The following is a 452,313-nucleotide window of genomic DNA, read 5'->3' on the forward strand; positions in this document are numbered from 1 at the left end:
CCCATCGACAGCAGGAAGGTCGCCGACACCGTCAGCGTGACCACGAACTCCGCCGCATTGACCGTGCCGATCGTGGTGCGCGCCTGGCCACCCCGGGCGAGCAGGGTGGACGTGGCGATCGGCCCCCAGCCGCCGCCACCGCTGGCGTCGAGCAGGCCCGCGAAGAAGCCCAGCACCGGTACCCGGCGGATCTCGCCCTTGGGCATCCAGCGTCCGGCCGCGCGGGCGAGGATGATGATCGCCAGCACCAGCAGGTACAGGTAGATCAGTGGCCGGATGATCTCGCCCGGGATCTGCGTGAGCACGTACGCGCCCACGGCACCGCCCACCGCGCCAGGCAGGGCCAGGCGCAGGAACAGGCGCTTATCGACATTCCCGGCTGCGAGGTGCGACACACCCGAGGCGCCAGTGGTGAACACTTCAGCGGTGTGGATGCTGGCGCTGACCTGCGCCGGGGGCAGGCCCATGCTCAGCATCACCGACGAAGACACCAGGCCGAACGCCATGCCCAGCGCGCCGTCGACCAGCTGTGCGCCCAGGCCGATGAGGATGAACCACCAGAATTCGCTGCTCAGTTCCATGCCCCGAGCCTAGCGCGCGAAGGAGTGCGGACCAAGGTCCGCACCCACCGGGTGCTCAACGGTCAACGGGTGCCGTACAGCACCACGGTCTTGCCACGGGCATGCAGCAGGCCGTCGGTCTGCAGCTTCTTCAGCACGCGGCCGGCCATTTCCCGCGAGCAGCCGACCAGGCGTGCCAGCTCCTGGCGGTAGACGCGCAGCTGGCTGCCCTGCGGATGGCTCATCGCCTCCGGTTCCTGCGCCAGGTCGTGCAGGGTGCGCACGATCCGGTCGGTAACGTCCAGGAATGCCAGGCGGCTGGCCTTGCGGCTGGTGTCGAGCAGGCGCTTGGAGATCTGCTGGCCCAGCGCGTACAGCAGGCGCGGGGCGTCGGCCGACAGCGGGCCGAGGAACAGCTGATGCAGGCGCTCGTAGCTGATTTCAGCCAGCTCGCAGGCGGTACGGGTCCGCAGGATCACCTCGCGGCGGTCCGATTCGACGAACAGGCCCATCTCGCCGACGAACTCGCCGGCACCGAAGTAGCCCAGCACAAGCTCGCGATCGTCATCTTCCTCGGCCATGATCGAAACCGAGCCGCTGATGACGTAATACAGGGTTCCCGCCGGGTCACCGGGTCGGAAGACGTCGGTACGGGTGGGATATCGCCGCCTGTGGCTGTGCGCCAGGAAACGATCGATTGTGGCGATATCCAGGGCCAGTGGACTGCTAGCTAGGCGCACGGTTGACACGATAGGGGCGCTCCCTCTGCGCATGAACGGATTCACGGGGTCGATAGCGGAGCTTAACCAGCGCAATTGTTAAGGGCAAACAGTGTGCCAGAACTCTTGCGTCTTCACGTTCCCCCCGGGGGCAGTTTGCCCCATAATTCCCCCTTTCCCTTCTTACACAGGAATCGACCGCCGTGGTCAAGCCGTTGCCTCGCCTGAGGCTGCAGGGTTTCAACAACCTCACCAAGGCGCTGAGCTTCAACATCTATGACGTGTGTTACGCGCGCACCGAAGAGGAGCGTCAGCGTTACATTGAATACATCGATGAAGAGTACAACGCCGACAGGCTGACTCAAATCTTGACCGATGTCGCCGAGATCATCGGCGCCAACATCCTGAACGTGGCCCGCCAGGACTACGACCCGCAGGGTGCCTCGGTGACCATCCTGATCTCCGAAGAGCCGGTGATCGACAAGAAGCAGGCCGGCAAGGAACTGATTCCCGACGCCGTGGTCGCGCACATGGACAAGAGCCACATCACTGTCCATACCTACCCGGAAACCCATCCGCAGGAAGGCATCGCGACGTTCCGCGCGGACATCGACGTGGCCACCTGTGGCGTCATTTCGCCGCTGAAGGCCCTGAACTACCTGATCGAGAGCCTGGAATCGGACATCGTGATCATGGACTACCGTGTCCGTGGCTTCACCCGCGATGTGAAGGGCAAGAAGCATTACATCGATCACAAGATCAACTCGATCCAGAACTTCCTGGCCAAGAACATCAAGTCGCGTTACGAGATGTTCGACGTCAACGTCTACCAGGAAAACATCTTCCACACGAAGATGCACCTGAAGGACTTCGACCTGGACCAGTACCTGTTCGAGGAAAAGGCCAAGAACCTGTCGTTCAAGGAACGCATGAAGATCGAAGCGCTGCTCAAGCGCGAGATCGAAGAGCTGTTCCACGGCCGGAACCTGTCCGAGTAAGCCCCATGTGCGATGCCCGCAGGCATCGCCGCCCAGGCGGGACGACCCGCCCCGTGGAACCAGTGCCTCGCACGCGTTACAGTTCCACGGTGATGTACCGACCCACGGCCCGGTGTGAAAACACCGGGCCGTTTCGTTTTTCCCAAAAAGGTAAGGAGCCCCCACCCATGCCCTGGATCTATCTGCTGCTGGCCGGCCTGTTCGAGATCGGTTTCGCCCTCGGAATGAAGTACTCCGAAGGCTTCAGCAAACCCCTGCCCACCGTTGCCACGGTGGTGTCCGCCCTGATCAGCCTGTACCTGATGAGCCAGGCGATGAAGAGCATCCCCGTCGGCACCGCCTACGCGATCTGGACCGGCATCGGCGCCATGGGCGTGGCGGTGCTGGGCATCTACCTGTTCAACGACAGTGCGTCGCCGGCCCGCCTGGCCTGCGTGGGCCTGATCGTAGCCGGCGTGATCGGCCTGAAGCTGGTCTCGCCCAACTGATTGATGGCCCGACCAACGGTCGGGCCCCACCGTCGCCCCCGCACCTCCTGGTAGGCCCGCACCGTTGGTGCGGGCGACCCTTCAAATGCGGTAGGCGATGGTCTTCATCACCCTGGAAGCCAGCGCCATCGCGCCCGGGATCGGGAACGGCAGGCGGCGTGCGCCGGCCTGTTCGGCGTGCTCCGCATGGCGGGCCTCGTCTTCCTTCATCACCTGGATGACCGCGCGGCTGCGCAGATCGCCGGCCGGCAGGTCGACCAGGTGCTCGTCCAGATGGGCTTCCACCTGGCGCTCGGTTTCAACCACGAAGCCCAGGTTCCAGCCGTCGCCGCGCAGACCCGCCAGGGTGCCGATGGTGTAGCTGCCGGCGTACCACAGCGGATTGAACAGGCTCGGGCGGCTGTCCAGTTCATCCAGCCGGGTCGCGCACCAGGCCAGGTGATCGGTCTCTTCCTGGGCCGCTTCCAGCAGGTGTTCACGGGTGGCCGGGTCGCGGGCCACGGCCGCCTGGCCGAAGTACAGGCCCTGTGCGCAGACCTCGCCGACATGGTTGATCCGCATCAGCCCCGCGGCGTGGCGGCGCTCGGCGCGGTCCATGCCCGGCTCGCCGGTGCCTGCGGCCGGGTAGGGGCGGGCCGCCGGAGGGTTGCCGAACACCGTGTCCAGGGCGCGCTGCGCCTCGGTCAGCAGGTGGTCCAGCGGGGTGGTCTGGCGGAGCACGGTCATGGCGGCACGCGGTGGGGCGGGAGACCCGCCGATTCTCGCCCGCCCCCGCTCTCCTGCCAACCCGGGGCAGGGGCCAGCTTGCACCGAGGGCGTGACCTGCGTACAATCCCGCCTCTTGCGCTTCACCTTTCACAACGCGTGGCAGAGTTCCGGCGAGTCCTTCGCCGCAATGAGCCCGACCTAACCTAGAGTTCTTCATGAGCACTTTCACTGCCAAGAACGAGACCGTCCAGCGCGACTGGTACCTCGTCGACGCCGAGGGCAAGACCCTGGGCCGTCTCGCCACCGAGCTGGCCCGCCGTCTGCGCGGCAAGCACAAGCCGGTCTACACCCCCCACGTTGATACCGGCGACTACCTGGTCGTCATCAATGCAGAAAAGATTGCCGTCACCGGCAAGAAGCTGCAGGACAAGATGTATCACCGTTTCACCGGCTACATCGGCAACCTGAAGACCGAGTCCCTGGCCCAGGCGCTGGAGCGCCACCCGGAGCGCGTGATCGAGATCGCCGTGAAGGGCATGCTGCCGAAGGGCCCGCTGGGTCGCCAGATGTACCGCAAGCTCAAGGTCTACGCCGGCACTGAGCATCCGCACGCCGCACAGCAGCCGCAGGTTCTGGATATCTAATCATGGCTATCACTCAAAACTACGGCACTGGCCGCCGCAAGTCCTCCACCGCTCGCGTGTTCCTGCGCAAGGGTTCGGGCAACATCACCGTCAATGGTCGTCCGCTGGACGAGTTCTTCGGTCGTGAGACCGCGCGCATGATCGTGCGCCAGCCGCTCGAGCTGACCAAGAACACCGAAAGCTTCGACATCCTGGTCACCGCCGCTGGCGGCGGCACCACCGGCCAGGCCGGTGCGATCCGCCTGGGCATCGCCCGTGCGCTGGTCGAGTACGACGAAACCCTGAAGTCCGAGCTGCGCAAGGCCGGCTTCATGACCCGTGACGCCCGTGAAGTCGAGCGTAAGAAGGTCGGTCTGCACAAGGCCCGCCGCGCCACCCAGTTCTCCAAGCGCTGATTTACCGCGCCTGGTTGGGCTCCTGCGGGAGCCCGCTGGTTGGAAAAGCAAAAGCCCGGCTTTGGCCGGGCTTTTGTTGTTTTGGAGTCAGGCATTTCGTGGTTGCCGGCCAGCGGCCGGCACTACCCGGGGTTTCGCATCTCGGAAGGGGTGGGGTCAGAGCCTTTTCCTTTGGAAAAGGATCCGACCCCGGGCCTCTCTCTGGAGAAGAGCCCCCTTGATGTTCAAGGGGGCGCGCCGACAGGCGCGGGGATAAGGTGGGATGCGCGACCAAATTAAAAGCAAAAGGCCAGATCTTTCGATCTGGCCTTTTGCTTTTAATTTGGCTGCCCCGGATGGATTCGAACCACCGAATGCCTGAGTCAGAGTCAGGTGCCTTACCGCTTGGCGACGGGGCAAAACGTGCAACTATTTTCTCACTTTTCACACTGAAAAACAACTTGATTTTCAGTGTGGTGGCTATGGGTGGACTCGAACCACCGACCCCAGCATTATGAGTGCTGTGCTCTAACCGGCTGAGCTACATAGCCTTGGTGAGCCCGCTATTCTGCGGATGTGTATCGACCCTGTCAACACTTTTGTGTCGTGCTTGTGGGCCGACAGAGGGCATGGGATAGTCCCGACCAGTAGATTTTCTTAGGAGTCCGCATCGTGATCGATCCGGACGGCTATCGACCGAACGTCGGCATCGTGCTGATGCGGCAGGACGGCCAGGTGTTCTGGGCACGACGCGTGCGCCGGGATGGCTGGCAGTTCCCGCAGGGTGGCATGAACACCGACGAGACGCCTGTCGAGGCCATGTATCGTGAACTGCAGGAAGAGACCGGCCTGCTGCCTGAGCATGTGGAAGTGCTCGGGGCCACGCCCGGCTGGCTGCGCTACAAGCTGCCGGCGCGGGCCATCCGCCGCAACGAGCGGCAGGTCTGCATCGGCCAGAAACAGGTCTGGTTCCTGCTGCGCCTGACCGGCGACGAATCCCACGTGACGCTGGACCACACCGACTCGCCCGAGTTCGACCACTGGCGCTGGGTCGACTTCTGGTACCCGGTAGAGCACGTGGTGATGTTCAAACGCGGCGTCTATGCGCGTGCCCTGCGACACCTGGCGCCACTGGCGCGCGGCGTGGCCGGGCAGGGCGTCACCGCCATGCCCAAGAGCGCCGCCGAGGCCTGGATGCCGGGCCACACCGCCGGGCACGACCGCCCGCGCAAGCGCCCGCGGACCCGAGGGTACTGGCCGAAGAAGGTCACGGGCGACGGCCCGGCCAGCTGACCGGCTGAACAGTATCGAGAATGGTTCAGGTCTCTGATTGACAACCATTCTCGTTTCCATTGGAATAGCCACCAGGCCGCTTGTGGCCTGTCAGCCCGGTTCACGCCTGTGTACGTCTGCATCTGCAACGGAGTCACCGACCACCAGATCCGCGAAGCCGCCAGCCATGGCGTCAGCACGGTGGCCGAACTGACCATGCGTACCGGTTGTGGTGCCACCTGCGGTTCGTGCCTGGACATGGCCGGCGACCTGCTGGCCAAGGCACGTGCGACCCACGATCTGCCGCTGCCGGTATTGGGCCTGGCGCAGGTCGCCTGATCGCCTTTTCGCGGCGCGTTGACGCCGCGCTTTCGCATCCTTCACCTTCGGCCGCGCAGGCCAATGCACACGATTCGCGTTCCTTCACGAGCGCACGCGAGGCGTTAAAGTGCCTGCGTTTTCAGCGTGCAGGAGCACCCCCATGAAGGGCGACACCAAGGTCATCGAATTCCTCAACAAGGTCCTCTACAACGAGCTGACCGCGATCAACCAGTACTTCCTGCACGCCAAGATGCTGAAGAACTGGGGCATCAAGGAACTGGCCGAACACGAGTACAAGGAATCGATCGACGAGATGAAGCATGCCGACATGCTCGCCGACCGCATCCTGTTCCTTGAAGGCCTGCCGAATTTCCAGGCGTTGGGCAAGCTGCGCATCGGCGAGAACCCGACCGAGATCCTGCAGTGCGACCTGTCGCTGGAACGCGATGGCGTGGTCACCCTGCGCGAGGCCGTGGCCTATTCCGATTCGGTTGGCGACTACGTCAGCCGCCAACTGTTCGTGAAGATCCTCGATTCGGAAGAGGAGCACATCGACTGGCTGGAAACCCAGCTGGACCTGATCGAGCGTATCGGCGAGCCGAAGTACCTGCTGAGCAAGCTGGAAGAGTGAGTCAGCCGCCCTGGCCGGCGCGGTGCTGTGCCAGGTAGCCCGTCAGTGCAACGCGCGCCCGGGCGAATTCCGCAACCAGCAGCGCCACCGCCACTGCGGGGCGCTGCAGGCTGCCACTACGGGCTTCGTGCTCGATCCGCTGCGCGATCGCCGACAGCGACAATGCGCCGACGTTTGCACTCGATGACTTCAGGCTGTGCGCTGTGGCCTGCAAGCGCAGCTCATCGCCGTTCTGCGCGGCCAGCTGCAACTGCTGCACCATCACCGGCGCATCTTCAAGAAAGACCATGACGATCTGGGTGGCAGCGTCGCCGATCACGGTGTGCAGTTCATCCAGCACGTCGCGGTCGATCACCGGTTTCGGCGCGGCTTGGCTTGTCGTCTCCTGTAGAGCCGAGCCATGCTCGGCTGATGGAGTGGGAGTGCCACTGGCCGTCAGCCGAGCATGGCTCGGCTCTACAGACGGCTCCACAGAAAATTGTCCAGGTGATGCAGCTTTGCCGCCACCCCAACGCAGCAGCAGCGCATGCAGCGTGGCGCGCGCGATCGGCTTGGACAGGTAATCGTCCATGCCCGCCTGCAGGCAGCGCTCGCGGTCACCGGCCATGGCGTTGGCGGTCATGGCGATGATCGGCAGGCGGGCGCGCCCGGTCTCCACTTCTTCGGCGCGCCAGCGGCGCGTGGCGGCGTAGCCGTCCAGCACCGGCATCTGGCAATCCATCAACACGATGTCCACGCCGCCTTCGCGGAGGGCGGCCAGCGCCTGCTCGCCATCGGCGGCGTTGCGTACTTCGCACTGGAACACGCGCAGCAGTTGTTCGGCGACCATCCGGTTGACCGTATTGTCCTCCACCAGCAGCACACGCAGATGCAACGGCGGCAGCGTGGCAGCCGGGTGCTCGTTGTCCGCGCTGGCCAGCAGCGCAGCGGGGCGGGCGGGGGCGACCGGTGCAGCCAGCAGTGCATGCAGGGCCGCATCGTCGAAGTGCGGGGGCAGCTGGCGCTGGCGCTGGCGTTGTGGAAGTGCGCCCTCCTGCAGCCACAGCACCTGCAGCGCATCGTCGTCACCACGTTCACTCAGCGCCAGCTGCAGCGTGGCCTCACCGTTGCGGCGTGCGCGGGCATCGACCAGCAGCCATGCCGGTGCCGGTTGTCCGGGCCGCGCGGGAGCGCGCAGGCGCTCGACCACGGCATCCAGCTGTGCCAGCACCTGCACCTGCAGCCCATGGTGGGCGGCGATGCGCTCGATACGTGCCTGCAGCGTTGCATCGGCAGTGAACAGCAGCAGCGGTGCCGGTGCGCGCGCCATCGCCGGCAGGTCGCCAGCGACCTTCAGCAGCGGGATCTCGAACCAGAAGGTTGCGCCCTGGCCCGGCGTGGAGTGCACGCCGATGTGCCCGTGCATCAGGTCGATGATGCGCTTGCAGATGGCCAGGCCCAGGCCGGTGCCGCCATAGATGCGGGTGGTGGATGCGTCGGCCTGGCTGAAGGACTGGAACAGGCGTGCCTGCAGCGCGTCGTCGATGCCGATGCCGGTATCGATGATCTCGAAGCGCAGCTGGTGCTGCGCGGCACTTTCACCCAGACGCAGCACGCGCAGCTGCACCTGGCCGCGGGCGGTGAACTTGATGGCGTTGGCCAGCAGGTTGCTCAGCACCTGGCGCAGGCGCACCGGGTCGCCGCGCACCGGCAGGCGCACCGATGGATCCAGTTGCAGGCCCAGGGCCAGGCCCTTGGCGTCGGCGGCCCGCTGCATCAGCTGTACCACGCCATCGAGCAGGTCGCGCAGGTTGAAGCTGGTGATCTCCAGTTCCAGCGCCTGCGCTTCCAGCCGGGAGTAGTCGAGGATGTCGTCGACGATGCGCAGCAGCTGTTGCGAACTGGCCGAGGCGGTGGCCAGCATCTGCCGCTGGTCTTCGCCCAGCGGCCCGCGTGCGATCAGCTCCAGCATCGGCAGGATGCCGTTGAGCGGGGTGCGGATCTCGTGGCTCATCGTGGCCAGGAACTCGCCCTTGGCCAGCACGGCCGCCTCGGCGGCCTGCTTGGCCTGCAGCAGCTGTTGCTCCAGCTGGCCCTGGCGTTCGGTGGTATGGCGAAGCTGGTCGCGTTCGGCGGCCAGCGCACTGTGCGTGCGCTGCAGCTGGGCCAGCGCATGGTTGCGCGCGCGCAGGCGCAGGCCCAACAGCAGCAGCGCGATGGCGGCCGCAGCAAGGGCAACCAGCAGCACGCCCCACAGCGGCACGTCAGAGCACCGCGTTGTGGAAGTCGAAGTTCAGGTCGCTGCCGGCCGACTGCACCATGTTGCCCTGGATGTAGTCGACGCCGCCTACCCACATCGCCGCTGCAGCCTGCGGATCCTCGATCTGCTGGCCGATGATCTGCAGTCCGGCGGCATGGGCCTGTTCGATCGTCTTGCGCAGCGCCTCGCGCGTGGCCGGATTGGAATGGCTGCTGGAGAAGCGCGCAGCCATGCGCACGAACGACAGCGGCAGCTGGGTCAGCAGTGCATCGGCCTCGCCGCTGGGTTCGAACTGGCTCAGGCAGAAGCGCACCCCTGCGCTGGCCATGCGCTGGCAGAACTGCTGCAGCGGCACGGTGTGGATCAGTGCGTCGGGCAGGCGCACGTCGATCACCAGCGCACTGCCAGGCAGGTCACGCTGCTGCAGTGATTCCAGCAGCCAGTCGGCGAAGGCATCGCGCTGCAGGGTGCGCAGCGACTGCGAGACGAACAGGCTCAGCGGCTGCGTTGCGTGCCGGTACAGATCCAGCAGGCCCAGTGCGTGGTCCATCACCTGCTGGTCGAGGTCGGCGATGCGCCCGGCGGCTTCCGCGGCGGGGATCACCTGGCCGGCCGCCAGCACCGTGCCATCGGCCTGGCGCAGGCGCAGCAGCAACTGGTATTGCGCGGTGTTGCCGCCTGCCACGGCGACGATCGGCTGGTAGGCCAGTTCCAGCTGGCCCTCCAGCAGCGCCAGGTGTTCCTGTTCGGTGACCGCCTGGCGATGCACATGGCCCGCCACGCCGGCGCTGAGCAGGCGCGCCTGCAGGGTGGTGCGCTCAACCGCTTCCAGCGCACTGCTGGCATCCTCGAAGCCCGGCGACAGCGGCGCATAGCCGACCACGCCGCGCAGATGCACGGATTCGTCGTCGCGGATCACGAAGGCGCGGGCCGACAGCTGCTCGCGCAGGCTCGCGGCGATGCCTTCGAGGGCGTCCTCGTCGGCGTTGCGGGCCAGCAGCAGGAAGCTGTTGTCGTTCAGCCGCGCCAGCAGGTGCGGATGGCCGGCTTCGGCCAGGCGCTGCCCGGCCTGCACCATCAGCCGTTCAAACGCGGCATAGCCATAGCGTTCGCGCAGGCCCAGCGCACTGGCCACTTCGATGAAGAACACGCCGCCCCGGTCGCGGTGGGCGAGTGCGGTGTTGAGCTGCTGCAGCACATGGTGGCGCGTCGGCAGGCCGGTTTCCGGATTGCTGGTGGCCGGTGCGCCGGTGGCGCCCGGCAGGGTCGCGGCCTGGGCACGCGCGCGGCGGATGCGGTTGGCCACCGCTGCGATCAGGTGGCGCGGCCGGATCGGCTTGCTCAGGTAGTCGTCGGCGCCGCTGTCGAGCACTTCGAACTGGCGCTCTGGATCCGGATCGCCGCTGAGGAACACGATCGGCAGCAGCTGCAGGCCGGGCTGCTGGCGGATCAGCGCGGTCAGGCGCATGCCGTCCAGCCCGGGCAGGTGCAGATCCATCAGGATCAGGTCGGGGCGGTGCTCCTTGATCGCCTGCAGCGCGGCATCGGCATCGCTGTGCACGATCGCCTGCATGCCGGCGCCGTGCAGCACGCTCTGCGCGAACAGCGCCTGGGCGCGATCGTCTTCAACGATCAGCACGCGGTAGGGCGAGTCCGAGGGCGGCGGGGCCAGATCGTTGTTGCCGGCTTCGGCCAGCGCGATCGGGCCGGGCAGCGGCGGCGGTGCGCTGTTGACCGGCGCCGGGGTATCGGTCGCGATGGGCGGCGGGGTCGCAACCGCCGGTGCGGCCACAGCGGGGCCTGCCGCCTCGGGCGCCCAGCGCTGCCAATGATCGGCCGGAGGGGTTTCAGCGCGTCCCGGGCGGGCGCCCGCGGGGGATTCGTTTGCGGCCATCGGTGCTCCTGGTGTTCGCGTCCATTATGCGACAAGCCCGGTGCTCAACCGGTACTGCTGTGCCCCGGCGGTGCTGCCGATGCACCGCGCGCCAGCCAGCGCACGCCCTTCCACAGCGCGCGCCAGACCAGCCACACCAGCAGCGCGCCGGCCAGGCTGCAGGCCAGCACCACCACCAGCGCGATCCACGGGTGTGCCAGGGCCAGCGCCAGGCCACCGACTACCACGGTGTCCTCGGCGGCGGAGGCGACCCAGTTGCTGGCCGGTTCCGGCGAGGTATTGAGCAGCGCGCGGGTACCGGCCTTCAGGCCGTGGCTGGCGAGGGCGACGCCGGCACCGGCGGCGAGTGCGCCGGCGCCGAGCTGACCGTCCGGCGACAGGGTAGCCGCTGCGAGGAACGCGCCGGCCGGCACGCGTGCGAGCGTCTGCACCAGGTCCCAGACCGAGTCCACGCCGGGAATCTTGTCGGCGAAGAACTCGGCGATGGCCAGCGCCGCCGACGTGCCCAGCACCCACCAGGATTCGGTGGCCTGCAGAGCGGGCGGCAGGTCGACCCAGCCGAGCAGGCCGGCAAGGCCGACGCCGAACACGGTGAGGTAGACGCGGATGCCGGCCAGCCAGGCCAGCAGGATGCCGATCACGAACAGGTGGGCTTCGGTCATGGCGATGCTCCGGCGACGGAACTGTGCAGGGGACCACACTATCGACGATGGCATGCCTGAACGCCACAGACCGTGGCCGGCCACGGCGCAGGAAACCCACCCGTCCTGTCATACACTAGCCCGTCGTTTGCCACAGGGGCCGTACCGGTGTCGCCCTCGCGATACCCCGGAAACCACCCATGACCAACCGTCCTCCCATGCGCGTGCAGGTACGCCTGCCCGGCGCGCCGCAACCGCCGGCCGACCGTCGCCGCCTGCTGGTGATCGGCGGCATCTGGCTGCTCAGCCTGGTGCTGGCGGTGCTGGGTGGCTGCTGGATGGCCACGCCACGCGATGCCCAGGGCCAGCGCCTGCAGGCTGCCGAGAAGCGCGCCGAGACGCTGCAGGCGCAGCTGACCGAGCTGCGCCAGAAGCAGGCCACGCTGGAAGCCTCCGACCGCATCAGCCGCGCCGCCAATACCGAGGTGCAGTCCTCGCTGGCCGAGCGCGATGAGGAAATCGCCGGCCTGCGTGCCGACGTTGCCTTCTATGAGCGCCTGGTGGGTTCGACCAGCCAGCGCAAGGGCCTGAACACCCACTCGATCGAGTTCAGCCCGGAAGCGGCCGGCACCTGGCAGTACACCGCCGTGCTGACCCAGAACCTCAACCGCGGCGCCATCAGCCAGGGGCAGATGCGCTTCACCGTGGAAGGCGTGAAGAACGGCAAGCTGGCCACGATCAGCTGGGATGATCTGCACCAGCGCAGCAAGGTGCCGGGACAGGATTACTCGTTCCGGTACTTCCAGCAGCTCACCGGCAGCGTGATGCTGCCGGCTGACTTCACCCCGCAACGCGTGCGGGTGACATTGGGGAGTGGTACGGGGGGTACCACCCAGGTATTCGACTGGAAACAGGCCGGTGCGCCGGCCAGCAAAGGGGAGTAGGCAGATGTTCGGAAGCAGCAAATCCAACCGTGAAGGCCAGCTGGTGGTGGATGCCCTGATCGGCAACCAGGTGGTGATCCGCGGTGATGTGGAATTCAGTGGTGGCCTGTACGTGGAAGGTCGCATCCACGGCAAGGTGATCGCCACCGAAGGCGCCAGCGGCGCGACCCTGACGGTCGCCGAGCATGGCGTGATCGAGGGTGAGATCCGGGCCCAGGTGGTGGTCATCAGTGGCCGTCTGGACGGCGATGTACACGCCACCGAGAAGGTCGAGCTGACCCCCAGCGCACGGGTCAATGGCAACGTCCATTACCAGGTGGTGGAGATGAATGCGGGCGCCCAGCTGAACGGCCGCCTGATCCATGCCAGCGCCCCGATGGCGGCCCTGCCGGCGCCGGAAGGCGATGAGGCCAATGGCGGCAAGGGCGACACCGCCGCACGCCGCAAGCTGGCCGAGGCGATGGCTTGAAAGCCATCCCCGGCACCCCCATGCTGGCACCATGAGCACGCTAGTCTCCCTGCCCGGCGCCACCCCGGTTGCCGCGCCCGATTACCAATCGCTGGAGCGCCCGCTGAACTTCACCGAGTCGGCGGCCGCCAAGGTCAAATCCCTGATCCAGGAAGAGGGCAACCCCGACCTGGCCCTGCGTGTGTACATCGAGGGCGGCGGCTGTTCGGGCTTCCAGTACGGGTTCGAGTTCGACGAGAACCGTGCCGAGGATGACCTGGCGGTACAGACCAGCGGGGTGACCCTGCTGGTCGACCCGCTGAGCCTGCAGTACCTGATGGGCGCCGAGGTGGACTACACCGAGAGCCTGACCGGTGCCCAGTTCGTGATCCGCAACCCGAACGCAAAGACCACCTGCGGCTGCGGCAGCAGCTTCAGCATGTAAGAGGCCTGTGGCCGGAATGTGCCAACCAGGGTTGGCACCTGCCAGAGCGGGTAGATCCACGCCATGCGTGGATGATCCTTCCTGCATCCACAACGGCAGATTGCGCACAGCGCCGACCTTGCCACCCGCATCGATTGGCGGCACGCTTGCAGGATGCCCAATACTCCTTCGCCGCTTTCCGGTTTCGCCTTCGTGGGTGAACCGCTGGAGCGCGCCGATGCCCTGCGCGAAGATGCCGATGCACTGGCGCGCCTGTGGCCGGGCGCGCGCATCCTCGTGCTCGATCAGGACGGCAGCGCCTTCACCGGCGATGACGATCAGCCACTGGCGCTGACCGGCGCCGACATCGGCGGCGGCCCGGGTGCCGCGATCTTCCTCGGCCTGCGCGGAGAGCAGGCGTGGTTCTCGGTTGAAGCCACCAACGTCACCATCAGCGCACCACGCCGGCTTGATCTGCGCCAGGCCGCGCTGCTGTGGTCGATGGCCGATGCGACCGCCTTCAGCTATGCCCGCGGCATGTCGTACTGGCACTCGCGCACCCGCTTCTGCGGCGTGTGCGGCGGCGCCGTGGCGTTTGCCCGTGGTGGCTTCGTCGGCCGCTGCGGGCAGTGTTCCACCGAACACTACCCGCGTGTCGACCCGGCGGTGATCGTCGCCGTGGAAAACCAGGGCCGGCTGCTGCTGGGCCGGCAGTCGAACTGGGCCCCGCGTCGCTACTCGGTGCTGGCCGGCTTCGTCGAACCCGGCGAGACCTTCGAGCAGACCGTGGTGCGCGAAGTCCATGAAGAGAGCAAGGTGCGGGTGACGGCCTGCCAGTACCTCGGTTCGCAGCCCTGGCCGTTCCCGGGTGCGCTGATGGTTGGCTTCCGCGCACAGGCGCAGGATGACCTGCCGACCGTGGACGGTGAGCTGGAAGACGCGCGCTGGTTCAGTGCCGACGAGGTCGGCGCGGCACTGGCGCGCGACGTGGAGGACGATGGCCAGGGTATCCGCCTGTCGCCGCCGATCTCGATTTCGCGCGGCCTGATCGAGCATTGGTACCGGCAGCAGAAGGGCTGAGCCGGGCCGGCTGGGGCGATTGCATTGCCGCCACCTGAACACGGCCCGGGTTACAGTGCGGGTCATCGCGGAGGGCGCCGCTGCGACAGGTAAGGTAGCGGCGCCGAGCGTTCTGTTTCGTAGGGAGACCTGCCATGTTCACCACTCTGGCCGCCGTGCTGGTGGCACTGGCCCTGGGCCATGTTGCTCCGGCCGCTGCTGCCTCGCTGCGCCGTTTCGACGGTTTCCGGCGTTGGCTGGGCTGGCTGGATGCGCGTGGTGGCAAGGCCTGGCAGGGACCGGCCGGCGTTGCCTTGGCACTGCTGCCGCCGCTGTTGCTGATGGTGCTGCTGGCGTGGCTGTTGCGCGGGGTGCTGTTCGGCCTGCCGTCGCTGCTGCTGGGCGTGGCGGTGCTGGCCTGGTGCTGGGGCCCGCGTGACCTGGACCGCGATATCGAGGCCATTATCGATGCCGATGATGCGGCGACGCGGCAGGCTGCAGTGCGCAACCTGCAGTCGGCCGGCGGCAGCCTGCGCGAGGACATTCCGTCACTGGTCGAGGCGACGGTGCTCAACGCACTGCGGCGCTGGTTCGCGGTGCTGTTCTGGTTCCTGTTGCTGGGCCCGGCTGGCGCGCTCGGGTACCGGCTGCTGGCGCTGATGGCGGAGAGCCCGATGCGCGCACGCGTGCCGGTGGAGCCGCTGGCGCTGGCGCAGCGCCTGCTGGGCTGGATCGAGTGGCCGGTGGCGCAGCTGATGGCCTTCTCGATGGCGCTGGTGGGCAATTTCGATACGGCGTGGAAGGCCTGGCGCCAGGCCCATGGCGAACGCCTGGCCGGCAACATCGGGTTCCTTGGCGCGGTGGCGCGGGCCAGCGTCAACGCCGAGCTGCGTGAGGATGCGCACGATTACACCGAGGCAGGGTTGCTGCCGGTGTGGCAGCGGTTGCCGGACCTGCGTGATGCGATGAGCCTGGTGTGGCGGATGCTGCTGCTGTGGCTGGCGGTCCTCGCCCTGCTGGTGATTGCAGGCTGGGTGACGTAGTTGTTTTGCAGGGCTTGCAGCCCTGCACCTGCAGAGGCCAAAGCCAATGCCAGAGCCAAAGCGGCTCTGGATTGCTGAGGGTTGGGCGGGGCGGTGTGGGGCTGCAGGACACGCCGTAAACCCGTCCCTGGGGGCTCGATGGCGCCATCCATGGCGCCAACGGTCCTGCTGCCCCACACCGCCCCACCCCCGACAGTTTCCCGGTGACGGTGGGTCAACCGCGACTGCCGGTGGGTGTCGACCTTGGTCGACACGGTCGATCCACGCCATGCGTGGATACAGAGCGAAGCGATCCGCTTCCGCTTTTGATCTTCTCTTTCTTTTCCGTGGTGGACGCACACGGAAACTGTCCGTGGTCGGGCGGGATGGGTTTGCGGGGGTGTCCGCGGCATGGATGCCGCGGCCAAGCCTCCACGGACGGATTCACGGCGTCCCCCGCAAACCCATCCCGCCCGGCCAACCCCAGGGCTTCTGCCTTCAAACGCCGCCCACCACGAGGGGCTGCGGCCGTTGGCTGGAAACCTAGATCGGTGCCAGTGCAGTGAACGGCGCCCACGGCAGGTTGCGCAGCAGCGCATACCCGGGCAGCACCCAGAGCCAGAACGTTGGATTGGCCAGTACCCGCATGAGCGGGTCGAGCACGCGCGGCCGGATGCCGGCGACGTTCAGCAGCATCAGCAGCAGGAACGGCAGGCTGATGACCAGCAGCGGGTTCATCGCCATCGCGCCGGGCAGGTCGAAATGGACCAGTGAATACAGGCAGCGGGTGCTGCCACAGCCCGGGCAGTACAGGCCTGTCAGCGCGTACAGCGGGCAGCTCGGCAAAGGATTGCCGGCGACATACGGATTGACGTTGCGCAGCACCACCGCGGCACCGGCGGCCAGGCCGGTGGCGGCCAGCAGCGGTGCCCAGCGGGCGAATCGGGAGCGGGCGGGAAGTGCGGACATTGCAGCAACGGATCCGGCGCGGGCGCCGGATCCGTCCACGCGGATCAGTAGCCGCTGTTGTTCATTGCACCCATGCCGCCGACAGCGACGATCAGGATGCCGTACAGCACGCCGACCACGACGGCGGCGATGGCCGACCAGATCGCCCACTTCTTGGCCTTGGCGGCGGAGTCCTGGGCACCGGCGATGTCGCCAGCGGCCAGCTTGCCGTTGACCTGCGCGGCGTAGACGATCGACACGATGCCGGCCGGCAGGCAGCAGAACAGGGTGCTCAGGATGGCCCAGACCAGATTGTTCGGGACCTGCGGAGTGGCGGTGTTCATGGGTTCAAGCTCCTTGATGGGTGGTGGTGGTGAATCATTGGTCGGAAAGAGCGCCCAGTACGGCCAAGCCGCCGAACAGCCCGAACCACAACAGCAACAGGACCGGCAGGGCCACGGCCGAAGCCACCGCCCACCAGCCCGCCTTGCGCGACGCACTGTAGGCCCCCGGCAGGTCGCCGGCGGCGCGGCGGCCATCGACCTGGGAGGCATAGACGATCGACACCACGCCCAACGGCAGGCAGCAGAACAGCGTCGTCAGGATCGCCCAGACCAGATGGTTGGGGATGTAGACCGGACGGCTGAGCGGTGGCGGTTGATTCAAAGCAAGACTCCATTCCTTGGTGGCCGGCCATGATGAAACGGCCGAACCTCCCCCCTGTGGGTGCGTAATCTACCTCAACCCGCGCTGCATGTATGCGGTTACAGTCAGATACTGGCCGGTATGGCCCTTGATCTGACGCATCTGACGGACCTCTGCGATGCATCGGAGGGCGAGGATGGGGGCTTGTCGCTGGGACGGTCTACCCGTGTCCGTGCGGTCGATCAGGCGTGATCACCACGCAGGGCCCGCACCTGGGCCTCCAGCACCGGGGCGCTGGTGGTGCGGCCATCCACGGCCGGTGCCGCCACCACCTCGACCGTGGCGCGGAAACGACGCGGCACCCGCATGCGGCCAAGGCGGCTGTCGCGGCGGCTCCACATGCTCGACCACATGCCGCGCAGCGCCATCGGCACCACCGGCACCGGCCGCCGCTCGAGGATCTTCTCGACGCCGGACTTGAACGGCGCCATCTGCCCGTCGCGGGTCAGCGCGCCCTCGGGGAAGATGCAGACCAGTTCGCCTTCGGCCAGCGCCGCGTCGATCTCATCGAACGCACGCTGCATCAGCGCCGGGTCTTCGCGCGCCCCGGCAATCGGGATCGCCTTGGCGGTACGGAAGATCCAGCGCATCACCGGGATGTTGAAGATCCTGTAGTACATGACGAAGCGCACCGGGCGCGGGATGGTCGCCGACAGGATCAGCGCGTCCATGTAGCTGACGTGGTTGCAGACCAGCAGTGCGGCGCCTTCGTCCGGCACGTTGGCCTCGATGCCGTGCGGGCGCAGCCGGTACAGGGTGCGCACCATCAGCCAGCTGAGGAAGCGCATCAGGAATTCGGGGACGATGGTGAAGATGTAGATCGCCACCAGCGCGTTGGCGATGGCCAGCGCCAGGAACTGCTGCGGAATGGTCCAGTGCAGCAGCTTGTGGGCGGCCAGCGACAGGAGCGCCGCAGCGACGATGAAGCCCGAGTTCTGGATGTTCAGTGCGGCGAACACGCGCGACATCTGCGCCTTCGGCGTGCGGCTCTGGATCAGTGCGAACAGCGGCACCACGAAGATGCCGGTGAACAGGCCGATGCCGATCAGGTCGATGACGATGCGGATGCTGCCGGGCTGCTGCAGGAACGGCCCGATGGTCAGCCCGTGCACTGTCGCTTCGCCGCTGCGGGCGAAGTACAGGTCGAGCAGGAACGCGGTCATGCCGAACGCGCCCAGCGGTACCAGGCCGATTTCCACCGTACGTGCTGACAGCTTCTCGCACAGCAGCGAGCCGACGCCGGTGCCCACCGAGAACAGGGCCAGCGCGAAGATGTACAGGGTCGGCTGGCCGCCCAGGTTGGTCACCGCATAGGCCGGCAACTGCGAGGTCAGCACGGTGCCGACGAACCAGAACCAGGACACGCCCAGGATCGAGTTGCGTACGGCTTTCTGCTGGCGCGCCATGCGCAGCACCGCCAGCGATTCCGGCAACGGGTTCCAGTTGATCTTCAGATTCGGGTCGCCGGCATCGACCTTGGGAATCAGGCGGGCGGCAATGTTGCCGCAGATCGCCAGGGCGATGATCGCGCACGCGGCCACCACCGTGCCGTGGCTGCCAGCCACGGTGAACACCAGGCCGCCGACGATCATGCCGGAGAGGATCGACATCGAGGTGCCCATCTCGACCAGGCCGTTGCCGCCGGTCAGCTCTTCGGGCCTGAGCACCGACGGCAGCACCGAATACTTCACCGGGCCGAACAGGGTGGACTGCATGCCGGTGCAGAACAGCGCGACCAGCAGCACCGGCAGGCTCTGGGTGAGGAAGCCGGTGGCCGCCAGCGACATGATCACGATCTCCATGGTGGTGGTGATCACGATCAGTCGCGATTTTTCCAGTTTGTCGGCGATCTGCCCGGCCAGCGCCGAGAACAGGAAATATGGCAGGATGAAGATGGCCGGTGCCAGGGTGGCGTACAACCCCAGTTCTTCCTCCGGCACAGCCATGAACAGCAACATGCTGATGATCGCCTGCCGGTACACGTTGTCGTTGAACGCGCCGAGCGCCTGGACCACGAAGAACGGCAGGAAACGGCGCTGGCGCAGCAGGGCGAACTGGTTGTGACCGGACATGGAACCTCCTTGACCGGCGCAGCCTAGCATTCCTTCCCCTCTGCTGTGGGTGCGGACCGTTGGTCCGCACACCTGCCAGCACTCTCAGACGATATCGTCGACCACGCCGCCATCCACGCGCAGCGCCGCACCCGAGGTTGCCGAGGCCTGCGGCGAGGCCAGGTACACCACCATGTTGGCCACTTCCTCGACCGTGGCGGTGCGCTGGATCACCGAGGACGGCCGGTGCGCCATCACGAACTCACGGCCGATCTGCTCCAGCGGCTTGCCGCTGCGCTGGCGTTCATCCTCGAACATCGCCGCAAAACCATCGGAGAGGGTCGGGCCGGGCAGCACCGCGTTGACGGTGACGCCACTGCCGGCCACGCGCTTGGCCAGGCCGCGCGACAACGACAGCTGCGCGGTCTTGCTGACCCCGTAATGGATCATGTCGGCGGGAATGTTGCGCGCTGATTCGGAGGAAATGAACAGCACGCGGCCCCAGCCGGCATCGACCATTGCCGGTAGCAGCGCACGCGACAGGCGCACGCCGGACATCACGTTGGTCTGCCAGTAGCGCTCCCAGGTCGCGTCATCGGTCTCGAAGAAGTCCTGTGGGCCGAAGATGCCGGCGTTGTTGACCAGGATGTCGACCTTGGGCAGGCCGGCCAACAGTGTTTCGACACCGGCTGCATCAGAGAGATCGGCGGCGACGCCGAGCACGTCGGCTCCCGGCACGGTGGCGAGCAGGTGCCGGCGGGCGCGCTCGACGCTGTCGGTGCTGCGGCCATTGAGAATGACTCGCGCACCAGCGCTGGCCAGTCCTTGGGCGATGGCCCGGCCGATGCCGGCGGTGGAGGCGGTGACCAGCGCGGTGCGGCCACTGAGCTCGATTTTCATGGCGATAGTCCGGAGCGGGGGGAATTGCCCAGTATCCGCGCGGCCGCGTGATCGAACCGCAGCGCCACGCGCAACGCGCCGTTGCACACGGCGCAATTGACCCATGCCACGCGTGGGTGGGATCTCCGATCAGCGATGAGGAGTCAGGTCAGGCTGGTCACCGCTTCATTGGCCGCTGCCCGCACCTTCGGCAGCATCCGCAGTACCAGCGCCATCTGCGTGCGGATCAGCTGCAGTTTCGGCGGCATCGCCTCGTCGATCTGCTCCAGCTCGGCGGCCACCGCGCGGTCGGCGTCGTTGTCATCGTCGGCGACCGGTTGCCGTGCGGTCAGCGCCGAGGCCAGTTGCTGCAGTGCCTTGCGCACGCGCTCGCCGGCCGCCAATGCCAGCGGGTCGCCCGCATAGCTGTCCACCTGGTCGCGATGCGCGCCCAGCGCCGACAGGTGTCCCAGCAGTGTGTTGGACAGCGCCAGGAAGCGGAAGCCGGCATCCAGATTGCGGCGCACATGGCCGGGCTCACGCAGCATGTTCGACAGTGCGGTGGACAGCGCGGCATCGGCATTGTGCATGTCGCGCCGCGCGATGCGGTAGGCCAGGTCGTCGCGCATGCCGCTGCGGTACTGGTCCAGCACCGAATCCAGGTAGCGAGCCGCAGTGTCCAGCACGCGTGCCAGGACGAGATGCAGCTGCCGGCCCTGCCAGTCGGGCAGGACCAGGAACGCGGCCGCCGCTGCGATCGCGCAACCCAGCACCGTATCGACCATGCGCGGCACGATCAGCACGAAGCCGTCGCCGATCAGGTTGAAGCAGGTCAGTGCCATCACCGTGATCGCCGCCGACGCCACCAGGTAGCGGTCGGTGCGGGTGAAGAAGAACAGAAGTGCAGAGAGCAAGGCGATCAGCAGCTGCACGTGCAGCTGCGGGAACAGCTGCAGCAGCGCCCAGGTCAGCACCAGTCCGGCCAGGGTGCCGACGATGCGCTGGGCCAGGCGTTGGCGGGTGGCGCCGAAGTTGGGCCGGCACACGAACACGATGGTCAGCAGTACCCACGAACCGTTCTGCGCATTGAACAGGCGGATCGCTGCAAAGCCGACAATCAGCGCCAGCGCCATGCGCAGCCCATGCCGGAACAGCACCGAGCCGGGCGTAAGCTGCTGGCGGATGCGCACGCCCATCTCGCGCAGGGTGTGTGGGTTGCTGTCGCGCAGGCGGGTATCGACGTTGTCCAGGCTGGCTTCGGAGCGCTCGGCATCCAGCAGGCGCCGTTCGATGCTGCGCAGGTTGTGCACCAGCAGGTCCAGCGAGCCCAGCAGGCGCTGCCATTGCGGCCGCTGCTGGTCGCGCAGGTAGGCCAGCGCATCGGCCAGGTCGCGCCCGGCCTGCTGGTTGCCTTCGCCGTACACGAACGGACGGCGCAGCCGGATTGCCTCGCCCAGGCGGGCACAGGCCTGTCCCTGCAGGTCAAGCAGGCGCTGGCAGCGGTACAGCACGTCGCTGTGGAAGAACGCGTCCACCAGCGCGCCGTACGGGTAATGCGAGGAACTGGCGCGCTCGTGGAAATCCTGCGCCATGTAGTACAGGCGCAGGTAAAGGCCGGAGTTCACGCCGGGTCGGCCGGAGCGGCCGAAGCGGGCCAGGATCGCGGTCTTGGCCTCGTTCAGCGCGCCGACCACGCGGCGGTTCTGTTCGGCCAGGTCGAGCTGGCGACGTTGCAGGTCGGCTTCGCGCACCGGCTCGAACAGCGCGGCCTTCAGCTGCAGGTAGCGGCCCAGCTCAACGTACAGTCGCGCCACCCGCTCGCGGACCGGCCGGTTGGCGAACAGCGCGGTCCACAGGATCGACAGCAGGCCGTACCAGACCGCACCGGCCAGCAGGTGGCTGACCGCTTCCAGCGCACTGTGCAGGTCGCTGGCACCGTGCTGTTCCAGGCCGATCATGGTGTAGATCGCCAGCGTCACCGTGGCCTGGGCAATGGACGCATAGCGCTCGCCGAGCGCGCCGAGCAGGGTCAGGCCGAAGGTGGACAGCGCCAGCGCGCCGATGAAGATCCACGGCCACGGGAACAGCCAGATGACCGATGCTGCGGCGATGCAGAAGCACAACAGCGACAGCGCCACCGCCTTGGTCCGGCCCCACCAGTTGTCATCGGTTTCGGCGATGGCACTGGCGATGATGCCGAGGAACACGCCGGGCAAGGCGGTCAGCGCATCCAGCTGCCAGCACACCGCCAGCGCCGCGGTCAGGGCGATGAACACCCGCAGGCCGTAACTGGCCTTCTCGTGGGCCCACAGGCGGCTGAGGCGGGATTGTCGGGCGGACATGCAGGCTCGGCGGAAGGGTCTCCGACCATTATTGCGGGTGTGGGGTGAAGGGGACAGCCCGCGCAGGAATCCGGTAGTGCCGGCCGCTGGCCGGCAGATTTGCGGTACGGAGAAAGCCGGCCAGCGGCCGGCTCTACCCATAGATCCACGCCGCGCGTGGATGGGCCCTTCTACGCCCGCTGCGCGCGCTTGAGCAGCTTGGCTTCGCGCCTGCGTGCGCGGCGTGCGCGCCAACGCTCGGCCAGGCACGAGAAGATCACGTACAGCGCCGGCGTGCTGAGAAGGGTCAGGCTCTGCGAGAACAGCAGGCCGCCGATCATCGCGATGCCCAGCGGGCGGCGCAGCTCGGACCCTTCACCCAGGCCGATCGCCAGCGGCACGGCGGCCAGGATCGCGACCATCGTGGTCATCATGATCGGGCGGAAGCGCACGATGCTGGCCTCGCGTGCGGCGTCGCGCGGCGCCAGCCCATGCTCGCGCTGCGCCACCAGGGCGAAGTCGATCATCATGATCGCGTTCTTCTTGACGATGCCGATCAGCAGAACCAGCGCGATCATCGAGATCACCGACAGTTCGGTGTTGGTGCCGAACAACGCCAGCAGCGCACCGACGCCCGCCGCCGGCAGCGTGGACAGGATGGTGACCGGGTGGATCAGGCTCTCGTAGAGCATGCCCAGCACCAGGTAGACGGTCAGGATCGCGGCAAACACCAGGATCAGCATGTCGCTGGGATCTGAATTGAAGCCGAAGCCCGCATCGTCGGCCAGGCGGATGTCGCCAGGCATGCGCATGCCGGCGACGGTGGCATCGATGATCGCCTTGGCCTCACCCATGCTCACGTTCGGAGCCAGGTTGTAGCTGAGGTCCATCGTCGTGTACTGGTTCTCGTGGGTGATCTGCGAGGGGGCCAGGCCGGGCATCTGCGTGGCCACCGCGGTGATCGGCACCATGTCGCCGTTGCGCGCACGCACGTACACCTCATCCAGCGCCGCCGGGGTGGCGGTCTGCGAGGGCAGGGCGTTGACCACCACGCTGTACTGGTTGATGTCCGAATAGATGGTGGAGATCTGGCGCTGGCCGAACGCACCGTACAGCGCGCCGTCGATGGCGCCGACAGTGATGCCCAGGCGCGCGGCCTTGGCGCGGTCGATCTGGATGTTCTGGCGCAGTCCGGCATTGTCCACGTCGGTGCCGACGTCACGCAGCTTCGGGTTCTTCTTCAGTTCCGCCTGCAGCTTGGGCAGCCATTCCTGCAAAGCAGCCAGGTCGTTGCCCTGCAGGGAAATGCGGTACTGCGCGCCCTGGCTGGAACCGCCGCCATCGTTGCTGGGCAGGTCCTGGATCGCGCGCAGGCGCAACTGCAGGTCGGGGTAGCGATCGGCCTTGGCACTGAGTCGCGCCAACGCATGTGCGGTGGTTTCGCGGCGACCGTCGCTGCGTGACTTCAGCTCGATGTTGAACTGTGCACTGGAGCCCTGACGGCCGCTGCCGAGGCGCACACCCACGGTTTTCACTGCCGGGTCGGCCATCAGCATGTCGGTGATGCGACGCTGGCGGGCGACCATGTCCTCGAAGGAGACGGTGGCGCTGGAATTGGCGCGGCCCCAGATCAGGCCGGTGTCCTGCGGCGGGAACGCGCCCTTCTTCACCGCCCCGAACAGGAAGATGGTGACGCCGATCAGGATCAGCGGCGTCAGCGACAGCAGCAGCGCGTGGCGCAGCGAGAAGTCCAGGAACACGGTGTAGATGCGCAGCATGCGCTCGTGGCCGGCATCCAGCCAGCGTCCGAAGCGCGACGGCGGCGCGCTGTGGTCATGGGCGCTGAGGAAGCGGCTGCACAGCGCCGGGGTCAACGTCAGCGAAACGATCATCGAGACCACGATGGCCGCCACCAGGGTGACGGTGAACTCGCGGAAGAACGCGCCCATCATGCCGCTGGCGAACAGCAGCGGGATGAACACCGCGACCAGCGAGGCGGTGATCGAGACGATGGTGAAGCCGATCTCGCGCGCACCGGTCAGCGCCGCCTGCATGCGCGGCATGCCCTCATCGAGGTGGCGCATGATGTTCTCGATCACCACGATCGCATCGTCCACGACGAAGCCGATCGCGATCACCAGCGCCAGCAGGCTCAGGTTGTTCAGGGTGAAGCCCATCACGTACATCACCAACGCGGCACCGGCCAGCGACAGCGGTACGGTCACTGCGGCGATCAGCGTCGGTGCCAGCCGGCGCAGGAACAGCGCCATGGTCAGCACCACCATCGCCAGGCTGATCAGCAACGTGATCTGCACTTCATGCAGCGACGAGCGGATGGTCGGCGTACGGTCGAAGTACGGCGTCATCGTGGTGCCGGGCTGCAGGTAGTCGCGCAGGGTCGGGATCTGCGCCTTGACCCGGTCCACGGTCTCCACGATGTTGGCGCCGGCACGGGTGAACACGTACATCACCACCGCCGGCTTGTGGTCGAACCACGCGGCCTGGTAGGCATCCTGCTGGCCGTCGTAGACGTTGGCGATGTCCTTCAGGCGGATCACCCGGCCATCGCCCTGGGTCTTGACCACCAGATCGGCGAAGTCGGCCGCACGCGCCACCGAATCGTTGGCGATGATCGCGGTGGTGGTGTTGCCGTCGCTGAGGAAGCCGGTGGGCGAGGTCACGTTGGCCGCGCGCACCGCATTGCGCAGGTCATCGGCGGTCAGGCCCAGCGCGTTCATCAGGCGCAGGTTGACGTCCACGCGCACCGCTGGCGTCGACGCGCCGGCGATGTCGACCGAGGCAACGCCGCTGATCTGGCGGATGCGCTGCGCCAGCAGTGAATCGGCGACGTTGTACAGTTCGTCGGCCGACTGCGTCTGCGAGGTCAGCGCGATGGCGATCACCGGGTCATCGTTCGGGTTCGCCTTCTGGTACATCGGCGACCCCATGCCCGAGGGCAGGTCGGCCTGGGCCGAGTTGATCGCCGTCTGCACGTCCAGCGCGGCCGAATCGATGTTGTGGCCGCTCTGGAAGATCATGAACACCAGCGAGCTGCCTTCCGAGCTCGACGAGCGCATGCGGTCGATGCCCGGCAGCTGGCCGAGATGGCGTTCCAGCGGCGCGGTAACCGTGGAGGCCATGGTCGCCGCATCGGCGCCGGACTGGCTGGCATGCACGAAGATCACCGGGATCTCGATGTTCGGCAGTGCCGATACGCCCAGGCGCAGGTAGCAGATCAGGCCGACCATGAACAGGCCGATGGCCAGCAGCGCGGTGCCGATCGGGCGGCGGATGAAGGGGCCGGACAGGTTCATCGCGCGGCCCCCCGCAGCAGCGGGGCGTGGATCATGCCTGCGGCTCCTGCAGCGACCCGTCGCGCAACGCACGCTGCTCGCGGCGGCGGGCAAGCCACTCGGAGAAGCGCTCCATGTACAGGTAGATCACCGGCGTGGTGTACAGCGTGACCAGCTGCGACAGCAGCAGGCCGCCGACGATGGCGATGCCCAGCGGGCGGCGCAGCTCCGAGCCGATCCCGGTGCCCAGGGCCAGCGGCAGCGCGCCCAGCATGGCCGCGGCGGTGGTCATCATGATCGGGCGGAAGCGCAGCAGGCAGGCACGGCGGATTGCTTCGTGCGCGTTGGCACCGGCGCGGCGGGCCTCGATCGCGAAGTCCACCATCATGATGCCGTTCTTCTTGACGATGCCGATCAGCAGCACGATGCCGACGATGCCATCCACCGACAGGCTCAGGCCGCACAGCATCAGCGCCAGCAGCGCGCCGACGCCGGCCGGCGGGAGCGTGGAGATGATCGTGATCGGGTGGATGTAGCTCTCGTACAGCACGCCCAGCACGATGTAGATCACCACCAGCGAGGCCAGCAGCAGCCACACCACGTCCGTCTGGCTGCCAGTGAACTCGGCGGCCTTGCCGATGAACTCGGCATGCAGGTGGGTGGGCATGTCCAGGCTGTCCTTGGTCTCCTGGATTGCACGCACCGCTTCGGACAGCGAATAGCCCGGCGCCACGTTGAACGAGACCGTCACCGCCGGCAGCTGCTGCTGGTGGCTGACCACCAGTGGCGCGCTGCTCACCTTGCCTTCGGCCAGCGCCGACAGCGGGATGATGTTGCCGGCGCCGACGGTGATGCCGGTGTTCTGCGCGCCGATGCCGGTGGCGGTCGACGAGTTCGACGAGGTGACCTGGCCGAAGCTGGTGGCATTGGTGCCGGTCAGCGCGCCGGCGCCATTGGAGGCCACCGCCAGCTGCTCCATCAACGCGGTGCTGGTGCGGAACTCCGGCGCCACTTCCAGCACCACGCGATACTGGTTGAGCTCGGTGAAGATGGTGGAGATCTGGCGCTGGCCGAACGCATCGTAGAGCGTGTCGTCGATGGTCTGCATCGGCACGCCCAGCACGCTGGCCTTGTCGCGGTCGATGTTCAGCTCCAGGGCGCGGCCCTGGTTGGACAGGTTGTTGTCCACGTCAGCCAGTTCCGGGCGCTTGCGCAGCGCTTCGGTCAGGCGCGTGGCCTGGGTCGCCACCGTTGCCGAATCGACGTCCGACAGCGAGTACTGGTACTCGGTGGCGGCCACGCGGGTATCCAGGGTCACGTCCTGCACCGGCTTCAGGTACAGCGCCACGCCCGGGATTCCGGCCACCGCCTTCTGCAGGCGCGGCAGGATCTGCTCCAGGCCATCGCGCTGGCTGCGCTCCTTCAGCACGATCGACAGCTGGCCCTGGTTGAGCGTGGGGTTCATGCTGCCGGCACCGATGAACGCCGACACGCCGGTCACATCCGGGTCGTGGCGCAGTGCTTCGGCGACCTGCTTGGTGCGCTGTTCCATCTGCGGGAAGGCGATGTTCTGGTCGGCCTGCACCACGCCGGTGATCAGGCCGGTGTCCTGTTCGGGCAGCAGGCCCTTGGGAATCAGCACATACAGCAGCACGGTCAGCACCAGTGCACCACCGGCCACGGCCAGGGTCAGGCGCTGGTGGCCCAGCACCCAGTCCAGGCTGTGCTCGTACAGGCCGACGGTGCGTGTCCACAGGTTCTGCTTGCCGGCCGCTGCCGCGCGCTCATGCGCGTCTTCGCCCTCGGGCAGGGCGTCGGGCTTGAGCAGGTAGGCACACATCATCGGGGTGAGCGTCAGCGAGATCAGCATCGACAGCACCACCGCGATGCTCAGCACCCACGCGAACTCGTGGAACAGGCGTCCGGTGACGCCGGGCATCAGCAGCAGCGGCAGGAACACCGCCACCAGCGAGACGGTCAGCGACAGCACGGTGAAGCCGATCTGGCGCGCGCCGATCTCGGCCGCTTCCTTGCCACTCTTGCCCTGCTCGATGTAGCGCACGATGTTCTCGATCATCACGATCGCATCGTCGACCACGAAGCCGGTGGCCACCACCAGCGCCATCAGCGAGAGGTTGTCCAGCGACATGCCGGCGAACGCCATCACCGCGAAGGTGCCGGCCAGCGACAACGGCACTGCCACCGACGGGATGATCGTGGCCCACAACCGGCGCAGGAACACGAAGATCACCGCCACCACCAGGCCGATGGTGAGGATCAGGGTGAACTGCACTTCATGCACCGAGGCGCGGATGGTCTCGGTACGGTCGTTGAAGATCTCCAGGTGCACGTCGGCCGGCAGCACGCCCTGCAGCTGCGGCAGGATCGCGCGGATGCGCTCGACGGTCTGCACGATGTTGGCACCAGGCTGGCGCCGGACTTCCAGCAGCACCGCCGGCTTTCCATCGGCCCAGGCGGCCAGCTGGTCGTTCTCCACGCCATCGATCACCTCGGCCACGTCCGACAGCCGCACCGGGCGGCCGTTCTTGTAGCTGATGATCGTGTCGCGGTACTCGGCGGCGCTGGCCAGCTGGTCGTTGGTGCCGATGCTGTAGGACTGCGTCTTGCCGTTCAACGAGCCCTTGGGCGCATTGACGTTGGCCTGGGTCAGTGCGCTGCGCAGCTGCTCCAGGGTCAGGCCCATGTTCGACAGCTGCGCCGGATTGACCTGGATGCGCACGGCAGGGCGCACGTTGCCGGCGATCGACACCAGTCCCACGCCCTGCACCTGCGACAGGCGCTGGGCCAGGATCGAGTCGGCGTAATTGTTGACGTCGCGCAGCGGGCGCGTGTCGGAGGTCAGCTTCAGGGTGACGATGGCCGCGTCGGCCGGATTCACCCGGTTGTAGACCGGCTGGTAGGGAAGCGACGAGGGCAGGGTGGCCTGGCGGATCGCCGCCTGCACGTCCTGCGCGGCGATGTCGATGTCGCGGTCCATCGAGAACTGCAGGATGATCGTCGACAACCCGGCCGACGAGTCGGAGGTCATCAGCTCCAACCCGGAAATCTGCCCGAACTGGCGCTCCAGCGGGGTAGTGACCAGCGAAGCCATGGTGGTGGCGTTGGCACCGGGGTACTGGGTGGTGACCACCAGGCTGGGCGCATCGATTTCCGGCAGCGCCGACACCGGCAGCTTGCGGTAACCGAGGATGCCCAGCAGCAACAGGCCCGCCATCAACAGCGAGGTGGCGATCGGGCGGCGGATGAAGATCGTCGAAAAGCCCACGGACTGATCCTTGCTGGCACTTCAATGTCGGCGCCGGCGGGTATGCCGGCGCGAGGGAGATCAGTGGCCTGCGCTCAGCGCGGGCCACCACCGCGACGGCCACCGCCGCCTGCGTTCTTCTGCTCGGCCGCCTTCAGTTCGGCCTCGGTCGGTGCGGCCGGGGTCTCGCCCGGCTTCAGCGCGGTGACCTTGCTGCCCGGCTTCAGGCGGAACTGGCCTTCACTGACCACCCGCTCGCCGCCCTTCAGGCCTTCGGCGATCTGCACCTGGCTGTCGCCCACTTCCACGCCGCTGCGCACCGTCTGCATCTTTACCGTGTTGTCGCCCTGCACGATGTAGACGTACTCGCCATCCGGGCCACGCAGCACCGCCTGGGTGGGGATGACCACACCACCGGCGATCGTGCGCAGCTGCATGCGCACGTTGACGAACTGGCCCGGCCACAGGCCGTTGTCGGTGTTGTCGAAAATCGCACGCGCCTTGAACGTGCCGCTGTCGGCACTGATCAGGTTGTCGACCACGTCGAGCTTGCCGTCGCCGGACAACACATGCGAATCGGCACGGTCCAGCGCGGCCACCGGCACCGTGCCGGCGGCCTGCGCCTGGCGCACGTCGCCGAGCTGGCGCTCGGGCAGGTTGAACAGCACGTGGATCGGATGGATCTGGGTCAGCGTGACCAGCGCGGTGCCGGCGTTGACCACGTTGCCCGCGTCGACCGCGCGGATGCCGGCGATGCCGGAGATCGGTGCGGTGACCTTGGTGTACTGCAGCTGCACCTGCGCCGAACGCATGCTGGCCTCGTTGGCGGCCACGGCGCTTTCGTACTGTGCCACTTGGTTACGCTGTGTATCCAGATCGGTCTTGGCGACGTACTGGCGATACTCAGGCGCGTTCGAGCGCTGGAAGTTGGAGCGCGCAGTGGCCAACAGGGCTTCGTTCTGGCGCTTGGCTGCGGCGGCCTGGTCATAGCTGGCCTGGGCCGTGCGCGGATCGATCACCGCCAGCACGTCACCCTGCTTCACTTCCTGGCCTTCGCGGAAATTCAGGCTCATCAGCTGGCCGCCGACCTGCGGGCTGACGGTAACGGTGTTCATCGCAGTCACCGTGCCCAGCGCGCTGGCATACACCGGCACGTCCTGGCGCGTGGCCTCCACCACGGTCACCGGTACTGGACCGGCATTCGGATCCTCGCCGCCCTGGCGCGCCCCCGCAGCTGCACCACCGGCCTTGTCCTTGCCCCCGCCCATGACGCGCAGGCCGACCACGGCCAGCACCAGCACTGCCACGACCAGCAGCACGATCTTCCAAACACGTGACATTACGAGGACTCCGAGAGGGCTGGACCAGGCGGGACGCCGGGGCAATGCGCAAAGCATACCTGTGCCACATCACGTTTCCTGCATGACGGATGGGACGGGCGCTAAGACCGGATCGAGCGCCGGAGGTTCCCGTGGCGGCGGTGTTGCCCTACATTCAGCTGGAACCCTTCTGCTGTGGAGATTGCGATGCGCCGTTCGCTGCTGCTGTCCGCCCTGCTGCTGGCCCTGCCGGCCCTTGCCCACGCCCAGGACGGGCAGCGCCCGGAAGTGACCGCCGCCGCGCAGCGGCTGCAGGCCAAGGTGGTCGAATGGCGCCGCGATTTCCACCAGCATCCGGAGTTGTCCAACCGCGAGGCGCGCACCTCGGCCGAGGTCGCCAAGCGCCTGCGTGCGATGGGCCTGAAGCCGAAGACCGGCATCGCCCACCACGGCGTGGTTGCGATCATCGAGGGCGGCAAGCCGGGGCCGAAGATCGCCCTGCGCGCCGACATGGACGCGCTGCCGGTGACCGAGCAGACCGGCCTGCCGTTCGCCTCCAAGGCCACTGACCAGTACCGCGGGCAGACCGTGGGCGTGATGCATGCCTGTGGCCATGACGCGCACACCGCGACCCTGCTCGGCGTGGCCGAAGCACTGGTGTCGATGAAGAAGGACCTGCCGGGCCAGGTGATGCTGATCTTCCAGCCGGCCGAGGAGGGCGCACCGCCGCCGGAAGAGGGTGGTGCGGCACTCATGCTGAAGGAAGGCCTGTTCGCCGATTTCAAGCCGGAAGCGGTGTTCGGCCTGCATGTGTTCTCCAGCGTGCAGGTGGGTCAGATCGCGGTGCGCGGTGGCCCGTTGATGGCGGCCTCGGACCGGTTCGGGATCAAGGTGATCGGCCGCCAGACGCATGGTTCGGCGCCGTGGAACGGGGTTGATCCGATCGTCGCCACCGCCGACCTGGTGGGCACCGCGCAGACCATCGTCAGCCGCCGCGCCAACCTGTCCAAGCAGCCGGCAGTGCTGACCTTCGGCGCGATCAACGGCGGCATCCGCTACAACATCATTCCCGATGAAGTGGAGATGGTCGGCACCATCCGCACCTTCGACGAAGGCATGCGCCAGCAGATCTTCGCCGACCTGCGCAACGTGGCCGAGCACACCGCCGCCGCGCATGGTGCCAAGGCGGTGACCGAGATCTACGAAGCCGATGGCAACCCGGCCACGGTGAACAACCCGGCACTGACCGCGAAGATGCTGCCGAGCCTGCAGGCGGTGGTGGGCAAGGACAACGTATACGAGCCACCGCTGCAGATGGGTGCGGAAGATTTCTCGCTGTACGCGAAGGAAGTGCCGGGCATGTTCTTCTTCGTCGGCTCCACCAGCGCGGGCATCGACCCGGCAACGGCGCCGGCCAACCATTCGCCGAAGTTCCTGCTGGATGAGAAGGCGCTGGATGTCGGGTTCCGCGCGCTGCTGCAGGTGAGCCTGGATTACCTGCACGGTGCCGGCACCCCGGCGGAGTGAGGGTTTCCGCAGGGCTTGCAGCCCTGCACCCGCTTGGATCAACGGCAACGTCAACGTCAACAGCGGGCATTCCGTGGGATGGCGGGGTGGGTCCGGTTGAGGGGGACGCCGTAAACCCGTCCCTGGGGGCTTGGCCGCGGCATCCATGCCGCGGACACCCCCTCAACCGGACCCACCCCGCCTTCGACAGTTTCCCGCGGCTGTTGGTGCCCGCTGCTGTTGGTGGGTGCCGACCGTTGGTCGGCACGGCGGACGTCATGAACGTCTTAAGGATCGGATTCTGATTTTGATTTTCCTGATCTTTCCCGTGGTGGATCGGCGACAGAAATGTGTCGGAGGGCCGGGCGGGTGGGATGGGCGGGGTATCCGCGCCATGGATGGCGCGGCTAAGCCCCCAGGGATGGGTTCACGGCGTCCCCGCCCATCCCGCCCGCCTGGCCCACACCCCGGAACCCAGGCTTTCGACGACCCACCAACCCCACCACGGAGGGGCTCCGCCGTTGGCCAGCCCGGCCGAAGGCCCGCCGTCCGCGCGATACAATGGCGCCCATGAACACCCCACAGGATTCCAGCCTCGGTCGCGAGGTCAGTTACCCGTCGCAGTACGATCCCGGCCTGCTGTTTCCCATCCCCCGCAGCGGCGCCCGCGCCGAGATCGGCCTCGATGACGCCGCGCTGCCGTTCGTCGGCCACGACCGCTGGCATGCCTTCGAGCTGAGCTGGCTCGACGCGCGTGGCAAGCCGCAGGTCGCCGTCGCCACCGTGCAGGTGCCGTGCACCTCACCGCGGTTGATCGAATCGAAGTCGTTCAAGCTGTACCTGAACTCCCTCAACAGCACCCGTATCGACAGCGCCGAGGCACTTCGTGGGCGCCTGGTGGCTGACCTGTCGGCCTGCGCCGGTGCGCCGGTGGAGGTCGAGTTCGGCCTGCCGGGCCTGCGCGAGACGCCACTCGGTGAATCCATCGACGGCCTGGATGTGGAGATCGACTGCTACGGCCCGCCGCAGGCAGACTTCCTCGCCGCTGATACCGGCGAGGTGGTGGAGGAAACCCTGGTCTCGGCGCTGCTGAAGTCCAACTGCCCGGTTACCGGCCAGCCGGACTGGGCCACGGTCAGCCTGCGCTACCGCGGGCCGAAGATCGACCGCGCCGGCCTGCTGCGTTACCTGGTCAGCTACCGCGAGCACGCCGAGTTCCACGAGCAGTGTGTTGAACGGATCTTCAGCGAGGTGTCTGCGCGCTGCCAGCCGCAGTGGCTGGAAGTGGAGGCCCGCTACACCCGTCGTGGCGGCCTGGATATCAACCCCTGGCGTGCCAGCCCGGGCATCGCCGCCCCGGCTGCGACCTACCGCGAACTGCGGCAGTAACCGCCACAGGCGGTTGCCCGTTGCGCCGGGCCATGCCCGGCGAGCGCCGGCCAGCGGCCGGCACTACCATGATTCGCAGGTGGTTACGGGTAGAGCCGGCCGCTGGCCGGCAATCGGCCAAGGCCGGATCCCCCTGGCACAGCCGGCCAGCGGCCGGCACTACCGGGCGTCCATTCCCCCGATTGTTCAGCCGCCCCGGGGGGCGGCTTCACATCTGCACCATCCCCATTTAACAACCTCCATGGCACCGTGCGAATCACGTAGTCATGCAGACGGGAGTTGTGGATGAGTACCGAGAAGAAGGCCGATTTCTCCGGCGTCAGTGGCAGCGTCGACAGTACCGCCGAGCAGGTGCCGAAGGCGGACTTCTCCGGCGTCAGCGCTTCGGTGGACAGCACCGCAGACGTTGTCAGCGGCGGCACCTATACCGTGCAGAAGGGTGACTCGCTGTCGAAGATCGCCAAGCAGCATCTGGGCGACGCCAATGCCTGGAAAAAGATCTTCGAAGCCAACCGCGATGTGCTTGATGACCCGGACAAGATCTTCCCGGGCCAGACCCTGAAACTGCCGCCGAAGTAAGCCGGCCATCGAACGCCGTCCGACAATCCCTGGGAGGAACCCCGAATGATCAAGACCACCCCGCTACAGACCGCCCTGATCGCCGCCCTGCTGGGCAGCGTTGCCTTGGTCGGTTGCAAGAAGAAGGAAGAGTCGACCGACAGCAACGCCGCTCCGGCAGCGACCGCCCCGGCCGAACCCGCAGCTCCCGCGCCGATGACCGGCGCACCGCCGCCGATGGCCGAAGCCGCTGCGGTCAACGTCTCGTCGGTCACCGTCGGCAAGACCGCCGCCGCCGACAAGTCGGTTGCGACGACGGCTTTGTTCGCACCGAAGGATGACATCATCGTCTCGGTCAAGACCGACGGCGCTGCAAACAACGTCACCGTTGGCGCCAAGCTGACCTATCAGGACGGCCAGGTAGCCGGCGAACAGAACGCCACCCTGAACACCAGTGGTGCGGAAACCACCAACGTCACGTTCAAGAATGCAAAGGGCTGGCCGGCCGGCAAGTACCGCGCCGAGGTCACCGTCGATGGCAAGGCGGCCGGAACGCCGCAGGAGTTCGAGGTCAAGTAAGTCCTGCCGACTCTCTCCCGGCAGGGCTCACGATGGACGCAGCCGCGAGGCTGCGTCCTTTTTTGTTGGGCGATGGCTGGCTTCATCCACGCATGGCGTGGATCTGCTGATGCTGTGGGGGGCTTCATCCTGGCGCGGATGGATCACAGCGTTGCCGCCGTGCAGTACCGCCGCGTATGGCACAGCTTTGCCCCGCGCGGCTGAAAACGCGACAATGCAGGGGTTTCCCCGCCGCGCGCCCACCCTGACGGCGACGGGGGAAAGCGTGGGGCCCGGCCCCGCGCGCGACACGGTTGCACGTGGCCCGGCGCTGGCGCCGGCCTTCCCCTGAGCACTGCTACAGAGTCCAAGTCCCCCATGTCCAAGATCCTCTACACGCTGACCGACGAAGCACCGTTCCTGGCCACCCAGTCGCTGCTGCCGATCGTCGGCGCCTACACCGCCACCGCAGGCATCGTGGTGGAAACCCGTGACATCTCGCTGTCCGGCCGCATCCTGTCGCTGTTCCCTGAACTGCTCAGCGACGCGCAGAAGGTCAGCGACGACCTGGCCGAGCTGGGCCAGCTGGCGACCACCCCGGACGCCAACATCATCAAGCTGCCGAACATCTCCGCCTCGGTGCCGCAGCTGAAGGCGGCCATCAAGGAACTGCAGGACCAGGGCTATCCGCTGCCGGATTACCCGGAAACCCCGGCCGACGACCAGCAGCGCGACTACAAGGCGCGCTACGACAATGTCAAGGGCAGTGCGGTGAACCCGGTGCTGCGCGAAGGCAACTCCGACCGCCGTGCACCGCTGTCGGTGAAGAACTACGCGCGCAAGCATCCGCACCGCATGGGCGCCTGGGCGTCGGATTCGAAGTCGCACGTCGCGCACATGGCCGCCGGTGACTTCTACGGCAGCGAGAAGTCGGCCACCCTGGCCAACGCCGGTTCGCTGAAGATCACCTTCCACGGCAAGGACGGCAGCGCCGTCGTGCTGAAGGAAGAGACCGCAGTGAAGGCGGGCGAGATCGTCGATGCCGCCGTCATGAGCCGCAAGGCACTGGCCGCGTTCATCGGCGAGCAGATTGCCGATGCCAAGGCCCAGGGCGTGCTGTTCTCGCTGCACCTGAAGGCGACCATGATGAAGGTCTCCGACCCGATCATGTTCGGCGTGGCGGTGAACGAGTTCTACAAGGACGTACTGACCAAGCACGCCGACGTGCTGAAGCAGGCCGGTTTCGATGCCAACAACGGCATTGGTGACCTGGCTGCGCGCCTGCCGTCGCTGCCTGAAGCCACCCGCGCCGCGATCGAGGCCGACCTGGCCGCCGAGTACGCGCAGCGCCCGGGCGTGGCCATGGTCAATTCGGACAAGGGCATCACCAACCTGCACGTGCCGAGCGACGTGATCGTCGACGCCTCGATGCCGGCGATGATCCGCGACTCGGGCAAGATGTGGAATGCCGAAGGCAAGCTGCAGGACACCAAGGCGGTCATTCCGGACCGCTGCTACGCCGGCGTGTACCAGGCCGTCATCGACGACTGCAAGGCGCACGGTGCCTTCGACCCGGCCACCATGGGTTCGGTGCCGAACGTCGGCCTGATGGCGCAGAAGGCCGAGGAGTACGGCTCGCACGACAAGACCTTCCAGATCGCCGCCGATGGCGTGGTCAAGGTCACCGATGATGCCGGCGCCGTGGTGTTCGAGCACGCCGTGGAAGCCGGTGACATCTGGCGCATGTGCCAGACCAAGGACGCGCCGATCCAGGACTGGGTCAAGCTGGCCGTCGAGCGCGCCCGCCTGAGCAGCACCCCGGCCGTGTTCTGGCTGGACGCCGCCCGCGCCCACGACGCGCAGGTCATCGCCAAGGTCGAGCAGTACCTGAAGGACCACGACACCACCGGCCTGGACATCCGCATCCTGCCGCCGGTGGAAGCCACCGCGTTCTCGCTGGACCGCATCCGCAAGGGCGAGGACACCATCTCGGTGACCGGCAACGTGCTGCGTGACTACCTGACCGACCTGTTCCCGATCATGGAACTGGGCACCAGCGCCAAGATGCTGTCGATCGTGCCGCTGATGGCCGGTGGCGGCCTGTTCGAGACCGGTGCCGGTGGTTCGGCCCCGAAGCACGTGCAGCAGTTCGTTGAAGAGGACTACCTGCGTTGGGATTCGCTGGGTGAGTTCCTGGCCCTGGCCGCGTCGCTGGAACACCTGGGCAACCGCTACGACAACGCCGCTGCCCGTGTGCTGGCCAAGGCGCTGGACGAAGCCAACGGCCAGTTCCTGGACAACGACAAGTCGCCATCGCGCAAGCTGGGTGGCATCGACAACCGTGGCAGCCACTTCTACATCGCGCTGTACTGGGCCCAGGCCCTGGCCGCGCAGGACGAGGACGCCGCCCTGAAGGCGCGCTTCGCCCCGCTGGCCAAGACGCTGACCGACAACGAGCAGAAGATCGTCGAAGAGCTGATCGCAGTGCAGGGCAAGGCCGTGGACATCGGCGGCTACTACCGCCCGGACGTGGCCAAGGCCAGCAAGGCGATGCGCCCGAGCGCGACCTTCAACGCCGCGCTGGAACAGCTGCGCGGCTGATCCACTGCCGTTCGGCCGTGACACCGGAACCCGCGCTTCGGCGCGGGTTTCTTTTTATGGCGCTGGGGTCAGATCCCTTTTGCAAGCAAAAGGGATCTGGCCCCATTCGACCCGTGTCCAGAACCGTGACATCCGTCGGTCGTCGGTCGTCGGAATGCCGTCAACGGGGCATGAAACTTGCCCGCGATGGCGGTCGCAGAATGGATCGGCGCCGTTTCGCAGTCGCCTTGAATCTGAGCAATCGATCACGACGGCCGCCGCTGGCGATGCCCTAGCCTTGGCGACGCGAGGCCACCGGGGAGGTGGCCGCACGGGGAACACGGATGGCACGCGTGCTGGTAGTGGGAACCGATATCCAGGGCGAGCAGGCCCTGCTGCAACGGCTGCGCCTGGCCTCGGCGCTGCCGGATGGCCAGGTCCGCCGCAGCCAGGATCTGGACGATTGTGATCTGCTGGTCATCCGCGATACCCCGGCGCTGCGCAACGCCGCCCAGCGCATGCGGCAGCAACGTCCGCGCCTGCAGTGCTGGATCGAGGACATCGGCGGCCAGCTGCGTGATGGCGACGGGCATCAGGACGTGCTTGATGACGGTGCCATCGGTCGCGCGTTGCGTCGCATGCAGTTGGCACCGGAGCCCCTGGCCATGCAGACACCTGCGCCGATCCGCCTGGCAGATGGCGCGCACGCCATCACCCGCCTGCTGCGCGAGCGGCTGCCGCTGCGACAGGGCCAGGCACTGCTGGGTGATGCGGGCGAGCCTCTGCTGCTGATGGATCTGGAGCACGATCAGGCCGTGCTGTTGCAGGAGCCGGCTGCGGCGCTGGTGGAGCGGCTGGCCGATGCCTTTGAGCGCCTGCAGCTGGACGCGCTGACACCGGCGCGCCTGCAGGCCCTGGCCGGCGAGCGGCCACGCCAGCCGCTGCGGCCACTGCTGTGGCAATGGGCGCAACGCAGCCGCCATTGGCAGGCGCTGGACGAGCGCCTGCGCGGCGCCTCGGTGAAGCTGCTGCGCTGGCCGGACTTCCGCGTACTGGGCCATGACCACGATGGCTTCCGCCTGTGCTCGCTGCTGCTCAAGCGTGCGTGTACGGTTGAGGAATGCACGATGCTGCTCGAACTGCCGGCGGCGGCCGTTCGCGATTTCATCCATGCCGCCTATCTGTGTGGCTACGCGCAGCTGCAGGCCGCCCCGGCGACGCTGATGATGGCGGCAGGTGGCACCCGCACCGACAACGGACTGCTCGCCCGCCTGTGGCGGCACCTGCGCGGGAGCGAGCGCAATGCGTGAGCACAAGGTGGTCGTGCTGGGCGGCATGGGCAGCGGCAAGTCGACGCTGGTACGCAGCATCGCGGCTGGCGCGGTGGTCGACACGGATGTGGCCAACAGTGATCGCCTCGGCGCCGACAAGGCCTCCACCACCGTGGCGCTGGACTATGCAGACATCGACCTGCCCAACGGCGAACGCCTGCGTCTCTACGGCACACCCGGCCAGCAGCGTTTCGATTTCCTGTGGCCGATCCTGCTGCAGGGCGCGCGTGGCGCGGTGCTGCTGCTGGATGCGCGCCGCGCCGGCCTGGCCAGCGAGCTGGAAGGCTATCTGCAGGTGCTGCAGCCGTTCGCATCATCCTTGGCACTGGTCGTGGCGGTCACCCACCTGGACCAGGCACCGCAGGCCGCACTGGATGACTGGGCCATCCGTGCCTGCCTTGACGACCAGCCGCTGCCGCTGCTGGCCGTGGATGCCCGTGACCGAGGACAGGGACTGCTGCTGATGGATGTACTGATGAGCGAAATGGAAGCGCACGCACTGGTGGCTGCACATGGCTGACGGGCAGCTGGCGGTACTGCCCGACGCCGGTCAGCGTGAGCGCCTGCAGCCCCTGCTGCAGGACCTGCAGCAGCGGGTCGAAGGCGTGCGCACGGTCGTGCTGGCCAGCGTCGATGGCTTTGCCCTGGTCAGCGCCGGCGCCGAAGGGCGCGGCGAACGGCTGGCGGCGATGACCAGCGCGATGCTGGCGCTGGCTGCGGCGGTCGGGCGCGAACTGGTGCTGGGCGATCTGCAGACACTGATGCTGGAAGCGGCGGGCGGAAAGGTGCTGATGCTGGCGATCCAGGCCGAAGGGCGCGCACCGTTGCTGCTGATGGCGGCCTGCGACCAGCGCAGCGTGATCGGCCAGGTGCTGTGGCAGAGCAGGGAATGTGGCCAGGCGATCCTGGCCGAACTCGGCGGATCGTGAGCCCGGCCGCAGGGGAACAAGGGGCTCGGACCAACATCGACAAGGGGTGCGACGTGGCTGGATTGAATGATTCGTTGAACGCACTGATGGGCATCGACGGCGCGCAGGCAGTGGCGCTGGTCGATTACGAAAGCGGCATGCTGCTGGGCGAAGCCGGTGCTGGCATGGACATGGAAGTGGCCGCCGCCGGCAATACCGAAGTGATCCGCGCGAAGATGAAGACCGCCGCATCGCTGAACCTCAACGACAGCATCGAGGACATCCTGATCTCGCTGGGCAAGGCGTACCACATCATGCGCCCGGTGGCGAAGAAGAAGGGCCTGTTCTTCTACATCGTGCTGGACCGTACCAAGTCCAACCTGGCATTGGCCCGGCGCAAGGTGCAGGACGTGGAGGCCGAACTGGCGATCTGAGCGGCCGCCTCCGTAGCGCCGGACCATGCTCGGCTGCTTCCAGCCGAAGCAGCCGAGCACGTTCGGCGCTGCCTTCAGGCTGCTGGAAGCAGCAGTGCAGAGACGAACGAGAGAGCCTTGCTGTCGCGTGCGGCGAAGTACCTGGGCGCATGATCTGGCAGCCACACTTCGTTGAAGTGGCGGCGGAAGTCCTCGTAGAACTCGTTGGGATACAGCTTGGCCTGCACCGTGCGGCCGTCCGGGTAGGCGTGGTCATACGTGGGCAGCGCATCGGTGTCGACGCCGCGATGATCCCTCAGCCATTTGCAGAACAGTCGGCCTTCGGAGATGTCCGGCACCAGCGCCTGCGGGAGCGTATAGCCCGCCTGCTCCAGCGGTGCGATCAGGTTCAACGTCAGCTCGTTGAGCATCGAGAAATGGGTGTACGGCACCTTGGCACGGTTCTGCATGTAGCGGTCGATGTGCACGGGCAGCAACGCATTGGCGCGACCCTGCTGCCATTCCACCACCCACTGCGAGACCTTCACTGCGAACCTGCGCGACAGCCACTGGCCGAGGTGGATGGCGAGGTACGGGTGGATCCAGGTGCCCTGCATGGCCGGGTTCCCACCGGATACCACGTGGATCAGCTCATTCTCGGACAGCTTCGTCTGCGCCATGAGCTCCTGCAGGAACTCCTCCGTCGATTTCAGTGCCCGGTAGTCGGACCAGCGCTTGCCGACGGACTGGCACAGGGCGGTCGCGCTGATGTAGCCGTCGCGGGCGCGCTGCGGGATGACGTTGCCTTCCTCCACGCGCGGAATAAAGGTCATTTGCTGCATGCGTCACCTCGTGCCGTTGTTGGGCCTGAAAGGGTAGGCAGCAGGGAGGCATCAGGTCTGTAGGAATCGTTGCGTTTGTCGCGGCATGCAGTGGCCCTACACAAGCCACCCCACGCCAGCGTATGGTGAGGCAGGTCCTCCCGGGTGAGCCCTGCATGTCCGAGCCTGACACCGTTGCCGACTTGGCGTCGCGCATCGCCGGCGCCATTCACGCCGGCTTCGAGCAGTATCACGCCCGCTTTGCGGCGATCACCGCCCGTGCGCGGCAGCGTTTCGAGCAGCGCGACTGGGTGGGCGCGCGCCGGGATGCAGTCGAGCGCATCGCGTTGTACGACCTGTGCATCGCCGACCAGATGGATGCGCTGCGGCGCCTCGCCGGCGAAGCGATCGGGGAACGCGCGCTGTGGCTGCAGGTGCATGCGCGCTATAGCGCACTGCTGCGGGGGCTGATCGACGCCGAGCTGTACAAGACCTTCTACAACACGCTGTCGCGGCGCTTGTTCTCCACCCGTGGCGTGGACCCGGCGCTGGAGTTCATCGCCTTCGATGTCGAGCCGTCCGATGCGATCACCCACCCGGTCGCACGGCATACCTATGCGGTCTCGCCGACGCGGCCGGTGGAGGCTCTCCAGCGCGTGCTGGCCGATTACCGCTTCGACATTCCGTATGCGCACCAGCTGCGCTGCGCGGCGGCCATCGCTGTGCGCCTGCAGGATGATCTGGCCCACTGGGGTGATACGCCGGTGCGCAGCATCGAGCTGCTCGACACCGTGTTCTACCGGGAGCGCCGCGCCTACCTGGTGGGTCGCGTGTTCGGCGAACACCGCTTCTCACCGTGCGTGATCGCCCTGGTCAACGATGGGCAGGGCCTGCGTGCAGATGCGGTGCTGACCCGGCGTCGCGATGTCGCCCATCTGTTCGGCGTGTCGCGCAGCTATTTCCAGGCCGACCTTGCCACGGTGGGCGATGCGGTGGTGTTCCTGCGCAGCCTGTTGCCGGGCAAGCCCATTGATGAGATCTATACGGTGCTGGGCCGCGCCAAGCAGGGCAAGACCGAGCGCTACCGTACCTTCTTCCGCCACTTCAACGAACATCCGCAGGAGCGGCTGGTGCATGCCGAAGGCACGCCGGGCATGGTCATGGCGGTGTTCACCCTGCCCAGCTATCCGCTGGTGTTCAAGCTGATCCGCGACCGCTTCGCGTGGCCGAAGTCGATGTCGCGGCAGCAGGTGGAAGAGAAGTATGCGCTGGTGTTCAACCTCGACCGTGTCGGTCGCCTGCTTGATGCGCAGCCGTACCGCCATCTGCGTTTCCCGCGCGACCGCTTCGCACCGGCCTTGCTGCAGGAGCTGCTTGCGCAGTGCGCGCAGAGCGTGCGCGTCGATGGCGATCAGGTGGAAGTCGCACTGTGCTACGTGCAGCGTCGCTTCCGTCCATTGAACCTGTACCTGCGCGAGCAGGGCGGCGATGCGGTGCGTGCGGCGGTACTCGACTACGCGCAGGCGATCACCGACATGGCGCGCAACAACATCTTCCCCGGCGACATGCTGCCGAAGAACTTCGGCGTATCGCGGCATGGCCGGGCAGTCTTCTACGACTATGACGAGCTGTGCCTGGTCAGCGACTGCGTCTTCCGCGCCTGGCCGCAGCCGCGCACGCCGGAGGAAGCCATGGCCGACGAACCTTGGTTCCACGTCGGGCCACGCGACGTGTTTCCAGAGCGCTTCGGCCCGTTCATGGGCCTGCCGGCGGGCGAGCTGGCGGCGGTGCGCGAACATTACCGGCACCTGTTTGATCCCGCGTGGTGGCAGGGCCTGCAGGCGCGCTTCGCCAGCGGTGATTATCCGGATACCCCGCCCTATGCGGCGGTCCATCGCCTGGCCTGAACGGCGTGGCGTGGACTGCCTGCCGGTCCCGCTCGGACTGCGGTACGCTCGGGGTTCACCTCATCACCATGGATCCGGCAATGATGCGTTCCCCCCTGTTCCTTGCGCTGGCCCTGGCGTTCGCCGCCGGTGCTCCCCTGCTGCCGGCCGATGCCGTGGCCCAGAACGCGCGCGCCGTGCGCGCCACTGCCGAGATGAGCATGGTGCTGTCGGGCAGTATCGACGTGGCGGCCGATGGTTCGGTCAGCACGCTGGTCCTGGACCAGCGTGCCATGCTCGCACCCGGCATCGTGTCGTTCGTGGAAGGCGCCATCCGCGGTTGGCAGTTCGAACCGACGCTGCGTGATGGCACGCCGGTGGCCGTCCACGCGCCGCTGCGCGTACGCCTGCGTGGCAAGGAGCAGGAAGACGGCAACTACCAGATCAGCATGACCAGCGTCGACTTCAGTGAATATGATCCGAAGGCTACCGATTCGATCACCCAGAAGCGCATGCCGCCGCCGCGCTACCCCGAAGAGGCCTTCCGCAATGGCGGGCAGGGTGACGTACTGCTGCTGGTCAAGGTCGCACGCGACGGCACCGTGGCCGATGTCATTGCCGAGCAGGTGAACATGACCGTGGTCGCACCGGAACGGACCATGGCCAGGATGCGCGACATCTTCGCCAAGGCCAGTATCAGTGCGGCCCGCAAGTGGACCTTCTCGCCGCCGACCACCGGCGAGGACAGCACGCGGGATTCATGGACCGTGCGCGTGCCGGTCACTTTCGCCCTGAACAACAGCGACAACGGCCAGCCGGAACGCTACGGCCGCTGGCGTGCCTTCATCCCCGGCCCGCGCCAGGCCGCACCCTGGCGCACGCCGGATGGCGCCGGACAGGCGGGAAGTGATCTGCTGCCGGCCGGCGGCGTGTACATGGTCGATGGCACCCAGCGCGGCCTGCGCCTGCTGACGCCGCTGGCGCAGCGCTGAGCCCGGTGCGATGGAGCGGTCGGCCAGGCCGGCCGCTTTTCAGTCCGCGTACGGGTAGACCACCACGCGGTTGCGGCCCTGTTCCTTGGCCATGTACAGGGCCTTGTCGGCCAGCCGCAGCGCCTGCTCGGCATCGACATGGAAGCTGGGGAAGTGGGCCACGCCCAGCGACACGGTGATGGTGCCGACCGGCTCGAACGGATGATCGGCGATGTGCTGGCGCAGCCGCTCGCCGGCCTGGCGCGCCGAGTCGGTACTGATGCCCGGCAGCAGCAGCAGGAATTCCTCGCCACCGGCACGGCAGAGGATGTCGCTGTCGCGCGAGTAGCGGCGCATCTGGTCGGCGATATGGACGATGGCGGCGTCACCGACGTCATGGCCGTGGCTGTCGTTGATCGATTTGAAGCGATCGATGTCCAGCGCCAGGATCGCGAACGGAATGCCCTGCACCTGCAGCGCATCCAGCGCCTGCTGCAGGCCGCGGCGATTGAGCAGGCCGGTCAGCGGATCGGTACGGTTGGCGCGGTTGAGTGTGCCAATGCGGTCCTGCAGGGCGTTGAAGCTGTGCAGGACCGCCTGCTTGAGCTGGGCAACCTCGAAGTACCATGCGCGGATGCCGCTGACGTGGTTGATCGCGCTGCCGGTGTCCTCGCCACCCTGCACGTTGCGCGCCAGCTGCCACAGCGGCATCGAGATGCGCCGGGCGAACCACCAGGTGATCAGCAGTGACAGCAGGCCGAGCGGGATCGCGTTCCAGATCACCGCGGTCATCAACCGTGACAACGGCTGCAATGTGGCCTCGGTCGGCCGCTGGGCGATGATGCCCCAACCAGTGGCCGGTACCGGCGCGTAACCGGCCAGCATCGACACGCCCAGGTTGTTACGGACCTGCTGCGCGCCGCGCTCACCGCGCACCACCGCCTTCACCGCCGGGTTGCCGACCACGTAGTCGCCGACCCGCTTGCCGTCGGCGTGGTACAGCAGGCGGCCATGGCGGTCGACCACGTACAGGTAGGAGCCGTCGCGGTAGTAGTGCTTGCCCAGCAGCGTATGCAGCGCGCTGCGCTGGCGCAGGTACAGGGTGCCGCTGACGTAGCCGCGATAGTGGCCCTGGCGGTCGAAGATCGGGTGCGACAGCGAGACCAGCAGCTTGCCTGTGGTCGACTGGTACGGGTCGCTGATCATCGGCTGGCGTGCGGCCAATGCGGCATTGTTGCCGACGCTGTGCAGGATCTCGCCCTGCAGCTGCAGGGTCTGCGGCGAGGTGGCGATCACCAGGCCGTCGGCGTCCACCACCAGCGAGGAATTGAAGCTGTTGGTCTGCAGCTGCAGGCGGCTGGCCTCGTCCTGCGCCTGTGCCGGATCGAGGTCACTCTGGCCGAGCCGGGTGGCGGCGTAGGCCAGCTCCTGCTGTGCGGCCAGCAGGAAGTTCTGGGTGGTCTCGGCCAGCTTGGTGGCATAGACGCGGTTGGCTTCCAGGGTATTGCCGACCAGCTGGTCGCGCTGCACGCGGTAGCTGGCCAGCAGGGTATTGGCCAGGGCGATGATGGCGCTGAGCAGGGCCAGGGCGAGGATCAGCTTGCCCAGGTTGAGGCGGGGAGACAGCGTTCGCATGCGTCGACGGATCCGGCAGGAGGCTGGACCCGACCGGTTCTCCGGAAGGGGCGACAGCGGAATCGGTGGCCACGCCCGCAGGGCCGGGCAGGGTATCGGGCGGATTATCGCCAAAAGTCGGCGGCGGCAAAGTGAAGTGGGTCGCCCTGCAGGCAAAAAAAAACCTGCCGCAGCGAGCTCGGTGCCAGGACGCGTGGGCGCAGGGTCAGTCTGGCTGGTCAAGGAAATCTACAACTATTCGCATGGTACCTGCCCCCGGGAACTGAAAGCATGGTGCGTTTGGAGGATGCACGTTCATGCGATTTCTGCTGCAGAGCTTGAGGGTTCTTCCTTGCGCAACCCATCGAGGCCACTTTGTCGAATCCCATCTTTCGCGGGTTCGCATGCACCTGAATGCCGGTGACCATGCTTCGGCCGAGGCCGTGATGGCGGGGGTGCCGGCTGAGACCCATGAGCACCTTGTCTGGCGCTTGTCGGTGGAACGTCGGGTTGGTCGATGGATCAAGACGTGGACGCAGGCGTTGCCACAGTCCTCTCACCCTCTACTGGTTTCTGCATATGCGGAAATCAACAAGGCATGGTCAGTCCGCGGTGAGAGCTACGCAGCGGATATCCCGATGTTGCGGCGACGCAGATACCCCGGGATCATGATGCAGGCATATCGGAAGCTCTCGGACATCGTGGCCCAGGAGCCTGGCAATGCAATGGCGTTGGCTGGCCTGATTCACTGTGACGTCGTGGTCGGCACCGGTGACGGAAACAGGGATGACTGGCTCAATGCGGCGATGGCGGCCGAGCCGTTCCATTGCCCTTCGATCGTGCAGTATGCGAGAGGGACATGGCAGCGCTGGGGAGGCGAGCCGGATGATCACTTTCGATTTGCCGATTGGGTGGTTGAGAACGCGCCCGCTGGCAGCTGCTCGCACATCGTGGCTGCACAAGCGCTGCTGGATGATGCCCTGACCGTGGCGGACGGCTTCAGCTCAATGCGAGGAATCTCCCGCCATCTCGGAAACGAGACAACCGCTGCGTGGCTACGCCGCGCAATACTGAAATGGGCCGGTGCCACGCCGGAAACCCTGGAGTGTCGTCTGCGGGACATTGCATCCCTTCATGGCGACAGCTATCACGGGATCTGCATGGAGACATTTGCATTTGCGGCGTATCTCGCGGGTGCCAAAGATGAGGCCCGCCAGCTGCTGATCGCATTGAGGGGGCGATTGCAGGCTGATGTATGGGAGATGCTGTTGCCGTCCATTCCCGGCTGGCTGGCTGCCGTTGGCCTCAGGCATCGGGCGGCGCACCTGGCGCATGATCGCATCTGTCGTGATCTGGAGTTGGACCCGCGGCAGATCTGCCGATAGCTCCATGGTGCCCACGGACGGGGACGCTGGTTCCAATGAAGAGGCCCCGCATCGCGGGGCCTCTTCTGGTTCCATCTATGCCGTGGATCAGCGCTTCATCGAACCGAAGAACTCGTCGTTGGACTTGGTGTTCTTCATCTTGTCCAGCAGGAACTCCATCGCGGCCATTTCATCCATCGGATGCAGCAGCTTGCGCAGGATCCAGATCTTCTGCAGCAGTTCCGGCTCGATCAGCAGGTCCTCGCGGCGGGTGCCGGAGCGGTTGATGTCGATGGCCGGGAACACGCGCTTTTCAGCGATACGGCGGCTCAGGTGCACTTCGCTGTTGCCGGTGCCCTTGAACTCTTCGTAGATCACCTCGTCCATCTTCGAGCCGGTGTCGACCAGCGCGGTGGCGATGATGGTCAGGCTGCCGCCTTCCTCCACGTTGCGCGCGGCACCGAAGAAGCGCTTCGGGCGGTGCAGGGCGTTGGCGTCCACACCACCGGTCAGCACCTTGCCCGAGCTCGGCACCACGTTGTTGTAGGCGCGGGCCAGACGGGTGATCGAGTCGAGCAGGATCACCACGTCCTTCTTGTGCTCGACCAGGCGCTTGGCGCGCTCGATGACCATTTCGGCCACCTGCACGTGGCGCGCGGCCGGCTCGTCGAAGGTCGAGCTGATGACCTCGCCGCGCACGGTGCGCTGCATTTCGGTCACTTCTTCCGGGCGTTCGTCGATCAGCAGCACGATCAGGTGCACGTCCGGATGGTTGGTGGTGATGGCAGTGGCGACCTGCTGCATCATCATCGTCTTGCCGGCCTTCGGCTGGGACACGATGAGCGAGCGCTGGCCCTTGCCCTGCGGCGCCATCAGATCGAGGATGCGGCCGGTAATGTCTTCCGACGAACCGTTGCCACGCTCCAGGGTGAAGCGGCGGCGCGGGAACAGCGCGGTCAGGTTCTCGAACAGCACCTTGTTCTTCGACGCTTCGATCGGCTCACCGTTGATGGTGTCGACGATGTTCAGCGCGAAGTAGCGCTCGCCGTCCTTCGGGAAGCGGATGCGGCCGGAGATGTGGTCGCCGGTGCGCAGGTTGAAGCGGCGGATCTGGCTGGGCGAGATGTAGGTGTCGTCCGGGCCGGCCAGGTAGCTGGCTTCGGCCGCGCGCAGGAAGCCGAAGCCGTCCGGCAGGATTTCCAGCACGCCATCGGCGGCAACGCCGTCGCCGTGGCGGGTCAGCACCTTGAGCAGGGCGAAGATCACGTCCTGCTTGCGGGCACGGGCCACGCCTTCGGAGATCTGCAGCTGCTCGGCGATCTCCAGCAGCTTCTGTGCCGGCATGCGCTTGAGGTCGCTCAGCGAGTAGACCGGGAAGCCCTCGGGCACGTTGGCGTGCGGGCGCGGCACGAAGGGCTGCTGCTCGCCGCCGTCCTGCGGCATGCCGTCATCGCGGCCACCGCGGTTGCGGTCGCGGTCGCGACGGTTGCGGAAACGGTCGCGGCGATTGCCCTGGCCCTGCTGGCCGTTCTGGTTGTAGGGGTTGTTGTTCTGACCCTGGCCCTGGTGCTGCCCACCGCCCTGGTGGTTCTGCTGGCGCTGTCCGGATTCGCGGCCTTCGCCACCCTCACCGCCGCCGGAGGCGGGGGCTTCAGTGGCAGGCGCGCTCGGCGCGGGGGCGGCTGCAGCCGGTGCCGGCGCTTCGGGCGCGGCTGCCAGCGGCAGGGTCGGTTGCGCCGGAGCGGCGCTGGTTTCGGCGGCTGCCGGGGCGGCGGCCTTGCTCACGCGGGGCTTGCGCACGCGCTTTTCGGCGGGCGCATCGGCGCTGCCGGTTTCGGAAGTGTTATCGGACAAGAGCGTTATTCCTCGCTTGAAGGTGCGAGCGCCCGGCTGGGGCGGCGAACGTTGGGAATGGGTCTGGAAGAAACTGCGTCCAGAGGGTGCGGCACGCGAGCGCGGCCGGATATGCCGACACTATCATCGGCCTGCGGCGGCATGCAAGGGTCGCCGGGAACAGCATTCATGATGGACGCGGGGCGCCCGCCGGCAGCCGCGGGCGGCGGCTGCCGGGAACAGCAGGATCAGGCCAGGGCCTTGTCCAGCAGGCCGGCCAGCTGGGCCTTGCCCACCGCACCGATCTGCTCGCCGACCTTCTCGCCGTCCTTGAACACGACCAGGTACGGAATCGAACGCACGTGGTACTTGGCGGCCAGTGCGCGGTTGTGGTCGACGTTGACCTTGGCGATCTTGGCGCGGCCCTGGTAGGCATCGGCCAGTTCGTCCAGCGCCGGGGCGATCATCTTGCAGGGGCCACACCACTCGGCCCAGAAATCGACCAGCACCGGTTCCTTGGAATTCAGCACTGCGCTATCGAAGTCGGCGTCGCCGACATGTACAACCTTGTCGCTCATCTTGGTTTCTCGTCTTGGATTGCACCCGGCCATGCCGGAGGTGGGTGAACTGGGCCATGCCCGGTGGCGCGACCCTCGTCGTTGCCTCGCGGCGCACTGCCGCGGTGCGTTCGGCGGGATGCCTGGACGCTCACGGCCGGCAGTGTACCCCTATCGCAGGGCAGGGACAGGCGCCGGTTGGAACCCAGCGTATCGTGATCGCTTCGATGGCCGGTATGTGTCGGATTTCACTGTCTTCCTGTACATGGGGCTGGCAGTGGGCGACACCAGCGAACCCGGGCAGGCCGTTCAAGTCCGGTGTGGCTGGGTGAAGGTGGCGTCTCTGGACGCCATGAGACGCCGCATTCCGGTTTGCCTGCCCGAGTGCGGTAAACTGGGGCATTGTGCGGCGCGCGGACCGGTGGTCCCAGCCTGCCAACCCGCCGCAGGGGCCGCAGTTTGCGACGGTGCCCCTAGACGATGAAGTGCCAGCCGCCCCACGGGCCGGCGGCCATACCAAGACGGACTCATGAGCGACAAACCGCTGACCGATTTGACCTTCTCCTCCTTCGAGCTGCATCCGGCCCTGCAGGCCGGCCTTGAAGGAGCCGGATTCACCCGCTGCACCCCGATCCAGGCGCTGACCCTGCCGGTCGCGCTGCCCGGCGGTGATGTTGCCGGCCAGGCCCAGACCGGCACCGGCAAGACCCTGGCCTTCCTGGTCGCTGTCGTGAACCGCCTGCTGACCCGCCCGGCGCTGGCCGACCGCAAGCCGGAGGATCCGCGTGCGCTGATCCTTGCCCCGACCCGCGAACTGGCCATCCAGATCCACAAGGATGCGGTGAAGTTCGGTTCCGACCTGGGCCTGCGTTTCGCGCTGGTCTACGGTGGCGTGGATTACGACAAGCAGCGTGAGCTGCTGCAGCAGGGCGTGGACGTGATCATCGCCACCCCGGGCCGCCTGATCGACTACGTCAAGCAGCACAAGGTGGTTTCGCTGCATGCCTGCGAGATCTGCGTGCTGGACGAAGCCGATCGCATGTTCGATCTGGGCTTCATCAAGGACATCCGCTTCCTGCTGCGCCGCATGCCGGAACGCACCATCCGCCAGACCCTGCTGTTCAGTGCCACCCTCAGCCATCGCGTGCTGGAGCTGGCCTACGAGCACATGAACGAGCCGCAGAAGCTGGTGGTCGAAGCCGAGACCATCACCGCTGCGCGCGTGCGCCAGCGCATCTATTTCCCGGCCGACGACGAGAAGATCCCGCTGCTGCTGGGCCTGCTGTCGCGCAGTGAAGGCGCGCGCACCATGGTGTTCGTCAATACCAAGGTGTTCGTCGAGCGCGTCGCCCGCTCGCTGGAAAAGGCCGGCTACCGCGTCGGCGTGCTGTCCGGCGACGTGCCGCAGAAGAAGCGTGAGAGCCTGCTCAACCGCTTCCAGAAGGGCCAGCTGGAAATCCTGGTGGCCACCGACGTGGCCGCGCGTGGCCTGCACATCGACGGCATCAAGTACGTCTACAACTACGACCTGCCGTTCGACGCCGAAGACTACGTGCACCGCATCGGTCGTACCGCGCGCCTGGGCGAAGAGGGTGATGCGATCAGCTTCGCCTGCGAACGCTACGCGATGGGCCTGCCGGACATCGAGGCCTACATCGAGCAGAAGATCCCGTCCGAGCCGGTCACCAAGGAACTGTTGACGCCGCTGCCGCGCCCGGAACGCCCGGCCCCGGCTGCTGGCGAGGAAGGTGAGGAGAACGAGAGCGTCGGCCAGATCTTCCGTGAAGCGCGCGAAGCCCGCGCCGCTGAAGAAGAGCGCCGTGGTGGTGGTCGCAGTGGGGGCCGCTCCGGCGGTGGCCGTGGCGAGCGTCGCGACGGTGAGCGCAGCGGCGAGCGCCGTTCGCGTGGCCCGCGCAAGCCGCGCGTGGAAGGCGAGCAGGTTGCAGCTGCCCCGGCCGAAGGTGCTGAAGCCGCTGTCGCCCAGGCTCCGCGTCCGCCGCGCCCGCCCCGCGCCGAGGGCGCGCCGGAAGGTGCCGTGGATGGCGAGCGCAAGCCGCGCAAGCGCCGTCGTCGTCGCCACGGCCGTCCGGTCGAGGGTGGCGAGGGCGTGCAGGCCAACGCCGGCAACGGCGCCAGCCCGGTGACCCCGGTGCAGGTGGTGGCCAAGCCGGTGCGCACGGCGGCCGACAGCGGCGATTCGTTCCTGACCCGCATCGGCCGCAAGATCCGCCGGATGCTGTCGGGCAGCTGATCGGCGCTGCCGATCAGCGGGAAGCCCCCGACCGTTGGTCGGGTGGCTTTGAACGGTAGTGCCGGGCGCTGGCCGGCAACCCACATGGCTGCCGGCCAGCGGCCGGCACTACCTATCGCGCGACCGTCTCCACGAGGTCGCGCCGCTCCTGCATAATCGGGGCATGAGTGTCCTGCGCTTCGACAATGTCAGCAAACAGTACGCCGGTGGCCACGAGGCGCTGATCGATGTCAGCTTCGAGGTCGCGCCGGGCGAGATGCTGTTCGTCACCGGCCATTCCGGTGCGGGCAAGAGCACTTTGCTCAAGTTGATCCACCTCGACGAGCGGCCCAGCCGCGGCGCGGTGGTGTTCGACGAGCGCAACCTGCTGAAGGTGCGCGGCGGCGACGTGCCCCGCCACCGACGCGCGGTGGGCGCGGTCTACCAGGACCACCGGCTGCTGATGGACCGCTCGATCGCCGAGAACGTGGCGCTGCCGCTGATCCTGCGCGGCACCCGCCGTGGCGACATCAGCAAGCGCGTGCGCTCGGTGCTGGAGCGGATGGGCCTGGGCCATCGCGAGAAGGCGCTGCCCTCGCAGCTGTCGGCCGGCGAGCAGCAGCGCGTGGGCATCGCCCGCGCCATCGTCGGCGAGCCCAAGCTGCTGGTGGCCGATGAGCCGACCGGCAACCTCGACCCGACCCTGGCGGCGGAGATCATGGCCCTGTTCGCCGAGCTGCCCTCGCGCGGCACCAGCGTGCTGGTGGTCAGCCACGACCTGCCGCTGCTGCGCCGCATGCGCAAGCGCGTGCTGATCCTCGACCATGGCCGGCTGGTGGATGACATCTCGCCGCAGGACCTGGCGGAGTAACCGATGGCGAAGAACGAAAACAGCGAAGTCGCCGCCCCCTCGCGCGTGGGCGTCTGGTTCCAGCACCACGTGCACAGCGTGGTGTTCAGCCTGGGCCGCACCTGCCGCAAGCCATGGGCGACCCTGCTGACGGTGATGGTCATGGCGCTGGCGCTGGCGCTGCCGCTGGGCCTGTCGATCGCGCTGGACAACCTCAAGCAGTTCGCCGGCAGCGTGCAGCAGTCGCGCGACATCAACGTGTTCCTGAAGGGCAACGTCGATGCACCCGGCGCGCTGCGCCTGGCCGGCCAGCTGCGCGACCGCGACGACGTGGCCGAAGTGAACGTGCGCACGCCCGAGCAGGGCCTGCAGGAACTGCGCGATGCCGGCCTGGGTGAGGCGATCGACGCACTCAACGACAATCCGCTGCCTTCGCTGCTGGTGATCACTCCCGGCCAGGGCAAGGACGACGCACGCCTGGCGCGCGCGCTGGAAAGCCTGCCCGAGGCCGATCTGGTGCAGCACGACGCGCTGTGGCGCCAGCGCCTGGATGCCTGGCTTGCCTTCGGTGCGCGGCTGGTGCAGGTGCTGTCGGTCCTGCTCGGCGCAGGTGCCGCGCTGGTGGTCGGCAACACGGTGCGCCTGGACATCCAGGCCCGCCGCGAAGAGATCGGCGTGCTGCAGCTGCTCGGCGCCAGCGATGGCTTCATCCGCCGCCCGTTCCTGTACCTGGGCGCGTGGTACGGCCTGGGCGCCGGCGCGGTGGCGCTGGCCCTGATCGGCGCTGCGGGTGCCGCCCTGCGCATGCCGCTGGCCGAACTCTCGCGCAGCTACGGCAGCCCGTTCGTACTGCACGGCCTGGACCTGCTGCACGGCGGCCTGGTCCTGCTCGGCACGCTGCTGCTGGGTTGGCTGGGCGCCTGGCTGGTCACCGGCCACTTCCTCCGCCAGACCCGCCCGACCGACACCTGAGACCGGCATGCAACCGCAAGCGCTGAAACACCTTGAAGGGCCCGCGACGCGGGTGATGGTGGTCGATGGCTCGAAGCTGGTGCGCAAGCTGATCGCCGACGTCCTGCAGCGTGACCTGCCGGGCGTGGAGGTGATCGGCTGCGACAGCATCGAGGACGCACAGCAGGCGCTGGCACAGGGGCCGGTGGACCTGGTGACGACCTCGCTGACCCTGCGCGATGGCGACGGCCTGGCGCTGGCGCGGATGGTGCGCGAAGCGGCCGGCCAGGCCTATGTGCCGGTGATCGTGGTCTCCGGCGATGCCCAGCAGCACCTGGAGCAGCGCCGCTTCACCGAGTACGTCACCGACTATTTCGACAAATCGCTCGGCCATGAAGCACTGGCGACCTTCATCCGCGGCTACGTGCAGCCCCAGACCATCCCCGGTGCCACCATCCTCTATATCGAGGACAGCCGCGTGGTGGCCGAGGCCACCAAGCGCATGCTGGAACGCCAGCAGTTGAACGTGCTGCACGTGGTCAGCGCCGAAGAAGCGTTCACCCTGCTCACCGCCGAGTCGCTGGGCCGCAGTCGCCACCGCATCGACCTGGTGCTGACCGACGTCACCCTGAAGGGCGAACTGAGCGGTCGCGACGTGGTGCAGCGCGTGCGCGTGGATTTCGGCTACGGCAAGCGCCGCCTGCCGGTGCTGGTGATGACCGGCGATGGCAACCCGCACAACCAGACCGGGCTGCTGCAGTCCGGTGCCAACGACCTGGTGCTCAAGCCGATCGAAGAACGGCTGCTGGTCACCAAGGTGCTGTTCCAGCTGAGGCTGGCCCGATTGAACGATGGACCTCTGTTGCGATGATGGATGAAGTAGCCGACACCCCGACGATCCAGCTGGAACCGAGCTGGAAGCAGCATGTCGGCGATTACCTGTTGCAGCCGCAGATGCGCGAGCTGTCCAGCTTCCTGCGCCAGCGCAAGGCCAGTGGCGCGGCGGTGTTCCCGCCCGGCCCGCAGATCTTCGCCGCGTTCGACGCCACGCCGTTCGAGCAGGTGAAGGTGGTGATCCTCGGGCAGGACCCGTACCACGGTCGCGGCCAGGCACATGGCCTGAGTTTCTCGGTGCCGCCGGGCGTGCCGGTGCCGCCGTCGCTGCTGAACATCTACAAGGAGATCGAGAGCGATCTCGGTATCCCGCGTCCGGACCACGGCTGCCTGATTCCGTGGGCGCAGCGTGGCGTGCTGCTGCTCAATGCGGTACTGACGGTGGAAGAGGGCAAGGCCGGTGCGCACCAGGGTCGTGGCTGGGAAGGCTTCACCGACCACGTGGTGGATGTGCTCAACCGCGAGCGCGAAGGGCTGGTGTTCATGCTCTGGGGCGCCTATGCGCAGCAGAAGGGCAAGGTGATCGACACCCGCCGCCATCGCGTGCTGAAGTCGCCGCATCCGTCGCCGCTTTCGGCCCATCGGGGCTTCCTCGGCTGTCGTCATTTCTCGATGGCCAACGAGTACCTGCAGCGCCGCGGCCAGGCCCCGATCGACTGGTCGCTGCCGCCGCGCTCGGCACTCTGAGGGCCGGCGGGCCGCTGGGCCTGAACACCGGGCAACGTTCCCGGGCCTGAATGGGCCTTCAGAACGGCCCGTTCAGCTCCGCTTGACCGGAATCGGCCGCTTTACGGCAGGTAATTGCTTGAATTCCAAGGGATTGTGAATCCCGAAAAGCATGCTCGCCACTGTCATCAAATCGCGCTACGGTAGGGCTCTGTTTGGGACCAGTGTTGCATCAATGGGATGCTGGAACTTTTTCCTCCTTTAGCAGTCCAAATCCCGGACTGCTAAGATGGGTGCCTATGAGCCAGAACACCTCTACTGCCCTTGTGGCAAACAATCTCCCGATTCCCAGTGCGCTCGGTTCGCTGGACGCCTACATCGGTGCCGTGCACCAGATCCCGGTGCTGTCGGTCGATGACGAACAGGACCTGGCCCGTCGCTTCCGCGACGGCAACGATCTGGACGCTGCCCGCGAGCTGGTGCATTCGCACCTGCGCTTCGTGGTGCACGTGGCCCGCGGCTACAACGGCTACGGCCTTGCCCTGGGCGACCTGATCCAGGAAGGCAACATCGGCCTGATGAAGGCGGTCAAGCGCTTCGACCCGGACATGGGCGTGCGCCTGGTTTCCTTCGCGGTGCACTGGATCCGTGCCGAGATGCACGAGTTCATCCTGAAGAACTGGCGCATCGTGAAGGTCGCCACCACCAAGGCGCAGCGCAAGCTGTTCTTCAACCTGCGCAAGTCGAAGACGCGCCTGGGCTGGATGAACGCGGCGGAAGTGAGCGCGGTGGCCAAGGACCTGAACGTGTCCGAGCGCGAGGTCATGGAAATGGAGTCGCGCCTGTCGGGTCGCGATATCGGGTTCGATGCGCCGGCCGACGAGGACAACGAACACGCACCGCCGTCGCCGGCTGCGTTCCTGGTCGCCGATGACGAAGACCCGTCGATGGCCTACGAGCGCGAGGACAGCGAAGACAACCAGATGCAGCTGCTGCGCGAAGGCCTGGCGGAACTGGATGCCCGCTCGCGCGACATCATCCGCCGCCGCTGGCTGGACGCGGACAGCAAGGTGACGCTGCAGGAACTGGCCGACGAGTACGGCGTGTCGGCCGAGCGCATCCGCCAAGTTGAAGCGAACGCGCTGAAGAAGATGAAGGCGCTGTTCACCGCGTAAGCGGGGTGGCGTTGGATTGAAGAAAGGCCCGGCGGAGATGCCGGGCCTTTTTGTTTCTGGAGCGCATCCACGCATGGCGTGGATCAATCCTGGCGCCAGGGCGGCAGCTGCGCCGACCGGAGCATGCGCTGGACGCTGATTTTCACGCCGTACCACTCGGTGGCACGGTATGATCATGTCACGTGTCTTCCGCACTCGAAGCTTCAACCGCAGTACACGACGTTCTTCACTGACCGATAGAGCCTTGTGCCGCGCGGCGGTGGAAATGCGTCAAGGACTGATTGATGCAGATATAGGGGGCGGCCTTCTCAAAAAGCGGGTTGCGCTGCCGGGCCGCGGAAAGCGCGGTAGCGCCCGCGTTATTGTCGCAACTAGGGTGGGGCACTACTGGTTCTTTCTCTTCTGCTACGAGAAGAACGCGCGCGCGACCATCAGTAGTGGGGAACGGGACGCCCTTCAGCTGTATGCGTCTGAGTTCTTGAGAATGAGCCCTGAACAGTTGGACAGGGCAGTTATCTGCGGAGAACTGCAGGAGATTTGCCATGACAAAGACGGTTGAACATGGACGTGCAAAGAGTGCGATCCTCGATGCGGTGCATGAAGGCGCGGCGGGCCTTTACGCCAGCGGCTTCATCGACAAGCGGCGCATGAGCATGTACGAGGCGCTTTGTCTGAGGCCTGTGCCCGAATACAGCAGCGCCCAGATCCGTGCACTTCGCACGTCGTTGGAACTTAGCCAGCCGGTGTTCGCAGGTGTGCTCAACACCAGCGTTTCGACGGTCCGTAGCTGGGAACAGGGCGGGAAGAAGCCGAGCGGGCCGTCGCTGAAGCTTTTGAACCTGATTGATCGGAAGGGTCTCGAAGCAGTCCTGTAAAGCAAAGGCCCGGCAATGCCGGGCCTTTGCTTTACTGTGGTATTCAATCCGCGCCATGCATGGAAGCGGGGGTGTGCCTCACCCCTCGCGTGCGATCGCGCGCCAACCAATGTCGTTGCGGTGGAACGCGTTGGCCCAGCTCACCTTGGCCACGCCGGCATAGGCATTGGCCTGCGCGTCGCGCACGCTGTCGCCCAGTGCGGCCACGCACAGCACGCGACCGCCCGCACTGACCACGTGGCCCTGCGCATCCAATGCCGTACCGGCATGGAACACCTTGGCACTGGCCGGCACGTCGTCCAGGCCGGAAATCACGTCACCGGTGATCGGCGCTTCCGGGTACGGCCTGGCCGCCAGCACCACGCCCAGCGACGGGCGCGCGTCCCACTGCGCTTCGACCTCATCCAGGCGGCCATCGATGGCCGCTTCCACCAGCTCGACCAGGTCCGACTGCAGGCGCAGCATCACTGGCTGGGTTTCCGGGTCGCCAAAGCGCACGTTGAATTCGATCACCTTCGGTGCGCCGCTGGCATCGATCATCAGGCCGGCGTAGAGGAAACCGGTGAACGGGATGCCGTCGGCGATCATGCCCTGCACGGTGGGGTTCACCACCTCGCGCATCACCCGTGCATGCACCTCCGGCGTCACCACCGGGGCCGGCGAATAGGCGCCCATGCCGCCGGTATTCGGGCCGGTGTCGCCGTCGCCGACGCGCTTGTGGTCCTGCGAGGTGGCCATCGGCAGCGCATGCACGCCGTCCACCATCGAAATGAAGCTGGCTTCCTCACCGTCGAGGAATTCCTCGATGACCACGCGCGCACCGGCATCGCCAAACGCGTTGCCGGACAGCATGTCACGCACCGCGTCCTCGGCCTCGGTCAGGCTCATCGCCACGATCACGCCCTTGCCGGCGGCCAGGCCATCGGCCTTGACCACGATCGGTGCGCCCTTCTCGCGCACATACGCCAGCGCGGCGTCCACGTCGCTGTGCACGGCGTAGTACGCGGTGGGGATGTTGTGGCGCGCCAGGAAGTCCTTGGCGTAGGCCTTGCTGCCTTCCAGCTGCGCGGCGGCGGCGGTTGGCCCGAAGATGCGCAGGCCGGCGGCGCGGAAGCGGTCGACCACGCCGGCCACCAGCGGTACTTCCGGGCCGACCACGGTCAGCGCTACGCCTTCGGCCTGGGCCAGCGCCAGCAGGCCGTCGATATCGGTGACCTTGACTGCCACGTTGCGGCACGTGTCTTCGCTGGCGGTACCGGCGTTGCCGGGCGCCACGATCACTTCGGTGACACGGGAGGACTGGGCCAGCTTCCATGCCAGGGCGTGTTCGCGGCCGCCAGAGCCGATGACGAGGATCTTCATGGGACAGGGTTCTCGGGTACGGAAGAGAAAAGCCGGGCAGGGCCCGGCTTGGTGATGCGGATCAGTGGCGGAAGTGGCGCACGCCGGTGAACACCATGGCCAGGCCATGTTCGTCGGCGGCGGCGATCACTTCGGCATCGCGCATCGAACCGCCCGGCTGGATGACCGCCTTGATGCCGGCGGCTGCAGCGGCATCGATGCCATCGCGGAACGGGAAGAAGGCGTCGGAGGCCATCACCGAGCCCTCGACCACCAGGTTCGCATCGGCGGCCTTGATGCCGGCGATGCGGGCCGAGTACACGCGGCTCATCTGGCCGGCACCGACACCGATGGTGCGGTTGTCCTTGGCATAGACGATCGCGTTGGACTTCACGAACTTGGCCACGTTCCAGGCGAACAGCAGATCGGTGAACTGCTTGTCGGTCGGCGCCAGCCTGCTGACCACCTTCAGTTCGTCGCGGGTCATGCCGCGGTTGTCCGAGGACTGCAGCAGCAGGCCCGAGCCGACGCGCTTGCTGTCGAAGTTGTTCAGCCCGTCGCCGTGCGGGATGCGCAGTACGCGCACGTTGGCCTTCTTCTGCGCGTACTCCAGCGCGGCCGGCTCGTAGTCCGGGGCGATCAGCACTTCGACGAACTGGCGGTCGAGGATCACCTTGGCGGTGGCGGCATCCAGCGGCTTGTTGAAGGCGATGATGCCGCCGAAGGCGCTGGTCGGGTCGGTGGCGTAGGCCAGCTCGTAGGCATCGCCGTTGCCGGCGCCGACGGCCACGCCGCACGGGTTGGCGTGCTTGACGATGACGCAGGCCGGCGCATCGAACTGGCGCACGCATTCCCACGCCGCATCGGCGTCGGCCAGGTTGTTGTAGCTCAGCTCCTTGCCCTGCAGCTGCTGGAAGGTGGCCAGCGTGCCCGGCACCGGGTACAGGTCGCGGTAGAACGCGCCGCTCTGGTGCGGGTTCTCGCCATAGCGCAGGTCCATCACCTTCACGAAGGTGGAGTTCATCTGCGCCGGGTACTCGGCACGGGCCGGCACGGCGGCGTCAGTGGCGGTGACCGCCGACAGGTAGTTGCTGATCGCCGCATCGTACTGGGCGACGCGGTTGAACGCGGCCACCGAGAATGCGAAGCGGGTGGCCGCCGTCAGCTGGCCGTTGTTGGCCTCCAGCGAGGCCAGCAGCTCGGCGTACTGCGACGGATCGGTGGCCACCGCCACGCGGGCGAAGTTCTTGGCCGCCGAGCGCAGCATGGCCGGGCCGCCGATGTCGATGTTCTCGACCGCGTCGGCCAGGGTGCAGTCGGCCTGGGCGGTGACCGATTCGAACGGGTACAGGTTCAGCACCAGCAGGTCGATGGCACCGATACCGTGCTCGGCCATCACTGCGTCATCCAGGCCGGAGCGGCCCAGCAGGCCGCCGTGCACCATCGGGTGCAGGGTCTTGACCCGGCCGTCCATCATTTCCGGGAAGCCGGTGACCTCGGCCACGTCCTTCACGGCCAGGCCCGCATCGCGGATCGCCTTGGCGGTGCCGCCGGTGGACAACAGCTCCACGCCGCGTGCCGCCAGCGCAGTGGCCAGCTCGACCAGGCCGGTCTTGTCGGAAACGGAGAGGAGGGCCCGGCGGACGGGCAACAGATCAGCAGTCATGGGACAGAATCGGCAGCGGAGCGGGGCCGATATTGTAGGCGGTGGGGGCCGGTGGCGGGCGCCGGCGGGGAAAATCGACCCGCACCCACGGCCTGTGGCCGCCTTCAGCACAGCCTGGCCGGGGGCGGTCCGCAAGCAATTCGATGGGGCGCGCTGCTCCAATCGGGTAGGCTGTGCCGGAACTGCCAAGGATCAGCGGGTTCGGATCGTGTCGATCTATGCATTGAAAGGACGTTTTCAGGACCTGTTGCGTCCGGCCGTACGCGGTCTGTACCGCATGGGGATCACCGCCAATGCGGTGACCGTGACCGCGGCCGTGGTCTCGCTGCTGGTCGCTGCCGCCGTCTGGTGCTGCGCGCCGGCCCGGCCCCTGCTGTACCTGCTGCTGCCGCTGTGGATGCTGCTGCGCATGGCGCTCAACGCCGTGGACGGCATGTTGGCCCGCGAGTTCGGCCAGCAGTCGCGGCTGGGCGCCTATCTGAACGAGCTGTGCGATGTGATCGCCGACGCGGCGCTGTACCTGAGCCTGCTCAGCGTGCCGGGCGTGCGCCCGGAAGTGCTGTGGCTGGTGGCCTGGACGGCGGCGCTGAGCGAGTACGCCGGGGTGCTGGGGCTGATGGTCGGTGCCAGCCGCCGCTATGACGGCCCGATGGGCAAGAGTGACCGCGCCTTCGTCGTCGGCGTGCTGGGTCTGCTGCTGGCGTTTGAGTGGGTTGGCGCGATGACGGTCACTGGCGTGGCTGCGGCCATGGCGGTGCTGTGCATGCTGACCATGATCAACCGCGTCCGTCGCGGACTGCGGGAAACGGCGGTTTCGTCGAATTAATCAAGCAGATACAAAAAGACAATCAGGAGATTGCATGCGTCAGGCGCAGGAACGGGAATTCCACAGCTTCGACCAGGTACCGCTGTTCTACCGGTACTGGGCGGGCACCACCGCAACCCCGGCCACCCGGGCCATCGTGCTGCTGCACCGCGGCCACGAGCACTCCGGGCGCGTCACCCACCTGGTCGATGAGCTGGACCTGCCCGACACCGCCTTCTTCGCCTGGGATGCGCGCGGCAATGGCCGTTCGCCGGGTGCGCGTGGCGATGCACCGGGCTTCCCGGCGCTGGTGCGCGACCTGGACAGCTTCATCGCCCACATCGGCGCCGAGCACGGCATTGCGGTGGAAGACATCGTGGTGATCGCGCAGAGCGTAGGGGCGGTGGTCGCCGCGACCTGGGTGCACGATTACGCGCCACGCCTGCGTGCGCTGGTGATGGCTTCACCGGCGTTCAAGGTGAAGCTGTACGTGCCGTTCGCGCGGCCGGGCCTGGCCTTGATGCAGAAGCTGCGCGGCAACTTCTTCGTCAACAGCTACGTCAAGCCGCAGTGGCTGACCCATGACCCGGCGCGGGTGGAAAGCTACCGTACCGATCCGCTGATCACCCGGCCGATCTCGGTGCGCGTGCTGCTGGGCCTGTACGAAGCGGCCGACCGCATCGTGGCCGATGCGCAGGCGATCAGCGTGCCGGTGCAGCTGCTGGTGTCCGGCTCGGATTTCGTGGTGCACCGTGGCCCGCAGGATCGCTTCTATGAGCGCCTGTCCAGCCCGATCAAGGAGCGGGTGCACCTGCCGGGCTTCTTCCACGACACGCTGGGCGAGCGCGATCGGGCACCGGCACTGGCGCGCATCCGCAGCTTCATCCAGGCGCGTTTCGCCGAACCGTTGCGCGAGCTGTCACGGCGCGACGCGCACCGCCATGGGCCGACCTTCGAAGAGTCGGAGATCCTGGCCTGGCCACCGGAACGCAACAGCCTGGCCGACCTGCGCTGGCGCGTTGTACGTGGCGGCCTGCGCTTCGGCGGCACGCTGTCCGAAGGCATCGCGCTGGGCCTGCAGACCGGTTTCGATTCCGGTAGCACGCTGGACTACATCTACCGGAATGAGGCGCGCGGCAAGGGCCCATTGGGGCGGATGGTCGACCGCAACTACCTGGATGCGATCGGCTGGCGTGGCATCCGCGTGCGTGGCCAGCACCTGCAGGAACTGCTGCGCGACGCCGCACAGCGCCTGCGCGGGCAGGGCACGCCGGTGCGGGTGCTGGACGTGGCCGCCGGCCATGGCCGCTATGTGCTGGAAGCACTGGGCCAGGGCGAGCAGCGCGCCGACCGCATCGTGCTGCGCGACTTCAGCGATCTGAACGTGACCCAGGGCCAGGCGTTGATCCAGCGCCTGGGCGCGGCCGACATCGCGCGCTTCGAGCAGGGTGATGCGTTCGACCCGGCACAGCTGGCCAAGGTCGATCCAGCGCCGACGCTGGCGGTAGTCTCGGGCCTGTACGAACTGTTCCCCGACAACGACGCCGTGCTGCGCTCGCTGCAGGGCATTGCCGCAGCGGTGCCAGTGGGTGGCTACCTGGCCTATACCGGCCAGCCCTGGCACCCGCAGCTGGAATTCATTGCCCGTGCCTTGACCAGCCACCGCGGTGGCGCGGCGTGGGTGATGCGCCGCCGTACCCAGCAGGAGATGGACGAACTGGTGCGCCTGGCCGGGTTCGAGAAGGTGGCGCAGCGTATCGACGACTTCGGCATCTTCACCGTATCGCTGGCGCGCCGGACCGCGTGATGGCGACGCTCGCCGCATCCCCACTGGCCGCAGAGGGGCGCCCCTGGCGGCGCGCCCTGTTGTGGCTGGCCCTGCTGGGTCCGTTCTTCTTCGCCAGTTATGGCTTCGCCAACTGGATGGCCGGCCGCCACGCTACCCTGCCGGTGATGGCGTTCGGCTGGGAGACCCGCATCCCGTTCGTGCCATGGACCATCGTGCCGTACTGGTCGATCGACCTGTTCTACGCGGTCTCGTTCTTCCTGTGCCGGCAACGGCTGGAGCTGGACCGGCACGCATTGCGGCTGTTCAGCGCACAGCTGATCGCCGTGAGCTGCTTCCTGCTGTGGCCGCTGCGCTTCAGCTTCGAGCGTCCGCAGATCGGCGGTGTGTTCGGCTGGCTGTTCGATGTGCTGCTGGGCTTCGACAAGCCGTTCAACCAGGCACCGTCGCTGCACATCGTGTTGCTGATCGTGCTGTGGGTGAAGTTCGCACAGTACCTGCACGGCGTGTGGCGCTGGGTGCTGCATGTGTGGGCGCTGCTGATCGGCGTATCGGTGCTGACCACGTTCCAGCATCACTTCATCGATATCCCGACCGGCCTGCTGGCCGGCTGGTTGTGCGTCTGGCTGTGGCCGGAGCAGGGCACGCCACCGCTGCGTGCATGGCGCACGGCACGTGATGCCAAGCGCTGGCGCCTGGCGGGGGTGTACCTGCTGGGGGCCGCTGTGCTGCTGGTGCCGGTGGTGCTTCTGCGTGGCGCCGCGTTGTGGCTGCTGTGGCCGGTGGTGTCGCTGCTGCTGGTGGCGCTGGCCTATGCCGGGCTGGGTACCGCGGTGTTCCAGAAGCGCGCCGATGGTCGCCTGACCATGGCGGCACGCTGGCTGCTGGCGCCGTACCTGGGCGCAGCCTGGGTCAATTCGCGGCTGTGGACGCGGCGTGCGCCGCATCCGGTGCCGGTGATGGATGACGTGTGGCTGGGACGCATTCCCTGTGCTGCGTTGCCAACACCGCTGGTCGGCGTGGTCGATACCTGTGCTGAACTGTCCTGCCGCGCGCCGGGCGCGGCGTATGCCAGCGTGCCGATGCTGGACCTGGTGGTGCCCACGCCGGAACAGCTGCGCGAGGCGGCCGATGCCATCGAGCGTCTGCGCGTGCAGGGGCCGCTGCTGGCGTGCTGCGCGCTGGGCTATTCGCGCAGTGCCGCCAGCGTCGCCACCTGGCTGCTGCGCAGTGGTCGTGCCGCCGATGCGAACGCGGCAGTGGCGATCGTGCGGGCTGCACGCCCCGGCATCGTGCTGCACGCGGCGCATCTGCATGCCATCACTGCTGCGGCAGGAGCGCGCGCATGAGCACGGTTCCCGATCTGGTGACCATGCAGCTGCTGCTGCGCCAGGGGCGTTGGCCGGCGCTGCTGTCGCTGGGGATGTTGCTGGTGGCACTGCTGCTGCTCGGCACCGAGCCGGGGCTGGCGATGATCGCTGCCGGCCTGTTGCTGCTCAGTGTTGCCGCGGGCATCGCACAGGCCTACCACGCGTGGCGGGTGGGGCTGGATGCCAGCCTGCTGCAGCTGCTGCGCGATGAAGGCCTGGAGGGCGAAGCCGCCGCGCGCCGCATCGATCAGCTGCTGCACGACAGTGGCCTGCGCCGCGCGTCGCCCGATGCGCCACTGCGTGGCTGGGATGCGCGCTGGTCCGGCATGCGCCGCCTGCTGCTGCGCCAGTACCTGCTGACCGCAGTGCAGTTCGCACTGCTGGTGCTGGCCGTGGTGTGGCCGCAGACGTGAATGGGAGTGACCGATGTTTGCCGAACTGATTGCCCGCGCCTGCAGTGGTGCGATCCATGTGGTGACCGGCGCACGCGCGCTTTGGATCGGTTGCGCGCCGTCCAGCGAGCGCCGCGTGTACTACGGCAACCACGCCAGCCATGGTGACTTCGTGCTGATCTGGTCATCGATGCCGCCGGCACTGCGGCGCCAGGTGCGCCCGGTGGCCGCGGCCGAGTACTGGCAGCGTGATGGCCTGCGTCGCTACCTGATCGATGCGGTGTTCAACGGTGTTCTGGTCGAGCGCGAGGCCGGCCATCGCCAGCAGGACCCGTTGCAGGTACTGCGCGATGCGGTGGACGAAGACTGCTCGCTGATCCTGTTCCCGGAAGGCACGCGCAATATCGGCGATGAACCGCTGTTGCCGTTCAAGAGCGGCATCTACCACCTGGCGCGGCAACGGCCGGAGCTGGAGTTCGTGCCGGTATGGATCGACAACCTGAAGCGGGTGATGCCGAAGGGGCGGTTCCTGCCGTTGCCGCTGCTGTGCACGGCCACCTTCGGCACGCCGCTGCGGCTGCAGGCCGACGAGGACAAGGCCGCATTCCTGGCCCGCAGCCGGCAGGCGCTGCTGGACCTGGCGCCGAATGGAGGTCGTGCATGAGTTTCGTGCTGGATGTATCTGGCGATCTGGCAACGCAGAGTGTCGGCCAGCAGACCGGCCTGCTGTTTGCCGGCGTCGGCGCGGTGCTGGTGCTGGCCACGCTGGTGGCCGAGACCCTGCGCTGGCGCCAGCGCGGTCAGCCCAGCGCGGTGATCGCCAACCTGGTGTCGCGTATCCGTGCATGGTGGGTGATGGCGATCGTGGTCGGGCTGGCGCTGTTCTTCGGCCGCGCCGGGGTGATCGTGCTGTTCGCGATCATTTCGTTGTTCGCGCTGCGCGAGTTCATCACCCTGGCGCCGACCCGTTCAGGCGACTACTACGCGCTGCTGGCTGCGTTCTACATCGTGCTGCCGTGGCAGTACTACCTGGTGTGGATCGACTGGTACGGCATGTACACGCTGCTGATCCCGGTCTATGCGTTCCTGTTCCTGCCGATCCTGTCGACCATCGGTGGCGATACCACGCACTACCTGGAGCGCACCGCGAAGGTGCAGTGGGGGTTGATGATCTGCGTGTTCTGCATCTCGCACGTGCCGCTGCTGCTGAACCTGCACGTGCCCGGTCACGACCCCTCGCGCAATGTGCTGCTGTTCGCCTTCCTGGTGATCGTGGTGCAGTCCTCGGACGTGTTGCAGTACATCTGGGGCAAGCTGCTGGGCCGGCACCTGATCGCGCCGAAGCTGTCGCCGTCGAAGACGGTGGAGGGCTTCGTGGGTGGCGTGCTGAGCGCCAGCGCGCTTGGGGCGGCGCTGTGGTGGATCACCCCGTTCACGCCGCTGCAGGCGTTCGGCCTGTCGCTGCTGATCAACCTGATGGGATTCTGGGGCGGCCTGGTGATGTCGGCGATCAAGCGCGACCGTGGGATCAAGGACTGGGGCCACATGATCGAGGGCCATGGCGGCATGCTCGACCGGCTCGATTCGGTGTGCTTCGCCGCGCCGGTGTTCTTCCATGTGGTGCGGTACTACTGGAAGGCGGGCGGCGGCGGGTGATCCCGCCGGGGCTGCATCCACGCATGGCGTGGATCTACCGGTAGTGCCGGCCGCTGGCCGGCAACTGCGACATCCTGCCATCGTTCATGGGGTTGCCGGCGAGCGGCCGGCACTACCCGCGCGCGCTCAGGCGCTGATGCCGTATTCCTTCAGTTTCTTGCGCAGGGTGGCGCGGTGGATGCCCAGCATCGCGGCGGCGCGGCTCTGGTTGCCTTCGCAGTGGTTGAGCACTTCCACGAACAGCGGGATTTCCATCTCGCGCAGCACGATCTCGTAGACATCGTCCGCGTCGCAGCCATCAAGATCACGCAGATAGCGGCGCACGGACTGGGCGACGTGTTCACGCAGCGGTGGCCGGGGAGCGCCACGACTGTTGTCAGGACGAGAGAGGACAGCGTTCAAGGGGGTTCCCGATTCGGTTGGCCCGTGCGCGCGGAGCGCGCGGCCGGACGAGGTGGTGGCGGCCAGTCTAGCGCGAGCGTGCCCGACCTGCCACGGCTGGTCGCCTCTACCCTGGTCAGAGGAAGTCGAAGGTGAATGCGACGGTGGACGCGGCGGGTTCCTGCACGCGGAACGCGATGCGCGCACTCTGGCCCGGTTCCAGCACGGTCGTGGCCGGGCTTTCGCCAAGGTATTGCGCGGGCGTGAACACGCCGCTGCCGATCACCCGGCCATCGGCATCGGACAGTGACAGGCGCAGGTCCGGCCAGGCCTGTGCCCAGCGCGCATCGTTGCGGATGCTGGCCTGCACCTGCAGCACACCGGCCTGGCCGGGCAGGGGGCGGATCTCGCGGCTGGTCATGGTGAACGCGGTCGGCTCGTGCCAGGCCGGCAGGCTGCAGCGCAGCACGCCGCACAGTGCGCCCAGCCAGGTGCGGTTGCCGGCGTCGGCGGCCAGGCGCGCACGATCGGCCAGCACGCTCTGCAGTACCAGCAGCAGTGCCAGCCCGGCGACCAGCACCCAGTGCCAGCGCGGCGTCGGCAGCGCGCGCGGCCGCGAAGTGCCCAGGAAGCTCGGCGCATCGCCGGCCACCGCCTGCGCGGCCGGGACGGCAAGGATGGGTTCGATCACGGTCGCTTCGTCGAGGATGACGGTGTCATCGAGCTGTCGCGTCTCCGCCATCGGCGGCAGCGCCGCGTCGACCGGGTCCCCGGACTTCGCGGCAGGGATGTCATGCGCCGACGGGTCGGGCGTGCGCGCGTCGGTCGCAGGTGCGGCCTCGCCTTCCGACGCGGGGCGCAGGAAGGTGGCCAAAGGGCGGCGCGGCGGGTTCGGCTCGGACATGCTCAGGGCGCGGGCTCGGATCCAGCGGTCATTCAATCACGATCAGGCGCGGCGCGTGCCGGTGATGCGCATCCAGTCGCCATCCTGGGTGGCCTGCAGATCGTCGAACCACGCGGCATAACGCTGCAGCAGTTCGCCTTCCTGGCCCTGCAGGATGCCCGACAGGGCGATGCGACCGCCGGCGGCGACGCGTGCGGCCAGCAGCTCGGCCAGCGCATCCAGCGCCGAGGCAAGGATGTTGGCGACCACGATCGGGTAGGTGGCGACCGGTTCGTCCTGCGGCAGGTACACCTGCATGCGGGCCTGCTCGCCATTGCGCTCGGCATTGTCGGCGGTGGCGACCAGCGCCTGCGGGTCGTTGTCCACGCCGATCGCTTCGGCGGCGCCCAGCTTCAGCGCGGCCAGCGCGAGGATGCCCGAGCCGCAGCCGAAGTCAAGCACGCGCTGGCCCTGCAGCTGGCCGTCCACGGCCAGCTGGTCCAGCCAGCGCAGGCACAGGGCGGTGGTCGGATGGGTGCCCGAGCCGAAGGCCAGGCCCGGGTCCAGCCGCACCACGGCGGCATCGGCGGCCTGTGCAGCGTCCGGCAGTTCATGGTTCCACGGCACGATCCAGGTGCGGCTGCCGAAATCCATCGGCTGGAACTGGTCCAGCCATGCGCGCTCCCAGTCTTCGTCTTCGACCGCGCGGAAGCTGCCATTGCTCCAGTCCAGTTCCGGGTCGAAGGATTCCAGGGCGGCCAGCAGCAGCAGCGCATTGCTGTCGGCGGGGAACAGCGCGCTCAGCACCAGGGTGTCCCACAGCGGCGTTTCCCCCACGCCGGGTTCGAGGATGGCCTGTTCGTTGCTGGTGTCGGCTTCGGCATCAAGCAGGGTCACGGCCAGTGCGCCGACGTCCTCCAGCGCATTTTCATAGCGGGGCTGGGTGGCTTCGGTGCAGCGCAGGGTCAGTTCCAGGAACGGCATGGCGGTGGGGACGGTCGCGGGAAAGGGGGCAATGCTAGACCATCGGGGCGTCTCCGTATTGCCTGAGATGCCGCTTTGAGATGAATGGGGGCAGTTCAGACAGGCCTGCCGGGCCTTGCTAAACTCGGCGCTTTCCTGTGTGCCGTGAACGCTCACCACCGCCGATGGCCTTCGCTCCGACCCTGAAAACCTGGTTGCTCGTGCTGCCGGCGGTGGCCGTGCTGGGCGTGGCCGGGTATCGGGCCAGCGGCCATGCTGCGGGCGTGGCGTCGACGTCGGCGTCGCCGGACCTGCCGCTGGCCATGGCCAGCCGTGACGGCGGAGCGCCGCTGCCGGTGGTGCCGGAAGCGCTGGCGCGGCGGCTGGCGGCTTTCGAGCGCGGCAACACGCTGCCGTCGGGCCTGCCGCTGGACCTGCGCGCCGACATCGAAGACGCCAGCGACCTGTATGCCTACGCCCAGCGCCTGCGCGCACAGGCCGACAACGGCAATCACGAGGCGCGCTGGATGCTCAGCCGCGTCTATGACTATTGCGCGCAGTACGCACTCGATCCGGGTGGCTACCGCCTGGACAACAACGTACTGAGCGGGTTGGGCCTGACTGCGGCGCCGGCGATGATCGAGGCACGCGAGCGCGTGGCACAGCGGTGTGGCGGTTTCGTGCCGGGCGACAAGCTGGGCGCGGCGCTGGTGCTGGCCGAACGCCGCAAGGCGGCCGCGCAGGGCAACCTGGCCGCGGAAGCGTCGCTGTTCGCCGAGGGCGAGCCCTTGCATGACAGTGCCGAGTACCGCCGCGACCTGGTCGAGCGCGTGCGCACCTCGCGCGACCCCGAGGCCTACATGGCCATCGCGCCAGGCATGGGCGTGCGTGCGGCCGGTGACCGCGCGCTTGACGGGCTGGTGGCGGGCGAGCAGCTCAGTGAACTTGCATGGCGGCTTGCGGCCTGTGAACTCGGCCTGGCCTGTGGAGCGGACAGCGTGCTGGTCAACAATTTTTGTGCGAACGGAGGGATCTGTTCGCAGGATGGAGCGCAGGATTTCCGGGATTTCGTGTATGACGCTGCGGTATCGCGGCAAGGTGCTGGGAAAATGAAGGAATGGATCAAGCGATTGGTTGGAAAGAGGGACGGTCGATGAATTACCGTCGATTCCTGCATGGGGCCAAGTTCTGGTTCTGGGTGGCGCTGTTCGTGGCCTACTCGGCTGGGGCGGTTGGCCTGCTGATGATCGATACCTACGAGGACCGCTACCGGCATCTGTCGAAGGTGGAGCTGACCACGGTGAAGGCGCAGGAAGACGTGCGCCGCGCCGGCGCCAGCCAGGTCGCTGCGGTCTACCGCGCGCAGAGTGGCATGCCATTCGCTTCACTGCCGGCCGGCAGCACCTTCCAGGTGGTGTGGCCCGATGGTTCGACCGAAACCATGGTGATCGTCGATCCGACCTCGCCCAATGGCGTGCGGCCGCTGGCCCATTCGCAGATTCCGGCCGACGTGGCCGACAAGCGCTGACGTGCTCGCTGTGGAGCCGAGCCCATGCTCGGCTGTGCTTGGCGGCAAGCCGAGCATGGGCCCGGCTCTACAGGAACAGAAAAGGGCGGGGAGATCCCCGCCCTTTTCATGTCCAGCACCTGGCGCCGATCAGGTCAATGCAATCGGCTTGTTCTTGCGCTCGGCCAGGCGCTTTTCCAGGTAGTGGATGTTCTGGCCACCGGCCTGGAAGCCCTTGTCACGCATGATCCGCTGCTGCAGGGCGATGTTGGTCTTGATGCCATCGACCACCATTTCGCTCAGTGCCACCCGCATGCGGGCAATGGCGGTTTCGCGGTCCGGGCCGTGCACGATCAGCTTGCCGATCATCGAGTCGTAGTTCGACGGCACGCGGTAGCCACTGTAGATGTGGGTGTCCACGCGCACGCCGGGGCCACCCGGCGGATGGAAGCCGGTGATGGTGCCCGGGCTCGGCACGAAGGTTTCAGCATCTTCAGCGTTGATGCGGCACTCGATGGCATGGCCGGTCAGCACCACGTCGCTCTGCTTGATCGACAGCTTCTGGCCGGCGGCGATCTTCAGCTGCTCGGCCACCAGGTCGATGCCGGTGACCATTTCGGTGACCGGATGCTCCACCTGGATGCGGGTGTTCATTTCGATGAAGTAGAAGCGGCCGTCCTCGTACAGGAACTCGAACGTGCCCGCGCCGCGGTAGCCGATGCGGATGCAGGCTTCCACGCAGACCTTGCCGATCTGCTCGCGCTGCTCGGCGGTGATGCCCGGCGCCGGTGCCTCTTCCACCACCTTCTGGTGGCGGCGCTGCATCGAGCAGTCGCGCTCACCGAGGTGGATGGCATTGCCCTGTCCATCGGCCAGCACCTGGATTTCCACGTGGCGCGGATTCTCCAGGAACTTCTCCATGTAGACCTCGCCATTGCCGAACGCGGCCTTGGCCTCGCTCTTGGTGGTTTCGATCGAGGTCTTCAGCGACGCTTCGGCGTGCACCACGCGCATGCCGCGACCACCGCCACCGCCGGCCGCCTTGATGATGACCGGATAACCGATCTCGCGGGCGATCTTGGTGTTGGCGACGATGTCCTCGCCGAGCGGGCCGCCCGAGCCGGGCACGCACGGTACGCCCGCGGCCTTCATCGCGCGGATGGCTTCGACCTTGTCACCCATCATGCGGATGGTGTCGGCCTTGGGGCCGATGAAGATGAAGCCGGATTCTTCCACGCGTTCGGCGAAGTCGGCGTTCTCCGACAGGAAGCCGTAGCCCGGGTGGATGGCCTGGGCGTCGGTGACTTCCGCCGCCGCGATCAGGGCCGGGATGTTGAGGTAGCTCTGCGGCGACGGCGCCGGACCGATGCAGACCGACTCGTCGGCCATGGCCACGTGCTTGAGGTTGCGGTCGACCGTGGAGTGCACGGCCACCGTGCGGATGCCGAGGGTATGGCACGCGCGCAGGATGCGCAGCGCGATCTCCCCTCGGTTGGCGATGACGACTTTGTCGAGCATGGCGCGCCCCTCAGCCGATCACGAACAGCGGCTGGTCGAATTCCACCGGCTGGCCGTTCTCGCCGAGGATGGCAACGATGGTGCCGGAGGTGTCGGCTTCGATCGGGTTGAACATCTTCATCGCTTCGATGATGGCCAGGGTTTCGCCTTCCTTGACCTGCTGGCCCACGGTGACGAAGGCCGGCTTGTCCGGGGCGGACGAGGCGTAGAAGGTGCCGACCATCGGCGAGCGCAGCACGTGGCCTTCCGGCAGTGCCGGGCCCGGCTTGGCGCTGCCGCCGGTGGAGGCTTCGGTCGGCGACTGCATCGGCATCGCCTGCGGCGCCGGGGCGGCCGGAGCGGCATACACCGGCGCGGCGACCGGGGCGGCATAGCCGGCCACCGGGGCGCGCGACAGGCGCACCGACTCTTCGCCTTCCTTGATTTCGATTTCAGCCAGGTTCGACTCTTCCAGCAGGTCGATCAGCTTCTTGATTTTGCGGAGATCCATGGTGGCCTCTTTGCTCGTGATGTCAGTGTGGTGGAGAGTGCGGTTGCACTCGGTTCAAAGCAGTTCGTAGAACTCGCGCAGCTGCCGCGTACGGTCGCGCGTCTGGGTGATCAGGCATTGCATCTTCGCGGGGTTGCGCGAGGTGCCGTCTGCATTGAAGGCATACACCGCCTCGCAATCTGCATCGCGCAAGGTGATCCAGATGCGCTGGGCCTTCACCAGCTGCTGTTCGGCCGCCGCGCAGCGGCTGCAGCTGCCATCGGTTGCCTGCGCCTTCAGTTCGCCACGCGCCTGCGCGTAGACGGCGTTCAATGCGCTGTCGGCATCATCCAGGCGATCGGAATCGCACATGTCGCGCTCGTAGCCGCCGCTTGCCTGTGCGCAGTCGATGCCCGCGGCCGCGCGCTCGGCAGCGACACTGGCGCCGCACAGACCGGCCCACAGCAGGATGCCGGCAAGCACGCGCGGCGGCATCTTCACGCGCTGGCCGCCTGCACGCGCAGCAGCGCCGCGTCCATCGCGTAGCGGTAGCTGTCGGCACCGAAACCGCATACCACGCCCACTGCCTTGTCACTGAAGTAGCTGTGCTGGCGGAACGGCTCACGGGTATGCGGGTTGGACAGGTGGATCTCGATGAACGGCACCGCCACCGCCGCCAGCGCATCGCGCAGGGCGACCGAGGTGTGGGTGAAGGCGGCGGGGTTGATCAGGATGAAAGCGGTTCCGTCGCTGCGCGCAGCCTGCACGCGGTCCACCAGCACATGCTCGGCGTTGGACTGCAGCCGTTCCACGGTGTGTCCGGCGGCCGATGCCTGGGCAGCCAGGGCCTGGTCGATGTCGGCCAGCGTGGTGTGGCCGTAGACCTCCGGCTCGCGGGTGCCGAGCAGGTTGAGGTTGGGGCCGTGCAGGACCAGCAGCTTCGCCATGGGATCCGGAAGACGGGAAAGGGCGGCAGTCTGGCGGAACCGGCGGATGCTGTCCAGTTCGGCGAAGTTTGCAGCGTTTCAATCGTATGTTTGAAATCTGCCGGAGCGCTTGCGGCCGTATGGCGGGCGCTGGATCAAGGCGCGCTGAACGTGGTGCTGGACGGGGATGCGTGCACGTAGGCCGACGATGCCGGCATCCACGCCATGCGGGGAGGACGGGGTTCGGTGGGCAGCACACTGCGCCCCAACATGGAGCTCTCCGACACCCGGCCGCTCAGATCTCCAGCGGCACCGTCGGCACCACGTTCGGGAACACCTCTTCCAGCGGTTCCGGCTGCCCGGGCTTCGGCGCCGGCCAGTTGTAGGCATTGACCGGCTGCGCGCGGTTCACCCACAACGCGTAATGCAGATGGTCAGCGCGGCCATCGCCGGTATTGGGGTGGATCAGGATGGTCAGGCCCAGGCTGTTGAGCTGCAGCCAGGGCACCAGCACCGGCAGCAGGTCGTTGGTGAAGCCGAAATAGAACGACGGGGTGACGTGCGGCCCGCGTGGCTCAAGGTTCCAGTTGCCCAGCTCCACAGGGAAGCGCTCGGCGGCCCAGCGCCGCAGCAGCGCGGCCTTCTCGAAGCTGTCCTCGTCGAAGTAGATGTGGGCGTGGTAGCTCTTGATGGCGGTGTAGGCACGTGGCCGGGTGGGCAGCGTGGCCTCGCCGGGGCGCACGCTGGCCGGCCGCGGGGTAGGCTCGCTGGCCGTGGCCTGGCCCCAAGGGCTGCGGCCCTCGGGCGCCGGCGGAACGATGGCGCGGAAGCCGGGTCGCCCGGGTTCGGTGGTGTTCACGGCGTTGTCGCTGCGCGCGGCTGCGGTGGCAGCCGACGCGCTGGCCAGGCCGCCAGCGGCCAGCCCGGCCGACGCGATCAGGCGACGGCGCGCGGGTGAAAGCAGGTCGGCCCAATGGGCGTCATCGTCGCCGGCATCGATCAGGGTCTGCGGGTCCGGGTGCATCTGGGGCTCCGTGGGGCACTGTGTGGCAGGCAAGCACGCTCGGGCAGCGTGCACGGTGGTGTCCAATAAGCAGCCGGCATCACCTCATGCACGCTGGCCCACGCCGTGATTGAGTGCCGCCGCAGCGTGGGCTAGGGTGCAGGTCCGCCGCCCGGGAACCCGCCATGACCCCGCTTGATGCCGACACCCAGCGCAAGCGCGCGCGTTTCCGCCAGCTGCATGCGCGCGGTTGTTTCGTGCTGCCCAATCCGTGGGACGTGGGCAGCGCCCGCTACCTGCAGCGGCAGGGCTTCCAGGCACTGGCCACGACCAGTGCCGGCTGCGCCTGGAGTGAAGGGCGGCCGGATGGGGCGGTTTCGCTGCAGGCCACACTGGAACATCTGCGGCTGATGGCGGCCGCGACACCGCTGCCGTTGAACGCCGATTTCGGTGATGGCTTCGGCGCCACGCCACAGGCAGTGGGCGAGGCGGTGGCGGCGGCCATCGACACCGGTATTGCGGCGCTGTCGATCGAGGACGCCAGCGGCGTGGCCGATGCGCCGCTGCGGCCGATCGGGCAGGCGGTCGAGCGACTGTGTGCGGCACGTGCGGCCATCGACCGCGCGGGGGGCGATGTGCTGCTGGTCGCGCGGGCCGAGAATTTCTTCGTTGGCGTGCCGGATCTGCAGGACACCCTGCAGCGCCTGCGCGCCTATGCCGAGGCCGGCGCCGATGTGCTGTATGCACCGGGCATCAGCACGCCCGAACAGATCAGCGCGGTGGTTGCCGCTGCGGGGGCGAAGCCGGTGAACCTGCTGGTCGGTGGACCGACACCGCTGAGCCTGCAGGACATCGCCGCACTCGGCGTGCGACGGGTCAGCCTGGGCGGTGCGCTGGCGCGAGCCGCGTGGGGTGGGCTGATGCAGGCCATCGAGCCGATCATGCAGGACGGCCGCTTCGATGGCCTGCAGCAGGCGGCTTCGGGCACGGCGTTGAACGCGCTGTTCCGCTGACACACGCCCAGGCCTGCAATGGATCGAGCCCGGGCGTGGATGGACGCGCGCCTGCGACTACAGCGCTTCCATCCCGCCCCTGGGCAGCGTCACGCCCGGCTCCAGCGCCGGCAGCAGTTGCCGCAGCAGTGCCGGGTTGTCCAGCATCGCCGCGCCGTCCAGATAGCGCCATTGCGTTGTACCGACGCGTCGCACAGCAACCATGAATGACGTGCTGCGCATCGGCGCTTCGCGCACGCGCAGCAGTGACTGGCGCGGTACGAAGCAGACTTCCTCGTCACCGGCCGCATAGGTGCGGCCCGGCACGCCTGCCTCGTCGCTGATGATGCTGACGCCGGCCTTGCGCAGCGCCTTCACGGTGTCGCGGGTCGCCCGCGCATAGGCCTCGTCGCCACCGGCCAGCTGCTTCAGGCTGGGATGGGTACGCGCGATGATCAGCTCGGTATCGCCACGGGCGAAGGCGCCCATCATCGCCTGCACCTCCTTGCGCAATGCGGCCGAGTCTTCCGGACTGAGTTCACCGGCCAGCGCGGGCGTAACGTCCATTGCCATCGGCAGGGCCAGCAGAAGGGCAAGCAGATACCGGTGCATCGTCGGGCAGCTCAGTGGGAACCGCCGCACTATACGGTGATGCGGAAACAGCGTCCCACGCATGGCGCTGGTATCCCGGGCGCCACTACTTACTATTGGTAGTTAGTGAACTCCGGACATGCCCCATGCACACCCTCATCGTTACCGCCCACCCTGAACCCGGCGCGTTGACCCATGCCATCGCCAGGCGCATCGGCGAAGCCATCACCGCGTCGGATGCCGCCAACAGCGTGACCCACGCCGATCTGATGGCTGAAGGCTTCGATCCGCGCTTCAACATGCAGGACCAGGCGCTGTTCCGTGGCACCGGCGCAACTCCGGCTGACGTCGCCGCCGAGCAGGCGCGGCTGCAGGCTGCCGACACGCTGGTACTGGTCTATCCCCTGTACTGGTGGTCCTTCCCCGCGCTGCTGAAGGGCTGGATCGATCGTGTGTTCACCCAGGGCTGGGCCTACCAGGACGGCGCCGATGGCAAGGTGCAGAAAAAGCTGCAGCGGTTGGGCGTGCATCTGGTCGGCATCGGCGGGGCTGGCGCGGACATGATCGAACGGCGCGGCTACGGTGCGGCGATGAAGACCCAGATCGACATGGGCATCTTCGACTACTGCGGCGCGCGCGTGCTGTCGTCCGACCTGCTGCTGGACGCCGATTCCGGTGCAGCCGAAGCGCATCTGCAGACCGCGCTGGCGATCGGCCGTAAAATCGGTGCTCCGATGCGCTGACCGCCGTGCTCCACCGATGCCTGCCAAAGCCGCTCCCACGCGCCGCCGATTGACCCGCGAGCAACGCGCCCGCCAGTTGCTGGACGTGGCCTGGGCGCTGATCGGTGAAGAAGGCACCGACGCATTGACGCTGGGGCGGCTGGCCGAGGCGGCCGGTGTGACCAAACCGGTGGCCTATGATCACTTCGTGACCCGCAACGGACTGCTGGCCGCGCTCTACGATGACTATGACGGGCGGCAGACGGTGGTCTTCCACGAGCGTATCGGTCGTGCCAGGGCGCAGCTGGCCGATCGTGCGGCGGCCATCGCCTCCGGCTACATCGACTGCGTCCTCAGCCAGGGCAGTGAAGTGCAGGGCATCCTCGCTGCGCTGGTGGGCGCGCCGGAACTCCATGAAGTGCGTCGGCGCTACCAGCAGGACTTCATCGACAACTGCGACACCTGGCTGGGCCCGTTTGCGGCCGATGGCACGGTCCCCCTGGCTGGACGCTGGGCGATTCTCGGTGCGGCCGAAGCCCTGTCCGAAGCCGTGGCGGCAGGCGCGCTGGACAAGGTCGGCGCCGAGGCCGAGCTGCAGCGCTTGATCATGGCGACGGTCAAGCGACGCTGATCCGCTCAGGCGTCGGCGGTGGTGTCGTCCAGTGCCGCAAACCCGGCGGCCAGCCGCTCGCGCACAAGGGCATCGCGTGCGTCGCGGCTTTCAGCGCCCAGCACCACGGTGATCAGGCGTACCGGCAGGTTCCGCCCGGGCACAGCCCGGCAGGCAGTGGCGGCCAGGCAGAAGCCTGCGGCCTGGGTGTAGCCGGTCTTCAATCCATCCACGCCGTCTTCGCCAAGCAGTGCGTTCTGGTTGCTGCGGCTGAAGCGGCCATGCGCGAACGTGCGCTGCGCGGTGATTGCCAGGATCTGCGGATGGTCATTCAGCAGGCAGGCGGCGAGTACCGCCATGTCGCGCGCGCTGGAGGCATGGTGCGGGGTGGTGATGCCGGACACGCTGGCGAACCGCGTGCTGCGCAGGCCAAGCTGGCGCGCGTGCCAGTTCATGCGGCCCAGGAACGCAGGCTGTGATCCGTCCAGATGGCGTGCGATGGCCAGCGCCGCATCATTGCCGGAGACGATCATCAACCCTTCCAGCAGGCGCGCCAGCGTGACCGTTTCGCCGGGCACCAGGCCCATGCGTGTTTCATCATCGGCTACGGCATGCACATCCTCGGCGGCGATGGTGACCGCCTGGTCCCACGTGCCACCGTTCTCTTCGACGCATCCGTAAGCGGCGTAGGCGGTCATCAGCTTGGTCAGCGAGGCCGGTTGCCGCGCGATGTCCGCGTTGTGCTGGTGGACCACCGCGAAGGTTGCCGCGTCCAGGGTGATGGACGAGACCGGCAGGTGGGCAGGCGCAGGAGCAGGCATGGTGGCGGTGATGACAGCGACAGCCAGCAAGGATAGTCCGAAGCGGCTGCATGAAGCCGTACTGCCAAAGCCCTGCGGCGCCCACGGCAACGCCCGGTTGCGCCCGGGCTGCAGTGGAGGCAGCCTGCGCACATGCAGTCGCATATCCGCATCGACGGTCGTGTCTTCGCCTACGTCTTCCCCTGTGCGTGGGAGGACTACGCGAAGATCGGCTTTTCACGCGATCCGCTCGGGCGCATCAGCGCATTGCACCGGCGCTGGTTCGAGTTCTTCGACCTTGATGCCGGTACGCTGGTGGAAGCGGAGAGCGAGCGCGATGCGCGTGATCTGGAGCTGCAGCTGCGTTCGCCGTTCAAGGCGCACCGCGCGCCGGCGCCGATGACGGTTCAGGACAAGGCCGGAGGTCGCACCGAATGGGTGCGTGGTGCCAACCAGGCGTTGTCGCTCGCGGTTGATGCGTTGGGCGCACAGGGCTATCGCTGTTTCCAGCTCAAGGCTTGGCTGCAGGCCGCCCAGCGCCTGCGCATGGACCGGCTGCACGACTGGGCGGCGGTGCAGCTTCCGGAAGAGGATGGCCTGCGCATGCCCGGTGGCCCCGGCGAGCGCGTGCTGCGTGACACCCTCGACGGTTGCCGGGTGCTGGATATCGACCCAATGCCATGGCTGCCTGAACACGTCCAGCGTTGGTATGCAGGTTGAGCCGTGTTCAACGGCCACGCGGTTTCTGAACCGGCGCGGCCGGTTGCGGCGCACCCGTGGGGGAGCCGGTGGACGGGCAGGCCAGCTGCCGGGCCAGTTCGGCGTTGGCCACGTGGCCCTGCAGGAACAACAGGCTGCCGTAGATGTTCATGAGCGTCCCTCCACTTGAGTGGATTGCACGATACGGGCAGCATGGACGCGGAAAAAGCGACATTTCCGCAAGCATGCCTTGAGAGGAATTCAAGCCTGATGTCCCGTCCGCCCCTTCACGCCCTGCAGGGCTTCGTGGCCGCCGCGCGGCTGGGCAACCTGTCACGCGCAGCGGCGTCGATGAGCCTGACCGTCAGTGCGCTCAGCCATCAGATGCGCCAGCTGGAAGAGCGGCTGGGGCAGCCACTGCTGGTCCGCCAGCCACGCGGCGTCACCCTCACCCTGGAAGGGCAGCGCCTGCTCGACCAGGTCGGCCCGCATCTGGATGCGATCAACGAGGCCTTCCAGCCCTATGCCGCACGCGCCGAGCACGTGCTGACGATCAGCGCGGTACCGTCGATGGCGTCGGCGTGGCTGGTGCCGCGCTTGGGGCACTTCGTTGCCGAGCATCCACAGATCGAGATCAACCTGCAGTCGAGTGAACGCCTGATTGACTTCGAGCGACAGCGCCAGTTCGACGCCGCGCTGCGGCTGGGCAGCGGGCAGTGGCCGGGCCTGGTGGTGGAGCCGCTGTTCGACGAGTGGCTGCTGCCGATGGCCAGCCCGGCGCTGATCGAACGCATGGGAGGGATCGACCGCGTGCCGCTGAACCAGTGGCCGCTGCTGGGGGATCCCGATGGCGCGTGGGGCGCCTGGTTCGCGCTGAGTGGGCAGAACCCGCCGCCGCGCTTCGTGGCGGTGCTGGATGATTCGGAGGCGCATCACCGTGCGGCGCTGGACGGGGTGGGCGTAGCGCTGGGACGGGTGACGCGGGCGCGCCTGCTGCTGGATTCGGGCCAACTGGTGGCGCTGTCCAGCCTGCGACTGAAAACCGCCTGGCCGCATTGGCTGGTCTACCCGCAGCGCTCGGCCCGCCATCGCGGCTTCCTGGCCTTCCGCGACTGGCTGCACGCTCAGGCGGCCGAGCACGTCCGGCACATGGCAGACGCGCATTTATAGCGTCGAGCCATGCTCGACTGCGTGTGTCCGGCAGTCACCGTACCAACGTAACCGCCTGCCCGGCACGGGCGAAGGCTTCGCCCAGCAACGAGCCTGCCTTGATCGCCTCCACTTCCTCGAACAGCGCCTGCAATGCATCGGCCGGGCGCGAGGCCGGCGCCGCGACCGCCTGCTGGATCACGGTGAAACGGTCGGCCAGCACGCGGTGGCCGGGATGCGCCTGCGCCCAGGCGGCCAGCGGCTGGCGCACGCCGGCGGCGGCATCCAGGCGCTGCAGATCGAACAGGGTGATGGCAGCGGCCGACGTCTCGGCCCGCTCGATCATGGCGTGGCGCAGTTCGCGGCTGAGGAACAGGTCGTAGGCGGCGCCACGACCGACCGCGATGCGCAGGCCATCGCGGTCCAGGTCGGCCACCTGCTGCGCAGGGCTGTCCTCGCGCACCAGGTAGGTGCCTTCGATCTCCACATAGGGGGCGCTGAAGGCGATGCGGTCGGCGCGCGCCGGATCGATGGCCAGGAAGGCCAGGTCCCAGGCATCCTTGCTGGCTGCAGCGACCACCGCGGCCGCGGCGTCGTGGCAGGTGAAGCGTGCCTGCACGCCCATGCGCTGCGCCAATGCCGTGGCCAGTTCCAGTGACGGCCCGCGCGGTGAGCGCGCGTCCCCCTGCGCCAGTACTGGATTGCCCAGGTTGATGGCCACGCGCAGGAAGCCCAGCGGTGCCAGCGCACCACGATGATCGGCCAGGGACATGCAGGACTCCGCGGGGAAAGGGCGGTCCAGCATGCCAGTACGGACCTGCAAGGCAGTGTCAGCATCCGGTTATCCTGCGGACATGAACCCCATCCTGCACGTCGAGATACCGGTCACTGACCTGGGCCGGGCCATCACGTTCTACCAGCACTGGCTGCAGGTGGCGGTGGACGAACCGATCCTGCTGCACGACTGCAGGATGGCCTACCTGCCGTTTGCCGATGAGGCCACCGGTGCCAGCATGGCGCTGGTGCGGGGGGCCGACTATCTGCCCTCCGTCCACGGTGCGCGCATCTACATCGGGGTTGATGACCTGGATGCCAGCCTCGAGCGTGCGCTGCAGGCCGGGGCCGAGCTGCGCTTCGGCCCGGCCGATGCCGGTGACTGGCGCGTGGCCGAGATCGCCGACAGCGAAGGCAATCGCATTGCGCTGCAGGCGCGCGTGATTCTGTAGGGCCGAGCCCATGCTCGGCTGCTGTTGACCCAGCCGCCAACGCTCATCCGAGCATCGGCCCGGCTCTACAGCGTGGCCGCGCGCGAGCGCTGCAGCCAGTCGTTGATCGCCGGGTCCAGCCGTGGGTCGTCCGGCAGCTGCATGCCGAAGCGCTGCTGCAACACCTCGCGCACGTCGCCCACATCGCGCAGCGGACGCTTGTCCGGTGCCTGGCCGGGACGGTACTCGGTGTAGTTGCCACTGCCGATGGTGCGTCGCCAGTCCGGCCCGGTCAGGGATGCGCGCAGCTGGCCGGGGAAACTGGAATCGGGATGGGTGCACACGTACCAGTTGCCCACGACGTTGTCGATCGGTGCCGGCGCGTGCAGGTCGAAGCGATACATCGCCCGCCAGCCATCGCCGGACTCGGCGGACAGCACGAAATCCCCCTCGCCGGGCAGGCGCTGCAACAGGAAGCGCTCGTGGGGCGTGGCCTGCGGCTGCGGATCATGCAGCCGCAGCGGTACGGTCGGGGTCAGGCTGCCGAAACCGGCATCCACCAGCCAGTCATCGCCGTCCACCTGCACACGCAGCAGCAGGTGGGTGCGTGCGGTCAGTTCGCCGTCCTGGGCGGCCAGCAGCACGCGCGCGCTCAACGGCTGTGCATCGAAGCCCAGCGCCTGCAGCAGTGCCAGCAGGCCGCCGTTGAGTTCGAAGCAGTAGCCGCCACGACGGTCGTCGAGCAGCTTGCGCTGCACGCTGTCCAGGTCGATCGGTACTGCATCGCGCAGCAGGCAGCTGAGGGTTTCGAACGGCAGCAGTGCGTTGTGGCGCTGCTGCAGCAGGGTCAGGCCCGCCAGCGTCAGCGGTGGCGGTGCATCCAGCTGCAGGCGTTGCAGGTAGCGGGGGACATCGAGCGTCGTCATGCGCGCGCCGGGCGGGGGAGGGAGATCTACTGTGCTCTCCCAACCGGGGTTGAGGTCAAGCATTGCGCGGGTGTCATCCCCCCGTCGCCTGTGCCGGGTACAAAGGCCGCGTCCGCCAGCAATCGGTGGGAGTGAACCAGGAGCGCCCTAAAGTTGCGCCATTTCCCGCCGATACAGGTGCGTCCTTCCGCCTGGAGCCTGTCATGTCGGCCGTCGTCCCCCACCTCCGGTCCCTGCGCATGCGGCTTGCCGCACTGCGCTCGGCGTCCCCCGGCCTGCTGCTGTGGCTGCAGCCGCATCGGCTCAGTGTGGCCAGCAAGCTCAAGGCGACCCTGTGGGTCTGTGGGCTGGGCCTGATCGCGATCGCCGCCGTCTACGCCTGGACCGGCCATGCCAGCACGCAGGCGGCGCGCAGCCAGGCCAGCTACCAGCACGGCAGCGATCTGGCCGCGAGCGTGGCCACGCGGGTGGCCGAGGCGCGTCGTCTGCAGACCCAGTATGCACGTAGTTTCGACGATGCCGACCGCGCGCAGCTGCTGGCGACGCAGAAGGCGCTCCAGGCCGATCTTCAGGCGCTGCGCGCGATGCCGATGGATCCCGGCCGGCGCGAGGCGCTGCGGGCACTGACCGAAGCCGCCGGCGCGTTCTCGCAGGGTGTGGCCGCCCTGTTCGAACGCGTCGATGAGATGGGTCGTGGCGATGCCGGCCTCGCCGCGCAATTGCAGCAGGCCGCCGACGCCCTGCAGGCGCAGGTGGATGCGTTGCAGCGGCCTTCGTTGGCGTTGTCCCTGCAGAAGATGCGCCGCCAGGAGGCACTGCTGCTGCTCGATGGCGACTCCACCCATGCCGACCGTGCGAGCGAAGAAAAGCTGCCGTTCGATCTCGCACTGGTGGGCCTGCCGACCGATGCGCAGGATGCCCTTCGCAACGGCATGGAGGCCTATCAGGCCGCATTGCTGGGCTATACCGCCGCCCGCGTGGGCCTGGATGTAGAGGCGCAATCGCTGCTGGATACCGCCGCCGGCGTGGCGCCGGCGCTGGCCGCCTTCCAGCAGGCCCAGGTGGCGGCGCTGGCCAAGGCACAGGCGCGCCAGCAGGCTGGCGCACGCACCATGAGCGTGCTGTTCGCGGTGACCCTGCTGCTGGTCGCCGGTGTGTTGATCACCAGCCTGGTGCTGGTGCTGCGTGCGGTGCGCCAGCCGATCCAGGACACCCTGCGTTTCGCCAGCGACATCGCCGACGACCGACTCGACACCACCCTGCGCGTCTACAACGCCAACGATGAAATCGGCCAGCTGGCGCAGCGCCTGGTCGACATGCAGCAGCGCCTGCGCGCGCGCATCGAGACCGAGCGTGCCGTGGCGCGCGGCAACACCCGTGTGCGGCAGGCATTGGACAGTGCGCAGACCGGGCTGATGGTGATCGATGCCGAGGGCCGGGTGGCCTACGTCAATCCGGCACTGCTGCAGCAACTCGAGCGCGAGGCCGAAGATCTGGTGGGCAGCGATGCCGTGGGCCTGCATCCGGCGCTGGCCAGCCTGGCCGGCGCGCGCCAGCGCGAGGAGCGCGAGATCGGCCATGCCGGCGTGCGCTACCAGCTGATTGCCAACCCCATCATCGACGAAGGGCAGTTCCTCGGCGTAGCGGTGGAATGGCGCAGTCGTGCGCTGGAGACGCTGCTGGAAACCGAGGTCGCTGCCCTGGTCGATGCTGCAGCACGCGGCGACCTGCATGGCCGTATCGTGCTGGAGGGCAAGCAGGGCTTCGTGCGCAGCTTGTCGACCAGCATCAATCGCCTGCTGGCCACCTTTGAAACCAACCTTGGTGACCTGCAGGCACTGCTGGCTGCGCTGGCCCGCGGCGACCTCAGCGTGCGCATGGAGGGGGACCTGCAGGGCGTGTTCGCGCGCATGCGCGACGATGCCAATGCCACCGTCGCGCAGCTGGGCCGCATCGTCACCCGCATCCAGCAGGCCACCTCCAGCCTGGATACCGGCGTTGGCGAGATCGTCGCCGGCCATCACGATCTGTCGCAGCGCACCGAGCAGCAGGCCGCCAACCTGGAAGAGACCGCGGCGTCGATGCAGGAGCTGACCGATACCGTCGGCCGCAACGCCGATGCCGCAGGCCGCGCCGATGCACTGGTGCAGGGCGCGGCGGCGGTGGCCCAGCGGGGTGGCGAGGCGGTCGGCCAGGTGGTCGCGACCATGCATGGCATCAGCGAAGCCTCGCGACGGATCGGCGACATCACCCAGTTGATCGACGGCATCGCCTTCCAGACCAACATCCTTGCCCTCAATGCGGCGGTGGAAGCTGCGCGTGCCGGCGAGCAGGGCCGCAGCTTCGCCGTGGTGGCCGCCGAAGTGCGCCTGCTGGCGCAGCGCAGTGCCGAGGCGGCCAAGCAGATCAAGGGGCTGATCGAGGATTCGGTGGCGCGTGTCGGCCAGGGCAACCAGCAGGCCGCGCAGGCCGGCACCACGATGGGCGAGATCGTCGGCAGCGTGCAGCAGCTGGCCGAGCTGCTGGCAGGTATCCGCAGTGCGTCGCAGGACCAGCATGCGGGCATCGCTCAGGTGAACCAGACCATCGTGCAGATGGAAGCCAGCACCCAGCGCAACGCCAGTCTGGTGGAAGAGGCCGGTGCCTCCACGGCGCAGATGCAGGCGCAGGTGCGTGCCTTGGCAGAAGCCGTGGGCGCGTTCCGCTTGCAGTCGATGCCGCAGGCGCGCGCGGCGGCCTAGTCAGGCGAGCGTGGGCTCGGCGCTACATCGGCTGCACGAACACTGTAGAGCCGAGCCCATGCTCGGCTCACACCAGCGTTCGGCGGCAGGAATCAATACACGTCGCGGCGGTAGCGCCCGTTTTCCAGCAGCGTTTCCACCGCTTCATCACCCAGCGCGGTTCGCAGCACCTGGTCCACGCCTTCGGCCATGCCCTGCAACGACCCACAGACATGGATCACCGCACCACGGTGCATCCAGTCGCGCAGCGCATCGACGGCCGCACGCAGGCGATCCTGCACGTAACCACCCTCGCCATCGCGCGAGAACGCCAGGTCCACCCGCGTGAGATGGCCATTGGCCTGCCAGGCTTCGATCTCGTCGGCGAACAGGAAGTCGTGTGCGCGCTGGCGTTCACCGAACAGCAGCCAGTGCCCGCGCTCGCCTGCGTGGGCAGCTTCGCGCAACAGGCTGCGCAGCCCGGCGATGCCGGTGCCGTTGCCGATCAGCACCATCGGCGCGCCGCTGACGCGATGGAAACCGGGGTTGCGATGCACGCGGGCGACGATGCCGGCACCGATCGGTGCATGCAACGACAGCCAGCCCGAGCCCAACCCGGCGCGACCGGAGGCGTCATGCACCAGCCGCACCACCAGCTCCACCACGCCATCATCCGTGCAGGAGGCGATCGAATACTCGCGGCTGGGCAGCAGCGGCAGCCCGGCCAGCCACAGGCAGGCATCCTGCACCGCCAGCGCGGCATCGGCCTCGGGCAGCTCGCGTTCACTGGCCAGCGCCAGCAGCGTGCGCGGATGGCCATCGACCAGCAGGGGCTGCAGCGGATCCAGACCGTGTCCCTTCAGCACGGCACCGGCATGCCGCGCGTTGTGGCGGGGTGCGATGTGCAGGATGTCACCCGCCTGCCACTGCACGTCGGCCGGTGCGGCAAGACGGATACGCCAGATGGCTCCGCCGACGCTGCCCGGGTTGAGGTGGTCGCGGCCGAGCAGGCGCCACTCATGCATCTGCGTAGCCGCAGGCAGCACGCTGTCATCGGTGACGATGCCGGTGAGCGTACCCAGCTGCTGCTGCCATTGGCGCAATGCCGGCACCGAAGCGGCATCGACATCGATGCGCTCGAACAGCGGGCGCGCGCCGTTGCCGATCAGCCAGCCATCGAACTGGCGGCCGAAGCCGCAGTAATGCGGGTACTGGCGGTCGCCCAGCGCGAGCAGGCCGAACTGCAGGCGCGACAGGTCCAAGCGTTGTGCGAGCAGCAGCCGCGCCGCGCGGCGCGTGGCATCCGGTGGCTCGCCGTCGCCGAACGTGCTCAGCACGAGCAGCGCCTGGGAGGTGGCCTGCAGCGTCGCGGCATCGACGCGGGCCAGCGATAGCACCTGCACCGCATGACCGGACGCCTGCAGCTGCGCGGCCGCACGCCACGCCAGTTGTTCGCCCAGTCCGCTCTGGCTGGCATGCACCACCAGCCACGGCGGACCACGGCCATCGGTGGTCGTGGCCGGCAGCGCGCGGCGCAGCCCTCGCGCTGCACGCTGGCTGCGGCGGCGGTCCAGGTACAGCATCCAGCCGGTGATGAAGAACAGGCTCATGCCCAGGCTGCTGAGCATCACCACCACGCGCCCGGGCACACCGAAGTAGCTGCCCGAATGCAGCGCGAACACGCTGGTGGCCAGCTGTCCGCCCGCGCCCTGGCGTGCGTACGGGCGGGCATCGAGAACCGCGCCGCTGGCCGGATCGAGCTGCAGCAGGTCATGCGCACGGTCGTGGTGGCCGCCGCGCTGCGACGGATCACCGGCCATCACCCGCACGTTCAGCGCCTGCCCCGGCTTCTCCGGCAGGCGCAGGTCGATGAAGCCGGTGCGCACGCCGGGTAGCGCGTACAGCGTGGCCTCGATGCGATGGACGTCCAGTGCCGCGTCGGCGGCAACCGTGTGCTTTGCCGCCGGCGCCACACCGAGCAGCGTGTTGGCCGCGTTGCGGTACCAGTCGAACGACCACCACAGGCCGGTCAGCGCACTCATCAGGTAGATCAGCAGCACCCAGGTGCCGACCACCGAGTGCAGGCTCCACAGGAAGCCTCGGCCGCTGCGCGTCCACTCCACCGCCAGCCAGCTGCGCCAGTGCCACCAGCGTCGTGGCCAGCGCAGGTAGAGACCGGACAGGGTGAAGAACAGCAGCGCGATTGCACAGCTGCCGGTGATCCACTTGCCGCGCTCACCGGCAGCGAGGTGGCGATGCAGGTCCTCGACGACGTCGAAGAATGCCTGCCCGCGCAGGGCGCTGAAGCGCTCGCCGCTGTACGGATCGAAGTACACCCAGTGTTCCTTGCCGCCGGCAAAGCGCGCGACCGACGGCCGCTGTCCGGTGGCATCCACGCGCAGGCGTTGCAGGGGACGCTCGCTGCCAGCCTGCAGCAACGGCACCAGTTCGCTGAGTGCAAGGGGATGCTGGCCGTCCGCATGGTGCTCGGCGATCTCAGCGAAGCCAGGATTGGCCGCGCGCAGCAGCTCGTCCTCGAAGGACAGCATGGCGCCGCTGAGGCCCATCAGGGCCAGGACGGCACCGGCGGTAATGCCCAGCAGCCAATGCAGTTGGAACAGGACGTTCTTGAACATCGAAGGAGAGGGGCCCGGGAGGCTGCCGCCCGCATCCTGCGCAACAGCAAATGAGAATTAGTCGCGGAATTCTCCGTGGCGCCCTGCCTGCGGTCAAGCAGGGGTTGCCGGCCGGGCTGCGCCCGGCACCCGCGGTAGTGCCGGCCTGGCCGGCAACCTCAGAAGCAACAGCCGAAGCAACAGCGGGTTTCCTGTGAGGAAGCGGGGCGGGTCCGGTTGCGGGGGACGGCGCAAGTACGTCCCTGTAGCCTTGGCCGCGGCATCCATGCCGCGGACACCCCCTCAACCGGACCCACCCCGCCTTCGACAGTTTCCTGCGATCTGTCGGAACGACGTTCTGCTTTGGTGGGTGCCGACCGTTGGTCGGCACGGGGTCTGATTCCGTTCTGAATATCGATATCTGACAGATGTGTCGACCAAGGTCGACACCTACCAACAGCCGCCGGAATCTGTCGAAGGTGGGGCGGTGTGGCTGTGCAGGACCGTTGGCGCCATGGATGGCGCCATCGAGCCCCCACGGACGGGTTTACGGCGTGTCCTGCACGGCCACAGCGCCCCGCCATCCCACGGAAAGCCCGCTTTGGCTGTTGCCGTTGCATTGAGCAGGGTGCAGGGCTGCAAGCCCTGCAAAAACACCCTCACTTCACCCAGCCGTCGATCTCGCCGTGGGCGAACGGCCCCAGCTTTGCCTTCACCCGCCGTCCCTGTGCATCGAACAGCACGCTGTAGGGCAGCAGGCCCTGCGTATTGCCCAGCTGCACGCTGGCATCGCGTGGCCCCGGCGTCTCGACCACGATCGGGTAGTCCACCGGCACCCGCAGCAGGAAAGCGCGCACGTCGTCCGGAGCATCCAGCGCAATGCCCAGCACCTGCACACCGTTGTCGCCCTGGGCTTCGGCGAAGCGGGCCAGTTCGGGCATCTCTTCCACGCAGGGCGCACACCAGCTGGCCCAGACATTGATCAGCAGCGGCCGGCCGGCGAAGCGGGCGCGCAGGTCCAGCGGCTGTTCCGCCAGGTCCGGCAGGATCAGCGCCGGCAAGGGATCACCCACCTGCAGGGCAGGCTTCACGGCCGTCGCTGTGGAAGCCGTCGTTGGCGCGGCCGGTGCAGACGGGCCGGGTGAGAATCGATGCCCGGCCCACAGGCCGAGGCCGGCGGCCAGCACCGCTGTCCACAGCAGCGCTGGCCGTTGCCACTTCATCGTGCGGTGCGCAGCAGCGCTTCCTCGACCACCGCCTGGGTCAACAGGGTCGGCAGCACGGTCGGCGGCGCCCCCGGGCCGTACACCACGTACAGCGGCACGCCCACGGCCTTGTGCTCTTCAAGGAACGTGGTGATCTGCGGGTCGACGTTGGTGTAGTCACCGCGCATGTACACCGCGTTGGTGCGCTTGAGCAGTTCCTTGAACTCCGGCCGCGACAGCACGGCACGTTCATTGGCCTTGCAGCTCACGCACCAGTCGGCAGTCATGTTGACGAACACCACGCGGTTGTCCGCACGCAGGCGGTCCAGCAACTGCGGCGAATACTCGACCACGTTCTCGCTGGCGGCCTGTGCGGCCCGCGCCGGTGGTGCCAGCTGGGTCACGCCCCATGCAGGAACCAGCGCGCCGATCGCCAGCAGCACGCCGAGCAGGGTCACCGCACGCGAGCCGGTCCAGCGATTGCGCTCGAACAGCCACAGGCCGAAGGCGAACAGCAGCAGGCCACCCAGCACCAGTGCCATGCCGTCCACGCCGCGCTGTTTGCCCAGCACCCACAGCAGCCACAGCGCGGTGGCATACATCGGGAAGGCCAGCACGTGCTTGAGCGTTTCCATCCACGGGCCGGGCTTGGGCAGGCGGCGTGCCAGCGCCGGCACGAAGCCGATCAGCAGGAACGGCAGCGCCAGGCCCAGGCCGAGGAACAGGAATACGGTCATCGCCTTCAGCGGCGGGGCAATGAACGCGTAGGCGATCGCCCCGCCCATGAACGGGCCGACGCAGGCGCTGCCGACCAGGCAGGCCAACGCACCGGTGAAGAAATCGCCGGCCGGCCCGCTGCGGCTGGCCAGCGACTGGCCGAGGTTGCCGATGCCACCGCCGAGGGTAAACACGCCGGACAGGCTCAGGCCCACCGCGAACATGATGTAGGCCAGCGCCGCCACCACGCCCGGGTGCTGCAGCTGGAAGCCGATGCCGACGGCGTTGCCGATCGCGCGCAGGCCCACCATCAGCGCGCCGATCACCGCGAACGCGACCAGCACGCCCAGCGTGTACCAGAGGGCATGGCTGCGTGCCCGCTCAGGGCTTTCGCCACTCTGCGCCAGGCTCAGCACCTTCAGCGACAGGATCGGCAGCACGCAGGGCATCAGGTTCAGCACCAGGCCACCGGCCAGCGCCAGCAGCAGCACCCACACGAACGAACGGTCCGGGTTCGGGGTTGTCGCCGGTGGGCGCGTGCGCAGTGCGTTGCCATCGCGCGCGTCGGCGGCGAACTCATTGCGCGCACCCTCACTGCCGCTGGCGGCGGGAGTGGCAATGCCGTCGTTGGGGACGGTCGGCAGCAGGCGCAACGGTGCGCCGTTGGCGGATTCACGTGGCACGCCGGCGGCGGGCAGCGGGCTGATCACCTCGTTGCGCGCTGGCGCCTGGTCAATGCTGGCGGACAGCTTGCCAGCGGGAATCGACAGCTTCACCCGGCGGGTCATCGGCGGGTAGCAGATGCCATCGGTCTGGCAGCCCTGGAAGGTCACCACCAAGGTGCTGTCGACGGCATCAGTGACAGTGCGGCGCAGCGGCAGCGGCACTTCCACCTGGTTGAAGTAGACCGAGACATCGCCGAAGTGCTCGTCGCGATGCGATTGCGCGGCCGGCCAGCGCGGCTTGCCGGCCAGCACGCCGGCGCTGCCTTCCAGCTTCAGCGAGGTGCGGTCGCGATACAGGTAATAGCCGGGCGCTGGGCTGAAGCGCAGCAGCAGGGTGTTGCCGTCACTGGCGATGGCATCGAAGCCGAACGCCTGTTCCGACGGCAGCGGCAGGGCCTGGCTGTTGTTGGCCGCGCCCGGCAGGCGCAGGCCACCGCTGTTGCCGGCACCGGCCAGCGGGTTGTTGAACGGGTTGGCCGCACCGGCACGCGCGGCAGGCACCGCCGCCGCCGCACCGGCGCCCGGCAGGGTGACCTGCACCACGCGCTTCTGCGGCGGGTAGCAGACACCGGCATCGGCGCAGCCCTGGTAACGCACTTCCAGGCTGATGGTGCCGGCAGCCTCGGACGGCGTGCCGGGCAGGGTGGCCTGCAGGCGCTCGCGATAGGTCTCGACTTCGCCGAAGAAATCGTCGTGGTGCTTGTCGCCCTTGGGCATCTGCAGCGCGCCGGCATTGAAGGCCGGGTCGGCCTTGACGCTGGTGCGGTGGCGATAAAGGTAATAGCCCGGTGCGATCTTGAACTGCAGTTGCACCTGGCCCCGTTCGGGGGCACTGGCGGTCAGCGCGAACGCCTGGTCCACCGGCAGCAGGTCCTTCTCATCCAGCGCGAAGGCCGGCAGCGAGAGCCACAACAGGGCGCACAAGGCGGCGCCGCGCGCAAACAGAGTCTTCAATCAGTGTCCTCCCGGGTCTGTGCCCGGATCCAGTCCAGATACGCCGGCAGGCCGGCCCGGGTTTCGACCGCGATGCACTCCGGGAGTTCATACGGATGCAGTGCGACGATCCGGGCAATTGCGTCATCGACGCGGCTCGCGGTGGTTTTCACCAGCAGCTGCAGTTCGGCGTCGGTGGTCACCTCCCCCTGCCAGCGGTAGGTCGACTGCGCGCCATCGAGGCGGGTCACGCATGCCGCCAGGCGCTCGCCGACCAGCGCGTGCGCGATGCGCTCGGCACTGGCCCGGTCCGGGCAGGTGGTCAACAGCAGCAGGACGGGATCGACGGTCGACATGACCGCCGAGTATAGGGCCGCCGCCGGGTCAGGGCCGGGCGGCGGCAGTGGACCGCTGCGTTGCGCGGTCAGTTGGCCAGCTGGCAGGTGGCCGGCTTGGCCGAGGTGAACAGGGCCGGGGTTGCCCACTCGGGGTGGTCGATGAACGGGTTGCGGTTGCCCTGGAAGCTGTAGATCACGTCATTGCGCGCACGCTCGGCATCATCCGGCGGATCGGACAGGTGCCAGTCGATCAGCGTGGACAGCAGGCCCATGTAGGCCGGCGAACTGCTGGTCTTGACGATTTTGCTGCGGTCGTCGGTCAGCTCCAGGTCCGGCTCGGACTGGCCGGTGGCCGCATCCTTGCCGCCCTCGTAACGGATCGCCATGTACATCACCGCACGCGCCATGTCGCCCTTGCGCTTGCCCCACACCTCGAAGGTGCCGGTGTTGCCGTCCGGCGTGCGCACCCAGTTGGAGTTGCCCGGATAGCCGCCGCTGCCGCCGCCCTGGCCGTTGTTGGCCTCGGTGGCGCGCTCGCCGCAGTTGGCGTCGCACTTGCCGAACGGCTTGTTGCCACGGTCGGCGTTCCACTGCGCGTCGGTCAGGTACAGCATGTGGGTGTCGGTATACGGCGCGTACGGCAGGCCCTTGTCACCGGTGGTGGTGGCAAAGCCCAGCGAGTTCGGCCAGGTGTGCTCGCGGTTGTACTTCAGGCCACTGCCACTGCCGGCGCGATCGGTCACCTTGGCGTAGCTGTGGTTGCGATATGCATCGAGGATCCTGCCGGAATTGTTCGGATCCTCGTCGGCGATTTCCAGAATGGTCCAGGTACTGGTGCCCGAGCCGCTGTAAGGGTAGGCGGTGTGGCCCTTGATGGTGGCATGCAGCGAGCAGCGCAGCTGGCTGGGGCTGCTGGTGTTGACCTTGGAGTAATAGCCGGCCGGCACGCCCGGGTTGCCCGGGTCCGGATTGCCGCCGGTGCTGGCCACGGTGAAGGCGATGCGGCTGTCGGCGGCCGGGTGCGCGCCCTGCAGGTCGGTGATGCGCGCGGCGCGGATGTCGAAGCGGCAGGCCTCACCGGCCACCAGCGCAGTGTTGGTGGACAGCTTCACGCTGCGGCCGCTGGCCGGGAAGGTCAACGGCACGCTGCCGGAGGTGCCGCAGCTCAGGGCGAAGGCGCCACTGGCCAGGTTCACCGTCTCGCTGAACACCACTTCCAGGTCGGCGGCGGCCGGGAAGGTGCTGCTGCCCTGCGCCGGGGTGGTGGTGGAGACCGACGGCGGTGTGTTCGGGCCCGGGGTTCCGCCGCCACTGAAGGTCTGGCCGTTGTTGCAGCTGCCGAAGGTCTGCCTGGCCGACTCGGCCCAGGTGAAGTGGGTGTACTGGCTGCCGCTGCCGGTCAGCTGCAGCGAGGTGCCCGCGGCCGTGCTGTTGGTCTCGGCCACCGGGATGTTCTGGCTGGTCATGCCGGCGGCAGGGCCACCGGAGGCGGTGATGGCGCCCTCGTAGCTGAGGAACTGGACCACCTTGCCGCTGGCATCGACCAGGGCGATGCCGTCGTTGGGGCCGTTCTGGATGCCGTTGGTCGGGTAGTTGACCACGGCGATGGTCGCGCTGCCGCAGCCGGCGGCGGTGCCGGCCGGGACCGGGTTGTTGGCGTAGACCGCGGCCGCCGAAGGATTGCTGCCGTTGTAGAGGTAGAGGCGGTAGCCGGACAGGTCCTCGCCGGCGGTGGCGACCACTTCGATGGCTTCGCCGACGTCACCGGCGGCGGTGCTGTCGTCGTAGTGCAGTTCGTTGATGAAAACCTCGGCCTGGGCCGGCGCGGCGGCCAGTGCCAGCAGGCAGGCGGCGGCAAGCGGGGACAGCAATCGCATCGACTACTCCTTGTGATTGGGAATGCCTGACCGAGCCTAAGGCCGATCCAGTGACACTTTGTCGTAAATGAACGTCAGATATCTGACAGTGCGACGCTTGTCACCGAAATTGTCCAAGCCCGACGCCTTGGCCGAGGCGCGCGGGCGGAAAAATTTTTTCATTCCGCCCTTGAAAGGGGGCGGCGGGGCTCCATCTCTGCCCTGCTCCCGACGTTGTCGGGTTTCTTCACGTGCGGTTCTGGCACTCGCCTGGGGTGAGTGCTAACATCGCCGGACTTTTTTAGACCAATCAATCACTTAAGAGGTCTCCTATGAGCATCAAGCCGCTGCACGACCGCGTTGTGGTCAAGCCGATCGAAGCCGACGAAATCTCCGCCGGTGGCATCGTCATCCCCGACTCGGCCAAGGAAAAGTCCACCAAGGGTGAGGTCGTGGCCGTCGGCCCCGGCAAGCCGCTGGACAACGGCAACGTGCGCGCGCCGTCGCTGAAGGTCGGCGACAAGGTCATCTACGGCCAGTACGCCGGCAGCTCGTACAAGAGCGAAGGCGTCGAATACAAGGTCCTGCGCGAAGACGACGTGCTCGCCGTCATCGGCTGAGCCCCGGCGCGACCTGTTTCAACCTGATCCCAAACTCCCAGCCGCCGGGCATCGTCCGGCGCTACCAATGAGGTAAATGCAATGGCTGCCAAGGATATTCGTTTCGGTGAAGACGCCCGTTCGCGCATGGTGCGCGGCGTCAACGTTCTCGCCAATGCCGTCAAGGCCACCCTGGGCCCGAAGGGCCGCAACGTCGTGCTGGAAAAGAGCTTCGGCGCGCCGACCATCACCAAGGACGGCGTCTCCGTCGCCAAGGAGATCGAACTGGCTGACAAGTTCGAGAACATGGGCGCGCAGATGGTGAAGGAAGTTGCTTCGCGCACCAACGACGATGCCGGCGACGGCACCACCACCGCCACCGTGCTGGCCCAGGCCCTGATCCGCGAAGGCGCCAAGGCCGTTGCCGCCGGCATGAACCCGATGGACCTCAAGCGCGGTATCGACAAGGCCGTCTCGGCCGCCGTCGCCGAGCTGAAGAACATCTCCAAGCCGACCGCCGACGACAAGGCGATCGCCCAGGTCGGTACCATCTCGGCCAACTCGGACGAGTCGATCGGCCAGATCATCGCTGACGCGATGAAGGAAGTCGGCAAGGAAGGCGTCATCACCGTTGAAGAAGGCTCGGGCCTGGACAACGAGCTGGACGTGGTCAAGGGCATGCAGTTCGACCGCGGCTACCTGTCGCCGTACTTCATCAACAACCAGCAGTCGCAGACCGCTGACCTGGATGACCCGTTCATCCTGCTGCACGACAAGAAGATCTCCAACGTCCGTGACCTGCTGCCGGTGCTGGAAGGCGTCGCCAAGGCCGGCAAGCCGCTGCTGATCGTGGCCGAGGAAGTTGAAGGCGAAGCGCTGGCCACCCTGGTAGTCAACACCATCCGTGGCATCGTCAAGGTCGTGGCCGTCAAGGCCCCGGGCTTCGGCGACCGTCGCAAGGCGATGCTGGAAGACATGGCCGTGCTGACCGGCGGCACCGTGATCTCCGAAGAAGTCGGCCTGTCGCTGGAGAAGGCCACCATCAAGGACCTGGGCCGCGCCAAGAAGGTGCAGGTCTCCAAGGAGAACACCACCATCATCGACGGCGTCGGCGACAAGGCCAACGTTGATGCACGCGTGGCGCAGATCAAGACCCAGATCCAGGACACCTCCTCGGATTACGACCGCGAGAAGCTGCAGGAACGCGTGGCCAAGCTGGCCGGCGGTGTTGCCGTGATCAAGGTCGGCGCCTCGACCGAAATCGAAATGAAGGAAAAGAAGGATCGCGTCGACGACGCCCTGCACGCGACCCGTGCGGCCGTTGAAGAAGGCGTGGTTCCGGGCGGCGGCGTTGCCCTAGTCCGCGCGATCACCGCGCTGGCCGGCCTGAAGGGCGCCAACGAAGACCAGAACCACGGCATCCAGATCGCCCTGCGCGCGATGGAAGCCCCGCTGCGCGAGATCGTGGCCAACGCCGGTGACGAGCCGTCGGTCATCATCAACAAGGTCAAGGAAGGCACCGGCAGCTTCGGTTACAACGCCGCCACCGGCGAGTTCGGCGACATGCTGCAGTTCGGCATCCTGGACCCGACCAAGGTGACCCGTTCGGCGCTGCAGAACGCCGCCTCGATCGCTGGCCTGATGATCACCACCGAAGCCATGGTTGCCGAAGCTCCGAAGAAGGACGAGCCGGCCATGGGTGGCGCCGGTGGCATGGGCGGCATGGGTGGCATGGGCGGCATGGACTTCTAAGTCCACGTCCCCCGGGCGGTCGTTGCCGACCCTGGTCGGCACGCCCTCCCGATGCAAGGAAGAACCCCGCCGCAAGGCGGGGTTTTTCGTTGCCCGGTTGCCGCCGCAGCAGCGCATCGCTACGCTCGGTGGCCATGCCTACCTCCTTCATCGTCGTCGACGACTTCCTTTCTCCTGCCGATGCGCAGGGGCTGCGCCAGGCGGCGCTGGGCCTGACCTATCCGGTGCAGGAGGGTGCATTCCCCGGCCGCAATTCGCAGCAGCGGCTGGAACTGGATGGGCTGTCCGGCGCGGTCTCGCGGCTGGTCAACGAACCGCTGCGGCCGGTCAACCCACTGCAGTCGCATGGCAAGTTCCGCCTTACCCTGGCCGGTGACACCGGCCGCGCCAAGGTGCACGCCGATCACTCGCACTGGTCGGGCATCCTCTACCTGAGTGCACCGGAGCACTGCGAGGGCGGCACCGAGTTCTTCCGCCACCGCCGTACCGGCACCGAGCGCATGGCCCTGGATGCAGCGGAGCTGGCCGCATTGGGCTATGCCAACGGCGGCGACATGCATCGTGACATCATCGAGCGCGACAGCAACGACGACAGCCAGTGGGAAATGACCATGCGCATCCCGATGCGTTTCAACCGGCTGGTGCTGCTGCGGCCCTGGTTCTGGCATACCGCCGGGCCAGCGTTCGGCGACCGCCCGGAGAATGGCCGGCTGGTGTACCTGATGTTCTTCGAGCAGGCGCGCTGAGCGGAGCAGGCATCCACGCGTGAGGTGGATCCACACGCCATGCATGGTTGCTCCCATCCCTCCGCACTCCCCGCCCAGGGATCATCGCGCCTTCATTCGACGAAGGCCTTCGCCGCGCCGTATTCCCACTGCCATGGCACGCCGGTATCACCCAGCACGAACGCCACCAGTGCCGGGAAGGTGGCCTCGGCCCGTACATCGTTGCCCAGGATCACCACGCAGCGTTTGTGCCGCTCGATGCACACCAGGGTGTTGCCGACCGCATCGTCGTGGCCGCCCTTGTAGAAGCCTGCACCCTGGGGGCCACGGAAGGTCACCACGCCCAGGCCCGCGGCCAGATCCCGGTGCTGCTGCGCAACGGGCAGCTCCGGCTGCAGCGTTGGGAACTGGCTGGCGGTGGTGATCGGCAGCTGCGGCCGCACCAGTTCCCTGCGCATTGCCGCAGACAGCCCATCGCCGCGCACATAACCGGCGGCGAAGTGGGCCATGTCGGTGATGGTGGTATCCATCGATCCTGCCGCCCGCACACGGCTGCGTTGATCGTGCGGCTCTGTATTGCCTTCGACGGTCCAGCCATCGGCCAGGTTGCCGGCGAAATCCGCGCGCCACGACATGCTGGTGCGCGCCATGCCGAAGCGATCGAACACGCGCTGCTGCATCAACGCACCCACATCCTCGCCCAGTCGCCCACGTTCGATCACGAACTGCAGCAGGATCAGGCCCTCGCCGGAATAGCCGTAGCGGCTGCCGGGCTCGAAGTGGAACTTCAACCGGCCATCCGGTTCGAGAAAGCCGAAGTTGGCAAAGCCGCTGGCGTGATTCAGCAGCTTTCGGGGCGTGAGCCGGCGCCAGCGTGCATCACTCGCCAGCACGCTGTAGTCGGCGTACTTTTTCGGTTCGGGCGGGTAGTCTGGCAGCGGCACGTCCAGAGCTGTGGCGATGCTGGCATCCAGATCGATCACCCCGTCCTGCGCCAGCTGTGCGACCAGGTGGCCGAAGGCCATCTTGGTGAGCGATGCGGCATACATCACGGTGTCGGTGCGCAGCGGCTCGCCTGCGGCGTTGCGTTCACCGTAGGCGGCCACATGCACCACCTTGCCGTCATCGATCACCGCCAGCGCCATCCCGCGCGCATGGGCCGCCTGCATCAGCCGCCGTGCTTCGGCATCGATGCGAGTGGGCGAGGGCACGGGTGGCGGCGCGGCCAGTACCGCCAGCGGGAGTAGCGTCAGCAACATCAGGGTGGCACGGCACATGCGTGGAACTCCTGGTGGGGCGCACGGTGATGCTACGCCGGGCTGCCGCTGGCGTCATCGCCAGATGTCAGCCGGCCTGCGGCCGGCGCAGGCAGATCCGCGCCGCGCCGGCACCGATGTCCACCTGGCCGCCGCGCATTGCATCGGCACCGAGGATCAGCGCCGGCCGGCCCTCCAGGCCGATCGCCTTGAACACCGGCAGTTCGCTGATGCGGACCTCCATCGACGGGTGCTGCCAGCCGCCGCCGGTCATGCCGGGCAGGGTGTACAGCCAGGTTGCCTGCTTGCCGCCGCCCAGGCCTTCGGTGCCCTTTTCACGCACCCGCACCCGCGCGTCGCTGCCGTCGGTGCGCAGCCCCAGTGCGCGGGCGGCTTCGGCGTTGAGGACGGTCTGTGCGGCACCGGTGTCGACCACGGCGATGGCGTCCACCGCAGGCGCGCCCAGTGCAAGCGTGATGAAGCCGAACTGGCGCAGGCCGCCAGTGCGGCCGGGCAGCGCATTGGGCTGGCAACCCGGTCCTTCCAGGTTCAATCCGCCGGGTGTCCACAGCGCCAGTTGATTGCGGCCGAAGTCCCAACGGGTGTCCCAGCGCCCGGTCAGATCGTTGCCGATCAAGCCGTCGATGGCTGGATCATCATCCTTCGGCAACGATGACAGATCGACGTTCATGGCTTCGGCCTGCAGCTGCCAGCTGCCCAGCTGCCAGGACGTGCTGCGCATGCGCTGCAACCGCGCCGAAGCTGCACTCGCCCCTTGCGCCTGTGATACCTCTGCATCCGCATCCTCCAGGCCATAGCGCCGCACGACGCGGGCATCGACCAGCGTTGCCCCGGCGGCACTGTCGACCACGAAGCGCAGCGGTTCGGCGCGCCCGTCCAGCGAGACGGCCACCGCCGGATGACCGCCCTGCATCCACATCGGCAGGATGTGCGCGGCGGCGTTGGAGGCGAGCGCAGGCAAGGGAGCGGCGAACAGGGGCAACAGGAAGAGGCGCAAGGGAAGACTCCGCAGTGATCGTGGGTGACCATTGGCGCACGGCGGCGTATCGCCGGAATATCGGCGTTGATACCGTCCTGATACACAGGTGCTGGATACTGTCCGAATGAGTACTCCCATCCGTGTCATCGTCGTCGACGACGATGCCAGCATCCGCGACGCCATCGCCGACCACCTGCTGCTGCACGGCTACCAGGTACGCCTGGCGGCGGATGCGGCGGCACTGGACGTGCTGCTGCAGGCCGAACGACCGGACCTGATCATCCTCGACTGGATGATGCCCGGTGAGGATGGGCTGTCGGTCTGCCGCAGGCTGCAGGCGAGGGCGATCCCGATCCTGATGCTGTCGGCGATGGGGGCTGCACCGGACCGCGTGATCGGCCTGGAGATGGGCGCGGACGACTACCTGGCCAAACCCTTTGATCCGCGTGAACTGCTGGCGCGGGTACGCGCACTGCTGCGCCGTCAGGACAAGCTGCGCACGCAGGTGGCCAGCGAACTGCGGTTTGATGGCTGGCGATTGCTGCCCGACCAGCGTCGCCTGTTCGCACCGGACGGTGCCGAGCTGGTGCTGAGTCGTGGCGAGTTTTCCCTGTTGCTGGCGCTGGCCGAACGTCCCGGGCGGGTGCTGGGGCGTGAGCAGCTGCTGCAGTTGAGTCGCGGAGAAGCCAGTGACAGCGTGGACCGTGCCATTGACCTCGCGATCAGCCGCCTGCGCCGCAAGCTCGGGCAGGCCGCGTCCGGGGCAGAAGCCCTCGTGCAGACACTGCGCGGGGAAGGGTATCGCTTCGACGCTGAGGTACAGGTGCTGTGAGCAGCCGGTGGTCGACCACTCGCTGGATCGCGATGCTGGCGCTGGCCAGCCTGCTGCTGGCAACCCTGGCCAGCGTTGCAGTGGTGGGTTGGATGCCCCGGCCCGCGCCGCCACCGATGCGGCTGGACCATGCGATGCAGGTACTGCGTGGGGAACAGGCGCCGGCGTCACTGGGATTGCGCAGGGCGACGCAGGACGCGCCCCCCCAAGGTAGCGCCAGCGACTGGCTCGCGCAGCTGGCGGCCGCGCAGATGGGCATGCCGGCCGAGGATGTACGCCTGGCATGGACGGGGCAGGGCAGGGCGCCCGATGTGCAGGTCATCGAGGGTGGCGCGGTACTGGACGCCTCCGGTCGTGCTGGCGTGCTGAAATCACAGGCCGCGCTGCTGACCGCGATGCAGTGGCCGCCGTTTGAACTGGGGATGCGCCAGGCCGACGGCCGCTGGCGGGTGGTCGGCAGCGACCATAGTGACCTGGCGGCCTGGCGCCGCCAGGTGATGCTCGCCCTGTTGGGCGGTGCGATCCTGCTGGCGCCGTTGGCGGCGTGGGCGTCGATCCGGTTGGGGCGCCCGCTGCGGCGCCTGGCCGAAGCGAGCGCACGCGTCGACCTGCAGGCCGAGTCGCCATTGCCCGACGATGGCCCACGCGAAGTGCAGATGCTGGCCGCCGCGATCAGCACCGGTCGCGAACGCCTGCGGGTCCAGGCACAGGACATGACCCATATGCTGGCGGCAGTGGCGCATGACCTGCGCACGCCCCTGACCGGCCTGCGCCTGCGCGCCGAGTTCGCTCCCGCACCACAGGCCGCCCGGATGGTGGCGGACATCGAACGCATGGACGCGATGATCGAGCAGGTGCTGGACTATGCACGCGGCGAGCTGCAGCCCTTGCAGATGCGCTCGCTGGATCTGGCTGCCCTGCTGCAGGAATGCCTGCAAGGGGCGCTGCTGCGCGGGGTCGACATTTCGCTTCAGTGCCCGGATACGCTGCCGTGGCATGGCGATGCGCTGCTGCTCCGGCGCGCGGTCGACAATCTCATCGACAACGCCGAGCGTTACGCGGGCGCCGTGGAGCTGCATGTCGCCGTGTGGGGACATGGGGTGCAGCTGGATGTGATGGATCGCGGGCCGGGCATCGCCGAAGCTGATCGTGTCCGCCTGCTGCAACCGTTCCAGCGCAGCGAAAGCTCGCGCAGTCGCGCTACCGGTGGGACCGGGCTGGGACTGGCCATGGCCGCCAACGTGGCCAGGCGTCACGCAGGCGAACTGCAGCTGCTGCACCGCGAGGGTGGCGGGCTGATCGCGCGCCTGCTGCTGGGAAAGCTCCCCTGATATCGGCTGTGATTTACAGGTAGCGGCTATCCGGTGATATGATTAGGCGCCTAACCATATCGCGTTCGTGAGATGATCGAAGCCAAGCATCAGGCCCTTCTGGAGGAATCGCAGCGACGCGGCCACGCCAACATCGCGCAACTGCGCCTGTGCTTCCAGCTGCTCTCGTTGTCCTCGTCGATCGATCGCGACTGCGCCGCGCGGCTGGCACCGCATGGGCTCAGCGAGGGCCGCTTCGTCGTGCTGTTCCTGCTGCACGGGGCCGGTGGCACGCTGCCGCCGCACCTGCTGGCCGAGCGTGCCGGCGTGACCCGTGCCACCATCAGCGGCCTGCTCGATGGCCTGCAGCGTGAAGGCCTGCTGCAGCGTCGCAGCGATGACGGGGATGGCCGCCGTCTGCAGATCGTATTGACCGCACCGGGAAAGCGCTTGGCCGAGTCGTTGTTCGAGCAGCACACGCAATGGATCAGCGGCCTGTTCGACGGCCTGGATGCGGGTGAACAGCAGCAGCTGTCGCAGCTGCTGCACAAGGTCTGGCAGCACACGGACGGCGGGCGGGAATCGGCAGCATGAGCACGCCCGTTCCTGCGCAAAGGCTGCATGCACTCAACAGTGGCAGCGCTGCTGCCACCCATCTGGCCGAATGCCTGGCCGTGGATTTCACCGCGCTGCTGCAGGTGGTGGCGCCTGCCCTTGAGCCGGAATCGCTGCAATGCATGCGCGATGCCTCAGGCAAGGGCATCACCCAGCGCATGGCGCTGGCGGCGCGGTTGCTGCACGAAGCCGGACAGGGGGAGCCTGCGCGCTGGCAGGCGCATGCGTCAGACACGGTGCGTGGCTGGGCCTGCTACCTGATCGGCGGCGACGCCGACGCGACGCTGCCGGCCAAGCTGCAGGCGATGCGGCCACTGGCTGACGACCCGCACTTCGGCGTGCGCGAATGGGCGTGGCTGGCGCTGCGTGCCGACATTGTTGCCGCACCACTGCAGGCGCTGGAGTACCTGCAACCATGGACGCAGGAAGGATCGCCGTACCTGCGCCGCTTCGCCTGCGAAGCGCTGCGCCCGCGCGGCGTGTGGGCCACACATGTCGCGCTGTTCAAGCGGCAGCCGGAACTTGCAGAGGCGATGCTGGAAGCACTCGCCGACGACCCGGAGCGCTATGTGCAGGACTCGGTCGGCAACTGGCTCAATGATGCCGGCAAGACACAGCCGCAGTGGCTGCGTGCGCTGTGCGCGCGCTGGCAACAGCAGCACCCTGGTGATGCCAATGCCTACATCCGCAAACGCGCCATGCGCTCGCTCCGGTAGTGCCGGCCGCTGGCCGGCAACCCCCAAACCTTCAAGGAAGAAGCAGCATGTCGCACACCTTCATCGAGCTCTATACCGCCACCCCCGCCTGGACCACGCTCCAGCCCGAGCAGCGGAATGCCTTCTTCGCCCGTATCGGTGCAGGCATGCAGCAGTTCGATCCGGTCCGCATCACACTGCTGGCGATGGGCCGCATTGCCAGGGGCGTACAGCACGGCAGCGATGAGCAGTTCTATGCGGTCTGGCGCTGTGCAAGCCGCGCGGACGCCGATGCGCTGGTGGCCGGCATTGCCGCCACCGGTTGGCATCAGTACTTCGCCACCGTCAACGCCGTCGGCGCAGACGATGGGATGGGGCAGCACCTTGCCGACCTGGCCGCCTTGTAGCAGCGTCTCCGTACGCGCATGGCACATGCGCCTGTCACCCGGACGCGGTAAACAGGACATTGCCCATGTCCATCCGCAGGGAAGTTGATCATGCAGAGCACGCTCCAGGTCACGCTGTTCGGCCCGCTTGGCGACAGCCCGGCATTGCAGTTGCCGGGGCGGGAAGGGCCGTCGGTGGCCATCCCGGAGGCGGCCCTGCGGCGGTTGGTCTCCGACCTCTACACCGCCCGTTCCCTGCTCAATCCCGAGCAGCTGGACGAGGCCAGGCAGGAGCTGGACCGCGTGCTGGAGCGCTGGGCCGACATCCACGAAGGCCTGTTGCTGGACGTGGAAGTGCATGGCAAATGAGCGGCTTTGCGTGGCTGCTGCCGCGTGGGCAGCGCCGGCGCGCGCCTCGCTGAACCGCACCCGCGGTTGCGGATGAAACATTTTGCACTGCGCAAAAGCTGTGCTATCAATACACCCCATGAACGCAGCCGCCACCCGCTTTTACTGGTATTACTTTCCGAAGCCACTGGCGGAGGAAGGACTGCGCTCATCCTGAAGAAAGCTTCAGACGCATTCCCGAAAGCCGCCAGCGAACCTGGCGGCTTTTTTCATGCCGCCACGCTGGGGACCCCAACGTTCCGGAGATCTCCTGCAATGCCCCCGCACACCGACGACCTGCGCATCCGCACCATCGAACCGCTGACACCGCCTGCCCAGCTGCTGGCGATGCTGCCCTGTGACGATGAAGCCTCCGACACCGTCAGCGCCTCGCGCGCGGCCCTGCACCAGATCCTGCACGGCCGTGACGACCGCCTGGCAGTGGTGGTGGGCCCGTGCTCGATCCACGACCCGAAGGCCGCCATCGAATACGCCCAGCGCCTGAAGCCGCTGCGCGACGCGCTGGCCGGCGAACTGGAAATCGTCATGCGTGTGTACTTCGAGAAGCCGCGCACCACGGTGGGCTGGAAGGGCCTGATCAACGACCCGGACCTGGACGGCAGCTTCAGGATCGACAAGGGCCTGCGCATCGCACGCGGCCTGCTGCGCGACATCAACAAGCTCGGCCTGCCGGCCGGTGTCGAATTCCTCGATGTGATCTCGCCGCAGTACATCGCCGACCTGGTGGCGTGGGGCGCGATCGGCGCGCGTACCACCGAAAGCCAGGTGCATCGTGAGCTGGCCTCGGGGCTGTCGTGCCCGGTCGGCTTCAAGAACGGCACCGATGGCAACGTCAAGATCGCCGCTGACGCGGTGGGTGCGGCGTCCAACCCGCATCACTTCCTGTCGGTCACCAAGCAGGGCGGCACCGCCATCGTGTCGACCACCGGCAATCCGGATTGCCATGTGATCCTGCGTGGCGGCAAGCAGCCGAACTACGACGCCGGCAGCGTCGCCGACGCCTGCCAGGTGCTGGCCAAGGCCAAGCTGCCGACGCGCCTGATGATCGACGCCAGCCACGCCAACAGCCTGAAAAACCCCGAGAACCAGCCGAAGGTGATCGAAGACATTGTTGTTCAGCTGGAAGACGGCGAACAGCGCATCGTTGGCGTGATGATCGAGAGCCATCTGGTCGGTGGCCGCCAGGAACTGGTGGAAGGCCAGCCGCTGGTTTACGGGCAGAGCATCACCGATGGCTGCATCGACTGGGACACCACCGTGACGGTGCTGGAGCGTCTGGCTGCGGCCGTGCGCGCCCGTCGCGACGTGAAGGTGTCCGAAGCAGCCTGATCGAAGCCGCCTGAGTGCGGCACGTGTGTGGATGGCGGCCAGCGCCTGCGGGGGTGCGGCCGCGATCAGGGCCGGTCGGAGTTGGAGGCCGGCCCATCTGCACCGGCGATGCGCCTGGCGCTGCGCATGAGCGACAGCGCCAGGTACATCGCCGGGGTGGTGATACCGCTTCCTGTAGCGTCGAGCCATGCCCGACCTGCGCGCGAAGCGCGTTGGTTTCCTGCAAAGAGCAGTCGAGCATGGCTCGACTTTACGAAGAGGCTCAATGCACTTCGTCGTGGTACACGAACTTCGGCATTTCCCAGCGGTAGTGGATCGCCAGCAGGCGCAACGCGAAGCCGCCGCCGAGGCAGCACAGGATCGCGGTGGCATCGGCCACGCCCCAGTGCAGCAGCAACAGATAGGCCGCGCCGGTCAGCAGCGCGATGATCGCGTACAGCTCCTTCTGGAAGATGAGTGGCACCTCGTTGCAGAGGATGTCGCGCAGCACCCCGCCGAACGCGCCGGTCAGCATGCCGGCGATCAGCACGATCGGCATTGCATGGCCGGCTTCGCGCGCGATCGAGCAGCCGATCAGGGTGAAGGCGATCAGGCCCAGCCCGTCGAGCACCAGGAAGGTGCGGCGGAAGTGGTGCATCCAGCGCGCCACCCAGGTGGCGATCAGCGCCGCGCACACGGTGAAGCCCAGGTACTCGGGGTGCTTCACCCAGCCCAGCGGGTAGTGGCCGAGCAGGATGTCGCGCAGTGAACCACCCCCGAGGGCGGTGACGCAGGCGATCATGACCACGCCGAACAGGTCCATGCGGCGGCGGCCGGCGGACAGTGCGCCGGTCATGGCTTCGGCGGAAATGGCGATCAGGTAGATGATGGACAGCAGCATGGGACAGGCTCCGGGCGCGGTGGGGCCGGCCATGCGCGACCACCGCCACTGCCTGCGCAATGACGGGATGACGATGACCGGTGCCGCTCCCGCTGTCCTTTTGCCTGAGAGTTCAGCGGCATGGGCCGCGTGCCCCTTCGGCGGATCGCCCCGGGCATGCCCGGTGACCTCTCTCCAGCTCGGCGAGTCGAATGCATGGTTGGTGGGATTCCAGCCCACCGGCCTGAGCGATCATGGGAGCCTGCGCCTTCGGCGGGCGCCAGCGCGGCGCCTCTCTCCTGCATTCGGGTGCCAGTATATCCGCTGCAGTGCAGCACGGCATAATCCAGGCATGGCCTCGTCCGTCCGCCCGTGGTTCCTGTACCTGCTCGAATGCCGCGATGGCAGCTATTACGCCGGCATCAGCACCGATGTGGAGGCGCGTTTCGCCGCCCACCAGGCCGGCAAGGGCGCGCGCTACACCCGGGCCCGGCCGCCGCTGCGCGTGCTGGCCGTGCGCGAATACCCGGACCGGGCCGCCGCCTCGCGGGCCGAGTGGCAACTCAAGCAGCAGCCCCGCGAACGCAAGCTGGCCTGGCTGCAGGCAACGGATCCTGCGCTTCTGTAGAGCCGAGCCCACGCTCGGCTGTTGTTCCGTCTGCCCGATGCGGGAGCCGAGCACGGGCTCGGCTCTACAGTAGATCCACGCCCTGCGTGGATGGGCTACCCGGTCCATGCGATGATCGCCCCGCGCCCAGAGCTGGAGACCCGGATGTCCACGATCGCCCTGCTATTCGCTCTCTCCGCAGCAACGAGCCCTGCCGCCGACCCCGCCACGATCGCGGCCATCGAAGCCACCTGCCACGACCACGTCGATGGCCAGCTGGAGGCCGATCCGCAGCGCGTCGCCCGTTCGCTGCACCCGGACCTGGCCAAGCGCGCGGTCCTCGGCGATACACCCGACGAGCGCCTGGGCCTGCGCCGGATGTCGAAGGAAGAGCTGGTCTCGTTGACGAAACAGGGCGCGCTGAAGACCCCGAAGGATCAATGGGATCGCCGCTGCACGGTGCTGGACGTGACCGGCAACGCGGCCTCGGTGCGGCTGGAAACCCCGTGGTTCGTCGACTACTTCCACATGGGGCGTTTCGACCAGCGCTGGGTCATCGTCAACGCACTGTGGTACCCGAAACCGAAGGCGCACTGAGCGATGCGTGCCGCCGGCAACGCATGGATCTCCGTCGTCGTGCTGGTCGCCGGCATCGCGCTGCTGCCTGGCCTGCTGTATCTGCTCGGGCTGGCATTGGTGGACGGTCGGCCGAAGCCGGCCGACCGCGCGCCCAGTGGTGTGGCTGCGTGCAGCGGTGAGCCACGGGCGGGATACCAGCCGATGAACCCCTGGCGCTTCACCGCCCAGTTCTTCGACAAGGACGGGATGAAGAACAAGGTGCCTGAAGTGGAGCGGGAGGCCTTCTGGATTGCCCGGCGCCACCTGTGGCGGCAACCTCGGCGCGGCATGCTGCGCTGGCATCTCAGCAGCACCGCGTTGGCGATCTGGATCACCCGGCATTGGAGTACCGCGCAGATTGCGGACACCGCGAGGAAGGAGGACTTCTGCCGGAAGTAGATCCACGCCATGCGTGGATGGCGCTCCATGTTTGTTGACGGGGTCAGAGCCCTTTCCCGCGGAAAGGGATCCGACCCCTGTTGCGTGCGGCCTTACCGCCTCGGCCGCCGGTCGTCCTGATCATCACCGAAGATGATGCGCGCGCTGCGTTGGTAGCTCCAGTACGCGACCGCCCAGTTCAGCAGCACCACGATGCGGTTGCGGAAGCCGATCAGGAAGAACACGTGCGCGGCCAGCCAGAACCACCAGGCCAGCACGCCGGAGAGCTGCAGCCGGCCCAGGTGCACGATCGCGGCCATGCGGCCAATGGTGGCGAGGTTGCCGTAGTCGGCGTACTTGAACGGCCCCGGTGCCGCCTTGCCATGCAGGCGCGCGCGGACCACCTCGGCCACGTACTTGCCCATCTGCTTGGCCGCGGGCGCCACGCCGGGAACCGGCTTGCCGTCGGCCTGGCTCAGTGCGGCCAGGTCGCCGGCCACGAACAGCTCCGGGTGATCGGGCAGGGTCAGGTCCGGCTGCACCTGCACGCGGCCGGCGCGGTCCAGCGGCACGTCCAGCGTGCGCGCCAGTGGTGAAGCGGCCACGCCGGCGGCCCAGACCACGGTGCGGGCCGGCACGAACTGCTCACCGAGCTTGAAGCCCTGGCTGTCGATGTCGCTCACCGGGGTACCGGTCAGCACTTCCACGCCCAGCTTTTCCAGCTGGCGGCGCGCCTTCAGCGAAAGCACTTCCGGGAACGAGGACAGCACGCGCGGCCCAGCCTCGACCAAGCGCACCTTGGCGCTGGCCGGATCGATGTGGCGGAATTCGTTGCGCAGCGTGTGGCGCGCGATCTCGGCCAGCGTGCCGGCCAGTTCGACGCCGGTGGGACCACCACCGACGATGGCGAAACTCAGCCACGCCGCCTTCCTGGTCGGGTCCGGTTCGGCCTCGGCACGCTCGAACGCCAGCAGCAGCTTGCGGCGCAGCGCAATGGCATCGTCCAGCGTTTTCAGGCCGGGGGCATCTTCGGCCCACTGGTCGTTGCCGAAGTAGGCGTGGGTAGCGCCGGTGGCCAGCAGCAGGCTGTCGTAGTCCAGCGTGCTGCCATCGGCCATGCCGATCTGCCGTGCCTGCTTGTCGATGGCCACCACTTCGCCGAGGCGGACTTCCACGTTGCGCTGGTGGCCGAGGATGTGGCGCAGCGGTGCGGCGATATCCGGCGCGGACAGGCCGGCGGTGGCCACCTGGTACAGCAGCGGCTGGAACAGGTGATGGTTGCGGCGGTCGACCAGGGTGATGCGTATGCGCTCGCGGGCCAGGGCACGGGTGGCCCAGAGACCGGCAAAACCGCCGCCGACAACGACCAGGTGGGGAACGCGCTCGCGACTCATCGACTCACTCCAGTGGGGGCATTGGGGGAAGCGCCTGGCATCTTCGCACGGCGGCCACCTGTCACGTCAGCGCCTGGGTGGATCGGCGATACTCGGGTTCAGGCAACCGCCCGCGAGGAATCCATGAGCGAACCGGAAAAGCGCATCGCCCTGTTGATCGATGCCGACAATGCGCCGGCCTCGAAGATCGACGAGGTCCTGGCCGAAGTCGCCCGCTATGGCGTGGCCAACGTGCGCCGTGCCTACGGCAACTGGAAGAGCCCGCGGTTGAAGGGCTGGGAAGCGGTGCTGCACGAATACGCGATCCGCCCGATCCAGCAGTTCGCCTACAGCAAGGGCAAGAATGCGTCGGACATGGCGATGGTGATCGATGCCATGGACCTGCTGTACGCGCGCAACCTTGATGGCTTCGCCATCGTGTCGAGCGATGCCGATTTCACCCCGATGGTGATGCGCCTGCTGACCGACGGCGTGAAGGTGTATGGCTTCGGCGAAAAGAAGACGCCGGAACCGTTCGTCAACGCGTGCTCGAAGTTCACCTACCTGGAAGCGCTGGGCCAGACCCACGCCAGCGTGCCGGATGCCGAGCAGGCATCGAGCGAACAGGCATCGAACGAGCCCGTCGCCAATGATGATGCACGCCCGCGCAAGAGCGGGGCGGAGATGCGCAGCGACACCCGGCTGGTGAAGATGCTGCGCCGCGCGGTGTCCTCGGCCGAGGGCGAGGATGGCTGGTCGCACCTGGGGCCGGTCGGCAGCCAGATCGGCAACCAGGCCTCGTTCGATCCGCGCAACTATGGCTACGGCAAACTCAGCGATCTGCTGGCGGCGATCGGCCTGTTCGAGCTGAAGAAGGACGGCAAGTCGTCCTACGTGCGCGCGCTGCCAAAAAAGAACCGGTAGTGCCGGCCGCCGGCCGGCAGCGCGCAGGCGCCCGATCCCGCATCCTGCACGCACATCTCCACTCCAATCAGGCGTATCGTTGCCGCTCGCATTGCCAGCAAGGAAAACCCGCATGTTGAAGATCTGGGGCCGCCGCAATTCCAGCAACGTCCGCAAGGTGCTGTGGTGTGCCGAGGAGATCGGCCTGCCGTACGAATCCATCGAAGTCGGCGGCAGCCATGGTGGCACGCAGACGCCGGAGTACCAGGCGATGAATCCCAACGGCCTGGTGCCGGTGATCGAGGACCACGGCCTGCCGCTGTGGGAATCGAACACCATCGTGCGTTACCTGAGCGCGCGCTATGCGCTGGGCACGCTGTACGCCGAGGACCCGATGGAGCGCGCGCAGGCCGAAAAGTGGATGGACTGGAGCACCTCGCGGATGGCGCCGCTGTACAGCGACCTGGTCTGGGGCATCATGCGCACCGCGCCGGCCGACCGTGACGAAGCGCGCATCAGCGCGGCCATCGTCCGTGCCGGTGACTACCTGGCGATGGCCGATGCCACCCTGGCCACGCAGCCATGGCTGTCGGGCGGGACGTTCGCGATGGGCGACATTCCGCTCGGCTCGCTGGTGTACGCCTGGTATGAACTGCCGATCCAGCGCCCGGACCTGCCGCACCTGGCCGAGTGGTATGCGCGCCTGCGTGAGCGACCGGCCTACCAGCGCGGCGTGATGTCGCCGCTGACGTAAGCGAAGGCGTCCGGGGTCAGAGCCCTTTTCTGCGAAAAGGGATCCGACCCCAGGGCATCGGGGTCGGATCCCACCCGACGGGTGGGCTCTGACCCCTCAATAAAGATCCGTTGGATCCACATCCAGCGACCAGCGCACCTTGCGTGCTTCCGGCAGCGCGTACAGCTGCGGAACCAGTTGCGAAAGCACGCCATGCAGCGGCGGCCGCTGCACCGCAGACAGCAGCAGCTGCGTGCGCTGGTAACCGGCCCGCCGCGGCATCGGCGCCGGCATCGGCCCGTAGGCCTCGACCACGTTCTGTTCGCCCAGCAGGTGCCGGGCTGCCAGCAGGAATGCATTGGCATGCTCCACCTGCTGCGCTTCGGCGCGCATCAGCGCCAGATGCGCGAAGGGCGGGAATCCGGCCGCCTGGCGCTGGTTCAACTCGGCTTGCGCGAACGGATGGTAGCCACCGCTCACCAGGGTTTCCAGCAGCGGGTGCCCGGGGTGATGGGTCTGCAGCCAGACCTCGCCCGGGTCGCGCGCACGTCCCGCGCGACCGGCCACCTGGATCAGCTGCTGCGCCAGTTTTTCGCTGGCGCGGAAGTCGGCCGAGAACAGGCCCTCATCGATACCCACCACCACCACCAGGGTCAGCTTGGGCAGGTCGTGGCCCTTGGCCAGGATCTGCGTGCCGACCAGGATGCCGGGCTGGTCGCCCAGTTTCGCCAGCTGCTGTTCCAGCGCGTCGCGCCGTGAGGTGGTGCCGCGGTCGATGCGCACCACCGGGAAGTCGGCGAAGGCCGCAGTGAGATGTTCTTCCAGGCGTTCGGTACCGATGCCCTGCGGTTGCAGCGCCAGGCTGCCGCAGGCCGGACATGCCAGCGGCGCCGGTTGCCGCGCGCCGCAGTGGTGGCACTGCAGGCGACGACCGCCACCATGCACGGTCATCGGCGCATCGCAGCGCTGGCATGGCGCGGTCCAGCCGCAGTCGTGGCACAGCAGCACCGGTGCGTAGCCGCGGCGGTTCTTGAACACCAGCACCTGCTGGCCACGCTGCAGATGCTCCCCGATGCCGGCCAGCACATCGGCCGAGAGGCCGTCATGCAGCGGGCGCTTGCGTACATCGAGGATGCGCACGCGCGGTGGCCGCGCATCGCCGGCGCGCTGTTTCAGGCGCAGGTGGGTGTAACGCCCGGCGTAGGCGTTGTGCAGGGTTTCCAGCGAGGGCGTGGCACTGCCCAGCAACACCGGAACGCCCAGCGACTTGGCCCGGACCAGGGCGAAATCGCGCGCGTGGTAACGGATGCCGTCCTGCTGCTTGTAGCTGCCGTCGTGTTCCTCGTCGACGATCAGCAGGCCGGCCTGGGGCAGCGGCGTGAACACCGCTGAGCGGGTGCCGACGATGACGCGCGCTTCGCCGCGTGAGGCCGCTGCCCAGACGCGCGCGCGCTCGTTGTCGTTCAACCCCGAGTGCAGCGCATGCACGGCGATGCCGAGGCGGCCACGGAAGCGTGCCAGGGTCTGCGGGGTCAGGCCGATTTCCGGCACCAGCACCAGCGCCTGCCTGCCCTGCGCCAGGCAATGGATGATCGCCTGCAGGTAGACCTCGGTCTTGCCGCTGCCGGTCACGCCATCCAGCAGGAACGGCTGGAAGCCGTCGGCGGCAGTGATCGCGGCCACCGCCTCGGCCTGGTCCGGGTTGAGCGTGGGACCGGGCAGTGGCTGCGCGTGTTGGGGGGCCACGCTCAACGCAACCCGCTCGGCCAGCCCGCGCTTGGCCAGGCTGCGCGCGGCGGTGCGCCAGTCCTGCATGCGTTCGCCCAGCACGTCCTCATCCACGATGGCTTCGGCCAGCAGCTCGGCCAGTTGCCGTGGACGGCTGCCGGCGCGCAGCTTTTCACGCTGGGCGTGGCCTTCGGTGGTCAGCTGCCAACCCCAGTGGTGTGTGTCGGGCAGGACCTCGCCATGGCGCAGCGGGCCGGGCAGGGCGGTGCTCAGCACCTCGCCCAGTGGCGCATGGGTGTAGCGCGCCAGCCATTGCAGGCTCTGCCACAGTTCCCCCTGCAGCAGCGGCTGCGGGTCGCACCAGGCCAAGGCCTGGCGCAGTCCCTGGCCGTCGTCGGTCTGGCCGTGCCCCACCACCACACCGACCAGCTCCCGGTTGCCGAACGGCACCTTCAGGCGGCAGCCGACCGCGACCGCCGGTGCATCGCCCTCCGGCGACAGGTAGTCGAACAGGCGGGGCAGGGGGACAGGCAGTGCGACCTGCAGGGTCGGAATCGGTGAAAGCATCGGGCCAGTGTAACGGGCCATGCGCGCGCGAACGGCAGCAGCGGGAGCGGCGGGGCGGCGCCCGTTGAATCATAAATGTCACCTAAATATCGGTGTCCATTGGAGATTCAGTCTTATCCACATGTTCTGTGGATAACGTTGTGCGTTAACGGCCATCGGAAACGTAGAAGGCCGATGGCGACGGCCTCACGCTTGGGTTGGTCAAAAAATCGCCACACGACAAAAGACAATAAAATCAATATCTTAAGTGTGAAACAATGCTGAAACAGAGTGAATTCAGCCCGAAGCCACAGTTTTCGCCGGAGGGGGCGTGGTGCTGTGCACAACCTGCAGCACGAAGTGCCTGTGGGCGCAAGTCCTACGGGCGTCGATGGCCTGCCGCTATCATGCCGGCAGACCTTTGGAGTGACCGATGACGGCTGTGCCCGCCCCTGTTTCCTCGACCGCGGCCGGCGCGCTGTCGGCGTTCCTGCGTGGCGTCGAGCGCCGTGCCCTGGTGGTCGCTGAACTGCAGTGCGGCGATGCCGCGCGTGCCGAGCAGACCCTGGTGGCGGTGATGCGCGCCTTTGCCGCAGTGGCCAGCGACCTGCCGATGGCGCAGTGGCCGACCCGCTTCTGGACCCTTCTGGGCCAGCGCCAGGCGCTGCGCGAGCCGGTGGGCGGGCAGTGGCTGCCGCCGTTGGCCGTGCTGGGCGCGATGCCGCCGCTGCCGCGCCTTGCGCTGCTGCTGCGGGTGGGGGGCAGCCTGGACGAGGGCATCGCCATGCGCGTGCTCGACCAGGACGAGGCCGGCTACCAGCACCTGCTGGCCGACGCCTGCCCGCGTGATGCCCACGGCCAGCCGGATGCCTCGGCCTGGCGCCAGTTGGCCGAACAGGTGCAGGCGCGTATCCGTGAGTTGCCGGCCGCGCGCCTGCAGCAGCTGCAACAACCCGCCGCCGCGACCGCCCACAATGAAGCCCCGACCCCGAGCTGGCGCGCACCGCAGCGCGATGAGCGGGCGGCCGCCAATGGCAAGCGCCGTCGCACGAACGCCAAGCCACGTTGGCGCGGTCCGCTGATCCTGCTGGCGACCGTGGCGGTACTGTTGGCCGCAGCGCTGGGCTGGCGCCACTGGCAGGGGCATTCCTTCGGCAGTGATGCACCGCTGCCGGAGGGGGTGGTGGGCGAAGCCGGTCCGGTTACGGTGGAAGCCCTGCCACCCAGCAAGGTCAACGCCACGCCGGATGCGACCACGGCCCAGGCCACGGACGACGCAGCGATGCTGGCCGATCGTGACTACCCGCTGGTTGCCGATGCCGACCTGTACGCGTGGACTGCCGCGGGCGGCCCGCTGCCGGTGGATGAATCGCAATCCAGGCCGAGCCGGCCGGAGCCGGCCAGTGCCACGCTGGAAACCGCTGCTGCCGATGAATAAGTCCGTGTTCGCCAGCCTGCTGCTGGCCCTGCCGTTGTCGCTGTCTGCCGCGCCGCAATCGTTGAACGTGCCGTTGCCGCCACCGACGTCGCCGGCCACGCCGGTGGCTTCGCCAGCACCGTCGACGGCAGCACCCTCTGGCTTCGCCCAGCTCGATGCGCAGCAGCAGCGCCAGCGCCGCGCCGACTACGCCGCCTGGCGCGCGCTGCCGGAAGGAGAGCGCGAGCGCATCCGCCAGGCGGCTGCGCGATTCAATGCGCTGCCTGCGGACCAGCAGCAGCGCCTGCGCCAACAGTTCCGCGACCAGGACCAGGCGTTCCGCGACGGGTGGCGGCTGGGCCCGCAACTGGGCCTGGAATTCCCCAAGCTGCATGGCTTGTTCGGCTTCGTGCCGCCGGAACAGCGCGAGACCGCGCTGGCCGTACTGCGCCAGCTCAGCCCGGCGCAGCTGGCCCAGCTGACTCTGGTCGCGCAGCGCACGCCACCGCAGGAACGCGACGCAGTGCGCAGCGCTTTCCTCGCCGTGCCCGCCGCCGAGCGCGACAGCTGGCTCAAGCGCCAGGCCGGCCAGTAAAAAAGGGGACGGAGGGGATTAAGTCGCATCCGGCACTAGTGGGCCTGAAACGACTTAATCCCCTCCGTCCCCTTTTTGTGTGGGGCGGCTGAAACCCAGCATTCACGCCATGTCATGGGAATGCTGGCGCCGCCCGCGTAAGATGGGCGCCCGCAACCCGGTGCCTGTGCCCTTCGCGCGCAACCGCAGTTCGCGTCAAGCACCTTATGTCTACTGCAACCTCCACGCCGCGCTTCAGCAAGGAAGTCGGCGCCACCGGTCTGCTCGCCCTGCCGCTTGTGCTGGGCCATGTGTCCACCGGTCTGATCTCCTTCGTCGACAACGTGATTGCCGGCCACCACGCCACGGCCACACTGGCCGCCGTCACCATCGGTACGGCGCTGCTGTGGCTGCCGATGCTGATTCCGATCGGCACCCTGATCTCGCTCACCGCCTCGGTGTCGCAGCTGCATGGCGCCGGCCGCGAGCGCGAGATCGGCCCGCTGTTCCGCCAGGCACTGTGGCTGGCCTTGGGGCTGGGCCTGATCATGTTCACCTTCCTCACCGTGGTGCCGCCGCTGCTGCCGTCGTTCGGCATCGCGCCGGACATCGTGCCGGGGGCGACCGCGTTCCTGCATGCGGTGCGCTGGGGCGGACCTGCGCTGACCCTGTACTTCTGCATGCGCTATCTCAGTGAAGGCATGCACTGGACGCTGCCGACGATGCTGCTCGGCTTCGGTGGCCTGCTGGTGCTGGCACCGATGGGCTATGTGCTGGCCAACGGCAAGCTCGGCTTCCCGGAAATGGGCGCCGAAGGCCTGGGCATCGCCTCGGCGGTGATGATGTGGCTGCAGGCGATCGCCTTCGCCACCTACCTGTGGTTCACCAGGCGCTTCGCCCATCTGCAGCTGTTCTCGCATTTCGAAGGGCCGCGCTGGAAGGCGATCTGGGACTTGCTGCGCACCGGCCTGCCGATCGGCATCACCGTGCTGATGGAGGGCGGCCTGTTCATCGTCACCGCGCTGCTGATCGGCCGCCTTGGTGCCAACGAAGCCGCTGCGCACCAGATCGCGATCAATGTCGCGCAGCTGTGCTTCATGATCCCGATGGGCGTGGCCGAGGCCACCACCGTGCGCGTCGGCCATGCGGTCGGCCGTGGTGACGGCTTCGGCGTGCGGCGTGCGGCCTGGGCCGGTTACGCGATCATCATGGGCACGCAGACGTTGTCGGCGGCGGTGCTGCTGTTCGGCCACGATGCCATCGTCGGTGTGTACACCAACGACCTGGCGGTGGCCGGCCTGGCCTCGACCCTGCTGCTGTACGCGGCCACCTTCCAGTTCCCGGACGGCATCCAGGTGCTGTCGGCCGGCGCGCTGCGCGGCCTGAAGGACACCCGCGTGCCGATGTTCATCGCCATGTTCGCGTACTGGGGCCTGGGCATGCCGCTCGGCGCCGGGCTCGGCCTGGGGCTGGGCATGGGCCCGCAGGGCATGTGGATCGGCCTGATCGTCGGCTTGACCGCCGCTGCCATCCTGATGGGCTGGCGCCTGCGCCGCAGCAGCCAGCGCATCGGGCAATCCGCGCTGTCCTGATCTTCCCGCCCGCCACGTTCACCCGTGACGGGCGATCCCCTGACTTGTGTCCGATGCTGCATCACGCGGCACCGGCTATGCTGGTACCACGGCAAGAAGCCATCCGGAGCGTTCCATGAATCAACCCGTGCCCCCGCTGCCCCCGGCGCGTCGCAATCCCGTCGCCAGCTTCTTCATCGGGCTGTGGGACGTCATGAACTTCACCCGCCGGTTGATCCTCAACCTGGTGTTCTTCGGCCTGCTGTTCCTGCTGCTGGTGATGTTCGTCATCGCCGCCGGCATGGGCGCCGGTGCCAGCAAGTCGCTGCAGGACCGCACGACGCTCGTGATCGCGCCGGAAGGCCGCCTGGTCGAGCAGTTCAGCGCCGACCCGGTCAGCCGCGCGCTGGCCAAGGCGGTGGGTGACAACGGCGCCGAGGAGATCCAGCTGCGCGATCTGCTGCGGGTGATCGAGTCGGCCAAGGAAGACAAGAAGATCGAGCGCGTGGTGCTGGAGCTGGACAAGCTGCAGCCGTCCGGTTTCGCCTCGCTGCGTGAGGTGGCCGCCGCGCTGCAGGACCTGCGCGCCTCCGGCAAGCAGCTGGTGGCCTACAGCGAGAGCATGGGCCAGTCGCAGTACCTGCTGGCCGCGCAGGCCGACGAGGTCTACCTGGACCCGATGGGTTCGGTCGTGCTCGAAGGCCTCGGCCGCTACCGCCAGTACTTCCGCACCGGCCTGCAGGACAAGCTGGGCGTGGACGTGCACCTGTTCAAGGTGGGCGAGTACAAGTCCGCGGCCGAGCCGTACGTGCTCGACGCGGCGTCGCCGGCCTCCAAGGAAGCCGACCTGTTCTGGATGAACGACGTGTGGCAGCGCTACCTGGGCGACATCGCCAAGGCCCGCCGCCTGGATCCGGCACAGCTGGCCGCCGGCATCGACACCCTGCCGGAAGGCATCGCTGCCGCCGGTGGTGACCTGGCCAAGTTCGCCCTGCAGCAGAAGCTGGTGACCGCGCTGAAGACCCGCGAGGAATTCGAGGATCTGATGATCGAGCGCGGCGTGGCCGACGAGGATGCCGACGGTGGTTTCCGCAACGTTGACTTCGGCCGCTACCTGGCCCTGCTCGACGCGCGCCGCAACCCGGTGGACTCGCGTCCGCAGGTGGCCGTGGTGGTGGCCGCCGGCGAAATCAGTGGCGGTGACCTGCCGGCCGGCCGCATCGGTGGCGAGTCGACCTCGGCGCTGCTGCGTGCCGCGCGCGACGACGACAACGTGAAGTCGGTGGTGCTGCGGGTGGATTCGCCGGGCGGTGAAGTGTTCGCCTCCGAGCAGATCCGTCGTGAAGTGGTAGCCCTGCAGGCCGCTGGCAAGCCGGTCGTGGTGTCGATGGGTGATCTGGCCGCTTCCGGTGGCTACTGGATCAGCATGAACGCCGATCGCATCTATGCCGATCCGTCGACCATCACCGGTTCGATCGGCATCTTCGGCATGGTGCCGAACTTCAGCCGCGCGCTGGACAAGATCGGCGTGCACACCGACGGTGTCGGCACCACCCGCTTCGCCGGCGCCTTCGATGTCACCCGCCCGATGGACCCGGCCGTGGGCCAGGTCATCCAGACGGTGATCAACAAGGGCTACGCGGACTTCACCGGCCGTGTCGCCGATGCCCGCAAGAAGCCGGTCGAGGCCGTGGACGAGGTCGCCCGTGGCCGCGTGTGGAGCGGTGCACAGGCCAAGGAACGCGGCCTGGTCGACGCCTTCGGTGGCCTGAAGGACGCGGTGGCCGATGCGGCCAGCCGCGCCAAGCTGGGCAAGGCCGATGCCTATCGCGTGCGCTACATCGAGAAGGCGGCCACGCCGTTCGCGCAGTTCGTCAGCGGTTTCGCCGGCAGCCGCGCCGGTGCCTGGATGCTGTCCGATTCGGGGATGGCGCGGATGATGCTGGCACGCACGATGCCGGAAGTGGACACTCAGTTGCGCTTCGTCGAGAACGCGGCCCGCGAGAAGGGCAATGGCGCTCCGGTGAAGGCGCTGGCGTACTGCTTCTGCGGATTCTGATCGGCAACGGTACCGAATGAAAACGCCCGGCTCTGGCCGGGCGTTTTCGTTCATGGGGTCGGATCCCTTTGCCCCGCAAAGGGCTCTGACCCCACAGGTCACTGCGTCGCGTCGGCCTCGGCCTTGCGTTCGCGTGCGGCGGCCTCTTCCACCGCTTTCTGCGCGCCCTTGGCGCGGTCCAGCGGTTCCTGCATCGCACGCGACATCGCTTTGGGCACCGGTGGCTTCTCCGGGTTCGGCGTCGGCGGCCGCTGGCAGGCCACCAACAGCACGCCGGCCAGCAGGGACGAGAACAGGGTCAGGATGCGCATGGCGGCTCTCCGCAGTGGGCGTACGTGCAGTGTCGCATCCTCGGCAGAGGGCCGCCGTGAGCGCGTATCCTTGCGGCATCGAAACACAGCGGGCGCGGCCCCGGAGGACTCATGACCCAGCAACGGTGGCGCCTGGACGGCCAGACGGCCCTGATCACGGGTGCCAGCGCCGGTATTGGCCTGGCCATTGCGCACGAACTGGCTGGCCTCGGCGCCGACCTGATGATCGTCGGCCGCGACATCGACATGCTGGAAACGGCGCGCGACGAACTGCTGGATGTCTATCCGCAGCACCAGGTGCACGCGCTGGCGGCCGATGTCTCCGATGACGAGGACCGTCGGCAGATCCTGGACTGGGTGGAAGATCACAGCGATGGCCTGCACATCCTGGTCAACAATGCCGGTGGCAACGTCACCAAGGCGGCCACGGAATATTCCGAGGACGAATGGCGCAAGATCTTCGAGACCAACCTGTTCTCGGCCTTCGAGCTGTCGCGCTACGCGCATCCGCTGCTGGCCCGGCACGCGTCGTCTTCGATCGTCAATGTCGGCAGCGTGTCCGGGCTGACCCATGTGCGCAGTGGCGTGGTCTATGGCATGACCAAGGCGGCAATGCACCAGATGACCCGCAACCTGGCCGTCGAGTGGGCGGAGGATGGCATCCGGGTCAACGCGGTGGCGCCCTGGTACATCCGCACGCGGCGCACGTCCGGTCCGTTGTCGGACCCGGACTACTACGAGGAAGTGATCAACCGCACGCCGATGCGCCGCATCGGCGAGCCGGAGGAAGTGGCCGCAGCCGTTGGCTTCCTGTGCCTGCCGGCGGCCAGCTATGTCACCGGCGAATGCATCGCGGTGGATGGCGGCTTCCTGCGCTACGGGTTCTGATCTTCCAAAGGGTAGTGCCGGCCGCTGGCCGGCAACTGGAATCACTTGAAGATCCTGCGATTGCCGGCCAGCGGCCGGCACTACCGGGTGGCTGTCACCCCGGTACCGGGCAGTTGCTGGCCTCCAGCACGCCCTGCAGCCGTTCGCGTTCCCCACGGGCGTTGTCGCGGTTTTCCGGCGAGGCGAACCGCTCACGGCCACGTGCGTCGCGGAAGCGTTGCTGCCAGCTGCTGCAGCGCTGCGCGTCCGGCAGTTCCTCGCAGCGGTCGCGCACCACTTCGCAGCCGGCGGCATTGACCGGCGTGGCGCCGCCCAGTCCCTGCACGGTCATCAGTTCGCAGCGCCCGGGGGCGGCTTCGTATTCGTGCAGGTAGCCACCGCCCTGGCTGTCGGTGCACTGGAAGATCGGTGGCAGCGGCGGCTTCGGCGGCGCATTGCTGTCCGGCGCGGCATCGGCCTGGCGTGGCAGCGATGCACTGTCGAGTATCAGATCGCCGCCTTCGCGTTCGACCATGCCAGCTTCCATGATCGTGCGTCCTTCCCCGGGGCGACGAGGCGCGGGTGCGGGAACGGACGGCGCAGTGGCCGCGGCCGGTCCGGGCGCGGCCGGCACGGGTGCCGCTGAGGCCGGCGCCGGCGGAGCACTGGCCGGCACCCTCACCACCTGCTGCTTGCTGCCGGCAGGGCAGGGCGTGCGTTGCAGGGTGGGCACATCGCTGCTGCTGGAGGTACAACGGTAGATCACCCCGTCGTCGGCCAACGCGTTGCCGGCGAACAGGCCCAGGGCCAGCCAGATCAGGTTCTTCATGCGCACAGCGTACATGCCCAGGCAGGCATCGCGCTCAGCGTTCGCAGTCCCGCGACAGGCGCGCGTCGATGCCACGCTGTTCATTGCTGATGGCGGTGCGCTCACTCTGCAGCGCGCTGTTGTAACGGCGGTCCAGTTCCCAGCGGCGGTCACGCAGGCGCGCACAGACGTCCTGCGGCGGCAGCGCATGGCAGCTGTCACGGACCAGCACGCTGCCGGCCGGCACCTGCACGCCGACGCCCACCGCAGGCGGCCGGTAGCCTGTGCCTTCACCGATCGGCGCACCGACCGGCGTGCCGAAGCCCGGGCGTGGACCGGGATGGACCGCGCCGTGGTGCCCGTGCGGGAGCCACACGCTGGTCCACAACGGGACCCAGCGCGGATTGCCCTCGTTGCTGTCGCTGGTGTAGCGGCGACCGTCGTCGCTCACGCACTCGTACAACGGTTGTGGCGGCTGGATGTAGACGTGGCGGACTTCGCGATCGCGCATCACCGGAACCTCGCTGGGCGCCGCGGGAGGGGCGTCACTGCGCACCACCCGGGGTGCCGGATCGCGCGGGCGCTGCAGGTCACGCACCTCCTGCCGGCCGCTGCTGCAGGGCCTGTCCTGCAGGGCCACGGCGCCATTGCTGGCGACGCAGCGGTAGACGCGCACGTCCTCGGCGGCCGGTGCGGTCCATGGCAGCAGCAGGCACAGGCCCAGGGCGGTGCGCAGCAGGTTCATGGCGGCAGGGTGCGTGATTGTGCGTGGCAGTGCAATCGTCCGCTCAGGAGCGCAGCACGTTGCCGCTGAGCGCGTCGCGGATCGGGGTGGGCTGGGCCAGGCCGCCGGTTTCGCCATCGAGGATGCCATCGAGCAGGCGCAGCAGGCGTGGATCCAGCTCGGCACGGCTGCGTGCCGGTGGTTCACCGGCCAGGTTGGCGCTGGTGGAGACGAGGGGCCCCCCCCAGGCGCGGCACAGTGCGGCGACCAGCGGGTGCGCGCTGATGCGCACGGCGATGCCGCTGTGCTCGCCGGTAATCCAGGGCTGGGCGCGCGGACCGGCCGGCAGGATCCAGGTGTTGGCACCCGGCCAGCTGGCCAGCACCGCGCGCTGGCGGGCATCGGGCAACGCCTGCAGGCGCACCCAGCCCTCCAGCTGCGACAATTCGGCGGCGACCAGGATCATGCCCTTCTCGATCGGGCGCTGCTTCAGCCGCAGCACCATGTGCACCGCCGCCTCATGCGAGGGATCACAGCCCAGGCCCCAGACCGCTTCGGTCGGATAGGCGATCACGCCGCCGGCGCGGAGCGTGGCGACAGCAGAGTCCAGGGTGAGTTCTTTCATGGCGGCGACCGGCCCGACGTGGGCCCCCATTATCCCCCTGCGGCGTGCAGAAGGGGTGGTCGGCGCGGACGGTAGGTGCGGACCGTTGGTCCGCACACCCCTTATCCACGCATGGCGTGAATCTACTTCGCGGCTTTCTTGACGGCCTTCTTCGCCGGTGCCTTCTTTGCAGCGGCCTTCTTTACCACGGCCTTCTTCGCCGCCTTCTTGGCAGGCGCCTTCTTGGCTGCGGCCTTCTTCGGCGCCGCTTCCTTCTTCACCGCCGCCTTCTTGGCCGGTGCCTTCTTCGCGGCAGCCTTCTTGGCGCCGAAGCCCTTGCGCACGGGCTTGCCGGTTTCTTCCATCAGCTGCTGCACTTCGGCCAGGGTCAGCGATGCCGGCTCGCGATCCTTGGGGATCTTGCCGTTCATCCTGCCGTCGCTGATGTACGGGCCGAAGCGGCCGTTCAGCACCTGGATGTCGCTGCCCTCGAACTCCTTGATGATCCGGTTGCGCGCGATCTCTTCCTTCTCTTCGATCAGGAACACGGCGCGGGCCAGGTCGATGGTGTACGGGTCGTCTTCCTTCTTCAGCGAGGCATAGGTGCTGCCGCGCTTGGCGAACGGGCCGAAGCGGCCGATGCCGACGCTGACCGGCTCGCCGTTGTCCTCGCCCAGCGCGCGTGGCATCAGGAACAGTTCCAGCGCGTCTTCCAAGGATATGGTGTGCATCGACTGGCCGGGGCGCAGCGAGGCGAATTTCGGCTTCTCCTCGGCGTCCTCGGCGGTGCTGCCGATGGCGGCGTAAGGCCCGAAGCGGCCGAGGCGCACGCTGACCGGCTTGCCGGTCTTCGGGTCGGTGCCGAGCTCGCGCGCGCCACTGGCCTCGGCGCGGTCCACCGATTCCTTCTTGTCTTCCACCAGCTCCTTGAACGGCTCCCAGAAGCGGGCCATCAGCGGGATCCACTCTTCTTCGCCACGCGAGACGGCGTCGAGCTCGTCTTCGAGCTTGGCGGTGAAGTCGTAGTCCACGTACTGGGTGAAGTGGCTGGACAGGAACTTGGACACCGCGCGGCCGACGTCGGACGGGCGGAAGCTGCGGCCTTCCATTTCCACGTACTTGCGGAACAGCAGGGTCTGGATGATCGAGGCGTAGGTCGACGGACGGCCGATGCCGTACTCTTCCAGCGCCTTCACCAGCGCCGCTTCGGTGTAGCGCGGCGGCGGCTGGGTGAAATGCTGCTCGGCCTGGATGCGTTCCAGCGGCACGCGGTCGCCCGGCTTCATCGCCGGCAGCTTGCGGCCTTCGTCCTCGTCTTCGGCGCTCTTGTTGTCCTTGCCTTCCTCGTACACGGCCAGGAAGCCGGGCACCACCACGGTGGTACCGCTGGCACGGAACACGTGCTCGCTGCCAGCGGACAGGTCGACGCTGACGGTATTGAGCGTGGCCGGGATCATCTGGCAGGCGACGGCGCGCTTCCAGATCAGTTCGTACAGGCGGCGCTCGTCGTCGGTCAGGAAGCGCGCCACCTGGGCCGGGGTGCGCAGGGCCGAGGTCGGGCGCACCGCCTCGTGCGCTTCCTGGGCGTTCTTGGACTTGGTCTGGTAGGTGTTCGGCTGGTCGGGCAGCGAGGCGATGCCGTAATCACGGGCGATCACGTCGCGGATTTCGGCCAGCGCGTCCTGCGACAGGTTCACCGAGTCGGTACGCATGTACGAGATGAGGCCGACGGTGCCTTCGTCACCGATCGCCACGCCTTCATACAGCTTCTGCGCCACCTGCATGGTCTTGCGGGTGGTGAAACCGAGCTTGCGCGAGGCTTCCTGCTGCAGGGTGGAGGTGGTGAACGGCGGCGCCGGGCGGCGCTTGCGCTCCTTGCTGGCCACGTCGGTGACATGCAGCGAGCCCTGCGCGGCCTGCTGGATGCGCAGGCGGGCGGCTTCGGCGGTGTCGCCGTCGGTGATGGTGAACTGCTCGAATTTCTGCCCGTCCAGCTTGATCAGCTTGGCGTTGAAGTGCTGCGACGGGTGTGCGCACTCGGCGGCGATCGACCAGTACTCGCGGGCGATGAAGGCTTCGATCTCTTCCTCGCGCTCGACGATCATGCGCAGCGCCGGGCTCTGCACGCGGCCGGCGGACAGGCCGCGCTGGACCTTGCGCCACAGCACCGGCGACAGGTTGAAGCCGACCAGGTAGTCCAGCGCGCGGCGCGCCTGCTGGGCATCGACCAGGTCGCTGGCGATCGCGCGTGGCTGGCTGATCGCTTCCTTGATGGCGCGCGGGGTGATCTCGGTGAACACCACGCGCTGCATCGGCTTGTCCTTGACCAGCCCGCGTTCCTTCAGGATCTCGGCGATATGCCAGCTGATCGCTTCACCTTCGCGATCCGGGTCGGTCGCCAGCAGGATGTCGTCGGCGCCCTTGGCGGCCTTGGCGATCGCGTCGACATGTTTTTCGTTCTTGTCGATCACGTCGTAGTGCATGGCGAACCCGTTGTCCGGGTCGACCGCGCCTTCCTTCGGAATCAGGTCACGCACATGCCCATACGAGGCCAGGACGGTGTAGTCCTTGCCGAGGTATTTGTTGATCGTCTTGGCCTTGGCCGGCGATTCGACGATGAGCAGGTGCTTGGGCATGGCAGCAGTGTCTGTGGGGCGAGCCGCAGGGGAGGGGCCGCTAGGGTGGAGCAAACGGCCGCATTAGTGAAGCGGCCACGGACAAATCAATACGCTGAACGCCCGGTAGTGTGCCGGGCGTTCAGGTTTCACCTTATTAGAGGAATCACGCCCGGCCAGCCCCTGTCAAGCAGCCAGACGTGAGGATGGCCGTTCATGAGGCCATCTTGGCGATGAAGCCGACCGCGGCCACCAGCAGCACCAGGCCCGCCAGCACCAGCAGGCCGGTGAGCACCAGGAACACGATGGTGACCGTGCCCAGCTCATGGCGCTGCAGGTGCGGCTGGTCGGTGTAGGCCCAGCGGTCGACCACCAGGGTGTCGCAGATCATGTCGTGCAGGCCCTGCTTGCGCTCGGTGAAGGCGGCCATCAGGAAGCCGATGCCGAGGGTGAAGCTGCTCAGCAGCATGGCCCAGTAGCGGCCGAAGGCGCGGCCCTTGGTCAGGCGATCGCCGTTGCTGCGCACGACCTTGATGCCGACCGCCATCTTGCCCAGCGTGGCGCCACCCTGCGAGGAATGGAACCAGGTGTAGTAGGCAACGCCGATGGCCATGTTGATCAGCGCGCTGGCCACCTGCGCGACGATTTCGATGGAGGTCTCGCCGCTGCCCACCGCGCCCATGCTGGCGCCAAGCACCACGCCGATGATGGCGCCGATGATGCCGCCCGGAATGGCCAGCACGAAGTAGTCGATCATGTACGCCGCTACGCGCTTCCAGAAGCCTGCGTAGACCACCTCGCCGCCGATCACCGGCTGCGGGCCACCGGCACCGGAAGCGGCCGGGGCGCTGTAGGGCGAGCTGCTGAGCGCGCCCGTGCCAGGCAGCGGTGCAGTGCCGTTGTCGATGGCGGCGTAGTCGCCGCGCAGGTCGAAGCCGCCGCTGGCGGTGGCCGTGCTGGCATCGGCCAGTGTCTGCAGGCCGAGCTCATCGACCACCTGGCGCAGTGCAGCCCACTGGGCCATGCCTTCGCGCCAGACCAGGGTGTCCAGGTTCAGTTCGCCCCGCTGGAAGCGCTGGCGGATTTCCTGGACCGGCAGCGGGCCCTGGCGTTGCTGTCCTTCGGCGTAGTACCACTCGGTCATTGCATGTTCCCTGTTGGATCGTCCTTGGAGGTGCTGCCGTGCACGTGGCTCAGCCGCGGCACGACGGCGGCAGGTACTTGTCGTCGCTTTCACCGCTGCATTCCCAGCGGCCGCTGTCGCGATCATATTCCAGCCACAGCAGGTCGCCATCGAGGCTCTTGCCGGGCACGGCCAGCGTTGCTTCGATGCCGCAGTGGCCGTTGTTGAAGCGGCCGATGTTCACCGCCGACAGGCCGGCCTGGGTGAAATCACCCGGCGCCGGGAAACCGGCATCGTTGGCACCGGGGCAGCGGCCTTCGTCGTCGGCGAAGTGCTGCACCTGCTGTTTCAGCGGCTGCAGGGCATTGACCGCGGTGGCAACCTTGGCACGCACGGTGTAGTCGTTGTAGGCAGGCAGGGCGATCGCCGCGAGGATGGCCATGACCGGCACCAGCACCAGCAGCAGGCCGCCGCCGATGATCGCGGTCAGGGCGCAGCCGGAGAGCTTCTTTTTCGGCGGCGGCAGCACCCCGGCCGGGGTCTGCGTGGCATAGGGCGTGGACGGTGGCAGGACCGGTGGTTGCGGCGGCGGCGGCGCAACCGGTTCCGGTTCGGGCTCCGGCTCGGGTTCCACGGCCGGCGCGGCGACGTCCAGCGCCGGCACGATCAGGCCCAGCTCATCGACCACGCTGCGCAACGGCTGCCATTGCGGCAGGCCGTCGCGCCAGACCAGGGTGTCCAGGGAGATCTGGTTGTTGCGGAACAACTCGACCAACTGTTCCGCCGGCAGCGGGCCTTGCTGCCGGTTGCCTTCTGCGTGGAACCACTCGCTCACGGGGACGCTCCTGAATGCGCTATGCCCCCAAGTGTACGGTCAGTGCAGGGGTTCTGGCTCGTCCATGAACATCTGCGTCTCCATCCAGGCGTAGGCCGCTTCGGAGCCGGGCTGGTTGAACAGCACCATCAGCACGACCCACTTCAGGTCGTCCAGGTCCAGTTCGTCCTGGTCCAGGGCCATCGCCCGGTCCAGCACCAGCTCGCGCTGGTCGGCGTCGAGGATGCCGTGCTGTTCCAGGTACAGCAGGAAGCCGCGGCATTCCACGTCCAGCTTGTCCAGCTCTGGGCCGTGGTAGATGCGCACGGGGCCATCGACCCGCGCCTGGGCCACGCTCGGCCGCTGCGCGGCCAGGGCATCGAGCCAGTCGAACGCCTTGTTGATCTCGGTGGGGCTGAAACCGGCCTGGATCAGGCCGTTCTGGAGCGAATCGCGGTCACGGATCAGGTCCGCATCTTCGCTGAAATAGTGTTCAAACAGGTACAGCAGTACATCCAGGATGCTCTCTTTCATTGCCCCTCGGCCTGCGTCGCGCGACGCTGTGGAGGTGAAGAAACTAGGGAGTTCGACAGTAGCGGCCGTGTACGCACACCACGATTCCCGCCAGTTCCATGGCCAGCAGCATGGAGGACACCTGTGACGCCGTCAATCCACAACGCGTGATCAGTGAATCCATACCGCTTGGGTTGTGGTCCAGCGCCCGCCACAAGCACTGGTAGTCAGGGTCGTCGGCCCAGCGCGCCGGCAGGAGCGCCGGCGGTGCCTGTTCAGTGGGGGTGGCCAACCGCGATTGCAAGCCCGGCAGCTGCTGGCGAAGGGCGGGGGCGAGCAGTTCCAGGACCTCCTCGGGGCGCTCGACCAGCGCCGCGCCCTCGCGGATCAGGCGATGGCAGCCGGTCGCACGCGGGTTGAGCACCGACCCGGGCAGGGCACAGACCTCGCGGCCTGCCTCGGCGGCCAGGCGCGCGGTGATCAGCGCGCCCGAGCGCTGCGCGGCCTCGACCACCACGGTGGCCAGCGCCAGTCCGGCCACCAGCCGGTTGCGCGCAGGGAAGTGGCTGGGACGGGCAGCCGTGCCCGGCAGGTACTCGCTGAGCACCACGCCTTCGGCGGCGATCCGCGCCTGCAGCCGCGCGTGGCTGTCCGGATAGGCCCGGTCAGGGCCGGTGCCGATCACTGCCATGGTGCAGCCGCCGGCCTCCAGCGCAGCCTGGTGCGCGGCCGCATCGATGCCTGCGGCCAGGCCGCTGGTCACCGCCAGGCCGGCCTCGACGAAGCAGCCGGCAAAACGCGCGGCCAGTGCACGCCCGCCCGGGGTGGGCGAGCGGCTGCCGACCAGCGCCACCGAAGGGCGCCAGGCCAGGCAGGGATCACCGGCCACGAATAGCGCCAGCGGCGGGTTGGGTACCTCCAGCAGTGATGGCGGAAAGGCCGGATCGGTACACGGCAGCAGGTGATGGTTGTCCTGTTCCAGCCAGCGCCGGGCCGATGTCCAGGCCCGGGTATCGGGGCGTTCCAGGGCGGCGCACTGCTCCGGCGTGCAACCGTGCGCACGCCAGGTCGCAGTGCCTTGCGCGATGGCGGTTTCCGCATCGCCCGCGGCCTGCAGCAGGGCCCGTCGGGACGCCAGTGCGCCTCCCGCCATCAACAGGCGCAGCAGCGCCTCGTATGCATGTGTGGTCATCCCCCACTATCGGCCGCACACAACAAAGGCGCCCTAGGGCGCCTTCGCATGTGGCTGTCAGGTTTTGCCGGAGGTGCCTGCCGGCCCGCGGCCGGCACTCCAGTGGTGGCCGGGGCAGTCCGGCAACCGTTACTTCGCGTCCGGGTGCAGCGCGTTGTAACCCACCTGCACCGGCTTCACGCCCTGCATCACCAGCGCGTAGCTGACGTTGTCGAAGGTGCGGAACACCATCGCATGCGCGGCATATTCATCCGGCAGCGAGACCCGGCCTGCGCCGGTGCTGAGCGAGTCGTCCATGCGCGAGGAGGTCGGGTACTTCATGCGGTGCGCTACATGGCGGCCCGGGCGCCACAGCGAGAACACGGTGCCGTTGTCCACGCCCTGGGCACGGCCGGCCGAAATCGCGATCACGTCGCGTGGGCCACCGGCGGTGAACATGTCGGTGACCGCCAGCACGCGCACGTCCACGCCCTCGACACCCGCAGCGGGTACGTGGGGCACGAACTGCAGGTCGTACGGCCGGGCTTCGACCGGCACCAGGCGGTCGCCGGCGCGCACTTCGCGGCCGCCGACGTTCTTGTCCAGCACCAGCGTGGAGGCCTCGACCTTGCCGCCGGCGATCTGGGTGATGGTGCCGGTGGCGACCTGGGCCAGTTCGTAGCCGAGCACGCCACGACGTGCGTTGGGTGCGTTGTAGGCCTTCCACAGGTTGCCGCTGCCCGGGGTGACGTCGCCATTGGCGGTCAGGTCCTCGGTCGGCTTGGGCTGGGCGTAACGCACGGTCGGGCGTACCACGGCCCAGCGCTGGCCCACCTGGGCATCCGCCAGGCGCACGTAGACGGTGTCGCCACCGGACACGCGCAGGCGGCTGTCCTCCAGGCCGACGACGTAGGGCAGCTGCTTGACGCTGTCGACAACGCTCAGCTGCTTCAGGAACGGCTCGACCTGGGCCAGCGGAATGGCGTCGATCGGGGCCTCCTGGCGCGGACCGGCCTGGGACACGGTCACCCGGTCCAGGTAGGCCAGGCTCAGCACGTCACCTGGATAGATCAGGTGCGGGTTGGCGATCTGCGGATTGGCTTGCCAGATCTCCGGCCACAGCCAAGGCTTCTGCAGGAAACGTGCGGCGATATCCCACAACGTATCCCCTTTTCGGACCACATAGGTGTCCGGGTGCCCGCCATTCACTTCCACGGCGGTAGCATAGGCAGCCACGGTCAGCATCGCCGCGGCGACGACCGTACGAAAACGAAGCAACATAGGTGTGAAGCCCTGATTCCCCAACAGGTCCACGCACTATAGTCCAGAAACCGGGGCGCAAGGCAAGCGTTGGAGCTAGAATCTGCGACGTATGCCGGCGTGCCGGCCCCCTACCCGGAAACAGCCATGGCCCTTCTCCCCATTCTCGAGTTCCCCGATCCGCGCCTGCGTACCAAGGCTGCGTTGATCGACGCCGCCGAAGTCACCACGCCGGCCTTCCAGGAACTGATCGACAACATGTTCCTGACCATGTACGACGCCCCGGGCATCGGCCTGGCCGCCACCCAGGTGGACGTGCACAAGCGCTTCATGGTCATCGATGTCAGCGAAGAGAAGAATGAACCGCATGTGTTCATCAACCCGGAAATCGTCGCCAAGGACGGGGGCCGGGTGTACCAGGAGGGCTGCCTGTCGGTCCCGGGCATCTTCGCCGACGTGACCCGCGCTGACACCATCACCGTGAAGTACCTGGACCGCAACGGCCAGGAGCAGCAGCTGGAGGCCGGTGAAGTGCTGGCCACCTGCATCCAGCACGAGATGGACCACCTGGACGGCAAGCTGTTCATCGACTATCTGTCGCCGCTCAAGCGCGAGATGGTCCGCAAGAAGCTGGCCAAGCAGCGCAAGCACGTGGCGTGATCGCCAATCCGGGCCGCCCTCCGGGTGGCCCGTGCCTGCGCGACGCGCGCGGGCTGTACGGCGCCGGCCGACGGCGCCGTTTTCTTTCCTGCACGAATCCATCCTGCAAGTGGGGTAGCCATGAGGATTGTCTTTGCCGGTACGCCGGAATTCGCGGTGTCGTCGCTGCGCGCCGCGGCGCGCCACCACGAGGTCGTGGCCGTCTATACCCAGCCTGATCGCCCGGCCGGGCGCGGCCGTGGCCTGGCACCGTCGCCGGTCAAGCTCGAAGCCGTGGCCCGTGGCATTCCGGTCTACCAGCCCGAATCGCTGAAGGATGAAGCTGCCCAGCGGCAGCTGCGCGACCTGCAGCCGGACCTGATGGTGGTGGTCGCCTACGGCCTGATCCTGCCCAGGGCGGTACTGGCGATCCCGACCCACGGCTGCTGGAACGTGCATGCCTCGCTGCTGCCGCGCTGGCGCGGTGCCGCGCCGATCCAGCGCGCGATCCAGGCCGGTGACGCAAAGACCGGCGTGTGCCTGATGCAGATGGAAGCCGGCCTGGATACCGGCCCGGTGCTGCTGCACCAGGAGCTGCCGATCGCGGCCACCGATACCGGCGGCCAGCTGCATGACAAGCTGGCCGAACTGGGCGCACAGGTGCTGTCCGACGGCCTGGGCCTGCTGCGTGCCGGCATCAAGCCGATCGCGCGGCCGCAGCCCGAGCAGGGCGTGACCTACGCGCACAAGCTGGACAAGGCCGAAGCCCGCCTGGACTGGGCGCAGGACGCCGATGCACTGGCCCGCACCGTGCGCGCCTTCAATCCGTGGCCGATCGCCGAGGCCACGCTGGCCGGCGAGCGCGTGCGCATCCACGGCGCGGTCGCTCTTGACCTGGCCCACGGCCAGGCGCCGGGGGCGGTGCTGGCGGCCAGCCGCGATGGTATCGACATCGCCTGCGGCCAGGGCGCGCTGCGGCTGCGCACGCTGCAGCGCGAAGGCGGCAAGGCGATCACCGCCGCCGACTACCTCAATGCCCGCCGCGACCTGCACGTGGGGGCATAAGCGGTGTCGAAGCAGAATGATTTCTCCGTCGCCAAGGCGGCGCCGGGCGCGGCCACCCGCATGCTGGCCGCACGCGTACTGGCGCAGGTGTTCACCCGTGGCCGCTCGCTGAAGGCGGAACTGGCCTGGGCACTGCCCAAGCTGGCCGACAGTCGTGATCGGGCCTTGCTGGAAGCGCTGTGCTTTGCAGTCCTGCGCCGCCGCAGTACCTACGACGCTGCCTTGCAGTCGTGGATGCAGAAGCCGCTGTCGGCGCGTGATGCCGACCTGCGCACGTTGCTGATGGTGGGCTTCGCGCAGCTGGACGTGCTGGAACTGCCGGCGCATGCGGCCCTGTCGGCCACGGTCGACGCCGCCCGCGCGCTGGGCCGTGAGCGCCAGGCCGGGCTGGTCAACGCGATCCTGCGCCGCGCGCAGCGCGAGGGGTTCCCGGAGCAGCCTGCGCGTGACGCCTTTCCGGCGTGGCTGGCCGATGCCGTCGAGCGCGACTGGCCGTCCCAGGCCCAGGCGATCTTTGCTGCCAGCCTGCAGCCGGCGCCGCTGTGGCTGCGTGCCAACCGCCAGCAGGGGGGGCGTGACAAGGCGCTGGCCACGCTGGCCGAGGCCGGCATTGCTGCCGAAGCCAGCCCGCTCAGCGCCGACGCGCTGCGCCTGGTGGCGCCCATCGCGGTGAACCAGTTGCCGGGGTTCGCCGACGGTGCGCTGTCGGTGCAGGACCTGTCGGCGCAATGTGCGGCGGACGCGCTGGCACCGGCGTCCGGCGCCCGCGTTCTGGACGCCTGCGCGGCACCGGGTGGCAAGTCGGCGCACCTGCTGGAGCGTGACCCGAGCCTGCGCCTGCTGGCGCTGGATATCGATGCGCGTCGCCTGGCGCGTGCCCGCGATACCTACACCCGCACCGGTGTAGGTGAGGGCGCGCAGACCCGGGTGGCCGATGCCAGCGACCCCGGTGCGTGGTGGGATGGCACCCCGTTCGACGCCATCCTGCTGGATGCGCCGTGTTCGGCCACCGGCGTGATCCGCCGCCAGCCGGACGTGATGTTCCACCGCCGCGCCGAGGATATCGATGCGCTGGTCGGCGTGCAGGCCCGCCTGCTGGAGGCCTGCTGGTCGATGCTGCGTCCGGGCGGCGTGCTGCTGTACGCCACCTGTTCGATCCTGCGCGCCGAGAACATCGATCAGGTGCGGGCCTTCCTGAAGTGGCATCCGGACGCGGTGGCACAGCCGCTGGATGACAGATTCGGCCTGGACTGCGAGGGGATCGCGCGCCAGCGACTGCCGGGTGACAGCGATGCTGACGGATTCTTTTACGCGCGTCTGCTAAAAACGGCCTGACCCCCCGCTGACGTTGCGAGTCCCATGCTGAAATCCCGCGCGTCGCGCGAGACGTGGTTGTTCGTGGTGATGGCCCTGCTGGTGCTGGGGGCCGGGCTGGGCCTTCGTGATCCGTGGCCGTCGGACGAGCCGCGCTTCGCGCTGGTGGCCAAGCAGATGTTCGACAGCGGCCACTGGCTGTTCCCGCACCGCGGGACCGAGCTGTACTCGGACAAGCCGCCGATGCTGATGTGGTGGCAGGCCACGCTGTACAGCCTGGTCGGGCAGTGGCGCGTGGCCTTCCTGCTGCCGTCGCTGCTGGCGGCACTGGGCACGCTGTGGTGCGTGGTCGACCTGGGCCGGCGGCTGTGGACGCGGCGGGTGGGGCTGTATGCCGGCTGGGCGCTGCTGTTCGCGCTGCAGTTCACCTTCCAGGCGAAGAAGGCGCAGATCGATCCCCTGCTGCTGCTGTTCATCACCCTGGCCAACTACGGCCTGCTGCGCCACCTGCTGCTGGGGCCGGCCTGGCGCTGGTGGTGGCTGGGCTGGTTCTTCGCCGGCATCGGCGTGATCACCAAGGGCGTGGGCATGCTGGCGCTGCTGATGATCGTGCCCGCGGCAATCGCCACGGCGCTGCGGTGGCCACGGGTGGGCCTGCACGCGCGCGAGGCGCGCTTCTGGCTGGCGCCGCTGGCCTTCCTGCTGGCGGTGTCGTTGTGGCTGGCGCCGATGCTGCTGGCCGGCTTTGCCACCGGCTCGGACGAATATCGCGCCTACATGGACGATATCCTGTTCCAGCAGACGGCGCGGCGCTACACCCATTCCTGGGATCACCATCAGCCCGCCTGGTACTTCCTGGCGACGATGCCGCTGATGTGGATCCCGGCATTCCTGGCCCTGCCCTGGGCGATTCCGGCATGGCGCCGCCGGCTGCAACGCCGCGACGCGCGCTATCTGCTGCCGCTGGCCTGGTGGCTGATGGTGGTGCTGTTCTTCTCGATTCCCGCCGGCAAGCGCGACGTCTACATCCTGCCGGCGCTGCCGATGTTCTGCCTGGTGCTGGCACCGCTGTTGCCGGGGTTGCTGAAGCGACGCGATGTGCAGGCCGTGGTGGGGCTGTTCACCGGCCTGCTGTCATTGGGCCTGGCCGTGGCTGGCGCGATGGCGGTGCTGGGTGACCCGGCCTTCGAGCTGCGCCTGACCCATAGCCGCGGGCTCGCCCCCGGGGCCGTCGACGCGCTGGCGTGGACGATCCTGGCGATGGGCCTGTGGGGCGGATTGAGCCTGCTGGCCTGTGGCCGTCGCCGGCAGCTTGCGCTGGTGTCGACCCTGGCGGTGGTCTGGGTGCTGTACAGCCTGGTCGGCTACCCGCTGCTGAACGATTCCAGTTCGGCCCGTGGCCTGATGCGCGCGGTCGGTACCCGCCTGGGCCCCGATGCCGAGCTGGGGCTGGTGGCCTGGAAGGAACAGCACCTGCTGCTGGCCGACCGTCCCGCAGCGACCTTCGGTTTCGAGACTGACTGGGACGAGCAGCTGGTGGCGGCCACGCGCTGGCAGCGGCTGGCGCCCGGACGCCGTTGGCTGCTGGTCCACGAGTACGCGATGCTGTCGTGCGTCGACCGCAACCGCTCCGAACTGGCCGGCGTGGCCAACCGGCGGCGCTGGTGGCTGGTGCCGGCAGCGGCGGTGACGGTGCCGTGCGTGGTCACTGCCGAGGAGCGGGAACGTGAACGGCGTTTGCAGGAACATGACTAGCCAGCACGATTTCCGCTTGTCCAGTCTGCCCAAGCGGGTCCAAAGGCAGTAAAACAGCAGGCTGGGACGGGCCGCGTTGGCCCGTCCCATTCTTCCAGCAGATTGCAGCGATACTTCCCGACGTGCCAGCTTCACCGGACAACCTGAACCTCATGGCCGGCGACCCGCTGGGCGTTCCCGTCGGTGGGCGTCACGGGGTTGCACACGGGCTGGCCCAGCTGGGGCTGTTCTGCCTGCCGGCACTGGTGCTGACCGTGCCGATCAACCTGTTGCCGTATGGTCTTCTGCTGCTGCTCAGCACCCTGCTGGCGCCGGAGCTGCTGTGGCGCGCGCGGGGCATGGCCGGCCAGCCGGTGAAAGTGCTGGTCTGGCTGATGCTGGCGGTGCTGGCGCTCGGCGTACTGTCGGTGGTGCTGTTCGAACAGGGCCTGCGTGACGTCGACAACCGTTCGCGATTCGTGGTGATCCCATGGATCGCGCTGTGGATCTGCGCGCTGCGTCCCAGCCTGCGGTGGCTCTGGTACGGCTCGTTGACCGGCCTGCTCGCCACCTTCGTGATGTCGCTGTGGCAGGTGCTGGGCGGCGCCCCGCGCGCGGAGCTGTTCACCAACGCCATCGTGCTGGCCGACATCGTGATGGTGTTGATGGTGCTGCTGGTGTTCTGCCGCCCGTCGCGGCGCTGGTCGCTGGTGATCCTCGGCATGGCCGCCGGCTGCGGCACCATCGTGCTGACCGGCAGCCGCGGTGTGTTCGCCGCCTTGCTGGCGCTGCTGGTGGTGCTGGCGCTGAGCCTGCGCTGGCGTACCGGTGCGGCGCGCCTGTCGGTGCTGGCCGGGATGCTGGCGATCGGTGCGACGCTGCTGCTGTCGGTGCCGGAGCTGCGCCACCAGGTCCGCCTGAGCGAGCTGCACAGCGACGTGCAGCGGATGGAGCTGGGCGACAGTGATTCTTCCGCCGGTGCCCGCGTCGAGCGCCTGCAGGTAGCCTGGCAGACCTTCCTCGATCATCCGCTGGTGGGTGTTGGCATCGGTCATTTCGACAGCGCGATGCAGCGCGTGCCGGTCTGCCGGGAGAACCCGGAAGAGTTGCGCTGCCACCTGGGGCATGCCCACAACGACGTGGCCGAATGGGCGGCGACCCAGGGTGTACCGGGCCTGCTGCTGTTGCTGGCGGTGTATGGCATCCCGCTGTGGTTGTTCGTGCGCCTGCATCGCCGCAGCGGACGGGCGACCTTCCGCGGGCCGGCCGCTGCCGGCGTCATGCTGGTGATCACCTACGCGTTGTGCGGGCTGACCCAGTCGATGTTCGCGCACCAGATGACGGCCAGTTTCTACGTGACCCTGGTCGGGCTGCTGACCGGCCTGTCGATCGTCGAAGGCGCGCGCCACCGGGCGATCACCGGCTCGTGATGCGTCGGCGCGCCGGGCGGGCCCCGGCGATCAGGGGTTCGGCGGGTCGGCCACGGGCTGGCCGTTGCCCAGCATCCACAGCATGATGGTCTTCTGCCGCACGTAGTTGGCGCGCACGTAGGCGTAGACCAGGCCGTGCCAGCCGTCGCGGAAGCCGCCACGGAACACGAAGCCGCGCCAGAACCGCCAGGCCGGCGCCAGTACCAGCTTGCCCAGCGTGGCCCGCTTGCCGCGTGCGAACTCGTGCTCGGCCATCATCCGCGCGTACTTCTCGGTCTTGGCCAGCTGCTGCTGCAGGGAGCGGTACGGGTAATGGACCAGGTCGCCGCGCAGGGTGCCGACGCTGCCGTCGACGCTGGCCGCCTCGTGGATCTCGCGCTTGCCGCGCCAGCCGCCGCGGCGGCGGTCGAACAGGCGCATCACCCGGTCCGGGTAGGCGTTGCCATGGCGCAGGAACCTGCCGAAGTACTCCGACAGGCGCGCGAAGCGATAGCCGGCATGGCCGGCGAAGCCACCGTCGCGGGCCCGTTCGATGGCTGCGCGCAGTTCCGGGCTGATCCGCTCATCGGCGTCCAGGCACAGCACCCAGTCGTGGCTTGCCTGCTCGACGCAGTAGGCCTTCTGGCTACGGAAGCCATCGAACGCGCGCTGCAGCACGCGGGCGCCTGCGGCCTCGGCGATGGCCAGGGTGGCATCGGTGGAGTACGAGTCCACGACGATGATTTCGTCGCAGAAGGCCAGCGAGGCCAGGCAGTCGCCGATGCGGCCGGCCTCGTTGAACGCGATAATGCAGGCCGAGATGCGAGGCCGTTCGATGGGAGCGGTCGTGGAGGACATGATGGCCGGGTACCTGTTGTTTGCGACGGAGCGCTATGCGCTGCCTATTCTCGCCCCGTTGGCGCAGGCCTTGCACGCCTCCGGGCAGGAGGTGGCGGCCTGGTTCGAGGACGGCGCGGCCGCCAGCAGCCTGCCGGGTGTGCCCAACATCGGACTGAAACAGGCCCTGGCGATGCGGCCGCGTGCCGTGTTCAGCGCCGCCAACTGGGTGCCGACCTTCCTGTCCGGCGCCAAGGTACAGCTGTTCCATGGCTTCAACGTGGAGAAGCGCGACAGTGCGCGCGGCCACTTCCGGGTGCGCGGCATGTTCGACCTGTACTGCACGCAGGGGCCGGCCACCACCGCGCCGTTCCGTGAGATCGCCGCCCTGCAGGGCCACTTCGCCGTAGCCGAGACCGGCTGGCCGAAGCTCGACCCGCTGTTCCGCGACGACGGTGGCGAGAGCGCCGCGCTGCGCGCAGCGGCGGGCGGGCGCCCGGTGATCCTGTTCGGTTCGACCTTCACCGAGCGCCTGAGCGCAGCGCCCCACCTGCATGCGCAGATCGCCGCCGATATCGCTGGCGGTGAGCGCTACTGGCTGCTGACCCTGCACCCGAAGTGCCCACCGGAACTGTTCGAGCGCTACCGCGCGCTGGCCGGTGCCCATGCCCGCTTCATCGAGCCGGAGCAGGTGATGGCTGCGCAGCGCGCCGCCGATGTGCTGGTGTCGGACACCTCGTCGATCGTTTCGGAGTTCATCGTCCAGCACAAGCCGGTGGTGACCTTCCGCAACCGCGTGCCCAAGCCGCACATGATCGACTTCGACGACCCGGCGCAGCTGCCGGCGATGCTGCAGCGCGCGCTGCATCCCGACGCCGCGCTGCAGGCGGAGATCGTGCGCTACGCCGACGCCATCCATCCGTACCGCGATGGCCTGTCCAGCGAGCGGGTGATCGCCGCCACCGAGGATTTCCTGTCCGGTGAAATGGGCGTGCTGCGGCGCAAGCCCTTCGGCAGCTGGGTGCGCGACCTGCAGATCCGCAAGGACCTGGGATATTGGGGGCCGTCGCAGCGCTGATGCCTCGCCGACCCCGCTCGCGGTAGTGCCGGCCGCTGGCCGGCAACCTCGGGAATGTCTGCGGTTGCCGGCCAGCGGCCGGCACTACCGGTGTTGCTTACCAGCGCAGCTTGCGCCGCGCCAGCGCCGCGGCCAGCTGCTCCATCACGTGTTGCGCCTGTGCCTGCGGCAGGTAGCGCAGGGTCAACGCCACATCACCGTGCGCACCGGCCGTATCCAGCTGCAGGCTGCTGGTGCCGAGCAGCTTGTCCAGCGGTGAACGCTGCAGGCGCAGGCCCTGCACCTTGTCCAGGTCGGCCCAGCGCCACCAGCGCTTCCACCAGCCGCCGCGCACGGCCACGTAATGGGCATCCAGATACCAGCCCATGCGCGCCATCTGCCGATGTGCCACCAGCAGCGCCACCGGCAGCCAGGCCAGCACGATCAGGCCCCATGATCCCCAGCGCCAGTACGCGGCCGCTGCCAGCACCGGCACCAGCAGCAGCGCGCCCAGGCACAGCCGCCACCAGCCACGCTGCGGAATGGACTGCCATTGCGCTGGCGGCCACCGCAGTTGAGGCAACAGGTGCTGCACCAGCTGCTCGCAGCGCATTGCCGGTGCCAGCGGTGCCAGCTCGCGCAGGGCGCGGTCTTCGTCGCGCGAGGGCCCGCCGGCAGCGCTGTCGATGCGCAGCTGGCGCAGGCCGAACCAGCGATGCAGGGTGGTTTCGCGCAGCGTCCAGGCCTGGATGCGGCGACGCGCGACACTGCTGCGTGTGCGGCTGAGCAGGCCGGCCGAGACGGTCAGGCGGCGATCCTGCTCGCTGAGGGTGAAGCCGTGATAGCGCAGCAGGGTCAGCACCACCGACAGCGCACGCAGCGCCAGCCAGCCCAGCAGCAAGGCTGCGGCCAGCAGCAGGAAGGCGCCGGCCACGCCGGGATGCAGGTGGCTTGCGTAGCCGAAGGCTTCCCGGCCGCCACGCTGGATGGCCGCGTCCATCACCGGCCGCGGCACGGTCTGGAACAGCACGCCGAAGGCGGCGATCGCCAATGCCCAGCCGCGGTTGGACAGCAGGCCCATGCGCACCACGTCCCAGCTCGACAGGCGCAGCAGCACCTGTTCGGTGTCGGCGTCGGTGATCGAGGGGGCGGCCACGACGTCGGCGGCCTGCGGTGCCTGCCCACGCTGGCGCACCAGTCGTTCCAGCGCCAGCGCCTGGTCCAGCTTCAGCACGCGCATTTCGGCTTCCGGACGCACGCCACCGGCCGATTCCAGGCGCAGCTCGGCCACGCCGAACAGGCGGTGCAGCGGGTTCTGCCGCACTTCCACGTTGTGGATGCGGGCGAACGGGATCTCGCGGCGGTTGCGCGCCAGCAGTCCGCTGCGCACGGTGATCGCGTCGCTGCCGATGCGGTAGCGGTAGCTGAGGTACTGCAGCACCGAGACCAGCACCAGCGCGGCAATCGCCGACAGCGGAATCAGCTGCGCCCACATCGGGTCGCGGTCACCGCGCTGGCCGAACACCAGCAGCGCCACCAGCGGCAGGAAGTAGTGGCGCAGCTGCATCAGCAGCACGAACAGCCACGACCACGGGTGCAGGCGATGGTCCTCGCCACCGGCAGGCAGCGATGCGGGCAGGGGCGGCGGCAGGCTCACAGGGCGTCGGCGTCCTGGTCGAGCTGATGGGACAGGGTGTCACGCAGGCGCTCGGCGTCGGCCTCGTCCAGGCCGCTCACGGTCACTGCGCTCATGCGGGTCCCGGCGGTGTGCACGATCAGCGTGGCCAGGCCGGCACGGCGTTCCAGCGGGCCGCGGCGCAGATCCAGGTGCTGCACGCGCGAAATGGGGATGCGCGTTTCCAGCTGCCACATCAGGTCGCGGCGCAGGCCCAGCCCTTGGGTATCCAGCCGCCAGCGGGTGCGGGTCAAGCGCCGGTGGCCAAGCCACGCGCCGAAGACGATGCCGATCAGCAGCCCAAGGGCGGCCGTCCACAGGCCGCCGGGCAGCTGGAAGAACCACGCGGCCGCGGCCAGCGGCAGGCCCGGCACGAACAGTCCGCCGAAGGCGCCTTCCAGTGCGGCCAGGCGGGCGGCGCGCTGCGGCAGCGACTGCCAGGCATCGGCAGGCGGGGAGGTCAGGGGAACGTCGATCACGCAGGCTCCGTCAGGTGGCAGGGCGGGCGGTGGCGGCAGGGCCGCACCGCGCAGACGGTAGCAGGTCGACCGCGCTACTGGGCAGCCTGGATCAGCGCGTCCACATCCAGCATGTGGCCGGCACGATCGGCCTTGGTGCGCAGGTAGTGTTCGTTCTCGGCAGTGATCTCGCCGGTGACCGGAATGCAGTCCAGCACCTCGATGCCGGCGTTGCGCAGACGCTGTGCCTTGGTCGGGTTGTTGCTGAGCAGGGCCACGCGCGAAATGCCCAGGCCATGCAGCATCGCCACCGCACTGCCGTAGCGGCGCTCGTCGGCACCGAAGCCCAGCTGTGCATCGGCATCGATGGTGTCCAGGCCGTCGTGCTGGTAGCCGTAGGCGCGCATCTTGGCGGCGATGCCGGTGCCGCGGCCTTCCTGGTCCAGGTACAGCAGCACGCCGCCGCCCAGTTCCTTCAGCTTGCGCAGGCCGCGCCGCAGCTGGTCGCCGCAGTCGCACTTGAGTGAGCCGAACAGGTCGCCGGTCAGGCACGAGGAGTGCACGCGTACCGGCACCACCGCCGACAGGTCCGGTTCGCCGACGATGATCGCGACCTGGTCGCGCTGGGCCACGCCGCCGCGGAACACCGCGAAGGTGGTCATGCCGACGTCGCGCAGCGGTACCGGCGAACGGGCGACCAGTTCGTAATCGTGGGCGGCGTGTGCCGCGCCTTCGGCCAGATCGCAAAGCGCCACTTCAGCAGCACCCTCGAAGGTGCGGTCAGCTGCGTCCAGGCGCACGGCCACCATGGCCGGCAGCAGCAGGCCCAGGCGGGCCAGCTCCACCGCGCCGGCATCGAAGGCGTCGCCGGCCGTCCAGTCGTCCGGCATCGGGCCGGGCTCGCGGAGGTAGCCCAGCGAGGGCAGGGCATCGAAGGCAACCCCCGCCAGCGGCAGGCGTGCGCCTGCCGGTGCCTCCACGCCGAGCACGCGGGCGCGGGTGGCGGTCAGGAACAGGTAATGGCGCTCGCGTGCGGCAGCGGCGAAGGCAGCGAAGCTGCTGGCAGTGGCGCTGTCCAGTGCAATCACCGCCAGCCGCTGGCCCTGCCCATCGTGGAGCAGTACCGGGCGACCGGCACGCAGTTCGGCCACCGCGCGTTCGCAGCGGATCGCGGCGGGGTCGCCGAACAGGGAAGAGGCAGCAGGCATGGCGGGACCGGGGGAGGCGGACATCGCAGTCTCTATGGGGGCGCCGGCGTCGTATTCAACGTGGTGCGGCCGCCGGTCGCAGGGGCCGGATGGGCCTGGGCGTGGGGGCCGTCAGTGCGGATGCTCTTCGGTCGCATACGGATCTTCCTCGCCGCTGCCCGGTGGCCGCAGCGTATAGCGCTTGTAGGTCCACTGGTACTGCGTCGGGTCGCGGCGGGCGATGCGCTCGATGCCGGCATTGAGCGCGGTGGCGGCCACCTGCGGGTCCGGATCGGCCACGGCCGGGTCGGTCGGCTCGATGTGCAGGGCGAATTCCATGTCCGGCCCGATGCGCTCGCACCAGCCATACAGCACGGTGGCGCCGGTGCGCTCGGCCAGCCGGTTGACCAGGGTCATGGTCAGCGCCTGCACGCCGAAGAACGGCACGAACACGCCATCGCCGGCCTTGGGCTGCTGGTCGGGCAGGATGCCGGTGGCGCCGCCGTCCTTGAGCACCTTGAACAGCTGGCGCACGGCCGGGCCCTCGGCGCGTACCTGCTGCACGTTCTGGCCGCCGCGCACCAGCTGCAGGAAGGCGTCGCTGGCCTCGTCTTCCGGCGGCTTGTAGACGATGGCGATCTGCCCGCGCGAGGCCAGCCACTGGTTCAGCAGCTCCCAGTTGCCGAAGTGCGGTGCGGCCACGATCACGCCCTTGCCGCTGGCCAGGGCCGCGTCGTACAGGGCTTCGCCGTGGCGCTGCTTCAGGTGCAGCCGCAGGTTGTCGGCCGGCTGCCGGCTCCACAAACGCAGGGTCTCGATGGCCTGCAGCGCAGTGGAGCGCAGCAGTTCGCGGTGCAGGCGGTCGCGTGCAGGACCGTCCAGCTCCGGGTAGGCCAGTTCGAGGTTGCGCCGGGTAACGCGGCTCTCACGGGCATTGACACGAACCCACGTCCACGCCAGGGCGTGTGCGAACCCCCGCAGCAGCGGCCAGGGCAGGCGGGCGAACAGGGTGGTGGCGCGGTAGACCAGCCGGGCTTTGCGTTGCGGATTCATCGGCGTCAGTTTAGCCAAGGGCGCTGCTATCGTGGCCGGCCCCGTTCATTGGAAGCCCACGATGCTCGTCCTGATCCAGCGTGTCAGCCAGGCCGCCGTCCATGTCGACGAGGAGGTGGTGGGGCAGATCGGCCCCGGCTTGCTGGCCCTGGTCGGCATGGAACCGGGGGATAGCGAGGCCCAGCTGCGGCGGATGGCCGAACGCCTGCTGGGTTACCGGGTGTTCGCCGACGAGGCCGGGAAGATGAACCGGTCGCTGCGCGACACCGGTGGCGGCCTGCTGCTGGTCAGCCAGTTCACCCTGGCGGCCGATACCCGTTCGGGCATGCGGCCGAGTTTCACCAGCGCCGCACCGCCGGACGAGGCTGAACGCGGGTTCAATCGATTTGTCGACATCTGCCGTGAAAATCATGCGCCAGGGGTGGAAACGGGCCGGTTTGGTGCCCATATGGTCGTCAGCCTGGTCAACGACGGTCCCGTGACCTTCCTTCTCAGGCCCTAGGCCGCCGGGACCACCGCCCGGCAGGCAGGGCCCCGGGCTGGTATAATGCTACGTTCCCTATTTCTCCCTAGCCGGTGGCGCGAGCACTACATGGCCAACGAACGTCCTGCCCAATCCGAAATCAAGCAACTGATCAGCAAGGGCCTGGAACAGGGCTACCTGACCTACGCCGAAGTCAATGACCATCTGCCGGACGACATGGTCGACCCGGAACAGATCGAAGACATCATCGGCATGATCAACGGCATGGGCATCGATGTCCATGAAGTTGCGCCGGATGTGGAAACCCTGCTTCTCAACGACGGCAACACCGGTAACCGCGAAGTCGATGACACCGCGGCCGAAGAAGCTGCCGCCGCGCTGAGCGCGCTCGACACCGAAGGTGGCCGTACCACCGACCCGGTGCGCATGTACATGCGCGAAATGGGCACGGTCGAGCTGCTGACCCGCGAAGGCGAAATCGCCATCGCCAAGCGCATCGAGGAAGGCCTTTCGCAGGTCCAGGCCGCCCTGGGCCAGTTCCCGGTTTCGGTCGAATCGCTGCTGACCGACTACGAGGCCCACAAGGAAGGCAAGAAGCGCCTGGCCGAAGTGATCGTCGGCTTCAACGACCTGGCCGACGAAGAGCCGGCGCCGCCGGCGGTCGCTGCCGATGACAGCAGCGATGCCGACGCAGAAGGCGACGAGGACGAGGACGATGACGTCGAGGGTGGCGAGGAAGAAGCCGCACCGACCGGTCCGGATCCGGAGGAAGTCGCTGCGCGCATGCAGGCGCTGAGCGATGCTTTCAATGCCTTCAAGAAGGCGGCGACCAAGGGCGACAAGAAGAACCTGCCGCGCCTGCGCGAAGAGATGTCGGCGGTGTTCGTCACCCTGAAGCTGCCGCTGCCGCTGACCGACGTGCTGACCAAGCAGCTGCGCGACACCATGGCGTCGATCAAGGCCCATGAGCGACGCGTGCTGAACCTGGCCACCGTCACCGCGCGCATGCCGCGCAAGGACTTCATCCGCTCCTGGGAAGGCAACCAGACCAACCTGGAGTGGGTGGAAGACGCACTGAAGCGCAAGCAGAAGTGGTCGTCGGCCCTGCGCGAAGTGAAGGACCAGATCATCGCCGAACAGCAGGCGACGATCGACATCGAGAAGCTGACCCAGCTGGACCTGGAAGAGCTGAAGGAAATCAGCCGTGCCATGGCCTACGGTGAAGCCAAGGCGCGCAAGGCCAAGAAGGAAATGGTCGAGGCCAACCTGCGCCTGGTGATCTCGATCGCCAAGAAGTACACCAACCGTGGCCTGCAGTTCCTCGACCTGATCCAGGAAGGCAACATCGGCCTGATGAAGGCCGTGGACAAGTTCGAGTACCGCCGCGGTTACAAGTTCTCGACCTACGCCACCTGGTGGATCCGCCAGGCGATCACCCGCTCGATTGCCGACCAGGCGCGCACCATCCGTATCCCGGTGCACATGATCGAGACGATCAACAAGTTGAACCGCATTTCCCGCCAGATGCTCCAGCAGTACGGCCGCGAGGCTACGCCGGAGGAGCTGGCCAAGGAAATGGACATGCCGGAAGACAAGATCCGCAAGGTGATGAAGATCGCCAAGGAGCCGATCTCGATGGAAACCCCGATCGGCGACGACGAGGATTCCCATCTGGGCGACTTCATCGAGGACACCAACGTGGAGTCCCCGATCGAGAACACCACCAACATCAACCTGTCTGAAACCGTGCGCGACGTGCTGGCCGGCCTCACCCCGAGGGAAGCCAAGGTGCTGCGCATGCGCTTCGGCATCGACATGAACACCGACCACACGCTGGAAGAAGTCGGCAAGCAGTTCGACGTGACCCGCGAGCGCATCCGCCAGATCGAAGCGAAGGCGCTGCGCAAGCTGCGTCACCCGAGCCGCTCGGAGCAGCTGCGCAGCTTCCTGGATATCGATTGATTTCCAGCGGCTGGTGAAGCGTTGAGAGAAACCCCGCCTGGTGCGGGGTTTTTCTTTTTGGGGTGCCTGGACATGCCCGACGGGGCTTGCCGATGACGCATCTGCCGTTTGAATTTTTCCTGCGACGGTCGCACGCTGATCGCGCAGATGCTCAACACATCCCGTAGGCGGGCCGGTCATCACCGGCGCCGATGCAAGCGCACGGCAGGTCACGTGCAACTCGTACGGCCTGCGGCATTGATTCGTCATGCATCTGGAGTCACGCCATGAATGATGTGGAGCACGATGTTCCCGAGCCCGTGCAAACCGATTTCCCGCCGCTGCTGGACTGGGATGAGGTGATGCGGGATGAGTGCGAGGATCGATTGGGATTTGCACGCCGTACGACGTATGCGCTGCTGACGCTGTCGGAGGCCGGATTGCTTGCCGGCTTCAGCGGCGACAAGCAACAGGGACTGGAGCAGATCAGAAGGATGGTTGCGTTGTTCCAGGCATGCCTGAGGCGGCAGGTATGGCTCGCAGAAGCGGCGGAGAGGCGGCTGGGGTGTATTTCGGAGGCGCTTGCCGCTGCCGGGTAGCCGATCGGGCGCGGCCTCCACTACACTGTGACGCTGCGCCGGGCCTATAGCTCAACGGTTAGAGCAGGGGACTCATAATCCCTTGGTTCCAGGTTCGAATCCTGGTGGGCCCACCAATTCATCCAATGGTTGCATCATTTCAAAGGCACCGCTATGCAGTGCCTTTCGCGTTCAATGCCTATGCGGCGCCTATATTTCAGTCGAGGCAGGCCCCTGGGGATGACCATTCATTGGGTGCCCACTGCTGCAGATCCGGGTCGGCTCGATGCGGGATCCGGTAGTCGCGCTTCTACTACTTCTCGCAGTTGCAGAATGAACGTTGCTGTTCATGCAAGCGGGAGGTGCTGTTCCCGCTTGCCTGATCTGTTCTACGCTTCCAATGCTACTTCGGGCGAATAGGAGTAATTGGTTTGATCGTTACCCTTCCGTTGCCGCTACCGCCGCAGTTACCGTGGCAGCCTCCACCCAGATTGGCTCCGCCCGTGCCACCACTACCTCCTCCACTGCCGCCGCCAGCGCCGCCACCACTGGAGGGCGGACGCGTAATGGGCTCTTGGTTGGTTCCATTCCAGTCATAGCTGTCCGTCAACTCATAGGTGGCGCAGTGCGTCGTGTTGCAGACGATGACCTTGGAGCCTGCCTGTATTGAGTATTCGAACCCCCCCTTCCTTTGCTGGTTTACGACATCTCTGTATCTATTAAGGAACGCCTTCGTGGCGTTGTCTGGAATTCGAGCCTGCAACTGACACGTAGTACAGTTAACTGGGCCAAAGACGGTGAGGGCAGGATCAAAGGGCCAAATCGCATAAGCCATGGGAAGGGCTGCGATTGCGACGGCCAGGGAAGTTGCAATCAACCATTTCTTCGAAATCATTGCTTTCATCGTGCGCCATGTTGGGTGGGTAGGAAATTTCTGTTGGATTACAAGCAGCAGGATCTGTATATAGCCTCAGACATCTCGTTGGATCGCTCTATCTGGTTGGGATGTAACAGTTTGGAGAGCCTCGCAATGGACGCCGCCGAATGGCTGTTGGGTTGCGCGCGCTGATATGCGAGCCAGTATGCAAGGCTCTTTTCAGGGGATTTATCGGTAATGATCCCTCGGTCATGGATGTCAGCAAGGGCTTCAATCGAGTCGACGCTTCCCAGTGATACCGACTCATTTAGGTAATCAATCGCATCCCTTCGATAATTGGTTATTCGCTCCGGATCCTTGAGCGCCTCAGTCAAGTCGCCAATGATGGCTTTCGGGTCTTTGGCGAAAATCAGTCTCGCTTCGACCGATCCTTGGGCGGCAGCAAGGGAGAGCCAATTCTCATCTCCGAGTTCCGTTCGCCCTATCAGTCCTTGGCAGTGGTCAATCTCCTGTTCGATTTTCCTTGAGTACTGCTCCCCCAGGCCAACTGATGCGTAGGCCTTGTACTCATCGGCATCACCTGAGTTAAGCGCCCGCTTGCAACTGGCAATGCGGTTGTGGATCTCATAGCTCGACTGGGCATTGCCCGACCGTGCAGCCGCGATGCGTATGTCAATGTATTCCGAGGCATCGCCTTCGTAGTGAGGCGCATCGATCTTGAGCAGAAATGCCTTGCCACCCAAAGCCAACCTTGATTCGGTGGATTGGGGCGGCGAACGCGAGGATTGGCGAATGCTTAATTCAGATGCGGCATCCGTTGGCGAAGCGCCTCTTTCACTGCGAGGAACCCCATCTCCTTTGTTTCCTGTGACGTCGGATGGTCTGCAGGCCAACCAGGAAATGGTTGCGATTGCGCCGATGACGACCATTCCATATACGAGACTCCTACTCATCTTCACCTGATTCCTTTCCCTTGTCGTGGCGGAGGTTTGCAATGGACTGGACCTCCGGCCGTGGTGATAACGGATTTCAGGGCTGATCCCCTGCCTACCCCTGCCTACCCCTGCCTCCCGATTCCCGGAATTTCATATTGCGGGTTGACATTCAATGTCAACCAGAAACTCGTTGCAGCTGGCTGCACTTGCTTCTTGCGTGTTCTCAGTCACGCATCACTGGACTTAAAGCGACAAATGCCCTGCTTGGGGTGGCAAGCGCATGAGTGGCAAAATGGCCATTCCGTGCCGCGGTAGCACTTGGCTTCTTTAGCTCGTTCGCCGGGCGGCGGCCGCCGCAGTTGCGATCTCATCGCGAAGGTTGCGCCCTCCCTCCTGATGCGGCCGCGACGCGGTCGTGTTTATCGTTGGCCTTGGTGTATCTGTAGTGGAGCTCCAGCCCAGCGCCCGCGAGCTTCGTACATCCGGTCAGCCCGCACCATGCGATGCTGAATCTGCGGCCTATTGGCCGATCGGTAAGGTGGCTAGTTCGTTGTCTCTGAGCATCCCTTCATTGCGCCCAATGGCGACCGCTCGGCGACCTTCTGTCAGCGGAAAGAGGTGGACGATAATGAGCGAAGATGGTCGCGCGGCTTGGAAGAATCAGCGGCTTGGTTTGCAGCGGGAAGGTCTGTGGAGACGCGTGGAAGCCCTCTGGAAGCCTCAAAATTCCTTGGTTCCTGATTCGAATTCTGATGGGACCAGAAAGAAGGTGGCACTTGGGTTTCGGTCTCAGTGCCTTTCTTGAGTCGTCGGCAGCCCACGATCTGGTGGTGCATCTCCTGGATACCCCGCATGACATTCGTCGTGATCGCGTCCGCCAGCGCAATCGCGAGAAAGGCGCAACGTTCCCCATGGAGGTACCCGCTGCCTTCTGTGAGCTGGCGAGCGAGCATTGGGAACCGATGGACCCAACCGAATGCGAGATCTACGACGTCAGATAATCACCTGGAATCCAAGGCCCCCTTCTGACTGACAGGGATACCAAGGCCCCAACACCGCTGCACGCTCCTGATACATGAGGTAGCGCGTCACCCGCCCCGCAGCCGCGATGCCGATTCATGGGAGGAGACGGCGGCAGCCGCGATGCGGCTGCCGCGCATGTGCTCGTCCTGCTGCTTGCAACTACTTCGGCATCAACACCGTGTCGATCACGTGGATCACGCCATTGGACTGGCCGACATCGGCAACGCTGATCCCCGCCTTGCCGCCCTTGGCATCGATGACCCACAGCTTGCCGTCATGCAGTGCGACGGTGAGGGATTCACCTTCAACGGTCTTCAGCGTGGCCTTGCCGCCGTGCTTCCTGGCATCGGCCATCAGCTGCGCTGAACTGTAATTGCCTGGCACCACGTGGTAGGTCAGGATCTTGGTCAGTTGTGCCTTGTTTTCAGGTTTCACCAGCGTATCGACCGTACCTGCGGGCAGCTTGCTGAAGGCTGCATTGGTGGGCGCGAAGACGGTGAAGGGGCCGGCGCCATTGAGGGTATCGACCAGGCCCGCTGCCTTGACCGCAGCGACCAGGGTCGTGTGGTCCTTGGAGTTGATGGCGTTCTGGACGATGGTCCTGGTGGGATACATCTCCGCTCCGCCGACCATCACGGTACTGGCGGCGAAGCTCATTGAAGTGGCTGAGACGAGTACGGCGAAGCTGACTGTGGCGGCTATCCGCTGAAGGGCTTTCACGGCGCGTTCCTCTATAGGATGCCCGCAAGGCGCGGGCATCCTACATACGCGCTGGCGCGGCCCTTGGATGCAGGCAGATGCATCAGTGCGCGTTGTCGCTTGAAACGTCGCAGCGTTGTAAAAGCCGAGTGAACGACTGCCCCTGCCGGCGGCTACGCAGTACGAACTGCGCGCCGCTCAGCGGCGCGGATGGCGGATGTCGGAAGCGCAGCCAGAAAGGCGCGCGTTGCTGATGGCCTGGCGGACACCACAGCCACGGCATGACAGCACGGTTCCACCGGCAACGTGTTCCATCTCATGCTCGTCCCACACGCTCGTCGATCCGCAGGCGGTGCAGGTGGCGACGATCTGCAGTGCGCGGGCCAGGTCGCCCTGCTCCCCAGCCTTGTAGGTGAGATCGGTGATCTGAAAAATGCCGGTATGACTCATGGGAATGCCGGGGGGTGCTTGTTGACGAACGATAGGGCCCACCGGGTATCGGTCGTGTCGGTGCTGCGTTGATGGATGGTTGAAGTGCAGGCTATTCGTCGCTGCGTCGATTGAGCTCTTCAAGCCGTGCGCGGCTGACTGACTGGTGATTGCCGCAGGTTGGGCAACTGAGGGCAGCCGCACCGTCGAGATCGACAAGGCCATGGTTGGGAATGGCCCTGAACTGCCAGGAACACTTGATGCAGGAGCAATCGATTCGGGTGACCTGCAGCAGGGTGCCGTCTGCCCGCGTCACTCCCTCGACGCTGATTACGTAGAACTGTCCGATGTCACGCATGAAGATGAACGAAATCCCTGAATCCGTAGGGCGCCATCATGCTGTTTTGTGGGCCATCTGGGACAAAGGTGGCTTGGTCGAATTCTGAAGAGTTAAGAATTCGAGTGACGGTGCGGACTCGCAGCGGGACAGGTAATCCAACGCCGCGCGAGTGAGAGTTGGATACGACGACGTGAGCGCCTTCCGCAAGGTGTTCCAGAGCATTGTCGGCATGTCCCCGTCCGCATGCCGGGATCATTTCCGTATCCGGCGGCGTGCACAGGGGGAAGGCCGACGTCGGGGGGCGTGGTTGACGGGATGGTGTCGACCCATCGCCAGCATGCCGGTGTCACCGCGCGGGGTCGTCGACCACAGGCATGCTTGGCGTGCGGATGCTGATTCCGATCCCGACAGGAGATCGCATGATGCGCAGTGCTTGTACGTTCTTCGTTCTGGCTGCATCGCAATGCGTTCCGGCATTCGCGTCCGACGCTGGCGAATCACCCAGGTCAAGACGCCGGCGCCGATCATCGATGGCCTGCGGTACACGCGCGCCTTCAACGTGGCCGGACCCTCACGGCCGAGGGTTACGGTGCCATCGAGTTCCTGGATGCACAGGGCAAGGTGATCCACACGCTGGCGCCAGAGGCCGAACTTCGCCGCCAGCGCGTGCACACCTCGAATCGAGGCTTACCCGCGCCGACCGCGCCCGTCGATGCTGTAGCGCCCGGCCCCGGTGCAGGCCAGCAGCAGGAACCCACCGGCCAGCCCCAGGTTCTTCAGGAACATGATCTGCTGGGTCTGGTCGGCGAAGTTGTGGTGGAAGATGAAAGCGGTGACCAGGCTGAAGCCCACCAGCACGATCGACACCAGCCGGGTCTGGAAGCCGAGCAGGATGCACAGGCCACTGCCGATCTCGAAGGCGACCGTTGGCCACAGCAGGATGCCGGGCACGCCCATGGCTTCCATATAGGCCTGGGTGCCGCTGAGATCGCCGAGCTTGCCCAGCCCGGAGACCAGGAACAGCGCCATCAGCAGGATGCGCGCAAGCAGGTAGGCAAGCGAATGCGATGAGGTGCTCACAGGGATGTCCTCGGGGATGGCCGACGAAGGCGATCGGAGCCCACCCGCAGTGAAGCCCGTGTCTACGCGGGGGCAAGCCGCCTTGACAGGCGCCGCGCGGCAGTAGACCTTTCCAGCATGACGATCGATATTGAATCGCTCAGCCTGCGGGAGCTGGGCGCCTTGGTGGTTGCCGCTGAACAGCGGAAGCAGCTGATTTCCAACCGCCGTCCTGCCAGCGCGGTGCGGCGTATGCTGAAAGCCGCCGCGGCGGAAGCGGGATATACCCTCGAAGAACTCTTTGGCGATGAAGCCATCGAAGCGGGCGCACCCAGCCGTAAACCGGCACGGCGCAGAACCGGCAAAGTGGCCGCCAAATACCGAGACCCGGAATACAAGCGGCTGACCTGGTCCGGCCGCGGGCGCATGCCGCGTTGGCTCGCTTCCAGGATCCAGAAGGGCCACAAGGTCACCGACTTCCTGATTCCCGGGTTGGCGCGACCGACGGCGCGCAAGGGCAGCCCGATCGGCCAGCGCACGGTCTTCAAGAAGGATTGAACCTGCCACGCTGCTACCCTGCCGGGGTCTTTGAACGAAGGAGCACGGGATGGCACACGATGCAGGCAGGACGATCACGCCCACGATGCTGTATACCGCCGCGGCCGCGGCCGTGCTGGTCAGCCTGCTGGCCTGGGCGGTGGAATGGAGCGGGATGGCCTATGTCTGCCCATATTGCCGCGTGCAGCGCACGGTCATCGGCGTGCTGGGCCTGCTGACGCTGTTCGCGCGCCCGGGCGGCATCGTGGTGCCCTGGCTGTCGTACAGCGCGGGCGCCTTCGCGTTCGTGGTGGCGGCGATGCAGCACTTCAACGGTTGGAAGCGCATTTCCGCCGGCGACTTCAGTTTCAACGAACAGTGGTACATCGATCCGTGGCTGCTGTCGGGCTGCGCGATGCTGGTCCTGGTGGCGCAGCTGATGCTGGTGCAGGCCGCCTGCCGGCGCAGGTTGCACTGACAGTGTCGTCGCTGAGGGAGAAGTGCCGGGTATGGCAAGCGCTCTCAATCCTTCAAAGCGGTAGTGACATCGCGTGTGGCGCGCGATGCTCATGAAGTATGCCGTCGCACAGGATCCTCTACATACTGAATCCATCGGGCAACATGGCACGAAAGTTCAGCGTCATGCGTGATCGTGAAGGCGGCATCCGTTGCGACAAAATGGAACCCGGCGCGATGGATTGCGAACCCTTCGTCATCATCGACGAGCTCCCGGTCGAGCAACCGGCGATCAACTATCTTCAGTTCAAGCGCATAGTCGCTCAATCGGTGATCAGCCTGTCTGAGCCCGGCTACCCGACCAATGTGTACGACGACATCCAGAATCCGCAGAGAAGGGATGCGGTCAGCCAGCATCTGGGGCAGCGTTTCGAGACTTACATCTACCTGGCTTCCGGCGCGTACTCGCTTGGCATCGATGTCTGGGCGCCGCAGAAGATCCGCTATGCTGACGGGTCTACCGCTTCCTACAACTACAGCATGATCAACCGTCGCTGGGAGCCCAACGCCCTCCTTTACAAGGACAGGTTCGGTAACTCCATTCCGCTTAGCGTTACACAGTTGAGCGAGGGGCGAGGCGGCGTTACGCATCGCTTCGAATTCCCGAATGGGAATGCCACCGATATGGGAAGCTTCGTCAATGCGCTCAACAACATCGGTGTCCCGGTGACGGGGGCGGGCAATCAGTCTGTCACCTGCACCAGCACGATCAGGCTGACCGAGGTCAAGGTGACCTGCAACCGGAACTGATGAGGAATAGATCGATGCGAGTTTCACCAGGCCTGGGTTCCACGGTCATATTCGGTACTTCCTTTGTGGGAGCACTGCTATGCGGGTTCGTGTTTCCATCCATGTCGGCAGGTTCCCCGGAGCTGACCCCTTGGATGTTCAACGGCCTGCTGGCGTGCGGTGCGGTTGCGCTTTTTAGTGCTCCCTTTGGCTGGCGGGGTTACCTGAACTGGAGATCGCGTCGATTGAAGTAACGCATGGGGCCTGCGTGACTGCTGGCCCCTTGTTACCTGGGAGGAGGCGCAGCGCTAGGCGTCCTGGAAAACCGCCAGCTGCGCAGCAAACGCACGCTGGTAGGCGGGCCGTTGCGTGGCCCGGGCCACATAGGTGGCGACCTGTGGGTACTCGTCGAGCAGGCCGCTGCTCTTCAGGCGCAGCAGCACCGAGACCATCATCAGGTCGCCCACGCTGAATTCGCCGTCCAGCCACGTTGTCCTGGTCAACCACGTCGATAGTTGGGCCAGCCGCGTCCGGACCCGCTCATCGAGCATTGGCAGCCGTTGCGCGTACCAGGCTTGCTCGCGCTCAAGCACCCAGGCCATGGAACGCTCGACGATGGGGGGCTCCACCGTGTTCAGCGCAGCGAACACCCACATGATCGCGCGCATGCGGGCGTCCGGATCGCGCGGCAGCAGGCCGGGGTGCTGTTCGGCCAGGTGCAGGGCGATGGCGCCGGATTCGAACAGGGTCCGGTCGCCCTCCTGCCACGTGGGAATCTGCCCGAACGGATTCCGTGCCAGGTGCGCGGGCTGCTTCAGCTCGGCGAAGCTGAGCAGTTGTACGTCATAGGCCACGGCCAGTTCCTCCAGCGCCCAGCGCACGCGCATGTCACGGGCCAGGCCCTGGCCGCGGTCGGGGGAGGTGGCGAAGGCGGTGAGGATCGGTGGCATTGGAGCGCTCCTGCAGGCCGATGGGCCTGCCTTTCCTGTTCCGACGAGCGACGGGGCGGGAAATCGACAGCCCTCGATGCGGGCCTTCACCCGGCCCGATGCTGCTCCCGATACTGATCGGGCGTGCACTGCGCGTGCCGCTTGAACATTTCGGCAAACGCGCTGACGCCTGAATAGCCCAGCTCCCCGGCGATGCGGCTGATCGGCTTGCGTGTGCACAGCGCCTCGGTGGCGCGCACGAACTTCACACGCCCACGCCGGCCGCCGAGTGACATGCCCAGTTCACTGCGCGCCATGCGCTCCAGCGTGCGCACGCTCATGTGAGGCCGCTGCGCGATCTCGGCCACGGATTCGGCCGTGCATTTGCCGCCTGCATCGTGATGATGCTGCGCCGGAAGATTCCGCTGACGGTGCTGGAGTCACTGTTCCTGCAGGCCACGGCGGCGTCGCTGATCCTGCTGCCGCTGCAGCTGCCGGAGTGAACAACCTGACCGCGGTGGGCTGTTTCGGTTTCGCTGTGCGTCGATCCTTGCCCCCCTCAGCTGGATGACCGGTCTTTCGCGCTTGGGCGCGGCGCGCGTTTCGGGATTCTTCAGCCTGGTGCCGATCGTGACCACCGCACTGGCGGTGCTGCTGCTGGGTGAGTCACTCAGCGGATGGGGTGCTGGGTGGCAGCCTGCTGGCGGTGTCGGGTGTGGTACTTGCTGAATATGCCGCCAGGCACGGGTGCGGAAGGCCGATGCGGCCCGATATTCCAGCAAGGTCTGCACGAAACGTGCACCTCACGTCGACGTTGTGCGATGCCGTTGCGCTTCAGTCTGGCAACCCCATTCCCCGCCCGCGCAGGAGCCCATCGATGAATACGCCTGGAAAGCCGAGACCCACCTGGAAGCAATGGCACGTGCTGCTGGTGATCCTGGCAATCGCGCTGCTGGTCACTCTGATCATCGTCACCGCACCGTGGTAACGCGTGCAACGCGCTCAGATTCCGTGAAAGCCGACGATGCTTGAAATGACGAAGTCAGCAGGTGTTTCGCATGGTGATGCGTGCATCAATTCGTGCTCACCTGGTTGGCACACGCGATTGCACACAGTGGGGTCGAAGGCAATGCAGATGCACTGCCATTCTCCACTGACTTTCGAGCACACAGGAGCGACGCCATGAGCACCCAGTCCACCATCGAACATCGCCTCAACGACCTGATCGAAATCGCCCGCGATGGCAAGTCGTTCTATGAAGAAGCGGCCACCAAGGTCAAGGATGCCGAGCTGTCGGCACTGTTCACCCGCATCGCTGGCGTCAAGGGCCGCATCGTGGCGGCGTTGAGCGGCTCAGTGGCCGCCAGCGGTGGCAAGCCGGCCGAACATGGCACCGTGGTCGGTTCGATGCAGCAGTTCTACGGCAAGGTTCGAGCCGCTTTCGGTGACACCAACTATGGCTACGTGGCTGAACTTGAAGAATCCGAGGACCGCCTGCTGGGCGCGTTCAAGGATGTGCTGCAGGACAACGAGCTGCCGCCGGCCGTGCGCCAGGAAGTGACCCAGCTGCTTCCGGAAGTGCAGGAGTGCCACAACGTCATGCGTGCGCGAAAGCACGCAATGAAGGCCGCCTGACCGCAGCGGTCGGCCCAATCAGCGGGACTGTCAGCCGGGGCGGTTTACCGCCCCGGCTGTTGCATTTGCGGCCCGCGCCGATGGCCTTTGATCAGGCCGCGTCGTCGTTCAGCATGTAGCCCAGCCCACGCTTGGACTCGATGCTGACACTGGCCGAGCGCAGGGCGCGGCGCAGGCGTGATACGTGCGGATCCAACACGGTGGTACCGCCGTCGGCGCCGGCCAGGTGCACGGCAGCACTCAGCACTTCATGGCGGACGATCCGGCCCTGGCGGGCGCAAAGCGCTTCCAGCAGCAGCAGCTGGCTGCGCGGCAGGCTCAGGGGCGCACCGCCTACCAATGCCATGCGGTTGGAAAAATCGAACGTGAAATTGCCGATTCTCAGAATGTGGCCGGCATCAGCGTCGAGGCGCCGGGTAATCGCGCGCAGCCGCGCGGCCAGTTCGTCGAACTCGAACGGCGTGGGCAGGTAGTCATCGGCACCGGCATCCAGGCAAGCGATGCAGTCGGCAGCGTGGTTGTGGCGCCCCAACAGCAGAATGGGCAGCCAGGTACGCAAGCCGCGCACGATCTGCACCAGCTTCAGTGAATCGCCTTCGGGCAGCCAGCGGTCGAGAATGAGGGCGCGGTACTCCACGGCGTGTACCGCGGCCTTGGCCAGTGACCAGGTTGCCACGAGGTCCACCAGCATGTTGCGGCTCTGCAATACGTTGCGAAGCGCCTGTGCAAGTTCGGCGTCGTCCATGGCCACGAGGATGCGCATGCTGCGTCTTTTCCTGATTGCTGGATCCGGCGGGCGTGCAGGCGCACTGCGTAGCGTCCGTCATGGTGGTGAGGTCGCAGCGGGGCCGAGCAATGGTCACGGCTGCAGCACGTGCTGCAGCTGGCTGATCATCCCCCCCCCGGGATGCCTGTCCTGGCATTGGCAGATGCAGGACGCGCAGCGCGGGCAGCGGACGGCTGCCTGCCAAGCGATCTCTACGTCGTATGGAGACCTGCCACGTGGCGGTGCATCACGCTGTGGCAGATGTCGAGGTGGTGGGCGCGCACCACCACCTCAGGCAAGCCGGAGAGGCTTAGCCGTTGCAGCAGTTGCTGTCGGAGCTGCTGCAGCTGTTGCCCAGGTTTTCCTGCTGGTTTTCGATCATCAGGCGCTGCAGATTCAGGACGCGATTCATATCAACTCTCCTTAGTCGTACATGGGATCGGGAGGCATGCGTGCCTCCCACGCGTTACGCAATGAAATGATTCACTGCGCGATTGCACCACGCAATCTCAAAGCCCTGTTGCAGTTGCTGAAGAACCCCGGTCTATACGTGGCGGATGGAAAATGGCATTGCCGATTGGAATGAGTCAAGTCAATTGTGGAATGAGAATCGCCTGCGCAATGTAGCGGCAAGGTACGGTGGCAATCATCGATCTGCAGGGACATTCCGGGCGGCTGCATTGCAGCGATAGCCGGCGGATTTCACGCCGTGCTTACGAATGAAGCAGGCAGGGAATCCGCATTCCGCATTTTGCGATGCCTGCAGGCTGGAGCGCCCGCAATGCATCCATCGCGCATGTGCGAGGCGTTCGCGGATGTGTGCACCGGGCAAATGAGCCGTGGAACCGACCAGGGAGAGACGATGTCAGCGCGTCAACGATCACTGCGTGAAGCACGCCACATGGACAAGGCCGCCTATGTGGGGGGCGACGAGCGGTTCTACGAATTGAGCTACAACCAGTACCGGCCCAGCGAAGATTTCCGCAGTATCGTTGAAGCGGAGATCGAGGCGGCCGGCATGGCGTGGACGATCCATCGCATCGGAGTCTGGTCGCACCTGGCGACGCATGGCGACCCGGTCGCCGGCAACCTGCCGCCGCAAGGCTGGAAGATCCACGTTTCAGCCACGCAGGAGAACTGCCAGCGGTTGCTGCGCACCGTCACCCGGATGGCCCTGGCCGAGCGCGTGAAGTTCAAGTTCGCCAATGACATGAACACGATGCGCATGATGAGCTCCAAGCGTTGGCCACGCGGTGGCTCGGGCAAGTTCATCACGCTCTATCCGCTGGACCTTGCGGTCTTCACGCGCTTCATCGAGCAGCTGCATGGGGCGCTGAAGGACGAAGATGGCTCGTACATCCTGTCCGATCGACGCTACAAGGACTGCCGCTGCCTGTATTACCGCTATGGCGGCATGCGCCAGGTGTACCGGCTTGATTTCATCGGCCAGAAGGTGCCGATGCTGGTCGCGCCCGACGGCAGCCATGTTCCCGACCTGCGCAATCCCTATTTCGAGGTGCCTGCCTGGGAAACCGACCCGTTCCCCAGCGAGGATGATCCCGGCGAGATGACGTTGAAGGAGGGCCGCTATCAGGTGCAGGCCGCGCTTGGGTTCTCCAACACGGGCGGGGTCTACCTGGCATTGGATCAGGTCACCGGGGAGGAAGTGGTCATCAAGGAGGCGCGGCCGCATGTGGAAATGCACGGGGAAGGGCTCGACGCCACCAGCCGGCTGGCACGCGAACGACGCAATCTGGAACTGCTGGGCCCGGTGGGCGCCTCGCCGCGCTGCCTGGATGCATTCACCGATTGGGAAAACAGCTATCTGGTGGAAGAGCGCCTGGATGCATTCGATCTTCGCGAGCTGATGCTCAAGCACTCGCCGCTGATGAAGGCCCGTCCCAGTGCACGCGATGGTAGTGACTACTACGGGATGTGCGTGACCATCTTCACCGGTCTGCTTCGCGCGGTCGACCGCGCACACAAGGTGGGAGTGGTGATCGGTGACATCTCGCCGTCCAACATCATGGTCGACCGCAGCAACATGCGTGTGCGCCTGATCGATCTGGAGGCCGCGTTCCTGGACGGCAGCGATGAGTGGGATGACATCCACACGCCCGGATTCCGCCGGATCATGAAGGGTCGCAAGCGCGCCAGCTGTTTCAGGGATGACCGCTATGCGACCGCGGTGGTGATGTTCTACTGCCTGTTCCCGCTGATGGCCATGGCCTACATCCGCACCGACCTGTTCGAGAAGGTGCTGCCGGTGATGATGGAGGACATCGGCTGGCAGTACACGCCAGTGGCCGAGGTCATCCAGGCGCTGGTGGACGACCGTATCGGCCTGGAAGAGGCCGCACAGCTGCTGCAGCAGCCGGCGACCCTGCAGGCGCCGTTCTCGTCGCCGCAGCGCCCGTTACCGGCGCCGCGCCAGTGTATCCGGCGGCTGCTCGCGTTCATGGATGCACACAGCCGGCTGCAGCCGGAGCGGACGCTGTTCCCACTTGACCCGTTCTCGCACTCCACCAACACGATGAGCCTTGGTCTGGGGGCGACCGGTGTGATCCACGCCTTCCATGGGGTGGGTCATCAGCCGTCGCCGGCGGTGATGGAGCGCTATGCGCAGGAGCTGCAGGCCCTGGATCGCACATCGCTACCGCCGGGGTTCCTCACCGGCCTTGCCGGCATCGCCTGGTCGGCGCTGCTGCGTGGCGAGGTGGAACTGGCCCGCAGCCTGCTCGACAGCGCTGACGGCAGTGACCTGTTGCATGCGCATCACTCGCTCTATCACGGCATGGCGGGTATCGGAATGGCGCACCTGGCCATGCATCACGCGACCGGCCTGCCCGGGCATCTCGACAGGGCGCTGTCGCTGGCGCGGCGGCTTGCAGACACCGTCCACCACGGAGAGCGGGGTGCCTACTGGCAGGACGAAGGTGGCGTCCGCATCGGCATGGGTTACGGCCAGGCCGGCGTGGCGCTGTTCCTGCTGAGGCTGTCGCAGCTCAGTGGTGATCCGGCATGGCGCGTGCTTGGCGAGCAGGCACTGCGACACGATCTCTCCTACGGCTTCGAGCTGGAGACCGGAGTGACCACCTTCCCCAGCTCACCGGAAGAGGTCAACACCTATGAACCCTATCTGGAGCAGGGGACTGCGGGCATCGCCAAGGTCGCGATCCGTTACGGCCTGTGGCAGGACGTGAATCGGCTGGTGGATGACTTCCATCGCAAGTATTCCGGCTTCTGCGGCCTGTTGTATGGCCTGTCGGGCATGCTGGATGTGTTTGTCGACGCCCATCTCTACTCCGGTGACCCTAGGTACCTGCAGATGGCGGAGCGACCGTACCAGGGCATCGTCGATCTGTATCTGTTCGAGGAGGAGGAGGGAATGGCGGCGGTGCCGGGCGAGAATCTGTTCCGCATTTCCTTCGACCACGGTACCGGCATCGCCGGAGTGATCCGCGCCCTGCATCGGTACGACACGCTGGCGCCGGACGAGTTCTTCCTGGATGCACTCGATGTGCATGGCGCGGTGGTACGGGAAGTGGACGGAGCCGGGGTGGGGCAGGCGGCGGTTGCATGAATGCGCGCCCGCACCCGGCCGGACAGCCACTTCAGCGCGAGCAGACCGCGCAGCGGCACAGTGTGCGCGCCATCCTCGCCAGCTTCGCGATCCTGCTCGGCCCCCTCCGCGGGCGCTACCTTGCGGTGGCCGCCACCACCGCGATGTTCGGCGGACTGGGCGGGCTGCTGCATCCGCTGCTGATCCGCGCGATCTTCGACGAGGCCGCCAGCCGGCAGGATTTCAATCGCTTCCTGCTGCTTACCGGTGCATATCTGCTGCTGTGCCTGGTGACCAACCTGGGCAACTACAGCTGCGCGCTGTGGCAGCAGCGCGTGGATAACCGCATCGTGGAGCGGATCGGGACCTCGTTGCTGACCGCCTACTATGGCCGCAGTTATGACGAGGTGGTGCAGAAGGGGGCTGGCTACTATGTGGCGCGGATCCGCTCGGACGTGAAGGATGGCGTGGTGCCGATGCTGTCGGTCGCACGCACCACCCTGACCCAGGCGGTGACATTCGTCGCCTTGATCGCAGCCCTGCTGATCATCTCCTGGCGTGCGTTCCTGGTGCTGATGGCCATCATTCCCATCGCCACCACGGTCAGCGTGCTGGTCGGCCGACGCATCCGCGAGCTGACCGTGGTGGAGCGTGACCGCGAGGCCGAACTGGTTTCTTTGCTGACCCGGGCCGTGTCTGCCTTCAAGATGGTCTGTACGTTCGGCCTGGGCCCCAGGACGGTGCAGGCCCATGACCGCAGCCTGCGCGAGGTGCTGGATTCGACCTACCAGCGCTTCAGGGTGGTGAGGACCCTGCAGGGTGCGAGCGACCTGACGATGGTGATCTCGGATGTCTGCTCGATCTTCGTCGGCGCACTGTTCGTGTTCCGCCAACAGATGACACTGGGTTCGTTCATCGCCTTCATGAACGCCTTCTGGCGCTCAGCCACGACGCTCATCGGCATCTTCAAGAACATTGCCGAGATGCACAGCCACGGTGTGGTGGTGGTGCGGGTGGCGGAGTTCATGACCGCGCCGGCAGCCGCGGCGTCGGCCACGCACATCGAGGGTGGTCTGCTGGCGACGTCGATCGGCTACGGGTACGGCGCCACTCCCGTGTTTTCGGATTTCACCCTGGCCCTTTCACCCGGTGAACGTGCACTGGTGATTGGCGACAATGGCAGCGGCAAGACGACCCTGGCCAACGTCCTGGCCGGGTACTTCCAGCCCGTCGCCGGCCAGCTGCTGCGACCGGCGCGTATCCGCGCCATCACGCTTCCTCTGCAGTTCCCTCCGCTGAAGGTGCGCGACCTCGGCGCCGATCCGGTGCTGCTGGCGCGACTGGGGATGGACGGCGACGGGATCGCCGACAGCCTGCCGGAAACCCTGTCGGCAGGGCAGCAGCAGAAGATCGCCCTGGCGATGGTGCTGGGCGAGGATGCCGACCTCTACATTCTTGATGAGCCGGTCGCCAACCTCGATACGGCCAGCCGCGAGATTGCGATGGACGCGATCTTCGCACGCAGCCATGGCCGCATGCTGGTGATGATCATGCACGGCGCCGAGGCCTACCGCGCCCGATTCGATCACGTACACGAACTTGGCAGGTCCATGTGGCAACCGGCACGGGTCACGCCCGTGCACGTCCGGGGAGAGGCATGACATGAAGTCGATACAGGGTGCAGAAAAGGGTGCGGGCATGCGCAGACTGGTCTACTGCGCGCAGGTGGCGCTGCACAATACACTGCGGAGCAAGGCCATCACCGCCCTGATGGTGCTGGCCATCGCGGTGGGAATTGGAGCCAGCATGACCACCTTGACCGTGGTCTACCTGCTGTCCGGCGATCCCTTGCCCGGGCGCAGCGGTGACCTCTACTACCCCCAGCTGGATGCCAATCCGAACTCGAAGGGCCGCGAGCCGTACGACGTGCTGGACTATCGCTCGGCCTTCGACCTGTGGTCGTCCGGGCGCGCGGACCAGCAGACACTGGTGGTTGCCAATCCGGTCAAGCTGCGGCCCGATCAGGGCAGCGCGCCACCGGTCATCCGCTCATCGATCTCCACCACCACCGACTTCGCGACGATGTTCGCGGTGCCGCTGGCACATGGGCGCTGGTGGTCGCGCGAGGAGGATGACGCGCGCGCACGTGTGGTGGTGATCTCGTCGGAGCTCAACGAGCAGATGTTCGGTGGGGGCGACAGTGTGGGGCAGACACTGCGGGTCAAGGACACCGCGATGCGCATCGTGGGCGTGCTCGCGCCCTGGCGACCCTCGCCGCTGTTCTACAAGGTGCGGGGCGGCCGCTTCAGCGGCGGCAACACGTCGGGCTTCTTCGCCTCGGCCGATGATCTGTTCATGCCGCTGACCTCCAGCCTGGAGATCAATGACGGCGACTTCGTGCCGTTCACCTGCTGGTCCACGCCGGAGCAGCGCGGCCGGCTGCAGACCGCGCCGTGTGTCTGGGTACACCTGTGGGTCAAGCTGGACAGCGCCGCCAAGGTGGCCGCCTATCAGCGGTTCCTGCAGAACTATGCCGCTGAGCAGAAGGCCCTGGGCCGGATCAGCCACGCCGACAACACGCGGCTGCGCTCATTGATGCAGTGGCTCGACTTCAACCAGGTGGTACCCAGCGACGTGAAGCTGCAGGCCATCCTGGCCTTCGCCTTCCTCGGGATCTGCATTGCCAATGTGGTCGGTCTGCTGCTGGCGAAGTTCCTGCGCTACAGCGGCGAGATCGGCTTGCGTCGCGCACTGGGCGCAAGCCGCGCGGCGATCTTCCTGCAGTGCGTGGTCGAGGCCGCGCTGGTGGGGGCACTGGGTGGCACGCTGGGCCTGTTGCTGACCTGGCTCGGCCTGAGCGCGGTGCGCAGCCAGCCGGTGGCCTATGCGGACCTGGCGCGGCTTGATACCACCATGCTGCTGTTCACCCTGGCGCTGTCGGTGCTGGCCAGCCTGCTGGCGAGCCTGATTCCCGCGATCCGTGCCAGTGCGGTCCAGCCCATCGCCCAACTGAAGCTTCTGTAGAGGAACCACCATGCAGATCGGCATCGTACTTTCGGCCCTGCGCCGGCACCGCCTGGCGACCTTCCTCATCGCGATGGAGATCGCATTGGCCTGCGCCGTGCTGTGCAACGCGATCTTCCTGATGATCGAGCGGAACGCTGCAATGCAGCTGGTCAGTGGCCTGGACGAGTCACGGCTGGGGGTGATCCAGCTCGACGGCATCGATGCCGAGCGCGCCAACGATGTCAACGCGCGGGTCGTTGGTGCATTGCGGGGGCTGAGCGGCGTGACGGCGGCCGGGCTGGTCAGTGCCATGCCGTTCGGCAGCCCGGGCATACGCGCCGGCGTCAACCTGGACGAGGACCAGCAGGTGCCCGGCGGTGTTCTGGATTTCTACCTGGCCGATGCCGTGGCCCTGGACGCGCTGCAGTTGCACCTGGTGGGGGGGCGCATGCCCGGTGCGGACGAGTTCGCACCGACCGATGAACTGGTGCCGGCCAATCCCCCGGCGCTGGTCACCCAGGAGCTGGCCCAACGTTACTGGCCCGGTGAAAACGCCGTGGGCAAGAGCCTGTGGGCGATGGATACCCGGCTGCGGGTGATCGGCGTGGTCGAGCACATGGCCGTATCCCGCCCCGGCCGCGGTGAAGCCAAGGGCTCGGACTGGTCGGTGATCGTGCCCGCATCGCAGGGGCCGCGCCTGACCGGCCGCTATCTGGTGCGCGCCGAGGCCGGCGACATGAACCGCGTAATGCGCGATGCGCAGCAGGCAATCCGCCGTGTCGCGCCGGACGTGGTGTTCGATGTCGAGGGCAGCCGGCGGATCTCCGAACTGCGCGAGCGGCATTTCGAAGGTGACCGGGTCATGATGGGGCTGCTGGGCGGTGTCATCATCGCACTGCTGGCTGCCACTGCCCTGGGCATAGTCGGACTGGCCAGTTACTGGGTGGAGCAACGTCGCAAGCAGATCGGCATCCGCCGCGCGCTGGGGGCCACGCGCACCGATGTGATGCGCTATTTCCAGATCGAGAACCTGCTGATTGTCTCCATCGGCATCGCGGCCGGGGCTCTGCTGGCCTACGCGATGAACCTGACCCTGATGCGCTTCTACGAACTGCCGCGCCTGCCACTGCTGTACCTGCCGGTGAGTGCGGTGATCCTGCTGCTGCTGGGCCAGGCGGCGGTACTGCTGCCGGCGCTGCGTGCCGCGGCCATCGCGCCGGTGTCGGCCATCCGTTCGTTGTGAGTCCCGCAGCGGCCTTGGCCGGTCGCTGCTTCCATCTGCAAGCGAGAATTCCCATGCTCAGGATGCAAGGCGTCAGCAAAGTGTTCCAGGTGGGTGAAGTCATGACCCATGCATTGCGCTCCATCGACCTGTCGGTGCATGAGGGCGATTTCCTCTCGATTACCGGCCCTTCCGGCTCCGGCAAGTCCACACTGCTGAACATCCTCGGTCTGCTCGAGGGCTTTTCCGGCGGCCACTACGCGATCGGTGGCGTGGATGTTGGCGGCATGCGCGACGCGGCGCTCAGCGCGCTGCGCAACGAGAAGATCGGCTTCGTGTTCCAGGCGTTCAACCTGATTCCGGATCTGACCATCCAGGCCAATGTGGAGGTGCCCCTGCGCTACCGTGGCATGGCGGCAGCCGAATGCAGGCAGCGTGTGGTCTCGGCACTGGCCCAGGTCGGACTGGGCAGCCGCATGTCGCACTATCCCGGCGAACTGTCGGGCGGGCAGCAGCAGCGCGTGGCGATCGCCCGCGCCATCGCGGGCACGCCGGCCCTGCTGCTGGCTGACGAGCCGACCGGAAACCTGGACTCGCAGATGTCGCAGGGGGTCATGGAGATTCTGCGTGAGCTCAACCAGGGCGGCATGACCATCATCATGGTGACGCATGACAAGGAGCTGGCGGCGTGCGCGGGTCGCAGCGTCCACATCGTGGATGGGCAGATCGTCGAGGTCACAGCGCAGGCCATGCAGGCTCTGTGCGCCTGAGCTGAAAGGGAATCACCTGCAAGCAGAAGGGGCGGCCGATCGGCCGCCCCTTCTGTTTTCATCGCACTGCAGGCACAGATCAGAAACGCACGGACCAGCGTGCATTCGCACCATGGTCACGGCTCTCTCTGCCGAACTGGCCGCTGTAGCCCAGCTCCAGCTGCTGGCGCGAGGTGAGCCACGCCGACAGGCCCAGTTCGGCCACCACCGCGTTGTCGGCGATCGGCGCGCCGTTGACCGCGATCGTGGAGCTGCCATTGGCAAACGCAAGGTTGGCGACCTGGCTGCGATCCCCCGAGGCACGACGATAGCCGACGCCCCCGCGCAGGTGCAGCCAGCTGTCCTGCTGGAACGAAGCCTTCAGCCCCTTGTCGAAGCGCACGCCGGCGGTGGCGATCGTGGTTCCGGTGTCGTCCACCTTGCCCTGCAGCGCCGCTGCTCCACCGCGTTCGCTGATGCGCTTGAGGTCCACTTCCACGCGCGCCACCTGCAGGTACGGCTCCAGCCCGGCTTCGGGGCCACCGAAGCGATAACCAGCTTCGATGAAGGCCTGGCGGGTGCGGGCGTCGTGACGCGCGCTCAGGCTGTCACTGAAACCTGCGAAGGCGACTTCACGCGTGCTCTTCACCTCGTGCTTGCTCCACGCCACACCACCGCGCAGGCCGAAGCCGCCCCAGGTGTGGCTGGCATAGGCACCGAAGTGCGTGTTGTCGATCTTCGACTTGGCGCGGCGGTCCTGCTGCTTGACGTCGGTACGGCCGGTACCGGCCAGCACGCCGACCTGCCAGCCGGAGAACTCGCGGTCGATGCCGACCAGCAGGCCGTTGCTGTTGGCCTCGGTGCGGGCGGTGTTGACGTCACCGTCCAGCCTGCTGTTGCCACCGATGGCCTGCACCCATGCGCCCGTCGCATCACCCACGTCGCTGCCGGGTGCGGCGGCGCCGGCCCGGCGTGACAACGCGGCATCGCGCACGTAGCGGCTGCCCTCGACCAGGGCGATGGCCGTGGCCGGATGCAGCTCGCCGCTGAGGCCATCGAGCACGCCACCGACCTGCTGCGGGAACAGCTGGGTCAGCGGCTTGGGCAGGCCCTGGGCGATCGGCAGCAGGTCGGCGGCGGCCGCCACCGCACGCTGGTTGGGCGTGTTGGCAGCCGTGGCCAGCGAAGCGCCACGGGCAACGTCGATGCGCGTGCCATTGGCACCGTAGGCCAGGCTGAACTGCAGGAAGGGCGAGAACGCACTGAAGTCGGTCTTGGCGAACTGGCCGCTGATGCCACCGTCGGCACGCAGGACGTTGAACTGTTCGCCGAGGTAATACACGCCCGGTTCCGGCAGGGCGACCAGGGTGCCGCCGAGGGTGGCGGTGCCGGTCACGTGCAGCTGGTCACTGCGACTACCCGGTGCCAGCTCCGCCGCATACACGCCGGTGGCGCCCTGCACGTAGTTGCCGTTGATGGTCAGCGTGCCGATCGAGTTGCCCGGCGCGATGATGCCGTCCACGCGGGTGTTGCCGAGCGTGCCGACGCCCTTCAGCAGGCCATCGGCGCCGACGGTGGTGGTGCCACCGGTCTGCGTGCCGTTGAAGGACACCACGCCGCCGTTGACTACCAGGTTGCTGTTATCCAGCACGCCGCTGGTGCTGACCGTGCTGACGCCACCGGTGGTGGTCAGGGCGGTGGAGACCAGCCTGCCGTTGAGCAGCAGCCGGCCACCCTGGACCTCGACCGCCGAGGTGAGCGTGTTGGCGCCGTTCAACTCCAGCATGCCGTCCTGCACCACGGCGCCGTTGAAGCTGTTGTTGCCGCTCAGGCGCAGCCAACCGATACCGGATTTGGTCAGCTTGCCGGGGCCGCCGATGTCGTTGGTCCAGTTGTCCCACGCATCGCCTTCCCAGACCTTCAGGCCGCCGGCCCTCTGGTTCATCACCACGTTGGTGTCCACGCGCAGCGAGCCATAGCCCTCGATGGCCTTGCGCAGGTCGACCATGCCCCAGCCGTAGATTGCATCGATGCCTGGCGCGCCGAGATCGCGTGCGGTGGTCAACAGCACGTCGCGGACCTGGGCGTTGTCCAGGTACGGGAAGCGCTCCATCAGCAGGCCGAGGGCGCCGGTGATATGGGGGGCGGCCATCGACGTGCCGGTCTTGGTGCCGTAGACGTAGTTGGTGTTCTCGCTGTCGATGATCAGCCGCACGTAGGCGGAGGTGTTCTCGATGCGGCCCTGGATATCGCCGGAGACGATGGTGCTGACGATATCGGTACCGGGGGCCGAGATGCACCAGTTGGCGGCAACCCCGCAGATGCTGGAACTGCCATCGATCACGTAGTCGGTTTCACCTGCGGCGGCGTCGGGCCGGCGGACATTGGCGACCGCCAGCCAGTACGGTTCCAGTTCGGGCTTCCAGCGCGGCATCGAGGCGGTGATGCCGGCAACCGCACCGCTGCCGTTGCCAGCCGACCACACCTGGATGAGAGTGGAGCCTGGGGCATTGCCGTTGTTGGCGTAGATGCTGCCGTACACGCCGTAGTCGGCACCAATGCTGGCGTACTGCTGGTCCAGCGCGGCGGCGGTCATGTTGCGCGTGGAAATGCCCCAGCTGTGATTGATGGCGCGTACACCCTGCGCCTGGATCTGCGCATACATGTCCAGCGTGGCGGCATCATCCGGATCGGTGCGGTACACCGCGCGCGGACGATAGAACCTGTCCGGGTCCAGGCGCCACTCGTAGTAGGTGTCACCGAACACGCGGGCGGCAGTGAGATCCGCACCAAAGGCCACGCCATGCATGCCGGTGCCATTGCGGTTGGCGCCGATGGTGCCAAGCACATGCGTGCCGTGATCGGCGTAGCTGAAGCCATAGGGCTGGCCGGCGGCGATCAGGCGTGCCGCCAGTGAGGCCGGAACGCCGGCGCCCAGTCCGTAGTAGTTGTAGCCGGGCTGTTCGCCGCGGGTCTGCCCGCAGGCGCCGGCCCCTGCGACCACGCCCGGCGTCGCACAGTCGGCACCGATGGTGATGCTGGAGGTATTGCGTCCTGCAAACTCCGGATGCGCCAGTGCGGAGCCCGAGTCGAACAGCGCCAGGCGTACGCCCTTGCCGGTCAGGCCGCGCGCATAGGCGTAGTCCGCGCCCATCGCGCCCAGGCCCCAATCGGCGTTGAATTCGTCGCTGCGCCAGCTGGCCGGATCGCCGGGATTGCCAAGAACGGCGGTGCTGCTGGCGGCAGCTGCCGTGGCCGTGGTTGCAGGTGCGGTGCTGGCAGCGGGCTGCGCCCACGCGGCCTGCAGCTGGCGCTGCTGCTGCCAGGCCTCGAGTGATTCGCTGGCCATGGCTGGCAGTGCGGTGGCCAGCAGCAGCGAGCTGGCGACGGCAAGCGCCAGCGGGCGATGCGACAGGGAGCGGGACGAACGGCCGTACAGCGGGTGATTCATCGGACAACTTCCTTGGTTGACGGACAACAAGGCCGTTAACGCCAAGGCATGGCGATATCCCCCAGTAATGTGAAGGGAATTTTATGAACGTGTTAATGTTTTGTGATCGGTGCATGGTGCGGCTCCAGCGGGCAGGGCACCGTGACCCTTCCTTCCGAGGCTTCGGAACCGCCCATGCGTACCGCATTCCGTAAACCACCGTTGGCGATATTGGGCGGTGCCGATCCTGGCAGCGACGCGTTCGAGCGCGCAGCTGGTGGCCAGGTGCCCAGCGTCATCCCGGAAGGCAGCATGCCGCCGGCCGACTGGCCGGCCACGGTGGTGGTGCCCTGTGGCATGGGGGATGCGCGCAACCTGATCATGGCCCTTGCCGGTGATGCCTGCATCGTCAGCGGTGGGCGCGCCTGCACGATCTCGGAGGTTTGGCTGCACAAGCGGCCGCTGCTGCCGCTTGCAGGGGCAGGTGGCGGGTCCGACGCGCTGCCGGACACCCCGCCGGACGAGCGCGGCAATTCGCCGATCCTGCCGTGGCGCAACAGTGATGAGCTGGCCGGGCAACTGCGTGTCCTGGGAATGCTGCAACACTGAGTCCAGCCGCATCCGCCTTCACCCAACGTCCCGGGTGCAGCGCTAAGGTGGCCCGGCCTGGGCTCACCAGGCTTATCAAGGAGTGATGTCGATGCGTACTTTCAGGAAAGTGATCGCCGGTGCTGTGTTCGCGTTGGCCTGCAGTGGGTCGGTGGCCGTGGCCGGACCGGTCCAGCCCTGCGATTTTCCCTGCTGGAAGGCCTACCAGGCGTGTGTAGCCGGTGGGGGTGATGCCATGGAATGCCAGTACGAATACGATCGATGCGTCATGGAGCGCTGCGGCGCGGTGTAAGCCCAGCCATGATCGGCTGATGACGGGCCCCGTCCATGACGGGGCTCTTCTGTTTGTGCGCAGGGTCGGGCACTCTCGGCGCATTCTTCCTGGTGGAGTGGAACATGGCCGTCATGCGTGTCGTCGCCAACATCGCCACGTCTGATCCCGCCCGCGCCGCTGCATTCTATGGCGAGCTGCTCGGCATGCCGGTGGTGATGGACCATGGCTGGATCGTCACCCATGGCGGGCAGGGCAGTGCGCTGGCGCAGGTCAGCTTCGCCAGCGAAGGGGGTTCCGGCGCACCGGTGCCGGACCTGTCTATCGAAGTGGACAACCTGCAGGAGGTGCTGGAACGCATGCACGCGGCTGGCATCGCGCTGGACTATGGGCCGGCCGACGAGCCCTGGGGCGTGCGGCGCTTCTTCGTCCGTGACCCGTTCGGCCGGCTGTTGAACATCCTCGCCCACGCCTGAGCGACGGTGGGCGCTTCAGCGACGGGTGCCGCCACGCTTCGGCGCCGGCGACACGCCGACCATGCGCAGGCAATCGGCCACCACCGCCGCAATGAAGGTGTCGGCGTCCTGCGTGGGCGCAGCGATCAGGTCATCGGTGGCGCCATGTACGCCGGCATAGATCAGCGAGGCCGTGATCTGCGGTGCCGGCAGCTGCCACAGGCCTGCACGGGTGCCCGCCTCGAGGATGTCGAGCAGCTGCTGCTGGATGGCGTTGCGCTCGGCATTGCCGCGCTGGTGGTGGTGATGGTTGGCGTAGACGACGTCGTGCAGTGCGTGCGTGCGCACATAGGTCTCGATGTTGGCGCGGATCCAGGCGCACAGTCGCGCCACGCCATCGTGGGCAGGCTGCTGCTGAACGGCATGGTCGACCTCGGCCATGAACTGCAGCGTGTAGCGCTGCGCCAGCGCCTGCAGGATCTCGGTGCGCGAGGCGAAGTAGGTATAGAACGTGCCCTTGGCCACGTCGGCGGCGGCCACGATGTCACTGATGGTGGTCGCTTCCACGCCCTGTGACAGGAACAGCGCCAGCGCGGCGTCCATCAGCTCTTCCTGGCGGGTTTCAGCGGGTTTGGTGCGGGGCCTGGCGACGGCGGGAATCTGCATGGGGCGGGGTCCGGGTGCGACGGTCGCCATTCTAGCTTCCTCCGGCAATGACTGACCGCCGGTCATTGACTGACGGTCAGTCAGCAAACTACGATGCGCGCACGCTCCCTCCCGGCATCCGCACATGCAACGCTTCCGACGGCCGGCCCTGGTGCTGGCGGCCTACCTGGGCACCTTCCTCGCCTCGCTGGACATCAGCATCGTCAACGTCGCGCTGCCGACGCTGCAGCAGGCACTGCACACCGACATGGCCGGGCTGCAGTGGGTGATCAACGCCTATGCCATCGCCCTGTCCGCAGTGATGCTGTCGGCGGGGCCGCTGGGTGACCGCTATGGCCACCGCCGCATGTGGCTGCTCAGCGTGGCGACCTTCACCGTGGGCTCGCTGCTGTGTGCCTGCGCAGGCAGTCTTTCCGCACTGGTGGCGGGGCGGGCGGTGCAGGGGGTGGCCGGCGCCCTGCTGATCCCGAGTGCGATGCCGATCCTCAGCCATGCATTCCCTGATCCGCGCCAGCGTGCACGCGCGATCGGGGGCTGGTCGGCGTTCAGCGCGCTGGCGCTGGTGCTGGGGCCGCTGCTGGGAGGCGAACTGGTGCAGCGCGCAGGTTGGCCCAGCATCTTCCTGATCAACCTGCCGCTGGGCCTGCTTGCACTCGCGCTGGGGGCCTGGGGCATTCCTGAGCGACGGCATCCGCAGCACGCCGCGCTGGACCCGGCCGGGCAGCTGCTCAGCATCGTCGCGCTGGGTGCACTCAGTTACGGCCTGATCGCGATCGGCGAGCACGGCCTGCTGGCACCTTCGACCCTGCTGGCGCTCGGCATCGCAGCATCCGGCCTGGCGCTGTTTGCGTGGGTCGAGCGCCGCGTGGCGCGGCCGCTGCTGCCGCTGGACCTGTTGGCGAAGCCGGGTTTCGGCATGCTCAACCTGGCCTCGTTCGTGCTTGGATTCACCGCTTATGCGAGCCTGTTCTTCCTGTCGCTGTTCTTCCAGCAGGCGCAGGGACATGGGGCTGCGCAGGCCGGTGCGCAGCTGGTACCGCAGTTCGTGCTGATGGCGGTGGTGTCGCTGCTGTTCGGCCGTCTGGCGGCGTGGTTCGGGCTGCATGCCGCGCTGGTGACGGGCTATGCAATGACAGGCATGGCGCTGTGTGCGATTGCCACGTTCGAGCCGACTACAGCGCACGGCCAGGCCAGCGCACTGCTGATGCTGCTCGGCACTGGCATGGGACTGGCGGTGCCTGCGACCGGCATGGCAGTGATGTCATGCGTACCGGCCGAGCGTGCCGGCATTGCGTCGGCCACGATGAACGCGCTGCGCCAGGCGGGCATGAGCCTTGGCATCGCGCTGCTGGGCAGCCTGATGGGCCTGCGCGCGGTACGCCAGTTCACTGCGACCGCGCAGGCGGCAGGGCAGCCCGCAGTGGCCGCACAGGCGCGCACGCTGATCCTGCAGCCGTCGTCACTGCTGCCGGGGACGCAGATACTGGCCTGGTACCGCGGCGCGATGGCCAGCGGTTTCGGCTGGGCGATGGCTGTCGCCGGCGTGCTGGCCCTGTTGGCGGCGCTCGCCCTGTACCGCCAGTGCAGGCGCGCCTGAGCACGCTGCGGTCAGCCCTGCTGGCGTTGCGGCCCTTCCTTCGTCGGCGCGGGTTCGGCCGCGTGCTGCCGCTGTTGCCGTGCATTGGCGTGGCGCGCGTGCCCGCCTTCGCGGCCGATCGCTGCCATGTGCTGGCGATTGCGGCTGATCGCCTCGCCGCCCTTGCGGCCCGCCACGCGTGCCTCGGCCGGGCTGAACTCATGTGCATTGCCGGACGCATGCGCGGCGCGTCCACCCTTTGCGGCAATCGCGCGCTGCTTGTCCCGGTCCATCGAAGCGAAGCCGCGATGGGAGGTGCCGTGATGCTGGTCAGCCATGTGAAGGCTCCCGGTGCATGGAAGGGGAGCTCATCCTTGCGTGTGCCCGGCTAAGGCAGTGTCCGCACCGGCGGTGCTGCCCTCACGCCACGCCGCACCGGCTTTCACGGCGCAACTACGCCGCTGCGCGATGAGCGCCGCTTGGCTAGGATAGACCGGCATGGCGGATGACCGCCCAGACAGGAAAGGACGCCATGGACAGATTCGGATGGCTTGTACTGCTGGCCTGCGCTGCACCGGCCCATGCGGACACTGCGCTGCTGAGCGGCAGTTTCGTTCACTTCGGTTACTCGTCCACCGATGAGCAGCTGCCAGCGGCGCAGCTGCCGCTGTTCCTCGACGAACTGCGGGACCTGGGCAACGACACGCTCATCATCGGCCAGACCCGCGCCACCCGTGCCGGCGTGGGCTGCGCCAGCAGCGCGCAGGATTTCGAATGGATCGCCGGCTTCCCGGCCAAGCTGGGCACGGTGCTGGACGCGGCCGCAGCGCGTGGGATGAAGGTCGTGGTCGGCACCACCTACAGTTCGGGCCAGTGTGCGGCATTCTGGCAGGGCTCTAACGCTGCAGCGGTGGCGCAGGACGCAGCGCAGTCGATGGCGCAGCTGGCCCAGCAGTACGCGATGCATCCGGCATTCGCCGGCTGGTACATCACCGATGAGCCCGCGCAGGTACCGGCCGAGCGTGCGTCGTTCTATCGTTCAATCGTTTCCACACTGAAAGCGGCGACGCCATCCAGGCCGGTGATGGTGGCGCCCTATCTGGCATCCTCCAGCGTCGACCCGGCCAGCGTGGCCAGTGCTGCGCTACGGTTTCGCTCTGCCACGGGGGTCGACGTGCAGATCTGGCAGGACGGCATCGGCGCGGCGTCGCACGCGAAACTGTTCCAGTGGGATCGACCGGGCTATTCCACCGAGCAGTACTACCAGGCGTTGTCGGCGCAGCTGGGCGCCAGCGCTGTGTGGGCCGACATCGAGCTGTTCAACCATGGCAGCCCGCTGTTCCTTGATACCGGTAACGGCCTGTCCGGTGCATACCGGTCGGCGTCGGTGCAGCGCATCAACCAGCAGTTGTGGAGCGCGCGTTCGGCTGGCAAGCGCGTTGCCTGGCTCAACCAGTACCACATGTCCGAAGTGGTCGGCCCCGGCCAGGGCTACGGCGAGGCGCCGCGGATGATGAACACCTATCGCGGGTTGTACGGGTTGGGTGCCTCGTACATCGTCGATCCGGTGCAGACCACCTATCACTACAGCGTGGCGCCGGCGACCAGCTATCCCGACGGCAGCGGCCATGAGCTGTTCGACCGCCGTGTAGGCGACCCGCGCAATCCGATGGACGCGGGTTGGGTAGGCGTGCACGGCAACGTCAGCATCACCATCGACCTGGGCCAGCGCCGACGGGTGGACTGGATCGGCCTGCACACGATGACCCGCCCGGCCTGGGGCATCGTCACGCCGATGTCGGTGGAGGTGATGTGCGCCGAGCCCGGAACTGCCGCCGTAACGATCGGCACGCTGTCGGCACCCTTCACCCAGTCCGGCGTGATGGGCTCGACCGAAGAGGAGTACGTGCTCGGCAATGCAGCCCCCCTGGCTGCGCAATGCCGCACGCTGGAGCTGCGCGTGGCCAACGGCCGCTGGACCTTCCTCAGCGAGATCGAGATGGCTGCAGAGCAGTAACGCCTCAGCGCCGGCGGGCGTCCTGCAGGCGCTGTGCGAAGGGCCGTTGTTCGAGCGCCACCAGTGCTTTGCGCAGCACCTGCTCCAACGACTGCCCCAGATCGGCATCGAGGCTGCGTGCCGCCACTGCGGTGGCCTGCCATTGCGCATGCAGCACGGGCATCGCGCGCTGCGCGCGCGGGCTCAACTGCAGGATGCGTTCGCGCCCGTCGTCACCATTGGCAGTGTGCAGCCAACCATCGCGCACCATCGCCGCCACGGTCTGGCTGAGCGCCGAATGGCTGAGCCCGCAGGCCAGCGCGAGGTCCTTGATCCGGCAGGGGCCCTGCGCCATCAGCGTGCGCAGCACCGGCGTGTAGCGCGGCCGGTAGTCCAGTTGCAGGTGCCGGTAGGCCTGCTCGACGGCCGGGTCCAGCTGGTCCAGCAGTGCGCGCAGCAGGGTACCCAGCGTGGCGTGTTGGAGATCCATGAGTGGGATGATATATAAGCGCTTATATATCCTCAATGCGGGGTGGATGATGGCGGTCTCCTGGATGCTCGGCGCGCTGCTGGCGACGGCCTGCCCGGCGCAGGATGCGGTGCTGCAGGCGGCCGCCAGCGCCGTGCAGGCGCAGTACCTGGACGAGGCGGAGGCCGCCCGCATCGCCGATGCCCTGCGCAGCTGGTCGGCGCAGCAGCGGTATGCGGGCAGCTGTTCGGATCCTGCTGCGTTCAGCGCACGCCTGAACCAGGACCTGGACATGTTCGATGGCCACTTCCACGTTGAGCGCGTGGACGCAGCTGCCGGCCAGGACGACTGGTTGATGGCCTGGCGTGCCGATGCCCGCAGCAATGGTGCCGGTGTGCGCGAGGTGCGGGTGCTGGAAGGCAACATTGGCTACCTGCGGTTGAGTACTTTTTACCCGCTGGATCTGGCGCGGCCGAAGTTCGCTGCGGCCTTCACGCTGCTGGCCGACACCGATGGCCTGGTGCTGGATCTGCGCCAGAACGGGGGAGGCGACGATGCAAGTGCCGACCTGCTGGTGCGCACGCTGCTGGACGCGAAGATCGGCGCGGTGCAGCAGCTGGACCAGCGTGGCCGGCGCACGCCGGTACCGCTGCCGCCTGCCAGCCTGCCTGTGTACCTGAAGCCGCTGGTGGTGCTGATCGACCGGCGTACCGGTTCGGCGGCCGAGTTCGTCGCCTATTCGCTGCAGGCCCTGGGCCGCGCGCGCATTGTCGGCACGCGCAGTGGCGGTGCCGCGCATATGTTTGGTGATCCTGTGCTGCTGCCCGATGGCTATCAGATCAGCATTCCCGACCGGCAACCGATCAATCTGCGCACCGGCGGCAACTGGGAAGGCACCGGCGTGAGGCCTGATGTGGCCGGCGGCGACGATCCGCTGTTCATCGCGCGGCAACTGCTGGCGCCTGAGAAGTCGTCAAGATGAACGCACGATTGCATGGCTGTCCTATCGCAGATGCGCGAATGCATGCCTAGAATCGAAGCATCCCGGTAGTTCCCGGGCGCTTCGAGTGAATGGACTCAATGAAGATTCTGTTGACCGGCAGTTCCGGGCGCATCGGGCGCGCGATCTTCGGTGCGTTGGCGGCCGCCCACGAAGTGGTGGGGCTGGACCGCAGCCCGTTCGCCACCACGCGCATCATTGCCGATGTCACCGATCGCCAGGCGGTCACGCGTGCGGTGCAGGGCGTGGACGCGGTCATCCATACCGCGGCCCTGCATGCTCCGCATGTCGGCCTGGTGCCGGACGCGGTATTCCAGCAGATCAACGTGGAGGCAACCGCGCACCTGCTGCAGGCCGCACGCGAAGCCGGCGCACGGCGTTTCGTGCTGACCAGCACCACCGCGCTGTACGGCCATGCCGTGGTAGCCGGTGGCTGCCGTTGGATCGACGAAGACACCGAGCCACTGCCGCGCACGATCTACCATCGCACCAAGCTGCAGGCCGAGACCCTGGCTGAAGCTGCCGCCACGCCGGGCTTCAGCGTTCGCGTGCTGCGCATGGGCCGGTGCTTCCCGGAACCGCCCGAGCGCATGGCGATGTTCCGCCTGCATCGCGGCATCGACGCCCGCGATGTGGCCAGCGCACACGCTGCACTGCTGCTCGACGAAGGCGCCCGATTCGCCCGCTATCTCGCCTGCGCACCGACGCCGTTCCGGCGCGAGGACTGCCTGGAACTGGCCACCCACCCGCGCAGCGTGCTGGCCCGTCGCGCGCCGCAGCTGCTGGCCGAGTTCGAACGCCGTGGCTGGCCGCTGCCATTGAGCATCGACCGTGTCTACGACAGTGCCCGCCTGCGCAGTGAGCTGGGCTGGCAACCGTGCTTCGGGCCGGACGACGTGCTGCAGCAGTATGCCGTCGGCAGCATCGAGGTACTGCCGCGCGCGCAGTGGATCAAGGACCGCGTGGCCGAGTGAGGCCATCGCGACGGACGGGTGGCTGACCCGACCCTGAGCAGATTCAGGAATGTGCAGGCCGGTCGCCTCAACCTCGTTGGCGGGCGGCCGCTAACCCGGTGCGCTTCCAGCGCCGGGCCCGCCCGGCGGCCGGTGGCCTGCGCGACGGATCGCGCGCCTGCGCGGTGCCTTCGTGGTGCCGGTCGTCCTGAACTGCCTTGCGGACCCTCCCATGCCTTCTTCCCGTTCCGCCGCTGCCCGCCGCCCGGGCAGCATCGCCCACAAGCTGATGCTGGGCACCGCTGCGATCGCGCTGCTGTGCTTCGGCCTGACCGCGTTCCTGATCTACCGACAGGCCAGCGCCAGCCTTATCAGCGCCTCGCGCCAGACCATGACCAGCGAGGCGACCGCTGAGGCGCGCCAGGTGGCGGCCGATCTGGGCACCGCCTTTGCCAGCAACGATGCCATGGTTGAAAGCGTGCTGGCCCAGCGCGCCCGTGGTGACGTGCCCGACCGCGCCAGCCTGGCGGCGGTGCTGGGCGAGCAGCTGCGCGCCCATCCCGAATGGCTGGGCAAGAGCACCATGTGGGAGGCCGATGCCTTCGACGGCAAGGATGCCGAGTTCGTCAACACCGAGGCGCACGATGCCACCGGCCGCTACATGAGCTACTGGGCCTGGCAGGAGGGCAAGCCGCAGCAGTCGGTGATGACCGATTACACCGAGACCGCCAGCGGTTCCGGTGACTGGTACATGGTGCCCAGCCGCGACAAACTGCCGAAAGTGAGCGAACCGTATGCCTATGACATCGCCGGGCAGCAGGTGCTGATGAGTACGCTGAGCACGCCGATCATCGAGAACGACAGGTTCCTCGGTGTCTTCACCGTCGACTTCTCGCTGGCAGCGTTGCAGAAGCACCTGGCCACGCTGAAGCCGATGGGGGCCGGCCGCGTCGAACTGCTGTCGCCGAAGGGCGTGGTGCTGGCCTCGGCCAATGCCGCCGAAATCGGCAAGCCTCGCAACGACGCACTGACCCGCAGCATGCTGGCCGAGATCGCCGCCGACCGCCCCTTCGAGGCCTTCAGCCCCGATGCGGCCGGCAACGTGCGCGTGTATGTGCCGCTGCGCGTGGGCGATGCCCCGCAGCGCTTCGCGCTGGGCGTGGTGATGCCGCATGCGGTGATCGTGGCCGAAGCGCGCCAGCTGCTGTGGCTGACCCTGCTGGTCGGCGTGATCGCCGCGCTGACCCTCAGCGCCGGTGTCTACATACTGCTGCGCCGCCTGGCGATCCGCCCGCTGGCCGAAGCGGTGCGCGTGGCCGGTGACGTCGCCGCCGGCAAGCTGGACAGCACCCTGCCGGCGCGCAGCAACGACGAAGTGGGGCGCCTGCTGGACGCGATGCAGGGCATGCGCGGCCAGCTGCAGGCGGTGATGGCTGCGCAGGCCGAAATGGCGCGCCGCCACGATGCCGGTGAACTCAGCTACCGCATGGATGCCGCGGCGTTCCCGGGCGAGTACGGCCGCATGGTGGCCGACAGCAACCAGCTGGTGGCCTCCAGCAACGCGGTCACCCAGCGCCTGGTTGAAGTGATGCAGCGCTATGCCGTCGGCGACCTCAGCGTGGACATGGAAGCACTGCCGGGCGAGAAGGCGGTGTTCACCGCTGCGATGGCGACCACCAAGCGCAACCTGGCCGCGATCAACGAGCAGATCCAGCAGCTTGCCGCTGCGGCCGCCGCCGGTGACTTCGCCGTGCGCGGTGATGCACTGCGCTTCGACCACGATTTCCGCCGCATGGTGGAGACCCTCAACACCATGATGGAAGTCAGCGACCACAACCTGGCCGCACTGTCGACGCTGCTGCGCGCGATCGCCGGCGGTGACCTCAGTACCCGCATGCAGGGTGACTTCCATGGGGTATTTGCGGTGATGCGCGACGATGCCAACAGCACCGTGCAGCACCTGACCCAGATCGTCGGCCAGATCCAGCAGTCGGCAGCCAGCATCCGCCTGGCCGCCGGTGAGATCGCTGCCGGCAACAGCGACCTGTCGCGCCGTACCGAACAGCAGGCTGCCAACTTGGAAGAAACCGCCGCGTCGATGGAAGAACTGACCTCCACCGTGCGCCAGAACGCCGACCACGCGCTGCAGGCCAACGCGCTGGCCGGTTCCGCGGCGGGCGTGGCCAGCGAAGGCGGCCAGGTGGTCAGCCAGGTGGTGCACACCATGGAGCAGATCGAGGCGTCTTCGCAGCGCATCGCCGAGATCATCTCGGTGATCGATGGCATTGCGTTCCAGACCAACATCCTGGCGTTGAACGCGGCAGTGGAAGCGGCGCGCGCCGGTGAGCAGGGCCGTGGCTTCGCCGTGGTTGCCAGTGAAGTGCGCGCGTTGGCGCAGCGTTCGGCGGGTGCTGCGAAGGAGATCAAGGAGCTGATCGACGCCTCGGTGGCCCAGGTCGGTGCCGGTGCGCAGCTGGTGCACGGCGCGGGGCGCACCATGCAGGACATCGTCGGTCAGGTCGGTCGGGTGAACGAGATCATGGCCGAGATCTCGGCCGCGTCGCGCGAACAATCGGCCGGCATCGAGCAGGTCAACCAGACTGTGGTGCAGATGGACGAAACCACCCAGCAGAACGCCGCGCTGGTGGAGGAAGCCAGTGCCGCCGCGCGCGCGATGGAGGAGCAGGCCGAGCAGCTGGCGGTGGCGGTGTCGCGCTTCCGCCTGCAGGCCGAGCCGGCGGCCGTGGCACGCCGCGCGGCCTGATCGCGCAAATGAAGACGCCCGGCGGGGGCCGGGCGTCGGTTGCGTCCTTGCCGCGCATCCCTGCGCCGGTCTGATGGCTTAGAACATTCCTTCAAACGGGTTCCAGCTGGCGCGACCTTCCACCTTCTCCAGGTAATAGCTGTAGTTGGTGCTGGAGGCGACCAGCAGATTCATCGCGATGAACAGCATGCGCCCGACGACGTCGGGAAGGAACATGCTGACGATGGCCAGCGCGATGTTGATGCCGATGACCACCAGCGCCTTGCGCCACATGCCCAGGATCAACAGGTAGATCGCACCGAAGAACAACGCGAAGAAGTTCAGGTTGATCTTCAGGCGGTCACCGAACGACAGCGCCTTCCAGGCCTGCTTGAAACCGGGATTCTTGGGCGCGCCATGCTGGCGGAAGAAGTTGAAGCGGAACTGCCACTTCGGGCTGAACTGGGACAGGTCATTGGTATTCATTTGGGGGAAACATCCCTGTGAGAAAACGTTTTCATGATAAGGCAAGTCCTATTCAGGATCCAAGGGCTGCCGTCAAAAATGTGACGCGTGCCGTGTTCCACGTGCTGCGGCCGGGTGCCGCACCGTCACCCGCCCGCCTTGTTTTTAGGATAGGGTGCGCAGTTCCGCTGCCGCCCCGGTTGGACCCGTGCGGCGGCGGGATGTCCATGGAGGTTGCATGACCACACCTGCTACACCGGAAAACGCACCGGGACCGGTGCTCCTGCCGACACCTGAAGTGGTGCAGGCACAACAACTGCTCGCACGCCAGCAACTGGCGGTGGCGATGGACCGTGCGCGCACGGCCGCCACGCGGGACGCGGCACCGGCCGCGCTGGAAAGCGAGTAACCCGCAATACCGTCGATCGCGCTGGCATGTCGCCAGCGCGATCACGGCGCGTGCCGCCGGTCAGAAGCGCGCGGTCATGCTGAGGAAGTAGCTGCGCCCGGCGACGAAGTAGTCGGTGGAGCCTTCCGCATACAGCTTCTTGTCGGCCAGGTTGCTGACGCCACCGCGCAGGGTCAGCACCTCGTTGACGTTCCATGCGACGGTCAGGTCATACAGGGTGTAGGCCTTGAGGAAGGTCGTGGCGGTGCCGGTCTGCTTGCCGGTGTACTGCGCCGACAGGCTGCCGGAGAACACCGTATTCGGCGACCAGTCCAGCGACGAGTAGCCGGAGAATTCCGGCGTATCGATCAGGTTGCGGCCGGTGGTCAGGTTCCTGGCTTCCTTCATCCAGGTCGCCGAGGTGCGCCAGCGCCACTGCTCGCCGAAGCGGACGTTGAAGTTGCCTTCCATGCCGCTGGTGCGCGCGCGCTGCACGTTGCTCATGCGCGTCCACCAGATGCCGTTGAAGCGGCCCAGCGGTGCGTATTCGATCTTGTTCCGGAAGTCGGTGTGGAAGTAGGTCACGCCAACATCGATCAGGTCATTGTCGAAGCTGATGCCGATCTCGCGGTTGGTGCTGGTTTCCGGATCCAGGTCCGGGTTGCCGGCCATGTAGCACCCGCCGCGGGTATAACCCAGCGGGATCAGCGAGGTGCAGCCACGGCCGCCGGACTGGGTGGCAGCGGTGGCCGAATTCTCGGTCAGGCTGGGCGCACGGAACCCCTTGGAGACGCCACCGCGGATGGTCCACTGTTCGGCCGGATGCCAGACCAGGTACGCACGCGGGCTGACGTGGCCGCCGAACTTCTCATGGTGGTCCAGGCGCGCGCCCACGGTCAGGGCCAGGGTGCGGTGCAGCTTCAGTTCGTCTTCGACAAACAGCGCCCAGGTATCCACTTCCAGGCTGGAGCCGCTGACGGCGTTGCCGGCGTAGTCGATCGGCGCGCGGCCGATGGTATCGGTGTTGGTCAGTTCCTGGCGCTTCCACTGCCCACCCACGGCAAACTGGTGTTCAACGCCCAGAGTGAACGGCGTGGTCAGGCTGCCTTCGATGATCGTGTCGGTGGCCTCTGAGCGGCCGGTGGCGCCGATGTCGTTCTTGTATTCGGTCCAGTACGCGCTGAGCCTGGAGGTGCCGAAGCTCCACGTGCCATCGTGGTTGAGCGCCAGCGAGCTGCGCTTGAGCTCACTGGCTCCCCAGGCGCCTTCGTCCTGCTTTTCCAGCGACGCATCGATGAAGGCCTGCTGCACGCCATGGCCGGCTTCCAGCGACAGTTCCTGTGCGTCGCTCAGCTTCCACTGCAGCAGCGCATCGACAGTGCGGTCCTTCTCGCCGGCGTAGGCATTGCCGTAGACACCGTGGTTGGACTGGTCCGAATCACGGCGCATGCTGTTGGCACCGATGCGCAGGCCGAAGCGTTCGCCCAGCGGGCCGGAGAAGGTCGCGCCGATCTGCTGGGTATCGCCGCGCTTGCCATCACCGGGACGGGTGTAGCTGTGGGTGGCGCTGCCGTTCCATTCGTCGCCGATGCGCCGGGTGATGATGTTGATCACCCCGCCCATGGCGTCGGAGCCGTATAGCGAGGACATCGGCCCACGCACCACTTCGATGCGTTCGATCTGGTCGGGCGAGATCCAGTTCAGGTCCTGGCGGCCGAGGTCGGGGCGGTAGTTGGTCGCGGCCGAGCTGCCCATGCGCTTGCCGTCCACCAGCACCAGCGTGTAGTTGGACGGCATGCCGCGCAGCTTGATCTTGGACTGCTCGCCGACGGCGCTGAGGCCGCCGGTCACGCCCGGCACGCGGCTGAGCAGGGTGGCCAGGTCGGGAACCGGCTGGCGCTCGATGTCCTCGCGGCTGATCACGCTGATGCTGGCCGGGGCATCCTTGATCCATTGCTGGCTGCCCGAGGCGGTGACCACCAGGGTATCCAGATCCTTGGTGGAGGCATCGGCGCCGGCCTCTGCAGCGGCCAGGCCTGGCAGGGCCAGCAGGCAGGCGGAGGCCAGGGCAGGGGCCAGGCGGGTGCGCGGCAGGCGCGCGGAACGGGAACGGGACGATGGGGACATGGCGGCTTCCATGGGAGGTGGGGTGACCCGGTGGAAGCAGCAGGCGCAGGCAGACAGCAGGCAGCCACCCTTCCGTGGGTCGTCGGTGCGCGCGGTGTGGACCGGCGCAGCTGGGTGGGTCGCGGCCGTGCGGGTAGACGGTGACCTGCCTGGTTAATGAAATGATAACCGTTCGCGTTTGATACGATCCAGTACCCGGGGCGATGCAATGACATCTGGCCATCCCCCGACGTGATCGCCTGCTATTTGCTGAATGGGGATAAATCCCGGCGTAGGCCTTCGCACCCGGCTTACATTCAGCGCCCTAGACTGGGCCGCATTTTCGATTCCGCCCCGTTGGAGATCGTGTGGGTTCCGGTAGTGACAGACATCGACTGTGCGGCCTGAAGCCGACACAGTCTGGACAAGTGCGGGCGCCGGGAAAGCGCGCCGGGAACCTTGGTGCATGCAGCCCGGCCGGGATAGCCGGCCGTGCCGACGGCGCGGAGTAGGCGACGATGGGGGTGCAGACCATCCATGCGGAAGCAGAAACGCCCCGGCTCGACGCCGGCTGGGCGCTGCTGCCCGCTGAATCGCCGTTGCAGATGCCCGAACAGACCCTGCGCGAAGGTGCACTGAAGGTCCGGCGGCATCGCACGTCGCCGCGCCTGATCGGCCTGCGCCGGCTGTACATCTTCGGTGGCACGCTCGGCATGACCGCCGTGGCCACGCGGATGATGTGGCGGGTGCTGTCGGCCAATGGCATCAGCGTGCTCGAAGCCTGCCTGCTGGTGCTGTTCGTTGGCCTGTTTGCCTGGATCGCGCTGTCTTTCGCCAGCGCCCTGGCCGGCTTCCTGACCGCCGTGTTCGACCGTGGCTATCGCCTCGGCATCGACCCGGACAAGCCGCTGCCGACCGTGCACAGCCGCACCGCGCTGCTGATGCCGACCTACAACGAAGACCCGCGCCGCCTGCTGGCGGGCCTGCAGGCGATCTACGAGTCGGTGGCGGCCACCGGCCAGCTCGGCCGATTCGATTTCTTCGTGCTCAGCGATACCCGTCGCGAGGACATCGCCGCTGCCGAGGAGCGGGTGTTCGGCGAGCTGCGCGAGCGGGTGCCGGACGGGCAGATCCGCCTGTTCTACCGCCGCCGTGGTGACAACAGCGGGCGCAAGGCCGGCAACATCGCCGACTGGGTCCGTCGCTTCGGCGGTGCCTACCCGCAGATGCTGATCCTCGACGCCGACAGCCTGATGACCGGCGACAGCATCGTGCGCCTGGTGGCCGGCATGGAGCACAACGCCGACGTCGGCCTGATCCAGACCCTGCCGTCGGTGATCGGCGGCCGCACCCTGTTCGCACGCATGCAGCAGTTCGGTGGCCGCGTGTACGGGCCGGTGATCGCCCGTGGCGTGGCCTGGTGGCATGGTGCCGAGAGCAACTACTGGGGCCACAACGCCATCATCCGTACCCGCGCCTTCGCCGACCACGCCGGCCTGCCGGCGCTGCCGGGGCGCAAGCCGTTCGGCGGCCACGTGCTCAGCCATGACTTCGTCGAAGCAGCGTTGATGCGTCGTGGCGGCTGGGCCGCGCACATGGTGCCCTACCTCGGTGGCAGCTATGAAGAGGGCCCGCCGACGCTGACCGATCTGCTGGTTCGCGACCGCCGCTGGTGCCAGGGCAACCTGCAGCACGGCAAGGTCGTGGGCAGCCGCGGCCTGCACTGGATCAGCCGCACGCACATGCTGATCGGCATCGGCCACTATTTCACCGCACCGATGTGGGCAATGCTGATGCTGATCGGCATCGCCATCCCGCTGTTCCAGGAGGGCATCGACTTCAATGCCCTGCTGCACCTGTCGCCCAGCGTGTACTGGCGCGCACAGGACGAAGAGCAGGTGGTGCGCCTGTTCGCCGCCACCATGGCGGTACTGCTGCTGCCCAAGGTGCTCGGTTACCTGGCGATGCTGCTGGACCCGGTCGACCGCCGCGGCTGCGGCGGTGCGATCCGTGCCTTCGTGTCGATGCTGGTGGAAACCGTGCTGGCCGCGCTGATGGCGCCGGTGGTGATGTACGTGCAGTCGCGGGGCGTGGCCGAAGTGTTGTCCGGCCGCGATTCCGGCTGGGATGCGCAGCAGCGTGACGACGGCGGCATCTCGTGGCTGGCACTGATCCGCGGCTACGGTGGCCTGGGTGTGTTCGGCGCCTTCATGGGCGTGCTGGCCTGGGCCGTGTCGCCGTCGCTGGCGGCGTGGATGGCGCCGGTGGTGATCGGCATGGTGTTGGCCATTCCGGTGGTGGCGCTGACCTCCTCGCGTGGTCCGGGCGCCTTCCTGCATCGCCTGGGCCTGCTGGACATTCCCGAAGAGAACATCCCGCCACCGGTACTGGTCCGCGCCGCGCAGCTGCGGCGCGAAGCGGCCGAGCAACCGCCGCTGTACTGATTGCCCCACGCCAGCGGCATAATGCGGCTCGAACTTGAAGGAGCCGCATCATGCTGCAAACGGTGGAACAGGAAACCGGCGCCTCGCCGCGGTGGTCGGTGATCTGGCTGCACGGCCTCGGCGCCGATGGCCATGATTTCGCGCCGATCGTGCCGGAGCTGGTGCGGCCGCACTGGCCGGCGCTGCGCTTCGTGTTCCCGCACGCACCGGTGCGGCCGATCACGATCAACAACGGCGTGCCCATGCGCGGCTGGTACGACATCGTCGGCATGGACTTCCGGTCGCGTGCCGACATGGCCGGCGTGCAGGAATCGGTGGTGCAGCTGGACGCGCTGATCGCGCGCGAGATCGAGCGTGGCGTCGCGGCGGAGAAGATCTTCCTGGCCGGCTTCTCGCAGGGCGGGGCGATCATCCTGACCGCCGCGCTGGCGCGCACCGCGCCACTGGCCGGCCTGATCGCCCTGTCCACCTATCTGCCCGAGGCCGACAGTGCCCGTCGTGCTGAAGGTGCCGTGCAGGTGCCGGTGTTCATGGCCCATGGCAGTGGCGACCCGGTGATCCCGCAGGCCGTCGCCGCCCACAGCGCACAGGCGCTGCGTACGCTGGGCCTGGACGTGGCGTGGCACAGCTACCCGATGGCCCACCAGGTCTGTGCCGAGGAAATCCAGGCACTGGGTGACTGGCTGCAGGAACGGCTGGGCGCGGCCTGAGCCATGCCCCTGGCCAGCCCATCGCCGTGGATGCCGGAACTGTGCCGCCTGCCGCGGCTGGCGGCGATGCTGGGCCTGGCCGAGCTGGTGGTGGTGGTGCTGGCCCTGGCCCCGGATGGCAGCCGCCACTGGACCGTTGGCGAGCTGCTGTCGGCCAGCGGCTTCGCGCTGTGGCTGGCGCTGGCCGTGACCGCCAGCCTGTGCCTGCTGCGGCAGGCGCTGTCCAGGCTGCCGCAGGTGATGGGGGCGGTCGCTGCCATCGCACTGGCGGCCCTGATCGCGGTGGTCTGCGCCGGCATCGTGCACGCGCTGTACGCGGTGCTGGGTGACAGCTTCGCCAACGGCATCAGCTTCTGGCGCTTCACCCTCGGCAGCGCCGCCACCACCGCGCTGATCACCGCGCTGGCGCTGCGCTACTTCTATGTCAGCGACCGCTGGGCCGCGCAGGTGCAGGCCAATGCACGCGCCCAGGCCGATGCGCTGCAGGCGCGCATCCGCCCGCATTTCCTGTTCAACAGCATGAACCTCATCGCCAGCCTGCTGCATCGGGACCCGGCGGTGGCCGAGCGTGCCGTGCTCGACCTGTCCGATCTGTTCCGTGCTGCGCTCGGTGCAGGCGAGGGCGATTCCACCCTGCGCGACGAATGCGAACTGGCCGAGCGCTACCTGTCGATCGAATCGCTGCGCCTGGGCGAACGCCTGCAGGTGCGCTGGCAACGTGACGAGCCGCTGCCGTGGGACCTGCCATTGCCAAGGCTGGTACTGCAGCCGCTGGTGGAAAACGCCGTGCTGCATGGCATTTCGCGCCTGCCCGAGGGCGGCACCATCGAGCTGCAGCTGCTGCGCGAGGGCAACGATCTGCAGATCCGCGTGCGCAATCCCGCGCCTGATCCGCAGGCGCCCGGGCTGGCCCTGGCGCGGGGGGCCGGCCATGCCCAGCACAGCATCGGCCATCGGCTGGCCTGGCGCTTTGGCAGTGCCGCGCGGATGACGGCTGGCTGGAGCGAGGGCTACTATGCCTGCCAGGTGACAGTGCCGATCCAGTGAGGGGACGATCGTGAGGGTAGTCATCGCCGATGACGAACCACTGGCGCGTGAGCGCCTGCGCAGCCTGTTGGCCGCACAGGACGGCGTGGACGTGGTGGCCGAGGCCGGCAACGGCGAGCAGGCCCTGCACGCGTGCGCGGAGCTGCAGCCGGACCTGGTCCTGCTGGACATCGCAATGCCTGGGCTGGACGGCCTGGAAGCAGCCCGCCACCTGGCCAGCTTCGAACCGCGGCCGGCGGTGGTGTTCTGCACTGCCTACGATGCGCATGCGCTGTCGGCCTTCGAAGCGGCAGCCATCGATTACCTGATGAAGCCGGTGCGCGCCGAACGCCTGGCAGCGGCGATTGCACGGGCACGCACGTTCCTGGCCGGTCGCGATGGCCAGCCGCAGGCGCACAGCGGGCAGCAGGCACGCAGCGTACTGTGCGCACGCCTGCGCGGCAGCCTGCGGCTGATTCCGCTGGACGACATCCACTACCTGCAGGCCGAAGAGAAGTACGTGGTGGTGCACCACGCGCGCGGCGAGGACCTGATCGAGGAATCGCTGAAGTCGCTGGAGGAAGAGTTCGCCAGCCGTTTCATCCGTATCCATCGCAACTGCCTGGTGGCGCGGCACGAGCTGGTGGAGCTGCGCCGCGGCTCCGGCGGGCAGGTGCAGGCGGTGCTGCGGCATGGCAGGCAGCCGCTGGAAGTCAGCCGCCGCTGTGTGGCGACGCTGAAGCAGGAACTGCGGCATCTGTGAGTGGTCCCGCGCGGCCTGCGGCCGCGACTGCTTACAGATCAACATCAACATCAAGATCAACAGCAGGTTGGCCGGCTCGTTGTTCTTACGTGCTGGGTCGGGCCGGGGTGGGGTGGCGGGACACGCCGTAGACCCATCCCTGGGGGCTCGATGGCGCCATCCATGGCGCCAACGGTCCCGCCACCCCACCCCGGCCCAACCCTCTCTTTTTCCCGCGTCGGACGGCAAAGGCATTGTTGTTATCGGGTGGGGGAAGAGGGGTCAGATCCCTTTTCCTGCGGAAAAGGGATCTGACCCCGGAAGCCGTCGGCTGTTGCCTTTGCTTCTGCACTCTTTTTTTGATCTTCCGTGGCTGGCGCACACGGAAACTGTCAGGGGCCGGGGCGGTGGGGTCATGCGGGGTGTCCGCGGCATGGGCCCGAGGCATGCCTCGGGCGGGTTGGGCAGGACGCCCAACCCCGGTCTTGCCGTGTGCGCAGGACAGCGCACACGAGCAAGCCGCGGCCAAGCCCCCAGGGATGGGTTCACGGCGTCCCCGCATGACCCCACCGCCCCGGCCAAGCACGGCTTCTGCTTTGATGGCACCAGCCACGAGGGGCTCCGCCGTTGGCCGTATCCGCGCCGAAGGCGCGATAATGACCGGATGGAAACCGTCCGCATCGCCACCCGCAAGAGCCCGCTCGCCCTCTGGCAAAGCGAACACGTCGCCAACCGCCTGCGCCAGGCCCATCCCGGGCTGCATGTGGAACTGGTGCCGATGAGCACCCGCGGTGACGAGGTGCTCGACCGCTCGCTGGCCGCCATCGGTGGCAAGGGCCTGTTCCTGAAGGAGCTGGAGCTGGCCATGCTGCGCGGTGAGGCCGACTGCGCCGTGCACTCGCTGAAGGATGTGCCGATGGAACTGGACGAACCCTTCGCGCTGCCGGCGATGCTGACCCGCCACGATCCAGCCGATGGTTTCGTCTCCAACCTGTACGCCTCGCTGGACGCGCTGCCGATCGGTGCGCGGGTCGGCACCTCATCGCTGCGCCGCCAGGCCCAGCTGCGCGCGCTGCGCCCGGATCTGGAATTGCTGGACCTGCGCGGCAACGTCAACACCCGCCTGGCCAAGCTCGACAATGGTGGCTACGACGCCATCGTGCTGGCCGTGGCCGGCCTGGAGCGCCTGGGCCTGGGCGGGCGCATCGTCGCGCGCCTGCAGCCGCCGCAGTGGCTGCCGGCACCGGCGCAGGGCGCGGTGGCGGTGGAGTGCGACGGTGGCAATACGCGCCTGATGGCGCTGTTCGCCACGCTTGATGACGCCGCTACGCGCGCCTGCGTGGAAGCCGAGCGGGCGATGAACCGCGCGCTGCATGGCAGCTGCCACGTGCCGGTGGCGGCCATCGCGCAGTGGCAGGGCGACGACCTGCACCTGCAGGGCCTGGTCGGCAGTGCCAGCGATGGTCGTGCGGTGCGCGCCGAGGCGATGGGACCGGCCCGGGATCCGGAGGCGTTGGGCCAGCGCGTGGCGAAGATGCTGCTGGAAGCCGGTGCCGGCGAACTGCTGAACGTCTGAGCTACCGCCGGCACTACCGGAAGAAGAACGGGCGCCCTGGCGCCCGTTCTGCTTATTTGAACTTGTAGACCACGTTCATCGTGGTCAGCGTATCGGTCTTGCGCTTGTCCTCGGCCACGTCACTGTTGTAGCGCGCCTGCCAGCCGGCCTTCAGTGCCAGGTGCTCGTTCATGCTCACCGAGACACCGAAGTCGTTCTGGCCGAAGGTGTTGTACGAACCGGATTCGACCAGCAGCGTGTTGACCAGGTCGGTGTTGTCAGTCAGCGAATACTTCATGTCGAACAGGCCACGGCCGATCAGGCCGGTGCGGGTGCGGTCGTCCTCGGTGCTGTGGGTGCGGCGCACACCGGGGCCGATCTGCGCGTCGAACGAGAAGCGCTCGGTGTTCCACAGGCGGGTGCCGTAACCCAGACCGAACGAGCTCTGGCGGTCGTAGGTGGCGAAGTCGTCGCGTTCCGTACGCACCGTCGCGGTCAGCTGGCGGTGTTCGCCCAGCTGCAGCGCGCTGCCGGCACTGCCGGTGTAGCGGTTGGCGGTGGTGTTGTTGCGGCGGGTGGTGGTGCCGTCGTCGTTGGTTTCGGTCACCTTGGAGCTGGAGCGCAGGCCGAACAGGTCCATGCTGTGCACCCAGTCACCGTCGGTGTAGCGCAGGCGCAGGCGGCCGTTGAAGCTCTCGGTGCTGCTGTTGCCGCGTGCCGAGGCAAACCCGAGCTCGCCACCACTGCCACTCCACGGCGAGGACATCGCCGCCAGTTCGGAGGCATCCTGTGCGTATGCGAGCGGCGCACACAGCAGCAGGGGGACCAGCAGGGACACGCGCAGGGACATCGAGGCTTCTCCGGAACGGTTGACAGCCGGTGATGATACTGGAAGCGTGATGGCGGTCCGAATCGATCCAATGCGCGCTTCAGCGAACGTTGGCGCGGTCGCCTATTCAGGGCAGATCGACGCGCACCTCAGGGTCGTTGAAGCGCGAATAGCGCAGGCGCAGCTGGAAGCTGCGGCCATTGCTGCTGCCGCTGCGTACGATCTGGCGTGGCAGGCCCTGAGCATCCACCCAGTACTCCAGGCGTTCCCCGGGCTGGGCGCCGCGCAGCCGGTAGTGCCGGGTCTGCACCCCGTCCAGCGACTGGCTGCCGAGATCTTCGGCCTTCAGTTCGGCGGGCAGGGCATCGGCGGGCAGCGGGTTGCGCCATTGCTCGAGCAGGCCGGGCGGGGTCGGCACCTGGCGGATCGCGCCGTCGGCCTGCAGGAACATGGTGTCGCCGATGATGGTCTGCGGCCCCGCCGGCGTCTCCACCCGGAAACGATCGGGCGCGACGAAGTCCATGCCGCTGCGCACCGGCTGTGGTGCGCCCAGCACCTCCAGTTCGGCGTGGAAGCTGCGCAGGGCCGCGAAACGCTGGCTGGCGCCCAGCACCGCCTGCGTCGGATCGGCGACGGGTACCGGGGGCTCGGCGCCGGCCGGCGCCGGCGCGCGATCGCAGGCGGCCAGCAGCAGGCAGGCCAGCAGGGACAGGGCAGGCAACCGGCGCATCGGGCATTCCATGGGGGTGGGGGCGACCACGATAGCCCAAACGTCCCACACAAGACCCGCGACTCGGACATAATCGGGGGTATGGACCGATACGAACGCATCACCGCCCTGCATCGTCTGCTCAAGTCCGCGCGCTATCCGGTGACGGTGGCGACCCTGCAGGACAAGCTCGGTTGTTCCCGCGCCACCGTCTACCGCGACCTGGCCTTCCTGCGCGATGCGCTGATGGCACCGATCGAGGGCGACGGCGAGGCGGGCTTCCGCTACCAGGCTGACGAGAGCGACCGTTTCGAGCTGCCCGGCCTGTGGCTCAGCTCGGAGGAGCTGCATGCCCTGCTGGCCTCGCAGCACCTGCTGGCGCGGACCGGCGGTGGTGTGCTGTCGTCGGTGCTGGCACCGCTGCAGCAACGCATCGAGAGCCTGCTGGCGGCCCAGGCCGGCGTGTCCAGCTGGCCGGTCGACCGCGTGCGGGTGATTCCGCACCGTGGCCGCAAGTTTGACGAAGGCAGCTTCCGCAGCGTCGCATCGGCCGTGCTGGAGCGCCGCCAGCTGGCGTTCGAGTACCGTGCCCGTTCCACCGACGAGCCGACCAAGCGCACCGTCTCGCCGCAGCGCCTGACCCACTATCGCGACAACTGGTACCTGGATGCCTGGGACCATGACCGCGACGCCCTGCGCAGTTTCGCGGTCGACCGCATCCACAAGGCGCGGGTGGTCGACAGCACCGCGCGCGACGTCGCCGACAGCGAGCTGGACGAGCAGCTCGGCGCCAGCTACGGCATCTTCTCTGGCGCGCCGAAGGGCTGGGCGACCATCCTGTTCAGCGCCAAGGCCGCGCGCTGGGTGGCCGACGAGCACTGGCATTCCAAGCAGCAGGGCCGCTTCCTGGCCGACGGCCGCTATGAGCTGAAGGTGCCGTACAGCGTCTCGCGCGAGCTGCTGATGGATGTGCTGCATTACGGCTCGGATGCCGAGATCGTCGAGCCCATGATGCTGCGCGAGCAGGCCAAGGCGTTGCTTGAGCTGGCCCTGAGCAACTACGAAAACTCCTGACACTCCCCCGAGAATTCAATCCCCCATGAAAAAGACCCTGTTGCTGCCCCTGCTCGCCGCTGCGCTGGCCCTGACCGCCTGCGGCAAGTCCGGCGAGCCCTCGCAGAAGCTGGTGGTGGCCGCCACGGCCGTGCCGCATGCCGAGATCCTCGAGGTGGTCAAGCCGATCCTCAAGCAGGAAGGCGTGGACCTGGACGTGCGGGTGTTCAATGACTACGTGCAGCCCAACGACCAGCTGGTGCAGAAGCAGGTGGATGCGAACTACTTCCAGACCGAGCCCTACCTGGATGCCTACAACCGCGACCGCAAGACCGACCTGGTGAAGGTGATCGGCGTGCACATCGAGCCGTTCGGTGCGTACTCGCGCAAGGTCAAGTCGCTGGCCGAGCTGCGCGAAGGCGCCGACGTGGTGATCCCGAACGACCCGAGCAACAACAGCCGCGCGCTGATCCTGCTGCACAAGGCCGGCGTGATCGAGCTGAAGGACCCGACCAACGCACTGGCGACCCAGCGCGACATCATCGCCAATCCGAAGAACCTGAAGTTCCGCGAGCTCGACTCGGCGATGCTGCCGCGCGTGCTGGACCAGGTCGACCTGGCCCTGATCAATACCAACTACGCGCTGGACGCAGGCCTCAACCCGACCCAGGATGCGCTGGCGATCGAGAGCAAGGACTCGCCGTACGTGAATTTCCTGGTCGCGCGCCCGGACAACAAGGACGACGCCCGCGTGCAGAAGCTGGCCAAGGCCCTGACCAGCCCGCAGGTGAAGGCGTTCATCGAGACCAAGTACAAGGGCGCGGTGCTGCCGGCGTTCTGACGCCAGCGCCCATTCGCCTGTAGAGCCGAGCCTATGCTCGGCTCTGCTTTTTGCGGTATCCCGCCAGCAGCAGCCGAGCATGGCTCGGCTCTACAGTGTCACTCCACGTGCCGCAGCAGGGCAGGGCATTGCCGTTTCAATCGACGTGGAAGGCGAGGGTGGCGGCCACCGCCTGCTGCCATCCCGCATACAGTTTCTCGCGCCGGGCCACCTCCATCCGTGGCTCGAAGCGCCGGCCCAGGCCCCATTGCGCGGCGATCTGTTCGCGGCTGTTCCAGAACCCCACTGCCAGGCCGGCCAGGTAGGCCGCACCCAGCGCGGTGGTCTCGGTCAGTCGCGGCCGCAGCAGCGGCACACCGAGAATGTCGGCCTGGAAACCGGCCAGGAAGTCGTTGCCGATCGCACCGCCATCAGCGCGCAGCTCGGTCAGCGCGATACCCGCATCGGACTGCATCGCATCGAGTACATCGCGGGTCTGGTAGGCCATCGCTTCCAGCGCGGCGCGCACGAAGTGCGCCTTGCGGGTGCCACGGGTCAGGCCGAACATCGCACCGCGCACATCACTGCGCCAATAGGGCGCGCCGAGGCCGACGAACGCCGGCACCAGGTAGGCGCCGCCACTGTCGGGCACCTGCGCAGCCAGCGCCTGGCTGTCGCTGGCGCGTTCGATCATGCGTAGTCCATCGCGCAGCCACTGCACCACCGAGCCGGCGATGAAGATCGAACCCTCCAGCGCGTACTCCACGCGCCCGTCCAGGCCCCAGGCAATGGTGGTCAGCAGGCCGTTGCGCGACCGCACCGCCTGCGCGCCGGTGTGCATCAACATGAAGCAACCGGTGCCATAGGTGTTCTTGACCATGCCCGGCTGGAAACAAGCCTGGCCGAACAGCGCCGCCTGCTGGTCACCGGCGATGCCGGCGATGGGGATCGGGTGGTCGAAGAAGAACTGCGGCCGGGTGTGTGCGTACACCGCGCTGGAGTCGCGCACCTGCGGCAGCATCGCGCGCGGAATGTCGAGCAGGGCCAGCAGGTCGTCATCCCAGTCCAGCGTGTGGATGTTGAACAGCAGCGTGCGTGCCGCATTGCTGTAGTCAGTCACATGTGCCTGGCCACCGCTGAGGTTCCACACCAGCCAGCTGTCGATGGTGCCGAACAGCAGCTCACCACGTTCGGCGCGCTGCTGCGCACCATCCACGTGGTCGAGGATCCAGCGCACCTTGGTCGCGGAGAAATAGGCGTCGATCAGCAGCCCGGTCCGCTCGCGGATCAGTGCTTCATGCCCCTCCGATTTCAGCCGCTCGCAGATGGCGTGGCTCTGCCGCGATTGCCAGACGATGGCGTTGTGGATCGGCTGGCCGGTGGCACGGTCCCAGACCACGGTGGTTTCGCGCTGGTTGGTGATGCCCAGCGCGGCGATATGGCGTGGGTCGATCTGCCCGCGGCTGAGCAGTTCGGTCAATGTGGCATAGACGCTGGTAAGGATCTCGCGGGGGTCATGCTCGACCCAGCCGGGCTGCGGGAAGATCTGCGCGAACTCGCGCTGCGCGCTGCCGACGATGTCGCCGGCGCGGTCGAACAGGATCGCGCGCGAACTGGTGGTGCCCTGGTCGATGGCCAGCACGTAGCGGGGCGTCATGCAGCGTCTCCAATGGCGATGGGGAAATCCTAATGCATCGATCGCGTCGCGCGCGGCTGCCCTGGTAGCTGCCAACCTGGGTTGGCACACGTGGCATCACGGGGGTCAGAGCCCTTTCCGTGGGAAAGGGATCCGACCCTCCATCCACGCCTGCAGCCGTGCCACCTGCGCAGCATCCAGCCGCAACCCCAGCTTGCTCCGGCGCCACAGGATATCGTCGGTGTCACACGCCCACTCGCGTTCGCGCAGGAAGTCCACTTCGCGTGCATGCAGGCCACCGCCGAAGTCCTCGCCCAGATCGTGCAGGCCCTGTACACCCTGCAGCAGTTCCGCGCTGCGACTGCCATAGGCCCCGGCCCAGCGTCGCGCGATACCTGCGGGCAACCACGGTGCCAGCGCCAGCAGGCGCGAGCACGCCTGTGCGGCGTCGCCCCAGTCGCTGCCCGGCAGCGGGTCTCCGCGCGCCGTCCAGGCCGGTCCCATCTGTGGCAGGGCAGGGCGCAGCAGGTCCAGTGCCTCCTCGGCCAGCACCCGGTAGGTGGTCAGCTTGCCGCCCAGTACATGCAGCGCCGGTGCCGGGTCCACCTGCACCTGCAGGCGGTAGTCGCGGCTCAGCTGCGCTGCGCGCGGATCCGGGTCGGCCAGCAATGGACGGACACCGGCGAACGCCCAGACCACCTCGTTCGGGGCGATGGGGTCACGCAGGTAGCGATTGGCCGCTTCGCACAGGTAGATCACCTCGGAAGGCAGCACGCTGCAGCGCGCCGGGTCACCGCGATAGTCGGTATCGGTGGTGCCCACCAGCAGGTGGTCGTGGGCGAAAGGCAGCAGGAACACCACCCGTCCGTCGGGCTGCTGCAGCAGGCAGGCGCTGTCATCGGGCCAGGGCCTGCGCAGCACGATGTGGCTGCCCTGCACCAGGCGCAGCGCAGGGGCGCCGCTGCGCGTCTGCATCCGTTCCAGCAGGCCCCCGGCCCACGGGCCCGCCGCATTGACCACGGCGCGGGCATTCACGGGGTGCCGCTGGCCATCGGCGGATTCCAGAACGGCCCGCCACCGGCCCTGCACGGGGTGCAGGTCGATGCAGCGGCTGCGCACCTGCACCTGTGCGCCCCGCTGCGCGGCATCCAGGGCGTTGAGCAGTACCAGCCGCGCGTCATCGACCTGCGCATCGGCGTAGCTGAAGGCCTGCCGCAGCGCCGGGGAGAGCCACTGGCCGAGCGGATCGTGTTGCAGTTCCAGTGCGCGTGACGCGGGGAAGGCGGGGCTGCGCCGGCCCAGATGGTCGTACAGCCACAGCCCCGCGCGCAGCATCCAGCGCGGGCGCAGGTGCGGTTCCCACGGCAGGACGAAGCGCAGCGGATGGACCAGATGGGGCGCCTGCCGGCGCACCACCTCGCGTTCGCCCAGCGCCTTGCGCACCAGCCCGAACTCGCCCTGCTCCAGGTAGCGCAGGCCGCCGTGGATCAGCTTGCTGCTGGCGCTGGAGGTGTGCGCGGCCAGGTCATGCTGTTCGCACAGCAGCACGCGCAGGCCGCGGCCGCTGGCGTCACGGGCGATGCCGGCGCCATTGATGCCGCCACCGATCACCAGCAGGTCGACGTCGTCCATCGTGTCTCCGCGTCCTGTGTCTGTAGAGCCGAGCCGCGCCACCCTTGACCGTGGGCGCCATTGAACGTAACGCATCGCAATGCGCGCGGAGCCCGCCGCTCGACTCGGGATAGGGGGCTTGGCTCGACTCTACAAAAAAGCAGCCGAGCATGGGCTCGGCTCTACACGCGGAACGCGGGTGACGGAAACGACGACGGGCCCCGAAGGGCCCGTCGCGTTGCATCAGTGAAGCAGGTGCTGCCTGGATCAGAAGCGGGCGCCGATGCCGAAGCCGACGGTCCACGGATCCATCTTGGCTTCGCCGATCTTCTCGCCGCCGACCTTGATGTCCGGGCGGGCGCGCATGTAGCGGGCGTCAGCGCGGGCGAACCAGGTGGAGTTGATGTTCATGTCGACGCCGACGGTGCCGATCACGCCCTTGGCATCCTTGAAGCGGATGTCGGTGTCAGCACCGTTGCCCAGCTTCTCGTTGCTGAAGCTCGACTGGTAGTAGCCCACGCCCACGAACGGGCGGAACACGTTGTCGGCCTGGCCGAAGTGGTACTGGCCGCTCAGCGCGACCGGCTGCTGCTCGACCGAACCCAGGCGGGCGTTGTTCGGGCCCTTGAACTTGTTGTCGAACTTGTCGGCAGCGCCCCACAGCTCAACGGCCCAGTTGTCGTTGATGTAGTAGCTGAAGCTGACGGTCGGCGCCGGGCCACCGTCGGTCTTCTTCACGCCGGTGATCGGGTCGTTCTTCGGCTCCAGCAGCGAGATGCCGCCAACAACGGCAAAATGCTTGCCCGAAGCGGTATCGGTGGTGCTGCTGTCCTGGGCGAAAGCGGCCGGCGCGAAGGCGGCGGAGGTCAGCAGGGCGAGACTCAGGATACGGATGGAGCGCATGGGGGTATCTCCTAATGTTTCTTGTTTTGGGCCCCCGGTTGCGGGGCGAGCACACCGTAGTCGCCCCAACATGAATCGAATCCGACGCACGTTAAAAAATAGTTTTCCTTGTTCAGCGACGGGTGCGGAATGCCTTTATTCATGGCGTTTTCTGCTCTCGCCGACATTCATGCAGTTGGAGAAGATGTGAGCGCAGCAACGTTGTGCATTGGCCTGCCAGCGCAGGTGAACGTGGGATGCCGGGTGCTGCTGCTGGGCTCGATGCCAGGCGTGGCATCCCTGCAGGAGCAGCGCTACTACGCGCATCCTCGCAACCGCTTCTGGCCGCTGATGGCCGATATCTGCGGTTTCGACGCGGATCTGCCCTATGCGCAACGGCTGCAGGCGTTGAAGGCCGCAGGCATCGGCCTGTGGGATGTGATCGGGCGCTGCGAGCGGCGCGGCAGCCTGGATGCGGACATCGTGCGTGGCACGGAAGTGGCCAATGCACTGCCGGAACTGATCGCCACGTTGCCTGAGCTGACGCTGATCGGCTGCAATGGCGGCGCGTCATTGCAGGCATTCCAGCGCTGGGTGTTGCCGCGGCTGGAGGCCCCGCCGAAGGTGGTCGCGCTGCCGTCGACCAGCCCTGCCAATGCGGCGTGGTCGTTGCCGCGCCTGCGCCAGGCCTGGCAGCCGGTGGCCGACGCGCGGGCGACATGAAGCGGACATCGCCTGGACAATACGCTACCGACTGGTCGCGCACCCGACCCATGGGCAACAGCCTGTCCCGGCTGCGTGCGTACTGAAAACACCTGTAACGGTTGGCGCTGGACCCCGCTGGCCGCACAATAGACGTTTCCCTACACCAGATTGCCGGAGTTATCCCCATGGCCGAAATCAAGGAAGCACTTGTCCCCGATATCGGTGACTACAGCGATATCCCGGTAATCGAGGTGCTTGTCGCCGTCGGCGACACGGTCAAGAAGGACCAGGGCCTGGTGACGCTGGAAAGCGACAAGGCGACCATGGAAGTGCCGTCCTCGGTGGCGGGCGTGGTCAAGGAGCTCAAGGTCAAAGTGGGCGACAGCCTGTCCGAAGGCAAGGTCGTGGCCCTGATCGAAGTGGCCGAAGGCGAAGCCGAAGCCGCCAAGCCGGCCGCACCGGCACCGGCACCGGCCAAGGCCGCTGCCCCGGCTGCCGCCACCCAGAGCGCGCCGGCCGCAGCTGCGCCGGCCGCTCCGGCTGCCAGCGGTGGTGCGGTTGAAGCCCTGGTGCCGGACATCGGCGACTACGCCGGCATTCCGGTCATCGAAGTGCTGGTCGCCGTGGGCGATACGGTCAAGAAGGACCAGGGCCTGGTCACGCTGGAAAGCGACAAGGCCACCATGGAAGTGCCGTCGTCTGTGGCCGGCGTGGTCAAGGAGATCAAGGTCAAGGTGGGCGACAATCTGTCGCAAGGCGACGTGGTTGCAATCATCGAAGCCGAGGGCGCTGCCGCGCCGGCGCCGACCAAGGCCGCTGCTGCTGCCGCTCCGGCTGCCGCAGAGACCGCCACCAAGGTCGAGCCGGTCGCTGTGCCGGCGCAGCCGGACAAGCTGGCGGCCCGCGAGATCGCCTCGGCCGGTACCCCGTCCAGCCCGCCGGTGCAGTTCAATGCCGATGGCGTGCTGCCGGCCAAGGTGCCGTACGCCACCCCGGCGGTGCGCGTGTTCGCCCGCGAGCTGGGCGTGGACCTGCTGCAGATCAACGGCACCGAGAAGGGTGGCCGCATCACCAAGGGTGACGTACAGAAGTTCGTCAAGGCCGCGCTCAGCGGTGGCGTGCCGGCAGCTGCCGGTGGCGCCGTCGCTGCTGGTGGTGGCCTGAACCTGCTGCCGTGGCCGAAGGTCGACTTCAGCAAGTTCGGCGAGACCGAAGTCCAGCCGCTGTCGCGCATCAAGAAGATCTCCGGTGCGAACCTGGCCCGCAACTGGGCCATGATCCCGCACGTCACCCAGTTCGAGCAGGCCGACATCACCGACCTGGAAGGCCTGCGCGTGGCGTTGAACAAGGAGAACGAGAAGGCCGGCATCAAGCTGACCATGCTCGCCTTCCTGATCAAGGCCAGCGCCGCAGCGCTGAAGAAGTTCCCGGAATTCAACGCCTCGCTCGATGCCAGCGGTGAAAACCTGACCCTGAAGAAGTACTTCCACATCGGTTTCGCCGCCGACACGCCGAACGGCCTGGTCGTGCCGGTCATCCGCGACGTGGACAAGAAGGGTGTGGTGCAGATCGCGCAGGAAACCGGCGAACTGGCCAAGAAGGCACGCGACGGCAAGCTGGGCCCGGCGGACATGAGCGGCGGCTGCTTCTCGATCAGCTCGTTGGGCGGCATCGGCGGCACCGCGTTCACCCCGATCGTCAACGCACCGGAAGTGGCCATCCTCGGCGTCTCCAAGTCGTCCATCCAGCCGGTCTGGAACGGCAAGGAATTCGCACCGAAGCTGATGCTGCCGCTGTCGCTGAGCTACGACCACCGCGTCATCGACGGCGCACTGGCCGCACGCTTCACCACGTACCTGTCGCAGGTACTGGCCGACATGCGCCGCGTGCTGCTGTAAGGCACCGCTTCGCCCCCACCGTGCGGCCGCAGCCCCTGGCGCGGCCGCGTGAACAGATGCAGTGACAGCCCGCCGGCGCCGCCGGGCGGGCACGAGGAAAACCCACCATGGCCACGATTGAAGTCAAGGTTCCCGACATCGGCGATTACAGCGATGTGCCGGTGATCGAAGTGTTGGTCGCCGTCGGCGACACGGTGAAGAAGGATCAGGGTCTGGTGACCCTGGAGTCGGACAAGGCCACCCTGGAAGTGCCGTCCTCGGCCGCCGGCGTGGTCAAGGAAATCAAGGTCAAGCTGGGCGACACCCTGTCCGAAGGCGCCGTGGTCGTGGTGCTGGACACTGAAGGCGCCGCCGAAGCCCCGGCCAAGGCCGCCGCGCCGGCTCCGGCCGCCCCGGCCAGCAAGCCGCCGGTGACCCCGTCGCACCGCGCCCCGGCCGAACCGGCTGCGCCGAAGCCGGCGCTGTCCAGCGGCAAGCCGGCCGACATCGAATGCGAGATGGTCGTGCTGGGCTCCGGCCCGGGCGGCTACACCGCAGCCTTCCGCGCCGCCGACGTCGGCCTGGATACGGTGCTGGTCGAACGTTACGCCAGCCTCGGCGGCGTCTGCCTCAATGTCGGCTGCATCCCGTCCAAGGCGCTGCTGCATGCTGCTGCGGTCATCGACGAAGTGGCCCACGCCGGTGATTTCGGCGTCGAGTTCGGCAAGCCGACCATCACCCTGGACAAGCTGCGCGCGTACAAGGAAAAGGTCGTCAACCAGCTGACCAAGGGCCTGGCCGGGATGGCCAAGCAGCGCAAGGTCCGCAACGTGCAGGGCGTCGGCAAGTTTGTTTCGGCCAACGAGCTGGAGATCACCGCCGCTGATGGCAGCACCCAGCTGCTGCGCTTCCAGAAATGCATCATCGCCGCCGGTTCGCAGGCGGTGAAGCTGCCGAACTTCCCGTGGGACGACAAGCGCGTGATGGATTCCACCGATGCGCTGGAGCTGGCCGAAGTGCCGGGCTCGCTGCTGGTCGTCGGCGGCGGCATCATCGGCCTGGAAATGGCCACCGTGTACAGCGCGCTGGGCAGCAAGGTCACCGTGGTCGAGTTTATGGACCAGCTGATGCCCGGCGCCGACAAGGACCTGGTCAAGCCGCTGGCCGACCGCCTGAAGAAGCAGGGCATCGACGTGCACCTGAAGACCAAGGCCTCGGGCGTCACCGCCGATGCCAAGGGCATCACCGTGACCTTCGAAGCCGCCGAGGAAGGCCAGGCGCCTGCGCTGGCGCAGGGCACCTTCGACCGCGTGCTGGTGGCCGTGGGCCGCTCGCCGAACGGCAAGAAGATCGATGCCGAGAAGGCCGGCGTGCAGGTCACCGACCGCGGCTTCATCCCGGTCGATCGGCAGATGCGTACCAACGTGCCGCACATCTTTGCCATCGGCGACATCGTCGGCAACCCGATGCTGGCCCACAAGGCCACGCACGAGGGCAAGCTGGCCGCTGAAGTGGCAGCCGGCCACAAGAAGGAGTGGGTCGCCCGCGTGATTCCGTCGGTGGCCTACACCAACCCGGAAATCGCCTGGGTCGGCGTGACCGAGACCGAAGCCAAGGCCAAGGGCCTGAAGGTCGGCGTGGCCAAGTTCCCGTGGGCCGCCAGTGGCCGCGCGATCGGCATCGGTCGCACCGAGGGCTTCACCAAGCTGATCTTCGACGAAGAGACCCACCGCATCATCGGTGGCGCGATCGTCGGCGTGCATGCCGGCGATCTGCTGGCCGAGATCGGCCTGGCGATCGAGATGGGGGCGGAAGCGGAAGACATCGGCCACACCATCCATGCGCATCCGACGCTGAGCGAGTCGGTGGCGATGGCCTCGGAAATCTACGACGGCACGATCACCGATCTGTACATGCCGAAGAAGAAGTAAGGCGTCCGCGCCGTTCCGAACGAAAAGCCCTGGCATCTGCCGGGGCTTTTTTTCTTCGATCAGTGCTGCAGCAAAGGGTGGGGCCGCTGCGCGGGTGGCAGGCATTTCGACAAATGTCCCCGTCGCCCGCCTGCGGCGGTCGCCTCCTCCTTTACTTTGTCGAAATGCCCGCCACCCGCGCAGCGGCTCGGCTTGCGGATAGTCGAGAGCCACAGCCTGGCCCGCCTGGATGCCTGACACGCGGGGGAAGAGGGGCTTGTGTGCGAAGTAAAGGAGGAGGTGACGGCCGTAGGCCGGCGCCGGGGGACATTCGCACGCAAGCCCCTCTTCCCCCAGCGCTCGACCAGCCTGCTTTTCTGCTCGACGATGCAAAGAAAAAACGCGGCCCCGATGTTCCGGAGGCCGCGCCAGGAGAGAAGATGCCGTGGAAGGGGCAGGGGATCAGAACACGAAGCTGATACCGGCCACCGGGCCCTTGAATTCCTGCTTCAGGCCGACCGTGCCGTCGCTGCCCTTCTTGTCCACGTCCAGCTTGAACCAGTCGTAGCCGGCGAACACACCGAAGTTCTTGGTGAAGCGGTAATCGACGATCGCATTGGCGCGGCTCAGGTCGCCCTTGTAGTCATCGAAACTGCCCCAGCGCGTGTTCAGGTACTGGCCCTGCAGCGTGATCATCCAGCGCTCGGACGGGGTGAAGGTCATGCGCGCACCCACCACCGGTGCCACGCCATCGGCCTTCTCGTTGAGGAACTGGCCTTCATACACCGTGCCCAGGTCCGCGTAGCCCTTGGTGCTGACCTTGGCGTACTCGCCACCGATCTGCAGGCCCAGGTCGAAGGTGTCGGTATCGACGACCGAGTAGTCATAGACCAGGCTGGCCACCTGGTACTTCAGCTCGCCCTTCACGAAGCTGCCGGCCGGCACGCTCTCACCGCCGAAGGAAATGCCCTGGTCAAGCGTCTCGCGACGGTCCTTGTCGTACTTGAAGTAGTTGAACAGCAGGCGCTGACGGTTGCTGATGCGGAACATGCCGTCGATGCGCGGCTCCCATTCCTTGCCACCCAGCTTGAAGTCCTGGTCCAGGGAGATGTCCTGGCCGGCCACGGTGGTGCTGCCACGCAGCGTGTTGTCCGAATCGATGTTCATCGCACCCAGACGGATGGCGAAGCGGTCGTCGCCTTCGGCGGCGTGGGCGGCATTGGCGAACGAGGCGCCGGCAGCGAGCAGGGAAAGGGCGAGCAGGGTGGGTACGGGGCGCATCGAAGAGTCCTTGCAGTGGTTCATCAGAATGAAGACCACTGTGCCGGACGCCGCCGTCCACCATCCGTGAACGTATGGTCCACGGAGTGTGCACGGTTCAGCCCTGTCGCGACGACGCAAAAAGATGGCCCCGGAGACGGGCTTCGGGGCCATCGTGGGACCTGCGGGGCGGAGCGTCGACGAGGTTGCTGCAGGCAGGTCGAAAGATCGGACCGGCGCATCCAGCGAAAGTTCCGCGCCTGCGACCAAAGTTCAATACTGCAGTGCAGCATCACGCGGACGTCATTGTCCCCCGGGTGGCACGCAAAAATGTAACCGTTACCGCAACTTGCGGCTTCCAGGGATGAACAGGCAGCGGTTGTCTCGCAAATTGTCCCATTGCTATAATTTGGCGGCTCGATGAGGCCCCCCTGCTGTAGCCGCCTCAGCCCTCCACTTGCAACCACGCGGGACGTCCTGTGCTGAACTCCGTTGATGCGGGTCGGCGACTGATGCTGCGCGCCGCGGTCTACCCGCTGGCCGCGGTGGCTGTCCTGGCCCTGGCCTTCCTGCTGGTAGGTCCGAAGTATGCCCTCGGCGCGCTGGCGTCCGGTGTGGCCATTTCGGCCGGCGGCTGGGTTGCGGCACGGATGGCTCTGGGCGGTGGTGCGGTGGCCGCAGGATCGGCGATGGCTCGCCTGATCATTGCGATCGTGGCCAAGTGGGTCGTGGTTTTCGGCGTCCTGCTGGTGGGGTTCCTGGTCTTCAAGCTGCCTGCATTGGCGCTGTTGGCCGGTATCGCCGTCGGCTTGATGTTCCAGGTCCTGGCCATGGCCAGGCGTTGACAGAATTCAATTAACTGAAGGTTCCGGACACATGGCGGGCGAGGCTCTAACCCCTACCAGCTACATCCAGCATCACCTGCACAACCTGACCGCACCGGTCGGCAAGGGTGAGGGTATGTTCTGGCATATCCACGTCGATACCTTCCTCACCGCCGTCCTGATGGGCCTGGTGATCGTTGTCGCGTTCTGGCTGGGGACCCGCAAGGCCACCGCCGGCGTGCCGGGCAAGTGGCAGGCCTTCGTCGAGATCTGCCTGGAGTTCGTCGACCGCCAGGCCAAGGACACCTACCACGGCAAGAGCAAGCTGGTCACGCCGATCGCCATCACGATCTTCTTCTGGATCCTGTTGATGAATCTGCTGAAGATGATCCCGGCCGATTTCATCGCCAAGCCGCTGGAATGGGTGGGCGTGCACTACTGGAAGCCGGTGCCGACCGCTGACGTCAATGCCACCCTCGGCATGGCCATCAGCGTGTTCTTCCTGATGCTGTTCTTCGCGCTCAAGTCCAAGGGCCTGGTCGGCTTCGTCAAGGAATTCCTGACGGCGCCGTTCGGCAAGTGGATGATGCCGTTCAACCTGATCCTCAACATCGTCGAGTGGCTGAGCAAGCCGATCTCGCTGGCGATGCGACTGTTCGGCAACATGTTCGGCGGCGAAATCGTGTTCCTGCTGATCTGGGTGCTGGGTGGTGCCGGTTTCTTCGGTGCCATCGCGGGTGGTGTGTTCGGCCTCGGCTGGATGCTGTTCCACCTGCTGGTGATCCCGCTGCAGGCCTTCATCTTCATGATGCTGTCGATCGTGTACCTGAGCCTGTCGGAAGACGCTCACTGAGTTTCAAGCTTCAACGCGTTTCAACCTTCATCCGTTTCATCACCCTTAGCAACTTAAGTTCCTGGAGATAACCATGTACTTCGCCGTCCTGACCAACTTCGCGCAGATTCAGAGCTCCACCGCCCTTGCCGTCGGCATCATGATCGGCCTGGCCGCGCTGGGCGCCGGTCTGGGTCTGGCCATCATGGCTGGTAAGTTCCTGGAGTCGGCCGCGCGCCAGCCGGAACTGATCCCGGTCCTGCAGGTCCGCATGTTCATCACCGCCGGCCTGATCGACGCCGCGTTCATCATCTCGGTCGCCGTTGGCCTGCTGCTGGCCTTCGCCAACCCGCTGTCGGCTGCCTTTGCTGGCGCCGTCACCAAGGCTCTGGCCGGCTGATACAGCGGTTTGAGACGACCGGGTGCTGATGCACCCGGTTTCGGATGAAGGCCGGATGTGCCGCTTCGGCGGCACGTCCACCCCGAAACCAGCGATCGAGCTAACCATGAATATCAATTTCACCCTTCTTGCGCAGGCGCTGGCCTTCGCTGGTCTGATCTGGATCATCGCGACCAAGATCTGGCCGCCGCTGATGAACGCGATCGAAGAGCGCCAGCAGAAGATTGCTGAAGGCCTCGCTGCTGCCGACCGCAGCCAGAAAGATCTGGCCCAGGCGCAGGAGAAGGTCAACGAAGCGCTGAAGGAAGCCCGCACCAAGGCCAACGAGATCATCGATCAGGCCCACGCGCGTGCCAACCAGATCGTTGATGCAGCCCGTAACGAAGCGATCACCGAAGCCACCCGTCAGAAGGAACTGGCCCAGGCTGAAATCGACGCCGCCGCCAACCGTGCCCGTGAAGATCTGCGCAAGCAGGTGTCCGCGCTGGCCGTGACCGGTGCCGAAAAGCTGCTCAAGCGCGAAATCGACGCCAACGCCCACAAGGCGCTGCTCGACGAGCTGGCCTCGGAGATCTAAGGATGAGCCAGGCCCTCACGCTTGCCCGCCCGTACGCCCGCGCCGCGTTCGCGACCGCGCGCGACGAAGGTGCGTTCGCGCCGTGGTCGGACGCCCTGGCGTTCTCCGCCCACGTCGCCGCCGACCCGCGCGTGGCGGCCCTGCTCGCCAACCCGGAGCTGGGTCGTGACGACGCCGTCGCCCTGCTGGCGCCGGTCTCGCACGGCGAGACCTACTCGCGCTTCCTGGCCATCCTGGCCGAATCGCATCGTCTGCCGCTGCTGCCGGAAATCTCCGGCATGTTCGACGCCCTGCGCGCCGAAGCCGAGCACGTGGTCAAGGCCACGGTGACCTCGGCTTCCGAGCTGTCGGCCGGCGAGCTGGACGCGATCAAGGCTGCGCTGCGCAAGCGCTTCAACCGCGAGGTCGACGTGACCACCGCGGTCGATGCTTCGCTGATCGGCGGCGCCGTGATCGACGCCGGCGACGTGGTCATCGATGGTTCGCTGAAGGGCAAGCTGGCCCGTCTGCAGACCGCGCTCGCTAACTGAATTCATTTAACGTCCGGCCCCGCTGCCGGCACTAGGACTTGACGATGGCAACCACGCTCAACCCCTCCGAAATCAGCGAACTGATCAAGAACCGCATCGAGAAGGTCAAGCTGGCCGCGGAATCGCGCAACGAAGGCACCGTGACCAGCGTGTCCGACGGCATCGTGCGCATCTTCGGTCTGGCCGACGTGATGCAGGGCGAAATGATCGAACTGCCGAACAACACCTTCGCCCTGGCCCTGAACCTGGAGCGCGACTCGGTCGGCGCCGTGGTCCTGGGTGACTACGAGCACCTGCGCGAAGGCGACGTCGCCAAGACCACCGGCCGCATCCTGGAAGTGCCGGTCGGCCCGGAACTGCTGGGCCGCGTCGTGAACGCGCTGGGCGAGCCGATCGACGGCAAGGGCCCGCTGGGCACCGACCTGACCGCTCCGGTGGAGCGTGTTGCGCCGGGCGTGATCTGGCGCAAGTCGGTCGACCAGCCGGTGCAGACCGGTTACAAGTCGGTCGACTCGATGATCCCGATCGGCCGTGGCCAGCGCGAGCTGATCATCGGTGACCGCCAGACCGGCAAGACCGCCATGGCGATCGATGCGGTGATCAACCAGAAGGGCACCGGCATCAAGTGCGTGTACGTTGCGATCGGCCAGAAGGCGTCGACCATCGCCAACATCGTGCGCAAGCTGGAAGAGAACGGCGCGCTGGCCCACACCATCGTGGTGGCCGCGACCGCTTCCGAATCGGCTGCCATGCAGTACATCAGCGCCTACTCGGGCTGCACCATGGGTGAGTACTTCATGGACCGCGGCGAAGACGCGCTGATCGTGTACGACGATCTGTCCAAGCAGGCCGTTGCCTACCGCCAGATCTCGCTGCTGCTGAAGCGTCCGCCGGGCCGTGAAGCCTACCCGGGTGACGTGTTCTACCTGCACTCCCGTCTGCTCGAGCGCGCTGCCCGCGTGTCCGAGGAATACGTCGAGAAGTTCACCGAAGGCAAGGTCACCGGCAAGACCGGTTCGCTGACCGCGCTGCCGATCATCGAGACCCAGGCCGGCGACGTGTCCGCCTTCGTTCCGACCAACGTGATCTCGATCACCGACGGCCAGATCTTCCTGGAAACCGACCTGTTCAACGCCGGCATCCGCCCGGCCGTGAACGCCGGTATCTCGGTGTCGCGCGTCGGTGGCTCGGCCCAGACCAAGATCATCAAGAAGCTGTCGGGCGGCATCCGTATCTCGCTGGCCCAGTACCGCGAGCTGGCTGCGTTCGCGCAGTTCGCCTCGGACCTGGACGAAGCGACCCGCAAGCAGCTGGAGCGTGGCCAGCGCGTCACCGAGCTGATGAAGCAGAAGCAGTACGCGCCGATGTCGATTGCCAACCAGGCGCTGTCGATCTACGCCGTCAACGAGGGTTACCTCGACGACGTGCCGGTCAACAAGCTGCTGGCGTTCGAAGAAGGCCTGCACGCCCACTTCGCCAACACCCAGGGCGAGCTGATCAGCAAGGTCAACGCCACCGGCGGTTGGGACAACGACATCGAAGGTGCCTTCAAGAAGGGCATCGCCGAGTTCAAGACCACCGGCAGCTGGTAATCGCGGTCCTGTAGAGCGGAGCCGCTGGCTCCGCTGGACCAGATGACAAACGGTTGAACAACGCGGGGCATCAGCCCCGCGCCACGGGAAACAAGAGATGGCAAGCGGACGCGAAATCAAAACCAAGATCAAGAGCGTGCAGAACACCCGCAAGGTGACGCGCGCCCTGGAAATGGTCTCGGCCTCCAAGATCCGCAAGGCGCAGGATCGGATGAAGACCTCGCGTCCGTACGCGCAGGCGATGAAGCAGGTGATCGGTCATCTGGCCCAGGCCAGCACCGACTACCAGCATCCGTTCCTGGTCGAGCGCGAGCAGGTCAAGCGGGTCGGTTTCATCGTGATCTCCTCCGATCGCGGCCTGGCCGGCGGCCTGAACAACAACCTGTTCCGCAAGATGCTGGGCGAAGCCAAGGCATGGCAGGACAAGGGTGCCGAAGTGGACCTGGTGACCATCGGCCAGAAGGCTTCGACCTTCTTCCGCCGCGTGAAGGTCAACATGGTCGGCAGCGTGACCCACATCGGCGACGTACCGAAGCTGGAATCGCTGATCGGTGTGATCAAGGTCATGCTCGACGCCTTCACCGAAGGCAGGATCGACCGCGTGTACCTGGTCTACAACCGCTTCGTGAACACCATGGTGCAGAAGGCCAGCTTCGATCAGCTGCTGCCGCTGCCGCCGGCTGAGAAGCAGGTCGCTCACCACGACTGGGATTACCTGTACGAACCCGATGCCGCGACCGTGCTCGAGCACGTGATGACGCGTTACATCGAGTCGCTGGTGTACCAGGCACTGCTGGAAAACGTCGCCTCCGAGCATGCGGCACGCATGGTTGCGATGAAGGCGGCGAGCGACAACGCCAACAAGCTGATCGGCACCCTGCAGCTCGTCTACAACAAGGCGCGCCAGGCAGCGATCACCCAGGAAATCTCCGAAATCGTCGGCGGCGCGGCAGCAGTCTGACCGCGTTCGTTCAAAGCACACATTAGAGGATGCAGCAATGAGTCAGGGCAAGATCGTTCAGATCATCGGCGCGGTCGTCGACGTCGAATTCCCGCGTGAATCGGTGCCGAAGGTGTACGACGCACTGAAGGTGGAAAACACCGAGATCACCCTCGAAGTCCAGCAGCAGCTGGGCGACGGCGTGGTGCGTACCATCGCGCTCGGTTCCACCGACGGCCTGAAGCGCAACCTGGTTGCCGTCAACACCGGCCGTGGCATCTCGGTGCCGGTCGGCGCCGGCACCCTGGGCCGCATCATGGACGTGCTTGGCCGTCCGATCGACGAAGCCGGCCCGGTCGCTGCCAGCGACAACTGGGAAATCCACCGCGCTGCGCCGTCGTATGAAGACCAGTCCCCGGCCACCGAGCTGCTGGAAACCGGCATCAAGGTCATCGACCTGATGTGCCCGTTCGCCAAGGGCGGCAAGGTCGGCCTGTTCGGCGGCGCCGGCGTCGGCAAGACCGTCAACATGATGGAACTGATCAACAACATCGCCAAGGCGCACAGCGGTCTGTCCGTGTTCGCCGGCGTGGGTGAGCGTACCCGTGAGGGCAACGACTTCTACCACGAAATGAAGGACTCCAACGTCCTGGACAAGGTGGCGATGGTGTACGGCCAGATGAACGAGCCGCCGGGCAACCGTCTGCGCGTCGCCTTGACCGGCCTGACCATGGCCGAGTACTTCCGCGACGAGAAGGACGAAAACGGCAAGGGTAAGGACGTCCTGCTGTTCGTCGACAACATCTACCGTTACACCCTGGCCGGTACCGAAGTGTCGGCACTGCTGGGCCGCATGCCGTCCGCCGTGGGTTACCAGCCGACCCTGGCCGAGGAAATGGGCGTCCTGCAGGAGCGCATCACCTCGACCAAGAACGGTTCGATCACCTCGATCCAGGCCGTCTACGTTCCCGCGGACGACCTGACCGACCCGTCGCCGGCGACCACCTTCGCCCACCTGGACTCGACCGTGACCCTGTCGCGTTCGATCGCCTCGCTGGGTATCTACCCGGCCGTCGATCCGCTGGACTCCACCAGCCGCCAGATGGATCCGCTGGTCATCGGCCACGAGCACTACGACACCGCCCAGCGCGTCCAGCAGACCCTGCAGAAGTACAAGGAACTGAAGGACATCATCGCCATCCTGGGCATGGACGAACTGTCCGAAGAAGACAAGCAGGCCGTGTCGCGCGCCCGCAAGATCGAGCGCTTCTTCAGCCAGCCGTTCCACGTGGCCGAAGTGTTCACCGGTTCGCCGGGCAAGTACGTGCCGCTGAAGGACACCATCCGTGGCTTCAAGGCCATCGTCGATGGCGAGTACGACCACCTGCCGGAGCAGGCGTTCTACATGGTCGGCGGCATCGAAGAAGCGGTCGAGAAGGCCAAGAAGATGGCCGAGAAGGCCTGATCCGGGACGGGCGGGAGCGATCCTGCCTGACCTGACGCCGGCGCCGGGCAACCGCCCGCGCCGGTGGACCCCCACGGCGGCATTGCGCCGCCGCGAACAGCGAAGAGATTTGCATGAGCACGATCCGTTGCGACATCGTCAGCGCCGAGCAGGAAATCTTCCGTGGCGAAGCGACCCTGGTCGTGGCCACCGGTGAGCTGGGCGAACTGGGCATCGCGCCCAAGCACGCGCCGCTGATCACCCGCCTGAAGCCGGGCAAGGTGGTGGTGACCACGCCGAACGGCGAGCAGCTGGATTTCGCCATTTCCGGCGGCATCCTGGAAGTGCAGCCGCAGGTGGTGACCGTGCTGGCCGACACCGCGATCCGCGCGCAGGACATCGACGAAGCCTCGGTCCGCAAGGCCAAGGAAGAAGCCGAGCGCATCCTGGCCAACCGCGGCGAAGCGATGGAAGTGGCTGAAGCCCAGCAGAAGCTGGCCGAAGCCGTCGTCCAGCTGCAGGCGCTGGAGCGCCTGCGCAAGAATCTCAAGCACTGAGGTTCGCGCGTCATCAAGCACAAGCGCCGGCTAGCTGCCGGCGTTTTTGTTTGTTCGCCACAGGAGCAGGGAATGCAGCACTACTCGACAGCGATTGAAGGCGGCAGCTGGCAGCGGCCGTGGCGCACACCGGCAGGCGTGTTCCTGATTGCGTGGATCGTTCTGTGCCTGCCATGGCTCAGTGGCATCAAGACCATTCCCTTTGATGCCGTGCAGCAGTTCTTCCCGGCGGTCAGTTTCAGTGCCGAGCAGTTGCGTCACCTGCAGGCCCCCTGGTGGAATCCGTATCTCTACGGTGGCTACCCGCAGGTGGCCGATCCGCAGATGATGACGCTGCAGCCGACGATGCTGCTGCCGATGCTGCTGGCGCCGGGCTCCCTGCACCTGTTCACGGTGGTGGTGCTGCTGCATGTGCTGGCAGGCGGCCTGGGTGCACTGCGGTTGAGCCGCGTGCAGGGCATGCCGCCGCCGGCGCAGCTGCTGTTCGCACTCACGCTGATGTTTGGTGGCGTGGCCGCGTCGCGCCTGCAGCACACGCCGATGATCATCAGCTACTGCCTGCTGCCCTGGCTGTGGCTGGGCCTGGAGCAGGTCCGCCGGCGGGGACGGATGCGCGACATCCTGCTGGCCGGTGTGGCCGGCGGGATGTGTGCGCTTCAACTGACCCAGGTCACCTATTTCATCATCCTCGCGTGCGTGATCTACGCCGTGGCTGCTGTCGTGCTGGCACAGGGGCAGCGCATGCGCCTGCTGTGGCAGCTGGGCGTGGTGGCCATTCTCGCCGGTGGTGTCAGTGCGCCGCAGTGGCTGTCCACGCTGGCCTGGCTGGACCAGACCAATCGCAATGGCCTGACGCTGGAAGCCGCGCTGCCGGGTGCCATCCACTGGCAGACACTGGTGACACTGCTGTCGGGCAACGTGTTCTCGCAGGGGCGCGGCGACAGCTGGGCCTTCGGTGATATCAGCGCCGATTACCTCTATGTGGGGGCAGTGCCGCTGGCGCTGTGGCTGCTCTGGGGCGGTGAGGTGCTGCGGCGCAAGCCGGCGGCGACGCGCGTCGCGCTGTGTGCGCTGACGCTGGCGATCATGGTCGCGGTGGGTGGCGCCACGCCGCTGTTCCCCTGGTTGTTTGGCTGGCTTCCGGGGCTGGACCTGTTCCGGCGCCCGTCCGATGCGCTGTTCCTTACCGTGCCTGCGGCGGCGTGGCTCGGTGCCAGTGCCCTGCAGGTTGCCCTGCAGCGGCAGCCATTGCGATTGCATCGGGTGTCCGTGGCAATCGTCGCAGTGCTGGGTGCGTGCGCTGCGTGGCTGGCGATCGATCATGGTCATCCGCTCGCTTTCGCCTGGCTTGCGGTCAGCGCCGCGCTGGGCGTAGCCGCGGTGTGGGTGCTGCGCCGCCACCAGTCACCTGCGCGCTGGGTGCTGGCGCTGGTGCTGTTGGACCTGCTGCTGTTCAACGTCGGCACCAGGTTCAACGCGGGCAGCGGCACAAAGTCGGTGCTCACCGCCGATCGTGCGGGTCCTGCGCAGCGCGCCTATGCGCTGCTGGCGGCAGAGCGGCATATCGGCATACCCGAGCGCGCGGTGGTCTTCGGCATCGGCGGACTCACCAACGGCGCGGCGGTGCATGCCATTGCGCTGGCAAACGGCTACAACCCGCTGCTGGCAAGCGACTATCTGCAGATGACCGGGATGCCGGGCGAGCCGGTGGATACCTTCCAGCAGAAGGTCCCCACTGCCTGGATGCCAGACACCGCTGCTCCCCTGTACGACCTGTTGGGCGTGCGTTGGCTGCTGGCCCAGGAGCCGTTCCCGGGCTCCAGCGCGCAGGGCGACCAGGTGGAACTTGCGCGGCGTGACAGCGTGCTGCCACGGGTGCTGAATCCGCGGCAGGTGCGCCGCCATGAGGAGCGTCTACCGCCTGCGCCGCTGTTCAACCAGACCGATTTCAACCGGCAGCTATGGCTGCCGGCAGCCGCCAGCAGCCACTGTGCCGAACAGGATGCCGGCGAGGCCACGGTACAGGTGCTGCGCTACCAGCCGGGACGCATCGAGCTGACGGTGGTGGCCGACCATGCAGCATGGGTGGTGATCAACGAAACCACCGGTCGTGGCTGGCAGGCGCAGCTCGAGGATGGCCAGGTACTGCCGCTGCTGCGCGGCAATGGCCTCTTCCATGCGTTGTGCGTGCCGGCCGGGCAGCACCAGGTGCGGTTGCGCTACAGCGCGCTGCAGCTGTGGCGTGAGGGACTGGGAGCGCGCCTGCGCCTGCGCCGTGACGGTGATCGCTGACCGCTGACCGCGATCAGCGGTACACCACGTAGCGCATCAACAGGAACGACACGCACGCCAGCCCGCCTTCCACCAGTGGCTTGGCCAGCCAGGTGTACTGCAGGCCCAGCGCGTGGTCGACCAGGCTCACCAGCAACGTGCTTGCCGCAGTCAGCAGCAGCCACAGCCCGAAGAAGCGTGCAAAGCGCTTCCAGCCCAGCTTGTGGGTGCCGGCCTCGGCAAAGGTGTAGCGGCCGTTGAGCCAGAAGCCCAGCAGCATGCCGGCCAGGCGCCCGGCGACGTTGGCCGGTGCGACCGGCATGCCAAGCGCGGTGGCGACCACGAACACCAGCCAATCGACCAGCAGCTGCACGAGCCCGATCACGAGGTAGGCGCTTCCCTGGCGGACAAGGCTCATCGGCATGGTGAAGGAGGAGGGATGCCCATGTTAACGGCGTACGCTCTAGAATCGTCGGCAACGAACCACGGACTGCCGTTCCCATGACCCAAGCCCTGCACGTCATCATCCTCGCCGCCGGCGCCGGCAAGCGCATGAGGTCGGTGCTGCCGAAGGTGCTGCAGCCGATCGCCGGCCAACCGATGCTGGCGCACGTGATCGATGCGGCCCGCGAACTGCAACCGGCGGCCATCCATGTGGTCTACGGCCATGGCGGTGAGGCGGTGCGGCAACAGTTCGCCGACCAGCCCGACCTGCAGTGGGCTGAACAGGCGCAGCAGCTGGGTACGGGCCACGCGGTGGCGCAGGCGATGCCGCAGGTGCCGGATGCCGTGCAGGTGCTGGTGCTGTACGGCGATGTACCGCTGATCCGCGCGCAGACCCTGCGCGATCTGCTGGCGCAGCCGGGGCGGTTGGCGGTGCTGGTCGCCGAGGTTGATGACCCGACCGGTTACGGCCGCGTGCTGCGCGATGCCGAAGGCAAGGTGGGAGCGATCGTCGAGCAGAAGGACGCGACCGACGACCAGCTGCGCGTGCGCACGATCAACACCGGCATCATCGCCGCGGAGTCGACCGCGCTGCGCCGCTGGCTGTCGCAGCTGTCCAACCGCAATGCGCAGGGCGAGTACTACCTGACCGACGTGTTCGCATTTGCCGCGCATGAGTACACCCCGGCCGAAATGGCGCTGGTGGCCGACGCGCAGGAAGCCGAGGGGGCAAACGATCCCTGGCAGCTGTCGCAGCTGGAGCGTGCCTGGCAGCATCGCGCCGTGCGTGCGCTGTGCGCACAGGGTGCACGCGTGCGCGACCCGGCACGACTCGACATCCGTGGCACCGTCACCGTGGGCAGTGACGTGCTGATCGATGTCGATGTCGTTCTCGAAGGCAACATCGTGCTCGGCGACGGCGTTACCATCGGTCCGTTCAACCGCCTGAAGGACGTTACTCTCGGCCCCGGTACCGAAGTACGCGCGCACTGTGATCTGGAGGGTGTGGTCACCGAAGGCGCGGCGCTGGTCGGTCCGTTCGCGCGCCTCCGCCCAGGTACCGTGCTGGCCGATGGCGTGCACGTCGGCAACTTCGTCGAAACCAAGAAGGTCACCCTCGGCGTCGGCAGCAAGGCCAACCACCTCACCTATCTGGGTGATGCGGTGATCGGCAGCAAGGTGAACATCGGTGCCGGCACCATCACCTGCAACTACGACGGCGTGAACAAGTCGACCACCACCATCGGCGACAACGCGTTCATCGGTTCCAACAGTTCGCTGGTGGCGCCGCTGACGATCGGCGAGGGCGCGACCATCGCTGCCGGTTCGGTCATCACCCGCACCGCCCCGGACGGCAAGCTGACACTGGCCCGCGCACGACAGGAAACCATCGATGGCTGGAAGCGCCCGGTCAAGAAGTCCTGAGCCACGTATTCCGCATGCCGACGAGCTCGGCGTGCTGCCGGCAATTGAACAGCGTGCCGGCGAACTGCTGAAGGATCACGAAGCCCATCCGGTATTTGCCGGCCACGGCCTGGATCTGCCGACGCTGCAGGACGGCCTTCAGCGGGGCCAGCTGTGGGTTGTGGATGGCCCCGGCGGCGACATTGCCGGCTACCTGCTGGGCGGCGAGCTGTGTGGCGAGTTCCATGTCCTGCAGATGGATGTGGACCCCGCGCACGCGCGTCGTGGCCATGGCCGTGCATTGCTGCGGCACGCCTTGGCGCAGGCCAGGGCCACCGGCTTTGCTGCAGCGGTGCTGACCACCTTGAGCGATGTGCCATGGAATGCAGCCTTCTATGCCAGCGAAGGGTTCGACGTAGTGCCTGAGGCTGAGTGGAACGACGGCCTGCGCGCCGTCATGGCCGAAGAGGCTGCGCTCGGGTTTCCGATGCACCTGCGGGTGGCGATGCGGCGGGCCTGGTAGGTGCCGGCCCTGGTCGGCACATCCGCGCATGGCGTGGATCTACCCGATCGGCCCGCTCAACCCACCGGCAACAGGATCGACACGCACAACCCGCCATCGCCGCGGTTCTGCAGCGACACGCGGCCACCGTGCGCTTCCACGATCTCGCGCGTCAGTGCCAACCCCAGGCCGGTGCCGTTGCGCTTGGTCGAATAGAACGGCATCAAGGCGTTCTGCAGCACCTGCTCGTTCATGCCCTTGCCGCGATCCAGTACGTCCAGGCGCAGCCATTGCGGCAGCCGCGTGAGTTGCACCTGTACGTCATCGTTGGGCGGATCGGCCTCGGCGCAGGCTTCATGCGCGTTCTTCAGAAGATTCAGCAATGCCTGCCCGAACTGCGCGATGTCGATGCGGCTGCTCAGGTCCTCGTCCGGCTCGCGTTCCATGGTGAACGGGATCTGCTGGCGCAGGCTGGACAGGAACGGCGCCCAGTGCACGGTCTGCAGTTGCGGCTGCGGCAGCTTTGCGAAGCGTGCATAGCCACGGATGAAGCCTTCCAGGTGGCGTGCGCGGTCCTCGATGGTGGTGAAGATCTCCGGCAACCGGTCGAAGCGTTCGCGCTGCACCAGCACGCCACCGGAGTGGGCCAGCGAGGCGATCGGCGCCAGTGAGTTGTTGAGCTCGTGGCTGATCACCCGGATCACCTTCTTCCACGTCTGCACTTCCTGGCGGCGCAGTTCGGCGGTGAGCAGGCGTACCAGCAGCAGGTCGTGCGGACGGCCGTTGAGCTGGAAGGCGCGGCGCGACAGGTGGTAGACCTGCTCGTCATCCTCGTCGCCGTCCTCGCCCTCGGCATGCACCGCGAACAGGCTGTCGCCGCCACGGGCAATGGCATCGCGCAGCTCTACCGGCACCTGTTCCAGCACCTCTTCCAGACGCTGGCCTTCCAGCTTCCAGCCGCCATGCAGCAGCTTGCGCGCAGCCAGGTTGGAGAACACCACGCGGGCGATGCCATCGCCGCCGGAGGCAATCAGCAGCATGGCCACCGGCGTGTTCTGCACCATGGTGTCCAGCAGCAGTTCGCGCTGCACCAGGCCCTGCCGCTGTTCGCGCAGCACATCGCCCAGCTCGCGGTGCGCCTGCACCAGGTCGCCCAGTTCGTCGTTGCCCGGCCAGTACACGCCGAAGTTGTACTCGCCGTCGCGGTAGCTGCTGGTGGTGCCGGACAGTGCACGCATCAGCGAGCGCACCGGTGCGGTGGCACGGCGCAGGGTCCACCACATCAACGCCAGCAGGATCACGGCCGACGCCGTGGTCACCACCCAGCCATGGTTCATCCAGTACGCCAGCAGCCACGGCAGCGCAGCGGCCAGCGCCAGCACCGGCAGCAGGCGCAGGAACAGGCGGAAGGTGAACGAGCGCCGTTTCATTCGCGTGGGATGCCGTGGCGGTCCATGCGCCGGTACAGGGCCTGGCGGCTCAGGCCGAGTTCGGCAGCCGCCTGGGCGATGACGCCGTGGTTGCGTGCCAGCACGTCCTCGATGCGCTCACGGTCGGGATCGTTGCCAGCGCTCGGTGCAGGTCGTGGCGCCGGTGAGGTGCGCGGCAGGTTCAGGTCGGCCACCTCGATGCGGTTGCCGGTCGCCAGCAGTTCGGCACGCTGGATCACGTTGCGCAGTTCGCGCACGTTGCCCGGCCACGGGTGCCGTTGCAGGGCGGCACTGGCGGCACTGGACAGCGGCTTGCCGGCCGTCAGGAAACGCTCGGCCAGTGGAACGATGTCGCCCGCGCGCTCGGCCAACGGCGGTAGTACCAGTTCCACTGTATTGAGGCGGTAATAGAGATCTTCGCGGAACGTGCCGTCGCGGATCATCGCCGGCAGGTCGGCATTGGTCGCGCTGACCACGCGGACTTTGACCTGGCGTTCGCGATTGGAACCCAGGCGCTCGAAGCGGCCGGTTTCCAGCACACGCAACAGCTTCATCTGCCCGCCCAGCGACAGGTTGCCGATCTCATCCAGGAACAGCGTGCCTCCGTCGGCGGCTTCGAACTTGCCCTCGCGTGCCTTGTTGGCGCCGGTGTAGGCGCCGGCCTCGGCGCCGAACAGTTCGGCCTCGATCAGCTCCGACGGCAACGCGCCGCAGTTGACCGTGATGAACGGGCCCTTGGCCACCAGTGAATTGGCCTGGATGATCTGCGCGATCTTCTCCTTGCCGGCACCATTGGGACCGGTGATCAGCACCGGCAGCTCGGAGCGCGCGACCTGGCAGGCCAGGGCGATGACGCGCTCGCTGGCCGGATCGGCGAAGACCGCACCGCACAGGTCGTACTTTTCTTCCAGCGCATTGCGCTGGCGCAGCTCGCGGCTGCGGCGGCGGTCCAGTTCGCGCCGCGCCTCGGACAGCTCCAGCAGGTTGTTGACCGTGGTCAGCAGCTTGCGGTCGTCCCAGGGCTTGGCCAGGTAGTCGGCGGCGCCGGCCTTGACCAGGTCCACCGCGCTGCTCAGGTGGGTCCAGGCCGTCAGCAGGATCACCGGCAGGTCCGGGTGGCGTGCGCGGATCTGTGCGAACAGCGCTTCGCCCTCCTCGCCGGAGGTGGTGTCCTCGCTGAAGTTCATGTCCTGGATCACCAGGTCGACCGGCTGCGACTCGAGCAGGGCCAGCCCCTCGGCCGGGCTCTGCGCCTGCAGGGTGTCGATGTCGTGCAGGGAGAACAGCACGTCCAGTGCAGTGCCCACACTGGCGTTGTCGTCGATGATCAGGATCGAAGGCATCAAGCGGTTCTGCAGAAAGGGATGGGCGGCGCCGATGGAGCCGTGTTCGTGTCCATACGCCGGGAGAGCCCGGCGCCACCCATCAAGCATAGCCAAACCCGTAGCCGTCGGGGCGGCGGGCTCAGCGTCGGGGCGGCGGCGGTGGCGGTGCTGGCGGAGGCGGAGCGACCAGCGCCCTGCGCCAGGCAGCGGCGTCCACCGCGACCGTCAGTTCCTGCCTGTCGCGCTGCAGCAGGAGATAGGCCCTGGCGGCGCTTGAACGCCGCAGGGCCTCGGCAAGATGCTCGATCCTGCGTACGGTGGTGTCATCCACCCGCAGGATGCGATCGCCGCTGCGCACGCCGAAGCGGGCTTCCGGGCCGGCGGCTTCCACGCGCACCTGGCCTTCGCTCGAACGCAATGCCAGGCGCGCATCGTCCTGGCGCCACTCCAGTGTCTGCGAGCTGCCACCGCCGGCCAGTGCCGGCAGTGGCAGGAGCATCATCATCAGCATCCAGCGGATACGCATCTCATGCGCCCCGCGTGGCAACCGCAGGCGGTACCGCTGCCGCGCGCCGGGCCGGCCCGAACACCGCGATCTGGCCAAGCACCCACAGCAGCAGTGCGCCCAGCGGCAGGTAGTGCAGCGGCATGCGCGGCAGCTCGTACATGTTCATCAGTGCCAGGTTGATCGCATAGGCGGCCAGCATGCCCAGCACGATGCCCAGCGTGGCCAGCAGGAAGTTCTCGGTCTGGAAGTAGCGCAGGATCTGCCCACGCGTCGCGCCGAGCGCGCGACGGATACCAATCTGCTTGCTGCGCTGCTGCACCCAGAAGCTGGCCAGGCCGATGATGCCCAGTGCGGTGACCACCAGCAGCGAGATGCACACCGTGATCAGCAGCCCGACCATGGCCCTGTCGTTCTTGAAGTAGTCATTGCGCTGCGCCTCATAGGTCAGCTTCTCGCGCACCAGCCGGTTGGGGTCGTTGCGTTCAAGCGCGGCGATCGCGCCCTTGAGTACTTCCTCGCGCCGTTCCGGAGCGGTGCGCAGGACGTACGGGCCCTGGGTGAAATCGGTCCGCACAGGCAGCACCATCGACAGCGTGGTGTTGTTGTTGTAATCGGTGGGCGTGGCCAATGACGCGACAATACCCACCACGTGCAGTGGCTGCTTGCCCATGTAGAACGTCTTGCCCAGTGCGTTCTCGCCGGGGTACAGCCTGTCGGCGAGCGTGCGGCTGATGATCACCGAGGAGGCGGTATTGGTGGAGGCGTTCTTCTGTGCATCCTCGACGTTGCTGTATTCACTGGGCTGGAAGTCGCGGCCGGCGGTCAGCTGCAGTCCAAGCGTGGACAGTCCACCTTCGCCGAACATGTACATGGTGACGAAGGCGGTCGGACGTTCCTGTTCCTGCTTCAGCGAAACGCTGGTATTGGAGGAGTTCGGGCGGAACGGCAGCTGGTTGACCTTCGCGGCGGCGGTGACCCCGGGAACGGCGCGCAGGGCGGACAGGTCCTCCTGGGTGCGGGCCTGGCCATTGGTCTGCTTGCCGATGCCGCTGACCCGGACGAACACCAGCTCGTTCTCGGCCAGGCCGCTGGTCTGGCTGATCCGTTCAACGCGCTGGGTGACCAGGAACAGGGCATTGCAGACGATGGCGCAGGTCAGGGCGACTTCCAGCACGATCAGGGCGGCGGCTGTCTTGTGCCGGCGCAGGGTGCTGAGGATGGGGCGGATATCCATGGGAGGTCCTCGTACTCGTGCTTACTGCGACTTGAGCTGGATGGCCGGGGTAACCTGCATCGCGCGCCAGGCGGGCAGGAAACCAGCGGCGAGGCTGGCGAACAGGGTCAGGCCAATGGCCAGCAGCAGCATGCTGCCGTCCAGGTGGGCCAGGCTCGCGTAGTCCACGGGTTGCTGGCGCACCGCATACAGGCCGAGCAGGGCCAGGCCGATGCCGAGCACGCCGCCGGCAACGCCGATCGCACCGGCTTCAACCAGGCATTGCAGGAAGATCTGCCCACGGCTGGCACCGAGGGCGCGGCGCACGCCGATCTCGCCGCTGCGGCGCAGGAACTTCGCCAGCAGCAGGCCCACCGTGTTGACCAGGCAGACGCCGAGAAAGCCCAATGCCAGCCACATCTGCAGGCGCACGTCGCTGGGCACGGCATTCTTGAACGTCAACCACTCCATCACCGGGCGCAGGCGCACGTTGGTAGGGCGCTCGAAACGGCCCGCTGCGCGCTGCTGGTCCGAGTAGTTGGCCAGGTAGCTGCGGTAGTCCTCGACCTTGGCCGGATCCAGCTCCACCCAGTACTGGATCCAGCTGCAGGGCGCGTTGATCGAGTTGCTGCTGCCATCCGGATTCTCGCCGAAGCAGTTCATGTTGCCGTTGCTGCCGAACTCCAGGTCCATCGCAGTGGAAAACGGCACCAGCAGGTCTTCATCCTTGCCGTAGTTGCCGGTGGTCAGATCGAAGAAGTGGGGTTCGGGATTCCACTTCTTCATCACGCCGATCACCCGCAGTGAATGGCCACTCAGGCGGATCTCGCGACCGGTGCTGTCGGCACCCTGGAACAGCTTGTCGTTGATCGCTTTCGACAGCACCACCACCCGGCTGCGATTGTCATCATCGCTGCTGTTCCAGGCACGCCCGTACTGCATCGGCACGTCGAACATCGGGAAGAAATCGGCCGACGTCCAGCGCGTATCCACCGAGAACGGCTTGAGCGTGCTGAGCTCCGGTTCCACCGTGCCGCCGCCCGCGCTCATCATCGCCTGGCGGATGCCGCGCTTCTCGCGCAGCAGGGTCTCGGCGTCGCGCCGTGTCATCTGTTCCTCAGGCTCCTCACCCGGGGTATAGCCGCCGCGCGGGCGCGGATCGATCTGCACGTAGAACAGCTGGTCGCTCTTGCCGGGAATCGGGTCGCCGGACAGCACGTGGAACACCGTCAGCGTGGTCATCGAGGCACCGATGCCGAGCGCGATGGCGACCACCATCAGTGCGGTCAGGATCTTGTTGCGGCGGAAGCTGCGTACCGCCAATCGGGTGTAGTAGGCGAACATGGGAGTGCCCTCACTCGTTGACGGCAACGATGTGGCGCGGCGGGGTAGCCAGCACCGGTTCGCGCACCAGGTCGGTCACCTGGCCATCGACGATGTGCACGTTGCGCTGCGCGCGCGCGGCCAGTTCCGGGTCGTGGGTGACCATCACGATGGTGGTGCCGGCGGCATTGATCTCCTCCAGCAGTTCCATCACGCCGCGGGCCATCTGCGTATCCAGGTTGCCGGTCGGTTCGTCGGCCAGCAGCAGGCGCGGGCTGCCAGCCAGCGCACGCGCGATCGCCGCACGCTGCTGCTGGCCGCCGGACAGTTCGTTCGGGTAGTGCTTCATGCGTGAGCCCAGGCCGACCTGGGTGAGCGCCTTCTCGATGCGTTCGCGGCGCTCGTTGGCACTCATCTTCCGGTAGCGCAGCGGCACGTCGACGTTGTCGAACAGGTTCAGGTCGGGAATCAGGTTGAAGCCCTGGAAGATGAAGCCGATCTTCTGGTTGCGCAGGCGGCTGCGGGCGTCATCGCCCAGCGTGCTCACGTCCTGGCCGTCAAGCAGGTAGGTGCCGCTGGTGAAGGTTTCCAGCAGGCCGGCGATGTTGAGGAAGGTGGTCTTGCCGGAGCCGGACGGGCCGGTGACCGCGACGAACTCGCCTTCCTTGACCTGCAGTTCCAGCGAGCGCAACGCGTGGGTTTCCACCTGTTCGGTGCGGAAGACCTTGGCGACCGAACGCATTTCGAGCATGTACATGGGGTGTCCTCTCTCCAGGATTCAGGTATCAGGTATCAGTTGACGGAGACGCGTTCGGCGTCCTTGAACAGGTCGCTGCCGGAGACCACGATGCGGTCGCCCGGCTGCACACCCGACTTGATTTCCACTTCGCCCAGGCTGCTGACGCCCAGTTCCACCGGACGCCGCACCGCGGTGCGGCCATCCATCACGTAGGCCACGCCATTGCCCTGTTCGACGAACGGGCCGCGCTCGACCTTCAGCACGTCCTTGCGGGTATCGAGCAGCACGCGCACCGACATCCGCTGGCTCTGGCGCAGGCCTTCCGGCTGCGCGCTGGCGAAGCGCACGCGGGCGTTGACCTCGCCGTTGACCACTTCCGGCGACACCGCGCTGATCTCGCCCGGGAACGGCTTGCCATTGCCGCCGGTCAGCTGCGCCGGCATGCCGATCGCCAGGTCGCGGGCGAAGCTCTCCGGCACCTTGATCTCGACCTCGAACTTGGACAGGTCGACCACGCCCAGCACCGGCGCGTTGGCAGCCAGGTTGGTGGACTGGACCGCCTGCACCTGGCCGACCTGGCCGTCAAACGGTGCGCGCAGGGTCAGTGCGTCGACCTGGCGCTGCACTTCGGCCACCACGGCCTTCTGGCGGTCGGCCAGCAGGCGCTTGTTGCGGGCATCCAGGTCGGCGCCCTGGCTCTGCAGGCGCGCATCGGTGGTGGCGTTGGCCAGGGTGATGTCGGCCTTCTTCAGCGAGTCCTTGGCCTTGGCCAGGTCGATCTGTGGCACCGCACCGCCGTCGTAGCCGCGCTGGAAGCGCTGCAGGTCGCGGTCGGCGGCCTGGCGCTCGATGGTGGCCTGGTCGGTTTCCTTGCGCGACTTGGCGCGGGCCAGGGTGGCGTCCAGCGCGGCACGGCTGGCCTCGGCTTCCAGGCCGGCCAGGGTGGCCTGTTCCTGGGCCAGCTTGCTGCGCAGTTCCGGGCTGTCGATGACCGCCAGTTCCTGGCCCTTCTTCACCACGTCACCGGCGACCACTTTCAGGTCCACGGTGCCGGCCGAGATGGCGTACAGGATCGGGCTATTGGCGGCGATCACCCGGCCGTCGGCGGCGATGTCGCGGACCAGGTCGCCGCGCTTCACTTCGGCGATGCGCACCCGGCTGCTGTCGAAGGAGCGGCTGGCATTGGACCAGGCATGCACGGCCCAGCCGATGCCGGCCAGCAGCACGATGGCGCCCAGCGCCGGCCAGCGGTAGCGCTGCCAGTTGACGCGGGTGGCGCCGGCGGGGGCGGAGGAAACGATCTGGTCCTGTGCGGAAGTGTCGCGGATCATCGGGTGCGTGCCTGACGGTGGTAGCCAGTACCAAGCACGTAGCGTGCCAACTTTATTTCCTTTCAGTTCAACAGGTTGGGCGGGCCGCTGGAGTGTCCGGGTGTCCGCGGACACCTTTCCGGACACTTTCATTAAGCGGACAGGAGGGGGAAGCCGGACACGCGGGCTAGAATGCGCCGATCGTCTTCAAGGAAACGCGTGACATGTGTGGAATCGTGGGTGCAATCGCCGATCGCGACGTGGTGCCGGTGCTGATCGAAGGCCTGAAGCGGCTTGAGTACCGTGGTTACGACTCCTCGGGCATCGCGGTGATCGATCACGCCGAGCGCCCCGAAGTACGTCGTGTCCGCCGCACCGGTCGCGTGTCGGAAATGGCCACGGCGGCCGAGGCCGAAGGGTTCAATGCGGTGCTGGGTATCGGCCACACCCGCTGGGCCACCCACGGCGGCGTCACCGAGGCCAACGCGCATCCGCACATCAGCCACGGCGTGGCGCTGGTGCACAACGGCATCATCGAGAACCACGAAGAGCAGCGCGAGAAGCTGCGCGCGCTGGGCTACACCTTCGAGTCGCAGACCGACACCGAAGTCATCGCGCACCTGATCCATCATCACCTGAAGGGCGGCGATGACCTGCTGGTGGCGCTGCAGCACACGGTGAAGGAGCTGACCGGCGCCTACGCGCTGGCCGTGGTCAGCCGCGCCGAGCCGGAGCGCTTCGTCTGCGCGCGCATGGGCTGCCCGCTGCTGGTGGGCCTGGGCGAGGGCGAGAACTTCGTCGCCTCCGACGTCTCGGCGGTGATCTCGGCCACCCGCAAGGTGATCTTCCTGGAAGAGGGCGACACCGCCGAGATCCGTCGCGATGGCGTGCGCATCTTCGATGAGCATGACCGGCCGGTCGAGCGCGATGTGCACCTGTCCGACGTGTCGCTGGCATCGCTGGAGCTTGGCCCGTACCGCCACTTCATGCAGAAGGAAATCCACGAGCAGCCGCGTGCGCTGGGCGACACCATCGAGGCGGCGATCGACGCCGGTGGTTTCCCGGCCGAGCTGTTCGGCAAGAACGCCGAAGCGGTGCTGTCGGGCATCGAGGGCGTGCAGATCATTGCCTGCGGCACCAGCTACTACGCCGGCCTGACCGCGCGCTACTGGATCGAAGCCATCGCCGGCCTGCCGTGCAGCGTGGAGATTGCCAGCGAGTACCGCTACCGGGCCGCGTATGCCAACCCGAAGCACCTGATCGTCACCATCTCCCAGTCCGGCGAAACGCTGGATACGATGGAGGCGCTGAAGTACGCCAAGGCGCTTGGCCACAAGCACACGCTGTCGATCTGCAACGTGCCGGAAAGCGCGATTCCGCGCGCCAGCGAGCTGGTCTGCTACACCCGCGCGGGCGCGGAGATCGGCGTAGCTTCGACCAAGGCCTTCACCACCCAGCTGGCCGCGCTGTTCCAGTTGACCGTGGTGCTGGGCAAGCTGCATGGCCGCATCGACGCGGCGCAGGAAGCGGATTACCTGGAACAGCTGCGCTTCCTGCCGGGCAGCGTGCAGCACGCGCTGAACCTGGAACCGCAGATCGCGGCGTGGGCCGAACGCTTCGCGCGCAAGTCCAATGCGCTGTTCCTGGGCCGTGGCCTGCATTACCCGATCGCGCTGGAAGGCTCGCTCAAGCTCAAGGAGATTTCCTACATCCACGCCGAGGCCTACCCGGCGGGCGAGCTGAAGCACGGCCCGCTGGCGCTGGTGGACGAGGACATGCCGGTGGTGGTGATCGCCCCCAATGACAGCCTGCTGGAGAAGGTGAAGTCGAACATGCAGGAAGTGCGCGCCCGTGGTGGCGAGCTGTTCGTGTTCGCCGACCAGGACAGCAACTTCAATGAGTCCGAAGGCGTGCACGTGATCCGCACGCCGCGCCATGCCGGCGTGCTCAGCCCGATCGTGCACACCATTCCGGTGCAGCTGCTGGCCTACCACACCGCGCTGGCACGCGGCACCGACGTGGACAAGCCGCGCAACCTGGCCAAGAGCGTGACGGTGGAGTAACACTCCCGGATCCGTTGAATGCTGCATGCGAAAAGGGGCCCGCGTGGCCCCTTTCGTTTGCGTGGTTGGCCATGCCAAGTGGGACAGCCACGGGGTGTTCTGTCCGCCGTCGGCAGCAGGCAATCATTCTTTAATGCATGGCATCGGCTGTATTCAGCGGCGGTTTCAGCCGCGGTGCCATTCTCTGGATCGTCGGTTGGTTCCCACGACGAACTGTCCTATCGATGCCGGTAGTGACCGATGGTCGCAGTCGTAGAATCGATTTGACCGAGGTCCGGGTTGAGCGGTTGAGCCCACCTCGTTCGCGTTGCAGCACATCGCCTGCCGATCCATTCCACGCGGCGGGCGGGTGCGCCAGACGTGCGCTGAAAGGTCTGTTCCCGGGGAGGGGGCGTATCGGAAGAGCACACTTTTTTGACTTCAGTGACCTGCACCAGGAAACAAGAATGAACGTCCGCGAACTCCTGCAATCCAAGAAAGAAGCTGTCATCACCATCGACGCCGAGGACACCATCGGTGCCGCCGCCCACAAGATGAGCGCGAACAGGATCGCTGCGCTGGTGGTGATGAAGGACGATGCCCCGGTCGGCATCATTTCCGAGAAGGACATCGTGCGTACCCTGGCCGACGACGGCCCGCAGGCCGGCCGCCGGGTGATCTCCAGCCTGCCGTCCACCGGCCTGGAAGGCATTGCGCCGGACGCGACGCTGAAGCAGGCCATGTCGTTGATGACGTACTCGCGGCGCCGTCATCTGATGGTGACCGACGGCAACCAGCTGGTCGGCATCCTCAGCCTGGGCGATATCGTGAAGAACCTGCTGGGCGAGCTGGAACTGGAAAAGGCCGTGCTTCAGGACATCTACATGGCCGCCCACTGAGGGCTGCAGCGCTGGAAGCAGGGAAGCCGGGCATTGCCCGGCTTCTTCGTTCACGGCTTCGGTGATATCAGAACGTGACCTTCACCGAGTCGGCGCTGTAGTTCGCAGGACCGTGATAGACCACTTCGATGTTGTTGCCGTCCGGGTCGAGCACGAAGGCGCCGTAGTAGCCCGGGCGGTAGGGGCGTTCGCCCGGCGCGCCGTTATCGGTGCCGCCGGCGGCGATCGCGGCGGTATGGAAGGCATCGACGGTGGCGCTGTCGCGGGCCTGGAAGGCCAGATGGTGCCGGCCGGTCAGCTGGCCGGCGGCGGCCTCGCTGCTGGCGCTGGAAATGAACAGCTCATCGGCCCAGAAGTAATCATCGCCTTCGCCGGCGATCGGGATGCCGATGGTGTCGAACACCGCCTGGTAGAAGCGGCGGCTGGCCGCCAGGTCACGCACCACCAGCTGGATGTGGTCGATCAGGCGGCCGCGGTGCAGTTCCATCGTTTCCATACGAACCTCGCAAAAAAGGGGACGGAGGGGATTAAGTCGCTTCCGGCCAATAGTGCCAGAAATGACTTAATCCCCTCCGTCCCCTTTTTGTCAGTTGGCGATGATTTCGACCCAGTAGCCGTCCGGGTCCTTGATGAAGGCCAGATTCTTCATGCGGCCGTCGGTCAGGCGTTTCTGGAAGGTCACGCCGAGGTCCTCGAAGCGCTGGCAGGCGGCCTCGATGTCCGGCACCGACACGCAGATGTGGCCGAAGCCGCGCGGGTCGCTGTTGCCGTCGTGGTAGACCGCGCCCTGCTGGGTCTCGGTGCCGTGGTTGTGGGTCAGTTCCAGCACGCCCGGCAGGCCGGCCATCCACAGGCGGCGCTGGCTGTCGTCTTCCGGCACCACTGCGCCGGCCGGCACGTAGGCCAGGAAGTACAGGCTGAACTGGGCGTCCGGGAAGTCGCGCTTGTCGATCAGCTGGTAACCCAGTACGCGGGTGTAGAAGTCCAGCGAGGCGGTGATGTCCTTCACCCGCAGCATGGTGTGGTTGAACACGAAGCCGCTGGTTTCGGCCGGTGCCTGGGCGGCGACGCCGGGGACATCGCGCAGGGCGGGAATGGTCATGGGGGAGGTCCTTCAGACGGGGCCGTTGCCGGCCGGATGGCGCCATTCTACCGGCCCGCACCTGACGGCACCGCGACGTACAATGGCCGGATCGCACCGTTCCGTCCTGATAACGATTGCCCGCCATGTCGCAGCGTGAATGGGTGGCCGCCGCCATCCGCAAGATCGAAGCCGATTTCAACCGTTCCGCCGATACCCATCTGATCCCGCTGGCGCTGCCCGGGTTCGAGGGCATCGACCTGTACCTGAAGGACGAGTCGAGCCATCCCACCGGCAGCCTCAAGCACCGGCTGGCGCGCTCGCTGTTCCTGTACGCGCTGGCCAACGGTTGGTTGCGCGAGGGCCGGCCGGTGATCGAGGCCTCCAGTGGCTCGACCGCCGTGTCCGAAGCCTATTTCGCGCGCCTGCTGGGCCTGCCGTTCATTGCGGTGATCCCGGCCACCACCTCGCCGGAAAAGATCGCGGCGATCGAGTTCCACGGGGGCCGCTGCCACCTGGTCGAGCGCGCCTGCGACCTCAACTGTGATTCGGAAAAGCTGGCCCGCGAAACCGGCGGCCACTTCATGGACCAGTTCACCTATGCCGAGCGGGCGACCGACTGGCGTGCCAACAACAACATCGCCGAATCCATCTTCAAGCAGATGGCCGAAGAGCCCAGCCCGGTTCCGGAATGGATCGTGTGCAGCCCGGGTACCGGCGGCACCGCCGCCACGCTGGGCCGTTATGTCAGCTACCGCCGGCATGACACCCGCATCCTCTGCGCGGACCCGGAAGTGTCGGTGTTCTTCGACGGCTACAAGGCTGCCGTGGCCGGTGAACAGGACTGGCGTGGACTGACCTGCAGCGGTGGCTCGCGCGTGGAAGGCATCGGCCGGCCACGGGTGGAGCCGAGTTTCATCCCGACCAGTGTCGATGCGATGGTGAAGGTGCCCGATGCGCTGAGCCTGGCCGCGATGCGCCATGTCAGCCGCCAGCTCGGCCGCCGTGTCGGTGGCTCCACCGGCACCAACTTCATCGGCGTGCTGCAGGCCGCGCAATGGATGCGTGAGGCGGGCCACCAGGGCAGCATCGTCAGCATCCTGTGCGACAGTGGCGAGCGCTATGCGCAGAGCTATTACGACCCGACGTGGTATGGGCGGCAGGGGATCGATGTCGACGGCGCCGATGCGCAGCTGGCGGCGGCGGTGGCCGGGCAGGGGTTGCCCGAACTGCCGTGGTGCAGCCTGGAAGCGTTGTAACGCGGCAACGCACGCCCGGCTGTGCATCGGCTGGGTAGCGTCTACTGTTGGTCGACCGCTCCACGTTCAGGTCGCCAGAATCCCGCGCTGCGCGCGAAAGTCGACCCACAGTCGACTCCACCCGGTCGCCGGGGCGTCTCAATACCCCGCTGCGGTGAACGCATCCAGCACCGCATCGCGCAGCGCATCAGGCAACGCCTCGATGTCCATCGCGCGGTCATCCAGGTGCAGGCTGGGGTCCAGGATGCTGGCGCGTCCCTGGGCCAATGCCTGCAGCCACAGCAGCACGCAGATCACGAACTCGCGCTCGTGGCCCAGCTGCAGCTGGCTGGCGCCGCGCTCGATCACCTCGAACGGGTACCACTCCTGGGCATCGTTGAACGTGCCGCCCTGCTGCAATACCGCCTGCAGCTGCTCCAAATGGCGGGGGGTGTCGTCGCCGGCATCGCACAGCGCGGCGATCCAGGCCAGTTCTGCCGGGCTGGCGGACAGCGCCAGCGAGCGCGCCGGTGAGATGGATGCCACTGCAGCCAGACCTTCCATGTAGGGCCTCGTTCGGTAAGTACCGCTGCGGACTCCCCCGCAGCCAGAGCTTCGGTGCGCGGCCGTCAGGCCGACGTGAACGCCGGCGCATGCCCCCTTGTCAGCCGCGCCTGTCAGCGCCATATCTGGGAAGCTGCCCGCCCGCCGGGCCCGTTCCCTGGAGATCTGCCGTGACCGTTGCCAACCCCCTGCTCGACTTTTCCGGACTGCCGCGCTTTGACGCGATCCGCCCCGAGCACGTCGCGCCGGCGCTGGATGTGCTGCTGGCCGAGGCCGAAGCTGCCGTCAGCGCAGCCGAGCGGGTGCAGCCGGTGCGTTGGGACACCTTCGTCACCCCGCTGGATGACGCCACCGAGCGCCTGTGGCGTGCCTGGGGCCTGGTCGGCCACCTGCAGGGGGTGGTCAACACCCCGGAACTGCGTGAGGCCTACAACGGCAACCTGCCGCGGGTGACCCGTTTCGCCAGCGCGCTGGGCCAGAACCTGGCGCTGTATCGCCAGTACCAGGCACTGGCCGCCAGCCCGGAGGCGGCGCATTTCAATGAAGCCCAGCGCAAGGTGCTGGACAACACGCTGCGTGACTTCCGCCTGGGCGGTGCCGAGTTGGCACCTGAGGCGCAGCAGCGCTTTGCGGCGATCAAGGAGGAACTGTCGGCGCTGTCGGCGAAGTTCTCGCAGAACGTGCTCGACGCCACCGATGCATGGTCGCTGTACATCGAGGACGAAGCGCGACTGCTGGGCCTGCCGGAAGACGTGAAGGCTGCCGCGCGCGCTGCGGCAGAGAAGGACGGCAGGACCGGCTGGAAACTGACCCTGCAGATGCCGTGCTACCTGCCGGTGCAGACCTGGGCTGAAGACCGCGACCTGCGCGAGATCCTGTACCGTGCCAGCGCGCAGCGTGCATCGGAGTTCGGCGATGACGCGCTGGACAACAGTGGCAACATCGACCGTATCCTTGCCCTGCGCGCCGAACTGGCCGCGTTGCTCGGCTTCGATTCGTACGGCCATTACTCGGTGGCGACCAAGATGGCGCAGGATCCGGCCGAAGTGCTGGGTTTCCTGCGTGACCTTGCCGCGCGAGCCAAGCCGTTCGCGGCCAAGGACCGCGCCGAACTGGAGCAGTTCGCACGCGAGCAGCTGGGCATCGATGACCTGCAGGCCTGGGACCTGGCGTTCGCCGCCGACCGCCTGAAGCAGGCGCGTTACAGCTATTCCGAGCAGGAAGTGAAGCAGTATTTCACCGAACCGAAGGTACTGGGCGGCCTGTTCTCGGTGATCGAGCAGCTGTATGGCCTGCATGTGCAGGAAGACAGCGCACCGGTGTGGCACGAAGACGTGCGCTTCTTCCGCCTGGTCGATGCGCAGGGCGCGCTGGTCGGCCAGTTCTACCTGGACCTGTACGCACGCGAGGGCAAGCGCGGCGGTGCGTGGATGGACGATTGCCGCAACCGTCGCGTGCGTGGCGACGGCAGCGTGCAGACGCCACTGGTCTACCTGGTGTGCAACTTTGGCCGGGGCGCCAACGGCAGGCCGGCGACCTTCAGCCACAATGAAGTGACCACGCTGTTCCATGAGATGGGCCACGGGCTGCACCAGCTGCTGACCCGCATCGGCGAACTGGGCGTGGCCGGCATCAACGGCGTGGAATGGGACGCGGTGGAGCTGCCCAGCCAGTTCATGGAGAACTTCTGCTGGGAATGGGACCACCTGCAGGGCATGACCGCGCACGTGGACAGTGGCGAGCCGCTGCCGCGCGCGCTGTACGAGCGCATGCTGGCGGCGCGCAATTTCCATAGCGGCATGGCCACGGTGCGCCAGCTGGAGTTCGGCCTGTTCGACATGCTGCTGCACAGCCAGTTCGAACCGGCGCAGGACAGCGTGCTGGCACTGCTGGACCGAGTGCGCGCGGAAGTGGCCGTGAACCACCCGCCGGTCTGGAACCGCTTCCCGCACCAGTTCAGCCACATCTTCGCCGGTGGTTACGCCGCGGGTTACTACAGCTACAAGTGGGCCGAAGTGCTCAGCGCCGATGCCTACGCCGCGTTCGAGGAAGCGCCGCAGGCACTGGCTGAAACCGGTGCACGCTTCCGCGATGAGATCCTGTCGCGTGGTGGCAGCCGCCCGGCGGCGGAGAACTTCAAGGCCTTCCGCGGCCGCGCGCCGCAGATCGACGCGCTGCTGCGGCACTCGGGCATGGCGTAAGCGAAAAAAAGGGGACGGAGGGGATTAAGTCGTTTGTGCACAAACGACTTAATCCCCTCCGTCCCCTTTTTCTATTCGGCGTAGATCATCTTCCGGGTCATGCCGCCGTCGACGATGAAGTCCTGGCCGGTGCTGAAGCCGGACAGCGACGACAGCAGGTACACCGCCAGCGCGCCGATGTCCTCGGGGCGGCCGACCCGGCCGACCGGGTGCTGTGCCTGGTCGATGGCGGAGTACTCCGGTGCGTGTCGCCGCGAGGGGGCCTGCCAGGCCGTGGTGCCGATCCAGCCCGGACTGATGCTGTTGACCCGCACCGTTGGGCCGGCACTGATCGCCAGCGCATGGGTGAACGCCACCAGCCCGCCTTTGGCCGCAGCATAGGCCTCGCTGTGCGTTTCGGATTGCCAGGCGCGGGTCGAGGCGATGTTGATGATTGCGCCGGCGGCGCTGGCCGTCAGCGCCGGTAGTGCGTGCTTGCTGCACAGGAAGGCGCCGTGCAGCGAGGACAGGCGGCGCTGCCACTCGTCCCAGTCCATGTCCTGCAGCTGCGTGCCATGCGGTCCGGCGATGCCCGCGTTGTTGACCAGCCCGTCGATACGGCTGAAACGCCGCAGGGCCACGGCGATGAAGTCGCGCACGCTGGCTTCGTCGGTGATGTCCAGGCGCTGGAATGCGGCCTCGCCACTACGCTGCCACTCCGCCAGGCACGCCTCGCCGGCCTCCACGTCCAGGTCGCCGATCAGCACGCGTCCGCCGGCACCGAGCACGGCCTGTGCGATGCCACGGCCGATGCCGTTGGCGCCGCCGGTGACCAGCACCACCTTGCCCGACAGCGGCGCGGCCGGCCATGCGGCAATCGGCGGCACCGTGCTCACGTCAGGTCTTCGCCACGCAGGCGGCGATGCCAGCCGTCCACGCCGATGCGGTCCAGGGTCTGGATGTTGCGCTCGACGATCACGTCCGGGTCCGGATAGACATCCACTGCGCGCGCCACGCTGTCTTCGCGCAGCAGGTGCAGGGTGGGGAAGGGCGCGCGATTGGTGTAGTTGCTGGCGTCGTCCGCTGCCACGCCGTCGAACTGGTAGTCCGGGTGGAAGCTGGCCACCTGCAGGATGCCCTGCAGGTCCAGTGCCTCGATCGCGGCGTCGGCGTTGTCGAGGAAATCGTTGTAGTCGAGGAAGTCGGTCAGCACCTGCGGATGCACGATCAGCGTGGTATCGATCTGCTCGGCCGGCGTATCGCGCAACAGCACCAGTTCCTCGGCCAGCTGCTCAACCAGCGCTTCCGGCGTGGTCGCATCACTGAGCACGATGCGGACCTGGTCCTTCACATACACCGCCTTGGCGAACGGGCACAGATTCAGGCCGATGACGATGCGCTCCAGCCACAGGCGGGTGGCAGCGATCGGGTCATCGGTGGGCAGGGGGGAATCGGTCATGGCGGGCGCGTCGGCTGGCGGGGCCGCCATTGTAGGCGCGTCGTTGGCAACGCGCCGTCGTGCCTGCCGCTGGCAGCGCCGGGGCATGCCCGGCGGATGCCTCAGTCGCGGAAGTTGTTGAACTGCAGCGGCAGCTCGAACTTGCCGGCCTTGAGCACGGCGATGGCGTCCTGCAGGTCGTCGCGCTTCTTGCCCTGCACGCGCAGCTTGTCGCCGTTGATCTGGCTTTCCACCTTCAGCTTGGCATCCTTCAGCGCCGCCGCGATCTTCTTGGCGATCTTCTGCTCGATGCCCTGCTTGACGGTGATCTTCTGCCGGGCTTGGGCCAGGTTGGTCTCGATGTCGCCGAACTCCAGGCTGAGCACGTCGATGCCGCGTGCGGCCAGGCGAGCACGCAGGATGTCGTTCATCTGCTTGAGCTGGAACTCGGTCGGCGCGGTCTGGTTGATGACATCGCCGTCGCGCTCGAACTTTGCGTCCACGCCCTTGAAGTCGAAGCGGGTGGCCAGTTCGCGGTTGGCCTGGTCGATGGCGTTGGTCAGCTCGTGGGTGTCGACTTCGGACACGACGTCGAAGGAAGGCATGGGCGGTGCTCCGCAGGTTTCAGTGGCGATCATTCTATCGCGAGGGCCCGCATGCCCGTCCCCTGTAGAGCCGAGCCCACGCTCGGCGGCTTTGTGAAGAGCAGCCGAGCGTGGGCTCGGCTCTACAGAAAGCGACGACCGGGCGATAATGGGCCATGAACGTGCAACGCTCCCCTTCGCGTGCGGTGGCCTGGATGGTCGCTGCGGTCGCCTGTTTCTCGCTGATGGACGCTGGCATGAAGCAGCTGTCGGCCAGCTATCCGACCCTGGAGGTGACCTTCCTGCGCGGCGCGGCCTCGTTGCCGTTCGTGCTGGTCTGGGTGTTGGCCAGCGCCGGCCCGCGCTCGCTGGTGCCGCGTCGCTGGGGCCTGCACCTGCTGCGTGGCGCGCTGGGCATGGCGATGATCGGCTGCTTCGTGTTCGCCCTGCGCGACCTGCCGCTGTCCACCGCCTACACCATCTATTTCGTCGCCCCGCTGCTGATCGCCGCCTTGTCGGTACCGCTGCTGGGCGAGCGGGTCGGGCCACGGCGCTGGGTCGCCATCGGCATCGGCCTGGTCGGCGTGCTGGTGGTGCTGCGGCCGGGCGTGGACGGTTTCATCTCGGTGCCCGGCCTGATGGTGCTGGCTGCGGCCACCGCCTATGCCGTGGCGGCGATCACGGTCAGCCTGCTGACCCGCACCGATACCTCGCAGTCGATGGTGGTCTGGTTCCTGGTGATCATGGCCATCGGTGCCGGCCTGCTGTCCCTTCCCGGCTGGGTGCCGCTGCAGCTGGCGCATGCGCCGCTGATCGCCGGCATGGGCCTGGCCGGGGCGCTGGGCCAGATCGCCCTGACCAAGGCGTTCCAGCTGGGCGAGGCCTCGATGATCGCGCCGCTGGAGTACAGCGGGCTGGTCTGGGTGATCGGCTGGGACCTGGCCTTCTGGGGCCAGCTGCCTGATGGCTATACCTGGGTGGGCGCCGCGATCATCGTGGCTTCGGGACTGTACCTGCTGCATCGTGAGCGGGTGAACCGGCAGGAGCCGCCGAAGCCGCTGGATCATCCCTGAGCCGGTTGGGCCTGGGAATGGGGTCAGAGCCCCTGCGGGGATCCGACCCCGGGGTCGGATCCCCGCAGGGGCTCTGACCCCAGCCAACACGTCGGCGCGGGCGGCTTAGAACCAAAAGGAATAACATTCTGGCCCATGGCGCGGGCGCGCGACCGCCTGCGCTGGTAGGCTGCACGCCCCCTTCCGTCACCCAGCCGGTGAGCCACGCCCGTGATCGAGTTCCAGCGCCTGCACAAATCCTATGCCGTTGCCGGCCGCGAAGTCAGCGCGCTGCAACCGCTGGACCTGACCATCGAGGCCGGTGAGGTATTCGGCATCATCGGCCATTCCGGCGCCGGCAAGTCGACCCTGATCCGCATGATCAACCGCCTGGAAGAACCCAGCGGTGGCCGGCTGCTGATCGGTGGCGAGGATGTCACCGCACTGGACGCGGACGGCCTGCGCACGCTGCGCCGGCGCATCGGCATGATCTTCCAGCACTTCAACCTGCTGTCGTCGCGCACGGTGGCTGGCAATGTCGCCTTCCCGCTGGAGCTGGCCGGCACGCCGCAGGCGGAGATCGACGCGCGCGTGGCCGAGCTGCTGCAGACCGTGGGCCTGGAAGCGCATGCGCAGAAGTATCCGGCGCAGCTGTCCGGCGGCCAGAAGCAGCGTGTCGGCATCGCCCGTGCGCTGGCGACCCGCCCGCAGATCCTGCTGTGCGACGAGGCCACCAGCGCGCTGGATCCGCAGACCACCGCCTCGGTGCTGTCGCTGTTGTCGAAGATCAACCGCGAGCTGGGCCTGACCATCGTGCTGATCACCCACGAGATGGACGTGATCCGCCGTGTCTGCGACCGCGTGGCCGTGCTCGATGCTGGCCAGATGGTCGAGACCGGTCCGGTTACCCGGGTGTTCCTGCATCCGCAGCACCCGACCACGCGGCGGTTCGTCAGCGAATCGGAGCACGTGGACGAAGGGGCGTTGCACCGCGATTTCGACGTGGTGGGCGGGCGCATCGTGCGCCTGACCTTCCTCGGCGGCGACACCTACGAACCCCTGCTGGGCAGCGTCGCGCGCCAGACCGGGGTCGACTACAACATCCTGTCCGGCCGTATCGACCGGATCAAGGACACCCCCTATGGCCAGCTGGTGGTCGCCCTGGTGGGCGGTGACCAGTCCGCCGCGCAGGCTGCCTTCGTGGCTGCCGGCGTGCATGTCGAGGAGCTGCGTCGATGATCATCGCCACTGCCGGCGGTTTCTTCCGTCACCTGGATGCGGGCAAGTGGGCCGACATCGGCCAGGCCACCCTCGACACCCTGCTGATGCTGCTCGGTTCGCTGCCGCTGACTCTGGCCATCGGCCTGCCGCTGGGTGTGCTGCTGTACCTGTTCGGGGCGCCGCAGATGAAGCGCCGGCCGTTTGCCTATGGCGTGCTGGCTCTGGTGGTGAACCTGCTGCGCTCGGTGCCTTTCATCATCCTGATGATCGTGCTGATCCCGGTCACGCTGTTCCTGATGGGTACCTCGCTGGGCGTGCGCGGCGCGATCGTGCCGCTGGTGATCGGCGCGGCGCCGTTCTACGCGCGCCTTGTCGAGACCGCGCTGCGCGAAGTGGATCGTGGCGTGATCGAGGCGACCCAGGCGATGGGCGCCACCACCTGGCAGCTGGTCACCCGGGTGCTGCTGCCGGAAGCACGCCCGGGGCTGATCGCCGGGGCGACCGTCACCACCGTGGCCCTGATCGGCTTCACCGCGATGGGCGGTGCGATCGGTTCCGGTGGCCTCGGCGACCTGGCGTTCCGCGATGGTTACCAGCGTTCGCACACCGACGTGGCGCTGGTCACCGTGGTCCTGTTGCTGGTCCTGGTGCAGCTGCTGCAGATGCTCGGCGACCGCCTGGTCGCGCATTACAGCCGCAAGTAACAGAATGCCGGGCGGCAGCCGGCCAGCGGCCGGCTCTACCCGATTGCCGGGAAAAAAACGGTAGTGCCGGCCGCTGGCCGGCAATTCCACGTGCGGTCAACGCGCGTTCGGTACTTCGTAGCCCAGCTTCCCGACCTGTTCCGGATGCTGAGGCACGCGCTTGAGCTTGTCGGTGTTCACGCCGTACTCGTCGCGCAGGCGCTCGGCCAGCTCCTTGTACAGGGCTTTGTCCATGTCCGGCTTGCGCGCGAAGATCCAGGCCATTTCGCGGCCCGGATAACCGATCAGTGCCCATGAATAGTCCGGGGCCACTTCCAGTACCCGCGAATGGGTCGGCACCACGCGATAGAACCAGGTTCGCCAGCCATGGTTGCCGCTGTCCGGATCGACGCTGGCACGTGCGCGAATTTCCTGCAGTGGTTCGCCGAAGCCATCACGGTAGCGGTAGGTGATGGCGACCTTGTGCTCGTCGCGCAGCTCGTACTCGTTGACGCTGGCGACATGCCCGCGTTCGATGAAGTTCGGCACGCGGCCGATCACATACCAGGTGCCCATGAAGCGCTTCAGGTCGATCGGCGCCCCCGGGTCGGCCGCGTCGGTGGCGCTGGCGCGGGGCGACGGCGGCTCACTGGCGGCCATGGCAGGACCTGCCAGGGACAGAGCCAGCAGCACGGCGCAGAACGGGCGGATCGAAGTCATGCGGGAGCGGGCTCCAGTGGGCTTGCACGCGCATGGTCGACTGTGTGCACGCGATCCGTCAATGGTGTCGCATCCTGTGAGAAGGGGCTTGCCCAAGCTGTGTTGCATTGTCTACCGGAGAAGCCCCCATGAACGCTCGTTCCGTCCGTCGCCCTGCAACTGAACGCGTCATCGAACGCGCCGACCCGCTCCTGCTGCGCGGCGTGCGGCAGCTGGCCCTGGCTGGGCTGGCGCTGGTACTGGTCTGGCCGGCGGCGCGTGGCAGCAGCGCATGGCTGGGCTGGCTGCCGATGTGGCTGGTGGGCATGCCGCTCGCGGCCTGGTGGGCGCTGCTGCGCTTTCCGCTGCCGCACCCGTCATGGCGATGGCGGGCGCGGCGTACCGGTGGACAGGCGCGCCGTCGGCCGGCTTCCGCCGCACGCGGCCGGCGCGGTCCGGCGGCCACGGCCTGACCTTCGACACGGGGGAGGCCGCGACATTCCGTGCTAGCGTTCCCCGGCTTATGACTGCCTGGAGCTGCAATGTCACGACTCGCTTCCGCCTGCCTGCTGGCCGGCATGATGACCGCTGCCTCGGTGGGGACCGCCGTGGCCGCTGAAGACACCGATCGCTACGCCTGGCTGGAGGACGTCACCGGCGACAAGCCACTGTCCTGGGTCAAGGAACAGAATGCCAGGTCCGAGGCGCGCCTGGCGCAGACCCCGGCCTTCAAGCAGATGGAGACCAGCATCCGCGAGGTGCTCGACTCCGACGCCAAGATTCCCGGCGTGCAGAAGATCGGTGACTACTACTACAACTTCTGGAAGGACCAGCAGCACGAGCGCGGCCTGTGGCGCCGCACCACCCTGGCCGAGTACCGCAAGGCCTCGCCGCAGTGGGAGACCGTGCTCGACCTGGATGCACTGAACAAGGCCGAGGGCGAGAACTGGGTCTGGCACGGCGCCGACTGCCTGCGCCCGGATTACAGCCGCTGCCTGATCGCGCTGTCGCGCGGCGGCGCCGACGCCGACGTCACCCGTGAGTTCGACCTGGCCAACAAGACCTGGATCAAGGACGGCTTCTTCCGTCCGGAGTCGAAGGGCGGCCTCAACTGGGTCGATCGCGACACCGTGTTCGTCTACACCGACTTCGGTGCCGGCTCGATGACCACCTCCGGCTACCCGCGCGTGGCCAAGCTGTGGAAGCGCGGCACGCCGATGGCCTCGGCCACCGTGGTGTACGAAGGCAAGCCGGAGGACATGTACATCGCGGCGATGCACGATGACACCCCGGGCTTCGAACGCAACCTGGTCAGCCGCACCCTGGCGTTCTACAACAACGAGCTCTACCTGCGTGGCGACGACGGCACGCTGACCAAGATCGACGCGCCGAACTCGGCCGAGAAGGGGTTGCACAAGCAGTGGCTGACCCTGGAACTGCGCGATCCGTGGACCGTGGGCGGCAAGACCTACGCGTCCGGTTCGCTGCTGGCGACGAAGCTGGACGACTTCCTGGCCGGCAAGCGCGACTTCGACGTGCTGTTCACCCCGACCGCGACCACCTCGCTGGCCAGTGCCAGCTGGACCAAGAGCCACCTGGTGCTGAACGTGCTGGACGACGTCAAGAACCGCCTGTCGGTGCTGACCCCGGGCGCCGACGGCTGGCAGACCAGTCGCTTCGTCGGCGCCCCGGCCTTCGGCACGCTGGCCGTGGCTGCGGTGGACAGCAATGACAGCGACGCGGTGTGGCTGACCGCCACCGATTACCTGACGCCGACCACGCTGGCCCTGGCCGAGATCGGCCAGGCACCGGAAACGCTGAAGACCATGCCGGCCTTCTTCGATGCCAAGGGCAAGGTGATCGAGCAGCACTTCGCCACCAGCAAGGACGGCACCCGCGTGCCGTATTTCGTGGTGCACGACAGGGCGATGAAGCTCGATGGCTCCAACCCGACCCTGCTGTATGGCTACGGTGGTTTCGAGATCTCGCTGACCCCGAGCTATTCCGGTGGCATGGGCCGCGCCTGGCTGGAGAAGGGCGGCGTGTACGTGGTCGCCAACATCCGCGGCGGCGGTGAGTACGGCCCGCGCTGGCACCAGGCGGCGCTGAAGCAGAACCGTCACAAGGCCTATGAAGACATGGCCGCGGTGGCGCGGGACCTGGTCAAGCGCAAGATCACCAGCGCCAAGCACCTGGGCGTGCAGGGCGGCAGCAACGGTGGCCTGCTGACGGGCAACATGCTGACCCAGTACCCGGAGCTGTTCGGTGCGGTGGTGGTGCAGGTGCCGCTGCTGGACATGAAGCGCTACAGCCACCTGTTGGCCGGCGCCTCGTGGATGGCCGAGTACGGCAACCCGGATACCAGCGACTGGGAATTCATCAAGACCTTCTCGCCGTACCACCTGTTCAACGCGAAGAAGAACTACCCGCCGGTGCTGTTCACGACCTCCACCCGCGATGACCGCGTGCACCCGGGCCACGCCCGCAAGATGGCGGCGAAGATGATCGACGCCGGCAAGGACGTGACCTACTACGAGAACATCGAAGGGGGCCACGGCGGCGCAGCCAACAACGCACAGGCCGCGCATATGTCCGCGCTGGCCTACAGCTTCCTGTGGGAGCGGTTGGGCGGCAAGTAAGCAGAACGGAAAACGCCGCCCTAGGGCGGCGTTTTTCTTTACCGGTAGTGCCGGCCGCTGGCCGGCAACCGCATCATTCAGGCATTCCCGGGTTGCTGGCCAGCGGCCGGCACTGCCGTCAACGTGATCCCTGCCAACGCTTCAACCCGCGTGCGATCCGCGCCACCGCCTCCTGCAACCGCGGTACTTGCTGGGTATACGCCAGCCGCACATGCTGGTTGGCGCGATGGAAGCCGAAATCCAGGCCCGGGGTGAACGCCACGTGCTCGGTTTCCAGGAAGTGCGCGCAGAACGCCTGCGCGTCGTCGGTGAACGCGCTGACATCGGCGTACAGGTAGAACGCGCCCTGCGGCTCGACTTCAATGCGGAAGCCGAGCTCACGCAACGCGGGCAGCAGGAAGTCGCGGCGTTGGCGGAACGCTTCCCGGCGCTGTTCGAAGATCGCCATCGATTCCTCGCTGAAGCAGGCGAGCGCGGCGTGCTGGGCGATGCTGGAGGCGCTGATGTACAGGTTCTGCGCCAGCTTTTCCAGGTCCGGTACCGCTGCAGGCGGTGCCACCAGCCAGCCCAGCCGCCAGCCGGTCATGCCGAAGTACTTGGAAAAACTGTTCAGCACGAACGCGCTGTCGTCCACCTGCAGCACGCTGGGCGCATCCAGGCCGTAGGTCAGGCCGTGGTAGATCTCGTCCACCACCAGGTGGCCGCCCCGCGCGTGCAGGGCCTGCGACAGTGCCGCCAGTTCGTCGGCGGACAGCACGGTGCCGGTCGGATTGGCCGGTGAGGCGACCAGCGCGCCGACGCTGTCGTCATTCCAGTGCTGTTCCACCAGCGAAGGGGTCAGCTGGTAGGCGGTGTCCGGGCCGACCGGCACCAGCTGCGCGCCGCCCTCGACGAGGCGCAGGAAGTGGCGGTTGCAGGGGTAGCCGGGGTCGGCCAGCAGCCAGTGGCGGCCGGGATCGACCAGCAGGCTGCTGGCCAGCAGCAGCGCACCGGACCCACCCGGGGTGACCAGGATGCGTTCGGGATCGACATCCAGCCCATAGTGGCTGCGGTAGAAACCGCTGATCGCCTGGCGCAGCGCCGGCAGGCCGCGCGCGGCGGTGTAGCGGGTGTGGCCGGCGGCCAGTGCGGCCTGGCCGGCACGCACGACGGGTTCGGCGGTAGTGAAGTCCGGTTCGCCGATTTCCAGGTGGATCACATCGTGGCCTGCCTGTTCCAGCGCCTGCGCGCGGGCCAGCAGGGACATCACGTGGAACGGAGCGATTTCATGGCTGCGCCGGCTGTAGCCCGGCGTGTGGGGCGGGGTGCTCATGTGCCCATGGTACGCCGGCCGGCGCAACCCATGACGTTCCGCAGGGTTGCCGCATTGCCGAGATTGGGGTCAGATCCCTTTTCGGGAAAAGGGATCTGACCCCGTCGAAGACCATTGCATTGATGCGCCAGGAGCCTTATCTCATGAAGTCCACCCTCTGCCTGTTGCTCGCCAGCCTGATGACCACGACTGCTACCGCCGCCACGCCGCCCGTTCCGCCGGATGCCGCCAAGCATCCGCATGTGGTCAAGGCGCCGTTCGGCGCGACCCGCAACGATGACTATTACTGGCTGCGCGACGACAAGCGCGAGAACAAGGACATGCTGGCCTACCTGCAGGCAGAGAATGCCTACGCCGACCAGCTGCTGGCACCGCTGAAGCCCCTGGAAGACACCCTGTACAAGGAGATCGTCGGCCGCATCAAGCAGGATGATTCCAGCGTGCCGGCGCGCGAGCGCGGCTACTGGTACTACAGCCGCTTCGAGACCGGCCAGGATTACCCCATCCACGCGCGCCGCAAGGGCAGCATGGAGGCGGCCGAGGAAATCCTGCTGGACGTCAACGCAATGGCCGCCGGCAAGGGCTACTTCAGCGTCGGCTCGATGGAAGTCAGCCAGGACAACCAGCTGCTGGCCTGGGCCGACGATGACGTCGGCCGCCGCCAGTACACGATCCGCTTCAAGGACCTGGCCACCGGCACGGTGCTGCCCGATGTGATCACCGGCAGCTCCGGCGACCTGGTCTGGGCCGACGACAACCGCACCGTGCTGTATGTCGAGAACGATCCGGAAACGCTGCTGACCGTGCGCGTGAAGAAGCACGTGCTGGGCACCCCGGCCAGCGCCGACACCGTCGTCTACGAAGAGAAGGACGACAGCTTCTACATGGGCATCGGCCGCACCCGCGACGATCGCTTCATCACCATCGGCGTGCACAGCACCGTGTCCTCGGAAGAGCGCTACGCGCCGGCCAGCGACCCGACCACCTTCACCGTGCTGGCGCCGCGCCAGCGCGATGTCGAGTACGACGCCGACCACCATGACGGCCGCTGGGTGATCCGCACCAACGACGGTGCGAAGAACTTCAAGCTGGTCACCGCGCCGACCGATGCCACCTCGCGCGCGCAATGGAAGGATTGGATCGCGCACGACGATGCGGTGTTCATCGAAGGCTTCGAACTGTTCGACACGTACACCGCCATCGCCGAACGTTCCGAGGGCCTGGAGCGCATCCGCCTGCTGTTCAAGGACGGGCGCAGCGACTACGTGAAGGCCGACGAGCCGGCCTATTCGATGGGCCTGGGCGACAACACCGAGGCCGATACGCCGTGGCTGCGCTACGTCTACACCTCGATGACCACCCCGACCACCGTGTTCGAGCTGAACACCGCCACCGGCGAGCGTCGCCAGCTGAAGGTGCAGCCGGTGATCGGCTATGACGCCTCGAAGTACGAGACCGACCGCGTCTGGATCACCGCGCGCGATGGCGTGAAGGTGCCGGTGTCGCTGGTCTACCGCAAGGGCTACCAGAAGGACGGCAAGGGCGCGCTGTTCCAGTACGCCTACGGCAGCTACGGCATGTCGATGGATCCGTACTTCAACCAGACCGCGGTCAGCCTGCTTGATCGTGGCGTGGTGTATGCCATCGCCCACATCCGTGGCGGCCAGGAGATGGGGCGCGACTGGTACGAGAACGGCAAGCTGCTGCACAAGCAGAACACCTTCAACGACTTCATCGACGTCACCCGTGGCCTGGTAGCACAGGGCTGGGCGGCGAAGGATCGCGTGGCCGCGTCCGGTGGCAGCGCCGGCGGCCTGCTGATGGGCGCGGTGGCCAACCAGGCGCCGCAGGATTACCGGGTGATGGTGGCGCAGGTGCCGTTCGTCGACGTGGTCACCACCATGCTCGACCCGACCATTCCGTTGACCACCAACGAATACGACGAGTGGGGCAACCCGGAGCAGAAGCCGTATTACGACTACATGCTGTCCTACTCGCCCTATGACAACGTGAAGCAGCAGGCGTACCCGGCGCTGTACGTGGGTACCGGCCTGTGGGATTCGCAGGTGCAGTACTGGGAGCCCGCCAAATGGGTGGCCAAGCTGCGTGATGACAACACCGGCCACTACCCGATCCTGTTCCGCACCAACATGGAAGCTGGCCACGGCGGCAAGTCGGGGCGCTTCCAGCGCTACCGCGAACTGTCCGAGTCGTACGCGTTCGTGCTGCAGCAGCTGGGCATCGCCCAGCCGTAACGGCGAAGGGGCGCCGGGCGCTGCCTGGCACCCCGAACCGGTATCCTTGCGGCCATGAGCCTGCCCGAGCCATCTGCACCCCGCGATAGCGCCACGCCGCCGCGCGTGGTGCGTTTTCGCTGGGCATGGTGGCTGCTGGCGTACGTCAGCCTGGGCACCGGCATCGTCGGCATCTTCGTTCCGGGGCTGCCGACCACCGTATTCATCCTGATCTCGGCCTGGGCCGCCTCGCGCGGTTCGGAGCGCCTGCATACCTGGCTGCTGGAGCATCCGCGTTTCGGCCCGGCCATCGCCAACTGGCAGGCACACGGGGCGGTCAGCCGCTACGGCAAGTGGATGGCCACGATCACCATGGCGGTATGCGCCGGCATCATGCTGTGGTGCGTGCCGATCGCCTGGGTGAAGTGGTTCTCGATCGGCAGCATGACCGTGGTCGCAATCTGGCTGTGGACGCGGCCGCTGCCACCACCGCCCGCGGATTGAGCGCCGGCGGTAGTGCCGGCCGCTGGCCGGCCACCCGATTCCCTGCACCAACCGCTCAGCCGCCAATGGCTATACTCGGGGCATGAAGATCCCCCATCGAAACGCCATCCTGATTCCGCTGGCAGCGGCCTCGCTGCTGCTCCTCGCCGCCTGCGGCAACAAGGGCCCGCTGGTACTGCCGCAGAAGCCGGTGCCGGTGGAAGAAACCGTCGAACCCGCTGCCGAGCCCGCCACCGAGGCGACCGCGCCGCAGACCCAGGGCAGCGGCACCCCGGCCACGACCGTGGAGCCGGCCGCACCGGCCACCCAGCCGGCGCCCACGCCCGCGAAGAAGGCGGGCAGCGGGAATGAGTAAGGCCGGTTCCAAGGCCCTGCGTTTCAGCAAGATGCATGGCGCGGGCAATGATTTCGTAGTGATCGACCTGCGTGACGGCACCGCACCGCCCACGCCCGAGCTGGCCGCGCGCCTGGCCGACCGCCACACCGGCGTTGGCTGCGACCAGATCCTGACCATCGAGGCACCGCGTGCGGACGGTTCGGTGGCCTCGTACCGCATCTGGAATGCCGACGGCTCCAATTCCGAGCAGTGCGGCAACGGCGCGCGCTGCATCGCCGCCTGGCTGGTGCGCGAGGGCAGTGCGCAGGGCGATGCATTCGTCATCGACAGCCCGCTGGCCAGCCATGAAGTGAAGGTGCTGGGCGAAGGGCAGTTTGCGGTGACGATGGGCGTGCCCGCCTTCGAGCCGGCCAACGTGCCGCTGATGGGCTTTGCGCACGCGCGCGAGGAATACCTGCTGCCGCTGCAGGGCGAGAGCGTACGCTTCGCCGCGGTGTCGATGGGCAACCCGCATGCGGTGATCGAAGTGGGCCTGGTCGATGCTGCACCGGTCGAGCGCGTCGGTGCGCTGCTGCAGCAGCATGCGTCGTTCCCGCGCTCGGTGAACGTGGGCTTCGCCCAGGTGATGAGCCCGGCCCACGCCCGCCTGCGCGTGTTCGAGCGCGGTGTCGGCGAGACCCTGGCCTGCGGCAGTGGTGCCTGTGCCGCCGCGGTGACCCTGATGCAGCGCGGTCGCCTGCAGCGCGATGCCCGCATCAGCCTGCCCGGTGGCGACCTGCGCATCCAGTGGCCGGGCGATGGCCAGCCGGTGGTGATGGCGGGCCCGACCGCATTCGTCTTCGAAGGGGAGTGGATCGCATGACCGAAACCGTCGACAAGCTCGGGGCCCATGAAGTCGCTGCCTGGTTGCGGCGTCATCCCGGCTTCCTCAAGCAGTTCCCGGACCTGGCCCTGACCCTGGTGGTGCCGCGTGACGACGGCCCGACCGCGTCGCTGGCCAGCTACCAGCTGGAAGTGCTGCGCGAGAAGAACCGCGAGCTGGCACGACGGTTGGCCGATCTGGGCGCGACCGCCCAGGTCAATGAGCGCCTGGCGGTGCGCACGCACCAGCTGACCCTGGCGCTGATGAAGCAGGACAACGCGGCTGACACCCTGCGCGCGATGGCCGCCTCGCTGCAGGAAGACTTCGCCGGCGACCTTGTGCGGCTGGTGGTGCACACGCCAGTGGCCGGGCTGGAACAGGCCGACTGGCTGCAGGTGATTGCCGCGGATGATCCGCAGCTGGGCCCGTTCCGCGATTGCCTGAACGATGGCGAGCCGATCTGCGGCCGCCTGCAGCCGGAAAAGAATGCCGTGCTGTACGGCGTGCGCAGCGAGGAAGTGCAGACCACCGCGCTGCTGCCGCTACCGGGCGTGGGCCTGATCGCGGTCGGCAGCCACGACCCGAACCGCTTCTACCCGGGCATGGGGACGTTGTTCCTGCGCATGATGGGCGACGCGCTGGTCACTGGCCTGAAGCGCTTCCCGGGCTGAGCAGGTTGCGACGACGATGAGCGCGGTACAGGCCTTCCTGCAGCACCTGCAGGTGGAGCGGCGGATGTCGGCGCATACGCTCGACGCCTACCGCCGCGACCTGGACGCGCTGTCGGCCTGGGCCGAGCCGCGTGGCGTGGCGGTGGAGGCACTGGATGCCGAGGCCGTGCGCCAGTTCGTTGCCGACGAGCACCGGCGTGGCCTGTCGGCCAAGAGCCTGCAGCGCCGCCTGTCGGCCTGCCGAAGCTTCTATGCCTGGCTGCTCAAGCACGGGCGCATCGAGGTCAGCCCAGCAGCGACGCTGAAGGCACCGCGCGCACCGCGCCGGTTGCCACAGGTCCTCGACGCCGATGAGGCGGTGCAGCTGGTCGAGCTGGAGCCGGAGGGTGAGCTCGGCCGCCGTGACCGCGCGTTGCTGGAACTGTTCTATTCCTCTGGCCTGCGCCTGAGCGAAGTCTGCGCGCTGACCTGGCGCGATCTGGATTTCGACAGCGGGTTGGTGAACGTGCTGGGCAAGGGCAGCCGCCAGCGCCGGGTGCCGTTCGGCCGGCCGGCGCGCGAAGCGCTGCAGGCGTGGCGCGCGGAAAGTGGCGGCGGCCCGGCCTCGCCGGTGTTCCCCGGCCGCAACGGGCCGATCAGCCAGCGCGCGGTGCAGATCCGCATCCGCCAGCTGGCGCAGCGCCAGGGCCTGTTCAAGCACGTGCACCCGCACATGCTGCGGCACAGTTTCGCCAGCCACATCCTGGAATCGTCCGGCGACCTGCGCGGTGTGCAGGAGCTGCTGGGCCACGCCGACATCGCCACCACGCAGATCTATACCCACCTCGATTTCCAGCACCTGGCCAAGGTCTACGACGCCTCGCATCCGCGCGCGAAGCGTCGACGCAGCAACGAGGGCAGCGGAGAAAGCTGAACGTTGCCCCTGCGGCAGCCGGTCGCGGGTGGCTTGAAGGGCGCAGCGCAGTCCCCACCTCTGGTTCTGTCACCCCGGAGGCATCATGGACCCCAGTCAGAACCCCAACGTTTTCCACGCCACCACCATCGTCTGCGTCCGTCGCGGCGAGCACGTGGCCATTGCCGGCGACGGCCAGGTCACGCTGGGCCACACCGTGATGAAGGGCAACGCGCGCAAGGTGCGCCGCCTCGGCCGTGATGGCCAGGTGCTGGCCGGCTTCGCCGGTGCCGCCGCCGATGCCTTCACCTTGTTCGAGCTGTTCGAGGCCAAGCTGGAAAAGCATGGCCAGCTGCAGCGTGCTGCGGTCGAACTGGCCAAGGATTGGCGCACCGAGCGCCGCCTCGGCAAGCTGGAAGCCCTGTTGGCGGTGGCCGACAAGGAAACCTCGCTGATCATCAGCGGCACCGGCGATGTGATCGAGCCGGAGGACGGCATCATCGCCATTGGCTCGGGTGGCTCGTATGCACTGTCGGCCGCACGCGCCTTGATGGCGCACACCGAACTGGATGCGCGCACCATCGCCAGCGAAGCGATCGGCATCGCCGGCGACATCTGCATCTACACCAACCGCAACGTGGTGGTCGAGGAGCTGTGAGGGTAGCGTCGGGCGCTGGCCGGCAACCTCATGATTCCCCGCACGCGTGCCTGGTTGCCGGCCAGCGGCCGGCACTACCGACAAAGAATCCGTGAGCACATCCATGTCGAAGATCGAAGTTTCCTCCGCCACCATGACCCCGCGCGAGATCGTGCAGGAACTGGACCGGCACATCGTCGGCCAGCACGACGCCAAGCGCGCCGTGGCCATCGCCCTGCGCAACCGCTGGCGCCGCATGCAGCTGGTGCCCGAGCTGCGCAATGAAGTGATGCCGAAGAACATCCTGATGATCGGCCCGACCGGCGTCGGCAAGACCGAGATCGCGCGCCGCCTGGCCACGCTGGCCAACGCACCGTTCGTGAAGGTCGAAGCCACCCGCTTCACCGAAGTCGGCTACGTCGGCAAGGACGTCGAGCAGATCATCCGTGACCTGGCCGATACCGCGGTCAAGCTCTATCGCGAACAGGCCAAGGTGCGCGTACGCACCCAGGCCGAAGAGCGTGCCGAAGACCGCATCCTGGATGCGCTGCTGCCGCGCCGCAGCGGTGGCATCGGCTTCGATCCGGAAGTCGCCCGCAACGAGCCGTCGGCGCAGGACAACGAGACCCGCATCAAGTTCCGCAAGATGCTGCGCAACGGTGAGCTGGACGAGCGCGAGATCGAACTCGACCTGGCCGCAAACGTCAGCATGGACATCATGACCCCGCCGGGCATGGAGGAAATGGGCCAGCAGCTGAAGTCGATGTTCGCCAACCTCGGCGGCGGCGCCAAGGCGCACAAGCGCACGCTGACCATCAAGGCCGCGCGCCCGCTGCTGATCGAGGAAGAAGCGGGCAAGCTGGTCAACGAGGACGACATCCGCACCGCCGCGATCGAGGCCTGCGAGCAGCACGGCATCGTCTTCATCGACGAGATCGACAAGGTCGCCAAGCGTGGCGACAACGTGGGTGGTGGTGACGTGTCGCGCGAAGGCGTGCAGCGTGACCTGCTGCCGCTGGTGGAAGGCTCCAACGTGTCCACCAAGTACGGCACGATCAAGACCGACCACATCCTGTTCATCGCGTCGGGCGCGTTCCACCTGGCCAAGCCCAGCGACCTGATTCCGGAGCTGCAGGGCCGCTTCCCGATCCGCGTGGAGCTGGGTGCGCTGAGCAAGAACGATTTCGTGCGCATCCTGACCGAACCGAAGGCCGCGCTGACCAAGCAGTACGAAGCACTGCTGGCCACCGAAGGCGTCAAGGTCAGCTTCACTGCCGATGCCATTGATCGTCTGGCCGAGATCGCTTTCCAGGTGAACGAACGCCAGGAAAACATCGGCGCGCGTCGCCTGCATACGGTGCTGGAGCGCCTGCTGGATTCGCTCAGCTACGAGGCACCGGACCGCGACGGCGAAACCCTGGCCATCGACAGCGCCTACGTGGACAAGCACCTGGGTGAGCTGGTGCAGGACCCGGACCTGAGCCGCTACATCCTGTAATGCCCGGTGGGGTCGGATCCCTCGCCGTGGCGAGGGCGCTGACCCCGCCCACTGCAGCAGAAAAGGCCGCCGCAAGGTGGCCTTTTTCCTGTGCGGTCAGTGCGATTGCCGGGTGCGGTAGTCCCGCAGCACCTGGTCGATCACTGCACTGGTGCGGGCGGCGCTGATGCCGTTCGAGGGCGAGTGCCCGTTGCCGCGCAGTTCGTCGACGAGGGAGGCGATCAACGGCTGCTGGATCGACGACGGGTTCGGGATGTCGAAGGCCTGCACGCCCGCTTCGGTTTCCAGCTCCACCGGAACGTCCTCGAAGGTGGCAAAGCGCAGCTGCCCACGGTCGCCGGTGATCTCGATCTGATCCTGGCGGCGGAACGCGCAGAAGCTCCATTGCGCGATGCCGTGTGTCCCCGTCCCGGCGCGGAAGCACATCGAGACGCTGTCCTCGGCGGCGTAGGCGCCGGTCAACGAGCTGGCCAGGCCACGCACATCGCTCAGCGGCCCCAGCAGATGGTCGAGCAGGTCCAGGGTATGCGAGCCCAGGTCGACGAACAGCCCGCCGCCGGCGATCGCGGGGTTGGTCCGCCAGAAGTCAGGCGATGCGGCATCCACTGAATGCGGCCGGTGCAGGGTGGCGCGCACGCCGCGCACTGTGCCGATCGCGCCGTCGTCCAGCAGCTGCTTCACCTGTGCGAAGCGGGGCAGGGCACGGCGGTAGTAGGCCACGAACACGGGCACGCCGCTGCGGGCGCTGGCCGCGATGATGCGCTGGCACTCGTCGTGGTCCATGGCCATCGGCTTTTCGATGTAGACCGGCTTGCCCGCAGCAATCGCCTGCAATGCGTAGTGCATGTGCGTGGAGGGCGGTGTTGCAACGTAGACCGCGTTCACCTCCGGATCGGCGATGAGTGCATCGGCGTCCGCGTACCAGCGCGGAATCGCGTGGCGGCGTGCATAGTCTTCGGCCAATGCGGCATTGCGGCGCATGACCGCCACCACCCGTGAGCCCGGCGTGTTGGCCAGGGCCGGTCCGCTCTTCTTCTCGGTGACGCTGCCACACCCGATGAAGCCCCACACCACGTTGTCCAGGATCATCGATCTGCCCTTGCAGGGGGGGCCGCAGTGATGGGAGCAGCCTCGTTCACGCCTCGGGCAGCGGCTCGGGGACGGTGCCGGGAACGAACACACCATCCTTCACGTAGGCGGCCAGGGTCATGTCCAGCGCGAGCATGCCGTCGCGCTTGAGGTCCATCAGTTCCGGTTCGACCATCGCGCCGTGCAGCACGCCCAGCACGGTGGCGTGCAGCATGCGCGCGGCGATTTTCGGGTCGGCGCCTTCGCGCAGCTGGCCCAGATCGCGGGCGCGGCGCAGGGCACGCTCCATCCGGTCCAGCGCATCGCGGAATCCGGCCTGCTGCATTTCGGTCAGCACCCTGGTGTCCGCCGACGCATCACTGCGCAGCATGATCTCCATGGTCTTGCGCAGGCGCTCGTCCTCGGACAGCTCGATGAACGAGTGGACCATTACCGCGCGCAGGTCGTGCACCGGGGTGTCGCGCTGGTCGGTGGAGGTGCGCTCCAGTTCCTGCATGAAGGGCAGGTGCACGCGCTCGACGATGGCGGCCAGCACCTCGCTCTTGTTCTTGAAGTGCCAGTAGACCGCGCCACGGGTGTAGCCGGCGCGGGCACCGATCATCTCCAGCGTGGTACGGGCCACGCCGTGTTCATGGAAGCAGGCTTCGGCGGCGTCAAGGATGCCTTCCCGGGTTGCCTGGGTGTCCTCTTTGGTCTTGCGGGCCATGGGTGTGGGTACGAGTGCGGGTGAAACGTGGCTGAATTGTACCGGTTTACAAACAAACAAGCATGTATGTATATTTCGCACCCATCATTCCCGTCGTGTGCGTGGCAGGCCGGTCCGGCGCCCACTCCACCCGGGTGGGCGCGATCTGCGGGCTTTCACCGGAAGGGGAACGTCCATCGATATCAGCTCCCTCTGAGATTCCTTCCTCCAAGAGCCTTTCCGTCATGTTGCTGAGCCGAATCCGACCCTTTGCACTGTCGCTGGCAATCGCCGCGACCGTGGCTGCCTGCGGCGGCCAACCCCAGGCCCCCGAGCAGGGCCCGGGTGACGTCACCGTGGTCACGCTGAAGTCCGAGACCGTGGGCCTGACCCGCGAACTGCCGGGCCGTACCAATGCCTTCCTGGTCGCCGAAGTGCGCCCGCAGGTCAATGGCATCGTGGCCAAGCGCCTGTTTACCGAGGGCGGCATGGTCAAGGCCGGCGAGCCGCTGTACCAGCTCGACGATGCCAGCTACCGGGCCCAGGCCAACAACGCCCGCGCCCAGCTGGCCCGCGCCGAAGCCACCGCCAATGCCGCGCGCCTGAGTGCCAAGCGCATCACCGAGCTGGCCAAGGTCGATGCGGTCAGCCAGCAGGACCTGGAGAACGCCGTCGCCGCGCAGAAGCAGGCCGAGGCCGACGTCGGTGCCGCCAGGGCCTCGCTGGATGCGGCCAACGTCACCCTGGGCTACGCCCGCATCACCGCGCCGATCAGCGGCCGCATCGGCAAGTCCAGCGTCACCCAGGGTGCGCTGGTCAGCGCCGGCCAGGCCAACGCACTGGCCACCGTGCAGCAGCTGGACCCGATCTATGTCGACCTGACCCAGTCCTCGGCCGAGCTGCTGCAGCTGCGCCGCGAACTGGCCGCCGGCCGCCTGCAGGACAACCAGACCCTGCCGGTCAGCATCCTGATGGAAGACGGCAGCACCTTCGAGCACAAGGGCACGCTGGAGTTCTCCGAAGTCAGCGTCGATCCGACCACCGGCAGCTTCGGCCTGCGCGTGAAGGTGGACAACCCGGACGGCCTGCTGATGCCGGGCATGTACGTGCGTGCGGTGATCGGCGGCGGCGTGCGCAGCGACGCGGTGCTGGTGCCGATGCAGGGCATCGCGCGCGATCCGAAGGGCGACACCACCGCGATGGTGGTCGGCAAGGACAACAAGGTCGAAGTGCGCCCGGTCAAGGTCAGCCGCACGGTCGGCGACAAGTGGCTGGTCGAGGACGGCCTGAAGGCCGGTGACAAGGTCATCGTCGAAGGCCTGCAGAAGATCGGCCCCGGCATGCCGGTCAAGGCCACCGAGAAGGGCGACGCACCGGCCAAGCCGGCGGCAGCCGCCCAGCCTGCCGCCCCGGCCGGCGACGCGAAGTAAGCGGAGAACCCCATGGCACGCTTTTTCATCGATCGACCCATCTTTGCGTGGGTGATCGCCATCATCATCATGCTCGCCGGCGGCCTGGCGCTGTTCAAGCTGCCGGTCTCGATGTACCCCAACGTCGCACCGCCGGCGGTGGAAATCAGTGCCACCTACCCGGGTGCATCGGCCAAGGTGGTCGAGGACTCGGTGACGCAGATCATCGAGCAGAACATGAAGGGCCTTGATGGCCTGATCTACTTCTCCTCCAACAGCTCGTCCAACGGCCAGGCCACCATCACCCTGACCTTCGAGAGCGGCACCAACCCGGATATCGCCCAGGTGCAGGTGCAGAACAAGCTGCAGCTGGCCATGCCGCTGCTGCCGCAGGAAGTGCAGCGGCAGGGCATCAACGTGGCCAAGTCCAGCTCGGGCTTCCTGAACGTCATCGCGTTCGTGTCCGAGAACGGCAGCATGGACGCCAACGACATCGCCGACTACGTCGGTTCCAATGTCGTCGACCGCCTGAGCCGCGTGCCGGGCGTGGGCAACATCCAGGTGTTCGGTGGCAAGTACGCCATGCGCATCTGGCTGGACCCGAACAAGCTGCATACCTATGGCCTGTCGGTGCCGGAAGTGACCGCCGCGATCAAGGCGCAGAACGCCCAGGTGGCGATCGGCCAGCTCGGCGGTGCGCCGTCGGTGAAGGGCCAGCAGCTCAACGCCACCATCAACGCGCAGTCGCGCCTGCAGACCCCGGAACAGTTCCGAAACATCATCGTGCGCGGTGCGCAGGACGGTGCCGAGCTGCGCCTGGGTGATGTCGCCCGCGTCGAGCTGGGTGCCGAGTCCTACGACTTCGTCACCCGCTACAACGGCCAGCCGGCCAGTGGCCTGGCGGTCACCCTGGCCACCGGCGCCAACGCGCTGGATACCGCGGCCGGTGTGGATGCCGCGCTGGAAGACATGAAGGGCTTCTTCCCGGCCGGCCTGAAGGCCGAGATCCCGTACGACACCACCCCGTTCGTGCGCGTGTCGATCAAGGGCGTGGTGCAGACCCTGATCGAAGCGATCGTGCTGGTGTTCGTGGTGATGTACCTGTTCCTGCAGAACTTCCGCGCCACCCTGATCCCGACCATCGCCGTGCCGGTGGTGCTGCTGGGTACCTTCGGCGTGCTGGCGATGCTGGGCTTCTCGGTGAACATGCTGACCATGTTCGCGATGGTGCTGGCGATCGGCCTGCTGGTGGACGATGCCATCGTGGTGGTGGAGAACGTCGAGCGCATCATGTCCGAGGAAGGGCTGTCGCCGCTCGAAGCGACCCGCAAGTCGATGGGCCAGATCACCGGTGCGCTGGTGGGTATCGGCCTGGTGCTGTCGGCGGTGTTCGTGCCGATGGCCTTCATGAGCGGCTCCACCGGCGTGATCTATCGGCAGTTCTCGGCCACGATTGTCTCTGCGATGGCGTTGTCGGTGCTGGTGGCGATCGTGCTGACCCCGGCACTGTGCGCGACCATGCTCAAGCCGCTGAAGAAGGGTGAGCACCACGTCGCCCACCGTGGCCTGGCCGGTCGCTTCTTCAATGGCTTCAACCGTGGCTTCGACCGCACCAGCGAAAGCTACCAGCGCGGCGTGCGCGGCATCATCCACCGTCCGTGGCGCTTCATGGGCATCGTGGCGGCGCTGTTCGTGCTGATGGGCGTGCTGTTCGTGCGCCTGCCCAGCTCGTTCCTGCCCAATGAAGACCAGGGCGTGCTGATGGCGCTGGTGCAGGCGCCGGTCGGTGCCACCCAGGAACGCACGCTGGAATCGATCGCGGCACTGGAAAACCACTTCCTGCAGAACGAGAAGGATGCGGTGGACTCGGTGTTCTCCGTGCAGGGCTTCAGCTTCGCCGGCATGGGCCAGAACGCGGGCATGGCGTTCGTCAAGCTGAAGGACTGGAGCGAGCGTGACGCCGACAATGGCGTGATGCCGATCACCGGCCGTGCGATGGCGGCCCTGGGCCAGATCAAGGATGCCTTCATCTTCGCCTTCCCGCCGCCGGCCATTCCGGAGCTGGGGACCGCCTCGGGCTACACCTTCTTCCTGAAGGACAACAGCGGCCAGGGCCACGAGGCACTGGTGGCCGCGCGCAACCAGCTGCTCGGCCTGGCCGCAGGCAGCAAGAAGCTGGCCAACGTACGCCCGAACGGCCAGGAAGACACGCCGCAGTTCCGCATCGACATCGACGCGGCCAAGGCGACCTCGCTGGGACTGTCGATCGACCAGATCAACGGCACGCTGGCAGCCGCGTGGGGCAGCTCGTACATCGATGACTTCGTCGATCGTGGCCGCGTCAAGCGCGTGTTCGTGCAGGCCGACCAGGCGTTCCGCATGGTGCCGGAGGACTTCGATCTCTGGTCCGTGAAGAACGACAAGGGTGAGATGGTGCCGTTCAGCGCCTTCGCTACCAAGCACTGGGACTACGGTTCGCCGCGCCTGGAACGCTACAACGGTGTGTCGGCAATGGAAATCCAGGGCGAACCGGCCCCGGGTGTCGCCTCCGGTGATGCCATGGCCGAGATCGAACAGCTGGCCAAGCAGCTGCCGGCGGGTTTCGGCATCGAATGGACGGCGATGTCCTACCAGGAACGCCAGGCCGGCTCGCAGACGCCGCTGCTGTATACGCTGTCGCTGATGATCGTGTTCCTGTGCCTGGCCGCGATGTATGAAAGCTGGAGCGTGCCGACCGCGGTGCTGCTGGCGGCCCCGCTGGGTATCCTCGGCGCGGTGCTGGCCAACACCTTCAAGGGCCTGGAGCGCGACATCTACTTCCAGGTGGCGATGCTGACCACGGTGGGCCTGACCAGCAAGAACGCGATCCTGATCGTCGAGTTCGCCAAGGAAAACCTGGAAAAGGGCGCCAGCCTGATCGAGTCGATCATGCACGCCGTGCGCGACCGCCTGCGCCCGATCGTGATGACCTCGCTGGCCTTCGGCATGGGCGTGGTACCGCTGGCGATCTCCACCGGTGCCGGCTCCGGCGCCAAGCAGGCGATCGGCACCGGCGTGCTCGGCGGCATGATCGTCGGCACCGTGCTCGGCGTGTTCTTCGTGCCGCTGTTCTTCGTGGTGGTGCAGCGCGTGTTCAAGCGCAGATCCACGACGTGACCTGAAACGGTCATGCCGGCCTCAGGCTGGCGTTATCGAAACGGTAGTGCCGGCCGCTGGCCGGCACTGCCTCCTGCCATCCGGCAGTACCGATGGAAGTGATCCCCATGAAAAGTGCATCCCTGTTCCTCTCCATTGCCGCCACGCTCGCGCTGGCCGGCTGCTCCACCCTGGCGCCGAAGAACACCGCCGTCGCTCCGGCGATTCCTGCGCAGTGGCCGGCCGAGGCCGCGCAGGGCGAGGTGGCCGATGTCGCCGCCGTCGGCTGGCGCGATTTCTTCACCGATGCGCGCCTGCAGCAGGTGATCGAGCAGTCGCTGCAGAACAACCGCGACCTGCGCGTGGCCGTGCTCAATGTCGAGCGCGCGCGTGGCCAGTACCGCGTGCAGCGCGCCGATCGCGTGCCCGGCGTGGCCGTGACCGGCCAGATGGACCGCCGTGGTACCGATGCCGGTGTCACCGAGCAGTTCAGCGCGGGCGTGGGTGTGGCCGAGTTCGAGCTGGACCTGTTCGGTCGCGTGCGCAACCTCAGCGAGGCGGCGCTGCAGCAGTACTTCGCCGTGGCTGCCAACCGCCGCAACGCGCAGCTGAGCCTGGTGGCCGAGACCGCCACCGCGTGGCTGACCTATGGGGCTGATGCGCAGCGGCTGAAGATCGCCGATGCCACGCTGAAGACCTACGAGGATTCGCTGCGCCTGGCCGAGGCCCGCCACGAACGCGGCGGCAGTTCGGCGCTGGAGCTGACCCAGACCCGTACCCTGGTCGAGACCGCACGCACCGATGCCGCGCGCCTGCGCGGCCAGCTGGCCCAGGACCGCAACGCACTGGCGCTGCTGGCCGGTGGCCAGCTCGATCCGGCACTGCTGCCGGACAGCATCGAACCGCAGCTGCTGGCGCTGGCCCCGCCGCCGGCCGGCCTGCCCAGCGACGTGCTGCTGCAGCGCCCGGACATCATGGCCGCTGAACACCAGCTGCTGGCCGCCAATGCCAACATCGGTGCGGCACGCGCAGCGTTCTTCCCGAGCATCTCGCTGACCGGCAGCATCGGCAGCGGCTCCAGCGAACTGTCCAACCTGTTCGACAGCGGCACCCGTGTGTGGAGCTTCCTGCCGAAGATCACCCTGCCGATCTTCCAGGGCGGCAAGCTGCGCGCCAACCTGGCCATCGCCAACGCGGATCGTGATATCGCACTGGCGCAGTACGAGAAGTCGATCCAGGTGGGATTCCGCGAAACGGCCGATGCGCTGGCGTTGAATGTCAGCCTGGATGAGCAGGTGAGTTCACAGCAGCGCCTGGTGGAAGCGGCCGAACAGGCCAATCGCCTGTCGCAGGCACGCTACGACGCGGGGCTGGACAGCTTTGTCACCCTGCTTGACGCGCGGCGTACCGCCTACAACGCGCAGCAGACCCAGCTGCAGGCGCAGCTGGCGCAGCAGGCCAACCGCATCACCCTGTACAAGGTGCTGGGCGGCGGCTGGCACGAGCGCGGGTAAGCAGTGCTTCTGGTAGGTGCCAACCAAGGTTGGCACCTACCTGGAGATCGAGGGTAGTGCCGGCCCTTGGCCGGCATTGTCATTCGGAGGCCTGCTATACCGCTTCATCGTCGCGCCGCGCCGCATGGCAGGCGCGAACGCGCGCCAGCGCATCGCCGGCTTCGCGCGCCATCTGCTCGTACTCGGCGCGGATCTCTTCCAGGCGCGCTTCATCCAGTTCTTCCAGATCCAACAGTTCGTTGTTGGCTTCGGCCGTCGCCCGGATCAGCTCGTCCAGCTTGATCTGCATCGCGGCAGTATCCGCGTTCTGCGTGTGCTGGATCAGGAACACCATCAGGAAGGTGATGATGGTGGTGCCGGTGTTGATCACCAGCTGCCAGGTGTCGTTGAAACCGAACACCGGGCCACTGATGCCCCAGATCACCACGATCGCTACTGCAGCCAGGAAGGTCCACGGCGAGCCGGTGGCGGCCGCGGCCTTCTTGGCGATCGTATTGAACAGGTTGCGTGCTTTCATCGTCGTCGTCCCACTCAGGTGACGAGGATGATCGGCAGTGGCCCGTGCAGGGGTTGTGCAGCGGCGGTCAGGCGCGCATGCGCTGCAGTCGTGGCGCCTGCAGGCTGCGCACCGGGCTGCTCTGGTAGACGTGCTGCCAGCAACGGTCGACGAACTCACGGGCCTGGGCTTCGCTCAGCCGCGGCATGATCTGCAGGGCGTATTGGGTCTGGAACATCTCGTCACGTTCGGCCTCGCTGGCGCGCGGCTGGGTGATCAGCGAATCACAGGCGAACTTGATCCACGGCACGTACGAGCCGAACGAGTTGTGCGGCAGTGCGCCTTCGGCATGTTGGCGGCGCCAGTGGTCAAGCTCGGCGTCAACGTTGATGACCGGAGGAATGGTGGGGACTTCAGCGTGCATGACAATCCAGTTCGGTTGAGTGGAAAGGGAGTGGGGGTTCATCCGAGTGTGGCGTATATGGCGGTGCATGCCGCGTCAGCGGGATGTGGAGCCTGCGTTGGCATGGCCGATCAACTGCGCATGTTCGACCGCACCGAGGTCTTCGGCCAGAGTGGCCATCGCATTGCACAGGCGTTCGTGGTCGAGCGGGTGGCGGCGGACCAGCTCCAGTTGCATGTGCTGATAGGCAGTCCAGAACGGCGCGCCGCGCCGGTGCAGCGCATATTGCTGCTGCAAGCGTTCGCGGATCGGATCGAGGATCGGGTCTGTCGTAGGGCGTACGGCGTGCGCGCACATGGCTGGCTCCGCCGGGGAAAGGGTGCCCCGGTGAACCCACCGTAGGCGTGTCAGCCGCGTGGGGTGTTACCGCAATGTGTGCGCGTGGCCTGGCTGACTGTGCGCGCGGTCACGCCGATGCCCGCAAAGGCCGCCGGCACAAGGGCGCACCGGCGCTGAAGCGTTCATTAAATGTGTTGCAGAGACGAGCGCGCGTGGCTCATTCGCCGATGTCCTCGTTCCAGATGTCGGGATGACGGCTGATGAAATCGCCCAGCAGGTCCACGCATTCCTGGTTGTCCAGGTCGATCACGTTGACGCCGTTTTCGCGCAGCCAGTCGATGCCGCCCTGGAAGGTGCGCGATTCGCCCACCACCACGGTGCCGATGTTGAACTGGCGCACCAGCCCCGAGCAGTACCAGCACGGGGCCAGGGTGGTGACCATGATGGTGTCCTGGTAACGGCGCTGGCGGCCGGCCTTGCGGAAGGCGTCGGTTTCCCCATGCACCGACGGGTCGCCTTCCTGCACGCGGCGGTTGTGGCCGCAGCCGAGCAGGCGGCCGTCGTTGTGGTACAGCGCCGCGCCGATCGGCACGCCGCCCTCGGCCAGGCCCTGGCGGGCTTCGGCGATGGCGGTCTGCAGCAGGGCCTGGTAGTCGGGCGTGGTGATCATGCGGGGCTCCGGTAAGTCGTGGCCCGCCATCATACGGGCAGGGGGTGCCGCTGGCCCCCGGCGGTGCGATAATCGGGGCCATGAGCGAATCCCCCTACAAAGCCGGTACCACCCATTTCGGGTTCCGCGACGTCGCCGCCAAGGACAAGCAGAAGCTGGTCGGCCAGGTGTTCACCTCGGTCGCGCGCAACTACGACCTGATGAACGACCTGATGAGCCTGGGCGTGCACCGGGCGTGGAAGCGCTACTACGTGGCCACCGCGCAGGTGAAGCCGGGCGACCGCGTGCTCGACCTGGCCGGCGGCACCGGCGACATCGCCGCCCTGCTGAAGGAGCGCGTCGGCGCCGAGGGCTCGGTGGTGCTGGGCGACATCAACGCCGGCATGCTGTCGGTCGGCCGTGACCGCCTGACCAACCGCGGCCTCGTGCTCGGCCTGGACTACGTGCAGTGCAACGCCGAAGCCCTGCCGTTCCCGGACAACAGCTTCGATCTGGTCACCATTGCCTTCGGCCTGCGCAACGTGACCGACAAGGACGCTGGCCTGCGCGAGATGTACCGCGTGCTGAAGGTGGGCGGCCAGGCCCGCGTGCTGGAATTCTCCGAAGTCACCGCGGACTGGTTCAAGCCGATCTACGACTTCCACTCGTTCAAGATCCTGCCCAAGCTGGGCAAGCTGTTCGCCAACGATTCGGACAGCTACCGGTACCTGGCCGAGAGCATCCGCAAGCACCCGCCGCAGGACGAACTGAAGGCGATGATGGGGCAGGCCGGCTTCGAGCGCTGCCACTACAAGAACCTGACCGGCGGCATCGTCTCGATCCACTCCGGCTACAAGCTGTAAGCCCTGCTCTGGTGGGTGCCAACTTGGTTGGCACTCGCCCGCTGCGGTCATCCGCTCTGGTAGGTGCCGACCTTGGTCGGCACGGGCCTGCCGCGTGCGTTGATGGATCCGTGCCAACCAAGGTGGGCACCTGCCTGTAGATGCCAACCAAGGTTGGCACCTACCTGTAGATGCCAACCTTGGTTGGCATGCGCCGGAGGCGCAGGAACGGCCCCGGCCTGCATTACCCCGCACCGCGCAACGCCTGCGCGGCCGGAGGGAGGTACCATTGGGGTTTGATCCCCGTAACGGTCCCGATTCATGCGTAATCCGCTGATGCTCCTTCCGCTGGCCGTGGCCCTGGCCGCCGGCTGCTCCCAGGAGGCGGCCGCGCCCGCCGCCGCCCCGACTGCCGCAAAGGCCCCCGCCGCCCCCGTGAACGCCGAGAACCGCAGCCACGACGAAAGCTCGTACGCCGAGCCGGACAAGGTCGTCATCAAGGACATCGCGCTGGATCTGAAGCTGGACTTCGACCAGAAGCAGATCGGCGGCACCGCCACCTACACCCTGGAATGGAAGCAGAAGGACGCCAGGCAGCTGGTGCTCGACACCCGCGAGCTGACCGTGTCCAAGGTCGAGGCCGTCGGTGCCGATGGCGCGCGCAGCCCGCTGCAGTTCGCGCTGGCCCCGGTCGACAAGGTGTTCGGCAGCAAGCTGACCATCGAGACCCCGGAACAGCCGGCCAAGGTGGAAGTGACCTACCACACCGCACCGACCGCCTCGGGCCTGCAGTGGCTGGCGCCGTCGATGACCGAGGGCAAGAAGCTGCCCTTCATGTTCAGCCAGTCGCAGGCCATCCACGCCCGTTCCTGGGTGCCGCTGCAGGACACCCCGAGCGTGCGTTTCACCTACAGCGCGCACGTGGTCTCGCGCCCGGACGTGATGGTGCTGATGAGTGCCGACAACGATCCGAAGGCCGCGCGTGACGGTGACTACACCTTCAAGATGCCGCAGCCGATTCCGTCCTACCTGCTGGCCATCGCCGCCGGCGACCTGGTGTTCGAGCCGATCTCCGGCCGCTCCGGTGTCTGGGCCGAGCCGACCATGGTCAACAAGGCGGCCAAGGAATTCGAAGACACCGAGAAGATGATCGGTGCCGCCGAGAAGCTGTACGGCGAATACCGCTGGGGCCGCTACGACATGCTGGTGCTGCCGCCGTCGTTCCCGTTCGGCGGCATGGAGAATCCGCGCCTGACCTTCGCCACCCCGACCGTGATCGTCGGTGACAAGTCGCTGGTCTCGCTGGTCGCCCATGAACTGGCGCACAGCTGGTCGGGCAACCTGGTGACCAACGCCAGCTGGAAGGACATCTGGCTCAATGAAGGCTTCACCACCTACGTCCAGGGCCGCATCACCGAAGCCCTGTACGGCAAGGAGATGGCCGAGATGGAGAAGCAGATCGACCAGACCGACCTGCTGGCCGAAGTGAAGGACATGAGCCCGGCCGACCAGGCGCTGGCGCTGCCGCCGCTGAACGAGCGTGACCCCGACGAAGCCCTCAGCCAGGTCGCCTACGTCAAGGGTTCGTGGTTCCTGGAATTCCTGGAGCAGCGCTTCGGCCGCGAGACCTTCGATCCGTTCCTGCGCGGCTGGTTCGATGACCATGCCTTCCAGAGCGCGAACACCGACCAGTTCGTCGCGTACATGAAGAAGAACCTGCTGCCGAAGAATCCCTCGGCAGTGACCGAGGCCGAACTGAAGGCGTGGCTGGACGAGCCGGGCATTCCGGCGTTCGCGGCCAAGGCGCAGTCGCGCAACTTCAGCAGCGTCGATACCGCGCGCATTGCCTTCGCCAGCGCCGGCACCGTGCCGAGCAGCCAGGTCATCGCCGACTGGAGCACGCAGGAATGGGTGCGCTTCATCGACGGCCTGGGTGCGACCCAGCCGCTGGACAAGCTGGCCACGCTGGACAAGGCGTTCCACTTCACCGGCACCCCGAATGGTGAGATCGCCATGCGCTGGTACCCGCTGGCGATCCGCAGCGGCTACGAGCAGGCCAATGAAGGTGCTGCCGCGTTCATCGAGCGCGTCGGCCGTCGCAAGCTGATCCTGCCGATCTACGCCGAACTGGTGAAGACCCCGAAGGGGCTGGAGCTGGCCAAGCAGGCCTTTGAAAAGGCCAAGCCGGGCTACCACCCGATCACCACGGCCTCGGTCCAGGACATGCTGGCCAAGGCTGAAGCCAAGTAACCGGTGGTGCCGGCCGCTGGCCGGCAACCGGTCACTGCTTCACCAGCTACGGCGGGGAAACCCGCCGTTGCTGTATCCGCTTTTCGCTGCCGATAGAATCGGGATGCACTCGCATAGGACCTCCGCCATGAAACGACTGATCCTGCTCACCGCCTGCACCCTGGCCCTGGCCGCCTGCAGCAACCCCGAGGAAGAGCGCAAGGCGCAGGAAGCCGCCGCGGCCGCCGTGCAGGCGCAGAAGGAAGCCAAGGCCGAGGACGTGGCCAAGCAGTACGACATGGCCGTGGCCGCGCAGGACTGGGAACGCGCGCGCCTGCATGGCGCCTCGCTGCTGGACCAGTACAAGGACACCGCCGCCGCCGAGCGCATCGCCGCGGGCTTCGACGAGGTCAAGGCCAAGGGCGATGCCGCGCGCGACCTGCGCCGCATGCAGGCGCTGTGGCAGTACAACCAGATCCCGGTGGGCAACAAGGGCAACCAGGTTTCGGCGCAGATCTACAGCAAGGAACGGGTGGACGTGGATGGCAGCGGCGCCAAGCCGGTGCAGCTGGTGTTCCGCGATCACCCGGAGTGGAAGCGGCACGCTTACCTGGTGCTGCAGGCCGGCGATTTCCGCTGCCCGCAGTGCACGGTGAAGGTGACCGTGGACGATGGCAAGCCGGTGTCGATGGCGGCCTGGCGCCCGAAGACCGATGAAGCCATCGCCCTGTTCATCACCGACCAGAAGGCGTTGTGGAAGCTGGCGCGCAAGGGCAAGTCGATCAGCATCGAGTTCCCGGTCAAGGCTGGCGGCACGCGTACGGCCGTGTTCGAGACCGGCGGTGTCGACGCCAGTCGCATGCCGCAGTGGTGGCAGTGATGATCGCGACGGGCAGCGCAGTGCACGCGTTGTCCGCGATCCGGCACTGGGTCTTCGACATGGATGGCACGCTGACCGTCGCCGTGCATGATTTCGCCGCGATCCGCCGTGCGCTGCAGATCGCGGCCGAGGAGGACATCCTGGACCATATCGCAGCGTTGCCGGATGCGCCGGCGCAGGCCAAGCCTGAGTGGCTGCTGGATCACGAACGTGTGCTGGCCGAGGAGGCGCTGCCGGCGCCGGGTGCGGTGACGCTGCTGCGTGCGCTGGCAGCCGACGGTTGCCGGCTGGGCATCCTGACCCGCAACGATCATGCGCTGGCGAAGCTGACGCTGGACGCGATCGGGGTCGGGGAACTGTTCGATGATGCCGACATCGTCGGCCGTGATGAAGCGGTGCCCAAGCCCTCGCCGGATGGCCTGCAGCAGCACCTGCGGCGCTGGGGCATTGCAGCGAGGGAGGCGGTGATGGTCGGCGACCACGCCTACGACCTGGAGTGCGGCCGCGCCGCGGGCGCCCATACCGTGCTGGTCAACCTGCCGGAAAACCCGTGGCCCGGCCGTGCCGACTGGCATTTCGCCGATTGCCGCGCGCTGTTGGCGGCCTGGCAGGCCGCATGACCGTGTAGAGCCGAGCCCACGCTCGGCTGCCCTGCGGTCAGATCGCGCAGGCGCGCGCAAGCCGAGCATGGGCTCGGCTCTACAGAGCAGGCAACGTGTCGGTCGGAAGTTCCGGTAGTGCCGGCCGCCGGCCGGCAGTGTCGACCCAGGTCGACACCCACCGAGCGATGCGCGGGCAGTTCGGTTTACGCGCCCAGCGCGTAACCGAACTGCTGCTTGAACTGCTCGTTGAACTCATCGAAGGTGAAGCGCTGGTTCTGCGTGCCTGGGTGCTCGACCTTCAGTGCGCCCATCAGGTTGCCCATGCGGCCGATGGTCAGCCAGTCGTAGCCCTTCTGGATGCCGTAGATCAGGCCGGCGCGGAAGGCGTCGCCACAGCCGGTCGGGTCGACCACGCGGCGCTCGTGCGCCGGCGGGATGTCGTAGCTCTTTTCCGGGGTGTGGATGACCGCGCCCTTCGGGCCGCGGGTGGTGATGTAGGCCTTGACCCGGCTGACGATCTCCTTTTCGTCCCAGCCGGTGCGTTCCTGCAGCAGGTTCGACTCGTAGTCGTTGACCACCACGTAGTCGGCCTGGTCGATGAAGGCGCGCAGCTCGGGGCCGTTGAACAGCGGCATGGCCTGGCCCGGGTCGAAGATGAACGGGATGCCGTCCTCGTGGAATTCCTGCGCGTTCTGGATCATGCCTTCGCGGCCATCCGGGCCGACCAGGCCCAGGGTCACGCCCGGCACGCCGCGCACATGGTTCTCGTAGGAACGCATCATCGCGCCCGGGTGGAAGGCGGTGATCTGGTTGTTGTCGTGGTCGGTGGTGATGAACGCCTGCGGGGTGAACAGCTCATCGATCACGCGCACGCGCGACAGGTCGATGCCCAGGCCTTCGAAATACTCGCGGTACGGGCCGAAGTCCGAACCCACGGTGCCCATCGGGATCGGCTGGCCGCCCAGCAGGTGCAGGTTGTAGGCGATGTTGCCGGCGCAGCCGCCGAACTCGCGGCGCATGCGCGGCACCAGGAAGGACACGTTCAGGATGTGCACCTTGTCCGGCAGGATGTGATTCTTGAACTGGTCCGGAAACACCATGATGGTGTCGAAGGCAAGAGAACCACAGATCAGAGCGGACATCGATGTAAGCCTATGCGGTGAATTTTGGGGTGGGCCAGCCCGGTTCAGCGGGCAAGCAAACGGCGCCCTTGGGCGCCCGACGGCGCAAAGGTTACCCGCTGGTGCCGCTCAGGGCCAGAACCGGGTGATGCCCGATCAGGCCGAAAGCCTGTGAAGACGCGGGTTCAGCTAGTTTTTTCCTTGCTCGGCGGCAGGCGGGTTGCTAGGCTTGTCGGCCTCGATTTCTGCCCATTTTTTCGCCATCCCGCGGCGGGCACGACACCCCTCAGGACTCCTTCCTCAGATGTTCAAGAAACTCCGTGGCATGTTCTCCAACGACCTGTCCATCGACCTGGGCACGGCCAACACCCTCATCTACGTGCGCGGGCAGGGGATCGTGCTGAACGAGCCGTCGGTCGTGGCCGTGCGCCAGGACCGTGCCATCGGTGGCACCCGCTCGGTGGCAGCCGTGGGCGCCGAAGCCAAGCAGATGCTGGGCCGTACCCCGGGTCACATCACCACCATCCGCCCGATGAAGGACGGCGTCATCGCCGACTTCACCTACACCGAGGCGATGCTCAAGCACTTCATCAAGAAGGTGCACAAATCGCGCGTGCTGCGCCCGAGCCCGCGCGTGCTGGTCTGCGTGCCGGCCGGCTCGACCCAGGTCGAGCGCCGCGCGATCAAGGAATCGGCCGAGGAAGCCGGTGCCCGTGACGTGTTCCTGATCGAAGAACCGATGGCGGCCGCGATCGGCGCCGGCATGCCGGTCACCGAGGCCCGTGGCTCGATGGTCATCGACATCGGCGGCGGCACCACCGAAGTGGCGGTGATCTCGCTCAACGGCATCGTCTATTCGGCCTCGGTCCGCATCGGCGGCGACCGCTTCGACGAGTCGATCACCAACTACGTGCGCCGCAACCACGGCATGCTGATCGGTGAAGCCACCGCCGAGCGCATCAAGGTCGAGCTGGGCTGCGCCTACCCGCAGGCGGAAGTGATCGAGATGGAAATCTCCGGCCGCAACCTCGCCGAGGGCGTGCCGAAGATGATCAAGATCAGCTCCAACGAGGTGCTCGAGGCCCTGCACGAGCCGCTGTCGGGCATCGTCAGCGCGGTCAAGCTGGCGCTGGAGCAGACCCCGCCGGAACTGTGCGCCGACGTCGCCGAGCGCGGCATCGTGCTGACCGGTGGTGGCGCCCTGCTGCGCGATCTGGACCGCCTGATCTCCGAGGAAACCGGCCTGCACGTGCAGGTGGCCGACGATCCGCTGACCTGCGTGGCCCGCGGTGGCGGCCGTGCGCTGGAGCTGGTGGACATGCACGGCAACGAGTTCTTTGCGCCGGAATAAGCCGTCCCGGCCGTTCCTGCCCGCCGCGCCCTTCCGGGGTGCGGCCCGCCGTGATGGCGGGCCGGCACCGGCGGGGCGCCCGCGTGTTTCCCTTTCGCCTTCTGCCAGTTGAATCGTTGCCGTGCCGCCCTACGCCGGTCCTCCCGTTGCCTCCCGATCCGGTGATGCCGCCAGCCCCCTGCGGTTGCTGGCCTATCTCGCGTTGGCCATCACCCTGATCGTGCTCGATGACCAGGCCGGCTGGCTGGCGCGCCTGCGCGAGCAGGCCAACAGCCTGGTGCAGCCGGTATGGGCGCTGGCCGGCCTGCCCGGCAAGCTCGGCAACCAGGTCAAGGATTCCGCCGCCAGCCATACCCAGCTGGTGACCGAGAATCGCGAACTGCGCAACCAGCTGCTGCTGGCCAACGCGCGCCTGACCCGCCTGCAGACCGCCGCGCTGGACAATGCCCAGCTGCGCGAACTGCTGAACGTGGCCGAGCGCAGCGGCCTGGACGTGCAGCTGGCGCCGATCCTGGACATCGACCTGGACCCGGTGAAGCAGCGCCTGGTGCTCGACGCCGGCACCCGCGAAGGCGTGCACGTCGGCCAGGCGGTGATCGATGCCGGCGGCTTGATGGGGCAGGTGATCAGCGTCACCGGCGGCACCTCCACCGTGCTGCTGCTGACCGACCCCGACCACGCGGTGCCCGTTACCGTGGCCCGCAACGGCGTGCGCCTGATCGTCTACGGCCGCGGCGACACGCTGGAGCTGCGCGACATTCCGCTCAGCGCCGGCGTGGAAGTGGGCGATGAGATCGTTACCTCCGGCCTCGGCGGGCGCTTCCCGGCCGGCTTCCCGGTCGGCACCATCACCGGCCTGCGCCCGGACGACACCCACGCCTTCCTGGTCGGCGAACTGAAGCCGGCGGCCCAGCTCGACCGCGGCCGCGACGTGCTGCTGCTGCGCCCGGGCGCGGCGATCCGCATTCCGCCGGAACTGCGCCTGCAGCTGGAAGAAACCGCCCCGGGGGGGCCGGCCACCGGCGCCAGCGTGCCTGCGGGAGCCGCGCCAGCGGCAACGACGCCGGCTCCGGCCAGCTCCCCGGTAGTGCCGGCCGCTGGCCGGCAACAGCCCTCGTCGCAAACGAGGACTGTTGCCCCCGCATCCTCCCTTACCCCCGCGCCTTCGGCGCGCCCCCCTCAACAAGAGGGGGGCTCCACCCCAGCCTCCGGCGCTACGGTAGTGCCGGCCGCTGGCCGGCAACCGACCACGCCGGAGGCCCAGCGATGAGCCGCCTGCGCGACAACCCGTGGGTGCTGCCGGCCAGCCTGGTGGTGGCGCTGCTGCTGGGCCTGCTGCCGTTGCCGGCGCTGCTGCAGCCGCTGCGCCCGTACTGGCTGGCGCTGGTGCTGGCGTACTGGGTCATCGAAGCCCCCGAACGCGTCGGCCTGGGCATCGCCTTCGCCAGCGGCGTGGTTGCCGACCTGCTGTACGGCGGCGTGCTGGGCGAACAGGCGCTGCGGCTGGTGATGCTGGCCTTCATCCTGCAGCGCTTCCGCGCCCGCATCCGCTTCTTCCCGATGTCCCAGCAGATGCTGGCCATCGGCGGCCTGCTGTTCAACGACCGCATCGTCAGCGCGCTGGTCCACATCGTGGTGGATGAGCCGACCCTGCCGTGGTCGTACTGGTGGGCACCGCTGCTGGGCATGGGCCTGTGGCCGCTGGTGTTCGTGCTGCTGGACGCGGTGCGCTTCGGCAAGCGCGGGCGCTGAGCCATGATCCCGCGCCGCCAGGTCAAGAACCCGCACGCCGAAGCCGAACAGTTCCGCCGCCGCGCGGCGCTGGGCTTCCTGGGCGTGCTGGTCTGCCTGCTGGGCCTGGGCGGCTGGTACTTCAAGCTGCAGGTGCTGGACCACGACGTCTATGCCACGCGCTCGGAAGCCAACCGCATCAAGCCGCGGCCGGTGGTGCCCGGGCGCGGCATGATCTACGACCGCAATGGCCGCCTGCTGGCCGAGAACGTGCCGGCCTTCCGCCTGGACGTGACCCCGGACAAGGTCAAGGACATGGACGCCACCCTGGAAGGGCTGGCGAAGATCATCAACATCAGCCCGGAAGAGCTGGAAGCGTTCAACAAGTCGCGCAAGGCGCGCCGCAAGTTCCTGCCGGTCACGCTGAAGCTGCGCATGAGCGACGAGGAGATGGCGCGCTTCGCGGTCGACCGCTGGCGCTTCCCCGGCGTCGAGCTGGAGCCCTACCTGACCCGCCGCTACCCCTACGGCGATCTGTTCGCGCACATCATCGGCTACGTTGGCCGCGTTGATGACAAGGATCTGGAGATCCTCGGCGAAGGCAATGCCGCGCTGACCCACATCGGCAAGTCCGGCCTGGAGCGTTACTACGAGCAGCAGCTGCGCGGCAAGGTCGGCTACGAGCAGGTCGAGACCAACGTGCAGGGGCGCGCGATCCGCACCATCGGCCGCGTCGCCGCGCAGTCCGGCGCCGACCTGCGGCTGTCGATCGACGCCGACCTGCAGCGCGCCATGGTGGCCGCCTTCGGCGACCAGGAAGGCTCGGCGGTGGCGATGGACCCGCGCACCGGCGAAGTGCTGGCGATGGTCAGCCTGCCGTCCTACGACCCCAACCTGTTCGTCAACGGCATCTCGCATGCCGACTTCAAGGCGCTGAACGAAAACCCGTCGCGGCCGCAGTTCAACCGCCTGGTGCTCGGTGGCGTCGCCCCCGGTTCCACGCTGAAGCCGCTGATCGGCCTGGCCGGCCTGGATTCGGGCGTTCGACGCCCGGAAGACAAGGTGCTGTCCACCGGCATGTTCTATCTGCCGGGCACTTCCCGCGGCTGGGGTGACGCCCACCGTGGCGGCCATGGCTGGACCGACCTGCGCAAGTCCATCGCCGAATCGGTCAACACCTACTACTACAAGCTGGCGCTGGACCTGGGCATCGAGCGCTTCGACCATTACATGGAGTACTACGGCTTCGGCCAGCCGACCGGCATCGACCTCACCGGCGAGATCGGCGGCATCCTGCCGTCGCCGGCCTACAAGCGGAAGAGCCGCAAGGAAGCCTGGTACCCCGGTGATACGGTCAACATCAGCATCGGCCAGGGTGACTGGAAGGTCACCCCGCTGCAGCTGGCGCGCGGCGTCAGCGGTCTGGCCGATGGCCAGCTGCGCACCCCGCACCTGGTGATCCAGCAGCGCGAGGGTTTCGACAGCGACTGGTCGGCGATGCCGGCTGGCGAGAGCAAGCCGGTCAGCCCCAACCCCGCCAACGTGCAGGCCGTGCGCGAGGGCATGATGGCGACCATGCGGCCCGGCGGCAGCGGCTGGCGCGTGGCGGTGGGTGCGCCGTACGTGATGGCCGGCAAGACCGGTACCGCGCAGGTCATCAGCCGAAAGGGCACGGCGGCAGTGAATCCGAAGAGCCTGCCGATGCACCTGCGCCATCGCGCGCTGTTCGTCGGCTTCGCACCGGTGGAAAACCCGGTGATCGCGATCGCGGTGGCCGTGGAAGGCGGCGGCTATGGTGGTTCGGCGGCCGCGCCGATCGCACGCAAGGTGTTCGACGCCTACCTGCTGGGCAAGATGCCCGAAGGCATGCAGCCACTGGACAGCGAGCGCGGCACCACCGCCATCGGCGCCACCGCGTTCGACAACGAAGATGCCGGCGCGCGCCAGGCTGGCGACCTCGCCGCGGCGCAGCTGGGTGAACATCCGGTGCTGGTCGGCGTGCCGGCGCCGGAACCTGTACCCGCACCGCAGCCGGCGACGCCGGCCGCCGCCGTGTTGCCCGCCACGCCACGCCCGACCGTCGCGGAGCCCGTACGATGAGAGTGTTCCTGCGCTGGGCCGGCGACATGCTGCGCCGCTTCTTCAGCACGCTGGACTGGGTGCTGTGCCTGGCCCTGGGGACGCTGATGGTGATCGGCCTGGCCACCCTGAAGAGCGCCGGTGGCGACAGCCTGGTGATGGCCCAGGGCGCGCGCTTCGCCGTGGGCATGGCCGCGCTGTGGGGCATCTCGCGGGTGCCGATCCTGCGCATCCGCTCGGCTACGCCGATGATCTACGCGATCTCGATGATCCCGTTGCTGGCGGTGTTCGTGCTGGGCACCGGCAAGTACGGCCGGCAGTGGCTGGACCTGAAGTTCTTCTACCTGCAGCCGGCCGAGCTGCTGAAGGTCAGCCTGCCGATGATGGTGGCCTGGTACCTGCACAAGATGCCGCTGCCGCCGCGCTTCAACACCGTGCTCGTGGCCCTGGTCATCATCGGCGTGCCCACCGGCCTGGTGATGCTGCAGCCGGACTTCGGTACTGGTGTGCTGATCGCTGCCAGTGGCGTGTTCGTGCTGTTGTTGGCCGGCCTGCCGTGGTGGTGGGTCGGCCTGGGCGTGGGTGGCGTGGCCGCGGTCGCGCCGGTGGCCTGGTTCTGGTTGCTGCGGCCGTACCAGAAGGACCGCATCATGATGTTCCTGGACCCGGAGATGGATGCGCTGGGGGCCGGGTGGAACATCATCCAGTCGAAGATCGCGATCGGTTCCGGCGGCTTCGATGGCAAGGGCTGGGGCGAGGGCTCGCAGTCGCACCTGAACTTCATTCCCGAACAGACCACCGACTTCGCGTTCTCGGTGCTGAGCGAGGAGTTCGGCTGGATCGGCGTGGCCACCGTGCTGGCGCTGTACCTGGTGGTGATCGGGCGCTGCCTGTGGATCGCCAGCCAGTCGCGCGATTCGTATTCGCGCCTGCTGGCCGGCGCCACCGGCCTGGCGTTCTTCGTCTATGTGCTGGTGAACGGCGGGATGATTTCCGGCCTGCTGCCGGTGGTGGGCGTGCCGATGCCGCTGATCAGCTACGGCGGTACCTCGGCGGTGTCACTGCTGGCCGGCTTCGGATTGGTGATGGCGGTGCGCAGTCACAACCCGGTGCACGGCGGCTACGGCTGAGTACGGCGTCGGGGTCAGATCCCTTTTTCCACAGGGAAAAGGGATCTGACCCCACAGCCCGGCTACGGAGATCAGAAGCACCCTGACAGCTTCACGCAAGCGCCCGTTGCTAGCGTGCTGCGCGTGGAATGGAAACGACTGTTTGGCGGCTGCCGTGAGGCAGTGCGCACGATCGATCTGCCGTTGCTGCTCGCATTGCTGATCCTGATGGGCGCGGGCCTGGCGGTGCTGCACAGTGTGTCCGGGCCGGTGGCCGGGCAGGCGGCGCGCTTTGCGGGTGGACTGCTGGCGATGTGGCTGCTGTCACGTGTTTCGCTGCTGCGCCTGCGCGCGTGGACACCAGCGTTGTACGCGCTGTCGATGCTGCCGCTGATGGCGGTGTATGTGATCGGCACCGGCAAATATGGGCAGCGCTGGCTCAACCTCGGCGTGTTCTACCTGCAACCGTCGGAGCTGCTCAAGCTCAGCCTGCCGTTGATGATGGCCTGGTACCTGCACCGGCAACCGCTGCCGCCGTCGCCGCGCACGGTACTGACCGCCGCGGTGCTGATCGGCGCGCCGGCGGTGTTGATCCTGATGCAGCCCAACCTCGGCACCGCCACGCTGGTCACCGCCAGCGGCGTGTTCGCGTTGTTGCTGGCGGGCCTGCACTGGGGCTGGGTGGCGACCGGCGCGGCGGGGCTGGCAGTGGCCGCGCCGCTGGCGTGGTTCGGTCTGCTGCGTCAGTACCAGAAGGATCGTGTGTTGACCTTCCTCGACCCGGCGGCCGACCCCCTGGGCACCGGCTGGAACATCCTGCAGTCACGCATCGCGATCGGCTCCGGGGGATGGCAGGGACGCGGCTGGGGGCAGGGCACCCAGGCCACGCTGGATTTCCTCCCCGAATACACCACCGACTTCGCGTTTTCGGTGCTGGCCGAAGAGTTCGGCTGGATCGGCGTGGCGACGCTGTTCGCGCTGTACCTGTTCGTGGTCGGGCGTTGCCTGTGGATTGCCGTGCACGCGCGCGACACGCATGCACGGTTGCTGGCCGGCAGCCTGGGGCTGGCGTTCTTCGTCTACGTGCTGGTGAACGGCGGAATGATTTCCGGCCTGCTGCCGGTGGTGGGCATTCCGATGCCGCTGATCAGCTACGGCGGCACATCGGCGGTTTCGCTGTTGGCCGGCATCGGGTTGGTGATGGCGGTACGCGGGCACCGGCCCGTGCACGGGGGATAGGGTTTCCAGCCAACGGCGCAGCCCCTCGTGGGTGACGGCGCAAAGCAGTTCATGGGTGGGGCCGGGTAGATGGGCTGCGCAGGGGGCGCTGCAAGTACGTCCATGTAAGCTCGGTCGCCGCATCCATGCGGCTCACGCCCCTGCGCAGCCCATCTACCCGGCCACGGACAGGTTCCGGGCGTGTCCACCCACGGAGAAGAAAAAGAAGATCAACAGCGGATCGCAGCGCTGCGCTTGCTCGCGTAGAGCCGAGCCCATGCTCGGCTTCGCGGGCCGGCCGGAAAGCAGCCGAGCGCGGGCTCGGCTCTACAGAAAGCGACCTGCCAAGCCGCTTTTGCTTTTGATCTTTTCTTTTCTTCGCCGTGGGTGAACGCGCGCGAAAACTGTCAGAGGACGGTCGGGTTGGGTACGCGGGGGTGTCAGCCGCATGGATGCGGCTGCCAAGCCTCCATGGACGGATTCACGGCGTCCCCCGCGTACCCAACCCGACCGGCCCCACGCGCGGCTTCTGCTTTACGCGACCACCCAGACACCACCCACGAGGGGCTGCGCCGTTGGCTGGAAACTCTCTGACGTTGCGCAGTGCCTGTTGTGGAAGCGTTCTCACAACAATGCGATGCAATACACCCACCGACCAAAGTCCGTAAAAAACGCTAGCTGGTTCACACTTTTACACCGCGTTGATCTTGATCAATGGACTTGTCGTAATCGGCCTGCACAATGGCGGCCCGTTCGGCACGGCGCGCCGTCAATCGTTGCAGCGCGAGGGGGCGTCGGGCGGGAAGCAGTACTGATCCAACGGGTACAGGGAGCGCGGGGCACTGCCACTGGGGAGCGGCAGCCGCGCAGGTACCGACCGGATCCGGTCGCCGGTTGCGTCTGCGGGGATGGGGACGCAACCGGCAACCTCTATCTGAATGGGGAAGGGCGATCACGATGCCTTCACATTTCCCGCTGGTCGCAGGCAAATCGTTGTGATTCATGGTGTTAGGGGTTTTAATTCATCCATGACCTGCTAACCTGCGACGATGATTCGACGCACTCTGGCCTGCATGCTCACCCTCGGCCTGGTCGCCTGCGCGACCCAGCCGAAGTCCCCACCGTCTTCGCCCCAGGCCAGCAGTACGCCGCGCCAGCCCGCCGCCAAGGCCCATGGCCCGGCCGAGGCCGCGCCTGAAGCCACCGCCGCCACCGCGGCGCCGGTCGATCTCACCCCGGTGCCGTTCGAGGTCGCACGGGCCCGCTTCATTGCCGATACCGCCAAGCGCTATGGCCTGAAGCCGGAGCAGATCAGCAGCGTGCTCGACCAGGCGCAGGTGCGCCAGCCGATCATCGCCGCGATGTCGCGCCCGGCCGAACGGGTCAAGCCGTGGAATGAGTACCGGCCGATGTTCATCAGCAAGGCGCGCATCGATGGCGGCCGCGCGTTCCTGGCCGAACACCGCGCCGAACTGGATCGCGTGCAGCAGCGCACCGGCGTGCCGGCCGAAGTGATCGTCGCGATCATCGGTGTGGAAACCAGCTACGGCAGGAATGCTGGCAGCCATCGCGTGCTCGATGCGCTGTACACGCTGGCGTTCTATTACCCGCGCAGCGGCGACCCGGCCAAGCTGGAACGCGAAGTGCGCCGCGAGCTGTTCTTCCGCGATGAGCTGGCCAAGCTGTTCGAGTTGGGCCACGAAGAGAAACTGGATATCACCACGCTCAAGGGCAGTTATGCCGGTGCGATGGGCATGGGCCAGTTCATGCCGTCCAGCTATCTCGACTACGCCGTGGACGGAAACGGTGATGGCCGCCGCGACCTGTTCACCAGCTACGACGACGTATTCTCGTCCATCGCCAACTACTTCGTGAAGAAGGGCGGCTGGGTGCGTGGCGGGCAGGTGGCCGTGCCGGCCACGCTGGCGCCGAACCGCGAGGAGTTCAATCCGACCGAATGGATGCCGACCTGGACGATGGCCGACCTGGCGCAGCGCGGCTACCAGCCGGGCGCGCCGGTGCAGCCGGGCGCCACCGCCACGCCGATCACGCTTGAAGGCAGCACCGGCAAGCAGTACTGGCTGGGCTTCCAGAACTACTACGCGATCACCCGCTACAACCTCTCGAAGATGTACGCGATGGCCGTGTTCCAGTTGTCCCAGGCCATCGCCGGACAGGAGCTGCCCCCGGCATGAACATCAGATGGCTGGTCCCAGGCTTGATCGTCCTCGCGCTGGCTGCCTGCAGCAGCGCGCCGAAGAAGCCGGCCACGGCCGGCCATGGTGGCAAGTCCGGCGGCACGCTGGTGCAGGGGCGTGGCTCGCGCCCGGCACACTGCCCGGAAGGGTCACCGTACGCGGCGGCCAAGGAAGACCTGAGCACCCGCGGCAACTACACTGCCGGTGGCCTGTACAAGCCGGGCGTGCGTGACAGCACGCCGGATTACATTCCCAACGTGGCCTGCATTCCCGAGCCGGAAGTGACCGCCGAGGAGCGCTCGGCGATCGGCAACAAGTCGCCGTACGTGGTGCTGGGCAAGTCCTACAAGGTGCTCGACGATACCCACGACTATGTCGAGCGCGGTACCGCGTCGTACTACGGCGCCAAGTTCCATGGCCGCCTGACCTCCAACCGCGAGGTCTACGACATGTACCAGTTCACCGCCGCGCACAAGACGCTGCCGCTGCCCAGCTTCGCCCGCGTGACCAACCTCGACAATGGCGAGTCGGTGATCGTGCGCGTCAACGACCGCGGCCCGTTCCACGATGGTCGCGTGGTCGATCTCAGTTATGCCGCCGCCGTGCGCCTGGGCATCACCCAGCGCGGTACCGGCAACGTGGAAGTGCGCGCGCTGCAGCCGGGCGAGAGCAACCTGCTGGCGCAGAAGCCGTCCCGCCGCGAGCGTCGTGCCGCCGAAGCGGCAGCTGCGGTGGCCAGTGCACGCCCGGCAGCGACCGCGCGCGCCACTGCCGACAGCGATATCGATCGCCTGGTCAAGCGCCTGCCGGCCGATGGCATGCCGGCACGCGGCCAGCCGGCCACCACCCAGGGCGTGGCCAGCACCGTGCCGGAGGTGGCGGTCAGCAGCCTGCCGCCGAGTGCACCGCTGCGCAGCACCGCACCGGCGCCGGTTGCAGTCGCCAGCGCCGCGCCGCGCGCCGTCGCGCCGGCACCCGTGCGCACCGTCGCCGCCACGCCGGCGGCACCCAGCCTGTCGCAGCAGGTGGTGGGCGCGGTGATGGTGCAGGTCGCCAGCTTCTCCAGTCGCGACAACGCCAACCGTGCGATGGGCCAGCTCAACGCTGCCGGCATCGTCGGCGCGACCATCAGCGACATCGCCGCCGGTGGCCGCACCCTGTTCCGTCTGCGCGTTCCTGCCACCGACCATGCCAGTGCCGCGGAACTTGCCGGCCGCATCGCCGGTCTGGGCCTGGGTTCGCCGCAGATCGTCAAGGATTGATCCGCCCGGGCCGGTGCTGCCGGCCCAGGCTCCCCCGGCCTTACAATGGCCGTTACGTTCCACCCTCCATTCCCGGCCGTCCCCTGGAGCCTGCTGTCCAATGAATTTCCGTTCCGCCGCCACCGCCCTGGCCGCCACCCTGGTGGTGGGCCTGGCTTCCGCCCAGACGCCGCTGCCGACCCCGGCCACGCCGGCGCCTGCCGCCGCCGCTGCCGCCCCGGCCACCGTCGCGACCCCGCCGGCCCCGGCCCCGAGCGTGTCCAAGGCCTGGGTCCTGATGGACTACGCCACCGGCCAGGTGCTGGCCGGCGAGAACATCCACGAGCAGCTGGCCCCGGCCAGCATCACCAAGGTGATGACGTCGTACGTGGTTGCCGCCGAGGTCAAGAACGGCAAGGTCCGTGCAGATGACCAGGTGATGATGAGCGAGCGCGCCTGGCGCGAAGGTGGCGCCGGTACCGACGGCAGCTACAGCGGCTTCCCGGTCAACCAGACCGCACGCCTGGAAGACATGGAAAAGGGCATGGCGATCCAGTCCGGCAATGACGCCGCGATCGCCCTGGCCGAGCATGTGGCCGGCAGCGAAGAAGCCTTTGCGTCGCTGATGAACAGCTACGCCGCCAAGATCGGCATGAAGGACTCGCACTTCGTCAACGCCCACGGCCTGACCGCACAGGGCCACCACAGCACCGCCTACGACCTGGCGCTGCTGGGCCGCGCGATGGTGCGTGATTACCCGGAAACCTACGCGTACAACAAGATCAAGGAATTCCAGGTCGGCAACATCAAGCAGCCGAACCGCAACCTGCTGCTGTGGCGCGATGGCAGCGTGGATGGCATCAAGACCGGCCACACGTCCGAAGCCGGCTACTGCCTGATGAGCTCGGCCCAGCGTGGCGACCAGCGCCTGATCGCCGTAGTGCTGGGTGGTGCGTCGGAGAAGCAGCGTGCCGACGACAGCCTGGCCCTGCTGAACTGGGGCTTCCGCTTCTTCGAGACCCACCGCCTGTACGAACCGGGCAAGGCCGTGGCCGAGCACAAGGTCTGGAAGGGCACCACCGACAAGGTACAGCTGGGCGTGGCCCAGCCGATGCTGGTGAGCGTGCCGCGCGGCCGCTACAACGACCTGAAGCCGAGCATCGACGTGCCCAAGACCCTGGAAGCACCGTTCACTGCCGGCCAGCAGATCGGCACCGTGAAGGTCACGCTGGATGGCAAGGTCATCGCCGAGGCACCGCTGGTGGCCGTGGCCGCCGTCGAGCAGGCCGGCTTCTTCAAGCGCCTGTGGGACAGCTTCTGGATGTGGTGGGAATCGGAATGATCCACGCCTTTGCGTGGTGAACGAAAAGGCCGGCAAATGCCGGCCTTTTCTGTTTCGGAAGGCCGCTTCCCCCCGCACGCGGGGGGTAGAGCCGGCCGCTGGCCGGCTCCCCAGCAACTCATCCGGAACTGCCGGCAGCCGGCCAGCGGCCGGCACCACCTGCAGCGCCTGACTTGCAGCGAGCGATGCGGTAACCGGTGTGCCGACCAACGGTCGGCACCTACCCGCTTCACCCTCAGCCCCTCGCCTACAGCGAGCGGCTGATGGTGAAACTGCCGAACACCGGCGATTGGCGCTGGCCGTTGAACTCTCGCGTGCTGTGGTAACGCGCAGCGGCGAACTTCCAGCGTCCGTACATCACGGCCACGCCATAGCCGCCGTAGGCCACCACATGGCGCTTGTCCACGCTGTGACTGTTGCGGAACGTGTTGCCATCCAGCGTAATGTCGCGGATCACCCAGGCCGCGTCCGAGGTCGCGAACAGGTGCCAGGACCAGCCATTGGGACGGCCGCTGCGGGTCGGTGCCGTGTTCTCACCGGCCGGGCGCAACGGCGTGCTGCCGAAGTCGTCCGGCAGCTTCCAGCCGAAGCGCACTTCACCGCCGAGGTTGGCCTTGGTTTCCAGGTTGCCGATCGAGCCGCCGTAGTGGCTGATCGCGTCCCAACCCCAGCCGTCGGCATTGATGCTGGCATCACCCGGCCAGCGGCGCATGCGCTCATGGGTCAGCATGAACAGCGGCTCGTTGTGCAGCTGGTTGTCCCAGCCCTTGAATTTCTCGTCGCCCAGCACTTCGTGCACGGCATTCTGCACCTGCTTGCCCTGTGCCCACGGGCCAACTACGCCCAACGTCAGCTGGGTGGTCTGCAGGCGGTCGCCGCTGCGCGCATTGAAACCGAAATTTGCGATCAGTACGCCCGCGTAAGGGCGGTCGTCCTCGATCAGGTCCCTGCGGCTGAAATCGGTCGGGGTGAAGATGCCCTGGCCGATGCTGAAGATCATGTTCTGCTGTTCGAACCTGCCCGGATGCAGGCCTTCCAGGTACTGGTTCACCCAGCGCGCCATGCGTGGAAGGCACGGGTCGTCGGTGTAATCGACCAGATTGGGCGAGACCAGGGTCAACAGCGCACCGTTGGTATAGCCCTGGTCCTGGTGGCGGCCGCCGAACAGGTCGTTGTCGACGCGGAAATTGACCTGCGGCGGGTGATCGCGCATCGCGTCCGGGCCACATTGTTCGGCCGCCTGGGCGGCAAAGGGGAGGGCAGAGGCCAGCAGGCCGGCCAGCCCGAGGGCTGCGACACTATGCATGGATGGAATGCTCATGGGGAAGGGGGCGGTTTTCTGTCGTTTTCTGCAACGCTACGGTACTCGTGCCCGCGCGCCGGAACGAGCACGTTGGGATCACTTGTCTGTTCCGAAAACAACATTGTCCGGCGGACACAATTCGTTACCCGCGCACGCGCCGCAGGCCTGGCGTGAAGGCGACTGCAGGCCGCGCGCATGATGCCCCGGTCAGTGAGGGGCCGAAAGAACCAGTCAGCTGCCGTTGGGCTCTCCGCCCGCGCTTTTGGGCCAGCTGCAACGCAGCAGGCCGCCAGTGCTGTCTTTGACGTTGGTGAATACTCTTGGGTTTGTTGCCCTGCGGCCCGATAATGGGGCCATGGAAATCAAGTCCGACAACCCCGACCACGGCTTCCAGTTCCCCGGCCAGTTCGAGCTCAGCGCCATGGGCCCGGCCAACCGCGGCCTGGAGCATGAGCTTCCCCGTCTGCTGCTGGCTGCCGGCATCGATGTGGTGAACGAACGCATCAGCTGGAAGCATTCGTCCAACGGCAAGTACGTGTCCGTCCGCATCGTGTTCAAGGCCGAGAGCCGCGAGCAGTACGACCTGGCGCACCAGGCACTGCGCGACCACCCGGAAGTGAAGTGGACGCTGTAGCCGACAGCTGCCCGGCCGAAGCCGCCCCGGAAGACCGCGCACCGCGTCTTGCGGTGGTCCGCGACCTCGGCCGCCAGGCGTACGAGCCGGTGTGGCGCGCCATGCAGCGCTTCACCGACCAGCGCAGCGACGCCGACGCCGACGAACTGTGGGTAGTCGAGCACGATCCGGTGTTCACCCTGGGCCAGGCCGGCAAGGATGAGCACGTGCTGGCGCCGGGTGACATCCCCGTGCTGCACGTGGACCGTGGCGGCCAGGTGACCTATCACGGGCCCGGCCAGATCGTGGTCTACCCGCTGTTGCGCCTGCCGCGGCTGGGCATCGGTGTGCGCGACTACGTGTGCCGCATCGAGCAGGCCCTCATCGATACCCTGGCCGAGTGGAACATCGGCGCCGAACGCCGCGAGGGCGCCCCGGGCGTCTACGTCGGTGGCGCCAAGATCGCTGCGCTTGGCATCCGCGTGCGCCGCGGCTGCACCTTCCATGGCCTGGCCTTCAACGTGGCCATGGACCTGGAACCCTTCCACCGCATCAACCCCTGTGGCTATCAGGGGTTGCAGGTGACCTCGGTGGTAGACTTGGGCGGCCCCTCCGGGCTGGATGCCGTCAAGCCGGTGCTGCTGGACCACCTGGCCCGCCAGTTCGGCCTGCTGCTGCAGCACACGCCGGAACTGCCCGATCTTTCTGCGGCCGCCTGACCGCCCCCCGGAACTGCCATGACTGAAACCACCGCCCGTTCCATTCCCCTGCAGATCGTGCAGGGCGACTCTCCGTCCGCCGCGCCGTTGCAGGCCGGGGTCAAGCAGCTGGGCGGTGACAAGATCAACCGTTCGCCGGTGCAGTTCGCCGACGCGCCGGTGCTGCGCAAGCCGTCGTGGATCCGCGTGCGCATTCCCTCGGGCAACGCCGTGCAGAACCTCAAGGCCAAGCTTCGCGAGAACCGCCTGGTGACGGTGTGCGAGGAAGCCAGCTGCCCGAACATCCACGAATGCTTCGGCCATGGCACCGCCACCTTCATGATCCTCGGCGAGGTCTGCACCCGCCGCTGCTCGTTCTGCGACGTGGCCCATGGCCGCCCGAAGCCGCCGGATGCCAACGAACCGGCCAGCCTCGGCCAGACCGTGGCCGACATGGGCCTGAAGTACGTGGTGGTGACCAGCGTCGACCGCGATGACCTGCGTGACGGCGGTGCCCAGCACTTCGTCGACTGCATCACCGCCATCCGCGAAAAGTCGCCGGGTACCCGCATCGAAGTGCTGACCCCGGACTTCCGTGGCAAGGGCCGCATGGAGCGCGCGCTGGAGATCCTGGCGCAGAACCCGCCGGATGTGTTCAACCACAACATCGAGACCGTGCCGGACCTGTACCGCAACGTGCGCCCGGGTGCGGACTACCAGTGGTCGCTGAACCTGCTGAAGAACTTCAAGGCACAGCACCCGGACGTGCCGACCAAGAGCGGCATCATGCTGGGCCTGGGCGAAGACTTCGAACAGATCAAGGCCACGATGCGCGACCTGCGCGCGCACGATGTGGACATGATCACCATCGGCCAGTACCTGCAGCCGACCGCGCATCACCACCCGGTACTGAAGTACTGGACCCCCGAGGACTACAAGGCGCTGGAAGACTACGGCTACGCGCTGGGCTTCAGCCACGTGGCGTCCGGCCCGATGGTGCGCTCGTCGTACCACGCTGACGTGCAGGCCAAGGGCGCCGGCATCTCTTGAGGTGGGTGCGGACCGTTGGTCCGCATACCTCTGCCTGCCGCAGAGCCGAGCCCATGCTCGGCTGCTTGCTGCCGGCCAGCCGAGCATGGGCTCGGCTCTGCATGCATTCACAATTTGCTACACCGGCCCGGCTAGGCTGGTTTTCCACCGAGCGCGGCCGGATGACAAACCCGGCAACTTTCGGCACTGTCGTGGTGTCTGAACACCCTGCAGTCTCCCCCTTGGCAAGGCGCCTTCGAGCACGTCAATGAAATTCAAAGCCCCCGCATTCCTGATGGCCCTGGCGCTGGTCGCGCCGCTGGCGCTGGCGGCCAAGGCCGACTCGCCCGCATTGCCCGCGGCGGCCACCGCCGATCAGGTGACCACCTCCAAGCTGGTGTACGGCCTGTTGTCCGACAGCCGCTACGCCTACCGCCCGCGCGCGCTGGACGAGGCCACCTCCAAAGACGTGTTCAAGCGTTACCTGGAGACCCTGGACGGCGGCAAGCAGTACTTCACCCAGGCCGACGTGGCGCGCTTCGCGCCGTTCGAAGCCAACATCTCTTCGGCCATCCGTGGCGGCGAGCTGGAGCCGGCGTTCCAGGTGTTCGCGGTCTACAAGCAGCGCGTCGGCGAGCGCGTGGCCTATGCGCGCAAGCTGCTCAAGCAGGAGCCGGACTTCACCACCGACGAGCGCTTCGAATACGACCGCAAGAAGGTTCCGTGGGCGGCCAGCAGTGCCGAACTGGATGAGCTGTGGCGCAAGTCGGTGAAGAACGACTGGCTGCGCCTGAAGCTGGCGGGCAAGAAGCCGGACGACATCCGCAAGACGCTGGACAAGCGCTACGCGACGCTGGAGAAGTCGGTCAACGAGCTGAAGGGCGAAGACGTCTTCCAGTTCTTCATGAACGCCTACACCAGCGCGGTTGATCCGCACACTGACTACTTCACCCCGCGCACCGCCGAGAACTTCAACCAGGCGATGTCGCTGTCGCTGGAAGGCATCGGTGCGCAGCTGCAGCGGCAGGACGACATGGTGGTGATCCGCGAGATCATCGCCGGTGGTCCGGCCGCAGTGGACGGCACCCTGAAGCCGGGGGACCGCATCGTCGGCGTTGGCCAGGGCAAGTCCGGCCTGGTCGAGGATGTGATCGGCTGGCGCATCGACGACGTCGTGGCCAAGATCCGCGGTGCCAAGGATACCCAGGTCAAGCTGGAATTCATCCCGGCCGCCGAGGGCGTGGACGGCAAGCACCACACGCTGGTCCTGACCCGCCAGAAGGTGCGCCTGGCCGAACAGGCCGCCAAGGGCGAGACCATGAGCATCCCGGCCGCCAACGGCGAACCGGCGCGCAGGATCGGCGTGATCAAGCTGCCGACCTTCTACCAGGACTTCGAAGGCCGTCGCCGCAATGCCGCTGACTACGCCTCGGCCACCCGCGACGTCGCCAAGCTGCTGGCCGGCTTCAAGAACGACAAGCTGGATGGCGTGGTGCTGGACCTGCGCAACAACGGGGGGGGCTCGCTGGATGAGGCGATCGAACTGACCGGCCTGTTCATTGAACAGGGCCCGGTGGTGCAGGTGCGCGAGTCCGGTGGCCGCGTTACCGTCAACAGCGACCGCAACCAGGGCGTGGCGTGGGATGGCCCGCTGGCGGTGCTGATCAACCGCGGTTCGGCCTCGGCCTCGGAGATCTTCGCCGGTGCCATCCAGGACTACGGCCGTGGCCTGGTGATCGGTGAAACCAGCTTCGGCAAGGGCACCGTGCAGAACATCGTCGACCTCGATCGCTGGCCGAGCGGCGAGACCCAGCGCTTCGGCCAGGTCAAGCTGACCATCGCCCAGTTCTTCCGCATCAGCGGCAGCAGCACCCAGCACAAGGGTGTGGTGCCGGACCTGGCCTTCCCGGCCAGCGTCGATGCCACCGAATTCGGCGAAAGCACCTACGACAACGCCCTGCCGTGGACCCGCATCGCCGCCGTGCCGCACACCCAGTACGGCAACTTCGCGCCGCTGCTGCCGAAGCTGGAGACCCGCCACGACGCGCGCATCGCCACTGACAAGGAATTCCAGTGGTGGAACGAGGACGTGGAGCAGTTCCGCACCGAGGCCGCGAAGAAGTACATCTCGCTCAACGAGGCGACCCGTCGTGCCGAGCGCGAGCGCCAGGACGCCCAGCGCAAGGAGCGCCAGGTGCAGCGCAAGGAACTGGGCCTGGCCCTGGACCCGCTGGCCGACGACAGCAGCGACGATGGCCTGACCGGCAACGAGCGCGACATCGTCAAGGATGCCGCCCGTGAGAAGGCCGCTGAAAAGCGTCCGGACCCGCTGCTGCGCGAGTCGGCCTCGATCCTCGCTGACGCGGTCAATCTGCTGGCCAATGACCGCCCGCTGTCGGCCCAGGTGCTGCCGCAGTCCACCGGCGCGGGGCGCTGGGCGGACTGAGCCGGCCACGGCATGTGACACCTCAGGGGCCGGCATTGCCGGCCCCTCGTCGTAAAAGGGGACGGAGGGAATTAAGTCGTTTGTGGCACAAACGACTTAATTCCCTCCGTCCCCTTTTTCGTGCATGAACCGGGAGCAACGTGGGAGGGTATGTCGACCTGCCGCACACGGGGGTGGGACTACCCTTGGTGCTTCCGTTCTCGCAGGAGTACCCATGCGGGCCTCCCGTCTTTCCAGCGCCGCCGTGGCGCTCACCAGCGCCCTGATCCTCTCGGCCTGCGGTGGCCGTGCCGCCGACAGCACCGTGTTGCGCGAGTCCTTCGATTCCGGCGATACCTTCTCGCGCACGGTCGATGGGCGCCCGGGCGAAGCCTGCGAAGCGGCGCGCCGCACGCTGCTCAGCCAGGGCTATGCCATCGCCCGTTCCGACGATGCACAGGTGGAAGGCAACAAGAACTTCCAGCCGCGCGAGGATGACCATGAGCAGCTGGTGCTGCGCATCTCCTGCGCCCCGCGTGGCGGCCAGACGCTGGTGTTCGTCAGCGCAGTGCAGGATCGCTACGCGCTGAAGAAGAGCCCGACCTCGGCCAGTGTCGGTGTGGGAGCGCTGGGTTCGGTATCGCTGCCCTTCGGCAGCAACGACGACTCGCTGGTGAAGGTGGCCAGCAGCACGGTCACCGATGCCGAGTTCTATCGTCGCTTCTTCCAGCGCCTGCAGCAGTACCTGCCGGCCGCGGCGGGCAAGCCGTCGCCATCGCCGGCGGCGCCACCGGAGCCCGCACCCGCACCGGCGGTCACGGACCAGGGCTGAGCGTGCGCGGCAGGTGGCTGATTGCAGCCCTGCTGCTGGCGCCCGCGTGGGTCGTCGCAGCGCCATCCCCGGACTGTACGCAGGGTCTGCTGCAGCGGTTGGGGTGGCGCTTCGAGGATGCCGGGCTGCGTGCACCGCAGGTACACAAGGGCCCGGTGTGTACGCGTTCCTCGCTCGCCGCGGCACAGGCAGCGGGTGACCTGCGCGTACGCTGGCCGGCGGATCTGCCTGCAGGCGAACGACAGGCACTGCTGCAGCAGCTGCTGGAAGACCCTGCTACGGTCTGCGCCTATGCCTTCGAGCTGGGGGCGGCCACGCGGCGCGCGACCTCGGCATTGCAGGGCAATGCCACGTTCCGTTTCTCCGGCCCGCAACTGGGCTGGATCGGCTTTGGTCTGCGCGGCGCGCCGGCACAGGGCTGGCAGCGTACGCGCAGTTTCGGCCGTGGCTTCGTGCCCAGTGCGGGCAACAGCCATGCGCTGCAGGCGTTCTACAGCGGTGCCGTGCGCGCCGAGTGCGGTGTCGGCCGCCAGGTCGCGCAGCTGGCCACCCAGCGCGAGCTGTATGGCGATGCTGCGTTCGATACGGAGTTCGCAGCGGATGAACTGTCGATCGGCACCTTCCTCGCGCTGCACGCCACCGACAGCATCCTGCTTGGCGCGCACGCGGGCGAGTTCTTCGCCGACGGCAAGGCGGTGCGCACCTCGGCGATGGGGCGGCAGGCGTTCGTGGGTGTGCCCGGCTTCATCGAACATGTGTACGACAACGGTACGCTGGATGACCTGAGCAACCAGGCCGAGAACTTCGTGGTCGTCACTGTGGGCGAGGGCGCTGCGCAGGCCCTGGCGCAGCACGGCGGCCTGGCCTGGTACGACCAGCGCAATGCCGAACTCTGGAACCTGGCGCAGGACATCCCGCGCATCGGCCAGCGCTACTTCGAGCGCCTGCTGTTCGAGCGCGATCCGCAGTTGCGCGCACGGCTGGCGCCGCGCTACCACGACACGCTCGCGCGCATGGACCAGCTGCTGGACGATCCGTTCTACCAGCAGTTCGTGATCTATGTGCATCCACGCGGTATACGTCCCATCGGCTACCACGTCGCCCGCCTGCTCGATCGCAACCCGCGAACCCCGTTTTCAATCGACCTGGCGGTGCACAATCTGCATACCACGCTCTACCGGCGTTGGCGCGAGGCGCAGCTGCGCCACTGCGCGGCTACCGGCAGGCCAGGCAGCCTGACCCTAGACCCCAACTGAAGGTGAAACAATGGATATTGCAATGATCGGCCTCGGCCGCATGGGCGCCAACATGGCCCAGCGCCTGCATCGCGGCGGCCACCGCGTGGTCGGCTACGACCCGGGCGAAGGCGCCCGCCAGCGCGCCGCCGAGGCCGGCCTGGAGGTGGTTGATTCGCTGGCCGCCGCCGTGGCCGCGCTGCCGGTGCCGCGCGTGGTGTGGCTGATGGTACCGGCCGGCGAAACCGTCGACCAGACGCTGGGCCAGCTGACCCCGCACCTGGCCGAGGGTGACATCGTCATCGACGGCGGCAACTCCAACTACCAGGACTCGATCCGCCGCGCCAAGGCGCTGGCCGAGGATGATCTGGGCTACGTCGACTGCGGCACCAGCGGTGGCGTGTGGGGCCTGCAGGAAGGCTACAGCCTGATGGTCGGTGGCGAAGCGTCGGTGGTGGAGCAGATCGCACCGTTGCTGCGCACGCTGGCCCCGGCCGAAGATCGTGGCTGGGGGCGCGTCGGCCCGTCCGGTGCCGGCCACTTCACCAAGATGGTCCACAACGGCATCGAGTACGGAATGATGCAGGCCTATGCCGAAGGCTTCGCGCTGATGGAGCGCAAGCAGGAGATGGAACTGGACCTGGCGCAGGTGGCCGAGGTGTGGCGCCACGGCAGCGTGGTGCGTTCGTGGCTGCTGGACCTGAGCACGGAAGCCCTCAAGCGCAATCCTTCGCTGGATGGCATTGCCCCGTATGTGGAGGATTCCGGCGAAGGCCGCTGGACCGTGGCCGAAGCCATCGCGCTGGATGTGCCGGCGCCGGTGATCACGCTGTCGCTGCTGGAACGCCTGCGCTCGCGCGAATCGAATTCGTTCACCGACCGCCTGCTGTCGGCGATGCGCAATGAATTCGGTGGCCACGCCATCAAGAAGTCGTAAGCACTGCGGTGGCGTCAGAGCCCTTCGGCGTTGCCGAAGGGATCCGGCCCCAGGCAGATCGGGGTCGGATCCCTTTCCGCCGGAACGGGCTCTGACCCCATGCAGCCAATCGAGCATGGCTCGACTCTACAGAAGCCTGCTCCGATCGCTTCCACGTTGACGTGTCGACCAAGGTCGACACCTACCGTCGGGCGCGGATAACTGTCGAAGGCGGGGGGGGCCGCCATCTCACGGGTAGCCGTTTTTTGCCGTTGCTGTTGAGGTTGCCGGCCAGCGGCCGGCACTACCGTTTCTGCGGGTGCAGGGCGCAGCCCTGCCGATCACCCCAACGCGATCCGGCGCCCTTCGCGCGCGCTGTCCATGCCGGCCTGCAGCAACCGCATCAGCTGCAGCGCCTGCACCGGGCTGACCGTGGCTTCGCCCTCGCCGTGCATCGCCGCTGCGAACTGCGCATACAACCGGCGATAGTCGCCGGGCAGGTTGTCGACGGTGCTGCGTTGCACGTTGTCTTCGGTATCGCAGCGCACCAGCTCGCCATGCCGCGGATCGAGGCCCCAGCCTGGCGCACCCGGCGCCACGCCGCGGCGCAGCTGCGCCTCCTGCACGTCCAGGCCGTGCTTGATCCAGCTGGCGGCGCTGCCATGCACACTGAAGTGCGGCGTCTGCGCTGCCACCAGGGAACCGGCGTGGACGATCGCCCGATGCCGTGGGTAGTGCAGTATCGCGTGGAAGTAATCGATGCCGCCGCCACCTTCGCGCTGCACGGCCAGGTCGGCATCGATTGCCTCGGGCCAGCCGAACAGCACCAGCATCTGGTCCAGCAGGTGCGGACCGAGGTCGTACCACAGGCCACTGCCGGGCCCGTCCTGTTCGCGCCAGCGGTCGCGCACCTGCGGACGGTAACGGTCGAAGTGCGCGTGGCACTCGGCCACGTCGCCCAAGCTGCCTTCGGCCAGCAGCGACTGCAGGGTGAGGAAGTCGGCATCGAAACGCCGGTTCTGGAACACGGTGGCGATGCGCCCGGCATCGCGTGCCGCAGCCAGCACCGTTTCCGCTTCGGCCACATCCAGCGCGAACGGCTTGTCGACCAGCACATGCTTGCCTGCCGCCAGCGCCGTGATGGCCAGTGGCGCGTGCTGTTCGTTCGGCGTGGCGATCACTACGGCATCCACGGCCGGATCATCGAATACCTGCTGCGGCGTGGCACGCACGTGCACATCGCTGAACGTCCGCAGCAGGGTGTCGCGTTGTGAACTGACGATGCTGTGCAGCGCCAGCCCGGGGGTGTGCTGGATCAGCGGTGCATGGAAGACGCGGCCGGCGAGGCCGTAGCCGATCAGGGCCAGTTGCAGGTCGGGGCGCATGGCAGGGCTCCGGCAGTGGGAAGGGCAGGGTAAACGACGGGTGCTGGCCGTCCAAAACTGAACGGTTGCCATTGGAAACGTTTCGATTCACGGCGGCATGACCGCAACGCCACGCCTGCTCTACGGTGGGTTGTCCAGACTGGCAGCACATTCCGAAGGAGTACGACACGATGAGCAATACCACCCGCACGCTGATTGCTTCCGCCCTGACCCTGGGCCTGGCGCTGTCCTCCTCGGCCGCATTCGCCAAGGACCCGGCCGCGAAGAGCCCGCCGACCAGCACCCATCCGACGACCCATGCTGATCGTCACGACTCCAATGAGCCGGTGACCGATACCTGGATCACCACCAAGGTGAAGGCCGATCTGCTGGCCAGCAGCAACGTTCCGGGCACCGAGATCAAGGTGGAAACCGTGAACGGCGTGGTCAGCCTGAGCGGTGCCGTCGCTACGCAGGCGGAGAAGGACAAGGCGGTCAACACCGCCAAGGGCATCAAGGGCGTGACCCGCGTCGATGCCGCCGCGCTTAAGGTCAGCGCCGCTGCCAAGCGCTGAGCATCCACCGCGCGTTGAACAGGGTGGGCGCCCCGAAGGGGGCGCCCACTCGCGTATGGGGCCGGCTGCGGGGCCCGTTCAGCCTGCCGCGCTTTGGGCTCCAGAGTTGTGACCGCCTGCGCTATATTGCCGGTTCCGCCGCAGCCGGGCTCGTCCCGGGTCCCGCTCCGCGGCCGTGCTGACGAGGAACTATGGCGCTGGTTTTCAGTGACGACATCTGGGACCGCTGGCGGTTGCCGGCCCTGGCGCTGGCGGCTGCCGCGATCATCGTGGTGCCGTGGTTGACCCTGCGCAAACTGCAGCAGGACAGCGAAGAGGCGATGGCCTGGGTCAACCACACCCAGTCCGTTGGCGTGGCGCTGCAACAGCTGCAGGCCGATGTGCGCGACGTCGAATCCGCCGCCCTGACCCTGTCCAAGGGCGTGGATGCGCCCGGCCTGCGCGAGCGGATGGCCAAGGCCAACGAGATCCCCGGGCGCCTGGCCGAACTGGGCCGGATGACGCGCGACAATCCTGATCAGCTGATCCGCATTGGTCGGATCGAATCGATGCTCGAAGGCCGCATGGCGCTTGCCCGCGAGCTGGCCCGGTCCGAACCGAACTCCGACCAGCGTGAGCTGGTGCAGGACCTGAGCACGCGTTATCCGATCCGTGGCCTCGTGGAGGAGCTGCAGGCCAGCGAGCAGAATCTGCTGGCACTGCGCGCCCAGCAGGCCGCGCGCCAGCGCAAGCAGACCGAACTGGTGTCGTGGAGTTCGCTGGCGATCCAGCTGGCCCTGCTCGGCCTGGTGCTGTGGCTGCTGCAGCGGCAGATCGGCCGCCGCCTGCATGCGGAACGGCAATCGCTGCGCTCGGCCGCACGCGCGGCGTCGGTGCTGCAGACCGTGCGCGAACCGATCGTGCTGCTCGACCGCGACCTGCGCGTGCAGCTGCACAACCCGGCGTTCGCCGAACTGTATGACCTGCAGGACGAGCGCGCCGATGGCCTGCTGCTGGAAAACATCGGCGACGGCGCCTGGCGGGATCCGGTGGTGCGCCAGCGCCTGGCCGATGTGCTGTCGCGTGGCCGCGAACTGTGGGACTTCGAGCATGAGCAGCGTACCGCCGATGGCATGGTGCGCTACATGCTGCTCAACGCACGGCGCATGCCGCTGCCCGACACCGATGACGAAGTGGTGCTGCTGACCATCAGCGACGTCACCATGCAGCGCGCAGTGCAGCTGCGCGTGGAGGAGCTGAACCGCCAGCTGGAGGGCAAGGTCGCGCAGGTGTCCGAGGTCAACCGCGAGCTGGAAGCCTTCAGCTACTCGGTTTCGCATGACCTGCGTGCGCCGCTTCGCCACGTGGCCGGATTCTCCGACAAGCTGTCGCGCCACCTCGGCGACGCCGCCGATGACAAGAGCCGGCATTACCTGGAGGTGATCTCCAGTTCGGCCCGGCGCATGGCGGCGCTGATCGACGACCTGCTGGTCTATTCGCGGCTGGGCCGCGCGGCGATGCGCCAGCAGGCGGTGGACATGCAGTCGCTGGTGGCCGATACCCGCGCCATGCTCGATGCCAACCTGCAGGCCGAGGCCGAGAACAGCGGCCATGCGCACCACGTGGAGTGGAGCATCGCGCCGCTGCCGATCGTGGTGGGCGACGAGAACATGATCCGCCAGGTCTGGCTGAACCTGCTCGGCAACGCGGTGAAGTACTCGGGCAACCGCGAGCCGGCGAAGATCCGCGTGGACTACCAGCCGCAGCCCGATGGCGGCCATCAGTTCACGGTCAGCGACAATGGTGCAGGCTTTGACATGGCCTACGCCGGCAAGCTGTTTGGTGTATTCCAGCGCCTGCACAAGGCCAGCGACTACCCGGGTACCGGCATCGGCCTGGCCAGCGTGCGCCGCGTGCTGACCCGCCATGGCGGCCGTATCTGGGCCGAGGCCGAACCGGACGTCGGCGCCACCTTCCACTTCTACCTGCCTCCCGCGATCGACGCGGACAAACAAGGGCCTTCTGCATGACCACTCTGCGCACCATTCTTCTCGCCGAAGACAGCCCGGCGGATGCCGAAATGGCGATCGATGCCCTGGAAGAGGCGCGTCTGGCCAATCCCATCGTGCACGTCGAAGACGGCGTGGAAGTGATGGACTACCTGCTGCGCCGCGGCGCCTTCGCCAATCGCGAGGAAGGCCTGCCGGCGGTGCTGCTGCTGGACATCAAGATGCCGCGCATGGATGGCCTGGAAGTGCTTCGGCAGATCCGCGAGCATGAAGAACTCAAGCGCCTGCCGGTGGTGATCCTGTCGTCCTCGCGCGAGGAAAGCGATCTGGCCCGCAGCTGGGACATGGGCGTGAACGCCTACGTGGTCAAGCCGGTGGACGTGGACCAGTTCTTCGGCGCGGTGCAGACCCTGGGCAAGTTCTGGGCGTTGATCAACCAGGCACCGGAACTCGAGTGAGCCCATGCCCCTGACCGGTCCCGCCCTGGGGGCGCTGCGCATCCTGCTGGTGGAAGACTCACCAGAGGATGCCGAGCTGATGTCCGAACAGATGCTCGACGCGGGCCTGGACGCCCGCTTCGAGCGTGTCGAGAGCGAGGCGGAACTGCGCCAGGCACTGGCTGCGTTCCAGCCGGACATCGTGCTGTCCGACCTGAGCATGCCGGGGTTCTCCGGTGATGACGCGCTGCGCATCGTGCGCGAGACCTCGCCGGACGTGCCCTTCATCTTCGTCTCCGGCACGATGGGTGAGGAGAACGCGGTGGCGGCGCTGCAGAAGGGCGCCAATGACTACATCATCAAGCATCTGCCGGCGCGCCTGCCGTCGGCGGTGGCGCGTGCGATCCGCGATGCACGCAGCGCGGTGGAGCGTGCACGGGTGGAAACCGAGCTGATGCGCGCGCAGCGCCTGGAAAGCCTGTCGCTGCTTGCTGCCGGCCTCAGCCATGACCTGCGCAACATCCTGCAGCCATTGCTGATCATGCCGGACCTGCTGAAGGCGCGCACCGAGGATCCGCAGCTGCACCACCTGGCCGATGTCATCGCCGAGTGCGGTCGCCGTGGCCATGAGATGGCCGAATCGATGCTGTCGTTCGTGCGCGGTTCGCGCAAGCCGAGCGAGCGCATCGAGATCGATGGCCTGTTCGATGCGGTTGCACTGCTGTTGCGCAGCAACGTGCCCGATGCCGTGCGCCTGGAACTGCAGGTGCAGGACGAAGGCCTGGTGGTCGATGCCAACTACACCGAGCTGCAGCAGGTGATGTTGAACCTGGCGCTCAACGCGATCCAGGCGATGCCCAACGGCGGTCGCCTGAGCCTGACCGCCAGCCATGCCGGCCAGCGCGATGGCGTGGACTGGATGCGGATCTGCGTGGCCGATGAAGGCATCGGCATGGATGCAGACACGCTGTCGCACCTGTTCAATCCGTTCTTCACCACCAAGGCCGACGGCACCGGCCTGGGCCTGATTTCCTGCAAGCGCATCGTCGAAGGTGCCGGCGGCAGCATCCATGTCAGCAGCCAGCCGGGGCAGGGCACCTGCTTCGAACTGCACTTGCCGATGCACGAAGCCAGCGACGGCAGTGAGCCGATCGAGCAGCTGGTGGCCCTGGGCAGTGGCCAGTCGATCCTGGTGGTCGATGGCGAGGCCACGCGCCTGTCGTTGCTCGGCAATGCGCTGTCAAGCCAGGGATATCAGCTGCAGCTGGCCTCCGATGGCCCGGCGGCGCTGCGCTGGATGCAGCAGGAGGCAATGCCGGCGCTGGTGATTGCCGACGCCGGCTCGAAGTTGTTGCCGGCCAGCCAGCTGCTGGGCGAGATGGCCACGCTGGGCTATCGCGGCCCGGCGCTGGTGCTGGAAGACGCAGCGGTGGAGGTGGCGGCCGATGCATTTCCCGCTGGCGTGCAGGTGCACGTGCTGCGCAAGCCGCTGCAGATGCAGCAGGTGTTCCGCGCGGTGTCCGAAGCGCTGGGCTGATGTCGCGGTAGTGCCGGCCGCTGGCCGGCATCCCTGTGTGGTGGGATCAACGCGGTTGCCGGCCAGCGGCCGGCACTACCGTCCGTTGGTTTCCCAGGGGAAGCGCGGCAGGGCGTCCACTGCCTGTTCCAGCCGCCGCGACCAGTTCTGGTGGATGTCCGCATACAGCGTGGAATCCGCACCCAGCCGCAGCTGCTGGCCGATGCGCAGTTCGCCGTCGCGCAGCAGCGCCAGGTCGATCGGCAGGCCCACCGACAGGTTGGAACGGATGGTGGAGTCCAACGAGACGATCGCCGTGCGTGCGGCATCCTCCAGGCGCGTGGCCGGGCTGAGGATGCGGTCGAGGATCGGCTTGCCGTACTTGGATTCACCGATCTGCAGGTAGGGCGTCTCCGGCGAGGCGGCGATGGCGTTGCCGAGCGGATAGATCATGTACAGCCCGGGGCGCTCGCCGGCGATCTGCCCGCCGAAGATCAGCGTGGCCTGGGTATTGACCCCATCGTGGCCATGTTCGCTGTGGTTGGTGTGCACCTGGCTGTCCACCAGCAGCTGGCCGACGTACTCGGCGGCTTCGAACAGGTGGGGCATGTCGCGCAGGTTGGGCACGCGCCGCTCTGCGGCGTCGCGGCCCAGACGCGACACCAGCAGCTGGGTGGTGGCCAGGTTGCCAGCCGCCATCAGCACGTAGGCTGCCTGGCCGGGATACTCGAACACGTGCAGCTTGCGATGCACGCGCACATCGTCCAGCGAGGCATTGGTCCGGGTGTCGGCAGCGAAGACCAGGCCCTCGTCCACCTCGATTCCAACGCAATAGGTCATGTCGGTGCCCTATCATGTGCATCCCGGATTGTAGGCAGGCCGCCGTGACGACGGCATGTCCACGCCCCCATTGCTGCCACCTGAACCGCATGACGACCGTGCTCCTGAGCCTGGGCAGCAATGTCCAGCCCCGCCGCTACCTCCACGCCGCGGTGGCGGCCCTGCGCGAGCGCTTCGGCGCGCTGCAGGTATCGCCGGCCTACCGTACCGCCGCGGTCGGCTTCGATGGCCCGGCCTTCCTCAACAATGCGGTGGCGATCGAGACCGATCTGCCGCTGCAGGAACTGGACGACTGGCTGCACGCGCTGGAAGACGCGCACGGTCGCGACCGCAGCGGGCCGCGCTTCTCCGACCGGACCCTGGACATCGACGTGGTGTTCTATGGCGACCTGGTGCTGGAAGGCCCGGGGCACCTGCGCATCCCGCGGCCGGAGCTGAAGCACGCGTTCGTGCTGAAGCCGCTGGCCGACATCGCGCCGGGCTTCATCGACCCGGTCAGCGGCCAGGACCTGGCCACGCTGTGGCGCGCGCACCCGCAGTTTGGCGAGGCATTCGAGGTGGTGGATCTGGAGTGACGGGGTCAGATCCCTTTTCCCGCCGGGAAAAGGGATCTGACCCCGTTGTGGACCCCGGCAACCTTTCAGCTGACCGTACGCCCGCCATCCACGCGCAGGGTGTGGCCGGTGACGAAGCTGGCCTCGGCCACCAGCCAGTACACCGCCTCGGCGATCTCCTCGACGGTGCCGATCCGCGCCAAAGGCGTGCGTGCCAGCAGCGCCTCGCGGGCGAAATCATCCTTGCCCTGTTCCGGCCACAGGATCGCACCCGGCGCTACTGCATTGACCCGCACCTTCGGCGCCAGCTCCAGCGCCAGCGCGCGCGTTGCCATCTCCAGCGCGGCCTTGGCCATGGTGTAGGCGATGTGGTCACGCATCGGGTCGGTGCCGTGCAGGTCGGTGAGGTTGACGATGCAGCCCTGCTGGCGGCGCAGGTAGGGCGCTGCCGCCTGTGACAGCAGCAGCGGCGCGCGTGCATTGACCGCATACAGCGCGTCCATCGCCTCGGCGGTGACCTGGCCGAGCGGGGTGGGGAAGAAGTTGGAGGCGTTGTTGACCAGCGCGTCCAGGCGGCCGAAGTGGGTGACGGCCTGTTCGACCAGATCGGCCAGGGCGTCGGCGTCACGCAGGTCGGCCTGCAGGGCCAGCACGCTGCCCGGGCGCACGTTGTCGAAATCGAACGCAGCCTGCTGCAGCTCGGCGCTGGAGGTGTTGGCGTGCAGCACCACCGACCAGCCACAGGCGTGGAACTGGCGGGCGATGGCCGCACCGATCCGGCGCGCGCTGCCGGTGATCAGGACCACGGGGTGGGTATCGCTCATCGAGGGTCCTCCAAGGCTCGGCTATCCTGTGCACCATTGTCACCGCATTCGAAGACGCCATGCAGCCCACCTTCCCCCTGCCCGAAGCCGATGCCCTGGCCCACAGCGACCAGCTGGCCGCTGCCCTGCGCGCCGAAATCCTTGCGCAGGGCGGGGCAATGCCGTTCTCCCGCTTCATGGAGCTGTGCCTGTACACCCCCGGCTGGGGCTATTACAGCGCCGGCGCCAGCAAATTCGGCGGCAGTGGCGACTTCACCACCGCGCCCGAGCTCGGCAGCCTGTTCGCCGGCAGCGTGGCCAACGCGCTGGCGCCGGTGTTCGCCCAGCTGGGTACGCAGGCGCGGATGCTGGAACTGGGCGGTGGTACCGGCGCCTTCGCCGAAGCGGTGCTGCTGCGCCTGGCCGAGCTGGACGCGCTGCCGTCGCGCTACGCCATCCTCGAACCCAGCGCCGACCTGCGCGAGCGCCAGCAACAGCGCCTGCAGCAGAACCTGCCGGCCGAGCTGGCCGCACGCGTGGACTGGGTCGATCGCCCGTTCGAAGAGGACTGGGAGGGCGTGGTGTTTGCCAACGAAGTGATCGACGCGCTGCCGACGCCGCGCTTCCTGATCCGGGATGGCGAGGTCTACGAGGAAACCGTGGAACTGGACGCCGAAGGCAACTTCATCCGTGGTGCGCAGCCGGCCGACATCCTGCTCAACGGTGCGGTGCGCCACATCGAGCGCTACCTGGAGCGCCCCTTCGCCGAGGGCTACCGTTCCGAGGTGCTGCCGCAGCTGCCGTACTGGTTGCAGGCGGTGGCGGGCGGCCTGCAGCGCGGTGCGATGCTGTTCATCGACTACGGTTACAACCGTGGCGAGTTCTACCAGCACGACCGCGATGAGGGCACCGTACGCGCGTTCTACCGCCACCACGTGCACAACGACGTGCACCGCTGGCCGGGGCTGCAGGACATCACCGCGTCGGTGGATTTCACCGCGATGGCCGAGGCCGGCATGCACGGCGGTTTCGAGCTGGCGGGCTACTGCAGCCAGGCCAGCTTCCTGCTCGGCAACGGCCTGGACCAGGTGCTGTCGCTGGCCGAGGAGCGCACTGATGAGGTCGGCCGCATCCAGCTGCGCGACCAGGTGAAGAAGCTGACCCTGCCGACCGAGATGGGGGAGCGCTTCCAGGCGATCGGCCTGCAGCGCGGCGTCGACTTCGAGCCCGCCTTCGAGCTGGGTGACCTGAGCTGGCGCCTGTGAGCGATGCGCTGCCGCTGATCAAGCCGCTGCGGCGGCCGCGGCTGTGGACCGCACTGTGGTTCAGCGCGGTGTTGCTGGTGATCGTGGTCTGCCTGATCCCACCGCCACCGGTTCCGTTGCCGGAAAACGGCGACAAGGGTGAGCACTTCCTCGCCTATTTCATCCTGGCTGGCAGCGCGGTACAGCTGTTCCGGCGCGGACGTCCGCTGCTGTGGGTGGGCGTGGGCCTGGTGCTGATGGGGATCGGCATCGAGTTCGCGCAGGGGGCATTGACCGATGACCGCATGGCCGATCCGATGGACGCGCTGGCCAACACGATCGGCGTGCTGGCCGGCCTGGCTACGGCACTGACCCCGCTGCGCGATCTGCTGCTGCGCTGGCGCGGGTAAAGTTCCTGTAGAGCCGAGCCCATGCTCGGCTTCCTCCCAAAGGCAGCCGAGCATGGGCTCGGCTCTACAGTAGATCCACGCCATGCGTGGATCGATTGCGCCAGGACAGGCTTGGGGTCACTTCCCCAGCGTGACCTCATCCAGCACCCACATCGCCGGGCGCGTGTCGCCGGTGAAGTTGATGCACAGGTCACCGGTGCCCTGGGAGCCCTTCGGCAGCGTCGCACGCAGCGTCACGAAGCCATCGGCATCCGGCGTGGCCGGCAGCGGCACTTCGGCCAGCACCTTGCCGCTGCAGTCGCCGCGACGCACCAGCATCTCGCCATGCGCACGCTTGGCCTTCTCGAAGCGACGCTTGGGCTCGTCGTGGGCCAGCTGGAAGTAGTACGGAATACGCCCCGCGCGGACTTCCACGCTGCCGATGCCGTCCAGCTGTGCCTGTGGCCAGCGCCAGCATGGCTGGAAGATGTCCACGTTGAACACTGCGCGGTTTCCCTCGCGCGGGCCATCGTCTTCCAGGCGCAGCACCAGCCCCTTCTTGCCTACGCAGCTGAGCAGTTCGTCACTGCGGCGGCTGAGCAGCGATTGCGCACTGAAGTCCGCGACCGTCGGCTTCGCCGCCAGCATCTGGCCCTGGTAGAACGCGGCGGCCTGCACCGTGGTCGGCAGCGTACTGGTCAGCGGCTGCTGGTACAGCGGCGACTGCGCCGTCACCGGCTGGCCATCGGTGCTGTAGCGCACCTCATAGCCCAGCGGGTTGGCCAGCGACACGGTCACCGTGTTGGCGGCGCGGTTGTCGGTGTAGTCCACGCCCACTTCGAACGGGGTCTGCGCGTAGGCCAGGCCCCAGGCGCGGTAGCGTTGCAGCTGCGCGGGCAGGCGCGCGAGGAAATCGCGGAAGTCGCGATGCTCCGGCCTGCTCCAGCCGGTCTCGGCCACCGCGGCCAGGCGCGGGAACAGGTTGTGCTGCAGGCGCGCATAGGTGCGCGTGTGTTCGGTGAACATGTTGGCCTGCAGGCCGAGGATGTGCCCGCGCTTGTCAGCGGCCAGCTCGGCCGGCACGGGCTCGAAGTTGTACAGCTTGCCGAGGTTGACCTGGGCCGGGCGGCCCGGCGGTTCGTTCGGCGAGGCCGTCTGCAGGTAATCCAGATAGAGGTAGCCCACGGGCGACATGACCACGTCATGGCCAGCACTGGCCGCGGCCAGGCCACCTTCGGTGCCCTGCCAGGACATCACCGTGGCCTGCGGCGGCAGCCCGCCTTCGAGGATTTCATCCCAGCCGATCAGGCGCCGGTCGTGCTCCTCCAGGAAGGTCTCCAGGCGCTTGATGATGTGGCTCTGCATGGCCATTTCATCCTTGATGCCCAGCGCACGCATGCGCTGCTGGACCTGCCTGGAGGCTTCCCACTGGTCCTTGACCGCCTCGTCGCCGCCGACGTGCACGTACTTGGCCGGGAACAGTTCGATCACTTCCTCCAGTACGTTCTCGAGGAAGGTGACAGTACTGTCTTCCACGTTGAACAGGTTCGGGAACACGCCCCATTCGCTGAGCGGCTTCAGCGGGGTATTGATCGAACCCAGTTCCGGGTACGCGGCAATCGCCGCGGTCGCGTGCCCCGGCACATCGATTTCCGGAATCACCTGGATATGCAGCTTCGCGGCATAGGCAATCACTTCGCGGATCTGGTCCTGCGTGTAGAAGCCGCAATACGGATGCTCCTTGCCAGTGCCCGGATCGGTGCCACCGTCGCCGGCCGGCAGGCGGCAGCTGCCCACTCCGGTCAGCTTCGGATAGCGCTTGATCTCCATGCGCCAACCCTGGTCATCGGTCAGGTGCCAATGGAAGGTGTTGAGCTTGTGCGCGGCCATTGCGTCGAGCACGCGCTTGATCTCGTCCAGGCTCTGGAAATGCCGCGCCGAGTCGAGCATGAAACCGCGCCAGCTGAAGCGTGGCGCGTCCTGGATCTGCACCGCTGGCAGCACGCCGTTGCTGCCGCCGGTGGCGAGCTGGGCAAGGGTGGTTGCGCCGTAGAACAGGCCGGTTTCGTTACCGGCCTGTACCACTACGCCCTGTGCGGTGCTTTCCAGCGTGTAGCCCTCGCCGCTGTCGCGGAAGGTGGGCACGATCTGGAAGCGGATGCCACCGGTCCTGGCCGCCGCCTTGCCCTTGGCCAGCCCCAGGCGCGGGCCGCCACTGCGCGCCAGCAGGTCGGCGAACTGGCTGGCGACGCGCTGTGCGGCCTCGCCTTCGGCCTGCAGCACGGTATCGGCGCGCACGGTGATGCCGCTGCCCTGGCCAGGCTGCACATTGCTGGGGGCGGGAATCAGCATCAGGCTGCCGGCACGCAGCTGCGGGCCGGGTGCCTCAGCGGCCGGCATGGGGTCGGCGGCAAGTGCCGGCAGTGCCGGCAACAGGGCGAGCAGGCTGCCCAGCAGCACTGCGCTGCGCATCCGGGCGCGGGAAGGCTTGACCATCGGTACGACTCCTTGGAACGGTGCGATGAACGCTATACATGAAAAACGCCGGGCCCGGAATGACCCAGGCCCGGCGTGCGTGCACGACTCGGCGATGTTGCCGCCGCTGGATCAGTACTTGAAGCGGAAGTTGAGGTAGTACTGGCGACCGTTGCTGTAGAACGAGGTCGGGATGGCCGCGGTCTGGTAGTACTTGTAGGTCGGGTTGTTGAGGTTCAGGCCATCCAGGGTGATGCTCAGCCAGTCGGTGGCCTTGTAGCTCAGCGACGCCGACAGCGTGCCGAAGTCATCCTGGTAGTACGGATTGGTGCCCGACAGGCTGATCAGGAACGAGGAACGGCGGGTATAGCTGACGCGGGCGCCAAAGCGCTCGTTCTCGAAGTAGGCACCCACGTTGTAGGTGTTCTTCGAGGTGCCCAGCAGATTGTGCGAGCCGTCCGACCAGGTGTGCGAGGTGGTGCCGTTGGCGTAGGTGTAATTGGCATTGACGCCGAAGTACTCGCCGATCGGCTGTTCGTAGGCCACTTCCACGCCGGTGACCTTGCCGTCGGCATTGATCGGGGTGGAGATCTGGTAGGTCTCAAGCTGGTTGGTCAGTTCGCTGTACAGCTGGCGCGAGACCACGTCGAAGGCGATGTAGTCCTTCAGGTCCATGTGGTACGCGCCCACCGACAGCAGGCCGCGCGGCATGAAGTACCACTCCAGGTTGGCGTCCAGGTTGGTCGACAGGGTCGGCTTGAGGTTCGGATTGCCACCGCCGCCGGTGCGGTTCAGGTCCGAACCGTACGAGGAGGCACCCAGTGCCGAGTAGTCCGGCAGGGTCTGGGTCTGCGAGGCGGCGACGCGCAGCACCAGCGAGTCGTCCAGGTCGAACTTGATGTTGGCGCTGGGCAATACGCGGTTGCGCTTGTTCTGGAAGGCCAGGCGCTCCCACATGCCGAACAGGCTGCTGACATCGGCATCGGCGGCCTTGCTGACGGCGTTGTAGGTGTCGATGTCCTGCTTGATGTTGACGTAGCGCAGGCCGACGTTGCCGCTCCACCAGTCGCCGCGGAAGTTGGCCTGCACGTAGCCGGCGAAGTTCTTTTCCTTCACCTTCCACTCGGCGCCATAGTTGTGGCGACCGGTCGGGCCATCATTGCCGGCCAGCCAGGTGGAGTTGTTGGTCACCGCGTCCTTCAGCGCGCCCGGGGTGAAGTACCAGAGGTTGCGCGGGAAGGTGCCGCCGATGTCACCGGCAAAGCCGCTGGGATAGTTGGCCGTCGCACCGTTCTTCAGCGCGCTCCAGATGTCACCCGGGGTTGCACCTTCCGGCGACAGCGCTTCGCGCTTGTGGTCGGCGAAACGCAGGCCGAAGTCGATCGAGCTCAGCACGCCGCCATCGTTGAAGTACTGGTTGAAATCGAGCGTGGCCCACTTCTCCTTGTCTTCAGCGGTGACCTGCTGGTTGCCCCAGGTGCCGAAGCTGGTCACGCCGTTGGGCGAGATGTCGCCGCCGACGTTCCAGTCGATCGGCGAGCCATTGCCGTGGGTAGCCCAGCTGGCGCCGCCGCCGTTGGCCAGGGTGACCTCGGCGATGTACTGGCGCGGCGTCTCGCCGGTACCCTTGGTGCTGCCGGCCTGGAACTTGGCGGTCAGGCTGTCGCTGATCTGCCAGTCGGCATCGAAGGTGACATAGCTCGACTTGGCCTTCGACTCGCGGTAGATCATGTCGTACACCGCATAGTCGGTGCCGGGCACGCCCTTGTAGTTGGCGTTGGTCAGCACGCCGTCCTTGACCACATAGCCCGGATCCGGCGCCTGCGACTTGGCGAAGCTGTTGCCGAACATCATGAAGTTGCGGTTGTAGTTGTTCGCCTTCAGCTCGGAGCTGAAACCATTGAGGCCGAGGGTGAGGCTGTCGCTCGGCTTGAACTGCAGCGAGACCAGGCCGCCCTTGCGCTCGCGGGTCTGTTCGAAAAGGGTCGAACCCAGCAGGCCCGGAACGTTGACGCCGATCAGGTCCGGATTGGTCCTGGCGACCGGATCGTTTGCGCCGATCTTGAAGAAGCCACCCGGGATTTCCTGCGCTTCACGGCGCAGTTCGCGCTTCTGGCTGAAGCCCTGCACCATCACGCCGAAGGTGCCTTCGTCGTTCTTGTAGTTGAACAGCGCCGAATATTGCGGGTCGTTCGACTTGGCCTGGTCCGAGCGCACCAGGCCGATCGAGCCTTCCGCGGTGAACGGCTTGGAGAATTCCAGTGGCTTGCGGGTGATGATGTTGACGGTACCGGTGGTGCCGCCGTCCTGCAGCTTGGCCTGCGAGGACTTGTTCACTTCCACCGAGCTGACCAGTTCGGACGGCAGCAGCGAGTAGCTGACGCTGCGGCCGACGTTGTTGCCCTGGCTGAGCACGAACCAGTCGGCCGAACCGACGGTGTGGCCGTTGATCAGGGTCTGGGTCAGGCTCGGGCTGGTGCCGCGCAGGCTGACACGGTCGGCTTCGTCGAAACCGCCTTCATCGGCGCTGGACGAGCTGATGTTGACGCCCGGCAGGCGCTGCAGGGTGTCGGCGACGTTGTGCGCCGGCAGCTTGCCCACGTCCTCGGCGGTGACCACTTCCACGCGCGCATTGGCTTCGCGCTTGGTGTCCAGCGATTTTTCCATCGAACCACGGATGCCGGTAACGGTCACGGTGTCCAGGTCGGTGGCGGTCGGGGCAGCCTGCTGCGCGTGCGCACTGAAGGCGATGCAGCTGACGATGGCGGCCGAAAGCAGGGTCTTGCGGGTATTCATGATGTCTCTCCTCATCACTCGATTGGATGCCGGCGGCGGTGTTCGATAACGGTTGCGATGACATGCGCGGGGCGGCGGCGAAGTCCCGTGCGTTGGCGTGCCACGTACTGCGTGCTGCGATTGCGTTGAAGCCTGTTGCGGTGTCAGGCGGCCGACTGCTGCTGCAGGTACCAGCTGGCAGCGCCGACCACGCCCAGCTGGCCGTGTTCGACGACCTTCACCGGGATGCGTGCCAGTGCTTCGCCCATCGGCCCCTTCTGCAGGTAGCGTTCGACGAAGGTGCTGGCGTGCAGGTATTCGCGGATCTGCGGCAGGATGCCGCCGGCCAGGTAGACGCCACCGTGGGCACCATAGAACAGGGCCATGTCGCCGATGGTGCTGCCGAGCAGGCCGCAGAACACATCCAGCGCCTGGCGCGCGTGCGCATCGGTATCGGCCATGGCGGCGGCGGTGACCGCATCGGGGCTGGCCAGCGTCGGTGCCTGCCCCTGCAGCGCGCACACCGCGCGGTACAGGTTCATCAGGCCGGGGCCGGAGATCGCATGTTCGATCGACACGTGGGCGCGGTCGCGCTGCATGTGGCGGACGATGGCCATTTCCAGTTCGGTGCTGGCCGCCAGGGTCGGCTGGCCGGCTTCGGTCGGCAGGACCACCGGACCATGCGCAGTGGGGATCCACAGCGCGGCGCCGAGGCCGGTGCCGGGGCCGACCACCAGGGTCGGGCCACGCGTGCCGGTGTCCGGCCCGCACAGGTGCAGCACGCCGCTGGCGTCCACCTGCGCAGCGGCATAGGCCACCGCTTCGAAGTCGTTGACGATGTAGACCCGCTGCAGGCCGACATCGGCCTCCACCTGGCGCGCCGACAGTGGCCACGGCAGGTTGGCGGTGATCACCGTGCCGTCCTCGCGGGCGTAGCCGGCGCTGGCAACCACGCAGTGCGTGGGGCGTGGGCCTTCGCCGAGGAAGTCGGACAGGATCGCGCTGAGACCGGCGTGGTCGGCGTTGCGGTACTTGCGGTATTCCAGCACCTGCACCGGATGGGCGGCATCGCCGCTGGCCTGGACCCGGGCCACGCGCACATGGGTGCCACCGACGTCCGCGGCCAGGAACGAGGGCGCGACGCGGGACAGGACATGGGCCGGGGCGGGGTGGCTGGCGGTCACGCGGGCTCCTGCTGCAGGTGGGGCCGGCCCCGGGATCGGGAGCGGCGATTGGGCCGGAGTCTGTAACCGCGCTGACAACGATGTCAACGAGTTCGTGACACTTTCGTTGCTGCGCCGCAACGAATGCGCCACGTGGTAAACGTTTACATGGCGTGAATGCGGGATTCACGCGGGAACCGTTGTGCCATGGGGCTCAAGCCGCGCAGCGCATTCAGCGAGATGCAGGGCGACCGCCTTGCGCAGTGCAACATGAGGCGCAGGGGGCGTCGGACGGAAGTTGACAAACCGCAGCTGTCCATCGAAAGAATGTGACAACGTTGTTCCCAGCCACTCTCCGACGCCGCGTTCTGCGGCCGTCGCCGCAGGAGCCCTCCTGATGTCCGCCGTCCCCGCTGCAAGCGCGCGCCCGAACGTGGCCACCTCCATCGCCATCGTCGGCGTGCTGTTCTTCCTGATCGGCTTCTTCACCTGGCTCAACGGCCCGTTGATCACCTTCGTCAAGCTCGCCTTCGAACTCAGCGAGGTCGGCGCCTTCCTGGTTCTGATGGTGTTCTACCTGTCCTACTTCTTCCTGGCCCTGCCGGCGTCGTGGATCCTGCGCCGCACCGGCATGAAGAAGGGCCTGAGCCTGAGCCTGCTGGTGATGGCCGGTGGTGCCGCCCTGTTCGGCGAATTCGCCACCCAGCGCTGGTACCCCGGCGCACTGGGCGGCCTGTTCGTGATCGGCAGCGGCCTGGCCCTGCTGCAGACGGCCATCAACCCGTACATCTCGATCCTTGGGCCGATCGAAACGGCGGCGCGGCGCATCGCGTTGATGGGCATCTGCAACAAGATCGCCGGCATCCTGGCGCCGATCCTGATCGGCACGGTGGTGCTGCATGGCATTGGCGATCTGGACGTGCAGGTGCAGGCGGCCGATGCCGCGACCAAAGCCGTGCTGCTGAACCAGTTCGCCGCCAAGATCCATGCTCCGTACCTGGCCATGGCGGCGCTGCTGGTGGTGTTGGCGGTGGCGATCCTGTTCTCGCCGCTGCCGGAAATCAAATCGTCCGAAGCCAACGCTACGCCGGTGGCCGCCGGTGCGGTCGAGCGCCGCAGCATCTTCCAGTTCCCGCACCTGTGGCTGGGCGTGCTGTGCCTGTTCGTGTACGTGGGCGTGGAAGTGATGGCCGGTGATGCCATCGGCACCTACGGCCATGGCTTCAACCTGCCGCTGGACGAGACCAAGATGTTCACCGCCTTCACCCTGGGCGCGATGCTGGTCGGTTACGTGGTCGGCCTGCTGGTGATTCCGCGGGTGGTGTCGCAGTCGCGCTACCTGACCATTTCGGCGGTGCTGGGCGTGGTGTTCTGCCTGGGCGCGTGGGCAACGCACGGCTATGTGTCGGTGGCCTTCGTGGCCTTGCTGGGCTTTGCCAACGCCATGATGTGGCCGGCCATCTTCCCGCTGGCCATCCGCGGCCTGGGGCGCTTCACCGAAACCGGTTCGGCCCTGCTGGTGATGGGCATCGCCGGTGGCGCGATCATTCCGCAGCTGTTCGCTCTGCTCAAGCAGCACATCGATTTCCAGCTGGTGTTCGTGCTGCTGATGGTGCCCTGCTACCTGTACATCCTGTTCTATTCGGTGGTGGGCCACCGCGTGGGCCTGCCGCAGGACCGGAGCTGATCGGCGATGATGGACGGCAGCCAACCCCAGGAAAAACCGATGCGCAGAGCGACCATCAAGGACGTTGCCGAAAAGGCCAAGGTCTCGCTGAAGACGGTATCGCGGGTGATCAACAACGAGCCCTCGGTGATGCAGGCCACCCGCGCGCGGGTGCTGCGTGCCATCGCCGAGCTGGACTACGAGCCCGATCCGTCCGCGCGCAACCTGCGCAGCGGCACCACCTTCGTGATCGGGCTGGTCTACGACAACCCGAACCCGTACCACATCATCGGCGTGCAGAACGGCGTGCTCGCCGCCTGCCGCGAGACCGGGTTCGGCCTGCAGATCCATCCCTGCGATTCCAGTTCGCCGCTGCTGGCCGATGAACTGGCTGACTGGGTGCAGCGTTCGCGCCTGGCCGGGCTGGTGCTGACCGCACCGATGTCCGAGCGCCGCGACCTGATCCAGGCGCTGACCGCGCGTGGCATCAAGCTGGTGCGCATCATTGCGGCCACCGAAGATCCGGCCGACGGTGCCTGCGTGTTCGTCGACGACCGCGAGGCCGCCTACGAGATCACCGAACACCTGATCCAGCTGGGGCACCAGCGCATCGGCTTCCTCTGGGGCGGCAGCTCGCACCGCTCCTCGGGCGAACGCTATGCCGGTTATGAGGCCGCGCTGAAGGACTACGGCATGACCGTGGACAAGCACCTGGTGGTGCAGGGCGACTACACCTTCGACGACGGTTTCCGTGGCGCGCGCCGCCTGCTGGCGCTGCGCGAACCGCCTACCGCCATCTTCGGTTCCAACGACGAAATCGCTGCCGGCGTGCTGGCCGCCGCCAAGTCGGCCGGCATGAACGTGCCCTACGACCTGTCCATTGCCGGTTTCGAGGACAGCCCGTTCTCGCGCCAGTCGTGGCCGCCGCTGACCACCGCCAAGCAGGCCACCGAAGACATCGCCCGCCATGCCGCGCGCCTGCTGATCGCGCAGCTGCGCAGCGACGCCTACGACGATGCGCCGGCACCGCTGCACAACCAGGGCTTCGTGCCGCAGCTGGTGGTGCGCGGTTCGACCGCGCCGATGCGCCCGGCCGGCGCACGCCCCCTTCCTTCCGATCCTGCCTGAGCCTGCCATGTCGCTGTCAGACCCCACCGCTACCCTGATGTTCGCCGAGGCCGCTGAAGCGGCCGACGTGGTTGCCCGCCAGTTCTCGCGAAACCACGCCACCCTGGAAACCCTGGCCGCCAGCCTGCGTGCCGCGCCGCCGCCGTTCGTGGTTACCTGTGCACGCGGCAGCTCCGACCACGCCGCCACCTATGGCAAGTACCTGCTGGAAACCCAGCTGGGGCTGGTGGTCGCGTCGGCCTCGCCATCGGTGGGCTCGGTCTACGCCGCACCATTGCAGCTGCGCGGCGCACTGTTCATCGTCATCTCGCAGTCGGGCAAGAGCCCGGACCTGCTGCGCAACGCCGAGGCGGCCAAGGCCGCCGGCGCGCGCGTGATCGCGCTGGTCAACGTCGAGGATTCACCGCTGGCGCAGTTGGCCGACACGGTCATCCCGCTGCATGCCGGCCCCGAGAAGAGCGTTGCAGCGACCAAGAGCTACCTCGCCTCGCTGGCCGCATTGCTGCAGCTGGCCGCGTACTGGAAGCAGGACAGCAGCCTGCGTGCGGCGCTGGACCTGCTGCCGGACGCGATGCGTGAAGCCTGGCAGTGTGACTGGAGCGCGGTGACCGAGGGCCTGGTCGAGGCCACCAACCTGTTCGTGCTCGGCCGCGGCCTGGGCCTGGGTGCGGCGCAGGAAGCGGCACTGAAGTTCAAGGAAACCTGCAGCCTGCACGCCGAAGCCTACAGCTCGGCCGAGGTCAAGCACGGCCCGATGGCGCTGGTCGGCCGTGGCTTCCCGGTGCTGGCCTTCGCCCAGCCGGACGAGACCGGCGCCGGTACCCGTGCAGTGGTCGATGAATTCACCGCACGTGGTGCGCAGGTGTGGATGGCCGGTGCCGGCGGCAACCTGCCGGTGGCTGCCGCGCCGCATCCGCTGTGCGCACCGCTATTGACCGTGCAGAGCTTCTATCGCGCCATCAATGCGCTGGCGCTGCGCCGTGGCTTCAACCCGGACCTGCCGCCGCATCTGAACAAGGTTACGGAGACGGTGTGATGGTGACGGTGCTGCGCAATGCCCGCATCCTGGCCGGCGATGAGTTCCGCGACGACCTGGCGGTGGTGATCGAGGACGGTCGCATCAGCGCGCTGCTGCCCGACGCAGCACCGCAGCTGGGCCACGCGGCCGAGCAGGTGGACCTGGGGTGCGGCTGGCTGCTGCCCGGCTTCATCGATGTGCAGGTCAATGGCGGCGGCGGCGCGCTGTTCAACAACACGCCGGACGTGGCGGCACTGCGCACTATCGCGCAGGCGCACCGCCGCTTCGGTACCACCGCGATGCTGCCGACGCTGATCAGCGATGACGTGGCGGTGATGCGCGAAGCCATCGGCGCGATGCGCGAGGCCATCACGCAGGGCGTGCCGGGCGTGATCGGCATCCACCTGGAAGGCCCGTACATCGCGCCGGCGCGCAAGGGCACGCACGATGCCAGCAAGTTCCGCGTGCCGGATGAAGAAGAGATCGCACTGGCCGCGTCGCTGGACAATGGCGTGACCCTGCTGACGCTGGCGCCGGAGCGCGTGCCGCTGGAGACCATCCGTGCGCTGGTCGAGCGTGGCGTGATCGTCGCTGCTGGGCACACTGCAGGCACCTACGAAGAGATCCGCGCCGGCCTGGATGCCGGCGTGCGCGGCTTCACCCATCTGTACAACGCGATGTCGCCGTTGCAGGGCCGCGAGCCCGGCGCGGTGGGCGCTGCGCTGGAAGACCGCGACAGCTGGATCGGCATCATCGTCGATGGCGTGCATGTGCACCCGGCCAGCCTTCGCGTGGCGTTGGCGGCCAAGCCGCGCGGTCGCCTGCTGCTGGTGACCGATGCGATGCCGCCGGTTGGAGCCGACGATCCCAGCTACGTGCTGTATGGCGAAACCATCACCGCCATCGATGGCGTGGTGCGCAATGCCGCCAGTTCGTTGGCCGGCTCGGCGCTGGACATGGCCACCGCCGTGCGCAATACCGTGCAGCTGCTCGGCCAACCGCTGGCCGAAGCGGCGCGCATGGCGTCGACCTATCCGGCGCAGTTCCTCAACGTCGACGACCGCCTTGGCCACATCGCCGAGGGCTACCAGGCCGACCTGGTGCTGCTGGATGACGCCCTGCAGGTGCGTGGTACCTGGATTGCCGGACAGTACGAGGCCGCCTGATGAACAGTACGCCGCCACGCCGTCTGGGCTCGATCGATGCCCTGCGCGGCATCACCGTGGCGGCGATGCTGCTGGTCAACAATCCGGGCGACTGGAGTGCGGTGTTCGCGCCGCTGCGTCACTCGGAATGGCATGGCTGCACGCCCACCGACCTGGTGTTCCCGTTCTTCCTGTTCCTGGTGGGTGTGTCGATGGCCTTCAGCGTGGCACCGCGCGCGCTGGATGCCGCTGCACGGCCAGCATTGGCGCGCGGGGTGCTGGAGCGTGCACTGCGCATCCTGCTCGCCGGCGCGTTGCTGCACCTGTTGATCTGGTGGGCGCTGCATACCCATCACTTCCGCATCTGGGGCGTGCTGCAGCGGATTGCGGTATGCGCAGCGTTGGTGGGTGTTCTGGCGGTGTATGCGCGGCCGCGCGTGCAGGCTGGCGTGCTGGTCACGCTGCTGGTGGGCTACACCGTGCTGCTGCTGGGCATCGGTGATCTGGCGCCATGGACCAACCCGGCCAGCCGCCTGGACACCACGCTGTTCGCACCGTGGATCTACCAGTGGCACGCCGATACCGGACTGGGCCATGACCCGGAAGGATTGCTGAGCACGCTGGGTGCGCTGGCCAGTACCGTGCTCGGCCTGATTGCCGGTGGCCTGCTGCGCAACGGTCGTGCGGCGGCATTGGCTGGCCTGGGTGTGGCAACCGCCGTGCTGGGGCTGCTGCTGGCCACGGTGCTGCCGTTGAACAAGCAGCTGTGGACGCCCAGCTATGTGCTGTGGACCGGCGGCCTGGCCGCGCTGGCGCTGTGGCTGGGCCATGTGTTGATCGACCAGAAGCGATGGCCGCCGCTGGGCCGCCGTTTCGGGGTCAACGCAATTACCGCCTATCTTGGCGCATCGGTGATGTCGGTGGCGCTGATGGCGACCGGCGCGTGGGGCTGGATCTGGCAGCAACTGGCCGCCGCGATGCCGCACGCGCTCGAGCTGGCGTCGATGCTGCAGGCGCTGGCGTTCGTCGCGCTGTGGTGGGGCGTGGCGTGGTGGCTGGACCGGCGGAAGATCTATCTGAAGATCTGACGGCTCCGGGTCGGATCCCTTTCCGCAGGAAAGGGCTCTGACCCAACCCGGGAGGCCACCTCCTCCAGGCATGGGCATGACCCCGCAAAGATGAACGATTTCAGGCACGTAGAGGTGGGGTGATGCCCGATCAAGTTCGCATCTGAACTGTGATGATCGGCACGCAAATTCACCTGTCGAAACGGTTCACCATGGCGCAGACTTCGCTCGCAGTACCGCATATCCGCAGTTCCTGATCCCCTGTCCAGGAGTGCTGTATGTCCCGTGCCGTCCCGCGCGCAGTGCGTATGCGCCGCCTCACTGTTTCCGTACTGCAGGCTTTGGCTGTTCCCTCCGTCATGCTGTTGGCCGCCAGCGCCGCCTGGGCCGGCTGTGACAGCGTCGCCCCCGTCGCCGGCCAGACGGTCACCTGCGATGCCAATGCGCCGAACCCGCAGACCGTTCCCGTCACCGCCAATGGCGCGGCCGGCATCACCGTCACTGTCGCCAGCACGGCGCAGCTGCAGCAAAGCGGTGGCAGCAGCGCGATTTCGCTTGTCGGGGCCGGTGGGCACCTGTTGTCCAACCTGGGCACGATCAGTTCGGTGGGCGGCTTGGCGGTCCAGCTCGGTGGCGGCAGCCGCGTCGAGAACTCGGGCAGCATCAGCACCGGCAACAACACCGCCCTGCAGTTCGTCGGCGCGGGCGACAGCGTGCTGGTCAACCGCGGAACGATCAGCGGGCGCACCGGCGTGCAGTTCGGTGCCGGCAATGATCGCCTGGACATGCAGGCTGGCAGCATCAGCGGCAGTGTGCTGCAGGGCGATGGCAATGATGCGCTGCTGCTGGGCAACGGTACGATCGACAGCGTCGACCAGGGCAGTGGCGATGACCAGATGACCGTCACCGGCGGCACCGTCACCGGCGTGGTGGCGCAGGGCAGTGGCCGCGATGATTTCGTCATGAGTGGCGGCACGGTCGGCGCGCTGCAGCAGGGCGACAACATCGATACCTTCCGCATGAGCGGTGGCCGCATCATCGGTGCGTTCGAGGATGGTGACCAGGCGTGGATGACCGCTGGCCGCATCGGCCGGGTCAACATGAAGCTGGACAAGAACCTGTGGGACCAGTCCGGCGGCACCGTGGACGGCAACGTGGTGACCGGCTTCGATACCGACACCATCATCATCTCGGGTACCGCCTACATCGGCGGCAACATCAGCGTCAGCGGCGGCAACGACAGCGTGACCATCACCGACGGCACCGTGCGCGGGCAGGTACTGCTCAGTACCGGCAACGACACCTTCAACTGGAATGGCGGCGGCATCGTCTACGGCGCGATCGACATGGGGCCGGACAACGACGTCGCCAACCTCGGCTACCTCAACCAGGGCAACCTGGGGGCGGTGCCGCTGTTCGACGGCGGCGGTGGCATCGACCAGCTCAACATCAGCAACGTCAAGACCGCCGGCGTAGGCCGTTTCCAGAACTGGGAGACGCTGCGGCTGGCCAACAGCACCGAGCTGACCTTTGATGGCGACCTGGTGCTGGGCGACAGCAGTACCGGCACCGGAACGCTGACGGTGGATGACACCAGCACCGTCTACGCAGGCAGTGGCGGCCATGCAGTCCGTCCGTTCAACAGTGGTGCACTGGTGGAGATGGTCAATGCCGGGCGCATCGACCTGACCGGTACCGGCGCAGGCGACGTGTTCACCGTGCGTGGCAACTATCGTGGTGACGGCGGTGGCCTGTACCTGCGTACCGTGCTGGGCGCGGACAATTCCAGCAGCGACCGCCTGGTGATCGATGGCGGAACCGCCACCGGTACCACCGGCATCGGCGTGCTCAATGCCGGCGGCAGCGGCGCCGCCACGCTGGCCGATGGCATCCTGGTGGTGCAGGCCTTGAATGGTGGCCGCACTGCGCCGGGCGCGTTCTCGCTGTTCGCACCGGTTGCAGCCGGTGCCTACGAGTACTTCCTGTTCAAGGGTGGTGTCAGCGCCGGCACCAGCGAGAACTGGTACCTGCGATCGACGCTGGTGACCGGACCAACGCCGGCACCCAACGGCGGCGGCACTGCCACGCCACCGCCCCTGACGCCGCCGGTCGCACCGCCGCCGGCGATCACCCCGGCACCGCCGCCGCCGCCTGAAGGCGCTACCGATCCGAACCTGACCGCCGGCGAGGCCGCGCCGCCACCGCCGCCACCGGAACCGGCGCCGGTGGCGCCGCCCAGCGACCCGGCGGTGCCGGACGTGCCGGTGGCCGGCGGTGCGTTGCCCGGTACCGGCACCCCGCCAACGCCGGGTGCACGCCCGGCCGAAGGCGCGGTGGTGCCGCTGTACCGCGTGGAGACCGCCGCCTACGCCGTGGTGCCACCGCTGCTGCGCGAGACCTCGCTGGCCAGCCTCGGTACCTTCCACGAGCGGCAGGGCGAACAGCGCCTGCTGTACAACCAGGGCACAGTCCGCACCGCCTGGGGCCGGTTGGTGGGGCAGAGCAGCGAGATCCACTGGAAGGGTGATGCGCAGCCGGGCTTCGATGGCGATGTGATGGGCCTGCAGGCCGGTCTCGACGTGTGGGCTGCGGCGTCTGACAACCACCGCAACCAGATCGGCGTATTCGTTGGCCGCACCCGCGCGCAAGGCAAGACCACGGGTCTGGCACTGGGCTGGGAGAACGTGCAGGTAGGCCAGAACCGCCTGGATGACAAGCACGTGGGCCTGTACTGGACCTTCACCGATAGCAGTGGGGGTTACATCGACGCCGTGGCGATGCAGAGCCGCTACGACGGCCGCGTGCGTTCCTCGCGTGGGCTCGGCTTCGGCCTGAGCGGCGACGGTACCAGCGTGTCGGTGGAGGCGGGCAAGCCGCTGCTGCACTTCGGGCAGTCCGCATGGTGGCTGGAACCGCAGGTGCAGGTGATCTGGCAGCGCACTTCGCTGGATGACCGTCGCGATGAAGTATCGAGCGTGCGCTTCGACAACGACAACGCCTGGACCGGCCGCATCGGCCTGCGCTTGGCGGGCGATTACCAGTTGGCCGACAACGGCTGGCAGCCGTATTTCAAGCTCAATTACTGGCATGGCCGTTCTGGTGAAGACCGCATCCGTTTCGACGACGACGTGATCATCAATTCGCAGCGCTCACGCGCGCTGGAAGCCGGCGTGGGTGTGGTCGGGCGTTTCAACCGAACGATCAGCGCCTATGCCGTGGCCGACTACACGCGCGAACTGGGCGGCGACCGCAACGAGAAGCGCCGCGTCATCGAAGGCAACATCGGCCTGCGTGCGGACTGGTAGCGCCTGGTGTAGATGGTTGACCCGCTCTGGCAGGTGCCGACCTTGGTCGGCACGAATCGCACCCGCGCCATGACGCTGCTCTGGCAGGTGCCGACCTTGGTCGGCGCGAATCCCACCGACGCCATGACGCCGCTCTGGTAGGTGCCGACCTTGGTCGACAGGAATCCCACCGGCGCCATGACGTTGCTCAGGTAGGTGCCGACCTTGGTCGGCACGAATCCCGCCGGCGCCATGACGTAGCTCTGGTAGGTGCCGACCTTGGTCGGCACGAATCCCACCGGCGCCATGACGTTGCTCAGGTAGGTGCCGACCTTGGTCGGCACGAATCCCACCGGCGCCATGACACTGCTCTGGTAGGTGCCGACCTTGGTCGGCACGAATCCCACCGACGCCATGACGCTGCTCTGGTAGGTGCCGACCTTGGTCGGCACGAATCCCACCGGCGCCATGACGCCGCTCTGGTAGGTGCCGACCTTGGTCGGCACGAATCCCACCGGCGCCATGACACTGCTCTGGTAGGTGCCGACCTTGGTCGGCACGAATCCCACCGGCGCCATGACACTGCTCTGGTAGGTGCCGACCTTGGTCGGCACGAATCCCACCGGCGCCATGACCTCCGCGCAGCCGACCATAGGCTCGGCTCTACAGCAGCGGTGCGCACGCATCCGGTTCCACCAACGCCCCGGCATGATCGGCCAACACCACCACCGCATGCAGCAGCCCTTCCTCCACCTGCGGCGGACACTGCGCCTGCGCATCATCCATCTCGCGTGCCGACTGCGCCGCCAACAAGATGCCCCCACACGCAGACACCGCCGCCAGGCAGCGCGTCGCCTCGGCCAGCGCCCGACCGCGCGCCTCGCTGAGTTGCCGTTCGCGCCACGCCTGGCCGTCGGCCGCGTGGCTGTGAGCGATGCCGCGCAGCCGCGCGAAGAATGCGGAGGGCGGCGCCTGTTCGTTGGCTTCGGCGAGTGCGTCTTCCAACGCTTCGGCAACGGCAGTGGACAGCTGCAGGCCGGGAAGTGCAGCGCCGAGCAGGGCATGCAGGCGTGGGTAGGTGGGGTGGGGCGTATTCATGGCGGCAACCTCACGAGGCAAGGCCACCTGCGAAGCGCAAGGTGGCGGGCGGTGCGGGTTGGCGTGCCGGTCAAAATCAAAGCGAAAAAGCCGACGGATCACGAGGATCCCCACGCACCGCCCACCATGGGCAAGCCGGTGCATTGTCGCGATTGCCGTTGATGCGGCAAATCGATCGCTTCGATGTTTGATTCAGGACGCCAATCCCGGTCAGCGCAGGAAGCGCCGACGGGGCCACCTTGGCGCGTTGTGCGCCGCGATGGCATGGGCAAAGTTGCAATGTGGTGACCGCACGCAAGCCGCCTTGCTGCAACCCGCGACCGGGCCGGATACGACAGTTCGCGCGTGGCGCAAGCGATCATGCCCCGGTTATGCTGCGGTCCTGATTCAACGACAAGGAAGCGTCGCATGCAGGTTCGCAAGGGAGTGCGTCGCATCGGCGCGCTGATGCTCGTGTTGCTGGCGACCGGCGCCATGGCCGATACGCCAGGCGCGGTCGAGATGCCCTCGCCGGAGGCCCAGGCTGAGATCCTCAACCTGCTTGAACGCCAGGCGCTGTATCGCGACCGGGTGGACTGGCCCGCCATCCGCATCCGCCTGCAATCGGCGCAGGGGGATCCCGCGCAACGGCTGGCCGTTCTGCGCGAAGCCATTGCGCTCAGCACCGGCCACCATGGTGCGTGGACCACGACCCAGCGTCAGCGCGAATCCCTCGCGCGTGCGCAGCAGGCCGGTGCCGCCGCCGTGGACCGGGCCAAGGCCGCTGATGCGGTGGATGCGCGCATCGGCTGGGTGGTCATCGAGGGCTATGCCTCCTCGCCGGGCGCGACGCCGCAGGAAAAATTCCGCCAGGACATCCAGCGTGCCGCGCGATGGCAGCAGGTCATCCGCAGCAAGGACGACGGCGCGCGCTGTGGCTGGATCGTCGACCTGCGGGACAACGGTGGCGGCTCCATGTGGCCGATGCTGCTGGGCATGGCCCCGCTGTTGCGCACCTCGGTGGTGAACAACGAGGACGTCGGCGCGTTCGAAACCGCGCAAGGGCCGCAGCGCTGGACGTTGACGGCGACTGCGGTGCAGCTGGCGGGCAGGCCGCTGCTGGACTTCGGCCAGTCCGGCCATGTAGTGCGGCAGCCTGGCGCACCGGTGGCGGTGCTGTTCGGGCCCCGCACCGGCAGTTCGGGCGAGGCCTCGGTGCTGGCGTGGCGTGGCCGCCCGCAGGCGCGGAGTTTCGGCCAGCCGACCGCGGGTGTCTCCACCGGCAATGTCGTGCACACCCTTGCCGATGGAAGTCGCCTGCTGCTGACCACCAGCGTGATGCGGGACCGCAATGATCGTGGCGATGGCTTGAAGATCGAACCCGACCAGCGCGTCGAGGGTGATGCCGCCACTGTGGCCGCCGCCCAGGCCTGGCTGCTGGCCCAGCCCGCCTGCCAGGGCAACCGGACATGATCCTGATCGGCCAACAGGAACGGGTGCTGATCGTCGGCCCCACCGAAGCGCACCACTGCCTGCGCTGCCAGACGGAAACCGAGTTCGCGCCGCAGCTGCGCTACAAGATGGCGCGCATCGACCTGCTGTTCGGCTTCACCTACCAGCGCCGCTACGAGCTGGCCTGCACCCGGTGCGAGCACGGCTGGGTGCTCGATACCGAGACCATGGACCAGCAGCTGGGCGGGGTGCCGATCCCGTGGCGGCACCGCTTCGGCCTGCCGTTGATGCTGGTGGGGGTCGCCGCGCTGGCGGTGGCCGGTTGGATGTGGCGGAACCTGTATTCCTCCTAGGGAGAGGGCGGGCCGACATAGCCTCAGCAGGCCGTTCCAGCGGGCGCTAGCCTCGGGTGGGCCAAGCAATCCACGCTGGCCTAGCCCATGCGGATCGCTGTTCGGGTCTGCTCTTGGGTTTGCTCTTGTTGAGCGACCTGATGGGCCTGCGAAATCTGCTCGACCTTGGCGAGCGACTGCTCTACAGGTGTATTGACGGCCTCGCTGACCGCAATCGATGCCCGCAGGTGCGCCGGATTGTCGAGCGCTCCCTGCACGACGAACATGCGAGGGCCTGAACCATCGCTGGGAGCGTTGCCCAAGACAACATGATCGACGCGTTCCAGGCCGCTGCGCTTGGCCGTTGCAACCAGGCCGGCCGTCACACGCTCACTGGTTTCATCGAAGCTGCGCCCGTGCCTGGCATCCACGGCCGATACACCGTCGCGAATCTGCCGGTAGAGCGCATGGTCGGGGTGGCCTTCCTTTCTGGGATCCAGGCCTGCCTTGTCCAAGGTTGACTCGATGCTCTCCTGCAATGAGCTCTTGGGAGTGAAGCCTGGGTTGCTCAGAGAGGGCGAGCCCATTTCGGTTGCCTCTTGGAGCAAACGCTCCCCTGGTTTCAATGCGTTTTCTGCGCGCTGCACGGCTTCGGCTTCGCGACGGGCGTATGCTCCGGCTTCCTCGGTGCCGCGAAGGTAATTGACCCCGTCGCGCAGGAGTCCAGGGCCACCACCGACAAGTACGGTTGCTCCCAGGCGCAACTGGTGGATGTCTTTGCGATACTCCGCTATCCGGCGCAGGTCCTCGGCATCTGTGATCCGCGCCTCGGGGTCGTCCAGCACGGACTGCACTGGACCCTTGTCCGTCATACGGTCAATGAAGTGAACCATTCGATGGGAATCACCCAACTGGACCGCAATCGCAGCGGACATGACATGGCCGCTTTTCATCCCAAGCGATCCAAGCGAGGCGATGCGCTGGCCCTGCTCGGCATCGCGCAGGACTCCCAGTTCCTTGGGGAGTGCGTACATCTCAACCTTGCCGTAATGAGGACCGGCCGCACTAACCAGGTCGCCCGCCATCACATGGTTGGTGAAGGGCGCCGCACTGGCCGGCTGGCCTTCAGGCAGGCGATACGCCAGCCCGGCAGCGCCGTAGGGATTGAAGGCGTCGCCAGGGAGGTTGTAGTGGTGGGCAGTGATCTGCGCGAGTGCGCCGCCTAGGGAGTGTCCAGTGACGTACACCGGACCATATCCGTTGTCCTCAGCTTGCTTGATTGCCTGCTTGGTCAGTACGAGCGCATCATCAATCTGTGCGTTGACTCTGGCGCTGACCATCGCTGCGTCGACGCCGCCATCAAGTATGGCCTGGCGATCAAACTCGGTGCCTCGATGGGCGATGATGATCTCGTTGGTCTTGATGTTCCGGTACACAACGCCTTGATAGCCGCTGACTGCGTCACGTCGCCCTAGAACTTCGAAGTCTTCACCATCAACGCGCAGCGATTCCTTATCGCCTGGAGCTGGATGTGACGGTGGGGAGTAGGCTGCATTGGCCAGGGCTGCATTGGTTAGAGGTCTCATGGGACGATTCCTTTCGAAGGAGACGATATCTCTATGGGAAAGTACTTCTGCTTCTCGATATCAGACAATCTGTCGTAGCTATACTGGGACTGCGTTCGCACCCATCCCGGCGTCGAACTCTTTGTTTGCAGGGTCATCTGACTGTCTGCGTACGAAATCGACGTGAGTAGTTTCTTCAGTTCGAGATGGTGGACGGCAACTGATATGAAGCCTTCGCGTCCCTCGGAAATGACTGGGAATGAAGCCCGAATGATGCTGGGTTTCCATTCGCATGGCCCGCGCCCGTAATAGTCAGCGACTGCCATGCCGTCCTCGAACACGGTGCTGCTGAACTCGGTTGCACTGACACGTTGTACTGGGAACTCTACTGACTGCCGTTGGGGGGCGTACTGCACACCCTCGTAGTTGCTGATCGGTGGGAGGCAGCGCGGATCTATCTCGTAGGAGACGAAAACCTTCGGGAGAGCAAGCTCCACAGGTGCATCGTGGACCCGAATCACAATCGGTAGCGCATCCTTGGGTGCAGGATTCTCGCGATAGACCGGGTATGAGCGTTCCTTGTTGCATCCAGAAACGGCCAGTGTGATCAAGGCGATCAACACAACGTGAGTGAGGTGGGGGCAGGGTTTCAGCATGAGCGGTCCATGTCGCTGATCGAGGTACTACGGGGGGGCGCATCTTCAGGGTTACTACGGGGCACGGTTCTCTGCGCGTGAGGATGCCGGCAGGATTGCCCTGAACCTTGATCGGCTGGACAGGAGGGATGGCCGAGGAAGACGGCGCGATGTACCGCGTTACGGGGCACATGCGACAGGTTGCGCCGCTCGTGCTGCCAGCTTCCTTGCCCTCCATCCATGCATGCCTGTGGCGCGAGGCCTTGCGAGGTAGCGTTCATCGGCGTTCCATTGCTCTACGTCATCCGACTATACGACCCGCTCCAGTCGTGCTCAAAGCTGTTGGTCGTGCCAGTCTCAACGTCCTTTCAGGATTGAGTGGAGCGGCGCCGGCACACGGTCACAAGCGAATTGGACACATTGACGATTTCGTCAGACTGTCGAAGCAGGTCTTAACAATTCCCCCGTCGAGCGGTTCAGGTGGGGTAGCAGGGTTCGTAGCATCTGCGGCCGGCCGTATCCTGCCCGCCATGCTTTCCTCCCAAAGCCATCAAGACTTCCGGACGGCCTCGAATCTCTATGGCGGGGCCCAGGCCGGTGAGCGCTGGGCGCTTTGGTACATCGGCCACTGACGCCCCGCGAGTCCCTGCCGATGCGCTGCTGTGCTTCACCCCCGGCCTGCTAAAGTTGCAGCCTGCAACCACGTACCGGAACCGACCATGGACCACGACACCCCGTTCGAACCCCTCAACGATCTCGAGGTGCGCCTGCTGCAGGCCCAGGACGGCACGCTGACCGCAGCGCAGTTCCTCGACGGCCTGCTGACCTCGACGGCGTTCGTGCTGCTGGACAAGGCCATTGGTGAGGATGGCGCCTGGGACGAGAGCATCTCGCCGCTGGTGCTGACCAGCGAGAGCGGCGAGCCGATGTTCGCGGTGTTCACCGCGCCCGAGCGTGCCGGCCTGTGGCACGAGCAGCTGCCGCAGTTTGCCCATGCCATGCCGATCGCGGTGCACGCGCTGCTGGCCGGTATCGGCGACGGCGTCGGCCTGGTGCTGAACCCGGGCCTGGACGTGGGCATGGAGATGATTCCCGATGCCGTGGCCCAGCTGAAGCAGCGTGCGGCGGCGATTACCCGTGGGATGGCGCACTGAAGCCAGTGATATAGGGGTGCCGGCCAGCGGCCGGCACTACCCATGGGAGTCGGTGCGCGGCCGCCACGGCGGTTGCGGATCAGCGGGCGGCGGCGATGGCTTTCACCCGCGCCTTGGCCAGCGCTTCGCCGATGGCCGGGCCCTTCAGATGCGTGGTATCCAGATCCCGCGCCTGCACTGACAGCGCCGCTTGGTGCAGGCGCTTGAGCGTTTCGCCCTGGGGGTAGTCGGCGTCCTCGAAGCCGAGCCGGCCGCGCTTGTCGGCCTCGCAGCACAGTGCGATGCGGGCCACGCGTTCCGGCCGGCGCAGCGCATCACAGCGGCCCAGCAGTTCCAGCACGGTGGCATCGCGCAGTTCGTCGATGCGGTGCACGTTCAAGTGCTCGCGACACACCGCTTCGGCCAGCTGCTGGTGTTCGGCGGGAATCTTCAACCGCGCACACAGTGCCTTCAAGGGCTTGATGCCGCGCTGCTCGTGCATGATGTGGCGCGGCCACTCCTCCGGCGGGGTCAGGCCCTTGCCCAGGTCATGGGTAAGCGCGGCAAAGCCGACCAGGTCATCGCCCGGCGCCAGTTTCGCGGCGGTGTCGCTGACCATTTCCTGATGGATGCCGGTATCGACCTCGGGGTGGAACTCAGCACGTTGCGGCACGCCATACAGCGCTTCCAGCTCGGGCAGGATCGGGCCCAGTGCCTGCGCATCGTGCAGCGTGCGCAGGAAGGCGGAGGGCCGTTCACTGACCAGCGCCTTGCGCAGCTCCTGCCAGACGCGCTCGGGCACCAGCGCGTCCAGCTCGCCGCTGGCGGCGACCTCGCGCATCAGCGCCATGGTCTCTTCGGCGACGGTGAAGCCCAGCGGTGCGAAGCGCGCCATGAACCGGGCCGCGCGCAGCACGCGCAATGGATCTTCCACGAACGCGGGGCCGACATGGCGCAGCACGCGTTGCTCGATATCGCGCACACCGCCGTAGGGATCGACCAGCGTGCCGGTGTCTTCGTCGCAGGCAATCGCGTTGATGGTGAAGTCGCGGCGCTGCAGGTCTTCTTCCAGCGTCACTGCCGGGTCGGCATCGACCACGAAGCCGCGGTAGCCACGGCCGGATTTGCGCTCGGTGCGCGCCAGCGCGTATTCCTCAGCGGTCTTCGGGTGCAGGAACACCGGGAAATCGCGGCCGACGGCGGTGAAGCCCTGCGCTTCCATCTGCGCGGGCGTGGCGCCGACCACCACCCAGTCATGGTCGCCGGCAGGTCGCTGTAGCAGGCGGTCACGCACGGCGCCGCCGACAAGATAGATCTTCATGGCTGGAATCATCGCATGCCCGGCGCAGACGCACCGGTAGTGCCGGCCGCTGGCCGGCAACCGCAGTCACCCCGAAGCTGCCGGCCAGCGGCCTGCACTACCGATACAGCGTCCAGCCCGATCCAGGCCAGCAGGCTCATCGTTTCCCTCCCCAGCGAGTGGATGCCGGGGAATGCCGGCCAGCGACCGGCAGTACTGTGTTGCGATCAATCGCCGCCCTGGTCGGCGTTGGCGGCGCAGCTGAAGCGCTTGCGCTTGTCCACCAGGCGGCCCATCAGGCGATCGCTCAGCGGCAGCGCATCACCATTGAGGCGCCAGTCGTAGATCACGCTGAAGGCCAGCACGCGGGCCACGTACTCGCGGGTTTCCTTGTAGCTGATGGTCTCGATCCACAGGTCCGGATCAAAGCCCGGGCGCTGGCTCTGCCAGCGTGCGGTCGGGGTCGGGCCGGCGTTGTACGCGGCGATGGTCACGTAGGGCAGGCCGTCGTACTTGTTCATCAACTGGCGCAGGTAGGCGGTGCCGATGGCGATGTTGGTGTCCGGGTCGTACAGGCTGTCGGCGCCGCCGTAGCCGGTCAGGCCGATCGACTTGGCCACGCCGGCACCGGTGGCTGGCAGCACCTGCATCAGGCCCATGGCGTTGGCAGGCGAGCGCGCACGCGGGGTGAAGGTGCTCTCGGCGCGGATCTCCGCCGCCACCCAGGCCGGGTCGATTGCGTTGCGTGCCGATTCGCGGCGGATGGTGGCGTCGTGGTGCAGCGGGAAGCGCAGGTCGTACAGGCGCTGCTCCTGCGGCTGCTTGCCGAGCGCGAACACGGCGCGGTCGAACCAGCCGTTGTCCTGCGCCACGCGCACGGCGAGGCGACGCTGGGTGTCATCGAAGCGCGACAGTGCACTGTTCCATTCGGCCACGGCCCAGCCAGCGCGATCGATCTGGTACAACGCCATTGCGCGCTGGATGGCCGGGTCGCGCGCGATCACCGCCTGAGCCTGCGCGCTGTCGTTGGGCTGCCACGGGCACAGCGTGTAGCCCTGCTGCAGCTTGTCGGCGGCGAGGAAGCCGTGGAAGGTCGATGCACGCGCGGCCTCGCGGAACAGCGGCTGCGCCTGCTGGGCCTGGCCGGTCTTCTCCAGCATGCGGCCTTCGAAGTAGCGCCAGCGCGGGTCGCTGCGCTGCTTGCTGCCCATCTTGCGGATGGCGGTCAGCGCCGCGGTCCAGTCGCCGCGGGACATCGCTTCGCGCACGCGCCACTCGTGCAGGCGTTCGTCATAGGCCGACTCCGGCACCGCGTTGAGGCGGCGTGCCGAATCGGGCAGGTAGGACGCCACCGTCCACAGCGCGATCTGGTACAGCACCTGGCCCTGCTGGGCGGCACTCAGCCCCAGTGCCTGCGCGTACTGCGGCAGCTGCTGTTCGGTGGCGGCCGGGTCGGCCTTGGCCAGCTTGGCCAGGCCATCGGTGGCGATGCGCCGGCTGCGCTCGTTGCGGGGCCAGTTCAGGGCGCTGGCGTTGGGCTTGTCGACGAAGGCGGCGTAAGTGTTGGCCAGTGCCAGGTCAGTGGCAGGCAGGCCGCGGGCCGCGCTGCGCATCACGGCGGGCTGCTGCGCGTCGGCGGCAGCATCGATCCGTTCCCAGCGCAGGGCGTCGCTCAGGCCGCCTTGTGCCTGCAGCACGGTGAACACCGCATCGCAGCTGTCCGGCAGCGGCTTGCCGTTCTTGCGCCACAGCTCCTGTGCTTCGCTGATCCACTGCGGATCGACCTTGCCGGTCACCTGGCGCGCGGTCAGCTGCGCACAGCGCAGGCCGGCGTTGTCGGTGGGCGCCCAGTTGGCCAGCAGGGTCGGCCAGTCCTGGCGGCGGGCGAGCGAGGGCAGCCACACGCTGCGGAACGTGCTGGCCACGGCCTGGCCCTCATAGCGCTTGAGGAAGGCCTGTGCCTGCGCGGTATCGACGGTGTCGATGTTGCGGCGCAGGTTGGCGTACTCCAGCCAGCCATACGCCGGATGGCGGCTGAGCGCAGCGGCCTGGCCAGGATCGAACTGGCCGCGTTCGGCGGCCGCGATCGCGGCTTTCAACTGCGCGTTCTGGGCATCGAGGGACTGGGCATTGGCGCAGCCGATCAGCAGCGTGGTGGCCAAGGGCAGCAGGGACAGGGCGGTCGAAGAGCGTCGGGTCATGGCATGCAGCATAGCGGGCAGTGGCTGAATTCAGTTTCGCATTGCGTGCACGCAATGCGTGGGCAACGATAGCTGAATGACTCCGCACAGGCCCCTGCCGCAGGCGGGCGCAGGCGTCGTAACGTCGGCCTTGGGCGAACGGCCCGGCTGCAGGGAGCGGCACATGGCGTTCAGTAGCGCAGGAAGAAGCGGCCCGCTGGCGGACATCAATGTCACGCCACTGGTGGATGTGATGCTGGTGCTGTTGATCATCTTCATCGTAACCGCGCCGATCGTGGCCCGGCCGATTCCCGTGCAGTTGCCACAGGCCACCGATCGCACGATCGATCGCCCCGAACCGCCGCCGCCGATCGAGCTGCGACTGGATGCGTCGAACCAGCTGAGCTGGGATGGCCAGCCGATGGCGATCGGCGATCTGCAGGGGCGCCTGCAGGCGCAGGCCGGCGAGCATGCCGGCAACCTGCCGGAGCTGCGCATCGCCACCGATCCGGCGGCCGAGTACGAAGGCATGGCGCGGATATTGGCTGCGGCCGAAGCCACTGGCATGGAGCGCATTGCCTTCGTGCGGTGAGTTTCGTGCGGTGAGTCCGGCAACGGGCGGCCTGCCATCGGCAGGCCGCTCTTCCTGCGAGGGAACGTGGCATGCGATACGGGACACAGCACGCGGCCTCACTGATGGCCGCCCCCAATCTGGCACCGCTGGTGGATGTGTTGCTGGTGTTGCTGGCGCTGGTGATCACCGCGCTGCCGATGGCGCAGGCGACCGGCCTCCTGGCGCTCCAGCAGCGCACCTCGTGCCCACCCTGGCCGGCGTCCTCACCCCAGCCGATCCACCTGCGCATCGACGCGGCGGGGGCGATGTTCTGGAATGGCCAGCCGCTCGACGCTGTCGCGTTGCAGCGGCACCTGGTGCAGGCGCAGCAGATGCCGCAGCAGCATCGCCCCTGGGTGCACTTGGCGACCGCCGACGACACCGACTACGAAGACATGGCACGCGTGCTGCTGGCCGTGAGCCAGCATGGGCTGCGCGTCGACGCGCCCGGTCACTAGCGCCTGCACCGACAAGTCCCCTTGATGAGTTGTGGCGGATCTCGGCGCGCGCTGACGCAGCCGGCATCAAAGTGGAGGGCGGTGAACAGTACCGTCCGGTTCTAAACGGTCCTCATCTGACGTAAATGGCTGTCAATTGCGTCAATTCCGCGTGAAAGAGTGTCGATCATCACGCCGTGATTTTTACCGCTTGTTTACAAAGGAGACGCTGCCGCCATGCAGGGGGGAGCGCGGCAGTCCATGTCCCGACATTCCTTTGGAGAGAGAGCGAATGAAGCACCTGCACCACCGCCCGTTGGCGGTTGCCGTCACGCTGTGCGTGATGGCCTTGGCACCCCTGGGTGCCGCTGCACAATCCACCACCAACCTCGACGCGGTGGAAGTCACCGGTACCCGCATCAAGCGCGCTGAAGTAGAGGGCCAGGTCCCGATCCAGACCCTGACCCGTGGCGACATCGAACGCACCGGCCTGACCTCGATCGGCGAAGTGCTGCAGCAGCTCACCGGTTCCGGCTCTGCGCTCAACGCCAAGTTCAACTCGTCCGGCAACTTCGGTTTCCCGCCCGATGGCAGTGGCGTGGGTGCCGGCTCGGCGCAGGTCGATCTGCGCCACCTGGGTGCCAAGCGCGTGCTGGTGCTGGTCGACGGCATCCGCTGGGTCAATGAATCGTCGGCGTCCGGTGTGGGCTCGGCCACCGACCTCAACACCATTCCGCTGGCCATCGTCGAGCGCATCGAGGTGCTGGAGGACGGTGCTTCGTCGCTGTACGGCTCCGATGCCATCGCCGGCGTGGTCAACATCATCACCCGCCGCGATTTCGATGGTGGGCAGGTGACGCTGAACTACGGCGAGTACAGCAAGGGCGACGGCACGCAGAAGGGCGTGGACCTGGCCTGGGGCAAGAGTGGCGATCGCTTCAGCCTGTTCCTGGGCGCCAGCTGGACCAAGCAGGACCCGGTATTCGCCAAGGATCGCGAGCAGTCGCGCTTCCCCATTCCCGGTACCGGCCTGGCGTTCGGCAGCGGTGGTATTCCGCAGGGCCGTTTCATGTTCACCGACCCGAACACCGGTGCGGTGCAGAACATCGTGCCCAATACCGGCGTGAGCAATCCGCGGTACGACGGCAGTGCCGGCTGCAGCCGCACGGATGACTATCACTGCTTCACCACCGCCGACCGCTTCAACTTCGCCGAATACAACATGGTGCTGACGCCGTCGGAGCGCAAAGGCCTGTTCGGCCAGTTCCGCTTTGACATCACCGACAACGTGCAGTGGTACATCAAGGCGCTGGGCAACCGCCGCGAGTCGACCAACCAGGCCGGCCCCGAGCCGCTGTTCTTCGGCCCCGATGGCGCCACCGGCAATCCGTTGGCCGACAACATCGTGGTCTCGCGCCTGAACCCGTACAACCCGTTCGGCTTCGATCTCGTCTCCGGCGACAACATGAGCCTGATCGGTCGTCGCCCGGTGGAGGGCGGTGCGCGCGTGTTCAAGCAGAAAGTGGACACCACCTACTTCGCCACCGGCCTGGTCGGTGACTTCCATGCCGCCGACCGCAGCTGGTACTGGGACGTCAACGGCATGTACAGCAAGAACAAGGCCGAGCAGACCAACTACGGCAGCTATGACATCTACAAGGTGAACATGGCGCTGGGCGATCCCGCGGTGTGCGCGGCCACGCCTGGCTGCGTGCCGTTGAACATCTTCGGTGGCGCCGGTTCGATCACCCCGGACATGCTGAAGTGGATCCAGCCGGTGGTGCGCGACCGCAGCCAGAACGAACTGAGCCTGTTCACCGCCAACCTGTCCAGCGAGCTGTTCTCGCTGCCGGCCGGTCCGGTGTCCTTCGCCACCGGCTTCGAGTACCGCAAGTACAAGGGCGCCTACCAGCCCGATCCGCTGACGGTGATCGGCCACTACAACGGCGTGCCGTCGCAACCGACCTCCGGTTCCTACGACGTCAACGAGGCCTACCTGGAGTTGAGCGTGCCGATCTTCGCCGACTCCTCGTTCGGCAAGAAGCTGGACCTGAGCCTGGCCGGCCGCTATTCGGACTACTCCACCTTCGGCGGCGAGTTCACGCCCAAGTACGGCCTGCGCTGGCAGGTGACCGATGACTTCGTGCTGCGCACCACGTACGCCGAGGGCTTCCGCGCACCGTCCATCGGTGAGCTGTACGGCTCTGCCGCACGTGCCGACCTGCAGCTGTTCGATCCGTGCTCGGTGGGCCTGGGCGGCACGCCGCCGCGTGGCAGCGCGGCCAACTGTGCTGCACTGGGCGTCCCGGCCGGCTTCCAGCAGGCCAACTCGCAGATCTCGGTGACCACCGGCGGCAACCGCGAGCTGGACCCGGAACGCTCGCGCAGTTTCAGCGCGGGCTTCGTGTGGAGCCCGTGGTTCGGCAACAACGCCTCGTGGTCGGAGCGCTTCGATGTGGAAGTCACTTTCTACCGCCATGCCATCGATGGTGCGATCCAGGCCATCAACGCGCAGACCCAGCTGGACCTGTGCGTGGATACACTGGACCCGATCTACTGCAACGGCATCACCCGTGCCAGCACCGGTGCGGTCAGCAGCTTCAACAACCGCCTGACCAACCTGGGTTCGATCAAGACCGACGGTTGGGACGTGGATCTGTTCTGGACGCTGCCGCAGACCTCCATCGGCCAGTTCAAGCTGGGGTGGAAGAACACCTTCGTCGGCCGTTACGAGGCCACTGGCGCGGCCGGGCAGAAGCAGCCGCAGAAGCCGGGCGTGGAAGTGGCCGACAGCTCGATCCCGGAGTGGACCAGCAATGCCAGCCTCGGCTGGACGATGGATCGCTGGAGCGCCAACTGGACGGTGCGCCACATCTCCGAACTGACCGAGAACTGCGGCGATGCGGCGGCCTTCCCGGTGTGCAGCAATCAGGCTGCGGGCACCAACACGCTGTCGGCCACCACCTTCCACGACATGCAGGTGGGCTACAAGATCGACTGGATGAAGGGGTTGCAGCTGACCGCCGGCCTGAACAACGTGTTCGACAAGGATCCGCCGATCTGCCTGTCGTGCTCGTTGAACGGGTATGACGCCTCGACCTACGACATTCCGCGTGGTCGTTACTGGTACCTGCGCGCGGACCTGCGCTTCTGATGTGACGGTGGCAGCGCCGGTCAGTTCCGGCGCTGCCTTGCGGGTGTAGAGCCGAGCCCGCGCTCGGCTGATTCTCTGAGCCGAGCATGGGCTCGGCTCTACAGGTGCGGGGCGTGCGAACCCCGCGTCTGATCAGAACGCCCAGGTGAACGTCAGCGAGCCATTGCGGCCATCGCCGTAGGCACCGTAGCCGTTGATCTGCGACAGGTACTTCTTGTCCAGCAGGTTGTTGAGGTTGGCCTGCACGCTGAACTCCGGCGAGATGCGGTAACGCACGAAGGCGCTGACCAGCGCGTAGCCGCTCTGTTCGATGCGGCCGTAGGCCGGCACCGGGTAGTAGATGCGGTTCTGCCAGTTGGCGCCGCCGCCGACGGTCAGTGCCTGCAGCGACTGCGGGGTGTAGCTGGTGAACAGCTTCAATGCGGTCTGCGGCAGGTTGGTGTTGATGTCGGCGCCGTTGATGTCCTTGGCCACATAGCGCGACGCACCGAAGGTCGCATTCCAGCCCGGGGCGAGTTCGCCGTTCAGCTCGAACTCGAAGCCGCGGCTGACGGTGCCACGTGCAGCGCGATAGGCGAACTCGTTCTGGCTGCCCTGCACGGGTTCACCGGTGGCCTGGCCGACGTTGTCCTGTTCGATGCGGAACACGGCCAGCGAGGCGTTCAGGCGGTTGTCGAACCACGCGCCCTTGACGCCCACTTCGTAGCTCTTTCCATCGACCGGATCGAGGTAGCCGCCATTGCGGTCCTTCAGCGTCTGCGGCTGGAAAATCTCGGTGTAGCTGGCGTAGGTCGAGTACGTCCCGTTGATGTCGAAGACCAGGCCAGCGTACGGCGTGGTCACCTTGTGCGCGCGGTCGGCGCCTTCACCCTCGCTCTTCCAGTCGGTGTAGCGTGCGCCGATGATCAGCTTCAGCGGATCGGCCAGCGACAGGCGAGCGGCCGCGTAACCGGCCTTCTGCGTGATGGTGCCCTCGCTGGCCAGGGCCAGCGGGTTCCAGTTCGGCTCACCGATCTTGCCCGTCCAGTTCAGATAGCTGGCGAACGGATCCCAGGGCTGGCCCGGGCCACCGACCTGGTAGTCGCCGTAGTTGGCGTACTCGCGCCTGTTGTAGCTGAGGCCGGCCATCAGCTGGTGCTCGCGGCCAAACAGCTGGAACGGGCCATCCACGTAGCCGTCGACGCCAGTGACCTTGCGCTCGGTGTTGTACAGGCCTGCGGACGGCGAGATGCCCGCGCCAGTGGTCCGGTCGAAGTTCGAGGCGCCCGTGGTCCAGTCGTTGTAGGCGGGGTAGAACAGCTTGTCGTCGGCCCTGGTCTCATCGTGCGTGGCACCCACCTTGAACTTCCAGCCGTTGCTGAAGGCGTGTTGCAGGGTGGCGAAGGCCCGCTTGCTGGTGGTGTCCCAATAGGTCCACTCCGGGCTGGCGTTGAACGATCCGTCGTAGCCGGTGCGCGAGCCATCCGAATACAGCATCGGGAAGCCGCCCCAGGTCGCACCATTGGCGCGCTTCTGCTGGTAGTCGTAGCCCACGCTCAGCTGGGTGCCCGGGGTCAGGTCGGCATCAATGACGGCGTAGCCCAGCGTCTTGCGCTGGTTGTAGCGGTCCATCTGGCCGTCGGTATCCAGGTAGCTGCCGATCACGCGACCGCGCACGCTGCCGCTGGCGTTGAGCGCGCTGCCCACATCCACCGTGGTGCGGGTGCGGCCCCAGCTGCCGACGTTCACCGACACGCTGCCGGTCAGCTCGGCGCTGTCGGCATGCTTGCGGATCAGGTTCACCGAAGCGGACGGGTTGCCGGCGCCGCTGAGCAGGCCGGTGGCGCCGCGCACCACTTCCACGCGGTCGTACAGCGCCAGATCCAGGCCGGAGTCACCGTAGCTCCAGTTCTGCACCATCTGCGTCGGCAGGCCGTCGAACTGGTAGGCGTCGATGTAGAACCCACGCGCGTAGAACTCGGTGCGCTCGCTGTCGGACTGGGTGCTGGTCACGCCGGTGGTGTTGGCCAGCACGTCGATGATGTCGTCGAGCTTCTGATCTTCGATGCGCTGGTGGCTGATGATGCTGACCGACTGCGGGATCTCGCGCGGTGCCAGGTCGAAGCGGGTACCGGCCGAGGTGCGGCGCACCGAATAGCCTTCGGCGCGTTCGCCCTTGACCACGACCTTGTCCAGCGTGGTCGGGTCGGCGGCGGTGTCGGCGAAGGCGGCCGGGGCCAGGGCGCAGAGTGCAACGAGTACGGCAACGGACAGCCGCTGCGGCTGCGGGATACGGAAGGCGGAACAGGTCATGGGGGTCCTGGACGAGCACGCGCGCTCGGCCGGCATCCAGAAGGCGAGGCGCTACGGGTGGGAAACGGGCGGGCAGGCCGTCCTGGCACCACCGGAAACGAAAGAAATGGTAATACGAACTATTCCTATTTACAAATCATGAACGAGGTAGGCACTCACGCGGGCCGCGACGCAGCGCATGGGGTTCAGCGCAGCAGCGGCAGCGGATCGCGCGCGCCATCGGCGCCGTAGATGCCCCAGTGCAGGTGGGGCGGCGTGCCCTTGGCATTGCCGCTGTCGCCTACATGCCCGAGCAGGTCGCCGGCCTGGACCACCTGGCCGCGCGCCAGGCCCTCGGCCCAGTCGTCCAGATGGGCGTAGTAGTAACGTTCGCGCCCGGGCCCGATCACCCAGACCTGGCGGCCACCGAGGCCGCGCTCGCTGACGTCCGCGATGACGCCGGCAGTGACGCTGCGCACCGCGGTGCCGCGCTTGGCGAAGATGTCGATGCCGGCGTGGGAGCGGTCACGGCCACGTGGTGCGCCGAAAGTGTCGGCGATCTGGCGCGGCCGCACGCCGTCCACCGGCACCGCCAGTTGCGTGGCCGGCGGCATACGAGAGAGTGTCCACAGCAGCTTCGGCGCAGCGGCCCATGGGCTGTTCCACAGCGCCATCGCGGCAATGAGGGCGATGGCCAGCCACAGGCCGCGCAGCAACCAGCGGCGCAGGCGACGGGCGGGGGAGGGCGATGTGTTCATGGTCTCCGACTGTAGCGCCGAGCCATCTTCGGCGGCTGTTGCTGTGCGGTCAAAGCGCAGTCGAGCATGGCTCAGCGCTACAGAACCGGGGCCAGCGGCACTTCGAAACTGCGCTTCAACGTCCCCAGCGCGACCGACGTACGGAAGCGTTCGATGTTGTCATCGCCGCCGAACAACCGCTCGGTTATGGCCTCGTACTCTTCCATCGACGCCGCCGAAAGCAGCAGCAGGAAATCGCCGTCGCCAGTGATCGAGTAGCACTGCTGCACGGCCGGGTCGTCCTGTACGCGGCGCTTGAACGGCGCTACGCGTTCACGCTGCTCGCTGACCACGCGCACCTCGACGATGATGGTCAGTGGCCGCCCGACCTGGGCGGCGGCGATCACCGCCACATTGGCCGCGATCACGCCGCTGTCCTGCAGGCGCTTGATGCGGCGCTGCACGGCCGGTGTGGACAGGTGCACGGCCTCGGCGATTTCGCGCTGCGGCAGGGTGTTGTCCCGTTGCAGCAGGTCGAGGATGGCGCGGTCGAAGCTGTCGAGCACGGGGGCGGTGGCCATGGCGAGCAGAAGTTGCACGAACGGGCCGTCAATTGAGCCAAGTGCTCGGCGCTGGCGCAATAGACTTTGCCCATGCAGACCTCACGACTCGCGCCGATGTTGCCGGCGCTGGCGGTGCTCGGCTCGGTCACCTCGCTGGCCATCGGCACATCCTACGCAAAACACCTGTTCCCGCTGATCGGCGCGCAGGGCACCAGCGCGCTGCGCGTGGGCTTCTCGGCGCTGTTGTTGCTGCTGTTCTGGCGGCCGTGGCGCTGGAAGACCAGCCGCCCGGATGCGATCACCATCCTGCGCTACGGCCTCACCCTGGGCCTGATGAACCTGCTGTTCTACATGGCCCTGCGCACCATTCCCTTCGGCATCGCGGTGGCCATCGAATTCACCGGGCCGCTGACGGTGGCCATGCTGTCGTCGCGACGGCCGATCGATTTCCTCTGGGTGGGCTGTGCGGCGGTGGGGCTGCTGTTGCTGCTGCCGATCGGCGGTGGTCCGGCGCTGGATCCCGCTGGCGTGCTGTATGCGATGGGGGCTGCGGCGTGCTGGGGCCTGTACATCGTGTTCGGCAAGCGTGCCGGCCACCTGCACGCCGGGCATTCGGTGTCGCTGGGGCTGCTGGCGGCGTCGCTGGTGGTGGTGCCGGTGGGCGTGGTGCACGCCGGCGCCGCGCTGCTCGATCCGAAGATCCTGGCCGCCGGGCTGCTGGTGGCGCTGGTGTCCAGCGCGATCCCGATGTCACTGGAGATGATGGCGCTCAAGCGCCTGCCGAAGGAGACCTTCGGCATCCTGATCAGCATGGAACCGGCGGTGGCCGCGCTGTGGGCGATGCTGCTGCTGCACGAGCACCTGCATGGGCTGCAGTGGCTGGCGATCGGCTGCACGGTGCTGGCCTCGGTGGGCAGCACGATGACCGCGCGGCGCCTGAAGGCACCCGTCACCGCCTGAAAAAAAGGGGACGGAGGGGATTAAGTCGTTTATGCCCCGATTTAGGGGAGCGCCGGGCGGCGCCCGGCGCAGAGCGTGCGGACCAACGGTCCGCACCTACCGTAACGGCGGGTCAGCGCAGGGCGTCGGCCGGGACGTCGATCTGCATCGCCAGGGCGAGGTGATCGGAGAACGCGGCTGGTACGGCTTCCACGGTACGAGTCTGCAGGCCACTGCTGACCAGGATGTGGTCGATGGCGCGGTCGGGGCGCCAGCTGGGGAAGGTCGGCACGATGCAGCCCGGGGGCTGCAGCCGGGTCTTCTGGTACAGCACCTGCATTTCCGGGCGTTCGGCCAGGCAGTTGAAGTCGCCCATCAGCACCGCGTTGGGGTGGTCGGACAGCAGCTCGGCGATGAAGCCCAGCTGCGACATCCGCGAGCCCGCGCCCAATGACAGATGCGCCACCGCCACCGCCAGGCCATCGGTACCATCGCCGAACTTGGCCAGCAGCACGCCGCGCCCGCCGATGCGGCCGGGCAGGGCATGGTCCTGCACTTCCACCGGTTCCAGCTTGCTCAGCAGGCCATTGGCACTGGATGCCACGCCGCCCATGCGCCGGTTCGGCTGGTGGCTCCAGTAGTTGAAGCCGGCGCGCTGGGCCAGGTAGTGGGTCTGGTTGGTGAAGCCCGAGCGCAGGCTGCCCGGATCGGCCTCCTGCAGGCCGACGATGTCATGGTCGCGCGCCAGGGTGGCGATCGCGTCCAGGCTGCTGCGCTTGCGCCCCGCCGGCAGCGCATGTGACCAGCTGCGGGTCACATAGTCGCTGTAGCGGCGAGTACTTGAGCCGGCCTGGATGTTGGCCGTCAGCAAGCGCAGGGTCCGTGTACGGGGGGAATTCACGGCCGGGAAATGCTTCTCTTGGATCAGTGAGCCTGGGCCGCACCGCGTTCGCGGGCGATCAGGTGGTCGGCGATGCGCAGCATGTCCGGGAAGCTCTTGCCCTTCACCAGGTACTTGCCGTTGACGATGATCGACGGGGTGCCGCTGATCTGGCTGCGCTGGGCGAACTGCTTGGCCGAGTTGGTCTTGGCGTTCACCGCGAAGCTGCCCATGGTGGCGGCGAACTGCTTCGGATCCACGCCATAGGTGGCGTAGAACTTGGCGATGTCTTCCACCGAGTCACGGCCGCGCTCGCCCTTCAGGGTCTTCTGCGAGTGGATGGCGGCGTACAGCGCTTCGTGGGTCTTCTCCTGCACGCCCAGGGTCTGCGCGGCGTAGAAGGCACGGGCGTAGTCATCCCAGGTGCCGCCGAACATGGCCGGCACGTAGACGAAGTTCACGTCGCTGGGCAGGCCGGCCTTCCACGGGCCGACCAGCGGCTGGAATGCGGCGCAGGCCGGGCAGACGTAGCCGAAGATCTCGGTCACTTCGATCTTGCCGGCAGCCGGCTGGAACGGCTGGCCGTTCGGGATCACCTGGTAATCGGCGCCTTCCACCGGGGCCGGGCCGGTCAGCGCGGCGGTGGTCGGGGCCGGCGCCGCGGCGGGGGCGGCTTCGGCCGGGGCCTTTTCGCCTTCGGCGGCAGCCGGAGCAGTGCCTTCGCTGCCCGTGGCCGGCGCAGCGGCCGGTTCGGCGGTGGCCGGGGCGGCTGCCGGTGCGGCCGGGGCCGCGGTGGTGTTGGTGCTGCCGTCATCAGCCTTGCAGGCAGCCAGGATCGGCAGCAGCGCTGCGAGGGCGAGGGCGTAACGGATCTTCATGGAAACGTCTCCAGCATCTGGAAAGGTGGGGGCCGGCGCCAGGCGCCAGCCAGGGGGAAATGATGACATGCGGCGGCGACAGCGCCGTGTCGAGGGTGGGCGTTGGTTCAGCGGCCGCGGGCGGCGCGGGCCTGCGCGATCAGCGCCGAGGCGATGCGCAGCTGGTCGTCGAAGCTGTTGCCCCGCACCAGGTACTGGCCGTTGATGATGATGGCCGGGGTGCCCGGGATCTTGGTGCGCTGGGCGAACGCGCGCGCGGCCTCGACCTTCTTCTGCACGGCATCGCCGCGCAGCGCCTGGAGGTAGCGGTCCGGGGTCACGCCGTAGGCCTTGTAGAACGTGGCGAGCTCATCGGCCGAGACGTTCTGCATCGGCAGCGATCCCTGCTCGTGCAGGGCCTTGAACACGGCAGCGTGGCTGCGCTTGGCCACGCCGACTTCGTCGGCGGCGTAGTAGGCCAGTGCCCAGGCATCCCAGGCGCCACCGAAGGCGGCCGGGACCGGGGTGAAGCGCACGTCGGCCGGCAGCTTGGCCGCCCAGGCTTCCAGTTGTGGCTCGAAATGGGCGCAGTGCGGGCAGGTGTAGCCGAAGACCTCGACCACCTCGATCTTGCCGGCCAGCGGCTGGAACGGGCCCGGCTGGGCGATGCGCTCGTAGTCTTTGCCCTCGACCAGCGGGGCATTGGCGGGGGTGGCGGCGCAGGCTGCCAGCGGCAGCAGCACCAGCACGGACAACAGCAGGCGGGAAATCAACCTCATCGACACGCATCTCCGTTGAAAAAAGCAACGCCGGCGCGGTCGCCGGCGTGAAGGAAACATACCGCAGCCGTGGGCCGGCGTCGCGGCCCGGGCCGACCAGTGGTGGTCAGGGGGCGGCAGCCGGTTGCGTCGGCGTGGCCGCAGCGGCCACATCGTCGGCCTTGTTGTGCAGGCCCTGCAGGTAGCTCGACAGCGCCTGCACCTCCTGCTCGCTGAGCTTCTGCGCGACCGTGGCCATGATCTGGAAGTGCGCCTTGTCGGTCTCGTTGGTCTGGCCGGCCTGGTACTCCTGCAGGCGGCGCGCGACATAGCTGGCGTGCTGCCCACCGAGGTGCGGATAGGCCGGGCCGGGATTGCCGGCACCGCTGGGGCCGTGGCAGGCCATGCAGGCCGGCAGGCCGCGCTTGGCATCGCCGCCGCGGTACAGCTGCTGGCCGATCTCGTAGAACTTCATGCCCTTGTAGGGGCCATCGGTCACTGCCGTGTCATCGGCGATGCCGGCGTTGGCCTTCTGCGTGGCGAAGTAGGCGCCGATATCGCGCATGTCCTGCGGGGTGAGGTTCTGCACGAACGGCACCATCGCCACCGCCGCGCCGGAACTGCGCTGGCCGTTGGCGATCAGGGCCATCTGCTGGGCCACGTAGCGCTCGCTCTGGCCGGCAATGGACGGGTACATCTCCACCGTGGAGTTGCCGTCGGCACCATGGCAGGCCGCGCAGGCCGTCGCCTTGGTCTGGCCGGCCTTGGCATCGCCCCAGTGGGTCTTGCTGAAGTCCACCTCCAGCGAGGCGGTATTGATCGGCCCGTTGTCGGGCAGCGGGGTCAACGTGGTCTGCGCGAACGCAGCAGCGGCAACGACTACAGCAGTGGCAAGGGCGGATACGGCAAGAACGCGAGCGTGGCGCATGCTGAAGCTCCGTATGGACCGGGCCGGACGGTGGCCGCCGGCATCGCCCGGATTATCAACGGCGTTTCCGCGCACGGTCAACGCAGCAGTGCAGCAAAATGGCCGCAGCGGCCGCCGGCACGGGCGCGCGGCGCCGCAACATGCGATCCTAGGCACATGTCATTGCTCATCGAACGCGCCCGTTACCACCTTTCGGCCCACAACGTGCGGCAGCTGCCGCCCGACGAAGGGGCTGAAGTGGCCTTCGCCGGCCGCTCCAACGCCGGCAAGTCCAGCGCGCTCAACGCGCTGACCCGCCAGAACGCCCTGGCCCGTGTCTCCAAGACCCCCGGCCGCACCCAGCAGTTGGTGTTCTTCCAGGTCACCCCGGAAGCGCATCTGGTCGACCTGCCCGGTTACGGCTACGCCAAGGTGCCGCTGGACCTGCAGGCGCACTGGCAGGCCTTCATTGACAAGTATTTCCGCACCCGCGAGGCCCTCAAGGGCCTGGTGGTGGTGATGGACATCCGCCACCCCCTGAAGGACTACGACCGGCAGATGCTGTCCTATGCCGTGCAGCGTGGCCTGCCGGCGCACGCGTTGCTGACCAAGGCCGACAAGCTCAGCCGCAGCCAGCAGATGCAGTCCCTGCAGAAGGTGCGCAAGGAGCTGCAATCGGCTTACGGTGACAGCGTCAGCGTGCAGGTGTTCTCCGGCGAAGACCGTACCGGCGTGGACGAAGCCCGCGGCGTGATCGGCGGCTGGCTGGGGCTGGAATAAGGCTCTCCGGTCGCCCGGCTGGCAGCCGGGCGCTACCCGATCGGGTGGGTGCCGACCTTGGTCGGCACACCCTCACAACGGCGAATACTCCGCCGGCACCCACGCATAGGCCTGGCCCTCGCCACGCACATGGCCCAGGCCCGGGAACGGCAGGTGCGCACCGGCCACCCACCAACCGTTGGCGGTGGCCTGCTGCAGCAGCCCGCGACGGCTGGCGATGGCCGCCTTGCGGTCCGAATCGGCCTCGAATGCCGCTTCCGGGTGCGCGAACTGCACCGCATGGAAGTGCAGCACATCACCCCACACCAGCAGTGACTGGCCCTGGCTGTCGAACCGGTAGGAGACATGGCCGGGGGTATGGCCGTGGGTGTCCATCGCCACCGCGCCACCGGGCAGGGCATCGCCGGGGCTGAACGTGCGCAGGTGGCCGCTGGCCTGGTAGGGCGCGACCGCGTTGCGTGCCAGCGGGAAGGCGAAGCGCACGCCCTTCGGCGCCGTGGCCTCGCTGGCCGGGCTGAGCCAGTAATCGGCATCGGCCTTGGACAGCCACACCGTGGCATTCGGGTAGGCCGGCTTGCCCTGCGCGTCGAGCACGCCGCACAGATGGTCCGGGTGGGCGTGGGTCAGCAGCACCTCGTCCACCTCGGCCGGGTCCACGCCGGAGGCGCGCAGGTTGCCCAGCACCTGGCCCAGGCCGGGGCCGAAGCACTGCGCGGTGCCGGTATCGACCAGGGTCAGGTGGTTGCCCTGGCGCACCAGGAAGGCGTTGATCGCGGTCTGCAGACCCTTCTTGTCTTCCGGTACGTAGCGGCCTTCCAACAGGCGGCTGACCAGTGTCGGCGGCACGTCGACCACTTCCTGCCGGCCCAGCGCGACCACGCCGTCGAACAGGGCGGTGACCTGCAGCGCACCAACGCGCTGGTGGTAGACGCCGGGCACCTGCTGGGTGGGAGCGGGCGAGGTGGCTTCGGCCAGTGCAGCCAGCGGCAGGGACGACAGGGCCAGCAGCAGGGCGCCGCGCAGCGGCAGGGGACGCAGGATCATGGCGGTTCTCGGTGGATGACGGGCGGTTCCGTTGTGCCCAGCTTGCCGTGGCCGGCGTGTGCACGGCGCTCAAACCACTGCGCGGAATGCTCAGGGAAGGGGGGGGGGGGCTGCAGGGCTGCGCCCTGCACCCGCAGAGGCAACGGCAATGGCCGAAGCAACAGCAACAGCGGGCTATCCGTGGGATGGCGGCGCGGGTCCGGTTGCGGGAGACGCCCTAAACCCCGCTCCGCGGTCCGGCCCAGTCGCTGGCGGCTGGGCATTCGGGCGCTTGCGAAGCAGTGCTTCGCAAGCAAAGCGCCCTCACCCATGGGGGCTTGGCCGCGGCATCCATGCCGCAGACACTCCCGCAACCGGACCCACCCCGCCTTCGACAGTTTTCCGCGATCTGTCAGCTCGCGGGGTCAGATCCGTTTTCCGCAGGAAAACGGATCTGACCCCAGATCGATTTCGATATCTGACAGATGTGTCGACCAAGGTCGACACCTACCAACAGCCGCCGGAATCTGTCGAAGGCGGGGCACTGTGGGTTGGCGGGGTGTGAGCCGCATGGATGCGGCGACCAAGCCCCCATGGACGGGTTTACGGCGTCCCCGCAAACCCACAGTGCCCCGCCATCCCACGGGATGCACGCTATTGCTGTTGCTCTTGCTCTTGCTTCGGCAGGTGCAGGGCGCAGCCCTGCCGAACCCCCTCAAATATCTGTGGGAGCCAGCCCGTACTGCTCGGCGAAGCGCTTGCTGAAACTGGCCGCAGACCGGTAGCCCGCGCGCGCGGCCACGGTCTTCAACGGCAGGTCGGTGGTGTAGAGCAGCTGCATGCCATGTGCCAGCCGGGCCTCGGTGAGCAGCTGGCGCAGGCTGGTGTCCTCGGCCGCCAGGCGACGGCGCAGGGTCGCGCCGCTCAGCGCGAACTGTTCTTCCACATCGCGTGATTGCCAGTCGCGTGCTGGTTCGGCGGCGATGCGGTCGCGGATCTGTTCGCCCAGGCTCGGCGCCTGCGGCAGCAGCAGGTTGCCGTGGCCCTGTCGGCACAGGGTCAGCACCAGCGAGGCCAGGGCCAGCCGCGCGTCGCTGTAACGGCCGTCCTGCAGCGATTGCCGCCACTGGCGCAGCACCGCGCCATGGTCGATCAACGGCAGTCGCGCCATCGCCTGGCCGGGGGCGGGAAGCTCTTCGTTCCAGAGCGTACGCGCCGCCGCCAGCACTTCGGTGCAGAGCGGCACGATGGCACTGAGGTAGCGGCCGCTGCAGGGATCGGGGGTGTTGACCACGTCGATGCGGCACCGCTGGGTCAGCAGCAGGATGTCGCCGGGAACGAACGTCAGCGACTGGTGTGCGGTACGTACCTGCTTGCGGCCTTCCAGCAGGATCGCGAACTGCGGTTGCGGAACCTCCACCGAGCTGGCGCCATGCTCGCGGCGTGCGGTGATGCAGGCATAGCCCTCGGCGCGCCCGCAGCCGGCCAGGCTGGCCATCTCGGCCAGCAACGCAGTGGCCGCTGGCAGCATGCCGGTCATGACACCTGGGCACCGAACAGGCGACCGACGCCGGCCGCCGCAGCCATCGCCAGCGCGCCCCAGAACATCACCCGGACCGCGCCGCGTACAGGCGGTGCGCCCCCGGCCTGGGCCGCCACCGCGCCGGTCAGGCACAGGCCGAGCAGGGTGCTGGCCGTGGTCATCAACGCAACCTTGTCGGTCGGCGCGAGCAGGGCGGTCAGCACCGGCAGCGCCGCACCGCAGGTGAACGCACCGGCCGAGGCCAGCGCCGCCTGCAGCGGGCGCGCGCGCAGGGTGTCAGTGATGCCCAGCTCATCGCGGGCGTGGGCACCCAGTGCATCGTGGGCGGTAAGCTGTTCGGCCACCTGCCGGGCCAATGCAGGCTCCAGGCCGCGGTGGCGGTAGATCGCGGCCAGCTCCTCCAGTTCGCTGTGCGGGTCTTCGCGCAGCTCGCGCTTTTCCATTGCCAGGTCGGCCGCTTCGGTGTCGGCCTGGGTCTGCACCGACACATACTCGCCGGCGGCCATCGACATCGCGCCGGCCACGGTGCCGGCCACGCCGGTGGCAAGGATAGTGGTGGCGGAGGCGCCGCTGGCCGCCACGCCGACCACCAGGCCGGCCACCGAGACGATGCCATCGTTGGCCCCCAGCACGGCGGCACGCAACCAGCCGACGCGCTCGGAGCGGTGCAGTTCGGGGTGTCGCGAATGACGGTTCATGACGCCGAGTGTACGAGGGTCAAGAGGGCGTCGGTAGGATGCTGAAACCCGTCACCGTCGCATGACGCAACGGGGTGCCACGCTATAGTGCGCCCTTGCGATGGAAGGCCGCGAGCCCCACATCCCCCGCCACCGTCCAGCGAGCCTTCCCCTTGTCGAGCCCCAGCCACGTCGCCGATACCCCCATTACCGACCGCTCGCAGCTGGTGGAGGTGATCGCCTCCGGCGAGAAGCCCAGCGCGCAGTGGCGCATCGGCACCGAGCACGAGAAGTTCGGGTTCCGCCTGGATGACCTGCGCCCGCCGACCTTCGAGGGCGAGCGCGGCATCGAAGCGTTGCTCAACGGCCTGGTCCGCTTCGGCTGGGAGCCGGTGCAGGAAAACGGCAACACGATCGCGCTGCTGCGCGACGGTGCCTCGGTGACGCTGGAACCGGCTGGACAGCTGGAACTGTCCGGCGCGGCGCTGGAGACCATCCACCAGACCTGCGTGGAGACCGGCACCCACCTCAACGAAGTGGCACAGGTGGCCGGCGAACTGCAGCTGGGTTTCCTCGGCATGGGCTTCCAGCCGAAGTGGAAGCGCGATGAAATGCCCTGGATGCCGAAGGGGCGCTACAAGATCATGCGCTCGTACATGCCCAAGGTCGGTTCGCTGGGCCTGGACATGATGACCCGCACCTGCACGGTGCAGGTGAACCTGGACTACGCCACCGAAGCGGACATGGTGAAGAAGTTCCGCGTGTCGCTGGCGCTGCAGCCGATCGCCACCGCGCTGTTCGCCGATTCGCCGTTCACCGAAGGCAAGCCGAACGGTTACCTGAGCTACCGCTCGCACATCTGGACCGACACCGACGCCGACCGCACCGGCATGCTCGACTTCGTGTTCGAGGATGGTTTTGGTTACGAGCGCTATGTCGACTACCTGCTCGACGTGCCGATGTATTTCTCCTACCGCGATGGCATCTACCACGACGCCAGCGGGCAGAGCTTCCGCGATTTCATGCAGGCCAGGCTGCCGGTGCTGCCGGGTGTGCTGCCGACGCTGCGCGACTGGTCGGACCACATGACCACCGCGTTCCCGGAAGTGCGCCTGAAGAAGTACCTGGAAATGCGCGGTGCCGATGGTGGCCCGTGGAGCCGCCTGTGTGCGCTGCCGGCATTCTGGGTGGGCCTGTTGTATGACGACACCGCACTGGATGCCGCCTGGGACCTGGTACGCGATTTCACCTTGGCCGAGCGCCATGCACTGCGCGACGGCGTGCCGAAGCATGCGATGAACCTGCCGTTCCGCAATGGCACGGTGCGCGACCTGGCCCGCGAAGCGGTGAAGATTTCCGTCGAAGGCCTCAGGCGCCGTGCGGCGCGCAATGCCGACGGCCAGGACGAGAGCAAGTTCCTGGACGTGCTGCAGGAGATCGTCGAATCCGGCCTGACCCCGGCCGAGCGCAAGCTGGCGCTGTTCCATGGCCGCTGGCACGGCGACGTCGATCCGGTGTTCCGCGAGTTCGCGTACTGAGTGGATTGCGGTAGTGCCGGCCGCTGGCCGGCAGATGTATGGGGTTGCCGGCGAGCGGCCGGCACTACCAGAAGAAAAACCCCGGCATTGCCGGGGTTTTTCTTTTTCGCATCTGCCCTGGATCAGGCGGCGTTCTGCATCGTCGCCATGTCGATCACGAAGCGGTAGCGCACATCGTTCTTCGCCATGCGTTCCCAGGCTTCGTTGACGTTCTTGATGTCGATGATCTCGACGTCGCTGACGATGCCGTGCTCGGCACAGAAGTCCATCATTTCCTGGGTTTCGGCCATGCCGCCGATTGCCGAGCCGGTCAGGTGCTTGCGGCCGAAGATCACGCTGCCGCCGGTCAGCGGCGGGTCCAGTTCGGTCAGCACGCCGACCAGGCACATGGTGGCCTCGCGCTTGAGCAGGCCCATGTACGGGTTGGTGTCATGGCCGACCGGGATGGTGTTGAGCAGGAAGTCGAAGCTGCCGGCGTGCGCCTTCATCTGCGCGGCATCGCGCGAGACCAGTACCTCATCGGCGCCCAGGCGCTTGGCATCGGCACCCTTTTCCGGCGTGGTGGTGATCATCACGACGTGCGCGCCCAGTGCCTTGGCGAACTTCACGCCCATGTGGCCGAGGCCACCGAGACCGATCACGCCCACCTTCTGCCCCGGGCCGACCTTCCAGTGGCGCAGCGGCGACCAGGTGGTGATGCCGGCGCACAACAGCGGGGCGGCCGCCTTCAGGTCGAGGGTGTCGGACACCTTCACCACGAAGCGCTGCTCGACCACCACGTGGTCGGAATAGCCGCCGTAGGTCGGCGCGCCGGTTTCGCGTTCACGGCCGTTGTAGGTCCAGGTCGCGCCTTCGGCGCAATATTGCTCCAGATCGTGCTCACAGGCGTCGCAGTGGCGGCACGAGTCGACCATGCAGCCGACGCCGGCGTGGTCGCCAACCTTGAAGCGGGTGACGTTGCTGCCGACTTCGGTCACCCGGCCGATGATCTCGTGGCCCGGCACCATCGGGTAGATCGAGCCACCCCAGTCATCGCGGGCCTGGTGCAGGTCGGAATGGCAGATGCCGCTGTAGAGGATCTCGATGCGCACGTCGTCCGGGCCGACCGCGCGGCGTTCGAACTCGTACGGGACCAGCGGGTCGGTATGGGAATGGGCGGCGTAACCACGGGCGAGGGACATGGGGAATCCTTGGCAGGGTTTATCGAAAGGCGTTTTACAATACGCCCCGCAACCAGCAGCAAGAAGCGCGGATATCGGCATGATTCATCAAGTGAAACTGCACAATCGTGGCCACTGACAACCTCTCCCACCTGGCCGCGTTCGCCGCGGTCGCCCGCCACCGCAGCTTCCGCCGTGCCGGCGCCGAGCTGGCGCTGTCGACCTCGGCGGTGAGCTACGCGATCCGCGCGCTGGAGGAACGGTTGGGGGTGGGCCTGTTCCATCGCACCACCCGCAGCGTGGCCCTGACCGAGGCCGGGCAGCGCCTGCTGGAGCGCCTGCAGCCGGCGTTGGGGCAGGTGCACGACGCACTGGAAGAAATGAACCACTTCCGCGCAGCCCCGGCCGGCCTGCTGCGCATCAACGCCACCCGCGCGGCGGTACCGACCCAGTTGGGGCCGAGGCTGGCGCGCTTCCTGCACGCCCATCCCGACGTGCGGGTGGAGCTGACCGAAAATGACGGCCTGGTCGACATCGTCGCCGAGGGCTACGACGCCGGCGTGCGCCTGCATGAGTTCGTGCCGGAGGACATGGTGGCGGTGCCGATGGGGCCGCCACTGCGCGGGCTGATCGTCGGCTCGCCGGACTACCTGCGGCGTCGGCCGGCACCGCAGCATCCGCGCGACCTGGCCGCGCACGAATGCATCCGCTTCCGCTTCGCCAGTGGGCACCTGTACAAGTGGCAGTTCGAGCGCGATGGGCAGGCGCTGGAGATCGACGTGCCCGGGCGGTTGACCCTGTGCGAGCAGGGCACGATCGTGCGCGCCGTTCTGGATGGCATCGGCCTGGCGTACGTGCTGGAAGACACGGCAAGGCCGTACATCGAATCGGGGCAGATGGTGGCGGTGCTGGAAGACTGGAGCGAGCCGTTTGCCGGCTTCGCGCTGTACTACCCGAAGCAGCGGCAGATGCCGGGCGCGTTGCGTGCGTTCGTGGATATGTTGCGCGAGTGAGTTGCGATGGATGACGTGGTGCCGACCAACGGTCGGCACCCACCGGGGCAGGCCATTGCCAACCAACGGTCGGCACCTGCCGGGGCAGGGCGTTGCCGATCAACGAATCGACATCGGCCGGTAGATCCACGCCATGCGTGGATGGCACCACGCTACGGCCCTTGCAACACCGGCGCCAACAACGCCACGCACTCACGCAGATGCATCTCCACCGGCGCATCCTCGGCCACCACGCCGATCACGCGTTCGCGCAGCGGCTCGGCCACGGCCATCGCCAGGATCAGCCGCGCCATGCATGCGGAATCTCCCTCGCGCAGCAGTCCACGCTGCTGCTGACGTGCCAGCCAGTCGGCCAGCAGCGCACGGCCGCGTTCGATGCCGTTGTCGAGGTAGGCCTGCAGCAGCGCGTCCTTGCCGGGGAAATCGGTGGCCAGCAGGCGGAACACCTGCACCGCCTGCGCCGATAGCGCCTGCGTGCACACCGCGTGCAGGATGTCCTGCAGCAACGGCACGACCTCTTGGGCATTGCGCGCATCACGCTGCAGCTGTGGCGCGAAGCCGTCGGTCCACTCACGCACCGCCAACCCGACCAGCTCCTCGCGGTTGCTGGCATGGCGGTACACGGTCTTCTTCGCCACCCCGGCGTGCGCCGCCACCGCTTCAATGGTGGTGGCCTCGTAACCCTGTGCCAGCAGCAGCTCCAGCGTCGCCTGCAGCACCGCGTGGCGGACTTCGGCTTCCGGTCGCGCAGGGCGGCCACGGCGGCGGGTCGGTGATGTGGGCGCGGGCAGGGTGGTGCTGTTCATTGCGCCCATCTTACCGCATCCGGTTAATTGCGAAACGGAAAGCGTTTCCTTATTGTCGGGTCTCCCAACCCGTAGGAGACTCCCATGGATACCGCTGTGAACGCTCGCCCCTGGCTGGACCACCACGATCTGCTGGACCCGGCGCCGATGCATCTGGAAACCGGCATCCAGCGCCGCGAAGACGGCACGCTGCTGGTGGCTGTGCGCACCGATCTGCACGGCTGCAAGGGCCGCATGCTGGACTGGTGGTTCACCTTCTTCGAGACCACCCAGCACATCCGCTGGTGGCATCCGGTCGATCACGTCGAGCATCGCGGCTGGGACGCGGCCTGGCAGCGCGGGCGCAGCTACCACGGCGCCAGCATCCATGCGGTGGAATCGCTCGCTGACATTCCGCCGGTGGCGGCGCGCCTGAAGTTCCATGACCCGCGCACCTTGCTGGTGCCCGAACGCCTGCAGGCGGCACAGGATGCAGGCCATGTATCGGCGGTGATCGCCGCGCGCATCGGCTTCGGTGATCACGTGCGTCTGGATGTACAGGGCGATCCCTGCGATGGGCAGATGCTGCATGTGGCGCGCGATACGCCGTTTGGCTGCGTGCTGCGCAGCCGCTTCGTGCTCGGCCTGGACAGCGCCGATCCGCGTCGCGATGCCGGCGACGCGGTCGGCCTGGGCCTGCTCAGGCACTGCTATACGGAGTTCAGTTTCCTGTCGCGGCTGCTGCCTTCGCTGTACTACGGCGAGCGCGCCAACGGCGAAGCAGTGCCGTTGCCGTGGTGAACGGCGCGCCGGTCATTCAACCAGCGCATCGTAGCCTTCGCCACTGAACTGGATCAGGCAGAAGCCATGCCCGAACGGATCGGCCAGTACGGCGATGCGTCCCCAGCGACGCTCGCGCACGGACTGCTCGAGTGTCGCCCCGGCCGCAACTGCACGTGCCAGCGCGGCTTCAATGTCATCCACCACCCAGTCCAGGTGCAGCGGCGTCCAATGACGCTCGTAGTCGCGCACGTCGCCGTCTTCCGTGGCGGCGCTGCCGGCGTCGTTGTGCAGCAGGTAGAGCGGCGTTGGCCCACCGAGCAGCTCCACGGCGCCCGGGCCGAGACGGCGGCCGATGCGCAGGCCGAAGGCCCGGATGTAGAAGTCTTCGGCGGCGGCCAGGTCGGGCACGTCCATGTTGACGATGAAGCTGTGGGCAGTGGCGTTCATGGTAGCGATGGGCGGCATCCGGTGGTCGCAGTCTAGTCCTGCCGCGTGGTGCTGCCGGTTCATCTCCTGCGCGGATTCGGGCAAGCTGGGCGGTCTCGATCGACAAGGACATCCATGAGCGCGCTATCCAGCATCGAACAGGCCACCGGCCAGACCTTCCCGCCCCTGTTCAAGCAGTTGCATGCAGCGGGTCGGTTGAGCTGGGGTGCTCCCCATCCGGAATGGTCCGAGGTGGTATTCCCGGCGCTGCAGGCAGAACCGCCGGTGCTGCTGTACGCCCAGGACTATGAGCCGTTGGAACACGATGAACTGCTCGAGGCGTGGCAGGAGCTGACCGCGGAGGATCATTACAATCCCCTGCGCACTGACCTGCAGTTGCTGCCCTTTGCGCGGACCGGCGCGGGTGACAGTTACTGTTTCTGGAGCAACGCGCCCGGTTTCAGCGAACCGCCGGTGGTGATGGTGTGGCATGACGACGACCGTGCCGACGTGCTGGCCGCCAGCTACCAGGATTTCGTGTTCCGCAAGATGGTCGAAGCGGTTGCCGACTACCAGCGGCCGTACACACTGCTGTCGCACGGCGAGCTGGCCGGGAATCTGCAGCGCTGGCTGCAGACTCACCATTCCTTCCTGCGCGGCGACCAGTACGCAGCATTGCAGCGGCTGTTCGCCCGCGTTGACGATATTGAAGAAGGGAACTTCAGCGAAGACGAGGCACAGGCCATCGTCGCTGAAGTGATCGGCTTCGAGCGGTTGGACGAGTCGTTCGCCTACGTGCGCGAGGACGCCTGAGGGCTGGGGTCGGATCCGGGCGCAGCGTGGCTCTGACTCCTTGTTCGCCGAACAGGGGGCAGAGCCCTTTCCGTTGGAAGGGGATCCGACCCCGTGCGGGCCCCGTGCGGGATCAGCCTGCGGCCGGGTAATCGAGATAGCCCGCCTCGCCGCCCCCGTAATAGGTGCTGCGGTCGGGCGTGGCCAGCGCGACGTTGCGTTGCAGGCGTTCGACCAGATCCGGGTTGGCGATGAACGGCTGGCCGAACGCGGCAAGGTCGATGGTGCCGGCCTCGACCAGCTGCAGGGCGCGTTCGCGGGTCATGCCGCCGGCCAGGATCACGGTGCCACCGTAGGCCTGCTTGAACTGCTGCAGGAAGGCCTCGCCCAGCACCGACTGGCCCGCCTGCTGGTTGTCGTTGAGATGCACATAGGCCAGGCCGCGCTTGCCCAGTTCCTCGGCCAGGTACAGATAGGTGGCCTCGTTGTCGGGGTAGAACGGCATGTCGAAGGTGAGATTGTTCGGTGCCAGGCGCACGCCGATGCGCTGCGCACCGATGCGCTGGGCCATCGCATCGACGGTGTCCAGGATCAAGCGCGCGCGGTTGGGCAGCGAGCCGCCGTAGTGATCTTCGCGCTGGTTGATGACCGGGTTGAGGAACTGTTCGAACAGGTAGCCGTTGGCGGCATGCAGTTCGATGCCGTCGAATCCGGCGGCGATGGCGTTCTCTGCGCCGCGCACGAAGTCGTCGACGATGCCGGGGATCTCTGCGGTCTCCAGTGCACGTGCCGGGGTGGGATCGGCGTGGCCGCGGCTGCCATCGTCCAGGTACACGAACGAGGTGTTCTTCGGTGCGCTGGCCACCGGGCGGGTACCGGCGCTGACCGGTTGCCCACCGTCGGGCTGCAGCGAGGAATGCGACATGCGGCCGACGTGCCAGAGCTGGGCGAAGATCGTGCCCTGTGCGGCATGCACCGCCTCGGTGACGAGCTTCCACCCGGCCACCTGCTCGGCCGACCAGATACCCGGGACGTCGATGTAGCCCTGGCCCTGCGGCGAGACCGGGGTGCCTTCACTGATGATCAGGCCGGCGCTGGCGCGCTGCCGGTAGTACTGCGCGGTGAGTTCGTTGGCGACCGCACCGGGGTTGCGGGCGCGGGTCATCGGGGCCATCGCGATGCGGTTGCGCAGGGCGGTGCCTGCCAGATCGAAGGGGCGGAACAGGGCGGCGATCATGTCGGTCATCTCGGTGTGGGGGAAGGCGCCAGCGGCGCGATGCACACAGGATGGAGTTGACATGCGGACGCATAAAGCGCTTCGATCTCCCTGGGCGCGGGACTATTTGTCCCCAATGGAGCGTGATAGATGCTGCCGCTGGAATCGTTGAATGGCCTGGTGACCTTCGTTACCACGGCCCGCTCAGGCAGCTTCACCGAGGCTGCCGACGCGCTGGGCATCTCGCGCTCGGCAGTGGGCAAGGCCATCGCCCGGCTGGAAGCGCGGCTGGGCGTGCGCCTGTTCCACCGCACCACGCGGCGCATCGCGCTGACCACCGATGGCGAGGCGTACTACGCATCGTGTGCGGCGGCGCTGGAAGAAATCTCCGCCGCCGAAGCCTGCCTGGGGTCGGCCGGCCTGCCCAGCGGACGGCTGCGCATCGACATGCCGTCCTCGTTCGGGCGGCTGGTGGTGCTGCCCGTGCTGCTGCGCCTGTGCCGGCAGTACCCGGGCCTGCAACTGACGATGACCTTCACCGATCACTTCGTTGATCCGGTCGAAGAGGGCATCGACCTGCTGATCCGCTTCGGCGGGTTGCACCAGGCCGAGCACCTGGTCGCGCGCCGGCTGGGTCGCCAGCGCCTGGTCACCTGCGCATCGCCGGAGTACCTGCAGGCGCATGGCGTGCCAGCGACCGTGGAGGAACTGGCGCAGCATCGCAGCATCGTCGGCTTCCGCCATGGGCAACCGGTGGCGTGGCGGATTGGCAGTGATGACGCCGAGGGAACATTCATCCCGAACGCGGCCTACCAGCTCAACGATGGTGACGCAGTGATCGATGCGGCCATCGCAGGACTGGGCATCTGCCAGATGCCCATTTCACTGGTACGCCGACATCTGGAATCCGGCGCGCTGCACTCGGTGCTGGATGCGCACATGCAACGGCATATCGACATCCATGCGCTGTGGCCACCGACCCGGCACCTGCGGCCGAAGGTGCGCTATGTGGTGGATGAACTGGCGCGGCTGGCGGCTCAGGGCCTGTTTGACTGAGCGTAGGGCGTCAGTAGTCGACGATCCGGGCGGACGTGTCTTCGCCTTCCTGAAGTGCTTCAAATACCTCAGCCAGAAGCGCGATCAGATCGCGCCCATGTGAGGTGACGAAGTAGGTCGCCAGGCTGTCGATGTCGCCAGCGATATCGTCTCCCCACGGTGGACGCTGGGTTCGATCCTCGAACGACCAGATGACACGGGCTGGCGGAAGCTCGGCCAGCTCGCGGCGGACCCTATGCAGTTCGGCCAGCGCGTCGGCAGCATCTGATTGCTGCAGTCCGCCGGCGTACAGTTGCCTCATGAGGATAGGGAAACGGCTTCCCCATCCATCCGGTTCCAGATTGCCGGTGATCGTCGAGAAGAACGCGTACAGAAAGTCGCCGCTGCCGATCTCATCGGTGATGCGCCCGAGCTGGATACCAACGCCCATTACCTGTTCCTGATTCTGTAGTTCCCAGAGCATGCCTCATGTGTTGATGGTAGAAGCTGGGTTTCTGTAAATGATTGATCCTAATGAATTCAAGGGCGCCGCTGCGGAGGCGGGAGATGCCATTCCCGTCACCTTGAGAACATCTGTGTATACTATCCCCCAGTATAGTTCCGAGGTGGCCTCGCCATGCCGCACTCCCCCGAAGAGAAGAAGAAGGTCCTGGCCCGCGTGCGCCGCATCCGTGGCCAGTGCGATGCGCTGGACCGCGCGCTGGAAGCTGGCGCCGACTGCGGGCCGGTGCTGCAGCAGATCGCCGCCATCCGTGGCGCGGTCAACGGCCTGATGTCCGAGGTGATGGAGGCCCATCTGCGCGAGGAGTTCGGGCAACCCGCCGCCTCCGATGAACAACGCGCTGAACGCGTGCGCGACATGAGCGCGTTGATCCGTTCATACCTGAAATAAACGACGGCGCAACATGGCGCCGCCCATCCTGTCATTGCCTGTCTCTGGAGAGTCCACCATGAAGTCCCGTGCCGCCGTCGCCTTTGGTCCCGGCCAGCCGCTGCAGATCGTCGAGATCGACGTCGCCCCGCCGAAGAAGGGCGAAGTGCTGGTGAAGATCACCCACACCGGTGTCTGCCACACCGATGCGTTCACGCTGTCCGGCGATGATCCGGAAGGCCTGTTCCCGGTGGTGCTGGGCCATGAAGGCGCCGGCATCGTGGTTGAAGTGGGCGAGGGCGTGACCAGCGTCAAGCCGGGCGACCACGTGATTCCGCTGTACACCGCCGAGTGCGGCGAGTGCCTGTTCTGCAAGAGCGGCAAGACCAACCTGTGCGTGGCCGTGCGCGCGACCCAGGGCAAGGGCGTGATGCCCGATGGCACCAGCCGCTTCAGCTACAACGGTGAGCCGCTGTACCACTACATGGGTTGCTCGACCTTCAGCGAGTACACCGTGGTGGCCGAAGTGTCGCTGGCGAAGATCAATCCGGACGCCAACCCGGAACACGTCTGCCTGCTCGGCTGCGGCGTCACCACCGGCATCGGCGCGGTGCACAACACCGCCAAGGTGCAGGAAGGCGACAGCGTGGCGGTGTTCGGCCTCGGCGGCATCGGCCTAGCGGTGATCCAGGGCGCGCGCCAGGCCAAGGCCGGCCGCATCATCGCGGTGGACACCAATCCGTCCAAGTTCGAACTGGCGCGCGAATTCGGCGCCACCGACTGCATCAACCCGAAGGATTTCGATAAGCCGATCCAGCAGGTCATCGTCGAGATGACGACCTGGGGCGTGGACCACAGCTTCGAGTGCATCGGCAACGTCAACGTGATGCGCGCGGCGCTGGAATGCGCGCACCGTGGCTGGGGCCAGAGCGTGGTGATCGGCGTGGCCGGTTCGGGCCAGGAGATCTCCACCCGTCCGTTCCAGCTGGTGACCGGCCGCAAGTGGATGGGCACCGCCTTCGGTGGCGTGAAGGGCCGCAGCCAGCTGCCGGGCATGGTCGAGGATGCGATGAAGGGCGATATCGAACTGGCCCCGTTCGTCACCCACACCATGGAACTGGACAAGATCAACGACGCCTTCGACCTGATGCATGAAGGCAAGTCGATCCGTTCGGTGGTCCACTACTGAGCCGCGGCGTGGGCTGGTTCGACGCCCTGCGCAGGCCGCGTGCGGAGGATCCACGCGCGGCCCTGGTCGACCCGATCGAGCAGGCGCTGCGCGCGCTGGGGTGGGTCGAGGGCGGCATGGGTCCACCGCGCGTGGTGGACTCGCCCTTCGGCATTGATGAAATGCCGTTCGAGCACTGGCTGGCACAGGTATTCCTGCCGCGCCTGCACGAAGCCCGCGCCGACGGCCAGTGGCCACCGCGCAGCGACGTGGCGGTGGCGGCGTACCGCAACCTGGACGGCCAGCCTGGCGTCGAATCGTTGCTGCGCCTGCTGGCACAGCTGGATGAACTGATCAACCAAGGCGTCCACGCCGGGCGTGGATAAGCCGACCAAGGTCGGCATCTACCAGAAGCACGCGTGCGCTGACGCGCCGCGCAGGAGAGCACCATGGAACGCATTGAACACCGCGCCTGTTTCGGCGGCTGGCAGGACGTCTACCGCCATCATTCGACCACGCTGGGCTGCGACATGCAGTTCGCCGTGTACCTGCCGCCGCAGGCGGAAACGCAGACGCTGCCGGTGCTGTACTGGCTGAGCGGGCTGACCTGCACCGAGCAGAATTTCATCACCAAGGCGGGCGCGCAGCGCTATGCGGCCGAACACGGCGTGATCATTGTCGCGCCTGATACCAGCCCGCGCGGTGATGACGTGGCCGATGCCGAAGGCTACGACCTGGGCAAGGGCGCAGGGTTCTACCTCAACGCCACCCGTGCGCCCTGGGCGAAGCACTTCCGCATGCATGACTATGTAGTGCACGAGTTGCCGGCGCTGATCGAAGCGGAGTTCCCGGCGACCGGCGCACGCGCCATCAGCGGGCACTCGATGGGCGGCCACGGTGCGCTGGTGATCGCGCTGCGCAATCCGGGGCGCTACCGCAGCGTGTCGGCGTTCTCGCCGATCGTCGCGCCCAGCCATGTTCCGTGGGGGCAGAAGGCCTTCCACGCCTACCTTGGCGACAACCCGGCCGACTGGGCGCAATGGGACGCCTGCGCATTGATTGCCGCGGCCAGCGAGCGCCTGCCGTTGCTGGTCGACCAGGGCGAGGCGGACGAGTTCCTGCAGACCCAGCTGCAGCCGCAGCGCCTGCAGGAGGCCTGCGCCGCTGCCGGCCATCCGCTGACCCTGCGCCTGCAGCCCGGCTACGACCACAGCTACTACTTCATTGGCAGCTTCATCGGCGAGCACATCGCCCACCACGCCCGCGCCCTGCAGGGCTGAGCCCCCGGGAAAAAGGGGACGGAGGGGATTAAGTCGCATTTGCCGCTGTGCCGCAAACGACTTAATCCCCTCCGTCCCCTTTTTCAGCGATGGATCACACCCTCGTGGCGTCGCCCCGCGCTATCGTGCGCGTAGACGGCCTTGCGGATCGGGGGATGCATGCCGGTAGTGCTGGCGCTGCTGTATGTGCTGTGCCATGGCCTGGTGCTGGCCTTGTGGCCTGGTCCGGCCGGGGTAGGCTCCTTCGTTTTCCTGACCGGTGCCCCGTTGCTGGCGGCGGCCGCCTGCCTGTGGCGGGCCCGCCGCGACCGCGCGGCACTGGGGTGGCGCGCCACGGCATTGGCGCTGCTGCTGTGGGCCGGCGGCATGGCGTTCAACATGATCGACGCCCTGGGCGCCGGGCGTGCCGATTTCACCCCGCGCGCAAGCCTGTTCCTTTACGTGCTCTACGGTGTGCCCCTGGTGTTCATCCTGGCCAGGGCGCGCCGGGAACGGGTCAGCATCAGCCTGATCGATGCGGCCATGGCGGCGCTGCTGGGCGTGCTGTTCTTCGTGCACGCGCAGTCGTTCGCCGCCCGCGTTGACATCGACGACCACGCGTTGTCCAACATGCAACGCATGTTCGATATCCAGAACCTGTGCATCGCCGTGTTCGCGGTGGTGCGCTGGCTGGCCGGCGACGTTCCCGAGCGGCGTACCTTTTTCCGCGCGCTGGCGATGTATGCGGCGACCTACCTGTTGGTGGCGTATTACATCAACCACTACACCTCCGGTGATGCGTTCGGTGCCTATGCCGATCTGCTGATCGATCTGCCGTTCCTGCTGCTGGCGCTGCTCGCACTCAGCCAGGCACCGGCGCGGGTCCTGACGCCGCATCCGCGGATGGCGCGCACGGTGCAGGCGGCGGGCCCGATGATCCTGCCGCTGCTGCTGCTGGTGGTGGGCACCCTGGTGGTCGACCATGCCCGGCCCCTGGCCGTGAGCGGTTTCGTGGTGGCGACGCTGGGGTTCGGCCTGCGCAGCATCCTGCTGCAGGTGGACCTGATGGAACGGCAGGCCTCGCTGGACCAGCTGGCGCGCCAGGATGGCCTGACAGGCGTGGCCAACCGGCGCGAGTTCGACGCGCTGCTGCTGGCCGAGTGGAATCGCGCACGGCGCAGTGGCACCGAGCTGGGCCTGCTGCTGTTGGATATCGATCATTTCAAGGCCTTCAACGACCGCCACGGCCATCCCGCCGGCGACCGCTGCCTGCAGGCCGTGGCAGCGGTACTGAAGGCGAGCGCCGGTCGCGCCGGTGACAGCGTCGCACGTTATGGCGGCGAGGAATTTGCGGTGATCGTGCCCGGAAGCGCGCTGTCGGGCGTTCTGGCGCTGGCCGAGCGCCTGCGCCAGGCGGTGGAAGCGCTGCCGTTGCCGGAAGGATCGGTCAGTATCAGCATCGGCGTGGGTTACCTGCATCCGCCGGCTCTGGCCAGTGCCGATCAGTTGCTGGCAGACGCCGATGCCGGCCTGTATGCCGCCAAGCGGGCTGGCCGCAACCAGGTGATCCTGCATGCGCACGTGCTGGATGACGAGGGCAGCACGCACGGAACGATGGACTGCTGAGCAGCTCTCTGCATGCGATCACACGGGGGGCGCGACGGCTTATCGCTGCCGCAACCAGCCGGTCGGATCGAGCAGCCTCAGCCCGACCGGTGACAATGAGCGCTGCCGCAACGGCAGGTTTGCCGCCTGCACGGCCATCGCACAGCGTGCCAGTTGCCGGCGCAACGGTGCCAGCGTGTCGTCTTCGCGGGGCCGCGCATGCCGCCATTGTGCGATGCGCAGCAGGCAGACCAGCAGGTCCAGTTCACTGGCGGCAATGAAGGGAGAGCCGGCCGGCAGCAGATCGATCGGAGCGGCGGGGGTGGCCAGCAGCGACAGCAGGCCGATGAAGGCGTCGCAGCCCTCCTGGCCAAGCCCGAGTCCGCTCAGCTGGGCAAGGCCATCGGCCTGTAGATCGGGGTCGCGCAACTGCCGTATCGCGCCCAGCAGCGCCTGTTCGCCCCGGCCGAACTGTCGACCGAAGGCGCGGTAGTTGACCCGGGTGGGAAACAACGGGGAACGGGAGGCCATGGTGGCTAGGGCTGTGGGTCGCGGGTTTCCACCAGCACCGGACAGGGCGCGTGGTCGATGGTCCATTGCCCGACCGAGGGTTCGAACAGGCGTTCCAGCCGGGACAGGTGGCGATGGCCGATCACGATCAGGTCGCACTTCAGGCGCCGGGCCTGCTCGCTGATCACTTCGCCGGGATCGCCGGAGGGGATCTGCGCGATGGCATCGACGCCGCGCTCGCGCAGTTCGGCCAGGGCTTCGGCCAATACTGCCTCGGCGCGGGAGCGCTGGCGGGCGGCTTCCGGATACTCGGTGCGATCGGCTTCGCTGGCATCGGCCGCCAGCGCGAATTCGGGGTCGAGCACGCACAGCAGGTGCAGGCGGCTGTGGGGGCCGGCGATGGCGGCGGCCAGGTCCAGCACGCGTGCGTGCTGGGGGCCACCATCCAGGGCGACCAGCAGGGTAGTGAACATGGATGTCTCCTTGGCAGGACGGGGATGGTCGCCGATGTCACCGCGCGCACCCATGCCGTGCGCGGCAGTCAATGCATGCGTCGAACGCAACCCACGGTGGTTGCAAGTGCCGTAGAGTCATCTGATTTACTGGAGACTGTCATGCCCCTGCCGGACCTGAACCTGTTGCTGGCACTGGACGTGCTGATTGACGAATGCAGCGTGGCCGCCGCCGCGCGCCGCATGAACCTGAGCGCGCCGGCGATGAGCCGCACCCTGGGCCGGATCCGCACTGCGCTGGGTGACCCGGTGCTGGTGCGTGCCGGCCGCGGTCTGGCGCCCACGCCCCGCGCGCTGCAGCTGCGCGAGCAGGTCCGCGATGTGATCGAGCAGGCCCACCGCGTCTTCAACGCTGGTCGTGAAGTGGACATGCGCGTGCTCGAGCGAACCTTCAGCGTGCGCGCCAATGATGTCTTCATCGGTGGATTTGGCGGTCGCCTGCGCGAGATCTTCCGCCAGCAGGCACCGCGCGCGGTGCTGCGCTTCGTGCCCGAGGGCGATACCGACGATGATGCGATGGCGCAGGGCCGGATCGACCTGTACATCAGCACCGCCGGCAAGCATGCGCCCGATACCAAGGTGCAGAACCTGTTCAGTACCTCGTTCATGGGCGCCGCGCGCGAGGACCATCCACTGTTCGACGAGGAGATCAGTGCAGAGCGCTTTGCCGCGTGCGACCACATCGCGGTGTCGCGCCGTGGCCTGCCGCGTGGGCCGATCGATGATGACCTGGCCACGCTCGGCCTGCAGCGCCGCGTGGCGCTGATCAGCCCGACCTTCCACGGTGCGATCTTCGCGGCGGCCGAATCAGACCTGATCCTGCCGCAGATGCCGAGCGTGATGCTGGAGCGGATCGTCAGCATGCGCCTGCCGCTGCGCCTGTTCCCGCTGCCGATCCCGGTGCGTACCGCGGCCATCGTGCAGGCCTGGCATCCGCGGCTGGACAACGATGCCGCGCACCAGTGGCTTCGCCGTTCGATCAAGACCATGTGCGAGCGCGTCGAGGACGCCCACCGCTGAGACCCGCAGGCGTGCGCTGGACGCACGCCTGGGATGCCGGCGACGCCATTTTTCACAGGGTACCGGCTCCCTAGACTGCGCTCCCCGGAGTTTCACTGAGCGCATTCCAATGACCCTCAACATGCCGTGCACTGCACGGATCGGTGCCTGGCGATGAGTGCGCCGGCCGCCGCTGTCCCGGCCGCCGCAGCGCCCCGTCCTGCCGCCGCCCCCGGGCTCGATCGCCGCATTCTGGTCGGCCTGTGTGGCGTGCTGCTGGCGGTGCTGGTGTCCGGCTTCAACGAGAACATCACCAAGGTCGCGCTGGCCGACATCCGTGGCGCGATGGGTTTCAGCGTCGACGACGGCAGCTGGATCGTCGCCCTCTACAGCGCGATGTCGGTCAGCGCGATGGCCTTCGCGCCGTGGTGTGCCGCCACGTTCTCGCTGCGCCGTTTCGCGCTGGCGATGATCGGTGGCTTCATGGTGCTGGGCGTGCTGTGCCCGCTCGCCCCGAACCTGCAGGTGTTCCTGCTGCTGCGTGCATTGCAGGGCCTGTGCGGCGGTGCACTGCCGCCGTTGCTGATGAGCGTGGCGCTGCGCTTCCTGCCGCCTGGCATCAAGCTGTACGGCCTGGCCGGCTACGCGTTGACGGCGACGTTCGGCCCGAGCATGGGCACGCCGCTGGCCGCGTTCTGGGTCGAGCAGGTGGGCTGGCACTGGGCGTTCTGGCAGATCGTGCCGTACTGCCTGGCCGCCATGGCGATGGTCGGCTGGGGTCTGCCACAGGACCCGCTGCGGCTGGAACGCTTCGCCCAGTTCGATGGCGTTGGGCTGCTGCTCGGCCTGCCGGCGCTGGTGCTGCTGGTGCTGGGCCTGGTGCAGGGCCCGCGGCTGAACTGGTTCGATTCGCCGATGATCACGCTGATGATCGGTGGCGGTGCCGGCCTGATGGTGCTGTTCATGATCAACGAATGGTTCCACCCGCTGCCGTTCTTCAAGCTGCAGTTGTTGGCCAACCGCAATCTCAGCTACTCGCTGGTCACGCTGGGTGGCGTGCTGTTCGTGCTGCTGGCGGTGATCTCGATCCCGTCCGGCTTCCTGGCCAGCGTGCAGGGCTACCGGCCGCTGCAGACCGCACCGATGCTGCTGTGGGTGGCACTGCCACAGGTGATCGCGCTGCCGCTGGTGGCGGCCCTGTTGAACATCCGCGCGGTGGACTGCCGCTGGGTGCAGGCCACCGGCCTGGCGATGCTGGCACTGGCCTGCTGGCTGGGCTCGCACCTGGACGTGGCCTGGATCCGCGACAACTTCCTGTGGGTGCAGCTGCTGCAGGTGTTTGCCCAGCCGATGGCGGTGCTGCCGCTGCTGATGCTGGCCACCGGCGGCCTGGCGCCACAGGATGGCCCGTTTGCCTCGGCCTGGTTCAACACGGTCAAGGGCTTCGCTGCGGTGCTCGCCGGTGGCGTACTGGATGCCATCGCCCAAGGCCGCCGTCATTTCCATTCCACCGTGCTGGTCGACCGCCTTGGCGAGCAACCGTGGCTGGCCGATGGCCCGCAGCTGGGCGCGCGCCTGCATGCACAGGTACAGGCGCTGACTTCGGCCGACCTGTACTGGGTGGTCGCACTGGTGGCGCTGGCCTTCATTCCCCTCATTGCCTGGATGCCCACCCGCATCCATCCGCCACGCGCCGTGGCCTGAACCTTTCGCAGGAACCCCCTCATGACGATCAATCGAACCCCTCTCAACACCGGCCTGGGCCTGGGCGTGCTGGCCCTGGCCATCGGCGCGTGGCTGCTGCTGCGCGATGGCGGTCACCAGACCACCAACAATGCGTACGTGGTGGCCGACTACACCCTGGTAGCGCCGAAGATTGCCGGCTTCGTCAGTGCCGTGGAGGTAGAGGACAACCAGTCGGTGAAGGCCGGCGACGTCCTTGCCCGCATCGACGACCGCGACTACCAGGTGGCACTGCAGGCTGCGCGTGCCGACCTTGCCAATGCCCGTGCGCAGCTGGCCAATGCGCAGGCCGCACTGGCCCAGCAGGACTCGCTGATCGCGCAGGCCAGGGCCAGCGTCGATGTCAGCCGTTCCGAACTGACCCTGGCCAGTGCCGACCAGCAGCGTTACCGCGAACTGGCCCGTGATGGCGCCGGTACCGTGCAGAACGCGCAGCAGGCGCAGTCGAAGCAGGCCGTGGCCAGTGCGCATCTGCAGCAGGGCCAGGCCGCACTGTCGACCGCACGCCAGCGCACCGACATCCTCAGCGCGGGCGTGCAGGCTGCACAGGCGGCGGTGCAGCGTGCAGAAGCGGCACAGGCACGCGCCGAACTGGATCTGTCGCACACCGTGCTGCGCGCGCCGATCGATGGCATGGTCGGTCGCCGCGCAGTGCGCGTCGGTGCCTACCTGACCCCGGGTACGCCGGTGGCTGCGGTGGTCCCGCTGAAGCGCGCCTTCGTGGTCGCCAACTTCCAGGAAACACAGATGACCCGCATGCAGGCCGGCCAGCAGGTCGAACTGAAGGTGGACGTATTCCCGGGCACGCCGCTGCGCGGGCACATCGACAGCATTGCACCAGCCACCGGCGTCACCTTTGCTGCAGTCGCACCAGAGAACGCCACCGGCAACTTCACCAAGGTGGTGCAGCGCATTCCGGTGAAGATCGTGCTGGAGCCGGGCCAGCCGCTGCTGGACCAGCTGCGTGCCGGCATGTCGGTGGAAGCCAGCGTTGACCTGGGCAGCCGCGCGCGTGCGCAGAGCGTGCAGCACGGACCGGGCCACAAGCGCGGGGAGGGCGCATGAGCGCCATTACCGTGTTCCGCACCTTCGTTGCGGCCACCCTGTGCACGGCCCTGGCTGCCTGCGCGATGGGCCCGGACTTCGTACGCCCGCAGGCGGAACTGCCCGGCCACTGGCGGGGTGGGGCTGTCGCCGGCAACGCCATCGACCAGGACGCGGCCTGGTGGGCCGGCTTCGACGATCCGCTGCTGGGGCAGCTGGCCCACCAGGTGCTGGCGGCCAACCTGGATCTGCAGCTGGCCGCCAACCGCGTGCAGCAGAGCCGCACCGCGCGCGGCATCACCGCCGCCGATCGCCTGCCCAGCGTCAGCGCGAGCGCCAGTGGCGTGCGTGCACGCAACAGCGAGGTGGGCCTGAATGATCCGTCCGGCAATGGCGGCCGTGATGACTACGGGCTGTTCCAGGCCGGTATCGGCCTGGGCTGGGAACTGGACCTGTGGGGCCGCGTGCGGCGCCAGGTGGAAGCGGCCGACGCGCGCGTGCAGATGGCCGAAGAGGATGCACACGCCGTGCGCATCGCGCTGCTGGCGGAAACCGCGCGTGATTACCTGCAGCTGCGTGCGACGCGGCAGCTGCTGGCGATCACCGAGGACAACCTCAGCATCGCGCATGACATCAAACGGCTGACCGAGGCGCGCCAGAAGCAGGGCGTGGCCAGCACGCTGCAGGTGTCCAGCGCGGCCGCGCAGGTGGCTTCGCTGCAGGCGCGCATCGCGCCGCTGCGGCATCGCGAATCGCAGCTGCGCAATGCGCTGGCGTTCCTGCTGGCACAGCCGCCGCAGGCGCTGGACGCGCAGCTGCAGGATGCACGCCGTGACTGGCCGGCGTTGCCAGCGGTGGCGGTGGGTCTGCCGAGTGAACTGGCCGAGCGTCGCCCGGACATCCGTCGTGCCGAGGCGGCACTGCATGCGGCAACGGCCGGCATCGGCGTGGCCAAGGCCAGTTTCCTGCCGCGCATCACCTTGAATGGTGACGCAGGCTTCCAGGCCAAGCAGCTGGATGACCTGGATGGCTGGAACGCGCACCGTTTCAGCATCGGGCCGTCGATCAGCCTGCCGATCTTCCAGGGCGGGCGGCTGAAGGCGAACCTCGCGCTGAGCAGGCTGCAGCAGCAACAGTCGGCCCTGCAGTTCCGCCGTACCGTGTTGCAGGCCTGGCATGAGGTGGACGACGCCATGGACGGCTACAGTGCCGAGCAGCAGCGCACGGTGCAGCTGCACGTGGCGGTGGATGAGAGCGAGACGGCACTGGGGGCGGCGCGCCGGCAGTACCAGGCCGGCGTGGTCGACATGCTGGACGTGCTGACCACCCAGCGCATCGCGCTGGACAACCAGGCCGCGCTGGCCAACAGCCAGGCCGCCGCCGCGATCGCGCGGGTGGAGCTGTACCGCGCGCTCGGTGGCGGCTGGTAGCGATAGGGAAACGCCGGGCCATGCCCGGCGGTTCGTCGGTAGTTGCCAACCTTGGTTGGCAGTTTTTTTGGAGCGCCAACCAAGGGTGGCGTCTACCAGAGCATGGTCATCGGCACCGGGTCGATCACGACACGGGCACGGTAGCGCCGGGCCATGCCCGGCGGGCGGGTGCCTCAACGCACGTCGCGCAGTTCCCAGTGGCTGCCGGCCAGCAGGCGCAGGCGCTGCTTGAACACGTCACTGTCGATGCGGGTGGTGGCGACCAGGTTGATGCGCAGGTCCTTCTGCTCGCCGGTCACGGTGGCCTCCGGGTCGGTCACGCCCCACTGCGGTTCCACCGCATCCGGGTCGGGCTGCTTGGCCTTCCAGCGTTCGAACAGCGTGCCGCTGCGCAGGGCATCCTGCAGCTCTTCGGCGAAACCGGCGGCGCCCTGGGAATGGAAGGACAGGTCAGGGTCGTTGCCGCGGGCCTTGGACGGATCGGGCAGGCTGATGTGGTACTGCGCAGGCATGGAGTTCTCCTTGAAGTGCGGCAAGGCTGGCACAGTCGGGGTGGAATCGATGTGCAGATTCCTGCCGTGGCCAGCGCTCATTCGAACCGATGCGGCCCATCGGCAAATCCCACGGTGACCGCGCCCTTGCCGACGTTGACCATGCCGGTCAGGCTCATCACCGATTCGTACACGGTCACGCCATGGCCGGCGCAGACCTCTTTCATCTGTGCATAGCCGGGCAGGCTGCGCAGCTCGTCCAGTTCGCCGCCGTAGCTGACGCACACCGTCGGCGTCATCAGCCCCGCACGCACGCGCTGGCCGACCACCGCGAACAGCTTCTGCACGGCGCTGTCGAAGCCCTTGATCTTGGCCACCGGCCCGGTCTCGCCACGGTAGCCGTGCAGCACCGGCTTGATGTCCAGTGCACTGCCCAGTGCCGCGCTGAGCAGGCCGACACTGCGGTCGCCCTTGTGCCGCGCGCGTGCGCGCATGTAGTACAGGTCGCGGGTGATCATGTAGCCGTGCACGTTGCCGGCCAGTTCTTCCAGCCGTTCGCGGATCTGCTGCACGCTGGCGCCGCTGTCACGCAGGCGGACAGCCTCCACCGCGGTCACGGCCTGCGCGGCGAACAGGTTCTGGGTATCAAGTACGCGCAGCGCGAACGGCGAGTTGTAGCCCGCTGCCTGCCGCACCGGCTTGTAATCGTTGAGGATGGCGAAGCTGGCCTGCAGCGCGTTGTCGTGGATCGGGCTGCGGGTCTTGGTGATGGTCATGCAGAACACGTGGTCGTAATCGATCACCAGCTGCTGCAGGAACAGGTCGCGGATCTGGTTGACGCTGAAGGGGATGGTTTCCGCTTCAGCGCCATGTTCGGCCACATGCGCGTGCAGGAAGCTCAGGGTGGCCTGCTCATCGCGATGATCGGCCAGCACGGCTTCGCCGATCCGTACGGTGATCGGCAGCAGCACGATGTTGTGCTCGGCAATGAAGTCCTGCGGCAGGTCGCAGGCCGAGTCGACGACGATTCCGATGCGCATCCGCGGCTCCCCCTCCAGGGCGGTTGTAGGTTCGGAAATGTGAAATCTATCTCAAATTCTGGCGTGGCGCGCGAGGGAAACGCGGCACGCCCTGTTCAGCGACTGCGCTGCACGGCCACCGGAAGCTCGGCCAGGCGCTGCCATTCGGGCTGCCGCAGCAGATCCGGGTCGGCCAGCACCGCCGCCATCAGTGGGTGGGCGTCGTTGCCCCAGAACAGTTCGCCATCGATGGCCAGGGTCGGCACGCCGAACACGCCGGTTGCAATGGCGGCTTCGGTGTTCCTCCGCAGCTGCTCCTTGACCGCGGGAGTCGCGATGGCGCTGGCGACATCCTCGATCCCCAGCCGCGCGGCTGGTTCGCGCAGGGCCTCGGCGCTGTCGGCGGCATTGCCGTCGCGCCAGATCCAGTCGAACAGCACGTCCACCGCCCGTGCGCTGCCACCCGCGGCCAGGCACAGGCGCAGGGCAGACAGCGGATTGAACGGGTGGCCCGGCGGGAACCGCAGCGGTGTGCCTTCGGCCTGCGCGGTCCACAGCAGCTGGCGGTAGATGAAGCGGCGCTTGGCCGGAATCTCGGCCGGCCCGAGGTTGCCCAGGTGATGCAGCACGGCACCAAAGGCGATCGGCACCGGCTGGATCCGCGGGAATTCGGGCAGCTGCTTCAGCTTCTGCCAATGCAGGTAGGAGTACGGCGAAACGAAGTCGAAATACCAGCGCAGGGTGGCCATGGTGGTGTCCTTCAATGCGGTCAGGGCTGCGCGTTGCGCAGCAGGTAGCGATCGCGCAGCTCGGTCTGGCGCGAGCGCATCGGCATCGCCCGGCCGCCCAGCCAGACCTGTTCGGCATAGTGCGCCACGTCCAGCGGGTCGCCCTCCCACAGCACCAGGTCGGCACGCTTGCCCGGCTCGATGCTGCCGATCTGGTCGGCCACACCGAACGCCTGCGCCGGCACCCGGGTCAGGCCGGCCAGGCCGTCGGCCCAGGGCAGTCCATTGGCCACGGCATTGCCGGCCAGCTGGCGCATCTTGCGGGCGTTGTGCGAGGCGTCGCCACGCTGCACGAACGAGACCGCCACGCCGGCCCGTTGCAGGCGTGCCGCATTTTCCAGGGTTGCACCGATCTGGTCGAAGCTGGCCGGCAGGTTGGACAGCACGTCGACGAACACCGGCACCTGCGCGGCGGCCAGCTCCGGTGCCAGCTGCCAGGCTTCGCTGCCACCGGCAATGGCGATCTTCACCTTCTCGCGGGCGCCCCAGCGCAGCAGCTGGCGGATGTCCGCCGCACGGTCCACCTCCACCACGATGCGGCCCTGGCCGGCCAGGTAGCGGCCCAGCGTGCGGCGCCCGGCCGGGGTCAGCAGCGCATGCGGTGAGTCCGCGGCGACCTGGCCACGCGCCTCGTCCACCATCTGCTGCAGCAGCATCCATTGCGCCGCACGCGAATGCCCGGTCAGTTCCACTGCGGCCGACCCCAGGCGCAGGAACAGCGCGCGCGGCCCGAGGGGATCGGCGCTGCCGTCCAGCCGCATCACACCGCCCTGGCCAGCGACGAAGCCGCCACCGGTGGCGGCCCCCAAGGCGGTGAAGCCGATGCCGTCCAGGCGCGCCACCGGGATCAGCACCGAGGCCGGGTTGTAGGCCAGGGTGACATCGAACTCGGGGCGCAACGGTTGTTCGCCGATCTTCAGCGTGCTGTCGACCGTGCTCGCTTCACCGGAGACTTCTTCGATGCCGATCTCGGTGATGCCCCCGAACAGCGCGGGTGTCAGCGGGCGGCCATCGGCCTCGACGACGTTGGCCCCGGCCGGTGCGGACAGCCCGTTGCCGACTGCGCGGATGATGCCGCCCTGCACCAGTACATCGGCGTGCTGCAGGCTGCCGCGCGCGCTGGCCGTATGTACGGTGGCGTTGCGGACCAGCAGGTCCTGCGCCTGCGCAGCTGCGGAGAGGTAGACCAGCACCATGACCGTAGCGCCGAGCCAAGCCCGGCGACGCTTGTTCAACGCGCCCATCAGTGCACCTCCTGGCCGAGCTGGAAATCGGAACGCGGCGTCGCTGCCGGCGCACTGCGGTCGTACAGGCGGCGGCCGTCGATGAAGACCTGTTCGGCCAGCGCGTAGGAACCGAAGGGGTTGCCGTTCCACACCACTACGTCGGCCATCTTGCCGGCCTCCAGGGTGCCGGTCTGGCCTTCAATGCCCAGCGCTCTGGCGGCATTGGCCGTCATCCAGGTGATGGCATGTTCGGGGGTGATCTCCGGCATGTGCGCGCGGCGCGCGGCGGCGATCACCTTGGCCGCTTCCTGGTTCAGGCGCTGGATGCCTTCGGGCGAATCGGAATGGACGATGGCGCAGCTGTTCTTCGGCCGGTCGACCAGTGCGATGTTCTCCGGAATGCCATCGAAGGCTTCCATCTTGAAGCCCCACCAGTCGGCCCACAGCGCACCGCAGACGCCGTCGGCGGCCAGCCGGTCGGCCAGCTTGTAGGCCTCCACGCCGTGGTGGAAGGCCGCCACCTTGAAGCCGAATTCCTTGGCCAGGTCGAGCATGGTGGCCATCTCGTCGGCGCGGTAGCAGTGGATGTGCACGCGGATGTCGCCTTCGATCGCGCCGGCCAGCGTGTCCAGCTTGAGATCGCGCTTGCCGCCGGCATCACCGGCGCTGTCGCCCTTGTCGCTGCCGAACCAGCCCTTGCGCTTGGCCGGCTTGGGTTTGTTCTTGGCGATGTAGTCGGCAGCATCGATGAAGGCGGCGCGGTAGCCGGCAACGTTGCCCATCCGCGTGGCTGGGGCGACGCCCTTGCCTTCGCCGTAAACCCGTTTCGGGTTCTCGCCGCAGGCCATTTTCAGCCCCCACGGAGCACCCGGGAATTTCATGGCCTGGTAGGTGATGGCCGGCACGTTCTTCAGGGTCACGCCACGGCCACCGACCAGGTTGGCCGAGCCAGGCAGCACCTGCATGCTGGTCACGCCTCCGGCCAGGGCTGTAGCGAAGCCCGGGTCCTGCGGCCACACCGAGTGCTCGGCCCAGACATTGGCGGTGACCGGTGCGGTCATCTCGTTGCCGTCGCTGTGCGCGCCGACGCCCGGGCTGGGGTACACGCCCAGGTGCGAGTGCACGTCGATCAGGCCCGGGGTGACCCACTTGCCCCGCGCATCGATGCGGGTGACCCCGGCATCGGCCTGCAGCTGGCGGCCCACGGCGGCGATGCGGCCCTCGCGCAGCAGCACGTCGGCGTTGTCCAGGCGCTGGCCGGTGCCGGTGAGCACAATGGCGTTCTGGATCAGCACCGGCGCATCGGGATGCGCCCGGTAGGTGCTGGGGTAGGGATCGGCGACGAAGCGCGAGGCGCCCATCGCCGGTGCCGTGCTCAACGAAACCAGCGCCATCCCAAGAGCGGCGCGCAACACCATCGATGCCATGCAGAGATCCCCAACCCACGCGTGAATCCGCCGACGCTATCCGTCGTCGATACCACTTGCCAAGTGACCTTGGGCAGGGGCAGGGGTGGGGATTTTCCTATACAAAAATTCTGAACGAAGCATTAATTTTTTGTGACACCTGCCGCTACCAACCGGTGGGACAGCGAGCGCTGACCCGCCGTGAGGTGTGCTTTCCATTGCTCCATGACGGAGCTGCACCTGAAATATTTCAAGGAATCAAGGACGTAACTGCAGATGATTGTCTTCCCGTCGTATCGCTCCACCGCTTCCCGCCGCTCGATCCTCCCCTCACCCCTGGCCTCGGCCATTGTTGGCTCGCTGCTGATGGCCGCCGCTCTGCCGGCGCTGGCCCAGGACAGCAACGCAGACGCCTTGTCGCGTTACCAGTTCCAGCGCAGCCTGCAGGCCGCGTTTGCCGCACCGGTCCTCACCGCTTCGCCGTCGCTGGCCGTCGCCGCCGCCGATGTGGAAGTCGATCCGGAACCCATCATGGGCAAGCCGGGTGATGCCGCCAGCTGGCGCACCACCGAATTCAACAGCGACTGGGGCCTGCAGGCGATCAACGCCGATGTGGCCTACGCACGCGGCCTGACCGGCACCGGCATCCGCCTGGGCGTGTTCGACAGCGGCACCGGCCTGGACCACGACGAGTTCGCCGGCAAGGACCACCGCAGCATCCATCTGTCCGACGTGCTGGCCGATGGCAGCCTGTGCGCGCGCGAAGTGCTGAGTGGCCCGGACGCCTGCTTCGCCAGCGACGGTGACCAGGTGGCCGTGTCCTACCAGCTGCTCGACCCGGACTATGCCGATCTGCTGGAGCGCAATGGCTTCTACGAAGGCCTGAGCTACAACGTGCACGGTACCCACGTGTCGGGCACCATCGCCGCCAACCGTGATGGCCACGGCACCCACGGTGTTGCCTTCGGCGCCGACCTGAGCGTGGCCCGCCTGTTCTCCAACAGCGCCACCTACCTGTCGGTGGTGAATATCGGCGGTTCCCTGTATCTGGACGAACAGACCATCGCCGCCATCCAGGCCGACGATTCGATCTACCCGCAGCTGTATGCGCAGATGAACGAGCAGGGTGTGCGCGCCATCAACCACAGCTGGGGCCTGGCCAACGAGCCGACCACAGCGGAAGACCTGGACATGTACCAGTCGCACCCGGTGTTCGCCGCCAGTCTGGCTGCGATGGCCGAAGGTTCGCGCAGCAGCGGCCTGATCCAGGTATGGGCCGCTGGCAACACCGATTCGCCCAACACTTCGCCGGAAGAAGCGCCGATTGCCGGCATGTATGCCTCGCTGCCGCGCGCCGTCGCCGACGTCGAGCCGTACTGGCTGGCCGTGGTCAACGTCAATCAGGACCTGGAGCTGAGCAACCGCTCGATGCGCTGTGGCCTGGCGGCGAACTGGTGCCTCGCCGCGCCCGGCTCGAACATCAACTCGACCGTGTACGGTCCCGATTCGGTGATCGAAGGTGATTTCTACGATGACAATGGCAACCTGGTGGTGGACATCATCAGCCAGACCCCGTCGTCCGATTACGAGGAACTGAGCGGCACGTCCATGGCCGCCCCGCACGTCACCGGCGCGCTGGGCCTGCTGTTCGAGCGCTTCCCGTACCTGGACAGCGCGCAGGTGCGCGACGTGCTGCTGACCACCGCCACCGACCTGGGTGCTGCAGGCGTGGACGATGTCTACGGCTGGGGCCTGATGAACCTGGCTGCGGCCGTCGAAGGCTACGGCTCGCTGCGCGTGGACACCGAAGTGGTGATGAACCAGAAGGCCGGCGGCCTGAAGGTGTGGGAAGGTGATGCATGGGACGACTGGACCAATGACATCGGCGGCCCGGGCAAACTGACCAAGAGCGGCATCGGCTGGCTGCGCCTGAGCGGCGACAACAGCTTCAACGGCGCGGTGGTGCGCGAAGGCGTGCTGGAACTGGACGGCGTGAACACGCTGACCAGCGCCGTGGACGTGACCGGCGGAACCTTCCTGCTGAACGGCACCCTGCAGAACACAGCGCTGAACAGCCTGGGCGGCAGCAGCCGCATCACCGCCACCGGTGTGCTGGACGGCTCGGACCTGACCGTCACCGGCGGCGTGGTGTCCTTCAACGGCGTGCAGACCGGCGGCAGCACCTTCGTGGGTGAAAAGGGCACGCTGAAGGGCGTGGGCCAGCTGGGAAACACCACCGTGGCCGGCATCATCGCTCCGGGCAACTCCATCGGCACGCTCACCATCAACGGTGACTATGTGCAGACCGCCACTGGCGTGTACCAGGCCGAGGTGGCCCCGGGCAGCCGCAGCGACCAGCTGCACGTGACCGGCACCGCCACCCTGGGCGGCACCCTGGTGGCGCTGCCGGAACCGGGCACCTACTACCTGGGCGAGCAGTTCAACTTCATCCAGGCCGACGGCGGCGTGAACGGTCGGTTCGCCAGCACCGATTTCAGCGCCTTCTCGCCCTTCCTGCAGTTCGGCCTGGCCTACTCCGCCGCCGGCGCGCGCATTGAAGTGACCCGCGGCAACGCGCTGGCTACCGCGGCCACCACCGCCAACCAGTTGGCCGTGGCCACCGTGGTCGACGGTCTGGCGGTCAACCAGGGCCTGCCGCGTCCGCTGACCATGCTGTTCCCGGAACAGGTGGGCAGCGCACTGGACAGCCTCAGCGGCGAACTGCATGCCGCCACCAGCGCGGCCCTGCTGGAAGGCAGCCGCTACGTGCGTGATGCCGCGCTGGCCCGCCGTGCCGGTGCCGCTGCACCGGGTGCCGAAGGCGGCGACGCCACCGGTGTGTGGGTGCAGGCCCTGGCCGGCAGCACCACGCTGGATGGCAACACCAACACCGCCCGCACCGAAGCCAACAGCAACGGCCTGCTGGTCGGTGCCGACCGCGAGTTCGGCGGCTGGCAGGTGGGCGTGCTGGCCGGTACCGGCCGCACCGACGTGAAGCAGGGCGAAGGGCGCCGTGCGAGGTCGAAGGTGGACAACACCCACTTCGGCGCCTACGCCAGCCACAACTGGGGCGGTTTCGGCCTGCGTGGCGGCCTGGCATGGAGCGAACACGATGTGGACAGTACCCGTGAGCTGGCGTTCGCCGGTTACAGCGACACCCTGAGCGCCCGCTACGACGCGCGTACCCGCCAGGCCTTCATCGAAGCAGCCTACCGCTTCGGTGGCCGCGAGGCTGGCCTGGAGCCGTACGTGCAGGTGGCCCGCGTGGAAGTGGACACCAAGCACGTGAACGAGCGTGGCGGTGCTGCGGCCCTGCAGGGTTCGGTGGACGACGTGCGCACCACCCTGGCCACGGCCGGCGTGCGCTTCGACAAGGGCCTGAAGGCCTCGTTCCAGCAGGACAGCTGGTTGCACGTGCGCGGCGCGGTGGCGTACCGCCACGCCAGCGGCGACCGCAACCCGTCGGCCCGCCTGGGCTTTGCCACCGGCGGTGACAGCTTCGTGGTCAACGGTGCACCCATCGCCGACAGCGCGGTGGTGGCCGAACTGGGCCTCTCGGCCTGGCTGACCGCCAAGCAGCAGCTGGAACTGGGCTACAGCGGCCAGTTCGGCGACGAAAGCCGCGACCACGGTGCCAACCTGCGCTGGTCGGTGCGTTTCTAAGCCACCGGCTCCCGCAGGGAAACCAGGAGGGGCGGCCGTTGGGCCGCCCCTTCCCTATTGTGTGGCAGGGCAGGCGCAGCGTTGCCTACAATGGCGCCCCTGCAGAACCGGACCGGGCATGAAGAGCAAACAGGAAATCGTCGACAACTGGCTGCCGCGTTACACCGGCGTTCCGCTGGACCAGTTCGGCCAGCATATCCTGCTGACCAATTTCGGCGGCTACCTGCACACCTTCTCCGCGCTGACCGGCGCCCCGGTCATCGGCCTGGACCGGCCGATGGCCAGCGCCACCATCGATGGCATCACCATGATCAACTTCGGCATGGGCAGCCCCAATGCCGCGATCATCATGGACCTGCTGTCGGCGGTGATGCCCAAGGCGGTGCTGTTCCTGGGCAAGTGCGGTGGCCTGAAGCGCAAGAACCAGCTGGGTGACCTGGTGCTGCCGATCGCAGCGATCCGCGGTGAGGGCACTTCGGGCGACTACCTGCCGCCGGAAGTGCCGGCCTTGCCGGCGTTCGCGCTGCAGCGTGCGGTCTCGACCATGATCCGTGATCTCGGCCACGACTACTGGACCGGTACCGTCTACACCACCAACCGCCGGGTCTGGGAGCACGACGAGGCGTTCAAGGAGCGGCTGCGGGCGATGCGCTGCATGGCCATCGACATGGAAACCGCCACCGTGTTCGCCGCTGGCTTCGCCAACCACATTCCCAGCGGCGCACTGCTGTTGGTGTCGGACCAGCCGATGATCCCCGATGGGGTCAAGACCGAGGCCTCCGATGCCAAGGTCAGCTCCCAGTTCGTGGAAAACCATATCCAGATCGGTATCGAGGCGCTTAAGCTTATCCGGCGCAACGGCAAGTCGGTCCGCCACCTGCGCTTCGACGAATGATGATGATGGCCTGGCGCGGCGCGCCGGCCCTGGGGAGTAGGTGATGGACGTTGCCGCGCACGTGGTGGAATTCTGGAAAGAGGCGGGCCCTGCGAAGTGGTTCGCCCGCGATGATGCGTTCGACGCGCAGTTCCGCCAGTTGTTCCTGGATGAGCATTTCGCAGCCGCCTCGCGCGCGCGCGAACACTGGCTGGGCAGTGCCGAGGGCGCACTGGCGCTGATGCTGCTGCTGGACCAGTTCCCGCGCAACTGCTTCCGCGGTAGCGCCCATTCCTACGCCACCGATGGCCTGGCCCGGCACTACGCCATGCGCGCCATCGAGGAAGGCCTGGACCTGCAGCTGGTGCCCAAGCTGCGCGCCTTCATCTACCTGCCGTTCGAGCACTCCGAGGATCCGCTGGACCAGGACCGCTCGGTGGCGATGTTCGACGTGCTGGGCGACAAGGAATACCTGCAGTACGCCGAGCTGCACCGCGACATCATCCGCCGCTTCGGTCGCTTCCCGCACCGCAACGCCGTGCTGGGTCGCATTCCCTCACCGGAAGAACTGGACTACCTGGCCGAAGGCGGTTTCGCCGGCTAAGAAAAAGGGGACGGAGGGAATTAAGTCGTTTTTGCCACAAACGACTTAATTCCCTCCGTCCCCTTTTTAGGGGGCAGATCGCCTTTCCGCAGGAAAGGGCTCTGACCCCGGGCCTTCAATCAGTACTTCGGCACGCCGTTGTCGACGTCTTCCGACCAGGCGTTGATGCCGCCGGTGACGTTGAACACCTTGGTGAAGCCCAAGGCGCGGAACTGCTCGGCGGCCTGCGCGCTGCGGCCACCGTGGTGGCACATGAAGGCCAGCGCGGTGTCCTTGGGCAGGGCTTCCAGCGCGGCGCGGCCGTTGCCGTCGAAGGTCTTGAACGGCACGCCCACGGCGGCGATTTCACGCTCGTCGGCCGGGCGCACGTCCACCAGGGTGATGTTGCCGGCACGCACCAGGTCGTCGGCATCGCGCACGCTGATTTCCTGCACCGGCTTGGGCGCATTCGGGTTGTCGATGGCCAGGCCCTTGCCGCGGATGTCGTCCACCCAGTCGATGGTGATGCCGTTGGCGCGACGGGCGCTGGCCAGGTCGAACTGCACGCGCAGGCCGTTGGACTCGGCGGCGATGGCGCCTTCGTCGTGCGGGGCCAGCTGGAAGTTCGGCTGGAAACCGGCGTCGATGGACAGCTGCAGAGCAGCGCCCGGGGCATCGGCCAGCGCGCCCTTGAGCATTTCCACGGCCGCCGGGGTGACGGTGATGCTCGGCGGGGTACGGTCCGGCGCGGCCAGGCCCAGCACGCTGCTCAGCTCGCCGCTGGCAGCCATCTGCAGCACGATGTCGCTGCCGCCGATCAGTTCGCCGTCGATGTACAGCTGCGGAATGGTCGGCCAGTCGCCATAGGCCTTGATGCCTTCACGGATTTCCTGGTCGGCCAGCACGTTGACGTGGGCGAACTCGACGCCGAGGTCCTGCAGGGCGCCCACGGCCTTGGCCGAGAAACCGCACTGCGGCATCGACGGCTGGCCCTTCATGAACAGCACGACGCGGTTGGCGTTGAGGATGGATTCGATGCGCGAACGCAGGGCGGGATCGAGGGACATGGACGTCGGGGTTCCGGGAATTCGAATCATCAATTCTACCCCTCATGGCATCATGGGGGATGAGCAACGCAGGAACATTGCATCGCATCCCGACCCGGCCCTGGCGCTGGCTGCCCTGGCTGGTGGCGTCGCAGCTGGCCGTGATCCTGGTCTGGGCCCTGGCCGGCTGGCACTGGGGGCTGCCCGTGATGGTGGCCAGCCACGCACTGTTCCTGGTGCCGGTATTCCTGCCCAACAGCCGCTTCTACGCGCCGGTGCTGAGCCGGATGGGAGAGGCCGGAAACAGCGTCTGGTTGACCATCGATGACGGTCCCGGCCCGGAGACCCGTGCGGTGCTCGACCTGCTGGACCGCTACCAGGCCCGCGCCACCTTCTTCCTGGTGGGCGAGCGTGCGCTGGCACAGCCGGACCTGGTGCAGGAGATCCTGCGCCGCGGCCACGACCTGGGCAACCACAGCCACAGCCATCCGCAGGCGCGCTTCTGGCGGCTGGGCCCGGCAGCGATGCGTGCCGAGATCGAGGGCTGCCAGCATGCGCTGCAGGCGGTAAGCGGCCGCCCGGTGCGCTGGTACCGTTCGGTGGTGGGCATGACCAATCCGTTCGTGGCGCCGGTGCTGAAGGCGCTGGGACTGGTGCGCGTGGGCTGGAGCGCCCGTGGCTACGACGGTGTCGGCTGCACGCCGGAAGGCGTGCTGTCGCGGCTGCTGCCGGACCTGCGCCCGGGCGCCATCGTGCTGCTGCATGAGGGGGCCGCCCACGGCCACAACCTGGCGATCATCGAACGCGTGCTGCAGGCGCTGGACGAGCGGGGGCTGAAGGCGCGGCTGCCGGTTCCGTAACGCCGGGCCCTGGTGGTGTGGAGCAGCCGAGCATGGGCTCGGCGCCACAAGGGTTGGCGATCATCCTGTGGCGCAGCGCCGGCACATGCTGCACTCGGCGCTACAACGCGGGGCGTTCGGCCACCAGCAACCAGCTGTTGAACGGCGTGCGCCCGTGCAGGGGGCGCGGTGCCGTCACTTTCAATCCGGCCTCGGCCAGTGTCGCCTGCAGCACCTGCGGGTCGGGGTAGTGGCGCGGCCGCGTGCCCATCCAGCCGACCAGCCAGGCCAGCCGGTCCGCCACCCGCGTGGTGCGGTCGCGGCCATCGCCGGTGGCCAGTGGCGTGCGCAGCAGCAGGCGGCCGCCGGGAGCGACCCGCATACTGGCCTCACGCAGCAGTGCCTGCTGTGGGCCCGCGTCCAGGTACTGCAGCACATCCAGCAGCAGCACATGCCCGGCCTGCGCCGGCAGCGGCGCCTGCACGTCCAGACAGTCGAAGCGCACAGCGGGCAGGCCGGTGGCGGCACGCTGGGCACGGGCGATCTTGCCGGCATCCACGTCCACGCCCAGGTAGGGCTGGCAGCCACCGCGCTGGCGCAGCACGTGGGCGAACAGGCCCAGCCCGCAGCCCAGGTCCAGCACGGGTTGCCCGTCGCCAGGCAGGTGCTGCAGCACGCCGTCATACAGCGGGTCGCTGCCCAGCTTGCTGCGGGTGTAGTAGTAGTCGCGGCGGCTGGCCCAGGCGTGTGCGGGGCGGAATGCCTCGGCGATCGCGCGGGCCTGCGCGGCGCTCAAGGGTGTGCAGGGCAGGGGCGGGCCGTTCCGTGGCGTGCCATCCATCGGGTCAGTCCGTTCCGCCGAGCAGGTGGGCGGCGACCGGCAGCGCGCGCGCGCTCCACAGCGCGTACATCCGTGCTGAAGGGTGCAGGCCGTCGTCGGCGATCATCGCCGGGTCGCCACCGTGGTCACGGCTGATGTCTGTGATGTCGACGAAGGCCACGCCCTGCTGGGTGCAGATCACTTCAGCGGCCGCGTTGAATTCGTCGGTCTCGATCTCGATCGCGGCCAGGTCACGGCCGCTGCCGATACCGAACGGCGTCGCGCCCCAGTCGGGGAAGGACAGCACCAGCACACGCCCGGGGCGGCCACCGGCAAAGCCGATCGCCCGCTGCAGCAGGGCGTGGAACTGTACGCGGTACTCGTCCAGCGGCCGGCCGCGGTACTGGTTGTTGACGCCGATCAGCAGGCTGACGAAATCGAACGGGCCCTGCGGCGCGGCCGCATCGATGCCGGCGTCCAGCTCGTCGGTGGTCCAGCCGGTGGTGGCGATGGTCTGCGGGTCGGCCAGCGCCACATCCTGCGCACGCAGGGCGGCGGCCAGCTGGTGTGGCCAGCGGCCTTCAACGGCAACGGCTTCTCCGATGGTGTACGAATCGCCCAGCGCCAGGTAGGACAGCGCCACGGCTCAGGCCACCGAACGGCGCGGCTTCAACGGTACGACCTTGGTCGCGTCCTCGGCACGGCGGGCCAGCACGCGGTCGATGCGGGCGAACACATCGCGCATCACCGAGGCTTCCGGCAGCAGGGTCACGCGGAAATGATGGCGGTAGGGCACGTTGAAGCTGGAACCCGGTACCACCAGCACGCCTTCATTGTTCATCAGATCCAGCGCGAAGTTGTGGTCGTCGAAGCCCTTGGCGGCGGCACCGACCACGGCCGGGAACGCGTACAGCGCACCGGCCGGCGCGACCAGCGACAGGTGCTCACTGGCTTCGCAGGCTTCGATCACCGCGCGGCGGGTTTCATACAGGCGGCCGCCCGGGGTGCACAGTTCGGAGATGGTGTCCGGGCCGTTCACTGCGGCCTCGATGGCGTACTGGCCCGGCACGTTGGCGCACAGGCGCAGCGCGCCGAGCAGGTCCAGCGCAGCGCGGAAGTCGCCCAGGCGCGCGTCGTCGCCGCTGAGGTGGGCCCAGCCCACGCGCCAGCCGCAGGCACGGTGCACCTTGCTCAGGCCACTGAAGGTCAGGCACGGGTGGTCGCCGGCCAGCGGCGCGACCGGCTCGAATACCGCATCGTCGTACAGGATCTGGTCGTAGATCTCATCGACCAGCAGCAGCAGGTTGTGGCGGCGCGCGATCTCGACCACGCGCTCGAGCAGTTCACGCGGGTAGCTGGCGCCGCTGGGGTTGTTCGGGTTGATCAGCACGATGGCGCGGGTGCGCGAGGACACCAGCGTCTCGATCTCGCTCGGGTCCGGCTGGAAGCCGTTCTCGGCGGCGCAGCGGTAGTACACCGGGCGGCCATCGTTGAGGATGGTCGAGGCCGACCACAGCGGGTAGTCGGGTGAGGGCACCAGCACTTCGTCGCCCGGGTTGAGCAATGCGCGCAGCGACAGGTCGATCAGTTCGCTGACGCCGTTGCCGACGAACACACGGTCGGGGTGCGCATCCGGTGCGCCACGGCGGGCGTAGTACGCCGCGATGGCTTCGCGTGCGACCGGCAGGCCCTGCTGGTGGGTGTATGGATCGGTGCGGCCCATGTCATCGGCGATCGCGCGCTGCAGGTGCTCGGGCGCGCGGAAACCGAAGTTGCCCGGGTTGCCGATGTTGAGCTTGATCAGCTTGCGGCCCTGCGCCTCCAGCTCCCGGGCTCGCCGCGCCAGTTCTCCGCGGATTTCGTAGCGCACTTCGGAAAGGCGCTCGCGGATGGCCAGGGGCTTGGGCGAGTTGGTGGACATGGGGGCTGGGCCGTCAAAAGGCATGGGGATTCCATCCTACCGGAATTGCTGCAGTGCATGGCAAGGGTGCCGGGCTTGTCATTGCTGGGCTGGCAGGGCGCCGGCGCAGGTAGAATGGCGGCGATGACCCAGACCCCCGATTTCATCGCCCTGCAGACCATCGGTTGGCCCTGGCCGGGCCCGGCGCAGCAGGCCGACTGGCAGGCCGTGATGGCCGCGCACCCGCAGGCCCGCCCGGCGCGGGTGATCGAACAGCACCGCACCCACTACGTGGTGGCCGATGGCCCGGATGCGTCGATCAAGGCCGAATCGCTGCCGGAATGGCAGCGCCCGCGCTTCCCCAGCCACGAGCGGCCTGCAGTGGGCGACTGGGTGCTGCTGGACGGCATCCGCATTGTCGCGCTGCTGCCACGCCGCACCGCGATCAAGCGTGGCGCCGCCGGCGAGCACTACCACCAGCAGGTGATCGCGGCCAACATCGACACGGTGTTCATCGTCTGCGGCCTGGATGCCGACTTCAATCCGCGCCGCATCGAGCGCTACCTGCTGCTGGTCGGCGGTGGTGGTGCAGAACCGGTGGTGGTGCTGACCAAGGCCGACCAGACCGAGTACAGCGAGGATGCGCTGGCGGTGCTGGAAGAGCTGGAGATGCAGGGCATCGCGCTGCATGCGATCAACGGCCTGGATGCCGACAGTGTGGCGGTGCTGCAACCGTGGCTGGGCCCGGGCCGCACGGTGGTGCTGGTCGGTTCCTCCGGTGCCGGCAAATCCACGTTGACCAACACCCTGCTTGGCGAGCAGCGGATGAAGACCAACGCGGTGCGCGCCAACGATTCGCGTGGCCGCCATACCACCACCCACCGCGCGCTGATGCCGTTGCCGACGGGCGCCTGCCTGATCGACACCCCGGGCATGCGCGAGCTGAAGCCGACCGGCGAAGAGACGCTGTCCGAAGGTGGCTTCGCCGACATCGAGGCGCTGGCCGCACAGTGCCGTTTCAACGACTGCAAGCACCAGCAGGAACCAGGCTGTGCGGTGCGGGCGGCGATCGAGGCGGGCGAGATCGAAGAGAGCCGGTTGCTGAACTATTTCAAGCTGAAGGAAGAAGTGGCTGCCGCTGCCGCCAAGCTGGCGGTACGCCAGGCCGAGACCGCGCAGGAGCGCGGCGGCAAGAAAGGCAAGGGCCAGCAGTTCCGCCCGGCAGGCAAGCCGCGTAGGCGGTAACAAGGCAGCCGAGCATGGGCTTGGCTCTACAGCTGGTCCGCGGTGGAGTCATTTCATGTAGCGCCCGAGCCAATGCTCGGGCGGCGGCGCACCGCGCCGGGCACGGCAGGGCGTTATAGTCCGCGCATGGAACCGACTGCGACGCTGGACCGTGATGTGGCCCACCATGCAGCGCTCGATGCGCGCCTGGTCGAGGCCGTGGGAGGCATCCGCCTGCTGGGCCTGACCAGCTGGCCGGCCACGCTGCAGGCACCGTTCCTGGACAGCGTGGCGCGCGGCCAGCCGGTGCTGCCGAAGGTGGATTACCCACGGCTGGACTTCAGCGAAGAACGTCGCGCGCTGGCCGCGATCGCCGCCGACTGCGACGACACTCATCCGCTGGGCCACTACGTGCGGCAGTCAGCGCAGAGCTGGGACCTGGCCGCGCAGCTGCTGGAAGGACTGGGCACCGCCGCCGTTGATACCTGTTCGGTGCAGCTGTTCGGCGCCCCCGAGCAGCCGCTGCCGGGCAATGGCCCGAGCACGCGCGACGCGGCGCGCCACTTCATACAGATTGCCGCCGAACTGGACCACGAACTGCTGGCGCCGGAAGAACAGGTGCCGGTCTCGGCCATCGCCCTGCAGCTGCAGCTGCAGAATGATCTGGATGCGTTCTTCGAATCGCGCATCATCCAGGTGCAGCTGGATCCGGAGCTGGTGTCCAAGGCCGCCGCCGGCCCGACCCGCATCCGCCTGCGCACCAGCGCGCGCTTCAGCGCCTACGACCGCGCGCAGTTGTTCCACCACGAAGCGCTGGTGCATTCGCTGACCGCATTGAATGGCCGCGGCCAGCCGGTACTGCCGAGCCTGGCGTTGTCCTCGCCACGGGTAACGGCGACCCAGGAAGGGTTGGCGACCTTCGCCGAGCAGATCACCGGCAGCATCGACATCGAGCGCCTGAAACGCATCAGCCTGCGTACCGAAGCGATTGCGATGGCACGCGAAGGCGCTGATTTCATCGAAGTGTTCCGCTATTTCTGCGATGCCGGGCAGAACGCGGAAGAGAGTTTCGCCTCGGCCCAGCGCGTGTTCCGTGGCGTGCCGCCGAGTGGCGGCCTGGCCTTCACCAAGGACACGGTGTACCTGCGCGGCCTGGTATCGGTGCATACCTTCTTCCGGCACATGCTGGCCGAGGACCGCCTGCAGGTCTGCCGCTGGTTGTTCGCCGGCAAGATGAGCCTGGCCGATGCGATCGCGTTCGCGCCGCTGTTCGAGGCGGGAATACTGAAGCCACCGCGCTGGCTGCCGCATTGGGTGAGCCGGGCGAACGGCCTGGCCGGCATGCTGGCGTTCTCGCTGTTCGCCAACCGGATACGGATGGACCAGCTGGCGCCGGAATGAAATGCGTTGGCGGATCCTCCTGCGCCTGCCTGCTATCGGCTGGGAGGAGGCGGGGCACCCTGGTCAGGACACGCAAAAGCCCCTCCATGGTGCTCGATGGCGCCATCCATGGCGCCAACGGTCCTGACCAGGGTGCCCCGCCTCCTCCAGACAATTTCCTGCGGGCGCGGCAGCAGGTCCACCAGAGGGATTGCGTTTGAGAAGCTTGAAAAGCAAAGCGCCGGGCAATGCCCGGCTCTTTGCTTTTGCTCTTGCTTTCCATTGCCTCCGCGCCGGCGCTGGGAATTGTCGAGCGCGGGTAGGCAGGCCCATGCAGGACCGTTGGCGCCATGGGCCCGAGGCATGCCTCGGGCGGGTTGGGCAGGACGCCCAACCCCGGTCTTGCCGTGTGCGCAGGACAGCGCACACGAGCAAGGCGCCATCGAGCCCCCAAGGACGGGTTTACGGCGTGTCCTGCATGGGCCTGCCTACCTGCGCCATGCAGGAACAGTCAATGCGCCGCAGCGCCCGCTTCTGACCTAGAACTCCGCCGCCACCGTCATGAACAGCTGCCGCGGTGCGCTCGCATGGATCGCATAGCGCGTGCCCTTCGGATCAGTCGGTGCGAACGAACTCAGCTGGCCGGCGTAGCGCTTGTTGGTCAGGTTGGTCGCGTTCAACGACACCCGCACGTTGCGCAGGCCCAGGCCCGGGCCGAAATCGTAGCCCGCACCGGCGTCGAAGGTGGTCACGCCCGGCACCGACTGGTCGTTGGTGTAGGTGTAGTAGCGCTTGCCGGTGTACTTCGCACGCAGGCTGGCGAAGAAGCCGTCGCGGTTCCAGCTGATCTCGCTGGAGGCCATGCGCTGCGGCGTATCCACCGTGATCTTGCCGGCCACCGGAACGATCGCACCGCCCGAGGTGTAGTCATCCTCGTAGGTGGTCTTGTTCCAGGACAGCGCGTTGTACCACTGCAGGCCATCAATCGGCTTGAGGATGAAAGTCAGTTCCGCGCCATGGCTCTTCACCGAACCGACGTTGATGAAGCGCGTCACGCACTCCGGGCGCGTGCCGACTTCGATGCTCGAACACGGGTTCAGCGACAGCAGGCGGTTGTCGAACTTGACGTTGTATGCAGCGATCGAGGCCTGGTACTTCTCACCGAAAGTGCGGAAGCCGGCTTCCAGGCTCTTGGACTTCTCCGGCTCCAGCCCGGCGCTGGCCGCGAACGATTCCGGCGACACCTGCAGCGGGCCGCCGCTGCCACCGCCGACGAAGGCGGCGATGTTCTCGGCGTAGGAGGCGAACAGCTCGTTGTTGGCGTTGAGCTTGAGGCCCAGGCCTACCTGCGGCAGCACCGATTCCTTGGCGGTCAGTGTGCCCGACGCAATGCGGGTTTCAACGCCGGGCTGCGCGGTGGCGCGCATGCGGGTGTTGGGACTCTTGATGCCCACGTCCACGGTCAGGCGCTGGTCCAGGAAGCGCATGCGGTCCTGCACGTAGAACTGGCGCGTGCGGATGTCGAAGTCCTGGTTGAACAGCAAGCGGTCGGGGTTCTTCAGGTACAGGTCGTCCAGGAACGGGCCGCTGATGTAGTAGAAGTTGCGCGACACGTTATGGTCGTTCTGCTCGTACCACAGGCCGGCTTCCAGCTCGTGGATGCCCACCGTCCACGACAGCGCGGCGGTCAGGCCATCGCGGTTGATCGTGTAGTTGGTGCTGCGGATAGAGATCGGCAGCATCCTGTCGGTACCCGGGTAGGACGGCTGGCCCGGTGCCCACCAGTGGCCCTGGCCACGGTTGTCGTGGTGGTAGGCCAGCAGCTTCAGGCGGCCCTGCTCGCCCAGGCGCAGGTCGGCATCGACCGAGTACAGGTTGTCGTCGCGCAGCGCACGGCTCTGATAGTACGCATCGTCGATGCTGTTGACGCCGCCGCTGAACTTGCAGCGCGCCTTGTTGTAGGTGCCAGGCGCGCAGTACGCGGCGGCGACGGCGCGATCCCAGTCCGGCGCGTAGATGTTCCAGTCATACCCCAGTCCGCGTGCCAGCATGTCCTTGGACAGGTAGGCATAGTTGGCCTGGCTGGCGCGCGAGGTCGCCACGAACGCACCGAAACGGTGGTCGCCAACGTTCCACACTGCCTTGGCATTGAACTGGCGGGTGGTCTGGTTCTGGTACGGCGCGGCCCACATGTCCTGGTCCTGGTGCACGCCGGACACATAGGCCGAGAAGCCGTTGAGGTCGCCGGTGTCCACGCGCAGGTAGCCGCGGCGCTGGTGGTTGTCGCCGACGGTGACGCTGGCGCGGCCACCGAATTCGGTGGACGGATCCATCGAGAAATACTGGATGGTGCCGCCCAGGTTGCTGGTCGAGGCCACGCCCAGCGAACCAATGCCCTGCGACAGTTCGGCGCCGGCCAGGTTCTCGGCGATGATCGCGCGGGCGATGCTCAGGCCGTTGTAATTGCCGTAGCTGTTGTCGCCCAGCGGGATGCCGTCCAGCGTGTAGCCCAGGCGGCTCTTGTCGAAGCCGCGCAGGCTGATGGTCTGCGATTCCTCGTTGGCGCCAAAGGCATCGTTGGACTGCACCGACACGCCCGGAAGGCGATCGAGGATCTTCTGGCCACTGGTGCCCGGCGGCAGCACCTGCTTGTCCACGGCAGTGATGCGCTGCACCTGGCGGGTCTCGCCCTGACCGATCACAGAGACGGTATCCAGCGTCTGCGCGCTCAGCGCGGCATCGGTGCTGGCGCCGGTATCGGCGGTGGTGGCGGCATGGGCGCTGGCAGCGGCGGAGAGCACGATCGCTACGGCGATCGTCAGGTGTCGGGTCTGCATGGTGGTCCGTTGCATGGGGGGTGATCACCGGCACGCGTGCGCGGTGCAGGGCCACTATGCGAACGGAACATGAAACCTTCTTTACGGAAAACCAACGAATGGTGCAGGGCACCCGCGCAGGTCCCGCAGCCGGATGAAAAAAGGGGCCGGATTCCCTTCGCAAGCAAAGGTTCACCGGCCCCGCGCACTCCGTGGGGGAGGCGGTCCACGCGCAGCGTGGAGACTGGCTTACCCCATGTACAGGCCACCGTTGACCGGATAGTCGGCGCCGGTCACGTACGAGGCTTCATCCGAGGCCAGCCAGGCGCACAGGCCGGCCACTTCCTCGGGGCGACCCAGGCGGCGCACCGGCACCGAGGCCGCCAGCCGGTCCAGTACATCCGGCGGGAAGCTGCTGATCGCCTGGCTGGCGATGTAGCCCGGCGAAAGCGTGTTGACGGTGACGCCGCGCGAAGCCACTTCGGCGGCCAGCGCACGGCTGAAGCCATGCATCGCGGCCTTGGCGGTGGCGTAGTTCACCTGGCCGATCTGGCCCTTGTGGGCGCTGACCGAGCCGATGTTGATGATGCGGCCCCAGCCCCGCGTGGCCATGCCGTCGACCACCTGCTTGGTCAGGTTGAACAGCGCATTGAGGTTGGAGGCGATCACCGCGTTCCAGTCCTCCACCGTCATCTGCCGGAACAGCAGGTCGCGGCTGCCGCCGGAGTTGTTGACCAGTACATCGACCTCACCCACTTCGGCGCGGACCTTGGCGAACGCGGCGCTGGTCGAGGCCCAGTCGGTCGCGTTGCCTTCGGAGGCGATGAAGTCGAAGCCCTGTTCGCGCTGCTCGCGCAGCCAGTTGGCCTTGCGCGGCGAGTTCGGCGCGCAGCCGGCAACCACGGTGTGGCCGCTGCGGGCCAGGCTCTGGCAGATGGCAGTGCCGACACTGCCCATTCCACTGGTGACGTAAGCGATTCGAAGCGTCATTGCAGAAGGCTCCTTGGCAAAGGGTCAGGCGGCGAGGGGATACAGGCCGAACAGCAGGCTGCCGATCATCAGCAGCATCGAGATGGCGATGGCCCACTTCAGGGTGAACTTCTGGTGGTCGGCGAATTCGACCTTGGCCAGGCCCACCAGCAGGTAGGTGGACGGCACCAGCGGGCTGAGCAGGTGCACCGGCTGGCCAGCCAGCGAGGCGCGCGCCATTTCCACCGGAGTGATGCCGTAGTTGCCGGCGGCCTCGGACAGGATCGGCAGCACGCCGAAGTAGAACGCGTCGTTGGACATGAAGAAGGTGAACGGCATCGACGCCACCGCGGTGATCACCGCCAGGTACGGGCCCCACGACTCCGGAATCACCGCCAGGAAGCTGTGCGACATCGCTTCGACCATGCCGGTGTTGTTGAGGATGCCGGTGAAGATGCCTGCGGCGAAGATCAGCGACACCACCGACAGCACGTTGCCGGCGTGGTTGACCACGCGGCGGCGCTGCTCGGCCAGGTTCGGGTAGTTGATCACCAGGGCGATGGCGAAGCCGACCATGAACAGCACCGGCATCGGCAGCACGCCGATGATCAGCGCGGTCATCAGCGCCACGGTCAGGGCCAGGTTCACCCACAGCAGCTTCGGCCGCTTGATGTCCTCGGCGTCTTCCACGGTCGGCAGCGGATTGCTGTCGTCCGATACGCTGTTGTCCATCCAGCTGCCGCCCTTGGGCAGGGTCACCACGCCGAGGCGACGGCGTTCCTTCAAGCCCAGGTACCAGGCCAGCAGCAGCACGCCGGCACAGGCGATCACCATCGACGGGATGAGCGGCACGAACACATCGGCCGGGTCCACGTGCAGCGCAGTGGCCGCGCGTGCGGTCGGGCCGCCCCACGGGGTCAGGTTCATCACGCCGCCGGCGAGGATGGTCACGCAGGTCATGTTCAGCGCGTTCATGCCCAGCCGCTGGTACAGCGGCAGCATCGCCGAGACGGTGATCATGTAGGTGGTCGAACCGTCGCCATCGAGCGAGATCAGCATCGCCAGCACGGCGGTGCCAAGCACGATCTTCATCGGATCGCCCTTGACGAAGCGCAGAATCACCCGCACCAGCGGATCGAACAGGCCTGCGTCGATCATCACCCCGAAGTAGAGGATGGCGAACATCAGCATCACGCCGGTCGGCGCGATCTTCTTGATGCCCTCCAGCATCATCTCGTCGATGCCGGCACCGAAGCCACCGATCAGCGCGAACAGGATGGGGATGGTGATCAGGGCGACGAGCGGCGACAGGCGCTTGCTCATGATCAAGTACATGAACGTAATGACCATGCCAAAGCCGAGGATGCTCAGCATCATCTGCGGACTCCTTGCGAAAACAGGACGTGGGGAGTGGAAGGGGCCGGGCGCCGCGCGCCCGGAATGTCAGGCCTAGAAGTCGTACTGCAGGCGGCCGGTGACCGCGCGGGTGCGGTCCACCGTGACCCCGGCCAGGCGGTCGCGGTTGCGGCTTTCGATCACGTTGAGCATGAAGCGCAGGTTGTCGCGCAGGTACCAGTTGCCACCCAGCGTCCACGCCTCAGTGCTGCCACGGCGCAGGTCCGGCGCGCCGTCGAGGTGCTGTGCGCCCCACATCTGGTCGTAGCGCAGCGCCACTTCGAATGCACCGGCCTTGTGGCGGATGTCCTTCACCCGCGCGAAGCGCCCGGTCTTGCGGTCATAGGCGCGGCTTTCGCCGGTGACGAACCAGCTGAGCATGCCGTAGGCGGCCATCACGTCGCCGCGCTGGGCGCCGTCATCGAAGGTGGCGCCACTGAACTCGCCCTGCCACGACAGCGGGCCGCGCACCTGCGCGTATTCCAGCGACCACTTGTTGACGTCGGTATCGCGGCCGGCGGAGAAGTCGACCAGGGTCAGGCGGCTCTCGTCGGACAGGTGGCCGGCCGGGCGCGGACGGATGCGCAGGCCGGGCACGCCATTGGCGCCGGGGTTGTCGTACGCCTCGCGGGCCAGCGACAGGCCCAGGTGCAGCACGTCGCCGTCGCTGGGCGAGGGCGCCCAGGTGATGCGACCACCCGCCGCGCGACCCTTCACCTGCCAGGCGTCGATGCTCTCCAGGCTGTAGAGGCTGGCCGCCCAGGTGAAGTCGCCCGGGTTGGCCTGCCAGGACGCACCCAGGCGGTACAGCGGCGCCAGCGTGGTGCCGGCGTTGCCGCGCTCCAGGAAGCTGCCGTAGTTGGAGCTGGTACGGTCATCCAGCGAGAAATACTGCTTGAACTGGCCCACGGTCAGCTTGCCCGCCTTGCCGAAGCTGCGGGCCAGGTAGACATCCTTGGCCTCGACGCGGTCGCCGGAGAAGTCGGCTTCCAGCTTGTAGTCGACCACGAAGAACTTGCCGGACACATCGACCCATGCACGGCGGATCTCGGTGTCATCCTTGTTCGGCGTTCCGCGGTTGTCGTTGTCGAAGGTGGCGAAGTCCAGGTGCAGGCGGCCCCCCAGGGTGGCGGTGACCGGACGGTCGTCTTCGGCGGCGAAGGCCGGCACCGACAGGACAGCCAGCGCCATCATGGCGGCAGGACGCCGCCAGGCAAACGTGAATTCCACAAACCCTCCCAGGTGCGCGCCAGGCGCGCGGCAATCGTGGGCACCGGACGGTGCGCGGCCGCAGTCTGGGTCGGGCAAGCTGTCATCGTCCTGTCAACGGATTGTGCGGTGCAGCGAAAAGCAGGCCGCTGGGCTCGCCGTGCCGCGCCCGGCGAGCCCAGCGGCGGCATGCGGTAGCATTCGGTTCCCCTCCCACCCGTGTGCCCATGCGCCTGCTGCTGGTCGAAGACAATCCGGATCTGGCCGATGCGATCATCCGCCGGATGCGCCGCAGCGGGCACGCCGTGGACTGGCAGGCCGATGGCCTGGCCGCTGCCAGCGTGCTGCGCTACCAGAGCTTCGACCTGGTGGTGCTGGACATCGGCCTGCCCAAGCTCGATGGCCTGCGCGTGCTGGCCGGCATGCGCGAGCGCGGTGACAGCACGCCGGTGCTGATGCTGACCGCGCGTGACGGCATCGAAGATCGCGTGCAGGCGCTGGATGTGGGGGCCGACGACTACCTGGGCAAGCCGTTTGATTTCCGCGAGTTCGAAGCGCGCTGCCGCGTGCTGCTGCGGCGTGCGCGCGGCCAGGCCAGCGAAGTGGTGCAGATTGGCGGCTTCCAGTTCGACAACGCGGCGCACCGGGTCAGCCTCGACGGGGAGCCGATCGAACTGCCCAATCGCGAGTACCGCCTGCTGGAGATCCTGGTCGGCCGTCTTGGCCAGGTGGTCGGCAAGGACGAGATCGGCAACGGCCTGTTTGGTTTCGATGACGAAGCGGGCCCGAATGCCATCGAGTTGTACGTTGGTCGCCTGAGAAAGAAGCTGGCGGGCGCGCCGCTGCGCATCACCACGGTGCGTGGCGTCGGTTACCTGCTGGAAGCCAGCGATACCCATGCCGACGCCGATGGCTGACACGCGTGCTGCGACTGCGGCGCCGGGTTCGCTGCGGCGCACGCTGCTGCTCTACCTCGGCGTGCTGCTGGCGGTGTTCGCGGTGGCCCTGCTGTTCGCCGCACGCGATTACGGCCAGCGCGCCGCCAACCGATCCTACGATCACCTGCTGGTGTCCTCGGCGCTGTCCATCGCCGATTCGGTGGCCCTGGTCGACGGCCAGTGGCAGGTCGATCTGCCCTATGCGGCGCTGGACCTGCTGGCGATGGCGCCGGAGGACCGCGTGTTCTACCGGGTGGCCGACAGCCGCGGCACGCTGATCACCGGCTACGGTGATCTGCCGACACCGCCGCGCAGGCCCGGTACCCAGCCGCAGCTGTTCGACGCCCCCTACAGCGGCGAAACCGTGCGCTTCGTGGTGGTCGGCCGCAGTTTCGCCGCGGCCTCCGCGCAGGGCGAGGTGCAGGTGCAGGTGGGCCAGACCCGGCGCGCGCGCGAAGCCGTTGCGCAGGACATGGTCAATCGTGCATTGCTGGCGATCGGTGTGTTGTCCGGGCTGCTGCTGGCGCTGGTGGCGTTCGGCGTGCATCGTGCGTTCCGGCCGCTGGTGCGGGTGGAGCGCGAGCTGTCGCGCCGCGAGCCGTCCGACCTGAAGCCGCTCGATGCCCGCGTGCCACGCGAGATGGACCAGATGGTGGCCGCGTTGAACCGCTTCATGGAGCGCCTGTCCAGCAGCAACGAGACACTGCGCGCGTTCATGGCCGAGGCCGCACACCAGATGCGCACGCCACTGGCGGCATTGCGAGCTCAGGCGCAGTTGGCGCTGGATGATGACGATCCGGAGGACATGCGACGCAGCCTGCAGGCGATCGAGCGCAACGCCACGCATATGAGCCGGCTGCTCAACCAGCTGCTCAGCGATGCCAGCGTGATCCATCGTTCGCACCTGCAGCGCTTTGCGGCGGTGGATCTGGCCGAGACCGTGCACCAGGCGTTGCATGAAGCACTGCCGCAGGCAAGCCCGGCACCGCGCGTGCAACTGGCGATGACTGCCGAGCCGGTGCAGGTGCATGGCGACGCGCTGCTGCTGCGCGAGGCAATCAAGAACCTGGTCGACAACGCGTTGAAGTACGGCGGCGACGGCCCGTTGCAGATCGCGCTGACCGTGGAAAGCGGGCAGGCCGTGCTGACCATCGCCGACCATGGCGCAGGCATCGCGGCTGCCGATGCCGAACGCGTATTCGAGCGCTTCGCGCGTGGCGAAGGCGCGCCATCCGGCGGTGCCGGGCTGGGCCTGGCCATCGTCAAGCGGGTGGTCGACAGCCACGGCGGCCGCATCGACCTCAGCAACCGCCCGCAGGGCGGGCTGATCGCCACCATCCGCCTGCCACGGAGCAGTCCATGATCCGCCTGTTTGCCACGGCCGTTGCCCTGCTGCTGGCCCTGCCGGTGCTGGCCGCGCCCGGCGATGTGCGTCGTTTTCCCGCACAGGGGGCGGCCACCGCGCAGCTGCGCATTCACGGCACTACCGACATCGAAGTGTTCGCGGTGGTGATTGCCGATTACCAGCGGCTGCACCCGGGCACCGAGGTGGTGTACGAGGACATCATCACCCAGGACCTGTACGCGCGTTACCTGCACGACCGCGGTGGGCCGGCATCGCCGGACCTGCTGATCTCCAGCGGCATGGACCTGCAGACCAAGCTGGTCAACGATGGCCACGCGCTGCCACATCGCTCGGCGCTGACCGCTGCGCTGCCAGCCTGGGCGCAGTGGCGCAACGAGGCCTTCGGCATCAGCTACGAGCCGGTGGTGATGGTCTACAACACCCGCGCAATGCCTTCGGCAAAGGTGCCGCACACGCGCCGCCAGCTGCTGGACCGGCTGCGTGCCGAAGGTGCACCGCTGCGCGGCAGGGTCGGCACCTATGACATCGAGCGCAGCAGTGTCGGCTACCTGCTGGCAACCCAGGATGCGCAGCGCGGCAGCATCGCCGGCGCGCTGCTGGGGGCGCTCGGCGACAACGACGTAGTGCGCGAAGAGCGCACCGGCGTGCTGCTGGACAAGGTGGCCAGCGGCGAGCTGTCGCTGGTCTACAACGTGCTTGGTTCCTATGCGCAGGCACGTGTCGATGCCGGCGCGCCACTGGCCATCGTCGAGCCTGAGGACTACACGCTGGTGGTGCTGCGCACCGCGGTGATTCCGCGTACCGGCCCACACCCGGAAGAAGCGCGGCGCTTCCTCGACTACCTGCTGTCGCCCCGTGGCCAGCAGGTGCTGTCGCGCGAGGCGCGGCTGATGCCGATCGTGACCGGCAACGCACGTGGCGGCGATGCGCCCGGCCGCAGCCGGCGTCCGATCCAGCTCGGCCCGGGCCTGCTGGTGTACCTGGATGCGCTCAAGCGCCGCCAGTTCCTCGATGCCTGGCGCAGCAGCGTCGAGCCGGCGGGGCGCTGAGGCTCCGGCCTGCCCGTACAATGGCGGCATGAGCGAATACACCATCCTGATCGCCGACGACCACCCGCTGCTGCGTTCGGCGGTGGTGCAGTCCTTGCGGCAGAGCCTGCCGCTGGCGCAGGTGCGCGAGGTGGCCAGTGCCGATGCGCTGGCCGAGGCGCTCGACGCACAGCCGGACGTGGACCTGGTGCTGCTCGACCTGACCATGCCCGGCGCGCACGGTTTTTCCGCGCTGCTGCACGTGCGCGGCTCGCATCCGGACATCCCGGTGGTGATCCTTTCCTCCAACGACCATCCGCGGGTGATCCGCCGTGCCCAGCAGTTCGGCGCCGCCGGTTTCATCCCGAAGTCCGCGCCGGCCGAGACCATCGGCGAGGCCGTGCAGGCAGTACTCGATGGCGGCCTGTGGTTCCCGGCGATGGCCGCCGAGCGTTCCGAGGCCGATGCACTACTGGCCAGCCGCCTGGCCCAGCTGACCCCGCAGCAGTTCCGTGTGCTGCTCTGCCTGGCCGACGGCCTGCTCAACAAGCAGATCGCCTACACCCTGGGGCTGGCCGAGAACACGGTGAAGGTGCACGTCACCGCCATCCTGAAGAAGCTCGAGTGCCACAGCCGCACACAGGCGGCGGTGCTGGTGAAGGCGCTGGAGCCCGAGGGCGACGCCGGCATCGGGCTGTAGTTTCCAGCCAACGGCGCAGCCCCTCGTGGGTGGACACGTAGAGCAGTTCATGGGTGAGGCCGGGCAGATGGACTGCACAGGGGCCGCTGCAAGTACATCCATGTAAGCTCGGTCGCCGCATCCATGCGGCTCACGCCCCTGCGCAGCCCACCTACCCGGCCACGGACAGGTTCCGTGCGCATCCATCCACGGAAGAGAAAAGAAGATCCAAAGCAAAGGCAGCCTGACAGGCCGCTTTTTGCAGAGCCGAGCCCACGCTCGGCTGCTTTCTGGCCGGTCCGTGAAGCCGAGCATGGGCTCGGCTCTACACGAGCAAGCGCAGCGCGCGACCCGCTTTTGATCTTATTTTCTTCTCCGTGGGTGCAGGCCACCGAAATCTGTCGGAGGCCGGTCGGGTTGGGTGCGCGGGGGTGTCAGCCGCATGGGCCCGAGGCATGCCTCGGGCGGGTTGGGCAGGACGCCCAACCCGGGTCTTGCCGTGTGCGCAGGACAGCGCACACGAGCAAGCGGCTGCCAAGCCTCCAGGGACGGATTCACGGCGTCCCCCGCGTACCCAACCCGACCGGCCCACCCGCGGCTTCTGCTTTCCGCGACCACCCAGACACCACCCACGAGGGGCTGCGCCGTTGGCTGGAAACTACCCGCGATGGCGGATCAGCAACTGACTCATCAGTGCCCGCAGCGCCGGCGGCTTCACCGGCTTGGCCATCATCCCCCAGCCGCGTTCGGCGGCCATCTCACGCAATCCCGCATCGCGCTCGGCAGTAACCAGCACTACAGGCGGGCGGGCCTGCCACAATTCGGCCAATGTCTCGTACAGCACCGGCCCATGGTGATCGCCCATGCGCACATCCAGCAGCACCAGCTCCGGTACTGCGCCTGTTGCTGCCAGCTGCAGCGCCGCCTGTGGGCCATCGGCCAGCGCCACCTCGCAGCCCCAGCGCTCCAGCAGCGCGCGGCTGGCCGCGCACACGTGCGGATCGTCGTCGATCACCCACACCCGGCGACCGCGAAGCGGGTTGTCCGCCGCCGGTTCCTGCACCAGCACCGGCACGGGAGCAGTAGCGGGAATCGCGCTGGCTTCGCCGAACGGCACGCCCACCGCGAACACGCTGCCCTGGCCCAGCTGCGAGCGCAGCCGGATCGGATGCCCAAGCAGGCGGCCGATGCGATCGACGATGGCCAGGCCAAGGCCGGCGCCGCGCTGCTGGCCGTCGTGCAGGCGGCGGAACTCCTCGAAGATCTCGCCCTGCAATGCGTCGGGAATGCCGGGGCCCTGGTCGTGCACCTCGATCCACAGCATGCCTTCACGGCGACGGCAGCCGAGCAGCACGCGGCCGCGTTCGCTGTAGCGCAGCGCGTTGGACAGGAAGTTCTGCAGGATTCGGCGCAGCAGGGCTTCATCGCTGACCACCACCGCATCGGTATCGACCCAGTCGACCACCAGGCCACGCGACTGTGCGGCGATGCCGAATTCGCGCGCCAGCGTCTGCAGCAAAGGCCCGAGCCGGAACGCCTGCACTCGGGTCGGCAGGCTGCCGGATTCCAGGCGCGCGATATCCAGCAGGCTGTTGAGGATCGCATCCTGCGCGGCCAGCGCAGCATCGATGTGGTCCGCAGTCTGCTGCTGCGCCGGGTCGCCCAGCTTGCCGCGCAGCACCGAGACGAACATGCGCGCCGCGTTGAGCGGCTGCAGCAGGTCGTGCACGGCCGAGGCGACGAATCGCGTCTTGTAGCGGTTGGCCTGCTCGGCTTCGCGGCGTGCTTCTTCCAGGTCATGGGTGCGCTCGGCGATGCGGTGTTCCAGCGCATCGGCCAGCGAGCGCAGTTCGCGCGCGGCGTTCTTGTAGCTGGTGATGTCGGCATAGCTGGTGACGAAGCCGCCGTCGGGCAGCGGGTTGCCGCGGATTTCCAGCACGGTGCCATCGTCTTTTTCGCTCTCGCGCATGTGCGGGCGGCCGCTGCGCAGGTGGTTCAGGCGGCGCTCGATGGCTTCATCGACCGGGCCCGGACCAAGCAGGCCACGGCGTGCGTTGAAGCGGAACAGTTCCTCGATCGGCCGGCCGACGCGAACCAGGTCCTGCGGGAAGCGGAACAGTTCCAGATAGCGCGAATTCCACGCGACCAGGCGCAGTTCGCGGTCGATCACCACCACGCCCTGCGGCAGGTGTTCGAGGCTGCGGCTGAGGCCGCTGTCGGCATCGGTGGCGGCCTGCAGCAGGCCATCCTGCGCGGTACGCAGTTCCTGTGCATGCTGCTTGAGCAGGGTTTCCAGCTCGCGGCGGCTGCGCAGGCGATGCTTGGCCAGTCGCCGGCGCTGCTGCACGAACAGCACCAGGAAGCCCAGCGCCAGCCATGCAGCGCCACCGGTGAGTGCTGCGGCGCGGCCGGCGCCGGTGGCGGCACTGGCATCGTGCAGCAGGTGCAGGTTCCAGCCTTCGGCGGGCAGCGGCAGGCTCTGCCACAGCATCGGCTGCGGCAGCGCCGGATCCAGCAGGCGCACCATGCGGCCGCCATCGGCCAGCACGTCTTCGGTGCGTGCGCGCAGGGGCTGCAATGCGCGGTCGGCGTACTGGCGGGCGTCCAGCATCTCGCGGCGCTCATCGGCTCCCAGCGGGCGCAGCAGCCGGTAGCGCCAGCTGTCCCGGTTGGCCAGGAACACCACGTCGTGGTCGTCGCTGGCCAGCACCACGTCCGGGCTGCTCAGCCATTCCTGCTCCAGCGCGGACAACTCGACCTTGATCACCACCACGCCCAGCCGCTTGCCGTCTTCTTCGATGGCCTGCGAAAGGTAATAGCCGGGCACGCCGGTGGTCATGCCGATGCCGTAGAAGCGGCCACGGCCCTGCGCCAGCGCCTGGCGGTAGTAGGGGCGGTAGCTGTAGTTCTCGCCGACATTGGTGGTCGGCTGGTCCCAGTTGCTGGCCGCCACCGCCACACCGTCGTGGCCGACCAGGGTCAGGGTCGAGGCACGGGTGACTTCGTTGGCGCGTTGCAGCTTGAGGTTCAGCCGCTGCCGTTCGCTGGGCGAGGGCGGCACGCGCAGTGCATGCAGCAGATCCGGGTCAAGTGCCAGCACCTGCGGCAAGGTGCCGAAGCGGTCGATGCGCTGTTGCAGGCCCTGGCCATACAGCTGCAGCTGGCGTTGCACCTGGCTGCTTTCCTCGCCGAGCGCGCGCCGCCAGGCGTAATGACCGGCGGCGACCGCGCACAGCACGGTACCGCCGACCATCACCAGCAGGGTCAGCAACAGCATCCGGTGGCGGCTGAGCCAGTACATGGCGGCAGTCTACGCAGGGCCGGCGGGCGTGGCGTGCACGCCCGCCGGGGTCTGACGTGGAAGGGGTCAGAAGTGCATCTGCGCGCGCAGTTCGAAGATCTCCGGCGTGCTGTGCACGCCACGACGGCTGGCGTCGACCTTCACGTAGTTGGCCTGGAACTTGAAGTGGCTGGTCAGGTACCAGTTCGCACCCAGCGTCAGGTCGTGCTGGCGGCCGCCGAGGATGCTGCCATCGTCCAGGTCGAGACGGCTGTATCGGGCCAGCAGTTCGACCGCGCCGTAATTGTGCGCCGGCTTGATGTTGGCCACCGCGCCGGCGTTGTACGGGCGCGATTCGCCGGTCAGCACCCAGCTGGCCATCGCGTACTGGCCACTGCCGGTGTAGTCGGGCTTGCCGTCACGACGGGTGACCGTAGCGCGCAGCGCTTCGGCCTGCAGCGAGAACGGGCCCCGGATCCAGATGCCTTCCAGGCCGGTGCGGCGGATCTGGTCGGCGGTGACCAGCGCACCGGAATCGACGTAGCGGATGTCGGTCAGGCCGGCTTCCGGGCGCGCGCGCAGGCGGGCGCTGGCCTCGTGATGCACGTCGCGGCCATCGCTGTAGCCACGCGGGTTTTCCTGCGAGTAGGCCAGGCCCAGGTGGATCACATCGCCTGGTGCCTTCACCGGCGTCCACACCGCACGCACCGCCTGGGTGGTGCCGGGGTTGTCGCCCTGCAGGTCCTTGCCGCCATAGGCTCCGGCCTGCAGCAGGTACTGCGGGCGCTCCAGCACCCACTCCACGCCGGTGCGGCGGCCTTCGTAGAAGGCCTGCACCGGCAGCGAGGTTTCCAGGAAGCTGCCGGCACGCGAAGAGGTGTTCGCATCCAGGCCGACCGGGGTCTTCATGTAGCCGAAGCGGAAGCGGCCGACGTCACGGCCGAAGAAGGCCTTGCTCTCGAAGCGCACGAACACGTCCAGCCAGGTATCGGCCTGGAAGTCGTAGTAGACCATCGCATCGTAGACGCCCTTCTTTTTCAGCGTCGCGCCGAATTCCTTGCGGCGCACGGCATCGTCGTCCTCGAGGCCACTGGCCGAGGAGAAGTCGTTGTAGTCGTAGGCGATGTTGGCGGTGGCCGCCAGCTCGGTGCCATCACCGAAGGTGTACTTGGTCGGCCAGTTGTCGAAATCGGCGGCCGAGGCGAAGGCGGGAAGGGCGGCCAGCGACAGGGCCAGCAAGGTGGGATTCGGGCGCATGTTGGGTGCGGCTCTCTCAGATTGCGTGTGGACAGGACATCAACGGCCGCAAGGGCCGGAACTTTCGCAAAGACTCACCCAGCCGTTCAGCCCGGGCCACCAGCCTCCCCAGGATCGGGCGGTGCGGCGCCAGTGTAGGCACCTGTGCCACCTGAACCGGGAGGCTAGTACCAATAGGTTATCTGCGCTGGCGTGCCTGGCGCGTACAAAGGCGTCCATTGGTCGCACCTCCTGTGCGTGCTGCACAGGGCCTGCGATCAGTTTCCACGGTAACGGTTCCCGTGCAGCTCCGGGGCCGTACGTGCCTGAAAACGCCCCTTCCGGAGTCCGCCATGCACATCCCGACCGCAGCACCGGTGCCTGCAAAGCCGTTGCCGATCTATCGCCAGCTGTACTTCCAGGTGATCGTGGCGATCGTCCTGGGCGCCATCCTCGGCCATTACGAGCCGTTGATCGGCGAGAAGATGAAGCCGCTCGGTGATGCGTTCATCAACCTGGTGAAGATGATCATCGCGCCGGTGATCTTCCTCACCATCGTCACCGGCATCGCCAGCATGACCCACCTGCGTACGGTGGGCCGGGTCTTTGCCAAGGCGATGGCGTACTTCCTGTTCTTCTCCACGCTGGCGCTGATCGTCGGCATGATCGTGGCGCACGTGGTGCAGCCCGGCGCCGGCATGAACATCAACCCGGCCGAGCTGGACCAGACCGCGGTGCACAGCTACGTCGAGAAGTCGCACGACCTGACCCTGGTCGGCTTCCTGATGGACATCATCCCGAAGACGCTGCTCAGCGCCTTCGTCGACGGCAACATCCTGCAGGTGCTGTTCGTGGCCGTGCTGTTCGGCATCGCGCTGGCGATGGTGGGCGAGAAGGGCAAGCCGGTGCTGAACTTCCTGGAGGCGCTGGTCGCTCCGGTGTTCAAGCTGGTGCACATCCTGATGAAGGCCGCCCCGATCGGCGCCTTCGGTGCGATCGCCTTCACCATCGGCAAGTACGGCGTCGGCTCGCTGATCAACCTGGCCTGGCTGGTGGGCTCGTTCTACCTCACCGCCTTCCTGTTCGTGGCGGTGATCCTCGGCGTGGTCTGCCGCCTGTGCGGCTTCTCGGTGTTCAAGCTGGCGCGCTACCTGAAGGCCGAACTGCTGCTGGTGCTCGGCACCTCGTCGTCGGAGTCGGCGCTGCCGTCGCTGATGGAGAAGATGGAACGCGCCGGCTGCAGCAAGTCGGTGGTGGGCCTGGTGGTCCCGACCGGCTACTCGTTCAACCTGGACGGCACCAACATCTACATGACCCTGGCGGCGCTGTTCATCGCCCAGGCCACCAACACCGAACTGACCCTGGGCCACCAGATCGCCCTGCTGCTGGTCGCCATGCTCAGCTCCAAGGGCGCGGCCGGCGTCACCGGCGCGGGCTTCATCACCCTGGCCGCCACCCTGGCCGTCGTGCCGGAAGTGCCGGTTGCCGGCATGGCGCTGATCCTGGGCGTGGACCGCTTCATGAGCGAATGCCGCTCGCTGACCAACTTCATCGGCAATGCCGTGGCCACCGTGGTGGTCTCGCGCTGGGAAGGCGCGCTGGACCGCAACCGCCTGAAGCTGGCGCTGGATGGCCGCGAAAGCGAACTGCCGCCGCCGGTCGATGCGCTGCCCGAGGCACTGCCGGCCAAGGGCTGATCCAGGTGTGTGGTACCGCGGGGCCGGTCACGACAGTGGTACGGCCCCGCGGCGTTTCAGGGCGTCCCATGGCTGTCATGGGCAACGCCGAAGCTGACATCCCGGTACCGTCGCATACGGCACGGAATTGTGCGGTCGCAGCATGCTTGCGACAGGATAGCGACAGGTCCAGACGCTCCAACGGGGGTATCATCCCCTGTCCCTTCTGCCCATTCATGTAACCCACATCGATGTCCAACGAAGATTTCAAACAGGCCGCCCTCGATTACCACCGGATGTCCCCGCCGGGAAAGATCAAGGTTTCCGCTACCAAGCCCATGCTGACCCAGCGCGACCTGTCGCTGGCGTATTCGCCGGGCGTGGCGTACGCCTGTGAAGCGATCAAGGCCGACCCGCAGCAGGCCAGCGAGCTGACTGCCCGCGGCAACCTGGTGGCGGTGATCTCCAACGGCACCGCGGTGCTGGGCCTGGGCAACATCGGCGCGCTGGCCGGCAAGCCGGTGATGGAAGGCAAGGGCGTGCTGTTCCAGAAGTTCGCCGGCATCGATGTGTTCGACATCGAAGTCGACGAGACCGACCCGGACAAGCTGGTCGACATCATCGCCTCGCTGGAACCGACCTTCGGCGGCATCAACCTGGAAGACATCAAGGCGCCGGAATGCTTCGTGGTCGAGCGCAAGCTGCGCGAGCGCATGAAGATCCCGGTGTTCCATGACGACCAGCACGGCACGGCGATCATCGTCGGCGCGGCGGTGCTCAACGCCATGGCGATCACCGGCAAGAAGATCGAGGACGTGAAGCTGGCGACCACGGGCATGGGCGCGGCCGGCATTTCCTGCGTGAACATGCTGGTGCAGCTGGGCCTGAAGCCGGAAAACATCCTGGCCTTCGACCGCGAGGGCGTGATCCACACCGGTCGTACCGACCTGGATCCGGAAAAGCAGCGCTATGCGCGCGACACCGACAAGCGCACCCTGGCCGAGATCGTCGACGGCGCGGACATCTTCCTGGGCCTGTCGGCGCCGGGCATCCTGACCGCCGACATGGTCAAGACCATGGCGCCGGATCCGGTGATCTTCGCACTGGCCAACCCGACCCCGGAAATCATGCCGGAACTGGCGCGCGCCGCCCGTCCGGACGCGATCATCGGCACCGGCCGTTCGGACTACCCGAACCAGGTCAACAACGTGCTGTGCTTCCCGTACCTGTTCCGTGGTGCGCTGGACGTGGGCGCCACCGCGATCAACGAGGAAATGAAGATCGCCTGCGTGCGTGCCATCGCTGCACTGGCCCGCCGCGCCGCCACCGACATGGGCTCGGCCTATGGCGGTGACACCCCGAGCTTCGGCCGTGAATACCTGATCCCGCGTCCGTTCGACCGTCGCCTGCTGGTGGAGCTGTCGGCCGCCGTGGCCCAGGCCGCAATGGATTCGGGCGTGGCCTCGCGCCCGATCGACGACATGGGCGCCTACCGCGACAAGCTGGCCCAGTTCGTCTACCGCACCAGCCTGATGATGAAGCCGGTCTACGACCGCGCGCGCAGCGACAAGCAGCGCGTGGTGTACGCCGAAGGCGAAGAGGAAGTGGTGCTGCAGGCGGTGCAGAACGTGGTCGATGACGGCCTGGCGCACCCGATCCTGATCGGCCGCCCGGAAGTGATCGAGTCGCGCATCGAACGCCTCGGCCTGCGCCTGAAGATCGGCGAGAACGTTGAAGTCACCAACATCAACGATGACCCGCGCTTCAACGAATACTGGCAGTACTACCATGGCCTGACCGGCCGTCGTGGCGTGACCGTGGCCGCGGCGAAGAACCTGATGCGTTCGCGCCCGACCCTGATCGCAGCAGTGATGGTGGCGCGTGGCGAAGCCGATGCGATGCTGACCGGCATCGTCGGCCGCTTCCACAAGAAGCTGGGCTACGTGCGCAGCGTGCTGCCGCTGGAGCCGAAGGTCACCTCGACCTCGGCGATGACCGGCGTGATCAACCAGCAGGGCGTGTTCTTCTTCGTCGATACCCACGTGCAGGAAGACCCGACCGCCGAGCAGCTGTGCGAAGCGACCCTGCAGGCGGCCTACCGCATGAAGTTGTTCGGCATCGAGCCGAAGGTCGCGCTGCTGTCGCACTCCAACTTCGGCAGCCACGATTCGAAGGACGCGCTGAAGATGCGCCAGGTGCGCGAGCTGCTGCTCAAGCGCAACCCGCGCCTGAACGTGGACGGCGAAATGCAAGGCGACACCGCATGGGATGAAGCGCTGCGCCAGAAGCTGCTGCCGGGCTCGACCCTGCAGGGCCGCGCCAACCTGTTCGTGCTGCCGAACCTGGAAGCGGCCAACATCGCCTACAACCTGGTGCGCGTGTTCACCGATGGCGTGGCGATCGGCCCGATCCTGATGGGCGTGAACAAGCCGGTGCATATCCTGACCACCAGCGCCACTTCGCGCCGGATCCTGAACATGACCGCGATCGCGGCGGTCGATGCGCAGATCCGCAAGCAGCTGGAAGCGGAAAAGAAGGCATAAGCCTTCTTTCCCACTTCCGCTGCCCACGCATTCTTCCTCTACCCCCGCCTTCGGCGCGCCCCTTCAACAAGAAGGGGCTCCTGGTCGGGAGAATGATGGCGCTGGCGCGGCTGGACGTCGGCGCAGGTGAAAACACCGGGCATTGCCCGGTGTTTTCATTTGCCGCAACGGCCGCAGAACCTGCCACACGCGCTACGCCGCCCGGTCATTTCCCTGCAACGCCGTTGCGGCCCAATACGCCCACGCGGCCCGGCCGTGGGAAGGTACCGGACCGGCCTTCCCACCCTGGGCCCGACCAACTTTCATGGGCGAGGGTGTCATGCGTAATCGAGTCACGCGGCGATATTTCCAGCAGCTGTTCGCGCTGTACGCCGGTTTCGTGCAGTCGCGCTGAGGCGTAGAAAGCAGCGAGGTAGAGTCGACCGTTGGTCGACTATCGCGCGAAGCGCGGGGTTTTCGGGGGCTGTACGAAAGTCAGTCGACTAACAGTCGACTCTACCCAGTCGCCCCAATTCCCAGTTGACCAGCCAGTCAGCGCCGCTTGCCGCGGCGTGCAGGGGCCGGCGGCGGTGCATCCGACCGCGGCTTGGCGTACTGGGCCCACAGTGCGGGCAGTGCCTTGCCGGTGTGCTTCTGCCACAGCGCCGGTGCATAGCGGCCATCGCGCAGGGCCGTGTCCAGTGCCAGCACCAGGCCCGGGTGTTCGGCGTCGGCCCATTTCAGGAACGCACCGGTGACCCGGTAGCCGCTGTCGAAGTTCTGACCCTTCTCGACCTTGCCCGGCAGCGACCAGCCCGCGGCGGCATTGTCCATGCCGTAGCGGTCGCGTGCGTAGTCGGCGATGCCCTCCACCAGCCAACCCGGCACCCGTGCGTCGCCATGGCCCGGATAGCCCTGCACGATGTGCATGGCCTCATGGGTGACCAGGTCGATGTCGTTGGGGTGCTGCGCCAGCCAACCCGGATTGATGGTGATCGTTGCCGCCTGGTCCTTGTCACCGACGAAGGCGATCCCGCTGTAGGCCGGATCGATCACGATGCGCACCATCGATGGCGCGGCCGGGTGGAAGTCCGCACGTTCGCGCAGGTAGGCGAAGTAGAACGTATCGATCACCCGCTTGCGCTGCGGCGCGGCCAGGGCGCCACGGGCGTCCTGGTAGTTCAGCGTCACGCCGTCGCGGGTCAGCTGCGCATCAAAGGCCTGGGTCTGGCCGAAGCTGGAGAAGGAAAGGGCAACAAGGGCCAGAGGCAACAGACGGTAGCGCATAGGGCTCATTGTACGGCGCTGGGCGCCAACAGTTCGATCTCCGCCAGCGGCAGCCGGCCCGGCGCGGCCAGGCGCAGCCGGTACTCGCTGTAACGACCGGGTCTGGCGATGCGGAACGGACGGGTCTGGCGGGCAGACTCGAAGGCTTCGCCGCTGCGCTGGTCGAGCACGGTCCAGTGGCCGTTGCCATTGCGCGCTTCCAGCGTCCATTCGCCGCCCTGGATGCGGCCGTCACCGCTGGTCAGCGTATACATCGTCGGCGTGCCATTGCTCAGGCCGGTCAGTGCGATGGTCGCGCCGCCACCCAGGCCGACGGTGGTGGCCGCATCGTCATCGACCAGCGCCGGCAGGGCGCGGCCATCGGCCAGTGTTGCCTTCGCGCCGCTGCCGAGCAGGTCGTGCAGCAGCTGCGGGCGCTGGCCACGGGCGGTCAGCGAGCGCGGCACGTCATCCACGCCGCTGCCCCAGCGCGACGGCTGCGGGCCCATCACGAAGTCCAGCGTCGCGCCCCTGGCGATCAGCTCGTGCGGCACCCAGGTCTTCGTCCAGGGCGTGCCGTTGATCTTCAGCGACTGCACGTAGACGTTCTCTCGCGAATTGTTGGCCGCGTTCACGGTCAGCACCGCGCCGCCCTGCAGTTCCACCCGCGCGTGGCGGAAGGCCGGCGAACCGATCACATACTCCGGGGCGCCCATGCGCAGCGGGTACAGGCCCAGCGAGGCCAGCACGTACCACGCCGAGGTCTCGCCATTGTCCTCGTCGCCCGGATAGCCCTGGCCGATCTCGCTGCCGACGTACAGCCGCGACAGGATCTCGCGCACGTGCTGCTGGGTCTTCCACGGCTGCCCGGCGTACAGGTACATCCACGGGATGTGGTGCGCCGGCTGGTTGCTGTGCGCGTACATGCCCATGCGCACGTCGCGCGCCTCGGTCATCTCGTGGATGGTGCCGCCGTAGGAACCGGCCAGTGCCGGGTCTGCGGTTTCCGGCGTGGCGAAGAAGGCATCCAGTTTCGCCGCCAGCTTGTCGCGGCCACCGTACAGCGCGGCCAGGCCTTCGCCATCGTGGGCAGCGGTGAAGGCGAAGGTCCAGCCATTGGACTCGGTGTAGTCGTGGCCCCACACGCGCGGGTCGTAGTCCTTCGCGTCCACGCGCCACTGGCCATCGGCAGTGCGGCCCTGGAAGAAGCCGGCGGCCGGATCGAACATCGTCGTGTAGCTGGCGGCGCGATAGCGGAAGTAGTCGGCCTCGGTGCTGTAGCGCTCGCGTGCGGCCGGCGTGGTCGCACGCTTGGCCAGCGCGTCGGCCATGTTGGCGATGCCGAAATCATTGAGTGCGCCTTCCATCGTCCACGACATGCCTTCATGCACGTCCGCGCTGGCGTAGCCACGGAAGGTCGAACGGTCCATGCCCTTGCGGCCGACATGGCGGTCGGGCGGGACCACGGTCGCGTTCTTCAGCGCGGCGGCGTAGGCCTCGGCCGGATCGAAACCGCCGATGCCCTTCAGCCACGCATCGGCGAAGGCCACGTCCGAGCTGGTACCGACCATCAGGTCCGCATAGCCCGGCGACGACCAGCGTGCGATCCAGCCGCCGGCGCGGTACTGCTCGATGAAGCCCTGCACTAGCTGGCCGGCATCGTCGGGCGTGAACAGTGCATAGGCCGGCCAGGTGGTGCGGAAGGTGTCCCAGAAGCCGTTGTTGACGAACACCTTGCCATCGCGCACGCCGGCGTAACTGCGGGTCGCGCTGCCTTCGGTGTTGTCATCGCTGGCGCTGGCCTGGTTGGCGTAGCGCCACTCCGGTGCGGCGGCGCTGCCCACGTTCTCGTGGCCGGAATTCGGGTACAGGTACAGCCGGTACAGGCTGGAGTACAGCGTGGTCTTCTGGTCGTCGCTGGCATCGCCGATGTCGAAGCGGGCCAGGCGCGCGTCCCACGCGTCCTGTGCGCGGCCGGCCACGCTCTCCAGCGTATCGGCGGCGGCGATTTCCAGTGCGAGGTTGTGCCGCGCCTGCTCCACCGAGATCAGCGAGGTGGCGATGCGCATCGTCACCCGCCGCTCGCTGCCGGCATCGAACTTGATGTAGCCGGTCGGGCGCCCGGTGTCGAGGCGGCCGCTGCTGCGCCAGGGCTTGTCGAAGCTGGCCACCACGTACATGCGGCTGGCGCCGTTGGAGAGGCCGCTGCGCGTATCGGTGTAGCCCGACAGCGTCTGTGTGGCGGCATCCAGAGTCAGGCCACCACGTGCATCGACGTTGTCGAACAGCAGGTTGGCGTCACCGCCTTCGGGGAAGTCGAAGCGGAACAACGCGGCATGATCGGTCGGCGCGATGGCGGCAGCGATGCCGTTGTCGAAGCGCACGTCGTAGCGGTAGGGGCGCGCGCTTTCATGGCGGCGATCGAACGACAGCGCGCGCTTGCGGCGGTCGGCCTCGGGCACGCCACGGCTGGCCGAGGGCATCACCTGGAAGGTCTGGCGGTCACCCATCCACGGGCTGGGCTGGTGGCTCAGCGCAAGCGCCTGCAGCTGCGGGCGGTTCTGTGCGTCGTTCTGTTCGTTCCAGCGGTACAGCCAGTTCAGTGCGCCGGCATCGGTCACCGGGGTCCAGAAGTTGAAGCCGTGCGGCACCGCCGTGGCCGGGAAATTGTTGCCGCGCGAGAAGGTGCCGTTGGCTTGGGTGCCGCGGGTGGTCAGCACCCAGTCGGAGACGCGCTGTGGCTGCTGCCGCGGCTGTGCGTCCAGGCGCACGTCATCAATCCAGCCAGAGACCGGCGCGCCCTCGGCACTGGCCACCTCCAGCTCGATCGCCACTACGCGGCGGCCCTTCAGCGTGGGTACGTCGCCCAGCCGCACTGCCTTGCGCGCCCACTGTTGCGGGTACAGCGTCTTCGATTCGCCCTGCGCGCGTGCGCCGATCGCCACCCCATGCTGGTCGCGCGCCGCACCGGCCGACACGCGGCTGCCATCGTCCAGCAGCAGGTCCAGCGAGACATAGGTCGAAGCGACGGTGTCCTTGCCGACGATCTCCGGCAGCACCAGCCACGACAGCGTGGTATCGGCCTCGATGGGCAGGTCGGCCTTGAACAGTTCGCGCCGCGCGCTGCCGCCTTCGCTGCTGTAGCGCAGTGCATGCAGGCCGCTGTAGCCGGCGTTGCGCTTGGCCGCGTAAGGCGCCGCAGGGCCGTTGCCGATCGTGACCTGAAGTGCACCCGCGGCCTGCGTCGGGGCAGGTTCGCCGGGCTCGAACGAGGTCTGCAGCCCCTGTGCCAGCACCGGCATCGCAGTGGTCGCACAGGCCAGGGCCAGGGCGAGTGGAAGCAGGGCGCGGCGCGGATCGGACAGGGTCATGCAAGGGTCTCCCGGAAGGGCTGGCGGCGGGCAGAACCCGCATCGGCGGACACCACGGACAGCATCGCTCCGCCCGCCAGGCTGGCAGTGGAAGAGGCGATGCCGGTCCGGTGGGGGCGGGCCATGCGATCGGGTTGGATTGGGTGGGTCGGGGTGCGACCTGGCCCGATCCTGCAACAGCCGTCGCGCGCTGGCAAGTGCCATTTAGTTCGATCCAAATGCGGGAAATATCGCTGGAGTCGATTCTGGCGAGCGAACCTGCCGGAACGACCGCGAAATCCCCGGCGCCGCCGCCGCCCGGCGTGCGGCGGGGAGATGCGAGGCATCGGCGGGAGCGCGCAAAGGCCCGTTGTGGCGCAATGTCGGTGCGGCCCAGATGCTAGAATCACAGGCCTCGCAACCCGTTCACCGACATCCGCCATGAGCCATACCGCCACCGCGCCCGCCAACGCCGAGAAGCGCTACACCGTGCACCGCAGCGATCTGCCGTTGAGCTGCCCGACCCCGGAAATGGCGCTGTGGAACTCGCATCCGCGCGTGTACCTGCCGATCGAAGACGAGCCCAACGGTGAAGCGCAGTGCCCGTACTGCGGTTCCGTGTTCGTGCTGGCCGACTAAACGGCGGCCCCTTCGATGCGCCGATTGACCGTGGTGCAGTTGCTGCCGGCGCTGCACTCCGGCGGTGTCGAGCGCTCGACCCTGGAAATCGCTGCTGCCCTGGTCGCGGCCGGCCATCGTGCACTGGTGGTGTCCGCCGGTGGCCGCCTGGTGCAGCCGCTGCTGGACAGCGGTGCCGAGCACCTCACCCTGGACATCGGCCGCAAGTCGCTGCTGACCCTGCGCCATCTGCCGACCCTGCGCCGCCTGTTTGCCGAGGTCGGTGCGGACATCGTGCACGCCCGTTCGCGGCTGCCGGCCTGGCTGGGCCTGTACGCGATCCGCGCCATGCCCGCCGCACAGCGCCCGCACTGGGTGACCACCGTGCACGGGTTGAATTCGCCCAGCCGCTACAGTGCGGTGATGACCAGTGGCGAACGCGTGATCTGCGTGTCCAATACCGTGCGCGCCTTCGTGCAACGCCACTACCCGACGGTGCCGGAAGAAAAACTGCAGGTCATTCCCCGCGGTGTCGATGTCGGCCAGTTCCCACGCGTAGCACGTGCCGACCGTCGCCCGCGGCTGGCCCTGGCCGCCGATTATCCCTGGCTGGCGCAGGTTGATGGCCCGCTGCTGCTGTTGCCCGGGCGCGGTACCCGGCTGAAGGGCCACGCCCACGCGCTGCAGCTGCTGGCCGACGTGCGTGCCGCCGGCGTGCCTGCGCAGCTGTGGATGCTGGGTACCGAGGAACCCGGGCGTGAGGCCTACGTGGCCGATCTGCGCCGCCAGGCTGCGGCACTGGGCGTGGCCGAGGCCGTACAGATCAGCACGCCTACCGCACGCATCGCCCTGGCCTACGCCGCCAGCGATCTGGTGCTGCAGCTGTCGGACAAGCCGGAAGCCTTTGGCCGCACCGTGGTCGAGGCGCTGTCGGTCGGCCGCCCGGTGCTGGGCTGGGACCACGGTGGCGTCGGCGAACTGCTGCAGCAGCTGCAGCCCGGCGGCGCGGTGCCGCTCGGCGACGCGCGCGCGTTGGGTGAACGTGCGCTGGCCCTGCTGGCGCAGCCGCCATCCTTGCCGACCCGCATCCCGTTTACCCTGCAGGCCATGCGGCGCGATACCCTCCGCCTCTATGCCGATCTCGCCGGCTGACCCCGCTGCCATCGTGCGCGACGACCGCGCTGGGCGCTGGGCACCCTGGTGGGTGCTGGCGTACGTGGCGATGTGGCCGTTGCCAGGCATCGCCGAAACCGTGCTCGGCCTTGGCGCGCTCTATGCTGCCGTGCGCATGGTCATGCGCCGGCTGCAGCGCCGCCCGCACCTGTTGAGCACGGCGGCGTGGGCCCTGACCTCGATCCTGTTCCTCGGCTACTGGCTGCCACAGGCGTTCTCGGCCATCGATGCGATCGATCCGGCGGCCTCGTGGACCAAGGCTGCCGCCGGACTGCGCTACCTGCCCTTCATGTGGCTGGTGGCGATCGCGGTAGCCACGCCGGAACGGCGGCGGCTGACCTTCGGTGGCCTGGCGCTGATCACCGGCGCGTGGACGCTGGACGCGTTGGTACAGGCGCTGGCCGGCACCAGCCCATGGTTCTGGTCGCTGGATCACCTGAAGCTGGCCGTAAGTGGCCACGCGCTGTGCCCGGCCGACGAAGCCGCACTGGCCGACCGCCTCAGTGGCGCGCTCGGGCCCTGCAACCTGAAATTTGGCCAGGTGCTGGCCAGCCTGTCACCCTTCCTGCTGCTGCCGATGGCGCGGCGTTTCGGCAGTGCGGGGTGGTTGCTGGCCGCCGCCGCACTGGGAGGCGTGCTGCTGCTGGCCGGTTCGCGCGCCTCGTGGATCACCTTTGTGCTGGTGCTGGGCTACAGCGGCCTGCGCCAGTTCGGCTGGAAGCGGCTGCTGCTGCTGGCCCTTGTGGCAGCGCTGGGTACGGCCGCACTGACAGCGGGCGTGCCGCAGCTGCGCGAGCGTGTTGCGCGCACGGCACAGGCATGGAACGAAGACGGGCAGGGCGTTGACGAGGCGCTTTCGGGGCGCGCGCGCATCTGGACGGCGGCGGTGTGCATGATCGAGGAACATCCGGTCAACGGTGTCGGTGCGCGCGGCTTCCGTGATGCGTATCCGGCCTGCGTGTCAGACGAGGGCCCCGCCGTGTGGGGCAATCAACCGGCATTGCACGCCCACCAGATCGTGCTGGAAATCCTGGCCGAGACCGGCGTGCTGGGCCTGCTGCTGTGGCTGGCGGCGGTGGCGCAGGCCTGGCGGGCCTGGCGCTATGCACCGCCGGCGGCGCGTGACCGCGCCCGCCCGGCGATGCTGGCGCTGGCGGTTACCGTGTTCCCGCTCAATACGCACCTGGCGTTCTATTCTGCGTTCTGGGGCGGCCTGACCGTGCTGCTGGCGGCCCTGTTCGCCGGCAGTCTGCTGGCCCGCGAATCGGACGAATCTCCGCCGATGCAGTAGTTGCCAACCTTGGTGGGCTCCCCGGGACCGGCCTCGGTTCATCCGGCGCCAACCAAGGTTGGCGCCACGAGGACGCCGGCCCTTCCACCGCATCCGGTTATTTGTAGAAATCACTCCGGCCGCCGGGCTGGCGCTTGAAGCGGCGGTGGATCCACAGGTACTGGTCGGGGGCTTCGCGCACCATCTCTTCGATGGCCTGGTTGACCCGCGTGGTATCGGCTTCCACGTCCTCACTGGGGAAATTCTCCAGCGGTGCGCCGATCTTCAGCACGTACTTCCCGCCTTCGCGGCGGTGGAAGTACGGGATCACTGCACAACCGGTCATCCTTGCCAGCTGGTGGGTGGCGGTGATGGTCGAAGCGGTGTGGCCGAAGAACGGCACGAACACGGTGTCCTTGCCACGCATGTCCTGGTCCGGCGCGTACCAGAGGAAGCCGCCCTTCTTCAGGTGGCGCACGGTCGCGCGGATGTCCTCGTTGGCGAACATCGCCTTGGCATAGCGCAGGCGGCCGAACTTCACCGCCCACTCGTACACCGGGTTCTTGTGCTTGCGGTACATGCCGGACAGGTCGACGTAGTCGCACAGCAGGCGTCCGCACATTTCCAGGGTCATGAAGTGGCCTGAGACCAGCAGCACGCCGCGGCCTTCAGCCTCCATCTGCCGCAGGTGTTCCAGGCCTTCGATCCGTACCTGCGGGCGGATGCGGTCGATGCTGCCCCACCAGGCGCGGATGCACTCGAACACGCCCACGCCCAGCGCATCGAAACTGTCGCGCACCAGGCGCTGGCGCCAGGCTTCGTCCTTCTCGGGGAAGCACAGCTGCAGGTTGACTTCGGCGGCGCGGCGGCGGCTGCCGAGCAGGCGCCAGGTGATCCAGCCGACGCCCCGGCCCAGCGCGCGCTGCAGCATCCACGGCAGGCGGGCGATGGCGAAGGCGCCGAACATGGCGGCGAACATCGGCCAGTTGCGCGGATCGCGCAGCGATGGGCGGACGGCGGTGGAGGCATCTGACATGGGGCCATTCTACCAAGGCGGCCGCGTGTCTTTCCCCGGGGGCTCCCGTATCCTTGCCGCATGCGCAAAGACCCTGTCGAATGGATCCTGCGCGGCCTGTATTCGGTCGTGCTCTACATCCTGCTGCCGATCACCGTGTACCACCTGGTCTGGCGCGGTTTCCGGGTTCGTGAATACTTCCGGCGCTGGGATGAACGCTATGCCTCCTATCCGCAGCCGACCGGGCAGCCGCGGGTCTGGCTGCACGCGGTCTCGGTGGGCGAGGTCAATGCCGCCGCGCCGCTGGTCAATGCCCTGCGCCAGCAGCGCCCGGACATCCGCTGGGTGATCACCACCATCACCCCGACCGGCTCCGAGCGCGTACGCGCGCTGTGGGGCGACGCCCTGGACCATGTCTACCTGCCGTATGACGTGCCGGGCAGCGTCAACCGTTTCCTCGGCCATTTCCAGCCCAGCCTGGCGCTGATCCTGGAAACCGAGCTGTGGCCGAACATGCTGTTCGGCTGCCGTGACCGCGGCATTCCGGTGTACATCCTCAACGCCCGGTTGTCGGCGCGTTCGCTGCGCGGCTACCGGTTGCTGGCGGCACTGATCCGCCGCGCGCTGCGCACCGTCACCTGCGTGGCCGCGCAGTCGCAGGACGATGCCGAGCGCTTCGTGCAGCTGGGGGCGGATCCCGGCCAGGTGCAGGCGCTGGGCAACCTGAAATTCGACATCGCCACGCCGGATGTGCAGGGTTTCGTCGAACAGTTCCACGCGCGGGTACCGGCCGCTCGTCCGGTATGGATCGCCGCCAGTACCCATGATGGCGAGGAGCAGGCGGTGATCGACCTGCACCGGCGCCTGCGCCAGCGGCATCCGGAGCTGCTGCTGCTGTGGGCACCGCGACATCCCGAGCGTTTCCCGAAGGTGGAAGCGCTGGCGCGCGAACAGGGCTGGAGCGTGGCGACCCGCCGCGTGGACCAGTGGCCACACGCGGCCACCGACGTGTTCGTCATCGACACCCTTGGCGAGCTGATGCCGTTCTATGCCTGCGCCCAGGTCGCCTTCGTCGGCGGCAGCCTGCAGGCCATCGGTGGTCACAACCTGCTGGAGCCGGCCGCGATGGGAACGGCGGCGGTGACCGGCCCGCACCTGCACAACTTCGCGGAAATTTCCCGGCGCATGCGCGAGGCCGGAGCGCTGCTGATCGGCGAGGACGCGCAGGCGGTGGGCGATCTGCTGCAGCACCTGCTCGACGATGCCCAGGCCCGCGAAGACATGGCGCGGGCGGGATGCACGCTGGTCAGCAATGGCCGCGGCGCGCTGCAACGCACGCTTGCCCTGGTGGCGCCGCACCTGCCACCACCGCGCGAGTGATCGCGGCAGCGCGGAGTCAGCGGCGCTGACGAGCATTGTCGTGATCAACTTCATCAATTCTGCTTAGCGACGATTTTTCTGTCGTTGCTGGACCGACCCTGCCGCTGGCAGCGTGCCTGCCATCACATCGTTGCGCACATTCCACCGATTCTGATTCCGCAGGACGACGCAGGCTGCCAGCCTGCTGTCGACCGCGCTTGGGCGGATATCAAGGGAACTTGCGATGGACGGCGACAGGGGCGGGGACGGCACGGGTGGGGCCGGACTGGGGACGGACCATCTGGCGGTGGTGGCGTTGACACTGTTGGTGGGCGGTAGCGTGATCGCACTGGTGGGCCAGCACACGGCGGCACAGGCAGGCCCCGCCATCGTGCTGAGCCTGTTGCTGGCTGCACTGGGGGCCGGCCTGGTGCTGTGCTGCCTGCAGGATCTGGTGCTGCGGTTGCCGGCGGGCGAGGGCCTGCACGGGCTGCTGGCTGCCAGCTGGGGGCCGCGGGTGGCGGGCGTGTTGGGCATGGCCCTGCTGCTGGAGCTGGTGGCGACCACGGCGGGCGTGGCGCAGTCCATGGCCCTCCATCTGCACACGGTGCTGGCCGCCGAAGGCCTCCAGCCCTGCGACTGGCTGCCGGAACAGGTCACGGCGGCGGTGGGCCTGCTGATGCTGGGCGCGCTGGCATTGCTGCCGCCACGGCGTGTGGTGCTGGTGGCCTGCGCCCTGTTGACGGTGAAGATCGGTGCGGGGGTGTTGCTGCTGGCGCTGGCGGCACGTCATGTGCATTACGCGCACTGGATCCCCTGGCTGCCACCGGCGACCGCGCCGTATCGCTTCGGGCTGGGCGGGGTGCTGGCGGCTGCGGTGCCGCTGCTGGGGGTATTTGCCAGCGTCGGCTTGGCACTGGGCTTTCCTGCGTTGCGCCGCCAGGGCGCGACGTGGCAACCGGCAGTGCTGGCGCTGGTCTCGTTGCTGGCGATGCTGCTGCTGATCGTGCTGGCAGCACTGCAGGCAGGGCTGGTCGAGTTTTCCGCGCTTGCCAGTACCCGGCCACTGTCGGTGGCGCTGCAGATGCATCCGCAATTGGAGTGGATGCTGCCGTTGTTGCCGCTGGCGGGGGCTACGGGCCTGGCCGCCCTGCAGCTGGTGCTGCTGATGCTGGCCTTGCGGCTGGCAACATCGCTGTGGCCAGGGGCGGGTGATGCAGTGGGACGCTCCCGCGGTGTGATCGTGGCGGCGGTCGGACTGCCGGCGGTGATGCTGGTGCTGTGGCTGCCGTTGGGCACCCTGCCGGCGCTGCCGGGTCCGGCAACCCTGCTGGTGATGGCGGCGCTGTGCCTGGCGGTGCTGCGGCGGCGGAATGACATGAGGCAGGGCGCAACCGGTCGCGAACTGGTGCTGCCGATGCTGGCGCCCTTGGCGGCCGCGCTGTGCGTCTTTGCGGCGTTGGAACGCCTGCGGGCATGGCCGGGCTGAGGGTTCGCGGGGCCACGCAACGGGTAGCTGCGGGCGGATGCACCGCCTGCAAAAAAGCCACCCTTGCGGGTGGCTTCTTTGTTGCCGGCAGGGCGACGGATCAGTGCGTGGTCGTTGCCGGATTGCCCGCGTCCTGGGTCAGCAGGCGGTTGACGTCCTGCAGCTCTGCCACGTCCAGCGCACCCAGCGACTGGCTCAGCAGCAGGCGGTTCTGCAGGAAGGTGTAGCGGGCCTGGGCGTAGTCCAGCTGCGCCGAGAACAGGATGCGCTGGTTCTGGATCACGTCCAGCACGGTACGGGTACCGACTTCCAGGCCGACCTGCGAGGCGTCGTACGCGCTCTGTGCCGAGACCACGGCCAGGCGACGGGCCTCCACTTCGCTGATGCCCTGTACCAGGGTCTGGTAGGCATTGCGGGTGTTGCGGTCCAGGGCGCGCTTCTGCTGCTCGTAGCCGTCCTGGGCGATGTCACGCTGGGCCAGCGCCTGGCGTACGCCGGACTGGGTGGCACCACCGGAGAAGATCGGCACGCTCAGGGTCAGGCCGATGCTGTTGGTGCGGGCGTCCGGCGACAGCGAACCGGAACCAGTGCTGTCACCCCAGGTCGCGCTCTTGCCCCAGCTGCCGCCCAGCGACAGGGTCGGGTAATGGCCGCCACGGGCGGCCTGCACGCCAGCCTCGGCGGCGCTGACCTTCAGTTCCTGCGCCTTCAGCGCCGGATTCTGGGTGGTGGCCTGCTGCACCAGCTCATCGATGTTGCCACGGTTGGCCGGCACTTCCGGGCGGAAGTCGGCCGGCAGCCCACGCAGGTTGGTCACCGGCTGGCCGGTCAGTTCGGTCAGGGCCTGGTAGTTATCGGCCAGGGTGTTCTGCGCAACGATGGTGTTGGCACGCGCCTGGTCGTACTGGGCGCGTGCTTCGTGCACGTCGGTGATCGGCGCCAGGCCCACTTCCAGGCGCTTGTCGGCGAAGTCGAACTGCTTCTTCGCGGCCGCTTCATTGGTCTGTGCGGCATTCAGCGATTCGATCGCCACCAGCACGTTGAAGTAGGCCGCCGAGGTGCGCACGATCAGGCTGTCGTTGGCCGAATCGAGGGTGAAGTCCGCCGCCTTGCTCAGCTCGCGCTGCGAACGCAGGTTGTTGATCTGGGTCCAGTTGAACAGCGTCTGGCTGCCGTCGATCGTGTAGGTGCGGCGCTTGTTGGTGAACGAGCCGGAGTTGGCGTCGGCGTTCGGCTCACTGCGCGTGCGGTTCAGCTGGGCCTGGCCGTTGATCTGCGGCAGCAGGGCGGCGCGCGCCTGCACGGCGCCTTCCTTGTCATACAGCCGGGTCGATTCGGCGGCGGACAGCTGCGGATCGCCATTGCGCGCCATTTCGTAGACCTGCAGCAGGTCGGCGGCATGGGCGGACAACGGCAGCAGGGCAGTGGCCAGCGCAACAGCGAGGGATCGGCGGATCATTGCGGCTTCCTTGGACTCAGAGGTGGAACTGGGGGGCCGGGGCGGCACCACGCAGGTAATCGATATCGGTCTCGAACAGGGACTCGCTGCTGCCGTCGGCCTTGACCAGCAGGGCCTCCATCGCCGGCGAGCGGCCGTGGATCACGAACAGGCGACCACCAGGACGCAGCCACGAGGCGAACTGTGACGGCACCACGTCGACCGCACCAGTGACACAGATCACGTCAAAGCGGCGTTCGGTCTGCCAGGACAGGGCGTCGGCCACTTCCACGCGGACGTTGGTGCCCAGGCCGGACGCGTCCAGGCGGGCGCGCGCGGCGGCGGCCAGCTCCGGGTCGATTTCCAGGCTCAGCACGTCGCGCGCCAGCGCGCCGATGCAGGCCGACAGGAAGCCGCTGCCGGTGCCGATTTCCAGCACTTCGTCACCCGGCTGCAGGTCCAGCGCCTGCAGGGTACGGCCCTCGATGACCGGCTTCATCATCTTCTGGCCATGGCCGATCGGCAGTTCGACATCGGCGTAGGCCAGTGCCCGGTGTGCATCGGCGACAAAAGCCTCGCGCGGCAGGCGGGCCAGGACGTCGAGCACCTTGATGTCCAGCACGTCCCAGGGACGGATCTGCTGTTCCACCATCAGTTCGCGGGCGTGGGCGTAATCAATCGTCATGAGGTTCAAATCCAGCGCAGTGGGCCGGCCATTTTACCGGTGCCGGAGGCCGGCGGCGCGCCCAGAGCATCAGCTGCCGGGTGGCCGGGGTCGCAGTGCCGGAAGTCATCGCGACCTCCGGTTCGTTCAGTTTTGGTTATTCAGCCGTCCCGGCCCCTCGCGGCGCATAGGCGCGCAGGAAGAAGTCGATGCTGGCAGTCACGTGGGCAAGAGGGTCGCATTCCACCGGTGACAGTGGCATGCCGCACATCATATGCATGTGCACTTCACCCTTGACCAGGGTCAGGAACTGCTCGCCAGCCAGCGAATAGTCGGTGATTTCCAGCTCGCCGCGCTCGGCGCGTGCCCGCAGGAAGTCAGCCAGGGCCTCGCAGGTACGTTCCGGTCCTGCCTTCCAGAACAGCTCGCGCAGGCGTTCGTCGGTCTCCGGCGCCATCATCATGCGCTGGATCGAGATCGCCGCATCGGACGTGATCAGTTCGAAGAAGGCCAGACCGATGCCGATCAGCTGGTCGCGCAGCGGGCCGTCCGCGTCGGCCACGAACAGGGCATCGGGCAGCATTTCAATGCACTTCGACTGCACGGCCTCGGAGAACAGGGTCTCCTTGTCGCCGAAGTGGCTGTACACAGTCAGTTTCGAGACGCCGGCCTGAGCGGCGATGGTGTCCATGCTCACGCCGGTATAGCCCTGTTCGATGAACAGTGTCTTGGCTGCTTCAAGGATCGCCGCGCGCTTGCCGAGGTCCTTGGGGCGCCCGGGTCCGGCGGCCTTGGCAGCGGGCTTGGCCGACGGCTTGCGGGAAGTGTGAGAACTCATCACGACAATACTAGACCAAGCGGTTCGATATTTATACTATACCGGCCGGTTTATTAAATTGGGCCGGCAGTCGCGGCTCCCCCCTTAGTTGCAACCCTGCGTTTTCAGGACGTTGACCGATGAAGATCGTGCGCTGGATGGGCGGTATGGTGTGGATGGCTGCGCTGGCAGCCTGTTCGGGACAGGAACAGGCGCCCCAGGCGGCCGTTCCGGTGCTGGTGGTTCACCCTGGCGAGCAGGCCGGGCAGGCGCCGGCGGCGTTCCCGGGCACGGTGCGTGCGCGGCAGGAAAGTCCACTGTCGTTCCGCGTTGGCGGCAACCTGGTCAAGCGCCACGTCGATGCCGGGCAACGGGTGAAGAAGGGCGACGTGCTGGCCGAGCTGGACGTGGCCGACTTCGCGCTGCAGGCCCGCGCCTCGCAGGCGCAGCTTGCTGCGGCCGAAGCCGATCTGGTGCGTGCCCGTAATGACCTCAAGCGCTACCAGGTGCTGGCCGACCAGCAGCTGGTCAGCCGCTCGCAGCTGGACCAGCAGTCCGCCGCCTTCAAGGCCGCGCAGGGCCAGGCCAACGCCGCCCGCGCCAACCTCGATGTGCTGCGCAACCAGGCCGACTACGCACAGCTGCGCGCGCCGTCCGATGGCGTGATCGCCAGCCGTGAGGCCGAAGCCGGGCAGGTGGTGTCGGCCGGCCAGACCATCTTCAACCTGGCCGCCGATGGCGGGCGCGAAGTGCTGATCGACCTGCCCGAGGCCACCATCCGCGACTATGCGGTGGGCCAGCCGGTCGAGGTGGAGCTGTGGAACCGTCCTGGCCAGCGCCTGCCAGGCACGATCCGCGAGATCGCCGCTGCCGCCGATCCACAGGCACGCACCTATGCAACCCGGGTCAGCCTGCCCGCCGATGCGCTGGCCGATGTCGAACTGGGCCAGAGCGCGCGCGTCTACAGCAGCGCCGGCCGCCACGGCACCCTGCAGCTGCCGCTCGGTGCGCTGCAGCGCGGTGCCAACGGTGCCGCCAGCGTGTGGGTGGTCGATCCGGCCAACAGCACGCTGAAGGCCGCGTCGGTCACCACCGGTGCCTATGGCAGCGAATCGGTGCCGGTGCTGTCCGGCGTGAATGCGGGTGACTGGGTGGTCGCTGCCGGCGGACACCTGTTGCGTGCCGGCCAGCCGGTGATCGCCGTGGACCGCCAGAACCGCCCGGTGCTGAAGCCGGCCACGCCGGCCGCTGCCGCCAAGGCCAAGGAGTAAGCCGGTGCGCCGCTTCAATCTTTCCGAGTGGGCGTTGTCCAACCGCCCGCTGGTGCTGTTCGCGATGCTTGCCTTCGCGCTGATCGGCGCATGGTCGTACAAGCATCTGGGCCAGTCCGAGGATCCGCCATTCACCTTCAAGGCGATGGTAGTGCGCACGCTTTGGCCGGGCGCCACCGCCGAACAGGTCTCGCGGCAGGTGACCGAGCCGATCGAGAAGGCGCTGATGAACACCGGCGAGTACGAGTTCATCCGCTCCTATTCGCGCCCCGGCGAATCGCAGGTCATCTTCATGGCGCGCGACAGCCTGCGTTCCAAGCAGATCCCGGACCTGTGGTACCAGGTTCGCAAGCGCGTGGGCGACATCCGTGCGACGCTGCCGCGCGAGATTGTCGGCCCGTTCTTCAACGATGAGTTCGGCGACACCTACGGGAACATCTATGCGTTGACCGGCAAGGGCTTCGACTACGCGGTGATGCGCGACTACGCCGACCGCATCCAGCTGGAACTGCAGCGCGTACCCGATGTCGGCAAGATCGACCTGGTCGGCCTGCAGGACGAGAAGGTGTGGATCGAACTGTCCAACACCCGGCTGGCAACGCTGGGTGTGTCGATGCAGCAGGTGCAGCAGGCGCTGGCCGACCAGAATGCGATCACCGGCACCAGCTTCTTCGAGACCGCCACCGATCGCGTGCAGCTGCGCGTGACGGGCCAGTTCAACGACATCGACGCCATCCGCCAGTTCCCGATCCGTGCTGGCGACCGCACCGTGCACCTGGGCGACATCGCCGAGGTCAAGCGTGGCTTCGCCGATCCGGCGTCGCCGAAGATGCGCTTCATGGGCGAAGAGGCGATCGGCCTGGCGGTGGCGATGAAGGATGGCGGTGACATCCTCAAGCTGGGCGCCAACCTCGACGCCGAGTTCGAGCGGCTGCAGAAGACCCTGCCGGCCGGCATGCAGCTGCGCAAGGTGTCCGACCAGCCGCAGTCGGTGGAGGAGTCGGTTGGCGAGTTCGTGCAGGTGCTGACCGAAGCGGTGGTGATCGTGCTGCTGGTCAGTTTCTTCTCGCTGGGCCTGCGCACCGGCCTGGTGGTGGGCGTGACCATTCCGCTGGTGCTGGCGATGACCTTCTTCGTCATGCATTACTTCGACATCGGCCTGCACAAGATTTCGCTGGGCGCACTGGTGCTGGCGCTGGGCCTGCTGGTGGACGATGCGATCATCGCGGTGGAGATGATGGCCACCAAGATGGAGCAGGGCTTCGATCGCCTGCGCGCGGCCAGCTTCGCCTGGGAATCGACCGCGTTCCCGATGCTGACCGGCACATTGATCACGGCAGCCGGCTTCCTGCCGATCGCCACGGCGGCATCGAGCACCGGTGAATACACCCGTTCGCTGTTCCAGGTGGTGACCATTGCACTGGTGGTGTCGTGGATCGCAGCGGTGCTGTTCATCCCGTACCTGGGCGACAAGATGCTGCCGGACCTGTTCAATCCGCAGCCGCCGAAGCCCGGCAGCCTGTCCGCGCGTTGGCTGGGCAAGCGCCAGCAGTGGGCCGACCGCTATCCGGCGCTGGCCAACCTGATCGCACCGCCGCAGCATGGGCACGACCACGATCCCTACCAGCGCCCGTTCTACCGCAGCTTCCGGCGCTTCCTCGACGCCTGCCTGCGCCGCCGCTGGTGGGTGATCGCCGCGACCGTCGCCCTGTTCGTGTTCTCACTGATGATGTTCCGCTTCGTGCCGCAGCAGTTCTTCCCGGACTCGACCCGGCCGGAACTGATGGTGGACATCGAGCTGGCCGAGGGGGCGTCGCTGCGCTCGACCCAGGCCCAGGCCGAGAAGCTGGAGAAGCTGCTGTCCAGCCGCGAGGGCATCGCCAACTATGTGTCCTATGTGGGTACCGGTTCGCCGCGCTTCTACCTGCCGCTGGACCAGCAGCTGCCGGCGACCAACTTCGCCCAGTTCGTGGTGCTGGCCAAGGACATCAAATCGCGCGAAAGCACTCGTGACTGGCTGCTGCACGAGGTGATTCCGAAGTTCCCGGACGTGCAGATGCGCGTGACCCGCCTGGAGAACGGCCCGCCGGTCGGTTATCCGGTGCAGATGCGCATCTCCGGCGAGCACATCGAGAAGGTGCAGGCGATCGCGCGCCAGGTCGAGGCCAAGGTGCGTGAGAACCCGCACGTGATGAACGTCAACCTGGACTGGAGCGAGCCGAGCAAGGTGGTGCGGCTGGTGATCGACCAGGAGCGTGCCCGCGCGCTGGGCGTGAGCAGCGCCCAGGTCAGCCAGTTCCTGGCCAGTTCGCTGGCCGGCCAGTCGGTGAGCGTGTATCGCGAAGGCAACCGCCAGATCGAGATGCTGCTGCGCGGGCCGGCCGATGAGCGCAACCAGCTGGAGCTGCTGTCCAGCCTGTCGATGCCGACCGCCAACGGCGGCAGCATCACGCTGTCGCAGGTGGCGACGATGGAGTACGGCTTCGAGGACGGCATCATCTGGCACCGCAACCGGTTGCCGACCGTGACCGTGCGCGCCGACATCAGCGATGGCATGCAGGCGCTGGACGTGGTGCACCAGATCGTGCCCACGCTGGATGGCATCCGTGCCGAGCTGCCCAGCGGCTACCTGCTGGAAACCGGCGGCACCGTGGAGGACTCGGCGCGCGGGCAGAACTCGATCAAGGCCGGCATGCCGCTGTTCCTGGTGGTGGTGGCGACGCTGCTGATGCTGCAGCTGCGCAGCTTCTCGCGTGCGGCGATGGTGCTGGTGACCGCGCCGCTGGGCATCATCGGTGCGACCCTGTTCCTGCTGCTGTTCCGTGCGCCGTTCGGCTTCGTCGCGCTGCTGGGCACGATCGCGCTGGCGGGCATGATCATGCGCAACTCGGTGATCCTGATCGACCAGATCCAGCAGGACATCGATGCCGGGCATGATCGCTGGCATTCGATCATCGATGCCACGGTGCGCCGCTTCCGCCCGATCGTGCTGACCGCGCTGGCGGCCGTGCTGGCGATGATTCCGCTGTCGCGCAGCGCGTTCTATGGCTCGATGGCGATCTCGATCATGGGTGGTCTGATCGTGGGTACGGTGCTGACGCTGGTGTTCCTGCCGGCGTTGTACGCGGCGTGGTTCCGGGTGAAGCCGGACGAATCCGGGGCGTAATGCCCCGGGTTCTGCGGCTGCACCCATCCACGCATGGCGTGGATGGATCTGCTCGCGGAATCTGCCTTCTGTAGAGCCGAGCCATGCTCGGCTGCGCTATGCGCGATGATGGGATGAGTCGAGCATGGCTCGACTCTACAGAAGCACCCACGCATGACGTGCATCTACAGCAGCGGATCGTTGCCCTGGTAGGTGCCAACCTTGGTTGACACTGCAGCATGCATCCACGCATGGCGTGGACTGATCTGCTCGCGGGATCTGCTTTCTGTAGAGCCGAGCCATGCTCGGCTGCTCTTCGCTCTTCGCGCTATGATGGGATGAGTCGAGCATGGCTCGACTCTACAGAAGCACCCACGCATGGCGTGGATCTACTGCAGCTGCAGGCCGATCCGCAGCACTGGCAGCAGCCACTCGACGAACACCTGCACGCGCAGTGCACGGTGTTGCCGATGCGGTTGCAGCAGGGTCACCGGCAGCGGCTGCGCCGCGTACTGCGGCATCACCTCCACCAATGCGCCTGACTGCAGCTCGGCCTGCACGTCGTAGCGCGGAATCTGCAACAGCCCCAATCCCGCCACGCAGCACGCGATCGAGGCCTCGGCGCTGTTCACGCGTACCCAGCCGGGCATCGGCAGCGTGCGCAGCTGGCCGCCATCCTGCCATTCCCACGGTTCCACCCGTGCCGTGGTCGGCGATGCGTAGTTCACCGCGCGGTGCTGCTGCAGGTCGGCAGGGTGCTGCGGCATGCCGTGCTCGCGCAGGTAGGCCGGCGCGGCCACGTTGACGAAGTCGAGTTGGCCCAGCGTGCGCGCCACCAGGCTGGAATCGCCCAGCTGGCCGACCCGCAGCACCGCATCGCAGCCGTCTTCGATCAGGTTCACCGCGCGGTCGGTCATGCCCAGGTCCAGTTCCACCTGCGGGTAGCGCGCGAAGAAATCCGGCAACGCCGGGGCGATGATGCGACGGCCGATGCGGCTGGGTACGTCGATCTTCAGCAAACCGGCCGGTTGCGCGTCGTCCTGCCGGAACAGCGACTCGGCGTCTTCAACCTCCGCGATCAGGCGCAGGCAGCGGGCATGGAACACGTCGCCGTCATGGGTGGTGGATACCCGTCGGGTCGAGCGCTGCAGCAGGCGGGTGCCAAGCCGCTGTTCCAGCTCGGCAATCGCCGCCGAGACGGTCGAACGGGGCAGGCCGAGCTGGTCGGCGGCGCGGGTGAAGCTCGCGCACTCCACGACCCGGGTGAAGATGCGGAAGCGATCGATCCGGTCCATTGTTCGCTGGCTCTGGAAAGTTAAGTCAATGTGGCGGGCTTTATCCGCTTTTTCTGCACGATATCGTCGTCAGGGCAGGGTTGCCACCCCGGGCAGCCCCCTCCTGAGACCGAAGCCATGACCGAGCATTCCCTCAAGGGCAAGACCGTGCTGATCGCCGGTGGCGCCAAGAACCTGGGCGGCCTGATCGCCCGCGACTTCGCCGCACAGGGCGCCAAAGCCATCGTCATCCACTACAACAGTGCCGCGACCCAGGCCGATGCAGAAGCAACCGTTGCCGCCGTGCAGGCGGCCGGCAGCAAGGCGGTGGCCCTGCAGGGCGACCTGACCTCGGCGGCAGCGATGGAGCGCTTGTTCGCCGATGCCGTGGCCGCAGCCGGCCGTCCCGACATCGCCATCAATACGGTCGGCAAGGTATTGAAGAAGCCGCTGCTGGACATCAGCGAAGCGGAGTACGACGAGATGAGCGCGGTCAACGCCAAGGCGGCGTTCTTCTTCCTCAAGGAAGCAGGCCGCCACGTCAATGACGGTGGCCGCATCTGCACCCTGGTCACCTCGCTGCTGGGTGCGTTCACGCCGTTCTATTCCAGCTATGCCGGCACCAAGGCGCCGGTCGAGCATTTCACCCGCGCGGCGTCAAAGGAGTTCGGTGAGCGCGGCATCTCGGTGACTGCGATCGGGCCGGGCCCGATGGACACGCCGTTCTTCTACCCGGCCGAGAGTGCCGATGCACAGGCGTACCACAAGACCGCGGCCGCGCTCTCGGCGTTCACCCGTACCGGCCTGACCGACATCGCCGACATTGTGCCGTGGATCCGCTTCCTGGTCACCGATGGCTGGTGGATGACCGGGCAGACCATCCTGGTCAATGGTGGGTACACCACCAAATAATGCAGCCGTGCATGGCGTGGATCTGCTGCGCGACATTCGAACGATCCACGCATGGCGTGGATCTACAGTAGAGCCACCCCATGGGTGGCTGCGCACAATGACCAAAGGCAGAGGCGCCACGCATGGAGTGGCGCCATCGGATCAGTTGAGTTTGGCCAGCACCGCATCCGTGGCGGCGGCGGTACTCACGGCCTGGCCCTTGGCGGCCAGGTCGGCAGTGAACACCCCATCATCCAGCACCGCGTGCACCGCCGCTTCCACTGCTGCGGCTTCGGCTTCCAGCCCCAGCGAATGGCGCAGCAGCATCGCCGCGCTGAAGATCGTCGCGTAGGGATTGGCGATGCCCTTGCCGGCGATGTCCGGGGCCGAACCGTGGATCGGTTCGTAGATGCCGACCGCACCCGGTTCACCCAGCGAGGCCGAGGGCAGCAGGCCGAGTGAGCCGGCCAGCATCGAGGCTTCGTCGGTGAGGATGTCGCCGAACATGTTCTCGGTGACGATCACGTCGTACTCGCGCGGCTTGGCCAGCAGGTGCATGGCCATCGAATCGACCAGTTGGTGCTCCAGCGCCACCTCCGGGAACTCCTCGCGGCCGATGCGCGCGGCCACGTCGCGCCACAGGCGCGAGGTTTCCAACACGTTGGCCTTGTCCACCGAGGTGACCTTGCCACGCCGCTGCCGGGCCAGGCGGAAGGCACTGCGCAGCACGCGCTCGATCTCGGCCACGGTGTAGCGGCACAGGTCGCTGGCACTGTCGGCATCGCGGGTCTTGTCGCCGAAGTAGATGCCGCCGGTCAGTTCGCGCACCACCACGAAGTCCACACCCTGCAGCAGCTCGGCCTTGATCGGCGAGGCGTGCAGCGCGGCCTCATGGGTGCGCACCGGGCGCAGGTTGGCGTACAGGCCGAGCGCCCTGCGGATCGCCAGCAGGCCCTGTTCCGGACGCACCTTGGCGTTCGGGTCGGACCACTTCGGGCCACCGACTGCGCCCAGCAGCACCGCGCTGGCGGCCTGGCAGGCGGCCAGGGTCGACGCCGGCAGCGGTTCGCCGTGGCGGTCGATGGCGATGCCACCGATGTCGTGCTCGCTGAAGGTGAAGGTGTGGTTGAAGCGTTCGGCGACGGCCTTCAGGACGGCGACTGCCGCGGCGGCCACTTCCGGGCCGATGCCATCACCGGGCAGGACAACAATTTCAGCGTGCATGCTCACTCTCGTAACGTTCGATTTCAGGGACACGGCCCAACAGATACCCCAACTGGTCGACACCTTCCAGCAGGCAGGTCTGCGAGAAGCCGTCCAGCGGGAAGGAATAGACGCGGCCGTCCGGCGTGCGCAGTTCGCGCGCGGCCACGTCGATGGTCAGCTCATCATCCGGGCGCTGCATCAGCGCCTGCACGTCGGCCTCGTCCAGCACGATCGGCAGCAGGCCGTTCTTCAGCGAGTTGCCACGGAAGATGTCGGCGATCTCGCTGCTGACGATGGCGCGCAGGCCCAGGTCGGTCAGCGCCCAAGGTGCATGTTCGCGCGACGAGCCGCAGCCGAAGTTGCGACCCGCCAGCAGGATGCTGCGGCCGGCGTTGTGCGGCTGGTTGAAGGCGAAGTCGGCCACCGGTGAACCGTCGGCCTGCCAGCGCCAGTCATTGAAGGCGTTGCGGCCCAGGCCGGCGCGTTCGGTGGTGGACAGGAACCGCGCCGGGATGATCTGGTCGGTGTCGATGTTGGTCTGGCGCAGCACCACGCTGGCCGAGGTCAAGGTACGGAAACCGGCCATCACGCCACCTCCTGTGCGAACAGCTCGCGGGTGTCGGCGACATGCCCGTTCACCGCGGCCCACGCCGCGCTCATCGGTGAGGCCAGCAGGGTGCGCGAACCGGGACCCTGGCGGCCTTCGAAATTACGGTTGCTGGTGCTCACGGCCAGCTGCCCGGGCGCGACCAGATCACCATTCATGGCGATGCACATCGAGCAGCCCGGCTCGCGCCATTCGGCACCGGCCGCGCGCACGATCTCATGGATGCCTTCGGCCTCGGCCTCTCGCTTGACGATCTCCGAGCCCGGCACCACCAGCATGCGCACCCGGTCGGCGACGCGACGACCGCGCAGCACCTGCGCCACCTCACGCATGTCACTCAGGCGGCCGTTGGTGCAGGAACCGACGAACACCACGTCCACCGGTGTTCCGGCCAGCGCCTTGCCGGCCTGGAAATGCATGTAGTCCAGGCCCTTCTGTGCGGCGGCATCGTTGGCGGCCGGGATCGGCGCATCCACCGCGATGGCGGTACCCGGGTGGGTGCCCCAGGTCAGGGTCGGGCGGATATCGGCGGCGTCGATGTGCACTTCGCTGTCGAAGCGCGCGCCGTCATCACTGCGCAGCTGCTGCCAGCGCGCCACCGCAGCCTCGAAATCGGCGCCCTTTGGGCCGCGCGGGGTGTTGGCGACGAAGTCGAAGGTGACCTGGTCCGGCGCCACCATACCGGCACGCGCACCCGCTTCGATCGACATGTTGCACAGGGTCATGCGCTGTTCCATGTCCATCGCTTCGATGGTGCTGCCGCGGAACTCGATCACGTGGCCGGTGCCGCCATTGACGCCGATCACGCCGATGATGTGCAGGACCACGTCCTTGGCGCCGACACCCGGCGCCAGCGGCCCATCGACGGTGATCGCCAGCGTCTTCGCCTTGCGCTGCAGCAGGCATTGCGTGGCCAGCACGTGGCCGACCTCGCTGGTGCCGATGCCGAACGCCAGCGAACCGAAGGCACCGTGGGTGGAGGTGTGGCTGTCGCCGCAGACGATGGTCATGCCCGGCTGGGTGAAGCCCTGCTCGGGCGCGATCACGTGGACGATGCCGCGGTTGTCCGAGGCCATGTCGAACAGCTCGATGCCGTGCTCGGCGCAGTTGCGCGCCAGCGTGGCGACCTGTGCCTCGGAGGCGGCGCTGGCATAGGGCAGCGTGCCGTCCGCGGCGGCCGGCAGGGTCGGCGTGGAGTGGTCCATCGTCGCCTTGGTGCGGTCCGGCCGGCGCGGCGACAAGCCGCGTTCGCGCAGTTCGGTGAAGGCCTGCGGCGAGGTCACCTCGTGGATCAGGTGCAGGTCGATGTACAGCACGGCGGGCGCGCTGTCGGATTCGGGAACCACCACGTGGGCGTCCCACAGTTTGTCGTACAGGGTGCGGGGTGCGGAAGTCATGCGTATGCCTGGCAGAAGTACGAAATAGCGAACATCAGTAAGGAAAGCGGAACGGTCAAGTCAGCGACGGCGGGCGAGCACACGCAGGCGCACGTAGTCGGCCAGCGGCTGGCCAGATGCGTCACGCGGCAGCTCGGCCAGCAGTGCGGTGGCCGCCTCGCGCACGGTGGCGCGGGCCTCGGCCGGCAGGTCGTCCAGCAGCGGTGCGGCGAATACCCGCAGCCAGCCGGCCACGCCGGTCGGCAGTGCGGTCGGGCGCGGCGTGCACTCGATCAGTTGCACCTGGAAGCCATGCTGGCGCAGGCGATCGGCGTAGGCATCGGCCGTCGGGAAGTACCACCGGAAGGTGCTGGCGCCATGCCCGTGGGCCACGCGCGCGGCCTGCACGGCCGCGATGATCGTGGCCACGTTGCCGTGGCCGCCGAACTCGGCGACGAAGCGGCCACCGGGGCGCAGGGCGCGGCGCACGCCTTCCAGTACGCGGTCCGGAGTCGTCATCCAATGCAGTGCCGCATTGCTGAACACCGCATCGAACTCGCTGTCGAACGACAGTGCGTGGCCGTCCATCAGCTGGGCGTCGACGCCGCGCGCACGGGCGGCGATCACCAGTTCCGGCGAGGCATCCACGCCGTGGATGCGCGCACCGCTCAGGGCCAGTTCGGTGCTGAGTACGCCATCGCCACAGCCCAGGTCGAGGATGCGCTCACCGGCGCGCGGGTCGAGCAGGCGCGATACCGCACCGCCGAGCAGCGGCACGAAGCCGGCATCGATCGCATAGTCCTGGGCGTTCCACTGCTGGCCAGCGGCGCTGGCCGGGGTGGGGGTGTCGAAGGCGCTCATGGTGGGATCCTCAGGCGGTGGCGGAAGCGGGAACGTCGGTGCTGCTGTGGACGGCGGCCTGACGCTGGCGCAGCAGGCGGTTGGCCACATCCAGCCAGGCCAGCGCGGAGGCTTCGATGATGTCCTTGCTGGTGCCGGTGCCGTCGTACTCCACGCCGTCATGGCGCACACTCAGGTTGGCTTCACCGCGCGCATCGGCGCCGATGCCGACGCTGTGCACGTGATAGCTGTCCAGCATCAGCTGCACGCCGGTGGCGGCCGACAGCGCGCCGAACAGCGCATCGACCGGGCCGTCGCCCTGCGCGGTCTCGGCCACACGGTTGCCATCCGGGTCGGACAGTTCGACCAGCGCGTTGGCGCGGCTGCCGACGTCGCTGATGGTCATCGAGGCCAGGCGGTAGCCCTGCGCGTTGGAGCCGCCCTGCATCAACGTCTGCAGGTCGGCATCGGTGACCACGCGCTGCTGTTCGCACAGGCCCTTGAACTGCTCGAACACCAGCTTCAGTTCGTCTTCGTCCAGCCAGAAGCCCAACGCACGCAGGCGCGCTTCGACGGCGGCGCGGCCACTGTGGCGGCCCAGCACCATCTGCGAATCTTCCCAGCCCACGTCTTCCGGACGCATGATTTCGTAGGTGCCGCGGTGGCGCAGCATGCCGTGCTGGTGGATGCCCGATTCATGGGCGAACGCGTTGGCACCGACGATGGCCTTGTTGCGCTGTACCGGCATGCCGACCAGACGCTGCAGCAGCTGCGAAGTGCCGACGATGCGTGGGGTGTTGATCGAACTGTCCTGTTCGTAGAAGGCCTGGCGGACCTTCAGCACCATCGCGATCTCTTCCAGCGAACAGTTGCCGGCGCGCTCGCCGATGCCGTTGATGGTGCACTCGACCTGGCGTGCACCGCCTTCGATGGCGGCCAGCGAGTTGGCCACCGCCAAGCCCAGGTCGTTGTGGCAGTGCGCGCTGAAGATCACGTTGGCCGCGTTCGGCACGTCGGCGACCCCGGCGATGACCTGCTGGAACATCGCGCGGATTTCTTCCGGCGTGGTGAAGCCGACGGTGTCGGGCAGGTTGATGGTGGTGGCGCCGGCGGCAATGGCCACGCGCGAAACCTCGATCAGGTAGTCCAGCTCGGTGCGGGTGGCATCCTCGGCCGAGAACTCGACGTCGTCGATGTAGGAACGGGCCAACGAGACGTGCTTGCGTACCGACTCCAGCACCTGCTCGCGGGTCATCCGCAGCTTGTGCTCGCGGTGCAGCGGGCTGGTCGACAGGAACACGTGCAGGCGCGGGTTGGCTGCCGCTTCCAGTGCACGTGCGGAGGTCTCGATATCGGCCTGCAGGCAGCGCGACAGCACCGCCAGGCTCAGGCTCTGGCGGCGCAGCTCGCGGCCGATCATCGCCATCGCCTCGCGGTCGGATTGCGAGCTGGCCGGGAAGCCGGTCTCGATGATGTCCACGCCCAGTTCGTCCAGCGCACGCGCCATCACCAGCTTCTGCGGCGGGCTCATGCTGCAGCCGGGGGACTGCTCGCCGTCACGCAGGGTGGTGTCGAAGATGCGGATGCGCGGGGTGGTAATTCGTTCGATGGTGGTCACAGGGAAATCTCCTCGACAGCGGGTGCGACGGCTTGCAGGGGGGAAGGGGAAGAGGCGGGGGAGGCGAGGGCGCTGGCCTTGGTCGGCGAGCGCGGGGTTTCGCTGCGCCGTCGCCGCGGTTTGCGTGGCGGGCGCGGACGGATGTCGGTGAGCAGGCCGGCCAGGACACCGGCATCGATGTTGCCGCCGGACACCACCGCACACTTGCGGCGGCCGGCGACGCGGCGGCCGGCCGCCAGCGCCAACGCGCCCGCGCCCTCGGCGATGATGTGTTCCTCCAGCGCAAGCCGGACCAGCGTTTCGCGCAGTTCGGCCTCGCGCACGATCACCACATCGTCCAGCAGCGAGGTGCACAGGCGGCGGGTCAGGAAGCCGGGAATCTTCACCCGCACGCCGTCGGCCAGAGAGGCAACCGGGGCGATCTCGCGCACGTCGCCGCGGATCGCACGTGCCATCGAATCGACGCCTTCCACCTGCGCGCCAATCACGCGCACGCCCTGCGATTTCAGCGCCAGTGCAACGCCGGAGGCCAGTCCACCGCCGCCGATCGGCACGATCACCACGTCCGGCGCGTGTGCGGCCAGCTCGATGCCGACCGTGCCCTGGCCCGCGATCACATCGGCGTCGTCGAACGCGGACAGGAAGCGGTAGCCGTGTCGCTGTGCCAGTTCGACCGCGAAGGCGTAGGCCTCGTCGTAGCTGGTGCCGTGCTGGCGAACGGTCGCGCCCCAGTGGGCGACGCCGGCGATCTTGGTGGCCGGTGCGCCATGCGGCATCACGGTGATGGCCGGCACGTCCAGGCGGTAGGCCGCCCACGCCACGCCCTGGGCATGGTTGCCGGCCGAGGCGCAGATCACCGGCCGGGTATCGCCGCGCTCGCGGCCGGCCAGCAGCGCGTTCAACGCGCCGCGTACCTTGTAGGACCCGGTGCGCTGCAGGTTCTCCAGCTTCAGCCAGGTGCCGAAGCGCTCGGCATGGTGCAGCGGGGTAGGCGGCAGGAAGCGGCGCAGCCGGGCCTGCGCCGCCAGTACGTCGGCGACGCTTACGTCGCCGACATCGCTTTCCTGGCTGGCATCAGCGGCCGGCATGGGCCACCAGCGCGGTGCGGGCGACCGCCGCATGCGGGCACGGGCGGCGAAGAAGACGCCTCCGTACCGGCACCGTGGTCACTACGGTACGGGTGTTCATACGGATGCTCCTTCCACGGCAGTGACCTGCACGGACACGCAGTCGTAGATCTTCTCGATCTGCCGGCACAGCGTTTCCGCCGGGCGCTGGCCATCCACCACCAGCTGCAGGTGCCAGCGGCCATCGTCGTCGGCCACCGGCGCACCGCTGATCGCGCGCGGTGCGAAGCCGCGGCGTTCGGCCATGCCGATCACGCGCAGCAGCGCGCCTTCGGCCGGGTGCAGCACCAGGTCAAGCCGGTATTGCATTGGGGGTCTCCTGGCGGGCATGGGCGGGGTTGCTTTCCAGCATCGTGCTGTTGGCGGTGTTCGGCGGCACCAGTGGCCACACGTTGGCACGTGCATCGATGGCCACGTGCAGCAGGGCCGGGCCCGGTTCGGCCAGCAGCGCGGCCAGGCCGCCTTCCACGTCGTCGCGGTTGTCGATGCGGGTGGCGGCGATGCCGAACACCTGTGCCAGCGCCACGAAGTCCGGGTTGTCGGACAGGTCGATCTCGCTGTAACGCTCGGCGAAGAACAGTTCCTGCCACTGCCGCACCATGCCCAGCGAACTGTTGTCCAGCAGCACGATCTTCACCGGCAGGCGGCAACGCGCGATGGTCGCCAGCTCCTGCACGTTCATCATGAAGCTGCCGTCGCCGGACACCAGCACCACGGTGCGCTCCGGGCATGCGAACTGCGCACCCATCGCCGCCGGCAGGCCGAAGCCCATGGTGCCCAGCGCGCCACTGGTCAGGTGGTTGCGCGGGTGGTTGAAGCGGCAGTGCTGCGCCACCCACATCTGGTGCTGGCCGACATCGCAGGCGATCACCGCATCGGCCGGGGCCAGCTCGCTCAGGCGCTTCAGCAGCGCCGGGGCATAGATGTGCTGGCCCGGTGCGTCGTAGCGTGCCGAGAAGCGGTCGCGGTGCTGCGCGCAACGCCTGCGCCACGCGTCCTGGTGGGCCTTGGGGGAGGGGAAGGCCGCACGCAGGGCACGGATGGCATGGCCGACGTTGCCAGGCACGGCGACATCGGCGCTGCGCAGCTTGGAGATCTCGTAGGCGTCGGCATCGATATGGACGACGCGGGCGAACGGTGCGAACTCGGCCAGCTTGCCGGTGGCGCGGTCGTCGAAGCGTGCACCCAGCACCAGCAGCAGGTCGCTTTCCTGCACCGCCATGTTGGCCGCGCGGGTACCGTGCATGCCCAGCATGCCCAGTGACTGCGGATGGCTGGCCGGCAGCGCGCCCAGGCCACGCAGGGTCATCACGGTGGGGATGGCGCTGGCTTCGACGAAGTCGCGCAGGTCCTGCACCGCATCGCCCAGCGCGATGCCGCCACCGGCGTAGACCACCGGCTTCTCGGCGGCCGCCAGTGCGGCGATGGCTTCGGCGATGGCCGCTTCGGCCGGCGCAGGTGGCGGCTCGACGCTGCTCGGCACGTGCGCCGGCAGGTGGCTGGCATCGGCCAGCTGCACGTCCTTGGGCAGGTCGATCAGCACCGGGCCGGGCCGGCCCTCGCGGGCGACGCGGAAGGCATCGGCGACCACGCGCGGCAGGTCGTCGACGCTGCGCACCAGCCAGCTGTGCTTGACGATCGGCATGGTCAGGCCGAACACATCCAGTTCCTGGAAAGCGTCAGTACCCAGCAGCGGCGTGGCGACCTGGCCGGTGATGCAGACCATCGGCACCGAATCCAGCATCGCATCGGCAATGCCGGTGACCAGGTTGGAGGCGCCCGGGCCGGAGGTGGCCACGCAGACGCCGACCTGGCCGCTGGCGCGGGCGAATCCATTCGCCGCCAGTGCGGCACCCTGCTCGTGGCGGACCAGGATGTGCTTCAGCGACGAATCCACCAGCGCGTCGTAGAACGGCATGATGGTGCCGCCGGGATAGCCGAACAGCGTGCGGATGCCTTCGGCTTCCAGCGCCTGGGTCAGCCAGCGCGCGCCGTTGGGCGGCGCGCTGCGGTGTGTGGAAGAGTTCATGGGGGAACCTTGCAAAGCGGGTGGGGGAGGGCCGCGCGGTTACGCGGCCTGTCCTTGCAACCAGACCATCTTGGCGCGCAGTTCCTTGCCCACCTTCTCGATCGGGTGCTCCAGGTCGGCCTGCTTGAACCGGTTGTAGTTCGGCAGGCCCGCTTCGTACTCGGCCACCCAGTTCTTGGTGAAGGTGCCGTCCTGGATGTCCTTCAGCACTTCCTTCATGCGCGCCTTGGTGCCGGCGTCGATCACCCGCGGGCCGCTGACGTAGTCGCCGTACTGCGCGGTCTCGGAGATGAATTCCAGCATGCGCGAGATACCGCCTTCATAGAACAGGTCGACGATCAGCTTCAGTTCGTGCAGCACTTCGTAGTAGGCGATCTCCGGCTGGTAGCCCGCTTCGACCAGGGTCTCGAAACCGGCCTGCACCAGTGCCGAGGCACCGCCGCACAGCACCGCCTGCTCGCCGAACAGGTCGGTCTCGGTCTCTTCCTTGAAGGTGGTCTGGATCAGGTTGGCGCGTGCACCGCCGAGGCCGGCCGCATAGGCCAGTGCGTACTCGGCCGCCTTGCCGCTCTTGTCCTGGTAGACCGCCCAGATGCAGGGCACGCCACGGCCGATCTCGTACTCGCGGCGCACCAGCGCGCCCGGGCCCTTGGGCGCAACCAGCACCACGTCCAGGTCGTCGCGCGGCCTGATCATGTCGAAGTGCACGTTCAGGCCGTGCGCGAACAGCAGCACCGCACCCTGCTTCATGTTCGGCGCCAGCACGTCGTCGTAGAGCTTCTTCTGCACCATGTCCGGGGTCAGCACGGCGACCAGGTCCGCATCCTTCACCGCGTCGGCCGGTGCTTTCACGGTGAAGCCGTCGGCCTGTGCCTTGACTTCGGTCGGGCCGCCCGGACGCAGGCCTACCACCACGTCGAAGCCGGATTCGCGCAGGTTCAGTGCGTGGGCGCGGCCCTGGCTGCCGTAGCCGATGACGGCGATCTTGGTCTGGGGCAGGTCGTTGGTGCTCATGGGGGAGGTTCCTTGCGGTGGGAAGAAAAAAAGAACGGCCGGTCGTCGAGGTGACGTACCGGCCGGTCAGGGGAAAGCGGTGGAGGAGGCACCATGCGCCGCGCAGGCACAGCCACCACGAGGCGTGGCGGCGGTGTGGGTCCGGGTTTTGCGTTGGGCGTTGTGCATGGTGGTTGCGTCTGAAACCAGGTTCTGAAATGAAAAAACCCGCACCGGGGCGGGTGCGGGTTTTTGAAGAGTTCCGGTGTATTCGTTGCTTACACGCTGGCTCGTCCCGCACCTGTTGGTTGGGTAATAAGTACGAGCACAAGAATCGAACGCAGCGAGGCGGCGCCGATGTCGGCGGCTTCGTTGTGGGTTCGCGGTGGCGTGTTGTGATGCAACATGTGATCGAGAGAAACACAGCCGTTTTGGCGATGTCAACCCTCGCGACGGAATTCTTGTTGGTTTCCGTTGCATCCGGCGCAATCGCCTGTGGCACAAGGATGGTTGCCGCTGAAAGTGTTTCGGTGAACCGGAATTCACTCCTTTCAGGGCGGTTTTTGCGCGGAATCCGGCGGATCCTCGCCTTGCTGGGTGCGGACCTTGCACACCCGCCCCAGGATCAACGTCCATGACCTCTGCCCGATACCCCAGGATGGCCGCAGCGGCGAAGATCGGGGGACCACCCTTCCATCGGAACCCGACCGTGTCCCGACGCCTTGCCCGTTCCCTGCTGGCCGCCGCTGTACTGGCCGCTGTGCCCGCACTGTCTTCGGCCGCCGACCGCATCACCGGCCACACCTTTGCCACCCGTTCGGAGGTGATCGCCCCGCATGCGATGGCCGCTACCTCGCAGCCGCTGGCCACCCAGATTGCACTGGACGTGATGAAAGGGGGAGGCTCGGCGGTGGACGCGGCGATCGCCGCCAACGCCGCGCTTGGCCTGATGGAGCCGACCGGCAACGGCATCGGTGGCGACCTGTTCGCCATCGTCTGGGACCCGAAGACGCAGAAGCTCTACGGCTACAACGGTTCGGGGCGCTCGCCGAAGTCGCTGACCCTGGCCGAGTTCCAGCGACGTGGCCTGAAGGACATCCCGGCTACCGGCCCGCTGCCGGTCTCCGTGCCCGGCGCGGTCGACGGCTGGTTCGCGCTGCACGACCGCTTCGGCCGCAAGCCGATGGCCGACAACCTGGCGCCGGCCATCCGCTACGCGCGCGAGGGCCATCCCGTCGCCGAGGTGATCGCCTACTACTGGGACCGCTCGGTGCCCAAGCTGTCGCAGTACCCGGGCTTCAAGGAGCAGTTCACGATCAACGGCCACGCCCCGCGCAAGGGCGAGATGTGGAAGAACCCGAACCTGGCCAGCACCCTGCAGCAGATTGCCGACGGCGGACGCGATGCCTTCTACAAGGGCGCCATTGCCCACACCATCGGCGACTACTTCAAGGCCAATGGTGGCTACCTGAGCTACCAGGACATGGCCGACCACCATGGTGAGTGGGTCGAACCGGTCAGCAGCAACTACCGTGGCTACGACGTGTGGGAGCTGCCGCCGAACAGCCAGGGCATCGCCGCCCTGCAGATCCTCAACGTGCTGGAAGGCTACGATTTCTCGAAGATCCCGTTCGGTTCACCCGAGCACGTGCACCTGTTCGTCGAAGCGAAGAAGCTGGCCTTCGCCGACCGTGCGCGCTTCTATGCCGACATGGCCTTCCAGCCGGCGCCGGTGCAGAAGCTGATCTCCAAGGAATACGCCGCGCAGCGCCGCGCACTGATCTCGATGGACAAGGCGCTGAAGGAAGTGCAGCCGGGCACGCCGAAGCAGCTGGAAGAAGGCGACACGATCTACATGACCGTGGCCGACGCCGACGGCATGATGGTGTCGTTGATCCAGTCCAACTACCGCGGCATGGGCAGCGGCATGGCGCCGCCGGGACTGGGCTTCATCCTGCAGGATCGTGGCGAGATGTTCGTGCTGCAGAAGAACCATCCCAACGGCTATGCACCGGGCAAGCGGCCGTTCCAGACGATCATCCCGGCGTTCATCACCAAGGGCGGCAAGCCGTACGCCAGCTTCGGCGTGATGGGCGGCGCGATGCAGCCGCAGGGCCACGCGCAGATTGTGATGAACCTGGTGGATTTCGGCATGAACCTGCAGGAAGCCGGTGACGCACCGCGCATCCAGCACGAGGGCTCGACCGAACCGACCGGACAGGCCACGGCGATGACCGACGGTGGTGAAGTGAATCTGGAAACCGGCTTCCCGTACGAGACGGTGCGTGCGCTGATGCGCAAGGGGCATCGCATCGTGTTCGCCGATGGGCCTTATGGCGGGTACCAGGCGATCATGCGCGACCCCGAGAGCGGGGTTTATTACGGAGCTTCGGAGAGTCGCAAGGACGGGCAGGCGGCGGGGTATTGAGGTTTCCCTGCCACCGGGCGCAGCCCCCTCTGCGGTGATGGTTCAGCGATGCTTGGCTTGGCCGGGCGGATGGATTGTCTGGGGGACGCCGTGAATACGTCCCTGTAGGCTCGGTCGCCGCATCCATGCGGCTCACGCCCCCAGCCAACCCACCCGCCCGGCCACGGACAGTTTCCGTGTCCGTCACCGCAGGAAAAGAAAAAGAAGAGCAAGAGCAAAGGCAACGGCAACAGCCGCGGGCTTTGGGTTGGGGTCGGATCCGTTTTCCGCAGGAAAACGGATCCGACCCCTTCTTGTTTTCCGATACACATCTTCCACGCAAAGCGTGGAAAACCAACCGTCACCGGAAATCTGTCGGGCGTGGGGCGGTGTGGGTGGGCAGGACCGTTGGCGCCATGGATGGCGCCATCGAGGCCCCATGGATGGGTTCACGGCGCGTCCTGCCCACCCACACCGCCCCACCCAACCAGCAGCAACCCGGAGCCGCCTTTGAATTTGACCTTGGCCCTTGCCTGGAAAAGCGGTGCAGCCGCAGGCTGCAAAACACACTCAATCTTGATCGTGCGCGCGCGCCGCCTCGGCCTGGGTCTCCTCCTGCGCCGCCATCTCGCGCGCGATCCACGCATCGATCATGTGCCGCTGGCGCTGCGCCTGCCGCCGCTCACGCGTGTACTCCTGGTCGAGCACGCGGTACAGCGACACCATCACCAGCACCATCAGCAGCGCGAATGGCAACGCCGCAATCGTGATCATGCCCTGCAGTGCATCCAGGCCACCGGCCAGCAGCAAGGCCGCTGCGATCAACGCCACCGCAATGCCCCAGGCCAGCTTGCGCTTCAACGGAGGATCGCCTGCTTCGTCAGTGGACATGCTGGCCAGCACCAGTACCGCCGAGTCGGCCGAGGTCACGAAGAAGATCATCAGCAGTACCAGTGCGATGCACGACAGCAGCAGCGGCAGCGGCATGCTGTCGAACAGCGTGAACAGCACGGTCTCGTAGCCATTGCCCAGCGCCTGCACCAGGTCGGCATGGCCGAAGATCTGTGCCCACAGCGCGGTGCCGCCGAATACGGCGAACCAGAAGAAGCCCAGCAGCGTCGGCGCGAGCACGACGCCGATCACGAACTCGCGCACGCTGCGGCCGCGCGAGATGCGTGCGATGAACGACCCCACGAACGGTGCCCACGAGATCCACCAGGCCCAGTAGAAGATTGTCCAGTCCGCCACCCAGGTGCTGCCGGAGAACGGTGACATGCGCAGGCTCATCGTCACCAGCTGGTTGAGGTAGGAGCCCAGCGTGGTGGTGAAGGTATCGAAGATGAAGCCGGTCGGCCCCAGCACCAGCAGGATGGCGGCCAGCAGGGCAGCCAACGCCAGGTTGAAATTGGACAGCCACTTCACACCTCGCTCCACGCCACTGGCGGTGGACGCCATATACAGCACGAAGGCGACGGCAATGATGGTCATCTGCACGGCGACGGTAGCCTGCACGCCGAACACGCGCTCGATGCCGGCGGCGATCTGGATGGTGCCGAAGCCCAGCGTAGTCGCGACACCGATCGCGGTGGCGACCACTGCAGCGATGTTGACCGCCCTACCGATCCAGCCGCGATGGTGGCGGCCGATGATCGGCTGCAGCATGTCGCTGACCAGGCCGCGGCCGTTGCGGTTGAACTGGAACCAGGCCATTGCCAGCCCGATCAGCGCATAGATGGCCCACGGATGCAGGCCCCAGTGGAAGAATGCATAGCGCATCGAGGCGCGTGCCGCATCCAGGCTCTGCGGAGCAAGCCCTTCCGGTGGCTTGCTGAAGTGCGAAATGGGCTCGGCGGCGCCCCAGAACACCAGGCCGATGCCCATGCCGGCGGCGAACAGCATCGACATCCAGCTGGCTCGCGAGAACTCGGGCTCGGCGTCTTCGCCACCGATGCGCAGGTTGCCGAAGCGACCGAAAGCCAGGTACATCAGGAACACCAGGGCCAGGAATACCACCAGCAGGTACAGCCAGCCGACGCTGCGGATGACTTCTGCCAGCATCGACTGCACCACGGCATTGAAGGGGCCTGGTGCAATACCGGCAAGCAGCACCAGCAGCAGAACCAGTGCGATGGAAACGCGAAACACCATGAAGGAGCTTCTCCGATCAAGGGATTGAGGGGAGCGAGCAGAGCTTGCAGCGAAGGACCGGCGGCATGCAGCGCGAACCGGGCAGGGGCCGCGTCGGCGGCGAAGGACGCATCGGTCGCTGGAGGGCGACGGACGTGCACGTTACTGAACGCGACGTCATGGTTCTGTTAACGAACAACGATCCGGATCAGATCCGCTTTCCACAGGAAAGCGGATCTGACCGCGGGGGCAACTCCCGGAGCGGGCGGTCTATGCTCTAATGCACGCCAAGAAGCGGGGGTACCGCGGCCATGTGGCCACGGTTGAGACAGTCCCTTGGAACCTGATCCGGCTCATACCGGCGTAGGGAAGCTTTGCAGTGCAGCCGTGCCCGGACACCGCCCAAGGACCGTCCGTGCGCGGTCGCAGTGCGCCGCCGCTTCGTCCCTGACCTTCCTGGACGATGCCCGATGAACGCACAGCTCTCCGCCCTGCAGCAACAGGCCCAGCAACTCTCCGAATCCGTGACCCGGCCCATTCCCGGCTCGCGCAAGATCCACGTACCCGGTTCGCGTCCGGATCTGCAGGTGCCGATGCGCGAGATCGCGTTGACCCGCACGCCGACGCTGTTCGGCGGCGAGGAGAATGCACCGGTCACGGTCTACGATACGTCGGGCCCGTACACCGATCCGGACGCGCGTATCGATCTGTCCGCGGGCCTGCCGGCGCTGCGTCGTGGCTGGGTGGAGGAGCGCGGCGATACCGAACAGCTCGACGGCCTGAGTTCGTCGTTCGGCCGCGACCGCGAGCACGATCCGAAGCTCGATGCTGTGCGCTTCCCCACACGCAGCCTGCCGCGACGTGCACGTGCAGGCGCGAACGTCACCCAGATGCACTATGCGCGCCGCGGCATCATCACGCCGGAAATGGAATTCGTCGCCATCCGCGAAAACCAGCGGCTGGACGCGATCCGCGATGCCGGCCTGCTGCAGCAGCACCCGGGCGAGGCGTTCGGCGCCTCGATCCAGAAGATCATCACGCCGGAGTTCGTGCGCGATGAAATCGCGCGCGGCCGCGCGGTGCTGCCCAACAACATCAACCATCCGGAAAGCGAGCCGATGATCATCGGCCGCAACTTCCTGACCAAGATCAACGCCAACATCGGCAACAGCGCGGTGTCCTCGGGCATTGCCGAAGAGGTGGAGAAACTGGTGTGGGCGATCCGCTGGGGTGGTGACACCGTGATGGACCTGTCCACCGGCAAGCACATCCACGAAACCCGCGAGTGGATCATCCGCAACTCGCCGGTGGCGATCGGTACCGTGCCGATCTACCAGGCGCTGGAGAAGGTCGACGGCCGCGCCGAAGCGCTCACCTGGGAGATCTTCCGCGACACGCTGATCGAGCAGGCCGAGCAGGGCGTGGACTACTTCACCATCCACGCCGGCGTGCTGCTGCGCTACGTGCCGCTCACCGCCAAGCGCGTGACCGGGATCGTCAGCCGTGGTGGTTCGATCATGGCCAAGTGGTGCCTGGCGCACCACAGGGAGAATTTCCTCTACACGCACTTCGAAGACATCTGCGAGATCATGAAGGCCTATGACGTGACCTTCTCGCTGGGTGACGGCCTGCGCCCGGGCTGCATCGCCGATGCCAACGACGCGGCGCAGTTCGGTGAGCTGGAGACGCTGGGTGAGCTCACCAAGATCGCCTGGAAGCATGATGTGCAGACCATGATCGAAGGCCCCGGCCACGTGCCGATGCAGCTGATCAAGGAGAACATGGACAAGCAGCTGCGCGAATGCGGCGAAGCGCCGTTCTACACGCTGGGGCCGCTGACCACCGACATCGCGCCGGGCTACGACCACATCACCAGCGCGATCGGTGCGGCGATGATCGGTTGGTTCGGCACGGCGATGCTCTGCTACGTGACGCCGAAGGAACACCTCGGCCTGCCCAATCGCCAGGACGTGCGTGACGGCATCATGGCCTACCGCATCGCCGCGCATGCGGCCGACCTGGCCAAGGGCCATCCGGGCGCGCAGGTACGCGACAACGCACTGAGCAAGGCGCGCTTCGAGTTCCGCTGGGAAGACCAGTTCCACCTTGGCCTGGATCCGGAGAAGGCCAGGGAGTTCCATGACGAAACGCTGCCGAAGGATGCGCACAAGCTGTCGCACTTCTGCTCGATGTGCGGCCCGCACTTCTGTTCGATGAAGATCACCCAGGATGTGCGTGACTACGCCGAGGCCGGCATGAAGGAGAAGTCGGAGGAGTTCCGCGCCGCGGGTGCCGAGGTCTACCACCAGGGGTGATGCGCAGACGGTGGTGCCGGCCCGCGGCCGGCACTACCGCTCATCACGCCGCTCCCGGCTATCCTCCGCCCATCATCCCGGGGAAAGGACACCATGCCTGTTGCCATGACCACCCGTTGGCTGGCCATTGCCCGCCGGCATCCTTCGGCCTGGTTGCTGGGCGCGCAGCTGCTGGCGGTGCTGCTGTATCCCGCGCTGGATGACACCGCCGCCGGCCGCGCGGCACTTGGCATGTTCGGCATGGCGGTACTCGGCCTGGCGCTGTGGGTGGTCCAGCGCAGCCCGCTGGGCACCTGGCTGGCGCTGTTGCTGGCCATTCCCTCGGTGGTGTTCTCGTTGGCAGGTGCATTGCTCGAGCGCACCGCATTGCTGACCACCGCGCAGGTGCTGGAGAGCCTGCTGTACTTCTACACGGCTGGCGCCCTGATTGCCTACATGCTCCAGGACCACAAGGTCACCCGCGACGAACTGTTCGCCGCTGGCGCAACCTTCACCCTGCTGGCGTGGGCGTTCGCCTTCGCGTTCGCGGTGTGCCAGCAGTGGTATCCGGGCAGTTTCCAGGGCACCGGCGGGCAGGCGCAGCGCAGTTGGATGGAGCTGCTTTATCTCAGCTTCAGCTTGCTGTCTGGAGTCGGCTTGAGTGATGTCGTGCCGCTTCATCCACAGGCACGAGCACTGGTCATGCTGGAGCAGTTTTCCGGCGTGATGTACGTGGCTTTGGTGGTCTCGCGGCTGGTCGGATTGACCATGCTGCGGCGCATGTGAAAATGAACGCCAGATAAAAATTTCGCGCCCAAGAGGGCGCGAATGATGTCGCGAATTATGTGAATGCGTCGGCGAGAGAGAGCCTGATGTCGACCACGCGATAGGCGAGGTAACTTGCATAGGCTAGTATTCGCGCGCTCGATTGTTTTTGCGGTATGCGCCGATGCTTTGTGCGGAGTCTGGCTTTTCGCTGTTCCCAGGACGGGACCGTAACGAAGGCAAACACTGCCCGGGACCTGTCTCTACTGTGTAGCAGAAAATGAACAGCAGCGAAATACAGCCACCCGTGTCCGATCGGATACGGATAGGAGAGTGCATCGTCACTCTGTCCTCGCGCGAAGTCGAGGTCGTCGGTGCGCGTCGTCCGCGCCGGCTGACGCCGAAGGCGCTGGGCGTGCTGCGCGTGCTGCTGCGGCAGCCGGGCCGTGTGGTCACCCGCGACGAGTTGTTCGCCGAGGTGTGGCCGGACACGCTGCCGACCAACGATGTGCTGACCCAGGCCGTTACCCAGCTGCGCAAGGCGTTCAGCAACGACGACGACAGCGGCCAGGCCTACATCGAGACCATTGCCAAGACCGGCTATCGGCTTCTGGTACCGGTACAGGCGCTGGACGATGCGGAGCCGTCGGCTGCGGGCTTGCCTGACGACGAAGGTGTGGACGTGCAGCCCGCACTCGCCGCCGCTGCGGTGCTGCCCGCGCGCGCGCAGGAATCGCGCCGCCGCTGGCGCCATGTCCGCCGCCGCGTGCTGCTGGCGCTGGGCGTGTTGATGCTGGCCACGCTGCTGGTGATGACCACGCTGCTGCTGCGCCGCGCACCGGCCAACAGTTCGCCGGTGGAGGCCGCCGTGGAGAACGGCACGCGGGTGATCGGCAGCCCCCAGCGTCCCTATCGGTTGATCACCGCAACCAGCGGCTTTGAAACCTATCCCACGCTGTCACCGGATGGTTCGCTGGTGGCCTATGAAGGCGCCAACGAAGATGGCAATGGCGGTGGTGCGATCAAGGTACAGACCTCCGGCAACGCGCCGGCGCGCCAGTTGCTGGCGCCGCCGGCCGGTGCCGTCGATCGATTCCCGAACTGGTCGCCGGATGGTCGCGAAATTGCCTTCGCACGGTTCTCTGCCGACGGTGGCTGCCAGGTGCTGATCGCCAGCGCTACCGGTGGCGCACTGCGCCAGGCCACGCGCTGCGATGGCACCGAGCTGCTCAGCTTCGACTGGACGCCCGATGGTCGCGGCCTGGTGTTCGGCAGCATGGTCGGGCGCTACGCGCACCGTGGCATCCGCGTGCTGGACCTGGCCAGTGGTCAGTGGCGCGCGCTGGCGTACAGCGTCGACCAGGACGACTTCGACTACGCACCGCGTTACTCGCCCGATGGGCAATGGCTGGTGTTCGTGCGCAATCCGCAGCTGGGCGATCTGTGGCGGGTGCCGGCCGCGGGCGGTAAGCCCGAGCAGTTGACCAACGAGGCGGCAGAGCTGCGCGGATGGGCCTGGCTGGACGATGGCCGCACCATCGTGTTCGGTCGCCGCGTCGACAGCGAGGCGCGGCTCTATTATCTGGACGTCGAGCGGCACACGCTGCGCGATGCCGGCCTGGATGATGCGCAGTGGCCCGCCGTGTCGCGACGTGGCGGGATGCTGGCCTTCGTCCACCGGCGCGCGCAGTTCGGCGTGTTCAAGGTGCCGGTGCAGGGCAGCGGCGCGCCCGAACGCCTGTTTGCATCCAGTGGCCGCGATGGGCAGCCGATGGCAGCGCCGGATGGCCGCCAGCTGGTCTTCACCTCGGATCGCTCCGGCAGCTTCGCCCTGTGGTGGGCGGACATGCAGCGGCCGGATTCGCTGCGCCCCATTGAAGGGCTGCGGCCGGAAGCGCGGCAGGCACCGGACTGGTCGGCCGACAGCCGCCAGTTGCTCGTGGTCGGCCGCGACGCGCATGGGCGCACGGTGGTCTACGAAATCGCGCCACGCGATGAACGCCTGCAACCTTTGCCGGTCCCGGCCGAACAGCCGCTGCAGGCCCTGTATGGCGCGTCGCCGGAGCAGTTGTTTGTGGTCGAGCGCGATGCCGACCAGCGCACCCGGTTGAGTCTGTTCGACCGCAGCACCCAGCCCTGGCGCCGGTTGGCCAGCATCGAAGGGGTGTCGCAGGCGCGCTTCGACCGCAGCAGTGGCCGCGTGTTGTTCACCCGCCTGGCCGCCGGTGGCCTGTGGTCGGCTGATGCCGCGTTGTCGTCGGGCAGCGTGCAGCAGATCAGCGATGACCGGCCCAGCCGCTGGCGATACCGGGCCTGGACCGTGGCCGGCAACACTGGCGTCGGTTACCTCGGTACTTCGAGCACGTGTGGCACCACCTTCGTGCGCATCCTGCCCGGCCGCGCGGAGCCGGAACGCTGCCTGGATGCGGAACGGCTCAGCGCCGGCAACGGACTCAGCGCCAGCGCTGACGGGCGTGACCTGTTCGTGGCGATGGCGGTCAGCGATGGTGCCGACATCGGTGTGATGCGGTTGCCCGAACGCCCCCCCGCGCTGTTTCCGGCGTTCTCCAAGTTATTGTTTTTCAGTGGAAATGGGCCTTCGTAATTTCTTCGTCTGGATCTCGTCGCGAATTCGTGGCGATCTCGTCGGACTTTCCTGACGCGGTGCCGCCTGATTAGGCAAAACGGAGTCCTGTACTAGGCAAATCCGTGGTGCCCCCATGCGTCAACTCTCGCTGGCCGATCGCGGCCAAACCGTCTCCCTGGACCGGTCGCTCGACGATGTCACGCCGACCTGCCTGGGCGTGGCCCGGCTGGGCAGCCTGCAGACCGCCGGCTCCAGCTTCACTGTCTGGATGCAGGTGCGTGGCAGTTCGTGGGTGGAGGCCAAGGAAGGACGATTCCGCCTGCGCCAGGGCGAGTGGATCGCCTTCGAGAAGGAATCGCGGCCGTTGGTGCAGGCCGGTCGCAACGGGTTGTGCGTTGGCCTGAACCTGAACGTTGAAGCGCTTCGCGTGCTGACCGAGATGGCCGACTGTGGCCTGTATGCCGGTCGTGGCCGCATGAACCGCAGTGACGCCCGCGTTGCGCTGCGCTTGTGGCGCGATGCGCTGGCCAGCGGCCAGCCGGCCCAGGCCTTGCGTCCGCTGCTGCTGCACCTTGCTGGCCTGCAGCGTGGCCTGGCCGACAACGTGCAGCGCTGCCCAGGCCGCTCGCGCAGCCGCAAGCGCCAGGTGTTCGGCCGCATGCAGCGTGCGCGCCTCTATCTGGAAGGCAACAGCCACCGGGTGGTGCGCATCGGCGAACTGGCCGAACTGACCAACTTCTCCAGCTGGTACCTCTCCAAGACCTTCCAGAGCCTGTACGAGGAAAGCCCGCAGTCGCTTTCGGCACGACTGCGCCTCGAACGCGCCGCTGATCTGCTGCGCGACACCGACATGATGGTGGGCGAGGTCGCTGCCGCCAGCGGTTTCGACAACTGCTGCAGCTTCGCGCGTGCGTTCCGCGCCCGCTACGGCCAGTCCGCGTCGCGCTTCAGGGAGAACGGCGGCTTGCTCCCGCCACAATCCGCAAAGTCTCCGGTTGGTTCGCGCAAATACAGCGCTGCAACGCAATCGTAACGTGCTGGGGTGTTTTAACACGCTGCTAACACGTACCTTGGAGAGATAGATGAACGTTCGTAATCCCGCAGTGCGGTTCGGCTTGCTGCCGGCCGGCATTGCGCTGGCGCTGGCGCCGGCCTTTGCTTCGGCTCAGGAAGCAAAGGGCACCACCGACCTGGACCGCATTTCGGTCACCGGCTCGCGCATCCGCGGCGCCTCGGTGGAGACCCAGCAGCCGATCCTGACGATGACCCGCGAATCCCTGGAAAAGCAGGGCTTCTCGAGCGTCGCCGACGTGCTGAACAACCTGACCTCGGCCGGTTCCCCGGCCATTTCGCGTTCGGAGTCGCTGGCTTCGGGCGAGAACGTGGGCGGCTACTACGTCGACATCCGCAACCTGGGCGCCGAGCGCACCCTGGTGCTGATGAACGGCAAGCGCCTGGGCGCTTCGACCTCGGGTCTGCAGGACCTGAGCCAGATCCCGATGTCGGCCGTTGAGCGCATCGAGATCCTGAAGGACGGCGCCTCGTCGATCTACGGTTCCGACGCCATTGCCGGCGTGGTCAACGTGATCACCCGCAAGAACTTCGACGGCGGCGAAGCCAATGTCTACGTCGGCCAGTACGGCAAGGGCGACGGCGACAGCGAAACCTATTCGATGACCCTCGGTGCCCGCGGTGAGCGCGGCAGCCTGACCCTGTCGGCCGAGTACTCGAAGCAGGATCCGGTGTGGGCCAAGGACCGCTGGTACAGCCGTGACGGCTCGCTGGGTCCGAACTCCACCTCGGCTGATTGGAGCCCGATCAGCCAGAACGGCAGCTGGTGCAACCCGAAGCTGTACGACTGCAGCAAGTCGAGCGCGGTGTGGCAGACCCTGAACCCGGGTGGCAATCCGAAGAACCCGAACGACTACCACGCGATCACCGAAGACGAGTTCGCCAACTCGAACGAGCAGATGACCCTGCTGACCGGTGTGAAGCGCAAGTCGGTCTACATCAACGGCACCTACGACTTCACCGATTCGATCAGCCTGAACACCGACGTGCTCTACAACGAGCGCCAGACGTTCCAGCAGATCGCCGGCTATCCGTACCAGTCCGCTTCCAAGTCGATCAACACCCCGCTGTCGGCAGACAGCGCCTTCAACCCGGTTGGCCAGGACGTCAGCTTCCGCCGCCGCCTGTGGGAAGTGCCGCGTACCACTGACAGCCAGCTGAAGACCCTGCGCTTCGCTCCGACCCTGACCGGCTTCTTCGAGCTGGGTGGCAAGACCTTCGACTGGGATGTCGGCGCGCTGTGGAACCGCAACGAGTCGATCAAGAGCAACCGCGGTGACATGAGCCTGATCGGCGCGCGTCAGGCGCTGGGCCCGTCGTTCATCGATGCCGGTGGCGTTGCCCGCTGCGGCACCGCCGCCAACCCGATCCTGGGCGATTGCCGTCCGTGGAACCCGCTGCTGCCGTACGGCGTTGAGGGTCAGGGCTCGCTGGCGAACCAGGAGCTGCAGGACTTCCTGTTCCCGACCTTCACCACCCGTGGCGTCACCAAGACCACCAGCTTCACCGCCAACCTGTCGGGCGCCATCGTGACCCTGCCGGCCGGCGACCTGGGCTTCGCCCTGGGTGTCGAGCACCGCAAGGAAGAAGGCAGCTACGTGCCGGACGCCTTCGCACAGTCGGGCCAGTCCACCGGCCTGGGCCAGAAGCCGACCCGCGGCCAGTACGATCTGAACGAGGTCTACCTCGAACTGAACGTGCCGCTGCTGGCCGACATGGCCTTCGCCAAGGAACTGACCCTGAACGTTGCCAGCCGTTATTCGGACTACAGCAACTTCGGTGGCACCACCAACAGCAAGTTCGGCCTGACCTGGCGTCCGCTGGATGAACTGCTGGTCCGCGGCACCTACGCCGAGGGCTTCCGCGCTCCGACCATCAGCGACCTGTACGGTGGCCTGAGCTCGAGCTTCGAGTCCTACATCGATCCGTGCGGCGTGAAGGCTCCGGGCAGCGTTGCAGGCAATGCCGCGTGCTCCGGCGCAGGCGTGCCGGCCAACTACGTGCAGCTGGGCCAGGCAGGCAAGGAATGTTCGACCCTGCCGTGCCAGTCGGGTGACCAGTTCATCTCGGGTGCCAATCCGAACCTGAAGCCGGAAACCTCCAAGAGCACCACCTTCGGCCTGGTGTGGAGCCCGCGTTGGGTGCAGGGCCTGGACGTGTCGCTGGATTGGTACAAGTACGAAATCAGCGACATGATCATCGCTGACAGCGTCGACCGCATCCTGCGTGACTGCTACGTGCTGGGTAACGCTTCGCGCTGCTCGAGCGTGACCCGTGCGGCTGACGGCCACGTCAGTGCGATCACCTACGGCACCGCCAACCTCGGCAAGATGGAAACCCAGGGCTACGATCTGGGCATCAAGTACCGCCTGCCGGAACTGGCCATTGGTCAGTTCAGCATCGACTGGCAGACCAGCTACACCGCCAAGTACGACGAGCAGCGCCAGAACAGCGCGGGCGACAACATCATGGTCGGCCGCGTCAGCGAGCCGGGCCTGTTCCGCGTGCGTTCGAACCTGGGCGTCAACTGGCAGTACGGCGATTTCGGTGTGAACTACACCGCGCGCTACTACTCGGGCATGAAGGAAAGCTGCATCTCGCTGGCTGACGGCTGGTGCGATGCTCCGAACCACATGGCCAACGGTGAGACCGATCCGCTGCGTCACACCGGTTCCAACACCTTCCACGACCTGCAGGTCAGCTGGAAGGCGCCGTGGGATGCGACCATCGCCCTGGGCGCGAACAATGTGTTCGACCACAAGGGTGCCCTGCAGTACTCGGCTCCGAACTCGGCGTTCGCCTACTACGGCGGCTTCGACGTGGGTCGCTTCCTGTACATGAAGTACACCCAGCGCTTCTGATCCATCGAAGTGCGGTAGCAACAGAAGGAGGGCGGACCGCAAGGTCCGCCCTTTTTCTTGTAGGGGAATTCCGGAAATTGTTGGAAGGTGAGCGCAGTCACGGTCCCGTCGTGTCGTAATCAACACAGTCAGGAGGTCCACTACCGGACGCTTGCATGTGGAGAGGGATATGAAGAACACGTTGCTGCGGCAGGCATCCGCCGCTGCATTGATCTACGCAACGCTGGTGGGCGCAGTGTTCGCGCAGGGCCTCGGGGTCTGCGGCGGTGGGCTCTACTGTGAGGAGTTCCGCCAGCAGTGCCTGGCCAGTGGCAAGTCACCGGTCATCTGCGAGTCGCAGTACCGTCGCTGCGTGCAGGACGCCTGCGGTACCCGCTGACATGGAAAGGGCGCACCTTGTGGGTGCGCCCTCTGTCATCCGGACATCATGCAACGCGCTCAGGCGTCGCTGGGCACCAGTCCCATCAGCGCATTGGCGTGTTCGCGCCATTGCGGCAGTTTGTTCAGCACGCCTGCGCGCTGCAGGTAGTCCTCGTCCACCGGATCGCCATTGACCAGCGCCAGGGCCACGTGCACCGCACCGGTCACCCAGAAGCTGCGGGTGTTGGCGCGCTGCGGCTGCAGGTGGAAGGCCACCGCTTCGATGATCGGCATCGGCAAGCCCCACAGGCCCAGCAGGTAGGCGCCGGCCTCGGCATGGCCAGGGCGGGTGTCGCCGGCCAGCGAGGGCTCGCTGCGCTCGTTGCGCACACCCGGCAGCAGCAGGCCGATGTCGGCCAGCAGCGCGGCAGTCGCTCCCAGTTCGGCACTGGATTCGGGCAGCAGGCGTGCGGCGAGCCGCGAGGCCAGCAGTGCGCGCTGTTGCAGCGAGTTGCGCTCGGCGGCCGACAGCGTCGGTGCGGAGAACACTTCGCTGGCCAGCACCAGGTCACGCAGCGTGGCCAGGCCCAGCCGGGTCACGGCGGTGCGCAGGTCGGCAATGGTGCGGCCCTGGCTGAAGAAGGCCGAGTTCGACAGTTGCAGCACCTTGGCGGCGATCGCCGGATCGGCGGCGACCAGCTTGGCGACATCGGCACTGTCGGCGTCGTCGTCATGTTCCAGGGCCTGGGTCAGGCTCAGGTACAGGTGCGGCGGCGAGGGCAGTTTCTCGATACGGCCGATGGCATCGCGCAGGCGCGGGCTGTCCAGCACTTCGCGCAGTTCTTCCAGGCTGGTCAGTGCCTCCAGCAGCACTTCCGGCGCCAGCGGCAGCGGCAGGAAGCGGTGGGCGACACCAATGAGGCGCGCCGGCGGCGGCCGGTTGCCATGCTGCGCATCGACCAGCGCGATGCGGATGGTCTCCGGGCGCAAGGTCCGGATCTGCCCCAGCAGCGTGGTGGCATTGAGATCCGGCAATTGCGGGCAGACGATCACCGCGTCCACGCCCTGCGTGGCCACCGCGGTCATCGCGGCCTGGCCATCGGTGGCGGTCAACGGCTGCCAGTCTTCCCCAAGATCGGCAATGAATTCGGTCAGCTCGGCCGGCAGGCTGGCTGCATCCCCAACAAGCAGAATACGCACGACACATTCCCCTGGCTGTCTCGACGATGGATGTCGATGACGTGTGAAGTGACGCAATTTACCTAATACGGCAGCAAGAGTGATGTGCCGTCGTCATGAAACGTGACCCGCATCGCTCCGGCAGGGTACCGCCGGAGCGATCCGGTTCAGGCTCAGGCCTTGCTGTCGAGATGGCGCTGGTGCGCCTCGATCAGGATCTGCTTGGCCTCAGCGGCGCCGCCCCAACCGTCCAGCTTGACCCACTTGCCCTTCTCCAGGTCCTTGTAGTGCTCGAAGAAGTGGCCGATGCGCTCCAGCCAGTGGCTCGAGACCTGGGCGATGTCTTCGACGTGGGCGTAGCCGCTGAAGATCTTCGAGACCGGCACGGCCAGGATCTTCTCGTCGCTGCCCGCCTCATCGCTCATCTTCAGCACGCCGACCGGACGGCAGCGCACGACCGAGCCCGGCACCAGCGGCAGCGGCAGCACCACCAGCACGTCGGCCGGATCGCCGTCGCCACACAGCGTGCTCGGCACGTAGCCGTAGTTGCACGGGTAGCGCATCGGGGTGGAGAGGATGCGGTCGACGAAGATCGCGCCGGTTTCCTTGTCCACTTCGTACTTCACCGGCTCCGAGTCCTTCGGGATCTCGATGATGACGTTGATTTCTTCCGGCGGGTTCTTGCCGGGCGAGACGAGTTCCAGACCCATGGTGTGCTCCAGGTGGGGGGGGATATAGACGGATAGCTCACCATTTTATGCCTTTGCCGGGCGCTGTGCAGCGGGCGGGTGGCCGACCTGCCGACGCGGCAAGGCCTGACGGGGGGCGCCGCCCTTGGCCGATGGGCCAGGAGGGCAGGCCGGCGCAGGCTGGACGCTCATTCCCGAGGAGTTCCGCCGATGTCCTGGTATGCCCGATGCATGGGGGGCGTGCTGTTGCTGGCGTCCCTGCCTGTCTCCGCCCGCGGTCTGCACGTGGACCTGATCGATTACCCCCGGCCCGAGGCCAACTGGGAGCGCGCCTACGGGCTGCAGGCCGCCCTGGCAAGGGAGTTCGACCGGCTCTGTGCCGATACCTGGTGCGAAGGTGAGTACAGCAACTACCGGGTGATGGAGGTCCGCTGCGCGGTGCTGGCCCATCGCGGAACGGTGCAGCGCTGCGCCTGGGTGGTGGTGGCCAGCGAGCTGGCCGTGCAGGCCGATACCGGGGAGGTGCAGGTCGACAATGGCCGCTGGGTCTGTCCGTTGGAGTTGGGGCCAGGGGTACCTGTTGACGCCTTCCATGCTTCACTGGAAGCACCAGATGGCCTGACGGCGAACCTGCCTGGACTTGACCATGGCCTGTTCGATGCGCTGCCGGACTGCCTCCGGAAGACCGGGAGGGCGGGGTGATGCGCGTCTTCCCGGCACGATGGCTGGTCTGCGCGCTGCTGATGGCAGCCAACGCCCAGGCGACCCCTCAATTTGTCGATGCCCGTGACTACCCGAATCCGGCAACCGGGCGCGAGCGCTTCCTGGCGGCCGAACGTCTGTTGGTGCGCGGCTTTGACGATATCTGTGGGGATACCTTCTGCGAAGGGCAGTATTACAACCTGCGGGCGATGCGCTTGCGTTGCTCAGTGCAGCGGGCCACCGGTGTTGTGACCCGTTGTGTCTGGACGTTCGCCGGGAGCTACACCTGGGTCCAGAAGACCGGGCAGATCGATGTTGACCAGGGACGCTATGCCTGCATGCTGCCACTGGCGGCGGGAACCCGCTTGGACGAGCTGCTGGCAGCGTGGGAGCGCGCCGGGCATGAAGCCCTGCATGCCACCCTGCCCGGAACCAGCACCCACGTTTACGAGGGGCTGACTGATTGCCTGTGACCATTTCGACAATGCAAACGTGACTGATTCGCATTTGCGGAGTAGCATGCGCGGCGCCTCCCGTCTGTCGTCCCGGCTCCGCGCATGTCCTCCAATGCTGCCTCCCTCACCGAACTGCTGATCCGCGAGCGGCCAGCGCTGCTGCGCCGGGTGCAACGTATTCTGGGGGGCGACAACGGCGCCGAGGACGTGATCCAGGCGGTGTGGTTCAAGGCCCGTGGGGTCGATGACAGCCAAGCCATCGACAACCCACGCGCCTATCTGTATCGATTGGCCGCCAACCTCGCCACCGACCACGGCCGCGAGTCGACCCGGCGCAACCGCCTGCTGGCCGATCACTACCTGTGGGGGCCGGACGAGGTGATCTCGACCGAAGAGCAGGCCATGGCGCAGGACGAGCTGCAGCGGGTACTCGACGCGGCCGGCCATCTGCCGGATCCGACCCGCACCATCTTCCGGCTCAACCGCCTTCAGGGCCTGACCCAGGCCGAGATCGCACGCCGCCTTGGGGTATCGGTGACCACGGTGGAGAATCACGTACGCACCGCGCTGCAGCGCCTGGCCTGGGCCCGCAGCGGCCGATGATCGCGCCGCCTTGGGGCTGGCCTTCGCGCAAACGTCTTGATCATTGGACCGTGGATGCGGCCCAGTTTCTCCGCCCCGCGCTTGAATGCGCCTGTCCGCCAGCCGATGAGCCCGCCGAACATGCTGCCTGCCGCCAATGACGCTGCCCTGGCCGAGCAGGCCCGGGACTGGATCGCGTGGCTGGCCTCGGGCGATATCAGCGACGCGCGCATGCAGGCGTTCGAACACTGGCTGCAACAGCCGGGGCACCGCAGGGCCTTCGAACACGAGCGCGCGCTGTGGCGCAGCGTCGGGCCGCGAGCGCAGCCGGCCCGCGTGGCTGGTCGACGCCCGCGTCGACGGCGTTGGGCCATGGCTGCGGCGGCAATGCTGGCGATGCTGGTGGCATGGCCGGAGGCGTGGCTGCGCCTGCAGTCCGATCACCGCAGCACGCACCAGGTGCAGAACGTACTGCTGCCTGATGGCAGCCGTGCGGTGCTGGACGCCGACAGTGCGATTGCCGTGCACTTTGATGCGAACGCCCGCCAGGTCGAGCTGTTGCGCGGGCGTGCCTGGTTCGAGGTCAGTCCGGATGCGCAGCGACGTTTCAGCGTGCGCGCCGGCAATGGCGTGGTCGAGGACATCTCGACCGCCTTCACCGTGGCGCGGGGCCACGACCAGGTGGAAACCCAGGTCGGGCAGGGCAGGGTACGGATGGCCAGCCCGGTTGACGGTGGCTGGACCTACCTGCAGCAGGGCCAGCGCGCGGCCTACGGTGAACACAGTGGTGTGAGGCGATTGGGGGACGTTGCGGCCGACAGCGTCGGCGCCTGGCGTCAGGGCGAGCTGCTGTTGGAACAGGCCCGCGTCGCTGACGCGGTGCAATGGGTGGGGCGCTATCGCGCTGGCCCGACCTTCGTGCGTGGTGATCTATCGCAGCTGCCGGCGGTAAGCGCGGCGTTGCGCATCGACCGCCCGGAACAGGCGCTGGATGCGCTGGCCGCGACGGCTGGATTGCAGGTGACCCGGCTGCCGCTCGGCGTCGCCATCGTCCATCGGTAGATCCACGCCATTGCCCCGGTGCCGACCAACGGTCGGCACCCACCACTGCAACCAGCCACGCAACCGTCGGCACCCACCACTGCAACCGGGCGCGCAACCGTCGGCACCTGCTTCGACTGCAAATCCCCTTGGGGTTGCCACGCTTTCATCCGTCTTACTCCGCGAACGTACCCGCCGCCGCCACGTACGTCGCCGTGTCCGCCCGTGTTGCGGATGACGCCGCGTTCGCGGCACCGATTACCTGACAGGTTCCCCCATGTTCGACTTCCATCGCCCGGGCCGCGTGCTGCGCCGGTCCCGCCTGTGCATCGCGTTGCTCGCCGCCGGCCTGGCCAGTGCCGCGCCGTCCGTACTGGCGCAGAGCGCCAGCAGCGACCACGCGGCCGTGCTGCGCTTCGATATTCCGGCGCAACCGCTGGATGACGCGCTGCGCAGCTACATGCGCCAGTCCGGTGTGCAGGTGGTCTATCCCGCATCGCTGGCACGTGGCGTAACTTCTCGCGCGGTCGGCGGCAGCCTGTCGGCCAACGAGGCGCTGCAGCAGCTGCTGCAGGGCAGTGGCCTGGCAGTGCGCCGGGTCAGCGCCGATGCGGTCACCCTGGAAGCGGCAACGCCGTTGCAGGCCGACAGTGGTGTGATCGTCACCGACACGCTGAGTGTGGCCGGCGACCGCGTCGGGAGCGGCGCGACCAGTGATGAAGCACGCCTGCTCGACAGCTATCGCAGCGTGGGTTCGACCACCACGCTCAATCGCACGCATCTGGAGCGTTTCCGCGGCACCTCCAACGGCGACATCGTCAAGGGTGTGGCCGGTGTCACCGCCGGTGATCCGCGCGTGGGCAACGGCTTCGACGTCAACATCCGCGGTATCCAGGGCCAGGGCCGCGTGCCGGTGATCATCGACGGTGGCCAGTCCAGCATGGATACCTACCGTGGCTACGCCGGCCAGTCGCAGCGCACCTACCTCGACCCGGACCTGATCTCCAGCCTGACCATCACCAAGGGGCCGAGCCTGCAGGCCAACGCGTCCGGTGGCATCGGCGGCGTGGTCGAGATGGAGACGTTGAAGATCGGTGACGTGCTGCGCGAGGGCCGCGACGTCGGCGTGCGCGTGCGCGGCGGCCTGGCCAATGGCAGTGCCAACAGCCTGCCGTCCTACAGTGCGGCACCGCGCACCGATCGCAGCGCCACCGGCAGCCAGTTCTTCAACGTGGCCGCCGCAGGGCACTGGGACCGCTTCGATCTGGTCGCCGCTTACGCCTACCGTGACAACGGCAACTACTTCTCCGGCCGCCACGGCTACGACGACTTCCCGCAGGATCGGCGCACGCTGGCGCCGCTGAATCCGCCGCGCACCGAGGTTTTCAATACCTCTTCGCGCTCGAAGTCGGCGCTGCTCAAGGGTACCTGGCGTATCGACGACACGCAGACGCTGGAAGCCGGCTATCGCCGCTATGAAGGCACTGCCGGCGAGATCATGGCCTCGCAGATCATCCGCGTGGATCGTGACCGCATTCCACAGTGGGATCCGGGCCACGTCGACATGGACAGCTACAGCCTGCGCTACCGCTTCAATCCGGACAGCGAGCTGATCGACCTGCGCGTCAACGCCGCGTACACCGACACCGACAGCGTGATGTACAACAGCCTGACCGGCATCACCCCATGGTACTTCGACCGCCGCACCGAGTGGTACGACGCGCCCAGCTTCAGTGGCGACCCCGGCTACAAGGATGCCTACCGCAATCCGCTGCGACAGAAGCGCTTCGGCCTGGATGTCAGCAATACCTCGAAGTTCGACACCCGGGCCGGCGCGTTCACGCTGGACTACGGCCTGTCCTACAGCGACGAAGACATCGCGCCGGGCAGTTCGGGGCCGGTCATGCACGACGATCTGGTCAACAACCGTTTCCTGCGCAACGCCGAGCGCAAGGAATACAGCGCGGTGGCCTCGCTGAAGTGGCAGCCCGATGAGCACTGGGAGCTGCTGGCCGGTGGCCGCTGGAACCGCGTGGATGTGCATGACCGCAACCGCCTGGCCACGCCTGATGCCTATGAGGTGCAGGGCCAGTACCGCTACACCGAGCTGCTCAATGGCAACCCGGCGCTGCCGTCGTGGCGGGCCAAGCGCATCGCGCTGCTGAACTGGTATCCAGATGCCAACGGCAACTTCACCCAGGAATCGCTGCTGGCTTCGCCGTACAAGAAGGGCACGGTGGCGGACATCGCGGGCTGGAATTTCTACGACGCCGGCAAGGCGCAGGACCTGGAGGTGCCGGTCAGCTGGACCTGGTCGCAGCCGATCCGCCGTCGCGACACCGCGTTCTCGCCGACCGCCAGCGTGGCCTACCGCTTCAGCGAAGACACCCTGGTCTACGTGAAGTACGCCGAAGGCACCAAGCTGCCGAGCCTGTTCGAGACCACGCTGGGCCTGTTCACCGCCGCCAAGCCGGTGGGCGAGTTGAAGCCGGAGCGCGCGCGCAGCTGGGAAATCGGTGCCAGCACCCTCCGCTACGACCTGTTCACCGCCGGCGACCGCCTGGCGCTGAAGCTGGCGTACTTCGATACCCGCATCGACGACCTGATCACCCGTGACTACCGCACGCTGTCGGCCGGCCTGATCCGCAACGTCGACCAGTTCAAGGTTTCGGGCATGGAGTTCCAGTCCAGCTATGACAGCGGCAAGGTATTTGCCGATCTGTCCGCGCACTACTACTTCAAGGCCAAGACCTGCGCGCCGGACATCGCCGCCGAGCGCCGTGCCTATGGGGCGCAGCGCAGGAACGGCGAGCTGGCCAACACGCCCGACTGCGTGGACGGCGGCTTCGAAGGCTCCTACACCAACACGCAGAACCCGCCGCGCTACATGGTCAACCTGACCCTGGGCTCGCGCCTGTTCGACGAGCGCCTGGCCTTCGGCACCCGCGTGGTCCACAACGCCGGCCCGATCAGCAAGCTGGACAAGGACTGGAACGTCGGCCTGTCGGCGATCCAGCAGTTGTACCGGCCGACCACGCTGGTCGACCTGTTCGCCAGCTGGAGCTTCAACGACCAGCTCTCGGTGGAAGCCGGCGTGGACAACCTGACCGATCGTTACTACCTGGACCCGCTGGCCCTGGGCGTGATGCCGGCACCGGGCCGTACGGCCCGGCTGGCGTTGACCTGGAAGTACTGATCGGTCGCGGATGAGCGCTGGGGTCGGATCCCTTTCCTCCGGAAAGGATGAGCGGCGGGGTCGGATCCCTTTCCTCCGGAAAGGGCTCTGACCCCACCAGCGGGGGATACCCCGCTTACAGCCCCGTCGCCGCCTTCACCGCGTCCTCGTGCAGCGACTCGTTCAGCTCATCCACCACGGTGGTCCATGCCGCATCGGCCTGCAGCGACTCGGACAGGAACTGGCGCTGCGCATCGTTCCAGTACGGTGCCTCGACCACTTCCACATCGGTGGCCAGCTGGTGCTCGCGGATGAAGCGGGCGATGCCCTCGGCGCTGGCGTCCAGGCCCAGCTGCAGGAACAGGTTGGTCATGCGCGGTTCGGTGGTGATCATCGTCGGTTCCTGCGGTAGAAGGGATGCGCCATTATCGGCGCACATAGCCTTGGGGAAAGCCCCGTGGCGAACGTCTACAGCAGGACGACCCCCTTGGCATCCCCCATGAACGGACACACCGCCCCTGAAGACAGCCGCAGCCTGCGGCTCAAGGCCGCCACCCGCGACAGCCATGGCGCCCTGGACAAGCGCATCATGGCCGGTGACATCTTCGCTGACCGCAGCAACTTCGCCCGGTTCCTGCGCGTGCAGTATCGCTTCCATCGCAGCATCGATGCGCTGTATGCCAACCCTGCGCTGGACGCACTGCTGCCGGACCTGGGCGAGCGCCGCCGCCTGGCCCAGGTGGCGCGCGACCTGCAGGATCTGGAGCAGACGCTGCCCGGGGCCGACATCGCGGCGTTGCCGTCCGATCTGGAACTGCCCGCCGCGTTGGGGTGGCTGTATGTGGCCGAAGGGTCCAACCTGGGCGGCACCGTGCTGTACAAGATGGCCGCCAGGCTCGGCCTGGATCGTGATTTCGGCGCCCGCCACCTGGCCGCGCATCCGGATGGCGCGGCGCGCCACTGGCGCGAGTTCACCGCTGCGCTGGACGCGGTACCGCTGAGTGCCAGGCAGGAGCAGCAGGTGATCGATGCGGCCGACGCCGCGTTCCGCAGCGTGCACGGCCACGTCGAAGTGGAATTCGCCTGATGCCTGGTGCCCGCCTGCGGATGCAGCGCTGATGCGTTGGCTCTGGTTCGCGCTGGGATGGTTGATGGTCGGCCTCGGGGTGATCGGCGCGTTGCTGCCGGTGATGCCGACCACCATCTTCCTGATCCTCGCCGTGGGCTGCTTCGCACGCAGCTCGCCGAAGTTCGAGCAGCGCCTGCTGGCGCATCCGCGCTACGGCCCGTCACTGCGGCTGTGGCGTGAGCAGGGTGCGGTGTCGCGCAAGGGCAAGGCATTCGCCAGTGCCGGCATGGCCGTCGGTTTTGCGCTGTTCTGCTGGGGAGCGCACCCGTCGTGGCGCCTGCTGCTGGGCGTGGGCCTGTTCTTCGCGGTCAGCGCCGGCTACGTGCTCAGCCGACCCGCGCCGCGGCTGCAGCCCCATCCGGTCGTGGAAGTGGACGACGCCAATGATCCGCGTGCGACCCGCCGTGGCGCAGCGACCCCTGATGCTGATGGAAACCGAGACGATGCTGCCTGCTGACCTGGCCCCTGTGGCCGCCCCCGCATTGACCCCGTGGGGCATGTACCTGGCCGCCGACGTGGTGGTGAAGGCCGTGATGATCGCGCTGGCACTGGCGTCGCTGGCCACCTGGACCGTGCTGCTGGCCAAGGGCTGGGAGCTGGCGCGGCAGGCCCGGCAGCTGCGTGCGGCACGCGCGCTGTTGCTGCAGTCCGCACAGCTGCCGACGCAGAGCGAAGAAGCGACCCTGCAACAGGGCGCCGCACTGACGATGCTGGACGCTGCACGCACCGAACTGCGCCTGTCGCAGGAGCTGGACAGCCACGACGGCATCAAGGAGCGCGTCGCCTCGCGCCTGGAACGCATCGAGCTGGAAACCGCGCGCGTGCAGCGGCGCGGTATCGGCGCGCTCGCCAGCATCGGCGCGGTGGCGCCGTTTGTCGGCCTGTTCGGTACGGTGTGGGGGATCATGAACAGTTTCATCGGCATCGCCCACAGCAACACCACCAGCCTGGCGGTGGTTGCGCCCGGCATCGCCGAGGCCCTGTTGGCGACAGCGCTCGGCCTGGTCGCGGCGATTCCCGCGGTGCTGGTCTACAACCATTTCAGCCGCGTGCTGGCCGGCCTGCGGGGGCTGCTCGGCGATCTGTCGGCCGCCGTGCAGCAGCTGGTGTCGCGCGATCTTGATCGTGCCGTCCCGCGTGCCGCTGCGGCGCCGCTGCGCGCGGTGCACTGAGGCGCGACGATGGCGATCAGGACCGCGTCCGACCGCGACGATGCCCCCGAAGAAGCGCACGAGATCAATGTCACGCCCTTCATCGACGTGATGCTGGTGCTGTTGATCATCTTCATGGTGGCCGCACCGCTGGCGACCGTGTCGGTGCCGGTGCAGCTGCCGGCCAGCAGCGCCAGTGCCACGCCGCCCGCACAGGCGCCGGTGTATGTGACTGTGCAGGCCGATCTGTCGCTTCGCGTTGGCGAACAGGCCGTAGCGCGCGACGGGCTGGCGGCTGCATTGCAGGCGGCCACCCACAGTGACACCGCGCAGCGTATCTTCCTGCGCGCCGATACCCACGTGCCCTACGGCGAACTGATGGCCACGCTGGATGCATTGCGTGCGGCCGGTTACCTGAAGGTGGCACTGGTCGGCCTGGAGCAGCGCACGCAATGAGCGGACTGCGGCGCTGGGCGACCAGCCTGGCGATCGTACTGCTGGTGCACGCGCTGTTGATCGGCGCGGCCTGCTGGTGGGCGACGCGAGCACCGGTGCTGGCTGCGACGGCGCCGCCCGTCGCGCTGATGCTGGAACTGGCACCGATGGTGCAGGCACCGCCGGTGCCGCCGCGCGAGGTCGCCACCGGCCCGCTGCAGCAGCAACAGCAGCGGCAGGCGCCGAAGCCGGCCCTGCGCGAGCAGCCGAAGGCGCCGGCGCAGCCGCAGGGTGACCTGCCACCGCCGCGTACGCCGGAGCCGACGCCCTCGCCGGACACCGCTGACACCGACGTTGCACAGACCAGCGCACCGCCGCAGGTGGCGGCCGACGCGGCCGCACGCTACACCGCACCGCAGACCACGGCCGGCGAACGCAGTCGCGCCGAGGCAACCTGGGAAGGGCGCCTGCTCGGGCATCTGCAGAAGCATCGGCGCTATCCGCGCCAGGCCGAGCGGCTGCGCCAGCAGGGCGTGGTCTACGTGCGCTTTGCCGTGGCCCGCGATGGCGCGGTCTCGGGGTTGAAACTGGGCCGCAGCAGTGGCTTCGCGCTGCTCGACCAGGAGACGCTGGACACCGTGCAGCGGGCCAGCCCGCTGCCGGCGCCGCCGGCCGAAATGGCCGGCGACCCGGTGGAAGTGATGGTGCCGGTGTCGTTCTTCCTGCGTGGGCGGTGATTGACGGTGGGGTCGGATCCCTTTCCGCAGGAAAGGGCTCTGACCCCATCGAGGCCGTCATCCACGCATGGCGCGGATCTACAGCAGCGGCACCAGCAGCAGCGCCACGATGTTGATGATCTTGATCAGCGGATTGATCGCCGGGCCGGCGGTGTCCTTGTACGGGTCACCGACGGTATCGCCGGTCACCGCGGCCTTGTGCGCCTCGCTGCCCTTGCCGCCGAAGTGGCCGTCCTCGATGTACTTCTTGGCGTTGTCCCAGGCACCGCCGCCGGTGGTCATCGAAATGGCCACGAACAGGCCGGTCACGATGGTGCCGATCAGCAGGCCGCCCAGCGCGCGTGGCCCCAGCAGCAAGCCGACCACCACCGGCACCGCCACCGGCAGCAATGACGGCACGATCATTTCGCGGATCGCCGAGCGGGTCAGCATGTCCACCGCCTTGTCGTACTGGGGCTTGCCGGTGCCCTGCATGATGCCGGGGATCTCGCGGAACTGGCGGCGCACTTCCTCCACCACCGCACCGGCGGCGCGGCCGACCGCTTCCATCGCCATCGCACCGAACAGGTAGGGAATCAGGCCGCCGATCAGCAGGCCGATGATCACCGTGTGGTCGCTGAGATCGAAGCGGAACTCCTGGCCGGGATTGGCCGCCTGCAGGTTGTGGGTGTAGTCGGCGAACAGCACCAGTGCGGCCAGCGCCGCCGATCCGATCGCGTAGCCCTTGGTCACTGCCTTGGTGGTGTTGCCCACTGCATCCAGCGGATCGGTGATGTCGCGGATCTCCGAGGGCAGCTCGGCCATTTCGGCGATGCCACCGGCGTTGTCGGTGATCGGGCCGTAGGCATCGAGGGCGACGATCATGCCGGCCATCGACAGCATCGCAGTAGCGGCGATGGCGATGCCGTACAGGCCGCCCAGCGCGAAGGCTCCCCAGATCGCCGCACACACCGCCACCACCGGCAGCGCGGTGGACTTCATCGAAATGCCTAGGCCGGCGATGATGTTGGTGCCATGGCCGGTGGTCGAGGCCTGCGCCACGTGCTGCACCGGCTTGTACTGGGTGCCGGTGTAGTACTCGGTGATCCACACAATCAGCCCGGTCAGCACCAACCCGATCAACGCGCAGCCATACAGCGCCATCGGCCCATGCACGTTGTCGGACATCAGCCCGGTGGTGATCGGATAGAACGCAATCGCCGCCAGCACGCCGGAGACGATCACGCCCTTGTACAGCGCACCCATGATCGAGCCGCCCGGCTTCACCTTGACGAACAGCGCACCGATGATCGAGGCGATGATCGATACGCCGCCCAGCACCAGCGGGTAGAGCACCGCGTTGGCGCCGGCCTCGGCCAGCATCAGGCTGCCCAGCAGCATGGTGGCGATCACGGTCACCGCGTAGGTCTCGAACAGGTCGGCGGCCATGCCGGCGCAGTCACCGACGTTGTCACCGACGTTGTCGGCGATCACCGCCGGGTTGCGCGGATCATCTTCGGGAATACCGGCTTCGACCTTGCCGACCAGGTCGGCGCCGACGTCGGCTCCTTTGGTGAAGATGCCGCCGCCCAACCGCGCGAAGATCGAGATCAGCGACGAACCGAACGCCAGCCCGACCAGCGCGTGCAGCGCCTGCTCCATCGGCAGGCCCATGCGCAGCAGCAGTGCGTAGTAGCCTGCCACGCCCAGCAGGCCCAGCCCGACCACCAGCATGCCGGTGATCGCGCCGCCGCGGAAGGCGACGTCCATCGCCGCGCTGATGCCCTGGCGCGCCGCCTCCGCGGTGCGCACGTTGGCGCGCACCGACACGTTCATGCCGATGTAGCCGGCGGCGCCGGACAGCACCGCACCGACCGCGAAACCAATCGCGGTGTACCAGCTGAGGAACACCCCGACCAGCACGAACAGCACCACGCCGGCGATGCCGATGGTCAGGTACTGACGGTTGAGGTAGGCACGCGCACCTTCCTGGATCGCGGTGGCGATCGCAACCATGCGCTCATTGCCGGTGGGTTGGCGCAGGATCCAGCGCGCCGAGACGATTCCGAACAGGATCGCGAGAATGGCGCAGCCCAGCGCCAGTGACAGCCCGTGACGTTCCAGCATTAGACCCCTCCGCAGAATGGATGTAGGCATCCAGTGGCGATGAACGGCACCACGAGGGGGACGACGGGCTGCAGCCTGGAACCAACCCGTACCGACCTTGGTGGTCGTCCGACGTATGGCGGTGTTCAGCATTCCCTGGTGCCTGCAGTATGCGTGCCGCTCTTTGTAGAGTCGAGCCATGCTCGACTGGCCCGTGGGAGCCGCGCCGCATGACCCGTGGGCGCCCTGCCAATGAACGCGTCGACATGCGCGCGGACCCGCCGCCAGGCAAGGGCATGATTTGCGAGCCACCGGCCTTTGCACCCCGTTAAGCCAGCCTCTGCAAGCCTGCGCGGAGTCCCGATGGAGATCCCCCATGCGCCTGTCCCTGTTGATGCTCGCCGCCCTGGCCCCGGCCGTGCCGGCACTCGCTGCGGAAACCCCGGAGCTGCAGCGTGCCGTGGGCGCACCCCAGGCGGTGGGCGCGGTGCATACGCTGCGCCAGATTCCCGAGGCCTGCGCACGCCTGGAAGGTGCGTTCACCGGCGATGCCGCCGCCCCGTACCGCTTCTCCGCCGTGCGTACCAGCGAGCAGTGCCAGCCACGTGCGCGCTTCGTCGACTACACCAAGGCACAGCCGAGTGCCGACAAGGGCTGGAAGCTCAACGATGTGATCCGCGTGCCCAACGCGGCATGCCCGGCGCAGCAGGCGGTGGTGCGGGTGTGGCGCCTGCCGTCGAGCAACAAGGTCGAGCTGGATGGGCAGGGCCAGTCGCGCATCTATCTGGAAGAGGCCAAGAAGCAGGCGGCAGCCGGCCAGATTCCGCAGGTGACGATGTTCGCCGCGCAGCTGCAGATGGAAGGCAAGGCCTGCAATTGAGATGATGCGTGCGCTGCGCCCACGCAGTCGTCCACGGGTGGTAGTGCCGGCCGCTGGCCGGCATCCGGCTGATCTCACTCCGCCAGCGTCGCCCCGCGCGCCACCAGCAGCTCGCGCAACGCCCTGCGATGGCAATGCGCTTCGTCCTCGCAGTAGCAGCCCACGCTGAGGTCGCTGTGCTGCGACATCGCGGCCAGCAGGTCCAGCGCGTGCGCGGCATCGGGCGCTTTCATCTCGGCCTTGTAGTGGCGGAAGAACGCAGTCCAGTCGGCGGCGGTCTTCGCCTCATGGGCCTGTTTCACCAGCTCCGCGCTGGGTGACAGAGTCGGGAACCAGACGTCGTACCAGTCCCGTTTCGCGAATTCGCTGCGGGGCACGCCGCGCGGTGGTCGCCGCACGGTGCCGATGCGCAGGCCCTCACCGGGTTGGCGCGGGCTGCCGAGACGAACAACACGCAGTGCCATGATGACCTCCATGAAAAGGGGACGGAGGGGATTAAGTCGTATCCGACCCACTGCTGATGCTGTTGGAGATGACAGAGGGGCGTATGCGACTTAATCCCCTCCGTCCCCTTTTTCAGGTCAGCCCTCGAAGGCCGGCAGCTTCTGCTTCACCGCCACGTTCTTCAGTGTCACGTACTTCGGCAGGCCGTCGGTGCCATAGGGAAGCGGCGCTTCGCCCTTGATCAGCGGCGACAGGTAGGCGCGCGCCTTGGCGGTGATGCCGAAGCCATCGCGGCGGATGAAGCCGGCTGGCATCTTCTTCTCGTGGTTGGCGATCTTCGACAGCGGGGCCGCTTCGATCTTCCAGCGATAGGGCGCATCGCTGCTGCGCACGATCACCGGCATCACGCCGTTCTGGCCCTTCAGTGCCAGCTGCACGGCGGCCTTGCCGACCGCCTGTGCCTGCTCCCAGTCGGTCCTGCTGGCCAGGTGGCGGGCCGAGCGCTGCAGGTAGTCGGGCAGCGCCCAGTGCACCTTCAGGCCCAGCTGGTCCTTGACCCGTGCAGCAAGCTGCGCCGCCACGCCGCCCAGCTGCGAGTGACCGAACGAGTCCTTGCCGCCGCCTGCGTCGGCGACGAAGCGGCCATCTGCGGTCGCGATACCTTCCGACGCCACCACCACGCAGTAGCCGACGCGCTCGACCACGGCCTTCACCTTGGCCAGGAATGCAGCCTCGTCGTAGGCGCGCTCGGGCAGCAGGATGATGTGCGGTGCGTCGTCATCACCGTTGCAAGCCAGACCGGCGGCCGCGGCCAGCCAGCCGGCGTGGCGGCCCATCGCCTCGTAGATGAAGACGCGGGTGGAGGTCTCGGCCATCGCCGCAACGTCCAGCGCCGCCTCGCGCACCGAGACGGCGGTGTACTTGGCCGCCGAGCCGAAGCCGGGGCAGGTGTCGGTCACCGCCAGATCGTTGTCGATGGTCTTGGGCACGCCAATGCAGGTCAGGTCGTAGCCGGAGGCCTTGGCCAGCTGCGAGACCTTCAGCGCGGTATCGGCGGAGTCGTTGCCGCCGTTGTAGAGGAACCAGCGCACGTCGTGCGCGCGCAGCACCTCCAGCAGGCGGTCGTAGCGGGCGCGGTCGGCGTCCAGCGATTTCAGCTTGACCCGGCACGAGCCGAAGGCACCGCCCGGGGTATGGGCCAGCGCGCGGATGGCCGCGGCACTCTCCTTGCTGGTGTCGATCAGCTCCTCGCGCAGGGCGCCGAGGATGCCGTTGCGGGCGGCCAGGACCTTGATGCCCTTGGCCCGCGCCTGCTCGATCACCGCCGCCGCCGTGGCGTTGATGACGGCGGTGACACCGCCGGACTGGGCATAAAGGAGAGTACCGTTGCGCATGCTTCTACCTGCTCGGGGGAGGGGACATTGCAGGGACATTACCCGGATGCGGTAAAGTGGCGCTATTGCGGTGCAGCGATACCGGACCGTCCGGGACGCGAACCTTCTTTGTTTTCAACACGTTGGAGTCAGGTCAATGCGATTGGTTCTGTTGGGACCGCCCGGTTCGGGCAAGGGGACACAGGCGACGCGCCTGAAGGAAAAGCTGGGCATCGCCCACATTTCGACCGGTGACATGCTGCGCGCGGAAATCGCCGCCGGCACCGAGCTGGGCAAGCAGGCCAAGACGGTGATGGATGCCGGCAACCTGGTGTCGGACGACATCCTGCTGGGCATGCTGGAGTCGCGCCTGACCCAGGCTGATGTCGCCAAGGGCTTCATCCTCGATGGCTACCCGCGCAACGTGGCCCAGGCCAATGCGATGGACGGCCTGCTGGCCAAGATCGGCCAGCCGCTGGACGCCGTGGTGCAGCTGGACGTGGCCACCGAGCTGCTGGTGGATCGCATCGCCGGTCGTGCCAAGGAGCAGGGCCGCGCCGATGACAATCCGGAAGCGGTGCGCCAGCGCCTGCAGGTCTACAACGAGCAGACCGCCCCGGTGGTCGATTTCTACGCCGGCCGTGGCACCCTGGCCCGCGTCGATGGCGTCGGTGAGCTGGACGAGATCGAAGCCCGCATCCTGGCGGCGATCAAGGCCTGATCCGGCCGGGCCGGCGCGAATTGCCGGCTCCCCGGGCGCAAAAAAACACAGGCCTGGTCCGCGAGGATCAGGCCTGTGTCGTTTGACAGGCGCCAGCGAAGGGCTTGCTCAGGGCCCCGCAGCATGAGCTCCCTTGGGGATGGCCTCTTGGGGAGTAGGACCGGTTCGGGTACTGCGGCTGGCAGTTCGAATTGTGTCCGGGTTCACAGAACATCGCTATCGGGAATTCCCTGACAGCTGATTGGAGTTTTCTCACATCCCGTGTAGGGGTTGTCTTACCCGATAGCGGACATTGGCCCTATACAGCCGTCATCGGTCACAATCCTCGGTCATGAGCAGCGTACATATCCTTGCAATTGCCGGCACCTTCATGGGCGGCGTGGCCGCCCTGGCGCGGGAACTCGGGCATTCCGTCAGCGGCAGCGACCAGGCCATCTACCCGCCGATGTCGACCCAGCTCGAACAGCTGGGCATCACCCTGGACCAGGGCTACCGTGCCGACAGCGTGCCGGCCGGCACCGACGAGGTGGTGATCGGCAACGCGCTGTCGCGCGGCAATGCCGCCGTGGAAGCCGTGCTCGATGCCGGCCAGCGCTATATATCCGGCGCGCAGTGGCTGTCCGAGCAGGTGCTGCCGGGCCGCGACACGCTGGCCGTGGCCGGTACCCATGGCAAGACCACCACCACCACCATCCTCACCTGGCTGCTGGAAAGTGCAGGGCGCTCGCCCGGCTTCCTGATCGGCGGCGTCGCCGAGGATTTCGGAGTCTCCGCGCGCCTGGGCCAGGGCCGCGAGTTCGTGGTCGAAGCCGATGAGTACGACACGGCCTTCTTCGACAAGCGCAGCAAGTTCGTGCACTACCGGCCGCTGGTGGCCATCCTCAACAATCTTGAATACGACCACGCCGACATCTTCCCGGACGTGGCGGCGATCCAGCGCCAGTTCCACCACCTGGTGCGTACCGTGCCCGCACGTGGGCGGCTGATCGTCAACGGCGAGGATCAGCACCTGGCCGAAGTGCTGGCGATGGGCTGCTGGACCCCGGTCGAGCGGTTTGGTTTCGATCCGTCGCTGGAGTGGCATGCCGAGCTGCTGGCCGCCGATGGCAGCGCGTTCCGCGTGCACCATCGTGGGCAGGCGCTGGGCGACGTGCAGTGGTCGCTGCTGGGCCGCCACAACGTGCTCAACGGGCTGGCCGCGCTGGCCGCTGCGCATGCAGTGGGCGTGGCGCCGGCCACGGTGATCCCGGCGCTGGCGCGCTTCCGCAGCGTCAAGCGCCGCATGGAAGTGATCGGCAGCCATGGCGGCATCACCGTCTACGACGATTTCGCCCATCACCCCACCGCGATCGCCACCACGCTGGAGGGCCTGCGTGCCAGGGTCGGCGATGCGCGCATCGTGGTTGCGATGGAACCGCGCAGCAACTCGATGCGGTTGGGCGCACATGCGCAGGCACTGGCACCGTCGCTGGCGCTGGCTGATGAAGTGGTGTTCCTGCATCGCCCGGAACTGGCCTGGGATGCCGCTGCGGTGATCGCTGCGGTACGTGGTGACGCCCACGCGGTGCCGGATACCGACGCATTGCTGGCGCAGCTGCAGTCCAGCGTGCGCAGTGGCGACCACGTGGTGTTCATGTCCAACGGTGGCTTCGACGGCGCCCCGCGCCGCTTCCTCGCCGCGTTGCAGGCCCGATGAGCGTCGACAGCCCGCTGCCGCTGTTTCCGCTGCACACCACGCTGGTGCCGGGTGCGGCGGTGGGCCTGCGTGTTTTCGAGCGCCGCTATCTGGACCTGGTCCGCGACAGCGGCCGCAGTGGTGAGGGGTTCGGTGTCTGCCTGATCCTCGATGGCGAGGAAGTCGGCGCACCGGCGACGCCAGCGGCCTACGGCGTGCAGGTGCGCATCGAAGACTTCGATGTCGGCGCCGATGGCGTGCTGCAGCTGCGCCTGCGCGGCACCCGCCGTTTCCATGTGGAGCGTACCCGCGTGCGCGACAACGGCCTGGTGGTGGCCGACGTGCGCTGGTGCGAGGAAGACCCGGACGACGAACTGCGACCACAGCACGCGCTGCTGGCCACGGTGCTGGGGCACATCATCGAACAGGCCGGCGAGGCCTATGCGCCGTCCAACCCGGCGTTGCTGGACCAGGCCAGCTGGGTCGGCTGGCGGCTGGCCGAGCTGTTGCCGCTGAGCGAGCAGCAGCGCCTGCAGCTGCTGCAGATGGACGACCCGCACCAGCGATTGCAGCAGTTGCTGGGCTGGATGCCGTAGCAGCCTGCCTTGGGTGGGTGTGCACCTTGGTGCACACGCTGGGGCATGCGTGGAATGCCATCCACGCACGGCGTGGATCTACTGATCTACTGTAGAGCCGAGCCTATGCTCGGCTTGATGGTTCCCGCGAAGAGCGGCCGAGCATGGGCTCGGCTCTTCAGTGGGTGATCGCGCACCGGTGCCGGTCAGGGCGCCGTGGTCTTCAACCGCAGCACCGGCAACCCGGTTTCGCTGTGCACATCCTCGCGCTGCGGCAGGTCCTGCACGGCGTCCTTCACTGCGTTGAGCGCCGGGT

The 452,313-nt window shown here is 67.3% G+C and carries 406 protein-coding genes, 3 tRNA genes, 1 pseudogene and 3 riboswitches (2 of these 413 running past the window's edge); of the genes and pseudogenes, 235 read left to right on the forward strand and 175 right to left on the reverse strand.

Going from position 1 to position 452,313, the window contains the following annotated elements; translation table 11 throughout:
* On the reverse strand, positions 1-581 hold the 5' portion of the coding sequence (locus AC5P53_RS01510) for a sulfite exporter TauE/SafE family protein (RefSeq protein WP_010482650.1). 181 nt of this gene lie to the left of the window's left edge; 581 of the gene's 762 nt are visible here — the first part of the coding sequence; its start codon is at positions 579-581; its stop codon lies beyond the left edge, outside the window.
* 62 nt (positions 582-643) lie between these two features.
* On the reverse strand, positions 644-1,333 hold the full coding sequence (gene crp / locus AC5P53_RS01515) for a cAMP-activated global transcriptional regulator CRP (RefSeq protein WP_495227063.1): 690 nt from the start codon (positions 1,331-1,333) through the stop codon (positions 644-646).
* A 149-nt stretch (positions 1,334-1,482) separates the two neighbouring features.
* Between crp and speD the strand changes: the two genes are divergently transcribed.
* Positions 1,483-2,277, forward strand: coding sequence for an adenosylmethionine decarboxylase (gene speD / locus AC5P53_RS01520; RefSeq protein ID WP_014648662.1), 795 nt, complete (start codon positions 1,483-1,485; stop codon positions 2,275-2,277).
* A 167-nt stretch (positions 2,278-2,444) separates the two neighbouring features.
* Entirely contained in the window at positions 2,445-2,765 is a 321-nt protein-coding gene (locus AC5P53_RS01525; RefSeq protein ID WP_005419816.1) for a DMT family transporter, read from the forward strand.
* 81 nt (positions 2,766-2,846) lie between these two features.
* Here the strand turns inward: AC5P53_RS01525 and coq7 are convergent, their stop codons facing one another.
* Positions 2,847-3,491, reverse strand: coding sequence for a 2-polyprenyl-3-methyl-6-methoxy-1,4-benzoquinone monooxygenase (gene coq7 / locus AC5P53_RS01530; RefSeq protein ID WP_014648661.1), 645 nt, complete (start codon positions 3,489-3,491; stop codon positions 2,847-2,849).
* 197 nt (positions 3,492-3,688) lie between these two features.
* Here coq7 and rplM point away from each other — a divergent pair, with 197 nt between their 5' ends.
* Positions 3,689-4,117, forward strand: coding sequence for a 50S ribosomal protein L13 (gene rplM / locus AC5P53_RS01535; protein WP_005414692.1), 429 nt, complete (start codon positions 3,689-3,691; stop codon positions 4,115-4,117).
* Positions 4,118-4,119: 2 nt separating this feature from the next.
* Positions 4,120-4,512, forward strand: coding sequence for a 30S ribosomal protein S9 (gene rpsI / locus AC5P53_RS01540; RefSeq protein WP_005411311.1), 393 nt, complete (start codon positions 4,120-4,122; stop codon positions 4,510-4,512).
* 323 nt (positions 4,513-4,835) lie between these two features.
* Here rpsI and AC5P53_RS01545 read toward each other — a convergent pair.
* Positions 4,836-4,910, reverse strand: a tRNA-Gln gene (locus AC5P53_RS01545).
* A 55-nt stretch (positions 4,911-4,965) separates the two neighbouring features.
* Positions 4,966-5,042 (reverse strand) — tRNA-Met (locus AC5P53_RS01550).
* Between the two features lie 121 nt (positions 5,043-5,163).
* On the opposite strand from AC5P53_RS01550, the gene AC5P53_RS01555 reads away from it, so the two are divergent.
* The 3 genes from AC5P53_RS01555 to bfr all read left to right on the forward strand — a co-directional run bounded on the left by AC5P53_RS01555 (position 5,164) and on the right by bfr (position 6,715).
* A complete protein-coding gene (locus tag AC5P53_RS01555) occupies positions 5,164-5,784 on the forward strand; it encodes an RNA pyrophosphohydrolase (RefSeq protein ID WP_014648660.1) in 621 nt (206 codons plus the stop codon).
* Positions 5,785-5,892: 108 nt separating this feature from the next.
* Positions 5,893-6,102 (forward strand): (2Fe-2S)-binding protein, encoded by a 210-nt coding sequence (locus AC5P53_RS01560; protein WP_005411309.1) that lies wholly within the window; start codon positions 5,893-5,895, stop codon positions 6,100-6,102.
* A 142-nt stretch (positions 6,103-6,244) separates the two neighbouring features.
* Positions 6,245-6,715: a bacterioferritin gene (gene bfr / locus AC5P53_RS01565; protein ID WP_005419804.1), complete on the forward strand. Its 471-nt coding sequence runs from the start codon at positions 6,245-6,247 to the stop codon at positions 6,713-6,715.
* Position 6,716: 1 nt separating this feature from the next.
* Here bfr and AC5P53_RS01570 read toward each other — a convergent pair whose 3' ends face one another.
* The 3 genes from AC5P53_RS01570 to AC5P53_RS01580 are packed head-to-tail and all read right to left on the reverse strand — an operon-like array spanning position 6,717 to position 11,510.
* The gene (locus AC5P53_RS01570) at positions 6,717-8,957 is read right to left on the reverse strand and encodes an ATP-binding protein (RefSeq protein ID WP_241887339.1); all 2,241 of its coding nucleotides are present in this window, start codon (positions 8,955-8,957) and stop codon (positions 6,717-6,719) included.
* A gap of 1 nt (position 8,958) precedes the next feature.
* Entirely contained in the window at positions 8,959-10,848 is a 1,890-nt protein-coding gene (locus tag AC5P53_RS01575) for an EAL domain-containing protein (protein WP_197604948.1), read from the reverse strand.
* 44 nt (positions 10,849-10,892) lie between these two features.
* Positions 10,893-11,510, reverse strand: a complete 618-nt coding sequence (locus AC5P53_RS01580; RefSeq protein ID WP_014648657.1) for a DUF4126 domain-containing protein — start codon at positions 11,508-11,510, stop codon at positions 10,893-10,895.
* 179 nt (positions 11,511-11,689) lie between these two features.
* Between AC5P53_RS01580 and AC5P53_RS01585 the strand changes: the two genes are divergently transcribed.
* The 5 genes from AC5P53_RS01585 to ampE all read left to right on the forward strand — a co-directional run bounded on the left by AC5P53_RS01585 (position 11,690) and on the right by ampE (position 15,407).
* Positions 11,690-12,433, forward strand: a complete 744-nt coding sequence (locus AC5P53_RS01585; protein ID WP_005411304.1) for a DUF6776 family protein — start codon at positions 11,690-11,692, stop codon at positions 12,431-12,433.
* Between the two features lie 4 nt (positions 12,434-12,437).
* On the forward strand, positions 12,438-12,902 hold the full coding sequence (locus AC5P53_RS01590; RefSeq protein WP_032956754.1) for a bactofilin family protein: 465 nt from the start codon (positions 12,438-12,440) through the stop codon (positions 12,900-12,902).
* Between the two features lie 31 nt (positions 12,903-12,933).
* Positions 12,934-13,326: an iron-sulfur cluster insertion protein ErpA gene (gene erpA / locus AC5P53_RS01595; RefSeq protein ID WP_005419789.1), complete on the forward strand. Its 393-nt coding sequence runs from the start codon at positions 12,934-12,936 to the stop codon at positions 13,324-13,326.
* Between the two features lie 153 nt (positions 13,327-13,479).
* Positions 13,480-14,385, forward strand: coding sequence for an NAD(+) diphosphatase (gene nudC / locus AC5P53_RS01600; RefSeq protein WP_014648655.1), 906 nt, complete (start codon positions 13,480-13,482; stop codon positions 14,383-14,385).
* 134 nt (positions 14,386-14,519) lie between these two features.
* Positions 14,520-15,407, forward strand: a complete 888-nt coding sequence (gene ampE, locus AC5P53_RS01605; RefSeq protein WP_014648654.1) for a regulatory signaling modulator protein AmpE — start codon at positions 14,520-14,522, stop codon at positions 15,405-15,407.
* Between the two features lie 522 nt (positions 15,408-15,929).
* On the opposite strand, the gene AC5P53_RS01610 is transcribed toward ampE, so the two are convergent.
* The 9 genes from AC5P53_RS01610 to AC5P53_RS01650 all read right to left on the reverse strand — a co-directional run bounded on the left by AC5P53_RS01610 (position 15,930) and on the right by AC5P53_RS01650 (position 30,188).
* Positions 15,930-16,355, reverse strand: coding sequence for a DUF2752 domain-containing protein (locus AC5P53_RS01610; RefSeq protein ID WP_014038725.1), 426 nt, complete (start codon positions 16,353-16,355; stop codon positions 15,930-15,932).
* A 44-nt stretch (positions 16,356-16,399) separates the two neighbouring features.
* Entirely contained in the window at positions 16,400-16,678 is a 279-nt protein-coding gene (locus AC5P53_RS01615) for a CD225/dispanin family protein (protein ID WP_014648653.1), read from the reverse strand.
* A gap of 34 nt (positions 16,679-16,712) precedes the next feature.
* The gene (locus tag AC5P53_RS01620; RefSeq protein ID WP_005419784.1) at positions 16,713-17,000 is read right to left on the reverse strand and encodes a CD225/dispanin family protein; all 288 of its coding nucleotides are present in this window, start codon (positions 16,998-17,000) and stop codon (positions 16,713-16,715) included.
* Positions 17,001-17,221: 221 nt separating this feature from the next.
* Positions 17,222-19,111, reverse strand: a complete 1,890-nt coding sequence (locus AC5P53_RS01625) for an MFS transporter (RefSeq protein WP_014648652.1) — start codon at positions 19,109-19,111, stop codon at positions 17,222-17,224.
* 84 nt (positions 19,112-19,195) lie between these two features.
* On the reverse strand, positions 19,196-19,990 hold the full coding sequence (locus AC5P53_RS01630; protein ID WP_014648651.1) for an SDR family NAD(P)-dependent oxidoreductase: 795 nt from the start codon (positions 19,988-19,990) through the stop codon (positions 19,196-19,198).
* Between the two features lie 143 nt (positions 19,991-20,133).
* Positions 20,134-22,311 (reverse strand): YccS family putative transporter, encoded by a 2,178-nt coding sequence (yccS, locus tag AC5P53_RS01635; protein WP_241887341.1) that lies wholly within the window; start codon positions 22,309-22,311, stop codon positions 20,134-20,136.
* Between the two features lie 170 nt (positions 22,312-22,481).
* Entirely contained in the window at positions 22,482-25,604 is a 3,123-nt protein-coding gene (locus AC5P53_RS01640) for an efflux RND transporter permease subunit (RefSeq protein WP_049403847.1), read from the reverse strand.
* A 31-nt stretch (positions 25,605-25,635) separates the two neighbouring features.
* The gene (locus tag AC5P53_RS01645; RefSeq protein ID WP_046432840.1) at positions 25,636-28,869 is read right to left on the reverse strand and encodes an efflux RND transporter permease subunit; all 3,234 of its coding nucleotides are present in this window, start codon (positions 28,867-28,869) and stop codon (positions 25,636-25,638) included.
* 74 nt (positions 28,870-28,943) lie between these two features.
* Complete coding sequence (locus tag AC5P53_RS01650) at positions 28,944-30,188, reverse strand: efflux RND transporter periplasmic adaptor subunit (protein WP_014648647.1); 1,245 nt, start codon at positions 30,186-30,188, stop codon at positions 28,944-28,946.
* Positions 30,189-30,374: 186 nt separating this feature from the next.
* On the opposite strand from AC5P53_RS01650, the gene AC5P53_RS01655 reads away from it, so the two are divergent.
* From AC5P53_RS01655 to AC5P53_RS01695, 9 genes are all read left to right on the forward strand, one after another.
* The gene (locus tag AC5P53_RS01655) at positions 30,375-31,694 is read left to right on the forward strand and encodes a M20 family metallopeptidase (protein WP_046432850.1); all 1,320 of its coding nucleotides are present in this window, start codon (positions 30,375-30,377) and stop codon (positions 31,692-31,694) included.
* Between the two features lie 549 nt (positions 31,695-32,243).
* The gene (gene queF / locus AC5P53_RS01660; protein WP_014648645.1) at positions 32,244-33,062 is read left to right on the forward strand and encodes an NADPH-dependent 7-cyano-7-deazaguanine reductase QueF; all 819 of its coding nucleotides are present in this window, start codon (positions 32,244-32,246) and stop codon (positions 33,060-33,062) included.
* A gap of 285 nt (positions 33,063-33,347) precedes the next feature.
* Positions 33,348-33,641: a LysM peptidoglycan-binding domain-containing protein gene (locus tag AC5P53_RS01665; protein ID WP_005419771.1), complete on the forward strand. Its 294-nt coding sequence runs from the start codon at positions 33,348-33,350 to the stop codon at positions 33,639-33,641.
* A 45-nt stretch (positions 33,642-33,686) separates the two neighbouring features.
* A complete protein-coding gene (locus AC5P53_RS01670) occupies positions 33,687-34,199 on the forward strand; it encodes a hypothetical protein (RefSeq protein WP_014648644.1) in 513 nt (170 codons plus the stop codon).
* Between the two features lie 357 nt (positions 34,200-34,556).
* The gene (locus AC5P53_RS01675; protein ID WP_495227065.1) at positions 34,557-36,779 is read left to right on the forward strand and encodes an NADP-dependent isocitrate dehydrogenase; all 2,223 of its coding nucleotides are present in this window, start codon (positions 34,557-34,559) and stop codon (positions 36,777-36,779) included.
* 323 nt (positions 36,780-37,102) lie between these two features.
* On the forward strand, positions 37,103-38,068 hold the full coding sequence (locus AC5P53_RS01680) for a hypothetical protein (RefSeq protein ID WP_075076478.1): 966 nt from the start codon (positions 37,103-37,105) through the stop codon (positions 38,066-38,068).
* Entirely contained in the window at positions 38,061-38,609 is a 549-nt protein-coding gene (locus tag AC5P53_RS01685) for a GTP-binding protein (RefSeq protein ID WP_014648641.1), read from the forward strand. Before AC5P53_RS01680 ends, AC5P53_RS01685 begins: the two co-directional genes overlap by 8 nt.
* Positions 38,602-39,018, forward strand: a complete 417-nt coding sequence (locus AC5P53_RS01690; RefSeq protein ID WP_014648640.1) for a roadblock/LC7 domain-containing protein — start codon at positions 38,602-38,604, stop codon at positions 39,016-39,018. Before AC5P53_RS01685 ends, AC5P53_RS01690 begins: the two co-directional genes overlap by 8 nt.
* A gap of 53 nt (positions 39,019-39,071) precedes the next feature.
* On the forward strand, positions 39,072-39,431 hold the full coding sequence (locus AC5P53_RS01695) for a hypothetical protein (protein ID WP_014648639.1): 360 nt from the start codon (positions 39,072-39,074) through the stop codon (positions 39,429-39,431).
* Positions 39,432-39,505: 74 nt separating this feature from the next.
* Here the strand turns inward: AC5P53_RS01695 and AC5P53_RS01700 are convergent, their stop codons facing one another.
* Positions 39,506-40,252 carry a KilA-N domain-containing protein gene (locus AC5P53_RS01700; protein WP_014648638.1) on the reverse strand — a complete coding sequence of 249 codons (747 nt, stop codon included), beginning with the start codon at positions 40,250-40,252 and terminating at the stop codon, positions 39,506-39,508.
* Positions 40,253-40,407: 155 nt separating this feature from the next.
* Between AC5P53_RS01700 and aceK the strand changes: the two genes are divergently transcribed.
* On the forward strand, positions 40,408-42,138 hold the full coding sequence (gene aceK / locus AC5P53_RS01705) for a bifunctional isocitrate dehydrogenase kinase/phosphatase (RefSeq protein WP_111205609.1): 1,731 nt from the start codon (positions 40,408-40,410) through the stop codon (positions 42,136-42,138).
* An 80-nt stretch (positions 42,139-42,218) separates the two neighbouring features.
* Positions 42,219-43,109, forward strand: a complete 891-nt coding sequence (locus AC5P53_RS01710; RefSeq protein WP_111205608.1) for an energy transducer TonB — start codon at positions 42,219-42,221, stop codon at positions 43,107-43,109.
* A 39-nt stretch (positions 43,110-43,148) separates the two neighbouring features.
* On the opposite strand, the gene AC5P53_RS01715 is transcribed toward AC5P53_RS01710, so the two are convergent.
* The gene (locus AC5P53_RS01715; protein WP_032961682.1) at positions 43,149-44,723 is read right to left on the reverse strand and encodes a sensor domain-containing diguanylate cyclase; all 1,575 of its coding nucleotides are present in this window, start codon (positions 44,721-44,723) and stop codon (positions 43,149-43,151) included.
* A gap of 296 nt (positions 44,724-45,019) precedes the next feature.
* Here AC5P53_RS01715 and AC5P53_RS01720 point away from each other — a divergent pair, with 296 nt between their 5' ends.
* A complete protein-coding gene (locus AC5P53_RS01720) occupies positions 45,020-46,087 on the forward strand; it encodes a hypothetical protein (protein ID WP_049439328.1) in 1,068 nt (355 codons plus the stop codon).
* A gap of 87 nt (positions 46,088-46,174) precedes the next feature.
* On the opposite strand, the gene rho is transcribed toward AC5P53_RS01720, so the two are convergent.
* Both rho and trxA read right to left on the reverse strand, forming a co-directional pair.
* A complete protein-coding gene (gene rho / locus AC5P53_RS01725) occupies positions 46,175-47,920 on the reverse strand; it encodes a transcription termination factor Rho (RefSeq protein ID WP_046429862.1) in 1,746 nt (581 codons plus the stop codon).
* 227 nt (positions 47,921-48,147) lie between these two features.
* Positions 48,148-48,477 (reverse strand): thioredoxin, encoded by a 330-nt coding sequence (gene trxA / locus AC5P53_RS01730; protein WP_005411275.1) that lies wholly within the window; start codon positions 48,475-48,477, stop codon positions 48,148-48,150.
* A 508-nt stretch (positions 48,478-48,985) separates the two neighbouring features.
* On the opposite strand from trxA, the gene rhlB reads away from it, so the two are divergent.
* From rhlB to AC5P53_RS01770, 8 genes are all read left to right on the forward strand, one after another.
* On the forward strand, positions 48,986-50,707 hold the full coding sequence (rhlB, locus tag AC5P53_RS01735) for an ATP-dependent RNA helicase RhlB (protein ID WP_049439326.1): 1,722 nt from the start codon (positions 48,986-48,988) through the stop codon (positions 50,705-50,707).
* A 163-nt stretch (positions 50,708-50,870) separates the two neighbouring features.
* Complete coding sequence (gene ftsE, locus AC5P53_RS01740) at positions 50,871-51,557, forward strand: cell division ATP-binding protein FtsE (RefSeq protein ID WP_014648630.1); 687 nt, start codon at positions 50,871-50,873, stop codon at positions 51,555-51,557.
* Positions 51,558-51,560: 3 nt separating this feature from the next.
* Positions 51,561-52,508, forward strand: coding sequence for a permease-like cell division protein FtsX (ftsX, locus tag AC5P53_RS01745; protein ID WP_241887564.1), 948 nt, complete (start codon positions 51,561-51,563; stop codon positions 52,506-52,508).
* A 7-nt stretch (positions 52,509-52,515) separates the two neighbouring features.
* Positions 52,516-53,358, forward strand: coding sequence for a response regulator (locus AC5P53_RS01750; RefSeq protein WP_019660837.1), 843 nt, complete (start codon positions 52,516-52,518; stop codon positions 53,356-53,358).
* Entirely contained in the window at positions 53,355-54,068 is a 714-nt protein-coding gene (ung, locus tag AC5P53_RS01755) for a uracil-DNA glycosylase (RefSeq protein WP_005419723.1), read from the forward strand. The genes AC5P53_RS01750 and ung overlap by 4 nt, the downstream gene beginning before the upstream one ends.
* A 278-nt stretch (positions 54,069-54,346) precedes the next feature.
* A complete protein-coding gene (rpoH, locus tag AC5P53_RS01760) occupies positions 54,347-55,222 on the forward strand; it encodes an RNA polymerase sigma factor RpoH (RefSeq protein ID WP_241887565.1) in 876 nt (291 codons plus the stop codon).
* A gap of 169 nt (positions 55,223-55,391) precedes the next feature.
* A complete protein-coding gene (locus AC5P53_RS01765; protein WP_241887566.1) occupies positions 55,392-55,781 on the forward strand; it encodes a type II toxin-antitoxin system RelE/ParE family toxin in 390 nt (129 codons plus the stop codon).
* Positions 55,765-56,097: a helix-turn-helix domain-containing protein gene (locus AC5P53_RS01770; protein WP_014648626.1), complete on the forward strand. Its 333-nt coding sequence runs from the start codon at positions 55,765-55,767 to the stop codon at positions 56,095-56,097. The genes AC5P53_RS01765 and AC5P53_RS01770 overlap by 17 nt, the downstream gene beginning before the upstream one ends.
* 78 nt (positions 56,098-56,175) lie before the next feature.
* Here AC5P53_RS01770 and purD read toward each other — a convergent pair whose 3' ends face one another.
* Both purD and purH read right to left on the reverse strand, forming a co-directional pair.
* A complete protein-coding gene (gene purD / locus AC5P53_RS01775; protein WP_014648625.1) occupies positions 56,176-57,459 on the reverse strand; it encodes a phosphoribosylamine--glycine ligase in 1,284 nt (427 codons plus the stop codon).
* Between the two features lie 61 nt (positions 57,460-57,520).
* Complete coding sequence (gene purH, locus AC5P53_RS01780; RefSeq protein WP_046429857.1) at positions 57,521-59,104, reverse strand: bifunctional phosphoribosylaminoimidazolecarboxamide formyltransferase/IMP cyclohydrolase; 1,584 nt, start codon at positions 59,102-59,104, stop codon at positions 57,521-57,523.
* Positions 59,105-59,312: 208 nt separating this feature from the next.
* Here purH and AC5P53_RS01785 point away from each other — a divergent pair, with 208 nt between their 5' ends.
* Genes AC5P53_RS01785 through AC5P53_RS01810 form a run of 6 tightly spaced genes read left to right on the forward strand, consistent with a single transcriptional unit; the run spans position 59,313 to position 65,113 of the window.
* Positions 59,313-59,930, forward strand: a complete 618-nt coding sequence (locus AC5P53_RS01785) for a CDP-alcohol phosphatidyltransferase family protein (RefSeq protein WP_197604938.1) — start codon at positions 59,313-59,315, stop codon at positions 59,928-59,930.
* Between the two features lie 34 nt (positions 59,931-59,964).
* The gene (locus tag AC5P53_RS01790) at positions 59,965-61,716 is read left to right on the forward strand and encodes a bifunctional alpha/beta hydrolase/class I SAM-dependent methyltransferase (protein WP_049439322.1); all 1,752 of its coding nucleotides are present in this window, start codon (positions 59,965-59,967) and stop codon (positions 61,714-61,716) included.
* A gap of 23 nt (positions 61,717-61,739) precedes the next feature.
* A complete protein-coding gene (locus tag AC5P53_RS01795; protein WP_241887598.1) occupies positions 61,740-63,044 on the forward strand; it encodes a phosphatase PAP2/dual specificity phosphatase family protein in 1,305 nt (434 codons plus the stop codon).
* Positions 63,041-63,478, forward strand: coding sequence for a hypothetical protein (locus AC5P53_RS01800; RefSeq protein WP_075076466.1), 438 nt, complete (start codon positions 63,041-63,043; stop codon positions 63,476-63,478). Before AC5P53_RS01795 ends, AC5P53_RS01800 begins: the two co-directional genes overlap by 4 nt.
* A 13-nt stretch (positions 63,479-63,491) precedes the next feature.
* Entirely contained in the window at positions 63,492-64,121 is a 630-nt protein-coding gene (locus tag AC5P53_RS01805; RefSeq protein WP_014648619.1) for a lysophospholipid acyltransferase family protein, read from the forward strand.
* Positions 64,118-65,113, forward strand: a complete 996-nt coding sequence (locus tag AC5P53_RS01810; RefSeq protein WP_014648618.1) for a phosphatidate cytidylyltransferase — start codon at positions 64,118-64,120, stop codon at positions 65,111-65,113. The genes AC5P53_RS01805 and AC5P53_RS01810 overlap by 4 nt, the downstream gene beginning before the upstream one ends.
* Positions 65,114-65,239: 126 nt before the next feature.
* Here the strand turns inward: AC5P53_RS01810 and fis are convergent, their stop codons facing one another.
* The 3 genes from fis to prmA form a co-directional block, all read right to left on the reverse strand.
* The gene (gene fis / locus AC5P53_RS01815; RefSeq protein WP_005419706.1) at positions 65,240-65,515 is read right to left on the reverse strand and encodes a DNA-binding transcriptional regulator Fis; all 276 of its coding nucleotides are present in this window, start codon (positions 65,513-65,515) and stop codon (positions 65,240-65,242) included.
* Positions 65,516-65,630: 115 nt separating this feature from the next.
* Positions 65,631-66,398 carry a DUF3426 domain-containing protein gene (locus AC5P53_RS01820; protein ID WP_241887567.1) on the reverse strand — a complete coding sequence of 256 codons (768 nt, stop codon included), beginning with the start codon at positions 66,396-66,398 and terminating at the stop codon, positions 65,631-65,633.
* 42 nt (positions 66,399-66,440) lie between these two features.
* Positions 66,441-67,361 (reverse strand): 50S ribosomal protein L11 methyltransferase, encoded by a 921-nt coding sequence (prmA, locus tag AC5P53_RS01825; RefSeq protein WP_014648616.1) that lies wholly within the window; start codon positions 67,359-67,361, stop codon positions 66,441-66,443.
* A 164-nt stretch (positions 67,362-67,525) separates the two neighbouring features.
* On the opposite strand from prmA, the gene AC5P53_RS01830 reads away from it, so the two are divergent.
* Both AC5P53_RS01830 and AC5P53_RS01835 read left to right on the forward strand, forming a co-directional pair.
* Positions 67,526-68,497: a hypothetical protein gene (locus tag AC5P53_RS01830; protein ID WP_014648615.1), complete on the forward strand. Its 972-nt coding sequence runs from the start codon at positions 67,526-67,528 to the stop codon at positions 68,495-68,497.
* Entirely contained in the window at positions 68,494-68,868 is a 375-nt protein-coding gene (locus tag AC5P53_RS01835; protein ID WP_032959077.1) for a hypothetical protein, read from the forward strand. Before AC5P53_RS01830 ends, AC5P53_RS01835 begins: the two co-directional genes overlap by 4 nt.
* A gap of 129 nt (positions 68,869-68,997) precedes the next feature.
* On the opposite strand, the gene accC is transcribed toward AC5P53_RS01835, so the two are convergent.
* The 5 genes from accC to AC5P53_RS01860 all read right to left on the reverse strand — a co-directional run bounded on the left by accC (position 68,998) and on the right by AC5P53_RS01860 (position 72,784).
* On the reverse strand, positions 68,998-70,365 hold the full coding sequence (gene accC / locus AC5P53_RS01840) for an acetyl-CoA carboxylase biotin carboxylase subunit (RefSeq protein WP_014648613.1): 1,368 nt from the start codon (positions 70,363-70,365) through the stop codon (positions 68,998-69,000).
* A gap of 10 nt (positions 70,366-70,375) precedes the next feature.
* A complete protein-coding gene (gene accB / locus AC5P53_RS01845; RefSeq protein ID WP_005419696.1) occupies positions 70,376-70,855 on the reverse strand; it encodes an acetyl-CoA carboxylase biotin carboxyl carrier protein in 480 nt (159 codons plus the stop codon).
* A 54-nt stretch (positions 70,856-70,909) separates the two neighbouring features.
* The gene (locus tag AC5P53_RS01850) at positions 70,910-71,335 is read right to left on the reverse strand and encodes a lysozyme inhibitor LprI family protein (protein WP_032959079.1); all 426 of its coding nucleotides are present in this window, start codon (positions 71,333-71,335) and stop codon (positions 70,910-70,912) included.
* On the reverse strand, positions 71,332-71,781 hold the full coding sequence (aroQ, locus tag AC5P53_RS01855) for a type II 3-dehydroquinate dehydratase (RefSeq protein WP_032959080.1): 450 nt from the start codon (positions 71,779-71,781) through the stop codon (positions 71,332-71,334). Before aroQ ends, AC5P53_RS01850 begins: the two co-directional genes overlap by 4 nt.
* Before the next feature lie 274 nt (positions 71,782-72,055).
* Positions 72,056-72,784: a DOPA 4,5-dioxygenase family protein gene (locus AC5P53_RS01860; RefSeq protein ID WP_014648610.1), complete on the reverse strand. Its 729-nt coding sequence runs from the start codon at positions 72,782-72,784 to the stop codon at positions 72,056-72,058.
* 164 nt (positions 72,785-72,948) lie between these two features.
* Here AC5P53_RS01860 and AC5P53_RS01865 point away from each other — a divergent pair, with 164 nt between their 5' ends.
* A complete protein-coding gene (locus tag AC5P53_RS01865; protein ID WP_495227069.1) occupies positions 72,949-73,776 on the forward strand; it encodes an isocitrate lyase/PEP mutase family protein in 828 nt (275 codons plus the stop codon).
* A gap of 57 nt (positions 73,777-73,833) precedes the next feature.
* On the opposite strand, the gene AC5P53_RS01870 is transcribed toward AC5P53_RS01865, so the two are convergent.
* Positions 73,834-74,367 carry a hypothetical protein gene (locus AC5P53_RS01870; protein ID WP_241887569.1) on the reverse strand — a complete coding sequence of 178 codons (534 nt, stop codon included), beginning with the start codon at positions 74,365-74,367 and terminating at the stop codon, positions 73,834-73,836.
* A 125-nt stretch (positions 74,368-74,492) separates the two neighbouring features.
* Here AC5P53_RS01870 and AC5P53_RS01875 point away from each other — a divergent pair, with 125 nt between their 5' ends.
* On the forward strand, positions 74,493-75,089 hold the full coding sequence (locus tag AC5P53_RS01875) for an NAD(P)H-dependent oxidoreductase (protein WP_049407909.1): 597 nt from the start codon (positions 74,493-74,495) through the stop codon (positions 75,087-75,089).
* Positions 75,090-75,105: 16 nt separating this feature from the next.
* A complete protein-coding gene (locus AC5P53_RS01880; protein ID WP_241887570.1) occupies positions 75,106-75,699 on the forward strand; it encodes a TetR/AcrR family transcriptional regulator in 594 nt (197 codons plus the stop codon).
* A gap of 5 nt (positions 75,700-75,704) precedes the next feature.
* Here AC5P53_RS01880 and AC5P53_RS01885 read toward each other — a convergent pair whose 3' ends face one another.
* Complete coding sequence (locus AC5P53_RS01885) at positions 75,705-76,499, reverse strand: serine hydrolase (RefSeq protein ID WP_164077594.1); 795 nt, start codon at positions 76,497-76,499, stop codon at positions 75,705-75,707.
* A 132-nt stretch (positions 76,500-76,631) separates the two neighbouring features.
* Between AC5P53_RS01885 and AC5P53_RS01890 the strand changes: the two genes are divergently transcribed.
* Positions 76,632-77,198, forward strand: a complete 567-nt coding sequence (locus AC5P53_RS01890; RefSeq protein ID WP_014648604.1) for a GIY-YIG nuclease family protein — start codon at positions 76,632-76,634, stop codon at positions 77,196-77,198.
* Between the two features lie 7 nt (positions 77,199-77,205).
* On the opposite strand, the gene AC5P53_RS01895 is transcribed toward AC5P53_RS01890, so the two are convergent.
* Entirely contained in the window at positions 77,206-77,349 is a 144-nt protein-coding gene (locus AC5P53_RS01895) for a hypothetical protein (protein ID WP_162838509.1), read from the reverse strand.
* A gap of 98 nt (positions 77,350-77,447) precedes the next feature.
* On the opposite strand from AC5P53_RS01895, the gene AC5P53_RS01900 reads away from it, so the two are divergent.
* Positions 77,448-78,347: a LysR substrate-binding domain-containing protein gene (locus AC5P53_RS01900; protein ID WP_032959086.1), complete on the forward strand. Its 900-nt coding sequence runs from the start codon at positions 77,448-77,450 to the stop codon at positions 78,345-78,347.
* 34 nt (positions 78,348-78,381) lie between these two features.
* Here AC5P53_RS01900 and AC5P53_RS01905 read toward each other — a convergent pair whose 3' ends face one another.
* On the reverse strand, positions 78,382-79,098 hold the full coding sequence (locus tag AC5P53_RS01905) for a transporter substrate-binding domain-containing protein (RefSeq protein WP_014648602.1): 717 nt from the start codon (positions 79,096-79,098) through the stop codon (positions 78,382-78,384).
* A gap of 82 nt (positions 79,099-79,180) precedes the next feature.
* On the opposite strand from AC5P53_RS01905, the gene AC5P53_RS01910 reads away from it, so the two are divergent.
* Positions 79,181-79,552 (forward strand): VOC family protein, encoded by a 372-nt coding sequence (locus tag AC5P53_RS01910; RefSeq protein ID WP_032959087.1) that lies wholly within the window; start codon positions 79,181-79,183, stop codon positions 79,550-79,552.
* Positions 79,553-79,617: 65 nt separating this feature from the next.
* Here the strand turns inward: AC5P53_RS01910 and AC5P53_RS01915 are convergent, their stop codons facing one another.
* Positions 79,618-80,457, reverse strand: coding sequence for an arylamine N-acetyltransferase family protein (locus AC5P53_RS01915; RefSeq protein ID WP_241887571.1), 840 nt, complete (start codon positions 80,455-80,457; stop codon positions 79,618-79,620).
* A 203-nt stretch (positions 80,458-80,660) separates the two neighbouring features.
* Between AC5P53_RS01915 and AC5P53_RS01920 the strand changes: the two genes are divergently transcribed.
* Positions 80,661-83,198, forward strand: coding sequence for a methyl-accepting chemotaxis protein (locus AC5P53_RS01920; protein ID WP_241887572.1), 2,538 nt, complete (start codon positions 80,661-80,663; stop codon positions 83,196-83,198).
* A 92-nt stretch (positions 83,199-83,290) separates the two neighbouring features.
* On the opposite strand, the gene AC5P53_RS01925 is transcribed toward AC5P53_RS01920, so the two are convergent.
* The 5 genes from AC5P53_RS01925 to AC5P53_RS01945 all read right to left on the reverse strand — a co-directional run bounded on the left by AC5P53_RS01925 (position 83,291) and on the right by AC5P53_RS01945 (position 91,587).
* Positions 83,291-85,813 carry a PepSY domain-containing protein gene (locus AC5P53_RS01925; protein ID WP_495227072.1) on the reverse strand — a complete coding sequence of 841 codons (2,523 nt, stop codon included), beginning with the start codon at positions 85,811-85,813 and terminating at the stop codon, positions 83,291-83,293.
* A 638-nt stretch (positions 85,814-86,451) separates the two neighbouring features.
* A complete protein-coding gene (locus AC5P53_RS01930; protein WP_134809363.1) occupies positions 86,452-87,015 on the reverse strand; it encodes a TlpA family protein disulfide reductase in 564 nt (187 codons plus the stop codon).
* Positions 87,012-89,393: a protein-disulfide reductase DsbD family protein gene (locus tag AC5P53_RS01935; protein ID WP_053494579.1), complete on the reverse strand. Its 2,382-nt coding sequence runs from the start codon at positions 89,391-89,393 to the stop codon at positions 87,012-87,014. Before AC5P53_RS01935 ends, AC5P53_RS01930 begins: the two co-directional genes overlap by 4 nt.
* Positions 89,390-89,728 carry a divalent-cation tolerance protein CutA gene (gene cutA / locus AC5P53_RS01940; protein WP_014648595.1) on the reverse strand — a complete coding sequence of 113 codons (339 nt, stop codon included), beginning with the start codon at positions 89,726-89,728 and terminating at the stop codon, positions 89,390-89,392. Before cutA ends, AC5P53_RS01935 begins: the two co-directional genes overlap by 4 nt.
* 68 nt (positions 89,729-89,796) lie before the next feature.
* The gene (locus AC5P53_RS01945; protein ID WP_014648594.1) at positions 89,797-91,587 is read right to left on the reverse strand and encodes an endonuclease; all 1,791 of its coding nucleotides are present in this window, start codon (positions 91,585-91,587) and stop codon (positions 89,797-89,799) included.
* 311 nt (positions 91,588-91,898) lie between these two features.
* Here AC5P53_RS01945 and AC5P53_RS01950 point away from each other — a divergent pair, with 311 nt between their 5' ends.
* From AC5P53_RS01950 to AC5P53_RS01960, 3 genes are all read left to right on the forward strand, one after another.
* Positions 91,899-92,186 carry a co-chaperone GroES gene (locus tag AC5P53_RS01950; RefSeq protein WP_005411227.1) on the forward strand — a complete coding sequence of 96 codons (288 nt, stop codon included), beginning with the start codon at positions 91,899-91,901 and terminating at the stop codon, positions 92,184-92,186.
* An 81-nt stretch (positions 92,187-92,267) separates the two neighbouring features.
* Complete coding sequence (groL, locus tag AC5P53_RS01955) at positions 92,268-93,917, forward strand: chaperonin GroEL (RefSeq protein ID WP_005411226.1); 1,650 nt, start codon at positions 92,268-92,270, stop codon at positions 93,915-93,917.
* Between the two features lie 134 nt (positions 93,918-94,051).
* The gene (locus AC5P53_RS01960) at positions 94,052-94,663 is read left to right on the forward strand and encodes a DUF6445 family protein (RefSeq protein WP_032958237.1); all 612 of its coding nucleotides are present in this window, start codon (positions 94,052-94,054) and stop codon (positions 94,661-94,663) included.
* 92 nt (positions 94,664-94,755) lie between these two features.
* Here the strand turns inward: AC5P53_RS01960 and AC5P53_RS01965 are convergent, their stop codons facing one another.
* Both AC5P53_RS01965 and AC5P53_RS01970 read right to left on the reverse strand, forming a co-directional pair.
* Positions 94,756-95,919, reverse strand: coding sequence for a serine hydrolase domain-containing protein (locus AC5P53_RS01965; protein WP_069117774.1), 1,164 nt, complete (start codon positions 95,917-95,919; stop codon positions 94,756-94,758).
* A 67-nt stretch (positions 95,920-95,986) separates the two neighbouring features.
* Complete coding sequence (locus tag AC5P53_RS01970) at positions 95,987-96,916, reverse strand: retropepsin-like aspartic protease (protein ID WP_241887574.1); 930 nt, start codon at positions 96,914-96,916, stop codon at positions 95,987-95,989.
* Between the two features lie 106 nt (positions 96,917-97,022).
* Here AC5P53_RS01970 and AC5P53_RS01975 point away from each other — a divergent pair, with 106 nt between their 5' ends.
* From AC5P53_RS01975 to AC5P53_RS02005, 7 genes are all read left to right on the forward strand, one after another.
* Positions 97,023-97,730: a response regulator transcription factor gene (locus AC5P53_RS01975; protein WP_014648590.1), complete on the forward strand. Its 708-nt coding sequence runs from the start codon at positions 97,023-97,025 to the stop codon at positions 97,728-97,730.
* 32 nt (positions 97,731-97,762) lie between these two features.
* The gene (locus AC5P53_RS01980; protein WP_014648589.1) at positions 97,763-99,061 is read left to right on the forward strand and encodes a sensor histidine kinase; all 1,299 of its coding nucleotides are present in this window, start codon (positions 97,763-97,765) and stop codon (positions 99,059-99,061) included.
* A gap of 72 nt (positions 99,062-99,133) precedes the next feature.
* Entirely contained in the window at positions 99,134-99,634 is a 501-nt protein-coding gene (locus tag AC5P53_RS01985) for a MarR family winged helix-turn-helix transcriptional regulator (RefSeq protein WP_111206766.1), read from the forward strand.
* Positions 99,631-100,371 (forward strand): DNA alkylation repair protein, encoded by a 741-nt coding sequence (locus AC5P53_RS01990; protein WP_014648587.1) that lies wholly within the window; start codon positions 99,631-99,633, stop codon positions 100,369-100,371. The genes AC5P53_RS01985 and AC5P53_RS01990 overlap by 4 nt, the downstream gene beginning before the upstream one ends.
* Before the next feature lie 47 nt (positions 100,372-100,418).
* Positions 100,419-100,757 (forward strand): DUF6616 family protein, encoded by a 339-nt coding sequence (locus tag AC5P53_RS01995; protein WP_134809356.1) that lies wholly within the window; start codon positions 100,419-100,421, stop codon positions 100,755-100,757.
* A gap of 90 nt (positions 100,758-100,847) precedes the next feature.
* Positions 100,848-101,105 carry a hypothetical protein gene (locus AC5P53_RS02000; RefSeq protein ID WP_014038658.1) on the forward strand — a complete coding sequence of 86 codons (258 nt, stop codon included), beginning with the start codon at positions 100,848-100,850 and terminating at the stop codon, positions 101,103-101,105.
* Positions 101,106-101,399: 294 nt separating this feature from the next.
* Positions 101,400-102,473: a 3-deoxy-7-phosphoheptulonate synthase gene (locus tag AC5P53_RS02005; protein ID WP_134809357.1), complete on the forward strand. Its 1,074-nt coding sequence runs from the start codon at positions 101,400-101,402 to the stop codon at positions 102,471-102,473.
* Between the two features lie 262 nt (positions 102,474-102,735).
* Here the strand turns inward: AC5P53_RS02005 and AC5P53_RS02010 are convergent, their stop codons facing one another.
* Positions 102,736-103,353: a trimeric intracellular cation channel family protein gene (locus AC5P53_RS02010; RefSeq protein ID WP_005411215.1), complete on the reverse strand. Its 618-nt coding sequence runs from the start codon at positions 103,351-103,353 to the stop codon at positions 102,736-102,738.
* Between the two features lie 82 nt (positions 103,354-103,435).
* A riboswitch (glycine riboswitch) is annotated at positions 103,436-103,541 on the reverse strand.
* Between the two features lie 13 nt (positions 103,542-103,554).
* Positions 103,555-103,644, reverse strand: a riboswitch (glycine riboswitch).
* A gap of 40 nt (positions 103,645-103,684) precedes the next feature.
* Between AC5P53_RS02010 and AC5P53_RS02015 the strand changes: the two genes are divergently transcribed.
* The 3 genes from AC5P53_RS02015 (at position 103,685) to AC5P53_RS02025 (ending at position 104,956) form a co-directional block, all read left to right on the forward strand.
* Positions 103,685-103,960, forward strand: a complete 276-nt coding sequence (locus AC5P53_RS02015; RefSeq protein WP_111206764.1) for a GIY-YIG nuclease family protein — start codon at positions 103,685-103,687, stop codon at positions 103,958-103,960.
* A gap of 144 nt (positions 103,961-104,104) precedes the next feature.
* Positions 104,105-104,536: a nuclear transport factor 2 family protein gene (locus tag AC5P53_RS02020; protein WP_134809355.1), complete on the forward strand. Its 432-nt coding sequence runs from the start codon at positions 104,105-104,107 to the stop codon at positions 104,534-104,536.
* Positions 104,537-104,539: 3 nt separating this feature from the next.
* Positions 104,540-104,956 carry a hypothetical protein gene (locus AC5P53_RS02025; RefSeq protein ID WP_049408667.1) on the forward strand — a complete coding sequence of 139 codons (417 nt, stop codon included), beginning with the start codon at positions 104,540-104,542 and terminating at the stop codon, positions 104,954-104,956.
* Positions 104,957-105,048: 92 nt separating this feature from the next.
* Here the strand turns inward: AC5P53_RS02025 and AC5P53_RS02030 are convergent, their stop codons facing one another.
* Positions 105,049-106,329, reverse strand: coding sequence for an NAD(P)/FAD-dependent oxidoreductase (locus AC5P53_RS02030; protein ID WP_142235122.1), 1,281 nt, complete (start codon positions 106,327-106,329; stop codon positions 105,049-105,051).
* Positions 106,330-106,452: 123 nt separating this feature from the next.
* Here AC5P53_RS02030 and AC5P53_RS02035 point away from each other — a divergent pair, with 123 nt between their 5' ends.
* Both AC5P53_RS02035 and AC5P53_RS02040 read left to right on the forward strand, forming a co-directional pair.
* The gene (locus tag AC5P53_RS02035; protein ID WP_014648580.1) at positions 106,453-107,232 is read left to right on the forward strand and encodes an NYN domain-containing protein; all 780 of its coding nucleotides are present in this window, start codon (positions 106,453-106,455) and stop codon (positions 107,230-107,232) included.
* A 112-nt stretch (positions 107,233-107,344) separates the two neighbouring features.
* The gene (locus AC5P53_RS02040; RefSeq protein WP_014648579.1) at positions 107,345-107,965 is read left to right on the forward strand and encodes a glutathione S-transferase family protein; all 621 of its coding nucleotides are present in this window, start codon (positions 107,345-107,347) and stop codon (positions 107,963-107,965) included.
* Positions 107,966-108,061: 96 nt separating this feature from the next.
* On the opposite strand, the gene AC5P53_RS02045 is transcribed toward AC5P53_RS02040, so the two are convergent.
* On the reverse strand, positions 108,062-110,239 hold the full coding sequence (locus tag AC5P53_RS02045) for a primosomal protein N' (protein ID WP_197604966.1): 2,178 nt from the start codon (positions 110,237-110,239) through the stop codon (positions 108,062-108,064).
* A gap of 412 nt (positions 110,240-110,651) precedes the next feature.
* Between AC5P53_RS02045 and AC5P53_RS02050 the strand changes: the two genes are divergently transcribed.
* The 4 genes from AC5P53_RS02050 to sppA all read left to right on the forward strand — a co-directional run bounded on the left by AC5P53_RS02050 (position 110,652) and on the right by sppA (position 115,839).
* Positions 110,652-111,656 (forward strand): hypothetical protein, encoded by a 1,005-nt coding sequence (locus tag AC5P53_RS02050; protein WP_180835836.1) that lies wholly within the window; start codon positions 110,652-110,654, stop codon positions 111,654-111,656.
* Positions 111,649-112,230 carry a DUF3106 domain-containing protein gene (locus AC5P53_RS02055; RefSeq protein ID WP_032958258.1) on the forward strand — a complete coding sequence of 194 codons (582 nt, stop codon included), beginning with the start codon at positions 111,649-111,651 and terminating at the stop codon, positions 112,228-112,230. Before AC5P53_RS02050 ends, AC5P53_RS02055 begins: the two co-directional genes overlap by 8 nt.
* Positions 112,231-112,436: 206 nt before the next feature.
* Positions 112,437-113,801: an MATE family efflux transporter gene (locus AC5P53_RS02060; RefSeq protein WP_046432753.1), complete on the forward strand. Its 1,365-nt coding sequence runs from the start codon at positions 112,437-112,439 to the stop codon at positions 113,799-113,801.
* A gap of 115 nt (positions 113,802-113,916) precedes the next feature.
* The gene (gene sppA / locus AC5P53_RS02065; protein ID WP_032958263.1) at positions 113,917-115,839 is read left to right on the forward strand and encodes a signal peptide peptidase SppA; all 1,923 of its coding nucleotides are present in this window, start codon (positions 113,917-113,919) and stop codon (positions 115,837-115,839) included.
* Positions 115,840-115,937: 98 nt separating this feature from the next.
* Here the strand turns inward: sppA and AC5P53_RS02070 are convergent, their stop codons facing one another.
* Positions 115,938-116,150 (reverse strand): hypothetical protein, encoded by a 213-nt coding sequence (locus AC5P53_RS02070; RefSeq protein WP_005414610.1) that lies wholly within the window; start codon positions 116,148-116,150, stop codon positions 115,938-115,940.
* 111 nt (positions 116,151-116,261) lie between these two features.
* Between AC5P53_RS02070 and AC5P53_RS02075 the strand changes: the two genes are divergently transcribed.
* Positions 116,262-117,038, forward strand: a complete 777-nt coding sequence (locus AC5P53_RS02075) for an SDR family oxidoreductase (RefSeq protein WP_014038643.1) — start codon at positions 116,262-116,264, stop codon at positions 117,036-117,038.
* 94 nt (positions 117,039-117,132) lie between these two features.
* Here the strand turns inward: AC5P53_RS02075 and AC5P53_RS02080 are convergent, their stop codons facing one another.
* From AC5P53_RS02080 to AC5P53_RS02120, 9 genes are all read right to left on the reverse strand, one after another.
* Positions 117,133-117,846 carry a hypothetical protein gene (locus AC5P53_RS02080; protein WP_041864295.1) on the reverse strand — a complete coding sequence of 238 codons (714 nt, stop codon included), beginning with the start codon at positions 117,844-117,846 and terminating at the stop codon, positions 117,133-117,135.
* 34 nt (positions 117,847-117,880) lie between these two features.
* Positions 117,881-118,570, reverse strand: a complete 690-nt coding sequence (locus AC5P53_RS02085; protein WP_014648571.1) for a hypothetical protein — start codon at positions 118,568-118,570, stop codon at positions 117,881-117,883.
* A gap of 43 nt (positions 118,571-118,613) precedes the next feature.
* Positions 118,614-119,204: an L-threonylcarbamoyladenylate synthase type 1 TsaC gene (gene tsaC, locus AC5P53_RS02090; RefSeq protein WP_080053022.1), complete on the reverse strand. Its 591-nt coding sequence runs from the start codon at positions 119,202-119,204 to the stop codon at positions 118,614-118,616.
* A gap of 92 nt (positions 119,205-119,296) precedes the next feature.
* Entirely contained in the window at positions 119,297-121,789 is a 2,493-nt protein-coding gene (locus AC5P53_RS02095; protein ID WP_126411408.1) for a DNA topoisomerase I, read from the reverse strand.
* A gap of 193 nt (positions 121,790-121,982) precedes the next feature.
* Positions 121,983-122,912, reverse strand: a complete 930-nt coding sequence (locus AC5P53_RS02100) for an RDD family protein (RefSeq protein WP_241887576.1) — start codon at positions 122,910-122,912, stop codon at positions 121,983-121,985.
* Between the two features lie 49 nt (positions 122,913-122,961).
* Positions 122,962-123,726, reverse strand: coding sequence for a pilin (locus AC5P53_RS02105; RefSeq protein WP_014648567.1), 765 nt, complete (start codon positions 123,724-123,726; stop codon positions 122,962-122,964).
* A gap of 39 nt (positions 123,727-123,765) precedes the next feature.
* Entirely contained in the window at positions 123,766-124,239 is a 474-nt protein-coding gene (locus AC5P53_RS02110) for a DUF494 family protein (protein WP_005419622.1), read from the reverse strand.
* 43 nt (positions 124,240-124,282) lie between these two features.
* Entirely contained in the window at positions 124,283-125,410 is a 1,128-nt protein-coding gene (gene dprA, locus AC5P53_RS02115; protein WP_014648566.1) for a DNA-processing protein DprA, read from the reverse strand.
* Between the two features lie 129 nt (positions 125,411-125,539).
* Positions 125,540-126,670, reverse strand: a complete 1,131-nt coding sequence (locus tag AC5P53_RS02120; RefSeq protein ID WP_032958270.1) for a LysM peptidoglycan-binding domain-containing protein — start codon at positions 126,668-126,670, stop codon at positions 125,540-125,542.
* Between the two features lie 126 nt (positions 126,671-126,796).
* On the opposite strand from AC5P53_RS02120, the gene def reads away from it, so the two are divergent.
* The 5 genes from def to AC5P53_RS02145 all read left to right on the forward strand — a co-directional run bounded on the left by def (position 126,797) and on the right by AC5P53_RS02145 (position 132,831).
* Positions 126,797-127,309, forward strand: a complete 513-nt coding sequence (gene def / locus AC5P53_RS02125; protein WP_014648564.1) for a peptide deformylase — start codon at positions 126,797-126,799, stop codon at positions 127,307-127,309.
* 120 nt (positions 127,310-127,429) lie between these two features.
* A complete protein-coding gene (fmt, locus tag AC5P53_RS02130; protein ID WP_014648563.1) occupies positions 127,430-128,353 on the forward strand; it encodes a methionyl-tRNA formyltransferase in 924 nt (307 codons plus the stop codon).
* 3 nt (positions 128,354-128,356) lie between these two features.
* Positions 128,357-129,688, forward strand: a complete 1,332-nt coding sequence (gene rsmB, locus AC5P53_RS02135) for a 16S rRNA (cytosine(967)-C(5))-methyltransferase RsmB (protein ID WP_046432737.1) — start codon at positions 128,357-128,359, stop codon at positions 129,686-129,688.
* A gap of 24 nt (positions 129,689-129,712) precedes the next feature.
* Positions 129,713-131,422: an ArnT family glycosyltransferase gene (locus AC5P53_RS02140; RefSeq protein ID WP_197621293.1), complete on the forward strand. Its 1,710-nt coding sequence runs from the start codon at positions 129,713-129,715 to the stop codon at positions 131,420-131,422.
* Between the two features lie 152 nt (positions 131,423-131,574).
* Positions 131,575-132,831: an O-antigen ligase family protein gene (locus tag AC5P53_RS02145; RefSeq protein WP_014648560.1), complete on the forward strand. Its 1,257-nt coding sequence runs from the start codon at positions 131,575-131,577 to the stop codon at positions 132,829-132,831.
* Positions 132,832-132,861: 30 nt separating this feature from the next.
* Here the strand turns inward: AC5P53_RS02145 and AC5P53_RS02150 are convergent, their stop codons facing one another.
* On the reverse strand, positions 132,862-133,668 hold the full coding sequence (locus AC5P53_RS02150; RefSeq protein ID WP_014648559.1) for a glycosyltransferase family 2 protein: 807 nt from the start codon (positions 133,666-133,668) through the stop codon (positions 132,862-132,864).
* Between AC5P53_RS02150 and AC5P53_RS02155 the strand changes: the two genes are divergently transcribed.
* Positions 133,667-134,725, forward strand: coding sequence for a CDP-glycerol glycerophosphotransferase family protein (locus AC5P53_RS02155; protein WP_032958279.1), 1,059 nt, complete (start codon positions 133,667-133,669; stop codon positions 134,723-134,725). The two genes, AC5P53_RS02150 and AC5P53_RS02155, sit on opposite strands and share 2 nt — an antisense overlap.
* Positions 134,726-134,822: 97 nt before the next feature.
* Here the strand turns inward: AC5P53_RS02155 and AC5P53_RS02160 are convergent, their stop codons facing one another.
* From AC5P53_RS02160 to AC5P53_RS02175, 4 genes are all read right to left on the reverse strand, one after another.
* The gene (locus AC5P53_RS02160; protein ID WP_197604811.1) at positions 134,823-136,361 is read right to left on the reverse strand and encodes a PH domain-containing protein; all 1,539 of its coding nucleotides are present in this window, start codon (positions 136,359-136,361) and stop codon (positions 134,823-134,825) included.
* Complete coding sequence (locus tag AC5P53_RS02165) at positions 136,358-136,858, reverse strand: PH domain-containing protein (RefSeq protein WP_032958281.1); 501 nt, start codon at positions 136,856-136,858, stop codon at positions 136,358-136,360. Before AC5P53_RS02165 ends, AC5P53_RS02160 begins: the two co-directional genes overlap by 4 nt.
* Positions 136,859-136,932: 74 nt before the next feature.
* Entirely contained in the window at positions 136,933-138,069 is a 1,137-nt protein-coding gene (ribA, locus tag AC5P53_RS02170) for a GTP cyclohydrolase II RibA (RefSeq protein WP_041863895.1), read from the reverse strand.
* A gap of 87 nt (positions 138,070-138,156) precedes the next feature.
* Positions 138,157-139,077 carry a lauroyl acyltransferase gene (locus AC5P53_RS02175; RefSeq protein WP_099476005.1) on the reverse strand — a complete coding sequence of 307 codons (921 nt, stop codon included), beginning with the start codon at positions 139,075-139,077 and terminating at the stop codon, positions 138,157-138,159.
* 61 nt (positions 139,078-139,138) lie between these two features.
* Between AC5P53_RS02175 and dtd the strand changes: the two genes are divergently transcribed.
* The 4 genes from dtd (at position 139,139) to AC5P53_RS02195 (ending at position 142,217) form a co-directional block, all read left to right on the forward strand.
* A complete protein-coding gene (dtd, locus tag AC5P53_RS02180; protein WP_014648553.1) occupies positions 139,139-139,579 on the forward strand; it encodes a D-aminoacyl-tRNA deacylase in 441 nt (146 codons plus the stop codon).
* 90 nt (positions 139,580-139,669) lie between these two features.
* Complete coding sequence (gene rpoD, locus AC5P53_RS02185; protein ID WP_014648552.1) at positions 139,670-141,523, forward strand: RNA polymerase sigma factor RpoD; 1,854 nt, start codon at positions 139,670-139,672, stop codon at positions 141,521-141,523.
* A 266-nt stretch (positions 141,524-141,789) separates the two neighbouring features.
* Entirely contained in the window at positions 141,790-142,101 is a 312-nt protein-coding gene (locus AC5P53_RS02190; protein WP_495227077.1) for a hypothetical protein, read from the forward strand.
* 40 nt (positions 142,102-142,141) lie between these two features.
* A tRNA-Ile gene (locus AC5P53_RS02195) sits at positions 142,142-142,217 on the forward strand.
* Positions 142,218-143,022: 805 nt separating this feature from the next.
* Here the strand turns inward: AC5P53_RS02195 and AC5P53_RS02200 are convergent.
* The 5 genes from AC5P53_RS02200 to AC5P53_RS02220 all read right to left on the reverse strand — a co-directional run bounded on the left by AC5P53_RS02200 (position 143,023) and on the right by AC5P53_RS02220 (position 147,463).
* Positions 143,023-143,886 carry a hypothetical protein gene (locus AC5P53_RS02200; protein ID WP_495227078.1) on the reverse strand — a complete coding sequence of 288 codons (864 nt, stop codon included), beginning with the start codon at positions 143,884-143,886 and terminating at the stop codon, positions 143,023-143,025.
* 1,188 nt (positions 143,887-145,074) lie between these two features.
* Entirely contained in the window at positions 145,075-145,635 is a 561-nt protein-coding gene (locus AC5P53_RS02205; protein ID WP_111206688.1) for a fasciclin domain-containing protein, read from the reverse strand.
* Positions 145,636-145,812: 177 nt separating this feature from the next.
* Entirely contained in the window at positions 145,813-146,064 is a 252-nt protein-coding gene (locus AC5P53_RS02210; RefSeq protein ID WP_014648542.1) for a hypothetical protein, read from the reverse strand.
* A gap of 91 nt (positions 146,065-146,155) precedes the next feature.
* Positions 146,156-146,401, reverse strand: coding sequence for a hypothetical protein (locus AC5P53_RS02215; RefSeq protein WP_014648541.1), 246 nt, complete (start codon positions 146,399-146,401; stop codon positions 146,156-146,158).
* A 669-nt stretch (positions 146,402-147,070) separates the two neighbouring features.
* On the reverse strand, positions 147,071-147,463 hold the full coding sequence (locus AC5P53_RS02220; protein ID WP_032958324.1) for a DoxX family protein: 393 nt from the start codon (positions 147,461-147,463) through the stop codon (positions 147,071-147,073).
* A 117-nt stretch (positions 147,464-147,580) separates the two neighbouring features.
* Here AC5P53_RS02220 and AC5P53_RS02225 point away from each other — a divergent pair, with 117 nt between their 5' ends.
* The 3 genes from AC5P53_RS02225 to AC5P53_RS02235 all read left to right on the forward strand — a co-directional run bounded on the left by AC5P53_RS02225 (position 147,581) and on the right by AC5P53_RS02235 (position 149,245).
* Positions 147,581-148,000, forward strand: coding sequence for an H-NS histone family protein (locus AC5P53_RS02225; protein ID WP_075076431.1), 420 nt, complete (start codon positions 147,581-147,583; stop codon positions 147,998-148,000).
* Between the two features lie 49 nt (positions 148,001-148,049).
* Positions 148,050-148,457 (forward strand): hypothetical protein, encoded by a 408-nt coding sequence (locus AC5P53_RS02230; RefSeq protein ID WP_014648538.1) that lies wholly within the window; start codon positions 148,050-148,052, stop codon positions 148,455-148,457.
* Between the two features lie 164 nt (positions 148,458-148,621).
* Positions 148,622-149,245 (forward strand): hypothetical protein, encoded by a 624-nt coding sequence (locus AC5P53_RS02235; protein WP_227864596.1) that lies wholly within the window; start codon positions 148,622-148,624, stop codon positions 149,243-149,245.
* Positions 149,246-149,532: 287 nt separating this feature from the next.
* Here the strand turns inward: AC5P53_RS02235 and AC5P53_RS02240 are convergent, their stop codons facing one another.
* Complete coding sequence (locus AC5P53_RS02240) at positions 149,533-150,174, reverse strand: glutathione S-transferase family protein (protein ID WP_495227081.1); 642 nt, start codon at positions 150,172-150,174, stop codon at positions 149,533-149,535.
* 86 nt (positions 150,175-150,260) lie between these two features.
* A pseudogene (locus tag AC5P53_RS02245) lies at positions 150,261-150,530 on the reverse strand (helix-turn-helix domain-containing protein); the annotation flags it as partial.
* Between AC5P53_RS02245 and AC5P53_RS02250 the strand changes: the two are divergent.
* The 3 genes from AC5P53_RS02250 to AC5P53_RS02260 all read left to right on the forward strand — a co-directional run bounded on the left by AC5P53_RS02250 (position 150,495) and on the right by AC5P53_RS02260 (position 151,788).
* Positions 150,495-150,656: a hypothetical protein gene (locus AC5P53_RS02250; protein WP_346601667.1), complete on the forward strand. Its 162-nt coding sequence runs from the start codon at positions 150,495-150,497 to the stop codon at positions 150,654-150,656. The pseudogene AC5P53_RS02245 and the gene AC5P53_RS02250 overlap by 36 nt on opposite strands.
* A 64-nt stretch (positions 150,657-150,720) precedes the next feature.
* Complete coding sequence (locus AC5P53_RS02255; RefSeq protein ID WP_495227083.1) at positions 150,721-150,882, forward strand: hypothetical protein; 162 nt, start codon at positions 150,721-150,723, stop codon at positions 150,880-150,882.
* Positions 150,883-151,335: 453 nt separating this feature from the next.
* On the forward strand, positions 151,336-151,788 hold the full coding sequence (locus AC5P53_RS02260; RefSeq protein WP_014648535.1) for a PA2169 family four-helix-bundle protein: 453 nt from the start codon (positions 151,336-151,338) through the stop codon (positions 151,786-151,788).
* A 91-nt stretch (positions 151,789-151,879) separates the two neighbouring features.
* Here AC5P53_RS02260 and AC5P53_RS02265 read toward each other — a convergent pair whose 3' ends face one another.
* Positions 151,880-152,551, reverse strand: coding sequence for a response regulator transcription factor (locus AC5P53_RS02265; protein WP_142235130.1), 672 nt, complete (start codon positions 152,549-152,551; stop codon positions 151,880-151,882).
* Between the two features lie 313 nt (positions 152,552-152,864).
* Entirely contained in the window at positions 152,865-152,966 is a 102-nt protein-coding gene (locus AC5P53_RS02270) for a class III lanthipeptide (RefSeq protein ID WP_014038605.1), read from the reverse strand.
* A gap of 450 nt (positions 152,967-153,416) precedes the next feature.
* Here AC5P53_RS02270 and lanKC point away from each other — a divergent pair, with 450 nt between their 5' ends.
* From lanKC to AC5P53_RS02295, 5 genes are read left to right on the forward strand one after another with little or no spacing between them, the layout of a single operon-like run.
* On the forward strand, positions 153,417-156,137 hold the full coding sequence (gene lanKC / locus AC5P53_RS02275; RefSeq protein WP_495227085.1) for a class III lanthionine synthetase LanKC: 2,721 nt from the start codon (positions 153,417-153,419) through the stop codon (positions 156,135-156,137).
* On the forward strand, positions 156,134-157,777 hold the full coding sequence (locus AC5P53_RS02280) for an ABC transporter transmembrane domain-containing protein (RefSeq protein ID WP_014648531.1): 1,644 nt from the start codon (positions 156,134-156,136) through the stop codon (positions 157,775-157,777). Before lanKC ends, AC5P53_RS02280 begins: the two co-directional genes overlap by 4 nt.
* 37 nt (positions 157,778-157,814) lie before the next feature.
* Complete coding sequence (locus AC5P53_RS02285) at positions 157,815-159,140, forward strand: ABC transporter permease (protein ID WP_288496756.1); 1,326 nt, start codon at positions 157,815-157,817, stop codon at positions 159,138-159,140.
* A 10-nt stretch (positions 159,141-159,150) separates the two neighbouring features.
* Positions 159,151-160,365, forward strand: coding sequence for an FtsX-like permease family protein (locus AC5P53_RS02290; RefSeq protein ID WP_032958343.1), 1,215 nt, complete (start codon positions 159,151-159,153; stop codon positions 160,363-160,365).
* A 53-nt stretch (positions 160,366-160,418) separates the two neighbouring features.
* Entirely contained in the window at positions 160,419-161,114 is a 696-nt protein-coding gene (locus AC5P53_RS02295) for an ABC transporter ATP-binding protein (RefSeq protein ID WP_142235349.1), read from the forward strand.
* Positions 161,115-161,193: 79 nt separating this feature from the next.
* On the opposite strand, the gene AC5P53_RS02300 is transcribed toward AC5P53_RS02295, so the two are convergent.
* The gene (locus AC5P53_RS02300) at positions 161,194-164,544 is read right to left on the reverse strand and encodes an autotransporter domain-containing protein (RefSeq protein ID WP_495227086.1); all 3,351 of its coding nucleotides are present in this window, start codon (positions 164,542-164,544) and stop codon (positions 161,194-161,196) included.
* A 174-nt stretch (positions 164,545-164,718) separates the two neighbouring features.
* Here AC5P53_RS02300 and AC5P53_RS02305 point away from each other — a divergent pair, with 174 nt between their 5' ends.
* The 3 genes from AC5P53_RS02305 (at position 164,719) to AC5P53_RS02315 (ending at position 165,879) form a co-directional block, all read left to right on the forward strand.
* Complete coding sequence (locus tag AC5P53_RS02305; protein WP_049439235.1) at positions 164,719-165,132, forward strand: SLOG cluster 4 domain-containing protein; 414 nt, start codon at positions 164,719-164,721, stop codon at positions 165,130-165,132.
* A gap of 91 nt (positions 165,133-165,223) precedes the next feature.
* Complete coding sequence (locus AC5P53_RS02310; RefSeq protein WP_032958391.1) at positions 165,224-165,424, forward strand: hypothetical protein; 201 nt, start codon at positions 165,224-165,226, stop codon at positions 165,422-165,424.
* A gap of 104 nt (positions 165,425-165,528) precedes the next feature.
* On the forward strand, positions 165,529-165,879 hold the full coding sequence (locus AC5P53_RS02315; protein WP_032958352.1) for a VOC family protein: 351 nt from the start codon (positions 165,529-165,531) through the stop codon (positions 165,877-165,879).
* A 15-nt stretch (positions 165,880-165,894) separates the two neighbouring features.
* Here AC5P53_RS02315 and AC5P53_RS02320 read toward each other — a convergent pair whose 3' ends face one another.
* On the reverse strand, positions 165,895-166,524 hold the full coding sequence (locus AC5P53_RS02320; protein WP_126411391.1) for a TetR/AcrR family transcriptional regulator: 630 nt from the start codon (positions 166,522-166,524) through the stop codon (positions 165,895-165,897).
* A gap of 124 nt (positions 166,525-166,648) precedes the next feature.
* On the opposite strand from AC5P53_RS02320, the gene AC5P53_RS02325 reads away from it, so the two are divergent.
* The gene (locus tag AC5P53_RS02325; RefSeq protein ID WP_049404761.1) at positions 166,649-168,121 is read left to right on the forward strand and encodes an MFS transporter; all 1,473 of its coding nucleotides are present in this window, start codon (positions 166,649-166,651) and stop codon (positions 168,119-168,121) included.
* A gap of 11 nt (positions 168,122-168,132) precedes the next feature.
* Here the strand turns inward: AC5P53_RS02325 and AC5P53_RS02330 are convergent, their stop codons facing one another.
* Positions 168,133-168,438: a KGG domain-containing protein gene (locus AC5P53_RS02330; RefSeq protein ID WP_046432675.1), complete on the reverse strand. Its 306-nt coding sequence runs from the start codon at positions 168,436-168,438 to the stop codon at positions 168,133-168,135.
* Between the two features lie 194 nt (positions 168,439-168,632).
* Between AC5P53_RS02330 and AC5P53_RS02335 the strand changes: the two genes are divergently transcribed.
* On the forward strand, positions 168,633-170,117 hold the full coding sequence (locus AC5P53_RS02335) for a DUF4434 domain-containing protein (protein ID WP_495227087.1): 1,485 nt from the start codon (positions 168,633-168,635) through the stop codon (positions 170,115-170,117).
* Positions 170,118-170,121: 4 nt separating this feature from the next.
* Here AC5P53_RS02335 and AC5P53_RS02340 read toward each other — a convergent pair whose 3' ends face one another.
* Complete coding sequence (locus AC5P53_RS02340) at positions 170,122-170,586, reverse strand: MarR family winged helix-turn-helix transcriptional regulator (RefSeq protein ID WP_495227088.1); 465 nt, start codon at positions 170,584-170,586, stop codon at positions 170,122-170,124.
* 49 nt (positions 170,587-170,635) lie between these two features.
* On the opposite strand from AC5P53_RS02340, the gene AC5P53_RS02345 reads away from it, so the two are divergent.
* From AC5P53_RS02345 to AC5P53_RS02355, 3 genes are all read left to right on the forward strand, one after another.
* Positions 170,636-171,547, forward strand: a complete 912-nt coding sequence (locus AC5P53_RS02345) for a S41 family peptidase (RefSeq protein ID WP_495227214.1) — start codon at positions 170,636-170,638, stop codon at positions 171,545-171,547.
* A gap of 98 nt (positions 171,548-171,645) precedes the next feature.
* Entirely contained in the window at positions 171,646-172,539 is an 894-nt protein-coding gene (locus AC5P53_RS02350; protein WP_014648518.1) for an NAD-dependent epimerase/dehydratase family protein, read from the forward strand.
* 211 nt (positions 172,540-172,750) lie between these two features.
* A complete protein-coding gene (locus AC5P53_RS02355) occupies positions 172,751-175,282 on the forward strand; it encodes a methyl-accepting chemotaxis protein (protein WP_111206671.1) in 2,532 nt (843 codons plus the stop codon).
* Between the two features lie 78 nt (positions 175,283-175,360).
* Here the strand turns inward: AC5P53_RS02355 and AC5P53_RS02360 are convergent, their stop codons facing one another.
* The gene (locus AC5P53_RS02360) at positions 175,361-175,747 is read right to left on the reverse strand and encodes a DUF2628 domain-containing protein (RefSeq protein WP_241887596.1); all 387 of its coding nucleotides are present in this window, start codon (positions 175,745-175,747) and stop codon (positions 175,361-175,363) included.
* 217 nt (positions 175,748-175,964) lie between these two features.
* On the opposite strand from AC5P53_RS02360, the gene AC5P53_RS02365 reads away from it, so the two are divergent.
* Complete coding sequence (locus AC5P53_RS02365) at positions 175,965-176,135, forward strand: hypothetical protein (protein WP_005419553.1); 171 nt, start codon at positions 175,965-175,967, stop codon at positions 176,133-176,135.
* Between the two features lie 60 nt (positions 176,136-176,195).
* Here AC5P53_RS02365 and AC5P53_RS02370 read toward each other — a convergent pair whose 3' ends face one another.
* Positions 176,196-178,241, reverse strand: coding sequence for a TonB-dependent receptor domain-containing protein (locus tag AC5P53_RS02370; protein WP_241887597.1), 2,046 nt, complete (start codon positions 178,239-178,241; stop codon positions 176,196-176,198).
* Between the two features lie 497 nt (positions 178,242-178,738).
* Here AC5P53_RS02370 and mdoH point away from each other — a divergent pair, with 497 nt between their 5' ends.
* From mdoH to hemC, 5 genes are all read left to right on the forward strand, one after another.
* A complete protein-coding gene (gene mdoH / locus AC5P53_RS02375; RefSeq protein ID WP_041863849.1) occupies positions 178,739-180,664 on the forward strand; it encodes a glucans biosynthesis glucosyltransferase MdoH in 1,926 nt (641 codons plus the stop codon).
* A gap of 50 nt (positions 180,665-180,714) precedes the next feature.
* Positions 180,715-181,374, forward strand: coding sequence for an alpha/beta hydrolase (locus tag AC5P53_RS02380; protein ID WP_227864671.1), 660 nt, complete (start codon positions 180,715-180,717; stop codon positions 181,372-181,374).
* 3 nt (positions 181,375-181,377) lie between these two features.
* Positions 181,378-182,421, forward strand: coding sequence for a sensor histidine kinase (locus tag AC5P53_RS02385; RefSeq protein WP_414615637.1), 1,044 nt, complete (start codon positions 181,378-181,380; stop codon positions 182,419-182,421).
* 10 nt (positions 182,422-182,431) lie between these two features.
* Entirely contained in the window at positions 182,432-183,163 is a 732-nt protein-coding gene (locus AC5P53_RS02390; RefSeq protein ID WP_014648511.1) for a LytR/AlgR family response regulator transcription factor, read from the forward strand.
* Positions 183,164-183,806: 643 nt separating this feature from the next.
* Positions 183,807-184,718, forward strand: coding sequence for a hydroxymethylbilane synthase (hemC, locus tag AC5P53_RS02395; protein ID WP_032961279.1), 912 nt, complete (start codon positions 183,807-183,809; stop codon positions 184,716-184,718).
* Between the two features lie 52 nt (positions 184,719-184,770).
* Here the strand turns inward: hemC and AC5P53_RS02400 are convergent, their stop codons facing one another.
* Positions 184,771-185,547 (reverse strand): DUF481 domain-containing protein, encoded by a 777-nt coding sequence (locus AC5P53_RS02400; protein ID WP_014648509.1) that lies wholly within the window; start codon positions 185,545-185,547, stop codon positions 184,771-184,773.
* A 106-nt stretch (positions 185,548-185,653) separates the two neighbouring features.
* Positions 185,654-186,256 (reverse strand): LolA-like protein, encoded by a 603-nt coding sequence (locus AC5P53_RS02405; protein ID WP_241887515.1) that lies wholly within the window; start codon positions 186,254-186,256, stop codon positions 185,654-185,656.
* Between the two features lie 81 nt (positions 186,257-186,337).
* On the opposite strand from AC5P53_RS02405, the gene AC5P53_RS02410 reads away from it, so the two are divergent.
* Both AC5P53_RS02410 and AC5P53_RS02415 read left to right on the forward strand, forming a co-directional pair.
* A complete protein-coding gene (locus AC5P53_RS02410; protein ID WP_014648507.1) occupies positions 186,338-187,309 on the forward strand; it encodes a helix-turn-helix transcriptional regulator in 972 nt (323 codons plus the stop codon).
* A 25-nt stretch (positions 187,310-187,334) separates the two neighbouring features.
* Positions 187,335-188,129, forward strand: coding sequence for a MetQ/NlpA family ABC transporter substrate-binding protein (locus tag AC5P53_RS02415; protein ID WP_014648506.1), 795 nt, complete (start codon positions 187,335-187,337; stop codon positions 188,127-188,129).
* Between the two features lie 136 nt (positions 188,130-188,265).
* Here AC5P53_RS02415 and glpK read toward each other — a convergent pair whose 3' ends face one another.
* The 3 genes from glpK to AC5P53_RS02430 form a co-directional block, all read right to left on the reverse strand.
* Positions 188,266-189,765 carry a glycerol kinase GlpK gene (gene glpK, locus AC5P53_RS02420; RefSeq protein WP_241887512.1) on the reverse strand — a complete coding sequence of 500 codons (1,500 nt, stop codon included), beginning with the start codon at positions 189,763-189,765 and terminating at the stop codon, positions 188,266-188,268.
* Between the two features lie 105 nt (positions 189,766-189,870).
* Positions 189,871-191,376 (reverse strand): glycerol-3-phosphate dehydrogenase, encoded by a 1,506-nt coding sequence (gene glpD, locus AC5P53_RS02425; RefSeq protein WP_241887510.1) that lies wholly within the window; start codon positions 191,374-191,376, stop codon positions 189,871-189,873.
* A gap of 246 nt (positions 191,377-191,622) precedes the next feature.
* Positions 191,623-192,258, reverse strand: coding sequence for an OmpW/AlkL family protein (locus AC5P53_RS02430; RefSeq protein ID WP_014648503.1), 636 nt, complete (start codon positions 192,256-192,258; stop codon positions 191,623-191,625).
* Between the two features lie 186 nt (positions 192,259-192,444).
* On the opposite strand from AC5P53_RS02430, the gene AC5P53_RS02435 reads away from it, so the two are divergent.
* From AC5P53_RS02435 to lpdA, 3 genes are all read left to right on the forward strand, one after another.
* On the forward strand, positions 192,445-192,960 hold the full coding sequence (locus tag AC5P53_RS02435) for a DNA-deoxyinosine glycosylase (RefSeq protein WP_134809325.1): 516 nt from the start codon (positions 192,445-192,447) through the stop codon (positions 192,958-192,960).
* A gap of 167 nt (positions 192,961-193,127) precedes the next feature.
* Positions 193,128-194,840 (forward strand): dihydrolipoyllysine-residue acetyltransferase, encoded by a 1,713-nt coding sequence (aceF, locus tag AC5P53_RS02440; RefSeq protein WP_075077125.1) that lies wholly within the window; start codon positions 193,128-193,130, stop codon positions 194,838-194,840.
* A 107-nt stretch (positions 194,841-194,947) separates the two neighbouring features.
* Positions 194,948-196,750, forward strand: coding sequence for a dihydrolipoyl dehydrogenase (lpdA, locus tag AC5P53_RS02445; protein WP_126411382.1), 1,803 nt, complete (start codon positions 194,948-194,950; stop codon positions 196,748-196,750).
* A 441-nt stretch (positions 196,751-197,191) separates the two neighbouring features.
* On the opposite strand, the gene AC5P53_RS02450 is transcribed toward lpdA, so the two are convergent.
* A complete protein-coding gene (locus tag AC5P53_RS02450) occupies positions 197,192-198,010 on the reverse strand; it encodes a hypothetical protein (protein WP_046432636.1) in 819 nt (272 codons plus the stop codon).
* Between the two features lie 458 nt (positions 198,011-198,468).
* On the opposite strand from AC5P53_RS02450, the gene AC5P53_RS02455 reads away from it, so the two are divergent.
* From AC5P53_RS02455 to AC5P53_RS02500, 10 genes are all read left to right on the forward strand, one after another.
* Complete coding sequence (locus AC5P53_RS02455; protein ID WP_014648497.1) at positions 198,469-198,834, forward strand: hypothetical protein; 366 nt, start codon at positions 198,469-198,471, stop codon at positions 198,832-198,834.
* Positions 198,835-198,865: 31 nt separating this feature from the next.
* Positions 198,866-199,666 carry a F0F1 ATP synthase subunit A gene (gene atpB, locus AC5P53_RS02460; protein WP_014038569.1) on the forward strand — a complete coding sequence of 267 codons (801 nt, stop codon included), beginning with the start codon at positions 198,866-198,868 and terminating at the stop codon, positions 199,664-199,666.
* 73 nt (positions 199,667-199,739) lie between these two features.
* Positions 199,740-200,045 (forward strand): F0F1 ATP synthase subunit C, encoded by a 306-nt coding sequence (atpE, locus tag AC5P53_RS02465; protein ID WP_005411133.1) that lies wholly within the window; start codon positions 199,740-199,742, stop codon positions 200,043-200,045.
* 106 nt (positions 200,046-200,151) lie between these two features.
* The gene (locus AC5P53_RS02470; protein WP_005419512.1) at positions 200,152-200,622 is read left to right on the forward strand and encodes a F0F1 ATP synthase subunit B; all 471 of its coding nucleotides are present in this window, start codon (positions 200,152-200,154) and stop codon (positions 200,620-200,622) included.
* A gap of 2 nt (positions 200,623-200,624) precedes the next feature.
* On the forward strand, positions 200,625-201,152 hold the full coding sequence (locus tag AC5P53_RS02475; RefSeq protein WP_014648495.1) for a F0F1 ATP synthase subunit delta: 528 nt from the start codon (positions 200,625-200,627) through the stop codon (positions 201,150-201,152).
* 44 nt (positions 201,153-201,196) lie between these two features.
* A complete protein-coding gene (atpA, locus tag AC5P53_RS02480; RefSeq protein ID WP_005419511.1) occupies positions 201,197-202,744 on the forward strand; it encodes a F0F1 ATP synthase subunit alpha in 1,548 nt (515 codons plus the stop codon).
* Between the two features lie 97 nt (positions 202,745-202,841).
* On the forward strand, positions 202,842-203,705 hold the full coding sequence (gene atpG, locus AC5P53_RS02485; protein ID WP_014648494.1) for a F0F1 ATP synthase subunit gamma: 864 nt from the start codon (positions 202,842-202,844) through the stop codon (positions 203,703-203,705).
* A gap of 37 nt (positions 203,706-203,742) precedes the next feature.
* The gene (atpD, locus tag AC5P53_RS02490; protein ID WP_005419510.1) at positions 203,743-205,149 is read left to right on the forward strand and encodes a F0F1 ATP synthase subunit beta; all 1,407 of its coding nucleotides are present in this window, start codon (positions 203,743-203,745) and stop codon (positions 205,147-205,149) included.
* Positions 205,150-205,262: 113 nt separating this feature from the next.
* Complete coding sequence (locus tag AC5P53_RS02495; RefSeq protein ID WP_005419509.1) at positions 205,263-205,685, forward strand: F0F1 ATP synthase subunit epsilon; 423 nt, start codon at positions 205,263-205,265, stop codon at positions 205,683-205,685.
* Between the two features lie 72 nt (positions 205,686-205,757).
* Entirely contained in the window at positions 205,758-207,977 is a 2,220-nt protein-coding gene (locus AC5P53_RS02500) for a YfhO family protein (RefSeq protein ID WP_241887508.1), read from the forward strand.
* A 13-nt stretch (positions 207,978-207,990) separates the two neighbouring features.
* Here the strand turns inward: AC5P53_RS02500 and AC5P53_RS02505 are convergent, their stop codons facing one another.
* Positions 207,991-208,374 carry a GtrA family protein gene (locus AC5P53_RS02505; RefSeq protein WP_041863846.1) on the reverse strand — a complete coding sequence of 128 codons (384 nt, stop codon included), beginning with the start codon at positions 208,372-208,374 and terminating at the stop codon, positions 207,991-207,993.
* A gap of 83 nt (positions 208,375-208,457) precedes the next feature.
* Here AC5P53_RS02505 and glmU point away from each other — a divergent pair, with 83 nt between their 5' ends.
* Both glmU and AC5P53_RS02515 read left to right on the forward strand, forming a co-directional pair.
* The gene (glmU, locus tag AC5P53_RS02510) at positions 208,458-209,825 is read left to right on the forward strand and encodes a bifunctional UDP-N-acetylglucosamine diphosphorylase/glucosamine-1-phosphate N-acetyltransferase GlmU (RefSeq protein WP_014648491.1); all 1,368 of its coding nucleotides are present in this window, start codon (positions 208,458-208,460) and stop codon (positions 209,823-209,825) included.
* On the forward strand, positions 209,794-210,327 hold the full coding sequence (locus tag AC5P53_RS02515; protein ID WP_049440005.1) for a GNAT family N-acetyltransferase: 534 nt from the start codon (positions 209,794-209,796) through the stop codon (positions 210,325-210,327). Before glmU ends, AC5P53_RS02515 begins: the two co-directional genes overlap by 32 nt.
* 56 nt (positions 210,328-210,383) lie before the next feature.
* Here AC5P53_RS02515 and AC5P53_RS02520 read toward each other — a convergent pair whose 3' ends face one another.
* The 7 genes from AC5P53_RS02520 to AC5P53_RS02550 all read right to left on the reverse strand — a co-directional run bounded on the left by AC5P53_RS02520 (position 210,384) and on the right by AC5P53_RS02550 (position 218,175).
* Positions 210,384-211,736, reverse strand: coding sequence for a sensor histidine kinase (locus AC5P53_RS02520; protein WP_014648489.1), 1,353 nt, complete (start codon positions 211,734-211,736; stop codon positions 210,384-210,386).
* A complete protein-coding gene (locus AC5P53_RS02525; protein ID WP_049440003.1) occupies positions 211,733-213,079 on the reverse strand; it encodes a sigma-54-dependent transcriptional regulator in 1,347 nt (448 codons plus the stop codon). The genes AC5P53_RS02520 and AC5P53_RS02525 overlap by 4 nt, the downstream gene beginning before the upstream one ends.
* Before the next feature lie 121 nt (positions 213,080-213,200).
* Positions 213,201-213,572 (reverse strand): PDZ domain-containing protein, encoded by a 372-nt coding sequence (locus AC5P53_RS02530; RefSeq protein WP_014648487.1) that lies wholly within the window; start codon positions 213,570-213,572, stop codon positions 213,201-213,203.
* Between the two features lie 16 nt (positions 213,573-213,588).
* Positions 213,589-214,803 carry an ABC transporter permease gene (locus tag AC5P53_RS02535; RefSeq protein ID WP_014648486.1) on the reverse strand — a complete coding sequence of 405 codons (1,215 nt, stop codon included), beginning with the start codon at positions 214,801-214,803 and terminating at the stop codon, positions 213,589-213,591.
* A gap of 21 nt (positions 214,804-214,824) precedes the next feature.
* Positions 214,825-216,126 (reverse strand): ABC transporter permease, encoded by a 1,302-nt coding sequence (locus tag AC5P53_RS02540; protein WP_046432623.1) that lies wholly within the window; start codon positions 216,124-216,126, stop codon positions 214,825-214,827.
* Positions 216,127-216,136: 10 nt separating this feature from the next.
* On the reverse strand, positions 216,137-216,862 hold the full coding sequence (locus AC5P53_RS02545; RefSeq protein ID WP_014648484.1) for an ABC transporter ATP-binding protein: 726 nt from the start codon (positions 216,860-216,862) through the stop codon (positions 216,137-216,139).
* 35 nt (positions 216,863-216,897) lie between these two features.
* A complete protein-coding gene (locus tag AC5P53_RS02550) occupies positions 216,898-218,175 on the reverse strand; it encodes an efflux RND transporter periplasmic adaptor subunit (RefSeq protein WP_032961233.1) in 1,278 nt (425 codons plus the stop codon).
* 203 nt (positions 218,176-218,378) lie between these two features.
* Here AC5P53_RS02550 and glmS point away from each other — a divergent pair, with 203 nt between their 5' ends.
* Complete coding sequence (glmS, locus tag AC5P53_RS02555; protein ID WP_014648482.1) at positions 218,379-220,217, forward strand: glutamine--fructose-6-phosphate transaminase (isomerizing); 1,839 nt, start codon at positions 218,379-218,381, stop codon at positions 220,215-220,217.
* A gap of 446 nt (positions 220,218-220,663) precedes the next feature.
* Complete coding sequence (locus AC5P53_RS02560) at positions 220,664-221,095, forward strand: CBS domain-containing protein (RefSeq protein WP_014648481.1); 432 nt, start codon at positions 220,664-220,666, stop codon at positions 221,093-221,095.
* A gap of 67 nt (positions 221,096-221,162) precedes the next feature.
* Here the strand turns inward: AC5P53_RS02560 and AC5P53_RS02565 are convergent, their stop codons facing one another.
* On the reverse strand, positions 221,163-221,591 hold the full coding sequence (locus AC5P53_RS02565; RefSeq protein WP_495227090.1) for a VOC family protein: 429 nt from the start codon (positions 221,589-221,591) through the stop codon (positions 221,163-221,165).
* A gap of 90 nt (positions 221,592-221,681) precedes the next feature.
* Positions 221,682-222,197, reverse strand: coding sequence for a lactoylglutathione lyase (gloA, locus tag AC5P53_RS02570; protein WP_111206406.1), 516 nt, complete (start codon positions 222,195-222,197; stop codon positions 221,682-221,684).
* A gap of 125 nt (positions 222,198-222,322) precedes the next feature.
* On the opposite strand from gloA, the gene AC5P53_RS02575 reads away from it, so the two are divergent.
* Positions 222,323-223,435: a PLP-dependent cysteine synthase family protein gene (locus AC5P53_RS02575; protein WP_241887499.1), complete on the forward strand. Its 1,113-nt coding sequence runs from the start codon at positions 222,323-222,325 to the stop codon at positions 223,433-223,435.
* Positions 223,436-223,573: 138 nt separating this feature from the next.
* Here the strand turns inward: AC5P53_RS02575 and AC5P53_RS02580 are convergent, their stop codons facing one another.
* Positions 223,574-223,978: a hypothetical protein gene (locus AC5P53_RS02580; protein WP_241887498.1), complete on the reverse strand. Its 405-nt coding sequence runs from the start codon at positions 223,976-223,978 to the stop codon at positions 223,574-223,576.
* A 170-nt stretch (positions 223,979-224,148) separates the two neighbouring features.
* On the opposite strand from AC5P53_RS02580, the gene AC5P53_RS02585 reads away from it, so the two are divergent.
* A complete protein-coding gene (locus tag AC5P53_RS02585; RefSeq protein WP_032961226.1) occupies positions 224,149-226,179 on the forward strand; it encodes a M3 family metallopeptidase in 2,031 nt (676 codons plus the stop codon).
* 71 nt (positions 226,180-226,250) lie between these two features.
* On the opposite strand, the gene AC5P53_RS02590 is transcribed toward AC5P53_RS02585, so the two are convergent.
* The 3 genes from AC5P53_RS02590 to AC5P53_RS02600 form a co-directional block, all read right to left on the reverse strand.
* Positions 226,251-227,054 (reverse strand): SDR family oxidoreductase, encoded by an 804-nt coding sequence (locus tag AC5P53_RS02590; protein WP_241887497.1) that lies wholly within the window; start codon positions 227,052-227,054, stop codon positions 226,251-226,253.
* Positions 227,051-227,617, reverse strand: a complete 567-nt coding sequence (locus AC5P53_RS02595; protein ID WP_049406028.1) for a DUF1415 domain-containing protein — start codon at positions 227,615-227,617, stop codon at positions 227,051-227,053. The genes AC5P53_RS02590 and AC5P53_RS02595 overlap by 4 nt, the downstream gene beginning before the upstream one ends.
* Positions 227,618-227,718: 101 nt before the next feature.
* Positions 227,719-228,201 (reverse strand): YajQ family cyclic di-GMP-binding protein, encoded by a 483-nt coding sequence (locus tag AC5P53_RS02600; protein ID WP_006471121.1) that lies wholly within the window; start codon positions 228,199-228,201, stop codon positions 227,719-227,721.
* Between the two features lie 155 nt (positions 228,202-228,356).
* Between AC5P53_RS02600 and AC5P53_RS02605 the strand changes: the two genes are divergently transcribed.
* From AC5P53_RS02605 to AC5P53_RS02615, 3 genes are all read left to right on the forward strand, one after another.
* Positions 228,357-229,253 (forward strand): DMT family transporter, encoded by an 897-nt coding sequence (locus AC5P53_RS02605; protein ID WP_049444938.1) that lies wholly within the window; start codon positions 228,357-228,359, stop codon positions 229,251-229,253.
* A gap of 210 nt (positions 229,254-229,463) precedes the next feature.
* Positions 229,464-230,471, forward strand: coding sequence for a methionine ABC transporter ATP-binding protein (locus AC5P53_RS02610; RefSeq protein WP_014648473.1), 1,008 nt, complete (start codon positions 229,464-229,466; stop codon positions 230,469-230,471).
* Entirely contained in the window at positions 230,468-231,157 is a 690-nt protein-coding gene (locus AC5P53_RS02615) for a methionine ABC transporter permease (RefSeq protein WP_134809318.1), read from the forward strand. The genes AC5P53_RS02610 and AC5P53_RS02615 overlap by 4 nt, the downstream gene beginning before the upstream one ends.
* 96 nt (positions 231,158-231,253) lie before the next feature.
* Here AC5P53_RS02615 and AC5P53_RS02620 read toward each other — a convergent pair whose 3' ends face one another.
* Positions 231,254-231,856, reverse strand: coding sequence for a lipocalin family protein (locus AC5P53_RS02620; RefSeq protein WP_014648471.1), 603 nt, complete (start codon positions 231,854-231,856; stop codon positions 231,254-231,256).
* 128 nt (positions 231,857-231,984) lie between these two features.
* Here AC5P53_RS02620 and AC5P53_RS02625 point away from each other — a divergent pair, with 128 nt between their 5' ends.
* Together AC5P53_RS02625 and AC5P53_RS02630 are read left to right on the forward strand one after the other, a co-directional pair.
* Positions 231,985-232,308, forward strand: a complete 324-nt coding sequence (locus AC5P53_RS02625) for a hypothetical protein (RefSeq protein ID WP_241887496.1) — start codon at positions 231,985-231,987, stop codon at positions 232,306-232,308.
* A gap of 69 nt (positions 232,309-232,377) precedes the next feature.
* Entirely contained in the window at positions 232,378-234,474 is a 2,097-nt protein-coding gene (locus AC5P53_RS02630) for a prolyl oligopeptidase family serine peptidase (protein WP_241887495.1), read from the forward strand.
* Between the two features lie 118 nt (positions 234,475-234,592).
* Here the strand turns inward: AC5P53_RS02630 and AC5P53_RS02635 are convergent, their stop codons facing one another.
* On the reverse strand, positions 234,593-235,786 hold the full coding sequence (locus AC5P53_RS02635; protein WP_049406038.1) for a pyridoxal phosphate-dependent aminotransferase: 1,194 nt from the start codon (positions 235,784-235,786) through the stop codon (positions 234,593-234,595).
* A gap of 143 nt (positions 235,787-235,929) precedes the next feature.
* Here AC5P53_RS02635 and AC5P53_RS02640 point away from each other — a divergent pair, with 143 nt between their 5' ends.
* From AC5P53_RS02640 to hslU, 8 genes are all read left to right on the forward strand, one after another.
* Entirely contained in the window at positions 235,930-238,041 is a 2,112-nt protein-coding gene (locus AC5P53_RS02640; protein WP_049406041.1) for a S9 family peptidase, read from the forward strand.
* A gap of 54 nt (positions 238,042-238,095) precedes the next feature.
* Entirely contained in the window at positions 238,096-238,524 is a 429-nt protein-coding gene (locus tag AC5P53_RS02645) for a YbaN family protein (protein WP_241887493.1), read from the forward strand.
* Between the two features lie 82 nt (positions 238,525-238,606).
* A complete protein-coding gene (gene lptM / locus AC5P53_RS02650; protein WP_014648465.1) occupies positions 238,607-238,879 on the forward strand; it encodes an LPS translocon maturation chaperone LptM in 273 nt (90 codons plus the stop codon).
* On the forward strand, positions 238,872-239,723 hold the full coding sequence (gene dapF, locus AC5P53_RS02655) for a diaminopimelate epimerase (RefSeq protein ID WP_164077331.1): 852 nt from the start codon (positions 238,872-238,874) through the stop codon (positions 239,721-239,723). Before lptM ends, dapF begins: the two co-directional genes overlap by 8 nt.
* On the forward strand, positions 239,720-240,394 hold the full coding sequence (locus tag AC5P53_RS02660; protein WP_014648463.1) for a DUF484 family protein: 675 nt from the start codon (positions 239,720-239,722) through the stop codon (positions 240,392-240,394). The genes dapF and AC5P53_RS02660 overlap by 4 nt, the downstream gene beginning before the upstream one ends.
* 16 nt (positions 240,395-240,410) lie before the next feature.
* A complete protein-coding gene (gene xerC, locus AC5P53_RS02665) occupies positions 240,411-241,307 on the forward strand; it encodes a tyrosine recombinase XerC (RefSeq protein WP_241887492.1) in 897 nt (298 codons plus the stop codon).
* Positions 241,308-241,392: 85 nt separating this feature from the next.
* Positions 241,393-241,944: an ATP-dependent protease subunit HslV gene (gene hslV, locus AC5P53_RS02670; protein ID WP_005411093.1), complete on the forward strand. Its 552-nt coding sequence runs from the start codon at positions 241,393-241,395 to the stop codon at positions 241,942-241,944.
* 103 nt (positions 241,945-242,047) lie between these two features.
* Positions 242,048-243,421, forward strand: coding sequence for an ATP-dependent protease ATPase subunit HslU (hslU, locus tag AC5P53_RS02675; RefSeq protein ID WP_014648461.1), 1,374 nt, complete (start codon positions 242,048-242,050; stop codon positions 243,419-243,421).
* A gap of 96 nt (positions 243,422-243,517) precedes the next feature.
* Here the strand turns inward: hslU and AC5P53_RS02680 are convergent, their stop codons facing one another.
* Together AC5P53_RS02680 and smeT are read right to left on the reverse strand one after the other, a co-directional pair.
* A complete protein-coding gene (locus AC5P53_RS02680) occupies positions 243,518-244,510 on the reverse strand; it encodes a Gfo/Idh/MocA family protein (RefSeq protein WP_241887120.1) in 993 nt (330 codons plus the stop codon).
* Positions 244,511-244,556: 46 nt separating this feature from the next.
* Positions 244,557-245,216: an efflux transporter SmeDEF transcriptional repressor SmeT gene (smeT, locus tag AC5P53_RS02685; RefSeq protein WP_049439981.1), complete on the reverse strand. Its 660-nt coding sequence runs from the start codon at positions 245,214-245,216 to the stop codon at positions 244,557-244,559.
* Positions 245,217-245,440: 224 nt separating this feature from the next.
* Between smeT and smeD the strand changes: the two genes are divergently transcribed.
* From smeD to smeF, 3 genes are all read left to right on the forward strand, one after another.
* On the forward strand, positions 245,441-246,625 hold the full coding sequence (smeD, locus tag AC5P53_RS02690) for a multidrug efflux RND transporter periplasmic adaptor subunit SmeD (protein ID WP_049439978.1): 1,185 nt from the start codon (positions 245,441-245,443) through the stop codon (positions 246,623-246,625).
* 12 nt (positions 246,626-246,637) lie between these two features.
* Complete coding sequence (smeE, locus tag AC5P53_RS02695; RefSeq protein WP_014648457.1) at positions 246,638-249,760, forward strand: multidrug efflux RND transporter permease subunit SmeE; 3,123 nt, start codon at positions 246,638-246,640, stop codon at positions 249,758-249,760.
* 92 nt (positions 249,761-249,852) lie between these two features.
* Positions 249,853-251,253, forward strand: coding sequence for a multidrug efflux RND transporter outer membrane subunit SmeF (smeF, locus tag AC5P53_RS02700; RefSeq protein ID WP_115444190.1), 1,401 nt, complete (start codon positions 249,853-249,855; stop codon positions 251,251-251,253).
* Between the two features lie 94 nt (positions 251,254-251,347).
* Here the strand turns inward: smeF and AC5P53_RS02705 are convergent, their stop codons facing one another.
* From AC5P53_RS02705 to AC5P53_RS02720, 4 genes are all read right to left on the reverse strand, one after another.
* On the reverse strand, positions 251,348-251,770 hold the full coding sequence (locus AC5P53_RS02705; RefSeq protein WP_032961193.1) for a low affinity iron permease family protein: 423 nt from the start codon (positions 251,768-251,770) through the stop codon (positions 251,348-251,350).
* A gap of 67 nt (positions 251,771-251,837) precedes the next feature.
* Positions 251,838-252,173 (reverse strand): hypothetical protein, encoded by a 336-nt coding sequence (locus AC5P53_RS02710; protein ID WP_005411085.1) that lies wholly within the window; start codon positions 252,171-252,173, stop codon positions 251,838-251,840.
* Between the two features lie 75 nt (positions 252,174-252,248).
* Complete coding sequence (locus AC5P53_RS02715) at positions 252,249-252,509, reverse strand: hypothetical protein (protein WP_014648454.1); 261 nt, start codon at positions 252,507-252,509, stop codon at positions 252,249-252,251.
* A 199-nt stretch (positions 252,510-252,708) separates the two neighbouring features.
* The gene (locus tag AC5P53_RS02720) at positions 252,709-253,161 is read right to left on the reverse strand and encodes a nucleoside deaminase (protein ID WP_005419409.1); all 453 of its coding nucleotides are present in this window, start codon (positions 253,159-253,161) and stop codon (positions 252,709-252,711) included.
* Between the two features lie 80 nt (positions 253,162-253,241).
* Here AC5P53_RS02720 and ubiE point away from each other — a divergent pair, with 80 nt between their 5' ends.
* The 4 genes from ubiE to AC5P53_RS02740 all read left to right on the forward strand — a co-directional run bounded on the left by ubiE (position 253,242) and on the right by AC5P53_RS02740 (position 257,711).
* Positions 253,242-254,003 carry a bifunctional demethylmenaquinone methyltransferase/2-methoxy-6-polyprenyl-1,4-benzoquinol methylase UbiE gene (gene ubiE / locus AC5P53_RS02725; protein ID WP_134809312.1) on the forward strand — a complete coding sequence of 254 codons (762 nt, stop codon included), beginning with the start codon at positions 253,242-253,244 and terminating at the stop codon, positions 254,001-254,003.
* A gap of 300 nt (positions 254,004-254,303) precedes the next feature.
* Entirely contained in the window at positions 254,304-256,232 is a 1,929-nt protein-coding gene (locus AC5P53_RS02730) for a M1 family metallopeptidase (protein ID WP_041863838.1), read from the forward strand.
* A gap of 127 nt (positions 256,233-256,359) precedes the next feature.
* Positions 256,360-257,091: a hypothetical protein gene (locus tag AC5P53_RS02735; RefSeq protein ID WP_008265071.1), complete on the forward strand. Its 732-nt coding sequence runs from the start codon at positions 256,360-256,362 to the stop codon at positions 257,089-257,091.
* Positions 257,091-257,711, forward strand: coding sequence for an HAD family hydrolase (locus AC5P53_RS02740; protein WP_495227095.1), 621 nt, complete (start codon positions 257,091-257,093; stop codon positions 257,709-257,711). The genes AC5P53_RS02735 and AC5P53_RS02740 overlap by 1 nt, the downstream gene beginning before the upstream one ends.
* A 185-nt stretch (positions 257,712-257,896) precedes the next feature.
* On the opposite strand, the gene AC5P53_RS02745 is transcribed toward AC5P53_RS02740, so the two are convergent.
* A complete protein-coding gene (locus tag AC5P53_RS02745; RefSeq protein WP_005411078.1) occupies positions 257,897-258,835 on the reverse strand; it encodes a carbohydrate kinase family protein in 939 nt (312 codons plus the stop codon).
* Positions 258,836-259,118: 283 nt separating this feature from the next.
* Between AC5P53_RS02745 and AC5P53_RS02750 the strand changes: the two genes are divergently transcribed.
* From AC5P53_RS02750 to rodA (AC5P53_RS02775), 6 genes are all read left to right on the forward strand, one after another.
* Positions 259,119-260,165, forward strand: coding sequence for a rod shape-determining protein (locus AC5P53_RS02750; protein WP_005419402.1), 1,047 nt, complete (start codon positions 259,119-259,121; stop codon positions 260,163-260,165).
* A gap of 121 nt (positions 260,166-260,286) precedes the next feature.
* Positions 260,287-261,435 (forward strand): rod shape-determining protein MreC, encoded by a 1,149-nt coding sequence (gene mreC / locus AC5P53_RS02755; protein WP_111205658.1) that lies wholly within the window; start codon positions 260,287-260,289, stop codon positions 261,433-261,435.
* The gene (mreD, locus tag AC5P53_RS02760; RefSeq protein ID WP_005419400.1) at positions 261,432-261,917 is read left to right on the forward strand and encodes a rod shape-determining protein MreD; all 486 of its coding nucleotides are present in this window, start codon (positions 261,432-261,434) and stop codon (positions 261,915-261,917) included. Before mreC ends, mreD begins: the two co-directional genes overlap by 4 nt.
* A 3-nt stretch (positions 261,918-261,920) precedes the next feature.
* The gene (gene mrdA / locus AC5P53_RS02765) at positions 261,921-263,996 is read left to right on the forward strand and encodes a penicillin-binding protein 2 (RefSeq protein ID WP_075076653.1); all 2,076 of its coding nucleotides are present in this window, start codon (positions 261,921-261,923) and stop codon (positions 263,994-263,996) included.
* Positions 263,993-265,105, forward strand: a complete 1,113-nt coding sequence (gene rodA / locus AC5P53_RS02770) for a rod shape-determining protein RodA (RefSeq protein ID WP_014648447.1) — start codon at positions 263,993-263,995, stop codon at positions 265,103-265,105. Before mrdA ends, rodA (AC5P53_RS02770) begins: the two co-directional genes overlap by 4 nt.
* A 123-nt stretch (positions 265,106-265,228) precedes the next feature.
* Complete coding sequence (gene rodA / locus AC5P53_RS02775) at positions 265,229-266,323, forward strand: rod shape-determining protein RodA (RefSeq protein WP_241887119.1); 1,095 nt, start codon at positions 265,229-265,231, stop codon at positions 266,321-266,323.
* A 662-nt stretch (positions 266,324-266,985) separates the two neighbouring features.
* On the opposite strand, the gene AC5P53_RS02780 is transcribed toward rodA (AC5P53_RS02775), so the two are convergent.
* Positions 266,986-267,306 (reverse strand): DUF8588 domain-containing protein, encoded by a 321-nt coding sequence (locus AC5P53_RS02780; protein ID WP_369334251.1) that lies wholly within the window; start codon positions 267,304-267,306, stop codon positions 266,986-266,988.
* Between the two features lie 45 nt (positions 267,307-267,351).
* Between AC5P53_RS02780 and mltB the strand changes: the two genes are divergently transcribed.
* The 3 genes from mltB (at position 267,352) to AC5P53_RS02795 (ending at position 271,083) form a co-directional block, all read left to right on the forward strand.
* A complete protein-coding gene (gene mltB / locus AC5P53_RS02785) occupies positions 267,352-268,497 on the forward strand; it encodes a lytic murein transglycosylase B (RefSeq protein ID WP_241887118.1) in 1,146 nt (381 codons plus the stop codon).
* Complete coding sequence (locus tag AC5P53_RS02790) at positions 268,494-269,762, forward strand: septal ring lytic transglycosylase RlpA family protein (protein ID WP_014648444.1); 1,269 nt, start codon at positions 268,494-268,496, stop codon at positions 269,760-269,762. Before mltB ends, AC5P53_RS02790 begins: the two co-directional genes overlap by 4 nt.
* A 100-nt stretch (positions 269,763-269,862) precedes the next feature.
* Positions 269,863-271,083 (forward strand): D-alanyl-D-alanine carboxypeptidase family protein, encoded by a 1,221-nt coding sequence (locus AC5P53_RS02795; RefSeq protein WP_014648443.1) that lies wholly within the window; start codon positions 269,863-269,865, stop codon positions 271,081-271,083.
* A 247-nt stretch (positions 271,084-271,330) separates the two neighbouring features.
* On the opposite strand, the gene AC5P53_RS02800 is transcribed toward AC5P53_RS02795, so the two are convergent.
* The gene (locus tag AC5P53_RS02800) at positions 271,331-272,389 is read right to left on the reverse strand and encodes a lipid A deacylase LpxR family protein (protein WP_168708239.1); all 1,059 of its coding nucleotides are present in this window, start codon (positions 272,387-272,389) and stop codon (positions 271,331-271,333) included.
* Between the two features lie 352 nt (positions 272,390-272,741).
* Here AC5P53_RS02800 and AC5P53_RS02805 point away from each other — a divergent pair, with 352 nt between their 5' ends.
* The 7 genes from AC5P53_RS02805 to gnd all read left to right on the forward strand — a co-directional run bounded on the left by AC5P53_RS02805 (position 272,742) and on the right by gnd (position 280,155).
* On the forward strand, positions 272,742-273,020 hold the full coding sequence (locus tag AC5P53_RS02805) for a YbeD family protein (protein WP_005411067.1): 279 nt from the start codon (positions 272,742-272,744) through the stop codon (positions 273,018-273,020).
* Positions 273,008-273,718 carry a lipoyl(octanoyl) transferase LipB gene (lipB, locus tag AC5P53_RS02810; protein ID WP_049439965.1) on the forward strand — a complete coding sequence of 237 codons (711 nt, stop codon included), beginning with the start codon at positions 273,008-273,010 and terminating at the stop codon, positions 273,716-273,718. The genes AC5P53_RS02805 and lipB overlap by 13 nt, the downstream gene beginning before the upstream one ends.
* Positions 273,719-273,736: 18 nt before the next feature.
* A complete protein-coding gene (gene lipA / locus AC5P53_RS02815) occupies positions 273,737-274,747 on the forward strand; it encodes a lipoyl synthase (RefSeq protein ID WP_032960206.1) in 1,011 nt (336 codons plus the stop codon).
* A 247-nt stretch (positions 274,748-274,994) separates the two neighbouring features.
* Positions 274,995-277,172, forward strand: coding sequence for a carboxy terminal-processing peptidase (locus AC5P53_RS02820; protein WP_014648438.1), 2,178 nt, complete (start codon positions 274,995-274,997; stop codon positions 277,170-277,172).
* A gap of 214 nt (positions 277,173-277,386) precedes the next feature.
* Entirely contained in the window at positions 277,387-277,983 is a 597-nt protein-coding gene (locus AC5P53_RS02825; protein WP_164077479.1) for a DUF2242 domain-containing protein, read from the forward strand.
* 2 nt (positions 277,984-277,985) lie between these two features.
* Entirely contained in the window at positions 277,986-279,239 is a 1,254-nt protein-coding gene (locus AC5P53_RS02830) for a hypothetical protein (RefSeq protein ID WP_126411370.1), read from the forward strand.
* Positions 279,240-279,249: 10 nt separating this feature from the next.
* A complete protein-coding gene (gene gnd / locus AC5P53_RS02835) occupies positions 279,250-280,155 on the forward strand; it encodes a phosphogluconate dehydrogenase (NAD(+)-dependent, decarboxylating) (RefSeq protein WP_014648435.1) in 906 nt (301 codons plus the stop codon).
* A 320-nt stretch (positions 280,156-280,475) separates the two neighbouring features.
* Here the strand turns inward: gnd and AC5P53_RS02840 are convergent, their stop codons facing one another.
* Entirely contained in the window at positions 280,476-281,519 is a 1,044-nt protein-coding gene (locus tag AC5P53_RS02840) for an oxidoreductase (RefSeq protein ID WP_049439961.1), read from the reverse strand.
* Positions 281,520-281,689: 170 nt separating this feature from the next.
* On the opposite strand from AC5P53_RS02840, the gene AC5P53_RS02845 reads away from it, so the two are divergent.
* The 4 genes from AC5P53_RS02845 (at position 281,690) to AC5P53_RS02860 (ending at position 286,035) form a co-directional block, all read left to right on the forward strand.
* Entirely contained in the window at positions 281,690-282,073 is a 384-nt protein-coding gene (locus AC5P53_RS02845) for a BON domain-containing protein (RefSeq protein WP_014648433.1), read from the forward strand.
* A 191-nt stretch (positions 282,074-282,264) separates the two neighbouring features.
* Entirely contained in the window at positions 282,265-284,082 is a 1,818-nt protein-coding gene (locus AC5P53_RS02850) for a sensor histidine kinase (protein ID WP_046432554.1), read from the forward strand.
* Positions 284,079-284,519 carry a response regulator gene (locus AC5P53_RS02855; RefSeq protein ID WP_005411057.1) on the forward strand — a complete coding sequence of 147 codons (441 nt, stop codon included), beginning with the start codon at positions 284,079-284,081 and terminating at the stop codon, positions 284,517-284,519. Before AC5P53_RS02850 ends, AC5P53_RS02855 begins: the two co-directional genes overlap by 4 nt.
* A 4-nt stretch (positions 284,520-284,523) precedes the next feature.
* Positions 284,524-286,035, forward strand: coding sequence for an ATP-binding response regulator (locus tag AC5P53_RS02860; RefSeq protein WP_046432552.1), 1,512 nt, complete (start codon positions 284,524-284,526; stop codon positions 286,033-286,035).
* A 75-nt stretch (positions 286,036-286,110) separates the two neighbouring features.
* Here AC5P53_RS02860 and AC5P53_RS02865 read toward each other — a convergent pair whose 3' ends face one another.
* Entirely contained in the window at positions 286,111-286,854 is a 744-nt protein-coding gene (locus AC5P53_RS02865; RefSeq protein WP_046432549.1) for a proteasome-type protease, read from the reverse strand.
* 89 nt (positions 286,855-286,943) lie between these two features.
* Between AC5P53_RS02865 and folK the strand changes: the two genes are divergently transcribed.
* Positions 286,944-287,429, forward strand: a complete 486-nt coding sequence (gene folK / locus AC5P53_RS02870) for a 2-amino-4-hydroxy-6-hydroxymethyldihydropteridine diphosphokinase (RefSeq protein WP_014648428.1) — start codon at positions 286,944-286,946, stop codon at positions 287,427-287,429.
* Between the two features lie 65 nt (positions 287,430-287,494).
* Here the strand turns inward: folK and AC5P53_RS02875 are convergent, their stop codons facing one another.
* On the reverse strand, positions 287,495-288,232 hold the full coding sequence (locus AC5P53_RS02875) for a pteridine reductase (protein WP_014648427.1): 738 nt from the start codon (positions 288,230-288,232) through the stop codon (positions 287,495-287,497).
* A gap of 59 nt (positions 288,233-288,291) precedes the next feature.
* Between AC5P53_RS02875 and AC5P53_RS02880 the strand changes: the two genes are divergently transcribed.
* Positions 288,292-289,476, forward strand: a complete 1,185-nt coding sequence (locus AC5P53_RS02880) for a class I SAM-dependent methyltransferase (protein WP_014648426.1) — start codon at positions 288,292-288,294, stop codon at positions 289,474-289,476.
* Positions 289,473-289,865: a VanZ family protein gene (locus tag AC5P53_RS02885; RefSeq protein ID WP_241887117.1), complete on the forward strand. Its 393-nt coding sequence runs from the start codon at positions 289,473-289,475 to the stop codon at positions 289,863-289,865. Before AC5P53_RS02880 ends, AC5P53_RS02885 begins: the two co-directional genes overlap by 4 nt.
* 117 nt (positions 289,866-289,982) lie before the next feature.
* Here the strand turns inward: AC5P53_RS02885 and AC5P53_RS02890 are convergent, their stop codons facing one another.
* The 3 genes from AC5P53_RS02890 to AC5P53_RS02900 all read right to left on the reverse strand — a co-directional run bounded on the left by AC5P53_RS02890 (position 289,983) and on the right by AC5P53_RS02900 (position 296,278).
* The gene (locus AC5P53_RS02890; RefSeq protein ID WP_197621285.1) at positions 289,983-292,340 is read right to left on the reverse strand and encodes a beta-N-acetylhexosaminidase; all 2,358 of its coding nucleotides are present in this window, start codon (positions 292,338-292,340) and stop codon (positions 289,983-289,985) included.
* A gap of 111 nt (positions 292,341-292,451) precedes the next feature.
* Entirely contained in the window at positions 292,452-295,115 is a 2,664-nt protein-coding gene (locus tag AC5P53_RS02895) for a TonB-dependent receptor (RefSeq protein ID WP_227864574.1), read from the reverse strand.
* Positions 295,116-295,258: 143 nt separating this feature from the next.
* Positions 295,259-296,278, reverse strand: a complete 1,020-nt coding sequence (locus AC5P53_RS02900; RefSeq protein ID WP_049439954.1) for a glucokinase family protein — start codon at positions 296,276-296,278, stop codon at positions 295,259-295,261.
* Positions 296,279-296,654: 376 nt separating this feature from the next.
* Between AC5P53_RS02900 and AC5P53_RS02905 the strand changes: the two genes are divergently transcribed.
* From AC5P53_RS02905 to AC5P53_RS02930, 6 genes are all read left to right on the forward strand, one after another.
* Entirely contained in the window at positions 296,655-297,944 is a 1,290-nt protein-coding gene (locus AC5P53_RS02905) for a sugar MFS transporter (RefSeq protein WP_241887116.1), read from the forward strand.
* Between the two features lie 39 nt (positions 297,945-297,983).
* The gene (locus tag AC5P53_RS02910) at positions 297,984-299,051 is read left to right on the forward strand and encodes a LacI family DNA-binding transcriptional regulator (RefSeq protein WP_005411045.1); all 1,068 of its coding nucleotides are present in this window, start codon (positions 297,984-297,986) and stop codon (positions 299,049-299,051) included.
* 7 nt (positions 299,052-299,058) lie between these two features.
* The gene (locus tag AC5P53_RS02915) at positions 299,059-300,087 is read left to right on the forward strand and encodes an SIS domain-containing protein (protein ID WP_014648419.1); all 1,029 of its coding nucleotides are present in this window, start codon (positions 299,059-299,061) and stop codon (positions 300,085-300,087) included.
* A complete protein-coding gene (gene nagA, locus AC5P53_RS02920) occupies positions 300,087-301,235 on the forward strand; it encodes an N-acetylglucosamine-6-phosphate deacetylase (RefSeq protein ID WP_241887115.1) in 1,149 nt (382 codons plus the stop codon). Before AC5P53_RS02915 ends, nagA begins: the two co-directional genes overlap by 1 nt.
* Positions 301,235-302,302 (forward strand): acyltransferase family protein, encoded by a 1,068-nt coding sequence (locus tag AC5P53_RS02925; protein ID WP_241887114.1) that lies wholly within the window; start codon positions 301,235-301,237, stop codon positions 302,300-302,302. Before nagA ends, AC5P53_RS02925 begins: the two co-directional genes overlap by 1 nt.
* A 257-nt stretch (positions 302,303-302,559) precedes the next feature.
* On the forward strand, positions 302,560-305,586 hold the full coding sequence (locus AC5P53_RS02930) for an autotransporter outer membrane beta-barrel domain-containing protein (RefSeq protein ID WP_241887113.1): 3,027 nt from the start codon (positions 302,560-302,562) through the stop codon (positions 305,584-305,586).
* On the opposite strand, the gene AC5P53_RS02935 is transcribed toward AC5P53_RS02930, so the two are convergent.
* Both AC5P53_RS02935 and AC5P53_RS02940 read right to left on the reverse strand, forming a co-directional pair.
* Positions 305,505-306,197 carry a hypothetical protein gene (locus AC5P53_RS02935; protein ID WP_495227100.1) on the reverse strand — a complete coding sequence of 231 codons (693 nt, stop codon included), beginning with the start codon at positions 306,195-306,197 and terminating at the stop codon, positions 305,505-305,507. The two genes, AC5P53_RS02930 and AC5P53_RS02935, sit on opposite strands and share 82 nt — an antisense overlap.
* A gap of 31 nt (positions 306,198-306,228) precedes the next feature.
* A complete protein-coding gene (locus tag AC5P53_RS02940; RefSeq protein WP_241887111.1) occupies positions 306,229-306,663 on the reverse strand; it encodes a hypothetical protein in 435 nt (144 codons plus the stop codon).
* A gap of 408 nt (positions 306,664-307,071) precedes the next feature.
* Between AC5P53_RS02940 and AC5P53_RS02945 the strand changes: the two genes are divergently transcribed.
* Positions 307,072-308,115, forward strand: coding sequence for a S41 family peptidase (locus AC5P53_RS02945; protein ID WP_014648414.1), 1,044 nt, complete (start codon positions 307,072-307,074; stop codon positions 308,113-308,115).
* On the forward strand, positions 308,112-308,447 hold the full coding sequence (locus AC5P53_RS02950; RefSeq protein WP_049440307.1) for a hypothetical protein: 336 nt from the start codon (positions 308,112-308,114) through the stop codon (positions 308,445-308,447). Before AC5P53_RS02945 ends, AC5P53_RS02950 begins: the two co-directional genes overlap by 4 nt.
* A gap of 80 nt (positions 308,448-308,527) precedes the next feature.
* Here AC5P53_RS02950 and AC5P53_RS02955 read toward each other — a convergent pair whose 3' ends face one another.
* Positions 308,528-310,012 (reverse strand): XVIPCD domain-containing protein, encoded by a 1,485-nt coding sequence (locus AC5P53_RS02955; RefSeq protein WP_241887110.1) that lies wholly within the window; start codon positions 310,010-310,012, stop codon positions 308,528-308,530.
* Positions 310,009-310,647, reverse strand: coding sequence for a hypothetical protein (locus AC5P53_RS02960; protein WP_241887109.1), 639 nt, complete (start codon positions 310,645-310,647; stop codon positions 310,009-310,011). Before AC5P53_RS02960 ends, AC5P53_RS02955 begins: the two co-directional genes overlap by 4 nt.
* 698 nt (positions 310,648-311,345) lie before the next feature.
* On the opposite strand from AC5P53_RS02960, the gene AC5P53_RS02965 reads away from it, so the two are divergent.
* The gene (locus AC5P53_RS02965; protein ID WP_005419309.1) at positions 311,346-311,780 is read left to right on the forward strand and encodes an SseB family protein; all 435 of its coding nucleotides are present in this window, start codon (positions 311,346-311,348) and stop codon (positions 311,778-311,780) included.
* Positions 311,781-311,859: 79 nt separating this feature from the next.
* On the opposite strand, the gene AC5P53_RS02970 is transcribed toward AC5P53_RS02965, so the two are convergent.
* Positions 311,860-313,080: a multifunctional CCA addition/repair protein gene (locus tag AC5P53_RS02970; protein ID WP_053495110.1), complete on the reverse strand. Its 1,221-nt coding sequence runs from the start codon at positions 313,078-313,080 to the stop codon at positions 311,860-311,862.
* 206 nt (positions 313,081-313,286) lie between these two features.
* The gene (locus AC5P53_RS02975; RefSeq protein WP_014648411.1) at positions 313,287-315,272 is read right to left on the reverse strand and encodes a transglycosylase SLT domain-containing protein; all 1,986 of its coding nucleotides are present in this window, start codon (positions 315,270-315,272) and stop codon (positions 313,287-313,289) included.
* Between the two features lie 151 nt (positions 315,273-315,423).
* Between AC5P53_RS02975 and AC5P53_RS02980 the strand changes: the two genes are divergently transcribed.
* From AC5P53_RS02980 to AC5P53_RS02990, 3 genes are all read left to right on the forward strand, one after another.
* Positions 315,424-315,831 carry an ExbD/TolR family protein gene (locus AC5P53_RS02980; protein WP_014648410.1) on the forward strand — a complete coding sequence of 136 codons (408 nt, stop codon included), beginning with the start codon at positions 315,424-315,426 and terminating at the stop codon, positions 315,829-315,831.
* Between the two features lie 104 nt (positions 315,832-315,935).
* On the forward strand, positions 315,936-316,310 hold the full coding sequence (locus AC5P53_RS02985; RefSeq protein ID WP_014648409.1) for an ExbD/TolR family protein: 375 nt from the start codon (positions 315,936-315,938) through the stop codon (positions 316,308-316,310).
* Positions 316,311-316,581: 271 nt separating this feature from the next.
* Entirely contained in the window at positions 316,582-319,443 is a 2,862-nt protein-coding gene (locus AC5P53_RS02990; protein WP_032957323.1) for a TonB-dependent receptor plug domain-containing protein, read from the forward strand.
* A 132-nt stretch (positions 319,444-319,575) separates the two neighbouring features.
* Here the strand turns inward: AC5P53_RS02990 and fhuE are convergent, their stop codons facing one another.
* The 3 genes from fhuE to AC5P53_RS03005 all read right to left on the reverse strand — a co-directional run bounded on the left by fhuE (position 319,576) and on the right by AC5P53_RS03005 (position 323,032).
* The gene (fhuE, locus tag AC5P53_RS02995; protein WP_049440677.1) at positions 319,576-321,735 is read right to left on the reverse strand and encodes a ferric-rhodotorulic acid/ferric-coprogen receptor FhuE; all 2,160 of its coding nucleotides are present in this window, start codon (positions 321,733-321,735) and stop codon (positions 319,576-319,578) included.
* 185 nt (positions 321,736-321,920) lie between these two features.
* Positions 321,921-322,472, reverse strand: a complete 552-nt coding sequence (locus AC5P53_RS03000) for a M23 family metallopeptidase (RefSeq protein ID WP_046432517.1) — start codon at positions 322,470-322,472, stop codon at positions 321,921-321,923.
* Between the two features lie 77 nt (positions 322,473-322,549).
* A complete protein-coding gene (locus AC5P53_RS03005) occupies positions 322,550-323,032 on the reverse strand; it encodes an Lrp/AsnC family transcriptional regulator (RefSeq protein ID WP_049440675.1) in 483 nt (160 codons plus the stop codon).
* Positions 323,033-323,104: 72 nt separating this feature from the next.
* Here AC5P53_RS03005 and AC5P53_RS03010 point away from each other — a divergent pair, with 72 nt between their 5' ends.
* Positions 323,105-323,974, forward strand: coding sequence for an EamA family transporter (locus tag AC5P53_RS03010; protein WP_100438132.1), 870 nt, complete (start codon positions 323,105-323,107; stop codon positions 323,972-323,974).
* Between the two features lie 112 nt (positions 323,975-324,086).
* Here AC5P53_RS03010 and AC5P53_RS03015 read toward each other — a convergent pair whose 3' ends face one another.
* The 4 genes from AC5P53_RS03015 to AC5P53_RS03030 form a co-directional block, all read right to left on the reverse strand.
* On the reverse strand, positions 324,087-324,824 hold the full coding sequence (locus tag AC5P53_RS03015) for an endonuclease/exonuclease/phosphatase family protein (RefSeq protein WP_021202520.1): 738 nt from the start codon (positions 324,822-324,824) through the stop codon (positions 324,087-324,089).
* 53 nt (positions 324,825-324,877) lie between these two features.
* Complete coding sequence (locus tag AC5P53_RS03020; RefSeq protein ID WP_049440671.1) at positions 324,878-325,711, reverse strand: thiol:disulfide interchange protein DsbA/DsbL; 834 nt, start codon at positions 325,709-325,711, stop codon at positions 324,878-324,880.
* Positions 325,712-325,818: 107 nt separating this feature from the next.
* The gene (locus tag AC5P53_RS03025; RefSeq protein WP_032960695.1) at positions 325,819-326,469 is read right to left on the reverse strand and encodes a thiol:disulfide interchange protein DsbA/DsbL; all 651 of its coding nucleotides are present in this window, start codon (positions 326,467-326,469) and stop codon (positions 325,819-325,821) included.
* Positions 326,470-326,575: 106 nt separating this feature from the next.
* Complete coding sequence (locus AC5P53_RS03030) at positions 326,576-327,376, reverse strand: c-type cytochrome (protein ID WP_014648400.1); 801 nt, start codon at positions 327,374-327,376, stop codon at positions 326,576-326,578.
* 156 nt (positions 327,377-327,532) lie between these two features.
* On the opposite strand from AC5P53_RS03030, the gene yihA reads away from it, so the two are divergent.
* Positions 327,533-328,135: a ribosome biogenesis GTP-binding protein YihA/YsxC gene (yihA, locus tag AC5P53_RS03035; RefSeq protein WP_005411022.1), complete on the forward strand. Its 603-nt coding sequence runs from the start codon at positions 327,533-327,535 to the stop codon at positions 328,133-328,135.
* A 72-nt stretch (positions 328,136-328,207) separates the two neighbouring features.
* Here the strand turns inward: yihA and AC5P53_RS03040 are convergent, their stop codons facing one another.
* The 3 genes from AC5P53_RS03040 to AC5P53_RS03050 all read right to left on the reverse strand — a co-directional run bounded on the left by AC5P53_RS03040 (position 328,208) and on the right by AC5P53_RS03050 (position 331,399).
* Entirely contained in the window at positions 328,208-329,179 is a 972-nt protein-coding gene (locus AC5P53_RS03040; RefSeq protein ID WP_046432495.1) for an MBL fold metallo-hydrolase, read from the reverse strand.
* A gap of 694 nt (positions 329,180-329,873) precedes the next feature.
* Entirely contained in the window at positions 329,874-330,698 is an 825-nt protein-coding gene (locus AC5P53_RS03045) for a helix-turn-helix transcriptional regulator (protein WP_069117884.1), read from the reverse strand.
* Positions 330,695-331,399: a VIT1/CCC1 transporter family protein gene (locus AC5P53_RS03050; protein WP_014648397.1), complete on the reverse strand. Its 705-nt coding sequence runs from the start codon at positions 331,397-331,399 to the stop codon at positions 330,695-330,697. The genes AC5P53_RS03045 and AC5P53_RS03050 overlap by 4 nt, the downstream gene beginning before the upstream one ends.
* A 152-nt stretch (positions 331,400-331,551) precedes the next feature.
* On the opposite strand from AC5P53_RS03050, the gene AC5P53_RS03055 reads away from it, so the two are divergent.
* A complete protein-coding gene (locus tag AC5P53_RS03055; protein WP_241887108.1) occupies positions 331,552-332,916 on the forward strand; it encodes a glutamate--cysteine ligase in 1,365 nt (454 codons plus the stop codon).
* Positions 332,917-333,038: 122 nt separating this feature from the next.
* Here AC5P53_RS03055 and AC5P53_RS03060 read toward each other — a convergent pair whose 3' ends face one another.
* A complete protein-coding gene (locus AC5P53_RS03060; protein WP_014648395.1) occupies positions 333,039-334,097 on the reverse strand; it encodes an NAD(P)-dependent alcohol dehydrogenase in 1,059 nt (352 codons plus the stop codon).
* 107 nt (positions 334,098-334,204) lie between these two features.
* On the opposite strand from AC5P53_RS03060, the gene AC5P53_RS03065 reads away from it, so the two are divergent.
* The gene (locus AC5P53_RS03065; RefSeq protein ID WP_014648394.1) at positions 334,205-335,089 is read left to right on the forward strand and encodes a LysR family transcriptional regulator; all 885 of its coding nucleotides are present in this window, start codon (positions 334,205-334,207) and stop codon (positions 335,087-335,089) included.
* Positions 335,090-335,241: 152 nt separating this feature from the next.
* Here the strand turns inward: AC5P53_RS03065 and AC5P53_RS03070 are convergent, their stop codons facing one another.
* A complete protein-coding gene (locus AC5P53_RS03070) occupies positions 335,242-335,904 on the reverse strand; it encodes a TetR/AcrR family transcriptional regulator (RefSeq protein ID WP_049440662.1) in 663 nt (220 codons plus the stop codon).
* Between the two features lie 75 nt (positions 335,905-335,979).
* Here AC5P53_RS03070 and AC5P53_RS03075 point away from each other — a divergent pair, with 75 nt between their 5' ends.
* Positions 335,980-336,675 (forward strand): DAPG hydrolase family protein, encoded by a 696-nt coding sequence (locus tag AC5P53_RS03075; protein ID WP_049440661.1) that lies wholly within the window; start codon positions 335,980-335,982, stop codon positions 336,673-336,675.
* A 12-nt stretch (positions 336,676-336,687) separates the two neighbouring features.
* On the opposite strand, the gene AC5P53_RS03080 is transcribed toward AC5P53_RS03075, so the two are convergent.
* Positions 336,688-337,104, reverse strand: a complete 417-nt coding sequence (locus tag AC5P53_RS03080) for a VOC family protein (protein WP_014648391.1) — start codon at positions 337,102-337,104, stop codon at positions 336,688-336,690.
* 114 nt (positions 337,105-337,218) lie between these two features.
* Here AC5P53_RS03080 and AC5P53_RS03085 point away from each other — a divergent pair, with 114 nt between their 5' ends.
* Complete coding sequence (locus tag AC5P53_RS03085; protein ID WP_049440660.1) at positions 337,219-337,896, forward strand: SMI1/KNR4 family protein; 678 nt, start codon at positions 337,219-337,221, stop codon at positions 337,894-337,896.
* Between the two features lie 112 nt (positions 337,897-338,008).
* On the opposite strand, the gene AC5P53_RS03090 is transcribed toward AC5P53_RS03085, so the two are convergent.
* Positions 338,009-339,112 (reverse strand): alkene reductase, encoded by a 1,104-nt coding sequence (locus AC5P53_RS03090; RefSeq protein WP_049440690.1) that lies wholly within the window; start codon positions 339,110-339,112, stop codon positions 338,009-338,011.
* A 129-nt stretch (positions 339,113-339,241) separates the two neighbouring features.
* Here AC5P53_RS03090 and AC5P53_RS03095 point away from each other — a divergent pair, with 129 nt between their 5' ends.
* Positions 339,242-340,147 (forward strand): LysR family transcriptional regulator, encoded by a 906-nt coding sequence (locus AC5P53_RS03095; protein ID WP_241887106.1) that lies wholly within the window; start codon positions 339,242-339,244, stop codon positions 340,145-340,147.
* Between the two features lie 10 nt (positions 340,148-340,157).
* Here AC5P53_RS03095 and AC5P53_RS03100 read toward each other — a convergent pair whose 3' ends face one another.
* Positions 340,158-340,577, reverse strand: coding sequence for an Imm70 family immunity protein (locus tag AC5P53_RS03100; protein WP_142235180.1), 420 nt, complete (start codon positions 340,575-340,577; stop codon positions 340,158-340,160).
* A 186-nt stretch (positions 340,578-340,763) separates the two neighbouring features.
* Here AC5P53_RS03100 and frmR point away from each other — a divergent pair, with 186 nt between their 5' ends.
* The 5 genes from frmR to AC5P53_RS03125 all read left to right on the forward strand — a co-directional run bounded on the left by frmR (position 340,764) and on the right by AC5P53_RS03125 (position 345,071).
* Positions 340,764-341,039: a formaldehyde-responsive transcriptional repressor FrmR gene (frmR, locus tag AC5P53_RS03105; RefSeq protein WP_005411009.1), complete on the forward strand. Its 276-nt coding sequence runs from the start codon at positions 340,764-340,766 to the stop codon at positions 341,037-341,039.
* Between the two features lie 58 nt (positions 341,040-341,097).
* Positions 341,098-342,207, forward strand: coding sequence for an S-(hydroxymethyl)glutathione dehydrogenase/class III alcohol dehydrogenase (locus tag AC5P53_RS03110; protein WP_241887105.1), 1,110 nt, complete (start codon positions 341,098-341,100; stop codon positions 342,205-342,207).
* An 8-nt stretch (positions 342,208-342,215) separates the two neighbouring features.
* Positions 342,216-342,572 (forward strand): YqcC family protein, encoded by a 357-nt coding sequence (locus AC5P53_RS03115; RefSeq protein WP_241887104.1) that lies wholly within the window; start codon positions 342,216-342,218, stop codon positions 342,570-342,572.
* Positions 342,573-342,635: 63 nt separating this feature from the next.
* Entirely contained in the window at positions 342,636-343,466 is an 831-nt protein-coding gene (fghA, locus tag AC5P53_RS03120) for an S-formylglutathione hydrolase (protein ID WP_241887103.1), read from the forward strand.
* 159 nt (positions 343,467-343,625) lie between these two features.
* Positions 343,626-345,071 carry a GGDEF domain-containing protein gene (locus tag AC5P53_RS03125; protein WP_049408786.1) on the forward strand — a complete coding sequence of 482 codons (1,446 nt, stop codon included), beginning with the start codon at positions 343,626-343,628 and terminating at the stop codon, positions 345,069-345,071.
* A gap of 39 nt (positions 345,072-345,110) precedes the next feature.
* Here the strand turns inward: AC5P53_RS03125 and AC5P53_RS03130 are convergent, their stop codons facing one another.
* Together AC5P53_RS03130 and AC5P53_RS03135 are read right to left on the reverse strand one after the other, a co-directional pair.
* The gene (locus AC5P53_RS03130; RefSeq protein WP_169412048.1) at positions 345,111-345,581 is read right to left on the reverse strand and encodes a hypothetical protein; all 471 of its coding nucleotides are present in this window, start codon (positions 345,579-345,581) and stop codon (positions 345,111-345,113) included.
* Between the two features lie 5 nt (positions 345,582-345,586).
* A complete protein-coding gene (locus tag AC5P53_RS03135; RefSeq protein WP_014648382.1) occupies positions 345,587-346,033 on the reverse strand; it encodes a universal stress protein in 447 nt (148 codons plus the stop codon).
* A 141-nt stretch (positions 346,034-346,174) separates the two neighbouring features.
* Between AC5P53_RS03135 and AC5P53_RS03140 the strand changes: the two genes are divergently transcribed.
* From AC5P53_RS03140 to AC5P53_RS03155, 4 genes are all read left to right on the forward strand, one after another.
* Positions 346,175-347,092: a LysR family transcriptional regulator gene (locus AC5P53_RS03140; RefSeq protein ID WP_014648381.1), complete on the forward strand. Its 918-nt coding sequence runs from the start codon at positions 346,175-346,177 to the stop codon at positions 347,090-347,092.
* 153 nt (positions 347,093-347,245) lie between these two features.
* Positions 347,246-348,775, forward strand: coding sequence for an MFS transporter (locus tag AC5P53_RS03145; RefSeq protein ID WP_014648380.1), 1,530 nt, complete (start codon positions 347,246-347,248; stop codon positions 348,773-348,775).
* Between the two features lie 21 nt (positions 348,776-348,796).
* A complete protein-coding gene (locus AC5P53_RS03150) occupies positions 348,797-349,879 on the forward strand; it encodes an HlyD family secretion protein (RefSeq protein ID WP_032956599.1) in 1,083 nt (360 codons plus the stop codon).
* On the forward strand, positions 349,876-351,288 hold the full coding sequence (locus tag AC5P53_RS03155; RefSeq protein ID WP_142235184.1) for an efflux transporter outer membrane subunit: 1,413 nt from the start codon (positions 349,876-349,878) through the stop codon (positions 351,286-351,288). Before AC5P53_RS03150 ends, AC5P53_RS03155 begins: the two co-directional genes overlap by 4 nt.
* A gap of 173 nt (positions 351,289-351,461) precedes the next feature.
* Here AC5P53_RS03155 and AC5P53_RS03160 read toward each other — a convergent pair whose 3' ends face one another.
* The 5 genes from AC5P53_RS03160 to AC5P53_RS03180 all read right to left on the reverse strand — a co-directional run bounded on the left by AC5P53_RS03160 (position 351,462) and on the right by AC5P53_RS03180 (position 356,239).
* The gene (locus tag AC5P53_RS03160) at positions 351,462-351,800 is read right to left on the reverse strand and encodes a hypothetical protein (protein ID WP_005410998.1); all 339 of its coding nucleotides are present in this window, start codon (positions 351,798-351,800) and stop codon (positions 351,462-351,464) included.
* 77 nt (positions 351,801-351,877) lie between these two features.
* A complete protein-coding gene (locus tag AC5P53_RS03165; protein WP_032956590.1) occupies positions 351,878-352,819 on the reverse strand; it encodes a DegV family protein in 942 nt (313 codons plus the stop codon).
* 95 nt (positions 352,820-352,914) lie between these two features.
* Positions 352,915-353,547, reverse strand: a complete 633-nt coding sequence (locus tag AC5P53_RS03170) for a 2-hydroxychromene-2-carboxylate isomerase (RefSeq protein WP_014648376.1) — start codon at positions 353,545-353,547, stop codon at positions 352,915-352,917.
* 20 nt (positions 353,548-353,567) lie between these two features.
* Entirely contained in the window at positions 353,568-354,830 is a 1,263-nt protein-coding gene (locus AC5P53_RS03175; RefSeq protein WP_241887102.1) for an amidohydrolase family protein, read from the reverse strand.
* Positions 354,830-356,239, reverse strand: a complete 1,410-nt coding sequence (locus tag AC5P53_RS03180; protein ID WP_241887101.1) for an amidohydrolase — start codon at positions 356,237-356,239, stop codon at positions 354,830-354,832. Before AC5P53_RS03180 ends, AC5P53_RS03175 begins: the two co-directional genes overlap by 1 nt.
* 255 nt (positions 356,240-356,494) lie before the next feature.
* On the opposite strand from AC5P53_RS03180, the gene AC5P53_RS03185 reads away from it, so the two are divergent.
* The 3 genes from AC5P53_RS03185 to AC5P53_RS03195 all read left to right on the forward strand — a co-directional run bounded on the left by AC5P53_RS03185 (position 356,495) and on the right by AC5P53_RS03195 (position 361,359).
* Positions 356,495-359,881: an autotransporter domain-containing protein gene (locus AC5P53_RS03185; RefSeq protein ID WP_495227108.1), complete on the forward strand. Its 3,387-nt coding sequence runs from the start codon at positions 356,495-356,497 to the stop codon at positions 359,879-359,881.
* Between the two features lie 118 nt (positions 359,882-359,999).
* Positions 360,000-360,776, forward strand: coding sequence for an AMP nucleosidase (locus AC5P53_RS03190; protein WP_005419211.1), 777 nt, complete (start codon positions 360,000-360,002; stop codon positions 360,774-360,776).
* 43 nt (positions 360,777-360,819) lie between these two features.
* Positions 360,820-361,359 carry a DUF924 family protein gene (locus AC5P53_RS03195; protein WP_014648372.1) on the forward strand — a complete coding sequence of 180 codons (540 nt, stop codon included), beginning with the start codon at positions 360,820-360,822 and terminating at the stop codon, positions 361,357-361,359.
* Positions 361,360-361,478: 119 nt separating this feature from the next.
* On the opposite strand, the gene grxD is transcribed toward AC5P53_RS03195, so the two are convergent.
* Positions 361,479-362,405: a Grx4 family monothiol glutaredoxin gene (gene grxD, locus AC5P53_RS03200; RefSeq protein ID WP_049440649.1), complete on the reverse strand. Its 927-nt coding sequence runs from the start codon at positions 362,403-362,405 to the stop codon at positions 361,479-361,481.
* A 59-nt stretch (positions 362,406-362,464) separates the two neighbouring features.
* Here grxD and AC5P53_RS03205 point away from each other — a divergent pair, with 59 nt between their 5' ends.
* Complete coding sequence (locus tag AC5P53_RS03205; RefSeq protein ID WP_049440647.1) at positions 362,465-363,244, forward strand: polysaccharide deacetylase family protein; 780 nt, start codon at positions 362,465-362,467, stop codon at positions 363,242-363,244.
* A gap of 100 nt (positions 363,245-363,344) precedes the next feature.
* Here AC5P53_RS03205 and AC5P53_RS03210 read toward each other — a convergent pair whose 3' ends face one another.
* From AC5P53_RS03210 to AC5P53_RS03220, 3 genes are read right to left on the reverse strand one after another with little or no spacing between them, the layout of a single operon-like run.
* Positions 363,345-364,064, reverse strand: coding sequence for a class I SAM-dependent methyltransferase (locus AC5P53_RS03210; protein ID WP_134809270.1), 720 nt, complete (start codon positions 364,062-364,064; stop codon positions 363,345-363,347).
* A 4-nt stretch (positions 364,065-364,068) separates the two neighbouring features.
* Positions 364,069-364,686 carry an SGNH/GDSL hydrolase family protein gene (locus AC5P53_RS03215; protein ID WP_032956572.1) on the reverse strand — a complete coding sequence of 206 codons (618 nt, stop codon included), beginning with the start codon at positions 364,684-364,686 and terminating at the stop codon, positions 364,069-364,071.
* Between the two features lie 3 nt (positions 364,687-364,689).
* Positions 364,690-365,964, reverse strand: a complete 1,275-nt coding sequence (locus AC5P53_RS03220; protein WP_227864568.1) for a pyridoxal phosphate-dependent aminotransferase — start codon at positions 365,962-365,964, stop codon at positions 364,690-364,692.
* Positions 365,965-366,078: 114 nt separating this feature from the next.
* On the opposite strand from AC5P53_RS03220, the gene rsgA reads away from it, so the two are divergent.
* Positions 366,079-367,188: a ribosome small subunit-dependent GTPase A gene (rsgA, locus tag AC5P53_RS03225; protein ID WP_032956568.1), complete on the forward strand. Its 1,110-nt coding sequence runs from the start codon at positions 366,079-366,081 to the stop codon at positions 367,186-367,188.
* A gap of 126 nt (positions 367,189-367,314) precedes the next feature.
* On the forward strand, positions 367,315-368,568 hold the full coding sequence (locus AC5P53_RS03230; RefSeq protein ID WP_053495753.1) for a flavohemoglobin expression-modulating QEGLA motif protein: 1,254 nt from the start codon (positions 367,315-367,317) through the stop codon (positions 368,566-368,568).
* A 518-nt stretch (positions 368,569-369,086) separates the two neighbouring features.
* On the opposite strand, the gene AC5P53_RS03235 is transcribed toward AC5P53_RS03230, so the two are convergent.
* The 4 genes from AC5P53_RS03235 to AC5P53_RS03250 all read right to left on the reverse strand — a co-directional run bounded on the left by AC5P53_RS03235 (position 369,087) and on the right by AC5P53_RS03250 (position 374,921).
* The gene (locus AC5P53_RS03235; RefSeq protein ID WP_126411349.1) at positions 369,087-371,384 is read right to left on the reverse strand and encodes a TonB-dependent receptor; all 2,298 of its coding nucleotides are present in this window, start codon (positions 371,382-371,384) and stop codon (positions 369,087-369,089) included.
* Positions 371,385-371,612: 228 nt separating this feature from the next.
* Complete coding sequence (gene phbB / locus AC5P53_RS03240; RefSeq protein WP_005419193.1) at positions 371,613-372,353, reverse strand: acetoacetyl-CoA reductase; 741 nt, start codon at positions 372,351-372,353, stop codon at positions 371,613-371,615.
* Between the two features lie 24 nt (positions 372,354-372,377).
* The gene (locus AC5P53_RS03245) at positions 372,378-373,706 is read right to left on the reverse strand and encodes a CitMHS family transporter (protein WP_005419191.1); all 1,329 of its coding nucleotides are present in this window, start codon (positions 373,704-373,706) and stop codon (positions 372,378-372,380) included.
* A gap of 75 nt (positions 373,707-373,781) precedes the next feature.
* Positions 373,782-374,921, reverse strand: coding sequence for an OprO/OprP family phosphate-selective porin (locus AC5P53_RS03250; protein WP_053496099.1), 1,140 nt, complete (start codon positions 374,919-374,921; stop codon positions 373,782-373,784).
* Positions 374,922-375,163: 242 nt separating this feature from the next.
* On the opposite strand from AC5P53_RS03250, the gene AC5P53_RS03255 reads away from it, so the two are divergent.
* Genes AC5P53_RS03255 through AC5P53_RS03270 form a run of 4 tightly spaced genes read left to right on the forward strand, consistent with a single transcriptional unit; the run spans position 375,164 to position 378,968 of the window.
* Positions 375,164-375,853 (forward strand): response regulator transcription factor, encoded by a 690-nt coding sequence (locus AC5P53_RS03255; RefSeq protein ID WP_005419188.1) that lies wholly within the window; start codon positions 375,164-375,166, stop codon positions 375,851-375,853.
* Positions 375,846-377,237: a sensor histidine kinase gene (locus AC5P53_RS03260; RefSeq protein WP_014648362.1), complete on the forward strand. Its 1,392-nt coding sequence runs from the start codon at positions 375,846-375,848 to the stop codon at positions 377,235-377,237. The genes AC5P53_RS03255 and AC5P53_RS03260 overlap by 8 nt, the downstream gene beginning before the upstream one ends.
* Positions 377,234-378,289 carry an ABC transporter substrate-binding protein gene (locus AC5P53_RS03265; protein WP_032956561.1) on the forward strand — a complete coding sequence of 352 codons (1,056 nt, stop codon included), beginning with the start codon at positions 377,234-377,236 and terminating at the stop codon, positions 378,287-378,289. Before AC5P53_RS03260 ends, AC5P53_RS03265 begins: the two co-directional genes overlap by 4 nt.
* Before the next feature lie 28 nt (positions 378,290-378,317).
* Positions 378,318-378,968, forward strand: coding sequence for a response regulator (locus AC5P53_RS03270; RefSeq protein WP_014648360.1), 651 nt, complete (start codon positions 378,318-378,320; stop codon positions 378,966-378,968).
* A gap of 637 nt (positions 378,969-379,605) precedes the next feature.
* Here the strand turns inward: AC5P53_RS03270 and AC5P53_RS03275 are convergent.
* Both AC5P53_RS03275 and AC5P53_RS03280 read right to left on the reverse strand, forming a co-directional pair.
* Positions 379,606-382,248, reverse strand: coding sequence for a hybrid sensor histidine kinase/response regulator (locus AC5P53_RS03275; RefSeq protein ID WP_014648359.1), 2,643 nt, complete (start codon positions 382,246-382,248; stop codon positions 379,606-379,608).
* A gap of 66 nt (positions 382,249-382,314) precedes the next feature.
* A complete protein-coding gene (locus AC5P53_RS03280) occupies positions 382,315-383,484 on the reverse strand; it encodes an OprO/OprP family phosphate-selective porin (RefSeq protein WP_046432442.1) in 1,170 nt (389 codons plus the stop codon).
* Between the two features lie 332 nt (positions 383,485-383,816).
* Here AC5P53_RS03280 and AC5P53_RS03285 point away from each other — a divergent pair, with 332 nt between their 5' ends.
* Positions 383,817-385,160: a dicarboxylate/amino acid:cation symporter gene (locus tag AC5P53_RS03285; RefSeq protein WP_014648357.1), complete on the forward strand. Its 1,344-nt coding sequence runs from the start codon at positions 383,817-383,819 to the stop codon at positions 385,158-385,160.
* 230 nt (positions 385,161-385,390) lie between these two features.
* Positions 385,391-387,682 (forward strand): NADP-dependent malic enzyme, encoded by a 2,292-nt coding sequence (locus AC5P53_RS03290; protein WP_014648356.1) that lies wholly within the window; start codon positions 385,391-385,393, stop codon positions 387,680-387,682.
* 531 nt (positions 387,683-388,213) lie between these two features.
* On the opposite strand, the gene AC5P53_RS03295 is transcribed toward AC5P53_RS03290, so the two are convergent.
* Positions 388,214-388,957, reverse strand: a complete 744-nt coding sequence (locus AC5P53_RS03295) for a basic secretory protein-like protein (protein WP_053495634.1) — start codon at positions 388,955-388,957, stop codon at positions 388,214-388,216.
* Complete coding sequence (locus AC5P53_RS03300; RefSeq protein WP_164077840.1) at positions 388,954-392,298, reverse strand: GH92 family glycosyl hydrolase; 3,345 nt, start codon at positions 392,296-392,298, stop codon at positions 388,954-388,956. The genes AC5P53_RS03295 and AC5P53_RS03300 overlap by 4 nt, the downstream gene beginning before the upstream one ends.
* A gap of 420 nt (positions 392,299-392,718) precedes the next feature.
* Between AC5P53_RS03300 and AC5P53_RS03305 the strand changes: the two genes are divergently transcribed.
* From AC5P53_RS03305 to AC5P53_RS03315, 3 genes are read left to right on the forward strand one after another with little or no spacing between them, the layout of a single operon-like run.
* Complete coding sequence (locus tag AC5P53_RS03305; RefSeq protein ID WP_005410967.1) at positions 392,719-392,916, forward strand: zinc-finger domain-containing protein; 198 nt, start codon at positions 392,719-392,721, stop codon at positions 392,914-392,916.
* A gap of 15 nt (positions 392,917-392,931) precedes the next feature.
* On the forward strand, positions 392,932-394,047 hold the full coding sequence (locus AC5P53_RS03310) for a glycosyltransferase (protein ID WP_495227111.1): 1,116 nt from the start codon (positions 392,932-392,934) through the stop codon (positions 394,045-394,047).
* Positions 394,028-395,359, forward strand: a complete 1,332-nt coding sequence (locus AC5P53_RS03315) for an O-antigen ligase family protein (protein WP_241887100.1) — start codon at positions 394,028-394,030, stop codon at positions 395,357-395,359. Before AC5P53_RS03310 ends, AC5P53_RS03315 begins: the two co-directional genes overlap by 20 nt.
* Positions 395,360-395,456: 97 nt before the next feature.
* On the opposite strand, the gene AC5P53_RS03320 is transcribed toward AC5P53_RS03315, so the two are convergent.
* Positions 395,457-396,374 carry an LpxL/LpxP family Kdo(2)-lipid IV(A) lauroyl/palmitoleoyl acyltransferase gene (locus AC5P53_RS03320; protein ID WP_014648350.1) on the reverse strand — a complete coding sequence of 306 codons (918 nt, stop codon included), beginning with the start codon at positions 396,372-396,374 and terminating at the stop codon, positions 395,457-395,459.
* 60 nt (positions 396,375-396,434) lie between these two features.
* Here AC5P53_RS03320 and waaA point away from each other — a divergent pair, with 60 nt between their 5' ends.
* Together waaA and AC5P53_RS03330 are read left to right on the forward strand one after the other, a co-directional pair.
* Complete coding sequence (gene waaA / locus AC5P53_RS03325) at positions 396,435-397,733, forward strand: lipid IV(A) 3-deoxy-D-manno-octulosonic acid transferase (protein WP_014648349.1); 1,299 nt, start codon at positions 396,435-396,437, stop codon at positions 397,731-397,733.
* Between the two features lie 223 nt (positions 397,734-397,956).
* Positions 397,957-399,201, forward strand: coding sequence for an amino acid transporter (locus tag AC5P53_RS03330; protein WP_241887099.1), 1,245 nt, complete (start codon positions 397,957-397,959; stop codon positions 399,199-399,201).
* Between the two features lie 100 nt (positions 399,202-399,301).
* Here AC5P53_RS03330 and AC5P53_RS03335 read toward each other — a convergent pair whose 3' ends face one another.
* The 3 genes from AC5P53_RS03335 to AC5P53_RS03345 all read right to left on the reverse strand — a co-directional run bounded on the left by AC5P53_RS03335 (position 399,302) and on the right by AC5P53_RS03345 (position 402,141).
* Complete coding sequence (locus tag AC5P53_RS03335) at positions 399,302-400,660, reverse strand: TolC family outer membrane protein (RefSeq protein ID WP_014648347.1); 1,359 nt, start codon at positions 400,658-400,660, stop codon at positions 399,302-399,304.
* A 16-nt stretch (positions 400,661-400,676) separates the two neighbouring features.
* Positions 400,677-401,324 (reverse strand): protein-L-isoaspartate O-methyltransferase family protein, encoded by a 648-nt coding sequence (locus tag AC5P53_RS03340; RefSeq protein ID WP_014648346.1) that lies wholly within the window; start codon positions 401,322-401,324, stop codon positions 400,677-400,679.
* Between the two features lie 136 nt (positions 401,325-401,460).
* The gene (locus AC5P53_RS03345) at positions 401,461-402,141 is read right to left on the reverse strand and encodes a TetR/AcrR family transcriptional regulator (RefSeq protein WP_053495622.1); all 681 of its coding nucleotides are present in this window, start codon (positions 402,139-402,141) and stop codon (positions 401,461-401,463) included.
* 119 nt (positions 402,142-402,260) lie between these two features.
* Between AC5P53_RS03345 and AC5P53_RS03350 the strand changes: the two genes are divergently transcribed.
* Together AC5P53_RS03350 and AC5P53_RS03355 are read left to right on the forward strand one after the other, a co-directional pair.
* Positions 402,261-403,391: an efflux RND transporter periplasmic adaptor subunit gene (locus AC5P53_RS03350; protein ID WP_142235197.1), complete on the forward strand. Its 1,131-nt coding sequence runs from the start codon at positions 402,261-402,263 to the stop codon at positions 403,389-403,391.
* A gap of 4 nt (positions 403,392-403,395) precedes the next feature.
* Entirely contained in the window at positions 403,396-406,557 is a 3,162-nt protein-coding gene (locus AC5P53_RS03355; RefSeq protein WP_126411346.1) for an efflux RND transporter permease subunit, read from the forward strand.
* A gap of 368 nt (positions 406,558-406,925) precedes the next feature.
* Here AC5P53_RS03355 and AC5P53_RS03360 read toward each other — a convergent pair whose 3' ends face one another.
* Complete coding sequence (locus tag AC5P53_RS03360) at positions 406,926-407,831, reverse strand: LysR family transcriptional regulator (RefSeq protein WP_014648342.1); 906 nt, start codon at positions 407,829-407,831, stop codon at positions 406,926-406,928.
* 117 nt (positions 407,832-407,948) lie between these two features.
* Here AC5P53_RS03360 and AC5P53_RS03365 point away from each other — a divergent pair, with 117 nt between their 5' ends.
* Entirely contained in the window at positions 407,949-408,722 is a 774-nt protein-coding gene (locus AC5P53_RS03365; RefSeq protein ID WP_069117904.1) for an SDR family oxidoreductase, read from the forward strand.
* 141 nt (positions 408,723-408,863) lie between these two features.
* On the opposite strand, the gene leuB is transcribed toward AC5P53_RS03365, so the two are convergent.
* The 9 genes from leuB to ilvC all read right to left on the reverse strand — a co-directional run bounded on the left by leuB (position 408,864) and on the right by ilvC (position 418,518).
* Positions 408,864-409,925: a 3-isopropylmalate dehydrogenase gene (gene leuB, locus AC5P53_RS03370; protein WP_197574640.1), complete on the reverse strand. Its 1,062-nt coding sequence runs from the start codon at positions 409,923-409,925 to the stop codon at positions 408,864-408,866.
* Positions 409,915-410,493, reverse strand: a complete 579-nt coding sequence (gene leuD / locus AC5P53_RS03375) for a 3-isopropylmalate dehydratase small subunit (RefSeq protein ID WP_005410953.1) — start codon at positions 410,491-410,493, stop codon at positions 409,915-409,917. Before leuD ends, leuB begins: the two co-directional genes overlap by 11 nt.
* Entirely contained in the window at positions 410,493-411,911 is a 1,419-nt protein-coding gene (leuC, locus tag AC5P53_RS03380; protein ID WP_032958185.1) for a 3-isopropylmalate dehydratase large subunit, read from the reverse strand. The genes leuD and leuC overlap by 1 nt, the downstream gene beginning before the upstream one ends.
* Positions 411,912-411,971: 60 nt before the next feature.
* Entirely contained in the window at positions 411,972-412,751 is a 780-nt protein-coding gene (locus tag AC5P53_RS03385; protein ID WP_014648338.1) for a class I SAM-dependent methyltransferase, read from the reverse strand.
* Between the two features lie 10 nt (positions 412,752-412,761).
* The gene (locus AC5P53_RS03390; RefSeq protein WP_495227113.1) at positions 412,762-414,348 is read right to left on the reverse strand and encodes a 2-isopropylmalate synthase; all 1,587 of its coding nucleotides are present in this window, start codon (positions 414,346-414,348) and stop codon (positions 412,762-412,764) included.
* A complete protein-coding gene (locus tag AC5P53_RS03395) occupies positions 414,345-415,436 on the reverse strand; it encodes a threonine dehydratase (RefSeq protein WP_049420878.1) in 1,092 nt (363 codons plus the stop codon). Before AC5P53_RS03395 ends, AC5P53_RS03390 begins: the two co-directional genes overlap by 4 nt.
* A 96-nt stretch (positions 415,437-415,532) precedes the next feature.
* Complete coding sequence (locus AC5P53_RS03400) at positions 415,533-415,784, reverse strand: ACT domain-containing protein (protein ID WP_014648335.1); 252 nt, start codon at positions 415,782-415,784, stop codon at positions 415,533-415,535.
* Positions 415,768-417,504, reverse strand: coding sequence for an acetolactate synthase 2 catalytic subunit (ilvG, locus tag AC5P53_RS03405; protein WP_014648334.1), 1,737 nt, complete (start codon positions 417,502-417,504; stop codon positions 415,768-415,770). The genes AC5P53_RS03400 and ilvG overlap by 17 nt, the downstream gene beginning before the upstream one ends.
* 39 nt (positions 417,505-417,543) lie before the next feature.
* Positions 417,544-418,518 carry a ketol-acid reductoisomerase gene (ilvC, locus tag AC5P53_RS03410; RefSeq protein WP_014648333.1) on the reverse strand — a complete coding sequence of 325 codons (975 nt, stop codon included), beginning with the start codon at positions 418,516-418,518 and terminating at the stop codon, positions 417,544-417,546.
* A 688-nt stretch (positions 418,519-419,206) separates the two neighbouring features.
* Here ilvC and ggt point away from each other — a divergent pair.
* Complete coding sequence (gene ggt, locus AC5P53_RS03415) at positions 419,207-420,925, forward strand: gamma-glutamyltransferase (protein ID WP_046432417.1); 1,719 nt, start codon at positions 419,207-419,209, stop codon at positions 420,923-420,925.
* A 549-nt stretch (positions 420,926-421,474) separates the two neighbouring features.
* Here the strand turns inward: ggt and AC5P53_RS03420 are convergent.
* Positions 421,475-423,052, reverse strand: coding sequence for a BCCT family transporter (locus AC5P53_RS03420; protein WP_075076028.1), 1,578 nt, complete (start codon positions 423,050-423,052; stop codon positions 421,475-421,477).
* Positions 423,053-423,317: 265 nt separating this feature from the next.
* A riboswitch (TPP riboswitch) is annotated at positions 423,318-423,419 on the forward strand.
* A gap of 82 nt (positions 423,420-423,501) precedes the next feature.
* Here AC5P53_RS03420 and thiC point away from each other — a divergent pair.
* The 6 genes from thiC to AC5P53_RS03450 all read left to right on the forward strand — a co-directional run bounded on the left by thiC (position 423,502) and on the right by AC5P53_RS03450 (position 432,988).
* On the forward strand, positions 423,502-425,346 hold the full coding sequence (gene thiC, locus AC5P53_RS03425; RefSeq protein WP_032955989.1) for a phosphomethylpyrimidine synthase ThiC: 1,845 nt from the start codon (positions 423,502-423,504) through the stop codon (positions 425,344-425,346).
* 93 nt (positions 425,347-425,439) lie between these two features.
* A complete protein-coding gene (locus AC5P53_RS03430; protein WP_014648329.1) occupies positions 425,440-426,111 on the forward strand; it encodes an ion channel in 672 nt (223 codons plus the stop codon).
* 259 nt (positions 426,112-426,370) lie between these two features.
* On the forward strand, positions 426,371-428,695 hold the full coding sequence (locus AC5P53_RS03435) for a winged helix-turn-helix domain-containing protein (protein ID WP_241887098.1): 2,325 nt from the start codon (positions 426,371-426,373) through the stop codon (positions 428,693-428,695).
* Positions 428,696-428,810: 115 nt separating this feature from the next.
* On the forward strand, positions 428,811-429,710 hold the full coding sequence (locus AC5P53_RS03440) for a helix-turn-helix transcriptional regulator (RefSeq protein WP_032955994.1): 900 nt from the start codon (positions 428,811-428,813) through the stop codon (positions 429,708-429,710).
* A gap of 49 nt (positions 429,711-429,759) precedes the next feature.
* On the forward strand, positions 429,760-432,609 hold the full coding sequence (locus AC5P53_RS03445; RefSeq protein WP_014648326.1) for a TonB-dependent receptor plug domain-containing protein: 2,850 nt from the start codon (positions 429,760-429,762) through the stop codon (positions 432,607-432,609).
* 169 nt (positions 432,610-432,778) lie between these two features.
* Positions 432,779-432,988, forward strand: coding sequence for a hypothetical protein (locus AC5P53_RS03450; RefSeq protein ID WP_014648325.1), 210 nt, complete (start codon positions 432,779-432,781; stop codon positions 432,986-432,988).
* Positions 432,989-433,047: 59 nt separating this feature from the next.
* Here the strand turns inward: AC5P53_RS03450 and AC5P53_RS03455 are convergent, their stop codons facing one another.
* Complete coding sequence (locus tag AC5P53_RS03455) at positions 433,048-434,169, reverse strand: HDOD domain-containing protein (protein ID WP_014038392.1); 1,122 nt, start codon at positions 434,167-434,169, stop codon at positions 433,048-433,050.
* 152 nt (positions 434,170-434,321) lie between these two features.
* The gene (ppa, locus tag AC5P53_RS03460; protein ID WP_005410935.1) at positions 434,322-434,858 is read right to left on the reverse strand and encodes an inorganic diphosphatase; all 537 of its coding nucleotides are present in this window, start codon (positions 434,856-434,858) and stop codon (positions 434,322-434,324) included.
* 189 nt (positions 434,859-435,047) lie between these two features.
* On the opposite strand from ppa, the gene AC5P53_RS03465 reads away from it, so the two are divergent.
* From AC5P53_RS03465 to AC5P53_RS03485, 5 genes are all read left to right on the forward strand, one after another.
* Positions 435,048-435,539 (forward strand): hypothetical protein, encoded by a 492-nt coding sequence (locus AC5P53_RS03465; protein ID WP_180835277.1) that lies wholly within the window; start codon positions 435,048-435,050, stop codon positions 435,537-435,539.
* Positions 435,539-436,012 carry a hypothetical protein gene (locus AC5P53_RS03470; RefSeq protein WP_197606361.1) on the forward strand — a complete coding sequence of 158 codons (474 nt, stop codon included), beginning with the start codon at positions 435,539-435,541 and terminating at the stop codon, positions 436,010-436,012. The genes AC5P53_RS03465 and AC5P53_RS03470 overlap by 1 nt, the downstream gene beginning before the upstream one ends.
* A gap of 84 nt (positions 436,013-436,096) precedes the next feature.
* The gene (locus AC5P53_RS03475; RefSeq protein ID WP_495227116.1) at positions 436,097-436,597 is read left to right on the forward strand and encodes an RNA polymerase sigma factor; all 501 of its coding nucleotides are present in this window, start codon (positions 436,097-436,099) and stop codon (positions 436,595-436,597) included.
* A 105-nt stretch (positions 436,598-436,702) separates the two neighbouring features.
* Complete coding sequence (locus AC5P53_RS03480; RefSeq protein WP_241887097.1) at positions 436,703-437,638, forward strand: FecR domain-containing protein; 936 nt, start codon at positions 436,703-436,705, stop codon at positions 437,636-437,638.
* Between the two features lie 256 nt (positions 437,639-437,894).
* Positions 437,895-440,813, forward strand: a complete 2,919-nt coding sequence (locus AC5P53_RS03485) for a TonB-dependent receptor (protein ID WP_241887096.1) — start codon at positions 437,895-437,897, stop codon at positions 440,811-440,813.
* A gap of 115 nt (positions 440,814-440,928) precedes the next feature.
* Here AC5P53_RS03485 and AC5P53_RS03490 read toward each other — a convergent pair whose 3' ends face one another.
* Positions 440,929-441,186, reverse strand: coding sequence for a DUF2789 domain-containing protein (locus tag AC5P53_RS03490; RefSeq protein WP_006390068.1), 258 nt, complete (start codon positions 441,184-441,186; stop codon positions 440,929-440,931).
* Positions 441,187-441,291: 105 nt separating this feature from the next.
* Here AC5P53_RS03490 and AC5P53_RS03495 point away from each other — a divergent pair, with 105 nt between their 5' ends.
* The 5 genes from AC5P53_RS03495 to AC5P53_RS03515 are packed head-to-tail and all read left to right on the forward strand — an operon-like array spanning position 441,292 to position 444,244.
* Positions 441,292-441,879 (forward strand): biliverdin-producing heme oxygenase, encoded by a 588-nt coding sequence (locus AC5P53_RS03495; protein WP_241887095.1) that lies wholly within the window; start codon positions 441,292-441,294, stop codon positions 441,877-441,879.
* A 31-nt stretch (positions 441,880-441,910) separates the two neighbouring features.
* Positions 441,911-442,378, forward strand: a complete 468-nt coding sequence (locus tag AC5P53_RS03500) for a YbaN family protein (RefSeq protein ID WP_241887093.1) — start codon at positions 441,911-441,913, stop codon at positions 442,376-442,378.
* Positions 442,365-443,093 carry a tonB-system energizer ExbB gene (exbB, locus tag AC5P53_RS03505; RefSeq protein WP_014648318.1) on the forward strand — a complete coding sequence of 243 codons (729 nt, stop codon included), beginning with the start codon at positions 442,365-442,367 and terminating at the stop codon, positions 443,091-443,093. Before AC5P53_RS03500 ends, exbB begins: the two co-directional genes overlap by 14 nt.
* A gap of 9 nt (positions 443,094-443,102) precedes the next feature.
* Positions 443,103-443,528, forward strand: coding sequence for a TonB system transport protein ExbD (exbD, locus tag AC5P53_RS03510; protein WP_227864228.1), 426 nt, complete (start codon positions 443,103-443,105; stop codon positions 443,526-443,528).
* Positions 443,525-444,244: an energy transducer TonB gene (locus AC5P53_RS03515; protein ID WP_241887092.1), complete on the forward strand. Its 720-nt coding sequence runs from the start codon at positions 443,525-443,527 to the stop codon at positions 444,242-444,244. The genes exbD and AC5P53_RS03515 overlap by 4 nt, the downstream gene beginning before the upstream one ends.
* A gap of 78 nt (positions 444,245-444,322) precedes the next feature.
* Here AC5P53_RS03515 and AC5P53_RS03520 read toward each other — a convergent pair whose 3' ends face one another.
* Complete coding sequence (locus AC5P53_RS03520; RefSeq protein WP_032956016.1) at positions 444,323-446,350, reverse strand: sodium-translocating pyrophosphatase; 2,028 nt, start codon at positions 446,348-446,350, stop codon at positions 444,323-444,325.
* A 355-nt stretch (positions 446,351-446,705) separates the two neighbouring features.
* Between AC5P53_RS03520 and AC5P53_RS03525 the strand changes: the two genes are divergently transcribed.
* A complete protein-coding gene (locus tag AC5P53_RS03525; protein ID WP_014648314.1) occupies positions 446,706-447,209 on the forward strand; it encodes a hypothetical protein in 504 nt (167 codons plus the stop codon).
* Between the two features lie 74 nt (positions 447,210-447,283).
* Here AC5P53_RS03525 and AC5P53_RS03530 read toward each other — a convergent pair whose 3' ends face one another.
* Entirely contained in the window at positions 447,284-447,673 is a 390-nt protein-coding gene (locus AC5P53_RS03530) for a DUF488 domain-containing protein (RefSeq protein WP_014648313.1), read from the reverse strand.
* A gap of 117 nt (positions 447,674-447,790) precedes the next feature.
* Positions 447,791-449,047 (reverse strand): 6-phosphofructokinase, encoded by a 1,257-nt coding sequence (locus AC5P53_RS03535; RefSeq protein ID WP_241887091.1) that lies wholly within the window; start codon positions 449,045-449,047, stop codon positions 447,791-447,793.
* A 136-nt stretch (positions 449,048-449,183) separates the two neighbouring features.
* On the opposite strand from AC5P53_RS03535, the gene AC5P53_RS03540 reads away from it, so the two are divergent.
* The 3 genes from AC5P53_RS03540 (at position 449,184) to AC5P53_RS03550 (ending at position 452,018) form a co-directional block, all read left to right on the forward strand.
* Entirely contained in the window at positions 449,184-449,747 is a 564-nt protein-coding gene (locus AC5P53_RS03540; protein WP_032956019.1) for an adenylate kinase, read from the forward strand.
* A gap of 331 nt (positions 449,748-450,078) precedes the next feature.
* Positions 450,079-451,443, forward strand: a complete 1,365-nt coding sequence (gene mpl / locus AC5P53_RS03545) for a UDP-N-acetylmuramate:L-alanyl-gamma-D-glutamyl-meso-diaminopimelate ligase (RefSeq protein WP_049440504.1) — start codon at positions 450,079-450,081, stop codon at positions 451,441-451,443.
* Positions 451,440-452,018, forward strand: coding sequence for an LON peptidase substrate-binding domain-containing protein (locus AC5P53_RS03550; RefSeq protein WP_032956024.1), 579 nt, complete (start codon positions 451,440-451,442; stop codon positions 452,016-452,018). Before mpl ends, AC5P53_RS03550 begins: the two co-directional genes overlap by 4 nt.
* Positions 452,019-452,203: 185 nt before the next feature.
* Here AC5P53_RS03550 and AC5P53_RS03555 read toward each other — a convergent pair whose 3' ends face one another.
* Positions 452,204-452,313 carry the 3' end of a bifunctional DedA family/phosphatase PAP2 family protein gene (locus AC5P53_RS03555; protein ID WP_046432354.1) on the reverse strand. 1,888 nt of this gene lie beyond the right edge of the window, so 110 of the gene's 1,998 nt are visible here — the last part of the coding sequence; the start codon falls outside the window, past its right edge — the gene reads right to left on this strand; the stop codon is at positions 452,204-452,206.

This window comes from Stenotrophomonas sp. YJH_SMC_82 (assembly GCF_059368875.1).

Bases quoted from the DNA above. Each gene is read 5' to 3' on its own strand.
- mltB (WP_241887118.1), top strand. From the start codon at position 267,352: ATGATTCGACGCACTCTGGCCTGCATGCTCACCCTCGGCCTGGTCGCC.
- grxD (WP_049440649.1), bottom strand. From the start codon at position 362,405: ATGTCCCTCGATCCCGCCCTGCGTTCGCGCATCGAATCCATCCTCAAC.
- AC5P53_RS03300 (WP_164077840.1), bottom strand. From the start codon at position 392,298: ATGACCCTGTCCGATCCGCGCCGCGCCCTGCTTCCACTCGCCCTGGCC.
- bfr (WP_005419804.1), top strand. From the start codon at position 6,245: ATGAAGGGCGACACCAAGGTCATCGAATTCCTCAACAAGGTCCTCTAC.
- AC5P53_RS01900 (WP_032959086.1), top strand. From the start codon at position 77,448: ATGTCCCGTCCGCCCCTTCACGCCCTGCAGGGCTTCGTGGCCGCCGCG.
- AC5P53_RS03165 (WP_032956590.1), bottom strand. From the start codon at position 352,819: ATGCGCATCGGAATCGTCGTCGACTCGGCCTGCGACCTGCCGCAGGAC.
- AC5P53_RS02415 (WP_014648506.1), top strand. From the start codon at position 187,335: ATGAAAAAGACCCTGTTGCTGCCCCTGCTCGCCGCTGCGCTGGCCCTG.
- AC5P53_RS02945 (WP_014648414.1), top strand. From the start codon at position 307,072: ATGCAGGTTCGCAAGGGAGTGCGTCGCATCGGCGCGCTGATGCTCGTG.
- AC5P53_RS01995 (WP_134809356.1), top strand. From the start codon at position 100,419: ATGTCGCACACCTTCATCGAGCTCTATACCGCCACCCCCGCCTGGACC.
- AC5P53_RS03020 (WP_049440671.1), bottom strand. From the start codon at position 325,711: ATGAAGATCCGTTACGCCCTCGCCCTCGCAGCGCTGCTGCCGATCCTG.
- AC5P53_RS02735 (WP_008265071.1), top strand. From the start codon at position 256,360: ATGAAACGACTGATCCTGCTCACCGCCTGCACCCTGGCCCTGGCCGCC.
- AC5P53_RS03270 (WP_014648360.1), top strand. From the start codon at position 378,318: ATGAGCGAATACACCATCCTGATCGCCGACGACCACCCGCTGCTGCGT.
- AC5P53_RS03290 (WP_014648356.1), top strand. From the start codon at position 385,391: ATGTCCAACGAAGATTTCAAACAGGCCGCCCTCGATTACCACCGGATG.
- AC5P53_RS03090 (WP_049440690.1), bottom strand. From the start codon at position 339,112: ATGATCGCCGCCCTGTTCCGCCCCTTCGATCTGGCAGGCACCGCCCTG.
- AC5P53_RS02845 (WP_014648433.1), top strand. From the start codon at position 281,690: ATGAGCAATACCACCCGCACGCTGATTGCTTCCGCCCTGACCCTGGGC.
- AC5P53_RS02315 (WP_032958352.1), top strand. From the start codon at position 165,529: ATGGCCGTCATGCGTGTCGTCGCCAACATCGCCACGTCTGATCCCGCC.
- AC5P53_RS01650 (WP_014648647.1), bottom strand. From the start codon at position 30,188: ATGTCACGTGTTTGGAAGATCGTGCTGCTGGTCGTGGCAGTGCTGGTG.
- AC5P53_RS02600 (WP_006471121.1), bottom strand. From the start codon at position 228,201: ATGCCTTCCTTCGACGTCGTGTCCGAAGTCGACACCCACGAGCTGACC.
- AC5P53_RS02640 (WP_049406041.1), top strand. From the start codon at position 235,930: ATGAAGTCCACCCTCTGCCTGTTGCTCGCCAGCCTGATGACCACGACT.
- AC5P53_RS02325 (WP_049404761.1), top strand. From the start codon at position 166,649: ATGCAACGCTTCCGACGGCCGGCCCTGGTGCTGGCGGCCTACCTGGGC.
- AC5P53_RS02505 (WP_041863846.1), bottom strand. From the start codon at position 208,374: ATGAGCCTTGTCCGCCAGGGAAGCGCCTACCTCGTGATCGGGCTCGTG.
- AC5P53_RS03075 (WP_049440661.1), top strand. From the start codon at position 335,980: ATGGATACCGCTGTGAACGCTCGCCCCTGGCTGGACCACCACGATCTG.
- AC5P53_RS02150 (WP_014648559.1), bottom strand. From the start codon at position 133,668: ATGTCCTCCACGACCGCTCCCATCGAACGGCCTCGCATCTCGGCCTGC.
- AC5P53_RS03100 (WP_142235180.1), bottom strand. From the start codon at position 340,577: ATGGGCGTTGGTATCCAGCTCGGGCGCATCACCGATGAGATCGGCAGC.
- AC5P53_RS03265 (WP_032956561.1), top strand. From the start codon at position 377,234: ATGATCCGCCTGTTTGCCACGGCCGTTGCCCTGCTGCTGGCCCTGCCG.
- AC5P53_RS02005 (WP_134809357.1), top strand. From the start codon at position 101,400: ATGCCCCCGCACACCGACGACCTGCGCATCCGCACCATCGAACCGCTG.
- AC5P53_RS03515 (WP_241887092.1), top strand. From the start codon at position 443,525: ATGAGCGGACTGCGGCGCTGGGCGACCAGCCTGGCGATCGTACTGCTG.
- AC5P53_RS03285 (WP_014648357.1), top strand. From the start codon at position 383,817: ATGCACATCCCGACCGCAGCACCGGTGCCTGCAAAGCCGTTGCCGATC.
- prmA (WP_014648616.1), bottom strand. From the start codon at position 67,361: ATGCCGTTCCTGGAACTGACCCTGCGCTGCACCGAAGCCACCCAGCCC.
- AC5P53_RS02855 (WP_005411057.1), top strand. From the start codon at position 284,079: ATGACCACTCTGCGCACCATTCTTCTCGCCGAAGACAGCCCGGCGGAT.
- AC5P53_RS02705 (WP_032961193.1), bottom strand. From the start codon at position 251,770: ATGAAAGCACGCAACCTGTTCAATACGATCGCCAAGAAGGCCGCGGCC.
- AC5P53_RS03110 (WP_241887105.1), top strand. From the start codon at position 341,098: ATGAAGTCCCGTGCCGCCGTCGCCTTTGGTCCCGGCCAGCCGCTGCAG.
- AC5P53_RS02320 (WP_126411391.1), bottom strand. From the start codon at position 166,524: ATGCAGATTCCCGCCGTCGCCAGGCCCCGCACCAAACCCGCTGAAACC.
- AC5P53_RS03250 (WP_053496099.1), bottom strand. From the start codon at position 374,921: ATGATGGCGCTGGCTGTCCTGTCGGTGCCGGCCTTCGCCGCCGAAGAC.
- AC5P53_RS01950 (WP_005411227.1), top strand. From the start codon at position 91,899: ATGAGCATCAAGCCGCTGCACGACCGCGTTGTGGTCAAGCCGATCGAA.
- AC5P53_RS02960 (WP_241887109.1), bottom strand. From the start codon at position 310,647: ATGCTGAAACCCTGCCCCCACCTCACTCACGTTGTGTTGATCGCCTTG.
- AC5P53_RS02405 (WP_241887515.1), bottom strand. From the start codon at position 186,256: ATGCGCCGGTTGCCTGCCCTGTCCCTGCTGGCCTGCCTGCTGCTGGCC.
- AC5P53_RS03070 (WP_049440662.1), bottom strand. From the start codon at position 335,904: ATGGGCGCAATGAACAGCACCACCCTGCCCGCGCCCACATCACCGACC.
- ilvC (WP_014648333.1), bottom strand. From the start codon at position 418,518: ATGAGCACCAACGACCTGCCCCAGACCAAGATCGCCGTCATCGGCTAC.
- AC5P53_RS02645 (WP_241887493.1), top strand. From the start codon at position 238,096: ATGAGCCTGCCCGAGCCATCTGCACCCCGCGATAGCGCCACGCCGCCG.
- dapF (WP_164077331.1), top strand. From the start codon at position 238,872: ATGAGTAAGGCCGGTTCCAAGGCCCTGCGTTTCAGCAAGATGCATGGC.
- AC5P53_RS02575 (WP_241887499.1), top strand. From the start codon at position 222,323: ATGTCGCAGCGTGAATGGGTGGCCGCCGCCATCCGCAAGATCGAAGCC.
- AC5P53_RS02215 (WP_014648541.1), bottom strand. From the start codon at position 146,401: ATGCGTGACATCGGACAGTTCTACGTAATCAGCGTCGAGGGAGTGACG.
- AC5P53_RS02500 (WP_241887508.1), top strand. From the start codon at position 205,758: ATGCAGCACTACTCGACAGCGATTGAAGGCGGCAGCTGGCAGCGGCCG.
- AC5P53_RS03500 (WP_241887093.1), top strand. From the start codon at position 441,911: ATGCGTTGGCTCTGGTTCGCGCTGGGATGGTTGATGGTCGGCCTCGGG.
- AC5P53_RS01580 (WP_014648657.1), bottom strand. From the start codon at position 11,510: ATGACCGAAGCCCACCTGTTCGTGATCGGCATCCTGCTGGCCTGGCTG.
- AC5P53_RS02875 (WP_014648427.1), bottom strand. From the start codon at position 288,232: ATGAGCGATACCCACCCCGTGGTCCTGATCACCGGCAGCGCGCGCCGG.
- AC5P53_RS01625 (WP_014648652.1), bottom strand. From the start codon at position 19,111: ATGTCCGGTCACAACCAGTTCGCCCTGCTGCGCCAGCGCCGTTTCCTG.
- AC5P53_RS03130 (WP_169412048.1), bottom strand. From the start codon at position 345,581: ATGGCCTCCCGTTCCCCGTTGTTTCCCACCCGGGTCAACTACCGCGCC.
- AC5P53_RS03465 (WP_180835277.1), top strand. From the start codon at position 435,048: ATGTCCTGGTATGCCCGATGCATGGGGGGCGTGCTGTTGCTGGCGTCC.
- AC5P53_RS02895 (WP_227864574.1), bottom strand. From the start codon at position 295,115: ATGAATACCCGCAAGACCCTGCTTTCGGCCGCCATCGTCAGCTGCATC.
- mpl (WP_049440504.1), top strand. From the start codon at position 450,079: ATGAGCAGCGTACATATCCTTGCAATTGCCGGCACCTTCATGGGCGGC.
- AC5P53_RS02915 (WP_014648419.1), top strand. From the start codon at position 299,059: ATGTCGCTGTCAGACCCCACCGCTACCCTGATGTTCGCCGAGGCCGCT.
- AC5P53_RS02095 (WP_126411408.1), bottom strand. From the start codon at position 121,789: ATGCCCAAGCACCTGCTCATCGTCGAATCGCCGGCCAAGGCCAAGACG.
- AC5P53_RS01525 (WP_005419816.1), top strand. From the start codon at position 2,445: ATGCCCTGGATCTATCTGCTGCTGGCCGGCCTGTTCGAGATCGGTTTC.
- AC5P53_RS01710 (WP_111205608.1), top strand. From the start codon at position 42,219: ATGATGCGTTCCCCCCTGTTCCTTGCGCTGGCCCTGGCGTTCGCCGCC.
- AC5P53_RS02950 (WP_049440307.1), top strand. From the start codon at position 308,112: ATGATCCTGATCGGCCAACAGGAACGGGTGCTGATCGTCGGCCCCACC.
- smeF (WP_115444190.1), top strand. From the start codon at position 249,853: ATGGAAGTGATCCCCATGAAAAGTGCATCCCTGTTCCTCTCCATTGCC.
- AC5P53_RS02820 (WP_014648438.1), top strand. From the start codon at position 274,995: ATGAAATTCAAAGCCCCCGCATTCCTGATGGCCCTGGCGCTGGTCGCG.
- AC5P53_RS03345 (WP_053495622.1), bottom strand. From the start codon at position 402,141: ATGAGTTCTCACACTTCCCGCAAGCCGTCGGCCAAGCCCGCTGCCAAG.
- AC5P53_RS02605 (WP_049444938.1), top strand. From the start codon at position 228,357: ATGAACGTGCAACGCTCCCCTTCGCGTGCGGTGGCCTGGATGGTCGCT.
- smeD (WP_049439978.1), top strand. From the start codon at position 245,441: ATGTTGCTGAGCCGAATCCGACCCTTTGCACTGTCGCTGGCAATCGCC.
- AC5P53_RS02365 (WP_005419553.1), top strand. From the start codon at position 175,965: ATGACCACACCTGCTACACCGGAAAACGCACCGGGACCGGTGCTCCTG.
- lipA (WP_032960206.1), top strand. From the start codon at position 273,737: ATGACTGAAACCACCGCCCGTTCCATTCCCCTGCAGATCGTGCAGGGC.
- def (WP_014648564.1), top strand. From the start codon at position 126,797: ATGGCCCTTCTCCCCATTCTCGAGTTCCCCGATCCGCGCCTGCGTACC.
- AC5P53_RS03445 (WP_014648326.1), top strand. From the start codon at position 429,760: ATGAACGTTCGTAATCCCGCAGTGCGGTTCGGCTTGCTGCCGGCCGGC.
- AC5P53_RS02140 (WP_197621293.1), top strand. From the start codon at position 129,713: ATGCTGAAATCCCGCGCGTCGCGCGAGACGTGGTTGTTCGTGGTGATG.
- AC5P53_RS01685 (WP_014648641.1), top strand. From the start codon at position 38,061: ATGCGTGAGCACAAGGTGGTCGTGCTGGGCGGCATGGGCAGCGGCAAG.
- AC5P53_RS01880 (WP_241887570.1), top strand. From the start codon at position 75,106: ATGCCTGCCAAAGCCGCTCCCACGCGCCGCCGATTGACCCGCGAGCAA.
- AC5P53_RS02890 (WP_197621285.1), bottom strand. From the start codon at position 292,340: ATGGTCAAGCCTTCCCGCGCCCGGATGCGCAGCGCAGTGCTGCTGGGC.
- AC5P53_RS03080 (WP_014648391.1), bottom strand. From the start codon at position 337,104: ATGAACGCCACTGCCCACAGCTTCATCGTCAACATGGACGTGCCCGAC.
- fmt (WP_014648563.1), top strand. From the start codon at position 127,430: ATGAGGATTGTCTTTGCCGGTACGCCGGAATTCGCGGTGTCGTCGCTG.
- AC5P53_RS02100 (WP_241887576.1), bottom strand. From the start codon at position 122,912: ATGACCGAGTGGTACTACGCCGAAGGACAGCAACGCCAGGGCCCGCTG.
- AC5P53_RS02530 (WP_014648487.1), bottom strand. From the start codon at position 213,572: ATGCTGATGATGATGCTCCTGCCACTGCCGGCACTGGCCGGCGGTGGC.
- AC5P53_RS02260 (WP_014648535.1), top strand. From the start codon at position 151,336: ATGAGCACCCAGTCCACCATCGAACATCGCCTCAACGACCTGATCGAA.
- AC5P53_RS02475 (WP_014648495.1), top strand. From the start codon at position 200,625: ATGAGCCAGGCCCTCACGCTTGCCCGCCCGTACGCCCGCGCCGCGTTC.
- AC5P53_RS01895 (WP_162838509.1), bottom strand. From the start codon at position 77,349: ATGAACATCTACGGCAGCCTGTTGTTCCTGCAGGGCCACGTGGCCAAC.
- AC5P53_RS02290 (WP_032958343.1), top strand. From the start codon at position 159,151: ATGCAGATCGGCATCGTACTTTCGGCCCTGCGCCGGCACCGCCTGGCG.
- AC5P53_RS02270 (WP_014038605.1), bottom strand. From the start codon at position 152,966: ATGAATCGCGTCCTGAATCTGCAGCGCCTGATGATCGAAAACCAGCAG.
- AC5P53_RS01675 (WP_495227065.1), top strand. From the start codon at position 34,557: ATGTCCAAGATCCTCTACACGCTGACCGACGAAGCACCGTTCCTGGCC.
- AC5P53_RS02340 (WP_495227088.1), bottom strand. From the start codon at position 170,586: ATGGATCTCCAACACGCCACGCTGGGTACCCTGCTGCGCGCACTGCTG.
- AC5P53_RS02350 (WP_014648518.1), top strand. From the start codon at position 171,646: ATGAAGATTCTGTTGACCGGCAGTTCCGGGCGCATCGGGCGCGCGATC.
- AC5P53_RS01575 (WP_197604948.1), bottom strand. From the start codon at position 10,848: ATGGCCGCAAACGAATCCCCCGCGGGCGCCCGCCCGGGACGCGCTGAA.
- atpE (WP_005411133.1), top strand. From the start codon at position 199,740: ATGTACTTCGCCGTCCTGACCAACTTCGCGCAGATTCAGAGCTCCACC.
- AC5P53_RS01610 (WP_014038725.1), bottom strand. From the start codon at position 16,355: ATGTCCGCACTTCCCGCCCGCTCCCGATTCGCCCGCTGGGCACCGCTG.
- rpoH (WP_241887565.1), top strand. From the start codon at position 54,347: ATGAGCCAGAACACCTCTACTGCCCTTGTGGCAAACAATCTCCCGATT.
- AC5P53_RS03095 (WP_241887106.1), top strand. From the start codon at position 339,242: ATGCTGCCGCTGGAATCGTTGAATGGCCTGGTGACCTTCGTTACCACG.
- AC5P53_RS03340 (WP_014648346.1), bottom strand. From the start codon at position 401,324: ATGACGATTGATTACGCCCACGCCCGCGAACTGATGGTGGAACAGCAG.
- AC5P53_RS03420 (WP_075076028.1), bottom strand. From the start codon at position 423,052: ATGGTGTTTCGCGTTTCCATCGCACTGGTTCTGCTGCTGGTGCTGCTT.
- AC5P53_RS02070 (WP_005414610.1), bottom strand. From the start codon at position 116,150: ATGCGCATCCTGACCCTGTTCTCGTCCCTGCTGGCCGGCGTGCTGTTG.
- AC5P53_RS03540 (WP_032956019.1), top strand. From the start codon at position 449,184: ATGCGATTGGTTCTGTTGGGACCGCCCGGTTCGGGCAAGGGGACACAG.
- AC5P53_RS03230 (WP_053495753.1), top strand. From the start codon at position 367,315: ATGGAACCGACTGCGACGCTGGACCGTGATGTGGCCCACCATGCAGCG.
- atpG (WP_014648494.1), top strand. From the start codon at position 202,842: ATGGCAAGCGGACGCGAAATCAAAACCAAGATCAAGAGCGTGCAGAAC.
- ppa (WP_005410935.1), bottom strand. From the start codon at position 434,858: ATGGGTCTGGAACTCGTCTCGCCCGGCAAGAACCCGCCGGAAGAAATC.
- ftsX (WP_241887564.1), top strand. From the start codon at position 51,561: ATGGCGAAGAACGAAAACAGCGAAGTCGCCGCCCCCTCGCGCGTGGGC.
- rpoD (WP_014648552.1), top strand. From the start codon at position 139,670: ATGGCCAACGAACGTCCTGCCCAATCCGAAATCAAGCAACTGATCAGC.
- AC5P53_RS03305 (WP_005410967.1), top strand. From the start codon at position 392,719: ATGAGCCATACCGCCACCGCGCCCGCCAACGCCGAGAAGCGCTACACC.
- AC5P53_RS02025 (WP_049408667.1), top strand. From the start codon at position 104,540: ATGCGTGCCGCCGGCAACGCATGGATCTCCGTCGTCGTGCTGGTCGCC.
- AC5P53_RS02550 (WP_032961233.1), bottom strand. From the start codon at position 218,175: ATGATCCGCGACACTTCCGCACAGGACCAGATCGTTTCCTCCGCCCCC.
- AC5P53_RS01810 (WP_014648618.1), top strand. From the start codon at position 64,118: ATGAGTTTCGTGCTGGATGTATCTGGCGATCTGGCAACGCAGAGTGTC.
- AC5P53_RS03310 (WP_495227111.1), top strand. From the start codon at position 392,932: ATGCGCCGATTGACCGTGGTGCAGTTGCTGCCGGCGCTGCACTCCGGC.
- ilvG (WP_014648334.1), bottom strand. From the start codon at position 417,504: ATGAACTCTTCCACACACCGCAGCGCGCCGCCCAACGGCGCGCGCTGG.
- AC5P53_RS02805 (WP_005411067.1), top strand. From the start codon at position 272,742: ATGGAAATCAAGTCCGACAACCCCGACCACGGCTTCCAGTTCCCCGGC.
- AC5P53_RS03450 (WP_014648325.1), top strand. From the start codon at position 432,779: ATGAAGAACACGTTGCTGCGGCAGGCATCCGCCGCTGCATTGATCTAC.
- AC5P53_RS02265 (WP_142235130.1), bottom strand. From the start codon at position 152,551: ATGCGCATCCTCGTGGCCATGGACGACGCCGAACTTGCACAGGCGCTT.
- AC5P53_RS02310 (WP_032958391.1), top strand. From the start codon at position 165,224: ATGCGTACTTTCAGGAAAGTGATCGCCGGTGCTGTGTTCGCGTTGGCC.
- AC5P53_RS02975 (WP_014648411.1), bottom strand. From the start codon at position 315,272: ATGCTGCATGCCATGACCCGACGCTCTTCGACCGCCCTGTCCCTGCTG.
- AC5P53_RS01930 (WP_134809363.1), bottom strand. From the start codon at position 87,015: ATGAAGTGGCAACGGCCAGCGCTGCTGTGGACAGCGGTGCTGGCCGCC.
- fghA (WP_241887103.1), top strand. From the start codon at position 342,636: ATGGAACGCATTGAACACCGCGCCTGTTTCGGCGGCTGGCAGGACGTC.
- AC5P53_RS02060 (WP_046432753.1), top strand. From the start codon at position 112,437: ATGTCTACTGCAACCTCCACGCCGCGCTTCAGCAAGGAAGTCGGCGCC.
- AC5P53_RS01860 (WP_014648610.1), bottom strand. From the start codon at position 72,784: ATGCACCCGGACCCGCAGACCCTGATCGATGCCGGCGACGATGACGCC.
- gloA (WP_111206406.1), bottom strand. From the start codon at position 222,197: ATGACCATTCCCGCCCTGCGCGATGTCCCCGGCGTCGCCGCCCAGGCA.
- AC5P53_RS02200 (WP_495227078.1), bottom strand. From the start codon at position 143,886: ATGGTCGTCATCGGCGCAATCGCAACCATTTCCTGGTTGGCCTGCAGA.
- ftsE (WP_014648630.1), top strand. From the start codon at position 50,871: ATGAGTGTCCTGCGCTTCGACAATGTCAGCAAACAGTACGCCGGTGGC.
- lpdA (WP_126411382.1), top strand. From the start codon at position 194,948: ATGGCCACGATTGAAGTCAAGGTTCCCGACATCGGCGATTACAGCGAT.
- AC5P53_RS03185 (WP_495227108.1), top strand. From the start codon at position 356,495: ATGATTGTCTTCCCGTCGTATCGCTCCACCGCTTCCCGCCGCTCGATC.
- AC5P53_RS02430 (WP_014648503.1), bottom strand. From the start codon at position 192,258: ATGCGCTCCATCCGTATCCTGAGTCTCGCCCTGCTGACCTCCGCCGCC.
- AC5P53_RS02040 (WP_014648579.1), top strand. From the start codon at position 107,345: ATGTTGAAGATCTGGGGCCGCCGCAATTCCAGCAACGTCCGCAAGGTG.
- yihA (WP_005411022.1), top strand. From the start codon at position 327,533: ATGTCATTGCTCATCGAACGCGCCCGTTACCACCTTTCGGCCCACAAC.
- AC5P53_RS01720 (WP_049439328.1), top strand. From the start codon at position 45,020: ATGCGATTTCTGCTGCAGAGCTTGAGGGTTCTTCCTTGCGCAACCCAT.
- AC5P53_RS02295 (WP_142235349.1), top strand. From the start codon at position 160,419: ATGCTCAGGATGCAAGGCGTCAGCAAAGTGTTCCAGGTGGGTGAAGTC.
- AC5P53_RS01875 (WP_049407909.1), top strand. From the start codon at position 74,493: ATGCACACCCTCATCGTTACCGCCCACCCTGAACCCGGCGCGTTGACC.
- smeT (WP_049439981.1), bottom strand. From the start codon at position 245,216: ATGGCCCGCAAGACCAAAGAGGACACCCAGGCAACCCGGGAAGGCATC.
- AC5P53_RS03140 (WP_014648381.1), top strand. From the start codon at position 346,175: ATGCCCCTGCCGGACCTGAACCTGTTGCTGGCACTGGACGTGCTGATT.
- trxA (WP_005411275.1), bottom strand. From the start codon at position 48,477: ATGAGCGACAAGGTTGTACATGTCGGCGACGCCGACTTCGATAGCGCA.
- queF (WP_014648645.1), top strand. From the start codon at position 32,244: ATGAACACCCCACAGGATTCCAGCCTCGGTCGCGAGGTCAGTTACCCG.
- AC5P53_RS01975 (WP_014648590.1), top strand. From the start codon at position 97,023: ATGAGTACTCCCATCCGTGTCATCGTCGTCGACGACGATGCCAGCATC.
- AC5P53_RS02155 (WP_032958279.1), top strand. From the start codon at position 133,667: ATGATGGCCGGGTACCTGTTGTTTGCGACGGAGCGCTATGCGCTGCCT.
- AC5P53_RS02400 (WP_014648509.1), bottom strand. From the start codon at position 185,547: ATGTCCCTGCGCGTGTCCCTGCTGGTCCCCCTGCTGCTGTGTGCGCCG.
- AC5P53_RS01590 (WP_032956754.1), top strand. From the start codon at position 12,438: ATGTTCGGAAGCAGCAAATCCAACCGTGAAGGCCAGCTGGTGGTGGAT.
- AC5P53_RS02680 (WP_241887120.1), bottom strand. From the start codon at position 244,510: ATGATCCTGGACAACGTGGTGTGGGGCTTCATCGGGTGTGGCAGCGTC.
- AC5P53_RS02145 (WP_014648560.1), top strand. From the start codon at position 131,575: ATGGCCGGCGACCCGCTGGGCGTTCCCGTCGGTGGGCGTCACGGGGTT.
- AC5P53_RS03535 (WP_241887091.1), bottom strand. From the start codon at position 449,047: ATGCGCAACGGTACTCTCCTTTATGCCCAGTCCGGCGGTGTCACCGCC.
- AC5P53_RS03330 (WP_241887099.1), top strand. From the start codon at position 397,957: ATGGACGGCGACAGGGGCGGGGACGGCACGGGTGGGGCCGGACTGGGG.
- AC5P53_RS01630 (WP_014648651.1), bottom strand. From the start codon at position 19,990: ATGAAAATCGAGCTCAGTGGCCGCACCGCGCTGGTCACCGCCTCCACC.
- AC5P53_RS02620 (WP_014648471.1), bottom strand. From the start codon at position 231,856: ATGACTTCGATCCGCCCGTTCTGCGCCGTGCTGCTGGCTCTGTCCCTG.
- AC5P53_RS01700 (WP_014648638.1), bottom strand. From the start codon at position 40,252: ATGCAGCAAATGACCTTTATTCCGCGCGTGGAGGAAGGCAACGTCATC.
- AC5P53_RS02335 (WP_495227087.1), top strand. From the start codon at position 168,633: ATGGACAGATTCGGATGGCTTGTACTGCTGGCCTGCGCTGCACCGGCC.
- AC5P53_RS02000 (WP_014038658.1), top strand. From the start codon at position 100,848: ATGCAGAGCACGCTCCAGGTCACGCTGTTCGGCCCGCTTGGCGACAGC.
- AC5P53_RS01670 (WP_014648644.1), top strand. From the start codon at position 33,687: ATGATCAAGACCACCCCGCTACAGACCGCCCTGATCGCCGCCCTGCTG.
- AC5P53_RS02050 (WP_180835836.1), top strand. From the start codon at position 110,652: ATGACGGCTGTGCCCGCCCCTGTTTCCTCGACCGCGGCCGGCGCGCTG.
- AC5P53_RS02190 (WP_495227077.1), top strand. From the start codon at position 141,790: ATGAATGATGTGGAGCACGATGTTCCCGAGCCCGTGCAAACCGATTTC.
- AC5P53_RS03275 (WP_014648359.1), bottom strand. From the start codon at position 382,248: ATGTACTGGCTCAGCCGCCACCGGATGCTGTTGCTGACCCTGCTGGTG.
- AC5P53_RS01885 (WP_164077594.1), bottom strand. From the start codon at position 76,499: ATGCCTGCTCCTGCGCCTGCCCACCTGCCGGTCTCGTCCATCACCCTG.
- AC5P53_RS03335 (WP_014648347.1), bottom strand. From the start codon at position 400,660: ATGATCCGCCGATCCCTCGCTGTTGCGCTGGCCACTGCCCTGCTGCCG.
- AC5P53_RS03235 (WP_126411349.1), bottom strand. From the start codon at position 371,384: ATGCAGACCCGACACCTGACGATCGCCGTAGCGATCGTGCTCTCCGCC.
- AC5P53_RS03490 (WP_006390068.1), bottom strand. From the start codon at position 441,186: ATGATCACCACCGAACCGCGCATGACCAACCTGTTCCTGCAGCTGGGC.
- AC5P53_RS03350 (WP_142235197.1), top strand. From the start codon at position 402,261: ATGAAGATCGTGCGCTGGATGGGCGGTATGGTGTGGATGGCTGCGCTG.
- AC5P53_RS02515 (WP_049440005.1), top strand. From the start codon at position 209,794: ATGGCTGGAAGCGCCCGGTCAAGAAGTCCTGAGCCACGTATTCCGCAT.
- AC5P53_RS02010 (WP_005411215.1), bottom strand. From the start codon at position 103,353: ATGCTGCTGTCCATCATCTACCTGATCGCCATTTCCGCCGAAGCCATG.
- AC5P53_RS02280 (WP_014648531.1), top strand. From the start codon at position 156,134: ATGAATGCGCGCCCGCACCCGGCCGGACAGCCACTTCAGCGCGAGCAG.
- aceF (WP_075077125.1), top strand. From the start codon at position 193,128: ATGGCCGAAATCAAGGAAGCACTTGTCCCCGATATCGGTGACTACAGC.
- AC5P53_RS02630 (WP_241887495.1), top strand. From the start codon at position 232,378: ATGTCACGACTCGCTTCCGCCTGCCTGCTGGCCGGCATGATGACCGCT.
- AC5P53_RS03180 (WP_241887101.1), bottom strand. From the start codon at position 356,239: ATGGCATCGATGGTGTTGCGCGCCGCTCTTGGGATGGCGCTGGTTTCG.
- AC5P53_RS02955 (WP_241887110.1), bottom strand. From the start codon at position 310,012: ATGAGACCTCTAACCAATGCAGCCCTGGCCAATGCAGCCTACTCCCCA.
- exbD (WP_227864228.1), top strand. From the start codon at position 443,103: ATGGCGATCAGGACCGCGTCCGACCGCGACGATGCCCCCGAAGAAGCG.
- gnd (WP_014648435.1), top strand. From the start codon at position 279,250: ATGGATATTGCAATGATCGGCCTCGGCCGCATGGGCGCCAACATGGCC.
- AC5P53_RS02035 (WP_014648580.1), top strand. From the start codon at position 106,453: ATGAGCGAACCGGAAAAGCGCATCGCCCTGTTGATCGATGCCGACAAT.
- AC5P53_RS03365 (WP_069117904.1), top strand. From the start codon at position 407,949: ATGACCGAGCATTCCCTCAAGGGCAAGACCGTGCTGATCGCCGGTGGC.
- AC5P53_RS01985 (WP_111206766.1), top strand. From the start codon at position 99,134: ATGATCGAAGCCAAGCATCAGGCCCTTCTGGAGGAATCGCAGCGACGC.
- yccS (WP_241887341.1), bottom strand. From the start codon at position 22,311: ATGTCCGCCCGACAATCCCGCCTCAGCCGCCTGTGGGCCCACGAGAAG.
- AC5P53_RS02990 (WP_032957323.1), top strand. From the start codon at position 316,582: ATGAAGCACCTGCACCACCGCCCGTTGGCGGTTGCCGTCACGCTGTGC.
- aroQ (WP_032959080.1), bottom strand. From the start codon at position 71,781: ATGGCGAAGCTGCTGGTCCTGCACGGCCCCAACCTCAACCTGCTCGGC.
- AC5P53_RS01665 (WP_005419771.1), top strand. From the start codon at position 33,348: ATGAGTACCGAGAAGAAGGCCGATTTCTCCGGCGTCAGTGGCAGCGTC.
- AC5P53_RS02730 (WP_041863838.1), top strand. From the start codon at position 254,304: ATGCGTAATCCGCTGATGCTCCTTCCGCTGGCCGTGGCCCTGGCCGCC.
- AC5P53_RS02715 (WP_014648454.1), bottom strand. From the start codon at position 252,509: ATGTGCGCGCACGCCGTACGCCCTACGACAGACCCGATCCTCGATCCG.
- AC5P53_RS03175 (WP_241887102.1), bottom strand. From the start codon at position 354,830: ATGGGCGCGTTGAACAAGCGTCGCCGGGCTTGGCTCGGCGCTACGGTC.
- AC5P53_RS02710 (WP_005411085.1), bottom strand. From the start codon at position 252,173: ATGCACGCTGAAGTCCCCACCATTCCTCCGGTCATCAACGTTGACGCC.
- AC5P53_RS02255 (WP_495227083.1), top strand. From the start codon at position 150,721: ATGACCGGTCTTTCGCGCTTGGGCGCGGCGCGCGTTTCGGGATTCTTC.
- AC5P53_RS02345 (WP_495227214.1), top strand. From the start codon at position 170,636: ATGGCGGTCTCCTGGATGCTCGGCGCGCTGCTGGCGACGGCCTGCCCG.
- AC5P53_RS01835 (WP_032959077.1), top strand. From the start codon at position 68,494: ATGAATTACCGTCGATTCCTGCATGGGGCCAAGTTCTGGTTCTGGGTG.
- AC5P53_RS03045 (WP_069117884.1), bottom strand. From the start codon at position 330,698: ATGACCGGCATGCTGCCAGCGGCCACTGCGTTGCTGGCCGAGATGGCC.
- AC5P53_RS02905 (WP_241887116.1), top strand. From the start codon at position 296,655: ATGTCCGCCGTCCCCGCTGCAAGCGCGCGCCCGAACGTGGCCACCTCC.
- AC5P53_RS03060 (WP_014648395.1), bottom strand. From the start codon at position 334,097: ATGTCCCTCGCCCGTGGTTACGCCGCCCATTCCCATACCGACCCGCTG.
- ung (WP_005419723.1), top strand. From the start codon at position 53,355: ATGATGGATGAAGTAGCCGACACCCCGACGATCCAGCTGGAACCGAGC.
- AC5P53_RS02380 (WP_227864671.1), top strand. From the start codon at position 180,715: ATGCTGCAAACGGTGGAACAGGAAACCGGCGCCTCGCCGCGGTGGTCG.
- AC5P53_RS02940 (WP_241887111.1), bottom strand. From the start codon at position 306,663: ATGAATACGCCCCACCCCACCTACCCACGCCTGCATGCCCTGCTCGGC.
- atpA (WP_005419511.1), top strand. From the start codon at position 201,197: ATGGCAACCACGCTCAACCCCTCCGAAATCAGCGAACTGATCAAGAAC.
- dtd (WP_014648553.1), top strand. From the start codon at position 139,139: ATGCTCGTCCTGATCCAGCGTGTCAGCCAGGCCGCCGTCCATGTCGAC.
- AC5P53_RS03440 (WP_032955994.1), top strand. From the start codon at position 428,811: ATGCGTCAACTCTCGCTGGCCGATCGCGGCCAAACCGTCTCCCTGGAC.
- sppA (WP_032958263.1), top strand. From the start codon at position 113,917: ATGAATCAACCCGTGCCCCCGCTGCCCCCGGCGCGTCGCAATCCCGTC.
- crp (WP_495227063.1), bottom strand. From the start codon at position 1,333: ATGCGCAGAGGGAGCGCCCCTATCGTGTCAACCGTGCGCCTAGCTAGC.
- rplM (WP_005414692.1), top strand. From the start codon at position 3,689: ATGAGCACTTTCACTGCCAAGAACGAGACCGTCCAGCGCGACTGGTAC.
- AC5P53_RS02935 (WP_495227100.1), bottom strand. From the start codon at position 306,197: ATGGCGCCGGTGGGATTCGTGCCGACCAAGGTCGGCACCTACCAGAGC.
- AC5P53_RS03485 (WP_241887096.1), top strand. From the start codon at position 437,895: ATGTTCGACTTCCATCGCCCGGGCCGCGTGCTGCGCCGGTCCCGCCTG.
- frmR (WP_005411009.1), top strand. From the start codon at position 340,764: ATGCCGCACTCCCCCGAAGAGAAGAAGAAGGTCCTGGCCCGCGTGCGC.
- AC5P53_RS01750 (WP_019660837.1), top strand. From the start codon at position 52,516: ATGCAACCGCAAGCGCTGAAACACCTTGAAGGGCCCGCGACGCGGGTG.
- xerC (WP_241887492.1), top strand. From the start codon at position 240,411: ATGAGCGCGGTACAGGCCTTCCTGCAGCACCTGCAGGTGGAGCGGCGG.
- groL (WP_005411226.1), top strand. From the start codon at position 92,268: ATGGCTGCCAAGGATATTCGTTTCGGTGAAGACGCCCGTTCGCGCATG.
- AC5P53_RS02865 (WP_046432549.1), bottom strand. From the start codon at position 286,854: ATGACCTATTGCGTTGGAATCGAGGTGGACGAGGGCCTGGTCTTCGCT.
- AC5P53_RS02580 (WP_241887498.1), bottom strand. From the start codon at position 223,978: ATGGAAGGTCTGGCTGCAGTGGCATCCATCTCACCGGCGCGCTCGCTG.
- AC5P53_RS03220 (WP_227864568.1), bottom strand. From the start codon at position 365,964: ATGTCCACCAACTCGCCCAAGCCCCTGGCCATCCGCGAGCGCCTTTCC.
- AC5P53_RS01805 (WP_014648619.1), top strand. From the start codon at position 63,492: ATGTTTGCCGAACTGATTGCCCGCGCCTGCAGTGGTGCGATCCATGTG.
- hslV (WP_005411093.1), top strand. From the start codon at position 241,393: ATGGACCCCAGTCAGAACCCCAACGTTTTCCACGCCACCACCATCGTC.
- AC5P53_RS02120 (WP_032958270.1), bottom strand. From the start codon at position 126,670: ATGTTGCTTCGTTTTCGTACGGTCGTCGCCGCGGCGATGCTGACCGTG.
- AC5P53_RS02720 (WP_005419409.1), bottom strand. From the start codon at position 253,161: ATGATCACCACGCCCGACTACCAGGCCCTGCTGCAGACCGCCATCGCC.
- thiC (WP_032955989.1), top strand. From the start codon at position 423,502: ATGAACGCACAGCTCTCCGCCCTGCAGCAACAGGCCCAGCAACTCTCC.
- glpK (WP_241887512.1), bottom strand. From the start codon at position 189,765: ATGACGCCCCGCTACGTGCTGGCCATCGACCAGGGCACCACCAGTTCG.
- AC5P53_RS02385 (WP_414615637.1), top strand. From the start codon at position 181,378: ATGCCCCTGGCCAGCCCATCGCCGTGGATGCCGGAACTGTGCCGCCTG.
- AC5P53_RS02370 (WP_241887597.1), bottom strand. From the start codon at position 178,241: ATGTCCCCATCGTCCCGTTCCCGTTCCGCGCGCCTGCCGCGCACCCGC.
- AC5P53_RS02210 (WP_014648542.1), bottom strand. From the start codon at position 146,064: ATGAGTCATACCGGCATTTTTCAGATCACCGATCTCACCTACAAGGCT.
- coq7 (WP_014648661.1), bottom strand. From the start codon at position 3,491: ATGACCGTGCTCCGCCAGACCACCCCGCTGGACCACCTGCTGACCGAG.
- AC5P53_RS01915 (WP_241887571.1), bottom strand. From the start codon at position 80,457: ATGACGACGCTCGATGTCCCCCGCTACCTGCAACGCCTGCAGCTGGAT.
- AC5P53_RS03360 (WP_014648342.1), bottom strand. From the start codon at position 407,831: ATGGACCGGATCGATCGCTTCCGCATCTTCACCCGGGTCGTGGAGTGC.
- AC5P53_RS03470 (WP_197606361.1), top strand. From the start codon at position 435,539: ATGCGCGTCTTCCCGGCACGATGGCTGGTCTGCGCGCTGCTGATGGCA.
- AC5P53_RS03210 (WP_134809270.1), bottom strand. From the start codon at position 364,064: ATGGATGGCACGCCACGGAACGGCCCGCCCCTGCCCTGCACACCCTTG.
- AC5P53_RS03280 (WP_046432442.1), bottom strand. From the start codon at position 383,484: ATGCGCCCGAATCCCACCTTGCTGGCCCTGTCGCTGGCCGCCCTTCCC.
- AC5P53_RS03125 (WP_049408786.1), top strand. From the start codon at position 343,626: ATGCCGGTAGTGCTGGCGCTGCTGTATGTGCTGTGCCATGGCCTGGTG.
- AC5P53_RS02930 (WP_241887113.1), top strand. From the start codon at position 302,560: ATGTCCCGTGCCGTCCCGCGCGCAGTGCGTATGCGCCGCCTCACTGTT.
- atpD (WP_005419510.1), top strand. From the start codon at position 203,743: ATGAGTCAGGGCAAGATCGTTCAGATCATCGGCGCGGTCGTCGACGTC.
- AC5P53_RS02795 (WP_014648443.1), top strand. From the start codon at position 269,863: ATGAATTTCCGTTCCGCCGCCACCGCCCTGGCCGCCACCCTGGTGGTG.
- AC5P53_RS02300 (WP_495227086.1), bottom strand. From the start codon at position 164,544: ATGAATCACCCGCTGTACGGCCGTTCGTCCCGCTCCCTGTCGCATCGC.
- AC5P53_RS03205 (WP_049440647.1), top strand. From the start codon at position 362,465: ATGAGCAACGCAGGAACATTGCATCGCATCCCGACCCGGCCCTGGCGC.
- mdoH (WP_041863849.1), top strand. From the start codon at position 178,739: ATGGGGGTGCAGACCATCCATGCGGAAGCAGAAACGCCCCGGCTCGAC.
- AC5P53_RS01770 (WP_014648626.1), top strand. From the start codon at position 55,765: ATGACAAAGACGGTTGAACATGGACGTGCAAAGAGTGCGATCCTCGAT.
- AC5P53_RS01890 (WP_014648604.1), top strand. From the start codon at position 76,632: ATGCAGTCGCATATCCGCATCGACGGTCGTGTCTTCGCCTACGTCTTC.
- accB (WP_005419696.1), bottom strand. From the start codon at position 70,855: ATGGATCTCCGCAAAATCAAGAAGCTGATCGACCTGCTGGAAGAGTCG.
- purH (WP_046429857.1), bottom strand. From the start codon at position 59,104: ATGACTGCTGATCTGTTGCCCGTCCGCCGGGCCCTCCTCTCCGTTTCC.
- AC5P53_RS01830 (WP_014648615.1), top strand. From the start codon at position 67,526: ATGGCCTTCGCTCCGACCCTGAAAACCTGGTTGCTCGTGCTGCCGGCG.
- smeE (WP_014648457.1), top strand. From the start codon at position 246,638: ATGGCACGCTTTTTCATCGATCGACCCATCTTTGCGTGGGTGATCGCC.
- AC5P53_RS03400 (WP_014648335.1), bottom strand. From the start codon at position 415,784: ATGCAATACCGGCTTGACCTGGTGCTGCACCCGGCCGAAGGCGCGCTG.
- aceK (WP_111205609.1), top strand. From the start codon at position 40,408: ATGTCCGAGCCTGACACCGTTGCCGACTTGGCGTCGCGCATCGCCGGC.
- AC5P53_RS03480 (WP_241887097.1), top strand. From the start codon at position 436,703: ATGAGCCCGCCGAACATGCTGCCTGCCGCCAATGACGCTGCCCTGGCC.
- AC5P53_RS01980 (WP_014648589.1), top strand. From the start codon at position 97,763: ATGCTGGCGCTGGCCAGCCTGCTGCTGGCAACCCTGGCCAGCGTTGCA.
- AC5P53_RS02075 (WP_014038643.1), top strand. From the start codon at position 116,262: ATGACCCAGCAACGGTGGCGCCTGGACGGCCAGACGGCCCTGATCACG.
- AC5P53_RS01870 (WP_241887569.1), bottom strand. From the start codon at position 74,367: ATGCACCGGTATCTGCTTGCCCTTCTGCTGGCCCTGCCGATGGCAATG.
- ribA (WP_041863895.1), bottom strand. From the start codon at position 138,069: ATGTCCGCCTCCCCCGGTCCCGCCATGCCTGCTGCCTCTTCCCTGTTC.
- nudC (WP_014648655.1), top strand. From the start codon at position 13,480: ATGCCCAATACTCCTTCGCCGCTTTCCGGTTTCGCCTTCGTGGGTGAA.
- AC5P53_RS03190 (WP_005419211.1), top strand. From the start codon at position 360,000: ATGAAGAGCAAACAGGAAATCGTCGACAACTGGCTGCCGCGTTACACC.
- AC5P53_RS02020 (WP_134809355.1), top strand. From the start codon at position 104,105: ATGTCCACGATCGCCCTGCTATTCGCTCTCTCCGCAGCAACGAGCCCT.
- dprA (WP_014648566.1), bottom strand. From the start codon at position 125,410: ATGACCACACATGCATACGAGGCGCTGCTGCGCCTGTTGATGGCGGGA.
- AC5P53_RS02230 (WP_014648538.1), top strand. From the start codon at position 148,050: ATGGCACACGATGCAGGCAGGACGATCACGCCCACGATGCTGTATACC.
- AC5P53_RS02285 (WP_288496756.1), top strand. From the start codon at position 157,815: ATGCGCAGACTGGTCTACTGCGCGCAGGTGGCGCTGCACAATACACTG.
- AC5P53_RS03435 (WP_241887098.1), top strand. From the start codon at position 426,371: ATGAACAGCAGCGAAATACAGCCACCCGTGTCCGATCGGATACGGATA.
- AC5P53_RS01680 (WP_075076478.1), top strand. From the start codon at position 37,103: ATGGCACGCGTGCTGGTAGTGGGAACCGATATCCAGGGCGAGCAGGCC.
- AC5P53_RS03395 (WP_049420878.1), bottom strand. From the start codon at position 415,436: ATGCCGGCCGCTGATGCCAGCCAGGAAAGCGATGTCGGCGACGTAAGC.
- leuB (WP_197574640.1), bottom strand. From the start codon at position 409,925: ATGCACGCTGAAATTGTTGTCCTGCCCGGTGATGGCATCGGCCCGGAA.
- waaA (WP_014648349.1), top strand. From the start codon at position 396,435: ATGCGCAAAGACCCTGTCGAATGGATCCTGCGCGGCCTGTATTCGGTC.
- AC5P53_RS02970 (WP_053495110.1), bottom strand. From the start codon at position 313,080: ATGAAGATCTATCTTGTCGGCGGCGCCGTGCGTGACCGCCTGCTACAG.
- AC5P53_RS03085 (WP_049440660.1), top strand. From the start codon at position 337,219: ATGAGCGCGCTATCCAGCATCGAACAGGCCACCGGCCAGACCTTCCCG.
- AC5P53_RS02825 (WP_164077479.1), top strand. From the start codon at position 277,387: ATGCGGGCCTCCCGTCTTTCCAGCGCCGCCGTGGCGCTCACCAGCGCC.
- mrdA (WP_075076653.1), top strand. From the start codon at position 261,921: ATGATCCCGCGCCGCCAGGTCAAGAACCCGCACGCCGAAGCCGAACAG.
- AC5P53_RS03525 (WP_014648314.1), top strand. From the start codon at position 446,706: ATGCGCCTGTCCCTGTTGATGCTCGCCGCCCTGGCCCCGGCCGTGCCG.
- AC5P53_RS02525 (WP_049440003.1), bottom strand. From the start codon at position 213,079: ATGCCTTCGATCCTGATCATCGACGACAACGCCAGTGTGGGCACTGCA.
- AC5P53_RS02850 (WP_046432554.1), top strand. From the start codon at position 282,265: ATGGCGCTGGTTTTCAGTGACGACATCTGGGACCGCTGGCGGTTGCCG.
- AC5P53_RS02800 (WP_168708239.1), bottom strand. From the start codon at position 272,389: ATGCATAGTGTCGCAGCCCTCGGGCTGGCCGGCCTGCTGGCCTCTGCC.
- cutA (WP_014648595.1), bottom strand. From the start codon at position 89,728: ATGTCGACCGTCGATCCCGTCCTGCTGCTGTTGACCACCTGCCCGGAC.
- AC5P53_RS01910 (WP_032959087.1), top strand. From the start codon at position 79,181: ATGAACCCCATCCTGCACGTCGAGATACCGGTCACTGACCTGGGCCGG.
- AC5P53_RS02360 (WP_241887596.1), bottom strand. From the start codon at position 175,747: ATGAATACCAATGACCTGTCCCAGTTCAGCCCGAAGTGGCAGTTCCGC.
- AC5P53_RS02085 (WP_014648571.1), bottom strand. From the start codon at position 118,570: ATGAACCTGCTGCGCACCGCCCTGGGCCTGTGCCTGCTGCTGCCATGG.
- AC5P53_RS02860 (WP_046432552.1), top strand. From the start codon at position 284,524: ATGCCCCTGACCGGTCCCGCCCTGGGGGCGCTGCGCATCCTGCTGGTG.
- AC5P53_RS01945 (WP_014648594.1), bottom strand. From the start codon at position 91,587: ATGCGATTGCTGTCCCCGCTTGCCGCCGCCTGCCTGCTGGCACTGGCC.
- AC5P53_RS01865 (WP_495227069.1), top strand. From the start codon at position 72,949: ATGACCCCGCTTGATGCCGACACCCAGCGCAAGCGCGCGCGTTTCCGC.
- AC5P53_RS02965 (WP_005419309.1), top strand. From the start codon at position 311,346: ATGGACCACGACACCCCGTTCGAACCCCTCAACGATCTCGAGGTGCGC.
- AC5P53_RS02635 (WP_049406038.1), bottom strand. From the start codon at position 235,786: ATGAGCACCCCGCCCCACACGCCGGGCTACAGCCGGCGCAGCCATGAA.
- AC5P53_RS03170 (WP_014648376.1), bottom strand. From the start codon at position 353,547: ATGGCCACCCTGCGCTGGTATTTCGACTTCGTTTCGCCGTACTCCTAC.
- leuD (WP_005410953.1), bottom strand. From the start codon at position 410,493: ATGGCCGGTTTCCGTACCTTGACCTCGGCCAGCGTGGTGCTGCGCCAG.
- AC5P53_RS03520 (WP_032956016.1), bottom strand. From the start codon at position 446,350: ATGCTGGAACGTCACGGGCTGTCACTGGCGCTGGGCTGCGCCATTCTC.
- AC5P53_RS03550 (WP_032956024.1), top strand. From the start codon at position 451,440: ATGAGCGTCGACAGCCCGCTGCCGCTGTTTCCGCTGCACACCACGCTG.
- glmS (WP_014648482.1), top strand. From the start codon at position 218,379: ATGTGTGGAATCGTGGGTGCAATCGCCGATCGCGACGTGGTGCCGGTG.
- AC5P53_RS02540 (WP_046432623.1), bottom strand. From the start codon at position 216,126: ATGTTCGCCTACTACACCCGATTGGCGGTACGCAGCTTCCGCCGCAAC.
- AC5P53_RS02045 (WP_197604966.1), bottom strand. From the start codon at position 110,239: ATGCTTTCACCGATTCCGACCCTGCAGGTCGCACTGCCTGTCCCCCTG.
- AC5P53_RS02015 (WP_111206764.1), top strand. From the start codon at position 103,685: ATGGCCTCGTCCGTCCGCCCGTGGTTCCTGTACCTGCTCGAATGCCGC.
- AC5P53_RS01960 (WP_032958237.1), top strand. From the start codon at position 94,052: ATGCCTACCTCCTTCATCGTCGTCGACGACTTCCTTTCTCCTGCCGAT.
- AC5P53_RS03005 (WP_049440675.1), bottom strand. From the start codon at position 323,032: ATGGCCACCGCCCCCGTGCTCGACAGCTTCGACCGCGCCATCCTCGAC.
- AC5P53_RS03315 (WP_241887100.1), top strand. From the start codon at position 394,028: ATGCCGATCTCGCCGGCTGACCCCGCTGCCATCGTGCGCGACGACCGC.
- folK (WP_014648428.1), top strand. From the start codon at position 286,944: ATGACGACCGTGCTCCTGAGCCTGGGCAGCAATGTCCAGCCCCGCCGC.
- AC5P53_RS03155 (WP_142235184.1), top strand. From the start codon at position 349,876: ATGAGCGCCATTACCGTGTTCCGCACCTTCGTTGCGGCCACCCTGTGC.
- AC5P53_RS03530 (WP_014648313.1), bottom strand. From the start codon at position 447,673: ATGGCACTGCGTGTTGTTCGTCTCGGCAGCCCGCGCCAACCCGGTGAG.
- AC5P53_RS02985 (WP_014648409.1), top strand. From the start codon at position 315,936: ATGGCCGCCCCCAATCTGGCACCGCTGGTGGATGTGTTGCTGGTGTTG.
- glmU (WP_014648491.1), top strand. From the start codon at position 208,458: ATGACCCAAGCCCTGCACGTCATCATCCTCGCCGCCGGCGCCGGCAAG.
- AC5P53_RS03135 (WP_014648382.1), bottom strand. From the start codon at position 346,033: ATGTTCACTACCCTGCTGGTCGCCCTGGATGGTGGCCCCCAGCACGCA.
- ubiE (WP_134809312.1), top strand. From the start codon at position 253,242: ATGAGCGAATCCCCCTACAAAGCCGGTACCACCCATTTCGGGTTCCGC.
- AC5P53_RS03260 (WP_014648362.1), top strand. From the start codon at position 375,846: ATGGCTGACACGCGTGCTGCGACTGCGGCGCCGGGTTCGCTGCGGCGC.
- AC5P53_RS02615 (WP_134809318.1), top strand. From the start codon at position 230,468: ATGATCATCGCCACTGCCGGCGGTTTCTTCCGTCACCTGGATGCGGGC.
- AC5P53_RS01640 (WP_049403847.1), bottom strand. From the start codon at position 25,604: ATGAACCTGTCCGGCCCCTTCATCCGCCGCCCGATCGGCACCGCGCTG.
- AC5P53_RS02240 (WP_495227081.1), bottom strand. From the start codon at position 150,174: ATGCCACCGATCCTCACCGCCTTCGCCACCTCCCCCGACCGCGGCCAG.
- rodA (WP_014648447.1), top strand. From the start codon at position 263,993: ATGAGAGTGTTCCTGCGCTGGGCCGGCGACATGCTGCGCCGCTTCTTC.
- fhuE (WP_049440677.1), bottom strand. From the start codon at position 321,735: ATGACCTGTTCCGCCTTCCGTATCCCGCAGCCGCAGCGGCTGTCCGTT.
- AC5P53_RS02745 (WP_005411078.1), bottom strand. From the start codon at position 258,835: ATGTCCGCTCTGATCTGTGGTTCTCTTGCCTTCGACACCATCATGGTG.
- mreD (WP_005419400.1), top strand. From the start codon at position 261,432: ATGAGCCGCCTGCGCGACAACCCGTGGGTGCTGCCGGCCAGCCTGGTG.
- AC5P53_RS02840 (WP_049439961.1), bottom strand. From the start codon at position 281,519: ATGCGCCCCGACCTGCAACTGGCCCTGATCGGCTACGGCCTCGCCGGC.
- AC5P53_RS03245 (WP_005419191.1), bottom strand. From the start codon at position 373,706: ATGCTGAGCATCCTCGGCTTTGGCATGGTCATTACGTTCATGTACTTG.
- AC5P53_RS03195 (WP_014648372.1), top strand. From the start codon at position 360,820: ATGGACGTTGCCGCGCACGTGGTGGAATTCTGGAAAGAGGCGGGCCCT.
- AC5P53_RS02910 (WP_005411045.1), top strand. From the start codon at position 297,984: ATGCGCAGAGCGACCATCAAGGACGTTGCCGAAAAGGCCAAGGTCTCG.
- leuC (WP_032958185.1), bottom strand. From the start codon at position 411,911: ATGACTTCCGCACCCCGCACCCTGTACGACAAACTGTGGGACGCCCAC.
- atpB (WP_014038569.1), top strand. From the start codon at position 198,866: ATGGCGGGCGAGGCTCTAACCCCTACCAGCTACATCCAGCATCACCTG.
- erpA (WP_005419789.1), top strand. From the start codon at position 12,934: ATGAGCACGCTAGTCTCCCTGCCCGGCGCCACCCCGGTTGCCGCGCCC.
- AC5P53_RS01920 (WP_241887572.1), top strand. From the start codon at position 80,661: ATGTCGGCCGTCGTCCCCCACCTCCGGTCCCTGCGCATGCGGCTTGCC.
- AC5P53_RS02790 (WP_014648444.1), top strand. From the start codon at position 268,494: ATGAACATCAGATGGCTGGTCCCAGGCTTGATCGTCCTCGCGCTGGCT.
- AC5P53_RS03040 (WP_046432495.1), bottom strand. From the start codon at position 329,179: ATGATCCTGCGTCCCCTGCCGCTGCGCGGCGCCCTGCTGCTGGCCCTG.
- AC5P53_RS02355 (WP_111206671.1), top strand. From the start codon at position 172,751: ATGCCTTCTTCCCGTTCCGCCGCTGCCCGCCGCCCGGGCAGCATCGCC.
- AC5P53_RS02560 (WP_014648481.1), top strand. From the start codon at position 220,664: ATGAACGTCCGCGAACTCCTGCAATCCAAGAAAGAAGCTGTCATCACC.
- AC5P53_RS02110 (WP_005419622.1), bottom strand. From the start codon at position 124,239: ATGAAAGAGAGCATCCTGGATGTACTGCTGTACCTGTTTGAACACTAT.
- AC5P53_RS01990 (WP_014648587.1), top strand. From the start codon at position 99,631: ATGAGCACGCCCGTTCCTGCGCAAAGGCTGCATGCACTCAACAGTGGC.
- nagA (WP_241887115.1), top strand. From the start codon at position 300,087: ATGGTGACGGTGCTGCGCAATGCCCGCATCCTGGCCGGCGATGAGTTC.
- AC5P53_RS01690 (WP_014648640.1), top strand. From the start codon at position 38,602: ATGGCTGACGGGCAGCTGGCGGTACTGCCCGACGCCGGTCAGCGTGAG.
- AC5P53_RS02330 (WP_046432675.1), bottom strand. From the start codon at position 168,438: ATGGCTGACCAGCATCACGGCACCTCCCATCGCGGCTTCGCTTCGATG.
- AC5P53_RS01905 (WP_014648602.1), bottom strand. From the start codon at position 79,098: ATGTCCCTGGCCGATCATCGTGGTGCGCTGGCACCGCTGGGCTTCCTG.
- AC5P53_RS03430 (WP_014648329.1), top strand. From the start codon at position 425,440: ATGCCTGTTGCCATGACCACCCGTTGGCTGGCCATTGCCCGCCGGCAT.
- hemC (WP_032961279.1), top strand. From the start codon at position 183,807: ATGGAAACCGTCCGCATCGCCACCCGCAAGAGCCCGCTCGCCCTCTGG.
- hslU (WP_014648461.1), top strand. From the start codon at position 242,048: ATGTCGAAGATCGAAGTTTCCTCCGCCACCATGACCCCGCGCGAGATC.
- phbB (WP_005419193.1), bottom strand. From the start codon at position 372,353: ATGACGCTTCGAATCGCTTACGTCACCAGTGGAATGGGCAGTGTCGGC.
- tsaC (WP_080053022.1), bottom strand. From the start codon at position 119,204: ATGGGGGCCCACGTCGGGCCGGTCGCCGCCATGAAAGAACTCACCCTG.
- rhlB (WP_049439326.1), top strand. From the start codon at position 48,986: ATGAGCGACAAACCGCTGACCGATTTGACCTTCTCCTCCTTCGAGCTG.
- AC5P53_RS02625 (WP_241887496.1), top strand. From the start codon at position 231,985: ATGAACGCTCGTTCCGTCCGTCGCCCTGCAACTGAACGCGTCATCGAA.
- AC5P53_RS03475 (WP_495227116.1), top strand. From the start codon at position 436,097: ATGTCCTCCAATGCTGCCTCCCTCACCGAACTGCTGATCCGCGAGCGG.
- ampE (WP_014648654.1), top strand. From the start codon at position 14,520: ATGTTCACCACTCTGGCCGCCGTGCTGGTGGCACTGGCCCTGGGCCAT.
- rpsI (WP_005411311.1), top strand. From the start codon at position 4,120: ATGGCTATCACTCAAAACTACGGCACTGGCCGCCGCAAGTCCTCCACC.
- lanKC (WP_495227085.1), top strand. From the start codon at position 153,417: ATGTCAGCGCGTCAACGATCACTGCGTGAAGCACGCCACATGGACAAG.
- purD (WP_014648625.1), bottom strand. From the start codon at position 57,459: ATGAAGATCCTCGTCATCGGCTCTGGCGGCCGCGAACACGCCCTGGCA.
- AC5P53_RS01715 (WP_032961682.1), bottom strand. From the start codon at position 44,723: ATGCGAACGCTGTCTCCCCGCCTCAACCTGGGCAAGCTGATCCTCGCC.
- AC5P53_RS01765 (WP_241887566.1), top strand. From the start codon at position 55,392: ATGATCATGTCACGTGTCTTCCGCACTCGAAGCTTCAACCGCAGTACA.
- AC5P53_RS02535 (WP_014648486.1), bottom strand. From the start codon at position 214,803: ATGGATATCCGCCCCATCCTCAGCACCCTGCGCCGGCACAAGACAGCC.
- AC5P53_RS01655 (WP_046432850.1), top strand. From the start codon at position 30,375: ATGCGCCGTTCGCTGCTGCTGTCCGCCCTGCTGCTGGCCCTGCCGGCC.
- AC5P53_RS03385 (WP_014648338.1), bottom strand. From the start codon at position 412,751: ATGAGCGCCTTCGACACCCCCACCCCGGCCAGCGCCGCTGGCCAGCAG.
- AC5P53_RS02410 (WP_014648507.1), top strand. From the start codon at position 186,338: ATGGACCGATACGAACGCATCACCGCCCTGCATCGTCTGCTCAAGTCC.
- AC5P53_RS03030 (WP_014648400.1), bottom strand. From the start codon at position 327,376: ATGCGCCACGCTCGCGTTCTTGCCGTATCCGCCCTTGCCACTGCTGTA.
- glpD (WP_241887510.1), bottom strand. From the start codon at position 191,376: ATGGACGACGTCGACCTGCTGGTGATCGGTGGCGGCATCAATGGCGCC.
- AC5P53_RS01585 (WP_005411304.1), top strand. From the start codon at position 11,690: ATGACCAACCGTCCTCCCATGCGCGTGCAGGTACGCCTGCCCGGCGCG.
- AC5P53_RS01790 (WP_049439322.1), top strand. From the start codon at position 59,965: ATGCGTCAGGCGCAGGAACGGGAATTCCACAGCTTCGACCAGGTACCG.
- AC5P53_RS01800 (WP_075076466.1), top strand. From the start codon at position 63,041: ATGAGCACGGTTCCCGATCTGGTGACCATGCAGCTGCTGCTGCGCCAG.
- AC5P53_RS02055 (WP_032958258.1), top strand. From the start codon at position 111,649: ATGAATAAGTCCGTGTTCGCCAGCCTGCTGCTGGCCCTGCCGTTGTCG.
- AC5P53_RS03145 (WP_014648380.1), top strand. From the start codon at position 347,246: ATGAGTGCGCCGGCCGCCGCTGTCCCGGCCGCCGCAGCGCCCCGTCCT.
- AC5P53_RS03025 (WP_032960695.1), bottom strand. From the start codon at position 326,469: ATGAGGTTGATTTCCCGCCTGCTGTTGTCCGTGCTGGTGCTGCTGCCG.
- AC5P53_RS02545 (WP_014648484.1), bottom strand. From the start codon at position 216,862: ATGTACATGCTCGAAATGCGTTCGGTCGCCAAGGTCTTCCGCACCGAA.
- AC5P53_RS02470 (WP_005419512.1), top strand. From the start codon at position 200,152: ATGAATATCAATTTCACCCTTCTTGCGCAGGCGCTGGCCTTCGCTGGT.
- AC5P53_RS02450 (WP_046432636.1), bottom strand. From the start codon at position 198,010: ATGCGCCCCGTACCCACCCTGCTCGCCCTTTCCCTGCTCGCTGCCGGC.
- exbB (WP_014648318.1), top strand. From the start codon at position 442,365: ATGCTGCCTGCTGACCTGGCCCCTGTGGCCGCCCCCGCATTGACCCCG.
- AC5P53_RS03495 (WP_241887095.1), top strand. From the start codon at position 441,292: ATGAACGGACACACCGCCCCTGAAGACAGCCGCAGCCTGCGGCTCAAG.
- AC5P53_RS02080 (WP_041864295.1), bottom strand. From the start codon at position 117,846: ATGAAGAACCTGATCTGGCTGGCCCTGGGCCTGTTCGCCGGCAACGCG.
- AC5P53_RS02565 (WP_495227090.1), bottom strand. From the start codon at position 221,591: ATGGAAACGATGGAACTGCACCGCGGCCGCCTGATCGACCACATCCAG.
- AC5P53_RS03150 (WP_032956599.1), top strand. From the start codon at position 348,797: ATGACGATCAATCGAACCCCTCTCAACACCGGCCTGGGCCTGGGCGTG.
- AC5P53_RS02495 (WP_005419509.1), top strand. From the start codon at position 205,263: ATGAGCACGATCCGTTGCGACATCGTCAGCGCCGAGCAGGAAATCTTC.
- AC5P53_RS02520 (WP_014648489.1), bottom strand. From the start codon at position 211,736: ATGAAACGGCGCTCGTTCACCTTCCGCCTGTTCCTGCGCCTGCTGCCG.
- AC5P53_RS01925 (WP_495227072.1), bottom strand. From the start codon at position 85,813: ATGTTCAAGAACGTCCTGTTCCAACTGCATTGGCTGCTGGGCATTACC.
- AC5P53_RS02980 (WP_014648410.1), top strand. From the start codon at position 315,424: ATGGCGTTCAGTAGCGCAGGAAGAAGCGGCCCGCTGGCGGACATCAAT.
- AC5P53_RS03255 (WP_005419188.1), top strand. From the start codon at position 375,164: ATGCGCCTGCTGCTGGTCGAAGACAATCCGGATCTGGCCGATGCGATC.
- AC5P53_RS01615 (WP_014648653.1), bottom strand. From the start codon at position 16,678: ATGAACACCGCCACTCCGCAGGTCCCGAACAATCTGGTCTGGGCCATC.
- AC5P53_RS02235 (WP_227864596.1), top strand. From the start codon at position 148,622: ATGCGTGATCGTGAAGGCGGCATCCGTTGCGACAAAATGGAACCCGGC.
- AC5P53_RS02175 (WP_099476005.1), bottom strand. From the start codon at position 139,077: ATGAATCCGCAACGCAAAGCCCGGCTGGTCTACCGCGCCACCACCCTG.
- AC5P53_RS02030 (WP_142235122.1), bottom strand. From the start codon at position 106,329: ATGAGTCGCGAGCGCGTTCCCCACCTGGTCGTTGTCGGCGGCGGTTTT.
- AC5P53_RS03000 (WP_046432517.1), bottom strand. From the start codon at position 322,472: ATGAACACATCGCCCTCCCCCGCCCGTCGCCTGCGCCGCTGGTTGCTG.
- AC5P53_RS02660 (WP_014648463.1), top strand. From the start codon at position 239,720: ATGACCGAAACCGTCGACAAGCTCGGGGCCCATGAAGTCGCTGCCTGG.
- AC5P53_RS02305 (WP_049439235.1), top strand. From the start codon at position 164,719: ATGCGTACCGCATTCCGTAAACCACCGTTGGCGATATTGGGCGGTGCC.
- AC5P53_RS02740 (WP_495227095.1), top strand. From the start codon at position 257,091: ATGATCGCGACGGGCAGCGCAGTGCACGCGTTGTCCGCGATCCGGCAC.
- AC5P53_RS03160 (WP_005410998.1), bottom strand. From the start codon at position 351,800: ATGCCTGCGCAGTACCACATCAGCCTGCCCGATCCGTCCAAGGCCCGC.
- AC5P53_RS01965 (WP_069117774.1), bottom strand. From the start codon at position 95,919: ATGTGCCGTGCCACCCTGATGTTGCTGACGCTACTCCCGCTGGCGGTA.
- AC5P53_RS02595 (WP_049406028.1), bottom strand. From the start codon at position 227,617: ATGACCGATTCCCCCCTGCCCACCGATGACCCGATCGCTGCCACCCGC.
- AC5P53_RS01820 (WP_241887567.1), bottom strand. From the start codon at position 66,398: ATGTCCGAGCCGAACCCGCCGCGCCGCCCTTTGGCCACCTTCCTGCGC.
- AC5P53_RS03295 (WP_053495634.1), bottom strand. From the start codon at position 388,957: ATGAGCCCTATGCGCTACCGTCTGTTGCCTCTGGCCCTTGTTGCCCTT.
- AC5P53_RS03050 (WP_014648397.1), bottom strand. From the start codon at position 331,399: ATGAACCGTCATTCGCGACACCCCGAACTGCACCGCTCCGAGCGCGTC.
- AC5P53_RS02880 (WP_014648426.1), top strand. From the start codon at position 288,292: ATGCAGCCCACCTTCCCCCTGCCCGAAGCCGATGCCCTGGCCCACAGC.
- accC (WP_014648613.1), bottom strand. From the start codon at position 70,365: ATGCTCGACAAAGTCGTCATCGCCAACCGAGGGGAGATCGCGCTGCGC.
- AC5P53_RS02225 (WP_075076431.1), top strand. From the start codon at position 147,581: ATGACGATCGATATTGAATCGCTCAGCCTGCGGGAGCTGGGCGCCTTG.
- rsgA (WP_032956568.1), top strand. From the start codon at position 366,079: ATGGCGGCGATGACCCAGACCCCCGATTTCATCGCCCTGCAGACCATC.
- AC5P53_RS03320 (WP_014648350.1), bottom strand. From the start codon at position 396,374: ATGTCAGATGCCTCCACCGCCGTCCGCCCATCGCTGCGCGATCCGCGC.
- AC5P53_RS02780 (WP_369334251.1), bottom strand. From the start codon at position 267,306: ATGAATCACAACGATTTGCCTGCGACCAGCGGGAAATGTGAAGGCATC.
- AC5P53_RS02750 (WP_005419402.1), top strand. From the start codon at position 259,119: ATGTTCAAGAAACTCCGTGGCATGTTCTCCAACGACCTGTCCATCGAC.
- lptM (WP_014648465.1), top strand. From the start codon at position 238,607: ATGAAGATCCCCCATCGAAACGCCATCCTGATTCCGCTGGCAGCGGCC.
- AC5P53_RS03010 (WP_100438132.1), top strand. From the start codon at position 323,105: ATGCAGACCTCACGACTCGCGCCGATGTTGCCGGCGCTGGCGGTGCTC.
- AC5P53_RS02925 (WP_241887114.1), top strand. From the start codon at position 301,235: ATGAACAGTACGCCGCCACGCCGTCTGGGCTCGATCGATGCCCTGCGC.